The organism is Christiangramia pacifica, assembly GCF_057221535.1.
Map to the genome: position 1 here is coordinate 1,867,634 of NZ_CM170146.1, position 461,373 is coordinate 2,329,006.

Consider the following 461,373-nt stretch of genomic DNA (forward strand, 5'->3'; position numbering starts at 1 on the left):
TCTTGAAATCAATAAAATTATTGTCTTTCATCCAGTTCACAGCGCTTCGGTAAGCTATAATGGTTCCTCCTGACCTGGTCCATTCCTTTATTTCCTTAGCCTGATTTTCATCTAGACCTGAGCCCCATGATGCCGGAAGTATGATATCAGTGTATTTACTAAGATCAGTTCTGTCCAGATCTTTAATATCCAGTTTGGTGATCTTCATATCATATCGCTGATCGAACAAATGCCAGATCTCACCTGCATCGTAGGGAGTGATTGAATTACCAACGATGATCGCCACCTTCTGAGGTTTCAGCGCTCTAAATTGATTGCTTCCCAGATTGATACCGTTGGTCATTCCTGTCTGAATAGCTGAAATTTCCACACCACTTTCCTGAGAGGTATTCTTTAAAAAATCGAATAGTTCGGTTTTGTCAAGTTTTTGATTTTGAACCGGGATCATGATGGTTCCATATCCATAATTCTCACCATCCATCCAAAAATCTTCCATGGCAACTTTTGCCCTCAAACCTTTTTCCAAAATTTTGTTCAGTGCCTTGGGAGCCATATAATTTTTCCAGTTTAGCAAATAGGCATATTCGCTTTCAGCAGGCATTTCAGGAATAGGCATAGACAATTCCTCGATCTTATTACCCGCATCTTTCATGGACGCATCTTCTACAAAATCGAGGTTGAAGGCGAGTGGAAAGGTCCATGCAGAAATATCGTAAAATAGACTGTCTCTAAACTCAGTACGTTTTTCAAACATTGCTTTTAAAAGCCTGTGCTGACGCTGATCTTTAGGCACAACGTAAGCAGCTCCTTTCTCAAAATTCAAATTACTTTTACTGAAATTTTCCTTTACCTCGTAAACGTCAATTTGGTGTCTTTTCAGGATTTCGGCAAGTTTGTATGCACTCACAGGATCCTGCGGATTTCCAAAGGCGTATGCTCCGGATGTGGTAGTATTCCTGGCTTCTTTAAAGAAATTGCGTTGATAATTCAGCAATTCCTTTCTCATTTTTTGTGCGGCTTCCAGTGTTGAAAGTGCTGCTGTGAATTGATTTCTGATCGTAAATGGAAAAGTTAGAATTCCATTTTCGGTTTCCTGTGCATGTCCCCTGGAGCTACCCTGTTCAAAAAGAATTCCTACACTTCCGTTGATATCCGGGAAAGTAGAACCTTTTCCGTAGTAAAAATCATCGTAATTTTCTTCGGTATAATAGAGCGATCCAATCTCATCAAATGCCTGGGCATGATAAGTTCCGATCTCACGGGTTAGATCCTGATTCATCTGTGGCGTTAAGGGATGGGTTCTAGATGGAATTCCCGGTTGGAAGAAAAAAGTGGAATTGGAACCCATTTCATGATGGTCAGTCAAAATATTTGGATACCATTTATGAAAGGTGGCAATTCTTGCCTGAGATTCGGGCAATTGCACGGGCAGCCAGTCCCTGTTCATATCAAACCAATAATGATTGGTTCTTCCGCCAGGCCAGATCTCGCTGTATTCACGGTCCTGAGGATCAGGATTGATATTGTTGCTTTTGTTGGTATTTGCCCAATATGCAAATCTTTGTAAACCATCAGGATTGAATGCAGGATCCAGTAAAATGACCGTATTATCAAGTACTTCTTCAATTTCAGCACCTTCAGCTGCAGCAAGGTAATAGGCATATAAAAGCGCGGAATTTGATCCGCTGGCTTCATTTCCGTGGATAGAAAACCCCTGATTTATTACCACTGGCATTTCTTCCGTGTTCAATGATTCAGAATTGTTTTCTACCAGCGCTACATGATCTTTCCTGATTTTTTCAATATTGGCCAAATTTTCTTCCGAAGAAATGGTTAGTAAGATCAAAGGTCTTCCTTCATAGGTAAATCCGCGGTTCTCTACCTGAATCCTTGGAGAAACCTCGGCCAGTTTATTCATATACATTAAAAGGCGATCATGACTCGCATGCCATTCTCCTGGGATAAAACCTATTATTTGCTGCGGAGTTGGAATTTCTGAATTATATGAAACGTCCTGAGGAAGATAGTAGTCCAGACTAATTTCTCCGTCCTGAGCCTGAAGATTTAAAATTGATAAAAAGAGAAGAATAGTGGTTATGATTCGCATCGCTTTGATTTTGGAAAAATCTAATATAAAAAAAACCGTCCTGAATTGGGACGGTTTCATATAACTGTAAAGTAATTTTGTTAGATATCGTCGAAACTTACATCTGTAAATTTCTCGGCTGTTGAAGATGCCGCAGTGTTATGAGCTTCTTCACCTTCATATTCCTTTTTGAAATCTTTCTGATGACGTTCACTTATCACTTCTTCACCTTTTTCGTTGATGATGTAGTTCGTCATTTCTTCCAGTATCTCTCTAAAACCGTCAAAATCTTCTTTGTAAAGGTAGATCTTGTGTTTCTTGTAGTAGAAAGAACCATCGTCATTTGTGAACTTTTTACTCTCTGTAATAGTCAGGTAGTAATCGTTAGCCCGGGTGGATCTCACGTCAAAAAAATAAGTTCTTCTTCCCGCTCTTAAAACTTTAGAGAATATTTCTTCTTTCTCCATCATTCCCTTGTCGCTCATAAAATAGATTCTTTAATAGGTTTGTTATTGTCGAGTCCAAAAATCTAAAAATTTTTAACATCTAACAAAAAATTTTCACATTTCTTTTTCATTTAGCTGTTTTGCATACAGTTCTTTATAATAACCCGCGGTATTCAATAACTCCTGGTGCGTACCTTCCTGAACTATTTTTCCGTCTTCAAGAATTATAATTTTATCAGCGTTTTTAGCGGAAGAAATTCTGTGGCTAACAATAATGGTAGTCTTGTCTTTTGAGATCTGGAATAGATTATTTAGAATTTCCTCTTCTGTTTCAGTATCTACTGCGGAAAGACAGTCGTCAAAAAGCAGAATTTCCGGTTCATGAATGATTGCCCTGGCAATGGAAACCCGTTGCTTTTGTCCGCCGGAAAGGGTAATCCCACGTTCTCCCAGCACCGTATCATAACCTTTGCTGAAGCCAATAATATTCTTATGTACCGAAGCATTTTTCGCAGCGGTGATGATCTCTTCTTCGGTAGCATCAGTTTTACCGAATTTGATATTATTTCGGATACTGTCGCTAAACAGGAAAGCATCCTGAGGCACATAACCAATACTTTCCCTTAAACTTTCAAGATTCAGCTCTTCGATATTCCTGCCGTCAATTTCGATGATTCCCTCATCAATGTCATATAATCTTCCTATAAGTTCTAGAATGGTAGATTTTCCAGATCCGGTTTTCCCAATAATCGCCAGGGTTTCTCCTTTCTTGACATTAAAAGAGATATTTTTAAGTGCAGTGATGTTGGTATCATCATACGTGAAAGTGACATTTTTGAAGGCGATTTCTCCGTTGATGGAATCAGCTTCAGACTTAGGATTGGTGATCTCTGGTTTTTCACTCAGGAATTCATTGATTCGCTCCTGTGAAGCATCAGCCTGTTGCACCAGTGAAGTCACCCATCCAATCGAAGCAACCGGCCAGGTTAGCATGTTTACGTACAAAATGAATTCTACCAGTACATCTATATTCGCAATTTGTCCTGAGATCAATTGTCTTCCGCCTATATAGATCACAATGATATTGCTGATTCCTATCAATAAAACCATCAGCGGGAAGAAGAACGCCTGGACTTTAACCAGATCAATGTTTTTGTCTCGGCTGCCATTTGAAAGTTCAGTAAAATTTTCGTTGGTCTGCGGTTCTATTCCGTAGGATTTTATCACAGCAATACCGCTAAAACTTTCTTGGGTAAAAGTGTTCAGTTTTGATAAATACTGCTGAACTATGGTGCTTCTCTGGTGAATTGCGACACTCAATTTATAAATCGAAAATGCCAAAACAGGCAGCGGGATTACAGTATATAGAGTAAGTTCTGGAGCAGCCTGAATCATAAAAATAAGAACCACGATAGTGGAAGTAAAGGTTGTTACACTATACATGATTGCCGGTCCCAGGTATAATCTAACTTTAGACACATCTTCACTGATCCTGTTCATTAGATCACCGGTTCGGTTCTTCTTATAGAAATTAAGCGAGAGTTCCTGGTAATGCTGATAAACTTCATTTTTCAGATCATATTCCATATGCCTGGAAACAACTATAAACGTCTGTCGCATCAAAAATGTAAAAAAAGCGGCAATTAAAGTGGTACCCACGATCAGGGCGATATTAATAGCCAGTTCACTTTTTACCGTTGAAATATCGGTGACTGTCCCGTTAATATATTTTTCAATGATCACGGTACTTTTCCCGATGAGCGGAATGTAATAGATAGCGAAGATCCTCGCTGCGATTGTGATCACCAAGCCTATTAAAAGTTTCCACTTGTATTTATAAAAGTATTTATTGAGATGCTGAAGATTTTTCATTCAGGATAATTAGCTTTAATTGAGGATTCTGTAATTTAACACGTTTTAAATCCATGCTTTTTAAAATATTGTTATTTTTGCAGCGGATTTTTGATCAAATTCAAAATCTGAATAATTTAAAAATCAACAAATTATGCAAGTTGACGTTCTAAATGCAAAAGAACTAAAAAAGTCTGCTCCGGTATTCGGACAGGTGTCGTTTGACGAACACGAGCAAATCGTTTTTTGCAACGACAAAGATACAGGTTTAAAGGCAATAATTGGTATTCATAACACTGTTTTAGGACCTGCATTAGGAGGTACCAGAATGTGGAATTATACCAGCGAATGGGAAGCGGTGAATGATGTTTTACGCTTGTCTCGCGGGATGACTTTTAAAAGTGCAATTACAGGATTGAATCTTGGTGGGGGAAAAGCGGTGATCATTGGTGATGCGAAGAAGGATAAGACTCCAGAATTAATGAAGAGATTTGGTGAATTTGTACATTCTTTAGGCGGTAAATATATTACTGCGGAAGATGTTGGGATGGAAACTTCAGATATGGATACTGTAAGAGAGGTAACTCCTTACGTGACCGGAATTTCAGAATCTAAAGGTGGTGCGGGTAACCCTTCTCCAATTACCGCTTACGGAGTTTTTATGGGAGTTAAGGCTTCTGCGAAATTCAAATATGGAAATGACAATCTGGAAGGAAAGAAAGTTCTTGTTCAGGGAATTGGTCATGTTGGTGAAACATTGGTAGAATACTTGACCAGCGATGGAGCAGAAGTATTTATCAGTGACATCAACGAGGAGCGTCTTGAAGAAGTAAGTAAGAAATATGGTGCACATATCTTTACGGAAAGGGATATTTATGGTGCAGATATGGATATTTACGCTCCATGTGCGTTAGGTGCAACGATCAACGATGATACTATTGATAGATTGAAAGTAGACATCATCGCCGGTGCGGCTAACAACCAGCTAGCAGACGAAGTTTCTCATGGAGAGATCCTTCAGAAAAAAGGAATTGTATACGCTCCTGATTTTTTAATTAATGCTGGTGGAATTATCAATGTTTACGCTGAACTTGAAAATTACGACCGTCAGGAAATTATGCGTAAGACTGAAAATATCTACAATACAACGCTTAGAATTCTGGAAAAAGCTGCTAAAGATGATATCACAACTCATTTTGCAGCATTACAGATCGCCAAGCAGCGAATTTTAGACAGAAAAAATCAGAATTTAAATTAGACAGTTCTAATTAATTGATATTTTTGCAGGGCGAAAGAGAAAATCTTTCGCCCTTCTAATTTCTAAAAGTTCTTTTACAATTATGTTGACAAGAAGACATATCAGGGTTAAAGTAATGCAATCACTATACGCTTTTAACCAAAGCCAGAACGATAACCTTAACACTGAAGAAAAATTCCTGCTCAAAAGTATGCAGGAAATGTATGACCTGTTCTTACTTCAGATTAGTCTGATCACTGAGATAAGAGAACATGCAGAAACTTATTTAGAAAAATCCCAGCAAAAACATTTAGCGACCAGCGAAGAAAAAGATCCGAACAGAAAGTTCGTTGACAACCAGGTGTTTCAAATTCTCAATGAGAATGAAAGCATTCAGGAAGCTTTGGAAAAGCATAAGATCAATCACTGGAAACAGGATGATGAGTATGTGGCGATCATCTGGAACGAGGTAAGAAACAGTGTTGCTTACCAGGAATATATGGAGACTCGTGATGGCAGCTTTAAAGAAGATAAGGATTTTATTATCCATATTTTCAAAGAGATCATTGCACCAAATGATAAATTGTATGAATACCTGGAAGATAAAAAACTCACCTGGGTAGATGATCTTCCTTTGGTTAATACAGCCATCTTAAAATTTCTTCAGAAGTTAAAGGAATCTACCGGAAGAGAGAAAAAGATCACCCAGTTGTTCAAGAATGAAGAGGATAAAGAATTTGCGCTGAAGTTGTTCAGGAAGACCTATTTGAATGATGAGGATCTTTCCGAAGAGATGCTGGGGAAAACTCCAAACTGGGATAAAGATAGGATCGCTGAAGTTGATATGGTTTTGATCAAAATGGCGATCTGTGAATTTTTAAAATTCAGCAGTATCCCGGTAAAGGTAACCATCAACGAATACCTGGAGATCGCCAAAGAGTACAGCACACCAAAAAGTAGCATTTTTATCAATGGTGTTTTAGATAAACTTTCTAAGGAATACCAAACTGAAGACAAGCTAAATAAAACCGGAAGAGGTCTTATGTAGTAAAGATTTTTTCTTATTTTTATCAATTAAAATTAAACAAAATAACTTCACCATGAAAAAAACAATTTTAATGTTTGCAGCAGTAGGGGCGATGCTGTTCACCGGATGTAAAGATAATGCCTCAGATAAAGTAAAAGCTGAGAATGTGGAAGCTTCTGCTGAGCGTGATGCAAAGGAAACTGTGTATCCTGAGATCACTTTTGAAGAAACTGAATTTGACTTCGGAAATATAGCTAAAGGTACTGCAGTAGAACACGTGTTCAAATTTAAAAATACAGGAGATGCTCCATTGGTAATTACTAACGCAGCAAGTTCCTGCGGATGTACCGTACCAACATATCCTAAAAACGAAACTATCGCTCCGGGAGAATCTGGAGAAATGTTAGTTAAGTTTAATGGGTCTGGAAACGGACAGGTTACTAAAACTGTTACTGTATCTGCAAATACAGAGAAGGGAAAAGAGCAAATTAAAATCAAAGCTTTTGTAGAAGCTGACGAAAACGCTAGCTAAAAGCATATATGGATCAATTAACGCAGTTTGCACCAATTATTTTAATGTTTGTGGTGGTGTATTTTTTTATGATACGCCCGCAAATGAAAAAAGCTAAACAGGAAAAGAATTTTGCCGCCGAACTTAAAAAGGGAGATCGGATCATCACCAAAAGTGGTATGCACGGTAAAATTGTTGATTTCAGCGAAAAAAATAATTCGGTGATAATTGAAACCGGCGCAGGAAAAATTACTTTCGATCGTTCTTCAATTTCAATGGAGATGAGTCAGAAGCTTAATGAACCTGCTAAGGACAAAGTGAAAAAATAAGTATTCAATACTTAGAATAAAAAAAGCAGCTAATTTTAGCTGCTTTTTTTATTTCTTACAATTCTTGTACTTATCGTGAAGTCCCACACCATTTTTTATCATAGGTTTGATCTTTTCGATTCGACTCAATTTCGTGGCTTCTCGTTTAGCTTCAGAAATATGATCAGCATATTCTCTTTGCTTTCCAGGACTTAACTGATTGAACGATTTTTCCATTTCTTTATCAGACTTCAAAACTTTTGATAGTTCTGGCGGAATAACCAGCGTTTTAATCTTTACGGGCTTTATTACCTTACCCTCTCTTTGATTCTGAATGGCTTCCCTGATATACGGGAGTAAAGCTGAAGTTGCAATATTATCTCCTTTTTGGAAACGAATTTGCCTTAAAGCTTTGGTTTTACCTTCCTGAGCGTTTTGCAAAAGAGCAGTATTATCTTTGAGTAAAGCACCATTAAAAAACCAGATTCCAATATGATTTTTAAATGCTCCCAGTCCAACTACGTTTTTACCCTCGAGAGTATATACTGGTGCTCCCCATTTTATTCCAGATTTCAGATCTGTAGTCAGGATCATTTCATGTAACTGTCTTAACTCTTCCTCCCAGTATTTGTGGCAGGAAATATATTCTTCAGCATTTTTTACAGCCATGATCGCAGTATTTAGTTATTCATATTTCTTAGCAGTTAGTTCTGCTAATTTAACGATAACTTCTGAAGCTTTCTGCATGCTCTCTACCGGTACATATTCATATTTTCCGTGAAAGTTATGTCCGCCGGCAAAAATATTGGGGCAGGGAAGTCCCATAAAACTTAGCTGCGCACCATCGGTTCCACCTCTAATTGGCTTGATAATTGGCTTGACATTCACTTCTTCCATTGCTTTTTCCGCAAGATCTACAATGTGCATCACCGGTTCTACTTTTTCACGCATATTGAAATATTGATCTTTGATCTCAATATCTATGCAATCCCTTTCAAACTGAGAACAGATATCATTTGCCAGATCTCTCATCATCTGCTTGCGAGCTTCAAAATGTGTTTTATCGTGATCACGTATTATGTATTCCAGTACGGTTTCTTCCACATCACCATTAATGCTGCTAAGGTGAAAAAAGCCCTGTCTGTCTTCGGTATGTTCCGGAGTTTCCATTCTTGGCAGGGAATTGATGAAATCCTGGGCGATATACATGCTGTTGATCATCTTATCTTTTGCATAACCCGGATGAACACTTTTTCCATAGACTTTTACCATTGCACTCGCAGCATTGAAATTTTCGTATTCCAATTCGCCAATTTGGGAACCATCCATGGTATAAGCCCATTCAGCTCCAAACTTTTGAACATCAAATTTATGAGCCCCAAGGCCAATTTCTTCATCGGGTGTAAAGCAAATCCTGATCTTTCCGTGCGGAATTTCAGGATTGTCTACCAGATATTCCATTGCGGTTATGATTTCGGTGATCCCTGCCTTATCATCAGCTCCTAAAAGAGTAGTTCCGTCTGTGGTAATAATAGTTTGACCTTTATATTGCTGAAGATCTTCAAAATAATCAGGAAATAGAATGATATCCTTTTCGGCATTTAGAACGATATCCTTTCCGTCGTAATTTTCAATAATTTGGGGATTCACGTTTGTACCTGAAAAATCCGGGGTGGTGTCAAAATGTGAAACGAATCCGATCACCGGAACCTGGTGCGGTACATTTGCAGGTAATGTAGCCATCACGTAGGCGTGCTCGTCTATAGTAACGTCTTCAAGACCTATTTCTTTAAGTTCCTCAACCAGTTTTCTGGCTAGATCCCACTGTTTTTCTGTACTTGGGGTTGAATTGCTGTTGGGATCACTTTGCGTATCTATTTTTACATAACTGATAAATCTATCAATTATATGCTGTTTATTGGTCATTGGGATAGGTTTGGGGCAAAAATACATATATACAATGCTGCCTCAAAACCTTTTAAGTTTTCATATAGTTTTTTCCATATTCATTCTATTTTTGCACAAACCTCACAACTATGTATAGATCGCTCATCAGACCTACGCTTTTCAAATTTGATCCTGAAGAGATCCATTATTTTACTTTTAATTTTTTAAGAAAGTTTTGTAAAATTCCCGGTGCAACTTCCTACTTAAGATCAAAATTTCAGGTTGAAGATCCACGTCTGGAAAGAGAAGTTTTTGGTTTGAAATTCAAGAATCCTGTTGGTTTAGCCGCTGGTTTTGATAAAGATGCAAAATTATACAAAGAACTTTCCTCATTAGGTTTCGGATTTATTGAGGTAGGAACGGTTACACCAAAGCCTCAGCCGGGAAATGAAAAGAAGCGATTGTTTAGATTAAAAGAAGATTCGGCAATCATCAATAGAATGGGTTTTAATAACCATGGCGTTGAAGAAATGGTGGAGCGACTAAAGGAGAATGAAAATGTGCTGATTGGGGGTAATATCGGGAAGAATAAAGTAACGCCGAACGAAAAGGCAAAAGATGATTACCTGTTCAGTTTTGAAGCTTTGTTTGACCATGTAAACTATTTCGTAGTAAATGTGAGTTCACCCAATACACCAAATCTTCGGGAGCTGCAAGATAAAGAACCATTAAAAGACTTGCTGAATACGCTTCAAAAAAAGAACGAGCAGAAACCTGAACCAAAACCAATCTTATTGAAGATCGCACCCGATCTTACCGATGATCAATTAATGGATATTATTGAGATTGTTCAGGAAACTGGAATCGCTGGTGTAATTGCCACAAATACCACCATTTCAAGAGAGGGATTAAAATCTGAAAATAAAAATGAAATGGGCGGACTAAGTGGGAAACCTCTAACCAAAAGATCTACGGAAGTGATCAGTTTTCTATCTGAAAAAAGTGGAAAAGCTTTTCCAATCATAGGGGTTGGCGGAATTCATACTGCTGAAGATGCTATTGAAAAACTGGAAGCTGGAGCAAGCCTGGTTCAGCTTTACACCGGTTTTATTTATGAAGGTCCGGCACTCATCAAGCAGATCAACCAGAAAATATTAGAGAAAGGTCTTTAAGATGCTAGACCAGATCATTCCATTTTTAACCGCCTCGATCCTGCTCACTTTTTCACCGGGTCCAGATATCATCTACGTTTTGGTGAGATCAATGGCATATGGCTATAAACAGGGAATTATCACTGCCCTGGGCTTGGTAACCGGAATTTTAATACACACCAGTCTTGTCGCATTCGGGGTTTCTGCCGTGATCAAACAGTCTGAAGATATCTTTCTTTTTATTAAAATCCTTGGCGCTTTGTATTTGCTGTATTTGGCTTTCCAAGTTTATAAAAGTGATCCTGAGATCGCTTTTTCTTCCGAAGGGATTCAGAATAAAAGTTTGATCAGTCTTTTTAAACAGGGTTTCATTATGAACGTATTGAATCCCAAAGTGGGCATTTTCTTCCTGGCTTTTTTCCCGGGATTTCTCTGGGAGCCTGAGGGTAACACCGTTATGCAGTTTTATGTACTTGGTGCACTATTCATGCTTCAGGCTTTAGTGATTTTCAGCAGTGTGGCAATTTTGGCAGATAAGATCTCGATTTACATTAAATCTCACCCAAAATCCGGTTTTTTTATGAAATGGATGCAGGTGATCATTTTTATTTTAATCGCTATTCTGATTCTATTATAATCGTTAAGGATATCTTATTGGATTTTCTGAAAAGACCTGTTGAAATTTTATATTATCAATAAATCTATATTCTTTTTCAATTTTCCTTAAAATGCTATCTTTGGGCATATGGGTAAAGTGAAGCTTATTGAGTGTCCCAGGGATGCCATGCAGGGAATCAGGGATTTTATTCCTACAGAACAAAAGGTACAGTATATCCAGTCTCTTTTGCGCTGCGGATTTGATACCATAGATTTTGGAAGTTTTGTATCTCCCAAAGCGATCCCTCAAATGAAAGATACCGCTGAGGTACTATCAAAACTCGATTTATCTAAAACCTCCAGCAAACTTTTGGCGATCGTGGCCAATACCCGTGGGGCTGAGGATGCTTCAAAATTTCAGGAAATTGATTACTTGGGCTATCCATTTTCGATTTCTGAAAACTTCCAGATGCGAAATACTCATAAAACCATCGATGAATCTGTGGAAGTGCTACAGGAAATCCTGGATATTGCCGATGCTTGCGGTAAGGAGGTAGTTGCTTATTTAAGTATGGGCTTTGGAAATCCTTATGGTGATCCCTGGAATGTGGAGATCGTGGGGGAGTGGACAGAGAAACTTTCTGCTATGGGTGTAAAGATCCTCTCACTTTCAGATACAGTAGGAACTTCGACTCCAGATATTATAGACTATCTTTTTTCTAACCTGATCCCGAAATATCCCAATATTGAATTCGGTGCGCATTTACATACCACACCATCTAAATGGCACGAAAAGGTGGACGCAGCTTATAAAGCCGGGTGTCATCGATTTGACGGAGCTATACAGGGATTTGGAGGTTGTCCTATGGCAAAAGATGAGCTTACCGGGAATATGCCTTCTGAAAAAATGCTTTCTTATTTTAATTCGACCAAGGCCGATACCAATATCAAAATGACCAGTTTTGAGTCGGCTTACAACGAAGCTTCTAAGATCTTTAACGCCTATCATTAGTAGAATTTATCACTTTTAGAACTGCTATCGGAAAAGTTTATTTAAAATTAATCTAAATAAACTTGCGGTAGCCAGAACGGGTTTTTATATTTGCCGCCGAATATTATTTTAAACCAGTCTAAATAAACCATTATGAAAAAGCTGTTAGTTTCAGCAATAATAGCAGGTCTTACCTTGGTATCCTGTTCATCAGATGATTCACTAAGCCCGGAAGGAGAAGTTAATAACGAAATTCCTGAAACTTATACTTTTGAAAGAGATGGAGTTTCTACTGTGGATTATAATGGCCAAACGACCAGGCTTCAGATGGCTTCTGAAATCCTTTCGAATTTCAATGATTTCGATAATGCATCAGAAGAGCTTTTACTAAATATGTTCGCTAACGAGAATTCGCCATTTGAGAATTCAAGTTTAAATGAATCTTCTAAAAGCATTAAATCTAAAGTAGCAGCATCCAGATTATATTTTTCAACAAACACGGTTGAAAGCGCTGAAATTAAAAGCGATTTTGAATCCTTTATTACCGGGCAGATGACTACGGTTAAGGAAAATAAAGATCAGCTTGCAGAAGCTGGTGTTGCAGGGCAGATCGCCGATGGTGAAAGAGTTCGTTATGTAAATGAACAGGGTTTGGAATACAACCAGGCTTTCGCAAAAGGATTGATCGGGGCGTTACTATTAGACCAGATCGCTAATAATTATCTCTCTCAGGCAGTGCTTGATGAAGGTGATAACCGAGCAAATAACGATGCAGGGATCACTGAAGAAGGTAAATCTTATACAACAATGGAGCACAAGTGGGATGAAGCTTATGGTTATGTATATGGAGATCCATCTATTCCTACAGCTGATCCAAATTCAGTATTGAATGAAAGTGACGACCATTTGTTGTTCAGTTACCTGGGGCAGGTTGATGAAGATGAAGATTTTGCAGGAATCGCCGAAGAAACCTTTCAGGCATTTAAAGCTGGTAGGGCAGCGATAGTTGCCGGTGATTACGCAAAGCGTGATGAGCAAGTTGCAATTATTCGTGAAAATCTTTCAACAGTAATAGCCGTAAGAGCAGTACATTATTTAATGGGTGGAAAAGCCGCTATCGAAGCAGGTAATTTTGGAAAGGCGTTTCATGAATTATCTGAAGGATATGGATTTGTTTACAGCCTTAGGTTTACCAATAACCCCGTAATAAACGAACCATATTTGCTGGCTGAAGACCAGGTTAGAATAGAAGATCAATTATTAGCTGGACAGGGATTCTGGGATATTGCTCCATTATCACTTGATTCAGTAGCAACCGAAATCGCCAGTAAATTTGATTTTAGTGTAGAAGAAGCAGCTGAATAAAAATAATTAGCCGGAGCGGAAATTTAATTTCTACTCCGGTTTTTAAAATTTATAATATGAAGATCGCAAGAATTTTAGTTTTGGCCTGCCTGGTACTGGCAGCTTGTTCAACAGAAGATGACGGAGGGGGAACTTCCGGCGGAGGTGGTTCAGAAGTGACTTTTGACCGTGGAGCGATGCTCGCGAATTGGGCAGATAATATCATTCTTCCTGCCTACGCGAATTTCAACGCTGAAACACAGAAATTAGAAGAGTTAACTCAGGCATTTGTTGCAAATCCTGGTGATGCTGAAATGACGGCTCTAAAAGCACAATTTAGATCTTCATACCTGGCTTTTCAATCGGTATCCATGTTTGATATTGGTGTAGCTGAGCAAATGAATTTCAGAAGTTTTGTCAATACGTATCCTTTAGATGCAGATGCGGTTGATGCAAAGATCAGTTCAGGAAACTACGATCTTAATCTTCCTTCAAGTTACGATGAACAGGGTTTTCCAGCGATGGATTACCTACTTTACGGTTTAGGTTCTTCAAAAGAAGAAAACCTGGCCAAATTTGCCAGCGGAGATAATGCTGAAAACTATAAAGCCTATCTTCTGGATGTGGCTGAACGTATTAACATGCTTGCTGCGGAAGTTACAGCATCATGGCAGGGAGATTACAGAGATGAATTTGTTGAAAATATTAGTTCTTCCAGCAATGGTTCTGTAGATCGTCTTTCTAACAAATATGTAATGTATTTCGAGAAATACCTAAGATCTGGAAAAATAGGATTTCCTTCCGGTGCAATCACAGGAACTCCTTCTCCTATAAATGTGGAAGCATATTATGCACAGGATCTTTCTAAAGAATTATATCTGCAGGCGCTGGAAAGCAGCGAAGATTTCTTTACCGGGAAATATTTTGGAGATAGTGGTTCCGGAAAAAGTTTCCAGTCTTACCTAGAAGCTTTAGACCGCGGGGACCTTGCAGATGATATTCTTTCTCAATTTAATGCGATCTCTACTAAATCAGCACAGTTGGATGGAAGTCTTAAAAACCAGGTTGAAATGAATAATACTTTAATGCTGGAAACTCACGATGAGCTTCAGAAAGAAGTGGTTCTACTGAAACTTGACATGTTGCAGGCACTTTCTATTAGCGTTGATTATGTAGATTCAGACGGGGACTAGTCTGTACTGAATGAACTTTTCGATCTCAAAATATCTTAATTCTTACACAGAAGCAGCGCCACTGGCTGTTTTTAGGATTGGATTTGGAATTATGATGTTTGCCAGTATAGTTCGTTTCTGGATGAACGGCTGGATCGAAAAGCTTTATATAACTCCAAAATTTCATTTTAGTTATTACGGATTTGAATGGGTGAAACCGCTTGGCGATTTCACCTATTTGCTTTTTATAGTTTGTGGTCTGGCAGCTTTACTCGTCGCTATCGGATTCAAATACAGGATTGCCATCATTACTTTTTTCCTGAGCTTCACCTATATCGAGCTCATGGATAAAACTACTTATCTCAATCACTACTATTTTATAAGTATTCTGAGTTTTTTGCTAATCTTTCTTCCTGCCAATGCCTACTTTTCTTTAGATGCATGGAGGGATCCACGGAAAGCATTTCAGAGAATTCCACGATGGTGTATTGATGCCATTAAACTTCTGCTGGGAATTGTCTATTTCTATGCAGGGCTCGCAAAATTAAATTCTGACTGGCTTCTAAAGGCAATGCCTTTAAAGATCTGGTTGCCGTCTAAATATGATCTTCCAATTTTAGGCGACCTTATGCAGCAGGAATGGGTGCATTATGCCTTTAGCTGGAGCGGAATGCTTTACGACCTTTTTATTCCATTTTTACTTTTGTATCGAAGAACCCGATTTATGGCATTTCTTGCCGTGATCGTTTTTCATGTGATGACGCGTGTTTTGTTTCCTATTGGTATGTTCCCTTATATAATGATCATAAGCGTGCTTATATTTTTTAGTCCGCAGATTCACCATAACATACTTCAAAAATTATCAAATTTTTTACGTCTTGATAAAACGAGATTTGACAATAACCGGATGCTATTTAGAAAACCTCTTGAGCGAAAGTTTGTGACCTCTGTGGTTGCCGTATTTTTTGTGATTCAGCTATTATTTCCATGGAGATATTTATTCTATCCGGGAGAGCTTTTCTGGACTGAAGAAGGTTTCAGGTTTTCCTGGAGGGTTATGCTTATGGAAAAAGCCGGCTATGCTGAATTCAAAGTGGTTGATGGTAAAACAGGCAAAAGATTTTATGTAGATAATTCAGATTTTCTTACTCCTTTTCAGGAAAAACAAATGTCTTTTCAACCCGATTTTATTCTGCAATACGCACATTTTCTGGCGGAACATTTTAGAAAGGATGGTCATGAAAATATAGAGATTTATGTAGATAGTTACGTAGGCCTTAATGGCAGAAAAAGTGCTCCCTATATAAGTCCCGATGTTAATTTGCTTAATTTCGCGGATTCGTTTGAACACAAAACATTTATTTTACCCTTCGAAGATGAAATTAAAGGTCTTTAGTATATTTTTCTTTTTTACGCTGCTAACGAATGCGCAGTATTCATTAAGCGGAAAGATAACATCTGCTGAAACTGGTGAACCTGTTCCAAACGCAGAAGTTTGGAATAAATCGACGGGATCCCTAGTGATTGCAAATGAAAACGGAACTTTTCAAATTCTCAATCTGGAAGAAGGGACCTATACCTTTGCCGTTTTTAGTTATGAATATGAAATTATTGAAAGGGAGATTTCTATCCAACAAAATACCATTTCCAATTTTCAATTATCACCTCTCGCGGAGAGTCTTAGCGAGGTGATGATCACCAACAGGAGAGAACAACTTTTTGCGCTTAGAAAACTTCGAAAGGTAGAAGGTACAGCTATATATGCCGGTAAAAAGAGTGAGGTGGTGCTTCTGGACAAAGTATCCGCAAATTTAGCTGCGAATAATGCAAGGCAGATCTACAGCCAGGTGGTAGGGCTTAATATCTATGATAATGGCGATGCAGGTTTACAATTAAATATTGGAGGGCGAGGATTGGATCCAAACAGAACTCAAAATTTCAACACCAGGCAAAATGGGTATGATATTTCAGCTGATGTTCTGGGATATCCGGAAAGTTATTATACGCCACCACCGGAAGCTCTTCGTGAAATTCAGGTGGTTCGTGGAGCCGCATCTTTGCAATATGGTACACAGTTCGGTGGACTCATAAATTTCAGGTTTAAGGAACCGGTTCGTGATAAAAAGATCGAATTGATTTCCAGGCAAACAGTTGGTTCTTATGATCTTTTCACTAGTTTCAATAGCTTAAGTGGAACCGTGGGTAATTTCAGTTACTACACTTATTATAATTATAAGGGTGGTAAGGGTTTCAGGCCAAATTCGGAATACGATTCCCATAATGCTTTTGCCCATCTGGGCTGGAAGTTTAATGACAAAACCAGGCTGAGTTTCGAGTACACTTACCTGGATTATCTCGCACAACAACCCGGTGGATTAACCGATAAAAAGTTTTATGAAGATCCTGAATTCAGCAACAGATCGCGAAACTGGTTTGATGTAAACTGGAATCTTTATGCTTTAAAATTTGAGCATCAGCTTTCAGATAAAACAGATTTTAGTCTTAATGTTTTTGGGCTGAATGCTTCCAGAAAAGCATTGGGTTTCAGGCAAAATAGGGTGGCCCTGCCAGATGATCTTGAAGAACCAAGAGAATTATTGATTGATGATTTTTCTAACTGGGGGACGGAAGCAAGAGTTCTTACCAGGTATAACTTATTCAACGAAGAGTCGGTGTTACTTCTGGGAAGTAAATATTACCAGGCCTCTAACATGCAGCAACAGGGAGCAGGAAGTGTGTCTTCCGGACCAGATTTTAGTTTTGCTGGTGATGAATTTCCAAATTATGAAAGGCAGTCGCAATTTGATTTTCCAAACAGAAATTTGGCATTTTTTGGAGAGAATATTTTTAACATCACCAATAATTTTTCGGTTACTCCTGGCTTTAGATTTGAATTTATCAACACAGAGGCAGACGGCTTTTATAAGAATATTATAAATGACAATGCCGAGAATACTTTGTTGAATGAAACTATTCAGGATGATAGAAAGTTTAAGCGAAATTTCCTTCTACTTGGAGTAGGCAGTAGTTATAATCTGAATGCTTCTAATGAATTATATGCGAACTTTTCTCAGAATTACCGCTCTGTAACTTTTAATGATATTAGGGTGATCAATCCAAGTTTCCAGGTAGATCCAAACATTAGGGATGAGGAAGGCTTTACTTCCGATCTTGGGGCTAGAGGTCGTTTAAAGGATTATTTGTCTTACGATGCAAGTATCTTCGCTTTGAAATACAATGATAGGATAGGGGAAACTCTAAAACCGGAATTAAGAGTGAATGCCGGCGGTGTACTTGAAGAAACCGGAAGACTGATAAGATACAGAGGAAATATAGGTGATGCGTTTATTTACGGATTGGAGACCTTTGCCGAATGGAATTTGAGAAATTCCTTTTTTCCAACTGCCGAAAACTACAAACTGAACGTTTTTATGAATGTAGCTTTTACAAAATCAGAATATATTTCTTCTGAAGAAGTGAACGTGGAAGGCAACGAAGTGGAATTTATTCCTGCTGCAAATCTAAAAACAGGTTTGAACTTTGGGTATAAAAACTTCCTGGCAGGTCTTCAGTATACTTATTTAAGTAAGCAATACACAGACGCGACCAACGCCCCGCAGTTAAGAAATGAAAATAACCGGGGAATTCAAGGTGCTGTTCCGGCGTACGGAATTTTAGATTTCTCTACATCATATAGTTTGGGGAGATTCAGGTTGGAAGCGGGTATAAACAATCTCTTGAATAATTCTTATTTTACGCGAAGAGCCACAGGTTATCCTGGCCCGGGTATCATTCCGGCGCAACCAATAACGTGGTATACCACCTTGCAGGTAAAATTCTAACTATGCAGAAGCTTGAGGTGCCCAGTGATTGCAAAGCATTCCTGGCGCTGCTTTCTGAGGATTTGCGCAGGTTGGCGAAGAATACCTACTGCAATTAAGACAGTTTGGTTCATTCTTGATTGCCGCTTTCATTTTAAAGCTGTCGCAGGTATGTTGTGAACTAACACTGGTCTCATGCTTACTGCAGAACTCATTTTTGAAACGCTCACAATTCACACAGCTATTTCCTAATCTAATGCTCATAACCTTCAATTTTTGATTCACTTAAATTTACAATTGATAGATTTAAGAAACAATATAAATTACTCTGAATCAGTTGTTTATATAAATGTGTTTGCTATACTTGAAAATTACCGGAAAATTTTCTGATCTATAGCTGTTGTTTATTTTCTCTTAACACACAAATGACTCGTTTTCTCACTAATTAGCCTTACATTTGCATGCAATTAAATCCTTAATTGCAATGACAGCACACGACTCAAAGATCCTTGGCGACGGACTTACCTATGACGATGTACTTTTGGTACCGGCATATTCTGAAGTGCTTCCAAGGGAAGTAAGTATCCAGACAAAATTTACTCGTAATATTTCTATTAATGTACCTATCGTTTCCGCAGCGATGGATACAGTAACTGAATCACGTATGGCAATTGCCATGGCTCGTGAAGGAGGGATTGGTGTTCTTCATAAAAATATGAGCATAGAGCAGCAGGCCCTGAAGGTTCGAAAGGTAAAGCGTGCGGAAAGTGGGATGATCATAGATCCTGTTACTTTACCAATTTCAGCGAGAGTGCGTGATGCTAAAGAATCGATGAAAGAGCATAGTATTGGTGGAATTCCGATTGTAGATGAAGAAGGGAAATTATTGGGAATTGTAACCAACAGGGATCTAAGATTTGAAAAGAATTTGAATCGACCTATCGCTGAGGTGATGACTTCTGAAAACTTGGTAACGGTAGCAGAAGGTACTTCTTTAGATGATGCAGAAGACATACTTCAGGAAAATAAGATCGAAAAACTTCCAGTGGTCAATGATGACGATAAGCTGGTTGGATTGATCACTTTCAGGGATATTACAAAATTAACGCAGAAGCCAATGGCCAATAAGGATGGTTATGGTAGATTAAGAGTTGCAGCTGCAGTTGGCGTTACTGGGGATGCTGTAGATCGTGCAGAAGCTTTGGTGAATGCTGGAGTGGATGCGATAATTATAGATACTGCTCATGGTCATACCAAAGGTGTGGTGCATGTTTTAAAAGAAGTAAAAAATAAATTTCCAGATCTTGAAGTTGTGGTAGGTAATATCGCAACCGGTGATGCGGCGAGGTATCTTGTGGAGGCAGGAGCAGATGCTGTTAAAGTTGGAATTGGGCCTGGTTCGATCTGTACCACCCGTGTAGTTGCCGGGGTTGGTTTTCCTCAATTTTCTGCAGTACTTGAAGTGGCGGCTGCGATTAAAGGTACAGGCGTTCCGGTGATCGCAGATGGAGGAATTAGATATACGGGAGATATTCCTAAAGCGATTGCAGCAGGTGCAGATTGTGTGATGTTAGGTTCACTACTCGCGGGAACCAAAGAATCTCCGGGAGAAACAATTATCTACGAAGGAAGAAAATTCAAATCTTATCGCGGAATGGGTTCTGTGGAAGCAATGGAAAAAGGTTCTAAAGACCGATATTTTCAGGATGTGGAAGATGATATAAAGAAACTGGTTCCAGAAGGAATTGTAGGTCGAGTTCCATATAAAGGTGATCTGGAAGAAAGTATTCACCAGTTCGTAGGAGGATTGAAAGCCGGGATGGGTTATTGCGGAGCGAAAGACGTCGAAACACTTAAAGAAACCGGAAAATTTGTGAGAATTACCGCCGCTGGAGTTCATGAAAGTCATCCACATGATGTAACGATCACAAAAGAATCTCCTAATTACAGCAGGTAGATTTCATATTTGTACAATAAAAAAAGCCCTGAATTTTCAGGGCTTTTTTAGTTGATAAACTTTTTAAATCTTAATTCTCGACTGTATTTTCTACAGCTGGTTTAGGTTCTTTAGGTTCAATTCCTAATTTGTCCATTACTTTTAAGGTGATATCATCATCAGCTCTTGAAAATGCCAATCCTGTCGCTCCGGCGTGAAAGATCTGGGTGAATCCTTCTTCAGCGATCACTTCTTTCATGGCCTTATCGATCTTTTCGTAAAGAGGTCCGGTTAGTTCATTACGCTTCATTTGCATCATTACAGAAGCTTTCTGACGAAAACCCTTTATATCATTTTCGAGTTCGATGATTTTTGCTTCTTTTTCCTTTCGTGCTTCTTCCTCAAGACCTTCACTGGTAGCCTGATAATCTTTTACCAAAGTTTCATACTCCTGGATATTTTCTTTCAGATCACCTTGAAGTTCTGTATTGTATTCTTCGAGGTCTTTGGTTACTTCAGAATTCTGAGGCATTTGATTAAGGATATATTCAGCATCGATCGTACCAATCTTTGATTGTGCATTAGCTGAAATTGCGATGAATGATAATAGAAGTCCTAAAAATATGCGTTTCATTTTGTGTTATTTTTTCGCAAATATAACAGCCTGAGTAAAATATAACTAGATTTTTAATTTAAATTAGAAACTACTCGTTTTTTACACTTTTGCCTTCTTCAACAAAAGCCTTGAAATCTTCCATAAATTTCCAGGATTGCTTCTTAAAGGCGCTCGGCATGAACCAACCGAATAATTTTATAAATCCGCTGAACTGAAATTCATTCTCAACGATCCATAGAGTTTGATTTTCGAGGGTATTATTAAATCTGTTGACCTGGTAATTATAGACACCTTTTGCTTCGTAAGTGGCACTGAATTCATTAGGTAGATTATTTGTTATGATCGTTTCCGTCATTTCAATTTCTCTTTTACCCATTTTAAATTTCAAAAGGTTTTGGGAACCTTCAGTACCAAGTTCACCATTGATTGGTTTCATAAAGATGAATCCTCGCTGCCAGTGAGCCAGATTATCGGGATCAGAAAACTTAGCAACGACCTCTTTTCTTGGTTTTTCTAAAATAATTTCCTGTTGATATTTCATAACTCGCTGGTTTCACGCTTTCTAAAGATAGGATAGAATTAAATAACTGAAAAATTTATAATTTAAAATGCCGTTTTTCGTTATCGCTTTAGCTTGCAGAACCTTAACTAATTCTTATTTTTGCGCGGATGAAGACTTTAGAAGTTCAATAAGGCTCTTCTGGCATTTAAATTGACAGATGCTTAATAAATTGATTTTGAAGAAAAAATTTTTCGGGATTCTTTTAGGTTTTTTAGGCCTGCTTGTGACTGGTTGTAGTTATTTTGAACAGTCTGATGATCGTAAGGTCATAGTGAGGGTGAACGATTCCTATCTTTACGAAGAGGACATTGCCGCATTGCTTAATGAAGATACCTCCCCTGAAGATAGTTCTATTATAGTTTCGAATTATATCACACGCTGGGCCACTCAGCAATTATTGATTGATCGCGCAGAATTGAACCTGCCTGAAACACAGCAAAATGAATTTAATGGGCTGGTAGATAATTACAGGAATGAGTTGTATACCAATGCTTATACGGAGGCAGTAGTCTCCAGAGATCTGGATACTTCTCTGAACAGAAAAGAAGTTGAAGATTATTATGAGCAGAATAAAGAGAACTTCATTTTAAATGAGGATCTTGTAAAATTGCGATATATCAATCTTGCAAAAAGCAGCAATAATATTGATGAGCTAAAAACAAAATTCAGAAGATTCAATGAAAAGGATCAGGAAGAATTGATCAATATGGCTCTTCAGTTCAAGAATTATTCATTGAATGATTCAGTTTGGGTAAAGACTAAATCTGTTTATGATAAAATTGGTCCGCTTTCTGTAGAAGATAGATCACGCCTGCTTAAGAAATCAAATTTTATGGAACTACAGGATTCGCTAAATGTGTATCTTGTTTACGTAAATGATGTTCTAAGCCGAAATGAGCAGGCGCCATTGGAATATGCTTCGGCAACTATTCGTGAGATTTTGCTGAACAAGCGAAAACAAGCGTTAATTAAGGAATTAGAAAAAGATATTACAAAAGATGCAATTAAGAATAATGAATTTGAAATATACAATTAAATCTGTTTTAGCTGCGGGATGCCTTATGTTCTCCTCATTTGCCGGAGCACAGGAAGTGATCGTAACTGATAGTACTTCCATCCAGCCGGATGCCGAGCTGAAAAAAGAATCGGTTACAAAGCAGGGAGCCCAAAGAATGAAGGTTGACGGGATCGCTGCCGTGATTGGTGAATACATTATTCTGGACAGTGATGTAGATCTTATGTATAAGGATATGCAGAGTCAGGGAATGACCACTGCAGACGTTACAGATTGTCAGCTGGCCGGATCTCTAATGGAAGATAAATTGTATGCCCACCACGCCATTCAGGATAGTATCATTATACCAGATTCTCAAATCAACGGGATTGTAGATCAGCAGATCCAGGGATTGGCTCAACAGGCTGGTTCTATGGAAAAGGTGCTTGAATTCTATAAAAAAGAAAGTGAAGCTGAACTTAGAGATGAGATTTTTCAGTTGACTAAGCAAAGGCAACTGGCCCAGAGAATGCGTCAGAAGATCATTGAAGATATCGAGGTAACCCCAGAAGAGGTAAGACAGTATTATGTTGGCATGGAGGAAAAACCGATGTTTGGTACCGAAGTAGAATTATCTCAGATCGTAATTGAGCCTGAAATTCCTGAATCAGAAAAGCAAAAGGTTATTGACAGGTTAAATGAATTCAAAGCTGATATTGAAGAGAACGGGGCAAGTTTTGCTACCAAAGCCGTTCTCTACTCCCAGGATCCAGGGAATGCATCAGACGGTGGTAGAATCACTTTATCCAGAAAGGATGCATTCGTAAAGGAATTTAAGGATGTGGCTTTCAGCCTTCAGGAAGGTGAAATTAGTGATCCTTTTGAAACAGAATTTGGGTATCATATCATTCAGGTAGATAAAATTAGAGGTCAGACGGTAGATTTGAGACATATCATTCTGATTCCTGACGTGACCAATGCTTCCGTAGAAGAAGCGAGAAAAGAAATTGACACCATTAGGAGCAAAATAGTTTCAGGAACACTGGATTTTGCTGAAGCTGCTAAGGCTGCTTCCGATGAGGAAGAAACAAAAAACGATGGTGGAAAACTGATCAATCCAAGAACGGGAGATACAAGGTTTGAGCTTACTAAAATTGATCCTGAATTATTCAAGCAAGTGGAAAGCCTCGACGAAGGAGAAGTTTCATTAGTACTGACTCAGAAAGACAGAACTGGAAGACCTCAATTTAAGATCATGAAAGTGACTAAGAAAATTGAGGAGCACGAAGCTGATTATGCAACAGATTATCTAAAGATCAAGGAACTCGCTTTGAGAGATAAGCAACTTGATGCGATAGATGAGTGGCAAAAAGAGAAGATCAATGATACTTATATCAAAGTAAATGGAAAATACCGTGACTGTGATTATAATGGTGACTGGGTGAAAAACTAAACAATTATATGTCTGACGTAGCACTGGTAGAAAAATTAGTAGACAAAAATCGTGATCTCAAAAAGGAGATCTCGAAGGTGATCGTAGGTCAGGATGAGGTAATTAACCAAATTCTGATCTCTATTTTTTCAGGTGGTCATTCATTACTAATTGGAGTTCCGGGTCTGGCAAAAACGCTGATGGTGAATACCATCGCCCAGGCGCTGGGTCTTGATTTTAAACGAATTCAGTTTACGCCAGACTTGATGCCAAGCGATATTCTTGGTTCCGAAATTCTGGATGAGAACAGAAAGTTCAAATTCATTAAAGGTCCTATTTTTACGAATATTTTGCTGGCAGACGAGATCAACAGGACTCCGCCTAAGACACAGGCCGCATTGCTGGAAGCCATGCAGGAAAGGGCTGTAACTGTCGCTGGTCATCATTACAAACTGGATCTTCCATATTTTGTACTAGCTACGCAAAACCCGATCGAGCAGGAGGGAACTTATCCGCTTCCGGAAGCACAGTTAGACCGTTTCATGTTTGCGATCAATCTTGACTACCCTAGTTTTGAAGAAGAAGTAGATGTGGTGAAATCTACGACTAGCGATGAGCCGAAAGTAGTGAATGCTTTATTTTCTGCCCAGGAGATATCGGAAATTCAGCATGTGATTAAGAGAATTCCGGTGCCGGATAACGTGGTTGAATATGCAGTTAGACTGGTTGGAAAGACAAGGCCGTTAAATGGAGCGCCAGATCTAATTAAAAATTATGTGGATTGGGGAGCAGGACCGAGAGCCTCACAAAACCTGATCATGGCAGCCAAAACTCACGCTGCGGTAAACGGTAAATTTTCTCCGGATATTGAAGATGTCCAGGCCGTGGCTTTTGGAATTTTAAGACACAGGATCATTAAGAACTACAAAGCAGAAGCTGAAGGTATTACTGAAGAGGAGATTATTAAAAAACTCTTCTAAATTTTATAATTTCTTTAGCTAATTCATATTCAATCTAAAAAGCTCAGTTTGCCTTTTTCTATTCGTTATTTTGATAAATTCTCAATTTATCATATAAATATTGGTTTTTATTGAATTTTTAGCTATCAAAATTATAATTTCAAAAATTATTTATACTAAATTCTGACTAAAGCTTCTAATTTTCAAAATCCCCTGAAAATCCCTATTTTTGCAAGACTTTTTTAGAACATTAATTAAAACAGAATATGGCATACGATATTGATATGATTAAGAAGGTGTATAGCCAAATGGCTGAGCGTGTGAATACAGCACGTGAAGTTGTTGGTAAGCCTTTGACGCTTTCAGAAAAGATCCTTTATTCTCATTTATGGGATGGTAAGGCTAACGAAGCTTACACTCGAGGGAAGGATTATGTTGAGTTTTCACCAGATAGAATTGCTTGTCAGGATGCGACAGCCCAGATGGCATTGTTACAATTTATGCAGGCAGGTAAGAAGCAGGTAGCTGTTCCAACTACAGTTCACTGTGATCACCTTATCCAGGCGAAAATGGGTGCTGCAATAGATTTGCAGTCAGCTAATAAAACAAGTAGCGAAGTTTTCGATTTTCTGGAATCAGTATCAAATAAATATGGAATTGGATTCTGGAAACCAGGTGCAGGTATTATTCACCAGGTTGTTCTTGAAAACTATGCATTTCCAGGAGGAATGATGATCGGTACCGATTCTCACACAGTGAACGCTGGTGGATTAGGGATGGTAGCGATTGGTGTTGGTGGAGCCGATGCTGTTGATGTAATGGCTGGAATGCCTTGGGAGCTTAAATTCCCAAAACTTATCGGAGTTAAGTTAACCGGAAAACTTTCTGGATGGACTGCTCCTAAAGACGTGATCTTAAAGGTTGCTGGTATCCTTACTGTAAAAGGTGGTACCGGAGCAATCATTGAATATTTTGGAGAGGGTGCACGTTCAATGTCTTGTACAGGTAAAGGAACTATCTGTAACATGGGTGCTGAAGTTGGTGCTACCACTTCAACTTTCGGATATGACGATTCTATGGAGCGTTACCTGAAAGCAACCAATCGTGAGGATGTTGCTAATGCGGCTAATGAAGTTCGTGAGCACCTAACCGGTGATGACGAAGTTTATGCTAACCCAGAACAATATTTTGATGAGGTGATTGAAATCAATCTTTCAGAATTGAAGCCTCACCTTAACGGACCGTTTACTCCAGACCTTGCTACTCCAATTTCTGAAATGGGAGAAAAAGCGAAGGAGCACGACTGGCCAATTAATGTTGATTGGGGACTTATTGGTTCTTGTACTAACTCATCGTACGAAGATTTGACCAGGGCAGCTTCCATCGCAAAACAGGCGGTTGACAAGAAAGTAAAAGCAAAATCTGATTTCGGTATCAACCCGGGATCTGAGCAGATTAGATTTACTGCGGAAAGAGACGGATTGCTTCAGATCTTTGAAGATCTTGATGCGACTATCTTTACAAACGCCTGTGGACCATGTATCGGTCAGTGGGATCGTTCAGATAGAAAAGGTGAAGAAAAGAACACGATTGTTCACTCTTTTAACCGAAACTTCTCTAAGCGTGCCGATGGTAACCCGAATACACATGCTTTCGTAGGTTCTCCGGAAATGGTTGCCGCAATTGCAATTTCAGGACGTCTTGATTTTGATCCAACTCGTGATAAGTTAATGAACGAAGATGGAGAAGAAGTGATGTTGGATGAGCCGCAAGGAATTGAGCTTCCAACTAAAGGATTTGCTGTAGAAGATGCAGGATATGTTGCTCCAAAAGAAGATGGAAGCAGCGTAGAGGTGAAAGTAGCAAAAGACAGTGAAAGACTTCAGTTGTTAACTCCTTTCGAGCCATGGGATGGTAAAAACCTTACCGGTGCAAAATTGCTAATCAAAGCTCACGGAAAGTGTACTACAGACCATATCTCTATGGCTGGGCCATGGTTACGTTACAGAGGTCACCTGGATAATATTTCTAACAACTGTTTGATTGGAGCGGTGAACGCTTTCAATATGAAAACAAACTTTGTGAAAAATCAACTTACTGGTGAATACGATGGTGTACCTGCAGTGCAGAGAGAATACAAAAAAGAAGGAATTCCAACAGTGGTTGTGGGAGATCATAACTACGGGGAAGGTTCTTCCAGAGAACATGCGGCAATGGAGCCAAGACATTTAGGTGTTAAGGTTGTATTGGTGAAATCTTTTGCTCGTATTCACGAAACAAATCTTAAGAAGCAAGGAATGCTAGGTCTTACTTTTGATAATGAGAGCGATTACGATCTTATTCAGGAGGATGACACCTTCAACTTTGTAGATCTTGAGGATTTTGCTCCAGACAAACCATTAACGATCGAGATCGTTCATGCAGATGGAAGTAAGGATACAATCAAGGCAAACCATACTTATAACGCTCCACAGATCGAGTGGTACAAACATGGTTCTGCGCTTAATCTTATCAAGAAGCAGAACGCAGCTTAATTAAGCTGAAATTATAAAAAGAAAACTCCCTGAAAAGGGAGTTTTTTTATGTCTTAACTTTGCAGAAATTTTGCTCCAGCGCTATGAAGATATTTAAGAATCAATGGTCTAATATTATAATCGTTGTGATCATTCTGGCTATGATCATTCCGCAGACGAGAAAGCCGATCCAGATATTTGTAAACAAGCTCATTTCTTTTGCACCCTCGGTAAATGATGAAGATGATAGGGAACAAATCTCTGATTACAATTGGGTTCTTGAAAATGAAAGAGGAAAAAGAGTTGAGTTTTCTGAATTCGAAAATGATGTAGTGGTGGTAAATTTCTGGGCAACGTGGTGCCCGCCCTGTATTGCTGAAATGCCAAGTTTCCAGGAATTATATGTGGATTACGGAGATAAAGTAACTTTCTTGTTTGTTTCCAGTGAGCAACACGAAACTGTGGATGGTTATATGAAAAGAAACCGATTCACTCTGCCTTATTATAAGATGCTTACTAAAGCTCCAGAACCTATGGACGGCAGAACGCTGCCAACAACCTATGTGATCTCTAAAAATGGAAGTATTGTGGTGGATAAAGTTGGATCTGCAGACTGGAATAGTGAAAGTTTCAGAAAAACCTTAGATCAGCTTTTAGCTGAATAGTTCTATATCTTTTTGAAAAAAGATTTCAGGAATTGTGGATGGTATAGAGACATCATGATCTTTAATTCTTCAGAAAGGCTGGTCTCTTCATCTAGAAACCTGAAAATATCCTGAATGGAATTTTTTGTATAGAATTTGGTGAAGAGCGATTCTCCAAGATCATTTCTTTTTTCAAGAACATCCAGGAAAATAGCATCATACCGCTGAAATTTTTTATTCAATAGATTCGCTGAAGGTCTTAATCCGCTTTTAATATTATCGATAAGCTGCTCAACTTTCGCTTCGGTATTTTTGAAGGAGTAGCCAGAAGAGGCTTTTACCCAACCACCGGCCGTCCCAATCCTGGTTAGATAATCTGTGTTGAATTTATGAAAAGGATAGTCTGTCATTGGGATCATTCCTTTTTCTGAATCTATAACTGTGTATTTATTGATTTTTAATATTTCACTGATATACTCTTCAAGTTTTTTATCGTAAATCGCTTCTTCAGTGAGATAAGGAGTGAAGAAAGTAAATTCAACGAGGGCTTCGGTTTCTGAAGTAGGGAGAATATAAGTAAAACAGGTGCTATCCTTATACTTTACCCTGTAATCCATCATGGTAAAGACATCAGGGTCAAAATGAGCCTTTTCAGACTTTATTTTTATTCCTTTAAAATGCTGATAGATCACAGCGCATTTTTCATCATTTTCAAAGTCTGACGGAGGCCTGCTGTCAAAAAAATGCGTGGCTGTATAATTTTTTTCTTCGCCTATCGCGGTGCGTGTCACCTGGTCTATTCTCGAGATTTTGTCTTGAATGAAAAATATATCATCGGAAGACTCCAATTCAGATTTTACATGGTTGTAAAAATCTAAGGAATTCAGCATTTTATAGGAATAAGGATCCAAATCCAGATCTTCTGAAATTTCAGAAGAAATAAATTTGCCTTTTTTCCATTGTTTTGAAACTAAATGATCCCAATTCCCACGACCTTCTTCCCAGTAACACCAGGTTTTATCGTTTTCAGCTTTTTCCGAAGGTTCAATAATCGCGATCTTCTTGCCTTTGAAAAAAATATCTCGATGTATGCGCAGGGCAAGTTGAAGCCCGGCCAGACCACCACCAACAATGACGTAGTAATAATCTGGGGTTATCATTTAGTAGGGAATTTGATTATTTTCTGAAGTATTTGAAAGGTACGAAAAGCATTCCGAAGCATTCACCATCGTCTTTTCCAAGATGTTTATGATGCATTTTGTGGGCTCTTCTAATTCCTTTTGCATATTTATTATTCGCATTTCGGAATAATTTGAAACGCTGGTGAATAAAGATATCATGCACGGTGAAGTAGGTAATTCCGTATGCTAAAATTCCTAAACCAATTGGAAGACCAATCCACACATCTTCATACCTCCAAAGTAAGAAACAACCAATACTTACCAGTGCATAAAAAACGAAAAAGAGATCGTTTCTTTCCCACCAGCTGCTATGATCTTTTCTATGGTGATCTTTGTGTAGTTTCCACAAAAATCCATGCATTACGTATTTATGAGTAAACCAGGCCATTCCCTCCATGATCATGAAGGTTCCTAGAAATACCGCTATCCATAATAAAACACTCATCACTTTTAATTTTTTATATCAGATTCAACCTGTATGAAATATACGACTTGCAAAGCAGGCCGGCCTTTTCATAGTTTGGAACCCTAACCCTCCGCTTTCTAATTTCCAGCGAAGGTATTCTCTTTAATTTTTGTAACAGCTTTCTATAATAAATATATGCTGTATAAACTCCAAATTTAGCTTCTACAGGTAAATGTGCAATACCTTTTAAACCTTTATGAAAGTCGTCTTCAATTTCTTTGATGATCTGCTCCTTATTTACTTCGTTAAGCTCTGAAAGGTCAACATTTGGAAAATAACTTCGACTCAAATCTTCATAATCGGCTTTGAGATCCCGCAGGAAATTCACTTTTTGAAACGCTGAACCCAGGCTCATTGCTGAAGATTTTAGCTCTTCATACTTCTGCTCATCACCTTTTACGAAAACTTTCAGGCACATTAAGCCAACCACGTCTGCGCTACCGTAAATGTACTGTTTGTATTCTTCCATACTCAAATATTCAGACTTATGCAGATCAAGTCGCATACTGTCCATAAATGAGTTATATAATTCCGGTTGTATAGAATATTTATGTACAGTTTCCTGAAAAGCGTTGAGTATTGGATTTAATGAGATGTTGGAATCAATCGCTTTATGCAGATCAGCTTCAAAATCTTTAAATAATTCTTCTTTATTGTAATCATGGAAAGTATCTACGATCTCGTCAGCAAAACGAACAAATCCGTAAATATTATAAATATCCTGCCTGATGGAAGGGGCAAGCATTTTAGTTGCCAGAGAAAATGATGTGCTGTAAGAATTGGTTACGGTCTTACTGCACTCCCTAGAAACTATGTCAAAAATGGCTTTCATACTAATTTTTTTCATATTTCTCAATCAGTCCCGCGGCTAGTTTCCCCGAAATAAGGGAAGGTGGTACGCCGGGACCGGGTACGGTTAACTGCCCTGTAAAATAAAGCTGGTCAACTTTTTTACTTCTTAGTTTAGGTCTCAAAAATGCCGTCTGGAAAAGCGTATTGGCCATTCCGTAAGCATTACCTTTATAGGAATTATAGGCTTCTTTAAAATCTTTCACACAGAAGGATTCCTTAAATATAATTTTTGTTTTTAATTTTTGACCGGTGAGCTTTTCAAAACGGTCAAGAATAATATTAAAATAACGTTCCCTGATCTCAGGAGTATCTTCTAGATCTGGAGCTAATGGGATCAAAAATATTCCTGCTTCTTTGCCTTCAGGTGCGCAACTGTCATCTGTTATAGATGGAAAACTTGCGTAAAACAAAGGATCATCAGGCCATTTTGCCTTGTCATATATGTCTTTAGCATGTTCCTCAAAACTGGAATCAAAAAATAAAGTGTGATGAGAAACATTCTCAATTTTCTTATCAAATCCAACATAAAAGAGGAGGGAGGAAGGTGCAAAAGTTTTATTCTTCCAGTATTTTTCTGAATACTGACGTAAATCTGGATCCAGAAGTTGTTCAGAATGATGATAATCTGCACCGCTTAGAACAATATCAGCTGTGATGGTTTTTCCATTTACTGTAATTCCTTTCGCTTTTCCATTTTCTGTATTGATCTTGTCTACAGGTGAGTTCAAATGAAATTTTACACCCAAAGACTCAGCCAGGTCTCCGATGCCTTCAATAACCTTGTACATTCCGCCTTGCGGATGCCAGGTTCCCAAGCCAAAATCGGCATAATTCATAAAACTGTAAAAGGCTGGTGTGTCACTCGGTTTTGCTCCAAGAAATAAAACTGGAAATTCGAGGATCTGTCTTAGTTTGTTGTTTGAAAACTCTTTTCTAACGTCACTACTGATATTTGTAAAAAATCTACCTAATCTTTTAACAGTTTCCGGAGTGATAAGTTCCATTGGTGAAACTCCCGGTCTATAAACCAAATCCTTAATGGCAATGTTGTAATTGTCTTTAGCTTTGGAAATGAACTTTTTTAAACTTTTTGAACTTCCGGCTTCTTCTCTCTCGAAACTCTCATATATCTCCTCTAACGAACCAGGAATAGTGACCGAGTCATCTTTTCCGAAGTAAACCTGATAAGCGGGATCCAGTTTTTCGAGTTTGTAATAATCTGAAGCCTTTTTTCCAAAATCTGAAAAAAATCGTTCAAAAACATCAGGCATCCAATACCAGGTTGGGCCAATATCAAACGTAAACCCATCCTTTTTTAGCTGCCTTGCCCTTCCGCCAACACTGCTGTTTTTTTCATAAACTTCAACGGTATATCCTGCTTTAGCTAAATAGCATGAAGCGGCAAGAGCTGAAAATCCTGATCCAATTATAATAATTTTCTGGGGCATCTGGGCTGGTTAAATGGATTTAATAAATTCTGAAATAGAATGCTGTACCTTTATGTTCGGTGATATTTTTTTCTCGTCAATTTCTTTTACTCTCTGACCAAAAAGATAGAATTCATGGTCTTTTTCCAAGCATATCTTTTCCTGAAAATCCTGAATAAAATCCTGAATATCGGTATTTACAGGAGATATGGTAAGATAACTTACGAAAATTAGGTTATCGTGGATTTTCATTAAGTAATCCAAATTGTCTAATGGAAGACTTGGACCGAGGTAAATTGCGTTTTTTCCGGCGTTTAATAACTCATAATTCAGATAAAGAATTCCGATGTCATGAATTTCATTTTCCGGTAAAAACAATACATATAACTTATTATCGTGATCTTCTGGAACCTCAGATTTAAGTTCTGCAATATTGATATAAATTTTCTGTTTGATTAGCTCTACGATGTAATGCTCATGTATAGGTTTGATGGTATCGGTTTGCCAAAGCATTCCAATTTCTTCCAAAAGCGGAAGGAAGACGTCATGAAAAACTTCACTGAAATTCTTCTTTTCCCTTAACTTGTTATAAGTTCTCTGAAAGAGGCGGTCATCAAAGTTCATCATGGCCAGCTTAAAAGCATTTTTAGCTCTGTTTTCTTCACTGGAAGATGCAGAAATGCGTTTAACCAGATCATTGATTTCCTGTTCTTTCATTTTGGAAATACGGGAAATTTTATAACCGTGGCTATTTAGAAAAGCAATATTTAAAAGCTTCTGAAGATTATCTCCATTATAAGTCCTAATGTTAGTGTCGGTTCTTTCTGGAGAGAGAATATCATATCTTTTTTCCCAGATCCTGATGGTGTGTGCTTTGATACCACTAAGGTGTTCAAGATCTTTAATACTGAAATTTTGCTTTATATGTTCCATGATTGTTTATACGCGTTAAACAAATCTAAACAATAAAAAAGCTTTCCGGGATTATTGAAATGTTAAAATGTTTAATTTTAAGGTTAAATAATTAAACAAAATAATTTAAGGCATAAAAAAATCTCCAGACGGTGGAGAAGTGATTAAATATATAGTGAAAAACAGTACCCGGAGCGGGACTTGAACCCGCACGCCCTAAGGACACATGGCCCTCAACCATGCCTGTCTACCAATTCCAGCACCCGGGTGAGTCATGGATTAAAGCTCCATAAGCTGGTAATAAAAAACCGGATTTAATCCGGTGTAGAACTTATTAGTGATCTGGCTGGGGCTCGAACCCAGGACCCTCTCCTTAAAAGGGAGATGCTCTACCAACTGAGCTACCAGATCTAGAACAAAATCAATTCTTTGAACTTGCTTAGTGATCTGGCTGGGGCTCGAACCCAGGACCCTCTCCTTAAAAGGGAGATGCTCTACCAACTGAGCTACCAGATCAATAAATAGCATCCGTCGTTTTGCGAATGCGGGTGCAAATATACATTCATTAATTTATATTTCAAGCCTAAATTGGTATATTTTTATCATAGTTTTGCCTTTATCTCATTTTAAGCAGATTAGACGATGAAAATTTTTCTATTAGGTTATATGGGTTCTGGTAAATCTTATATCGGAAAAGGTTTAGCAGAAAGAATAGCCCAAAATTTTATAGATTTTGATGAAGAAATCGAAAAAAGGGAAAAATCCAGTATTTCTCAGATTTTTCAGAAAAAAGGAGAGATCTATTTCAGAAAATTAGAAAGACAATTACTGGAAGAATTTGTTTCTTCAGATGAAGATGGGGTTATTTCACTGGGTGGCGGAACACCATGTTATGGAGATAATATGGATTTGATACGATCAGACAAAAATGCTGTTTCAATTTATCTGAAATTAAATATCGATAACCTTACCACCAGACTCGAAAAAGAAAAGTCACACAGGCCCATGATCGCTCATTTGGAAGAACGTGAAAAGTTAGAAGAGTTTATAAGAAAACATCTTTTTGAAAGAGGATTCTATTACAATCAAAGTGAAATAATTCTTGACTGTAATGATAAATCGAGCGAGGAAATTATTTCTGAAATCCAGGCGAGGTTAGGATAATTCCACTCTTTCCTTATTTTTTTCAAATATCACTTTCACTGTTTCACTTAAGGAAGTAGACAGCGATATTCCTTTGAAATCTGCCTTTACCGGGTATTTCTTATGATTTCGGTCTACAAGCACAGCAGTTTTAAATTGCTTTAAAGGAACTTCCAGAAAATGTCTTACGCCATAGATGAGCGTGGTTCCAGAATTAAGTACATCATCCACTAATATTATAGATTTATCCTGGTATTCTTCAGCAGTAAGCGAGGTTTTTACTGGTCCTAACGGATTTTTCTTATCGATCTCTACCTTACAAAGCAATGTCTTTAGAGAAGAAATGTCTTTTAATTCTTTTTCCAGTTTTTCAGCAAGTACGTAACCATTTTTAGCGATGCCGGCGATGATGATTTCCTTTTCGTCCACATTGCTTTCGTAGATCTGGTAAGCGATTCTGCGAATTTTATGCTTTATTTCCTGCTGATCTAAAATTGGGTGATGATCTTTCATCTTTTATTTTTTTCTGAATTCAAAAAACAATTCATTTCCCTCTCTGGGCTTGATTGAGTTGTAACAAGCCTCTAAAATATCTATTTTGTAGAAAGGGCTAAAATACGTTAAATATTCTTCTTTACTGCCCCCAAATGGAGGGCCGTCCGGTCTCAATTCAAAATTGAAAAGCAGTCCGCATATTCTGCCATTCTCTTTAAGTAATTCTGAAGTTTTTCTTGCATAATCTGGTCTTTTATCAACAGGCAGGGCACAGAAGAATGTCTGTTCCAGGATGAGATCAAATTCTTTATTTATTTCAAAAAAGTCTCCCTGGATGATCTGATCTTCAGGAAATTCAGGTAGCCTGGATCTGAGATTCTCAATCGGTTCTTTTGCGATATCACATACCCAGATATTTTTGAATCCGTTTTTGAAGAGATATTCAGCTTCATAAGAGTTTCCTGCTCCAGGAATGAGAATCTTCAAATTCTTATTTTCCAGTTGATCGATATACTCCTTGATTGGAGTGGATATATGACCGATATCCCAACCGGTTTTTCCTTCTTGATACCTGGCAGACCAGAATTCCTTATTCATCTTTTTTATCAGGATTATCAGTTACATCGTCACTGGCATTCTCAAACCAGTCATCAATATCTCTACGGTCTTTTTTAGTAGGTCTTCCGGTTCCCTTCTTACGATAATAATCTTTGGAATATTTTAGCAGATCCAGTTTTTCAAAAGCCTCTTTGGGAGTTACATCATGCACGTAAAGATTCACCAGTTTTGCTCCAACCCGGCTTTTTGGAAGGTCAAGGATCTCGATCTCGTAATTGATCTGATTTTTCCTTACCCGAAGTTTATCTCCAGGAAAAACATCTTTTGACGGCTTTAAAATCTCATCGTCAAGCCTCACCTTTCCTTGCTTGCAGGCATTCGTGGCGATGCTTCTGGTCTTGAAATATCTAACACTCCATAAAAACTTATCAACTCTCATAATTTGACCTCCAATTCAGCGTTCAATATTGAGCAAAAATACAAGATTATTGTATCTTGCGGCTCCAAAATAGAATTCTGATGAGAATAAACAAACTTTTACTGATTTGCCTTACGGCTTTTCTTGTTTTTTCATGTGATAAGGATGATGATGAAATTGTTCCCGTAGTTTTAAGAGATCGGGGAGAACAGGCCATTGAAGATGATAAGGCCCTGATAGACTATATGTCTACCCATTTTTATAATTACGAAGATTTTGAAAATCCTACAGAGGATTTTGATTATGTGATACGTTTTGACACCATCGCAGGAGAAAACGCTGATAAAACTCCGATCATTGATTCTGATGATCTTATTACGAAAACAGTGAATAAAGAAGGGGTAGACCAGCTTTTATATGTTTTGAAGGTGCGTGAAGGGGTAGGACGTAAACCAACATTTGCCGACTCTACTTTTGTAACTTATGCCGGTGAATTATTAACAGGATCAAATTTTGAGAGTAAATTGAAATCCCCGGTTTGGTTCAACCTTTCTCCATATTATTCAATTAGCCAGGGTGGTGTAAGTCCGGCGGTTATCGATGGTTTTGGTGAAGCGCTTCAGGAGTTTGGAGGAGCCAGTGGATATTCTGTAAATTCAGATAATACCATAAGCTGGAATAATGATTACGGGATAGGTGCTGTATTTGTTCCTTCCGGGTTAGGTTACTTTAATGTGCCGAGATCGGGAATTCCATCTTATTCTCCTATTGTTTTTCAGTTTAGTATGTATATAGCCAGGGAAGCTGATCATGATAATGATGGTATTCCTTCTTATCTTGAAGACCTTGACGGTGATGAAAATGTGCTGAATGACGATTCTGATGAAGATGGATTGGCTAATATTTCTGATCCTGACGATGATGGAGATGGAACTCCGACAAGAGACGAGATCGTAATTAATGAAGATGGGAGCATTACCTTCCCTGATGCAAACGATAATGGTATTCCAGATTATTTAGATCCAGATACTTTTCAATAGTATTTGATCTTTTATGAAAATAAAAAAAGCCGGCATTGTTTGCCGGCTTTTTTTATTCTTTCAATTGAATTAATTTATTTTCCTCCAACAGATCTCAGATCCTGAACACAGGCATCATCCATATTCGGAACTCCGCTGCCATCAATGACATTTATCACACCGCTACCAAATTCTATGGAAGCACGCATAAGGCAACCTTCAGTTATACAGTGGCCTTCATTATCCGGATCTTCGTGATCTGATACCGGTTCTGTTCCAAGATCTACCAGACCAAATAAATGACCAAATTCATGGTTTAAGGTAGCCGCTTCAATAGTTGCACGATCCGGAGCGCCTGGTCTGCCGGCAAATTCCCTGATCGTTTTCTCATAGATTACCATGGAAGTATTTCTGTAAGCCGATCCTAATACAAACTTTTCATTAGTATCTTTTTCGTTGCTTCCATCAGCAAAATAGATATAAACCGCAATTTCGTCACCTACGTTGTAAGCTGTGCGTTCATTCTTTTCAATTTCCACAATTTCTTCTACTGAAAAAGGAGCTTTACCAGAAGAGTTTGCTGCTCGTATATTGATTTGTATCCCGTCAGGCTTGTGAATTCGTGATTCCAGGAAACTCTGAAACTTTGCAACACCTTCATCTGTCGGGCGATTTCCCTCCACATAAACCATTTCAATATTAAGAGAAGTATAGGTCATATCACTCAAAAGATCTGAAGCAGAGGTTCCCAGACTTTTAAGATTTGCGGTTCGGTCTATAGAACCATTTCCGCCAGAATTAGGATCGTCTGTAGAACAGGAAGCGATCAATGTGATGGAAAAAATAAATATCAGTAATCTTTTTATTTTAATCATGATGAAATTTGTGGATTGTCGCAAAAATAGAAAAAATTGTTCTTGGGAATTGTTTATGCTTTGTTAGAATAACGTAAGTATTTGAAAATTATGACTTCAAAGTTAATTTTGCGAGGTAATCACAATTTTCTCCACTCTCGATAATTGTGAATGCAAACCCATTTTTTTCTGCTGATTCTTTTAAAAGCTGGGGATCAATATACAACCAGCTAAAAGAATCAGATTCAGAATTTTTGTAGCTGATCTTGAATTCCAGTTCGCCGTAATATGGATCATCCGGAATATTATCTTCTTCAAAAAGATAGATAAGATCAGAAGAGTCCATAAGAATTTGCCCTTTTTTGTCCAATATCGTTTTACAGTGAGCGAAGAAATCGTCCAGATTTTCCAGTTTGCCAATAATCCCGCTTCCATTCATGAGAAGAAGAAGCGTGTCAAATTTTTCATTCCTAATACTGAAGAAATCCTGAACTTCTGCATTTTCGACACCACGTAATTTTGCGATTTCAATTGCGCCGGCTGAAGTGTCTATAGCTTTTACATCTGCATTATTCAATTTTTGTAATTCAAGCGCATGGCTTCCGGCTCCGCAGCCAACATCTAAGATTTTTCCGTAGCAGGATTTTAGAGCCGTTTGTTCTACAACAGGCATTTCCTCAAAGCTTCTGAAAAGATAATTTACAGGAATCACATCGTCATCAAAATCTGGAGAATGTACCAGAATATCGGTTCGATCGTTATCCTTATAAAATGCTTTGATGGCGGTGCCGAATATATCCTTATTTTTGTCCAATGGAAGAAATTCTTAAAAGTTTACCTGAAAAGGCCAAAGATAAGAAGAAGGAAAATAGGAAATTCTTTTCCAAGTTAAAGAAAAGACCGCCTAAAGATCTGGATTCTCTGATGGTGGAATTACATGAAGATGAATTTTCCCGCACAGATTGTCTTACCTGTGCAAATTGCTGTAAAACTACCGGACCATTATTCACCCAGAAAGACATCGAAAGAATTGCGAAACACTTCAGGATGAAACCGGGTGAATTTATAGATGCGTATTTAAGAATGGATGAGGAAAATGATTATGTGTTGCAGCAGGTACCGTGTCCTTTTTTAGGTGCAGATAATTACTGTTCGATTTACGATAAACGGCCCAAGGCTTGTCGGGAATATCCTCATACAGACCGGAAGGATTTTCATAAGATTTCAACCATCACCATTCGTAATACTGCTGTTTGTCCAGCCGCTTTTAATATTGTGGAAGAGATGAAAAGGAGATTGGCTAAGGGAAATTGATCAGCTGGCTCTCTTTTCAGTTATATAATACAGAGTAGCTCCTAAAAGCGGAATAGCAAGAATTACCAGGAACCAAATTATCTTTGCTAAGACGCTTATGTCATTTGCAATTAGGTCTATTATCATTCTTACTACGAAGACTGCAATTAAAATAAAAAGTGCAAAAATAAATATTGGTTCCAATGGTCAGTTTTTTAAGGGTAGATCAGGTATTTTGATCGTGTTGTTTCAAATTGTGAAAGGCCTTTTTTCCAGCTATCTCTTATTTGCTGAATAGATTCACCATCTTCAATTTGTTGCTGAAGTTTTTTCGTGCCGGCCAGATTAGTGAAAAAAGGAATGAAGAACTCAGATTTTTCAGAAGTATTCTGATAGGCTTTTATTAGCCATTCTAAATTAAGTTGATTCAGTCTATCTGAATCTGTCAAATTTTCCCCATAACATATTTTCCCTGAATGCTTTGGATATTTTGCCCCGTCCATCGGCTTTGGGGTATATGAAAATTGAAAAACATCACTATCTAAAAATGGTGATCCATAAACCTGAAATTGTGTATTTGTTCCTCTTCCTGCATTTACATTGGTACCTTCAAAAAAGCAAAGGCTCGGGTAAAGATTTATAGATTGGTCATTGGGCAAATTCGGGGAAGGTTTTACAGGTAAAGAATACAATTTGTTATGGTCGTAATTGGACATCTCAATTATTTGTAATTCACATTGAATCCCATTTTTTAGCCATTTCTCACCATTGATCATTTTTGCATATTCAGCAATCGTCATTCCATGCACCACGGGGACTGGATGCATACCTACGAAACTTTGGTGTTCCGTTTCGAGTATAGGTCCGTCAATATAATGCCCGTTTGGATTTGGTCTGTCCAAAATAAGCAACGGAATATTATTTTCGGCACTGGCTTCCATGATATAATGGAGAGATGATATATAAGTATAAAACCTGGCCCCAACATCCTGAATATCGAAGATCATTATATCCACATCGCTAAGCGATTCTTTGGAAGGCTTTTTCTGATCTCCATACAGTGAAACTACCGGCAAACCTGTTTTTATATCCATACCGTTTTTCACGATTTCACCTGCATCTGCCGTTCCTCTAAAACCGTGCTCCGGGGCAAAAACCTTTTTGATTTTTATTTTTAATTGCAGTAATGAATCAACCAGATGCGTATAATTGCCATTTTCCTTTCGTATAATGGAAGTCTGGTTGCCCACGATCCCGACTTTTTTATTCTTCAATAATGGCAGGTATTCTTCAGTTCGATTGGCTCCGGTGATAATTTCCTGAATCGGCGATTTCTTAATTTCAGATTTCGGAGTCTCCTTAGTTTCTTCGTTCGATTGCTTGTTGGTGTTTCCGCAGGAAAGAATTCCGATAAGAAAGAATAAAAATGTACTTTTGAGCAATCTCTTAATCATAGAATATTGAATTTCGAGTATTTCGTTGTAAAGCGCTTAATCAGCACTAAAAAGTATAAAAGTAGCATATCTGCACCTATAATAAAAATAGCGATCACAGCGATCGCTATTGGGGTTATTATGATGCTTGTTTCTTTTGCAACCGGGTTGGGATTACAGGAGAAGATTAGAGATAAGATCGCTGCCTTTAATGGTCATATCAATATTTCAAGCTACGATAACAACAGTTCAAAAGTTTCTCTGATTCCTGTTTCTAAAGAGCAGGACTTTTATCCTGAATTCACCACGGTAGAGGGTATAAAACATGTGCAGGCGGTGGCCACAAAATTCGCAGTGATAAGGACCGAAGATGATTTTGAAGGAGTTATCGTGAAGGGAGTTGGAGATGATTACAACTGGGAATATTTTGAAGAATTCCTGGTTGAGGGTAAGCTTCCTGATTTTTCAGATAAATTAAATGATCAAGTCCTTATTTCTCAATATTTGGCTAATCGGCTTCAGCTGGAAGTAGGAGATAGGGTGCCCACTTATTTTTTAAGAGAGGACAGTGAACGACCCATTGCCAGAGGTTTTGAGATCACCGGGATCTACGAATCCGGGTTTCAGGAATTTGATGAATTATATCTCCTGGCCGATCTTAGGCATATTCAGCGTATTAATAAATGGGAGGACGACCAGGTTGGTAATTTCGAAGTTTTTGTAGCTAATTTTGATGAGCTGGATCAAAAGGGAAATGAAGTATATGAGAATACCGGTTCTTTTCTGGACACTCAAACTATAAGTCAGAAATACTATTCCATTTTCGAATGGCTGTCCTTATTCGATTTTAATATTGCCTTGATCATAGGGATCATGATTCTTGTTGCAGGAATTAATATGATCACTGCTTTGCTCGTGCTTATCCTGGAAAGAACACAAATGATCGGAATTTTGAAAGGTCTCGGAGCTGCCGACTGGAGCATCAGGAAGATCTTTTTATACAATGCCGGATATCTTATTATTCTCGGTCTATTTTGGGGAAATTTAATTGGAATCGGAATTCTGGCTCTTCAGAAATATTTCAAATTAATTCCGCTGGACCCGCGCACCTATTATGTAACAGAAGTCCCTATATATCTTAACTGGGATTATATTCTCGCGGTGAATATTGGCACGCTCATCCTTTGTATGCTTATGTTGCTGATACCTTCCGTTATCATTTCGAAAATATCCCCGGTAAAAGCGATTAAGTTCGAATAAAATTTCCGACGAAAATATAAGCAAGTCTAATCCTTGGTTTAAGGCTCTAGGATTTTTTACATTTGCACTCTTAAAATTTGAAAATGGAATACGCTGAAAATATACTAGGTACGATTGGAAATACTCCTTTGGTGAAAATGAATAAGATCGTTGAGGAGATCGATGCACTTGTACTAGCAAAATATGAAACTTTTAATCCTGGGAATTCAGTTAAGGATCGAATGGCGGTGAAGATGGTTGAAGAAGCTGAAAAGAAAGGTCTTCTAAAGCCGGGCGGAACTATTATTGAAGGAACTTCTGGAAACACTGGGATGGGTCTTGCTTTAGTAGCTATTGTGAAGGGTTACAAGATGATCTGCGTGATGAGCGATAAGCAAAGCAAGGAGAAAATGGATATTCTAAGAGCTGTTGGAAGCGAGGTAGTGGTTTGTCCTACAGATGTGGAACCAGATGATCCAAGGTCTTATTACTCAACTTCCAAAAGGTTGGCTGAAGAAACTCCAAATTCCTGGTATGTGAATCAGTATGATAACCTTGCGAATCGCCAGGCACATTATGAAACTACCGGCCCTGAGATCTGGAAGCAAACAGACGGGAAAGTAACTCATTTTGTAGTAGGAGTTGGAACCGGGGGAACTATCTCAGGAGTTGGAAAATACCTTAAAGAACAGAATCCTGATATCAAAGTTTGGGGAATTGATACCTATGGTTCGGTTTTCAAAAAATATCATGAAACAGGGATATTTGATGAAAAGGAGATCTATCCCTATGTAACTGAAGGTATTGGAGAAGATATTCTGCCAAAAAATGTTGATTTTGAGGTGATCGATGGCTTTACCAAAGTTACCGATAAAGATGCCGCTGTCTACACCCAGAAATTGTCTAAAGAAGAAGGGTTTTTTCTTGGAAATAGTGCTGGTGCAGCCGCGAAAGGCTTACTTCAGTTAAAAGAAAATTTTAAGAAAGATGATGTGGTTGTAGTCTTATTTCATGACCATGGTAGTAGATATGTTGGTAAAATGTACAATGATGACTGGATGCGGAAAATGGGATATATCGAATAGAAAATCTAACTTTTATATCAAAACCTCGCTTTAAAGCGGGGTTTTTTTATGCTAAGAAAAGGCTAAACTCATGGGAATTATTTCAGGATAACTTCAAATATCCTATTTTCAGGGCTCAAATTATTAATATGAAAAAATTCTACTTTCTCGTTTTAAGCTTAATTCTATTCTCTTGTAGTTCAACTTTGGATGTACAGGATAACCAGGAACCGGAAGATCCCAAATTCTCCTATTTGGCCCTCGGGGATTCTTATACCATTGGGGAAAGTGTTGTGGAAACGGAGCGCTGGCCGGTTCAGCTTGCTGAGCAATTACGCGGCAGAGGTTATAAAATGGCTGCACCAAAGATAATTGCGAAAACAGGATGGACTACTGAAGATCTGCTTCGAGGAATGGAGAACGAATTGAACATTCAAAGAGATTTTGACCTGGTTTCTATACTAATTGGAGTTAATAATCAATACCAGGGAAAACCAATTACTGAATACGAAGAGGATCTAAGAACTATTTTCAATAAAGCAGTGAATCATTCCAAAACCATGGAGAAAGGTGTTTTTGCAGTAAGTATCCCAGATTATGGATACACGCCATTTGGATCGGCAAATCAGGAGAAAATAAGCGCTGAAATTGATAGGTTCAATGAGGTTTTCAAAAGAGTAGCTGAGGAATTTAACGTGCCTTTTTATAATATCACTCCTATTTCCAGGGAAGCCAGAAATAATCCTGATCTTGTTGCCAGTGATGGCCTGCATCCTAGCGGTTTGATGTACCAATACTGGGTAGATCAATTCGTGAATCAGGTATCGGAAAAATTGCCGTAATAAATTTGGTTGACATCTAATTTTCAATTGGTTAAATTGATACATTAGATGAGTGAAAGAAGAATTTTTATATCATCTCTGGAAGTTTCAGAAATTCAATTCTGAACTTTTATTTACTTCGGAAAATGAATCTCTAACGATTTTAAATCCGGGTTCGCATAATGATTTATCGGGCCCGGATTTTTTTAATGCTAAACTTCAGATAGGAGATCAGTTATGGGCTGGTAATGTGGAAATTCATGTAAGATCTTCAGATTGGTATCTTCATCATCATGAAACCGATGTTGCTTACGATAACGTGATCTTGCACGTGGTTTGGGAGCATGATGCTGAAGTATATAAATCAGATGAGAAACCAATTCCCTGCCTTGAACTTAAAAATCTAACTAACGAAGCGGTTGTTAAGAATTATAAAAATCTACTTGAAAGGAAACATTTCAGGATCAATTGTGAGAATGAATTCCAATCATTCTCAGATTTCCAGGTAAACCATTGGCTGGAGCGTTTGTATTTTGAAAGACTGGAACAGAAATCAAAATTCATATTTGAAACCCTAGAACGAACCGGAAATAATTGGGAAGAAACTTTGTTTCTGATCCTATGCAGAAGTTTTGGATCAAAAATAAATGCAGATTCATTTTCGGCAATGGCCTCCGGTTTTGACTTTAAAATAATTCAGAAACTATCTGAAAACCGCTTGGTATTAGAGGCTTTATTCTTGGGGCAGTCAGGTTTAATTAAAACAAGAGATGTGTATGCTGAAAACCTGCGTAAGGAATATAAATTTTTGAAAAGAAAATATTCGCTGCAGAATGAATTCCTGGAATCTCCTAAATTTTTCAGGCTCCGTCCAGACAACTTTCCAACCATAAGGCTAGCCCAACTTGCGGCGCTTTATTCAGAAAGATCACAATTGTTCGCCGATCTAATACTTGCAACAGATTTAAGATCAATTAGGAGCATATTACGTTTTCATATTTCAGATTATTGGAAATCACATTACAATTTTGGTAAACAGCATGCGCCAAAATCAAAGTTTTTGAGTTCAGATTTTACCGATTTGCTGGTGATCAATTGTATTGTTCCTATTAAACATTGCTATTTTAAATTTATCGGTGAAGAAAACGAGGAACAGATTAATAAGCTTATAAATGAAATTAAACCTGAAAAAAATTCTGTCATCAAGATTTTTGAGGAATTGAGACCAGGAACCGCTAATTCAGCCATGGATTCACAGGCCTTGTTGCAGTTGAAAAACGAATATTGTAATTTGAATAAATGTTTGCAGTGTGAATTGGGTGCATCTTTATTGAAGAAGTCTCCCAAATACATTTAAATTTGCGGTATGACTACACTTGTTTCCAACATAAGATATCATTTGGAAAAACATGGATTTTATGTCTCCACGCGAATGGCAGACAAACTGGGTATGCGTGCTAAGAATGTGAGGCTATTCTTCATTTATGCTTCATTCTTCACCATGGGAGCCGGCTTCGTGGTTTATCTTACACTGGCCTTCTGGTTAAAACTTAAAGACTTAATTTATACCAAGCGAACATCGGTATTCGATTTATGAGAAAACTGCTGGATTCAAGAATAAAACTGGCTGTAGCCCTAATAATCCTGGTGTTCTTTACTGGAGTTGTGGGTTTCAGGTTTTTATATGACTATTCCTGGGTTGACGCTTTGTATATGACCATTATCACCGTTAGTACCGTTGGTTATGGAGAAGTTCAGCCTATGGGGCCATATGGGAAAATTTTCACTTCGGTTTTCATCATATCAGGCCTGTTTATCTTTGGTTTCGGATTGTCTACCATTACAGAACATATTTTAAATAAGAATAATATTGGTAATCTAAAGCGGAATAAAATGAGAAAGAGAATTGATTCCTTGAAGGATCATATTATTGTTTGCGGTTATGGTCAGAATGGTAAAATGGCTGTTCAGAAACTGCTAGATTATCGTAAGAACTTTGTGATCATTGATGATAATGAAGAGGTTTTTCAGGGGATAGACAACGATAATCTGAATTACATTGTGGGGAACGCCACCGAAGATGAAATCCTCGAATCGGCCGGTGTAGATAGAGCTTCTACTCTGATCTGTGCTTTACCAAGAGATGCAGATAATCTTTTCATCGTTCTTTCAGCAAGACAGTTGAAAAAGGACCTGAAGATCATAAGCAGGGCAACCGAAGAAAATAGCTACAAAAAGTTAAAATTAGCGGGTGCAGACAATGTGATCATGCCAGATAGAATTGGAGGTAGTCACATGGCCTCTTTGGTGGTAGTTCCAGACCTGGTTGAATTCCTTGATAATCTTTCAGTTTCTGGGGAACAGGACAGTATAAATGTGGAGCAGGTTTCCTTCTCGAAAATATGTTCAGACGGAATTGAAAAAACTATTGCAGAGACTGATATTCGTAAGAAAACGGGCTGTTCGATCATTGGATATAAATCGCCTTCAGGCGCTTACGTGGTAAATCCGGAACCATCTTTGAAACTGGAAAAAGAATCTAAGCTGATAATGATTGGAAGACCGGAGCAGATAGAAAGTCTCAAAAAGTACTATTCGGTCTGAAAAATTCGGTCAAAATTCCGGACTATAGATTTATATTATTTTTAACAAGAAATTCACAATTTAACGGGTAAAAGTTTGAAATAGGCTAATTTTTTAGCATATTCACCCGCTGAAAATTTAACTTCAAATAAATAACTGAAATTCTATATGAGAAAGTACTTACTTTCAATGTTCTTTTTATTTTCAATTTTTGGATTGTCTGCACAAGAACTAGACGTAAAAGCCAAAGTCGGTAATCCTTCAAAAGTGATTAATAATGGGTTCATCGAACTGGATGTTACCGGGGGAACGCCTCCTTACCAGTACAAATGGTCTAACCAGGCAACCAGCCTTGAATCTAACAGAACAGAGGGGCTTACCGAAGGAATTCCTTATAGTGTTGTAGTTACAGACAGCGAAGGTAATTCTGTAGAAAAAGAATATCAGGTAGACGCGGAAGCGATCACCGAACACTTCAACGGAACGTTTGCTCCTATCGTAGAAAGCATGGGAAATGTTCTTTTCTGGGATCCGTTTTCAGCAATCGGTATTTATGACCCGAAAGTTTACGCTGATTTAAAAAGAGTTGAGGCTCCGGAATGGGACCCACAGGAAACTTCAAAATTTATTCTAAAAGAATGGCTTGTAGATGAAGGTGCTCACGTAAATAACGGAGATCCTATAGCTACAGTATCAAAGAATGGGCAGGATATTACTGCATATGCGAATGCTGATGGAAATTTGAAACATTTTCTTGATGAAGGAGAGGTTATTTATAACTCAGAGAATAAAGAACACGTAATTGAGCAGGGCGCGCAGTACTTCGCCAGTATAGAATATGATGAGCCAGTTACGTTATTACATCCAAATGGTGATCCTCAACAAAAGAACATTCCATTTATCGTCGTTTGGTTAGTGTTAGGGGCTTTGTTCTTCACTATTCGATTAGGTTTTATCAACATCAGAGGATTTAAGCATTCCTTAGAACTTGCTAAAGGTAAATATGATGACCCAAATGCACCTGGACAGGTAACACACTTCCAGGCATTGGCAACTGCGGTTTCAGGAACTGTTGGTCTTGGTAATATTGCCGGGGTTGCTGTAGCGATCTCATTGGGAGGTGCAGGAGCAACAATGTGGATGATCCTGGCGGGTCTTCTTGGAATGTCTTCTAAATTCGTTGAATGTACCTTAGGTGTAAAATATAGATTTATCAATTCTGAAGGGCGTGTATTTGGTGGTCCTATGAACTACCTGAGATATGGTCTTGAAAAGAGAAATAAAAGGGGATTAGGTAAATTCCTTGCTGCTTTCTTCGCCATCCTGGCTATCGGTGCTTCTTTTGGTGGAGGTAACATGTTCCAGGCTAACCAGTCATTCTCAATTCTTGCAGGAGAGTTCCCAATGTTGGCCGGAAATGGATTCTGGTTTGGTATTGTGGTAGCTATTCTTGTAGGTATTGTGATTATCGGAGGAATTAGCAGTATCGCGAAAGTAACCGGAAAGATCGTTCCTATTATGGCTGCGGTTTATGTTTTAGGTGCGCTTATCGTGATTGGTGTGAACATCGAAAATATCGGACCTGCATTTTCTGCGATCTGGGATGGAGCATTCAGCCCAAGCGCATTGAAAGGTGGAGTTATAGGAGTATTGATCGTTGGATTCCAGCGTGCCGCATTCTCGAATGAGGCTGGTGTGGGATCTGCTGCAATTGCGCACAGTGCTGCAAAAACCAATCACCCGCCATCTGAAGGTTTCGTTGCGCTTCTTGAACCATTTATTGATACCGTTGTGGTTTGTACACTTACTGCGCTGGTATTGATCTTTACTGGTATGCATGAAGTTGAAGGTGTTGGAGGTGTTGAGTTGACTTCTACAGCGTTTGGAAGTGTTATCTCATGGTTCCCTTACGTTCTGGCAACAGCAGTATTCTTATTCGCATTTTCAACTATGATTTCATGGTCTTACTACGGAATGAGAGCATGGACTTATCTTTTTGGAAAAAGCAAAAAGAATGAAATTATCTATAAGGTTTTATTCCTTGTATTTGTTGTAGTTGGAGCTTCTGTAAGTTTAGGAGCGGTACTTGACTTTTCAGATATGATGATCCTTGCCATGTCTTTCCCTAACATTATTGGGTTGTACTTTATGATTGGTGAGGTTAGTAATGATCTTAAAGATTACTCTCGCAGGCTGAAAGCTGGTGAATTATTTCATAAACCTGAAAAAGGTAAAAAAGCTGAAGCGGCCTCTTAGGTCACTCTAAATAATGAATTTCTTAAAATCCCATTTTGCACTTTCCAGAAGTCAGCAAAATGGGATTTTTCTTTTGGTAGTGCTTATTATCATTCTCCAGTTATTCATATTTCTCGATTTTTCTTCGGAACCGAAGACTGATGAATTAGATCAGACTGAAATTGAGAATTTCAGAAGGCAGTTAGATTCTATAAACAGAACCAACCCAATTGCTAAGGATACCATCTATCCTTTTAATCCTAATTATCTTACAGATTTCAAAGCCTATCAACTTGGGCTTACTACACTAGAAATAGATAGGTTATTGGAATATCGCAGATCTGGAAAATGGGTTAATTCTGCAGAAGATTTTAAGAATGTTACCAAAGTATCAGATAGTATTTTGAGTAAGATCGCTCCATCTTTCCGTTTTCCAGAATGGACACAAAAGAATAATAGGTTTGTTGAACAGAAAAAAATTGCTGAAAAATCGACGACTATTTCAGATCTGAATGTTGCCAGCGCTGAGGATCTGAAAACAATAAACGGAGTAGGAGAGGTGCTGTCTCAAAGAATTGTAAAATACAGGCATAGTATCGGAGGCTTTATTTCGTCCATTCAGCTGAAAGATGTTTATGGATTGTCTCCCGAAGTAATCGAGAGAATTGAGCTGAAATTTCAAGTGATTACTAAGCCGCAAGTCGAATTGAAAAATATCAATTCCATCAGCGAGGATGAACTTTCAGAAATTCCTTATTTTAACAGCAAAATTGCTAAAGGAATAATTAGTTATCGTAAGCTTCATGAAAGAATTTCTTCTTTTGAAGAATTATCAAAAATCGAAGCATTTCCTTACGATAAAATCGATAGAATTAAATTATATTTGGCCGTAGAGTAATTATTGCGAAAAATATTACTCGAAATTCATAATAAGATAATCAGAGAATGTCTTTTCAAATTCGTGAAAAAGGCAAAATACAATATAACATGAGCAGATATTTTACAGAAGAACATGAATTGTTCAGGAAAAGTTTTCAGGAATTTTTGCAGAAAGAAGTAGTGCCTCATATTGATAAATGGGAAGAAACCGGTACTATAGAAAGATTCATCTGGAAGAAATTTGGTGAGATGGGATATTTCGGTCTAAACCAACCAGAAGAATATGGTGGCATGGGACTGGACCTATTTTATACGGTTATTTTTCTGGAAGAACTTCAGAAGATCAATTCCGGTGGATTTGCTGCTGCAATGTGGGCTCATGCCTACCTGGCCATGACCCACTTGAAAGTAGAAGCAGATCATGACCTTAAAGAGAAGTATTTAACGCCTGCTATCGATGGAGAAATGATTGGTTGCTTGTGTATTTCCGAGCCATTTGGAGGTTCAGATGTTGCGGGTATGAAAACTACGGCAGTCAAAAAAGGTGATAAATATGTGATCAATGGTTCAAAAACCTTTATTACAAATGGTGTTTATGCTGATTTTTATGTAGTAGCGGCGAAAACAGCTCCTGAAAAAGGGAATAAAGGGATGAGCATGTTCCTGGTAGATAAGAAATTTGGAGGGATTTCTGCCACCAAATTGAATAAATTGGGCTGGAGAGCTTCTGATACCGCTGAACTTGCTTTTGACAATGTTGAAGTTCCTGCCGAATATCTTTTAGGTGAAGAAGGCAAAGGATTCAATTACATCATGCAGCATTTTGCCATGGAAAGATTGATCATGGGAATCAACGCTCATGCAAGATCTGAATTTGCACTGGATTATGTAATGGGATATATGTCTGAACGCGAAGCTTTCGGTAAAACCCTGGATCAATTTCAGGCGTTAAGACATTCACTGGCTGAAATGGTTAGTGAGGTGGAGGTCATCAAAGAATTCAATTATGCTACGGCTCAGAGATTGAACGATGGGGAGTATGTTGTAAAGGAAGCTAGTATGTCTAAACTTTTAGCTACCAAAATATCAGATGAGGTAATGTATAAATGTCTTCAGATGCTTGGTGGTTATGGTTATATGGAAGATTACCCGATGGCTAGAATGTTTAGAGATAGCCGTCTTGGACCAATTGGTGGTGGTACTTCTGAAATCCTAAAAGAGATTATCGCTAAAATGGTGATTGATAAGAAAGAGTATAAGCCTGCAGCGAAATAATTCGCTTTCGCAGAAAATATATTGAAGCCTCGGAATGTTCCGGGGCTTTATTTTTTAAGGCTATTATAAAAAGTTGTTCTAATCTTGGGCCCTGTGATAAAAGCTTTGGAAGCGTCTGCATCAGAAAGGAATTCGCTGGTCAGGCTTTCATCTTCAGAAATTTCTATTCCAGTTTTACCTTCTTCGATTGCATCCATGATATTTGAACGAATGCCCTGTAGCATATCAAGATATTTTTTATAATCTTCAAACGAAGCCATGTTACCATGACCAGGAATTATCCTGGTATTTTTATTGATCATAGAAAGTCCCGTTTTCGCGGCTTCTATATCACCATCTACGCTGCCTCCGCTATTTAAATCTATATATGGAAACATGCCATTGAAAAATGTATCTCCAGTATGCAACACATTGCTTTGCGGAAAATAGATAAGAGCATCTCCATCGGTATGAGCATTGTGAACGTGAATCACTACAATGTCATTTCCATTTATATGAAGATTTACTTTATCATTGAAAGTTAAAATGGGAAGGTTTCCAGTCTTAGTAGTGTCAGATTCTAATCTTTTTCTCACATTTTCATGAGCAAAAATCAAGGTTCCATCTTCCTTGAAATTTCTATTTCCGCCGGTGTGGTCTCCATGATGGTGAGAATTAACGAGATATTTAATTGGTTGATCGCTAAGAGTTTTCAGCTTGTCCTTAATTTTTTCTGAAAGAGCAGGGAATTGGTCGTCTATCATAAATATTCCATCCTCTCCGGTGAGTACGCCGATATTTCCTCCGGCACCTTTTAGCATATAAACATTTTCATTTACCGGTATGATTTCAATCTTTACTTCAGACATATCCTGGAATGCGAAAAGAGAAAGGCTGAACATGAAAAATACAGCCAGAAATAATATAGAGTTTTTCATAATTTATCGTTGTTGGATGTCTAATTTACAGAAATACTGAAACTTATTAGGCTGAAAAATTTTAATTAAATTGAAATAAATAATAAAAGTATTGGGGGTTTATTAAAATGCATTATCTTTGCAGCCGATTCCAAAAGAAGGGAGGTGATGACACTATGTTAATTATACCAGTTAAAGACGGAGAAAATATAGATAGAGCTCTTAAGCGTTTTAAGCGTAAGTTCGACAAGACCGGAACTATGCGTCAGCTAAGAGATCGTCAGCATTTTACAAAACCTTCTGTAGAGCGTAGAGCTCAGATTCAGAAAGCTGAATATATCCAGCACCTGAGAGACGCAGAAGATATCTAGTGAAATCTAGAAGATTGTAAAATCGATCTGAATAAATTAAACTGTTGATAGATTAAAGTTTGCTAACTTTGTTTGTTAACAGTTTTTTTATGCCCTTGTCTGCCTTTCTGGATTATCTTCAACTGGAAAAAAAATATTCGGTTCATACAATTACTGCCTATGCGGCAGATCTTAAGGAATTCAATGATTTTATAAATGATTTCTACGATCAGGGAAATATTCAGGATGTCAATTATCAGCAGATAAGAAGCTGGATTGTTGCATTATCTGAAGCTGGAATTTCCAATAGAACTATCAATAGAAAGGTATCTTCACTAAAAGCCTATTATCGATTTCTTTTGAAAACCGAACAAATTGAAATCTCTCCATTAGTTAAGCATAAAGCGCTAAAAACTCCAAAAAAAGTTCAGATCCCATTTTCCGAAGATGAAATTGTGCAGGTGCTCGAACGAATCGATGATTCTACCTTTGAAGGTTTGAGAGATAGGTTTATTGTAGAATTGTTTTATTCTACCGGGATCAGGAGAATTGAATTGATTAACATTAGAACTTCAGATCTCGATCTTAGCGGTGGAGTATTAAAAGTTCTCGGGAAAAGAAATAAGGAGCGCTATATACCTCTAATCTCATCAGTAAAAACAACGGCAGAGAAATACCTGCAGATGAGGGACACCGAAAACATTTTTCAGAATTCAGATCATCTTTTTTTGACTTCCAGGGGAGATAAAATCTATGAATCTTTTGTTTATAGAATTATAAATAATTATTTTAGTAAGGTGTCTGGCAAATTAAAAAGGAGTCCGCATATCCTGCGCCACTCGTTTGCTACACATTTATTGAACCAGGGCGCTAATCTAAATGCAGTAAAAGAATTATTGGGTCACTCCAGTCTTGCGGCGACTCAAGTCTACACTCACAACAGTATTGCCGAACTGAGCAAAATTCACAAAAACGCTCATCCCCGGAACAATAAGAATTAACTTAACCTTATTTGTTTAATTAAATTCTACTGGATATGAAAATGAATCTGCAGTCCGTGAACTTCAATGCCGATCAAAAACTAATTGATTTCACTCAAAAAAAACTGGATAAACTGGATACCTATTTCGATAAGATCATCCATGCTGATGTTTATTTCAAAGTTCAAAATACAAGCGGAAAGAATAACAAGATAACAGAGGTTTTGCTGAGTGTTCCCGGTGGAGATATAATAGTTAAAAAGACCTGTAATAAATTCGAAGCATGTGTAGATGAATGTGTTAGTTCGCTTCAAAGACAGCTTATCAAAAAGAAAGAGAAAATGAGCGCTCATGTTTAGCTAATTTTTTTCGAAATTATTTTTTGATAAAGGAATAATTTATATACATTTGCAGTCCGTTAGAAATAGCGGACTTTTTTATGCTGAAAAAGCAGTGTAAAATGCCGATGTAGCTCAGCTGGCTAGAGCAGCTGATTTGTAATCAGCAGGTCGTGGGTTCGAGTCCCTCCATCGGCTCTTGAAATACTGGAAATACCGAAGTTTCAAAGAAATTTCAAGTTCTAAATCATTAGGATTTAAAAGCTTAGAAAATTTTTTATGAAATTTTAAAAAATGCTTTGGATGGTGCTTCAAATTTACTTTATATTTGCAGCCGTTTTAGAAACCATCAGAAGCTTAGCTGTTTCAGCTACGGTTCTATGAAATAGTGGTAAAATTGGGGAGATACTCAAGCGGCCAACGAGGGCAGACTGTAAATCTGCTGACTACGTCTTCGCAGGTTCGAATCCTGCTCTCCCCACAAAGATTTTTATGAAGATCGCGTAGAAAATTCAATTTCTAAAGCGATTGAATAAAAATTCTGGTAAGGGGTCACCCTTGCGGATCATCAAATTTATTTGATAATCCTTTTAAAACATGTAATGCGGGAGTAGCTCAGTTGGTAGAGCGTCAGCCTTCCAAGCTGAATGTCGCCGGTTCGAACCCGGTCTCCCGCTCTAAATAAATTGAATCAGGATATCCTCCCGGTTATCAAAATGGAAACGAAATTGAAGATGAACGTCTTTAAGTTTCTTTTTCTGTTCTGTAAATTATCCAAATGGGTTATATCGGCACTGTTACCTCAATCCTGATCTTATCCATAAACCCTTGTAGGTTTATGGTTATTGCTGTTTAAAACAGTCAATTGTCTGGCCGACGTAGCTCAGGGGTAGAGCGTTTCCTTGGTAAGGAAGAGGTCACGGGTTCAATTCCCGTCGTTGGCTCTAGTTTTGTATAAAATTGAACACTAATATATAACTAAGATTAAATAAGTATTAATTATGGCAAAGGAAACTTATGATCGTTCCAAACCGCACCTAAATATTGGTACAATTGGACACGTAGATCACGGAAAAACTACTTTAACAGCAGCAATTACTAAAGTAATGGCTGATGCTGGATATTCTGAAGCAAGAGCATTTGATCAAATTGACAACGCTCCTGAAGAAAAAGACAGAGGTATTACAATTAACTCTTCTCACGTTGAGTACTCTACAGAGAAGCGTCACTATGCACACGTTGACTGTCCAGGTCACGCCGATTATGTAAAGAACATGGTAACTGGTGCTGCTCAAATGGACGGTGCTATCCTTGTTGTTGCTGCGACTGATGGTCCTATGCCTCAAACTCGTGAGCACATCCTTCTTGGACGTCAGGTTGGTATTCCAAGAATCGTTGTATTCTTAAACAAAGTTGACCTTGTTGATGATGAGGAGCTTCTTGAGCTAGTTGAAATGGAAGTAAGAGATCTTCTTTCTTTCTACGAGTATGATGGTGATAACGGTCCTGTAATTTCAGGTTCTGCACTTGGAGCTTTAGAAGGAGATGAGAAATGGTCTAAGACTGTTCTTGATCTTATGGAAGCAGTAGATAACTGGATTGAACTTCCTCAGCGTGATGTTGATAAGCCTTTCTTGATGCCTATCGAAGATGTATTCTCTATTACTGGTCGTGGTACTGTTGCAACTGGGCGTATCGAAACTGGTGTTGCTAACACTGGAGATCCTGTAGAGATCATTGGTATGGGTGCTGGAAAACTTACTTCTACTATTACTGGAGTTGAGATGTTCCGTAAGATTCTTGATAGAGGTGAAGCAGGTGATAACGTTGGTATCCTTTTAAGAGGTATTGAAAAGACTCAGATCTCTAGAGGTATGGTAATCACTAAGCCAGGATCTGTAACTCCTCACGCTAAATTTAAAGCAGAGGTTTATATCCTTAAAAAAGAAGAAGGTGGGCGTCACACTCCATTCCATAATAACTACCGTCCTCAGTTCTACGTACGTACAACTGACGTAACAGGAACAATTAACCTTCCTGACGGAGTAGAAATGGTAATGCCTGGTGATAACCTTACTATTACAGTAGAGCTTATCCAGCCAATCGCAATGAACGTTGGTCTACGTTTCGCTATCCGTGAAGGTGGTAGAACTGTAGGTGCTGGTCAGGTAACTGAAATTCTAGACTAAGAATTATCTTAATATAAAAAGGTATCCCGTGACAAGCGGGGTACCTTCACTTATATTTACGGGTTTAGCTCAGTTGGTAGAGCACTGGTCTCCAAAACCAGGTGTCGGGAGTTCGAGCCTCTCAACCCGTGCAAATATCTTTTTATAAAATGGCAGGATTTGTTAATTACATATCAGAATCATATAACGAGTTAAAAAACCACGTTACCTGGACAAGCTGGTCTGAAGCTCAAAGGCTCACAGTTATTGTTGCGGCTTTCTCGATTATTTTTTCATTAGCAATTTGGGGTGTTGATACGCTTTTTAGTGGAGCGATCGAGCAATACTTCGAATGGGTTAAATCATAATTAAGATAGCTATGGCAGAAGCAAAAGAGAAAAAGTGGTATGTGGTTCGTGCCGTAAGCGGACAGGAAAATAAAGTTAAGGACTATATCGAGAAAGAGATTGCTCATTTAGGTCTTGAAGATTTTGTAGATCAGGTTCTTGTTCCTACAGAAAAAGTGATTCAAATTCGTAACGGTAAGAAAGTAAACAAAGAACGAGTATACTTTCCCGGTTATGTAATGATCCAGGCAAATATTGGAGGAGAAATTCCTCATATTATAAAAGGGATAAATGGAGTTATTGGATTTCTAGGTGAAACAAAAGGTGGAGATCCTGTGCCACTTAGGAAATCTGAAGTGAATAGAATGCTAGGTAAAGTCGATGAACTTTCTGTTAAAGCAGATAATGTAGCAATTCCATTTACGATAGGTGAGACTATTAAAGTTATTGACGGACCGTTCAATGGGTTTAATGGTACTGTAGAAAAGATTAATGAAGAAAAGCGTAAGCTGGAAGTAATGGTGAAGATTTTCGGAAGAAAGACACCATTAGAACTAAGCTACATGCAAGTAGAAAAAGTATAAAAATAACTGTTACATATTTTTTGATTGTTTTTTAAGCTTCCACTCAACAAACGATCATTTAAAAATTTGAAAAATGGCAAAAGAAGTAAGTAAAGTTGTAAAACTACAAGTTCGCGGAGGTGCTGCTAACCCATCACCACCAGTTGGACCTGCTTTAGGTGCTGCCGGAGTAAATATCATGGAATTCTGTAAGCAATTCAATGGTAGAACTCAGGATAAGCAAGGAAAGGTACTTCCAGTAGCAATTACTGTTTATTCAGATAAGTCTTTTGATTTTGTGATCAAGACTCCACCTGCAGCAGTACAATTGATGGAAGCGGCTAAGACTAAAAAAGGTTCTGGTGAGCCGAACAGAAAAAAAGTAGCTAGTGTTTCTTGGGATCAGGTTAAAGCGATTGCAGAAGACAAGATGCAGGATCTTAATGCATTTACTGTAGAATCTGCAATGAAAATGGTTGCCGGAACAGCTCGTTCGATGGGAATAACTGTAAAAGGTGATGCACCGTTTTAATCCAAAAAGAAATTAAGAAATGGCAAAATTAACTAAAAAGCAAAAAGAAGCTCAGTCTAAGATTGAGAACGGCAAAACTTATACAGTTGCCGAAGCTTCAGCTTTGATAAAAGAAGTTACCAACGCAAATTTTGATGCTTCTGTGGATTTGGCGGTTCGTTTGAACGTAGATCCTAGAAAAGCAAATCAAATGGTAAGAGGGGTTGTAACACTTCCTCACGGAACTGGTAAAGACGTTAAAGTTTTAGCTCTAGTTACTCCAGATAAGGAAGAAGAAGCTAAAGAAGCCGGTGCCGATTACGTTGGATTAGATGAATACCTTGAGAAGATTAAAGGCGGATGGACAGATGTTGATGTGATCATCACTATGCCTAGCGTTATGGGTAAGCTTGGACCACTAGGACGTGTTCTAGGACCAAGAGGTTTAATGCCAAACCCTAAAACTGGTACTGTAACAATGGATATCGCTAAAGCGGTTTCTGATGTGAAAGCTGGTAAGATCGACTTTAAGGTAGATAAGCACGGAATTGTGCACGCTGGAGTTGGAAAAGCATCTTTTGATGCTGAGAAAATTGCAGGTAACGCAAGAGAATTATTAACTACGCTGGTAAAATTGAAGCCTCAGGCAGCAAAAGGTGTTTACATTAAGAGTATTTACATGTCAAGCACAATGAGCCCGAGTGTAGCAATAGATACTAAAAGGTTTACTGAGCAATAATTTAAGATTATGACAAGAGAAGAAAAATCAAAAGTTATAGAAGATTTAACTGCCCAGTTAGCCGATACTCAAACTATCTATCTAGCTGATATTTCTGGCCTTGATGCTGGAAGCACTTCTAACTTACGTAGAGCTTGTTTCAAAGCTAACGTAAAGTTATCGGTAGTTAAAAATACATTGCTGGCAAAAGCTATGGAGGCAGCTGAAAAGGATTTCGGTGAACTTCCAACAGTTTTAAAAGGCAATACCTCAATCATGCTTTCTGAAACCGGAAATGCTCCGGCGAAAGTTATTAAGGAATTTAGAAAGAAATCTGAGAAACCTTTACTTAAAGGAGCTTTCGTAGAAGAAGCTATTTATGTAGGTGATGACTATCTTGACACACTTGTTAATATCAAGTCTAAAGAAGAAGTTATCGGGGATATCGTTGGATTACTTCAATCTCCTGCTAAGAATGTTGTTTCTGCCCTTAAATCAGGTGGTGGAAAACTTGCAGGAATCCTTAAAACTCTTTCAGAAAAGGAGGGATAATATAGTACGCACTTTTTAACAATTATAAATTAAAGAACTTTTTAAAAACGATAGAAAATGGCAGATTTAAAAGATTTCGCAGAACAATTAGTTAATCTTACTGTAAAAGAAGTAAACGAATTAGCTGATATTTTAAAAGAAGAATATGGTATCGAACCTGCTGCTGCTGCAGTAGCTGTTGCTGGTGGTGCTGCCGCTGGTGGTGAAGAAGCAGAAGAGCAGTCTGAATTCGACGTAATTCTTAAAGCTCCAGGTGGATCTAAGTTAGCTGTAGTTAAACTTGTAAAAGAACTTACAGGACTAGGTCTTAAAGATGCTAAAGAATTAGTTGATGGTGCTCCAAAACCAGTAAAAGAAGGAGTAGCAAAAGACGAAGCAGAAGCTCTTAAAAAGCAATTAGAAGAAGCAGGAGCTGAGGTTGAGCTTAAATAAGCTTAACAAAAGCAATATTATTTAGGTTTAGACCTCAGGAATTACTCCTGGAGGTCTAAACCATTTTGCGTATATAGAACCGAACGTTTAAAAAGCGCAGTTTTTTTTATATAAATTATAATCCCGTCCATTGATGTTAGCAAAGCAAACTGAAAGATTGAGTTTCTCTTCTGTTAAGAATAAGCCTGCTTATCCGGACTTTCTGGATCTGCAGATTAAGTCTTTTCAGGACTTCTTTCAATTAGAGACAAAATCAGAAGAGCGGGGAAATGAAGGTCTTTACAACACCTTCCTAGAAAACTTCCCCATTACGGACACCCGTAATCAATTTGTACTAGAATTCTTAGATTATTTTGTGGACCCACCGAGATACTCCATCCAGGAATGTATCGAACGTGGATTGACCTACAGTGTACCACTTAAGGCTAGACTTAAGTTATACTGTACCGACCCTGAACACGAAGATTTTGAAACCATCGTACAGGACGTATACTTGGGAACTATCCCTTATATGACACCTAGCGGAACTTTCTGCATCAACGGTGCCGAGCGAGTAGTAGTTTCTCAGCTACACCGTTCACCTGGGGTTTTCTTTGGACAGTCTTTCCATGCAAATGGAACAAAATTATATTCTGCCCGTGTAATTCCTTTCAAAGGATCATGGATTGAATTTGCTACCGATATTAACAGCGTAATGTACGCGTATATCGATCGTAAGAAAAAATTACCTGTTACAACTCTTTTCCGTGCTATCGGGTTTGAGCGTGATAAGGATATCCTGGAGATATTTGACCTTGCAGAAGAGGTTAAGGTTTCTAAAACAGGACTTAAAAAGTACCTTGGTCGTAAACTTGCTGCGAGAGTACTTAACACATGGTATGAAGATTTCGTAGATGAAGATACTGGAGAAGTTGTTTCTATCGAGCGTAACGAGATCGTTCTGGACCGTGATACTGAACTTGAAAAAGATCATATAGAAGAGATCCTTGAAACCGGAAGTAAGACTATCCTTCTTCATAAAGAAGATAATCAAACCGGGGACTACGCGATCATTCATAATACATTACAAAAAGATCCTACCAACTCTGAAAAAGAAGCGGTAGAACATATCTATCGTCAGCTTCGTAATGCTGAACCGCCAGATGAGGAAACTGCTCGTGGAATTATTGACAAGCTTTTCTTTTCAGATCAGCGTTACAGCCTTGGAGAAGTTGGTAGATATAGAATGAACAAAAAACTTGGTCTTGATGTAGAGATGGATAAGCAGGTGCTTACCAAGCTTGACATTATTACCATTGTTAAATATCTAATTGAGCTTATTAACTCAAAAGCTGAGATCGATGATATTGATCACTTATCTAACCGTCGTGTTAGAACTGTAGGTGAACAGTTGTCTCAGCAGTTCGGTGTTGGTCTTGCACGTATGGCGAGAACAATCCGTGAGCGTATGAACGTTCGAGATAACGAGGTATTTACTCCGATAGATTTGATCAACGCGAAGACACTTTCTTCTGTGATCAACTCTTTCTTTGGTACCAACCAGTTATCTCAGTTCATGGACCAGACCAACCCTCTTGCAGAGATTACGCATAAGCGTAGACTTTCAGCATTAGGACCAGGTGGTCTATCAAGAGAAAGAGCAGGTTTCGAGGTACGTGATGTTCACTATACTCACTACGGAAGACTTTGTCCTATTGAAACTCCTGAAGGTCCGAATATTGGTCTTATTTCTTCACTTTCTGTATACGCTAAAGTTAACGGAATGGGATTCATTGAAACTCCATACCGTAGTGTAACAGATGGTAAGATTAACACTTCTGAAGAGCCTATTTACTTAAGTGCTGAAGAAGAAGAAGGTAAGAAGATAGCTCAGGCGAACATTCCATTAAAAGACGACGGAACTATAGATACAGATCGTGTTATTGCACGTATGGAAGGTGACTTCCCGGTAGTTGATCCTAAAGAGGTTCATTATACTGATGTTGCTCCAAACCAGATCTCATCTATTTCTGCTTCATTAATTCCATTCCTGGAACATGATGATGCTAACCGTGCACTGATGGGATCAAACATGATGCGCCAGGCTGTACCACTTTTAAGAACAGATTCTCCTATCGTTGGAACTGGTCTTGAAAGACAGGTAGCTACAGATTCTCGTGTATTGATCAACGCTGAAGGAGAAGGAGAAGTAGAATATGTAGATGCAAATAAGATCATCATTAAATATGATCGTACAGATGAGGAAAGAATGGTAAGTTTTGATGATGATTCAAAATCTTACGACCTTATCAAATTCCGAAAAACTAACCAGGGAACCTGTATCAACCTGAAGCCAATCGTAAGTGTAGGTGACAGGGTAACAAAAGGCCAGGTACTTTGCCAGGGTTATGCTACTGAAGCAGGAGAACTTGCTTTAGGTAGAAACATGAAGGTTGCCTTCATGCCTTGGAAAGGTTACAACTTTGAGGATGCGATCGTGATTTCAGAAAAAGTGGTAAGAGATGATATTTTCACCTCTATCCATATAGATGAATACTCTCTTGAAGTTAGAGATACAAAACTAGGTAACGAAGAATTGACTAATGATATTCCAAACGTTTCAGAAGAGGCTACTAAAGACCTTGATGAGCATGGAATGATCAGAGTTGGTGCTGAAGTAAAACCTGGTGATATTCTTATCGGTAAGATCACTCCTAAAGGAGAAAGTGATCCAACTCCGGAAGAAAAACTTCTACGTGCTATCTTCGGTGATAAGGCCGGTGATGTTAAGGATGCTTCATTGAAAGCTTCTCCATCATTAAGTGGTGTTGTTATCAATAAGAAATTGTTCGCTAGAGCAATCAAAGACAAGCGTAAGAGAGCTCAGGATAAAGAAGATGTTGCAGCATTAGAGAAGAAGTACGATGCTAAATTCGCTAATCTTAAGTCTGAACTTGTTGAAAAACTTTTCGCTATCATAGGTGGAAAAACAGCTCAGGGAGTACAGAATGATCTTGGTGAAGAAGTAATGCCAAAAGGTAAAAAGTACACGCTTAAGATGTTGAACGCTGTAGATGATTATACTCACTTAACTAGTGGTACATGGACTACAGATGATCACCTTAACGAACTTGTTGCAGATCTAATACATAATTATAAAATCAAGGAAAACGATCTTCAGGGTAACCTTAGAAGAGAGAAATTCACCATTTCTGTTGGAGATGAACTTCCATCAGGAATTCTTAAACTGGCTAAAGTTTACATCGCTAAGAAACGTAAACTGAAAGTAGGGGATAAGATGGCAGGACGTCACGGTAACAAAGGTATTGTTGCCAGAATCGTTCGTCAGGAGGATATGCCATTCCTTGAAGACGGAACTCCGGTTGATATCGTGTTGAACCCACTTGGGGTACCATCACGTATGAACATCGGTCAGATCTACGAAACTGTGCTTGGTTGGGCTGGACAAAAGAATGGTAAGAAATATGCCACTCCTATTTTTGACGGTGCAACAATCGATGAGATCAATGATCTTACAGATAAAGCAGGAATTCCAAGATACGGTCATACTTACCTGTATGACGGTGGAACAGGAATGAGATTTGACCAGCGTGCAACTGTTGGTGTGATCTACATGCTTAAGCTTGGTCACATGATCGATGATAAGATGCACGCTAGATCTATTGGACCATACTCACTTATTACTCAGCAGCCGCTTGGTGGTAAGGCACAATTTGGTGGTCAGAGATTTGGAGAGATGGAGGTTTGGGCTCTTGAAGCTTACGGAGCATCTAGTACTCTAAGGGAAATCTTAACCGTGAAGTCTGATGACGTGATCGGTAGAGCAAAAACCTATGAGGCTATTGTGAAAGGTGAGCCAATGCCAGAACCTGGATTGCCAGAATCTTTCAACGTACTTATGCACGAATTGAAAGGTCTTGGATTGGATATAAAACTTGAAGAATAACATTCTGTTGATCGGGGCTGTGAATACAGCCCCTATTAAACGGAATATTCACAATAAATAGCAGCATTTATTATGGCTAGAAATAATGATAAAAATACAGTACAGAGGTTCAACCAGATCTCTATAGGTTTAGCTTCTCCAGAGTCTATCCTCGCGGAATCTCGTGGTGAAGTTCTTAAGCCTGAAACGATCAATTACCGTACGCACAAACCAGAGCGTGACGGATTGTTCTGTGAGCGTATTTTTGGTCCTGTAAAGGATTATGAATGTGCCTGCGGAAAATATAAAAGAATCCGTTATAAAGGAATCGTTTGTGACCGTTGTGGAGTTGAAGTTACCGAGAAAAAGGTTCGTAGAGACCGTGTAGGTCACATTAACCTTGTTGTACCTGTAGCTCATATCTGGTATTTCCGTTCTTTACCTAACAAAATTGGTTATTTGCTAGGTCTTCCTTCTAAGAAACTTGACATGATCATATACTATGAAAGGTATGTAGTGATCCAGCCAGGTAACGCGAAGGATGAAGAAGGGAACCCATTGAAGAAAATGGATTTCTTAACTGAAGAAGAGTATCTGAACATTTTAGATGAACTTCCTCAGGAAAATCAATATTTAGAAGACAGCGACCCAAATAAGTTCATCGCTAAAATGGGAGCTGAATGTCTTATCGAAATTCTTAAGAGAATTGATCTTGATGATCTTTCTTATGAATTGAGACATAAAGCAAATAACGAAACTTCCAAGCAACGTAAGACTGAAGCTCTTAAGAGACTTCAGGTTGTGGAAGCACTTCGTGATGCAAACAAAAATCGTGAGAACAACCCAGAGTGGATGATCATGAAGGTGGTACCGGTTATTCCACCGGAACTTAGACCTCTTGTGCCCCTTGATGGTGGTCGTTTCGCGACTTCAGATTTGAACGATCTTTACCGTCGTGTAATTATTCGTAACAACCGTCTGAAAAGATTGATGGAGATCAAAGCTCCTGAAGTAATTCTACGTAACGAGAAACGTATGCTTCAGGAATCTGTGGATTCATTATTCGATAATACAAGAAAATCATCAGCAGTAAAAACTGACTCTAACAGACCTCTTAAATCACTTTCAGATTCATTGAAAGGTAAGCAAGGTCGTTTCCGTCAGAACCTGCTTGGTAAACGTGTGGATTATTCAGCACGTTCGGTAATCGTTGTAGGACCAGAATTGAAGATGTTCGAGTGTGGTCTTCCTAAGAACATGGCAGCTGAGCTTTACAAGCCTTTTATCATTAGAAAACTGATAGAAAGAGGTATTGTAAAAACAGTGAAGTCTGCTAAGAAGATTATCGATAAGAAAGAACCTGTAGTTTGGGATATATTGGAGAACGTATTAAAAGGACATCCGGTATTATTGAACCGTGCTCCTACGCTTCACCGTCTGGGTATCCAGGCATTCCAGCCTAAACTTATTGAAGGAAAAGCAATTCAGCTTCACCCACTTGCGTGTACTGCATTCAACGCCGATTTCGATGGTGACCAGATGGCGGTTCACTTACCACTTGGGCCAGAAGCTATTCTAGAAGCGCAGCTATTGATGCTTGCTTCTCATAACATTTTGAACCCTGCAAATGGTTCTCCAATTACAGTACCATCTCAGGATATGGTTCTTGGTCTATACTATATGACCAAGCACAAGAAATCTACTCCTGAAGAGCCTGTAGTAGGTGAAGGATTAACTTTCTATTCTGCTGAAGAGCTTGTAATAGCTTATAACCAGAAGAGAGTAGATCTTAACGCAGGAATCAAGATCAGAACTAAAGATTACAACGAAAACGGTGAATTGGTTTATATGATCAAGGATACCACGGTTGGTAGAGTTTTATTCAATGAAGCTGTGCCGGAAAAAGCCGGGTATATCAATGAGGTATTGACTAAGAAATCACTTCGTGAGATCATTGGGAAGATTCTTAAAATTACAAGTGTACCAGAAACTTCAGAATTCCTTGATAACATTAAGGAACTAGGTTACGGATTCGCATTCCGTGGAGGACTTTCTTTCAGCTTAGGTGATATTATCATCCCTGAAGAAAAGCAATCCATGATCGATGAAGCTAACGAGCAGGTGGAAGGTATTATTGGTAACTATAATATGGGTCTTATTACCAATAACGAACGTTATAACCAGGTAATTGACATCTGGACTTCAACTAACGCAGGTCTAACTGAATTGGCTATGAAGCGAATTCGCGAAGACAAGCAAGGATTCAACTCAGTATATATGATGCTTGATTCTGGTGCGCGTGGTTCGAAAGAGCAGATTCGTCAGCTTACTGGTATGCGTGGTCTTATGGCTAAGCCGAAGAAATCTAACTCTGGTGGTGGTGAAATTATCGAAAACCCGATTCTTTCTAACTTTAAGGAAGGTCTTTCGATACTTGAATACTTTATTTCTACTCACGGTGCTCGTAAAGGTCTTGCCGATACCGCACTTAAAACAGCCGATGCCGGTTACCTAACCCGTCGTCTGGTAGATGTTTCACAGGATGTTATTGTAAATGAAGATGACTGTGGAACGTTAAGAGGTGTAGAAGTTAAGCCACTTAAGAAAAACGAAGAAATCGTAGAATCATTAGGAGAAAGAATCCTTGGACGTATTTCCCTTAATGATGTAGTAAATCCATCAACAGATGAACTTCTTGTTGGTGCGAATGAAGAAATAACTGAAGAAATCGTAGCTAAGATCGAAGCTGCGCCAATCGAAAGTGTTGAAGTACGTTCACCACTTACCTGTGAGGCGAAGAAAGGGATCTGTATCAAGTGTTACGGTAGAAACCTTGCAACTAACAAGATCGTTCAAACAGGTGAAGCTGTTGGTGTTGTTGCTGCACAGTCTATTGGTGAGCCTGGTACACAGCTTACATTACGTACGTTCCACGTGGGTGGTATTGCAGGTAACATTTCTGAAGACAATAAACTTGAAGCTAAGTTTGATGGTATTGCTGAGATCGAAGATCTTAAAGTTGTTAAAGGTGAAGCCCCTGATGGTGGAACTGCAGACATCGTGATCTCTCGTACTGCTGAACTTAAGATAAAGGATAAGAAAACAGGAGTTGTACTAAGTAACAATAACATTCCTTACGGTGCTCAGATCAATATTAATGACGGAGCTACTGTATCAAAAGGTGATGTGATCTGTACTTGGGATCCATATAACGGTGTAATTATTTCTGAATTCGCCGGTAAGATCAAGTACGAAAACGTTGAGCAAGGTGTTACTTATCAGGTTGAGATCGATGAGCAGACAGGATTCCAGGAAAAAGTAATTTCTGAATCTCGTAACAAGAAATTGATCCCAACGCTTCATATTTTAGGTAAGAAAGACGAAGTAATTCGTTCTTATAACCTTCCGGTAGGTGCTCACCTTATGGTGGACAATGAAGAGAAGATCGGAGTTGGTAAGATTCTGGTTAAGATTCCACGTAAATCTTCTAAAGCAGGGGATATTACGGGTGGTCTTCCAAGGGTAACTGAGCTTTTCGAAGCACGTAACCCATCTAACCCTGCGGTTGTATCTGAGATTGATGGTGTTGTTTCTTTTGGTAAGATCAAAAGAGGTAACCGTGAGATCATTGTTGAGTCTAAACTTGGAGAGGTTAAGAAATACTTAGTTAAGTTATCTAACCAGATCCTTGTTCAGGAGAATGACTACGTTAGAGCTGGTATGCCACTTTCTGATGGTTCTATCACTCCAGAAGATATCCTGAACATTAAAGGACCTAACGCTGTACAACAGTATCTTGTGAACGAAGTTCAGGAGGTATATAGATTACAGGGTGTGAAGATTAACGATAAGCACTTCGAGGTTGTCGTAAGACAGATGATGCGTAAAGTGAGAATCGTGGATCCAGGTGATACTATCTTCTTGGAGAACCAGCTTGTACATAAAGATGATTTCATCGATGAGAACAACAAGTTATTTGGAATGAAAGTGATCGAAGATGCTGGTGACTCTGAAAAGCTGAAAGCTGGTCAGATCATTACTCCAAGAGATCTTAGAGACGAAAACTCTATTCTTAGAAGAGAAGATAAGAATCTTGCAACTGTAAGAGACGTGATCACAGCAACTGCTAATCCAGTACTTCAGGGTATTACCAGAGCTTCACTTCAGACTAAGTCATTCATCTCGGCTGCTTCCTTCCAGGAAACAACTAAGGTGTTGAACGAAGCTGCTGTAAGTGGTAAGATCGATGAACTAGAAGGATTGAAGGAAAATGTAATTGTAGGACATAGAATTCCTGCAGGTACAGGTATGAGAAAATACGATAGCATTATCGTTGGTTCTAAAGAAGAATTCGATGAAATGCTTGAGAAGAAACAGGAAGTAAATTACAATTAATTCCCGATAATAATTTGAAAAAAGGCTCGCTGTTGCGGGCCTTTTTTTATTTATGACGATATTTGAACTATGAAGGAGTACTTTAAAGAATTATTGGAATATTCACATTATTATAATTTAGAGATCATCCATAAGATGAATGATGGAGATCTTCATTTTATGATTCCGGAGAGAGCAATTCAGCTTTTATCTCACACTTTGAATGCGCAGAAAATCTGGAACAACAGGATAGAAGGTAAGGAAGACCAGGTACAGGTTTGGAAAAATCTGGAAATTGATGAACTAGAATCTATTGAGAATGGTAATTTCAGAGAAAGCCTTACCATTCTTGAAAATGAAGAACTGGATAGAACGGTTAGTTATAGCAACTCTAAAGGGGAAAGCTATCAAAGTTCAGTTAGAGATATTATATTTCATGTAATTAATCATTCGACGTATCATCGCGGACAGATAGCTACGGAATTCAGAAAACAGGGAATTGATCCAATTGTTTCTGACTTTGTATATTATAAACTGAAAAAGTGAAGCAGAAGCTTAATTTATAAATCGATTAAAATTTAGATCATGGAAGACGATAAGAAAAATAAGAATCAAAAAGGAAAGATTAATATAGAACTGGATGAAGCGGTTGCGGAAGGAACTTATTCTAATCTTGCTATCATCAATCATTCGGTTTCAGAGTTTGTAGTGGATTTTGTGAATATCATGCCAGGAAGACCTAAAAGCAAGGTAAAATCGAGAATTATTCTTACTCCACAGCATGCGAAGCGTTTGCTAAAAGCTCTTGGCGATAATATCAATAAATTCGAGCAGGCTCACGGTGAGATCAGGGATTATGATAAAGCTCCATTACCGCTTAATTTTGGACCAACAGGTCAGGCGTAAAACAGTTCTGAATTAAATATAAAAACAAAGCCTTTCTAAATATTTAGAAAGGCTTCGCTATTATTTTATTAGGTATACTTTTTAAAATAGATTTTTGCTGCTTTCATTACCCGTGGAGCAAGAATCAGCGTGGAAATCATTGTTGGAATGGCCATCAGGGCAAAGAATCCATCAATGAGATTTAAAATAAAACTGAGCGATGTAGTTGCACCCAGGATGATACTCAGAATGTACACGTAGTTGTAATACTTTTTATTTTTTACTCCTATCAGGAAAGAAAGACATTTGGTCCCGTAATAGGAATAAGAAAATAACGAGGAAATACTAAAGGCCATAATGCATAAAAGCAATAGGTAATTCCCAACATAAGGGATGGCCTGATCAAATGCAGCGGCCGTAAGGCTCACACCATTCACATCGGTGCTTTGCCATACACCAGTTACCAAAATAGCCATCGCAGTTAAAGTACATACCACGAGTGTATCAATAGCCGGCCCAAGCATGGCTATTAATCCTTCACGAATAGGTTCAGAAGTTTTACTGGCGCCATGAGCCATAGTAGCAGTACCAATACCAGCTTCATTGGAAAAGGCACCACGGCGAATCCCTAAAAGGATCAAACCACCAAGAACACCTCCCAGGAGAGGGTCACCTTTGTAGTTTTCAGCAGCGAAAGCGTCGGTAAAGATCATTCCGAAATATTGAAAAACTACCTCGTAATTAACAAATAGAATTACCAGAACAGATACAAAGTACAGCGCCACCATTGCTGGTACTAACCTTGAAACAGTTTTACTGATCCTGTCTAGTCCGCCAATAATCACCACAGTGGTTATCAGAGTAAGTATAATCCCTATGATTAGGCTGGTAGTGAAACCTGTTTCTATATTATTCGGTTCTAGAAGGATGTAGTTGATGGCCTGTGTGAGCTGGTTTACGTTAAAAACTGGCAAAGCACCTACAAGACCGGCAATGGCGAAAAATGTGGCTAAAGGCTTCCATTTTCTACCTAACCCTTCCACAATAAAATACATTACGCCGCCCTGGATCTTACCTTCAGTATCTCTGCCACGATACATCACGGCAAGGCTGTTGGTGAAGAATTTTGTAGCCATACCCACAATGGCGCTAATCCATAACCAGAAAATCGCCCCAGGACCTCCAATTGCAATCGCAACCGCGACCCCCGCAATATTACCCATTCCTACCGTGGAAGATAGCGCAGTAGATAAAGCCTGAAAATGATTTATATCACCTGGATCATCGGGATTATTATATTTACCGCGAAGTACCTCTATGGAATGTCCAAGATATCTGAAAGGCAAGAACCGAGAATATATGAGTAGAAAGATTCCTCCGCCAATCAAAAGGATAACAAGTGGAATTCCCCATACGGCGGAAGCAAAATCTGCAATGAACTGATCTATCTGGGACATAAAAATACTTTGTCTCCGAAAATAGTAAATTTTAGGAGTGTAGCTATCCTATTAAATTGACTTTTGAATTTTAGAGTCATAACTGCAACTTGCTGAATTTGTTTCGGCTTCTCAAAAAGGCTAGAAACAAATTCAGTTTGACAACAATTTAAAATTCAGAAGTGAAATGAAATTTAATTGAAGGATATTTTTGCTGGGTCATCTGTAAAGAAAATTGAGAATCAGCTAAAAATACTAATTGCCCAGATTTATCTTTTGCCAGGAACTTAGACTTTACTCTTTTGAAATCTTTAAATTCCTCACTTTTTTCATCTTCTGCTTCAACCCATGTGGCTTTATGAACATTCAGGTTTTCATAAGTACATTTTGCACCATACTCATGTTCCAAACGGTATTGAATTACTTCGAACTGTAGCGCGCCCACAGTTCCAATGATCTTTCTACCATTCATTTCAAGAGTAAATAACTGCGCAACACCTTCATCCATTAGCTGGTCTATCCCTTTTTCCAATTGTTTGGACTTCATAGGGTCAGCATTGTTAATATATTGGAAATGCTCCGGAGAGAAGCTTGGTATACCTTTGTACATCAAAGTTTCTCCCTCGGTCAGGGTATCACCGATCTTAAAATTACCCGTATCATGCAAACCAACGATATCTCCTGGAAAGGAGACGTCAACGATTTCTTTCTTTTCTGCAAAAAATGCGTTGGGAGAAGAGAATTTCATATTCTTCCCATTCCTAACGTGCAGATAGTTTTTATTTCTCTCGAATTTACCGGATACAATTTTTACGAATGCAAGCCTGTCTCTATGTTTTGGATCCATATTGGCATGGATCTTAAAAACGAAACCGGTAAAATCTTTTTCATCAGGTTTTACCAATCTTGTATCACTTTCTTTTGGCCTCGGCGGCGGAGCGATCTTGATAAAACAATCCAGTAATTCTCTTACTCCAAAATTATTTAATGCTGAACCAAAAAATACTGGTTGTAGTCGTCCTTCCAGGTAAGCTTCTCTTTCAAATTCAGGATAAACTCCCTGGGCTAGTTCCAGTTCTTCCCGAAGTGTATCAGCAGCTTTGTCTCCAATTAGCTGGTCTAGTTCTTCAGATTTCAGGTCGCTGATTTCTACAGTTTCTTCAATATCTTTTCTTGGGTCTCCTGTGAATAAATTCACATTCTTTTCCCAGATATTATAAATTCCTTTAAAGTCATAACCCATTCCAATAGGAAAGCTTAAAGGAGTTACAGTTAGATTCAGCTTTTGTTCAATTTCATCCAACAATTCAAAGGCGTCCTTACCTTCACGATCCAGTTTATTGATGAAAACGATCATAGGAATATTTCGCATCCGGCAAACTTCAACAAGTTTTTCGGTTTGTTCCTCCACACCTTTTGCAACATCAATAACCACGATCACGCTATCTACGGCAGTAAGTGTTCTGAATGTGTCTTCCGCAAAATCCTTGTGACCCGGAGTATCGAGAATATTTATTTTGATGTCTTTATATTCAAAAGCAAGGACAGAAGTTGCAACAGAAATTCCTCTCTGGCGCTCAATCTCCATAAAGTCACTGGTAGCACCTTTTTTGATCTTGTTAGACTTTACCGCTCCCGCTTCCTGGATCGCTCCACCAAATAACAGAAGCTTTTCCGTAAGCGTGGTTTTACCGGCATCGGGGTGAGAAATGATACCAAATGTTCTTCTTTTATTTATCTCTTTCTGATAATGCTTCATACCTGCTGATCTTGAAGCGGCAAAAATACTATTATTTTATAGAAATTCCTTTTCCTTTCAGTTGCCTTTTTATCGGTAATAAAACTCATTTAAACCATTAAATAGTAACTTTATAGGGTATATGGTTAATTTAACTGATATTTAATCTAATTCTGTCAGAAATCATGGTTTTTACCCTACAGAACCTAAAATTATTTATCTTGATTTTTGCTGTTAATCTAATTTTCAGCAGACAGTTTTATTCTCAAAATTCTTTAGAAGTTCTACCAAAGGGATCTTACGCCGTTAATATGGGTATTACTCCGCAAACAAAGGCTAACGCACTTAAACCTTACGGATTTATTTACGATTTGCTTACTCATCATCCAGTTGAAATAAAATGGGTGATTAATCCAAAAAAGGAAAAAGATGGAATTGATTTTTCTTTACAGGAGGAGGATTTTAGATCAGGGTCATTTATAATTCCGGTGTCTTATATTACTGAAGAAGTTAAAATAGCAATTGATAATTGGGAGAGTAGAGGAATGATGGGTAGCTACATTGATGAAGATTTGAGCTTGACTGTTTTTACTGATATTTCGGTGGCTCCAAAATGGACTCTAGACAAGCAAAACGGGAGTATCGCCCTGGCATACTTTAAAGCTGCAGGAATACCTGGGTCTGCCCATGGCGGATACAGTACAAAAAATTGGAAGTCGCCAGACGAGCTTGGTGTTTGCGATGATATTTTTGTGATGCCGCATGCAGAGCCCAAATTTGAGACTCATAAGAATTTATATTTCTGGAATAAGAATTTTAAAGGTGCGATATGGGCAGGATGTCATGCGGGAAGTGAATTAGAAAATTTACACGGAATAGTTAATGAGCAAGGAGACAAAGAGGAAATTATTCAGCTGAACTTTCTTTCTGAAGGCTCTCCTGGCGCAAGAACCACAGGTTTGATTCCATTTTATGAGCATAGATTTGCGACACCCCCTTATGAGCATAAATTACCCGCAGATCCGGTCGCTCAATATATTGGTAAAAGTGATAAGGCGCTTATCAATGGTTCAGAAAGAATTTTGTATCCAAAAAAAGCGAACATCTGGAGAAAGGGCGCAAAACAGATCATTATCGATGCGACCGCCCCAGATATACCTTCGCTTTCAAATGGTCCCGGGGCGGTAATTATCTACGGTAACGGTTTTGATAATCCAGAGAACGGATTAGTGATGTACCAGGTTTCACATGATTTTTCAGGCGATAAGCCAGAAAATATCGCGGCCATTCGTGCGTTTTTTAACTGGAGTTTTTACGCAACAGAAGTCAAAAGAAAGGAAAATATCATTCAATTTCAGAATACTGAGGGGGACAAGATCTTCGCGGCAAGGGTAGGGGACGATCTGGCAAAAATGCTCAACCTTGATCCTATCCTTTTTGATCTTGACAAAGCTGAAATAAAATCGAAGGCTGCAGAGCAACTGGATGAGATTGCTTCATATATGATTGCCTATCCTGAATTGCTTATAGACATTAGATCTCATACAGATAGCAGGGCAGATGATGGTTATAATTTAAACCTGTCCCAGGAAAGGGTGAAGGTTACCATTGATTATCTCGTTAAGAGGGGAGTTGAGGAAGGTAGGATTTCAGGTAGGGGTTATGGAGAAACCGAACTGGTTAATAATTGCCGAAACGGAAAACCATGTACCGAAGCAGCTCATGAAAAGAACCGAAGGTCTGAATTCATATTATCCATTAACTGTGAAATTTATACCGGAAAGCTGAAACTTTAGGATTTGCTTAATCTGCAAGCCTGTGATAGAAATGCCTGTTTTTGTACATTTGAACTTCAAATATGAAAATGGCAGAAGAAAAAGTAATCTTAGTTAACGAAAAAGACGAACAGATAGGTCTTATGGAAAAGATCGAGGCTCATGAAAAAGCTTTATTACACAGGGCTTTTTCAGTATTTGTATTCAATGAGAACAACGAGCTGATGATCCAGCAAAGAGCGCTATCCAAATATCATTCTCCTGGTTTGTGGACCAACACTTGTTGTAGTCATCAACGGGAAGGTGAATCTAACATCGCTGCCGGTAAACGTCGTTTACAGGAAGAGATGGGATTTTCAACAGATCTTAAAGATACCATATCCTTCATTTATAAAGCACCTTTTGATAATGGTCTAACCGAACATGAATTTGATCATATTCTTGTAGGTAATTTTGAAGGTCAGCCAGATTTGAATCCTGATGAGGTTGCTGCCTGGAAATGGGTTTCTTTAGAAGAACTGCAGGTTGATATGAAGAAAAATCCTCATATTTATACAGAATGGTTCAAGATCATATTTGATAAATACTACGCACATATTCAGCAATGAAAATAACGGTACATAGAAAAGCTCATTTTAATGCGGCACATCGTCTTTTCAGAAAAGACTGGGATGATGAGCGTAACTTTGAGATTTTTGGTAAATGCAGTAATCCTAATTATCACGGCCATAATTATGAGCTGATCGTCTCTGTTACGGGTGAACCAGACCAGGAAACAGGCTTTGTCATGGATCTGAAAGTTTTAAAAGAACTCATCAGTAAGCAGGTAGAAGAACCTTTTGATCATAAAAACCTCAATATTGAGGTGCCGGAATTCAAGGATTTGATCCCTACTGCTGAAAATATTGCCGTGGTTATCTGGAATAAACTTAGGCCAGAAATTCAAAAAGATCATAATCTGGAGGTAACCTTGTATGAAACTCCACGAAATTTTGTTAGCTATAAAGGAAATTAATTATGAATACAGGAGATCTGGTACCGCAGTTGGAATTGAAAGATCAAAACAATGATATTTACCGTTTTTCAGATTTGATACATAAGAAAGCCTTTGTGGTGTATTTCTATCCTAAAGACTTTACTCCGGGCTGCACGAAAGAAGCCTGTAGTTTTCGCGATAGTTATGAAGACTTTAAGGAGCTTGGCGCGGAAGTGATCGGAATTAGTTCAGACTCTTCGCTATCTCATTCCAAATTCGTGAATAAATATAATCTTCCCTATATATTTCTTTCCGACGAAAATAAAAAAGCCAGGGAGGCTTTTGGGGTAAAACCTAATCTGCTGGGATTGCTTCCGGGGAGAGAAACATTTGTATTTGATAGGGAAGGCAAACTTCTACATAAATTTAATAGTATGAATGCCAGTAGGCATATGCCGGAAGCTTTGAGCGTTTTGAAAAAAAATCAGAATTAATTTATCAATTTTATTTTCATTTCGAAAAATAGTTTAAATTCGCAGCCGAAATTTATTGATAATGGCGAGTAAAAGATTGCTTAAGAAAGATGTGAATTATGTAATGGGAGACATCATTGATGCTGCCTACATTCACCAAATGGCTAATCCAAAGGAAGACCCGGCGAAATCTGAGGCGATCGTTGATGAAGCTATTAAAGAATATGATGAATTGATCTCTAAGATCAATCGTCGTGATGTTGAGAATAAACAAAAGCATTTTAAGGAAGTTCAGGCTGATCTTGAGAAAAAAGCCCAGGCTTTGATCGAAAAGCTGAACGCTCTTTAAGAAATAAGTTGCCGATGTAGCTCAGCTGGCTAGAGCAGCTGATTTGTAATCAGCAGGTCGTGGGTTCGAGTCCCTCCATCGGCTCTTTAAACTCCTCTTTTTCAAGAGGAGTTTTTTTATTTTAAAATTTAATGTAGCGCTTCTAATTGGAGTGTTTCAGAATTGCTTTTCTGTACCTTTCTGAAATCGGCTTCGTTATCTACAATCTCTTTATTCCAGAATGGTATCATCCTGTCAAGTTTCTCCTTCACTTCTTTTTTCTCAAGCTTTTCAGGGAAGGCAATTTTAATGACATCCAACATTATGTGAACTGCTGTGGAAGCTCCAGGAGAAGCGCCCAGCAAGGCAGTTATTTTACCATCCTGGCTATGCACCACATCAGTTCCAAATTCCAGTACACCTCCTTCTTTTTCATCTTTTTTTATGATCTGCACTCTCTGACCGGCAACTTTTAATTCCCAATCTTCAACCCTTGCGTCTTTAATAAAAACCTTTAAGTCATTGATCCTGTCCTGATGATCCATTCGCACCTGATTAATCAAATAACTGGTGAGCGGTAAGTTGTGCCAGAAAACGCCCCACATCGATGGTAGATTATCAAATTTCAAAGATTTTGGCAGGTCCAGAATAGAACCCTCTTTTAAAAATTTTGTGCTAAAACCAGCGAATGGCCCGAAGAGTAATTCTTTTTTGCCGTTTATAAATCTTGCATCGAGATGAGGAACTGACATTGGCGGTGCATCAACTCCTGCCTTACTGTAAACCTTTGCATGATGTTTTTCAATTATGTCTCTGTTCTTACAAAACAGCCATTGTCCGCTAACCGGAAAACCACCATAACCATCTTTCTCTTTGATCTCAACTTTCTGCAAAAGTGGAAGCGCTCCTCCACCGGCACCTATAAAAATATGATCGGCATCATAGAAAGTTTTTTCACCTGTATTTCGATCTTTTACTTCAGCAGACCATTCATCAGGTCCATCTGGATCAATATCTAGAACTTCCTGATTTCTCAACACTGGAACATCAAACTGTTCTTCAAGAATTTTAAAATATTGTTCTGTAAGTGAACCAAAATTAACGCCAGTTCCTAATTCCATTCGTGTCGCTGCCATGGTTTCAGAAGAACTTCTGTTTTCCATAATAAGCGGAAACCACTCTTTAAGTTTTTCCTGTTGATCTGAAAATTGCATTTCCTCGAACATGAAATGCGAGCTCATAGCTTCGTATCTTTTTTTTAGGAATTCTACATCGTCTTCGCCACGTACCCACGCGTGATGAGGTATGGAGTGTATAAAGCTTTTAGGATCTTTGATCAGATTTTGTTCAATCAGGTAAGACCAGAATTCTTTTGATCTCTCAAACTGCTGAAATATATCAATGGCTTTTGAAATATCAATATTTCCATTTTTATCCTCAGGTGTATAGTTCAATTCACAAAAGGCAGAATGTCCCGTTCCTGCGTTGTTCCAGGCTTTAGTACTTTCTTCGGCAACCTTGTCAAGTCTTTCAAGAATGAGAATTTTTGTAGAAGGGTCAGATAGTTTGAGAATAAGAGCTAAAGTTGCGCTCATGATTCCTCCTCCAACACAGATGAGATCGTAATCTCGATTGGTGCTTGTCATAGTTAATGATTTGCTCCAATTTAAGAATTCCAATCCCTAATTTCCGCCAAATAAATATTAAGAACTTGTTATAAAGAAAAAGAGGAGCTGATTAGCCCCTCCTGAATATAATTGATGAAAAACTGAATTAAGAATTCTCTTCTTCCATTTGAGCTTCCACTTTTTCTTCCAGCTTTTCTTCTTTTCGTCTTTCTTTTAGGTATTTTTTTAACTCCGCACCATATTTTGATTTTTTAACCTTTGGTGCCAGCGAATTATAAATTGTATCCAGATATTTAATGTTGGCATCAAATACTTCAGATAACGCCAGGTAAGGAGCGATCTCATGATCTTTATTGTTAATGGCAAAATTCACAGTATACAGATATTTCCTTTTCAGTAATTTATCATATTTCTGATCTATCTCCATTAACTTCTCTTCATCCTGAGCTTTTTCAGCTTCAAAACTTTCTTTGATTAGATCAAGATTTTGATCGTTGAACCTGTTGATCATTTTTCTATATTCCATCAATTTCTCCTGATTAACTGAACCCACTATATTAGCTCCGGTTTCAAATTTTTCAAGCTTGGTATTGATAGTCACCTGTCCTTCATCTGCAAAAAAGTCAATGCGGTCATCATACCTATTGTTATCAACCTTTTCAAGGTACAAATACATGATCTGCGGACTCTCTAGAAAAGTTTCCATCGTGAACATCGGGTCGCCATTTACTACGACTGAATCCACGTTCACCAGAATGGTATCCTCTAGTTTCTGAAGGTAAAGAGTACCTTTTTTAAGACCCTTAACTTCGCCGGTTACTGTTAGATTGCTTTCTTTTTCAGAACAGGAGATGATACTGATCAGGATGGCTAAAAGAAGAGCTAATTTTTTCATTTTTTGTATTCAGATTTTAAGGAGCGCAAATATCTTATAATTTTCTGTTTATTACTAACTGCCGGCAGCTATTTGCATTAAAATTGTACACAAAATCGCACCATAGGTTCCAACAACATAACCAAATACAGCCAATAAAACTCCCACTGTCGCCAATGAAGGATGAAAAGCTGCGGCTACTACGGGAGCAGATGCTGCACCACCTACATTTGCCTGGCTTCCAACGGCAAGAAAGAAATAAGGCGCTTTGATCGCTTTTGCGGTAACAAGAAGTACGATTACATGGATTATTATCCAAATTAAACCGATTGCAATTAAACCAGGATTGTCCAGAATCATGGTTAGGTCCATTTTCATACCGATGGTGGCTACCAGAATGTAGATGAAAATACTACCAATTTTACTTGCCCCAGCACCTTCGTATTTTTTGAACTTAGTGAATGACAATATGATTCCGATGGCTGTCGCGATGGTGATCATCCAGAAGAATTGGGAGGAGAAGGAAGATAATGCGCTTTTGGAGTCATTAAAGACATCGAAAGTAGCAAGAAGGTATTCAGAAATATTATCGGCTCCCCAATGGGCGATTCCAACTGCGCCGAAAGCGAGAGCGAGCATGATCATGAAATCTGGCAATTCCGGAACACGGGTGACGCTTTTTGCATAATCACTAACCTTAATTTTCAATTCTTCAATTGCAGAATTATCAGCTTTTAACCAATTATCTATGCGGTCATTCTTACCTATTCCCATAAGAATGATCGCCATCCAAAGGTTTGCAACCACAATGTCTACCAGGACCATCCCCCCATAGAGATCTGGGTTATATTCATAAATTTCAAGCATCGCGGCCTGATTGGCACCTCCACCAATCCAACTTCCGGCGATAGTTGACAATCCTCTCCAAATAGCATCAGGGCCTACTCCGCCAACAGTTTCCGGCGAAATAGCTGATACTATAAGAATAGCAATAGGTCCTCCAAGTACGATACCTATGGTTCCTGCAAAGAACATAATCAAAGCTTTAGGGCCAAGGTTAAATACAGCCTTCAGGTCTATACTTAAGGTCATTAGAACCAGGGCTGCGGGGAGTAAATATCTACTGGCTACAAAATAAAGCTGAGAGGTTTCATCGTCTATCCAGCCTAAAGAATTGAAAATTGCCGGGATTAGGTAGCACATTAAAAGTGCCGGTACAACTTTGTAAAATTTGCTCCAGAATCCTTCTTCCTGAGAAGAAGTATAAAAAACGAATCCAAGAGCAAGCATCAGTAAACCAAAGACGATCGCGTCATTAGTAAACACAGTAGAAGTTTCCATATAATTTTGAATAGGTTGGCCGGCAAAATACAATTTTTATTGTATCCGGCTATAGTAGATTTTCAACTTATAATTTCAGCAATTCATTGATGCTTTTTGCTACTCCATCTTCTTTCCCCGGAGTGGTGACCATGTGGGCAACTTCAAGAACATCGGGCTTGGCATTACCAACCGCGATGCCCATTCCAACTCCCTTGATCATTTCCACATCATTATAATTATCACCAAAAGCCATGGTTTGAGATAAGGGTAATCTAAAATGATTATCGAGTAGATGCTGTACTGCAGTTAATTTTGAAACTGATCTTGGTGCAATTTCAAGGTAAGTAGGTTTGGAACGATAAAGATGAAGTTCCTCGCCAAAGTTTTCAATAAGAAAATTTTTAACGGCATCAATTCTTTCCTCTTCTCCCATGGCCATGATCTTATGGGCACCTTTTTGTTGTGCCTTCCATCTTGCAAGAACTGTTTCATTACTTTCCAGTTCCGGATGGACTTTAGTATTATTGATTTCTCTTTTGGTCCAGAAGTCATCTCGCGGTGCGTACCATTCATCATTATGAAATAAACTGAGATGAACATCATGATTCGAATTAAAATCATGCAGATCTGAAAGAATCTTAAGGGGAATTTCAGTAGAACTTACTGGTTTGCCATCTACAAGGATGAGTCCGCCATTATAGCTAATAAGCGGCAGATGCTCAATATCCATTTTTTGCTGTAGATGTCGCATAGCTGCTGGCATCCTTGAAGATATGAGGATGAATGGAATATTTGCTTTTGAAAGTTTTTTAATGGTTTCTATGGTGTAGTCTGAAAGATCTCTTTCAGCATTTAATAAAGTTCCATCTATATCAGAGAAAATAATTTTAAACATTAATCTTCCTTATTTTTTTGTTTAGGGTTTCTTTTGGCTTCTTTCAACGCCTTGTTCAGCATCCACTCAATCTGTCCATTAGTACTTCTGAATTCATCAGAAGCCCATTTTTCGATAGCTTTCAGCATATCTTCATCCACTCTTAATGCAAAGGCTTTCTTTTTGCCCATAATTTAATCAAGTTCTTCGATAAAACTGGTAATTGCCGGAATCAATTCCGGATGTAAAGGCCGGTTGGGTTCGTTATAAGATTTTGTATTTACTAGCCTGTCCTTACTTTCCACTTTTCTGAAAATATGATTCATATTTTCCAGTAGAATTAGTTCAGAATCATCAGTGGCCGCATGCAATAATTCAGCTTCTGAAGTTTCTACCTGAATATCAAAAGTGCCGTTAATGATCAAAACAGGAATTTCAAGTTTCTTAATTTCTTCAGCAGGATCGTATTGAATCCAGCTTTTTATAAACGGCTGAACGTATGGAGCGAAAATGCTTGCTAGCATTGAATTGTCATTTTTCGTACTTCCATTTTCCTTAAGTTCCTGGAATTTTATACGAGCGCTTTCTCCCAGTTCGGGGGCCATTTTCGAAAATTGATCTACGATGATCTCATCAATTGGTTTCCCAGCGCCGGCAAGCGAAATAAAAGCGTCTACATCATCATTTGAAGCAAGGATCCCGATAAGCGATCCCTGGCTATGTCCCGCGAGGATGATATTTTCAAACTTATCCTGTTCCCTGAAAAAAGCGATAATTTTTTCAACATCCTCAACTAGATCTGAAAACCTGAGTTCTTCAAAATTCATTTTCAACTCCTGCATTTTAAAGATTCGCTTGTCATACCTAAATGAGGCAATTCCATTTGCAGCCAGTTCACGAGCCATTTTTTTCATCCCATCATTCTTCATCATGGCTTGATTGCCATCCCTGTCTGTAGGACCAGATCCCTGGATAAAAATTATAAGACTTTCTGCTTCTCCAGATACAGGTAGAGTTAAAGTCCCGTCTGTAAATTTGGATATAGAGATCTCTTCTTCAGTATAATTATCTTCCTGGCTATTGACCTGAAGGCCGAAAAACAGGAAAGCAATTGCAATTATTTTTTTCATAATTCATTTTTATTGTCCTGAAAACGTTTAATCACTTTTTGCGCTTCTTCAGGTTTATTAGTGCCTATTAAGAATTTATCACCATTTTTAGTTATAATTTGTATGCCTTTGTTTCCAGAGACATTGTACGCCTTTGCGGTGCCAAAGCCTCGAACGCCCCAACCACCGTATTCAGAGATAGGCGAGTATTTTCTAACGTAACATTTACTAATTTCATTCCAATGGTATTTTCTTCTGAATATTTTGAAAGGAGTAAATTCAGCAGTTATTCCGTTTCTGTCTATTTTGGATTCAAGTTTTAAGACCATAAATAATACGATCACTAAGAGCACAATGGCAGACCCGAAAAAATTCCATTTATTGGTGCCGAACTCTCCTTCTATGTTAAATAAAGGAATTATGGTAACGAATAGTGAACCCACAAGAATTGCCCAGAGCCACCACTGTTTGAAAACCTGAGTTTCTTTAAAAACTCGCATGTATTAATGATTAAGCGTTCCAGCATTAACTACTGGAGTTGCATCTTTATCGCCACATAAGACTACCATCAAATTACTTACCATGGCAGCTCTTCTTTCCCCGTCAAGCTCTACCAGATCCTTTGCGCTTAATTCGTGAAGGGCCATTTCAACCATGCTAACGGCTCCTTCAACAATTTTATGTCTTGCCGCAACGATGGCAGTAGCTTGCTGTCTTTTCAGCATGGCACTTGCAATTTCATTGGCATAGGCCAGATATCCAATTCTTGCTTCAAGTACCTCAATTCCGGCGATATTCAGACGTTCTTCAAGTTCTTTTTCAAGAGCGTCACTTACTTCATTCACGCTCGAGCGCAAGGTAATATCTTCATCAAGACCTTCATCTGCAAAATTATCATAAGGATAGAGGCTGGCAAGTTTTCTTACCGCGGCATCTGTTTGAACTACCACGAAATTTTCAAAATTATCCACATCAAAAGATGCCTTAAAAGTATCCATCACTCGCCAAACGAGAATTGTGCTAATCATAACTGGATTTCCCAGCTTGTCATTCACCTTCAGTCTTTCACTGTCGAAATTCCTAGCTCTAAGGGAGATCTTTTTCTTGGTAAAGAATGGGTTGACCCAGAAGAGTCCGTTTTGCTTAACGGTTCCTTTGTAATCACCAAAGAGTAAAAGAACTCTAGATTCATTGGGGTTTACAAGGATAAATCCAGGTAAGATCAATATTGCGATTAAAACCGTTATGGCCCAAATAGGATTACCGGTAGTGAAGAAACCAACAAAGCTTCCTATTAAAAATAGAAAGAATACGAGCAGCATTGCGTAGCCATTGAAAGCTTTTATAGATTTTTCTTGTGTCATGATTGAAATATTGGTTGATATTAAAATGATATCATAAATATATGATATTAAATTTTAATCTTATTCATTCTTAACACTAATTTTTTATGAGCTTGATTATATTTGCCGAAATATCTAGAAGAATGAAGAAATTAATTGTCTCTCTTAGTATCATGATTGTTTCAACTGTTTGTGTTGCTAATGATTCAGATTGGGGAAAAACCGGTCATCGCGCCACTGCTGAGATCGCAGAAAGCCATTTAAATAAAAAAGCTAAACAAGCCATCGATGAACTTTTAAATGGTCATGGCCTTGCTTTCGTAGCTAATCATGCCGATGATATTAAAAGTGATCCTGAATATAGAAAATTTGGACCATGGCATTATGTAAATATCGCTCCAGATGCGGAGGAATATAATCTTGAAGAGGCTAGTGAAGACGGGGATCTGGTGCAGGCCATAAGAACATGTGTGAGTGTTCTTAAGAGTAAGGATTCATCGGTAGAGCAGAAGCAATTTTACCTAAAAATGCTCGTCCATTTTGTTGGAGACCTTCATCAGCCATTCCATACGGGTCATTCTGAAGATAAAGGCGGAAATGATATCCAGGTGAGATGGTTTAATGATGGTTCTAATATTCACAGGGTATGGGATAGTGAAATGATCAACTTTTACCAAATGAGCTATACCGAGCTTGCTATCAATACTAAAGATCTAAATAAAGCTGAGCTTAAAGAAATAAGAAAGGGTGAACTTTTAGACTGGGTGTATGAGTCCAGAGCGATGGCAGAAGATCTTTATGCAGGTGTTGAAAATGGTGATAAACTTGGCTATTCTTATATGTATGAGCATATGCCAACTGTGCTTGATCAACTTCAAAAAGGAGGAATTCGGCTGGCTAAGATTTTAAACGATATCTATTCTTAAACGATTTTTCGAAAAGTTAGATTGATTCTTGGAGCGTCGATTTTTTTAGATTTAGGTAATTGATGTTTCCAGAATTCCTGGGTTGTACCCTTCATAACTAAAAGGCTGCCATGTTGCAGCCTTATTTTTTTTCTGGCTGCTTTAATCTTTTTATGCTTTAAATAAAAAATCCTTTCTGCCCCAAGACTCACAGAGGAAATTATGGGATTCTTGCCCAGTTCTTTTTCATCATCGGCATGCCAGCCCATACTATCATTTCCATCTCTGTATAAATTTGCCAGGCAAACATTAAAATCACTTTCAATTGATTCACATTTTTGTTTGATCTCAATCAATTCAGAAGGAAAAGGTATGGGATGCATTTCAAGACCGGAATAGGTATATGTTTTCCCATTTTCTCCAAATAAAGCCGTCAATCTTGGCTGTAAAATTTCTTTGCCAAACATTTTTATTTTATCCTGTCGCCATTTATCAAATTGCAATAAAAAATCGAGAACGGAATCAGCTTTACGGCGATTTAAAAAATCAGGATAATATTCAATGGTGGCATCAGGAACATCAAAAATCTCTTTTCTCATTCCCTAAAATTGTAAATAGAACCAGGCCCACCAGATTAATAAAAATTGTAAGGGTAATCTTACAATCAATGCCCACCTTGGAATTCCAGCTCCGGCTTTTTTGGAGGATAACATATAGAAGTGTACCAGTAAGAAGATCAATAACATTAGTATGATCCCGTAAATGGCAAGATCCTTTGTTTCCGGGAAACATAGCGCTATTCCCAGGATTATTTCAGCCAGTCCGCTCAGGTAAACGAGAAGTTTGTGGGACGGCAGGTATCTCGGCATGATGCGCATATACATCTTTGGTTTCAAAAAATGGAAAATGCCAGCAATAATGTACATCGCAGCCATTAAATATAAGTGCCAGGGAAATGTCATTTCTAGAATTTTTTTTCAATATAACTTAATTAAACCTTTCATTAAATTGAATCTGCAGGAAATATGTTTTAAAAATAAAAGTTGTGTAAGTACTTTAAATAGAGTAATTTCAGCGCCCGAAATCTAACTTTTAACCTAACTGTTACTTTTGAAAAAGAACTACTCAGTTTTATTTCTGGTATTTTTTTTATGCTGGAGCGTTACTTCTGCGCAAACTCCTCATGCCTCCAGTAACGAAAGTATGGAAGATCTTGTTAAGGAGATCGAAACTCATATTAGTCAGCATCGCTATGAACTGGCCACTGACGATTCTTATAATCTTTTGAATAAAGCTAAAGATCAGAATAATGATCTGATCACGGCACAGGCATTTAATTATCTTGGTCATATCTTTCTTGACCAAAAAGATAGTGCCCGTGCTCGGAAAAATTATACACTTGGTCTGGAGTATGCCCAGAAGATAAATAACGATACAATTTTAATGAGTTCCTATAATAATCTAGGAAACATTTATTCTGAAATACCTGAGACCACCAATAAAGGAATTGATTATTATAATAAGGTGATCTTCCTGGCAAATAAAATTGGAGATTCTTCAGAACTTATAATTCCAAAGATAAATATTGGTTGGACCTATCTGGATAATGGGAATTATGAAAAAGCCTATCCTTATTTAAATGAATCTTTAAACATTCTGGAATCTGTTGGTTCGCCTAAAGTTGGCAGAGCAGGTTATATTTATTCTCAGCTTTACATGTTACATGGTCGTTATTTTGCCCATAGAAAGCAATATGACACCGCCAGCTATTATTTTGATAAGTCTATTGAATTGGCAATAAAAGATTCTTTGGTACTACCTGCAGCCGAATCTTATAGAGCATATGCGCAAATGCTAAATGCTAAAGGTGATTATGAGGAAGCATATAAAGCTCAGGTAAAATATAATGAGTACAACTCTAAAGTTTTTGAAGCTGAAAAGTTAAAACAAATGGAGATCGCTAATGCAAGATTCAATACTAATGAATATAGAAAAGATCTCGATATAGCTGAAAGAGAACAAAGATACCAGGATGATATCATTGAAAAGTCTAAGGAGAAAGTTGCCATTATGGTGATCTCCTCGGTGATTCTTATGGCGATTTTGGTATTCTTATATAAAATCAATCGTGATCGTCGAAATCTTATTAGTGAGCTGAAGAATAAGAATAAACAGTACAAGGAAGCTAAGGTAGAGGCTGAAAATCTTTCCTTGCTGAAAACACGTTTCTTTAGTACCGTTAGTCATGAGATTAGAACTCCGCTGTATGGAGTGATTGGCTTGACTTCCTTATTACTGGAAGAAAAAAGTCTTGGAAAACATAAATCTGACCTTAAATCTCTAAAGTTTTCTGCAGATTATTTGCTGGCACTTATAAATGATGTGCTTCAAATGAATAAAATGGAGTCTAACGAAGTGAAACTGGAAAATGTATCTTTCAATTTGAGGGATCAGGTTAATAGCATTTTGAACAGTTTTGAGTTTACTCGTGTTCAAAATAAGAACGAACTTCATTTAAATTTCGATGATGATATCCCTGCATATTTATTAGGGGACTCTATAAGATTGTCTCAGATCCTGATGAATCTGGTAGGTAATGCCATGAAATTTACAGAAAGAGGGAATATTTATTTTTCTGTAAAACAGCTGGAAAGACAGGATGATAAATCCAAGATCTATTTCGAAGTGCGTGATGACGGACCAGGAATTCCTGAAAGTAAGAAAAAAGTGATCTTTGAGGAATTTTCGCAACTAGACAATTCTAATTACAATTACCAGGGAACCGGACTTGGCTTACCAATTGTAAAAAGGCTTTTAAAGTTATTTGATTCCAAAATTAAATTAGACAGTAAAGAGGGTGAAGGTTCAACTTTCAGTTTTTCGATAGTTTTTGATGTTGATACTTCTAAAACTGAAAATATTGAAGTTATCGAGGATTCGGTAATAAATGATTATTCAGATAGAAAAAGCATCCTTATCGTAGACGACAATAGGATTAACCAGGTGGTGACCAGACGTATTCTTGAGAAGAAGGATTTTGTTTGTGAAGTGGCGGGTGATGGCGTTACGGCGATCGAATTGGTTAAAAATGGCAATTTTGACCTGGTTCTTATGGATGTAAATATGCCAGGTATCTCGGGATTGGAAGCTTCCAAGCGTATCAGGGAATTTGATAAAGACATTCCGATTCTGGCATTAACGGCCGTTGAGGTAGAAGAAATTCGGGAAGAAATTCATTCAGCAGGAATGAGCGGAATTATTATCAAACCTTATGATGTACAGAAATTCTATCAGATCATTTATAAGAATCTAAGTATTCCTAGGCTACCCGAAGAAGTTTAAATTATCTTTTAACTATTTCTGAATTTTCCGGAGCCTGAAAAAATTCCTTTTTCGGTTTAAAAAAATTAATGTTAGAAATAGCCGCTTCGCCTAATTTTTCACCAAAACCATCTTGAGTATTCCAATCATGGAAACTCCATTTTGTAGCCATATCTATATTATCCATACTTTTGAAATCTGAATAAACGATGGCGTGTGGATTCTCTTCTGCTTTTTCCTGTTCGGTTCTAAAAGTTACAATATAGGCTGCCGCTTTTAATCTGTTCGTTTGCGGTTGCTTATAAATTATATACCAGTCATCTGGAGAATCACCCACGTTAGATCTAAAAGTTAATCTGGAAGTTTCATATTCTATACTATCTAGAACTTTGGTTCCCTGTTCTTCCCAGATGGTTCCCGGATCTGTGAGCTTAAAAGGCATGGCAAAGAAATACTGCCAAGTGAAAATATCAAATCTCGCACCATCACTATCAGAACCTTTGGGTGAAATAAAAACCTGCTCACCATCGTAGATAAGCGAAGTACCGTCATTCTTATCTACTCTAACTTTTGAAGAATTCGTGGTCATGCTAACTTTACCTTCCAAACGGGTCTTTCCTCCAAACTCCAGTTTGATATCAAATGAAACAGCATCTTTCATCATAAAAGCCGCTTTATTATGCGCTTCTTCAATATTTTCAGAAAAGCTTAAAGCCTTCGGAGGTACAGCGCCAGAACCAATTCCATTGTCTGGCTCAACCGGAATTCGCTCTTCGGAACTATTTTGTTTGCAGCTGAAAATACTAAGTACGACAATGATAATTGCAATCTTTTTCATGACAGAATTTTTTTAAAAATACGAAAGAATAAACAGTCGCATAAAAAAACCGCCTCTCTAAAAGAAAAGCGGTTCATTTCAATTATGAAAAACTAATTATTTTACCATTTCAAAACTTCTCTTGATAAAACTGGTAAGTTCCTCTCCCTTAAGTAGATTCTGAGATAATCTCGCAAGGTCTAAAGATTGCTTAATTAGGCGCTGCTGTTTTTTCTCAGTTTTGGTATTCAAAATAGTGTTTATAAGCTCGTGATTTGTGTTTACCACTAAATTGTACATCTCCGGCATATTTCCCATACCAAACATTCCACCGCCACCAGTTTGTTGCATTTCTTTCATTCTACGCATAAACTCTGGCTGCGTAATGATCAATGGTGCCGCATTACTATCCATCGCTTCCATCTGAATAGTGTATTTTTCTGATGGAATTACTTTTTCAAAATCAGCTTTAAGCTTCTCCTTTTCTTCATCTGAAAGTTTAGAGATCTTCTCATCATCTTTCTTAATAAGATTATCTACATGATCTGAATCAACTCTTACGAAAGAAACTTTTTCTTTTGAAGTCTCAAGTTTCTGTAATAGATGCGATACAATTGGAGAATCTAGAAGTAAAACTTTATAGCCTTTATCTTTAGCTGCTTCGATATAGCTATGTTGTTCATTTTCATTAGAAGCATAAAGTACTACCATATTGCCATCCTTATCGGTTTGGTTTTCTTTGATAGCCGCTTCTAATTCTTCATAGGTATAATAGTCACCTTCAGTAGTTGGATAAAGCGCAAATTTTTCAGCTTTTTCGAAGAATTTATCTTCTGAAAGCATTCCGTATTCTATAACGATCTTAATATCATTCCATTTCTTCTCAAAATCTTCCCGGTTATTATTGAAAAGACTTTTCAGCTTATCTGCCACTTTTCTGGTGATGTAACTAGAAATCTTTTTTACAGCTCCATCAGCCTGAAGATATGATCTGGAAACGTTTAAAGGAATATCCGGAGAGTCAATCACTCCGCGTAACATGGTAAGAAATTCCGGTACGATTCCTTCAACATTATCAGTCACAAAAACCTGGTTTTGATAAAGTTGAATCTTATCCTTTTGAATGTTCATGTCTGAAGTCATTCTTGGGAAATAAAGAATACCAGTTAGGTTGAAAGGATAATCTACATTCAGGTGAATATGAAATAATGGCTCCTCGAACTGCATTGGATATAGCTCGCGATAGAATTCATTATAATCTTTTTCCTCAAGATCTGTAGGCTGTTTTGTCCATGCCGGGTTAGGATTGTTGATAATATTATCAACTGTCTTGGTTTCTGGTTTGGCATCTTCCTTTGCATCTTCAGGCAACGGTAAAGTTTCTTCCTTAGTTCCGAATTTGATCGGAATAGGCATAAACTTATTATACTTCACCAATAACTCCTGAATTCTGTTCTCTTCCAGAAACTCTTTATCCTCTTCGTTTATGTGCAGGATGATTTCTGTACCATGCTCTTTTTTCTCTGCATCTTCTAGAGTAAACTCAGTTGTCCCTTCACAGATCCAGTGAGCTGCAGGTTCGTCTTTATGAGATTTTGTAATGATCTCTACTTTATTTGCTACCATAAAGGCAGAGTAGAAACCTAGACCAAAATGACCTATAATTCCACTGTCTTTCGCAGAATCCTTATACTTATTCAAAAATTCTTCAGCTCCAGAGAAAGCCACTTCGTTGATGTATTTCTCAACTTCTTCCTTGGTCATTCCAATTCCCTGGTCAATTACGTGAAGCGTGTTATTTTCCTTATTAACCTTTACTTCGATTACAGGATTTCCATAATCTACATTAGCTTCACCCAGGCTGCTAAGGTGTTTAAGTTTTAAGGTTGCATCAGTTGCGTTAGATATAAGCTCTCTCAAAAAGATTTCATGATCACTGTATAAAAACTTTTTGATGAGCGGAAAAATGTTTTCAACAGATACATTTATTTTTCCGGTTGCCATATGTGTAATTTTTAATTTTTAATTCATTCTCCTTATTTCAAAAAAAATACCATACCCAATTCGCTGTCAATCTGGCACGCTGTAATTAATGAGGTTGGCATACGTCTAAATTGCATGTTACCCACAGCTAAATTATTTAACAAAGTTTTGTTTAAAGAAATAAAGAAATAATTAAACAAAATTGTATTTTTGAATTAGAAAGAAAAAATTATGGCAAAGACGACAGGAAATAGTAAGGTGAAAAAGAAACCGAATGCAGACCAGATCATAGCCATTTACATGGATTATGTTCTCGAGAATGAAAGAACTCCCAAAAGTGTATACAAATTTGCTAAGGATAATGAGATGACGGAGCAAGACTTTTACCAATTTTTTGGAAGTTTTGAAGGTTTGAGGAAAACAATCTGGGATAAATTTTTTGAGAATAGTTTGCAGGTTATGGTAAAATCTAAAGAATATGCTGGTTTTTCAAATCGTGAAAAGCTTCTGACATTTTTTTATACTTTTTTCGAGGTTTTAACTGCCAATAGAAGTTATGTACTGTATAGTTTGAGGGAGCATGAAATGCCGATAAGAAATCTTGAGCAATTGAAAACATTGCGTAAGCGAATGAAGGGCCATGCAAAAGGATTGATTCAGGATGGTAATAAGGATAAAAATCTAAAATTATTCAAGCAAAATGAAATGGTTTTTTCCGAAGGTGTATGGGTACAGTTCTTATTCCTTTTAAAGTTCTGGATGGACGATAATTCTGCAGCGTTTGAAAGTACGGATGTAGCAATAGAAAAATCTGTAAACACAGTTTTCGACCTTTTTGATAATACACCATTGGAAAGAGTAGTGGATTTAGGAAAGTTTTTATGGAAAGAAAGAATGGCGTAAGTCGGGAGGAGAAAGATGAAAACAATAGATAATATACCTACTGGAAAGATCGGAAGAACAGGAAAATTAGTTCAGACCGGTGTTAAAATAGGTGGGAATTACTTAAAATATTACAGTAAAAAGGCTTTCAATTCTGAATTAACCAGAGATGAACTGGACGAGAGTAATGCTAGTGATATCTATGACGGTTTAAAAAGCTTGAAAGGTAGTGCGCTCAAAGTTGCTCAAATGCTAAGCATGGAAAAGAATTTACTTCCAGGGGCATATGTAGAAAAGTTCAGTTTAGCTCAATTTAGCGTACCACCATTATCGGCACCATTAGTTAGAAAAACATTTAAAAAATATCACGGAGAATATCCGGAAGAATTATACGATACGTTTGCAACCCAATCGGTGAACGCTGCCAGCATCGGACAGGTGCATAAGGCGACAAAAGATGGGAAAAAACTTGCTGTGAAAATCCAATATCCGGGGGTTGCAGACAGTATCAGTTCAGATCTTGCTATGGTGAAACCAATCGCTTTGCGTATGTTCAATATGCAGGCAAAAGATTCTGAAAAATATTTTAAGGAAGTTGAAGGTAAACTTTTGGAAGAGACAGATTACGTTCTTGAAGTAAAGCAAAGCAAGGAAATTTCCAAAGCTTGTTCGCATATTCCTAATCTCAGGTTTCCGGAATATTATGAAGATTTATCCAGCGAGCGTATTATTACTATGGACTGGATGGATGGTATTCACCTAAGTGAGTTTGCCAAAATTAATGAAGATCAGGAATTGGCTGATAAAATAGGTCAGGCACTTTGGGACTTTTATATGTATCAAATTCATGGATTGAAGCAAGTACATGCAGATCCGCATCCTGGCAATTTCATGGTTGATGATAATAATAATTTGATCGCTATAGATTTTGGATGTATCAAACACATTCCGAAAGAATTTTATGATCCGTATTTCTCTCTTGTGAATAGAGATAATTTGAATAACAAGGAATACTTCCATAAAAGATTGCTGGAATTGGAAATTTTAACTGAGAAGGATTCAGACAAGGAAAAAGAGTTTTTCTCTGAGATGTTTCACGAGATGTTTACTATGTTTTCCACTCCCTTTCAATCTGAAAAATTTGATTTTACAGATGAAAATTTCTGGAAACACCTTACTGAATTAAGTGAAAGATATTCCAAGGATCCTGAACTGCGAAAAATGAATGGCAATAGAGGAAGCAGACACTTTCTTTATATGAGTAGAACCTTTTTTGGTCTTTATAATTTATTACATGATCTTAAAGCGAATGTTGAAATTAATAAGTTTAGAGCGTACCTCTAAAAGTTGATTTATTGGTTAGGTTGTTAGGAAGCGCGTTTGACCCCCATCAGGTGCGCTTCCTTGTTAAATTGAAAAGCCCGGCAATTGCCGGGCTTTTCAATTTTATAAACATTTTAATTAATTGCCAGAAGTCTCATCAGAGGAATTTGCCTGGTCGCCTGCCGTTATCTCTTCTTTATTCTTTACATACTTTTCTAACCATTGATCCTGTTCCCATAATACGTGAAGAACAGATTCTTTTGCACTGTATCCATGGCTTTCTTTTGGTAGCATAACTAGCCTGGCCGTAGCACCAAGACCTTTTAAAGCATTAAAATACCGCTCACTTTGCATGGGATAAGTACCTGAATTATTATCTGCCTCTCCGTGGATAAGAAGTAATGGAGTTTTCATCTTATCTGAATGCATAAAAGGCGACATGGTATTATAAACATCTGGCGCTTCCCAGTAGCTTCTTTCCTCACTTTGAAAACCGAAAGGAGTTAGTGTCCTATTATAGGCCCCGCTACGAGCGATTCCAGCCGCAAATAGATTTGAATGGGATAAAAGATTCGCTGTCATAAAAGCTCCATAACTGTGCCCACCTACAGCAACTCTGTCACGATCTACATAACCCATCTCGTCCACGGCATCTATTGCAGCTTTGGCATTTGCAACCAACTGCTTTCTAAAACTGTCGTTAGGTTCTTCATCACCTTCTCCTACAATTGGAAATGAAGCATCATCAAGAACCACGTATCCGCGATTAACCCAGTAAATAGGAGAACCGTAATAAGGGTAGGTGAAATCGTTAGCATTTGAAGTATTTTGTGAAGCAGAATTCTTGTCTTTAAATTCTCTAGGATAAGCCCACATGAACATCGGTAATTTCTCAGGATTTTCCTTGTCATAACCTGCAGGCAAATAAAGCGTAGCATTTAACTCTAGACCATCATCACGTTTGTAGGTGATCACTTCCTTACTAACCTCTTCCAGGCTTTTAAATGGATTTTCAAAAGAGGTGATCTGGGTAAGATCATTATCAGAACTTATATCCCTGATATAATAATTTGGATATTCGGTTGAGGCTTCAATGCTTACCAGGATTTTTCCATTTTCGATATCAAGGGCTTCGATTAAGCTTTCTTTTCTATTTGTAAATTTTGATTGGTAGAGTCGTTCTGTCTCTCCAGTTTCCAGATCAATCTTGTCTACAAATGGAAACTGACCTTCCTCAGTATAACCTCTACCTAAAAGAAAAGCTTCCTCTCCATCAAGTTTTAGAACACTTCTACCGTAATCATTCTTTGTAGTAACAAAATTTCCTGGTTCGCTGTAGACATCCTGGTAATTTCTGTCAAAAATGATCTCAGGTTTTTCCGAAGCATCCGAAGGATTGAAAACATAAGTTTTAGTATTCCTGTCATTCCACCAATAATCCATGGCGATAGCAAGTTCATCATTACCCCAGATAATTCCACTTCCGCGATTTTTGACCTTCAATAATGAAAATCCCTCTCCTTTAAAAGGAGCTTTCAGTTGGAAGTATTCATCTCGATATTCTGCCTCGTTCTCCGGATCTCCACCATCCAGAGCGGTTACGTAAATTAATGTAGAAGGTTGGTCGCTTCTCCATTGAAAACTACGCTTGCCTTCGCGCTCTGCCATAAAGCCTTTAGGTAGATCTTCGATTAATGGAACATCGTTGATCATATTTATAAGATTGCCATTAGCATCATAAATGTTGGTTTCTGAAGGAAATCTGTAATAAGGAACCAAGTAAGAAAATGGTTTTTTAATGTGCTCTACCATCACATATTTCCCATCAGGTGAAAAAGAGATATCGCTATACATTTTGGGAGACATCCATTTTGAATTCGTACCATCTAGATTCACTTTCACTAGTTCAGATCTGGCTAATTGCTCAAAATTATATTCGTCATTAGGGTTTTTCAACAGATCCTGATAGGTCCTATTTTGCGCTTCTTTTCCGTCACTAACAGATACGGTTGGTCCCGTGGGAACCGAAGTTTCTGTATCTATTAATTCTTTTCTATCTGCAGGCAGCATAGTAACCAGTAAGGCAGAATTGTCTCTGAACCAATTTATCGTACTGCGCATATTTGCGTTTAAATTGGCTTCGGTTAATCTCCTGGCAGTAGCCTTCTGAATATCCAGAACCCATAATTCTACACCTTTATCTGTTGTATGAGTAAAAGCGATCATGGATTCGTCTGGAGACCAGGAAAAATTGGTAAGTCTCGGTGATTCAGGCAGACCCTTTACATCTTTAGGTTCATCACCATCAACAGATTTAACTTTCAGGTCGTTGTAATAACGGGCCCTGCTATTAATGTTCGTTATCGGGTTGATCCTTAAACCACCCAGGCGCATTTCCTCTTCACTCAGTTCAGCTATACTTTTAAATTGATCTCTGTAAAGAAAGATCATCATCTCCGCATCACTGTCCAAAATAGTTGCCGGAGCTAGAGGAACATCGATAAGATCAAGAATTTCTTTTGGTGGCTTTTGATAATCTAAATTTTCCTGGGCGATCACTCCCGAGACAAACAGGATAACCGCTGAAAAGCACATGAATATTTGCTTCATAAATTAAATTTTAGTTGAAATTTTAATGGAGGCTAGAATAGAAGGAATGTTAATGTTTCTTATATTGCGCGTCCATTTTTTTACAATTTGCTTAAATTTAATAAGAATAATTTTTAAAATCACAAAAACTGTCCATGTATCAAACTAAAATTGCAGGATTAGGAAAATATGTTCCTGAAAATATTGTGACCAATGATGATCTATCCAAATTAATGGATACGAATGATGAATGGATTACGGAACGTACGGGAATCAAAGAGCGTAGGCATATTAAAAAAGGTGATGGTAACACGACGGCGACCATGGGAGTTAAAGCTGCTAAGATTGCGATTGAACGTGCCGGTATCTCAAAAGACGATATAGATCTAATTGTTTTCGCCACGCTTAGCCCTGATTATTATTTCCCTGGTTGTGGTGTTCAGGTTCAGGAAATGTTGGAAATTGATACATGTCCCGCGTTGGATGTGCGTAACCAATGTAGCGGATTTGTTTACGCGATTTCGGTAGCAGATCAGTTTATCAAAACTGGAATGTACAAGAACGTTCTTGTAATTGGGAGTGAAAATCATAGTGGCGGATTGGATTTTACGACTCGTGGTCGTTCAGTTTCGGTGATTTTTGGAGATGGGGCAGGAGCTGCCGTTCTAACCAGAAGTGATCATAATGGGCAGGGCATTCTCTCTACGCATTTACATTCTGAAGGAAAACATGCTCTTGAATTATCACTGAAAGGGCCTAGTACTAATCACTGGGTTCCGGAGATCATTGCTGAAAATCCGCAGGGAGACGATATTCCATATTATCCATATATGAACGGACAGTTCGTTTTTAAAAATGCCATTCAGCGTTTCTCAGAAGTGATCAATGAAGGTCTTAAAGAAAATGGTCTTGAGGTTTCAGATATTGACATGCTTATTCCGCACCAGGCAAATTTAAGAATTTCACATTTTGTACAGCAAAAATTCAAACTGTCAGACGATCAGGTTTATAATAATATTCAGAAATACGGAAATACAACAGCAGCATCCATTCCTATCGCTTTAACCGAAGCATGGGAAAAAGGAAAGGTGAAAGATGAAGATATCGTTGTTTTGGCTGCCTTTGGTAGTGGATTTACCTGGGGTAGTGCCATCATAAAATGGTAAGAAATTAAAAGGCTGGTCTCACCAGCCTTTTTTTATATTCCTTTAAAATATTTGTAGAGATCATAAATACCAAATAGTATAAAACCTACAGCTATCATAATTCCGAAAGTTTCCGGTTCCTCTATCTGAGATTTCTGATATAATCTGAAACTTCCGTAGAGCAGGAAAATAATACCCAGAACGAGGTTCCAGATATTTCTTTGCGGTTTAGCTTCTCCAGTATTTAATTCCTGATCACTCATTTGTAAAGTCTTTTGGAAAAGTTGTTTTGGCAATTTTTACGGCCTCCTCGTAGTCTTTTTCGAAAACAAAAAGTAGAACCTGTCCCGGTGTAGCACCAAAACCGGCTCTGATACTGGATTCAAAATCATTTCTCACCCGGGAGTGAATTCCAGATTTTTCAAATAGTTCCTGTAAATATTGAACGTTGGTTTCTGGACCTGTATATACTCTTTTGTAGCTTTCTTCGTCGCTCATTTTTCTAATTTATCTCTCTAAATTACAAATAAGCGCTATTCTACGGGAATTTTTTGTTCGAAATTAACTTAGGCGTTGTAAAATTTACTGTTCCAGATCTCTGTGCTGAAATTTTTTCCCATTTTAAATCCGTAGAAAATGGACAATCCTGCAAACCATTTGAAGATGAAGAAAAAGATCATGAAAAATTGCGTGGTAGATTGCTGAGGTGTAAATAAACCTTCAGGAATCAATAGCGCTGTCAGAAAACTGGTGGCCAGAAGTAGAATTACAAAGTTCTCCAATGTTTTAAAGGGCCACATGAGCATTTTTCTAAGCGGATGCAGATCATTTCCCCATTTATGGATCAAATAATAATAATCGTTTCCAATTGGAGCAAATAGCAATGGATCATCTGCATTTTCTAACTTGAATAATTTGGAGGGAGCAATGATCTTGAAACCTTTTAATTCAGTTTTATGAATTTTCTCCAGGTTTTTGATTTCCATCAATGCCTCATAAGGTATCTCCGCTTTAAAGAATTTAGAATCCAGAAACCTTAGTCGATAGTCAACGCAGATTTGATAAATATCATCAAGATGAAAGATACGGTGAGATTCTAATTCATCAGGATTAAAATTATTCTCCGGGGTAGAAGCACCATTATTAAGTTCATTCTTAATAGATTTGTCTCTAGTCTCAGCTTCAGAGAAAATTGAAGCGACAGTTGCCATAATTTCCTCTTCCTTGGATTTTTTATTTCTGGATCTTAGTAATTGCTGTTCGATATCAGTGCGTGGAATTCTCAACTTCATTTTCTTTTTCTTTAGCGTCACTAAATTAGATAATTAGCAACTAAATAACAATTTGTTTATTGGTAAATACTGCCTTGATTCTGATTATTTTTAGCTGAGACAAAAGTTAATTATGTGCTAAATGCCATATTTCAGAAAACTGATGGGGATGCTAACTCGTATTTTTCTATATAAATAATCAAACATTAAATTATGAAAAATCTTAGAATCTTTACCGTATTGAGCATGTTCCTTTTCATTGGAACTGTAGCAATAGGACAAAATGACAAAGCTGAAACTAAAATGGTTGGCGGTGCAGAAATGTATCCATCAAAGAACATCGTCGAGAACGCTGTTAATTCAAAAGATCACACTACGCTTGTTGCGGCGGTAAAGGCTGCTGGTTTAGTTGACATTTTAAAAAGCGAGGGACCCTTCACGGTTTTTGCTCCAACCAATGAAGCATTTGAAGCTTTACCAGCTGGAACTGTAGAAACTCTTTTGAAAGAGGAAAATCAAAACAAATTGCAGGCGGTTCTTACCTATCATGTTCTGGCCGGTGATTACAAAGCAGCAGATATTGTAGCCGCTATTAAAAAAGGAAATGGGAAAGCGACCTTTGCCACTGTAAATGGAGGAAATCTTTCGGCAATGCTTGAAGATGATAACGTAAAAATTAAAGATGCTTCTGGAAATGTTGCTACTGTTAGCATTGCAGATGTTAATCAATCAAATGGTGTAATTCACGTAATTGATACCGTGTTACTACCTGCAGAGTAGAATAATTGTGAAGAAAAATTTAGAAAAAGCGGCGATGAGCCGCTTTTTCCGTTAAATAAAAGTCAAATAACATATATACCTTTTGTACTTCCCGCCTTTGCGGTTATTTTGATCAAAACTGAAAAAATTTTAATGCTATGAAATTTTTAAAATTAAGTCTATTCTTTTTTGTTGGGATTTTATTGACCTCATGTGGTTCTAGTGGACCAACGGTAAAGGATGACGTAAAAAAATTAAAATCTTATAATTCTTACGCGTATTTGCCGAATAAGGATACTATCATGAGTAGGGATTATGACAATAATGCGATCAATGAAACGATCATTGAAACCATTAATGCCAATATGCGTGAGAATGGTTTTAGGTTGGATAAGTTACAACCCGATGTGCTGGTGTATGTCCATCCTATGTTCGATGAAAAGGTTGCTGTAAACGCCAATCCAGTGTATACTAATTATCCTTATTACCGTCCTGGTTTATATGTTGGACCGTATTACAGAGATTTTATGTATGATAATTATTTCACGATTCAACGAATTAATGGGCCTAGAGTAGAGCAGGTGCCATATAGAGAAAGAACCATTGTCATAGATTTTATTGACAGAAGGTCTAATGAAATTTTGTGGAGAGGAAGCTCTGAGGATAACATTGCTACCAGAAGAATCGAGCGTGAAACCCGTGAATATATTGATGATATTTTTAAAGAACTCTTTTAATTAGAGAAATAAGAATTGAAAAGCCGTGTAGATCTCACACGGCTTTTTTTTATTTATCTAAGCTCAGCTTTCAGTTCTTTTTCAAACCTGTATTGAAGTTTGCTCATCATCTTATCGACCTGTTTATCTGTAAGCGTCTTATTTTCATCCTGGAATACGAAACTAACGGCATAACTCTTTTTGCCTTCCGGAAGATTTTTCCCTTCATATACATCAAAAAGATTTACATCAGTAAGCATTTTCTTTTCTGTTTGTTTGGCAATTTGTTCGATTTCGTCGTAAGTAATAGATTGATCTAATAGCAAAGCAAAATCTCTACGAACGCTAGGATATTTTGGAATGGAAGTGAAGCTCATTTTTTGATGCTTGGCCATTTCAATTACCTCATCCCAGTTAAAATCAGCATAGATCAATTCCTGTTCAATATCAAACCTTTTAAGGATAGATTTTTTCACAACTCCAAATTCCACAAGTTTTGCCTTCTTGCTGCTCAATTGTAAACCTTCAGAAAAAATATCACTTTTTACCGTTCTACTCTTTAAGTTTTCTATTCCGAGCTTTTCAAAAATTGAATTTATCGTTCCTTTCAGAAAGAAAAAATTCCCTTTTCCAGTAATGCTATTCCAGCTTTCCGAACTTCTTTCTCCGGAAATAAATAGCGATAGATGTTTGTTTTCTTCCCTTCCGCTAACGTAAGAATGGTAAGTTTTTCCGAATTCAAAGATTTTGATATTATTTCTCCTACGGTTAATGTTGTAGCTAATGGCTTCCAGACCGGAGAACAGCATACTTTGTCTAAGTACAGAAAGGTCCTGGCTTAAAGGATTTAGCATTTCAACCTGGTATTCATCTTTTAGCTCTTCGCTCAGTTTATTATAATTAGCGGTAGTGAGTGAATTCGCCATGGTTTCATAGAAGCCCTGACCAATTAGCTGTCCAGCAATTAGATTTTGAATTTTATAATCTTCAAATTTTGAAGAATTCGCTACAGAAAGGCTGAGCTTATCTCCAAATTTAATATTGTTGTATCCGTAAACTCTCAGAATTTCCTCGATAACATCAGATTCACGCTGCACATCTACCCTGTATGACGGTATTGTTAGACCCATCCCGGTTTCTGTAACGTTGTTGACCCTGATCTCTAAGGAAGCCAGAATAGATTTGATGGTTTCTTCTTCCAGGTTTTCTCCGATAAGTTTATTCACTTTTTCGAAGGTCAGGAATACCTGGAAATCTTCAATTTTCTTGAAATATAAATCGTCTATATCACTGGTGATTTCACCACCGGCAATTTCCTTGATCAATAACGCTGCACGTTTCAAGGCAAATTCAACCGAATTGATATCAATACCTCTTTCAAATCTGAAAGAAGCATCTGTATTTATAGCATGTCTTTTAGCAGTTTTTCTAACGCTAACCGGATTGAAATAAGCACTCTCCAGAAATACCTGAGTAGTATTTTCAGTTACTCCGCTACCAATTCCACCAAAAACCCCAGCAATACATAGCGGTTTTTCAGCGTCACAGATCATAAGATCCTCTTCATGCAGTTCTCGCTCTACATCATCCAGAGTAGTGAATTTTGTGCCAGACTTCAGCGTTTTAACATTGATCTCGTTACCTACGATCTTCCCTGCATCAAAAGCGTGCAGCGGCTGTCCCAATTCGTGCATTACGTAATTGGTAGCATCTACCACATTGTTCTTAGGAGTTAATCCGATTGCTTTTAATCTATTTTGTAACCATTTTGGCGACTCTCCAACTTTAACTTCAGACAGGGTAACTCCGCAGTATCTTGGTGCTAGATTGGAATCATCCACTTTTATCTGGATTTTCAGACTTCTGCTATCAACATGAAAACTGCTTACAGATGGAGTAATAAGTTCCAGGTGTTTACCCATTTGCTGATATCCTGCTTTCAGATCTCTGGCTACACCCCAATGGCTCATGGCATCAGCCCTGTTTGGCGTTAAGCCGATCTCAAAAACTTCATCATTTTCCACCTCAAAAATATCAGCTACAGGAGTTCCAGGTACAAGCTCGTTATCCATCACCATAATTCCTTCATGACTCTGTCCTAAACCAAGTTCCTTTTCAGAACAGATCATTCCATAACTTGCTTCCCCACGAATTTTTCCTTTTTTGATTTCCCAGGCTTCTCCTTTTTCATCATAAAGCGAAGTACCAATGGTAGCTACAGGAACCTTCTGACCTGCACCAATATTTGGAGCGCCGCAAACGATCTGAACCTCTTCACCGTTACCAATATTAACTTTGGTTAATTGTAATCTGTCTGCATTTGGATGAGGCTCACAGCTTAGTACATGGCCTACCACCACACCATTCAGGCCGCCTTTTATACTTTGGAAGCTTGAAATACCTTCAACCTCAAGACCTAGATCTGTTAATAATTCACCTGTTTTTTCAGCTTCTTCAGGTAATTTAATGAACTGTTTCAGCCAGTTATATGAAATCTTCATGGATAATCTTTTTCAAGCAGCAAAGATAGTATTACGAATGGTTTTGTCATAATCTGAAAAATAATTTTGTTCCCTGAAAGTTTCACAAAAAAAGAGGTGCGAACACCTCTTTGAATTTTGAACATGATTTAATATTTCAACCTTTCTTTTTCAAATTCATTGTGCGTACTTTTTCCCATCCCGAATCGTTGGAACTGTAAGTGATCCATTCTACTTCATTCGCTTTTTTCTTAATGTCATGTTTCACTTGAACTTCCTTATTATCGTCATCCATATATTTCTCCATCATTTCGAAATGATCCGGTGAGATTTCTTTTATCTGCATCTTGGAACTGGAAATACCATTAGGCTGATTTCTTCTCATGTAAGCGACATCAAATTCATCTTTTACTGGATCATAAACCATGACTCTTTTGCAGCAAGGCTTATTATTCCCCATATCGTGGTCTACGATCATTATTGAACCGCTTTCATCATAGGATACATTGTTGCTGCTTTTCGTGCTGTTTACTTCTTTACCATTTTGATAAACCTTGGTCTCGTTATCCCAGTTCCCAACCAGGAAGTTCATTTGTTTGTCTTTGTTGTCCAGGATGGCAAGTTTCGCTTTACCAGCCTCGATGATCAGATCATTTTGTTCATGATCTTTCTTTTCAGCTATCGCTAGCGATTTTTCAATTTGCTTCCTCGCTTCATCTTTGCGATCCATTTCAAGTAACAGGTCTGAATAGCTATCGTATGGATTTGCCTCATCCGGATATTCTTCGATCTGTGCTTTTAATAATACTTCGGCACCCTGAAGATCCTCTTCATCCTGCATTAATCGGTAGGCCAAGACATTTAAGGGTTCGGCCATGCCCTCATACTCCTTATTGGTATTATTCTTTTCATAAACCTTTAAGACTTCCTGGACTCCCTTTTCTTTATAGGTGTCATAAAGTTTGGATCCCATGTCGTTTTCAGACCCGTTTTGAGCAACTATTGAAGCAGTAAAACATACAAATAGAAAACTCAACAGCATTTTGAATTTAGTGATTGCACTCATAATTTTAGAATTTATAGATTGTTATTGAATTAATCCAGATCAATCTTTGAGGCAATATGTAGGAGTAAAGATTTGAAGCTTATCTAAAGGTTCTGTAGGAAGATCCATATCCGGGGGAAAGTGGTTTAAAGATAATTAAAATGTGGTTATAATCCTGAAAATCAGTAAATAAAAAAAAGGGCCAAGGCCCTTTTTAATTTTTTCATGTTTTTATTTAGTCACAACTTTGGGTAAGATTTGGTGTATTATCATTCTTTTTTGAAACATCATTCACTTTAAAATCTGTCCAAACATTGCTGTTAGGACTCTTTCCACTGCAGTCTTTCACTAAAGTAACTGTCCATTCGTAATTAGTACAGCTAACTAGATCCATAGTGTTTTGCATAGTTTGACCAGGTGCACTCCATCCATCATTTTCTTCCAAACCAGAAACAGCTGTAGATTGAGCAAAAGTGAAAACAATAGCTGCATCCATCATATTTTCAGCTGGAGTATAATAGAACGTATAGGAGTTGTCACCGTGATTTGTATAGGAGAAGCTCTCTTCACAGTCTGAACAATCTTCTACAACTATCTCTTCGTCAATCCAGGCACCGGTAGTTTTATATCTTACCTGGTAGGTTTGAGCCATATCAAATGTGTGATCAAAACATGCCTGAGTATTCTCCTGAGTATGTAACAATTCTTCGTAATATTCGTCTTCTACCTCTTCAGTAGCCGGATCATCACCTTCAACCAGTAATTCAAATTTTACCAGGCTTGTTTTTGGTTCGTTATTACCTTTATAATCCTGAGGGAAATTAATACAGAACTCTGCGGATTCGCCTGCACACAAAGCTCCATAACTTAGACTTGCAGGAACTTCATCCTCTAGAGCAGGTTTCGCATCAGCAATAACAAATTCTTCATTTGAATCTAAAGATTCCACGCTACAGCCAGCGAAGGCGATAGCGAACATAAATAAGTAAATTATTTTTTTCATAATTAGTTGGTATTTAGAAAATTAGGAAGATGAATTTACTCAAATGGGGGATATCCCGTTATTTTTGTATCAACTTTTCGATGTAAGAATAGAAATTAACGTTGTAGGACTTATATTACTGAAAAACAGTTGCTTGCTAGCTAATATAATTCCAGATGGTTTTATTTTTTACTAACCTGGAATAGGCATTTTTTACCATGATATTTTCTTCTTTTGAAAGGTTTGGATCTTCCTTTAAAAGTTTTGCGGCATAATATCTGGCAGATTTTAAAATGGAATTATCTTTTACAATGTCAGCGATCTTTAAGTTTAAAACACCGCTTTGCTGAGTTCCCATCAGATCTCCAGGCCCGCGGAGTTTTAAATCTACTTCAGCAATCTCAAAACCATCATTTGTAGAAGTCATTGTTTCCAAGCGAGTTTTGCTATCATTAGATAATTTGTGCCCGGTCATTAAAATACAGAAACTTTGTTCAGCACCTCTACCAACTCTTCCGCGTAGCTGGTGCAATTGAGAAAGCCCAAACCTTTCGGCGCTTTCAATGATCATCACACTGGCGTTTGGAACATTTACTCCTACTTCTATTACAGTAGTAGCGACCATGATCTGGGTTTCAGCCCTGACGAATCTATCCATCTCATAATCTTTGTCTGCAGGTTTCATCTGGCCATGAACAATAGAGATCTGAAAATCGGGGAATTCCCGGGCAATACTTTCGTAACCATCCATCAAGTCTTTATAATCCATTTTTTCAGACTCCTGGATCAACGGATAAACCACATATACCTGTCTTCCTTTCTGAATTTCTTCTTTGATGAATCTGAAAACCTTTAGCCTGTTACTGTCATACCTGTGAACGGTTTTTATAGGTTTACGCCCTGGAGGAAGTTCATCTATAACTGAAATATCCAGGTCGCCATAGAGACTCATGGCTAAAGTTCGCGGAATCGGAGTAGCCGTCATCACAAGTATATGTGGAGGGATATGATTCTTCTTCCACAATTTTGCCCTTTGTGCAACTCCAAATCTATGTTGCTCATCAATAACTGCCAGTCCCAGGTTATGAAATTTCACTTTATCTTCCAGTAAAGCGTGGGTGCCTATCAGAATATTGATTTTTCCGTTTTCTAGTTTTTCATGGATTTCTCTTCGCTGGGCGGTTTTAGTTGAACCTGTAAGTAAATAGATTTCCAGGTCAAGATCTTTACATAAATCTTTGAGTCCGTTATAATGCTGAATAGAAAGAATTTCAGTTGGAGCCATTAAACAAGCCTGGAATCCATTATCCAAAGCAATGAACATGGACATCAAGGCGACGATCGTCTTTCCTGAACCAACATCTCCCTGTAGCAAACGATTCATTTGAGCTCCGCTACCCATATCTCCCCTAATTTCCTTGATCACTCTTTTTTGTGCATTGGTGAGATCAAAAGGTAGATGCTCCTGGTAAAAATCATTGAAATGATTACCAATCTGGTCAAAATTAAAACCTTTGATTTTCTGCTTGTGCAGCATGTTTTTCCTGAGTAACTGCAGCTGAATAAAGAAAAGTTCTTCAAACTTCAGTCGAAATTGAGCTTTGGCCAGCAATTCCTGATTTTTCGGAAAATGTATGTTGAAAAGCGCTTCCGCTTTTGAGATCAGTTTCAGTTCTTCTACGAGTTCTCGATTGAGACTTTCTGAAAATTTGAGCCCGGTTTGCTGCAGAACTTCCTGCATCAATCGCATGATGACCCTATTGGTAATACCTTTTTTTACCAGCAATTCTGTAGATGGATACACCGGCTGCATGGCTGTTCGGAGATTCTTCTTATAATCTGCTACCAGTTCCATTTCAGGATGTGGCATGCTGAAACTACCATTATACCAGTTCGTTTTCCCGAAGATCACGTAAGGCGTATTCAGCCTTAAGTTTTCACGAATCCATTTATGCCCACGAAACCAGATAAGCTCCATTTTACCTGTATCATCTACAAAATCTGCCACAAGACGTTTTCCTCGTTTCTGCTCCACCGTTTTCAGATGAACAATTTTGCCAACGATCTGTACTTCCGAAGAATTACGTTGAAGCTGGTTGATCTTATAAAATCCGGTTTTATCGATGTAGCGGTTGGGGAAAAAATTGATCAGGTCCCTGTAATATTGAATATTAAGTTCTTTTTTCAAGGTTTCAGCCCTGTTGGGACCAACACCTTTTAAATACTCAATAGGGGTTTGCAGAAGATTCTGGATCATAAAAACGAAGATATTAAAACCGATTGATTTTTAAATAGCTTGAAAGCATGAAGCGGTTTAAACCTTATTTTTTATGTATTAAAAGCCCAATTTTGTATTTTGCAGGAGTTATCTTCAATACATACATGCGAAATATACTTGCACTCCTTTTCTTAATGTTCCCGGTTGTTTTGCCGGCTCAGGAAACCGGAGTTTCTCAAACTGAAAATTTTGATTTTAAAAGGCTGGAAGGACTGGTGAAAATTTTTCCAGAAAAAGGATTGGTGAATGGAGAAGTTACTTTTTTCTTCGAAGTCCTGGCCCAGCAAGACACTCTATACATAGATGGAAGAAAAATGCAATTCACCGATGTTTTGCTAGACGATGATCCTGTTAATTATTTTACCGATGATAATGGGATCTATTTAATATCAGAATTTTTACCCTCAACCGGAAGACACTTAAAATTTAATTATTCAGCTCAGCCAGAATCTGCGATGTATTTTATAAACTGGGATAATCCAGAATCTGATGGTACTCAAAGACAGGTTTGGACTCAGGGACAGGGAAAATATACTTCTACGTGGTTACCGAGTTTTGATGATATGAATGAAAAGCTTGAGTTCGATATCACTTATCAATATCCTAAACCTTACCAGGTAATTGCCAATGGCAGATTGCAAAAAAAGAAATCGGTCAATGATAGCATTACGAGCTGGAAATTTGATATGGAGCGCCCCATGAGCAGTTATCTTGTTGGATTTGCTGCCGGAAGATTTGATTCTATTGTGATGAATTCTTCTACCGGCGTTGATCTCAAACTTTATTACAGACCAGAAGATTCTGTTTTTGTAGAACCAACCTACAGATATTCCGCAGAAATTTTTGATTTTTTAGAAAATGAAATTGACGTTGAATTCCCATGGCAGGAATATAAGCAGGTACCAGTTCTGGATTTTCTTTACGGCGGAATGGAAAATACGGGAGCTACGATATTTTCAGCATCTTTTCTAACAGATTCTATTGGATTCAAAGATCAAAACTATGTGAATGTGAATGCGCATGAATTGGCTCATCAATGGTTTGGCGATCTTGTAACCGAAAAGAATGGAAAGCATCACTGGTTGCATGAAGGCTTCGCAACTTATTACGCTTTGCTTGCTGAAAAAGAGATCTTTGGCGATGATTATTATTACTGGAAATTATACGAAACCGCGGAAAGTCTAAAAAAATTAAGCGATTCCGGAAAAGGACAGGCGCTATTAGATCCAAAAGCTAGCTCCCTGATCTTTTATCAGAAAGGGGCCTGGGCATTACATATTTTGAAAGACAGGGTGGGAGATGAAGCTTTCAAAAAAGGAGTGAAGAATTACCTTGAACTCTATAAATATCAGAATGTAGAAACCGATAATTTCCTTGCTGAAATGGAAGCCGCTTCCGGCATGGATCTTACTCAATTTAAAAAAGACTGGTTGGAACAATCGGCTTTTAAAGCAAACCAATCGCTTGAGTCTTTAAAGCAATCAGAATTCATTGTAGATTATCTGAACATTGCTGCTCTGAGAGAAACGCCGTTTGATCAGAAAATAGATTTTCTTGAAGATGCTCTGCAATTCCCGGTAAATGATTACATAGGTCAGGAAGCTGTGAACCAGTTATCAGGAATTCAATCACCGGAAGCTATCAGGTTGTACAAAAAAGCCTTTGATTCTAATAATATTTTTGTCCGGCAGGCAATTGCGAGTAGTATGGTTAAAATCCCAGATGTTCTAAAATCAGATTTTGAATCCTTGCTTGATGATGAATCTTACCTGACCCAGGAAGCTGCTCTTTTCAAGCTTTGGGAACAATTTCCTGAAGATCGAAAAGAGTATTTATCAAAAATGAAGAAAGTAGACGGATTCTATAACAAGAATGTCAGAATGCTGTGGTTAACACTAAACCTGGTTACTCCAGAATTTGAAGCTGAGCTTACGCAGGATTATTATAAAGAACTTGCTGGATATTCTTATGCCGGTCAGCCCTTTCAGTTGCGGGAAAATGCCTTTAGTTATTTGTATCAATTAGGCGCACTCAATGAAAAAAGTCTTGAAAGCTTAATAAAAGGAACACAGCATCATGCGTATAGATTTAGGGATTATTGCAGAAAATTGTTACTGGAGCTTTTGAAAAACGAAGAATACGCGCAGAAACTGGAAGAAGTTTCAGGAAATTTGAAAGAGGCAGAAACTGCTTATTTGAAATCTAAATTAAACGGTTAATATGCGCGCGCTGGTAATTTCGGGGGGAGGCAGTAAAGGCGCATTTGCCGGCGGGGTAGCCCAGTATCTTACTGAAGAATTAAAAAAGGACTATGATCTTTTTATCGGTACCTCTACCGGAAGTCTTCTAATTTCCCACATGGCGCTTGAAAAAGCGGAAAAAGTTAGAAAGGTTTTTACCTCGGTTAATCAATCCAGTATCTTCAGTAACCGACCTTTTCTGATCAAGAGAAAACACGGGTATGATAATATAAGCATCAATCACTTTAACGTGCTGATGAATTTTCTGAAAGGCAAGAAGACATTTGGTGAAAGTCTGAATTTAAAAAAACTTCTTAAGGAGACTTTTACAAAAGATGAATTTGAACAATTGAAAGCCGGCCCCAAAGATATCGTTGTTACCGTTTCCAATCTTTCTTTGAATGAAGTTGAGTACAAATCTATCAAAGATTATGAATACGAAGATTTTATAGAATGGATCTGGATTTCCTGTAATTATACTCCCTTTATGAGCCTGGTGAAAAAGAACGGCTGCGAATATGCAGATGGTGGTTTGGGTTCTATGGTTCCTATTGAAGAAGCTATTAAAAGGGGCGCCACCGAAGTAGATGCGATCATACTGCAAACTGAAGTGACCTATTTCAATAGAATGCCTTCAAAAAATGTATTTTCACTCATCACGAATTTGTTTGCATTTATGCTGGATAGAATCGAAACCCAGAATATAAGGATAGGTAAATTTTCCGCAGCCAATAAAGATGCCGTTTTGAATTTCTATTATACCCCAAGTATATTGACCACGAATTCCCTTATTTTTGATGAAGAGAAGATGAAAGCATGGTGGGAAAGCGGTTATGAATTCGCTAAGCATAGAAATAAAGAGTTGAACCAAATCGAACCTTAATGCGCGCATTAGTAATATCTGGAGGAGGAAGCAAAGGCGCTTTTGCCGGCGGAGTTGCTCAATATCTTATACAGGAAAAGAAACGTAATTATGATCTATACCTGGGAACTTCCACCGGAAGTCTTTTAATTCCGCATCTTGCCGCAGGAAATATTCAGAAGATATATGACATTTATACCAATGTTAACCAGCGGAAGATTTTCAGTATCAATCCATTTGTAGTAAAAAAGAAAGATGGCCGGGAGTATGTGACCATCAATTATCTGAATACGATCTGGCAGTTCATCCGTCAGCGCAGAACATTTGGAGAGAGTAAGGCATTAAGAAGAAACATCAGGAAGAATTTCTCACACCAGGATTTTACCGAGCTTAAGAGTAAGGTCAAGGATGTGGTTGTTACCGTTTCCAATCTTTCCAAAAATAGAGTAGAATATAAGTCTATTCACGAGTTTGAATATGACGATTTTTGCGACTGGATCTGGATAAGTTGTAATTATATTCCTTTTATGAGCCTCGCGCAAAAAGACGGTTTTGAATATGCCGATGGTGGTCTTGGTTGTGTAGTTCCAATCAGGGAGGCTATCAAAAGAGGAGCGACAGAAGTAGATGCGATCATCCTGGAAGCCGAAAATATGGAATACAACAAAATCCTCGGAAAAAATCCATTTTCACTGATGGTGAATCTTTTCGGATTTCTACTGGACCAGGTGGAATATCATGATATCGTTGAAGGTAAACTGGCGGCGATGAATAAAAAGGTGAAACTTAATATTTACTATACACCTACCAAATTAACCGAAAACTCTCTGGTCTTTAATAAAAAAGCCATGACCGAATGGTGGCAGCAAGGTTATGAATATGCCGAAAAAAAGGAAATGGAGAAAAAAGCGGCTAAATCTTCCTGGTTTAAGCTAGGTTTTTAACCTCTTTTTTAATGTAAGAAAGTGCAGCATCCGTAGGCGGTTGCTTTTCCATTAGTGATTTCAGGATCACTTCCCGCAGCTCATCTGATGTATTTACATCCTCTTTAGCGACAGCTTTTCTAATCATAGTAATCGTCGCATTTTTTGAAGTTTTGATATAATCCCAGCATTCATTGGTTATATATATCTGTTGCGCCAGATTATGCTCGAACTCCTGTTCTATATTAGCTATCAATAATGTTGCGTAAGAATCGGCATCTTCAGACGTTGGCTGTACCCTGAATAAAATTTTGCCCGGAGAAATTCGTTCCAGAAAGAGAGCTAGCCTTTCATACGCCTGTAGTCTTATTGGTAAAGCTGTTTTCTGTTTTTCTCTCAGCAGTAAAAATCTTCTTCTATTTTCTTCATTTTTTGAATAAGTGTTGAAAAAATAAAAGGAGATCAAGCCAACAATCAGGGCTGGTAATAGGGAATATAAAAGATCAAGAATTTCAGATTCGTTCATCAGTTAAATTAATTTAGTCTATAGCTTTTTCCGTTTTCTGAAGATGCTCCAGGTTGAGGTTTCCACCCAAATGAGCACATTCAACGAGTTCTTTCACAGAGCCGAAATTTACTTCATCTTTGTGGTATGAAAAAGTAGTAGCCAGAGTTTTTGCAAGATTCTTATCGCTGAGGTTGATGTCCACATCATCAGTGGTAAACTGGCAGGGATGCTCATAACCACAGGCATGGCTTATTTGAAGTAATTCTTTTCTGAATTTCACAAAATAGAAATTGGTGCGCATCGCTTTATCATTAATATCTATTCCCGCCTGTAACCATTTATTCTGTGTAGCGACACCAGTAGGGCAGGTGTTGGTATGACAGCTTTGCGCCTGTATGCAACCAATACTCATCATCGCTTCCCGTGCAACATTTATGCAATCTGCACCTAAAGCAAAAGCCATGGCAGCCTTGGCCGGAAATCCTAATTTACCGGAGGCAATAAACACAATCCGATCTGTCAGCTCATATTTCTGAAAGATCTTATAAACATCGGTAAACGCATAGATCCATGGAAGTGAGACATGATCTGCGAAACTTGGCGGTGCAGCGCCGGTACCACCTTCACCACCATCTATAGCAATAAAATCTGGACCGTGATCCTTTTCCTGCATGATCTTCGCTAGTTTTTTCCAGTCTTTTAACTGACCAACAGCAGATTTGATTCCTACAGGTAATCCTGTCGCTTGTGCCATTTCTTCAATAAAATCTACCATTCCTTCAACTGAATCAAAAGCCGTATGAAAGGCTGGAGAGATCACATCCTTGTTCATGGGGACGCCTCTGATTTCGGAAATTTCTTTAGATATTTTCGCTGCTGGAAGTACACCGCCTTTTCCAGGTTTTGCTCCCTGCGATAATTTCAGTTCTATGGCTCTAACCTGCGGATTATCTTTTACAAGTTTCACCAATTTGTCCAAAGAGAAATTTCCATCTTCATCTCTTACTCCAAAATATCCGGTTCCTATTTGAAAAACAACATCAGCACCTCGCTTGTGATAGGGAGAAAGTCCGCCCTCACCAGTGTTATGATAGGCGCCGGAAAGTTTACATCCCTCGTTCAGAGATTCAATAGCTTTTGCGGAAAGAGAACCGTAACTCATGGCGGAAACATTGATAATAGAAGCAGGCCTGAACGGTTTTTTCCGCCTATTCCATGCGCCCATTACTTTTGCGCAGGGAATCAATCCTGAATTTTTTAAATTGGGATGACCCTCAGGAAGTTTGTAGGGCAGCATGGCATTATTAATAAAAATGTAATGCGTTGAAAAAATATCCTGATCTGTACCAAAGCCCTCGTAGTTGTTCTCGTTTTTAGCCGATGCATAGATCCAGCCGCGCTCACGGCGATTAAATGGCAATTCTTCCCTGTTATTTGCAACGATATACTGTCTTAGTTCAGGCCCAATACTTTCGAGGAAATATCGCAGATGCCCAACCACAGGAAAATTATGCTTTATGGTATGTTTTTTATTGAAGAAAACATCTGAAATTGCAATTAAGACTAACACGATTAAAAGCCAGCCCCACCAGGGAATCCAACCTAAAATCTCCAATACTTCATTCATCATTAATTATTTAAATAATCAAGGGTAAGTTGTGTCATCGATTCAACTCCTAATAATAATCCGCTTTCATCAATGAAAAAATCGGGAGTATGATGCCTGGTCGGTTCGCCACCTTGCGGCATGCCTCCAAGAAAGAAATAAAAACCAGGAACCTCCTCCTGAAAAAATGAAAAATCCTCTCCGCCGGTCGTTGCTTTCATCAAACTCACGTTTTCTTCTCCAGCGACCGATTTTAAAGTCGGAAGCATTTTTTGTGTAAGTTCAGGATCATTAAAAGTAATGGCAGTATTATTCTGAATTTCGATTGTGGCTTCACCGCCATAAGCCGCAGCAATTGCCGGCACCATTTCTTTCATTCTTGAAAGTATCAACTCTTTATTTTTTGGATCTAGCGTTCTAACCGTCCCAATCATTTCTGCAGTTTCCGGGATGATATTGAATCTTACGCCACTGGTAATCTTCCCAACGGTAATCACAGAAGCAGATTCTGTTAATTCAGCGTTTCTACTGATGATGGTTTGCAATCCGTCAATGATCTTTGCAGAAATTAGAATTGGATCAACCCCGCTCCATGGAGCCGAACCGTGAGCCTGTTTCCCTTTTACATTTATAACGAAACGCTCCACCGCAGCCATGGTTCCTTCAGGTTTATATTTAATGGTTCCAACGGGAGTAGCGGCATTGATATGAAGTCCGAAAATTGCATCTACATCAGGATTTTTTAGCACGCCCTCTTTGATCATTAAGGCAGCTCCACCTTCTTCCCCTGGTGGCGGTCCTTCTTCTGCAGGTTGAAAAATGAATTTTACTGTTCCGTTGATCTTGTCTTTATTATTTGAAAGTATTTCAGCAACACCCATAAGGATCGCGGTGTGGGTATCATGACCACAGGCATGCATTACTCCGGTCTTTGCATCGAGAAATTCTGTTTTCACTTCAGACTTGAAAGGCAGATCATTATTTTCTGTAACCGGAAGTGCATCGATATCTGCTCTTAAGGCTATTGTTTTACCGGGATTATCACCTTTTAAAATACCAACCACACCAGTTTTCCCAACTCCTGTTTGAATTTCAATTCCCAGGGAATTTAAATGCTTCGCAATTTTTTTAGCTGTTTCGAATTCCCGGTTGGAAAGTTCCGGATTTTGGTGAAAATCTCTTCGCCATTCTATCACTCTGGATTCAATATTCTTAAAATTTTCTTGCGGAATCGTAGTTTCTTGTGCCTGGGCAATACAGGAGAGAAGAATTCCGGCTAAAAACAAATAGTTTTTTACTCTCATTTTTTAAAATTTAATTAGTTGATATCCATCATTCTGTAGTTGAACTAAAGCAGTCATCGCAGATAAGGCAAATTTCACATCACCAATCGTATTTTTCCTGGTCACTTTGTAATGAGCAGCGCTTTGTCCGCATAAAATAATTTCGACTCCATGCTGACTTAATTGTTTGATCAGTTCAATATTCGGGTTTATGGATTCTTCAGGATATTCTTTTTTATAAAAATCGCTTTCCAAAGCATCTTTCACCGCTTTGCCGTGAAGCACCAAAGCGAGTTTCATATTTTCAGGTTTTACACCTGCTTTCTCATGCATGTTAAGATATCTTGCTGCGGTTTCAATAAGAAGATTTGGTTCAGAAGCTTTAAAATTTCTGTCTACGTCAAAAACTACTTTTAGCACGGAAGAAGTGTCAGTTTTAAATTCAGGAGACTTCACTTTATAGGTTTTTCCGTACTCGCTTATAAGATTTCCCGATGTGGCCTCCTGTGAATTCACCTGGAAGGAAAGCAGAAATAGTAGAGCGAGAATTGTTTTTTTCATAGATACTTCGGGAATCTTTTGATTTAGGATTTTAAAGATATTAAATTATAATCCTTTTGAACTTACCATCACACCTAATTGTTTAAAAAACGCTTGCTGTCCGGTTTCCTTTTTTGACCATTTTGGTTACCTTTCAGCTTTTAAAAAACGGAGAAAATTTGGAAGCTTATTTAGCTGAATTGAATGATGCACAGAGGGCTCCGGTGCTGCAAAAAGATGGACCCATGATCGTTATTGCCGGAGCAGGTTCCGGTAAAACCCGAGTGCTTACATATAGGATCGCTTATCTGATGAATCAGGGAGTGGATGCGTTTAATATCCTTTCGCTGACTTTTACGAATAAGGCAGCTCGGGAAATGAAACAACGTATCGCGAAGATCGTTGGAAACAGTGAGGCAAAGAATCTCTGGATGGGAACTTTTCACTCCGTTTTCGCTAAGATCCTTCGGTTTGAAGCAGACAAACTGGGATATCCTTCTAATTTCACCATTTATGACACCCAGGATTCACATAGTGTGATCAGGGCTATCATTAAAGAGATGAGGCTGGATAAGGATGTTTACAAGTATAAACAGGTCTACAATCGTATTTCATCATATAAAAACAGCCTGATCACTGTAAAAGCCTATTTTCAAAATCCTGAATTGCAGGAGGCCGATGCTATGTCTAAAAAGCCTCGTTTAGGTGAGATCTACAAAGCTTATGTAGATAGATGCTTTAAGGCAGGAGCTATGGATTTTGATGATCTTCTTCTAAAAACCAACGAGCTTTTAAATCGATTTCCGGAAGTCCTTCACAAATATCAGAGCAGGTTCAAATACATTCTGGTAGATGAGTACCAGGATACCAACCACTCGCAGTATCTAATCGTTAGAGCACTATCAGATAAATTTCAGAATATTTGCGTAGTAGGTGATGATGCGCAAAGTATTTATGCCTTCCGTGGAGCAAATATCAATAACATTCTGAACTTCCAGAAAGATTATGATAATGTACAGATGTACCGCCTGGAGCAGAATTACAGGTCTTCCAAGAATATTGTGAATGCAGCAAACTCTATCATAGATAAGAACAAGACAAAATTGGACAAGATCGTTTGGACGGCGAACGAAGACGGACCAAAGATCATAGTGAACAGGCTGCTTACCGATGGGGAGGAGGGAAGATATGTGGCGAGTTCGATTTTTGAGAATAAGATGCAGAATCAAATGGATAATGGTGATTTTGCGATCTTATACAGAACCAATGCCCAGAGTAGAGCAATGGAGGACGCTTTAAGGAAAAAGGATATTCCGTACAGGATTTACGGTGGTCTCTCATTTTACCAGAGAAAGGAAATTAAGGACGTTCTCGCTTATCTAAGACTGATATTGAATCCAAAGGATGAAGAAGCTCTGAAAAGAGTTATCAATTATCCTTCTCGCGGTATAGGTCAAACCACGATGGACAGGCTGGCCATTGCCGCAAATCAGCACAACCGTTCTATTTTCGAGGTGATCCAGAACCTGGATAAACTAGATCTTAAAATTAACCGTGGAACTCAGACGAAGCTGGAGAATTTTGTGAATATGATCATCAGTTTCGGGATCATGAATGAAACCAGTGACGCCTTCCAGATTGCAGAAACAGTTACCAAGAAAACGGGACTTGTTCAGGAATTAAAGAAAGACGGAACTCCGGAAGGTATCGCCCGGATAGAAAATATTGAGGAATTACTGAACGGAATTCGTGACTTCGTGGAAGGGCAAAAGGAACTTGCTGATGCTACCGGTTCACTATCAGAGTTTCTTGAAGATGTAGCCCTGGCAACAGATCTTGATAAAGATACTGGGGATGAAGACAGGGTTGCTTTAATGACTATTCATCTCGCCAAAGGGCTTGAATTTCCCTACGTTTATATTGTGGGAATGGAAGAAGATCTTTTCCCTTCGGCAATGAGTATGAACACAAGAAGTGAACTTGAAGAGGAACGTAGATTATTTTATGTAGCCCTTACCCGGGCTGAAAAACAGGCTTATCTTACTTATACATTGTCCAGGTATCGCTGGGGAAAACTTGTAGATGCTGAACCGAGCCGTTTTATTGAGGAGATCGATGATCAGTATCTTGATCTTATGGTGCCTCAAGACGACTATAAATATAAGCCACTTATAGATACCGACATTTTTGGGGATGAGGTTGATAAGAGCAAACTTAGAACTACCAAACCGAAAAGCGGAACTCCGCCTCCTGCACACAAACCTTCGGAAGAACAACTAAGAAAACTTAGAAAATTGAAGCCTGCCGCAACAGAACCGGAGAAGGCGAGAAATACTCTGGATCTTTCGGAAGGAAACGAAGTGGAACATATGCGCTTCGGAAAAGGAAAGGTTTTGAAACTTGAAGGATCTGGACAGGACAGGAAAGCTGAAATAGATTTTGAGCAAGGAGGAATAAAGAAATTATTACTCCGTTTCGCAAAATTGAAAATTCTTTCATAGTCAGATATTTGCATTCATGTATTTTTTACATATATTAGCTAAGAGATGTAATTGAAGCCCTACCTTTAGTATATTTCAAGAACCAAACAAAAACAAAGTTTTTTAGAGACCTCTTTTTAGAGGTCTCTTTTTTTGTGGCAATTTTTGAGTCTCTCTATAATTTGAATAACTGTTAAATATCCTGTAAAATATGGGGTCACCACATTCTTTTAGATGAAAATCTGAGTAATATTCTTTATCTTGAAAAGAAAAAAATGATACGAGAAGGAAGTACAGTTAAATGGAAATGGGGTAATGGCACTGCGAAAGGAAAAGTGATTTCTACCTATACCAAAAAAGTAACCAAGCAAATTGACGGAAGCGATATAACTCGTGAAGGAGAAGAAGGGAACAAGGCACTTTATATTGAGCAGGAAGATGGCTCCAAAGTGTTAAAGCTCGAAAGTGAAGTTGAGAACAGCTAATAAAGATTGCTGAAGGTGTAATAAGGGTGATTATCAATTAGAGTAAAATATATTATTATGGCTGAATTACTGCGTATTTATGACGAAAACCCGGCTCCCAAACACATTAAGAAAGTAGTTGATACCCTTCGCAACGGAGGGCTCATCATTTATCCCACAGATACTATTTATGGTCTCGGTTGCGATATCACCAATGTCGCGGCCCTGGAAAAGATTGCCCAGATCAAGAAAGTCAAACTTGAAAAGGCTAATTTTTCATTTGTTTGTGAAGACCTGAGCAATCTTTCAGACTATGTAAAGCAAATTGATACGGCGACTTTTAAAATACTTAAAAGAACCTTGCCTGGGCCTTATACATTTATATTGCCCGGTGGTAATAATCTTCCAAACGTATTCAAGAAGAAAAAAACTGTCGGGATCAGAATACCAGATAACAATATTTGCCGGGCCATTGTAAATGGTCTTGGAAATCCAATTGTATCTACATCCATAAGGGATGATGATGAGGTGTTGGAATATGGAACCGATCCTGAATTGATCAAAGAAAAATGGGATAATCTGGTAGACATTGTTATTGATGGCGGCTACGGTGATAACATTCCATCAACGGTAATCGATCTTACGACTCCAGAACCTGAAGTGATTAGGGAAGGTAAGGGAAGTATTGATATAATGTAAAGGTATTCTGAAAATCACCGCTATTCCCGTTAATTACATACTAAAGTCAGGCTAATATTTCTCAATGAAACGTAACATGCTTATTTTCAATAAAAAATTAATGTTATGAGTTTTATTGAAACTACAAGTAAAGAAAAAGGGAAAAATATTAACCTCTATTATGAAGATTATGGTGAAGGAAAGCCTGTGATTTTAATTCACGGTTGGCCGCTTAGTCATCGCATGTGGGAATACCAAATAAATGAAGTTGTTGATGCAGGATTTAGGTGTATAGCATACGATAGAAGAGGTTTTGGTGATAGCGATAAACCCTGGACAAATTATGATTATGATAGTCTGGCGAAAGATCTAAACGATATAATTACCAAATTAGGTTTATCTGAAGTGACCATAGTAGGGTTTTCCATGGGAGGAGGAGAAGTTGCCAGGTATATTGGAAAATACGGAACGGCAAATCTATCGAAAGCTGCTTTAATTTCGGCCGTGCCTCCATTTATGCTGAAAACAGATGATAATCCAGACGGACTCGAAAAAGAAGTTTTTGAAGGATTTAAAAAGGAAATTAAGAAAGATCGTCCGGCATTTCTGCAAGGCTTCGGAAAGCAATTTGTAAATTTTGATAAAGTAGGAGACAGAATTAGCCAGGAAATGACAGATTACTACTGGTCTATCGCCTGTAAGGGATCTTCAAATGCGACATTAGAATGTGTCGACTCCTTTGGATTGACAGATTTTCGTGATGATCTAAAGAAATTTGATATTCCAACCTTGATTGTACATGGAGATGCAGATCAAATTGTACCGATTGAAATTTCAGGAAAGAAAAGTGCAAATATGATCGAGAAAAGTGAATACCATGTAATTGAAGAAGCACCACACGGACTGGTACTTACTCATACTGCAGAATTTAATAAAATTTTCATTGATTTTCTGAAATCATAATTGAATAAAAACTACACGCTATAGCCCTTCAATGAAGGGCTTTTTTTATTTAATGATTTTTGAGAAGTCATTCAGAAATGCTGAATGAACTTCAGTCGCAGTAAGAATATAACCTTTCTTCTGCGCAGAATATGCCAATTCATAACCAAGTTGCGCAGCGGTTAATCTTTGAGATGGCGTACCGTGATGATCGTTACTCTCGATAAGACAGTCACCGACATTAAAGGAAAGTTCAAAATATTCTTCAATTCTTTTCCAGTTATAGGTAGCACCCCTTTTGTGCGTTAAAAAATAGGATGCAGCATAATCTGCTTCTAATTCTGAATATTTAGAAATTTCAGATTGCCCAATAAGATCTCCAGCTGTTTCCCAGCTATCTTCATTTTCAAACTGAGCCTGGTGCCACCATTCATGCGATAATATCGCTGTAAAAGCAAGATCTGCATCAATGCCCATATCTGTAATACTTTGGATGAGTCCATCGCCTATAACCAGTAGTCCACTTTCTTTTGTAAAAGCATCAAACGCGAAGTAGGGATTTTCAGGAAAGTTTGGTGAAGTTTCGTTTAACTCTAAAAGAAAATCTGCTTTCTGGTAAGCTTCAGTTCGATTTCTAACTGTCCGGTCAAAACTTTCGATCATATCAGTAAGTATTTCACGGTCGTTTAAGTAAGAGGTGTGCTGGCCATTCAAATAAATCTCACGGTCTAAGTTCCAAAATCTTCTTAATTCACGCATTCTCCTTTCAGCAAGTTTATTGAATTCCCCATTTTCACCATACCAGTTTTCACCCATATAATAAGAAACGTATTTCTGATTTAATTCCAGGTAGTAATTCAGGAGGTTAAAATCGAAAACAGGATCATTTAATAGATCTTCAAAATAATCAGATAAAACCTGGCTGAACGGCGTGGATTCACAAGTTTCTATGATTAGCTCATCATCCTGAAATCTAGCGCTAAGTGAATATGGAATAGGTTGATGGTATAAAAAATAGTTATAAGACTGTTTAGCTGTATGGTCTAAATTAATAATCTGATGATTTTTTATTTCAGGCATGCTTTCTTCTTCCGAACAGGATAAGATTAAAAAGCAAAATATTAGCATACCACAGCACCAGATGTACGCATCTGTGTTTTTCATAGCCTCAAAAATTAGGTGGTTGGTATGCTAAAATTAATATAAATTACTGATTATTAGAATTTTAAGTGTTAAAATAAAAAAGCCCCGCAATTGCGAGGCTTTTCTGATATTATAAATCGAATGCTTATTCGTCTCCAGAAGTTGCTTTTTCCATTCCTTCTTCGATCATACTGTAGAACTGGTCAAGTTTAGGAAGAACAACAATTCTAGTTCTTCTGTTCTTAGCACGTCCTTCAGCAGTCTCGTTTGAAGCGATTGGCACATAGTAACTTCTACCTGCAGCAGTCATACGAGCTGGTTCAACACCAAAATCATCCTGAAGTACTCTTACTACTGAAGTAGCACGTTTTACAGAAAGATCCCAGTTGTCTTCGAACATTGAAGTACTAATTGGTTTGTTATCTGTGTGACCTTCAACCATAAACTCGATGTTTGGTTTGTTCTTCACTACAGTTGCAACTTTACCTAAAACTTCTTTTGCACGAGAAGTAATGTTGTAACGACCGCTATCAAATAATAGTTTGTCAGAAATAGATACGTAAACAACACCTTTTTCAACGTTGATCTCGATATCTTCGTCACTCATATTTCCAAGAGCACCTTTAAGGCTGGTTACAAGAGCTAGAGTAACAGAATCTTTCTTGTTCATCGCATCTTGCATTTTTGTGATAGCAAGATCTTTTTCTTTGATTCTTTCAAGTGATCTTTCCATGTTCTCTGCTTCTTTCTTAGAAAGAGTAGCTAGATCACCAACATTATTCAATAATGCTGCATTTGTATTATTAAGTCTTGTGATTTGCTTGGTCATTCCCTCTTTTTCGTCAAGACATGAATTTAGCTTAACAGTAGCAGTATTCAACTGGTCCTGAGTTTCTCTTTGCTTGGCTTCAAGCTCGTTGTATTTTTTCTGTGAAACACACGAAGAAAGCAGGATGGCAGCTGTTGCTGATAATAGCATGATTTTTTTCATAATCTGTTTCTTAAATTTAATTTGTTAGAATGCCCAAAAATATCAAAAAAAATATAAGGTGAAAAGGTATTTTAACATTTCCTTCTTGATTTATTTTCAGAGCTCACTGAACTTATTTTTTTTCTGAATAAAATGAGCATAAACAATAGAAGAAATAAGGTAGTATTTCCTGAAAATGAATTCTTTCGGTCTCTTTTTTCTCATTCTTCTGAAGTGCCTGTAGAAGCTACCATGGGCGCTTAAAATCGCAAAAAAATGATTGAATTTTCCTTCGAAAATAAACTTGAAAGCAGCAATTCCATCAAGGATCATCCGTATAAAAAGAATGTAAAAAAGTTTAGCTGGTTCTACGTTTTTAAGAAGTAGAAAAAGTCCGTTTCTGAAATTGTAAAAGGTCTTTTTAGGATTTACATGTTCTAGAGTTGCTCCACCAACGTGAAAAACAAGGGAAGCACCGACGTATTTTATCTTATAGCCTTTATTCAAAAGTCTCCAGCATAGGTCAATTTCTTCCTGATGAGCAAAGAAATCTTCATCTAGTCCACCAACTTCCTCAAAGGCTACTTTTCTGATGGCAAGGCAGGCGCCGCTAGCCCAGAAAATATATTCATCCTGATTATATTGCCCGTGGTCTTCTTCCAATTTCTGGAAAATACGACCTCGACAAAATGGATAACCAAATATGTCTATATAGCCACCGGCCGCCCCGGCATACTCAAATTGATTTTTCGCATTAAAATCCAGGATTTTTGGCTGGATTGCTGCAGTTACAGGCTCCTTTCTAAAAGTTTCAAGAATTGGTTGCAACCAGTTCTCAGTTACCTCTACATCACTGTTCAGCAGGATATGAATATCTTCCGGAACTTTTTGTAAAGCAAGATTATAACCCCCAGCATAACCTGCGTTTATTCCATTTTCAATAATATTCACTTCTGGGAAAGCATTTATTAAAAGTTCCAGCGATCCATCACTGGAATCATTATCTGCCACATACACTTTGGCGTCTTGCGAAAATTTCAGGACTGACGGTAGGAATTTCTTCAATAGTTCCTTTCCATTCCAATTTAATATGACCACAGCGATTTTCATACTTTGGAATATTCAGGAATTTCCTTTAAAAAAATATAATTCTCATTTTCGTAATCCATCCTGCAAAAGTAATGCTCCAATCCATTGGTGACCATCAGGAAATTTGCTTTTAAGGTAAGATTATATCGAGCGATCTGGTCAAAAGTATCCTGAGTGATCTTGATCTTCGGGGCTTTACATTCTACAATAAGCTGAATATTCCCGTCAGGTTCAAAAATTACAATATCATACCTCTTTGTAAGTCCCGCGATCTTCAATTGTTTCTCGACATTGATAAGACTTAGCGGATATTTTTTCTCAGTTTGCAAAAATCTAACGCAATTTTGGCGCACCCATTCTTCTGGCGTAAGGATGACGAATTTTTTCCTGAGATCATCAAAAACAGCTATTTTATTTTGATTATTTTTGAACCGAAATGAATATTGAGGGAAATTCAATTTTTGCATGTTTCAAAAGTAATAAACAATATTACAGGCTTGCAAGTTACTTTTTTAGAATTCTTTCAGCATAAACCGCCGCAAAATTCCGCATGGACGAAGCTAAACAGATTGTAAACGATATTCAGAAAGGGAATATAAAACCAATTTATTTCCTGATGGGTGAAGAGCCGTATTACATAGACAGGATCTCAGATTTTATTGAAGAAAATGTTCTTTCTGAAGAGGAGCGGGGATTTAACCAAATGCTGATTTACGGAAGAGATACCAGTATTGACGAAATTGTGAGCAACGCCAAGCGATATCCCATGATGGCTGAAAGGCAGGTGGTGATCGTAAAAGAGGCGCAGGATCTTTCCAGAACGATCGAGAAACTGGTAGACTACGCTGAAAACCCTCAGCCAACAACAGTTCTTGTAGTTTGCTATAAATACAAGAAAATAGACAAAAGAAAAAAGCTATATAAAGCGGTTAATAAGTCTGGAGTTCTATTTGAGGGCAAAAGATTGTATGAAAACCAAGTGGGAAGCTGGATCACCGGGAATTTAAAAAGCAGAGGCTATTCAATTTCTCCTAAGGCCTCTCAAATGCTCGTTGAATTTCTAGGAACCGATCTTGGTAAGATCGATAATGAACTGGATAAACTAACCTTAATCTGCCCTCAGGGAACTACCATTAGCCCAGAGATCATTGAAGAAAATATAGGTATTAGTAAAGATTTCAATAATTTCGAGCTACGCAAGGCGATTGGAGAAAAGGATTCACTAAAAGCTCACCGAATCATAAATTATTTCTCTCAGAACCCAAAGGATAACCCAATGGTGGTGACGATTTCCCTATTGTTCTCTTATTTTTCACAAATACTTCAATACCATGGCCTAAATGATAAGTCCAAAGGAGTGGTGGCGAAACAATTAAAGATCAGTCCATATTTTGTAAGCGATTACGCCGTTGCTGCAAGAAATTACCCCATGAAAAAGGTTAGCCACGCCATAAGTTTACTCCAGGAAACAGATGTGAAAAGCAAAGGTGTTGGTGCGAGCAATGTTTCTCAGGGTGACCTGTTGAAGGAGCTTCTGGTTAAAATAATGAATTAATAATGAATAGAATTTCATCCTGGATAAATGCCGCAAGGCTTAGAACCCTACCTCTTTCCATATCCGGAATTCTAGTTGGAAGTAGCATAGCAGCTTTTGAAGGTTATTTTGACCTGGCAATTTTCAGTTTGGCGCTGGGAACAACGCTTGGTTTACAAATCCTTTCGAACTTCGCGAATGATTATGGCGATGGTGTAAAGGGGACAGATAATGAAGACAGAATAGGCCCAGCACGTGCAATTCAAAGCGGGCTGATCACGCAAAAAGATATGAAACAGGCGATGATAATTACCGCAGCTGCAACTTTGCTATTGGCGGTTCTATTGATCTATGCGTCCTTTGGCAGTGAAAAGTTGCTATCTGCGCTGGTGTTTTTTCTGCTTGGAGTAGGGGCCATTATTGCCGCTATTAAATATACCGTTGGCAATACGGCTTATGGTTATAAAGGTTTTGGAGATATCTTTGTATTTATATTCTTCGGACTGGTTTCTGTTTATGGTTCATATTATTTGTACAGTCATGATCATGAACTTATCAGCATATTTCCTGCAATTGCCATAGGTTTTTTAAGTGTAGCGGTGCTAAATTTGAATAATCTTCGGGATCGTATTTCAGATGAGAAGGCTGGAAAAATCACGCTTGTGGTCAAAATGGGAGATAAAAAAGCCAAGGATTACCATTATATTCTAATTCTAGGAGCCTTATTTTTTCTACTGGTCTATTCCGTTATTAATTCATCTGAATTGAATGATCTTATTTATCTAATTGCGTTTATACCCTTATTCTTCCATTTGAAGAGAGTAGTAACTAATAGTGATCCAAAAGAACTGGATCCTGAGCTAAAAGTAGTGGCCTTGTCAACATTTGGAATATCGCTGCTCTTTGCTTTGGGACTTATTTGGTAGTCGCTTCTTTTAAGTTTAACAAAATTATATATCGGCAGTTTCAGAGATTTTTGGGTGAATCCTTATTTTTATTGAAAACCGAAAAATAAGATTATGGAAATTACCTTTTACGGTCAGAATACACTGGCATTGAAAATTGGAGATATCAACGTTCTTGTGGATCCATTTATCACCGGAAACGATCTTTCAAAAGATAAAGTAGATATTAATGATCTGAAAGCAGATTATATTTTACTAACACACGCACATCAGGATCATATTCTGGACGCTGAAGCGATCGCAAAAAATACTGGAGCAGTGATCGTAAGTAATTATGAGATCGCGAATCATTATGAAGATAAGGGATTTGAAGTTCACCCGATGAATCATGGCGGAAGCTGGGATTTTGAATTCGGAAAAGTAAAATATGTGAATGCTATTCATACCAGTTCGTTCCCTGATGGAAAGTATGGCGGCCAGCCTGGAGGATTTGTAATTGAAGGTGAGCATAAGAATATTTATATTGCGGGTGATACTGCGCTAACGATGGATATGAAACTCATTCCGTTACATACCAAACTGGACATCGCGGTGCTCCCGATAGGAGATAATTTTACCATGGGAGTGGATGATGCCATTATTGCCAGCGATTTTATCGAATGTGATAAGATCATAGGTTGCCACTATGATACTTTCGGTTATATTGAAATTGATCATGAAGAGGCGAAAAAGAAATTTTACGAAAAAGGAAAAGACCTCATGTTGCTCGACATAGGGGAATCTATAGAGATATAAATGACGGCATCTTATAAAAAGTATATTTTAAATTTTAAACGCCCTAGCGGAACTTCGCGGGGCGTTCTTACTGAAAAAGAAACCTGGTTTTTAAAGATTTCAGACGGAGATAATTTTGGAATTGGCGAATGTGGCATTTTGAGAAGCCTTAGTTACGATGACCGTCCAGACTATGAAGAAAAGCTAAAATGGGTTTGTAATAATATCAATATTGGTAAAGACATGCTCTGGGAAGAGCTCAGGGAATTTCCAAGTATTCAGTTTGGAGTAGAAATGGCTTTTAAAAGTTTGGAAGCTGAAGATCCCTTTCTTTTATTTCCTTCAGATTTTACTGCCGGAAAAGATGCGATTTCGATTAACGGACTCATCTGGATGGGTGATAAAGCCTTTATGAAAGAGCAAATTTCAGACAAGATCGAAGCAGGTTTTAATTGTATTAAGCTAAAAATCGGGGCTATCGACTTCGAAACTGAATTGGACCTGATTAAATCTATCCGGGAAAATTTTTCAGAAAAGGAAATAGAATTGCGTGTAGATGCTAACGGCGCATTTGCACCGGATGAGGCGTTATCAAAACTGGAGCAATTATCAAAATTCAGTTTACACAGTATCGAACAGCCTATTAAGCAGGGTCAGATAAATGAAATGGCTGAACTATGTGACAAAACACCATTACCTATTGCGCTGGATGAAGAGTTGATTGGGATTACAGATGTAACAGAAAAGGCAAAACTACTACAAACTATAAAGCCACAATATGCGATTTTTAAACCAAGTCTCATTGGTGGATTTAAAGGAACAAACGAGTGGATTGAAGCTTGCGCTGAAATTAATATAGACTGGTGGATCACCAGTGCGCTGGAAAGTAATATCGGGTTAAATGCCATCTCACAATATACATACATGCTTGATTCAAAATTGCCACAAGGCCTTGGGACAGGCGGTTTGTATACCAATAATATTGAAAGTCCTTTAGAAGTTCAGAATGGTAAGATTCAGTATAACCCTGCGAAAAAGTGGGAAATAAATTATTCAAATTAAATGTTCATAGCTCAGGCATTCAAATTTAAACACGATCTCTGGAGGTATATTGTTGGGGTTGTTGTAGTTCTTGCAGGTGTATTTATTGGTCAGATTCCGCTTACCGTAGCAATTTTTATGGAAATTGGTGTTGAAGAAGCCATTGGTCTTTCCGAAACTGATATGATGACGGCGCTCGATTCCAATTACTTTTTATTTCTGATGTTACTCTCTTTCGCTATCGCCCTGGTTTTCCTCTTTTTTGCAGTAAAGAAAATTCATAATCAGGATCTGGTATCGTTAACCACATCGCGTAAAAGGATAGATTGGGGAAGATTCTGGTTCGCTTTCGCACTTGTAAGCGTATTCATCGTGATCACTACCATAGGAGATTATTATTCTAATCCGCAGGATTATCTCTGGAATTTCGATTCAAAGCCTTTTCTGATTCTTTTGGCGGTAGCTGTTTTAATGGTTCCGCTACAGACAAGTTTCGAAGAGTATTTCTTCCGTGCTTATTTGATGCAGGGAATAGGAGTGCTTAGCCGAAATCGCTGGTTGCCCTTGATCATAACTTCCGTTGTTTTTGGTGGTCTGCATTTTTTTAATCCTGAAGTGACCAAACTGGGAAACATCATTATGATCTATTACATTGGCACTGGTTTTATGCTTGGTATCATGGCGCTTATGGATGAAGGGATTGAACTCTCCCTGGGCTTCCATGCCGCTAACAATTTGCTAACCGCACTATTGGTCACTGCCGACTGGACAGCATTTCAAACTAATTCAATTTTCAAGGATATTTCTGAACCTTCTGCCGGTTGGGATGTTCTAATTCCTATTTTGGTTATTTATCCATTATTCCTGTTTATCATGGCGAAGAAATATAAGTGGACAGACTGGAAAGGAAAACTATTCGGAAAAGTTGAAAAACCGGAGCCTGTTCCAAACGATGATTACATCTACTAGCTTGAAAATTAGCTTCTAATACGCAACCTTTCAGGTTTTAATGTATCTTGTTAGAAACTAACCATATCATGAGAAAAATTCCATTGTTGCTATTTGCAAGCCTCATCTTGCAGTCTTGCTGGTATAGAAATGATGATGATCAATGGACTACAGACCCGGCTGCGAGTGCATTTGAACCGATTACAATAGATAGAGAAACATTTGAAAGCACGATCGCAGTAAGCGGTCCCAGAGCAATAGAAGAGGCTGGAAAGATTTATGTGAACGGAGACATGGTCTATATCAATGAAGTGGAAAAAGGATTTCATGTGCTGGATAACCGTGACCCTGAAAACCCGAAGAATATATCTTTTATAGAAATTCCATTGGCAACAGATCTCGCCATTCGAAATAATACTATTTATGTACACCACGCCGTAGATCTAGTGGCTATGCACTATAGCATGGGAGCTGTAGAGATCGTGCATAGAGAAAGAAATGTATTCCCTCCTTTAAATTCTCCTGACGGCTTTATGGCGCAGGATTTTGATGTGGCTCAGGATCAAATCGTCATCGGTTATCAATCCAGAAACTAAGAGATATGAAAAAGTTAGCAATTTTATTTCTTTTTGGATTATTGATCTCCTGTAGTACTGAAAATGCTACGGGACCTAATGGTAACGCAAAAGGTGATGGGATGGGAGGATCTCTTGCCAGGTTTACCCTTGCCGGAGATTATTTATACACGGTAGACGATCAGTCTTTAAGAATATTTGATATTAGTAATCGAGATAAACCAGAATTTGTAAATGAAAAATATATTGGTTTTGATATTGAAACTCTTTACAGTTTAGGTGAGAATTTATTTGTAGGCAGCAGGCTGGGAATGTTTATTTATGATATATCAGATCCTGAATTCCCGCTTCAGCTCGCCGAGGTGCAACATGTGAGAAGTTGCGATCCTGTAGTTTCAGACGGTTCTTATGCATATGTAACTTTGCATACCAATGCTAGTTGTGCCGGAGACGTTAATCAGCTGGAAATTTATAATGTTGAAAATCCGATGAACCCGGAGTTGCTGAACGTTATCAGGATGGACCGGCCAATAGGTTTAGGTATCTATGGCGATAATTTATTGGTGACAGATGAAGGAGTCGTTCGCATATTCGACGTGACAGGACCTGCCATGCCAGATTTATTAGGCGGAATTCCGGTGGACGGATTTGATTTAATTATTAAACAGGATCATCTATTTGTGATTGGTCCCGAAGCCCTGTATCAATACCGCTTAAACTCCGAAAATGTTGAGGAATTTGAAAATCTTAGTACTTTCACTTTCTAAGTTTTCAACAATTTTCAAATCGTTCTTAGTTCCTGATTAGATAAATGTTTCAGAAGTTATTTAAAAATTTCATTGCAATTTGTTAACTTTCAGTAATAAGTTATTTATCAACTTAGTTTGAAGTATGACAGGCAAGTACAAAATACCTGAAACACATCCTGATTTTATGCTCAATAAGCGTCATTTTAATAATGCTGAGCTAAAGAATATTGCGTACAGTTATATTAAAGAGGGTGAGCCGTTTGAACAACAAATTGGTAATTTTTTACTGGATTGGTTGAAACCAGTCTCTTATATTGAAGTGAGTACGTCTGGTTCCACTGGAACACCTAAAAAGATAAGGCTGGAAAAACAGCACATGATCAATTCTGCGCTGGCGACTTCAAAATTTTTCAAACTTCCCGCAAAAACAACAGCTTTAATGTGTCTTCCTGCTGAATATATCGCAGGAAAAATGATGCTGGTTAGAGCAATGTTTGTAGGTTGGCACCTGGACACAGTTCCGCCATCATCAAATCCATTAGATCAGGTTTTTAAGGTTTATGATTTTTCAGCCATGACTCCTTTTCAACTGGACAATTCTATTGCTCGTCTTCACCTGGTCAAAAAAATGATCATTGGCGGGGGAGTGGTGTCTACGAGAATTGCTGAAATGCTGGTTGATGTCGATTCTAAAATTTATGAAACTTATGGAATGACAGAAACCTGCAGTCATATTGCCGCCAGAAGATTGAATCCCACTAAAAAAAATAAATCCAGGAGAGCTTTTAAACTTCTGCCAAATATAAGCATTGCACAGGATGAACGAGGCTGCCTGATCATAAAGGCGCCGAACATTCTCGATGAAGAGATCGTAACCAATGATGTTGTTGAGATCATTACCTACAAGAAATTTATCTGGAAAGGCAGGTACGACAATGTTATCAATTCTGGCGGCATCAAATTATATCCTGAAGAGATCGAAAGAAAACTTAATAAAGTGCTGGATCACCGGTTTTTTGTAACCTCAATGCCAGATGATTCTCTTGGAGAAAAACTGGTTTTATTCGTAGAAGATGATTTTTCAGAAGAAACTTTGGATGATCTTCAGAAATCTCTTGGAGGATTGAAATCACTGGATAAATATGAAAAGCCTAAGAAAATCTATCTTATCGAAAAATTCGAAGAGACTCCAAATGGAAAAATTCACCGCGAAAATACGCTAAAAAGTAAGGTGAGTTAAACCCCCAATTTACATGAGAAAATTAATATTGCTGGTGCTGCTTTTAGGAACCGGCATTACACAAAGCCAGGTTCTAGCTGAACGCGAACGTTCGCAAATTATAGACGAAATACTTAACGAAAGATTCAACCAGGTTCTACCGGATTTAATGGATAGAACGGATATTGATATGTGGATAGTGATATCTCGGGAATACAATGAAGATCCAGTATTACGAACCATGTTGCCATCAACCTGGTTGAATGCCAGGAGACGAACCATTTTAGTCTTCAATCGTTTAAAATCTCAGGATTCAATCGAAAAACTGGCTATTGCGCGTTATAATATTGGGGATATTATCGAATCTGCCTGGAATAAAGAAGAACAACCAGATCAATGGAAAGCGCTCGTAGATATTATTGAGGCTAGAAATCCCGATTCTATCGGATTAAATATTTCTGAAAATTTCGGAATTGCTGACGGTTTGGTGAAAACAGATTACGATGAATTTATAGAGGCTTTACCCGAAAAATTTCAGGATCGAATTGTTTCCGCTGAAGATCTTGCCGTAGGTTGGATTGAAACCCGTACGCTGCGTGAAATGGTGATTTATAGTTCACTTGTAGAAACTACTCATAATATTATTGACGAAGCTTTTAGCAAACAGGTAATTGAACCCGGAGTGACTACCACAGATGATGTTGTCTGGTGGATGAGACAGCGAGTGACAGATCTGGGGCTGGAAACCTGGTTCCATCCAACTGTTGATATTCAGCGGTCGGAGGAGGAACTTGTAGATCATATCACTGCATTTTCAGATGAAAATGGGAGTGATGTCATTATGCCAGGAGATCTGTTGCATTGTGATTTCGGAATTTCATATTTAAGATTGAATACAGATTGCCAGCAAATGGCCTATGTACTGAAAAATGATGAAAATGAAGCGCCAGATTTTCTTCAGAAAGCCTTTCAGAAAGGGAATGATCTTCAGGATATTCTGACTTCTAATTTTAAGACCGGGCTCACCGGAAATGAAATTTTAAGCAATAGTCTAGAGCAGGCGAAAGAGAAAGGATTGAAAGCATCTATCTATACACATCCATTAGGATTGTATGGTCATTCTGCCGGGCCAACTATCGGTATGTGGGATCAGCAGGAAGGCGTGCCGGGAACTGGAGATTATAAGCTATTTGAAAATACAGTTTATGCTATAGAATTAAATACTGAAGTAGAAATCCCGGAATGGAATAAAAGGGTTAGGATCATGCTGGAAGAAGCTGGATTTTGGGGTGAGGATGGTTTTAGATACGTGAATAAAAGACAGAGAGAACTAATGCTTATTCCTTCAGATAAGACCAGTAACTAAATAGATAGATCTTAGAAAATTTACAATATCAAACCCTTCTTATTTTCAAATAAAAAGTAAAACCCTCTAAAAAAAATAAATGGTTGTTCAATTCTAATTGTTACAATCTATTTAACGATTTCAGTATCGATATAAAATTCTAGATCATTCACTTTTAGTTCATCCAATTCTTCTCCAGTTTCATAAGATTGCCATTCTGAAGTAGCATCAAATCTAATTTCTTCTTCGTCAATAATTACATCCACAGGCATTTTGAAATCGGCTACATCTGCTTTCCAGCGATATTGTATTTGATCATCTGCCTGTCTTAGTTGAAGGGTTGGTAGTTTAGAATTCCGAAGATATTGCTCGAAAACCGGTTTAAGATCAACCGATGTGGCAGCATCAAAAAAGGCCTCGGTATCGGCAGAAGTGATGGTTTGATGTTTAAAAGTTTGAGTATAATCTCTAAAAGTTTCCCACCATAATTCATCATCGTCGTAAATACTTCTAATCATATTCAAAAGATTTGCGCCCTTATAATACATGTCACCAGAACCTTCAGCATTAACACCATAATCGCCAATGATAGTAGAAGAATTTGAGATATTCTGCCTGATTCCTCTGATATATTTCAATGCGTCCTCTTTTCCCCATTCGCATTCTATGAAAATTGATTCGGTGTAACTGGTAAAACCTTCATGAATCCACATATCGGCGATGTCTTTGGCAGTAATACTGTTGCCATACCATTCATGACCCGATTCATGGATAATGATAAAATCCCATTTCAGGCCAATCCCAGTTCCGGAAAGATCATTACCTAGATATCCTTTCAAATATTTGTTTCCATAAGCCACCGCGCTTTGATGCTCCATTCCCAAATATGGAGTTTCAACCAGTTTATAGCCATCTTCTGGAAAAGGATAAGGCCCCATTTTTTCGTAAAAACAATCCATCATCGGCTTGACTTCTTCAAATTGCTTTTTAGCCTTTTCAAGATTATAGGGAAGTACATAATAATCCAGCGTTAGATCCTGGTACTTATCTGAGAAATGTTCATAGTTCCCAATGTTGATCATGATATTGTAGTTATTTATTGGGTTCACTACTTTCCAGCTCCATTCGGTAAATCCATTTCCGAGGTCATTTTGCCCGAGAAATCTTCCGTTAGAAACGTTCATTAATCCATTTGGAACGGCAATATCTAAATGTGCTTCATCCGGTTCATCGCTTTGGTGATCTTTATTTGGATACCATAAACTAGCTCCGGTTCCCTGAACTGCCACACCAATCCATGGATTTCCATCCTTATCCTGAGACCATACAAAACCGCCGTCCCATGGCGCATTTTCTGCTATTTTGGGCTTTCCATGATAAAAGAATTCAATTGAATCTGAAATACCTTTTGAAAGTGCTTCTTGAAAATTTATAAATACGGCATTGTATTTACGTTGATAATACAATTTATTTCCAGAATGAATAATAGAATCGATTTCCATATTCTTAAAAAGATCTACTTGCATCATATTCAATTCCTTCTGAACTTCAAAACTAATGGTGTTAGAGCCTGAAATTGACTGCGAGTCTGGATCTACCTTAAGCTTAAGATGGTATTTCTTAACGTCGTAATTTGTTCTTTCAGGTCTCAGAGATCCTCTTAAAGTGTCCGCTTCGGTATAATCTGAATGGTTTTCGCCAACAACCTGCGCATAATTGATCGAACAGGTAAAAATGAAGAGAATACAGATAATCTTATTCATGGTGTACAACATATAATTTTGCGTTAGGATCTTTTTCCAGTTTATCATTCATGGAGGTTGTGAGATCATTAAAACTTTTCAGATCTGTTCCCTTGCAAACCCCGTAGGAGTAATGATATTTCAATAATTCCAGGTCATCCTGGGTCAACGATCTATAAGAATTGCAGGTAGATAAGATGCTTTCGCAATTGAGTTTCTCGCTTTTTGAAAAATATCCAAGTGATTTGAAAAAATGATATAGCAGCAAATTTTCTTTGAGCAAATTATTTTTAACTACTGTGGTATTGATTTTCAATGTCCCTTTATAAATCTGATTTTTACCATTCCAGTGAATGTAATAACCACTTTTACTGCCTATCCTGGGTTCATGCTCAACATTAAAATCTTTATTAAGGTAGTAAACAAAATAATTGCTCTTTTCCTTAATAAAGTTTCTACTTATGTTTAAAGAATCGACTTCATTGGATATATTTTCAGCAATTTTCATCATAAATCTTACATCAGCCTCGGGAACACTTTCATCAAAATAAATTCGAATATCATCTTTCCAGTATTTCATGTGTCTGGTTGAATCCACCTTGGTTCCAGTGCCGTATGCAACATTCATGTAGGTCTCTAGAAAATCGGCGTCTTTTGGCTCATAAAGTACTTTCTTGACCTTCTGACCTTCAAACGGATCAAAATCTAACGGGACACTTACCAGCGTATCGTTATTACTGTACATGAATTCCGTGGTATCCGTGGTCTCACCGAATATTTCTTTATAAGCTTTCAACGGAACATATTTTTTCACCACATGTTTCTGAATGGTGTCCTGAGCGCTTAATTGAAAACTAAAAAATAAAATAAAAATAAGACGAATGATATTACGCATAGATCAGGTTTGGATCACTCCCATGTTGAAATCTTTTTCAATAGGAGCGTGGTTAGCAGCTTCAATACCGGTAGAAATCCATTTTCTAGTATCCAGAGGATCAATTACGGCATCGGTCCAGAGGCGTGCTGCGGCGTAATAAGCTGAGGTTTGTTCGTCATATTTGGCCTTCAGTTTTTCAAATACTTCTTTTTCTTTTTCTTCATCAACTTTTTCGCCTTTCTTCTCCATAGAAGCAGTCTCTATCTGAGCCAGAACTTTTGCTGCCTGGGTTCCACCCATAACTGCTAATTCTGCACTTGGCCAGGCTACGATCAACCTAGGATCATAAGCTTTTCCGCACATAGCGTAATTTCCTGCTCCATATGAATTTCCAATTACGATGGTGAATTTAGGAACTACAGAATTGCTTACGGCATTTACCATTTTGGCTCCGTCTTTAATGATTCCGCCATGTTCACTTTTACTTCCTACCATAAATCCGGTAACATCCTGAAGAAAAACTAAAGGAATTTTTTTCTGGTTGCAATTAGCAATAAAACGGGTGGCTTTATCTGCTGAATCTGAATAAATCACCCCTCCAAACTGCATTTCGCCTTTTTTGGTTTTTACGATCTTACGCTGGTTAGCCACAATACCAACCGCCCAGCCATCAATTCTGGCATAACCGGTAATGATAGATTGGCCATAACCTTCTTTGTATTCTTCAAATTTTGAATCGTCTACCAGCCTTTCGATGATCTTATGCATATCATATTGATCACTTCTTTTCTTAGGAAGAATTCCGTAGATTTCTTCTGGGTTTTCCTTTGGCTTTGCTGGCTTTGAATGATTATATCCGGCTTTATCAAAATCACCAATTTTATCCATGATATTTTGAATGCGGGTTAAAGCATCTTTATCATCTTTGGCTTTGTAGTCTGTAACTCCGCTAATTTCAGAATGCGTGGTAGCACCTCCAAGAGTTTCATTATCGATAGACTCGCCAATTGCAGCTCTTACTAGGTAACTCCCTGCTAAAAAAATGCTTCCGGTTTTTTCCACGATCAAAGCTTCATCGCTCATGATAGGCAGGTAAGCTCCACCTGCAACACAACTTCCCATTATTGCTGCGATCTGGGTAATTCCCATACTGCTCATAACCGCATTATTTCTGAATATTCTTCCAAAATGTTCTTTATCTGGAAAGATCTCATCCTGCATTGGCAAATACACACCCGCACTATCTACAAGATAAATGATGGGTAATCTGTTTTCTATGGCTATTTCCTGAGCGCGAAGGTTTTTCTTCCCGGTAATTGGAAACCAGGCGCCGGCTTTTACGGTAGCGTCATTTGCCACGACGATACATTGCTTTCCTGAAACATGGCCAATTTTTACAACGACTCCACCACTTGGGCAGCCGCCATGTTCCTCATACATTCCTTCTCCGGCAAAAGCTCCAATTTCTATTGCCTTTTCATTATCGTCTAAAAGAAAGTCAATTCTTTCCCTGGCAGTCATTTTACCTTTAGAGTGATGCTTTTCAATTCTCTTTTCACCACCACCTAATTTTACTTTAGCAAGTTTCTGTCTCAAGGTCGAAACCAGAAGCTTATTATGATCTTCATTCTTGTTGAAGTTGATATCCATTATTTTGAACTTTTTACAGTTATTCGACTAATTTGATAAGATTAAATGAGAATTTAATCTAGATTCTGAACAAATTTTATGAATCTTCATTCAGAAAGGGCTTTTGGCTAAAATACAAAATCACATTTATTATAAGGTTTAAAAAAATCATTAAAAATTAGACGATATTTGTTTAAAACAGAACTTATGGCAATGAATAAAAATACCATTTTTGGGTGGGCGTCATTTCTGACCTTTCTTGTGGGTACCGCGCTGGTGCTTCTTGGCGTACTAAAATATAAAGATTATGCTATCGGATTTTCAGTAACCGGAATCGGGTTTTTCTTTATTTCCTGGGTTTTTAATGCGTTAAAAGGAAGAGTTTAATGGACGGTAAGAATGAAAATTCAGAAAGAGCACAATTGGTAAAACATCTGGAAAGTGGACTTGCTTTTGCTTCCATCGATAGTTTTCTTGATGCGATACCGTTTGATAAAATAGGCATCAGGCCGAAAGGATTACCATACTCGTTTTACGAGATTTTTTATCATATCTGGTATGCCCAAAAAGATATTCTGAATTATTCCATTTCAGAAAACTATAAAACTCATAACTGGCCAGACGATTACTGGCCGGAAAATCGGTTTGCCGAAAGTGAAGATGACTGGGAAGATCTAAAGGCAGAATATTTTGAAGATAGAAGAATGTTGAAAGACCTAATTCTGGATGAAAAAGTTGATTTGAATGCTCCGGTCAAAAACTCTGATGAGCATAGTCTTTTCAGAGAGATCCTTCTGGTAATAGAACATTCTGCATATCATACCGGTCAATTGCTCATAATTCAAAGATTATTGGGTATTTATGATAATTGATTTCTGTGAAAAATTCAGGATATTTGCATCCTTGTAAATTATAAAATTTAAAATTTTAGAAATATATGTCAGATGATAATAAAGTGATTTTTTCAATGTCTGGAGTGACCAAAACCTTTCCGAAGGCGAACACCCCAGTATTGAAAAATATCTATTTAAGTTTCTTCTACGGAGCAAAGATCGGTATCCTTGGTTTGAATGGATCTGGTAAATCTACCTTGCTGAATATTATTGCAGGAAGAGATCAGAATTTCCAGGGAGACGTGGTTTTTTCTCCGAATTACAGTGTAGGAATGCTGGAGCAGGAGCCTGAACTCGATGAAGAAAAAACGGTGCTGGAAGTGGTAAAGGAAGGTGTGGCAGAAACTGTTGCGGTTCTTGACGAATATAATAAGATCAACGATATGTTCGGTCTTCCGGAAGTTTACGAAGATGCTGATAAGATGCAAAAGCTTATGGATAAGCAGGCTGAACTTCAGGATAAGATTGATGCTAGCAATGCATGGGAGTTAGATACCAAGCTGGAGATAGCCATGGATGCGTTAAGAACTCCGGAGCCTGATAAGAAAATTTCAGTGCTTTCCGGAGGAGAAAGAAGAAGAGTGGCTTTATGCCGACTTTTACTTCAGGAGCCAGACGTATTATTGCTGGATGAGCCTACCAACCACCTAGATGCTGAATCTGTACACTGGTTGGAGCATCATTTACAACAATATAAGGGAACAGTGATCGCTGTAACTCACGACCGTTATTTCCTTGATAATGTTGCTGGGTGGATCCTTGAACTTGATAGGGGGGAAGGAATTCCTTGGAAAGGGAATTACTCTTCATGGTTAGATCAGAAATCTAAAAGGTTGGCTCAGGAGCAGAAGCAGGCGAGCAAGCGTCAGAAAACTCTTGAACGTGAGCTTGAATGGTCGCGTATGAGTCCGAAAGGAAGACAGACAAAACAGAAGGCAAGACTTAAAAATTACGATAAACTACTCAGCCAGGATCAAAAGCAAATGGATGAAAAGCTGGAGATCTATATTCCTAACGGGCCCCGTCTTGGTACCAATGTGATCGAAGCTGAAGGAGTGAGTAAGGCTTTTGGAGATAAATTACTCTACGAAGATCTGAAATTCAATTTACCTCAGGCTGGAATTGTGGGTATTATTGGTCCTAACGGTGCAGGTAAAACCACCATCTTCAAAATGATCATGGGTGAAGAAGAACCGGATAAAGGAAGCTTTAAAGTAGGTGAAACCGCAAAGATTGCCTACGTTGATCAAAGCCACGCGAATATTGATCCTGAAAAAACCATTTGGCAAAACTTTAGTGATGAGCAGGAACTTATTATGATGGGTGGTCGCCAGGTAAATTCAAGGGCTTACTTAAGTAGATTCAATTTCAGCGGAAGTGAGCAGAATAAGAAGGTTAGTATGCTATCTGGTGGTGAAAGGAACCGTTTGCATCTCGCCATGACGCTGAAGGAAGAAGGAAATGTTCTTTTACTCGATGAGCCTACCAATGACCTTGATGTAAATACTTTGAGGGCGCTGGAAGAAGGACTGGATAATTTTGCAGGTTGTGCGGTAGTAATTTCTCACGATAGATGGTTCCTTGATAGAATCTGTACGCACATTCTTGCTTTTGAAGGTGATTCTCAGGTTTATTTCTTTGAGGGAAGTTTCTCAGATTACGAAGAAAATAAGAAGAAACGTTTAGGTGGAGATGTGATGCCAAAACGTATTAAATACAAAAAACTGGTTCGATAATATTGTGCCAGAATTAGAATTAAAAAGGAGCGAAATCATCGCTCCTTTTTTTATTTCTTTTTCGGCATGGGCCCTCTTAAATGAATGATAAGTCCGTCTAGAAAATTTCTTAAAAATTGATCCCCACATTCCATGTATTTCTCATGGTCCTCTCTACGGAAAATTGCTCCAAGTTCACTTTTTGAAACCTTAAAATCTACCAGTTCGCAGATCTTGACAATATCTTCATTGGTAAGTTTATGCGCTACCCGTAATTTTTTGAATATATCATTATTTGTTAATGCCATTGCTAATTTTGAAATTTTAAATTAAAAGTAGAGGCAAGAGTTTTTACTCTTTCAATATCTACCTGGTTTTCTATAGATTCTTCCGCATCCTTGATCAGGTTTGCAGCTTCCTTATCCAAGACTTTTGAATATGAAGATTCCTCTATCTGTTGTTTTTTTAAATAATGGAACATTAATAGAAGTTTCTGAACGATTACCACATCATGTTTACAGTAAGTTCTTATAGAAGCCATGATATTGTAGATGAGATCTTCAAAATCTACCGTGTTCAGTTTGATGTAAAGCTTGTCGTCCCGTTTGATCTTACTGGTGTCTTTTTTACGCATTCTAATTCCCAACAATTCCGTAAGATAATCAATTCCATTTATGGCCGTTCCAGGATCATTAATGCCCGGAGACATGGCCTTCACGATGATCTCTGTGATCTGTTTAAAAGCTAAAGTATAATTATCTGAAACCAGTTCCTCTCGTGCGAAATTGAAATTAGTAAGGATCTTTTTTACAGTTTCCTCATCCAGATCTTTTTTCGATTTAAATAACGGAATTCCATTAAGCACAAAAATTCCCTTGAAAGGAAGGATATGCAATTGCGTATCATACTCTTCGCAAATATCAATTAAGTTAGTAAAGGAAATATTTTGAAGATATCCGCTTTTTTTTGAGTGATACTCGTACCAGCCATCGGTTTCTGGAAAGTCATCCAGATCTTTTTCCTCTTTTTCAATCAGCTCATTTAGTCTTCCCTTAGCTGTTTCAAATATTTTCTGTAAAATATTGCTGATCTGTATGCTTTGAGAAATATTGTGAATAAAATAAATGAATGCGTAGATGCAGATGACGGTTTCGATGATTCCAAGTAATACTGAAAAACCAGGAATTTGATACTTATCACCTGTAGGTTGAATGCTGAAAAGGATGAAAATACAATAGATGATGGTAAACAGATAGATTCCTAATATCACTTGGTGTCTTCGGTCGCTTATAAGCCCTGGAAGCAATCTTGGCGAATAATTGCTAGATGCCTGACTCAGCAGTAACATTACCATGGAAAAACTAAAAACAACAACAGAGATAAGTCCGGAAATCAGTGCGCTTAAAATGGTCATGGCCGTATCACCATTATTCACGACCAAGATCGGAGCATGCTCAATTAGGTATTTAGAGACTCCCTGATTTTCAAGATATAACATGGTCACAGCGAACAGAAACCCAACAAAGGCTAGAAGCGTAGGATAGAATGCTATCTTACTTTCAACGACATTAAAAAAGGAAATTGTTCGGTAGTAGAGCTGTTTCATTAAGTCTGAAATTCAGATTTTAAAGTTAAACAATCTAAGCTGAGTCTAGAGATTTTAATATTTATTTATCAAACAAGACAAAATGACGGCATAAATTTGATTTAGACCGACAGAAAGGCAGTTTTTTTGAGTTGGTACTGCAATTGCTAATCAATATTTGAAATTCAAAATAACGTACAACTTAAAAATATAAAGCTATGAGTTTAATTAAAAGAACCGATTCAGGATGGCTGCCAACAGTTTTTGACGATATGTTCAGAACTGACTGGTTAGGAGGAACTACTAATGTAAACAGTATAGGGACTAGCATTCCAGCTGTAAATATCATGGAAACAGAAGATAGTTTTAGCGTTGAAGTAGCAGCTCCGGGAAAAGCCAAAGAAGATTTCAATATCGAGTTAGATAATGATGTATTGACCATTTCTTCTGAAGACAAGAAAGAAAACGAAACTTCAGATAAGGAAGGTAGATTTACCAGAAAGGAATTTAGCTACAGCACTTTTAAACGTGCATTTAGCTTGCCTGATTCTGTAGATAGTTCTAAAATTTCTGCAGCCTACAATAATGGTGTGTTGGAAATTGCATTACCAAAGCGTGAAGAAGCTAAAGTTCAGGCTAAAAGGTTAATAGAGATTTCCTAAAAAAGTTAGTTTGGTTAGTTAGTTAAAGGAGAAAAGGCGTCCATTTATGGGCGCTTTTTTTATCTATCAATCAATATCCATCTGTTTCCTGCGCTTTGAATTGTAAATATTTCCTGAGGTTTAATGCTTAAAACCTTCGAATTTGTTCTTACATCAAATAGATCGTCACTACCTTGAAAAATCAAATTCTTTTCTGAATTCGCCGGCCAGTTAATCAATCGGATGATCCTTCCTTTATTTGATGCTGAAGCAGGAATAACCAATCCGGATACCTGGTTATTGATCCGCAAAGTTCCAATCTCATCCGTAATTATAAAATCACCGGTAGCGCTGGTAGTAGAAGAATAATTCTGGAATCCGGGATTTCCCCAGCTAGCCTGTCCGGCAGCATTTAATATCATCGTCTGGCCTTCCAATCCTCTGTTTACAGGTAGTACATACTCTGTATCTGTAGAACTACCTATTCCAACTCTTCCAGCAAAATAACCGGCAAAAACATTGCTATTCTGGTCACCAATGGCGATACTGTAAATACCGTAAATATTACCAACTCCCTGAATGCTTCCAATTTCATTATAGATCCCGTAATTATTACTTTTAGCTCCAAAAGTTCTACCGACTCTGTTGAAAATTCCATAAATGTCATTGGTTCCCGTATTCTGATAGGTTTCATTAAAGAATCCGTAATGAATTCCAGCTCCTACACCTCCCACATTATTTTTAATTCCATATTTATTGCCATTGGTAGCGCTTCGATTATCATTTACAATTCCGTAGGTGGTCAAATTATCCGTAGCTGAATTTGCATTATCTACTTCAAGACCTTTCTTAAGGCTAAGATCCTTTCCCGTTCCAATCGCTATTTGTAATCTCGATGAAATCTGGTCTGTTCCTATACCAACACTCGCCTCCCTGTAAATTGGATCAGAAATAGTATTGGGACTTTGCGTGCTGCCTGGTTTATTAAAATTGCCTGTGGCGGAATCAGCGGCCAAATTTTTCCATTTATTTTCGCTGGAATTCCAGTAATAAAAGCCGGAAGGAAAATTTGTAACGCTTTTGTTTAAAAATACAAGCATTCCATGTTGATCCAGTCCTGGATTCTGCGATGGAAATTTCTCAATACGCGGAATAAGGATACCATCAATATTGGCCGGATTATCTTTATCAGTCGCGATTATATCTAATTGAGCTTTTGGATCTGAAGTTCCAATTCCCACCTGGGCAAAAGCTGAAAAGGCAATTAAGCTTAAAAATAAAGCATAGAAATTTTTCATAGACAAACAGTTTTGTTTGCCACTTGAGTATTGTTAAATGCTTTAGGTACAGATAAATATATGCTAAATAAGCTTAGCTAAAATTTAATTTTATGCTTTTTCGCTAATTTTTTCCTGTAGTATTTTTATTTCATCTCTTAATCTTGCAGCCTGCATGAAATCTAGCTCTTTTGCGGCAGTTTCCATGGCTTTTCTTTTTTCTCTAACCTGTTTCTCCATTTGAGGTTTGGTTAGATATTCAGCTTCTTCCTCAGCAGCTTTTAGATCAGGTCTCGTTTCGTGCTCATAGATATCAAGCTTTTCTTTAATTAGGGCAGAATTGAACTTTTTCACCAGCTTTGTTGGAGTGATATTATGCTCTTTATTGTAATCCATTTGTTTTTGTCTCCTATATTCCGTCTGATCGATAGTTTTTTGCATACTATCTGTGACCTTATCTGCATACAGAATAGCCTTTCCATCAACGTGTCTCGCTGCTCTACCAATAGTTTGAGTTAAGGAGCGGTTGCTTCTTAAAAATCCTTCTTTATCAGCATCGATAATTGCGACAAGTGAAACTTCAGGAAGGTCAAGCCCTTCACGTAAAAGGTTAACTCCAACAAGAACATCGAATAATCCTTTTCTAAGATCCTGCATAATTTCCACTCTTTCCAGGGTATCAATATCTGAATGTATATAGCGACAACGAATATCGATTCGGCTAAGGTATTTTGTAAGTTCCTCAGCCATACGCTTTGTCAGCGTAGTTACCAGCGTTCTTTCGTCTTTTTCAACTCTTACCTGAATTTCTTCAATAAGGTCATCTATCTGGTTTAAACTTGGCCTTACTTCAACAATAGGATCCAGTAAACCTGTAGGTCTGATCACTTGTTCAACATAAACTCCTTCACTTTTCTGAAGTTCGTAGTCTGCCGGAGTCGCACTAACATAAATCACCTGATTCTGCAGAGCTTCAAATTCTTCAAATTTTAAAGGTCGGTTATCCATTGCAGCCGGTAATCTGAATCCGTAGTCAACAAGATTTTCTTTTCTGGACCTGTCTCCTCCGAACATAGCATGAACCTGTGGAATGGTCACATGACTTTCATCTACTACCATTAAATAATCTTCAGGAAAATAATCCAAAAGACAGAATGGTCTCGTCCCAGGTTTCCTACCATCCAGATATCTCGAATAGTTCTCGATGCCAGAGCAATAACCAAGTTCCCGGATCATTTCAAGGTCAAAATTGGTTCTTTCATCCAGTCTTTTTGCTTCAAGGGTTTTACCAATATCCCTGAAATAGTCCACCTGCTTCACCAGGTCATCCTGAATTTCGTGAATTGCACTTTTCAGCACATCAGGAGAGGTTACGAACATGTTGGCGGGATAGATATTCAACCGCTCATATTTTTCAATTACATCATTGGTTCCCGGGTCAAAAGCTTCAATTTCCTCGATCTCGTCGCCAAAAAAATGAATTCTGAAAGCATTATCTGCATAACTCGGGAATACATCTACAGTATCACCTTTTATTCTGAAATTTCCATGGGTGAATTCTGCTTCAGTTCTGGAATAAAGACTTTGCACCAGTCTATGCAAGAATTTAGTTCTGGATATTTGCATATTCCGTTCAATAGAAACCACATTTTTCCTGAATTCCACCGGGTTTCCAATACCGTATAAGCAGGAAACCGAAGCAATTACGATAACATCGCGCCTACCGCTTAATAAAGACGAGGTAGTACTTAACCTAAGTTTTTCAATCTCTTCATTGATCGAAAGATCTTTTTCTATATAAGTTCCAGAAGATGGAATAAAAGCTTCGGGCTGATAGTAATCGTAATAACTAACGAAATATTCTACGGCATTTTCCGGAAAAAATTCCTTGAATTCAGAATACAATTGCGCAGCCAGAGTTTTATTATGAGCAAGAACCAAAGTTGGTTTTTCAACTTTCTCGATCACATTCGCGACAGTAAAAGTTTTACCGGAACCTGTTACCCCAAGTAAAGTCTGGTATTGTTCGTTCTTCTTTATTCCGGTAACCAGTTGATCGATCGCATTGGGTTGATCTCCGGTGGGTTTGTATTCTGATTCTATTTTGAATTTCATTCGGCAGATTTTCTTTTTCTCAGCCTCACGAAATTAAGCAATTATAAAACCTTATTCAAGATTTTAGGAATCATCTAACAAGTGAAAAATGCCCGGTGAATTCTTGGCCGTTTTTCAGCATTACTCTGAACCAATAATCTTCTGCTGGCATGGGATTACCATTATAATTTCCATCCCAGCCTTTATCAGCACCGCTCATCCTGGTCATAAGTTTGCCGTAGCGATCATAGATGTAAATAAGATTATCTACCGCAACATCTGGCGTCATGCCATTTATTTGCCAAAAATCATTAATTCCATCCTGATTTGGAGAAAAGAAATTATCATATCCCAAAACGGCAATTTCAGTGGTGATGATCGCACATTGATTCAAATCTCTTATGTATAATGTTTGAAAACCGGATGAAACATTCTCGAAAGTAGGATCACTTTGATAGGGACCATCAATATTTCCAAGTGAAAACTCATATTGCTGGGCATTGGTAACTTCCAGGGTCACCGTGTTATTATTTGAATTTACGGAAGGCTGCACCAGTGAGTATGACTCCAATTGAGGTGGAGAATTGAGAATTAAATCGATTGAAGCGATATTAAAGCAATTGGGATTTCCAGTTTCTGAAACTCTGGCATAAATTGTTTCCAGTCCGGCAGAATTAAAAGTATCAGGAAGAAAATTTACATTTTGCTGTGCCTCATCTGAAGTTTTGTAAAAACTTACGTCATAACCTGAAGGATTTAAACCCGAAAGAATTTTGGGATTGATATCTGAAAGAACATAATCTTCATTACCGTCCTGATCCAGATCACAACTTTCAATCTGCAAATCCTGCTGAATAAGCGGGCCGTCATTTATGATCAGGTCAAACTCCGTAATTTTATAGCATCCTGTAAGATCGTTTTCCACCCTTGCAAATACTGTATTTCGAGATCCCGTGCTGGTAAATACCGGGCCTATTGGCATTAAGTTGTCGGACGCATCGGCAAGACTCGCATGATAACTAAGTGTGGTATTGTTCTGAATCGTGATCGCATTGTCATTTTTGGATAGATCAAAATCGGCAGTTCCACTGGCATTACAGGTTTCAAGATCTGCTGGCTTGTTGATTTCCGGTCCGGCAGGAAAAGGAGAACCATCAACAGTAGCGGTTCCCGTCCATTCAAGTCTAAAGGAACTATCGCCTGAGAATCTATCAATAACTATGTAATAAGTTTCTCCAGCCTGAACATCCAGAGACCTGATGTAACTGTCTCCATTTGCTCCCGGACCTTCACGGGTTTCGGTTTCACTATCTCTCATCCCGGTATAATTATTTCCCTGGTTGGCAGCTTGAGGGTTGGTCGTAGAGCAGCGAATGGGTAAGCCAATTTGGCTACAGTTATTGGCAGGTCCAAAAACCCAGAAATCATAATCAATAACAATATCTCTGCTTGCAGGAATAAGATCAAATCCTAAAGTTCCACTTTTAACCAGTTCCACCTCCAGCCAGATACTGTTACTTTCATAACCACTACAGGCCAGTCCCTGTATTTCCTGAATTCCGGCACCCTCGGCATTGGTGGCTAAAACTCCATCTCCACAGATTTTTATAGCGCCCGAGCAATCATTCACAGAACCTTGAGAAAATCCGCTGGTGCTGGAAAGAATGAAACAACTAAATAAAAATATGGCTATTCTAAAATTGTTCAATTCATATTATTTATTAGACCTGATCAGTGAAAAATGTCCTTTGAACACTCGGCCATTCTGCAAAGTAACTTCAAACCAATAATCATTTGAAGGCATTGGATTTCCATTGAAATTACCATCCCAACCCTGACCTGGAGACAATTGTTTCAGTAATTTACCATAACGGTCAAATATAAAAATACTTTGGATCGCGTATTCAGGAGATTTTATTGACAATGGTCTCCAAACATCATTTTGCCCATCATTATTAGGAGTGAAAAATGTTGGAAAACCAAATACAAATATTTCCTTGGATATAAGCTCGCAGGCGTTTTCATTTTTTAAATAAACAGTATGAGGTCCTGGAGCAACATCTGTAAAAATCGGACTGGTCTGAAAAGGACCTGATTCTGAATCCAACGCATAAAAGCCCTCTCCATTGGGTTCGGCAATAACTTCTACCTGACCACTGGACAATTCTGCATTGATATTAATATCAATTATTTCCGGAGATAACTGTTCTGACACGGTATATTCAATTTCTCTGCTGCAACCCAGTTCTTTATCAGAAACGGTTAAAAAATAAGTCCCTCCTTGCTGTACCGTGATGCTCTGTCCCGTTTCTCCTGTATTCCATGTAAAATCATACCTGGAAGAATTTATTCCAAGATCTTCACCGATCTCAACAGGAAATTGAGAGGAACAAGCCTGCAGATTGAATGCTTCCTGAAGATCTGGAACTGAACCGATCTTAAGCTCTACGGACCCAGAACCATAACAAATATTATCACTTTCTGCCCTGATGTATAGAATTCGTGGATCTGAAAGATATGTTGCTGGCAAAGGATTTAAACCCAAAGCTGCGTCTGCCTCTTTTTCATGAAAAGTAAGGTTTACATTCTGCGGCAAACCATAATCATTCACAATATTAGTTTTTATTAGGTCCAGGTTAAATTCAGCATCACCATTCCCCAGGTCACATCCGCTCACCGGGTCTGGGTAAATATCTGTGCCGTCTTTGGTTTTCAGACTGACTTCTGAAATGCTATAACATAAAGAACCAAAAGAAGTTACTTTCGCGATCAGTTTTTGATCTCGAACCGTGTTTCTGAAAATATTATCCAGTGAATTACTATTCTTCGGATCATTTTCAGCATCAGTTCTTGATTCGTAGAAAAATACCTGCGTGGCAGTATTACCTTTTGAAATCGGGTCTTTGGCTAATTGTAAATTGAATTCAGCCAGGCCGTCTGTACCGTTGTCGTCATAGATATCGCATTGGACAAGTTCATAACTAGCAAGAACATCGGGATTTTCTGCAATATCAATCTGCTTGCAGATCGGTTCCTGAATTATTCCATTAATATATCCATTAACGGTCACGGTATAGGAGCCGGGTGCAGTAAAAGTGTGAGTAACTTCCAAACCGGTTGCTGTTGTTCCATCATCAAAATCCCATTCCGCTGAATCATAATTTGCCTCTTCAGAAATTGAAAATTGCGTTTCATCTCCAAGGCAGAGGTTTTCAGCAACAAAATCGTTTTTAAGTAATGATTGAATGAATTGCGGAAGACCTAAAGTAACTAAAGTTCCCTGCGGAAGCTTAATTGCATCCTGGACATAGTTTGCGGCATTACCCGTTAGTTCAGGTTTATTGATTACTGACACGGCATTATGGCCTTCTGCTAGAAAAGGATAACCAGATCTGTATATTTTGCCATCGATCGCAAGTTGAAGTGCTCCGGCAGTAAAAGAACTTGAATAGATCAGCATCTTTGTACCGGAAACATTTGGTGAATTTGGATCGAACTGATACAGTTCAGATTTATCTAAAACTCCGTTTGCTTTATAGAAGTTATTGGTGATATATAATTTTTCAGACCTGGCTGAAAATTCAACACCATAAGGATAAGCATTATCAAGGATCAGTCTTTCATTGGAAACGGTTCCGTCATCATCATTGAAATTGTATAGAAAAGCTTTTCCATTTGTTTTATTTGTATCCCTCGGGCCACTTCCCAGAATAGTAGAGGCGTGAGCAATGGCCAGTAATTTACCATCGGGAGAAATTTTCATTTGTCCGATGGCCGTTTTATTTGCTCCGTCATCTCTGGTGGTAGGCGGAATATTGGTAGGAACTGAGGTGATCACCGGATCTGTGACCAAACCGTCTTCCGTAACTTTAAAGGAATAGAACTTATTAGTAAAATGTGTCACGACCCAATAAGATTCACAATCCCCGGCGATGATCGCGGCAATTTTTTCCGAACTCTTGAACTCACTTTCTTCTGGGCTACCAGGATCAAAGGTTTGTAAAGGAATATTTTTCTGACCATTAACAATATCTCCGTAACCGGAATTCAAGGACATGTCGATAATATTGTAATGAACACCTTCTATGGGATCATTTTTTGGAATAGTATAATCTGGTTTGTCTACCGTAAACAGGTAATAGATTCCAGGATGTTTAGGCCGGGGAACTATGATCGCAGATTGAGTACTGGATACATTTCCTTTTAAATTGGAACCATTAGGCATCACATTATGCTGGCGATCCAGAACTTCGGTTCCATCAGTATAGAAAAGTAGATTTCCGTTCTGGTCTGAAATGGTCGCGACCCCTTCTATTGTTTGGATCTTTCCATTCGTTAGCGGTTGTACCTGTCCATCCTTGAACGTTAGACCTGCATTTATTCCAAAATACCAGTTTGCACCTTCTCCCTGACTAAACAGGAATAATGGGAAAATTGCTAAAATGATGAATGCTTTAAGTCTCATGATGACCGTAAAGCTAATTAATTTCGCTATAAATCCCTTTTTCTAAGCAATAGAAGCGACGAATAAACAAAAATAAGGGTCCAAAGTATCACGATAACCAGTTGATACCAGTGAATTCCGTAATCTTTGGTTAATTCACCTCCAATCTGGGTGGCGGCAGTTTGCACGGCATTTAGTCTTGAAATAGGTTCAACCACAAGATTACTCATAGATTCCAACGGAAAGAATTGCATAATCTGAGTAGCAATATCAGTCCCTTTAAAAACCTTAAAATTTAAAATTGCATATAGAATTCCTTCAAATATCGCCCAGACTACTAAAAAGCCTAAGGCAAAAGCTGAACGTTTTACCAGGATTCCCAGGAACATACAGAACGCGAAGAAACCAGTTAGTTTTACGAAGTAAGCCAGCAAATACTCCATATCTGAAAAGACTATCGATAGTTCAGTGAAGTCTGAAAATGAATAGCCTAAAATTAGAGTAACTATAAAAAGGAAAACCGTAGAAATTCCTGAAAATACCAAGACAGTTAAGAATTTAGAAAGTATGAATTCTTTTTTGCTCAAACCATCTATGAGGTTTTGCTTGATAGTTCTGTTACTGTATTCATTAGACATCATGGAAACGATGACGATGGCTAGAAATAATTTCAGAAATGCGGCAATATAGCTGTTGAAATGCCAGATATATGGAAAATTAAAGATTCCCTGATCTGCAACTCTGAATTCAATATTCCCAATATTAAATTCAATCGATGCGATTAGCGCAATAAATGTGATCAGGATAAAATAGGTGATGATCAATATCCTGGCAGATCTGCTATAGCGTAATTTGTTGTATTCTATTTCGAGTAAACGTAACATTAGTTTGAGGAGGTTTGGTTGGTTAATTGAAGGAATTGTTCTTCCAGGCTTTCTTTTCGCTTGATCAAATAGGATAACGAAAGCCCTTTTTCAAATAAATAGCGGTTGATCTCATCTGCATCCATAGGATCGTCCAGAAAGGCGGTGAGTAAACCTTCCTTTTCGGCGATTTTTCCAATTTTTGGATGATCTTTCAATAACTCTTCGAGCCTGTTCATATCTCCAGCTTTCAGTTCAAAAAAGCCATGGCTGTTGATGATCTCGTCTACCGGACCGCTGTATAATTTTACTCCTTTTCTTATGATGACTACATGAGAACAAACTTTTTCAACTTCATCAAGCAAGTGGGAAGCAAGAAGAATTGTAGTGCCTCCTGCGGCGATCTTTCTAATGATCTCCCTGATCTGATGGATTCCCTGAGGATCCAATCCATTAGTCGGTTCATCAAGAATTAGAATTTCCGGATCGTTCAATAGTGCCGAGGCAATTGCCAGACGCTGTTTCATTCCGAGCGAAAATGTCTTGAACTTGCTGTCTTTTCTATCCAGCAATCCAACGATCTCCAGTTTCTCATGGATCTTGTTCTTACTGGTGCCTTTGATCTTACATACGAGTCCGAGGTTTTGCTCAGCTGTCATGTAAGGATAGAAATTAGGATGCTCGATAATCGCACCCACTTTTTTAAGAGCTTCGTGCGTTGAGCTATTTCCATTGAACCATTGAAAATCTCCGGAAGTTTTGTTTACGACATTCAGAACCATTCCCAGGGTAGTGGACTTACCGCTACCGTTGGGGCCCAGAATTCCGTAGACATTTCCTTTTTCAATACTAAAACTCAGATTGTCAACAGCAGTGATCCTGCCGAATCTCTTTGTGAGGTTATTTAAACTTAAAATTGTTTCCAAGATTGATGAAGTGTTTAAAATACGACGTCTAAAATAGGATTTTGTTACAGGTTTCCCTATAATAAGCTTAATTTTGAGAAAAACGTGGAATAATTATGGATGAAAAACTGATGTCAAAAAAGAAGCCTGCATTTCCTATTAATGAGCGCTTCAACAGATATCTTGCAAAGTATAACCGGAATACCAAAATCCCCGTTTTTTATGATGATCTTCTCAGGTTTTCAGGTTCTATCGTTGTTTATGATCAGCATGATGAAGATACATTCTGGGTGCGATGCTACTATCCAGATTACGAGCGGGAAGAGATTGATAACAGTCTGAAAAAGGTGTATACCATTCTGCATTCTGATGGTAGTGACGATTCCCTGGAATATCTGAATGTGGATGCAATTGATTATTGCACCTTCGGAAATTCGAAACCTTTCAGAATAAAGGTGAGAAATATCCTGAACGATAGCTTCACTTATTTCTATGTAAAAAAAGCTGATGCGTCGCGGTTATACGGACTGGAATTTGAGCATTTACTTTCTCCGCATCGGATAAATTTCCTGGTGTATAGAGATACTTTAATCGAGGAACATATCGCCGGAATTCCAGGGGATGTGTTTATTGAAGATCATTTGCCGAAATGTGACCTGAGAGCACAAACACAGATCGCCAAGCAATTCGTAAAATTCAACGAGCGCTGTACGGTTAGACTTCTGGGTGACATGAGATCATATAATTATGTAGTGATTCCTACTCACGATTTTGACCATGTGGAATACCAAATAAGGGCGATAGATTTTGACCAGCAATGTTTTGAAGGAAATCTGAAGGTTTACAGACCACAGTTTTTTAAAGAAAATTTTAAAATGGTTCAGCTAGTCTCTGAAAAGCTGGAAAATTCTTCCATTGAACAATACAGAAAAGAAGAGCGATCGTTATTGGCTAAAAGGATGATCAATACCCAGAGCAGGTATAAAGAATTGATACGTTGCATGATCAACGATCATGTCTCTACAAAAGATAATGTAAAGGAACTTCGAAATGATCTCTATGCTTTTTCAAAAGACATGAAGTTTAAAAGGGCAAGTACGATGGGGCAAATCCTGAGAACTGCATTAGATTTTGTTAAGCGTAATTACGATAATGTGAATATGCAGCGTTTGCTTGAATAGTATAATTGGAAAATAAAAAAAAGGGAAGCAAATTCAGTTGCTTCCCTTTTTTTGTTGAGCCTAAGCTCATTATTTTTTCTCTTCCTTGTTGAAATAAACAAGATAGTAATACATCTGCTTTTCTTCGTCCCAACCTTTTTCCACGAATTTTTCGGCAGAATCTGCGTTCACGAAATCCATTTTTATCTGGATATTCGTATCCAAAGTGATTACATTTTTGATCTTTTTTCGAGCGTCTGTTACCGCTTTATTGGCAATTGGAAAACTGGTAAGATCTTCAACCTTGTATTTTGGAGCTTTTTCAACCTTGTAATTTTGAAATTCAGGAATTAACGCTGGGTTGTCAATCACAGAATTGATATAATTTGACTCTTCAAAATCATCATTTTTCGCGAAGTAATCCATACTTCTATTCATGAACATTACTTCCTGTTTCTTGTCTTCCGCAGGCAATACCACGTCTTTCGCGAAATTTTTGGCAAAATTCAGGTAATTCTTGGTGAAGTAATTTTCATCAGCCAGCACGTCAACTCCCAAAAAGTTCTCTAACCAGTATTTAGTATCGTATCGATTAGAATCTACAGAAAGTATTTTATAGCCTTCCTTACGATTTTTATTGAAAATTATAGCTCCTTTATCCAGTTTCTGAAGATTGACACCTTGCTGAACGATCATTTCCAGGTTGCTTTGTTTCTGTTCAAATTGAAGGAAATCATGCTTTAATTCAGATTTGAAAATACCTATTGCAGACATTTTCTCATTATCCATCTGCATTCCTTCAAAATAAACCACGTAAACTTCCCCGCTTTTTATATGCGGATGGCTGGATTGCTCATAAAGTAGCGTGGCGATCTTTTTTGAATATTCATGAGTGTTGAATGGATCATCAAAGATCTGGTTGGCCAGGTTATATAGTTCATTAAATTCAATATCACTTTCATGGTGAAAACGATAATAGGTCTCTTCTTTCTCCCGGAAAGGTTTCAGAAAATATTCCTTGATCAAAGGCTTGATCTCATCATTCAAATGAAAAGTTGAAGCCGAAATAAAAATGTTTTCACCACGATTCTTATTACCTACACGGTGAATAGATAGTGATTCAATTTGAGCATTAAAAAGATTGATCATTTATATCTGAAATTTTTACTGAATAAAGTTGAAAAATGTGAATTCTGAAAGTAAATTTTTCAGAAGGTTCAGAAATTAGAATTATTAATTCCAGTTTTCATCAAACGAGAGATCGTCATAATCATCGGTGTCATAACCATCGTCATAGTCACCATTCAGCAATCCTTCATCTTCTCCTTTAAATTCCTTTTCCGGAGCATTATCTGGGATCTGCCCGTGAACGAACATTAAATTTGGGTAATCTCTTCCTTCTTCAATTTCAGCAATCTGACCTAATTCCACGAAAAACGTCCACATTTTAAGGAAGTCATATACGTAGATAAGTTTGGTTTGTTTTTCAGAAAGAACACTGTCTAAAGAAGTTTCATTCATCAGTTTAATTGAAGTATCCTGGCCACTCATATCGAATTGGTGGATCTCTTCTCCCTGATTCCACTCTTCATCGCTAATATAAAAAGAAGCCATTTCTGTACCGTCAAATCCAAAAGACTGCACAATCGTATTATGAAGGTCTTCCAGCGTGCTTTCCTGCAGCATTTCTATATCTCTAAAAACATCTTCATCAGCGTCGAGAATTACTCGGAATCTATAAACCATATCTAAAAAATTTGGAGGTCAAAGTTACAATTTTTTAATCTTCTCTGGAGCATAAATGCTTTCCATTAACAGGTAAAACTGAAATCCGAAAAGCAGGGAAGCGATTACCAAATGCAATGGCTGAGATAGAAATGGAAAATCAAAATTATACATGGCTACACCGGTGGCTACTTCCAGCAATATCAAGGCAATCACTATATTGATACGGTTAAGTTTCAGGTCAAGCTTTCTATTCTTCCACCAAAGAAAAGCATTGATCGCCAATACTAAAATGGAGAAGGAACGATGTATGTAAAATGTAGTGTTATGGTCAGATAACCATAGGTTTTCCGCATCATAACCAAGATTGCGAACCTGCTCATCTACAAATTGTCTCACCTGTGTTCCCATTATTACCTGGATAAGGGTTAAGATCACAGCGACGATCAAAAGATTCTGAAATGGCTTTGTTTTGAATTGATTGGTTCCTTTTTCTGAAGAGATCTTGAGCAGATAGACCAAAACCGCGACGATCACGAGGGCCATTACCATATGGATAGTGATCTTTGCCGGTGCCAAAACTGAATAAACTACGGTTGCTCCAAGCCATGCCTGGAATCCCATAAGAAAAACCGATAGCCATGATAGCAGTGTGATCCTTTTTTTAATTCTGAATTTGCTGATAGAGAGAAAAGCCATAATCAAAACAGCCAATCCTGCCAGTGCCCCGGCAAGTCGGTTAAGGTATTCTACCCAGGTATGTGTAGGATTGAATATAGCATAATCGTGTTTATCGTAATTTTCCCAGTTGGATTCGGAGTAGGTATCGCTTGAAGTAAAATCCTGAACTGCAACCTTCAAACTTTCATTCACGATAATAACCTGTCCCTCTTCATAAGAACGATTTGGTTGGAATTCAAGTTCAGATTTTTCGGTAGGAGGGATGTAATATCCAAAACATTTTGGCCAGTCTGGGCAGCCCATTCCAGATCCGGTCATTCTAACCACCGCTCCGGCTACGATCACCAGGTAGACCAGGATAAGCGAAATCTTTACAAATTTTCTATACATCTTAGATATTGGCTTTTTTCAGCCCTAATTTTTCTCCTTTCCTCAACATAAAATCCCTGGCCGGTTCATATTCATTAGGAATGTCACCTTCAAGAATTGCTTCTTTAATCGCATCTTTGATCATTCCTACTTCGCGACTGGGTTGAATTCCAAAAGTCTGCATGATCTCTTCACCACTTACCGGCGGCTGAAAATTCCGCACATGGTCTCGTTCTTCAACCTCTTGTATCTTCTGCCTAACCAGTTTGAAATTGTTATGGTATTTTTTAAAACGCTTCGGATTTTTGGTGGTAATATCTGCTTCACAAAGTGTCATAAGATCTTCAATATGATCTCCGGCATCAAAGATCAAACGTCGCACAGCAGAATCGGTTACGTTATCATCAGCAATAGCTATAGGCCTAGAACTCATTAAAACCATCTTCTGAACAAACTTCATTTTCTCATTCAGAGGAAGTCGCAGACGTTTGAAAAGTTTATAAACCATTTTGGCTCCGACGAATTCATGTCCATGAAAAGTCCACCCGATCTTTTTATGAAATTTCTTAGTGGGTGCTTTACCAATATCATGTAAAAGAGCAGCCCATCTCAGCCAGAGATCATCGGTGTTTTCAGAAATATTATCTACCACTTCCAGCGTATGCCAGAAATTGTCCTTATGTTTCTGTCCTTCGACTTCATCAATTCCCTGCAGAGCAGTTAATTCTGGTAGGATCTTTTTCAGAAGACCTGTTTTAAAAAGAAGCGCCAGACCCTTAGAAGGCTTATCGCTCAACATGATCTTATTCAGTTCGTCTACAATGCGCTCTTTTGAAATAATCTTTATCCTTTCCCTATTCGCTTTGATTGCTTTCAGGGATTCCGCTTCGATCCTAAAATTAAGTTGTGAAGCAAACCTGATGGCGCGATACATTCTTAAAGGATCGTCTGAATAGGTAATATCAGGATCTAAAGGCGTTCTAATGATCTTTTTGTCGAGATCATCAAATCCGTCAAAAGGATCCAAAAGATTTCCAAAACCATCTTTATTCAATTTCAGGGCAAGGGCATTTATGGTAAAATCCCTTCTGTTCTGGTCATCTTCCAGGGTTCCATTTTCCACAATAGGTTTCCTGCTATCCTGGCGATAACTTTCTTTCCGGGCACCCACAAATTCAATTTCCATATCCCCGTAACGAAGCATGGCTGTTCCGAAATTCTTAAATACCTGCACTTTGGGATTATTCGGAAGTTTCTCTGAAACTTTTCTGGCAAGTTCGATTCCGCTACCTACAGCTACAATGTCAATATCTGTAGGCTCTCCGCGCTGAAGTATATGATCGCGAACAAAGCCGCCAATTACATAAGAATCAACAGAAAGATCTTCTGAAGCTTCTGAAATTACTTTAAAAATAGGATGATGTAAAGCTTTACTGTAATTATGGTATTTCGGCATCTGTTATTTGCGTATCACTTTCACCTGGCCATTGTTGCTCAGCTTTATAATAGCTGATGGACGAGGTGATTTTTTTGAACGCTGCAAATTTACTACATAGTCCACACCTTTTAAAATTTGTGGAGTAATTTGATCGAAGGATTGCGGTGTAGGTTGACCACTTACATTGGCAGAAGTAGAAACCAGTGGCCTTTTCATTTTTTTAATAAGTTCAGAACAAAAAGTATCTCTCACGACTCTAATGCCAAGAGAGTCATCTTCACTTACCAGATTTTCTGCAATTCTAATTGGCTTGTCATAAATTACCGTGGTTGGTTTTTTGGCATATTTAAGAATATCATAGGCAGTTTCCGGAACTTCTTCAACATATTGCTCGAGCATCTTGAAATTTGAAACCAGACAGATAAGCGCTTTTGATTCTTCACGTTTCTTTAATTTATAAACGCGATCCACAGCTTCAGCATTCGTGGCATCACAGCCAATTCCCCAAACCGTGTCTGTTGGGTAAAGAATAATTCCACCTTTTTTAATAATATCAAGACAATTTCTAACTTCCTGTTCAATTCTTTCCATAAAGCACTTTTTTATATTCGGCCAAGGTTTGCTCAGCCATCATACTCGTAGTATAGTTTTGGATGAGCTTTTGATGAGAGATTTCTGTAAATTTCTTCATCAATTCTTTATCCTGTGACAAAGCTATCAATTTATCTGCTAATCTTTGTGCTTCGAAAGGATTGCTTAACATCCCGTTTACGTTATCTTCAATAATTTCCGGAATACCTCCAACGTTCGTACTTACAACCGGTACTTTGAAGTAAAAACTTTCATAAATAAACTGCGGAATGCCTTCACTTTGTGAGGTGAGAATTGCTAAGTCAAATTGAGGAATAAAACCTGATGCATTCGCCGTGAATCCCAGAAAACTTAAATGTTTTTCCAGCTTTTTACTTTTTATCATTTCAAGATAAGCAGGTGTTCTATTGGTGTAATTTCCAATCTGAATAAAATGGAATCTATGATCCTGTCTTTTATTTACAATTTCATCGATCATTTCCACCCAGGTTTTTAAATTTTTTGCCCTGATATGGTTGGCGATCATTCCTACAATGATCTTATCCTTCGGAATCTTTAAGGTTTTTCTTAAATCAATTGATTTATTAACCGACTTATCTAAACTGGTGCCATGATAAACAGTGACGAGTTTGGAGGTGTCCTCAATATTTTCAGCAGTAACACGCTTGGTTTCATTAGAAACGCATAAGATCTTTTTGATCTGTGGATGATTGTATTTGTATAGGGTTCGAGGCCTATCTTTAATGGAAAATGAAGTCTTTTTGCTTAAGACGAAGGGTGGAAGATTTCCCAGTTTAGTGGCCATGATCGCCATGGTTAAAGCGGTAGAATCATGAATATGAATAATTTCAATATCATATTTTTTACAAATCCTAAGGATCTTTGAAACATATCTCAGGTCAAGTTTAATCTGCATGGGAGCAGGTTTGACATGAAGTTCTGTATTCTTAATTTTTTTATGTAGGCCTCCGTTTTTGACGCAAATGATAATATTTTCAATCGAAGAATCGATTTTTTTTAATTCCAAACAAAGGTTTTCCAGATGATTTTCTCCGCCACCCCAGTTTTTAGCGGCAGAAAGATGCAGGATTTTTGTAGGTTTGACTTCTGAAAGAGGCATTGCTATGGTCTCGATAAATTTTCAGGTAAAGGTAAAATTAAAGAATAGACATCAGATAATTGAAGTGCTAAATCACGGTAGTCTTTGATTTACTTTTAATTAATTCTTCGGAAAACTAATTTTTATGACGGTTTTACATGTGTCTGGAGCAACAAGTTGGGGTGGTAATGAGCAGCAACTTATGTATTTAATAGATCAATTATCTGCTCTGGGAGTAGATCAAAAATTTTTTTGTTACAATAATTCCCCGCTTTCCGAAAAATTAAAAAACAAGCCAGTGGATATTTTATCTACAGATTATATAAAACCACATTCTTCCAAATACCGAAAAACCTTACGGGAATTCGTTTCCAGGCATCAAATTGATATAATTCACCTGCATACAAGCGATGCGGTGACCGGATATGTTCTGACCGATATTTTCAAACCTTTAAATACGCCGACTATTTACGCAAGAAAGTCCATTAGAAGGAAGAATAGTTATTTGAGTCAATTGAAATATAATTATAAGAATATTCATAAGATCACCTGTATTTCAGAGTATGTGAGATATCATTTTAGTAAAATTTTGAGTGATAGAAATAAGGAAAAGCTTGTGATTATCAGAAACGGGGTAGATGTGAATGAAAGGAATATTTCAGCACCTTATCAATTGCGAGAAGAGCTGAAGATTCCAGATTCTAAAATGCTCATAGGGAATATAGCGAATCATACTAAAGCGAAAGATCTTCAAACATTGATCAAGGCTGTAAGTCACCTGGTGTATGAATTAAAAATGACCGATTTTCAACTGGTTCAAATCGGGGAATTCACCAAAAGAACTGAAGAGTACAAAAGGTTGATTCATGAGTTGAAGGTGAATGATTATATCGTCATGAAAGGTTTCACTGAAAAGGCTTCGCGCTTCTTACCTCAATTTGATCTGTTCGCAATGTCTTCGGAAAGAGAAGGAGGTCCTTCATCTGTCATCGAAGCCATTTATTATAAAACGCCCGTGGTTTCTACGAAAGTGGGAATTGTAGATGAATTAATTACCAGTGGTGAAAATGGATATTCTGTGGAAGTGGGAGATTATAAGTCTTTGGCTGAATCTATTTTGAAACTGATCAAAAATTCAGAACTAAGAGAACAATTTTCTGAGCGATCTTACCAAATTTTCCTTGAAAATTTCAGCGCCGAAAGACTGGGCAAAGACACTTATAAACTTTATGAGAGCTTATTAAAAGCCAGCTAGATATGAAATACATATTTTCAGAAGTAGGGGAGAAGCACAAAGCTGAAATTAAGTTTTGTATCGAAAATTTTAGTTCTGAAGGAAGTCTTTTTGGTTCCGGTAAACGCAACAGTCTTAGGATTTTTGATATTGAAGACGAAAAGATCAATATCAAGTCTTTCAAGAAGCCGAACCTGGTGAATAAAGTCGTCTATAAATATTTCCGCAAATCAAAAGCTGAAAGATCATTTTTCAATGCTGTAAAGTTGCTTAAATCAGGTATCGGTACTCCTCAACCTGTTGCCTATGCCGAGGATGATTCTGGAGTCTTGTTCAGTAATAGTTATTATGTGTGTAAACATTTGCACTACGACTTAAGTTACAGGGAATTGGTGACAGATCCAGCCTATCCAGATCATGATAATATTTTAAGAGCTTTTACAAGGTTTACTTATGAATTGCATGAAAAGGAAATTCAATTTCTGGACCACTCTCCAGGAAATACCTTGATTGAAAAGGAAAATGATGAATACAGGTTTTACCTGGTAGATCTAAACCGAATGAATTTCAAAAAATTGAATTTTGAAGAACGCATGATCAATTTTTCACGCCTTACTCCAAAAAAGGAAATGGTGGAAGTAATGGCTGATGAATATTCAAAGTTGATCGACAGACCTAAATCTGAAGTTTTTGAAAAAATGTGGTTTTTTACGAATCAATTCCAGGAAAAATTTAAAAAAAAGAGAGAATTAAAAAAGAAGCTGAAATTCTGGAAGAATTAGTGGCGCTTTTCGAGGGTATAAGGTTTCTGGAAACTTTTTAATGTAAAATAATTGAGCAATTTTCTAACCTGATATTTTCTGATCAAATTGAGAGGTTTATTATTTAATTGAGATTTATCTTCGTGCAAAACTTCAATACAGGTGGTGATCACTCTCTCACTAGATTTACCATCGAAATAAGGATGTGTAAGATTTACATAATCAGCAATAGCATTTTTTAGATTTTCTGAAGGATCAAAGGCTTCCTTCAGAGCTTGCTCAATCTGAGAAGCATCTTCAATATTTATTAAGTGAGATGCCGGTTTATTGTTTTTGAAAGTTACTACCGGTTTTTGCTGGAGCATAAATTCGGTTATGGCAGAAGTAGTATCAGAAAACATTATATCTGCCTTTCTGAATAATGGAATTATATCAGTAGTTTCTACAAATGTGAAATCTTCATGTTGTAATGACCTGATAATCTCAACCCTGTCTTCCGCCATTTTAGGGTGAAGAACCACTAAAAACTTGTATTTTCCAGTCTTAGAAATTCTTTCCAGTTCACAAATTACTTCTTCATTATATGTCCAACTATATTTTTCCGAAAATGTAGAAGAAATTAAAATTGTTGGTTTTTGTCTCGCTTTTTCTTCAATTTGAAATAACGGATCTACCTTAGACCAACCTGTTTCTCTCACCATAAAGTGAGGTTTCTCCTTTTGAATTTCCATAAATGGCTTAGTAGTGGAAGGTCCCTGGGTACAATAAAGATCAAAAAAACCGCGAATTCTGAAATGACCTTTTTTAAAACTATGTTTATTTGCGAGAAAGCCGTGAAAGATCTGCACTTTGAGTCCGGGAATGAAATCTGCCACAACATCAGTGATCGTTAGAACGATGTGCGGTTCATATCTTATGACATCTTTAATGTCATAAATTAGATCTCCGGTTTCAGGGAAATGATCTTTTGGAGGATCAAGTTCAGAAAACCATTTTACTTCATAACCTCTCTTTTTAATTTCCTGCTGTAGCGGTCTGCCAATGGGGAGAGCATAGGTATGACTGATATAGATAAGAAATCGATAGGTCATTTGGAATGCTGATTTAAAAAGTGAGTCAATTCTGGAATTATAAAATACGGTTTAAATTCTTTATATAGCTCCTTAATCTGACTTGATAATTTCTTGTGTTTCATGCTCTGAAAAAATTCCGGTCTATAATCATTCAGATGCACCGAGACATTAGTGATTCCATCCTCATACATATTCCAGTTTTGTTTCATTATTTGCGGAGAAAAGATGGCAAATGTTGGGATGTTGAGAGCTTTTGCCATATTTATTGCTCCACCTTCATTGCCTATGAGTCCGTCGCAGTGAGAAGTAAGCGCTAAAAACTCCCTAATGCTCTTGCCGTAGATATCAAGATGTATTTTTAATCGTGTGCTTGATTTACAAAATTTCAATAATTTATCTATTTCCTGTTTTTGCGCAGGAATATAATTAAGTAATAAAGTTGCACCTGTATTTTCCACGATCTTATCGAGGAGTTCTGCCAGATAAGGCAAAGGATAAGTTTTACTTGTAGAGCTACCCAATGCACTTATCATATACAGCTTTTTAGATAGGTCTATTCCTTCACGCTCAAGCCTATTTTTAGCATTTTCAATTTCCTTATTGTGCAAAAAGATTTTGGGTTTTATCTGTACCGGGAAGTTTTGAGATAGAGGAGTTAATAACCTCAATCGCTTTTCTATAGCTGCTCCTGCACTTGTTTTCGCCTTGATTTTCCTACTGAAAACGTGTGTGCAAAATGGACGTGTATATTTTTTATCGTAGGAAATGCGGAAAGTACTTCCAGATAATCCGGTAATTATTGCGGTTTTTAGATTAGCATAGATATCAATAACGGCATGGTACTTTTCCTGCCTTATTTTCCTGATCACATGGAAAAAATTCTGATCCTTTTCCGCAATTATGAACTTATCAATAAATGGATTGTTTTCAACTACCGGGTAAGTATGTGCGTAGATCATGTAATGCAGTTCGGCATCGGGAAATTCTTTCCTTAGTGCCTCAAAGAGGATTGAGGATGTAAGCACATCCCCAATCATTTTGATCTGTATTACAAGTATCTTCAAATTTAAGTTCTAAACCGCGACGTTATATTCACGCAAAGCGTCGTTCAGGGAAGTTTTTTTGTTGGTACTTTCCTTACGCTTTCCAATAATCAATGCACAAGGAACCTGGTAATCACCTGCCGGGAATTTCTTAGTGTAACTTCCAGGAATCACCACAGATCTCGCGGGTACATAACCTTTAAATTCTTTCGGTTCATCTCCTGTAACATCTATTATCTTCGTAGAGCCAGTTAAAACTACATTTGCCCCAAGTACCGCTTCTTTCTCGATTCTGATCCCTTCAACCACGATACTTCTTGATCCCAGAAATGCATTATCTTCAACAATCACTGGAGCAGCCTGTAATGGTTCTAAAACACCGCCAATTCCAACACCTCCACTAAGGTGAACGTTCTTGCCGATTTGCGCACAACTACCAACCGTTGCCCAGGTATCAACCATGGTTCCTTCGTCTACATAGGCACCAATATTTACATAACTCGGCATCATGATCACTCCTGAGGAAATATAGGCTCCATGTCTTGCTACTGCATTTGGTACCACACGTATCCCTTTTTCTTTATAACCTTTCTTCAGTGGAATTTTATCGTGATATTCAAAAATCCCGGCTTCCAACGTTTCCATCTTCTGAATAGGGAAATAAAGGACTACTGCTTTTTTTACCCATTCATTAACCTGCCAACCATTATTAGTAGGTTCAGCAACACGTAGTTCTCCCTTATCCAAAAGATCAACTACTTTTCTAATTGCATCGGTGGTTTCTGTATCTTTCAAAAGGTCTCTGTTATTCCAGGCCTCTTCAATTTTCGCTTTCAACTGGTCCATTTTCTAATTTTTTTCAAATATAATAGCTATAAGGCAATATTTATGGACAAACCAATATAAACCTTACCTTTGCGTAAATTTTTGAAATGGCCAGAATATTAGCCCTTGATTATGGGACAAAGAGAACGGGAGTAGCGGTTACCGATGAATTGAAGATGATAGCTTCGGGTCTAACCACTGTACAAACTCCTGAGCTCATAAAATTTCTGGAAGACTATTTTAAAAATGAGAAAGTGGAACGAGTTTTGGTCGGTGAACCAAAGAGAATGGATGATACGCCGTCTCAGAGTGAAGTTCACATCCAGGAATTCTTGAAAGAATTTTCCAAAAAATTTCCGGAGATGCCTTTAGAAAGGGTAGATGAAAGGTTTACCAGTAAAATGGCGATGCAGAGTATGATCGACGGTGGATTGAAAAAGAAAAAGAGAAGGGATAAGGCTTTGGTAGATGAGATCAGTGCAACAATTATCCTGCAAACCTGGCTTTACGAATAGCGTTTAAAAAAAAATATAACGGCACAGATTTTCAGTTGCCGAAAATAATAGAAAATGATATTACCAATTGTAGCATACGGAGATCCGGTTTTAAAAAAGAAAGCCAAAGATATTGAGAAGGATTATCCAAAACTTGAGGAATTGATCAACAATATGTGGGATACCATGTATAATGCTTACGGAGTTGGTCTTGCCGCACCGCAGGTTGGATTGCCAATTAGAATGTTCATGATAGATCCTGCTCCTTTTGCTGAAGATGAAGAACTGGATGAAAAGGAACAGGAAGCTTTGAAAGATATGAGAAAGGTGTTCATCAATCCGCAGATCATTGAGGAAACAGGCGAAGAATGGGCTTTTAGTGAAGGTTGTTTAAGTATTCCAGAAGTTCGTGAAGATGTTTTCAGACAGCCAGATATCACGATCGAATATTTTGATGAGAACTGGGAAAAACATACCGAAACTTATTCTGGTTTGGCGGCAAGAGTTATTCAGCACGAATACGATCACATAGAAGGAATTTTATTCACCGATAAACTTTCAAGCCTGAAAAAGAGACTGATAAAAAGTAAACTGACAAATATTTCAAAAGGAAAGATAAACGTAGATTATAAAATGCGTTTTCCGAATGCAAAAAAAGCCCGCTAAAGGCTTTGATAATTGATAATGGGAATTGATATTTGCCAACCTAAATAAAAAAATACTATGGGATTAGATAAAATTCTTGCCATTTCTGGAAAACCTGGTCTATATGAGCTTACCGCTCAAACCAGAGGAGGCTTTGTTGCGAAATCTATGCTGGACGGAAAAAAGATTGCGGTGAACATGCGTCATAATGTTAGCATATTGAGTGAGATCGCGATTTATACTTACACAGAAGAGATTCCGCTTGGTGAGGTTTTTCAGAAGATCAAGGAAAAGGAAAATGGAGGGCAGGCTATCAACCACAAATCATCGAAGAAAGAACTGGAAGATTATTTCTCAGAAGTACTTCCAGACTATGATGAGGACAGGGTTTATGCCAGCGATATGAAGAAAATTTTCCAGTGGTATAATATCTTGATCGATAATGGTTTTACAGAATTTTCCAAGGAAGAGAAATCTGAAGATAAAAAAGATAATAAGGACGAGGAAGAATAGAATTCTAAATCCTTTAGAATAATTAAAAGCTGAAATCCAGAGATTTCAGCTTTTTTTGTATTAAAATTTAAGACCGAAAACGAAAGCACCGTCGCGATTTCCGCCGAATTCGGAAACCACATAATCCAGTCTTAAAAACCGGTATTTTCCAAATCCAAGATTATCGATTCCTACAGAATATTCAGAATAAGGACTGCTACCTTCAGAAGATAGTCTGTGAGCGCCGAGAATAAGGTTGAAATTAAGTTTATTCAGCAATGGCAATTTTCCTAAAACCCAGCCCTGAAAATCATGTTCAGCATGAAATTCTGCATAGTTCTGATTGGTGCTGAAGTTATAATAAGGCATTAAATTGAACTTTTCTACGTAGCTGCCAAAGCCTATCCTGGTCTGGTTAGCATTAAAATGCTGGTAGTCTACCAGGCTTATATCATCGGCATTAGAAAACAGTCCGCCGTTGATCAGGTATTGAAAATTACCTTTGTTACCAAGTTTCAAATCCTGTCTTACCTGCGCTTTGAACAGGTCAAAATTATATTTTGATTCACTGCCGCCAAATCCTTTTTCCCAGGCTATTTTCAGCTTAGGATATTTTGATTCATAAACATTGTAGCGACCATTTGGATAACTCATGTATTTCTGACCAAAGGTGATATCAGTATAAATGTTGGTTCGAAAAAGTGAATGTTCTTCAAATGGAAGGCTGCCAAAATTATTAGGCTGCAAAGGGTTATTTGAAGTGTACATCCGGTCTTCATTATCTATAAAAACATGATCTGTTTGATTGATAAGTGGTTTTCTATTCTCCCAGCTTAATTCTCCAAAAAGCCTGATGCCCGGTATTATATCCTGGCCATATCCCACACTCGCGAAACTTTTCTCATATAGCTTCATATAATTGCGCTCAAAGAATATCGTGGTTATGCTATTAAGAAGTGGAGAAATTGGTTCACGATCGTTGATTTGTTCCGAGGCAACACCACCGGAAATTCTCAAATAGGGTTTATTGAAATTGTTGAATTTCTTCTCGAAACCGCCGCTAAGTCTAAATCTTTCTTCACTAAGGCCATAATCAAAATCTGAAAATACTCTCCAGTAATTTTCCTGGTTATCGCCTGTTCTTTGCGAATATGTTAGCGTGACATCGGTATTCCAACCCTGAACAGTATTAAAGCCAATTCCTGAAATTGGTGCGCTAATGCTAAATCTTTTATTCTTCCATGAATTCTGGTAGGAATAACCGAAAAGTACATCGGTGATTCCGAATTTATTTCTGACGGCATCAACAGAATCTTTGTATTTTTTTGAACTGCGAACTTCCTGAATACTGTCTTTCCTCACATAATCGTTGATTTCCTCTCCGGTAAGCGGGATGGGACGCTGTTCCTTCCAGTATAAAGAATCTTTCTCATTTGCCAGCTCCTGAAAACTCAATATTTCTCTACCAAAGCTATTTTTATCGAATTGAGGCTCAAAATTATAATTGCTGTAGACAGCAGTAAATCTCCCGTCACCGCCAAATCCAAACATCTTAAAGCTGAAATCCACGCTTTGGGAGATCTGTATATAAAGTTCATTTTCTTTTGAATATTTGTAATTCTGTCGGAAAACCAATTCCTCGATTGGTGGAACCTGAACCGCCTGTCCAGTCGTGGTAAGCTCAACACCATAGATCTGCCATAGATCTTCTACGATATAAATAAATCCTGAAAAAATGCGGTCATTCTTACGTTTTGGAGTTACCAGGATCTTATTGATCATATTTCCTTGGTCGTCAAAAAACGTTCCCTCAAGTTTATAATTGTAGTAATTGAAAGCATACTCAGCAATAGGAGACACCATCTCGCTATTGATCTCCAGCGTATTTTCATAAAAAGAAAAATAGGCTTCCTGCGCTGAGTTCAAGCTAAAACCGTTATCATCACCACTAACTTTGGAAGCGATGATCTTTTCCTTGAAGTCATCAGGTTTCTGATAGGCGATCTCAGAAATAGTTTCACTCAGGTATACGATCCCACTTCGTGTAGAATCAAGCCCGCCGCCAAGATCTCCAACGTCCTGGCCTAAAATTTTCTCCGGAGCATTTTTAATACGCCATAATCCACGGGAATAGAAATCGGCAGTAAAAGATTCAAGTTTTTCTGAATTTATCTCACGGTTATCGATCGCGTTGCGAATGATTCTATTGGCAGGATTATCTCCACTTTGAACAGTAACTTCATCAAGGCTGGTGCTTTCTGCCTTTAAAACCACATCTATTTTAACCGGAAACTTTTCGGCTACCACTTCTTTTTTCTGTGTTTTATAGCCCAGAAATTGGTAAACTAGTGAGTAAGTTCCTTTTTCGGTGATTTTCAATTCATAGATACCTTCTTCATTCGTGGTGGTGCCTTTTGAACCGTTTTCGGTATAAATATTTACATATGGCAATGCTTTGCCATTTTCGTCTTTTACTTCCCCGGTTATCTGGGAATTCATCTGGAAAACTGCCATAAAAAGCAGGATGCCAAGTAGCTTTTTTAGCATTGATTAGATTTTGGATTATAAAAAGAACGGAAAAATCCTGAAATTATTTGTATTCTTTCTGAATTCGATCTAAGCGGCGTTTATTTTCACGATCTTTAATCGTTTCACGCTTATCGTAAAGCTTTTTACCCTTGGCCAGAGCAATCTGTAATTTCGCGAGCCCGCGATCATTAATGAACAATCTTAAGGGAATAATAGTAAGTCCGGAATTGGTTACTTCCTTTTCCAATTTTCGCAATTCACGTCTCTGCATCAAAAGCTTTCTTTCGCTTTTTGGATTATGATTAAAGTGAGTTGCGTGAGAATATTCTTCAACATGCATATTAATAACAAAAAGCTCGTGATTATTGAACTCACAAAAGCTTTCTGCAATATTCGCCTTTCCTTCCCTTATAGCTTTGATCTCGGTTCCTGCAAGTTTGATACCAGCAGTATACTTGTCCAGGAATTCGTAATTGAACTTAGCCTTACGGTTTTTTATGTTGATAGAATTCTTCATATAGCCACAAAAATACAAGCTTTCAGCCAATTTACTCCTAAAGCAATTTTAAAATTAATGCTTAGTGCCGCATGAACAAAAATTTTTACTTTTGCGGCACTTAAAATACCTCTTATGCGATACATTCCATTTTTCCTGATATTGTTTCTAGTGGCATCCTGTTCCGAAGAAAAAAAGGAATTAACTGCTGAAGAGATCATAAATAAAGCGATAGAAAATGCCGGCGGAGAAAGATATAAGAATGCTGAGATTGAATTCGTTTTTCGCAACAAAGATTACAGGAGTAGTAGAGCAGGAGGGAAGTTTCAGTTGGAAAGGAGATTCAACGATTCTTTAGGCAACAATATCCAAGATGTTTTAAATAATGATGGTTTTGATAGATTTGTCAATGATAGCCTTGTTCAGGTGCAGGATTCGCTAAAACTGGCTTATGGAAATTCGGTAAATTCTGTACATTATTTTGTTCAACTTCCTTTCGGTTTAAATGCAGAAGCTGCGAATAAAGAACTCATAGGGAAAGATAGTATTTCAGGTCGTGAATATTACGAAGTAAAAGTTACTTTCTCTGAAAATGGCGGAGGTACAGATCATGAAGACGAATACCTTTACTGGATAGATTCTCAAAATTTTGAAGTAGACTATCTAGCCTATAATTTTGAAGTGAATGGTGGAGGAATGCGTTTTAGAAAGGCATTTAATCACCGGATAATCGAAGGAATTCGATTTGTAGATTACGAAAATTACAAATATGAAGACCTTTCTACCCCTTTGAAAGCACTTGATAGTTTATACGAAAAGCGTGAGCTGGAGTTGCTTTCGCTTATTGAAACCAAGGATATAAAGGTAAATTTAGATTCTAATTAATATAAATTACCTGGCTCGTCTTTGATCCGTCATTTAAGATCTGAACAATAAAGAGACCTCCGTTTTCAGAATCATCTATGTTTTCATACTTCTGTTCCCCAAGAATAGCATTGGCAAACATTGGAGTGGTGTTGCTGTGCCCCACAACCAGAACTGTTTTACCGGAAGTTGCTTTTTCAAATTCGGCATCAAATAAATTGTTGGGGTCGTAAATTTGTATCTCAAGCTCTTGTGTCTCCGCTAGTGGTTTGGCTGTTTGTTTGGTTCTGTTATAATTCGTGCTGTAAACGGCATCAAAATCTATATCTTTTAAGGCACTTGCCCAATTTTCTGCACGCTGCAAACCTTCCTCAGTGAGATAAGGATCTCGGTTTTCTGGATCGCTGCGATCTTTCTCAGCATGACGAATCAAATAATAGGTGGTGATAGTATCTTGCACGGGTTCAGGAAACTCATGATCAGAGACAGATCCAAAACTTAGGATCATCGAGAAAAAGAGGGTAATTAGATTTGCCATTTTGATTGAATTGATTTCCGTAAATAGGACGTTCTGCCTTTTAATTTGTTACAAAGTTCATTTTTTAATATCGATCTCCATAAGGATGAACTGGTTGATCTGGTCCGCAAAACTGTTGAAATTATTATCGGAAACCAGCATCAGTGATTTTTTACCATTTTTTAATTCAGGTCCAAAACACATTCCTTCAATATTATCAATGATCTCCCGGGTTAATTTTTCTTCCACAGCATCGAAATTGAATACTAACTTTTTTTCGGCCGTTTTATATTTTTCACCTTTCAAACGATCCATCTCTAAAGTATTTGTAGCCATCGAAGCATCAACTTCAAAAATTTTAACCGTGTTTCCATGCGATCCGTAGCCAGCTGAATATGATCTTTCCAGGATCAGAAATTTATCTTCAGCATAGGCCAGTATTTCGGTCGCTCCATTTACTGCAAAATAATTGATCGGCAGTTTAGCAATTCCATCAAGTCTATAAACAAATTCCCTGGTCGCTTCCCCTGTATTCTTGTCGTATCTGGTTACCCTGATATGTGATTTTGAAGGAAAAATTTTCGGTTTGGAAGAATCTTTTTCTAACGGAGATTCTGTAGCTACCCAATATCCCTGCTGATCAAAACTTTCAGTTATTCCTTCGAAAACGCCATTATTTCTAGGTTTCTGCTCCTTATTTGCTTTAAAATGCTCCGGAATTTGAAATGCCTCTTTAACTTCTCCAATTTCAGAAATCCTGTAAACTCCCGGATCCTTTCCGTCGTCAATAATTCCTTCGCTGGTAATGAGGAATTCACCGCGCTGTTCATCAAATCTTATGGCTTCGAGATCAAAAACCTCCTCTGAGAATATATCGGTTTTTTTAATTCTGATGAGTTGCTCAATTGAAATGCTTTGAATTTTATCATTTTCAACCGAAATATCTGCGATATAGATACGCGGGTCTGATGCCTGATCACTTACTAGATAAAATTTTCCGTTTTTATAATCTATTCCAGATAAGCCCCCAACTATCGTGTTGCTATACTCGGTGTCAGCTTCCAGAACATATTCATCTAAAAATTTCAGCTGTATATTTTCGCTATCAATTTTACGGGTTACCGCACAGCTGCTTAGTAAAAAAATGATACAAAGAAGGAGAAAAACTTTTTTCATGAAGATTAGCTGAGCACCAAAAATAACAAATGTTTAAACAAAATTGGCAGTTTTTTGGGACGTCTAAGCGTATCCTTTAAATACCTTTATTTCATTAACACCTAAAACCAATATGTTATGAATGAAGATCAGATTGAAGGAAAATGGAAACAAATCCGTGGTGAGTTTAAGCAGAAATACGGAAAACTTACTGATGACGATGTAACCTATTCCGAAGGGAAGTTTGACGAAATGTTAGGTCGCATGCAAGAGAAGACCGGAAGGTCTAAAGAAGAATTGAAAAAGGAAATCGATAGATGGTGATGATTGATGATTTAATGTAAAAAAAGGCGGTAGAGAAATCTACCGCCTTTTTTGTTTTCAAACTAATATACTAATTAGTTATTATTTGCCAGTTCTTCCTGGTTTCGGAAAATCAATTCCTCATTAAACTCATCGAGCAGAATGATACTGTCTGTATGAATTTTTCCAGCGAGTATCTCTTTTGAAAGCTTATTCAAAACTTCTCTTTGAACCACTCTTTTCACTGGTCTGGCTCCAAATTGAGGATCAAATCCTTTCGCTGAGAGATAGTTAATAGCTTCTTCAGTCGCATCCAGAACAATATTCTGTTTCGCTAGCATTTTCTTGACTCCTTTTAGCTGCAATCCAACGATCTGCTTTATGTTTTTCTGAGTTAACGGACTAAACATCACGATATCATCTATCCTGTTAATAAATTCCGGGCGAACACTTTGTTTTAATAAGCCCAGAACTTCAACCTTAGCGGTTTCCATAGCCGTATCGAGATCCTTGATATTTTCAAATTTCTCCTGGATAATATGGCTTCCCATATTTGAGGTCATGATAATGATTGTATTCTTGAAATCAGCTACACGCCCTTTGTTATCGGTCAATCTTCCCTCGTCAAGAACCTGAAGCAGGATGTTGAAAGTATCAGGATGTGCCTTTTCGATCTCGTCCAAAAGTACTACCGAATATGGTTTTCTTCTAACAGCTTCGGTCAACTGACCGCCTTCATCGTAACCAACGTATCCCGGAGGTGCTCCCACCAATCTACTTACCGAATGTCTCTCTTGGTACTCGCTCATGTCAATTCTGGTCATTGCAGACTCATCATCGAACAGGTATTCAGCAAGCGCTTTTGCAAGCTCTGTTTTACCAACACCGGTTGTTCCCAGGAATAAGAATGATCCTATTGGTCTATTTTGATCCTGTAAACCGGCTCGACTTCTTCTAACCGCATCACTTACGGCAATGATCGCTTCATCCTGGCCAACCACTCGCTTGTGAAGATCTTCTTCCAGGCGAAGTAATTTTTCGCGATCGCTCTGTAGCATTTTAGTTACAGGAATTCCTGTCCATTTTGCCACCACTTCAGCAATATCTTCATTTGTTACTTCTTCCTGAATCAGCGATTTTTCATTCTGATTCTCCGCTACCTTTTCCTGTAGTTTCTCAAGTCTTTCCTGTGCTTCCTTGATCTTTCCATATCTTATTTCGGCAACTTTTCCATAATCACCTTCACGTTCAGCTCTTTCAGCTTCCAGCTTATATTCTTCAATTTCAGATTTAGCAGTCTGGATATTATCTACCACATCTTTTTCGCTCATCCATCTTGCATGAAGATTATTCCGTTCTTCTTTTAAATTAGCTAGATCAGATCGTAACGATTTCAATTTCGCTTCATCTTTTTCACGCTTAATCGCTTCAATCTCGATCTCAAGCTGCATGATCTTACGATCCAAACCATCTAATTCTTCCGGCTTGGAGTTAATCTCCATTCTTAGCTTGGAAGCTGCCTCGTCCATAAGGTCAATCGCTTTATCTGGAAGGAACCTGTTTGTAATATAACGCTGAGATAGCTCAACCGCCGCAATGATCGCCTCATCTTTGATACGGACTTTATGGTGAGTTTCATATTTTTCTTTAATTCCACGAAGTATGGAAATTGCGCTCTCAGTATCCGGTTCCTCAACAATCACTTTCTGGAAACGACGCTCCAGCGCTTTGTCTTTCTCGAAGTATTTTTGATACTCATCTAAGGTGGTTGCTCCAATGGCTCTAAGTTCACCTCTTGCTAAAGCAGGTTTTAGAATGTTTGCAGCATCCATAGCACCCTGTCCACCACCGGCGCCAACAAGTGTATGGATCTCGTCAATGAAAAGCACGATGTTTCCATCACTCGATGTTACTTCTTTGATTACCGCTTTTAGTCTTTCCTCAAATTCACCCTTGTACTTGGCGCCTGCGATAAGTGCACCCATATCAAGGGAATAAATGCGCTTATCTTTCAGGTTTTCAGGAACATCACCATCTACAATTCGGTGGGCAAGACCTTCTGCAATAGCAGTTTTACCTGTTCCTGGTTCTCCTACCAGCATTGGGTTGTTCTTGGTTCTACGCGAAAGAATCTGAAGAATTCTTCTTATTTCTTCATCACGGCCAATAACAGGATCCAGCTTTCCGCTTTCTGCCAGCTGGTTCAGATTACGAGCATATTTGTCCAGAGAATTATAAGTTTCCTCAGCACTTTGTGAAGTAACTTTATCTCCCTGTCTTAATTCTGAAATAGCTGCTCTTAAACCTTTTTCAGTTGCCCCCTGGTCTTTCAACATCTGGGCGACTTTACTTGAAGATTTAAAAATTGCCAGTATTAAATGTTCAATTGAAACATATTCATCTTCCATTTTCTTTGCGATGGAAGAAGCCTCGTTCACTGTTTTACCTGCTTCTCTAGAAAGCATAATATCTCCACCGCTTACCTTTGGAAAACTTTCCAGGCTTTTATCGAGAATCTGTGTAAACAGGTTTACGTTAATGTTCAGTTTTTTCAGCAGGAAAGGAGTAACATTTTCATCAACCATGGTAATGGCTTTAAAAATGTGTTCATTCTCTATTTGCTGATGGCCCATTTCCTGAGCAAGCTGCTGAGCCTGCTGGATAGCCTCTTGTGATTTTATAGTAAAATTATTAAAGTTCATCTTTTCTATTTTTAGAAATCATATGGCAATAGATATACCATTCAGAATAAATGTCAAAATGACGTGTATTATTGAAAATATAACGACAAAAAGGCAGTTAGGTTGAAAAGAATCAAAAATTCGTCGATATTTTTCGTCTATTAAATTTACTTAGATTTATTTTTGCAAAAAAGAGGATTATGGGATTATTTGATAAAAAATTCAATTCTGAAAAAAAGGAAGAGACTGAAAAGCAATCAGCTACTCCTTGGATAGATTTGAATTCGATGGAACAGCTAGATGAAATTGAAAAAGTTTCAGAAGTGAAAACAGTAGCCATTCTAAAACATTCCACCAGATGCGGTGTGAGTAGAATGGTATTGAGAATGTTCGAATCTGATTATGATATTGATGAAAAAGAGCCGGTAGCTTTATATTTTCTTGATCTAATCGCTCATCGTGATATTTCTAACGAGATCGCCAACAGGTTTAAGGTACATCACGAGAGTCCGCAATTAATCGTTTTAAAGAATAGGGAAGTAGTACATCATTCTTCACATCAGAGCATTTCCGCAGAAAAATTGAAAGAACTGGTGTAAATTAGAATATAAATAATCCTGAAACAAGTTCAGGATGAGCTTAACTAAAAAAGCCCCGCTAGTGCGAGGCTTTTTTATACAATATGATTTAAACTTATTTTTTCTTTGGTTGATATACAGGAAGTAACTTTGACCTTACTTCTCCAAAACCAATACGAGAATTTCCATTCTGGCAATATCCTCTCATGATCACTGTATCGTTATCCTCGATAAATTTACGCTCAGAACCATCTTTCAGTTTGATCGGTTTACTACCGCTCCAGGTAAGTTCCAGCATAGATCCAAAAGAATCTTCAGAAGATCCTGAAATAGTTCCTGAGGCCATCATATCTCCTGAATTCACAGGACAACCATTCACCGTATGGTGTGCAAGTTGCTGACTCATGTTCCAGTAAAGATATTTGAAATTTGATTTTGAAAGTGAATTTTCCTCTCCACCTTCCGGTTGAAGGAAAACTTCCAGATTGATGTCAAAACTCTTATCTCCTGTGTATTTTAGATATGGTAGTAATTCCTTTTCAGGTTTTGGACTCGCCGTTCTGAATGGCTCCAATGCGTCCATGGTTACGATCCATGGCGAAATAGAGGAAGCGAAGTTCTTGGCAAGAAATGGTCCCAAAGGAACATATTCCCATTTTTGAATATCACGTGCGCTCCAATCATTGAAAAGTACCATTCCGAAGATATAATCCTCAGCTTCATCAACCGGAATTGGCTCTCCAAGATGATTTGCATCTGTAGTAATAAATGCCATTTCTAATTCAAAATCAACTCTCTGTGAAGGTCCGAAAACCGGAGTATCAGAATCAGCTGGTTTCGTTTGTCCCTGTGGACGGTGAACCGGAATCTCCGAAGGAATAATGGAAGAACTTCTTCCGTGATAACCTACCGGAATGTGCAGCCAGTTAGGTAACAATGCGTTATCCGGATCTCTGAACATAGTTCCAATATTGGTCGCATGCTCCTTAGATGAATAAAAATCGGTATAATCCCCAACCTGAACAGGCATTTGCATTTCAATCTCATCCAGAGTAAACAGCACCGTATTTCTATGGTCCTGGTTATCTTTTAGTTTTGAATTATTAGCGTCGAAAATATCAGCAATACGGTTTCTTACCAATCGCCAGGTTTTCTTACCGTCAGATATAAAATCGTTTAAAGTGTCCTGTAAAAATATATCGTCAGTTAATGGGATCCCGTCAAAATAGCCTAATTGGTGTAGGGCGCCAAGGTCTATTGCGTAATCGCCAATTCTCGTACCTATGGTGATCACGTCATCACGGGTAAGAAATACTCCGAAAGGAATATTTTGAATAGGGAAATCGGTATCGCCAGGAATATCCAACCAGGTTTTTCTATTTGGATCGTTAGCGGTAATTGACATAAAAAATGTTGGTTTTTTGTTAAAATCTAGTTGACTCAAATATATTATTTTCCTGTAATTAACCGAATGTATTTGTTACTTTTACCGAATATTTAACGTAAAAATTTGTGATGCAACGAGACACCCAAGTATTTGATTTAATAGCTGAAGAAAAAGAGCGCCAGTTAAATGGTTTGGAACTTATTGCGAGTGAAAATTTTGTAAGTGATGCGGTACTTGAAGCTGCCGGATCTGTGCTTACAAATAAATATGCTGAAGGTTACCCCGGGAAGAGATATTATGGAGGATGTGAGGTGGTAGACCAGGTGGAACAGCTTGCGATAGACCGTCTAAAAGAATTGTTCAATGCTGAATATGCCAACGTGCAACCACACTCGGGTTCACAGGCAAATACTGCAGTTTTCCATGCCTGCATGAAACCAGGAGATAAATTCCTTGGTTTTGATCTTTCTCACGGAGGTCACCTTACGCACGGTTCCCCGGTAAATTTTTCCGGAAAATTATATGATCCGGTATTTTACGGGGTAGACAAGGAAACCGGATTGATTGATTATGACGCGGTTGCTGAAATTGCAAAAAAAGAAAAGCCGAAAATGATCATTGCCGGTGCTTCTGCATATTCCAGAGAGATCGATTATAAGAAGTTCAGAGAGATTGCAGATAGTGTTGGCGCCATTCTTTTGGCTGATATAGCTCATCCTGCAGGTCTAATAGCTAAAGGATTGATTTCAGACCCTATAGAACATTGCCATATTGTGACCTCTACCACGCATAAAACCCTTCGTGGACCAAGGGGAGGAATCATCATGATGGGTAAAGATTTTGATAATCCATTTGGAGAGAAATTGAAGAATGGGAATTTGAAGAAAATGTCTACTTTGCTGAATTCTGGAATTTTTCCTGGTAATCAGGGAGGTCCCCTGGAGCATATTATTGCAGCGAAAGCGGTTGCTTTTGGAGAAGCATTGACAGATGAATTTTTACATTATATGGTTCAGGTGAAAAAGAATGCGAAAGTAATGGCTCAGGCTTTTGTAGATAAAGGTTATAAGGTTGTTTCTGGAGGAACCGATAATCATATGATGCTGATCGATCTACGAAATAAGGATGTTAGCGGAAAGGATGCCGAGGAAGCTCTTGGAAAAGCTGATATTACCGTAAACAAGAATATGGTGCCCTTTGATGATAAATCGCCATTTGTTACTTCCGGAATCAGGATTGGAACTCCAGCGGTTACAACTCGTGGATTGAAAGAGGACGACATGAAAAAGATCGTAGATCTTATTGACGACGTAATAACGAATATTGAAGATGATTCAGAATTAGAAAAAATTAGAGATAAAGTGAATGCCATGATGCAGGATCTTCCACTTTTTCAAATGTAGTCTGAATTAACAGGATAAGAAAAGCCATTCGAGAGAATGGCTTTTTTGTTTTACAACCAGATTATAAGTCCGCAGATAACTAATAGAATTATCGCTGGAAGAGTTTGCTTGAATGAATCCTTGATCTTAAGATGCATAATGATGGCTCCTAACATCATAACCGCCATTCCTATCGCAGCTGGATCTACAAGGCTTTCTATCCAGATACCTGCGATTAGCATTATAGCGAGAACCACTTTTATAAAACCAACGATATAAATCATTGTTTCCGGCAGTCCGTAGGCTTTAAATTCTTCTTTCATACTTCCGGCATTTCCTCCGCGATAGGAAGTATCCTTATTGAATCTAAGCAGCCAGACATTTAATATCCCCAGTCCTACTACAAGTTGCAGAATTATCTTAAGTATCTCCATAATTTGAATTTTCCTCAAGATATAAATGTTTAAAGTTTAATAAAAAACATTAAACAAAAATTATGAAAGTTTCATAAAGTACTTATAATAAGGCTTTTTCCAAGAAACTAATGCTATTGGTGAAAAACTGACTTCAACTCGTCAGATATTTTGACCGGTCTTTTTGTTTGCGCGTTTAAAAGGCACCAGGTTGTTTTTGCATCTGCCAGAAGTTTGTCTGTATCTGCATTTTTTATGATCACGTGTCTAACCGAAGTTACGTGCGTAGTTTCGCCTACATAAGTTTGTAGCGAGATATTGTCTCCAAGAAAGGCTTCTTTTTTATAATCTATCTCATGTCTAACCACAACCCAGATCATTTTAGCTTTCTGTTCTTTGGAAGCTCTAACTTCCCAGTGTTCCTCAGCTACATCCTGAACCCATTGTACATATTGCACGTTATTAACATGTTTCTGTTTATCCAGGTTTCTTTCTTCTACCGTAATTTTCTTCTCGTAGATCTCGGGATTGGTCTCCATTATTTCTGTACGATTTTCACTTCAAATATCCTGTCCCAATTCTTACCGGTGACGTAAAGTTTTTTTGTATTAGGGTTGTAAGCAATACCGTTGAGCACGTCCAGTTTATCGTGTTGAGTTACTTCATCTCTTAACCCACTGAAATTTATAAGACCTTCAATTGCTCCATTTTTAGGATTTATGATAGCTACACCATCTTTTTGATAAGTGTTCGCATAGATCTTACCGTCTACCCATTCCAGTTCGTTAAGTTTAGTAGAGATTGATTTGTGGTGCGTTGGCTGAATATAAGTTTGCTCAGTGAGGTTTTCAGGATCAAGGATCCATATTTTTTCTGTTCCATCACTTTTAAAGATCTTCTCCCCATCGTTGCAAAGTCCCCAGCCTTCCTTGCTCTGGTCATAACCAAAAGTTCCGGTTTTTTTAAAGGTGTCAAGATCATAAATAAATCCCTCGCCTTCCTGCCAGGTTAATTGATACAATTTATCATTTAGTATGGTGATCCCTTCTGCGAAATACTGATTGTCCAGTTTGATCTCTTTTAAAACTTCTCCAGATTCAAGATCTACTTTTCTAAGTTTTGAACTACCATACTGCCCAATGCTCTCGTAAAGAGTATCTCCGTGGAATTCCAGTCCCTGGGTGTAAGAAGTGATATCGTGAGGATAAGAATTTATTATTTCAAAAGTATAAACCTCTGGTGCCTCCGTATTCAGGATCTTTATATTTTTTGAAAGGGTATCTGTGGTTTCGGCAGTATGAACGATCGCTCTAAGAGCTTGATTTCCTAAAAGCGCATCCTGGAGATCAACTTCCAAATTACCATTTTTGGAACTTTTGAGATACCGATTTCCTAGGTAAAACGAAACAGAATCAATCGTCTTATTTTTGCTGTTGTCAATGGAAGCTTCCAGGCTTTCATTTAATTTAAAACTTGACTTATTTTCATCGATATTCAGGGAAAAATCAGATTTTTTATTTCCATTATTACTTCCGCAGGAAAAAAATAAAAAGTTTAAAATAAAGAGTAACAGTAAGTTAAATTTGTTCATTGTAAAATAGGCTTCAAATCACAGCTAAATTAACCAATTCACATTAAAAAAAGCTTGCCAAAAGATACAAAGATTGTATATTTGCACCGGCAAGTCCCACACAACCAGCTCCTGCTGAATCCCCCAGGGCGGGAACGCAGCAAGGGTAGGCGGTCGTAGCGGTGTGATGTGGGTCGCTTGCCATTTTTTGTTTCTACTAATTCCTAAATTTATTGCATATTTGTGCGATATGAAACAAGGGGAATCTTCAAAAAAAGTGGTGCTCATCACCGGCGCTTCTTCCGGAATCGGAAAGTCTATTGCAACCTATCTTAGCAAACGAAATTTCAAAGTTTATGGGACGAGCAGAAATCCTCAGAAAAATGCCGTAGAACGTTTTGATTTGGTGCCTTTGGATGTCACTCAAGAAGAAACGATTAAAAACGCCATTCAGGATATCTATCAAAAGGAGGGTAAAATTGACATTTTAATCAATAATGCGGGTGTCGGCATAACCGGCCCAATTGAAGAAACTCCGGAAAGCGAGATCAAAAAAGCTTTTGAGACCAATTATTTTGGTCCGCTGAATATGATCAAGCATACTCTTCCTATCATGAGAAAACAAAAAGGCGGACTCATTATCAATGTAACTTCCATTGCCGGTTATATGGGATTACCTTATCGCGGTATTTATTCAGCTACCAAAAGTGCCCTGGAAATTACGGCGGAAGCTTACAGGATGGAGGTGAAGCAATTTGGTATTAAAATGACCAATGTTGCCCCGGGAGATTTTGCGACAAATATTGCTTCAGGAAGATATCATGCTCCGGTAACATCAGGTTCACCTTATGAAGAGGTTTACGGAAATACCTTAAAACTGATGAACGAGCATGTAGATGCCGGGCAGGATCCGGAAATGATGGCCAGAGAAATTCTCAAAATTATTAAAACCGAAGATCCAAAAGTTCATTACAAAGTAGGGGAGAGGCTTCAGAAGATTTCGGTTAAACTTAAAAGTCTGCTGCCGGATAAACTCTACGAGAAAATGCTAATGAAACATTATAAATTGTAATTTTATTAGCCACTGAAAACGTATATCTTTAATATTCAAAATAACACACGACTATGAAATTTTTTATTGATACCGCTAATCTTGACCAGATCAAAGAAGCTCAGGAGCTGGGTGTTTTAGACGGGGTAACTACAAATCCGTCATTAATGGCGAAGGAAGGGATTACCGGAAAAGACAATATTTTCAAACATTATAAAAAGATCTGTGACCTAGTGGAAGGTGACGTAAGCGCCGAAGTGATCGCTACAGATTTTGACGGAATGGTGAGAGAAGGTGAGGAGCTTGCTGAACTACACGAGCAGATCGTGGTGAAAATTCCTATGATTAAAGAAGGGGTGAAGGCTCTAAATTATTTCAGCGATAAAGGAATTAGAACTAACTGTACACTTGTATTTTCCGCGGGACAGGCCTTGTTAGCTGCAAAAGCTGGTGCGACCTATGTTTCTCCTTTTATTGGAAGACTTGATGATATTTCTACAGACGGTTTGAATCTAATTGCCGAGATTCGTTTGATCTATGACAATTATGGCTTTGAAACTGAAATTCTTGCGGCTTCAGTTAGACATACTATGCATGTACTGGAATGTGCTAAAATTGGGGCTGATGTAATGACAGGTCCTTTATCATCCATCGAAGGATTACTAAAACATCCATTGACCGATATTGGTCTCGAAAAATTCCTTGCAGATTATAAGAAAGGAAATCAGTAATACATACAAATTTGACAGAAAAGGCTACCAGGAATGGTGGCCTTTTTTATTTATCGATAAATTCGATAATTTCTTTTTCGAATTCAGGACTTCCAAGCTGAATATCCCCGCGAACAATAGTTCCTTTGGAATCTACAAAGAAAACCTTATTCAGATATTTCTTATAAGTTTCTTTCGAAGCTTTCCTCTGGGTGATTTGGTATTCTGAACTTTTATCATAGCCGAAAGTTTCCAGTGTTCTTAACCATTCTTCCCTTTCTCCAAGATCGATATTTATCCCGATAAAGTTTAATTCTGGATATTTCTCTTTTAGTCTTTGAATAACACTATGCTGCCAGCGATGATGAGCAGGAGCATATAAAGACCAGGCGTAAGTAATGGTAGGGCTGTCAATTACACTGCCGTATTTAATAATATCACCATTCGTTTTCTGTGCAGAAAGATCATTAAGAGATTGCCCGATGAAATAATTTTTATGAACATCAGCAAGCTCCTGAGCTTTTTCAATACCGCTATAATTTATTCTTTTCAGAAGGTCAATTACAGAATCCATACGGCTTTCTGTTTCGGTCATTATAATTGCCTGTGTAGAGAGGCGATCAAGAAATTCATTTTTGAGCGATTCAACATCAGATAGTGAATCTATGAGAATCACACGTCTTTCAATATTTTTAAAGCTATTGATGTTATAACACTGCTTGTGATCCTTATGCTCTTCCTTGCAGGCTTCAATAGATTTAGATCTCAGGAAATCATCTATCAGGTTTGTATAAACATAATAATCCTGAAGCTCTTCATTATTGAAATCAATTTCCGTTCTGTAATCGTTGAAATTTTCAGGGATGTTTTCAGAGAGATCAGGATAATATTTTCTAATTAGGAACGTATAGCGTTCTCTCAGATCGTAGTACTCATAATTGATGCTGGCCTTTGCAATTTCGAGAAATTCATCTGAAAATTCCGCTTTCTTTTCAAGCTTATTCAGTGTTTCCAGTCTATTGGACCTGATGGAATCTGTAAGTTTTGCAAATTTTGTAGGCTCAATTTTATAATAGGTGAGAATAAGATCGTTGTTATTCTGGTTTTTCAGGAACATATCCAGTAAGAAACTACTTTTGTCTGCTCCTTCACCACTAAAATTTAAAGATTCGTCAAAAGATAATGTGTTTAGCCAGATTACAATGCTGTCTCCCGGCTCTGTATAAATTATCTGACTTTCTGGTGGATGTCTGAAGGTGTAAATTCCCCCTTCGAGATTTTCAAAATCTTTACCGAATTGATTTTTCTCATCAAGGTAGAGAGTGTCAATCGTTTCATTTTCACGTGAAATGACGACATAATCCGTTTCTGGATTATTAATTTGGCCGCCTATGTAAATGGTGTTTGAATCCCGGGAATTGTCTTCACATCCCGTGAACAGTAGCACACAGCACAGACCTAAGTAAAAAAAATACTTCATTTGCAGTATTGGGCCACAGGGCATATCGGTTTACCCTATTTTTTAACAAATATAGATTCTGCCCTGTGCGAGCCGTGTTAAGTGTGAGTTAAAACAAATATTTAAAACGTTAATCTTTCTCAGTCAGGTCGAATATAATTACTTTTGCAAAAAATTAATTAAATCAGTTTATGCTTTCAGTATCAAACCTTTCTGTACAGTTTGGAAAACGTGTTTTGTTCGATGAGGTTAATACAACCTTCACTCAGGGAAACTGCTATGGAATTATTGGCGCTAACGGTGCCGGGAAATCTACATTTTTAAAGATTCTATCAGGAAAATCTGAGCCAACTTCGGGTCATGTTCATTTAGAGCCAGGAAAACGTATGTCTGTACTGGAACAGGATCACAACTTATACGATGAGTATCCTGTGTTGGAAACGGTGATGAGAGGAAATAAGCCGCTTTTTAAGGTAAAAACTGAAATGGACGCTTTATATGCTGACTATTCTGATGAAAATGCAGACAGGATAGGGGAATTACAGGTGCAATTTGAAGAGATGGATGGTTGGAACGCGGAAAGTAATGCAGCTTCCATGCTTTCAAACCTTGGTATCAAAACTGATCTTCATTATTCTCAAATGAAGGATCTTGATGGTAAACAAAAAGTACGTGTGCTTCTTGCGCAGGCATTATTTGGTAGTCCTGATGTGTTGATCATGGATGAGCCTACCAACGACCTGGATTATGAGACTATCAGCTGGTTAGAAAACTTTCTGGCGAATTATGATAATACTGTGATTGTCGTTTCTCACGACCGTCACTTCCTGGATTCGGTTTGTACGCATATTTCTGACATTGATTTTGGTAAGATCAACCACTTTAGCGGTAATTATACCTTCTGGTATGAATCTTCACAATTGGCTGCAAGACAGAGAGCTCAGCAGAATAAAAAAGCTGAAGAGAAGAAGAAAGAACTGCAGGAATTTATTCAGCGTTTCAGTGCCAACGTTGCGAAAAGCAAGCAGGCTACTTCCAGAAAGAAAATGATCGACAAACTGAATATTGATGAGATCAAACCTTCCAGCAGAAGATATCCTGCGATTATTTTTGAAAGAGAGCGTGAAGCCGGAGACCAGATCCTGAATGTTGAAAAACTTGAGGCAAGCATTGAAGGTGAAACCTTATTTAAGAATGTGGATATCAATCTTGCGAAAGGAGATAAGGTTGTTGTATTTTCAAAAGATTCCAGAGCTACAACAGCTTTTTATGAGATCATTAATGGAAAACAGGACGCTGTAAGCGGAAAATATTCCTGGGGTGTAACGACTTCACAATCTTACCTGCCGGCAGATAATTCTGAATTTTTCGAAAATGATCTAACACTGGTAGACTGGTTACGCCAGTGGGCAACTACAGAGGAGGAAAGAGAAGAGGTTTATATACGAGGATTTTTAGGTAAAATGCTTTTCAGCGGAGAAGAAGCTTTAAAAACCTGTAGAGTTCTATCTGGAGGGGAGAAAGTTCGTTGTATGCTTAGTAGAATGATGATGATCAGGGCAAACGTATTGATGTTGGATGAGCCTACAAACCACCTTGATCTTGAATCTATTACAGCATTTAACAATTCACTGAAAAACTTTAAAGGGACCGTGTTGTTTACAACACATGATCATGAATTTGCACAAACTGTAGCGAATAGGGTGATTGAATTAACGCCTAAAGGAGTAATAGATCGTTACCTAAGTTTCGATGAATATATGAGCGATAAGAACATTAAGGAGCAAAGAGAAAAAATGTATGCTGTAGAGGCATAATTTCGATATTCAATCAAAAAAAAGCCTCGCAATTTGCGAGGCTTTTTTATGGCTAATTCTAATTAAACTAAAATACTCCGCCGCCACCAGATTCGTCATTATCACGATTCTTACGTTTTAGCGCCCTGTTTTTTCCACCTCCAAATCTGTAAGAAAATCCAAGATAAACGGTTTGCGTTTCTCCTTTAAACCTTCCTCGTTGCTCAAATGGTCTACCGTCTTCCACCCTGAATTCCTGCGTGTCAAAAACATCATTAAAATTCAGACTTAGCGTAGCTTTATCGTTTTCAAGGAAAGAATATCTCGCCCCCAAATTCATAAAATACATTGGTTTTATATCTAATTGCAGATCCTGACTGCTGCTTCGATAGAATCCAAATAGCGAAAAAGTAAGTGCTTCCGTAGCTTTGAAATTATGGTTGGTTCTAAAAGTGAAGGCCTTGTTATCCACTTCGATGAATTCAGTTCCAACAGCACCTTTCAAGGTTTGTGCATATAAATCCAGGCCGGTATTGGTGCTCCACCAGTCGGTGAATTTATAGTTGGCTGAAAATTCTGCTCCATAAGAATCATTAGAATCATAGTTAGTGAAAGTTAACAGTATCGAGCCAGGATCATCTTCAGCAGTGGTAAAAACCTGGCTAATTTCATCTTCCGTTCTTCTATAAAAAACTCCACCGGTCACGCTTCCTTTTTTGCCCAGTTTTCGTGTGTAATTCATCTCAACTGAATTGGTAAATTGCGGATCCAATTCAGGATTTCCGGTAACGGTTAATCTTGGTGAAGCAACTTCCCGAATCGGATTTACCTGTCCGAATCCTGGCCTGTCTACTCTTCGGCTAAAGCTCAATTGATATGAATTTTTTTCACCTGGATTATAGCTGATAAATCCTGAAGGATAAATTGAAAAATATTCATCTTCATAAACCCTTTCGCCGTTATAGATGGCATCTACGGTAAATTGCTCCAGTCGAGCGCCTAATTGGTATGACCATTTTTCATAATTCTGACCAAAAGTGGTGTAAAAACTGTAAATATCTCGATCATATTGGTATTCACTGTCGAAAAAGTCTGGGTTGGTAGTGTTGTAATCATTGTCTGTATCTAGCAATCGAACTTCGGCTCCCAGTTCAAGTTTTGATATTTCACTTAGCGGATTTACATAATCAATGTTTCCAGTAAAATTGTTTCTTTCCTGGTTCACTCTTTCTGTATAAGGAGTAAAATCAAGTTCAGTATCAACGAAATCTATATCTGAATTTTCTTCTTCTTCGAATGAATTATAATCTAATTCGAACTGAATGTCATGGCCGTCTTTTTCAAAATCATGATCATAAAGAATGTTATAAGAGGCATTGGAATTATCCATATTCATATTCAAACGCTGTGTCAAATTCATGCTGGGATCGTTTAGATCTCTTACGGAAATGAATCCATCTGGTCCGCCGTCATAAAGACTTTGATTAGTGTAGAAAGAGAGCGTATTCTTTTCATTCAGGTAATAATCAACCCCGATCTTATATAGGTAAGATTCTCTTTCATTGTCCACTTTAAACTGCTGCTCAATGTTCTGTTCAGGTAAAATAATGGTTCCGCCGTTTTCTCTAGGACCAAAATTTGTTCCCAGGTTGGTGTAAAAATTAAATTTCCCGGTACGGTAATTCATATCAACAGTTCCGTTAAACCTGGTATTTTCTCCAACCGTTACACCTGTGTTTAAATTTCCGTTGAATCCCTGATTCGCATTTTTATGCAGAACGATATTAATAATTCCGCTCATTCCTTCAGGATTGTATTTTGCAGATGGATTGGTGATCAATTCGATACTTTTTATGGAAGTAGAAGGGATCTGTTTCAGTAGTTGCGCCGGATCCATATTGGTTGGTTTTCCGTCTATCAAAATACGCACGTTTGAATTTCCTCTAAGCGAAATATTTCCATCCTGGTCTACATTTACCGAAGGGACATTAACCATGATTTCAGAAGCACTTGCACCGGTAGTCATCAAATCTTTCCCTACGTTGATCACTTTTCGATCCACACGTTGTTCAATGGTAGTTCTTTCGGCAACAACCACAGTTTCGTCGAGCATGGCCACATCGGGTTCAAGATTGATTTTTCCTATCTGGATGTTGGTATTGTTTCGATCTATATGAATTTCTTTAGTATAGGTTTTGTAGCCTATGAACTGAACTTTAAAAAAATAATCGCCCGCTTTGATGTTTTCGATCAGAAAAGTTCCATCGTCTCCGGAAGTAATTCCCGTAACCAGATTGCCGTCCATATCATTGACGATAATGGTAGCGTAGGGGATAGGTTCATTTAATTCCTTATCCATCACCGAGCCGGAGATCTTCCCGACCGGATCTGTAAATGCCATTGTAATGGATGAGGTAAATAGTAGAATTGTAAAAAATAACTGTCTCATTTTTTGATTGATTTGATGATTTATGTTTAACATATTACTTTGTATTACATAATAGATGACCGCAATACTCCGCAATTTGATGATGTTGTACTATAAAGACGACTGAAATTGGTTTATGTTACAGAAATCTTGAAAAAGAACCTGCATTCCTGTAAAGAAATGCAGGTTTTAGCAAAATCATCTTTATTAACACTAACCATCAAAATTAATAGGATGACCTTGCAAGGCCCGGACCTCGATCTAAAGACTTCCTTAACTTTTAATTGTTACACTGAATTTTGATTAACTTTGAAATATGGAGAAAAAAACACTGGTTCTGGGAGCCTCGCTTAAAACAAATCGATATTCTAATCTTGCCATTAATAAATTGGTTAGACATGGTCAGCCAACCGAAGCAATAGGCTTGCGGGAAGGAACTGTTAGCGGGGTGGAGATCAAAACCGAAAAATATCCATTTGAAGATATTAACACCATTACCTTATATCTGAATGCTAAGCGGCAACAGGAATATTACGATTATATTATTTCCCTGCATCCCGAAAGAGTGATCTTTAATCCTGGAACAGAAAACCCTGAACTGTACGATCTTTTAAAAAAGAACAATATCGCTTATGAAAATGCCTGTACTTTAGTCATGCTTTCTTCGCACCAGTACTAAACCCAGGAAGGTTAGCAAACCATTCAGGATCAATATAAAGAATCCGAATTCAAAACCGAACCATTTCAAACTATTCAGGCTAATGATATAAGAGAGCACCGGTGCGGCTAAGGCAATGATCGGTACGAGCCTGTCTTTTATTTTCCATCTCGTAAAAAGTCCGAAAGCATACAGTCCTAAGAGTGGTCCATAAGTATATCCGGCAAATTGGAATAGTTTATTGATGACACTTTTATCTGCGATCGCATATTTAAAGGCTAGCATCACCAGAATAAGCAATATCGAAATGGCAACATGTATCTGTTTCCTGATCCTAACCTGCTTTTTCTCTTCATATTTCTTTTCAATATCCAGAATGTCTATGCTGAAAGAAGTTGTTAGTGAAGTCAAAGCACTATCGGCGCTGGAATAGGCTGCCGCGATCAATCCTAGGATAAAGAAAATCGCTACTGCCATACCAAGGTCTCCGCTGGTTGCGATCGCTGGGAAAAGTTCATCTCTAACTTCGGTAAATCCGTTCACATCTGCATAATCTGTAAGCAGAACTCCCAACGCCAGGAAAAGAAAATTTACAAATACCAGCACGATAGTGAACCAGAACATATTTTTCTGAGCGTCTTTCAGGCTTCGGCAGGTTAAGTTCTTTTGCATCATATCCTGATCCAGTCCGGTCATCACGATGGCAATAAATGCTCCTGAAAGAAATTGTTTTACGAAATGATCCTTGCTTTTCCAGTCATCAAAAAAGAAGATCTGAGAGTGTTCGCTTTCAGCTAAATAACCAAATAAATTGCCGAGATTGAAACCAAGATCTTCAGAAATAAAATAGATCGTGATCCCTAGTGCCAATAGCATGAAAAAGGTTTGCAGGGTATCTGTCCAGATGATCGTTTTAATTCCGCTTTTAAAGGTGTAGAGCCAGATGAGTAAAATGGTAATAGTTACAGTTACGTAGTATGGAACTCCCATCGCATCAAAAACAATAAGCTGTAAAACATTGGCAACCAGAAAAAGCCGGAAGCTGGCACCAACTACTCGCGACAATAAGAAGAACGAGGCACCGGTCTTATAAGAAGCATTTCCAAACCTGCTTTCAAGATAGGTGTAAATAGAGGTCAGGTTCATTTTATAATAAAGAGGGAGTAAAACCTGTCCTATCACCGCATAACCTACTGTGTAACCTAAAACTACCTGAAAATAGCTGAACGAATCACTTTCTACTGTTCCGGGAATGGAAATAAAAGTGATTCCGCTCAATGAAGCACCAATCATCCCGAATGCTACCAGATACCATGGCGCCTGTTTATTTGCTTTGAAAAATTCAGCATTACTGCCGCCAAGTCCGGTGAAATATGAAATTAAGATAAGTACTGCGAAATATGCAGCAATAAGGATGAGGACTTGGTATGGTTGCATAAATAATGATTCTGCGAGGCAATTTACAAATTAAGCTTTAAGTAATTTCATCCGCTGAAAAAATCATAAATTCGCATATGGATTTTTCTTCAAAATTACTGGAACAGGCAGTAGATGAGATGTCTCAATTGCCCGGAATAGGAAAGCGAACAGCTTTGAGACTGGTACTGCATTTATTAAAACAGCCTGAAGAGCAAACCAAGCAACTAGCTGACGCCCTTCAAAATCTGCGGAAGAATATCAAGCTTTGCAGTAATTGTTTCAATATTAGCGACACCGAACTTTGTGAGATTTGTGCCAATACGTCAAGAGTTTCGGAGATAGTTTGCGTGGTTGAAGATATTCGTGACGTTATGGCGATCGAGAACACGGGTCAATATAGAGGTCACTACCATGTTCTTGGAGGAAAGATAAGTCCCATGGATGGGATAGGTCCATCACAATTAACTATCAAGCCTTTAATTGAAAAGGTACAGGCGGGAAAGATCGAAGAGATCATATTTGCCCTGAGCAGTACACTGGAAGGTGATACTACCAATTTCTATATTTTCAAGCAATTGGAAGGCACGGGAATTAAGACTTCAACTATCGCTCGTGGTATTTCTGTAGGAGACGAACTTGAATATGCAGATGAGGTTACTCTTGGAAGAAGTATTACCAATCGAATTCCTTTTGAAAACTCCATGAAAGGTTAGTTTTTCCGCAAATTCTAAAAGGCAAAACCTTTAAAAATCTCTGAAACTTTTTCAATTCCGTGTTTGAAATCGTAATTTTAGCAGATAAATACAGGAGTTGTTCCGCTATAAAAAAATCAGTAAAAATCAATTTTATTGATTTTTTAATATTTAACAAGTGGTATTTTGATTAAATTCGCAACTCAAATAACAAAATTGACATCTGATTTAAAGATATGGCAAAATTTGAATTGAAATTACCTAAAATGGGTGAAAGTGTTGCGGAAGCAACCATAACTAGCTGGCTTAAAGAGGTTGGGGATACGATAGAAATGGACGAGCCGGTTCTTGAAATTGCTACAGATAAAGTAGATAGCGAGGTGCCAAGTGAAGTAGACGGTAAACTTGTTGAAAAGCTATTTGAAGCAGATGATGTTGTTAAAGTAGGACAAACGATCGCGATCATAGAAACTGATGGTGATGTGGAAGGTTCAGGAGATGATGAAGATATGGATGATGAACCTGCAGAAGCAGCAGAGGTAGAAGAAACGGTTCAGCTAGCTAAAGATACCGCTTCAGCTGAATCTACTAATGAAGATTATTCAGATTCTTCACGATTTTACTCCCCGTTAGTGAAAAATATCGCGAAGGAAGAAGGAATTTCAGTTGGAGAGTTAGACCAGATAGAAGGAACCGGAAAAGAAGGTCGCGTTACCAAGAACGATATACTTTCTTATGTTGAAAACAGAGGTTCTCAGCCTAAAAAGTCTTCAGCATCAACAAGTAAATCTGCAGATACAGGAAAAATGGCTGCAGGTGTTTCTTCTCAGCCGGAACCAGTGGTTTCAGGAGAAGATGAGATCATTGAAATGAGTAGAATGGGTAAAATGATCGCACACCACATGGTAGATAGCGTTCAGAAGTCTGCCCATGTTCAGAGTTTTATTGAAGTAGATGTTACGAATATTTGGAACTGGAGAAATAAGCATAAAGCAGAATTTCAGAAGAAAGAAGGTGAAAAATTAACTTTTACCCCAATTTTTATGGAAGCCGTAGCAAAAGCTATTCGAGATTTCCCGATGATCAATATTTCTGTAAATGAAGATGCGACCAAGGTGATCAAGAAAAAGAATATCAATCTTGGAATGGCTGCTGCTTTACCTGACGGAAATCTTATTGTACCAGTGATCAAAAATGCAGACAGGCTGAATCTTGTTGGAATGGCTAAGGCAGTGAATGATCTTGCCAATCGTGCAAGACAGAATAAGTTGAAGCCAGATGAAATTCAGGGAGGAACATATACAGTTACCAATGTTGGTACTTTTGGAAGTATTATGGGAACTCCAATTATCAATCAGCCACAAGTAGGAATTCTTGCTCTTGGGGCAATTAGAAAGATGCCTGCGGTGATTGAAACTCCTGACGGTGATTTTATTGGAATCAGATATAAGATGATACTTTCTCATAGTTATGACCATAGAGTAGTTAATGGTGCACTTGGAGGACAATTCGTTCAGAGAGTGGCACAATATCTTCAGGATTTTGATAAAGACAGAGAGATATAATCAAATCTGATAAATAATTATACAAAGCCACGTAAATCGTGGCTTTTTCATTTTTAATTCCATAATTTGAATTTTAAATCCTGAAATCGGTCTGAATGGAACACTCAAATTATGCTAACTTTGCCGAAATTTTAAAATATGGATCTTAAGCTTACCAAGCCCATTTGTTTCTTTGATCTTGAAACTACCGGGACCAATATTTCAAAAGATAGAATCGTAGAGATCGCTATTCTTAAAGTATATCCAAATGGTAATAAAGAAAGTCATACCTGGTTGGTAAATCCTGAAAGGGAAATTCCGGCAGAGGTGGTCGCGATCCATGGTATCACGAATGAAAAGGTTGCAAATGAACCTACCTTTAAGCAGCTGGCTACAAAAATTCATGACCTAATAAAAGGTTGTGATCTCGGAGGTTATAACTCTAACCGTTTTGATATTCCACTACTGGTTGAAGAATTATTGCGCGCCGATATAGATTTTGAAATGAAGAATGTGGTAGCGGTAGACGTGCAGACGATCTTTCATAAAAAAGAACAGCGAACATTATCTGCGGCTTATCAATTTTACTGCGGAAAAGAACTGGAAGGAGCCCATGGTGCCGAAGCAGATACAGAAGCTACTTACGAAGTCCTGAAATCTCAGCTGGATAAATATGATGATCTTGAAAATGACATGAAATGGCTGGCAGATTTTAGTTCCAGAAGAAAATTTGCTGATTTCGCCGGATTCATTAGTTACGATAAGAAAGGCAAGGAAATCTTTTCCTTCGGGAAATATAAAGGAAAGCGTGTGGAACAGGTTCTGGAAGATGAGCCGGGTTATTTTGGCTGGATCCAGAATGCTGACTTTCCGCTTTATACTAAAAAAGTATTGACCGCGATCAAGCTAAGAAAGCTTAATAATAAATTATCCTGATTTGAATTTTTCCCGCATCTTTCTTAGGATTTTCCTGATTCTAAGCTGTCTAAATTTGACCGCTCAAATTACTACCGTGCGCGGAAAGATCATCAATAAGAAAAGCTCAGAGCCATTGCCTTATGCGAATATCATATTCGAAAATTATGGGATGGGAGCGTCTACCAATCAAAATGGAGAATTTGGTTTTTCAATTCCTGATTCTTTAAAGAATGAAAATATTGTAGTTTCCTATGTCGGCTTTAAAAAAGAAAAGATTTCTATCGCCAGAATTCTTCAGGAAAAATTAATCGAATTAACTCCCAGGGATGAAAATCTTGATGAGGTATTGATTTCCCAGATCCTGGAAAAGAAGCGATATGTCTATCGTCCGGAGAATTTATATGAATCCATGGGGATTGGAAATATGAATGCGGCTCTGTATCCTTCAACGATTGCACGCTATTACCCAAAACCGGATAAATTTGACGGGGACAGTTTTTTTGAATATATCCAGGTTTACTTTTATTCTGTAAATGAGCAGAATAGTTTAGCTCCTAAATTCAGACTTCATATTTATGAGGTCCAAGAAAATGGAATGCCAGGTGATGATATTCTCGATAATATGGTGCTGGAAAAATCTCCTTTTGAAAACAGTTTAAAAGTTGAGTTGCTTGACAGGAAGATCAAGGTTCCGGAAAACGGATTTTTTGTAGGCCTGGAGCATCTTTTCATTAAATCGAATGAATATACGGAGGTGAAAGACTATTATATGAATGATACGCTGGTGGCGAAAGATTTTGAATATAAACGCTACGCTCCAGTCTACAGGGGTGTCTTTACCGAAAAAGCAGATGATCTAAAAGTATATTATTACCAGCCTGAAGGTTGGGTAGATATTTCAAACTGGATCATCGAAAGAGAGGAAAATGAAAAGAACTACGTGGCTCCTGTTTTTAAGATCAGGCTCACTAATTAACTTAAAACGTCGCATTTTATGAAGATCATTTGTGTAGGTCGAAATTATACAGATCATATCGCGGAGTTGAAAAATGAAAAGCCGGAAGACCCGGTGATCTTTCAAAAACCGGATACTTCTATTCTACTAAAAAAACAGCCATTTTTCATCCCGGACTTTTCAAATGATGTACATTATGAAGTTGAAGTGCTGGTGAAGATCAAAAAGATTGGTAAGCACATACAGGAGAAATTTGCACATAAATATTATGATGAAATTGGGTTGGGGATAGATTTTACCGCCAGGGATCTTCAGCAAAAATTAAAAGAAAAAGGATTGCCCTGGGAAAAAGCCAAAGCTTTTGATGGCGCTGCGGTGGTTAGTAATAAATGGCTGGATAAGAATGAATTGAGTGATGTAGATAAACTGAATTTTAAACTGCTTAAAAATGATGAAATTGTCCAGGATGCCAATACCTCCCATATGCTTTGGAAAATTGATGAATTAATTGCTTATATTTCGACGTATTTCACCCTAAAGATCGGGGATATCATCTTTACGGGAACACCTGCGGGGGTTGGTAAAGTTTCTCCCGAAGACAGGTTAACGGGATACCTGGAAAATAACAAGATGTTTTCGATCAAAGTAAAATAAACCAACTGAATGAATAGCTATAATCTTGATGAGGTAAAAGAAATGGCCGGCGGGGATGATGAGTTCATGCTCGTAGTCGTACAAACTTTTCTTGAAGAAATTCCGCCAGATGTGGCATCCATGAGTGAAGCGATTGGAAACGATAACCCCTCGCTGGCTTATCAATATGCACATAAAATGAAGCCAAATCTTCAGCTTTTCGGTCTAAATCTAATGGATCAGATCAAGATTATTGAAGCCTGGTCAAAACAAGGCGAACGAAAGGATGAAGTGCCTGAGGCAGCCGAAACTATTGCCAGAAAAGTGGATGTGGCAGTTATTGCACTTAAAAGAGATTTTAATTTAGAATGAAAGCTGAAATAGTCACAATCGGGGATGAAATTCTCATCGGTCAGATTGTTGATACGAATTCAGCATACATCTCCAAAGAACTTAATAAAATAGGCGTAAGCGTTCACCAGATAACTTCTATTCAGGATGAACGTGATCATATATTACAGACCTTAAAGGAAGCTTCAGAAAGAGCCGATATTATTATCGTGACCGGTGGACTTGGGCCTACCAAGGATGATATCACTAAAAAATGTCTATGTGAATTTTTTGACGATGAGCTGGTTCGTAATGAGAAGGTGCTAAAACATATAGAACATCTGTTCGATAAATATATAGACACTCCAATTTCAGACCTGAATAAAAATCAGGCGTTATTACCTTCAAAAGCCATTGCTTTACATAATGAATATGGTACAGCTGCTGGAATGTGGTTTAAGGAAAATGGAAAAGTTTTTATTTCCATGCCCGGGGTGCCTTATGAAATGCGTGGATTGATGGAGCGGGAGATCATTCCGAAATTACAGAATGAATTTTCCAGGCCAATAATTCTTCATAAAACTGTGATCACTCTAGGTTTAGGTGAAAGCGCCATCGCTGAAAAGATCGAAAGTTGGGAAAACGAGTTGCCCAAAGAAATTAAACTGGCTTACCTGCCAAATTTAGGTAGAGTTAGGTTGAGACTTAGCGCTAAAGGAACTGATGAAGAAGTTTTAAAGAATGCCGTTGATGAACAAATTCTTAAACTTCATAAGATCATCGGCGATATAATTTATGGATATGAAGATGATGATCCTATTGAGGTAGTGATCAGCAAGCTTCTGGTGGAAAATAAGTGGACCTTATCTACTGCGGAAAGCTGTACAGGAGGAAGGTTGGCCTCTAAATTTACCAAAGCTCCCGGCTCCTCGGCTTCATTCAAAGGAAGTGTGGTTTCTTATTCTACGGAGGCTAAAGCTGAATTATTGGGCGTATCCGAAGAGACTATTGCTAAGTATTCTGTGGTAAGTGCAGAGGTTGCCAGAGAAATGGCTACAGGTGCAAAGAATAAATTCCATACAGATTTTGCCATTTCTACTACCGGTAATGCAGGGCCCACCAAAGGGGATAGTGAGGCTGAATTAGGAACGGTTTTTATTGGAATCGCCACTCCAAATGGAGTAGTTGCACATCAATTCAATTTTGGGAATCATAGGGAAAAAGTGATTGGAAAATCTGTGAACAAAGCAATGGAAATCCTTCAGGAGAATATTTTAAAATTAAGAGACGATAATTGATATTCAATAGATTGGTGTTAAAATATCTCAATTTTGGTCCAGCTACGCTTGATTTATATGCATTAAAAATCTTATTTTTGCAGCCGCGAAAGCCCTGAGACGGGAGCTGAACGAGAATTCATGAACAATATTTCACGTCTAAAATATTTTTTTTGAATTAGTTGCCTGTTAGGTAAAAAAATCGTTAATTTGCAGCCTGTTTTGAAATAACGAGAAAAGTATAGAGCAATGTCAAGAGTTTGTGAACTTACCGGGAAAAGAGCTATGGTTGGGAATAATGTTTCTCACGCCATGAACAAGACTAAACGTAAATTTAACGCTAACTTGGTTAAAAAACGTTTTTTTATTCCTGAAGAAGATAGATGGGTAACACTAAAAGTGTGTACATCTGCATTAAAAGATATCAATAAAAAAGGCATTTCTGCCGTAATTAAGGAAGCTAGAGCAAAAGGATTTCTTCAGAAATAATCCTTAGCACCTAAAAATTTTTCACAATGGCAAAGAAAGGTAACAGAGTTCAGGTAATTCTAGAATGCACAGAGCATAAGTCATCTGGTCAACCAGGTACTTCAAGATATATTACTACAAAAAATAAGAAGAATACACCGGATAGAATCGAGTTGAAGAAATTCAACCCAATTCTTAAGAAAATGACGGTTCATAAAGAAATAAAATAATTGAGTCATGGCAAAGAAATCAGTAGCATCTATTCAAACAGGATCTAAAAGATTAACCAAAGCGATAAAAATGGTTAAATCTGAGAAAACCGGTGCCTACACTTTTGTAGAACAAATCATGGCTCCGGAAGACGTAAACGACTTTTTGAAAAAGTAAGGATCGTTCACAAACGATTTTAAATAATCTTTAAAAGCCGTCCTGGATTTAATCTGGACGGCTTTTTCTTTTTATGTATATTTATTGCCGTTTTAGAAGGTTTTTTAACCTTCTAATTTTTTAAAACCAGCCAAAATAAAATGAGTTTATTTAAAAAGATATTTTCTAAGGAGAAAAAAGAAAATCTGGATAAAGGATTGGAGAAATCTAAAACCAGTTTCCTTGATAAGATGAGTAAGGCTGTAGCCGGAAAATCAAAGGTTGATGATGAAGTTTTAGATGATCTTGAAGATGTCCTGGTTAGTAGTGATGTTGGTGTTGCTACTACAATTAAGGTAATCAATAGAATTGAAGAAAGAGTGGCCAGGGATAAATACCTTGGAACTGATGAATTGAATAAAATTCTTCGTGAAGAGATCGCTGCACTTCTTTCTGAAACCAATACTGGAGAAGCTTCAGAAATTCAAATTCCTGAAAACAAGAAACCATATGTTATTATGGTTGTTGGTGTAAATGGGGTTGGAAAAACAACTACCATTGGGAAGCTGGCGCATCAATTCAAAAGCAAGGGTAAAAAAGTGGTTCTGGGAGCAGCAGATACATTTAGAGCAGCAGCAATAGACCAGCTTCAGATCTGGGCAGATAGAACAGATGTGCCGATCATAAAGCAGAAAATGGGAAGCGATCCTGCTTCCGTAGCTTTTGATACTGTGCAAAGCGCTGTAAAAATGGATGCCGATGTGGTATTGATCGATACTGCAGGCCGACTTCACAATAAAGTAAATCTAATGAAGGAGCTAACCAAAGTGAAAAGGGTGATGCAGAAAACCATTCCTGATGCTCCTCATGAAGTTTTGTTGGTGCTTGATGGATCTACAGGTCAGAATGCTTTTGAGCAGGCTAAGCAGTTTACAGCAGCTACAGAAGTTACGTCATTAGCCGTAACCAAATTAGATGGTACAGCCAAAGGAGGCGTGGTGATCGGGATCAGTGACCAGTTTCAGATTCCGGTGAAATATATTGGAGTAGGAGAGGGAATCGAAGATCTACAGGTATTTAATAAATATGAATTCGTTGATTCATTCTTCAAATAAGAATATGAAAAAAACTTTACTTCTTCTCGCGGCAGTTGCTTTGATCAGCTGCAAAAATGAGACAACTAATAAAGATTCTGAAACAACTTCAGTAAAATCTGATTCAACCAATGTTGAAGAGATAGAATTCAAGCAAATAGATTCCAAGGTTATCGATAATGATAGTCTGTGGAAACCCTTTGAAGCTGATATTGCCGATTTTTCCACAGAAGTTTATGAAGAGGTAAAAGCTTTGGTTTTTGAAAAGTCAATTCCCGAAATTCAAAAGTCAATCGAAGATGGTAATTTGACCTATGAGGAATTGTCTCTTTTCTATTTAACCAGGATCAAGGAATACGATCGTGAAAATGATCTCTCTTTAAATTCAGTCATTTCATTAAATCCAGATTTGCTAAAAGAAGCAAGAGAGAAAGACAAGCAAAAGAGTAAAACTGCGAATTACCATCCAATTTTTGGTATTCCGGTGCTACTAAAAGATAATATCAATACTGCTGGAATGGCAACTACAGCCGGTTCTTACGCAATGCAGAATAACGAAACTGAAGATGCTTTTATCGTACAGAGATTAAAGGAAAATGGCGCTTTAATTCTTGGAAAAGCTAACCTGAGCGAGTGGGCTAATTTTTTCTGTGAAGGTTGTCCTAACGGATTTTCAACCGTTGGTGGACAAACTTTGAATCCTTATGGTAGAAAAGTTCATGACACCGGTGGATCAAGTTCGGGCAGCGGTGTGGCGGTAGCTGCAAATTTTGCTCCTGTGGCGGTTGGTTCTGAAACGTCAGGATCAATTCTTTCACCTTCCAGTTCCAATTCTGTAGTAGGTTTGAAACCAACCATTGGCGTTCTGAGTAGAGGCGGAATTGTTCCTATTTCAAGCACATTGGATACTCCCGGGCCAATTACTAAATCTGTAATTGATAATGCTATTTTGATGGATGCCATGACCGGTATGGATCAAGCCGATCCTGCTTCTGCTTCAGCAAAGCAATTTGGGTCATCATATTATTCAGATCTGGAAAAAGCAGATATGAATGGTAAGCGTTTTGGAGCTATCAAATCACTCATGGAAGATTCACTTTACGTAAGAGCCATAGAAGATCTAAAAAAATCGGGTGCTGAGATCGTAGAATTTGAAGCTGAAGAAATTGATCTTCCTAATTTTCTTAGGCTGCTGAATCTTGATATGAAAAAGGATCTGCCGGCATACTTAAAAAATTACGGAGGTGAAGTTGCATTTAAGAATGTTCAGGATGTTATAGATTACAACGAGAAGGATTCATTGAACAGAGCGCCTTACGGGCAGGCTTTATTCCTGGGGATCGTAAAAGATACCGCTTCAGAAAATGAATTTGCTGCGATAAAGGATACTCTGAAAACTAATGGTACACGATTTTTTGAAAAACCTATGCAGGAGTATGATCTTGATGCGGTTCTTTCAATCAATAATTATCATGCAGGTTATGCGGCCGTGGCAAAATATCCCGCGATAACCGTTCCTATGGGTTATACTTCAGAAAACAAACCTATGGGACTTACTTTCATTGGTGAACCTTTTACGGAAGAGCAGCTGCTTCAGTTCGCTTATGCTTTCGAAAAGAATACAAAAAGAAGAAAAACGCCTGAGGATTATAATGAGTAATACTTCCGAAAGATATCTCGTACTAATTTCAAAGATCATTTTCTTTTACAGTGTCTTTTACGTGGTGATGAAAGTGATCGCGGTTTTTGGAGATGCGTGGGTAATTCCAAATCTTATTCTTTCCCTGCCATACCTGGTTTTCGCGATCGTTGGAGGTTTCATGGTAAAACGAAATTCTTATCACTGGGCATATGTTATTGCAGGAGCAATTCTTATAAGTGTGGTAAGATATTACGAAAAAGAATGGATGTTCTGGCTGCACGAATATTTCTCTTAAAATCTTCATTGTAAAGACTTTCAGGTATATCTAATTTTAGATTGTATCTTTGCACCCGCTTTGGAGTTTCCTTCGGAAAATTTCAAAGTCAAAAAGTAGAAAGTTTATGAGAACGAAATCACTAAAGAAGAACAGGATCAACGTTGTAACTCTTGGTTGTAGCAAGAATGTTTACGATTCAGAGGTTTTGATGGGGCAGTTGAAGGCGAATGATAAGGACGTTGTGCATGAAGAAGACGGGAATATCGTAGTGATTAATACCTGTGGATTCATCGATAATGCGAAAGAGCAGTCGGTAAATACTATTCTGGAATTCGTCGAGAAGAAACAGCAGGGTGATGTGGACAAGGTTTTTGTGACCGGTTGCTTAAGCGAACGTTACAAGCCAGACCTTCAAAAGGAAATCCCTGATGTAGACCAGTATTTTGGTACTACAGAACTTCCTGGGTTACTCTCTGCCCTTGAAGCTGATTATAAGCATGAACTGATAGGGGAAAGACTTACTACAACCCCAAAAAATTATGCGTACTTAAAGATTGCGGAAGGTTGTGACCGTCCATGTTCTTTTTGTGCGATCCCTTTAATGCGTGGTGGTCATAAATCTACTCCAATTGAAAACCTGGTAAAGGAAGCTGAAAAACTTGCGGCCAATGGAGTAAAAGAATTGATTCTTATTGCGCAGGATCTTACCTATTACGGGCTTGATCTTTATAAAAAACGTAACCTGGCTGAACTTCTTGAGAACCTTGTGAAAGTGGAAGGAATTGAATGGATCAGGTTGCATTACGCATTTCCTACAGGCTTTCCAATGGACGTGCTGGAAGTGATGAAGCGCGAGCCTAAGGTTTGTAATTATCTGGATATTCCACTTCAGCATATTTCTGATGATCTTCTGAAATCGATGCGTCGCGGAACCACTCATGAAAAAACAACTAAACTTCTGAAGGAATTCAGAAAGACTGTGCCCGAAATGGCCATAAGAACAACGCTAATCGTTGGATATCCTGGAGAAACTGAAGAGCATTTTCAGGAATTGAAAGAATGGGTAAAAGAAATGCGTTTTGAGCGCCTCGGTTGTTTTACCTATTCTCATGAAGAGAATACTCATGCTTATAATTTGAAGGATGATGTTCCGCAGGAGATAAAGCAGAAGCGTGCTAATGAAATAATGGAAATCCAGTCTCAGATCTCCTGGGAGTTGAATCAGCAGAAAATTGGAGAAGTTTTTAAAGTGGTGATAGATCGCAAGGAAGGAAATCATTTTATCGGCCGCACAGAATTTGATTCTCCAGATGTTGATAATGAAGTGCTTATTGATGCTACTTCAGTTTATCTTAAAACCGGGGATTATTATGAAGTTAAGATCATTGATGCTGCCGATTTCGATCTTTATGGGGAACCTCTAAATGTGACTGCTGAAAAGCCGAAGCGCAAAGAGATCAAGGTTAGAACTTCCTAATACTAGATGACAAGAATTTCCAGAAACATCAGTTTTTTCAAAAGAAATCATTACCTGATCTTTGGTTGTTTATGGTTGTTTATGCCAGTTACTTATTATTTATCAAACGATTCTACTGAAAGGTCAACTTCTGAATGGCTATTTTCCATCGGCTATTTTATTATTGCTGGCTTGTATTTTTTCAGTGCTTATTAATACCGAGGAAAGAGAGCTGAATATATTGAATGGGATGATCAAAACTTAAATTATCAGCAATGTCGCGGAAAACTCTATTCTTATAAAATTGACAATCTGATAAGTCTCACTGTAGCTGAAAGTAATCTTATCATAAAGGCTCCAAATGCTCAGGGGACTATGGCGCCTTTGAAAGGTTATTCCGAAGAGGATATTTTAAAGCTAAAATCTCGTTTTCAGGAAGACTAATCGCTTTTTTTTCTCTTCCGGTAATCTATAAAAATATATATTCCGTAGATAAGAATTCCGGCACCGCCAATCCAATAGAGTCCGTTTTTTAATTTATCAATATCCTGGGCAAAATAGGCAATGGCGAAAGCAAGTGGAGTAATTCCGGTTAGAGTTGCGAAAATAAATTTACGGTATTTCATACTCAGCATTCCGGCGATGATACTAATGGCATCATTCGAAAGAAAAGGAGAAATCCTAAATATGGCAATGGTCCAGAAACCATATTCTGAAACCCAATATTCAACTTGTTTATTCTTTGATTTTCCCATGATCTTTTCCAGGTGATCTTCACCCAGCCATTTTCCCATATAGAAGGCGATACTTGAGGCACAGAACACCCCGGTTATCGATATAAGCGCTCCGCCCCAGAATCCGTAAGCCAGAACCGCAACGATCATGGGTAACCAGGATGGGAAAATTACCAGAAAGATCTGCAAAACCATTACGATGATGATCGCCACGGGTCCCCAGAACCCAAAACTTTCAAAATGTGCACTTATCCGGTCTTCATCTTCACTCCATAATATATTCCAGGTTTCATTAATAAACTGCTGAAATGGTTGATGCACAAGATAAAAAATGATAAGTCCGGCCAGGATGGCACCGGTAATGAAGTAAGATGCTTTTTTAGACAACAGGTTTAAATTTGGTTGGTTGCATTATATGCTCTAGGAAAAAGATATAAAAAAGGCGGAAATTTGAATTCCCGCCTCTACTTAAATCTTTGATAAAGTTTTATTCGGTTTTGTTTTCTGCATTTAATAAAACTGGTTTACCATAACCGAGATCTTCCAACTTTTCCAATTGGGTTTCAGCATCACCTACGATAAGATAATACATTCTCTCTGGATCAACATATTTTTTCGCCAGGTCCTGTACATCAAGTACGTTCATATTTTCCACCATATTCTCTCTTTGCTTTATATAGTCGTAATCATATCCAAAATCACTTATCTCTCTTAGCATATTCAGTTTAGCGCCAAGAGTTTCAAAACGTCTTGCATTACTTTTTATCATATAACTTTTAGTAACATCAAGATCTTCCTGGGTAAAAGTTTCAGGATAATCTTTTAAAATATCGCGAACCAATTCAGCGGCTTCGTAGGTGATATTGGATCGCACACCACTGGTGATCATAAACGGTCCAATATAAGACTGGTCCGCAAACCTTGAGCGAATACCATAAGTATAACCTTTACCTTCTCTAAGTTCCTGGGTAAGTCTCGAGGCGAAACCACCTCCTCCCAGGCGATAATTCATCACTTCTGCGGGATAGAATTGCTCATTCTTTGCTGAAAGACCAGGAGCTCCAAAGGCGAGAACCGATTGTTTTGCTCCGGGAACATCGTAAAAGTATACACCAGATTTTTCCGGAAGCTGAAATTGCGGAATTTCAGGAAACGATACACTCTTTGGTGCCCAATTAGCCGATATCGCCTTTATGGCATCTGTAGCTTCAGACTTTTTTACGGCACCTACAGCCATGAATGTAGAGGCTAAAGGCGAAAGGTTTTCTTCATAATAGTCTTTTAAGTCATTTATAGTCAGGTTCTCTATAGTTTCAGGAGTTCCCAATTCATTGTAAGATAAAATAGAGTCGTCACCGTAAATGAGCTTTTTAAATTCATTTTGGGCAATCGCATTAGGGTCACCTTTTTGTTCCTGTAATTTACTAAGCGTTTGCTGTTTTATCAGTTCAAATTCTTTTTCATCCCATCTAGGTTCGAGAAGAATCTCCTGAACCAGGTCTATGGTTTCCTGGAAATTTTTAGCTAGAGTATTTCCAGAAATCGTAATTTTTTCTTCGCTCGAATTTACATAAATGGAAGCACCTAAAAGTTCAATGGCTTCTTCCAGCTCTGCGGGTGTCTTTTTAGCTGTTCCTTTGGTCATTAGATTTGCCAGCATATTTGAAACACCAGCATTAGAAGGTTTTTCTAATAACTGTCCACCCTTCATTTCCAGACTGAATTGTACCACAGGAACTTCATTATTTGTGATTCCCATTACTTTCAATCCGGAAGGCATGCGCGAATCCCAAATATCAGGAATATTCAATTCGGGTTTTCCCTGGTACGGAGGCTCCATGCTTCGGTCAAAAGAAGAGGGAGTTTTTTCATAGGAAATTTGCTGACTTGCATCAAAATCTTCCTCAGCACCTTCAACGATCTTTTCTTCTACTACTTCAGCCTTTTCTGAATTTTCAAGAGCTAATTCAAGCTGACCTTTAGGCACAAAACTGGTAGCTACGTAATTCTTATTTTTTATATACTTATTGAAAACTCTCATTACATCAGCTTCAGTCACTGCCAGTAATTTTTCAATTTCCTTATTAATGAAATTCGGATCGTTAGCGAATATTTCATATTGCGCTAATTGAAATCCTTTTCCTAAAACGCTGGAAATAGAATTATAAAAATCGGTCTCCAGTCCCGCCTTAATTCTTTTCAGGTCTTTAGCCGGTATTCCATTTTTTTCAAATTCATTAAAAGACTCTTCCAGGGCCGTTTGTACCGAATCAAGATCTTTGCCTTCATAAGCCCTAACCTGAACCATTAATTGTCCGGCCAGTTCAGATGTGTAATTGAACATGTTCACGTTTCCGGTAAGTTGCTTTTCTTCTACCAGTTTTTTGTAAAGAGGTGCGTTTTTACCTTCATATAAATAATTGGACAGAATTTCCAAGGCAAAAGAATCATCGTGGTAGGAATAAACTGAAGGCCAGGCTATTGTTAATTCCGGTAATTGGGCAAAATTATCTTCGTGATACAGTTTTTTTGATTGGTCTAAAGAAACCAATTGTTTCTCCAGCTCTTCAACTTCCTCACCTCTTTCAATTTCATCAAAATATTTATGAACCCATTCTTTCGCCTGAGCCTTATCAAAATTTCCGGAAATGGTTAATATCACATTATTTGGTACATACCATCTGTTGTAAAAATCTTTTACATCCTGCAAAGTTGCATTTTGCAGATCTTCAAGACTACCAATTACCTGCCAGTTATAAGGATGATCTTCCGGATATAGATTCTTATCAATCACGTAAAAAGTATGCCCATAAGGCCTGTTATCCACACCCTGACGTTTTTCATTTTTAACCACCTGCTTTTCTTTAGCCAGCACAGGTTCTGTTACCGTATTTATAAAAAATCCAAGTTTATCAGCTTCTGCCCAGATCATTTTTTCCAGAGCGTCGTTAGGTACGGTTTGATAATAATTCGTCCTGTCACGGCTGGTAGAGCCATTCGCTCCGGAACCACCGATTCTCGCACTTAATTTATCCAGACCGCCTTTACCCAGATTTTCTGATTCGAGGAAAAGCAAGTGCTCAAATAAATGTGCAAAACCGGTTCTTCCTTCTTTTTCCCGGGCAGAACCAACGTGTGCGGTTAAAGCAACGGCTACCACAGGATCGGAGGTATCCTGATGCAGAATCACCTTAAGCCCGTTTTCCAGGCTAAAAGTTTCAAAATCTACGGAAAAGTTCTCTGTTTTTTCTTGGGCGATCAAAGAAATGAAAGTGCTCAGAAAAACAAATAAGATAGATAAGCGAATAATTTTCATAAGTAATTTTATTAATAATCGTAACCTGTGTTATTGGTAAAAAAGATGGCGTTGGCAAAAAATAATTTGCCATTTTCCCAGAAGGCTCTGAATAATGGATTATCCACCATGTAAATCACGCTGCCGCTACCCATTGGCACCTCACCAAATACAAGGGAATTCTTCAGATTCTTCTTAGCCTCACTACCCGCAAATCCAGAAACAACTTCTGGCTTCAAAATATAGGCAACATTGTAACCATCTTCTAAAAGTGAATAACTTTCGTTACTCAGTTTTAGGGTGAAATATTGATCATCATAACCAAAGGCGAGGGGATGAGTGCTATCCAACTGCGTTTGAATTATACTTCCAGTGATCATGTTTTTGATGCTTTCCCTTTCTCTTTCCGCATAAGGGATTAGATTTAAATTGGTAGTTGTAGAATCTTTTTCAGAAACTTTATTTTCGGTAATTCCGTAACCATCTTTGTCCTCAAAATAATTGATTGCATTACCTACAGCCACTAATTTTCCTCCTGATCTTACCCATGTTGAAATCTTCTCAAAATTATTATCATCCAGGAAATCACCATACCTGCCTTCCGGGATTATTAAAACATCAAAGTCATTTAAATTTATACTGCTAAAGTAATCGGTATTTAATGGTGTTACAGGATAATTTAGATCCTGTTCAAAATAATACCAGATCTCACCAAAATTTAGGGAGGAAACCTCATCACCTTTAAGAACAGCTACTTTTTGTTGATTAATGATCTTAATCGAAGAGGATCCGAAATCGGGCCCTGCACCTGCAAAGCTTGTTTTCGCAGCTAAAATTTCTCGCTCATGATCATTAGCAATTTCTATTACTGTCTGGTCAAATCCATCATTTTTTAGATTATCACTTCTGGTAATGATCAAGCTTCCGGCAGCAAATTGTTTTCCGTTACTTTCAAAGGGAACTTCGCTAAACCTGACTTTAATATGGTGACGGATCAGGTCTGCCAAAAATTGAGCATCCTGCATGCTATTCCATTTAGCAATATAACCTGGAGTATTGGGATCAGCATTATTCTGAATAATTCTGTCTTTTGATCTATTGTTTCCGGAAATTAGTTTACTGCTGGCAACGGCATCCAGACCATAAGCATAGGGCAAACTCCAGGCCGTGATATCATAAGTAAGCGAATCCATCAGTTTTGTCTTCGGCTCGAATAAAACTTTTACCATTTTGCCTTTTGCCTGATCAGTAGAAACTACAAGCGTGTTTTCGTTCGTATTTAGGGAACCATTCGCATTGGAATTGAAATTATAGCCGTTTACTTTTCCAGAATTCACATAAGAATATTTGATTTCATGTATGTCTAATAATTCCTTCAAAGAATTCATTTTGTCATCGCTACCATTTAAAACGTAACTCTGGTAATCAAAATCTTCTGAATTGAAATAGTTTTTGAATTCGTTATTTAACTCCGAGGCGTTTTTAGAAGCAACTTCAATGGTAGACATTCCTGTAGTGTAATGATGCTCCAGACGGTCCTTTAAGGTAAGTACATAACCCTCATCAGTCTGGATTCCCAATCCTGCTCTTCCATGTCCTGCTTGCTCATAGGTCATTCCTATGGCGCCCATATATGTTGGATAAGTATCACCATAACTAGGATAAAGAAGGTCAAAACGCTCACCGGTAAAATATAACCAGCCTTCCTCATCAAAATATTTCGCGTGGTTCTTCCCGATCTTTGTCTGGAATTCTCTTTGAAATGGAGAGATTACTTCATGGAAAGGTTCGGCTGCAGGAGCAAAATAATAGGGATCATTAATGCCTTGTTCGTGAAAATCTACATGAATATGTGGCATCCACTGGTTGTAGATCTTTAATCTTTCCTGGGTTTCGATCTGCGTAGCCCAGGCCCAGTCGCGGTTAAGATCAAAAAGATAATGATTTGGTCTTCCTCCAGGCCAGGGTTCATGATGTTCAGCTGCCTCCTGTGACGTATTGTAAGGCTCAGCCTTTACCTGATTATACCAGTTTGCATAACGATCGCGACCATCGGGATTTACGCATGGATCTATGATAACGATAGTATTTTTGAGCCAATCTTTTTTTTCTGTGATCAGTTTGTAGAGGGTTTTCATGGCAGCTTCTGTACTGGAAGCTTCATTACCGTGAACATTATAGCTTAACCAGACAATTGCTTTATCTGAAGATGCATTTTCGTCTCCCAGTCCTGCAGCATTGAGATGTGAATTTCTAATATTTTCTAGATCAGAGATATTTTCTTCTGAAGAAACCACGGCATAGGTAAGTGGCCTGCGTTCATTGGTTTTACCGTAAGTATGATATTCAACTAACGCAGAATTTTCCGCTACGTGATTAAAATAATTCACCACATCGGCATGACGGGAAAATTGTGAGCCAAGCTCATAGCCGAGAAATTCCGCAGGCGTTTTTAATTCCTGCGCATTCATATAATTTACAAATAGTAATAAGCTTAAAACTAAAGTGAGTTTCTTCAAAATTCTGGATTTAAAAATTGAAAGTATCCAAAATTAAGTAAAAAACAGATGTATTTTAGTTCCAAACTTCCTCTTGAAGCCAATTCGTGGCGTTCTTTACGGGTTCAACATACTCACACGGATTGTAATGGGTAAGTTCTGGAACCACTTCAAGAGTGACATCTGTACCCGCGCTTCTGGTAGCCTCAACCCATTCAATGGTTTGTTCTACAGGAAAAAGTTCGTCATCCTCACCGTGAATTACATAAAGTGGTACATCGATTAATCTTGGATCCCCAGCGGTATTGAATGTATTATAAGAAGATGCGATTGGGATAGCCGCACTAAATAGACCTGGAGCAGTTTCCGCATATTTCCAGGCTCCGTTTCCACCATTGCTGTAACCCGTGACAACTACTTTGGAATCATCTACGTTCTGAAATTTATTCACCAGGTATAAAAGTCCCAGGATCATATCCTGATTGAAAGGATCATCCCAAAGATCTATTCCTCCATTAGGGCTGAGAATAATTGGATCAATCGCCGCAAAGCCTTCTTCAGCATAGCAGTCTGTGTATTTGTGAGCATCTGCATCACCACCTGAAGCTCCATGAAGGGTCAATATCAAAGGTCTGGGAGAATTTGCTTCACTTTCCGGAATAATAATTCTGAAATTCCAGGGATTTCCACCTCTATTATCGATACTAACATCATTGGTTCCCGTGGTTAAATTCAATGCCTGGTAATCTGCTTCAATATCTTCAAGAGTACGTTCCGGCTGCGAATTACTATCATCGTCTGATGAACAACTGGTAAAAACGACGGAAAGTGTCAGAAAGAATAACGGAAATAATAATTTGACTTTTTTTTTCATGATGAATTATTTAATGATTGTTCTAATGTAAGAATTTCTATAGAATGTTAATCTTATTCCAAAGATTATGCGGTGAACCTACTAGAATTTAGTTTCCTCTATAAAAGGTTTTATCTTTACGGTAATATTTAAGAGAATTAATGGCTACAGACCAAATTACTTACTCCGAAACAAATTATTTTTCCAAGCTGATGCTGGATTATCTTTCTGAAAAGGAAGATTTAAAGCAGTTCTACAACCGGTTTCCAGATATTGAAAATTTTGAAGATCAGATCGCTGAAAAAGAAGCGAATTATAATGCTGATTTCAGAAAGGATCTGGTAGAGGTTTTAAATGATCAGTATTCCAAACTGCAGGTATCAGATAAAACCAAAGCAAATATAGAGGCATTAAGATCAAATAATGCATTTACAGTGGTTACGGGACATCAGTTAAATCTTTTTACGGGTCCGCTTTATTTTCTTTATAAGATCATTTCAACAATAAATCTTACGGAGCAATTAAAAGATAAATTTCCGGATAAGGAATTCATCCCTGTTTACTGGATGGCTACTGAAGATCATGATTTTGAAGAGATCAACTTTTTTAATCTGAACGGAAAAAAGTTCAAATGGAATAATGCCGATGAAAGAGCCGGAAGAACAGCGGTTGGTCAGCTCTCAACTGAAGGGCTCGATGAGGTATTCAAGTTATTTTCGGCAGAAATAGGAGGTGGAGAACGTGCAGATCATTTAAAAGATCTGTTTCAGAAGGCTTATCTGGAACATGATAATCTTACTGACGCAACGAGGTATATTGCCAATGAGCTATTTGGGAAATATGGATTGGTGATCGTAGCGGCTGGAGATGCCCGATTGAAAAAGCATTTTATTTCCTATGTGAAGAACGAGTTGCTGGAACAGGTTTCGAGCAAACAAACTACGGATACCGCAGAGAAGATCAATGAACTTGGGTATAACGTTCAGGTGAATCCCAGGGATATCAATTTATTTTATCTGAATAGCGAAATCAGGGAGCGTATAATTGAAAAAGATGGTAAATATTTTGTTCATGAAACTGAAATTACCTGGACGGAGGAAGAGATCTTAAAAGAACTGAATGATCATCCTGAAAGATTTAGCCCTAATGTGATGATGCGACCCTTGTATCAGGAGGTTATTTTGCCTAATCTCTGTTACATTGGTGGTGGTGGTGAAATGGCATACTGGCTGGAACTCAAGAAGTATTTTGAAGTAGAAGTGGTAACCTTTCCTATGTTGCTTTTGCGTAATTCGGCCTTATTGCAAACAGAGAAACAGAATGGAAAAAGAGAAAAGCTCAATATTTCGCTCAAGGAATTATTTCTGAAGCAACACGAACTTATAAATAGAAAAGTGCGTAAGATCTCTAATATCGATATTGATTTTTCTCCGCAGAAAGAACATCTGGTAGCACAGTTTCAACAAATGTATGAACTGGCAGAAAAAACCGATGCGTCATTTCTGGGAGCGGTAAAGGCACAAGAGGTTAAACAATTGAAAGGTCTCGATAATCTTGAAAAAAGACTGCTGAAGGCACAAAAGCGGAAGTTAAAAGATGAAGTTGAAAGAATTGCGGGACTTCAGAATGAACTATTTCCAAATAGAAGTTTACAGGAAAGACAAACCAATTTTTCTGAATTTTATGCGGAATATGGCGAGAATTTGATCGAGATGCTGAAAGAAAATTTGGATCCTCTAGAGGCGAATTTTAAAATATTGACTTTTGGAAAATAACAGAATGCATACTATAGATATGGACCTGGTAGAAATGACGCTGGATGTCATGAAATATACCATAGACCGTATCTCCAATGTAACTCCGGAGCTCGGATCACCGAAAAAAGAAGAAGAACTTCTCAGGATTGTTGGAGAAACTATCACTCCTGAAGGTATTGGCGGGGAAAACGCATTTCAATTATTCAGAGATGTGCTGGTAAAGGCAACAGTGCCTATAGATCATCCCAGGCATTTAGCTTTTGTACCTGCTGCACCAACCAGGGCTGCGATCATGTTTGACCTTGTAACCTCTGCTTCCAGTATACATGGAGCTTATTGGATGGAAGGTGCAGGAGGGATTTTCTGTGAAAATCAGGCTATGAAATGGCTGGTTTCTTTAACAAAACTGCCGGAAGGTGCTTTTGGTGTTTTTACCAGTGGAGGCACTGCGGCCAATTTATCTGCATTGGTGACAGCACGTGAAGAATGGCGTGAGCAGAAGCCTGATCATGCAAAGGAAAGAGCATTACTATTAACTTCTACAGGTGCACATAGTTCCATAAAGTCCATGGCGAAAGTGATGGATGCAGATGTCCATTTAATTGATTCCGGAGAAGAGTTTCTTTCAGGAGAAGAGTTGAAAAATGCAATTTCAGAATTAGATGAAAAAGATAGAAACCGTCTTTTTGCAGTTGTGGCTACAGGTGGAACTACCAATGCCGGGATTATTGACGATCTAAAAGGTGTTGCAGATGTTTGTGAAGCTGAAAACGTCTGGCTACACGTAGATTGTGCTTACGGTGGTGGAGCTCTGGCGGCTAATTCAGTAAGACATTTGTTTAACGGAATTGAAAAAGCAGACAGTATAACGATAGATCCTCATAAATGGTTGTTTTCTCCGTATGATTGTGGCGCCGTAATATATAAAGACCTTGAACTTGCCAAAAAAGCACATTCTCAAAAAGGGGCTTACCTGGAAATTTTTAAGGATGAAGGTGCGCAGGGTTTTAATCCTGCAGATTACCAGATTCAGCTTACCAGAAGACTTAGAGGTATGCCTTTGTGGTTTTCGTTGGCGATGCACGGAACCAATAAGTATAAAGAAGCCATTGAAAGAGGAATAGAACTGGCCAAGATCGCTGCGGACAAGGTTAAAAAAAATGAAAATTTAGAATTGGTAAGACCTGCGAGTCTTTCTGTCGTTCTTTTCAAAAGAAAAGGTTGGAGCGCAGAAGATTATCGTGACTGGACATATAGAAATCATAATTCCGGTTTTGCCCTGGTGACCCCTTCTATCTGGAAGGGCGAAAGTGTGGTACGATTCTGCTTTATAAATCCGGATACTACTGAAAAAGATATCGATGAGATCCTAAAAACTCTGGATTAATCAATTTCAAATTCCAGCCTCATGGTAATGGAAGCTGTTTTATTCTTATCAGTAGTATTGTAAGCACCGCTCCAGCTGTAATCTTCACCGCTATTCTGACCGGTGATCTGAAATACGCCCATGTTCGCATTTTTTAGGTCTCCAAGTTCTTCGCCACTATTGGTTGCTATGTTTTCGGCTCGCAATCTTGCGTCTTCGGTGGCTTTTGATATCATTTCGATCTTAAGATCGGCGATCTTGGTGTAATAATATCTTGGAGGGGAAGAGTTAAATTGTACACCTTTATTTAGTAATTCGGTAATTTCCCGCGAAACACCCTCGATCAATTCCACATCGTTGGATTCAATTTTTATAGGTTGAATTAATTCATAACCCTTAAAAATGCTTCCGGTAAAATTCCCATTTTGATATTGATTTTCCCGTTGCTCCTGGGTTTGCACAGAATTAAATACAATGTTTTCACTTTTGATTCCCTGGTCGATCAGATATTTCCTAACAATTTCCTTATCTCGATTTAATTGTTCATAAGCTTGCTCCAGATTCGGACTCATTCTGCTGAATCTTCCTTCCCATACAATAAGGTCTGAAACGAAATTTTCACTTCCAGAACCCGTTACAGAAATTACTCCGTCCGGGTTGGCCCGAGATACGTAAGAATTTCCGAGGAAATAGGCAGCGATAATGATCGCTAGGGAAAAAATGATGGCACTGAAATATTTCATAAGGGAAATTTTTAATCAGCTAAATATAAAGATTAATTCAATTCAGAAATAAAGGAAGATAATTAACAATAGAAAAGATTCTCGTTCCACGAGGATCTTTAGTGCAGGGAAAAATAAGATATTTCAGAATTTTCAGATCAATAGATCAATTTCTATAAGAACCAAAATTAGGATGGTGATTCAAACTTTCTAAAACTAGTTACAATGGATTAAAAAACTGTATCTAAAATTTATGAGTGAGATTTTTAAATCAGTTTAAATTTAATACTTGCTTAGTATTTTATTTTTAGCTCATTTTCCTATTTTTGCGCATGCAAAACAATGTACTCATCCTAGATTTTGGCTCGCAGTACACACAGCTCATCGCGCGACGTGTTAGAGAGCTGAATATTTACTGCGAGATTTATCCATACCACAAAATTCCAGAAGATTTATCAGGTTTTAAGTCGGTCATACTTTCCGGAAGTCCTTTCTCGGTTAGAGCTGAAGACGCACCGCATCCTGATCTTTCTCAAATAAGAGGGAAATTGCCCATTTTAGCGGTTTGTTACGGTGCCCAATATCTCGCTCATTTTTCAGGCGGTAAAGTAGAGCCTTCAGACACGAGAGAATACGGAAGAGCAAATCTTTCTGTAATCAAGGATGCTGAGCCTTTGTTTGAAAATATTAAAGAAAATTCACAGGTGTGGATGAGTCACAGTGATTCAATTATTGAATTACCTGAGAATGGAGTGCGTCTGGCTAGTACAACTGATGTTTTGAATGCTGCATATAGAATTGAAGGAGAAGAAACCTATGCTATACAGTTTCATCCGGAAGTATATCATTCTACTGACGGGAAACAATTGCTGGAAAATTTTCTTGTAAAGATTTCAGGAACCGAGCAAAGCTGGACTCCGGGAGCTTTTGTTGATCTTACCGTATCTGAGCTTCAGGAAAAAGTTGGAGATGATAAAGTTGTGTTAGGATTAAGTGGAGGAGTAGATTCTACTGTGGCCGCGGTATTGCTGCATAAAGCCATCGGTAAAAATCTTTATTGCATCTTCGTTAATAACGGACTTCTGAGAAAGAACGAATTTGAAAGTGTTCTTGATCAATATAAGGATATGGGCCTTAACGTAAAAGGAGTAGATGCTTCGGCACGCTTCTTGGAAGCGCTTAAAGGCCTGAGTGATCCTGAAGAAAAGCGTAAAGCCATTGGTAATACTTTTATTGAAGTTTTTGATGATGAAGCGCATGAGATAAAAGACGTGGTTTATCTCGCTCAGGGAACAATTTATCCAGATGTTATTGAATCAGTTTCGGTTAACGGGCCTTCGGTAACTATCAAATCTCATCATAATGTAGGAGGTCTTCCAGATTTTATGAAACTCAAAGTAGTGGAACCGTTAAGAATGCTATTTAAGGATGAGGTGAGACGAGTAGGTAAAGAGCTAGGGATAGATAAAAAATTATTGGGTAGACATCCATTTCCGGGACCTGGACTGGCCATTAGAATTCTTGGAGACATTACCGCTGAAAAAGTGAGAATACTTCAGGAAGTAGATCATATATTTATACAGGGACTTAGAGATTGGATGCTTTATGATAAAGTTTGGCAGGCGGGAGCGATCCTGTTGCCTATTCAGTCTGTTGGAGTAATGGGAGATGAAAGAACTTATGAGCAAGTGGTTGCCCTTCGTGCTGTTGAGTCTACCGATGGAATGACCGCAGACTGGGTGAATTTGCCTTACGAGTTTCTGCAAAAAACTTCCAACACAATAATTAACCGGGTTAAAGGCGTTAATAGGGTGGTGTACGACATTAGTTCTAAACCGCCAGCAACCATAGAATGGGAGTAATAAAATCCATTTCAACCTAAATCGACACTATAATGAAGTACTTATTTGTAATATGTTTTCTTTTTCAGATTTATTCGACTGCCGCCAATGCGCAGTCTTATAGATATCATACTGTAAAAAAAGGGGAGACCGTTTTTAGCATTTCTCAAAGCTATAGTATAGACGAGGAAGATATTTACAAATATAATCCCAATGCAAGGGAGGGAATTGGAGTGAATGAAAAACTGGTAATTCCGATAAGTGAAGCTGGCTCTTCTTCGGAAAGCACAGCTGCAGAGAATACGCAATTTATTGAGCATAAGGTAAAGAAGAAGGAAACGCTTTATAGTCTTTCAAAACAATATGAGGTAAGTATTGATGAAATAAAGAGGTATAATAAACAGCTGTATTCGAAGGAATTACAAATGGGCGATACGATTCGTATTCCGTCTGGAAGTTCAACTAATTCAAATACAGTAATAACCCAAAATACTCCTGTAGAAAAAACAACTTCTAAGAAGCAAACGCCGGAAAAGCAGATCACCAAAACCCGGGAACATATTGTATTGCCAAAAGAAACCAAGTACGGCATTGCCAGAAAATACGGAATGACCGTAAAGGAACTTGATGGTTTAAATCCAAGAGTAGAGGTTCTTCAACCGGGAATGATGATTCGTGTAGGAACGGATGTGCTGGATGATGAGCCGGTAATTATTACTGACGAAAGATTTAGATTCTACGAAGTGAAGCCGCAGGAAACCTTATACAGTCTTTCAGAACGGTTTGGGGTAAGTCAGGATTCTCTAAAAGAACTGAATCCTGCATTGAAAGAAGGACTTAAATTTGGTATGGTTCTTAAAGTTCCGCAGAATGGCAAGGAAGGAAAAGAAACAGATGACGATTCTTACACCGGTAAAGGCGAGAATGCCGATACTAAAATGGATCTCAGCAGGTCGATTGAAAATAGGAACACAAAGGAAATTTTTCTAATGTTGCCTTATCATCTCAACAAGATTGATGCAGATTCTTTACCAACTTACAGAAACACGATTTTAAATGAAAGAGTAGTTAGAATATCCCTTGATTTTTACAGTGGAGTTTTAATGGCGGTAGATAACGCTAAAACTATGGGGATTTCCACCAATCTTAAGGTTTATGATACCGATAGAAATCCTGGAACCGTGGCCAGCATCATTTCTTCAAATAATTTTGACAATGTAGATGCCGTGATTGGTCCACTTCTACAGGAAACTTCAGAAGCTGCTGCGCAGAGACTGGAAAGTAGAAATGTTCCTGTTGTGAACCCACTTTCAAATCGAAGTATGCGAGGTTATAGGAATCTCTTTCAATCCAATCCCGGAGATGAAATGACAAAAAAGGCAATGTTCGATTATCTTTCAAGAAATGCTACGGGTAAAAATGTGATCATCATCGCCGATGGTAAATCTTACCAGGTAAAAAGTGAACTGAACGGTGTGATACCTTCAGCAAGAAATATCAATCCCAGCAATAATTTTGTTTCAGAAGCTAAACTTACTGAAATGATGAGTTCCGGTGAAAACTGGGTCATCCTGGAATCAGATAATATCAATTTGGTGAGTAGCACCACATCAGCATTGAACAGGTTGGCCAGAAAATATGATATTACCTTACTTACTACCAACAAAAACAGCGCCTACGAAAGTGATATTATTTCCAATAATCACCTGGGAAAACTTAAATTTCGATACCCATCTGTAGACAAGGAATACGATAGTGCAATTTCTGAAAAGTTCATAGAAGATTATGAAGATAGATTCAATATAGAACCAAATAAGTATGCCATTAGAGGATATGACCTAACTATGGATATTTTATTGAGACTTGCTTCGGCTGAAGATCTTTATGAATCATTTGAAAAGTACCCTGGTTATACTGAATATTACGAGAGTAAGTTTCATTATATGCCAAATCCTGATGGCGGATTTACCAATGATGCAATCTATATCCTTCAATTGAACGAAGACCTAACTATAACCGAAGCAGATGACATCAAAAGTTAAATATTTAGGCGGGCTGCGCACAGAGTCTGAACACTTGCAAAGTGGTTCTAAAATGATCACCGATGCACCAGTTGATAACCATGGAAAAGGGGAGGCGTTCTCTCCAACAGATACGGTTGCAAACGCTCTGGCTACATGTATGCTTACAGTTATGGGAATTAAAGCAGATGCCTTAGGTCTGGATATAACGGGAGCTACTGCGGAAGTCACCAAAACTATGGCTTCAGAACCAAGAAGAATTTCGCAGATAGATGTTCATCTTAGCTTTCCTAAGGAATTTGATGATAAGAACACTAAAATTCTAGAAAAAGCGGGTAAAACATGTCCTGTACTTCAAAGTTTGCATCCTGATATCGTAAAGAACATTTCTTTTCAATATTCATGAAAATCCTGGTTTTCCTCTTTTTTATCTTTTCATTTAATACTGTCGCTTATTCCCAAAGCGAGCAATTAAAGATCAGGTGGAATGAGCAAAGAGATCTAACCTGGGCCGACTTTAAAGCTGTTCCAGATGAATCTATTTCTTTTTCGGCCAATACCAATTCCGGTATGGGTTATACCTGGAATTACAGTAATTCTAACGGAAAACCTGAGTTAAACCACGAAGTTTACACTAATTTCTATCCGAATCTTTCCTGGGTAAAGGATATTCAGAACGAAGAATATTTACTGGCTCACGAACAACTACATTTTGATATTTCTGAACTGCATTCCAGAAAATTGCGAATGAAACTTCAGGAGTATGAAATAGGCAGAAATATTCGTCAGGATCTTAAAAAAATCTACAAGGCTGTTGAATCAGAAAGGGTTTCCATGCAAAATAGGTTTGATAAAGAAACCAGTCACAGCGAAAATAAGTCTGCTGAGTTGCAATGGAGGAAATTCATTGCAGAGCAATTGATTAAATATAAAGAATTTGCACTTTAAAAAGAGGCAACTTCCTGTTTGGCAACTTTAAATTCTTCTACAATTTCTTTTACAATTTCAGCCGCGGGTTTTATTTCATGGATCAAGCCAGAGATCTGCCCGATTTCAAGTTCACCTTCTTCAAGATCACCTTCAAACATTCCTTTTTTTGCTCTGGCACGTCCCAATAATTCAATTAATTCTTCTTTGCTCGGAGCTTTTGAATATAGATTTTGCACATCTTGGTAGAACTTATTTTTCAACAGTCTAACCGGCGCAAGTTCTTTTAAGGTAAGCACGGTATCACCTTCTTTCGCGTCCACAACCATCTGCTTGAAATTTTGGTGCGATGATGCTTCCGGTGTTGCCACAAATCGACTTCCTATTTGTACAGCATCTGCGCCAAGAACCATAGCAGCAAGCATCCCTCTACCAGTCGCGATTCCTCCTGCAGCGATCAGTGGAATGGAAATTTTTTCTTTTACCATCGGTATTAGGGTGAATGTGGTGGTTTCATCCCTTCCATTATGACCACCAGCTTCAAATCCTTCAGCAACCACGGCATCTACACCTGCTTCTTCAGATTTCATAGCAAATTTTACACTGCTTACCACGTGCACAACCTTAATCCCGTGTTCCTGCAGACGACTTGTCCAGGTCTTAGGATTTCCAGCTGAAGTAAAGACGATCTGAACGCCTTCTTCGATAATGATCTCCATGATCTTATCAATTTCAGGGTATAGCATGGGAACGTTCACAGCGAAAGGCTTAGAGGTCGCATTTTTACATTTTTGAATATGCTCTTTTAGTATTTCCGGATACATAGATCCGGCGCCAATAATACCAAGGCCACCGGCATTGGAAACCGCACTGGCCAGTTTCCACCCGCTAGCCCAGATCATTCCGGCCTGTATAAGAGGATATTCAATATTAAAAAGCTGCGTAATTTTATTACTGGTAGACATTATTTTTTAATGATTAGAAAAGATTGTCTTGAATTATTTTGTTCAAACATAGCAATATAAACTCCTCTGGAAAAACCTGAAAGATCTATTTCTTCAACTGCGTTTTTCTTCTTCAGAATAACCTGTCCGGAAGTATTGAACATTGTTATATCGTACGTACCATCTGTTGGATTATAAAATCTTAATTGATCTGAAACCGGATTTTGCTGAATTATCAGCTCTTCAACATCAGGAATAATTTCATTTTTGTCTATTAATAAATTCAGTGCCTTTTCAAAATCGGGGATCCCATAACCAATTTGATAATCTGGATCTTCGAATTGACTGGCGGAAGCTCTTACCAGATCCATTACCTCGAGATTGGTAAGACTTAGATCTGCCTGCCAGAAGCTTGCGATAGATCCCGTTATTATCGGTGCTGATAAGGAGGTTCCGGAGAAAGGAAGAATTCGAGATTGATTATCTATGGCAATTGCATCTAAGCCTAGTGCAGCAATATCTGGCTTAATTCTTCCATCTTCCGTAGGGCCTATGGAACTAAAATATGCGTAAGATCTGTTTTTCTGAACTGCTCCTACCGTGAGGACATTGGCATCTGCTGGAGCACCAATTCTCTGAAAATAATCTTCATCTCCGCTATTTCCGGCTGAAACCACGACCAGAATACCTTTTTCCGTTGCGATATTTGCCCCTCTGGAGATAAAAGCGGTTTCTCCATCCATATCTTCCGGAGCATAATTATATCTGGGGTCATCAAATAAAGTATAATTCAGTGAGGTATTGATGATGTCTACACCAAGGCTATCAGCTCTTTCTGCCGCCTCAACCCAGTAGCTTTCTTCCACTGGAGTTTCTGAATCTACAACCTCTGTCCTGAATAGATAATATGATGCTTCTGGCGCTGTTCCCACAAAAGCATTTTCTACAAAGCCTGCCATAGTAGAAAGAACTATATATCCATGAGTGTCAAGACCTGCATTATTGAAATCTTCAGACCTGTTCGGGAAATCATAACCTCCAAAAAGATTGAGAGAATTTATGAGGTAATTAAAACCATCTGTTGTTTTGACATTCGGAAATCCAGAATCTAACACAGCAATCGTAATTCCATCACCTGTAAAATCGTTTTCGTGCAGATAATTAGTATTCAGCATTTCCGTTTGAAGCTCCGCAGCTCCATAATTATAGTTTGTGGAAATATCCAGTTTACCCTTTACCGGAAGAGGTACTAACTTTGATCTTCCACTATTGCGGTCACTGGCGAATTCAATCTCAGCAACAAAATCAAGTTTTTCCAGTTCAGAAATATTTTCTTTAGAACCAAGAACATGAATACAGTTTAACCATTTAGACTTGGCTTTCACAGTGATGCCCTCCTGCATTTTGATCCTGGAAATATATTCTTCGTTTACCGGTACATCACGCTCGTCTATGGGCGTATTTCGAAGTTCTTTTCGCGCAATGGCTTTCTGACTTAATATGGTGCTGGGATCGTTCAGTGCTTCTTGAACATGAGGTTTATCTATAAAATAAATCCATGCGTGTTCCTCCTGAGAATGGGATATAGAGGTTATGAATAAAAAAAATAGAAGTAATTTTTTCATGGTAGGAGCAAATTATTTCAATTTACGAAATAACTCCCGAACCTAACAACTCCTCATTTTTATACCAGGCTACAAATTGTCCTTCTGTTATGGATGCCTGAGGTTCATCAAAGATCACATACATGCCATTTTCAGTTTGGTGAAGCGTAGCATCTTGTAATGGCTGGCGATATCGAATTCTGGCCTTGATTCTTAACTCTTCATCATTTTCAATGGCAAGGTCTTTTCTAACCCAATGCACTTCGTCCTGTGCAATAAATAAGCCCTGGCGATAAATTCCCGGGTGATTTTTACCCTGACCTGTATAGATCACGTTTTCCTCTACATCTGTATCAATTACGAATAAAGGTTCCGGAGTTCCTCCAACAGCAAGTCCTTTTCTCTGACCTTTGGTAAAATAGTGAGCGCCCTGGTGCTTTCCAACGATCTTTCCATCATCTTTTCGATAATTGAATTTTTTGGAAAGATGTTTAAGCTGGTCAATTTTGTTGTGAAAACTGATCTCTTCTTCCTGAAAGGTTTCATTTTCCGCCGATACTTCCACAATAACTCCTTCTTTTGGCTTTAATTTCTGCTGAAGAAAATCGGGAAGCCTTACTTTACCGATGAAACAAAGTCCCTGTGAATCTTTCTTTTCAGCAGTAACCAGTTGCTGTTCTGCAGCGATCTTTCTTACTTCAGATTTCTGTAATTCACCAATCGGGAATAAAGTTTTTGAGAGCTGTTCCTGGGTTAACTGACATAAAAAATAAGATTGGTCCTTGTTATTATCTTTACCGGATAATAACTGGTATATGGTTTCGCCATCCTTCTCAAACTGCGATTTTCTGCAATAATGACCTGTAGCTACATAATCTGCTCCGAGGGAAAGGGCAATTTTCATGAAAACATCAAATTTGATCTCCCTGTTACAAAGCACATCAGGATTTGGAGTGCGACCCTTTTCATATTCATTAAACATGTAATCAACGATGCGCTCTTTATATTGCTCGCTAAGATCTACGGTTTGAAATGGAATGCCAAGTTTATCGGCCACCATCATGGCATCGTTGCTATCATCCAGCCAGGGACATTCATCTGAAATTGTAACAGAATCATCGTGCCAGTTCTTCATGAAAAGACCAATGACTTCATAACCCTGTTCCTTTAATAAATAGGCAGAGACACTAGAATCTACTCCTCCAGATAAACCGACAACAACTTTTTTCATTACTTATATTTTATACTTTCTCAATGACCGCTATAAGAGTCGGATAAGCGGGCACAAAATTACGAAATAAAAAAAGGTGGCGAAAGCCACCTTTAATTTCAATATTTCAATACTTCTAATTTCTTTCAAATGTTAGACTTGAAGCAGGAAAATCATTTGGAATGAATGTAAACCTGGAACCATTGAAATTCACGGTACCCTGTAAATCTCCCAGACCCGGAACCTCGATAGTATACTGGTTGGCCGTAGAATTACTCCAGTTACCAGTATCGTCGTTGGAAACACATTCTCCTTCAACATTAGAGTAAAAGGTAGACGATGCTGTGTTATCTGAATTAAAAGTGATTGTAGATCGTCCTGTACAGTCATTTACTGTGTATCCCGGAATATTATTGGCTTCCACCAATAACCAGGTTCCAACAATGTTTCCATCATCCCCTGAATCATCATCGCTGCATGCAGTGAGTAGGGCAATGGTCACAAATAGTATTAAAATCTTTTTCATAAGTAGATATTTTAGTTAATCAAATATATTCAATTATTAATAATCCTCTTCAGATTCGAGTTTTCCATCAGAGAAAAATTTCCAGTAACCCGATTTTTTTCCTTCTGTATAAAATCCTTCGCGAATTTTGGTGCCATCAGGATTGTAATAAACCGCTTTTCCGTGTAGCTCTCCGTTTTTATAGTTAAGTTCTTTGGTGACCTGCCCATTTCCTGCATATATGCAGCTGGAACCATCTTTTAATCCATTACTGTAATACGTGCGCTCGGCAGGCTCCCCATTCTTATAATAGGTTTCTTGCAGTCCGTTTAGTTTATCATTTTTGTAGATTTCAGTCATCATGATACTATCAGATTCCTGATGATAATATAGCCATTTTCCTTCCCTTTTTTTATTGAGCATCATACCTTCACTAATCGATTTGCCTTGCTGAGTATAATAAACCACATGAACGGAATCATTTTCCTGGTCAAAATTCATAATCGCGGTTGGATGGTCGTAAAATCCTCTTTTATAAAATTTAAATTTTCCAGTCTCCTTACCATGCTCAAAATTACCTTCAAATTTGGGCTTATCGGTACCATCAAAATTTACTTTCCAATAGCCGTTCCTGCGTCCATTATCGTCAAATTGGTTCTCTTGTGAAACGCAAAGTACTGGAAATAAGGATATTAATGTTAAAAAAACAGTCTGTTTAATCATAATTAACAATTATTAAACAAAATTAAATAGAGATTGGTTTTATTTTTATAATAAATCAAAAACTAGTCAATAATTAAAACTCAGAATTATGGATTTTATTTTAAAAAATGCCAAGTTAACACTTCTAGCGGTGATAATCTGTTTCGGGTTTGTTGCTTGCGATGAAGATGATGACTTTATGATCGATGATGATATGACCGTGAATCCAGATCAAGGTCCAGATCCAACCGATGACATGACAGAGAGCAATACCATCGTGGATTTCGTTAATTCCAACGATGATTATTCTTCCCTTGGTGCAGCGCTGGAGGCGGCTGATCTAATTGCAACCTTAGACGGAGATACGGAATACACAGTTTTTGCCCCTAACAATGCCGCTTTTGATGCTTTTCTTGAGGCCAACGATTTTGCATCATTAGATGATGTACCTGTAGATGTTCTAACAATGATTTTAATGAATCACGTTCAGCCAGGAAGCGTAATGTCAACCGATCTTGAAACAGGATATATTGAAAGTCTTGCGGAAGCGGGACCTGATGGCGAAAACGTTAGCCTTTATATCAATACTTCAGATGGCGTGGTGTTGAATGGAATGAGCACGGTTACTTCCGCAGATAATGAGGTAGATAATGGAGTAATTCATGCAGTGGATGCCGTTATAGGCTTGCCGGATGTTACGACTTTCGCCACGGCAGATCCAATGTTTTCAATTCTTGCTGAGGCCCTTACTATGGAAGAATTAGTAGGAACTTTACAATCAACAGAATCTCCAGCGCCCTTCACCATTTTTGCCCCAACCGATGATGCTTTTGCAGCACTTTTAGAAGAACTTGAGATCAGTGGTCTTGGAGACCTTGATTCTGAAACTCTGGCAGCAACCTTACAATATCATGTAATCATTGAAAGCAATGTTACGTCAGATGAATTGTCTGATGACATGGCGGTAACCACATTACAGGGAGAAGATGTTACTGTAAACGTTGGTGAAAATGTTAGTATTACTGATGTGAACGAGAGAATGGCAACAGTTATTGCTGCAGATGTTCAGGCCACGAATGGAGTTATACATGCTATAGATATGGTTTTACTACCAACACTTGAATAGATGATTAAATAAATTGTGTAATTGTTTTGATGAAAAAAGCCCGGTGAGAACCGGGCTTTTTTTATAATTATTTCTTCTGTTTCTTTTGCTGCTCTTCAGCCTGTTCCATCATTTCCTGGAACTTTCTAGTAAACCTGTTCTGCTTTTTAGGCTTCTTCTTATTCTCCTGGATCTTTGCATGAATTTTATCTTCATCAATGATCGCGTATTTTATCACTAACATAATCCCTATGGTAATAAGGTTGGAAGTGAAATAATAAAGAGATAATCCACTCGCATAGTTGTTGAAGAAGATCAACATTACAAGAGGGGACAGGTACATTAAGAATTTCATATTTGGCATTCCCGGCTGCTGGTTCGCCTGCATGCTTTGTCCAGTAGTCATCATCATATAAATGAAGATAGCTACGGAAGCTAAAATCGGGAATAAACTAACGTGATCACCATAAAAAGGAATTGTGAATGGTAATTCTGCGATCACATCGTAGCTTGATAGATCGTCTGCCCAAAGGAAACTTTTCTGTCTTAACTGAAAAGCGCTTGGGAAGAACTGGAATAAGGCATAGAAAACCGGAATTTGCATCAGCGCCGGAAGACATCCACTCATAGGGCTGGCTCCCGCCTTGCTGTAAAGCTTCATGGTTTCCTGCTGCTTTTTCATCGCATTGTCCTTATACTTCTCGTTCAGTTCATTGATCTCCGGTCTTAAGATCTTCATCTTCGCCTGAGACAGATAAGATTTATAGGTGACTGGCGAAAGCACAATTCTAACTACGATAGTCATCGCAATAATCGCAAGTCCGTAGCTTGGTAATACACCAGCTAGAAAAGCGAAGAATGGAATGAAAAGATATTTATTGATCCATCCGAATATTCCCCATCCAAGCGGAATGATCTCATCAAGATTACGGTCATAATCATTCAGGATCTTATAATCTGAAGGACCGTAATACCAGTTCATATTGTAATTAAGCTCTCCAGCTTTCAATTCTAAAGGAATGCTGGAAGCAAAAGTCTTGGTGAAAACCGTATCAATTTCTTCATCTTCAACAAGGTTTTCAACTTCAAAAGTGCCTGTCTTAAATGGATTGTCGGTTAAAAGAATCGAAGTGAAGAAATGCTGTCTGTATGCGATATAAGATATATCCTCTTCTTCTTCATCTCCGCTGGAAACGCTTCCGTCGTCACCACCGTCATATTCATAAATTAAATCTGTATAACGATTTTCGTAAGAAATACTCTTGGCATGGCGGTAACCCTTCAGTTTCCAGTCCAGAACTGGTTGAATAGAAGAATTAAGAACTCCCGTTAATCCTTGAGAACGAATGTTGAAGTCCAGCATATATTCTCCCGGGCGCATGGCGTAACGATATTCCAGGTATTCGTCTTCTGAAACTTTCAATTTCATGGAAAGGATCTGGCCGCCATTGGTTTCAGTCAATTCCGGTTCAAAAAACAGGTTTTCTGTATTCAATGTTCTACCGTCGGTAGTATTGAATTTCATGTTGAATGAAGCATTTCCATCTTTGATTAGATGAACTGGAATAGAATCGAAAGTCTTATAATTCTTTAGCCTGGCCTCTTCAATATATCCACCCTTATTTGAAATTTTAAGTTCGAGTACATCGTTAGAAATAGTGGTGGTTCCTCCCTGAGCTGAGCTTAGAGTCTCAGAATAACCAAAAGCTCCCAGGCGGCGCTGTGCATCAGCTAGTGCTGTAGAATCATTCGGCTGTCTGTTTGCAACCTGGTCATCAGAATTATTGTTCTCATTTTGAGAAACCTGCTGAACCTGTTCTGTATTTGCCGGATCTTCCACGGCAGTTTCATCAGGAGTATTGTTGTAGAGCATCCATAAAAGAATACCTCCAATAAGAATAAATCCGATTATGGATTGAACGTCTATTTTCTTTTCTTCCATTATTTAATTTTGCTTGTTCTTCGCTGGTCAAAAAAACGACCATTTTTTACTTCTGTGCCATCTTGGCATTTTTCTGTTTTACGGAATGTTCATGTGCCGCCTTCACAAAAGAAACAAATAGTGGGTGTGGATTTGCTACCGTACTCTTGTATTCTGGATGGTATTGAACTCCAACGAACCATGGGTGATCTTTAAGTTCAATGATCTCAACAAGACCTGTTTCCGGATTGATACCTGTACTTAGCATACCCGCATTTTCCAGCTGTTCTTTGTATTTGTTATTGTATTCATAGCGATGGCGATGACGTTCCTTGATCATGTCCTCACCATATACTCTATGAATGATGGAGTCTTTAGTAAGTTCACAATCCCAGGCTCCCAAACGCATGGTGCCTCCTTTATGAGTCACCTCTTTCTGAGCTTCCATAAGATCTATCACCGGGTGTTTGGTTGCAGAATCCATTTCAGTTGAATTGGCTCCTTTTAATTGCAGCACATTTCTCGCAAATTCGATTACTGCCATTTGCATTCCAAGACAGATACCTAGGAAAGGCAGGTTGTTTTCACGCGCATATCTTACGGCATCGATTTTACCTTCAATTCCTCTTTCACCAAATCCGGGAGCCACTAAAACTCCGTCAAGATGGCTTATTTTATTATGGATCGTACTGTCATTAATGAATTCTGAATGAATATATTCCACTTTTACAGAAACTTCATTTTCCGCTCCCGCATGAATAAATGCTTCAAGGATAGATTTGTAAGAATCCTGAAGTTCCACATATTTTCCAATAAGGCCAATATGAACTTCTGCTTTCGGATTTTTATGTCTTTGTAAGAATTGGTTCCAGCGATCCAGGTTAGGAGTGGTTTCATCTGGCAACGCAAGCTTTTTCAAGGTAACCGTATCCAGACCTTCTTTCAGCATCATGTTTGGAACATCATAGATCGTAGGAGCATCAATACTTTGAATTACCGCTTCCTGTCTCACGTTACAAAATATGGCCAGCTTCCTGCGAATATCATCTGAAAGTTCATGCTCTGTACGGCAAACAAGAATATCAGCTTTGATACCACTTTCCATCAGTGTCTTTACACTGTGCTGGGTTGGTTTTGTCTTTAATTCTCCGGCTGCAGATAAATAAGGAACCAGGGTTAAATGGATCACAAGAGCATTATCATCTCCAAGTTCCCATTTCAGCTGTCTAACCGCTTCAATATAAGGTAAGGATTCAATATCACCCACAGTTCCGCCAATCTCGGTGATCACGATGTCATAATCTCCATTCTGACCAAGGATCTGAATTCTCTCTTTGATCTCATTGGTGATATGGGGAACTACCTGTACGGTTTTTCCCAGAAACTCACCACGGCGCTCTTTCTCGATTACGCTCTGGTAAATTCTACCGGTGGTAACATTGTTTGCCTGTGATGTGTTTACGTTTAGAAAACGTTCGTAATGACCAAGGTCAAGATCGGTTTCAGCGCCATCTTCAGTAACATAACATTCTCCGTGCTCGTAGGGATTTAGGGTTCCCGGATCTACGTTGATATATGGATCCAGTTTCTGAATAGTAGTTTTAAATCCCCGAGCCTGCAACAATTTTGCTAAAGAAGCTGCAATGATCCCCTTTCCGAGGGAAGATGATACACCTCCTGTAACAAATATATACTTGGTATCGGCCATTTTAATCTAGTTTGTTGTGTTGTTTTATTCAGGGCGCTAAATTACAAAGAAGAATAGAAAAAGCCACTAAATTGGAAAGCTATTATTAAGACCTTTTTAACAGGTTTAAAATGCTGTAATTATGGTCTTGGATACCGTTTTCTGATCTGGCGTAGCAGCCCTTCAAGGCTATTTATTTTTAATTCGAAAACCTGTTGCATCTGGTCTCCAAGTTTACCGGGAGGAAAACCTTTCTGCCTGAACCAAACATAATATGGTTCAGGAATATCTGATAAGTAATAATCTTTATACTTGCCGAAATGCATTTTTGCATAGGCTAGCTCGAGTAATTTTTGTGGATCTGGCTCTGGCAAGGTTAGGAAGCTTTTAAGTAATCAAAAAGTTCTGAAAACTTCTTTTTGTTCATGGGTTTCACCATGTACTTGATCACATTAGGATATTCTTTGGCCTTTTCTTTATCGATCCTGCTGGTACTTGATGTAAGAATAATGATACGATGAAAAATGTTATGATTTTTTAGAGCTTCCAGGAATTCCCACCCATTCATCACCGGCATGTTCAAATCCAGAAAGATCAATGCATCTTCATCTTCAGCAACAGAATTGAATGCCTCGGTAGGATCTGTAAAATCTTTTACAAAACCTTGAAAACCTTCCAGCTCTAACAATTTCTTGGTAATGAAATTTGAAATAGGCTGATCGTCTACCAGATAGATCTTCTTCATAATTTTGTGGCCTTTAATTCCATTAATTCGTCTGTAGCCATATCAACAACTTCCTTTAAAATATCATCCATTTCCTCTACCGTAGTTTCCAGTTTTGGAAGTAATTCTTCTCGAGACTCCTTATCTTCCATAAGGCCGTAAAGTTGTACGATCCCTTGAATTCTGGATAAAGGTTCTCTAATGTTATGTGAGTTCAACGCCAGAACATGGAGTAATTTTTCATTTTTCTGAACAATTTCCCTCGTCCTATCCTTAATGGTTTGTTTCTGATTTTCTACGATACGCTCAATCTCGCGATTCTTAGATTTAATGGTGTCGTACGCTTCAGAAAGATTTCGGTTTTGTATGGCCAGTTGTCTTTTCAGATAGATCTCACTGAATTTTGACTGGATACAATCCACTACCAGTTTTAGGATCTCAACATCGCCGACCGAAAATACTTTTTCCTGGTCGGCGAGCAAAGATACTAATACTTTTCTATCAGCTTTATCAAAACACCATCCCCAAAGAACAGGATCGTATAACGAATGTACATCAACCTTGTCCCGTAGAAGTTTATCCGGGATTTCATTGGTTATAATGGGGATACCCTTTTCCAGAAGTTCTTTTTCATAAGGAAAGATATCAGTTTCTTCACGAAGATCGAACCAGATATTATTGCCATATAATTCAAAAAAGAATAGTTTATCTCCCTGATGAATGGTCATCCTTATAATTCTGAAATTCAGAAGATATTTAAGATGAGTTTTACAAACATCAGCAACCTCATCAAGATCTCCGCAGCGATTTACATCGTTGGCAAATTTTGAATAAGCTTCATAGGTAATCCTATAAAGTTGGGAAGTATTTTGGGTGATACCACGCATTAAGTTAACGACCTAATTCTTTACTGTGGAGTTTCAAGCAATTCGTTATCTATTTTGATACCTGAAACATCAGCGATCGTATTCAGCATGTTTACTAAGTCTGCCTGAGCCATTAATTCCTGAATTTCTTTTGAAGTAAAACCGGCTTCTTCCAGTTTTGCAAAATCTTCATCTGAAATTTGAGAATGGTTTAAAGCTGCTTTGGTCACTACCTGGATAGCCGTTTTATAACTAACGGGCATGGAAGGTGAGTTCATACTTTGGGTTGCTCTAAAACCGTTTTCATCAGAAATCATAGAACTCATGCTATCAGCAAAAATACCGTGGGCATGTGAGCAATAATTACATCCTCGTTCTTTTGAAACGTTATAGATGATGAGTTGTTTTAATACGTTTGGAACCTGTCCTTCCATTAGAGTGTTTTTTAATTTACTCCAGTTTCCTTTAAGAAGAAGTTCGTTATCACCCTGGCATTTAAACCAGTTCAATACGAAGGGAAGTTGTAAGGTTTTTTTCGTGTCGTCGTAAATTTCCTGTACTTGAGGCGAAGCCTGCTCGTAGGATACCATTTTAAACCTGGTTTGGGTCTCGGTTAGATTTTGGTCCATAGAGATTTTGTAGGGGAATATTAATATTTCGGATTAAAGTGTAAAGATTACAGTTATTTTTTGTCTTTCATCGATATTCAGAGGATTTTAACGTTTTCAGAATATTTTCCTAATAAAGTCAAACAATTTGTAAGTCGTATACTACATAAATAGCTCGTTAAATATTTGGTAATCTTTAGCCCTTCTCTCAGGGTATTTTTAGCTTTAGCATTCCAAAAAAATCATATACGAAAAATGGCAATATTCGGTTCTATCATCAAAAGTCTTATAGATCTTAAAGAGAGTTTTACTACGGAAGGAGAGGCAGAAAAAAACCAGGAAGAGGTACTTCGAGAACTACTTAAGAAAGCTAAAAATACGTCTTTCGGTAAGCACTATAAATTCGAAGAAATTTTAGAATCTGAAGATATCCAGAAGGAATTTAGTAGCCGGGTACCTTACTTTGATTACAATAAAATTGATAAGGAATGGTGGCATAAATATCACGAAGGTGAAGAAAATGTTACCTGGCCTGGAAGACCACCCTATTTTGCTCTAAGTTCTGGGACTACTGGTAAGAGCAGTAAAAGAATACCGGTTACTGAAGAAATGCTGGATTCTATACGTAATGCGGGAATCAAGCAGGTGAGTGCCTTAAGTAATTTTGATCTTCCGCCAGATTTTTTCGAGAAAGATATCATGATGCTGGGAAGTTCTACAGATCTTCAAAAAGAAGGAGACCATGAAGAAGGAGAGATCAGTGGGATTAGTGCTAGTAATATTCCTTTCTGGTTTAAAGGTTATTATAAACCGGGCGAGGAAATATCTAAAATCGAAGAATGGGATGATCGTGTTCAGAAAATCGCCGAAACCGCAGAAGAATGGGATATCGGGGCTTTGAGCGGTATTCCTTCCTGGATGGAATTGATGCTGAAAAAGGTGATCGAGTATCACGATTTAAATAACATCCACGAAATTTGGCCAAACCTTCAGGTATATACTTCAGGTGGTGTTGCTTTTGAACCTTACGAAAAAAGCTTCAAAGCTTTGCTTGGTAAACCCGTTCAGGTAATTGATACCTATCTTGCTTCAGAAGGCTTTTTAGCACTTCAGAACAGACCAGATACGCATTCCATGAAATTGATCCTGGATAATGGTGTTTATTTTGAATTTGTTCCATTTAAACCGGATTATATCAAAGAAGACGGTTCTTTAACTGATGATGCACCAGTAGTGAATCTTTCTGAAGTTGAAGAGGATGTAGATTACGTATTATTAATTTCTACGGTTAGTGGAGCTTGGAGATATTTGATTGGAGACACCATAAAGTTTACCGATAAAGAAAAGCATGAGATCAGAATTACCGGAAGAACTAAATTTTTCCTGAACGTAGTTGGTTCTCAATTGTCAGTGAATAAAATGAATGATGCGGTTCAGGAGCTTGAAAAAGAATTCGATATTAAAATTCCTGAATTCGTGGTAGCAGCAAAAAGATCTGAAGAAGACAATGAATATTATCATTACTGGTACCTTGGTACTGGAGATGAGGCAAATAATGAAAAGCTTGCAGAGGCGCTGGATAATGCGTTGAAAAATGCGAATAAGAATTACAAAGTTGCCAGAGGTAAAGCTTTACACGGAGTTAAGGTAACCACCATAGATCCAAATATGTTTCATGAATGGAACGCGCGTAATAAGAAAAAAGGAGGTCAGGTGAAAATGGAAAAAGTGATGAATGAAGAGAAACTAAAAGACTGGCAGGAATTTCTGAAAGAACAGGGAGCCATTAGTTAATCGGTTTCTTCATGAATTTCATCGATCAGCACCATAATCTCTTCCTGGGACAGGTAAAGATCCTGAATTCTGTCTTTATAAGTGTCTGAAAGTTTTGAATGATTCAGAATAAAATCCTTGGTAGCGATTATATTCTCACCAAGACCGTGATTTACTGCATAAGTATCTGCAGCTCTTTCAGCTTCCCTAATGTAATTTTTGGAAGTTACATATTTTATCCCGAACCATAATAAGTCCATTGCAGACCGGTCACGGTAATCCATAATATGACCTAATTCATGGCCAATCCAGCCAACCAGCACTTCTGAAGGTACATCAGAAACATCAAATACTTCATCTTCAATAGAGAACTTTTCATTGATAAAGATAAGGTAGCTTCTATTTTTTCGATTCTTAAAAATGCCGCCTAGTTTTGGTTGCGCCTGCATAAAAGACTTTTTAATATTCTTTTTAAATCGAATTTCAATAGGAGTATCTTTTAATTCCGGATAATGAGAAAAAGCAACATATGCTTCTCTCCAGATTGAATCTGGTACAATCTTATTCGTAAATTTTAAACTGTCTTTTTGTTGCATGGTTGATTTCTGGGCATAACACGCAGGCAGAATCATCAAAAAAGAAATTAGAAAGATGGTTTTTTTTATCGTGCCTGTCATATAATATTATTATTTACCAAATTACAACAAAATTGGTGCCTTATAGTTTTTCAAATTTTAAAATAGACTTAAAAAAAAAGCAGATCAAACTGATCTGCTTTTTAAAATCAATATTTAATAATTATCTAGCTTTTCAGGATTTCCTGAAGTCTCTGCTGAAGTTCAGCATCAGATCTCAAAGCCATCGCCATTTGCTGATATCTTTCCAGGCTTAGATTACTTTCTGTAATAACTTCCTGCATTTTTTTCTGAAACTCAGGTTGCATTTCTTCCAATTCTGAAACTACTGCATTGTATTTTTTATCTTCTTCTGCGGTTGTTTCAACTTCTTTTTTCGGATCCATTTTTGCCTGGTGAATTTCGTTAAAACGTTGCAATTCGAAATTTTGATCCTGAACCACAGCCATCATTTCCTTCTGTGCCTCCTGATTCATCATTCTCATTTTCTGAAATACTTCAGCAAATTGATTAAGTTCTGCATCGCTCACCTCTATTTGTTCCTGTTGTTGTGGCATTGTGGTAGATTGAGCCGACATTGAAGCGGTTCCTACAGCAACGACAAATAACAGACTACTAAATAACTTTTTCATTTTCTTTATTTTATAATTTACTACTGATTGTACGAAAACTGTGCCTAGATCTGGATAATCGATTAGCTTTAAGAAATGACGCTGAATTCTTAAGGAAGGTTTAACAAATTTAGGCTTAAGGATGTTAATTAAAATTAGCTAGATTTTGCTCGATATGATCTTTGTGCAGATCTGACATGTTAGATTGTAACTGATTTCCGCAAAATAGGGCTAAGATCGTTTAATCGATCTTTCATATGTAGAAACCCACTCAGCAACACTTATTTTTGAGGCTAATTCACCTATTAGTTCGTAAGGGATATTTTCTAAATCCTTTAATCTGATACAGCTTTTTCCCATATCCGGTTTTTTACCGGTTCTGTTCTTAAATTCCCCAATAAACCATTCGTTCATACCTTTATCTGCAAAGATGCCCATATGATAGACTGCAATATAATTTTTTTGAGAAGCCAGGTTCATAAAAGGTAGCGGTAAATTGGGATCACAATGGTAGCCATCAGGATAAATTCTATGCGGCACTACATAACCAATCATTCCATAATTAATGGTCTCTTCAAAACCTTCAGGAAGGTTCTCCTTAATAACCTTTTGTAATTTTGTCATAGCCGAAACTCTTTCCTGTGGAAGTTTCTTGATATAATCAGACGCAGAAGTAGCTTCAATTTTCATAGGATTTCGAATTACATTCTAAAATAACGATTCGACCGGAATTCTCATTATTATATTTTCAGCTTCTGATATATCAATTTCTTACCTTTAAAATAAAAATCAATGTGTTACCAGAAATCGCTGAATCAATCTGAAGATAATTTAACCCGCTATATGGATACTCCTCCTGTAGAAAGTGGGATTCTCACTCCTTATTTTTTGAACGATGGTTTTACACATCAAAATGTTTATATCATTCCCATGGATGAACCGGGCCACTGGTATCCGTCAAGCTGGGGTTTAGTGCCAACCTACACGAATGCTTCAGATTTTTATGCCAATAGAAAATATAATACGTTAAATGCCAGGGACGATAAGGTTTTTGATTCCAGAATTTATTCGACACCCATTCGTGAAAATAGATGCCTGATATTTGCTGATGGGTTTTACGAACCTCATCACGCAGGTAAAGAAAGTCAGCCTTATTTTTGTTATCTCGATGAAAGTGAATCTATCACAGATAGATCTATTTTTACTTTCGCCGGAATTTATAACCGTGATGATTCGGGAAATTATTCAGCATCCCTGATCACAGTAGATGCCAACCCTTTATTTGAAAAAGTTCATAACAAAGCAAAGAGAATGCCGCTGGTACTGGACAGAAAATTTGAAAAAGAATGGATAGCAAGTTCTCAATCTGAATCTGTTATAAGGGATATTATAGCTGAAGGTTTCACCACAAAGAATTTTGATGCTCATCCGGTTATAAATTACAGGCTTAAAAAGAACTGGGCATTGAAAGAAACCGAAAAGGTTTTACAACCTGTGGATCCTATAGATAAAAGTTTGGATCTTTGAAGATTGGAACTAGTCAGCTCTTTTTAAATATAAACCACAGAGACCGAAAAGTGGACCAAGCGCCAGAATGCTGAAAATCCAGACCGGGGTATTTCCTGAAGCCAGAAAATTCAATAACTGAATACTAAAAATAGTAATTGTAAAGCCAAGACAATTGACTATGGTTAAGGCAGTTCCACGCGATTCCGGAGAGGCATTTTTAGCAACAAGAGTAGAGAATAGGGGCGAATCAGCAATTACCACCAATCCCCAGAATATTAAAAAAGAAATCAGAAAGATTTCAGATTCAAGCATTATAATAAAAGGGGATAATAAACAGCAAATTCCGGATAATAGTAATGCGGAGGCTGCAGTTTTTCTTACTCCTATTTTTTCAGAAATATATCCTCCAACAATACAAGCGATGCTGCCCAGACCAATGATAAAAAACGAAATAAGGGGAATGCTGAAATCAGATCCTGAATGAATTTGCTGATGATAATTTAAAATTACAGGAACGAAAGCCCAGAAGGCATATAGTTCCCACATATGACCGAAATAACCGAAAGCTGCAGATCTGAATTTTTTGTTCTTGAAAACCTTGAGAAATAAACTCAATTCTGGCTTTTGTTTTCCAGTTCTAAAGGGTCCGTTAGGAACGAGCAGGAAAATTAATAACCCGCCTAAAACGGCCAGAAGTGATGTGGCCAGGATTACCGATCTCCATTCCCAATCTGCCTGCCCCAAAACTTCTCTCAATAAATGTGGAAAGGCAGTTCCCAGTACCAGCGCACCAACCAAAAAACCTAATGATCTTCCCAAACCTTTATCAAAGTAGTCTGCGGCGATCTTCATTCCAACAGGATAAATTCCGGCAAGTGAAAACCCAGTCAAAAATCGAAAAAGGATCAAGGTATAAAGACTATTATTTTGTAGAAGGGCGCCGAGATTAAAAATGGCTCCCATCAAAGCACAAATGAAAAAGACATTTGAAGGAGAAAACCTGTCTGCAATAGTCAAAAATGCAAAACACAACGTCCCAGTAATAAATCCAAACTGAACGGCAGAAGTTAAATGCCCAAGCGCATAAGGATCTAAGGCAAATTCATTTAGCAGGTTTGGCATAACCGCATTACCGGCAAACCATAATGAGGTGCAGCAAAATTGTGAAAAAACGATTACAGGCAATATCCGGGAAGGTATACTCAAAACAAAAGATTTAAGTTCTTACTGGATATTGCCTGCATCATTTTAATTAGCTGGATGGCTAATTTAATTTTTTAAAGAATTATCAGGCATTTTTACATCCTCATCTCTCAGATATTTATCCAGAAAAGCCAGGATCTGCCTGTATCCTTTTATCTCGTTCTCTTTTTTTACAAAACCGTGACCTTCGTCTGGAAACACCATATATTCCACAGGCACATCATTCGCTTTTACGGCTTCCACAATTTCATCAGATTCTACTTGCAACACTCTTGGATCGTTTGCTCCCTGAAGCACCATAATTGGATTTTTTACATTTTCCGCATGGAATAGGGGAGAGATCTTTTTGAGTCGGATTGAATCCTTGGTCGTAGGATCACCTAATTCCTCATATAAAGCGTTTCTGAAAGATTCCCAATATGGAGGAATAGATTTGAGTGTTCTCAACCAGTTGGTAACTCCAAAAATGTTCACACCAACTTCAAATTCGTCTGGTTCAAAGGTCATCGCAGCCATGGTCATATATCCACCATAACTGCCTCCAATAATACCTATTTGATTATTATTGATATAATCCTGTGATTCCAGCCATTTTTTTCCATAGATAACATCCTGAAGATCTTTCTCACCATGATTCTTATCATCCATTTTATAAAAACTGGCTCCATAACCACTGCTTCCACGGTTGTTTACTGCTAAAACAGCATATCCGTGATTTACCAGGTATTGTATTAATGCTGAATAGCCTACACGAGATTGACCTCCGGGACCTCCATGAACCCAAACCAGTGCAGGTTTCTTGTTATCAGCTGTCGCATTTAAAGGTTTATAGTAGATCGCAGGAATCTCAAGGCCATCAAAAGATTTATATCTAACCACTTCCGCGGAAACGAGATCTTCAGGATCTATTTCCGGATTCAGGGTATTGGTAAGCTTTTTTAATTCTTTCGATTTAAGATTGTAGACATAGATATTATTGGGAGTTTTTGAAGTTCCCACGGTCAGCCTTAATAGATCTTCACTTTCGGAAAAACTTGCAGATACGATATTACCATCCTTGATTTCTGGAAGATCTATTGGTTCCTGACTATCATTTTTCCACATGATAAGTTTGTTGGCACCATCTTCATTTATCGCAATTACCCTGTAAGTGTCATTTTCACTGAGGTTGCTGTACATCACATCCCAGTTTGTTTCATATAGTACTTCTGAATCCATCGAAGAAAGATCAAGAGCCATTAACCTGCTAAATTCTCCTCCGTGGTTCGTTGTATAATAGAAATCTTCTTCATTTTTACTAAAACCCGTTGGGCTATAGCTAAAGCCAGGTTTGGAAATTTCAGTCTTTTCTCCAGATTCCCGATCCAGCAGAAATAATTTATTTTCACTGGTGGTGATAGATTGAGTTAGCGCCAGAAACTTTCCGGATGAAGAAAGTCCTGCAACAGAATATCCTTCTTTGTTTTCATAGAGCATTTCGGGCTCCCATTCGCCAACTTTCATTTGATATAGATCGAAAAATTGCGGATCTCTTTTATTAGACAGGTAATACATATATTCCTTATCTGCGCTCCAACCTGCAAATTCTGCTTTTTCATTTTCTCCTGGAGTAAGATCTTTTGAACTTCCGTCCGGTTTTAAAAGGTAAATATGATCTATCTCATTTCCGCCTTTATCTGAAGAGTATAAAATATCCTCACTATTAGGCACGTAATCTACAGCGAAGAACGATTCATTTTCTGAATTCGTAACTGCTGTTTGACTACCGTCAGAAATATTAATCTCATAAAGGTTGAAAATACCTGATTTATCACTGCTGATAAGCAATTTTGTTTCGTCTTCAGAAAAGTTTCCCCCGCCAATACGGGTATTTTCATAGAATTGCTCAATGCTATATTCCTTGGCATTCTTTTGATCCTGTGCATAAAGTCCCATGGCGAACAGGAAAATAAATAAACTGATTTTCTTCATTTTTTGGTGTGTTAGTTAGAAAATTGACTTCTGTGTTTGAAGGTCAGTTAAATATACAAAAATTGAATGTCTGAAGAGTCGCCGCTAAAGTGATAAGACAAGCTTACAAATACTGCTGGTTGTTATTTGTAAGTTCATGCTTTTCCTTTCCTGTATGCTCTGTGGAAGCTGGTTCAAAAAGCATGACCTGAACTTCTTCATCAGCGATAGGTTTATGTTCAACCCCTTTTGGAACAATAAAGAATTCATTTTCCTGAAGTTCAACAATTTTATCATGGAATTCTATTTTAAGTTTACCCTTAATGATAAAAAACATTTCATCCTCATTTTCATGAGAGTGCCAGATAAATTCACCTTTAAGTTTTGCCAATTTCACCTGTTGGCCATTAAGTTCCCCTACAATTCTCGGGTTCCAGTGATCTGAAAATTTTTCAAATTTTTCGCTGAGGTTTACTTTATTCATGATTTTTATTTTGCTATTGCATTAGCCAGAGATAAGTTTCGGCAAAATTAGAACTCCAGAGTTTTTCATTATGCTCACCGCCTTCAACATATTTCACCTGAAAATTTTCTGGATCCAATCCATTTTTGGTAAGTACCTCGATCATTTCCTTTAGATCTGGAACCATATCTTCAGATTCTTTGGTGCCAATAAGAAAATAAAACCTGGTTTCAGAATTCAATTTTTTCTCTTCGGCAAGATCGTATATTTTTCGGTTAAACCAGAAAGAAGGAGAATAGGAGCCAATCATTCTAAAGGTATCAGGATATTTATAAGCGGCGTAAAATGAAACCAGTCCGCCCAGGGATGAACCCAAAATCCCGGTATTTTTTTGATCAATTAAAGTGTTATAATTAGAGTCTATATGAGGTTTTAAATTTTCTACCAGAAATTCAAGATACTTGTCGGCTTTTCCACCGCCATATTTTTCATGCGGGTAAGGTGTAAGTTCATCAATTCTTTTTGTACCGCCGTGTTCGATACCCACGATGATCGCTTCAGGTTTTTCGAGACTGTCCAGGCTTTCGTCCACTTTCCATTCGCCGACATAAGAAGTTGATCTATCAAATAAATTCTGAGCATCATGCATGTAGATCACCGGGTATTTACGGTCTGAATTCTTGTAAGATTTTGGTAAATAGATCCAGATCTTTTTAATAGTGTCGAGTTGGGGCGCTTCAATTTCAAAAGTTGAAACCTGTGGTGATGCTGTGGATTGAGCGATGAGACTACCGGCAAAAATTAAACTGAAAAATAAAAGGATTGATTTTAACCTGGTTTGCATGAATTAAATTTAGTTTCTAAAAATAGGATAATCTTATAAAATACGCGGATTAGTCATTAGAAGATTTTGCGCATTCAAAACAAGAAATAAGGTTATTATCAATTTCAGCTTTTTCTGAACCTTTTAATGCTTCAGTAAGTTCTCTCTGCTCCTGAACTATTTGATAAAAGGATTTTGCATATTCTACCAGATGATTTCTCCTGCTTTTAATCTTCTTGCTGATGTCTACCTGATCAAGACTAGATATTGCTTTAGGCCAGACTTTGAAAGATTCTTCAATTTTTTCATCTTTCAGGTTATTTTGTAAAATTTTAGCTTGTTCAACATACATTTCTTCAGGAGTATTTAGGAGAAAATAACGATCAAAAGGATATACCAGTCCCGGCATATAATCAATTTCTGCTTCAAAAGGTCTTACTAAAGGCTCTACATTTTTGTTAGTGATAATAGAGGGAATTACTCCGCTAAGGTTGAAAAACGCGTTATCACGATCTCCGGCAATGGGAATAGCTTTAATTTTTCCATTTTTTTCTTGAAGAGCCCAACCCCATTGTTCGGCATGCCGATCCCAATCTCCAATAAGCAGGTCAAAAAGTCTCGCCTTGATCAGCGCTGCCCGATCTATACTTAATTTATTATTTTTTTCCTGCTTAAGTTCCTGAAGATCTTTAGTTTCAACGATCTCATCTATATCCTTTAGATCTGTCCAGTTCTTTTTACTTTCGGTTTCGTATTCCAGTAAATAAAGGCGATTTCCATATTTCTTATTATACTTTCCCATAGATTCCTGCTTGGGAATAAAAAGCATTTGTGGATGGGTATGGAGTACGCCGGCTATTTCTGCTAATTCTGCTGCGAGAATGGCTCCGTGCGGATGCTGAGCTGAAATCCCATCAACGATAATATTCTCCAGTCCCAGCGTTTCAGCCATTTCAGGGATCAGCTTTTTAGGATCTTTATTTACACTTCTTAAAGTAAATACTACCCCGTCTGAATTTTCAAGTTTTAGAGAGTGAGTTTGTTTTCCGCCTCCTTCTTTTATGATCTTTAAACCACCCTTGAGCGTATCTAGAAATGCGATAGGGACTTCAATTGGAGTCGCCCAGGATTTTCTATAATTATCTCCCTGCATGAAAGTTTTAAGTAGATCACCTTCATATAAAGTGCTTGGAGCTATTAAAACTGAATCATGTTTACTGAAATCTAATTTTTCCAGATCTTCAACATCTTCGATCTGGCAGGTTTGAAAATCTTTATCGGTACTGGAAACAGACCAGTATATAAGAGCTAAGAACACGACTACTAAAATCGAAACTAAAGCTATCAGCTTTTTCATCAGGGATCTGTTTTATAAACCTTTCGGAAATTAAATCTATGATTTTAAAGAAAACCTGAACTTTTTAAAAAGTTATAATATTCAAAAAAAATCTTCTCATCAAAGATTTGTATGATCCTCTCTTTTTTAAATTTAAATTGTACAGAGAATGATTTTTGAATCTTTCATAAATTTAGAGAAAAAACGAAGAGGTCATGGATTATAAAGTTCCTGCCAGCACTAGAATTGGTCACATTCATCTAAAGGTTTCAGATATAGATAAATCTCTAAAATTTTATAGAGATTTGCTAGGATTTGAAATAACAGAGAGACTAGGGGAGCAAGCTGTATTTCTATCTGCAGGAGGATATCATCATCATATAGGTTTAAATACCTGGAATAGTTTGAATGCTCCGGAAGCTTCTAAATCTGGCGTTGGTTTGTTTCATGCAGCAATTTTATATGATACCAGAAAAGACCTGGCTGCGATCACCCGAAGGTTATTAGAAAAAAATTATCCTCTTACCGGTGCTGCAGATCACGGAGTTTCTGAAGCGATTTACCTTGATGATCCTGACGGAAATGGGATAGAGTTATACTGGGATAAGCCTAGAGAAGATTGGCCGGTGAAAGATGATGGGAGTATTAGGATGTTTACCAGGAGTTTAAATTTACAGGAACTTATTCAGAATTGAATTTGATTTCCATGTATTGCTAATAAATAATATCAAGGCTGGTACTATTTTTATTTTACGTATAACCGTAAGATAACACTATTTCTTTTTCATATCATTGCAGCCAAATACGGTGATTATGAAAAGCTTTTTAATGTTACTGGCGGCCATATTTTTCAGCCTGATGGTAAATGCGCAAGTGGATTCTACTAAATTTCAAATTGAAAAAGGTTCCTGGAGTCTTGGAGGATTTGTTTCCATTGGTGGTGGCAATAGGGAAGATGTTGACATGACTCCCTATCAGGACTCAGATAGCTTTGGGTTCATCCTCAACCCGGAAATGGGCTATTTTATTTCAGATAATTTAGCTCTCGGACTCTCTTTAGGGTATTCTTATTCCAGGACAAAATACAATGGGGAGGAATTGAGGGATGAATCGATCAGGCATGGGGTGAATTTTTCACCTTACGTGCGAAAGTTTATTCCTATCGGTTCCAAACTGGCATTTACAATCATGGGATCTTTAAATTACAGATATGATCAGTATAAATATATAGGGGATAGAAATTTAGATAAATCTGAAACCAATACTTATGGTGTTAACCTAAGACCGGGATTCTCTTATTTAATTAGCGATAGGTTTACTTTAGATGCCAATATTGGAAATGTTTACTATTCCTACATGAACCGATTTGATGACGGAAGAGAAGATTTTTCCAGATCTAATTATGGTGTGGATCTGAGTAGTAATATTTACTTGGGAATACGCTACTATATTAATTGATTATGAGGTTTATAAAATCTCTTTCTAAGCCAGAAGGAAACTTTTACCAGTAGTATCAGGGCGGGAACTTCAACAAGAGGACCAATCACGCCCGCAAAAGCCTGTCCGCTATTTAGCCCAAAAACTGCAATGGCAACGGCAATGGCTAATTCAAAATTATTTCCTGCCGCGGTAAAAGAGATCGAAGCGTTTTTCTCATAATTTGCTCCCATAGCTTTGCTAACAAAAAAACTGATCAAAAATATCAGGCTGAAATATATAAGAAGCGGAATGGCAATTCTTACCACGTCCATGGGGATTTCTACGATCAGTTCACCTTTTAATGAAAACATAATAATGATGGTGAATAACAATGCGATAAGCGTAAGTGGCGAGATGGTAGGTATAAATTTACTTTCATACCAATTAACACCTTTCAGTTTAACTAAGGTCACCCGGCTAAGAATTCCCAGAACAAATGGAATTCCTAGATAGATCAAGACACTTTCCGCAATTGTTTTAATCGAGATATCTACGATGGCAGCTTCAAATCCGAAAAAGGGAGGAAGGTAAGTGATGAATAACCAGGCATAAAAACTGTAGGCGAATACCTGAAAAATACTATTCAGGGCGACCAATCCCGCTCCATATTCGCTACTTCCTTCTGCTAAATCATTCCAAACCAACACCATTGCGATACAGCGGGCCAGGCCAATTAAAATTAGACCAACCATATATTCGGGATGATCCTGCAAAAATATTATCGCTAAAAAAAACATGAGTAATGGTCCTACGATCCAGTTCATGATCAGGGAAATACTAAGGATTTTTACATTTTTGAAAACTTTCGGTAAAAGCTTGTATTTAACTTTGGCTAGTGGCGGATACATCATGAGAATTAGTCCGATGGCAATGGGAATATTAGTTGAGCCACTACTGTAAGAATTAATATTTTCCGGAATTGAAGGAATAAAATATCCCAGGGCAACACCAACTCCCATCGCTAGAAATATCCAGACAGTTAGATTTTTATCCAGAAAGTTCAGTTTTTTGGCCATGCTATTTTATATTTTTTAAAAACATAGATCATTTCTGAAGCGATCTGGTCGCTGCGCTCATCATATTTAGATTCAGCCAGTGGTGTATTATCAAACTCCTTCGGATCTTTATAATCAAGCGGAATTCTAGCTTCAGAACCTGCAATGAATGGGCAGTTCTCATCTGCATGAGAACAGGTCATCACTGCTGCAAAATTTGCAGAGGGATTTTCATTAACATCATATACCTTGGAATAGCAATCTAATGCCTTCGAATCTTCAGAAAAATGGACTTTGAAATGAGGATTATTTCCAGAATTTTCCTCAATTTTAAAGCCGGCTCTCTTAAGAGCATTAATAGCATTTATATAAAATTGAGTGGCTTCAGTACCGCCGGAATAACATTCGGTATCTACGCCGAAATTTGCCGAAATTGCCTGGGCCCAAACCTGGCCTAACTGACTTCTTCTGGAATTGTGGGTGCAGATAAAATTTAGTTTAACAATTTCTTCCGCATCTTTCTTATTCTGAATAAAATCGATTAACGGTTGTAATACAAGCTTGCGCTCTTCAGAAATTTCTTTCTGACTCAGAACTTCAATCTTCCTGGCAATTGCAGGGAAAAGTTTTATTGTACTCATAAAATAATATTAGCAGCAACCAGAATTAGGGGCGCAGGATGAATTCTGAAGTTCAGACAGTCTTACTTTAGGCTTTTTGGCAGGAATACCGCAATTTTCTTTAGCCAGACAGGCCGTTTGGGTATTTACCAGCAAAAAGTTTTTGCCGTTGAATTCGAGATCGAATTTATTGATACTTTCGCCCTGGTACTCCACTTCGATCTCCACATCAGGAAGATCCAGTTTATTTTTAGCCAGTTCTATGATTTTAACCAATTTCTCGGGATGTAATCGATGGTTATAATCATTCTCTTCCCATAATTGAAAAGAGATCTTTTCCTCATCCCTTAATGTTCCACCACAATCAATAAAATGTTTGCTGATCTTTCCAACCTCAGTCACATGAAAATGTTCCGGGACCAACTGTCCGTTAGGGAGTTTGAAAGCGATTTCGTTTAATCCGGATAACTGATTAGTAAATTCTGATAATTTCATAATTGATGTCTTTTCATCGTATTATTACGATAGTTATTAACAAATTTTTTTAGCAACACTCGCCCGGTCCACAATTTTGGATCTTATCAAACATGCCATTAAAAAGCTTTTGAATAGAACTCCATTTCTCAGGATTTATACAGTAGCTCATAGAAACACCTTCAATGCTTCCCTGAATAAGTCCAACATTCTTCAGCTCCCTTAAATGCTGACTAATTGTTGCCTGGGCCAGACCTAATTCATTTACCAGGTCTCCATTTATGCATTTATTCGATTCAAGCAAATACTGAAGAATAGCTATGCGAGCAGGATGTGCCAACGATTTGGCTAGAACGGCCAGCTCATTTTGTTCTTTAGTAAATAGATCTGTTTTAGTTACACCCATAATAATTACTATATTGCAATATTACGATGAATAGGATTTACATCAAAATTTCTAATTATTAAATCTGGACTTTTTTTCCAATTCTGGCAGCTTCATTGATCTTTTCAACAATATGAATGTCTTTAAGTCCTTCAATACCCGGAACCATAACTTCAGAATTATTTATAATCGCCAGGGCATCATCGTCCATTTGTACGGCCTGTTGATTTTTACCCATTGGAGACAGAATTTTTCCACTACTGGTTTTTCCCTTTACGCCAGAATAAGATTGCATTGGTCTTAAATAATACCAGCCTCTATCCGCATTTATAGTGAGATCATTCAAACTCTCTCCGAAACTGGTTTTTCCGTCCACGATGATCCCGCCGGGAAACTCCATTTTGAAACTGGTAGTTTCATCTACTTCAGTAAATATTTCCGGTCTGTCTGTAGATTGTTTTGCCGTAACACTTATTGGCTCCAGTCCGGTAGAATATCTTGCGGCATTGATTGTATAGACTCCCATATCATAAATAGCTCCACCACCCATTTCTTTCTTCAGTTTCCAGGGGTTGATGGTTCCACCATTATAGCCAGCTTCAGAAATCACATTTTTTATATTGCCGTAAGGTTTTGTGTCAGCCCATTTAATGATGGTTTGGGTATTCTTCTCATGTTGCATTCTATAACCTATAGAAAGTTTTACTTTATTCTTCTTACATGCGTCAATGATTTGCTGACATTCTTCGGCGGTTCTTGCCATTGGTTTTTCACACCAAACGTGTTTGCCGGTGTTGGCTGCCTTGATCGCATATTCTGCATGAAGACCGGTAGGCAATACGATATAGATCACATCAATATCATCATTATTGGCGATCTCATCCATGTTTTCATAATTGTAAACATTAGCATCTTTAATTCCATATCGCCGTTGCCAAACAGGAATTTTTTCCGGACTACCAGTTACAATACCTCTCAATTCGCAATGTTCTGTTTGCTGAAGAGCAGGAGCGAGGAGATCTGTACTGTAATATCCCAGTCCCACCAAAGCCACTCCTAGTTTCTTTGAATTTGCATTAAAGGCGCAGGAAGGGAATGGAAGTAAACTAGCCCCGATCAATAAACCTGATTTTATAATAAAATCTCTTCTGTTTCTCATGTCATTAATTTTCCTCTTAATTTAATAAAACTGTGACAATTGCTTATTGATCGAATTTCTAAATTTCAAGTTTATAAATTGAAATTTGTTTCAAATGAATAATATCTGTCGTTAAAATTGATTTTATAAAATGGTGTGTCCCAGCAAGGTATCCCTAAGTTTAAGTTAATATTTCTGAAAATTTTAAGGTAATGTTATTCTCGCCGTTCTTAAAAAGGGTTAATTATCATAAAGTCAACAAAGCATTAACTCTTTGTTGGCAGCGTTCACGGGGTTTAGGAGTTAATTTCACTCTATCAAACCAAACTACTATATACGATGAAACGCTTTAATGCATTAAGAAAAATTTCTTTACTTATTGTCAGTAGTACGCTATTTTACGCTTGTAATTCCAACACACAAGTAGTTGAACCTTCCACATCTCAAACGGAAGTGATGACTATGAAAAATCCAGTGATCAAAAAAGATCCAAAAGTTTATCGCAAACAGATTACATATACTATTGACTCTCTAAAAACCCGAAAACAGGTCGACAGCCTTGTAAATTCATATTCAGACGATCAATTGAAAACAATACTTGCTTTGAATAGAATCGAAAAGAATAGATTAAGACCGGAAAGGCCTATTGTTGTTCCAGACTGTCCTTCAGATGAATTTAATACGTATAGTCCCTTTCCCGAAAATATCAACTTTTTACAATGCATTCCTAAAACTGTGTTGATCTCACAAAGAGTACAGGCATTCGGACTTTATGAGAATGGAGAACTGGTAAAATGGGGACCTGTAAGTACTGGTAAGAATTCAACGAGAACTCCCAATGGATTGAATTACGGGAATTACAAAGCGAAAAGAAAGGTTAGTACAGTAGATGAATCTTGGATTCTTCCTTACTATTTCAACTTTATGAATTTTGAAGGAGTAGGTGTACACCAATACGCTCTTCCTGGCTATCCTGCTAGCCATGGATGTGTTAGATTATATATGGACGATGCAAAGTACATTTTTAATTGGGCTGATATGTGGGATGTTGAAGGTTCTCAAATTGCCAGAAATGGTACGCCGTTTATGGTATTCGGAGAATATGATTATGCTTCAGATAAGCCATGGATCAATTTGACCCAGAATATGAAAGCGAATGATTTAACTCAGGAAGAAATAAAAACTCTAGAAGGATACATTCAGAAATATCAATCAGACCCTAAGAATTATCACAATATAGCTTCGAAAAATGCTGAAGCAGAATTAGCCAAAGCTTAATTAAATTAGATTTTAATTTAATTGGCCGGTAACCATTAATATCCTAGTAGATCTTAATGTTTACCGGCTTTTTTATACCTTGATGTTTACTGGTTTATGTATATTTATTTTAAAAATTATTGAAGGCATCTATTTCCAGATAATTATTGATCTATGAAAAACTACAATCCAGCTGCGGTTTTATTTATCGGAATTATGGTAATGTTGCTCTTTTCCTGTCAGATGCAGCCTGAGATTGAAATGAATCTTCAAAATAGTGTATCATTGGGTGAAAAAAATCCTGTAATTAAAAAAGAAGCTAAAAATTATAGAACCCAGGTAACTTATGAACTGGACACGATGCAATCAACCAAAGAAATAGATAGTTTATTTACTCTGCTAAATGAAGATCAAACCAAGGTTTTGCTTGATCTCAATCGTATAGAGAAAAATAGAATTAAGCCTAAAATGGCTATTATTATTCCCGATTGCATTTCATATGACCTGGTTGAATACTCACCGATGCCTAAGAATATTCATCAATTAAAATGTTTGCCAAAAAGTATGATTATTAATCAGCGTACACAGGCATTTGGATTGTACGAAAATGGAGATCTTAAAAGATGGGGACCAATTTCCTCCGGAAAAAAATCTTCCCCAACTCCCAACGGATTATATTACAGTAATTATAAATCTAAAATGAAGACCAGTTCGGTAAATCATGCCTGGAAATTACCTTACTATTTCAACATTATGAATAATGAAGGTATAGGTATGCATCAGTACGAAATGCCCGGGCATCCTGCTAGCCATGGTTGCGTAAGGCTTAAAATGGAAGACGCTCAATTTATTTATGATTGGGCCCAAACCTGGACATTAGAAAATAATCAGGTGGCAAGGCATGGAACTCCAATAATGCTCATTGGTGAATACGATTATCAATCTAAAATCCCATGGCATTTATTAAAAGAAAATATGAAGGCTGATGATCTAGCTAAAGATGAATTTGCAACTATTGAAAAGTATATGTTAGCTTATCAGGAAGATCCATTAAACAATAAAAACCTGAAGGAAAATAATCTAAATGATCAATAAAATATGAGACTAAAAAAATACCTGATTTGTTTTATTCTATTTATATGTAGTTCTGCAATATATGCTCAAACTACTAACATTATGATCAGGGCTAAAGCTAAGGACGCCAAGTTCATTGGATCTTCTATCGGTGGCGCAAAAATATTAGTGAAAGATGCAAGAACAGGAGAAATCCTTGCTGAAGGTATTACTTCTGGAAGTACTGGAAATACCGATAAGATCATGAAACAGGATTGGAAACGTGGTGAAAATCTCTCTGAGGACAGCACTGCGGGATTCAATGCCAGCTTAAATATTGAAAAACCAAAGTTTATAACTGTATTAGCTTACGCGCCTATGAATAAAAAACAGGCAGAAGTTTTAACCAGCACTCAACTTTGGGTTATTCCCGGGAAAGATATTACAGGCGATGGAGTTGTTCTTGAAATTCCAGGTTTTGTGGTAGACATTTTGAGTCCACAGACTCACGAGAGAATTTCTGCAGAAAATTCGATTGAATTAAAGGCCAATATTGTTATGATGTGCGGTTGTCCTGTGACCAGCGAAGGTATCTGGGATTCTGAGCAATATGAGGTTAAGGCTATTATTACAGGTGAAGACGGAAGTTCTAAAGAGATTACGCTTCAGCAAAAAGATAAGCCTAGTACATTCAAAGCTTCAACCAATTTAGAAAAAGGATTGTATGAAGTGATGATCTATGCTTATGATCCTGTCACTGGAAATACCGGGTTAGATAAAACTAATATCATCGTGAATTAGGCGAGTAAACCAAGTGATTCGATGGTTCGCAGCACTCCGTTATTGTTATTATCATGCGTGGTAACAAAATTACTGGCCTGTATAATTTCTGGATGTGCATTTTTCATGGCATAGCTATGTTTAGCTACTTTCATCATTTCCAGATCATTTAAATAATCACCGAAAACAAGAGTTTCTTCCGGGGTGATATTTAACTCTTTTTGAATATCTTTTATAGCATTTCCTTTATTGGCGTTTAGAGCGGTAATATCAATAAATACTTTTGCAGCAATAGCTACTTTGTATCTGTCAGTATAATTTGCGAAATGAGGAAATGTATTTTCTTCAACTCCGTTAAAATTGCATAGGGTTACTTTTAAATAAGTGTCATCTACTTTGGTAAGATCATCCACAACTTTCAATCTTTCGTAGAATTTAGAAATCTCATTAAGAAAATCTTTGTCTTCGGTTTCTATATAAGCCGAATCCTTTCCGCATAAAACCAGATTTGTATTCTCTAGTTTTCTACCAAGTTCTATAAATTCGATCGCTGCATTTTGCTCAATGGGATTAACGTACAACTCTTTTCCTTTGTGAGAAACGTAAGTTCCATTTTCCGCGAAGAACATGGTCCTGTCTTTTATTCTTTCAAATCTTGATTCAAGGTTGTAAAATTGACGACCACTGGCGATGGAAAATAAGATTCCGTTCTTGGTCAACTGTTCTTCAACTTCCCAGAAATCAGGATGAATTTCATGATTATCATTCAATAAGGTTCCGTCAACATCGGTTACAATTAGCTTTATCATAGGTAGATTTTGAATTTTCAAAAATAAGGACAGGAGGTTCGTAATTGGTTAATTCAGCATTAAATTTTGCAGTCACCGTATAAGGAAATTTTATTCCGAGCATTATAAATGTTTGAAAGACAGTTCTATTCAATGTTTTATTTAAAATAAATCTAAATAGACTTTTATTTTCGATTATTCGATTTTAGATTTGCATTTCTATTTATAATAAGTCTAAATAAAATTTAAAAATGAATTGCAGGCTACTACTCATATTTTTCTTCTTCTGTTACGTTGGTTTTGCGCAGGATACCGGAAGTCTAATAGGGACTGTTCAAAATGCCAAAGAGATTGGAATTTCTGAGGCAAATGTGGAAGTTCAGGGAACAAAATTAGGAACTGAAACATTTTCTGACGGGTCTTTTGAAATCCAAAATATTCCTGTTGGAAATTATTTACTCAGGATTACATACGTCGGTTTTAAGCCAGGTGAAATTGCTATCAGTATAAAATCTGGAGAGGTAACTCAATTACCTAATATTGTTCTTCAAACCGCACAGGAGCAACTTGGTGAAGTGGTGATCAATTCCAATGGAAATGCCAATAAATTTAATCGTGATAAAAGTGTTTATGTTTCTAAATTACCGCTTAAGAATATAGAAAACCCTCAGGTTTATGATAATATCACTGCAGAATTGCTTTCAGAACAGGTGGTGACCAGTTTTGATGATGCTCTTAAAAATAGTTCAGGTATTACAAAACTCTGGGAATCTACCGGTAGAGGAGGAGATGGAGCAGGATATTATTCTTTAAGAGGCTTTCCTGTTCAACCGATTTTGGTAAACGGTCTGCCTGCGCTAACTAATGGAAGTCCAGATCCCGCAAATATCGAGAATATTGAGGTGATCAAAGGCCCTTCCGGAACCTTGTATGGTAGTAGCGTTATTTCCTATGGAGGTTTGATCAATATTACCACTAAGCGACCTTATGATTATTTTGGTGGGAATGTGACTTATACATTGGGAAGTTTCGGGCTTAATCGGGTAAGTGCCGATGTTAATACTCCATTGGATGAGGACGGCGATGTAGCCTTACGACTGAATACCGCCTACCAAACTAAAAATTCATTTCAGGATGCAGGTTTTTCAAAATCTCTTTTCGTTGCTCCATCTTTAAGTTACAAAGTGAATGATAGGTTATCGTTTCTTATCAATACTGAATTTTACGACGGCGAAAGCACAAATCCCACTATGTTGTTCCCAGATCGAGGAGCTCCGCTTACGGTAACCAACATTGATGAGCTGGATTATGATAATAACAGATCTTATACGAGTAATGATCTAATCCTGAGAAATCCTAGCTTTAGTTTACAGGGACAGATGAATTATGAAATTTCAGATAACTGGACTTCACAAACCGTAATTTCCCGCGGAAGTGCCAAATCTAAAGGTTACTATTCTTACTTATATGAATCTACCCGATTCTACGAAGATCTTGATGAAGGAATCGTGCTATCGAGATTTATGAATAATCAGAACTCTACTACGCTTACTACAGATCTTCAGCAGAATTTTATTGGAGATTTTGAACTCTTCGGAATGCGGAATAGAGTTGTAGCTGGTTTGGATTACTTTCAGCGAGAAGTAATAGATAACGGAACCGGATATATTGGTAATGGTCTCGTGTATATTGGAAATGCAAGCTTGCAGAACGTAAATGAAAGTGTATTCGGGATCACCGATGAAGCAAACTACATAGTTAATGGAGATAGCGGGGTTTTATCTACTGCAGCGGTAGATGGACTTCTGGAGGATGTAAGCAGAAACAATTCTAATACAAAAGAAGATATTTACAGTGCCTATGTGTCTAATGTTCTCAATATAACTCCCGCTTTATCAGCGATGGCGAGTCTTCGTATAGATCAGTTTGAAAATGAAAGTAATAGCCAAACGGCGCTTTCCCCAAAATTCGGATTGGTTTACCAGCCGATTTTGGACAGAATTTCCATTTTTGCGAATTATATGGATGGTTTCAGTAATGTGGCTCCTTCTGAAGCGATCAATCAGGAAACCGGGGAAACCAGAAGGATAATATTCGATCCTGAACATGCTACTCAATTTGAAATTGGAACAAAACTGAACTTTTTCAACGATAAGTTATTCGCTACTTTGAGTTATTATGATATCCAGGTCGAGAATATTGTGCTGGGAAGTGGTTTTGAAGTAACACAGGATGGAACCCAGTATAGCCGAGGATTTGAAGCGAGATTAACTGCCAGTCCTGTTGACGGATTTAATATTGTTGCTGGATTCAGTCATAATGATAGTAAAGTTACTGATGCTGCTGCTAACGATGATTTTCTTGGAAGAAGACCTGAATCTGCCGGACCCGAAACTCTTGCAAACCTATGGGCTAGTTATAGATTTTCAGAAGGACCTGCTGAAGGATTTGGACTCGGTTTTGGAGGGAATTATGCAAGTGAGAATTTAATCTTTAATCGAAACACCGCTGGGATTTTTACGCTGCCTTCATATACGGTTCTCAATGCCGCCATCTTCTATGATGTAGATAAGTTTTCCATCAATTTGAAACTGAATAATCTAACCAACGAAGATTATTATAACGGATGGTCTACCATAAATCCGCAGGCTCCAAGAAATTTTGCCGCCGCACTTACTTATAGATTTTAAAATTGAATTAGCCGGAGATCGCTGAAATGGCGATCTCCATTTTTTACAATAATGAAAAACAAGAAAAGAAAGAATTTACTTAAGAAATGGGCGGGCAGGATTCATCTCTGGTTAGGCTTGGTAACAGGTTTGATTGTTTTAATCGTTGCCCTGACCGGTTGTATCTATGTTTTTCATGATGAGATAAAAGACGCTATTTATGACTATAGGTTCGTAGAAGAGCAGTCTACAGAATATCTGGCTCCATCCAGGATCAAAAGCTTGGTTCAAGAAAAATATCCGGGAACTTCAGATGATTTTGTGATCTATTCTGGTAAGAACAGGCCGGTGGCGGTCTACGGACTGCATGAGGAAACTCCTTATTATTATTACCTGAATCCTTATACCGGTGAATTTCTCTATGCGCAGAATTTCAACACAGATTTTTTTGAGATCATAAAATCTTTGCATATGTACTTACTTCTGCCTGAAGATATCGGCAGACAGATAGTGGGAATTTCAACAATCATTTTCATACTGATGCTAATCACCGGAATCATCCTTTGGTGGCCCAGGAAACTGAAGAATCTAAAGAAAAGTTTGAAAATAAAGTGGGATGCCCGTTGGCGTAGACTCAACTACGACCTGCATAATATCAGCGGATTTTACCTACATATTCTTGCTGTGATTGTAGCAATAACCGGATTGTACTTTTCTTATGAATGGGTGAGCGACAGTATTTATTATCTCGGTAATCTTGGTGAAGATGTAGAAACCGATCATCATATTGAAAATATTGATAAAAAGGAGCGTATCTCAAAAGATCCTGTAGACGTAGCTTTTTACGAAACAATGGATCTTGCCCCTGATCATGAAATGTATTTTGTTTGGACAGAAGGGGAGGATCACCCGTTAGTTACCGGAGCTTATACTGAATCACTGGACTATGATCATCAATCCAATTATTATTTTCATCCGCAAACAGCTGAATTACTCCAAAAGCAGCCTTACGCTTCTAAAAGTACCGGATTGAAATTACAGGAGATGAGTTATGGAATTCATACGGGTCAGTATTTTGGGATGATTGGAAAGATCGTTGCTTTTATCCTAAGTTTGTTTGTCGCATCATTACCAGTGACTGGATTTATCATCTGGTGGGGAAGAAAAAACCGGGTGAAGCATCTCACCCGGTAATTATATATTTAGAAAAGTATAGCGTCTACTATCCCGCCAACAATAGCGATTAGAATGGCTAGCCACAATGAAGGCCAGAATCCTTCCGTTTTAAAATCGGAAGAAATTTTATCTGCAATCTCAATGACGATTGCATAGGCAATTACCCTGGTTACGAATCCCAGTCCCAAAAAATAGAATATTCCGAGGGTTGCGATATTCAGAATTGCGGTTAAAAGCCAGCTTAATAAAAAGCTTAGAACTCCAATAATAAGAGCGACGATTATCGCAGATTTAAATCCGCTTAAATGTACTTTAGAAATGAATTTTGCTGCAACTAATAAGACTACAGCATCAATAAGAATATGGATTATCCATTGAATCATATTTTCTGGTTTTAAAAGTTAGTAGTCTAATATACCAAAAAATGAAATTTTAAATATGCTTTAATTCAGTCTGGCTTCGAGAGTTCGAGGTTCTTTTTTCAAAAGTACTTCCCATAAAGCCTTTAGATTCGCCAATTTCTCTCGCTGTTTTAATCTGTATTCAGTTTGATAGGCACGCTGATCTGCGGCGAAACCTCTATAATCTAAACCAAGGTTTTTAGCGATGAATAAAGCCCTGGGCAGATGAAATTTCTGGGTAACCACAATAGCACTTTCCACTTCAAATAATTTTCCAGCCCTGTACATACTGTCATAAGTGTCTAAACCTGCATGATCTGAAGTAATAAGACTTTTGTCTATGCCATTCTTTTCAAGATAACTAACCATGGCAGCCACTTCATTATAATTATCACTACGATGATCTCCCGTAACCAGGAAGTTATTTACTTTATCGCTCTCATACAATTTAATGGCAGTATCAACTCTGTCTTTCAGAATAGGAGACAATTTGCCATCGGCATGCACGCTTGCTCCCAGAATGATTACTGTCCTGGCGGGTGGAACATTAGACATATTGGTATAAATAAGCCCTGCCGTCTGGCGCTGGAATATCGCTTCTATTCCCAGGATTACGAAAATGATGAGAACCAGGCCAATTACTGATGCGAGAATTAATTTTTTAAGCCGCTTCATTTAGGATGATGAAAAATTGAATACCGAAGATAGCCATAATAATTGTATGTATCAGATTAATTTATGCGCTAACGCCAGTGTTACCTTATACATTGTGTACATTTGTAAAATATTATTTTAACTGGTTATGAGTAATATAAAAGCTTTGAATTGGCGTTATGCCACTAAAAAATTCGACGATAAAAAAATCTTATCTGAAGAAAAGGTTAAGGTCCTGAAACAGGCTTTTAATCTAACCGCCACTTCTTATGGTCTTCAGCCTTTAAAAATGCTGATCGTTTCTAATAAGGACGTTCAGAAACAGCTGAAAGAGTTTTCATTTAACCAACAGCAGGTAGATACAGCTTCACATGTTCTGGTAATTTGTATCGAAAATAAAGTGGATGAGAATTTTATAAAAAACTACTTCAAAAGGGTTAAGAATGTAAGAGAAACTCCGGAAGAGATCCTTAAACCATTTCATGATTTTCTGATTGACGATTTCAAAACCAAAGAAGTTGAGGAGATTGAATCATGGGCGATCAATCAGGCTTATTTAGCTTTGGGAACCTTATTAACGGTTTGTGCAACAGAAGAAATAGATGCCTGCCCCATGGAAGGTTTTGAACCGGAGAAATACGACGAATTTTTAAAACTTCACGATAGAAACCTGCGATCTGTGTTAGTGTTGCCGGTAGGTTACAGGGCAGAAGATGATATGTTCTCGAAATTTAAAAAGGTGCGTAGACCTTTGGATGAGGTGATTATAGAAATCGATTAATAAGAAACGTATTCCGTAATTTCCAATCCGTAGCCAATCATACCCACACGTTTTGTTTGCTGGGTATTTGATAATAACCTGATCTTGTGAATTTCAAGGTCATGTAAAATCTGAGCTCCTATTCCAAAATCCTTATTATCCATTTTTACAGGTGGCGCTTTCATCTCACCAGTTTTCTGACTTTCTTTTAGTTCAGAAATTCTGTTCAATAAATTAGGAGATTGATTTGCCGGGTTAATGAATACAATAGCACCGCGACCCTCGTCATTGATCGCCTTGAACATTCCATCTAATTTTTTATCCGGATTATTTGTAAGCGTACCAAGAATGTCATTGTTTACCAACGTGGAATTCACTCTAACCATGATCTCTTCATTTGGCCTCCATGAACCTTTGGTCAATGCAACGTGTACCTGTGAATTGGTAGTTTGTTTGTAAGCTCTTAATCTGAATTTTCCAAACCTTGTTTCCAGTTCAAAATCTTCCTTTTTTTCAATTAGTGAATCATGCTGCATTCTGTAGGCAACAAGATCTTCTATAGAAACGACTTTAAGATCAAATTTTTTCGCAACCTCTAAAAGCTGTGGTAGTCTGGCCATGGTTCCATCCTCATTCATGATCTCTACGATCACACCGGCTGGCTGAAATCCTGCTAATCTGGCAAAATCAATAGCTGCTTCTGTGTGTCCCGTTCGTCTAAGTACACCTCCTTCCTTGGCTTTAAGCGGAAAAATATGACCAGGTCTGTTTAAATCCTGCGGCTTGACTTCTGGATCTATCAATGCCTGAACTGTTTTCGCACGATCTGCGGCTGAAATTCCAGTAGTTACCCCTTTTCCTCGAAGGTCTACGGAGATGGTGAAGGCAGTTTCCATGGGGTCGGTATTATTACCAACCATCATTTCCAGCTTCAATTCATCGCATCTGGCTTCGGTTAAAGGCGCGCAAATAAGTCCGCGGCCATGTGTAGCCATGAAATTGATCATTTCAGGAGTAACCTTTTCAGCAGCAGCTAAAAAATCTCCTTCATTTTCGCGATCAATATCATCTACGACAATAATAACCTTTCCGGCACGAATATCATCAATAGCTTCCTGAATAGTATCCAGTTTTATTGAGTATTGATTGTTTTCCACCTGAGCCATAACATCTTATTTTATGGCTGCAAAGATATTTATTCTGTTTTACTTTTGTCCTTGAAAAGCCCGGCTTTTTTGAAGAGTTTTTTGATAGGTTCCGTGATATTATCAAATACGAATAATCCCTGATCTGTCGTAGCTCTGTAAGTGAGGTATATCCCTAAAGGCAGCATGATAAATGTAGAAAGCCAGGTAGCAATAAAGGCAGGGATACTGCCATCTTCCGCTGAGTTTTTGGCGAAAATACCTATAAAGTGATAAGTAAGGAATAACAAGATAGCCACTACAATGGGTAATCCTATTCCACCTTTTCTAATGATCGCTCCTAAGGGCGCGCCTACAAAGAATAGAACGATACAGGCAATAGACAATGCATATTTTTCATGTAATGCAATCTCAAATTTATTAACCTGTTGTACACTTCGCTTGAATTCCTGCTTTTTCATTCCTAGGTGGGCTAGAGATGAATTAACGCTGCCCAAAGCAAGATTCGCGATCTGTGCGCCATCATAAACGTTGTAATTGGAAAGAACTCCTTCTTCAAAGGGAACAATAGTATCTTTAGGCTGATAATTCAGTTTAATGGTTTTTAATCCGGTCCTATTGTACATGGATTCTTTAAATTCAGCCATTTTATTATTGTAGGCAACTGAAAAGGAATCGATACTTTCATCAAGTTCAGAGATCTTCAGCATTCCATGGGTAGAACTGTAACTCTCATCTTCCAGGTTCACATTATTGAAATCTGAAAGATCTATATTGATTACATATTCATCAAAATAAGACTTGGTAAAAGGCTTATTCTTACGTTTCTCGTAATCGCTAGGTTTAATTTCATCGTAATAGTTACCTTCTTTCAAAATAAGAGAGAGTACGTCTGAATCTGTACTACCAACCAGTTCGCCTTCCTTAGCCTTTATTACTGTAGTATTTCCTCCGGTCTGCTGTTTCTGGTGAATTATAACATCGGTTAAATACTGGTCATTCTCACCTGATTTGTCTTCAACTTTTATATTAAAAGTACCAATATCATTAAAGGTACCTTCTGAAATCGCCATCGCTGGCTTAAGCTGGGCAATATTTTTTCGAAGGTTGATCGATTTAAATTCTGCCGCGGGAATCACATTATTCGCAAAGAAAAAAGCCACCATGCTTATAAATACGATAAATACAGTAAGGCTTCTCATTGCACGACCCAACGAAATTCCGGAAGATTTCATTGCCGCAAATTCATAATTTTCAGCAAAGGAGCCGAAAGTCATGATAGAAGTAAGTAAAATAGTGAGCGGTAATACTAGCGGTACCAGTTTAGGGGAAAAGTAAAGTAAGAATTTTAAGATTACTTCTGCATCCAGGTCTTTACCAGCAAGTTCACCTATGTACAGCCAGATGGTCTGGAGTACAAAGATGAACATGAGTATTATAAAGACCGAAAAAAAAGTTTTTAAAAAACTGGTTAGTATGTACCGGTCGAGTATTTTCAATTTAATCTAATCTATTGATGTAGTAATCGCTGTATCTATCTTCGTTAAATGTAAACAGGTTTTTGGCTAAAGGCTGGTCTGTTTTAAAACTTTTTACCGTAATAGTCACCTTAGTTCCATTTTCCTGGGTCTGGATTAAATTATAAATATGCTTGGTCTGGCTGTCAATTCCCAGAAGTATATTCTTGATCTCAGCTTTACTATCTTTCGGAGTTAATTTTACATACTGGATTTCACGACCTTTTACATTCTGAGTGATATCCATTTGGTAATTATAACCATCTTCATAGAAACTGAACATTTTTGAAGGCGTAATACTATTATTATCCTCTTCTACGTAATTTGAAATATTGATTTCCTCATCTTCAGGGATGATGGTGTAAATTTTCTTTCCATCAAACATTTGTGTAGTGCCCATAAGGTTTAGAACATATTTGTCTCCCTGAATACTCACGTCTCCTCGTGTTTCCTGACTCACATTTTCTGCAGTGTTCTCTAAAGCATATTTGAATTCAATTACCATATTTTCATAGCCTTTCACCTTTGAAGAAACTGAATTAAGTAATTTTTCTGCCTTTTGAGAGCTCTGTGCCTGAATGTTCATAGACATGATTGCAGCCAGGATAAATACTAATTTTTTCATTTTGAATTTTTAATTGTCTGGTTTTTCATTTAAAAGTTGATCTAAAGCCGCAAGATCTGTCACTAAAACCTGTCTCGCCTTGCTTCCCTCAAACGGACCAACAATGCCTGCGGCTTCTAGCTGATCTATTATTCTTCCTGCGCGGTTATAGCCAAGTTTTAATTTTCTCTGAAGCAATGATGCCGAACCTTGTTGGTGCGTCACGATCACTTCTGCGGCTTCTCGGAATAACTTGTCCCGCTCGCTCACATCTATATCAAGTCCTGTGCCACTTTCCTCGCTTTCATAAGCCGGTAGCTGGTGTGCATCTGGATATGCTTTTTGGGATCCTATAAATTCTGTGATCTTGTCAACCTCCGGTGTATCTACGAAAGCACACTGAAGTCTCTTCAGGTCGTTACCCTGTGTGAAAAGCATATCACCGCGACCAATTAGCTGATCTGCGCCCTGGTTGTCGAGAATGGTTCTGGAGTCAATTTTTGAGGTTACCCTGAAAGCTACCCTGGCTGGGAAGTTAGCTTTTATGATACCTGTAATTACATTAACCGACGGACGTTGGGTTGCAATGATAAGATGAATACCAATAGCACGGGCAAGTTGAGCCAGACGCGCAATAGGAGTTTCAACTTCTTTTCCTGCAGTCATGATAAGATCGGCGAACTCATCTACAACAAGTACAATATAAGGCAGGAATTTATGTCCATCATTAGGATTCAGTTTTCGCGCCTTGAATTTGGTATTATATTCTTTAATATTACGACACATCGCATTTTTTAGCATGTCGTAACGATTATCCATTTCTATACAAAGTGAATTCAGAGTATTGATCACCTTGGTATTATCGGTGATGATGGCATCTTCAGTATCCGGAAGTTTTGCCAGGTAATGTCTTTCAATTTTGTTGAATAGCGTAAGTTCAACCTTTTTTGGATCTACCAGCACGAATTTCACTTCCGCAGGATGTTTACAGTAGAGTAGGGAAGTAAGAATTGCGTTCAATCCTACAGATTTACCCTGACCTGTTGCTCCCGCCATCAACATATGCGGCATTTTGGCAAGATCTACCACGAAAGTTTCATTAGAAATAGTTTTACCCAAGGCAAGGGGTAATTCCATCTCTGCATTCTGGAATTTCGCTGAAGAGATCACCGAACGCATCGAAACGATACTCGCATTTTTGTTAGGTACTTCAATACCAATAGTTCCCCTTCCCGGAATAGGTGCAATGATCCTGATTCCCAAAGCTGAAAGAGAAAGAGCTATATCATCTTCCAAATTCTTGATCTTGGAGATTCGTATACCTGCTTCCGGAACTATTTCGTAAAGTGTAACTGTAGGACCAACTGTAGCTTTGATCTGGGCGATCTCGATCTTGTAGTTTTTAAGAGTTTCTACAATTCGGTTCTTATTTTCTTCAAGCTCTTCCTGGTCTATGGTAATGGATCCACCATAATCCTTCAATAGCTCGATTGTCGGGTATTTGTAATTCTTTAGTTCCAGGGTTGGGTCAAATTCTCCGAAATCTTTTACCAGCTTTTTACTGAGATTGTCATCTTCTTCCTCTTCGGGAGCAGCTTCCACCTCCATAGAAACATCTTCTTCCGGAGCAGGAGTTACTTCCATTGCCGGAGAAGGTGTTGATTCTTTCTTCTTTTCCGGTTGCTCTTCTGAAAGATCTACTTCTTTGGGTTTTTCTTCCTCCACCTTTGGTTTTACTACGGTATCCTTCCAATCTTTTTCCTCTTCTGTTTCGGAAATATCCGATTGATGCTCTTGCATGGCATCTTTTAATTCTTTTTTCCCAGATTTAAAATAACCTCCAATTAATTCCGGAGTTACTTTTAATCTGATGGCGAGATATGCAATAAATAGGAATAGCATTAGTAGTGCAGTACCGAAGAAACCGAGATAATCCTGGATGAAATCGTTGGTTTCATATCCAATTCTACCGCCTAGCAGCGCATTCTTTTCCGCGAAGAATCCAAAGAATACCGAAAGCCATATCATGACGAGAATTCCCCAGAACCAGAACTTTCGAAGGTTTGCACTGTTAAACCCGAAGAAAAGATAGATTCCGCTTAGCAAGATCAGAAAGGCGATTGAAAATGCAGCAAGACCAAATCCCTGGTATATAAAAAAGTCACTTACCGTTGCTCCAAATTTACTTAGCCAGTTTCTAGCTTCTACTTCACGATTGGCAAATTCATTCAAAACACTTTGATCTGCCTGCCAGTTAAAAAGAAATGATATAAATGCAACGATGAGTGCCAGGCCAAAAAGCATTAGGAAACTACCGAGAACCACCTTCTGCTGCCGGTTAAGCTTTAAGGAGAAATTACGTGATTTTTTGGCGGTTTTCTTGGTCTTAGCTTTCTTTTTAGCCATACGTAGGTTAAAGGATTTCAGCAAAAATACAAATTAGCCTTTTCCAAAATAAGGAAAAAAAACTTCAATTTTAAAAGTATGATAAAAACCGGGCTATCTGCCTGATAATTAAAGTTATTTGATCTTTTAGGAAATTACTGGAAATAGGGATAGTAAATAAACACAGCAATAATAATTGCGACGATAGCTGAAATAAATACTGCACCCGCAGCGACATCTTTGATATGCCCTATTTTATTATGAAAATCTGGATGAACAAAGTCGGCCATCGCTTCTATGGCTGTATTTAAACCTTCGGTAGACATAACTAGGCCTATGGCAAAAAACTGAAACATCCATTCTGTTCTGGAAATTCCAAAATACCAACCTGCTATGGAAACAAGAATGGAAATTACAAACTGAACCTGGATGCTTGGCTCATGTTTTAGCAAAAGCCAGGCTCCCTTGATCGCATATCCTCCTCCTCTGATTCTTTTTCCGAGGAAACTGTTCTTCATTATAATAATGTTTTCAGAGCAGCAAGATAGTCTGGTTCATCTTCAATTTTTGAAACCTGCTGTGAGTGTATCACATGGCCATTTTCATCTAAAACCAGAACTGCCCGGGATAGGAGGCCTTCGAAAGCACCATCTATCATTTCTACTCCGTAGTCCTTACCAAAATTTCTATCTCTGAAATCTGAAAGATTAGTAACCCTTTCCAGCTTTTCATCGCTTACGAACCTTTGCTGTGCAAATGGTAGATCCCGAGATATGCACAAAACTACGGTATTTTTCAATTCTGAAGCTTTTTGATTAAAATTACGAACAGAGGTGGCACAAACACCAGTATCTATACTCGGGAAAATATTCATGATTACCCTTTTCCCTTTAAATTCTTCTAGTGTCCCGATTGAAAGATCTGATTTGATCAGTTCAAAATGAGGAGCCTTTTCATCCATTGAGGGAAGGCTACCGTAGGTAGTAACTCGTTCTCCTCCAAGTTCAATCTTTGCCATGCTGTTTTTTATATTAGAAATATAAATTTAGAAGAATGTCTTTCGGTTATTACTAAAATTATCATAAAACAACAAGGGCTGTTTCCCAACGAAAACAGCCCTTATAGTTAGATTTGTATGAAACTTTACTGGTCTATAGAACCTAATACTTTCTTTACAAAATTATTTGCGGCATCCTTTTCCGGAATACCATCCTGTATCATTTTATGAACTTCTACAGCTCCACAAAGATTCGTGATCAATTCACCAACCACATCCATTTGCTCTTCGGTTACAGAGCGATGCTCTGTAAAACTTTCTAGAACTTCAATAGTATGCTGAAGTTTGATTTCTTCGTTGTTTCGCTGTAAATGTTTAATTACTGGTAACTTCATCTACTAAGTTTTTTAACTGGTCAAACTTATTTGTCTGAACCTGATTCTTAAAACTTCCATTTTTAAATGTTGCGAAGGTTGGCAAATTGTCAACTTTAGCCAGTTTTCTAGATTCCGGATACTTTTCAGCATCTACTAGAATAAACTGCGCATTTTCGTTTTCCTCGGCCAGTTTTTTAAATTTTGGCTTCATCAATCTGCAGTTTCCACACCATCCGGCCATGTATTGTACCACAACAGTGTCATTACTTTTAACAACTTCGCTTAAGTTATCCTGATCTAATTCCTTAATCATAGCAATTTTTTTAGATTCTTAATTTAAGCTTCGCGTCTTCTTAGTTTAAGCTAAGGTAAGATGCTACTCCTTCGCGGTCTGCATTCATCGCGTCTTTTCCTTCTTCCCAGTTTGCAGGACAAACTTCTCCTTTTTCCTGAACATGAGTATAAGCATCGATCAATCTAAGGAATTCGTTTACGTTTCTTCCCAGTGGCATATGGTTAATACCCTCATGGAATACAGTTCCTTCCTCATCAATTAGGTACGTAGCTCTATAAGTTACATTGTCACCCTCTAAAGTAATAGCTCCTGTTTCGTCATCATAAGTTTCACTCATGATATCAAGGATATCAAGTCTTGAACTTAGGTTACGGTTAGAGTCAGCAAGGATTGGGTATTTTACACCTTCAATACCACCATTATCTTTTGGAGTATTTAACCATGCGAAATGAACTTCTGGAGTATCGCAAGATGCTCCGATCACCATAACATTTCTCTTTTCAAATTCTTCCATTGCATTTTGAAAAGCATGTAGTTCTGTAGGGCAAACAAAGGTGAAATCTTTTGGGTACCAGAAAAGCAATACTTTTTTATTGTTTTTCTGAGCTTCTTCCAACACATTTAATTTGAAAGTATCTCCCATTTCGTTCATTGCATCTACGCTAAGATTTGGAAATTTTTTTCCTACTAAAGCCATATTATATCTTGTTTTTAATTAAACTATTTCTTTTTTCTACACCGCAAATTTAGCATGTAAAAGCGCTTTTGAAAGCCAGAAAAATTTTAAAATTTTATTGGTTAATAGGGTTTGTCTATCGACTAAGATATTGTCAATAGCTAGTGTCTATAATTGTCAAATTATCAGATAATTATGGCAATTATTGTATTTGTTGTAAGAATTATTTTTCGGTAAGCATTTTAATTTTTATGCCAACTGCCGCGAATAACAAGGTCATGAAGGGACTCAGGTAATTAAAGAAGGCATATCCCGCATAAGAAAGTACAGGGACACCCAAAACACCACTATGATAAGCCCCGCAAGTGTTCCATGGAACCAATACTGAAGTAACCGTTCCTGAATCTTCCAGGCTTCGGCTTAGATTTTCTGGAGCAAGACCTTTGTCCTTGTATGCTTTAGCAAACATTTTACCGGGAACAACGATCGCTAAGTATTGGTCTGATGCAGTTACATTTAATGCTAAGCAGCTAAACACTGTACTTGCGAACAATCCGAAAGTAGTATGAAACATATTAAGCAAAGCTTTACTAATTCTGGATAAAGCACCGATTGCTTCCATAATTCCACCAAAAACCATTGCACAAAGGATTAGCCAAATGGTTCCCAGCATACCTGCCATTCCGCTGGAAGCAAATAGGTCGTTTAGAGCTTCAGAATCGGTTTCTACTGCTGTATCTACCGTAATGGCATTCATGATTCCTTTATATCCGCTAATAAAATTCAGATTATCCATTCCGCTTACGGCCAGAACCACATCCGGTTGGGCGATCAAAGCTGCTATTGCTCCTAACAATGTTCCGATGAGAAGAGCGATTAAAGGTGAGGTTTTTCTAACGATCAATACAATAACCAATACCGGAACCACAAATAACCACGGACTTATATTAAAAGCAGTGTCGATTGAATTCAGGATGGCGCTTGTATCTGTTGAACCACTAGTGTCGAGATTCAACCCAATAATGATAAATGCTATGATAGTTATTGTGATCGTCGGCACTGTAGTAAGAGCCATGTATCTAATATGGGTGAAAAGATCTGTTCCTGCCATTGCGGGTGCGAGGTTGGTCGTATCACTTAATGGTGACATTTTATCTCCGAAATAAGCTCCGGAAAGGATAGCACCTGCAGTCATTCCTAATGATATTCCTAAAGCATCTGCAATCCCTATAAGAGCAATACCAACGGTTGCTGAAGTGGTCCAGCTGCTTCCAGTAGCCAGAGAAATTACCGAGCATATGATTACACAAGCTGCAAGGAATATAGTCGGATTCAAGATTTGAAGTCCGTAATAGATCATCGTGGGAATGATTCCGCTAATAAGCCAGGTACCGGCAAGGGCACCAACCATTAATAAGATCAAAATAGCACCGGCGGTACTTTGAATATTACCAGCGACTTCATCGATCATTGTATCAAATTTGATCTTATTAAAGTATCCTACAATCGCGGCTACCGCACCTCCTAATAGTAAAATAAACTGGTTGGAACCACTCAAGGCATCATCTCCAAAAACAAAAACATTGAAAGCCAGCATGGCGATAAGTGCAAAAACAGGAATTAATGCCTCCCAGATATTAAGCTCTTTGTTCTCAATGATAGGTTCATTAGAATGATTAGCAGTAGAGTTTTCCATTAAGCTTAAGTACTTTAGATATGGTAAAAATAAAGCCTCACAGTATTCCTGAATATCTTCAGAATTACCGTGAGGCTTGTCATTTTAAAACCAGTCGTTAATATTGATCATTTTTTTTCTGATCGTAATTTTACGACTTTCGGCTTAATCCTGCAAAATTTTAAACCATTTCAGTATCTAAAACCCCAACTTGAATCATACATTCTTTCATCATTTCATAAGTTCGTGCAATATCATTATCCAAGCCTATGGAGAAACGAATAAGCCCATCACTTAATCCCATCGCAGCCTGTTCTTCCATTGGGATTTCAGAAGAAGTAGAGGTTCCCGGCGCGCTGAAAAGCGTTTTATAGAAGCCTAAACTTACAGCCAGGTAACCAAGATTTTTCTCCTGCATTAGTTCCATGAGCTCATTAGCTTTATCCAGAGAACCAACGTCAATGGTTAACATTCCGCCAAAACCATATGATTCGTTCATCATCTTTTTGAAAGTTTCATGACCGGGATGAGATTCTAATCCAGGATACACGGTTTTGAAACCATCTTCCTGAAATTTATGAGCAAGAAACATTGCATTATGGCTGTGTTGCTTCATTCGAATATGCAGCGTCCTTAGGTTCTTTAGAATAGAAGCAGCTCTAAAGCTATCCATAGTTGGTCCTAAGAGCATTGCCGCCCCGTCATTCACGTTTCTAAGTTCATTTATAAAGTCTTTGGTTCCACAAACTACGCCGCCAACGGTGTCGCTGCTACCATTTATGAATTTAGTTAGACTGTGGATCACCACATCCGCGCCTAATTTCTGTGGACTGATTGAAAGCGGAGAAAAGGTGTTATCTACAACCAATTTAAGGCTATGAACTTTTGAAATTCTTGCTAGTACCGGAAGATCTGCGATTTCCAGTAAAGGGTTGCTAACGCTTTCGCAATAGATCACTTTGGTATTTTTTTGAACCGCTGCTTCTATATTTTCAGGCTTGGTGATATCTACAAAGGTGGTTTCAATTCCGAATTTTGGTGCGAAGTTTTTCAGGAAAGCGTAAGTTCCTCCATAAACAGTTCTGCTGCAAACAATATGGTCTCCTGCATTACATAATTGCATCAAAACAGAAGTAATCGCTCCCATTCCGGATGCGGCAACATTAGCGGTTTCAGTTCCTTCCATCGCGGCTAAAGCTTCACCTAAATATAAATTAGAAGGGGAGGAGTGACGTGAATATAAGTAGCAACCTTCCGCATTTCCCTCGAAGGTATCAAACATCGTTTTTGCGGAAAGGAAGGTGTAAGTTGATGAGTCTGAAATTGAAGGATTCACTCCTCCAAATTCTCCAAAATATTGTAGATCCTGAATGCGATCTGCCGGTTTGTATTTCATGATAAAAGTGATTAATACTATCAAAATTCAGAATTATAGATTTTGGTAACAACATTTTTTATCTTATGTAGAAAATAAATCTTCGAAATAAGTATATTTCAGAATTAAAATCTTATTAATTAGGAATTTGCCGTTTATTTTGGAAAAATTATAAGCTTATGAGAATCGATGAATTAGATAAGAGAATTCTGAAACATCTTCAGCAGGATAGTAAAAAAACAAATAAGGAAATTGCAAATGATCTGGGCCTATCGGTTACCGCCATCTACGAACGAATAAGGAAACTGGAAAGGGAAGGGGTGATTTCAAAATATGTAGCGCTCATCGATCCTGAAAGCGTAGAAAAAGGATTTATGGTGCTTTGCCAGATAAAATTGCTGCAGCATAAAAAGGATTTTCTAACCAAATTTGAAAAGGAAGTAACCAGTTTACCGGAGGTTATCGAATGTTTGCATGTAAGTGGAGATTTTGATTATATGCTGAAAGTGCTAATAAAGGATATGGATGCTTATCGCGAATTCTTAGTTACAAAACTTACTACCTTGGATCATATAGGAAGCACTAAAAGCATATTTACGATCAATAAAGTGAAGCAAAGTACGATGATCAACCTATAAATCTTAAAATTTTATTATGTCTATAGCTCTGCATTGGTCATTGTAGAGAATAGTCGTACTTTTACGATCGATTTTTGAAAACAAAAAAACACACAATTATGAGTACATATGATGTTGCAGTTATAGGATCAGGACCCGGTGGATATGTAGCCGCCATTCGTTGCGCCCAGCTGGGAATGAAAACTGCAATCATAGAGAAATATTCCACGCTTGGTGGAACCTGTCTAAATGTGGGTTGTATCCCAAGTAAGGCATTACTGGATTCTTCTCACCATTATCATGATGCAATTGCGCATTTTGAAGAACACGGAATTGAAATTCCGGGAGAGGTGAAGCTGAATCTAGAAAAAATGATGGAACGTAAATCTTCTGTAGTAAGTCAGACTTGCGACGGAGTGAAATTCCTGATGGATAAAAATAAGATCGATGTGATCGAAGGAGTTGGTTCTTTTAAAGATAAAACTCATATCAACATCGAAAAAGATGGTGAAACTCAAACTATCGAAGCGAAAAAAACCATTATCGCTACCGGATCCAAGCCGGCAAACCTTCCGTTCATTGAACTGGATAAAGAAAGAGTGATCACTTCTACGGAAGCTTTAACGCTGAAAGAAGTACCAAAACACATGATTGTAATTGGTGGTGGAGTTATTGGATTAGAGCTTGGTCAGGTTTATCGTCGTCTTGGTGCTGAGGTTACTGTTGTTGAATATCTTGACAGAATTATCCCTACTATGGATTCTGCACTTTCGAAAGAACTTCAGAAAGTATTGAAAAAGCAGGGAGTGAAATTCCATACCAGCACTAAAGTGAAGTCGGTTGAGAGAAATGGAGATGAGATCATCATTAAAGCCGATGACAAGAAAGATAAGGAGATCGAACTTAAAGGTGATTACTGTCTTGTATCTGTAGGTCGACGTCCTTATACAGACGGATTGAATGCTGAGGCTGCAGGAGTGGAGCTTGATGATAAAGGTAGAGTGAAAGTCAACGATCACCTTCAAACGAATGTAGATAATATTTACGCGATCGGTGATGTGGTTCGTGGTGCGATGCTTGCTCATAAAGCAGAAGAAGAGGGTTCTATGGTTGCTGAATTGATGGCTGGTCAGAAACCTCACATCGATTATAACCTTATACCTGGAGTGGTTTACACATGGCCTGAGGTTGCTTCCGTTGGAAAGACTGAAGAGCAATTGAAGGAAATGGGGGTAAAGTACAAAGAAGGTAAATTCCCAATGCGTGCTTTAGGTCGTTCCAGAGCTAGTGGAGATATAGACGGATTGGTGAAGATCCTTGCTGATGAAAAGACCGATGAGGTTCTTGGTGTTCATATGATCGGAGCCAGAACAGCAGATCTTATTGCTGAAGCGGTTACGGCAATGGAATTTAGAGCTTCTGCTGAGGATATCGCTAGAATGTCTCATGCTCACCCAACTTATGCTGAAGCAGTGAAAGAAGCTGCATTAGCAGCAACAGAAAATAGAGCTTTGCATATTTAATAGAAATAGCATAAAATATATTTTAGACCCGGACGTTATATTGTCCGGGTTTTTTGTTTTATTGCAGCACTTTTTTACTAACCTTCATCAAGTTATACATGAAGAATCTTCTACTGTTATTCCTATTATTCTCGACAACTATTTATGCTCAAAATGAGAAGTTTAATTTAAATTTTGATCAAAACTTTAAAGGAGAAGAGCTTCCTGATGACTGGTTTGTTTGGGGAGATTATCAGATAGATAAAGACTCTATAAATGATTATTCAGGAAAATATGCCGCAAAAATATCTTCAGGTGAGCATGGCGGTAGCTTTGGAAGTATTGCTTATAAAATTCCAGCCAGATATAAAGGTAGAACGTTGAAGCTTGAAGGCTATATAAAAACTGAAAATGTAACCAATGGTTTCGCAGGTTTGTTGATAAGGGTGGATGGCCTTGCCGGCTCCCTTGCTTTTAATAACATGCAAAGACAACAACTTTCCGGTACTAATGATTGGGAAAAGTATAAAGTGTTTGTTCGGTTTCCGGAAAATGCAAAGACTATCTATGTTGGTGGTATTCTCTCTGGGAATGGTACAGCATGGTTTGATGATCTTAAACTAAAAGTAAACGGTAACAAGGATGTTCAGGAAATAGAAGAGGTAGAGTTTGAATTAAAACCTGCGCAGATAGATTCAAGTTTTGCCAATAATTCAAATTTTAAAATTAATGATCTCAGCGATTCGCAGGTAGATCGATTATACAAATTAGGAAAGGTATGGGGTTTCGTAAAATATCACCATCCTGAAATTGCCAAAGGAAATATTAATTGGGACAATGAACTTTTCAGGATTCTGCCAAAACTAAATTCTGAAAATTTTGATCTTGAGTTAGCAAATTGGATCAGTTCACTTGGTGATGTTGATTTTAATGTGCATGAATTACCAGAAAATGATGAAGTGGAGCTATGTCCAGATTATGGCTGGATCTATGATACAGAATTTCTGAGCGAGGACCTTTCTAAAGAGTTGAAAGAAATACTCACGTCCAAGAGAGAAAATGAACATTATTACGTTGGGATCAATAGTGGGGTTCGTAACCCTCGGTTCACAAATGAACTTAGTTATCCGAAAATGGAATGGGATGATACCGGAATAAAGCTGCTGGCACTTTACCGTTACTGGAACATGATGGAATATTTTAATCCGAATAATCACCTTACAGATAAAGACTGGGAGACGGTACTAAGGGAATATATTCCACGCTTTGTTGAAAATAATACGGAGCTGGACTATAAACTCAATATGCTTCAGTTAATTGAAGAAGTAAGTGACACCCATGCCAATATGTGGTATTATGATGAGGCCTTAAATGAGTTTTTCGGTAGCAGAAGATTACCTGTCAAGGTTCAATTTATAGAAGAGATGCCTGTAGTAATCAAAGTTGGTGATTCTGCAGGTCAAAATATTCAAACTGGAGATGTTATCACTCATATTGATAACAAACCCATAAAAGAGATCATCGAGAATAACCTGAAATACTACCCGGCTTCAAATTATCCTACGAAGTTGAGGGATATGGCCAGGAAACTTTTATGGACTAACCAGGACAGCCTGGAACTAACCCTTCAGAATAAAAGCGGTTCTTATACTGAAAAGGTAGTTTCAGTAGAAAAATGGGATGATTCAGAAAAGATCATTCCAAGCCATAAGTATATTGAAAATGATATTGGTTATATCTACCCGGAATCGCTGAAAAGAGGTGAAATAAAAGATATTCTGAAAAAGTTCGAAGATACGAAAGGTATTGTGGTTGATATGCGTTGTTACCCTTCAGATTTTATAGTTTTCAGTATGGGAAACAAAGTTGTTCCCCAGCCAACCGACTTTGTAAAATTCACTAACACATCTCTGGAAGATCCGGGGTATTTTGAGTTTCGTAATGGTTCAAAAGTAGGTTCTCTTATTAAGAATGCTTATGACGGAAAATTGACCATTCTTATAAATGAAGAGACTCAAAGTAACGCGGAATATACCACCATGGCTTTGAGAGTGGCGCCAGAAGCTGTGGTAATTGGAAGTCAGACTGCCGGAGCTGATGGAAATGTTTCCCGTATAAATATACCGGGAGGAATTAAGACCATGATTTCAGGTATAGGTGTCTATTATCCGGATGGAACTGAAACTCAAAGAATAGGTATCGTGCCCGACATTGAAATAAAACCGACTATTGCTGGATTTAGAGAGGGAACGGACGAATTACTGGAGAAAGCGATCGAGGTTATTAAAACCTCTTCTGTAGATACAAAATAGTTTATTGAAATTTTCCCAGCGTTTGGATCACCTGATCTTTATAGGTTCTGCTTATTGGTAGCGATTTATTCTGAATGATCACTTCTTCATTTGAATAGGATTCTATCTTATCTATGGCGATAATAAAAGAGCGGTGAATCCTTAAGAATTTTGATTGAGGAAGCTTTGTTTCTATAGATGAAATGGTCTCTCTCGTGACTTTCGTGCCATCAGAAGTTTCAATTTTAAGGTAATCGCTTAGGCTCTCGATCCAGAGGATTTTTGAAAAATCGATTTTGTGCATTTTCCGGTCGATCTTCACAAAAATGAAATCTGAAATTTCATCAGTTTTAAGTTCAGGCAGACTTTGATGGACATGTATTTCCTGAAAATTATTAACCGCATCCAGTAAGCGTTCAAAAGAAATAGGTTTTAAAAGGTAATCTACCGCGTGCAGATCAAAACCCTCTATGGCGTATTCTCTATATGCGGTAGTAAATATGATCTTGATATTCTTATTGATAGACTTCGCAAATGAAATTCCTGAAATACCGGGCATGTTTATGTCCAGGAAGATAAGATCTGTCTTATTCGCATTGATCATATTAAATGCTTCTGTAGCATTTTTACAGCGACCAATAATTTCGATCTTATCGATCCTTGAAATGTGATTTTCGAGAATATCTAAAGCAACCGGTTCGTCATCAACAATGATACATCGAATCTTATCTAACATTTACCTGATTTTTAGCGAGGTTCAAATTAAGTGAAACACGAAAATTATCCTTATCATCTTCAACTTTCAATTTATGTTCATTCTCGTATAGAATTTGTAATCTTCTTTGAATATTTTCCAGTCCGATTCCTTCTCCATCAGATTTTTCCGTTTTATCACCTAAGGAATTAATTATCCTGAAATCCATAATTTCATCATCCAGGCTTAATTCAATCGTAATTTTCAATTTTCCATCGTTACCCTTTCCATGCTTAAAGCTATTTTCCACAAAGGGAAGAAGTAGCATTGGGGCGATCTGAACATTTTCGGGTATATGGTCAGAATGAAAATTAATTTCCAGGTCTTCTCTAAAGCGTTTTTTTTCCAGGTCGATATAATTCCGAATATGCTCAATCTCTTCATTTAATTTAACCAATGGTTTCCTGGTTTGATATAATATGTAATCCAGCAATTTTGAAAGCTGTAGGATCATTTCAGGAGCCAGCGGACTTTTACTCAAACTTAATCCGTAGATCGTATTGAGGCTATTAAAAAGAAAGTGCGGATGAATCTGCATTTTTAAATACTGAAGTTCTTGTTCCTTCAGTTTTAGCTGAGCTTCCAGGATCCTGTTTTTTAGTTCGTCATTCTTGGCCGCTGCCGAATAATTATATTTCAGCAAACTGAAAGCAGAAGCTATGGCCACAACCAGGTATACGCATATAATTATGTAAATAAGACTTTTGGTTAGTGGGAAATTCTCCTGATAACCGTAACCTAGGTTAATTATTATGCCGTAAAAAGCGGATATGCTGATGTAGCTGAGTGAAATAAAAAATGTGGCGACGGAATATAAATTGAATTTGAGGTACTTCTTTTTAATAAGGTAATCTGGAATCAATTTATAGATAAAAACGTAAGTGGATGCCATGGTAACCGGCAGGAAAAAAATTGCAAAGCTTATTACGGTTTTAAAATCTGCTCCTTCAAAGCCGAAGAAAAATGTGAAAAATAAAAGAACTACCAGCCAGAGGAGGCTATGGAGTAGTATTCTTTTTCCTAATGCGATAAATGCTCCAGCAATATTCATTAATAGTTAAAAATGTGACATAATTCCCAATTCTGAAAATATTTGCGATAAATAACAAGTTTTCGCAGGCAGATGACAGAAGAGATATACTAATAATTATGGAATTCAACTCCATTGTAGAATCGGGTTCAAAACCTGTAATTCGTCTCATTGTTATAATAACATGGATGCTATCTTATAGATTTGTTTTCGTTAATCAATAATTTAAAAAACATGTACGTTTTCATTTTATTCTTTTTTCAGCAGCAGGTTTTTTTTGATCAGTTACTCGCCAGGATCTACGAAGGTGGGCCGCTCGCGATGTCCTTGATCTTGATCGCTTTCTTCCTGATGTTATTTCTCACCGTTCGCACCGCTTTAAAATTGAAATCTCCTAGCCATGTTTTTCATAAATCTATTTCTTTGATCAACCAGGTTTCATTAATCGCCCTGGTAATTGGTTTATTCGCTCAATTCATCGGGCTCATCCAGATATTTGATGCTTTTGAGGCGCTTGGAGACATCAGTCCATCGCTTTTCGCAGCCGGTTTAAAAGTAACCTTACTAGCTCCATTGTTTGGAGGATTCACTTTTTTAATCGGCAGAATGTCCACATTTATTCTGAATTGGATCCGCAATGCCGAACTAGACAGACTTTCATCAATCAAAAACTGAACAATTAAAATTTAATTCAAAGCAATTCAAAGATTCACTACATTTAGAAGTTAATTCTAATAATAGAAATCATGGCAAAAGAAAAATCGCCTTCTAAGAATTCGGCTAAGAAAGAACCGGTGTTGAGCTTAAAAGAAAAAAGAGCAGCGAAAGCAGCAAAGAGAAAGAACAGAAGTTAAATCCTATAAAAATGGAAGGAGCGCAATTGCGCTCCTTTTTTTCTTTCAATCCTATTCTGCTATTGACAACAAACCGAAAGATCCCCTAAAATTTGTATCAAAAGCATTTTAAATTGCTTTTTAATCGCAATCTTCTTGTTTATCCAGTTTAGGAATCATTCTATCAGCAGAATTTTTTGTTATTTCTGTAAATTGACTTGAACCCATAACCGAGGATGGAGTTTCTGCCTGTAAATAATATTTTTCATCAGCCTTTAACTCCAGTTCAAAATGATCAACATTTGCTTTTGATTTTTTACCGGTCATCTGAACTGAAAATTTGTGAACACCTGGTGTTAAACTGGTAAGTAGATAATTTTTATTTTTCAGTTCACAAATAAGTTCATCATCAATGAAAACCTTAAAATTTGTTAGCGATCCCATTGATTTTGTATCTCTGATAATATATACTTCAGCAGTTTTATCCTGTGAGTAGATTGAGATCGAAAAGAATAGACAAACGACTATTATTTGAATTTTTTTCATGGAGTTAAATTTTTGGATAGTTGAATTTACTAAAAAATTGATTATCAATTATTTGATAGAATGATAAATAATTAAAATTTTAGAAATCCAGGAACTCGTTAAGGATAGTGATAATAGCATCCTAAAAAAAAAGAGCGCAATTGCGCTCCTTGATTATTTCTTTCTTCTCCTATTGGCATTCTTGTCGCCACGTGTCTTTGGCTTTTTATATTTTTTGGCGATCTCTCTTCGGTAGGATCCACCTAAATTTACTTTTTTGTTTTTATCCTTTTTTTCGTGAAAAGCAGGTCCGGCCTCATCCACAACTTTATTAGGATTGTTGATCTCAATAGCTCTAGGTCTTTCTTCGGGGATCAATTCTTTGGAAATTTTTACAGCTTCAGGAAGATCTTGTTGAGAAACTTTCATATTCATCAAAGATTCGATATCCTCCAGGTAACCTTGTTCTGCCTCTGTAGTGAATAATAATGATTGGCCTTTCTTCTCGGCACGACCGGTTCTACCAATCCTGTGCATGTAGTTTTCAGGATATAGCGGTGTGTCAAAGTTTACCACGTGCGATACATTTTCAATATCCAATCCGCGGGCCATAACATCGGTAGCTATAAGTATCCGGGATAGTCCTTCATCAAAATCAGTTACACTTTTAAGTCGGTAATTCTGACTTTTCCCGGTGTGTACCAAGCTGGTTTCTCCCGGAAATTCTTCACCTAGATTTTCATATAATCTATCTGCGATTCGCTTGTCGCCAATGAAGATGAGGACCTTATGATATTCTTCAGCATCAGAAAGTAGATGTTTTAGAAGGTTTGCTTTGGTATAAAAGTTTGGGATCTTATAACCACGCTGATCAATATTTTCAAGTGGGGTACCGCTTACAGCTACAGAAATCTTTTCCGGAGCTTTAAAATTAGCGTCTATCATTTCTTCAACCGTTTCAGTCATCGTGGCTGAAAACATAATACTTTGCCTGTTCGGCGGAAGCAATTCGATAATATTGTTCACCTGGAATTTAAATCCGAGGTCCAGCATAACATCCACTTCATCTATCACAAATTTCTGAATGGACTTTAGCTGAACGGCTCTTCTTAAAACCAGATCATAGAGTCTTCTTGGAGTGGCAACAACAATATCCAGTCCCTGCATAAGATCCTGATGTTGTGTATTTATATTTACGCCACCATATACCCCTGCAACTCTTAGGTTGATATATTTTGCTAGCTTTTCGATTTCTTCAACTACCTGTACTACCAGTTCCCTCGTTGGAACCATAATTAGAATACGCGGATTCTTTTGTTCAGAATATTTCAGCATTCTCAACAATGGCAATAAATAGGCAAAGGTTTTTCCCGTACCGGTTTGGGCGATACCAACCACATCTCTTCCGGACATGATTGATGAAAATGCCTGTTCCTGGATAGGTGTAGGAGTCTGAAGATTCAGATCTTCCAGGGCATTGCGTAAAGGGGTATTTAAATTTAGGTCCTGAAAACTCAAAGTGTAAGGTTTAATTTTTGCAAAGGTAGCGCATTAAAAACTTACAACCTGCAAGACACTCAAATTACCTTTTACTTCCCCAGGGAGATCTTTTTATCAGGTAACTAATAGTAGTCTCATATTTGTTTAAGTTAGTTCCTAAACCTGTCCTGTCTACACTGTAAACACTGCTTCCCTGATCATTAAAAATTTTCAGGTTGATATTCGTGCTATAGTTTTCTGTAGAACTGCTGGATGTATAAGTGCTCTCTTTTCCTGAAGATTTTCGGGAATCCCGATCTTTTTCTTTTTTGTCTTTATAAGTGGTCGTGCTGCTACCATAGGTGTTGGATCCGGTATAATCGATGTTGGCAGCACCTATTACGATAAATTCAACTCCTAGAAGCTGAGCTAATTCTGCCGGCCTCATTTTGCTGGCTTCAGCTTCACCAATATTATTTTCATACAATATGGCATTCGTTTCTGCAGGATCCTGCAAAATTACCTGGCTGGTATTTTTCCTGATAGAACTTGCTGTAGCATCCTGTATTTCTTCCATCATACCTTCCGTAGTTAAGCCAGCATTATTAGATACAACTTTAAAGGGTAGCACGGCTATCTTATTTTTTCTATCTGCAGCAGCTGTAGTTGCAGTTGAACTTATTTGAGATGAACTATTCTGAACCTGGTTATAGACTTCTGTTCTTCCACTGGCAAAATCAATCTTATGGATCTCTTCTTTCTTTAACTCATATTCAAGGTCTTCGCCTGAATAGACAAAACTAATCGCGTCACTTTTTACCGCGGTAACTTTTCCCTTTTTTTCATCACCGTTCAACATATGCACAATATCTTCCTGTGCCTGGGAAATTGAAGTAACAAAGAGTAATAATAATCCGAAAATTAAAGTTAGATTTTTCATAGTAAGACTTTTTAATAACTATGAAAATAATAAAAAACTGGATATAAGAGTATTACAAATTTGTTTTATTCGATCTGGATTTTGTAGAAATGGTTTATTTCTTCGCCCTCATCTAAAACTTCAATACCTTCCTTATCTGTTAGATTTTGGTTGGTATCTTCGATATCTGCAATTCCCAGCCATGGTTCGATGCAGACATAAGAGGCTCCTGGTTTGGCCCAGATGCCAAGATTTTTAAAACCTGGGTAACTCACAGAGAGTATTTTTCCGTGGTTTTTGCTTACGAGCGCTACTTTTTTTGAACTGATATTTTTAAAAATCAGGGCATCGTCATCGAAGATATTTTCGGTCAGCTTTAACGTATCTTCATTCTTAAGGATCTCCTTATTTTCGGAACTTACCAGGCCATCATTATTCAAAATGTGAGTTTTTAGATCTAATTTTCGATCAAATTGTAGGAAATAGTCATCAATTTCTTCATTTTCAAAATGTTGAATATTAAAAGCCGGATGACCTCCCAAGGAAAAATAAATGGACTTTTCATCAAGGTTTATAATATGATGACTCACTTCCAGGTTTTTTCCATCGATAGTAAAAGCTATTCTGAAATCGAATTTAAATGGATACATTTCTAGAGTTTCATCGGAATACAATAGCTCGAAAACAAGTTGATTTTCTGATTTCTCTTTAAGCCTGATATTTTCATTATGGCGAATGAAGCCGTGTTTAGGAATGGAATATTCTTTTCCATCAAAGAAATATTTTCCGTTTTTTAAAACTCCGATAATCGGGAAAAGGTTTGGAGCATGGCTTCCCCAGACTGATGGATCTGCCTGCCAGATATATTCTTTATTATTTTCCTTATTTAAGATACTACAAAGTTCTGCACCCGTCTCTTTTACCGAAATCTTCAGAAATTCGTTCTCAATTGAATGTCTTTTCAAAACAGCTAATTTTTGAATAAAGTTACAAAACCGCTTAGAGCGGAGAAAATATTAAACAGTAAGCCGGCAATTTTTCGGTATTTTTAAAAAAAATTGAATTAAATGAAGAAAATACTTGCCTTCACCGGCTCAAATAGCAGTACTTCTATCAATCAGCAATTGCTTGATAATGTTGTAAATAGGATAGGTAATCACGAGATTAAAAATGTCAATTTAACTGAATATCCTCTTCCAATTTATAGTATTGATATTGAAAATGATAAAGGAATGCCTATTAATGCTACGATTATTAAAAACCTGATCGAGGAAAGTGATGCTCTCGTAATAGCGGTAAATGAGCATAATGGAGGTCCGTCGGCTTTTTTTAAAAATATTATCGACTGGCTTTCGAGGGTAAATAAAAATTTTCTGGAAGGCAAGAAGATTTTATTGATTAGTACATCACCGGGAAAAAGAGGAGCTAAGTCATCCCTGGAATACACCAAAGATATCTTCGGAAGGTTTGGCGGTGAGGTCATCGAAAGTTTCAGTTTACCATCTTTTAAAGATAATTTTGAGAATGGAAGGGTTACAAACGAGGTACTGGATATGGGAATTGAAGATGTGGTTACTACCTTTGCGCATCAAATTGAAGAATAAGTGCGCATTTCCAAAGTCTTTTCTGTAAGGGAAACTCAAGAATTTAAAGAACGATTATTATCGTGGAGCCGGCAATTTCAGGAAATTGCCTGGTTGGATAGCAATGAATATGATTCGAAAACAGGCGAATATGAGGCAATACTGGCAGTTGAAGCATTTACGGCGATCAAAACCGATCATGTTGCTGCTTTTGATAAACTGAAAGAATACCAGGAAACTACTGCCGACTGGATCTTTGGATATTTAAGCTATGATCTTAAAAACGATGCGGAGCGTTTGAAATCATCAAATTTTGACGGTCTCCATTTTCCTGATCTTTATTTTTTTCAGCCTCAAAAGATCATTTTTATAAAGGATGATCAGGTGGAATTTCATTATCTACGAATGGTAGACGATGAGATAGACCATGATTTTCAAGATATTCAGACAAAGGAACCTGAAACCGGGTCGGAACATGCTCCGGTAAAGGTAGAAGCCAGAATTTCAAAAGAGCAATACCTTGAAAAGATCGGTTTGATGCTGAATCATATTCATCGCGGAGATATTTATGAGGCAAACTTCTGCCAGGAATATTATGCTGAAAATGTAGCGATTGATTCCTTTGATATTTACAGATCTTTGAATGAGATTTCTTCTCCGCCGTTTGCGGCCTACTTGAAACTCGAAAATTTTAATCTTATTTCGGCTTCTCCGGAAAGATATCTTAAGAAGAAAGGAGATCAGCTTTTATCTCAGCCTATTAAAGGGACAGCTCGTAGGGCCGAAAATACCGAGGAAGATAATAAGATCGCCGAGGAATTAGCGAATGATCCCAAGGAACAATCTGAAAATGTAATGATCGTGGATCTGGTTCGCAATGACCTTTCCAGGATTGCGAAAAAGGGAAGTGTTCAGGTTGATGAATTGTGCAAGGTTTATTCTTTTAAACAAGTGCACCAACTGGTTTCAAGTGTTACAGCGAAGATCGCAGATGATATTCCGCCGGTGGAAGCTTTGCGAACCAGTTTTCCCATGGGAAGTATGACCGGAGCCCCAAAGATTTCTGCTATGAAAATCATCGAAGAACTGGAAGAATCTAAACGCGGGCTTTACAGCGGCGCCGTGGGTTATTTTACTCCAGAGGGTGATTTCGATTTTAATGTAGTGATTAGAAGTATCCTTTATAATGCTGATAATAAATACCTTTCATTTTCGGTTGGCGGTGCAATCACTTCTAAATCAAATCCTGAAAAAGAATACGAGGAATGCCTTTTAAAGGCAAAGGCTATGCGCGAAGTACTTACCAATTTGTAAGGAATTTAGTTCAGTTTCCGGAAAAGAATTTTGATTTCAGCTTTGTATATTTGAGTAACCATGGAAAAATCATTCAAAAATCTGGTAAAAACCGACTATCCTTATCTCTGTGGGGGAAAATTACTTGTGGCGGTTAGCGGCGGCGTAGATAGCGTTGTCCTTGCACATTTATGTCATTCAGCCAAACTTGATTTTTCTATTGCACATTGCAATTTCAACCTTCGTGGCGAGGAAAGTGATGGTGACGAGAAATTTGTGGTAGATCTTGCAGATTCTCTAAATGTTGAAGTTTTCACCGAAAGTTTTGATACGCTTGCTTTCGCTGAAAATCATGGTATCTCTGTACAAATGGCCGCACGTGATCTTCGTTATGAATGGTTTGCAGAATTAAGCAGTTCAGTTCAGTTTGATTATACGCTTACTGCCCATCATGCCAACGATAATCTTGAAACCTTTCTAATTAATTTGATTAGAGGAACCGGTCCTGAAGGTCTAACCGGGATAAAAAAAGAAAGGAATGATATTGTTAGGCCACTTCTGCCGTATACACGTTCTGAAATTGAAAATTTCGCCAGGGAAAATAATTATAAATGGCGGGAAGACAGCAGCAATTCTTCGGATAAATACGTGAGAAACAAGATCAGGCATCAGATAGTGCCGATCATGGAAGAATTAAATCCTCAATTGCTGGATAGCTTTGGTAAAACGCAATCCCATTTGCAGGAAAGTCTCGATCTCGTTGAAGATTACATGAGTCTGCTTTATCCAAAATTGGTACAGAAGGATACTTTCGGCTATACTATAGATATTGATTTTCTTAAAAAAGTTCCGAATCAAAATCAGATCTTATATCAGCTTTTAAAATCCTTCGGTTTTACTGAGTGGAATGATGTCTATAACCTGATGGATGCGCAAACGGGGAAAATGGTCTTATCAGATACCCATCGCCTTATCAAAGACAGGAAAAAACTTCTTTTAACCGAACATAACGACAAAACGGGCAAGAAAGAATATGTTCTGGGTAAAGACGAGGAGCTGGTGATGATCCCGGGAATGGGGACTTTTCATATTAGTGAAGTGGACAGGATCGGGCAGTTATCAAATTCCTGTATCTACGTTCCGGAGAATAAATTGAAATTTCCTTTGACCATTCGGAAATGGCAAAAGGGTGATTTTTTCTATCCTTTCGGAATGACGGGGAAAAAGAAGCTCAGCGATTTTTTCAAGGATGAGAAATTTTCCCTGCCTGAAAAAGAGCATACCTGGATCCTCTGTTCTGGAGAAGAAATCGTCTGGATCATAAATCACCGGACAGACAACAGGTTCGCGGTAGAGAAATCAGATTCTGATATTTTACAGATCTGTATCACCTAAATTCACATTTAACACCCGGAAACCTTTCGAAGTAAGCATTATCAGCGTTTTTCTTTTAGGTTTAGATGTCTAATTTCTATCTTTAGGAACTTTATTTAAAACCTTATTGATGAAATTCATTCGAATCCCCTTGTTTACAGTTATAATTCTGTTCTTAACTTTTCCGGTTGTAGCACAATCTGAAACCGAATATGATGTAAAGCAGCATTATAACAAAATGGAAGTTGATATTCCTATGCGCGATGGAGTCAAATTGCACACCACCATTTATTCTCCAAAGGATACTTCCACGGAATATCCAATTTTAATGCAGAGAACTCCTTACAGTTCCAGGCCTTATGGGGAAGATCAATTCAGATCTAAAATAGGGCCGAATGAGATCTTGATGAAAGAAGGTAATATCATTGTTTACCAGGATGTTCGCGGAAGATGGATGAGCGAAGGTAAATACGATAATATGCGAGGCTATATTCCGAATAAAAAAGGGAAGGAAGTAGATGAGGCCAGTGATACTTACGATACCATAGAATGGCTGGTAAAAAATGTAGAAAATAATAATGGAAAAGTTGGAACTTGGGGAATATCTTATCCTGGATTCTATGCGACCTATTCACTTTTAAGTGGTCATCCGGCACTAAAAGCTGCATCTCCACAAGCCAGTATCGGAGATTTCTTTTTTGATGATTTCCACCATAACGGTGCTTATCTTCTAAGTTATTGGAGAGCTACGGCTCTTTTTGGATACCAAAAGGATAAACCAACCGATTCTGCCTGGTATGAATTTCCGAAATTGGGAACAGAAGATCAATATCAGTTTTTCCTGGACAATGGTCCATTGAGTAACCTGGATAAATATTATAAAGAAGACAATGAATTCTGGCAGCAGCTGAAGGAACATCCTAATTATGATGAATTCTGGCAGAAACGCGGAATTGTTCAGCATTTTAAGAATACTAAGATCAAGCCGGCAGTAATGTTTGTAGGTGGATTATTTGATGCAGAAGATCTGTACGGTCCTTTTGCCTTATATAAGAACATCGAAGAGAACAGCGATAACTACAACAGCATAGTTTTTGGGCCCTGGAGTCATGGCGATTGGGCTAGAGAGTCTGGAAGACAGGCGGTAGGAAATGTTTATTTTGGAGACAGCATTTCTACACATTTTCAGAGAGATTATGAAACTGAATTTTTCAATCATTTTCTGAAAAAGAAAACGAAAGATATGGTAAAGCTAGCTGAAGCTCATATTTATGATACAGGGGCAAGGGAATGGAACGATTACAATGAATGGCCTCCAAAAAACCTTACTTCCAAAACCTGGTATCTGGGAGACGATCAGAAATTAACTGAATCGCCATCAGATAATGCTGAGGAATTTGTGAGTGATCCTGAAAAACCGGTTTCCTATAACAACGAGATCAAAATGGTATTTACTCCGCGTGAGTATATGACCGGGGATCAGCGATTTGCTGCAAGAAGACCTGATGTTTTAGTTTTTGAAACTGAAGTTCTGGAAGAAGATATGAAGATTGCCGGACCAATTGAGGCAATGCTGAAAGTTGCAACTACTGGTACTGCTGCAGACTGGGTGGTGAAAGTTATAGACGTTTATCCACCGGATGCCGAAAATTATGAAGAAACAATGCCGCATTTAAAAATGGGTAATTACCATATGATGGTAAGAAGTGAGGTGATGCGAGGAAGATTTAGAGATAGTTTTGAAGATCCAAAGGCTTTCGAACCGAACCAAAAGACCGATGTGAATCTCAAATTACAGGGAGTAAACCATACTTTCAAGAAAGGGCATAAACTTCAGGTGCAAATACAAAGCACCTGGTTCCCTTTGATAGACAGGAATCCGCAGACCTATGTAGACAATATATTTGAAGCTAAAGAAGAAGATTTTCAGAAACAAACACATACTGTTTATGGAGATTCAGCTATTAAATTTTCTGTATTAGAAGAATAGAAACATGAGCATTAGAAATAATATTTTTTTAATTCTGTTTGGAGCTGCACTAATTTCCTGTGGCGACGAAAATAAAGATTCTGATTATTCTGACGGGGATAAGGAAACTGCTTCCCAGGAATTGAATGATTATTTTGAAGAGGAATTTCAAAAGGAAATAAAGGAATCGCCGATGATGCAGACCCGTATGGGCATGAAAACCGACTACGGCAAGTGGGACGATTTTTCTAACCTGAAATACGCGGAAGACCTGGAACAGGCCAGGAAACGATTGGATTACCTGGATAAAGTGAATAAAGATGCGCTGGATGAAGATACCAGGCTGAGTTATGATCTGTATAAAAGACAGGTGGAGAACGAGATCGAAGATTATGACTATCGCTTTTATGATTATCCTATAGAGCAGATGCATGGATTACATGCAGAGTTGCCTGCGTTCTTGATCAATATGCACCGTGTAGATTCAATTTCTGATGCGAAAGCTTATATTTCCAGACTAGTGGGCCTTGAGAAGGTGATGAGCGATATCATTGAACAATTAAAACTTAGAGAACAGAATGGCATCATTCCACCGAAATTTGTCTTTGACAGAACTTTAGACGCTTCCCGTAACATAATCAAGGGGAAACCTTTTACCAATTCTGCTGAAGCGAGTACGCTAATGGAAGATTTTAGGTCTAAGATCGATAAACTTGAAATTTCGGAAGAAGAAAAAACCGGGCTTATCAACGAAGCGGAAACTGCCTTGGTAGACCATGTTCAGCCAGCTTATCAAAGTCTGGTTGATTTTCTTGAAAACCAGCAATTAAGAGCTACAGAGGAAGCAGGTGTCTGGAAATTCCCAAAAGGAGATGAGTTCTATAACAATGCTCTTAAAAGGGTAACTACAACAAACCTTTCTGCAGATGAGATTCACGAGATTGGCCTGAACGAAGTTGCGAGGATTCATGGTGAAATGGAGAAGATCATGGAAGATGTGGAGTTTGAAGGTACGCTGGAAGACTTTTTCGAATTCATGAAAAAAGATGAGCAATTCTACTATCCAAACACTGAAGAAGGCAAAGCAACATATTTGAAGGAAGCAAAAAGCATAATCAATAATATGAAAGATATCCTTCCCGAGCTGTTTAATACGATGCCTGAAGCTGATATTGTAGTGAAGGCCGTAGAGCCTTTTCGTGAAAAAAGTGCTGGAAAAGCTTTCTATCAGCAACCTGCCATTGATGGTTCGCGACCAGGAACTTATTATGCGAATTTGTACGATATGAAAGCGATGCCGAAATATGAAATGGAAGCGCTTGCTTATCACGAAGGAATTCCCGGGCATCATATGCAGATCGCTATCGCGCAGGAACTGGACAGTATACCTGAATTTAGAAAGTTCAGTTTCTATACTGCTTATGTTGAAGGTTGGGGACTTTACAGCGAATATATTCCGAAGGAAATAGGTTTTTATAAAGATCCGTATTCAGACTTTGGAAGACTGGCTATGGAATTGTGGAGATCCTGCAGGCTAGTGGTAGATACTGGGATTCATGCTAAAAAATGGACCAGGCAGGAAGGAATAGATTATTATAAAGAAAACACACCGGCAGCGGAAAGCGCTTGTGTAAAAATGGTGGAAAGGCATATTGTAATGCCGGGGCAGGCTACCGCTTATAAGATCGGAATGAATAAAATTTTAGATCTAAGAGAAAAAGCTAAAAAGGAACTGGGAGAAGAATTTGATATCAGGGAATTTCATGATGTTGTTCTAACCGATGGCGCCTTACCTCTTACTGTACTTGAGTCTAAGGTAGATTCATGGGTTAAATCAAAAAAATAAAAAAGCTTGAGCGAGATCCAAAAATCAGATCTGAAAATTATAGACCTGGTAAATTCAAATAAAAGCAGGTTGCAGATCCTGAACTATGGCGCGGCCATATTCAGCTTTAAATTCAGGAATAAGGAAGATGATCTTATAGATCTAGTGGTGGGACCGCGCGAATCTGAAGAATATTTAACCCAGGATTACAGGGACGAGAATAAATGTTTTGGAGCAACTATAGGTAGGTTTGCCGGCAGAATAGCTGATGGTAAATTTGAAATAGATGATGAGGAATATGAACTTTATGAACAAGAGGAAAGAGTGCATTTACACGGCGGGGAATATGGTTTTCAATATAAATTGTGGGAAATAGAAAAGGTTGAAGAAGGTAAGAATCCTTCTGTAACTCTATCTTATACCAGTGAGAACCTGGAAGAAGGTTATCCCGGGAGGTTAGATGTACAGGCGAGATATACGCTTACCGAAGAGGATGAGATCAAAATTTCTTATACTGCCAAAACAGACAAAACTACCATCGTTAATCTTACGAATCATGCTTATTTCAATTTAAATGGCGGAGGAAGTGTTAGCGATCACTTTTTGCGTGTGAATGCTTCCAAGATCCTGGAGCTTGATGAAAAGAATTTACCTACTGGAAATCTTACTAAACTGAGAGATAATCCAAGAGATTACAGAGAAAATAAATTGCTTGGAAACAGGGAACTCGACGATGTCTATGTTCTTGATGTTATGGAAAATGAGGTGCAGGCGCAACTTTTTTCACCTCTAAGCGGAATAAAGATGAAATTAAGCAGTAACCAGGCAGTTGTGGTTGTATATTCTCCTGAAACTTTACCTGATTCCTGGACTTACCTGAGTGAAATTGATAGGAAATTTCCAGCTGTTGCCCTGGAAGCTCAGAACTATCCAGATGCGCCGAATTTTCGAAATTTTCCTTCCAGTTTATTAAAGCCCGGTGAATTGTACGAAAACAACATCACATTTGCTTTTTCTGTAAAATAATAATTCTATATTTAACCGAAAATTTAAGAAAACGTTATGATTGGAATTCTATCCTTTGTGGGTTTTACTGCCCTGGTCGCCATAATAGCCTATTTTGCAACCAGATCTACAGATGAAACCACCAGTGATGGTTATTTTTTAGGTGGAAGAAGTTTAACTGCAGGAGTAATTGCAGGATCGGTTTTATTAACGAATCTCTCTACGGAACAGATTGTTGGTTTAAATGGATCTGCTTACTCTGAAGGAATTTTGGTAATGGCATGGGAAACGTTGGCGGCCCTCGCAATTGTTGTGACCGCTTTATTTCTGCTCCCGCGTTACCTGAAAGGCGGGTTGACTACTGTTCCGCAATTCCTTGAAAAACGTTTTGACAGAACCACAAAATCAATTGTTTCCGGACTTTTTCTTTCCGGTTATATGATCATTTTCCTTCCAATCGTATTGTATTCTGGAAGTTTGGCAATCAGCACCATGTTTGATGTACCGGAAATGCTTGGAGTTAGTGAAACAACTTCTTTATGGATCTGTGTTTGGGGAATTGGAATTATAGGCTCTATATACGCGATCTTCGGAGGGTTAAAGGCTGTTGCAGTATCTGATACCATTAACGCTATCGGACTGCTAATCGGTGGTTTGATGATCCCTGTATTTGGCTTGATGGCTATTGGAGATGGCGACATGCTAAGTGGTTTAACTACGCTTGTAGATTCCAATCCTGAAAAATTTGATTCTATTGGGGGTCCTGATGCTTCAGTTCCTTTTTCTACAATATTTACAGGAATGATGCTGGTTCAGTTATTCTATTGGGGAACTAACCAGGCCATTATTCAAAGAGCATTGGCTGCTAAAAACCTGAAAGAAGGTCAGAAAGGTCTAATGCTTGCTGCTTTCATTAAAATTTTAGGTCCGATAATCGTAGTGCTTCCTGGTATTATCGCATGGCACATGTTCCAGGGAGATCTTGAAAATGCTGATCAGGCGTATCCTGCGTTGGTAAATGAAGTACTGCCTCCAGTTCTCGTCGGGTTCTTTGCAGCAGTTCTTTTTGGGGCGATCCTAAGTTCGTTCAACTCTGCGTTAAACTCTTCAGTTACGCTTTTCGGAATAGATATTTACAAGCATCATTTCAATCCTGAAGCTTCTGAAAGGGAAGTGGTGAAAAAAGGAAAGACTTTTGGGATATTTATCGCGATCGCTTCCATGTTCATTGCACCTCTAATCGCGAATGCTCCACAAGGACTATTCGGTTATCTGCAGGAAGTTAACGGGTGTTATAGTATTCCTATCTTAACGATCGTGGTGGTGGGATATCTTTCGAAAAAGATCCCTGCAATTGCGGCTAAAGTTGCATTATTCAGTGGTGTTGGATTATATCTGGTTTATTTAGGATTAAAATATTTCGTGGTTGGCGAAGATTCCTTACCGCATTACCTTCACGTTATGGCGATTCTTTTTGTATTGAATATAGCTATCATGTGGATCATTGGTAGAGTAAAACCGAGAGCGACAGACTTTATCCTGGAACATACCAAGCAAGTTGATATCAAACCATGGAAATATGTACTTCCGGTAGGTTTAATTATCTGTGCATTAGTGATCTTTGTTTACGTTTATTTCGCACAATAGAATTCAACTGAAATCATAAAAAAAGTCCGCTTATTACAGCGGACTTTTTTATTCCTTAGATTTTATATGAAATTACCTTTCTGAATAATGGACTTCAGGAAGTTCGTTGAGCCTTTTGGCAGCCTGTTCTGCGGTAATGTCACGCTGAGGTCCGGCAAACATTTCATATCCCACCATAAATTTTTTTACGGTTGCAGAACGTAATAACGGAGGATAAAAGCTCATGTGAAAATGCCATTCTGGGTAATTCTTTCCATCTGTGGGTATTTGATGAATACCAGACGAATAGGGGAATGAAGTTTCAAAAAGATTATCATATTTAATGGTAAGCTTTTTCAGAATTTTTGCATAAGCACTTTCTTCATTATCAGTTAATTCACCAATATGCTGAAGGTGTCTCTTTGGAATGATCATCGCTTCAAAAGGCCAAACAGCCCAATATGGAATGAGTGCTACAAAATGCTCATTTTCTTCCAGGATGCGTTCACCTGCCTCCAACTCCTGTTTCAAATAGTCTGCAAGAATACTGCGCTTATTCTCTTCCCAATATTCTTTGAATTTTACCGATTTCTTTAAAATTTCAGTAGGAATTGAAGACTGCGACCAGATCTGCCCATGGGGATGCGGATTGCTGCATCCCATTATGGCTCCTTTGTTTTCGAAAATCTGCACATAATTAATGCCATCCGTAGAACCGAGTTCGTGATATTCTTTTTTCCACATTCTGATCACCTTAGTAATGTCCTCAACTTCCATTAACGGGAGAGTCATAGAGTGATCCGGTGAAAAACAAACTACCTTACAGATCCCTTTCTCACTTTCAGCCTTTAAAAGACCTTCATTGAAGCTAATTTCCAGAGAATCGGGTAGAAGGGAGGAAAAGTCATTTACAAAGGAAAATGGTTCAGAATATTCCGGATTTAATTCACCACTGGTTCGTTTATTCCCGGGACAGAGATAACATTCAGGATCATAAGATCTGGTGCGCAAAGACTTATTTTCTTCGGTTTTACCCTGCCATGGTCTTTTGGTTCGATGAGGCGAAACAAGAATCCACTCACCGGTTAAAATATTATATCTTCTATGTGGAGTATTATTCAGTTCGGTATTCATCAACTATTATTTAAAGATCTTTGTTCCTGTATCTGGACTAACACTTATCGCATCAAGCTTGATATTGAACTTTTGAAAGTACGCTGAACCAACTTCTTCAATATAATTTTCGATCTTATTTTCTTGAATAAGATTTATAGTACAACCGCCAAAACCACCACCCATCATTCTCGATCCATAAATAAAATCCTTATCGCGGGAGTAATCTACGAGAAAGTCTAGTTCCTTGCAACTGACTTCATAGTTATGCTGAAGGCCTTCATGAGAGGCATACATTAACTTTCCAAAACTTTGAAGATCTCCAGATTTTAGAGTATCTGCAGCTTTAAGAACACGTTCATTTTCTTTTAATACATACAGGCATCGTTCATACATTCTTCCATTCAACCTGTTTTTATACTTTTCTAAAATTTCAAAGCTAAGATCCCGCACCGATTTGATCTCTGGTAGATCCTGCTCAATTATTTCTATGGCTGCTTCACATTCAGCCCGCCTGGAATTATAATCACTATCAGCGATATTGTGCGAAACATTGGTATTCAGAAGAAGCAATTTACAATTTTTGAAGTCTGCAGGAATAAACTCAGCTTTCAGGCTTCGGCAATCCAGTAAAATAATATGATCTGGTTTGCTCATCACCGAGGCATACTGGTCCATAATTCCGCAATTAGAACCAACAAAATCATTTTCAGCTTTCTGAGATAATTTTACGATCTCAAGATCTTTCAGCCCGAGATCAAACAAACTGTTAAGTCCGCTAGCCAGGCCACATTCCAGGGCCGCAGAAGAACTGATCCCTGCTCCCAAAGGAAGTTTGCTTTGAATGAGACAATCAAAGCCTTCCAGTTTACCAGTATTATACTGAAGTTCTTTCACTACACCGAGTATATAATTTTCCCAGCCATCAGTCTTGGTAAAAGTCTTATCCAGGTGAAATTCAAAACCTTTATTAAAAGTCTCGCTATAAATGCGGCAGAAATTTTGCGTATCATTCTTCCTGAAACGAAGAATGATCTTTTTGTCTATGGCCGTGGGCATTACAAAACCTTCATTATAATCTGTATGCTCACCAATAAGGTTGATACGCCCGGGAGATTCCACATTTACTGCAAAGGCAGCATCTTCAAAAATTGAAGGTTTCACTGAAATAGCTCTGATATTCGTCAAGACTTATTATTTTTATAATAATTCAAATATAATAAATGTAAAAAGTACATTCATTACTATTTGAACAAATTTTAAGATTATCTATATTTATAAAAACAATTATTGAGAATGACTCAAAACACCAATGACCTATACCAGGTTAAGGAAAAAATGTATGTGGCTACCGATTGTATAATATTTGGGTTTCATCAAGGTAAGCTAAAACTTCTGGTGTTTAAAAGAAAAGTTTCTCCACTTCAGGGAGAGTGGTCTTTAATTGGCAGTTTTGTAAGACTTGATGAAGATCTTGATGTTGCCGGGAAGAGGGTATTGAATGAAACTACAGGTCTGGATGATGTTTTTATGCAACAACTTAAAAGCTACGGAAAAAAAGACCGTGATCCGGGCTACAGGTGCATTTCCATTGCACAATACGCTCTTATTCGAATTGATGAATACGATGAGAAATTAGTGGAAGAGCATGGAGCAAAATGGTTTGAAATAGAGCATCTTCCTGTTTTAATTCTGGATCATAATGAAATGGTTCATGATGCCTTACTTCAATTGAAAAATAATGCCCGATATAAACCAATTGGTTTTGAGTTGTTGCCCGAAAAGTTTACCATTCCACAGCTTCAAAGTCTGTATGAAGCGATCTACCAGAGAGAGCTGGATGCGCGTAATTTCAGAAAGAAGGTGTTGTCTTTGAATGTGATAGAAAAGCTGGATGAAAAAGATAAGTCCACCAGCAAAAGGGGAGCTTTCCTTTATAAATTTAATTACGAGAATTATCAGAAATTATTGACTTCCGGTTACAATTTTGAAATAGCCTGATACAGCCGACTCAAACTTTTTCTGATTTTAATTGTAATATTTACGTTTATTATTAAATTTAGAAAAATATACAGAGATGTCTGATCCTATTAATAGAAGAAAATTACTTAAAAGCCTTGGTCTTGGTGCCGGAATAATAAGTTTTGGCGGATTAACTGAATTATTTGCAGGTAATTCTGAACCCAAAAATGTCCAGAAAATATCTTCCGAAAAAATAAATCATTCCGTTTGTAGATGGTGCTACCAGCATATTCCTTTGGAAAAATTCGCAAAAGTCTGTGCTAAAATGGATATTAAGGGAATTGATCTTTTAAAACCTTCAGAATGGGATGCGGTTGAAAAAGAAGGCCTGGTCTGCTCCATGGCTACCGATGATTTTGCTAGCATTATCGATGGCTTCAACGAACCTGCTAACCATGCGAAACTTCAGGAGCAATACAGAGGATTGATCAAAAAGGCTTCTGAGCATAATATTAAAAATGTTATTTGTTTTTCGGGAAACCGAAATGGTATGGATGAAGAAACAGGAATTAAAAACTGTGTTATGGGTTTAACTCCTCTTCTTGAATATGCAGAAGAGCTGAATGTAAACCTGGTAATGGAACTTCTTAACAGTAAGGTAGATCATCCAGATTATATGTGCGATCATACCGATTGGGGAGTAAAACTTGCCAAAGCCTTAGGAAAATCAAATTTCAAACTCCTATACGATATATACCATATGCAGATTATGGAGGGCGATGTGATCAGGACGATTCGTGAAAATCATAAATATATTGGGCATTATCATACCGCCGGAAATCCTGGCAGAAATGAAATAAACGATTCTCAGGAATTAAATTATCCAGCCATTATGGAAGCTATTTATGAAACCGGATTTCAAGGTTTTGTAGCCCAGGAATTTATACCGACCTACGATGATAAACTTTCTGCCCTAGAGGAAGCGATCAACATCTGCGATATTTAATTAAAACTTATTTTGAAGATTTATGAAACTGAAAATGAATTTTGGTCAGTTACTTTTTGCTCTAATTTTAGTATGTGGCATTTCTAATGCCCAGACAACTTCTAAAAGCAACGTCTACGTTGATGATGACGGAGTTATGCGTTGGGGTGGAAGCGATGAAGAGGTACACGGGTTTGGGGTGAACTATTCGGCTCCATTTGCACACGCCTACAGGTCTGCTCAAAAGAAAGATCTGGATATCAAGGCTGAAATCGATAAAGATATTTATCATTTTACAAGGCTGGGATTTGACCTGTATCGCTTGCATGTGTGGGACACCGAAATCAGCGATGAAAAAGGGAATTTGCTGGAGAATGAAAATCTGGAAACTTTTGATTATTTATTGAGTGAACTCAAAAAGCGTGAGATCAATTTCGTGATCACACCCATTGCTTACTGGGGAAATGGCTGGCCGGAACCCGATGAGGATACACCGGGATTTTCCAATAAATACGGAAAAGATAAAAGTCTTACCAATCCTGAAGCAATCAAAGCGCAGCAGAATTATCTGGAGCAATTCCTGAACCATGTAAATCCTTATACCGGTGTAGCTTATAAAAATGAGCCGAACGTGATTGCTTTTGAGGTTAGCAATGAACCGCATCATCGAGGAACTCCGGAAGAAGTAAAAAGCTTTATCAATAAGATGGTTGCTGCCATGCGGAAAACGGGTACTGAGAAACCAATTTTCTATAATGTGAGCCACAGCATTCAGTTAGCCGAAACTTATTTCACCTCCAATATCCAGGGAGGAACTTTTCAATGGTATCCTACTGGACTCGGATTTCAGAAAGAACTTGAAGGCAATCTTCTGCCTAATGTGAGTGATTATAAAATACCATTTGAGGATGTGATTGAAGAAAATGGTAAGGCAAAACTGGTTTATGAATTTGACGCTGCCGATGTGAATAAATCTTATATGTATCCTGCTATGGCCAGAAGTTTTAGAGAAACTGGAATCCAGATCGCGACCCATTTTGCTTACGATCCCACTTTTCTTGCCTATGCGAATACCGAGTATAATACGCATTACATGAATTTGAATTATACTCCGCATAAAGCACTCGCCTTAATGATCGCTTCCAAAATTTTTCATGAGGTACCAATGAGAAAAGACCTGGGAACTTATCCTGAAAACCTTGAATTTGGGAATTTCAAGATCAGTTATCAAGGGGATGTGGCCAGCTATAATTCAGAAAATTCTTTTATATATACCAATTCAAATACCATTGCGCCAAAAGCTAGTTCTAAATTGAATAAAATTGCGGGTCACGGTAGTTCAGAAATTGTGAAATATGATGGGAAAGGAGCTTATTTTCTGGATAAACTGGAAGCTGGTGTCTGGCGATTGGAAATAATGCCAGATCCTATTCTAGTGCAGGATCCGTTTGGAAGCAATAGCCTTAATAAGACAGTTTCTGTGATCAGTTGGAAGGAAAATGCTATGGAGCTAAATCTGAATGATCTGCCTGAAAACTTTGAAATTACCGGATTAAATGAGGGCAACGATTATAATATTTCAGCTACTGGTAAGAGTTTCAAGATCAGGCCGGGAACATATTTATTAAAGTCTGCCGGAAAAGAGTTCAGTATTGAAAATTATAAGACTGACTGGAATTTTGATATCCGAAATTTTGAAGCCAAAGAAGAGACCGTTGATGGAACTTACGTAATTCACGAACCTATAGGAACAACTACTGAAAGTGCTGAATTGAATTTAGAAGCGACCGTAGTTTCCAACGACGAAATCGAAAAAGTAGAAGCCTGGTTTCAAAATGGCAACACCTACGAATCTGTTGAATTGAACGCTGAAAATAATTACGATTATTCAGCCAAAGTTCCTGAAAATCTTATTGAAAATGGATTTTTAGAATACAGAATTATCGTCACGACTTCAGACAATTCGTTTACCTTTCCGGGCGGAGTAGAAGGAAGCCCTTCAAATTGGGATTTTCATTCTGAAGAAATTTACAGAACGAGAATTTTACAAAAGGACGCTCCAATTACTATTTTCAATCCTGCTGAAGATTCAGATAATATGGTGATTGGTTGGTCACCAGATAATAATCTTGTTCCGGTAAACGAAAATGAAGCCGAATTTCAGGTGAAAATCGATAGTCTTTTTAAAGAAGATGTCGAAAATATTGAAGCAGAACCTATCTATGACTATTCTTTTAGATATAATTTTCAAAAGAAGATTGCTGCTAGAGATCTTGACGGAAGGGAAAAACTTGTGATAGTTGCCAGGGCTATTGGAGAAAACACTGATAAATTGCAGGTTGCTTTAGTTATGAATAATGGTGCGTCTTTTGGGAAAACTATTGCACTATCGAAGGAATTGAAAAATGTAGAGATCAGTTTTTCAGAATTAGAGCCAGTTGAGACAGTTACATTACCAAGACCTTATCCGGGATTTTTGCCTTATTATTTCGACCATTCTTATTCTGGAGAACTTAAATTAGAAGACGTGGAAAGCATTCAGTTTTCAATTGGACCCGGACTTGAAAAAGACAAACTTCAGAAGCCACATGGTATTGCGATTCGTGAAGTGAGAATTGAATAGACTTTGATTGACTAAATCAAAAAAGGCCTTCGAAAATCGAAGGCCTTTTTTGCAGTTATAACAGAAATTTAACCACATTTAGAAGAACCACAGTCCTTACAGGTCAAGCATCCTTCCTGGTATATTAGATTTGAGGAGTTACAATTTGTACATTTTTCCTTTTTAGCTACAGTTCCGTCAGCGATGTAACGCTTAAGCGCACGCACCACACCATTTTTCCAGGTGTTGATAGACTCGCTATCCAATTGCAGACTATTAATAAGATCTACCACATTATCAATAGACATTCCGTGACGCAACGTACTGGAGATCAGTTTTGCGTAGTTCCAGAATTCCGGGTTGAATTTATGAGACAGGCCTTCAATGGTTGTTTTATAGCCACGCTTATTTTCGTACTGGAAATCATAACGAGAGGTTCCATCTTCATTTCTGGCTTTAATGATATAACCTTCGCTTACCCATCTTGGTATTAGAATTCCTTCTTCATCATCAGCAAATCCAGTGAAGATCTCGTAAGGACGGCCATCTACAAGCCCAATAAAAGCGATCCATTTATCTTTATTATTCTGGAAACGAACTACATCAGCAGTGAGAACATCAGGTCTTTTCAGTGGGAAAGCGCCTGGAGTTTGTTCAGCTTCTTCCTCTTTCTTTTCCTCGTTTGAAATAAGAACTCCGGAACGTGATCCATCACGGTAAACCGTTACTCCTTTACAACCAGCTTCCCATGCTTCCAGGTAAAGTTTTCCAACCAATTCTTCATCTACATCATTTGGAAGGTTGATGGTCACACTTATAGAATGATCTATCCACTTTTGAACTGCTCCCTGCATTTTCACCTTGCTCAACCAGTCAACGTCATTTGAAGTCGCCTGGAAATAAGGAGATAATTTTACCAGTTTATCAAGTTCTTCCTGAGAATAATTTTTATCGGTGTCATGACCGTTAGCTCTCATCCATTCCTTGAAGCGGTGGTGGAAAACCACGTATTCTTCCCATGAATCACCAACTTCATCCACGAAATCTACTCTCGCGTCTTTATCATTAGGATTCACTTTTCTTCTACGTTTATAGACAGGAAGGAAAACTGGCTCAATCCCGGAAGTAGTTTGCGTCATCAAACTTGTAGTTCCCGTTGGAGCGATAGTAAGAAGCGCAATATTTCTTCTACCGTATTCCAGCATATCATAATAAAGCTTTTCATCAGCCTCCTTAAGTCGAAGAATAAACGGATTCTCTTTTTCTCTTTCTGAATCAAAAATTGAGAATGCACCTCTTTCTTTGGCTGTGTCTACAGAAGCTCTGTAAGCTGCCAAGGCGATATTCTTATGGATATCTACAGAAAAGTCAATTCCTTCTTTGCTACCGTATCTAATTCCCAATCCGGCAAGCATATCACCTTCAGCAGTAATACCAATTCCGGTTCTTCTTCCTTCATAAGCTTTCTTACGGATATTCAGCCACAGATTTTTCTCAACTGCCTTAATCTCTTCATTTTCAGGATCTGCATCGATTTTAGCTAATATGTTATCGATCTTTTCAAGTTCAAGATCAATAATATCGTCCATGATTCTTTGTGCTGCACCAATATGTTTTTTAAAAAGCTCATAGTTGAAATGTGCCTTATCAGTGAACGGCTCTTCAACATAAGAGAATAGATTGATCGCTAACAAACGACAGGAATCGTAAGGGCAAAGTGGGATCTCACCACATGGGTTTGTAGAAACCGTTTTATATCCAAGATCTGCATAGCAATCTGGAACCGACTCATTGATTACCGTATCCCAGAAAAGAATTCCAGGCTCGGCAGATTTCCAAGCATTGTGAACGATCTTCTTCCAAAGCTTTTCTGCCTCTACATCTTTTGAAAATTTAGGGTCTTTGCTGAAAACCGGATATTTCTGAGTATAACTTCCGTTATTCTTAACCGCCTTCATAAATTCATCGTCGATCCTAACTGAAACATTGGCGCCTGTAACTTTGCCCTGTTCCATTTTAGCATCGATAAAATCTTCAGCATCTGGGTGGTTGATAGAAACCGAAAGCATTAATGCACCACGACGACCGTCCTGGGCAACTTCCCTGGTTGAATTTGAATAACGCTCCATAAAAGGAACTACTCCAGTAGAAGTTAAAGCAGAATTCTTTACTGCCGATCCTTTTGGGCGGATGTGTGAAAGGTCATGTCCAACACCGCCTCGACGCTTCATCAACTGTACCTGTTCCTGGTCAATTTTCATGATCCCTCCATAAGAATCTGAAACGCCATCATTACCAATTACAAAGCAATTAGATAAAGATCCAACCTGGTATGGATTTCCAATTCCGGCCATAGGGCTACCCTGAGGCACGATATATTTAAAGTTCTTAATCAAGTCGAAAACTTCATCCTCACTCATAGGATTAGGATATTTCTTTTCAACTCTTGCTATTTCTTTTGCGATACGCCTGTGCATATCGTCCGGAGTAAGTTCATAGATATTTCCTTCGGAATCTTTAAGGGCATATTTGTTTACCCAAACCCTTGCGGCCAGGTCATCCCCTTTGAAGTATTTTAGAGATGCTTCGTAAGCCTGTTCCTGGGTGTAAGTTTTAGGAACGACTGGTTTTTCTTGTACAGGCATATAAATGAGATTTTTAGGTTAGAATTTCGTTATTCGAGTGGTATAAAACTAAACATATATTTGAGACAATTAACAAATCGTTTAGAAAAAGTTATCAAGAAAAATATGTTAATTAATTGATATTCAATTAAATAAAAAATTACTAACAATGAAAAGTTGACAAATAATGAAAATTATTTTTCTAAGACTTAATAATTAGTCTTTAAAATTTAGTGCTGGATTCATATAGAAATTCCAAACGAAAACTGCGAAAATTCTATTGGTATGTTGGCGGAAAGGGAGGAGAGTGGAATATAAAAAAAAGAGGCTCCGCATTCGCGGAGCCTTCTTTGAATTAACACCTATGAAAATTCAAAATTAAAAGGTTTATTCTGTTATCGAGTAAATAGCGTATCCATTTGCAGGAGCCTCGATCTGAACCATCCCATTTTCATCGGAGGTAGGGTTATATGATGTGTTACCACTGTAATCCATTAAGGTAACATTATTCCAGTTTGAACTTACAGTCCTTCTTTTAGTACCGTTATTGATGCTAATATACAGAATTAATCCAGGATTGGTGCCTGTTCCGCTTCTTTTCATAACATATTCATCTTCATCTACATAAAGAACTTCTGTCTCACCAATAGCCAGACTGTTATGAATGGAAATTAGTGTTTTTAGCTCTTCCTGAAAGTTTTCATTCTCATAATCTAAATAGAAAATTGTTGGATAACCTGGATGTGTCAAGATATAAGCATAAGCTTTCATCTTGTTATCGCTCATAATGAAATTGTCTTCATTCGAGTCTTTTTCAGTATCATGATTTGCGGTGAATGTTACGGCTTTATCAGGATATGATTGCCATAAACCTGCATCAGTAAAATTGTTTAGATCTTGATACCTGTCCAAACCTTCTTCAAGATTGTAGAATGTTGCGAAGTCAAATGCTCCGGCTCCAGTTTCTTCCACATATTCTTCAAGAACAGAAGCGCGGCCATCCCATAATTCTACCACAGAAAATCCGCCAACCTCATCAAGCCATTCTTTAACTACCCATGGTTCAAAACCTAGAACGTAATCAAATCTCCAGCCGTCAAAGCCCATCACATTTTTATAATATTTAGCTACAGAATTTTCTTTTTTCCAAAGCCAGTCCTGAACTCTTTCCCTGTGGTGGTCAAGATTGGTTTCTTCATAAAATAAACTTCCTGGATCGTATTCGCTAACGCTGTTCGGATAAAAATCTTCGTAATTTCTGTTGAACATACCTGAAGCATTACCATGATCTTCGTCAAATAGTGTATAAGTGTCATAACCTCTATACGGATTGTATTGCAATCCGCCACCAGAATTATGATTTATAACGATATCTGCGATCACTTCCACGTCGTTATCGTGGGCTTTGGAAATTAGGTTTTCAAGCTCTGTTCTGGACCCAAAACGGGTTTCGACAGTTCCGTGCTGTTCATAGTTTCCAAAGTCGTAATAATCGGAAACATCATATCCCATGGAATATCCACCAGATTGTCCTTTAGAAGCCACGGGCAACCATAATCTATCGATTCCGGCATCAGACCAACCTTCTACTTTCGAAGAAAGGTTATCCCACCAGGCAAATCTTGGTTCTACATCCCAGTAAAACGCCTGCATCATCACCCTGCTTCCGTTATCGTAGGAAGATAGATCTATAGCCTGTGGCTCTGATGGTTGCGGATTTGGTTGCGGAGTTTCTCCTATATCATCTGTTGGATCTACAGGATCTCCTGAATCATCTGTTGAACATGATCCTAATACCAGACTAATGCTCAATAGAAATAAAAATAATAACTTGTTTTTTTTCATAATTGAAGTTCAATTAATAGATAAAAAAAGGGGCTAGAAATAGCCCCTTTTAAAAGTTTGTATGACTATTCACCTGCAGGAATCAAAATATATCTTGCAGTTAGATCATTAAACCAGATATCGTATACTCCAGCGCTAACAGGAATATTAGGATCATTGGCATTTGCTCCCTGTCCGCTTAGTGGAGTAGTAGCACCCCAGCTTACGTCCCAGGCATTATTAGCTCTGAACTTAAGTTCACCATCAAATAATTCCACATCGTTCATATACCAGATATGAGGATTGAAGTCTGACTGAGTCATATCCATATCGTCATTCCATCCTTCATCTGTTCCTGTAGTAGCTGTACCAATAATTCCAACCATATCATACATGGTTGCAGAAGATGCATCCATTTCTTCAAAAGTATAGGTCATATCTTCAGTATTTAAAGACAAAGTATAATAAGCATCATTGTCTACTGAAAATGCAGCTGGATCTGAAGCATCACCAGGATTTACACCAAGGGTTCCATCGGTACCGCCCCACTGTGGCTGCCATGCTCCAAGAGTTTCCAGTAATTTGAATCCTTCTACATCGTCTCCACCAGCAAATCTTCCTGAGAAATTGAAAACATTATCATTTTCCGGATCTCTGAAAAGTGGAGTATTGTTATTGTTATTATTCCATCCGGCAGCAGTAGCATCGCCAACTAGGAAAAGGTTCATTTTTGCTGGATTTTCTTCTTCTTCAATAACATCCTCAGGTAGAACTACTGTTAAAGACATTACTTCGGAAGTAGCGTTCAATCCGTTACTTCCGTCAGTTCCTGCATAAGCACGAACTCTAAAGTAAATATCTCCTGAATTTGGCATTTCAGTCTCTGGATCGCTATCCAGTCCTGCTTCATTGGCCAAAGACATTAATTGGCTAACTGTAACTCCTAAGTTGTTTTCTCCTGTTGTTCCAATGACATTGAAACTAGAGAAAGATGAATCTGATGACCCCTGAAGTTCATAAGTAACAGTAGTTGGTGCATCAAAATCAACTTCATTCCACACGAATCTTTCAGCAATATTATTTGCCGTTTCGTCTGTTAAAGTATAAGATTCTGCAGTTGAGTTGGTGAACATGATCCCGTCTGGATCTGGTTGCGCAACGAATACTACATCATCGTCATGCTCGCAGGAAGAAAAACCTACAAGAGCAATTATCGTTAATAAGAAAATTGAAAACTTTTTCATTTTGTTTATTGTGTTTTATTAGTAACCTGGGTTTTGTGTTAAGTTGGTGTTTACACCTAGATCTGAAGCTGGAATAGGGAACAGGTCTCTAAAGGCTTGTGTGGTTGTCCCTTGAGGAACACCACCTTTGAAAGGCCATACTCCTCCGTCTGAAAATTGTCCAAAACGGATAAGATCTGTTCTTCTATGTGCTTCCCAATATAGTTCTCTTGCTCTTTCATTCAGGATGAAATTAAGAGATAAGTCTGCAGTAGAAATGTTATTATCAGAATTTCCGAATGCACGCTCTCTCAATTCATTGATGTAACCTACAGCATCAGCCTGGTTACCACCAGCACCTCTTACTACTGCTTCAGCATACATTAAATAAGCATCTGCTAAACGGAACATTGGGAAATCTGTATCAGGGAAATCTCCTGTTGGATCAGATCCTGCATTTCCATCAACATCTACGTTCTTGTACTTTGCAACAGCGTAACCATTGGTGAAATTTGAGATATCGTTGATCTCTTTGGTTTGACCGTCTGTATAGAACAATGCTCTTTCGTCTGCAACATTTTCAATAGAATCTTCTTCGTTCTCAAGGAATTTGTTTACCAGGGCAGAAGTAGTTCTTAGTCCGGCCCATCCACCATTAATTCCGAAGTTATCAGGATCCATAGATCCACCAACTGCAGCGTGAATGATAAAAGTCATACCACCATAAGCCTGCGTATTGATTCCGTCAAAAGTAATTGGGAAAATGATCTCGTTCTGAGCTCCATTGCTGTTGTTGTCTGCAAGAAACAATTTCTGATAATCATCTACCAGGCTGTAATCTGCAGCGATCACCTTATTTGTATAAGTAATTACATCAGCATATCTCTGAGTACCGGTATACTTTTCAGCATTCAGGTATAACTTAGATAATAGCATCCAAAGAGCTCCCTGGTCTGCACGACCATATTCGTTTGCTCCTGGTCCTTTAAGTTCACTTTCGATAGCAAGTAATTCACTTTCGATATAGTCGAATAATTCGGCGCTGGAAATTTGCTCCGGAAGAAACGCTCCAACAGGATCTTCTTCAGTTACAAATGGAGGGTTTCCATAAAGATCCAGTGCATGCCAGTAACTTAAGGCACGAAGGAATCTTGCTTCTGCTCTGTAAGTATCTATTTCAGCTCTAAGACTGCTGTCTACTCCACGAGATTCAAGAACTGAAGGCTCTGTTTGTCTCAGGTATTCATTAGATTGAGCGATCTGGTACATTACTCTTGAATACATTGTTCTAATGAATTCGTTCCCTGATGTCCAGTTCTGGTTATGAAGGTCTTTAATAGTACCATCATTCCATCCAATCACAGCCTCATCTGTAGTAAGTTCCTGTAATTTGAAGTATAATCTCATGTATTGAGAGAAACCTTCATCTAAACCTGAAAGATCGGCATCACCCGCAGGTCCATCCTGTCCACTAATCGCAAAACCTGCATAAAGCTTGGCTAGGAATTGTTTGTAAGCTGCCGGATCTTTAAAAGCTGTCGCGGCAGTTTCCCTGTTGTCCTCAGGCACGAGGTCTAATTCGCTTTCGCATGACCATAAAACAGCCAATCCAAAGAGAACAAGGAAAGTTGATTTTATTTTATTAAACATAGTTCGTGTAATTTTTCTATTATTCATTAAAATGCAAAGTTCAGCCCAAGTACGAATCTTCTTGATCTAGGGTAGAAGTTGTTATCTATCCCACCGAAAACTTCAGGATCTAATCCTTCGTAATCTGTGATCACAAGTACGTTGCTGGCAGTTAAAGAAGCTCTGAAGTCTACTTTTTCACCAGGAATCGTATATCCAATGCTAATGTTGTCAAGCTTCACAAAATCTGCCGCCTGTAGGTAGTAGTCTGAGAAGAACTGACTGTTTTCAAATCCTGACGCCAAAACATTCGAGTTGAAGTTGGAGTAATAATCTGAAGGAGTGTTAGTTCCTGCTTCTACGAATCCGGTTGCAGATTGCGTGTTATTGTAAATATAGTTTCCAAAACTTCCTCTAAAGGTAAAGCTGAAGTCAAGGTTTTTATAGTTCATTGTGTTCGTAAGACCCATATAATAGTCTGGAGTCGCTTTCTTGTATGGCTGCTTGTCTGCTTCCGTGATCTGGTTGTCACCATTCACATCTACATAAGCTCCTTCAATTGGCTGTCCCTGGTCATTATAAACCTGTCTGAACACAAAGAAAGTTGATGGATCATATCCTTCTTTCCAAAGCTGAATGTTGTTTCCAACACCACCACTAATACCTCCCTGAGGAATAAAGAAATTTGGATCATCACCAAGGGTTAACTGAGTGATTTCAAGATCCTGGAACGAAATGTTATAATTCAAAGTCCAGTTGAAATCTTCAGATCTTGCAATGTCTCCGCTTAATCCAACTTCAATACCTCTACTCACGGTAGTACCTACGTTTGTAAGTAACTGGTCTGAAAGGTTTGCTCCAGCAGGAACCGGTACAGTTGCAATAAGATCTTCAGTTTCTCTATAATAAGCATCAACAGATCCGCTTAGCCTATTGCTAAAAAATCCGAAGTCGATACCGGCGTTATAGTTGATCAAACTTTCCCATTTAAGGTCTTCGTCATACTCTTCCGGTCTAATAGTAGGTACAAAAGTGTTGCCAAACTGGTATCTTGCACCTCCCTGGCTAGGAGTATACAATCCAAGGTAACCATAATTTCTTCCAATTTCGTAGTTACCAGTCTCTCCGTATCCACCTCTAAGTTTCAATTCAGAAACAACGTTGGAGTTTTGAAGGAATGCTTCATTGTGAATTTTCCAACCTATAGAAGCAGCCGGGAAATAACCCCATCTGTTCTGCGGAGCAACTCTTGAAGAACCATCAGCTCTAATACTACCAGAGATCAGATACTTGTCATTAATGTCAAAACTAGCTCTGGCGAAATATGATTCTAGAGAGTTACGGTTTATATCAACTGGGAAATCAATTTCCTGATCTTGCTCTGTTCCATAAACATCAGAAAAAGAGTAGAATTCCTGGTACGAGTGACCTGCAGTAAGATCAACTTCTGTAGTATTCAGGAAGTTTACATCATTCTTATAGTTTAGATACGTATCTAATAATAAGTTACGGTTGATGTTCTGGTAATTACTGAACTGGTTGATGTTCGTAGTGTTCGCCGCTGCAATTAAAGGAAGAAATGTGTTCCCGTTTGCTTCAGCATAATCAAAACCAGCATTTACAACAGCTTTTAATTCTGGTAGCCAGTGTAATTTGTATTCAGCGTTAAGGTTAGTGATAGACCTTCTCGTCTGGTTCTTATCTTCATTCAGTTCTAAAAGCGCCAAAGGGTTTCTGGTCGCTAGGTTTTGCTGAACGATTTCTCCGCCTGAATTTCTGTTGAATTCAAAATATCCTCCAAAAGGAAGAGTGTCATCGTAAATAGGTTGCGTAGGATCAAAAGCAACAGCAGATCCAATAGCTCCCTGGTTGGCGAATTTGTTCTTATCTAAACTGTTCTTAGAAGTTAAGGTAAGCTTCAGTTTGTTATCGAAGAGATCCTGATTAAGGGAAATATTGAATGCATTTCTCTCGTAGTAATCTCCTGAAAGCACACCTGTTTCAGCCGTCTGGTTAAAGTTCAATCTATAATAGAAATTCCCAATCCCCTGAGTTGCTGTAAGGTTATGAATGGCTCCAACTGAAGTTTCATATATCTGGTCCTGCCAGTCTGTATTTGCATCACCTAATAAAGAAGGATCTGTTCCCGGAGTATTGTTGATTAGAGTTCTAAACTCTTCAGCATTCAATACGTCTACTTTATCGGTAATATTTCCTATTGAAGTTTTAAGATCATAAGTAAACTGGAAAGGAGTATCTTTCTTACCTTTTTTGGTAGTAATAAGAATTACCCCGTTCGATGCTCTGGACCCGTAAATGGAAGTTGCAGCAGCATCTTTCAATACTGTGAAATCTTCAATTTCGTTAGGGTTAATAGAGTTAAGTGCGTTTCTTGATCCGGCAACACCTCTCTGGTCTAACGGCACACCATCTACTACGATAAGCGGGTCATTAGATGCAGATAGCGATGAACCACCACGAATTCGGATAGTTCCTCCCTGTCCCGGAGCACCACCACCAGGAGTGATCTGTACACCGGCAGATTTACCAGCGATCAATTGCTCTGGAGCAACTACAGCACCCTGGTTAAACTGATCTGACGAAATTTTCTCGACAGCTCCGGTAGCATCCTGTTCTGAGGTTGCACCATAACCGATCAGGACTACCTCTTCCAGAGAAGCTGAATCTTCATCCAGCTGCAAATCTAAAGTAGACTGACCACTATAAGGAATTTCTTGAGTTGCGAATCCTAAAAATGAAAAAGTTAGAATATCGCCTTCAGAAACATTGTCAATGGAATAGTTCCCATCAAAATCTGTTGTTGTACCATTTGTGGTACCCTGAACAATTACGTTAACACCTGGAATCGGCAAACCTGTGGCACTTTCGGTCACAGTACCGCTAACGGTGTTTTGGGCAAAAAAGCTCATTGGCAGCAGAAATAGCAAATACAATGTGCTTTTAAATAAAGTTCTCATAAATTTTCTATTGGTTTTTACTAAAAATTAACCTTATATTTTTACTTCCTGAGGTTAAATGTATGTAAATTCTCAACCAAAAACCGGGGACTCAGCAGTATTACTACGACGAAAACGTTTTCGTGTTGAAAACTTTTCTCAGTTAAGGGTATCATAATTTAATTGTGGTAAATTTGACGAATCAAAAATTTAACCCTGCTAGAAAAAAGAATATCGAAACTAAATGAAGCCAAAACTTACCTTAAAGAAGATTGCGAAAGAATTAGAAGTGTCTATTTCTACAGTCTCAAAAGCACTTAGAGATAGTCCTGAAATTGGAGAAGAAACACGGGAAAAAATCAAGGCTTTTGCTAAACATTATAATTATAAGCCCAATAATATTGCTTTAAGTCTTAAGAACCGTAAAACGAAAACTATAGGTATCATTATTCCGGAGATCGTACATCACTTTTTTACCACGGTCATAAGTGGAGTGGAGAAGGTGGCGAATGAGATGGGTTATAATGTATTCGTTTGTCTTTCAGATAACTCTTTTGACAAAGAAGTGCTTAACATGGAAATGCTAGCCAATGGTAGTACCGATGGTTTTATTCTTTCGCTCGCAAAAGAAACCATGCAAAAAGGAGATTATCATCACTTAGTGGAAGCGATCAACCAGGGTATGCCGCTTGTGTTATTTGACCGTGTAGTAGATGATATTGCCTGCGATAAGGTGATCATTGATGATGTTACTGGCGGTAAAAAGGCCGTTGAATATTTAATTGAATGTGGTTGCAAGAACATAGCTCTTATCTCTACGGTTGATTATGTTAGTGTTGGGAAACTCAGAACTCACGGTTACAAACAGGCTCTGGTAGAGAACAATATCGAGATCAATGAAGATCTTATTCTGAAGATCGAGGAGATGGAAGATAGTGAGGCTGAGATCGAGCAGTTCTTACGTAATAAAAAGGTAGATGGGGTATTTGCGGTAAATGAACATTTTGCGATCTCTGCTATTAAAACCATTCAGGAACAGGGGAAAAAAGTACCTGATGATGTATCGGTAATTGGGTTTACCGATGGAGAATTATCAAAAAGATTCATTCCTAGTTTAACCACGGTAAGCCAGCATGGAATGAGAATGGGAGAGGAATCTGCCAGGCTTTTAATAGAGAAGTTAGAGCGCACGCCAAGCGAGGATGACTACTACAAAACCATAATTGTAGAGACAGAACTGGTTACCCGAAATTCAACAAAATCAAAGAAATAAGGCGTTCGTTTTAAAAAATCTATATATTTGCCGTAATTGAAATTTATCAAAACTTATATTTTTACTTCCTACCTATTTTAAGTTTTGATAAGTCTTAGTGCTTATCGTGATAATTAAAATTTACGATATGCGTAAACGTACCTTAAGCTTCTGGGAAATCTGGAACATGAGTTTCGGATTTTTGGGAATTCAGTTCGGTTTTGCCTTACAAAATGCCAACACTTCAAGAATTTTTGAAACACTTGGAGCAAGCGTCGAAGATATTCCTATTCTCTGGATTGCGGCACCGGTAACCGGTCTCGTAGTGCAGCCAATTATAGGATACTTTAGTGACCGAACCTGGACCAGGTTAGGTAGACGTCGACCTTATTTTCTTATTGGCGCCATTTTATCTTCCATCGCTCTTTTCATAATGCCGAATTCGCCAACCTTGTGGGTTGCCGCGGGAACGTTATGGATCATGGATGCTTCCATTAATATTTCTATGGAACCTTTCAGGGCCTTTGTAGGGGATAATTTGCCAGACAGGCAGCGAACCCTCGGTTTTGCCATGCAGAGTTTTTTTATTGGAGTAGGAGCTGTAGTTGGTTCCCTGCTACCTTATATGTTCACGAATTGGTTCGGAATTAGTAATACTGCACCGGAAGGAATTATACCAGATTCAGTAAAATGGTCCTTTTATGTAGGAGGGGTTGTCTTTTTCCTGGCAGTGATCTGGACGGTAATTAAATCGAAGGAATATTCGCCTGAAGAACTGGAAGCGTTTGAAAAGGAAAAGCTTAAGGATAAACCGGCTAGAGTAGAGGTGGTAGATAAATCGAAGAATATTCGTAACCAGTTTACAACCGGAGCTGTAATGGCAGTAATTGGAGCTATCGTATCATTTTTGATATTTCAGAATAGCCTCACAAAAGAACTATACATATTATTTGTAGGCTTGATAATCGCTGGAGTATTGTTCATGGTGGTTTCTACCCTGCGAAAGAAACAGGTACGCAACGGTTTTACCATTATTATTACCGATATGCTGAACATGCCTCCGGCTATGAAGCAGTTGGCCTGGGTACAATTTTTCTCATGGTTCGCATTATTTTCCATGTGGATTTATACGACTCCTGCCGTTACAGGACATGTATTTGGAACGACAGATACTACTTCAGAATTATATAATGATGCGGCAGACTGGGTTACGGTAATGTTCACGGTATATAATGGAGTTGCTGCAGCCGTTGCATTCTTACTACCGGTATTGGCAAGAAGAACCAGTAATAAATTTACTCACTTGTTGGCTTTAACCATGGGTGGTTTGGGTCTTATTTCCGTTTATTTTCTTGGAGATAAGGTTGGACTATTATTAGCCATGGTGGGTGTAGGTGTGGCCTGGGCCAGTATCTTATCTATTCCTTATGCCATGTTATCTGGTGCATTACCATCTTCGAAAATGGGATATTACATGGGAGTTTTTAACTTCTTTATCGTAATTCCACAAATTGTCGCGGCAACTATTTTAGGCTTCCTGGTTAAGGAGCTATTTAATGGAGAACCTATCTACGCCTTGATCGTAGGAGGATTTTCCATGATCTTATCAGGACTTTTAACCTTAAGAGTTCAAACAAACAAAAGAATAAATATAGATGAGCAATCATAAAGCATTCATATTCGATCTGGATGGTGTGATAGTAGATACAGCCAAGTTTCATTTTTTGGCGTGGAGAAAGCTGGCAAATGACCTTGGTTTCGATTTTACTGAAGAGCAAAACGAACAGTTAAAAGGTGTTAGCCGTGTGGAATCTCTGAAAAAAATACTGAAATGGGGTGATATGGAGCTTTCTGAAGATGAGTTTAACAGACAGATGGCCCTAAAGAATGAAAATTATCTCTCTTATGTAGAAGAGATGGATAAATCTGAAATTCTTCCGGGAGTACCTAAAGTCCTGGATTACCTTATTGAGAATGATATACCATTCGCGCTTGGTTCTGCTAGTAAAAATGCCAGAACCATTCTAAAAAAAATTGATCTGTACGATAAATTCGACGCAATTGTAGACGGTACAGATGTTAGCAAGGCAAAGCCAGATCCGGAAGTGTTCCTTATCGCGGCTAAAAAATTAAATGCTGAACCACAAAATTGCGTGGTATTCGAAGATTCGGTTGCCGGAGTTGAGGCAGCTAATATCGGGAAAATGACCAGCATAGGTATTGGTGATGAAAATGTATTGAATGAAGCAGACTATGTTTTTAATGATTTCACCGAGATCGAAATTAAGTTTATTGAAAAATTATTGAGAAACGAGAAGTAATGAATCAAGATTATATAAAACCAGATGAGTGGTCTATCATTGAAGAAGATTTTGACCCGGGAAGAGTAAAATCATCTGAAAGCCTTTTCAGTATTGGTAATGGTGCCATGGGGCAAAGAGCCAATTTTGAAGAGCAGTATTCAGGACCAAGTTTCCAGGGAAGCTATATAGGCGGAGTTTATTATCCGGATAAAACAAAAGTAGGTTGGTGGAAAAATGGTTACCCGGAATACTTCGCGAAAGTTTTGAACGCTCCAAACTGGATCGGGATCAACGTATTTGTAAATGAAGAAGCATTAGACCTGCATACCTGTAAGAATATTAAGAATTTCCGTCGTGAGCTTAATATGAATGAAGGTTTCCTGGGAAGATATTTTGAAGCAACTTTACCTAACGGAGTTGAAATTGAAGTAAAAGCGATCCGTTTTCTTTCTATCGTTGATGATGAGCTGGGGGCTATTAAATTCGAAGTCACTCCTTTAAACCAGGATGCTACTGTTCGATTTGATCCTTATCTCGATGGAAGTATAACCAATACAGATGCCAACTGGGAAGAGCGTTTCTGGGAAACTCTTGAAGTTAAATCTAATGAAGCTAAGGGATTTTTGATTTCCAAAACTTTGAAAACCGAGTTTCACGTTGGTACCTATATGCAATCTGAAGTACTGCTGAATGGAACTAAACAAGATCTGCTACCGGAAGAAAGAATAGGCGAAGACCGTATTTCTTTTAAATATTCAGTAGAAGCTAAAAAAGGTGAGGCTGCATCAATAATAAAGTATGCAGGTTATGTCACCGATATGAACCATAAAAAAGCTGACCTTATTTCTGCTGCAAGCTTAGTTCTGGATAAAGCCGTGGAAAAAGGTTTTGATCAGCTTAAGCAAGAACAGAAAGAAGCCTGGGCAGCGATCTGGGAAATGGCAGATATTACTATTTCCGGAGATGTAAAAGCTCAGCAAGGGATCAGATTCAATATTTTTCAGCTAAATCAAACGTATTCTGGTAAGGATGAAAGATTAAATATAGGTCCGAAAGGATTTACGGGCGAAAAGTATGGCGGTAGTACTTATTGGGATACCGAAGCATACTGTATACCATTTTATATGGCTACAAAAGATCAAAATGTAGCCCGTAAATTGTTAACCTATAGACATCGGCACCTGGAAAAGGCGAAAGAAAATGCCGGGAAATTAGGTTTTATTAATGGAGCTGCGCTTTACCCAATGGTGACCATGAATGGGGAGGAAAGTCATAACGAATGGGAGATCACTTTTGAAGAGATCCATCGTAACGGAGCTATGGTTTTCGCGATCTACAACTATGTTCGTTTTACCGGAGATTTCAGCTACATTCCTGAAAAAGGGTTGGAAGTGATGATCGCTATCGCCAGGTTCTGGCATCAGCGAGCTAATTTCAGCAAACAGAAAAACAAATATGTGATCTTAGGGGTTACTGGTCCTAATGAATACGAAAATAACGTTCATAACAACTGGTATACTAATTATATCGCTAAATGGTGTATTGAATATTGCCTTGAAATGATAGACAAGGTAAAAGACGGTTACCAGGAAGATTACCTAAGAATAATGGGGCTTACCTCCCTGAATGAAGGAGAAATTTCTAAATGGAAAGAAGTCGCTGAAGAAATGTATTTCCCATATTCAGAAGAATACGGTGTATACCTTCAACAAGATGGATTCCTGGATAAAGAGATCATTCCGGTGGCTCAGCTTGACAAAAAGCAACGACCAATAAACCAGAAATGGAGTTGGGACAGGATCCTAAGATCTTGTTATATCAAACAGGCCGATGTGTTACAGGGATTCTATTTCTTTGAAGATCATTTTAGCCAGGAAGAACTGGAAAAACATTTTGATTTCTATGAACCTTTAACAGTTCATGAGTCATCCTTATCTCCTTGTGTACACAGTATTCAGGCAGCGGTTCTTGGAAGAATGGAGCAGGCTTACGAATTTTACGTAAGAACATCAAGACTTGATCTTGATGATTACAATAAGGAAGTTGAGGAAGGCTGTCACATTACAAGTATGGCTGGAACCTGGATGAGTATTGTTGAAGGTTTTGGAGGTATGCGCGTGGAGAATGACCAGCTTTCTTTTAAACCTCAGATTCCTGAGCAGTGGAAAGCTTACTCGTTCAAAGTGAATTTCAGAGACCGAATACTCAAAGTAGACGTTTCTGCTGATAAAACTGAATTCACCCTGGAAGGTAATGATTCACTGGATATTCTTGTAAATGGAAATCCGGTTGAGGTTTTACCAAATACTCCAGTTAGAGCATAAATATTACAGGGCTTTCTAAAATTCAGAAAGCCCTTTTTTAATTTTAAACTGAAAATGAAATCTATATTATATCTTATAATTTGCCTGCTAAGCCTAAACTCTTTTGCCCAAATTGAGAGACTGGAACCGCCTAACTGGTGGGTTGGATTTGAAGATCCTGAACTTCAACTGATGGTTTATGGCGAAAATATAGGAAAAGCAACTCCTCAGATCGATTATAACGGAGTTAGTATTGAAGAATTTAATGCAGGAGATAGCCCGAATTACTTATTTATTGATCTGAAAATTACAGATGCTGCTAAGGCTGGAAAGTTCACTATTAGCTTCAAAAAAGAAGACGGGTCTTCTGAAGAATATGAGTATGAGTTGAAAGAAAGATTAAAACCTGCAGAAGAATATATCGGTTTTGATAATTCAGACGCTATTTATTTAATCACTCCAGACAGGTTTGCCAATGGAGATCCAACAAACGATGTTGATGAATCCCTGAATGAAAAAATTCTAGATCGTGATGACGATTATGGTCGCCACGGTGGAGATATCAGGGGAATTATCGATCATCTGGATTATATAGATGAAATGGGTTTTACAGCCTTGTGGTCTTCGCCATTGTTGATCAATGATATGAAATCTGGTTCGTACCACGGTTATGCCATGACCGATTTTTATAGGGTAGATCCAAGATTTGGAACTCTTGAAGAATATAAAGAACTGGCAGCAAAAGCCGAAGAAAAAGGAATAAAGCTTATAATGGATCAGGTGGCTAACCATGTTGGAATAGAGCATTGGTGGATGGAAGATCTTCCGTTTAAAGACTGGATCAATTACCAGGAACTTTATGAAAATGGCGAAAAAATAAAATATTCAAGTCACAAAAGAACTACCAATCAGGATCTGTACGCTTCAGAAGCTGATAAAAAAAGGATGAGCAATGGCTGGTTCGTTGATACCATGCCAGATCTTAATCAGCGTAATCCATACATGGCGAAATATTTAATCCAGAACAGTATCTGGTGGATCGAAACCCTGAATCTCGGCGGAATTCGGCAGGATACTTATCCGTATCCGGATAAGGCTTTTATGAGTGACTGGGCCGGTGCTATCATGACCGAATATCCTAAATTCAATATTGTTGGGGAAGAATGGAGTAATAATCCGCTTTTGATCAGATACTGGCAGGATGGGATAAATAATGGCTATGATTCGAATTTGAAAAGTACGATGGACTTTGCCATGCAATCTAAAATAGTGGAAGGTCTTAATGATGGATCAGGCTGGGAACAGGGAATGGATAAATTATACTTAGGGTTAGCTAATGATTTCGCCTATGCTTCTCCTGAAAATATCATGATCTTTCCTGATAATCACGATATGAGTCGTATCTATACCCAATTAAAGGAGGATATACCAAATACGAAAATGGCAATTAGTTATATCCTGACGCTGCCTAGAATCCCTCAGATCTATTATGGGACTGAAATTTTAATGGACGATACTGAAAATCCTGGCGATCATGGATTGATAAGAACAGAATTTCCAGGAGGATGGGAAGACAGTAAGGTGAATGCTTTCACTGGAGAAGGTTTAAGTGAAGACCAGAAAGATATGCAATCATTCCTTAGAAAAATTCTTAATTATCGAAAGGAAAGCGCGGCAATACTAAACGGAAAAACCATTCATTTTGCTCCGGAAAACCAGGTTTATCTTATATCAAGAATATCCGATGAAGAAAAAGTCGTTCTAATCCTGAACAAAAACGAAGAACCCGTAGATCTAGATCTTAATAGATTTGAAGAATTAGGATTTTCAGGCATGGAATTTCAAAACCTTATTACCGGAGAAAAAATGAAATGGGAAAACTCAATCTCCTTACCTGAAAGAGGAGCCTATTTCTTAACCACAAAACTTAATTAACACTAAAACTAATATTAATGAAAAAACTTGCATTGATCTTATTGGTATTCAGCTTTCTGATATCATGTAAAAATGAACCAAATAAAGAAGAAGCTTCTGTCGAAGAGACTAAAAAAGACAGTCTAGCGCCGGTAAGCGATGACATGATGGAGTCAGCAGTTATCTACGAGGCAAACATCCGTCAGTATTCCCCGGAAGGAACTTTTGATGCTTTCACTAAAGATATTCCGCAATTGAAAGAACTAGGTGTAAAAGTGATATGGCTCATGCCGATGTATCCTATTTCAGAAAAGAACAGAAAAGCAACTGGAGGGAAAGATGTAGAAGATATCGAAGATCCAGAAGAGCGTAAAAAGTATTTGGGAAGCTACTATTCAATTTCAGATTATTCTGCGGTAAATCCAGAACATGGAACCATGGAAGATTTTGATGAACTGGTAGCGACCGCTCATGAGAATGGAATGTATGTAATTCTTGATTGGGTTGCGAACCATACTGGTTGGGATCACGCCTGGATTACCGAGCATCCGGAATATTATACGAAAGGAAAAGATGGTGAAATTACAGATCCAATAAATGATGCAACTGGAGAACCATGGGGTTGGACAGATGTGGCCGATCTTAATTTTGAGAACCAGGAATTACGTGAGAAAATGATTGAAGAAATGCTATTCTGGGTAGAAGAGCATGATATTGATGGTTTTAGAGCGGATGCTGCGCATTCAGTTCCAACAGATTTCTGGGAATCGGCAGCTAAAACCTTAAATGATGCAAAACCTTTAATTATGCTTGCTGAAGCTCAGGATCCAAAGGATCTTTTTCATAATGCTTTTGAAATGGGTTACAATTGGGAAGGTCATCATTTAATGAACGAGATCGCTCAGGGTAAGAAAACTGTGAAAGATTGGGATAATTATATGAAGAAAATCGATACTACTTTTCAAGAGGATGATTTTCTTATGAATTTCGTGACCAATCATGATGAGAATTCATGGGCTGGAACCGTAAGAGAAAGAATGGGAGACGCATCTGAGGCCATGCTGGCGATGAGTTATACAATTCCGGGAATGCCATTGATCTATAGTGGTCAGGAATATGACATGGACAAAAGACTATTATTCTTTGAAAAGGATACGATTCCAAAAACTAAAGGAAAAGTTTATCCATTACTGGAAAAACTTGGAAAATTGAAGAATAATAATGCTGCGTTAAACGGCGGAAAGAATAAAGCCTCTTACTCTGCCGTTAAAAATTCTGCGGAAGAGAAGATATTACTTTTCAAAAGAGAAAAAGGTGGAGAAACTTTGTATTTCGTATCAAATATGACCGATAAGCCGGTGAGTTTTAGTGCTGAAATGGAAGGTGATTTTTCAGATTATATGATCGATGCTGATTTCAGTATTTCAAAGGATCAGGAATTGCAATTTGAGCCCTGGGAATACAAAATTTTGATAAATAAGTAATTAAAGTCATAAATATTTGCAAAAAGCCACTTAAATGTGGCTTTTTTTATTAGTTATTAACCGAAAACGTTTTAGTTTTTTCCGAAATTAGGTTATCGGTTTGAAAGAGATTAGTTTTGAGCTAAATGGTTGAAAATATTAGAAACATCGCAGTTCTAACCTCCGGAGGAGATGCTCCGGGAATGAACGCTGCCATTAGAGCGGTTGTTCGTGCCTGTTCATTTTATAAAATTGAGTGTACAGGGATCTACCGGGGATATCAGGGGCTTATTGAAGCCGACTTCGAAACTCTGGATGCAAGATCGGTTAGAAATATTATAAATAAGGGTGGAACTTTTCTTAAATCTACTCGTTCCAAAGAATTTCAAACAAAAGAAGGTAGAAAAAAAGCTTTCGATAACTTAAAAGCGAATAATATAGACGCTTTAATAGTTATTGGAGGAGATGGTACTTTTACCGGGGCTCAGCTCTTTAGTCAGGAATTTGATATTCCTACCGTGGGTATACCTGCTACTATTGATAACGATATTAATGGTACAGATTATACGCTAGGTTATGACACTGCTTTGAATACAGTGGTTGAGGCCATTGATAAAATTCGTGATACGGCCAGTTCTCACAACAGGTTATTCCTGGTTGAGGTAATGGGTCGTGATGCGGGGGATATCGCTTTGAATAGTGGTATTGGAGCAGGAGCGGAAGAAATACTGATTCCGGAAGAAAATCTTGGAGTAGAAAGATTGATCGATTCCCTTAGAAAAAGTAAAAAATCTGGTAAAACCTCCAGCATTATCGTGGTTGCTGAAGGTGATAAAAGTGGTAAGAACATATTTGAACTTGCTTCTTATATTGAAGAAAACATGGATGAGTATGAGATCAGGGTATCTGTACTTGGGCATATTCAGCGTGGTGGATCACCAAGCTGTTTTGATCGTGTTCTGGCCAGTAAACTTGGAGTAGGTGCTGTAGAAGCTCTTATGAACAACAAGTCTGAAATCATGATAGGAATACATCATCAAAAGGTGGTTAATGTTGACCTTAAAACTGCCATAAACGGTGATGCTAAATTAGATAAAGAATTACGAAGGGTGGCAGACATCACTTCGGTATAATTAAAAACCAAAGAAAATGAGTACAAAGATTGGAATTAACGGATTTGGACGTATCGGAAGAATTGCCTTCCGTATTGCTGCCCAAAATGAAAATGTAGAAGTTGTAGCTATTAACGATTTACTTGATGTAGATCATTTGGCTTATTTACTTAAATATGATTCAGTTCACGGAAAATATAAAGGTTCTGTCGAGGTAAAAGATGGAGATCTTTATGTTGACGGAAAAAAGATAAGAACTACTTCAGAAAAAAATCCTGCAGACCTTAAATGGGGAGATGTTGGAGTAGAAGTAGTAATGGATTGTACAGGAATCTTTACTGATCTTGACAATGCAAAGGCCCACCTTGATGCCGGAGCAAGAAAAGTAGTGATCTCTGCACCATCTAAAACTGCACCTATGTTCGTAATGGGAGTAAACCATAACGATGTAACTGCAGATCAGCATATTGTATCAAATGCATCTTGTACTACAAACTGTCTTGCGCCACTTGCAAAAGTGATTGACGACGAGTTTGGACTTGTAGAAGGTCTTATGACTACAGTTCACGCTTCTACTTCAACTCAGTTCACCGTAGATTCTCCATCAAAAAAGAATTTCAGACTGGGAAGAAGCGCAATGGCAAACATCATCCCAAGTTCAACTGGAGCTGCAGTAGCAGTAACTAAAGTAATTCCTTCTCTTAAAGGAAAACTTACTGGAATGGCGTTTAGAGTGCCAACTACAGATGTTTCTGTGGTAGATTTAACTGTAAGAACTGAAAAGGCGGCCAGTTATGACGACATCAAAGCTGCTTTCAAAAAAGCTGCTGAAGGAGACTACAAAGGTGTAATCTCTTATACAGATGACGAAGTAGTGAGCCAGGATTTCGTTTCAGATGCTCATACTTGTAATTTTGATGCCGGAGCTGGTATTGAACTTAACGATAATTTCTTCAAATTGATCGCCTGGTATGACAACGAGTACGGATACTCTTCTAAGCTGGTAGATCTTGCTGCTCACGTAGCATCTTTATAATATTTTTTAAATCTGAATTATACAGCCAGAAATTCTGGCTGTATATCTTTTAGGTTTGAATTAATCATCTGAACACATGATATTAATTGCTGATGGAGGTTCCACGAAATGTGACTGGATACTTCTTAACAATGAAGGGGAGCAGGTTTTCAAGACCAGAAGTAAGGGTTTGAATCCCGCTGTTTTCCAGGAAGCTGTCCTGGAAGAAAGACTCGCTGAAAATCCTGAGCTTGCTGAAGTTAGGGACACAATAGAAAAGGTGCATTTTTATGGTGCTGGTTGTGGAACACCTACGCCTAGAGAATTACTGAAAAGTATAATTGCGAACTATTTTACCAATGCAGATGAAGTTTTGGTGATGGAAGATACGGTTGCCGCGGTCTATGCAGCAACTACCGAGCCTGGGATAGTATGTATTCTGGGAACTGGTTCCAATAGTTGTTATTTTGACGGAGAAAATATTCACCAGGCAGTAGATTCTTTAGGTTATATCTTAATGGATGAAGCCAGTGGAAATTATTTTGGGAAAAGACTTATCAGGGATTATTACTATAAGCGTATGCCTCCTGAAGTTGCAGGTAAATTTGAAAAAGAATTTGATCTGAATTCAGATACGATCAAAATGAATCTTTATAGGAAAGATAATCCAAATACTTATTTGGCACACTTTGCTGAATTTATTTTCAAGAATGAAAGAAATGGATATTTCTATAAATTGCTTCATGAAGGTCTAACAGATTTTGTTCATTCCAGAGTACTGGCGTATCCACAGGTAACATCAGTTCCTGTTCACTTTATCGGAACTATTGCTTTTTTTAGTGAAGATATTATCAGGGCGGTTGTTCAGCCTTACGGAATTGAAATTGGTAATATTGTAAGAAGACCAATCGATGCTTTGATCGAACACTATAGGAAAAACGTTATCAAAGTTTCATAAACTCATTTTTCTAAATTTTAATAGGCTCGCATTTTGCGGGCCTTTTTTTATTTTAAATGTAATCCTCTGAAGATGTTTTTCTTACGGAAAATAGTTTACATTTAATTCAACAATCATAAAGCCCTGCCTTTATTAATTTTAAGAAAAATGCTTGTAAAAGTATATGGCAGCGCTGTATTTGGTGTGGAAGCTACAACCATCACCGTAGAAGTAAATGTGGCTTCAGGGATTGGCTATCATCTTGTTGGTTTGCCAGATAATGCTGTAAAAGAATCTAGTTATCGTATTACGGCTGCTCTTCAGAACAATAAATACAAATTACCAGGAAAAAAGATCATTATAAACATGGCTCCAGCTGATCTTCGCAAGGAAGGGTCTGCTTATGATCTAACCTTCGCGATGGGTATCCTGGCAGCTTCCGATCAGATAAAATCTGAGAATATTTCTGAATATCTGATCATGGGAGAACTTTCCCTGGATGGAAGTCTCCAGCCAATAAAAGGATCTTTACCTATTGCTATTCAGGCACGAAAAGAAGGTTTTAAAGGGTTTATTCTTCCTGAGCAGAATGCGCGGGAGGCAGCAATAGTTTCAGGTCTTGAGGTTTATGGCGTGAACAATATAAAACAGGTTATAGATTTCTTTGATAAGAATTTACCTCTGGAGAGAACCGAGATAAATACTCGTGAGATCTTCTATGAAAACCTTGATGAATTCGAACATGATTTTGCCGATGTAAAAGGACAGGAATCCATTAAAAGATGTATGGAGATCGCTGCGGCCGGTGGGCATAACATTATCCTGATTGGTCCGCCTGGTGCTGGTAAAACCATGCTAGCTAAGAGGTTGCCTAGTATTTTGCCGCCTATGACGCTTCAAGAAGCTTTGGAAACGACTAAAATTCATAGTGTTGCCGGAAGGATTAAAGATAATGTGGGCTTGATGTCCCATCGACCGTTCCGGAGTCCACATCACACAATTTCTGACGTTGCCTTAGTCGGTGGTGGAGCTTATCCTCAACCAGGTGAAATTTCACTTTCACATAACGGAGTTCTATTCTTAGATGAATTACCTGAATTTAAAAGAGGCGTTTTGGAAGTAATGCGGCAGCCTCTGGAAGATAGAGAAGTTACTATATCCAGGGCTAAATTTACCGTGACCTATCCCTCAAGTTTTATGCTGGTAGCCAGTATGAACCCAAGTCCCAGTGGCTATTTTAATGATCCTGACGCACCTTTGAGTTCTTCTCCTATAGAAATGCAACGTTATTTAGGGAAGATCAGCGGACCACTTTTGGATCGAATCGATATTCATATTGAAGTAACACCAGTTCCTTTTGAAAAACTGAGTGAGGAGAGAAAAGGAGAAAGCAGCCTGGTCATCAGGGAGCGTGTTACGAAAGCAAGGGAAATTCAATCACAGCGTTTTAGTAGTATGGACACTATTCATTATAATGCTCAGATGGGGCCAAAGCATATCAGGCAGTTTTGCCAGCTGGAAGATGCTTCGAAACATTTGCTGAAAACTGCCATGGAGAGGCTTAACCTTTCGGCGAGGGCTTACGATCGCATTTTGAAAGTTTCCAGAACAATCGCAGATCTTGAAAAAAGCGAAAGTATAAAAGGAGATCATCTCAGTGAGGCGATTCAGTACAGAAGTTTAGACAGAGAAGGGTGGCTGGCCTGAATATCTTGAGTTTTAATTAACTAAACCTAAAATGCTTTTTTATATTTTTGGGTAGACTGAAAAAACCAATCTACAATTTCCGAATTGAAAATCTTCGGAAACCAACAACCTAAACTAATGAAAAGATTTTTTCTAATTCTACTTTGCCTGGGGCTGTTCTCATGTAAAGGCGATCAATCTCAGGATAATAACACGAATGAAACTTCTACTGATAGCCTGAATACAGAAGATTTAATTCCAGATGCTCTACAAAATTCAAAGCCGGTGATCCTTAATCTTGAGGAGGCCAACAAACTTGCCGAACTTCCTTTGAATTGTTTAAATACCGAATATCCAAATAAACTAGGACAGACTCTGGAGAACAAAGAGGCTATGGGTGAGCCACATGAATTGCATCCTGCGTTTTATGGGTGTTTTGACTGGCATTCATCTGTTCACGCTCATTGGTCTTTGGTAAGCTTATTGAAGCAATTTCCTGATGTGCAGAAAAATGAGGAAATCAGGGAAAAACTGAAAAACTCACTTACGGTAGAAAATATTCAGGCAGAAGTAGCCTATTTTAAAAGAGAACAAAGTGGTTCTTATGAAAGGACTTATGGCTGGGCCTGGCTATTAAAACTTGCTGAAGAATTAAAAACGTGGGATGATCCGCTTGGAGTAGAACTTTCTAAGAATCTTCAGCCTTTGACCGATGTTATCGTTCAAAAATACATGGAATTTTTACCTAAGTTAAATTATCCAGTACGAGTTGGAGAACATACTAATACCGCTTTTGGTCTTAGTTTCGCTTATGATTACGCTCAAACTGTTGAAAACACTGAATTTATTGAACTTATAAAAAAACGTGCCCAGGATTTCTATCTCAAGGATGATGATTGTCCTGTTACATGGGAACCGGGAGGCTATGATTTTCTTTCCCCGTGTCTTTCTGAAATTGATATCATGAGTAGAGTGTTGCCAAAAAATGCTTTTAGCATGTGGGTGGACGATTTCATGCCGCAATTGAAAAGTGAAGATTTTGAAATGGAAGTAGGAGAAGTGTCAGATCGCACAGATGGTAAGCTTGTACATCTTGATGGGCTTAATTTCAGCAGAGCCTGGGTTTTCTACAGACTGGCTAACAAATACCCTGAGAATTTCGGGCATCTTAAGATGATCGCAAACGAGCATGTTTCTTATTCCTTTCCAAATATATCCGGAGATGGTTACGAAGGTGGTCACTGGTTAGGAACTTTCGCTCTGTACGCACTTAAAGAATCTGGGAATACGCCTTAGTATTGAAGAACTTTATTAAAAATTTAGGTCCCGGCATCCTTGTATCGGCAGCATTCATTGGTCCGGGAACTGTGACTGTATGTAGTATCGCGGGAGTGAATTTCGGTTATTCCTTGCTTTGGGCACTATTTATTTCCGTTTTTGCCTGCATCGTATTGCAAGAAATGTCTGCGAGGCTAGGTTTAATTTCCGGAAAAGGTTTAAGTGATTGCATTAGGGATGAAATGAAGAATCCCCTTGTTCGGGTTTTTACACTTTTCCTGATCTTTTCTGCGATAGTAATTGGTAACGCTGCTTATGAAGCAGGTAATATTACCGGAGCAGTACTAGGTGTCGAAGCGGTATTTGAATCCAGAAGTTTGCAGTTAGGAGGTTTCAGTTTAAATATTTGGAGCCTGGTAATTGGTGGCATCGCCTTCTTTCTTTTGTTTCTGGGAAGTTATAAAAAACTTGAAAAGATCTTTATTGTATTGGTTCTCTTAATGAGCTTTGCATTCTTGTTGACTGCTTTTCTAACCAGGCCTGATTTAACAGAAATACTCAATGGATTTGTTCCTGGAAATTTCGATGATGGATTATTGACGATTATCGCTCTTGTAGGGACTACTGTTGTTCCTTACAATTTATTTCTCCATGCTTCCTTGGTAAGTGAGAAGTGGAATGGTGAGAAATATCTGGGCATGGTGCGAAGAGAACTTGTTTTTTCACTTGCCCTGGGAGGACTGGTCTCCATGGCCATCGTAGTTTGTGCGGCAGCCTCGAATATAGACTCTATTGAAGATGTAGGAGATTTGGCAACTGGACTTGAACCTTTATTTGGTAGTTCTGCCACTATTTTTCTGGCTATTGGTCTTTTGGCCGCTGGGATCACTTCTTCTATTACAGCTCCGCTAGCGGCTGCTTACGTAGTAAAAGGTTGTCTGGGCTGGAAAGGTGGAATGAATTCTCTTAAATTCAAGCTGGTGTGGATGGTCATTATAATTCTTGGTGTTTTCTTCTCTTCTTTAGGAGTAAAGCCTGTAGAAATCATTCAATTTGCACAGATTGCCAATGGTTTAGTGCTTCCAATCATCGCAATTTTCTTATTTTGGATAGTGAATCAGAAGGCAGTTTTAGGAAAATATAAGAACAGTTTACTGCAAAATATTATTGGTATCGCGGTGATTGCGCTGGCTGTTTTTCTGGGAGCAAAATCAATTTTTAATGTAATTCAGAATCTATAATGGAAAAGACGATACATATAAATTGTGATCTAGGCGAAGGCGGTAAATATGATGAAGAACTAATGCCTTACATTTCGGCTTGTAACATCGCCTGTGGAGGTCACGCCGGCAATCTGGAAACCATGCACCGAACTGTTCGTCTGGCTATGGAAAATAATGTTGAAATTGGAGCCCATCCTTCTTATCCAGACAGAGAAAACTTTGGAAGAAATCACCTGGAGATGTCTGAAGAAGATCTGCAATTATCCATTGAAGGGCAGGTTCTGAGTTTGATGCAAATTGCAGAATCTGAAGGTGGAAAACTTACGCATGTAAAGCTTCATGGAGCTCTGTATAACGATGCTGCCAGGGATGAAAAAATTGCCAGAATTGTGATTGAATGTCTCGAAAAATTAGAGTCGGATTTCAAACTTTTTGTACCTCTTAATTCCAAAATTTCCGAGTTGGGAATGGGTAAATTTCACCTCCTTTTTGAGGCTTTTGCAGACCGGAATTATAACCATGATTTCAGTCTTGTTTCGAGGTCTGAAAATGGTGCTTTGATCACTCAAAAAGAAGATGTTTTTAACCATGTTTTTTCAATCTATAATGACCAGAAAATAACTACAATTTCAGGTCAAGAAATTCACGCAAAAGCAGATACTTTTTGCCTGCATAGTGACACACCGTCTTCAGTTGAAATTTTAAAATATCTACACAAAAAATTTGCTCAGAACGGAGTAGAAGTAAAGAATACGTAATGCAAAATATTCCTAAAATATCACCCCTGGGAGACCGAGGGATTTTGATAGAATTTGAGTCTGATATCAATGAAAACGTTCTTCATAAAGTCCTGTTTTATAAAGAAAAAATAGAAAATTCAGAATTTAAACAAAGGGTTGAGGTGATTAATGCATATAACTCGATATTAGTAAGTTATCTATTCACTATAGAAAATGTCTATGGTGAAATTTCAGCCTTAAAAGAGTTATTTGTAGAGGCTAATATAACAAAAAACAGAAAATATAAAATCTATGAGTTACCAGTATGTTATGATACCGATTTCGGTCTGGATCTGGAATACATTTCGAAGCAAAAAAAAATGGAGTTAGCGGAAATTATTCAACTGCATACCGCTTCGTTTTACCAGGTTTATTTTATAGGTTTTTTACCCGGATTTTTATACCTCGGGGGGCTTGATGAAAGGCTTAAAATTCCACGAAAAAAAACACCTAGGAGATCGGTTACAAAAGGGGCTGTTGGCATTGGTGAAAATCAAACCGGAATCTACCCAAAAAACAGTCCTGGCGGATGGCAAATTTTAGGCAGTTGCCCGGTTGATTTATTTGATAAAAATGCTTCTCCTCCAAGTCCGTTTGTGGCGGGTGATAAAATTAAATTCAAATCGATTCCCAAAGCGGAATATTTTGAAATTGAAGAGCAGGTTTCAGAAGGAGAATATCAACTGAAAATTCTAGATAATGAAAGCTAAAATTGAAGTTTTGCAACCGGGATTATTTTCAACCATTCAAGATCTAGGACGCTTTGATTTTCAAAAATTCGGGGTGCCTCAAAGTGGAGTGATGGACAGATACGCAATGCGTATTTGTAATCTTATTTTAGGAAATGAACAGGATGCTTCGGTAATGGAAATTACCATGCAGGGTCCGCAGTTAAAATTTAAAGCAACTACCAAAATTTGTATTTCCGGGGCACATCTCTCTCCTGAATTGAATGGAGTTTCTGTAGATATGAATTCTATTATTGAAATATCAGAAGGTGATATTTTGAAATTTGGAGCCAGGAAAAACGGATTTAGAAGTTACCTCGGGATTTTCGGTGGTTTTAAAACCGAAACTCTTATGAATAGCAAAAGCTGGTATGAAGGTCTTACTCTGGAATTCCGTTTAAGCAAATCTTCAGAACTGTTTTATGAACCGGTTGAAGGTAAAAACGCAACTTCATTCTCTTCTTTAAAAATTGATTCAGATTATTTGAATTCCGAAGAAATTGAAGTATATCCGGGACCTGAATTTGAAAATTTAAACAGCACGCAAAAACAACAACTTTTTAATTCGATATTTAAAACGGATGAAAGTAGTAATAGGATGGCGGTACAGCTCAAAGAAAAACTACATAATGAGCTGGATTCTATAATCACAGCACCTGTAATACCGGGCACGGTTCAACTTACGCCATCAGGAAACATTATCATTTTAATGCGAGATTGTCAGACTACTGGTGGTTATCCTCGGATTTTACAACTTTCAGAAAAAGGAATTGAAACATTATCGCAAAAATTACCTGGAGATAAAGTTAGGTTTAAAAAGAAGGATTACCGGTAGAGGATGATGAATATGGGGAAATAAAAAAGTGCTATCTCGGTGAAAGCTATAGAAAAGACCCTACTCAGAACTATAACAAACCTAAACAACACTTTTTTGCCCCAAAACACTTTAGCTTTACTAAAATGACTAATACAAATATATCTGAAGATATCATTCTGTATAAGGGGAAAAATCCCCTTTTTGCACTATAAATGTGTGCTTTACGCTTTATATTCCTAATTTTGGCGGTTCTAACCAATCACTTATTCAAATATGGAAAAACCGCAAAAATGTATTTCGATCGAAAGAGCGAAAGAAATTCAGAAAGAATGGTGGGATACCCGTTTAGAAGTTACTACCAACGGAAAAAAGCATGAAGATACCTGTGAATTTCATTTCACGCTAGATGAACTACAGGAGTATCTGGATTACGTAAGAGAAAAATCTGAAGAAGCAAAGATTTCAAATCCAGGAATTAATATCTGGCTTGGAGCTTACAAAGAGAAAAAGAACAGGCCTAATCTTACTACTATTTTTCTTTCTGCCACCAAAAAGAAGGATGCTACAGAAGATGATGGGTCTGGTAAAGATTATGAAGAAAACATTGAAATTGAACCCTTTAATGAGAATGGTGGACTTTGGCCGCCCTTCGGCTATTAATTAATTAGACCTACTTAAGTGCTGGATTTTATTATTGACAATAAGCTCTACATCATCCCTATTTTTGAGTTTCTGGCGATGTGTATAGGCTTAAAATACTATTTTAAATTTCGTAATTCATTAAAAACAGAGATGAAGGTTTTTATTTTTTATCTCTGTTTTATATTTATAATCGATACCATCGGCCTATATCCTATCTGGGCCTTTTATGATCAATACGAAACCTTTCCATTTTTAAAAGACTCTCCATTTCATAGGAATTTCTGGCTTTATAATATTGTTAGAGTGATCAATTACCTGGTATTTGGGTATTTATTTTCAAGTCAGATTGAAAAACTCCAAAAATTTCACCTTAGAAAGATTTTGAATGGGATCCTGATCTTATTCGCGATCTATAGCTTGGTCTGTTATACTACTTTCGGTAATTTTCTATATGCAGAGGAATTTTCAGTAATATTATTTGGAACCATCATCGTTTTCTTTTGTCTTATTGCTTATTTCTTTGAAGTATTACTTTCAGACAGGATATTGATTCTTACTTCAGATGCTCTTTTCTATTTTGGAACAGCTGTATTGTTGTGGCAGTTATGTGTTGTACCATTAAAAATTTATACCTCTTATTTCAATAAAGAAAACCCAGAATTTATTAAGATGTATGGCAGCGCGTTGATGTACGCGAACATATTTCTCTATTCCATGTTCATCATTGGTTTTTATGTAGAAATGAAGTCTAGAATCAAGGCCAGGTCTACGGAAGTTAAGAATTAGGCATTTATCGGTTTCAATATTTTTTGTGTATAATTGCTTAACAACCACCATTAAAATATGCTCCAAAAGGAAGAGATCTTATTAATTGTCTATTTTATACTGGTAATTTTCTTCCTGGCTGCTTTTACCGTTCTATTCTTTATCACCTATCAAAGAAGAAAGAACAAATTACTACAGGAAAAGTATACCGCTGAGCAAAATTTTAAAAATGAACTTTCTAATGCGCGTATCGAGATTCAGGAAGCCACACTAAAGAATGTAAGTTGGGAATTACATGATAATATTGGTCAATTGCTTGCTGTGGCTAGCATGCAATTGAATATTCTTCAAAAAAAAATTCTGGATGAAAACCGTGGTAATTTCCATGAAGCTAAAAAAATGGTAGCAGACTCGCTGGCTGAAGTAAGAGCCCTTTCACGGTCTTTAAATACGGAGGTGATAGAACATGTTGGACTGGAAACTTCGGTGCGAAACGAATTAGAACGTTTTAATAGGCTAGGGGTGGTACAGGCTAAGTTTAAGGTGGAAGGTGAAAACTATGATTTAAAACATGAAGATAGTATTATCCTGTTTAGGATACTTCAGGAATATTTCTCCAATGTGATAAAATATGCAGGGGCATCTGTGTTGGAAATCAGTTTTAAATACCTTCCAGATCATCTGGAGATCCATGCATTCGAAGATGGGAAGGGTTTTGATCTTGATAATGTTGAAGCCGGTGCTGGATTGTTAAATATGCGCAGTCGTTCAAAGATGATCAATACCAATTTTGAACTGAATTCTTCTATTGGTAAAGGAACTTCGTTATCTTTACGATATCCAACCAAGACTAAATTAAATGAACAGGACGATAATAATCGTTGACGATCATAAACTTTTTGCGCAGTCACTTCAGATCCTGGTAAATTCTTTTGAAGGTTTCGAGGTTACCCATGTCTACAAAAATGGTGAAGAACTTTTGAATCATTTCAATGATGGAAATGCTTCTCCAGATCTCATTTTGTTAGATATGCGCATGCCCGTGATGGATGGGTTAGCCACAATGGAATGGTTAAAAGAAAATAAACCAGAGCAAAAGGTCCTCACTCTTACCGTGGACCAGGAAGATGAAAATATCATAAAAATGCTACGCTTTGGTTGTAGAGGATATCTTCTGAAGGATATAGATCCTGAAGAATTTGAGGATGCACTAAATGCCATAGACAGAACTGGTTATTATTCCAATCAAACAATTTCCGAAGCCTTAAGCCGGGAAGAACGTAAACAAAAATACGAGGAGCTAACCGGGAGAGAACTTGAATTTCTGGGTCATGCCTGTAGCGAGCTAACTTATAAGGCGATCGCTAACGAGATGAACCTTAGTCCCAAAACGGTGGAGAACTACCGTGAAAGTCTTTTTAATAAACTTCATGTGAAAAGCAGGGTTGGCCTGGTGATCTTCGCGATCAAAGAAGGTATCTGCGAAGTTTAAGAATACTTTAATTCAAATCTGTCTTTTTCAAATTCCTTAACTGCGTATTCTGCAGTATCTTCGTATTGTAAAAAAAAATAGATTGCCGTGATAGATTCCGCAAAAATTGAACTTAGAAATTTACAGGTTAAAGACTATGAAGAGCTCAAGATCTCCATGGTGAAAAGTTATCAGGCCATGCCTGATGAATATTGGAGCAAGGGAGAGATTAGAACATTGGTGAATAAATTTCCCGAAGGCCAGCTTTGTATTGTTATCGATAATCGAATCGCCGGTTGTGCCCTCTCCATCATAGTAGATTATGATAAATTTGATGATAATCATAATTATGATGAGATCATTGGCGGGGAAAATTTCTCTACGCACACTAAAAATGGAAATGTTCTTTATGGTATAGATGTTTTTATTCATCCTGAATTCCGCGGAATGCGTTTAGGAAGAAGATTATATGAGGCTCGAAAAGAACTTTGTGAACACCTTAATCTGAAATCGATCATTTTTGGAGGAAGAATTCCGAATTACTCAAAATATGCATCTGAGCTAACTCCTAAAAAATATATTGAAAAAGTGAAATTACAGGAGATCCATGATCCTGTATTGTCATTCCAGCTAAGTAACGATTTCCACGTTAAGAAAGTGATCAAGGGATATCTTTCCGGAGATCACGAGAGTAAAGAATATGCTACTCTAATGGAGTGGAATAATATTTATTATACCAAGCCGCAAAAACTGGTGAATACAACAAAAACTGTTGTAAGACTCGGACTCGTGCAATGGCAGATGCGACTATTTAAAGATTATGATGCATTAGTTTCCCAGATTGAATTCTTTGTGGATGCGGTGAGTAATTACCAAAGCGATTTTATTCTTTTTCCGGAATTGTTCAATGCGCCGCTCATGGCTCAATTCAATCATTTATCTGAACCTGAAGCAATACGCGGACTTTCTGATTATACCGAAAGATTATTAGAGACTTTCAGAGAATTTGCGATCAATTATAATATCAATATCATTACCGGAAGTATGCCGCTTCCTGTTGGTGAACATATGTATAATGTGGGCTATTTATGTCGAAGAGACGGTAGTTATGAACGCTATGAAAAGCTACATATTACTCCTGCTGAAGAAAGCGCTTGGGGAATGAAAGGTGGAAATAAACTGGAAACTTTTGATACAGATTGTGGAAAGATCGGAGTTCTTATTTGTTACGATGTAGAATTTCCGGAGGCTTCCAGGTTACTTGCCGAAGAGGGAATGAATATTCTCTTTGTACCATTCATGACCGATACTCAAAATGGTTATTCCAGGGTGAAGATCTGTGCACAGGCGAGGGCAGTAGAAAATGAGTGTTACGTAGCGATCGCAGGTTCTGTAGGTAATCTACCAAAAGTAGATAATATGGATATTCAGTATTCGCAAAGTGCTGTTCTAACACCTTCAGATTTTGCCTTTCCTGTAAACGGTATAAAAGCGGAAGCAACTCCAAATACAGAAAGCACCTTATTAGTGGATGTTGATCTTGATCTTTTGAAGGAGCTGCACAACTTTGGAAGCGTTCGAAATATGAAAGATAGAAGAAAAGATCTTTATTCTTTAAAGAAGAAAAAGTAGAATTAACAATTTGATAATGTGGTTAATAGATTATTTTTTTCTAATTTAGAATTATGATTACAGCAATTCAGAACATTATAACATCTATTCTTGACGTCATTTTCAATATTGAAGATCGACCCTAGAAAGATATTTGTTCCTTTCACTTATAAATTAAAGCCGTCTTTCAAGACGGCTTTTTTTATGCCTGGAATTTAAGATTTGTCGGAATCAGAATTATTAGCTATCGTAACTCGAAACTATTTAAATAACTGTAAATCAGTATTTTAAAAAAACATGGGCACGCTTGAAATTAATTCCATATCATAAATTCAGCCTGATTAGTATAGTTAACAAAGTATTTTTAAAACTTAAATGAAATTGAAGTCAGTTTAATGAACACCAAATATAGCAGCAAAATAACGCAAAGTGATTCGCAACCTGCTTCCCAGGCAATGCTTCACGCCATAGGATTAAGCAAAGAAGACCTTAAAAAACCATTTGTGGGAATTGGAAGTACCGGATATGAAGGGAATCCTTGTAATATGCATTTGAACGATCTAGCCAAAGAGGTGAAAAAGGGAACTCAAAATGCAGGTTTGAATGGTTTGATCTTTAATACTATTGGAGTTAGCGACGGAATTTCCATGGGAACCTCGGGAATGCGATTTTCACTGCCTTCCAGAGATCTTATCGCAGATTCGATGGAGACTGTGGTAGAAGGAATGTCTTATGACGGTTTAGTAACTGTGGTTGGTTGTGACAAGAATATGCCGGGTGCTTTGATGGCTATGTTCAGATTGAACAGGCCTTCAGTCCTCGTTTATGGGGGGACAATTGCTTCCGGTTGCCATAATGGTAAAAAACTGGATGTTGTTTCCGCTTTTGAAGCCTGGGGAGCTAAAGTCTCCGGGGAAATGCAGGAGGAGGAATATCAGCAGGTGATTGAGAAAGCCTGTCCCGGAGCCGGAGCCTGTGGAGGTATGTACACCGCTAATACGATGGCTTCCGCAATTGAAGCATTGGGAATGAGTTTGCCTTTCAATAGTTCCAATCCTGCCACAGGATCTGAGAAAACCCATGAAAGCGTGAAGGCTGGAGAAGCAATGCAATACCTTCTGGAAAAAGATCTGAAACCAAAAGATATCGTTACGGCAAAATCACTGGAGAATGCGATCAGGTTATTGACGGTACTGGGAGGTTCAACCAATGCAGTGCTTCATTTTCTCGCGATCGCAAAAGCGGCAGAGATTAATTTTGGATTGAAAGATTTTGAAAGGATATGCGAGGAAACTCCATTCCTGGCAGATCTAAAGCCTAGCGGAAAATATTTAATGGAAGATATTCACAGGATTGGTGGAATACCGGCTGTGATGAAATATATGCTTGAAAAAGGATTACTTCATGGCGAATGTATGACCGTTACCGGAAAAACCATTGCCGAAAACCTGGAGAGCGTAAAAGCCTTACCAGACGATCAGGATGTGATACATCCTGTTGAAAAACCTATCAAAGCCACCGGTCACATCAGAATTCTATACGGAAATCTGGCTTCTGAAGGTTCCGTAGCAAAAATTACGGGTAAGGAAGGTTTGGAGTTCAAGGGGAAGGCGAAAGTTTTCAATGGAGAATTTGAAGCTAACGAAGGTATTTCCTCCGGAAAGGTTCAAAAAGGAGACGTGGTCGTGATTCGCTATGAAGGTCCTAAAGGAGGACCAGGTATGCCTGAAATGCTCAAACCAACTTCTGCAATAATGGGTGCCGGACTTGGAAAAGAAGTCGCACTGATCACAGACGGAAGATTTTCCGGTGGTACGCATGGTTTTGTAGTGGGCCATATAACCCCTGAAGCACAGGAAGGCGGACTAATCGGACTATTGGAAGATGGTGATGAAATCAGTATAAATGCAGAAACTAATAGAATTGAAGCTCATTTGAGCGATGAGGAAATTGAGAAAAGAAGAAAAGCCTGGAAAGCACCTGCTTTTAAGGTAAAAGGAGGAGTACTCTATAAATACGCAAAAATGGTAGCATCGGCTTCAGAGGGCTGTGTTACAGATGAATTTTAATACGGTGAATTATGCAGGTTAAGACAGCAAGTTTCGAAAAGGTAAGCACAAAAGACACCTTGACTGTTTCGGGAGCCGAAGCGGTGATTAAGTGTTTGCTTGAAGAAGGTGTGGAAACTATTTATGGTTATCCCGGAGGGGCGATCATGCCCGTCTATGATGAACTCTATAAATATCAGAAAGAAATTCACCACGTCCTTACCAGGCATGAGCAGGGAGCTACACACGCCGCCCAGGGATATGCAAGAGTTTCAGGAAAAGTTGGTGTGGCTGTCGCAACATCTGGTCCCGGTGCAACAAATCTTGTCACCGGAATTGCAGATGCACAAATAGACTCAACACCTATGGTTTGTATTACCGGGCAAGTTGGCTCGCATTTGCTAGGTAGTGACGCTTTCCAGGAAACTGATATTGTGGGGATCTCCACTCCGGTTACCAAATGGAATTACCAGATCACCAAAGCCGAAGAAATTCCTGAAGTGATGGCGAAAGCATTTTATATAGCAAAATCGGGAAGGCCAGGACCGGTCTTAATCGATATTACTAAAGATGCCCAGTTCGCTTCTTTAGAATTCAGTTATAAAAAATGTTCTGGAATCAGGAGTTATAAACCTATTCCGGAACTAAATCTTCTGGAAGTGGAGCGAGCTGCAGATGTCATCAATAAAGCTAAAAAACCATTGATCGTTTGGGGACAGGGAGTGATTTTAGGTGGTGCCGAAGATCTTTTTAAACAGGTGGTTGAAAAATCTGGAATTCCGGCAGCATGGACAATTTTAGGACTTTCTGCACTAGCAACAGATCATCCGTTGAATGTGGGAATGGTTGGAATGCATGGAAATTATGCCCCAAATATGCTCACTAATGAATGCGATGTCCTGATCGCCATCGGGATGAGATTTGATGATCGGGTGACCGGAAATCTTGAAAAATATGCCAAACAGGCGAAAGTGATCCATTTTGAAATAGATCCTGCCGAAGTAAATAAGAATGTAAAAGCAGATTACCCTGTTCTGGGAGATGTAAAGGAAAGTCTTAAGGCATTACTTGAATTATTAGAGCCAAATTCTCACGAGGAATGGCATCAAAAATTCAAGGACATGTATAAAACCGAATACGAAAAAGTCATTAAAGGTAATCTTGACATCACTAAAAAGGACCTTGGAATGGCTGAAGTGATCCAACAGATCAATAAGCAGTCTAATGGTGATGCGATCATCGTTTCAGATGTTGGACAGCATCAGATGGCAGCTTGCCGCTATGCAAAGTTTAATAGTACACGAGGTAACGTAACTTCCGGCGGACTTGGAACTATGGGATTTGCATTACCTGCAGCTATTGGAGCCAAAATGGCCAAACCAGAAAGAGATGTGGTCGCGGTGATTGGTGACGGTGGTTACCAGATGACGATTCAGGAACTAGGAACGATTTTTCAAACCAAAGTTCCGGTGAAAATTGTGCTTTTGAACAATGGATTCTTGGGCATGGTAAGACAATGGCAACAATTGTTCTTCGATAAGCGGTATGCTTCCACCACGATGATCAATCCTGATTTTATCACAATTGCCAAGGGATACCATATTGAAGCAAAACAGGTGACTGAGAGGTCGCAATTAAAAGATGCCGTAAAGGAAATGATGGAATCTGATGAAGCGTATTTCCTTGAAGTGAAAGTTGAACAGGAAGAAAATGTGTTTCCTATGATCCCAACGGGAGCAGCAGTTTCAGATATATTATTAGAGTAATGGAAAAGAAGAATTATACCGTATCGATATACACCGAAAATAATCTTGGTCTATTATCCAGGATCGCGGCAATTTTCCTGAAGAGGCACATCAATATTGAAAGTATTACAGCTTCTCCTAGTGAGGTGACAGAAGTAATGCGTTTTATAATTATTGTGAATGTCACCGAAGAACAGATTAAAAAGATCGTTGGCCAGATCGAAAAACAGATCGAAGTGATCAAAGCTTTTTATCATACCGATGCTGAAACAATTTATCAGGAAACAGCACTATACAAGATCAAATCTGAAGATTTTCTGGATGATCATAATATTCAGGATTTTATAAAGGAAACTAATGCAAGAATAGTGACGGTTACCAAAGAGTTTTTCGTGATCGAAAAGACCGGGAAAAGAACTGAAGTAGACGCGCTTTATGAAACATTAAAACCTTACGGATTGATGCAATTTGTGAGATCTGGAACTATTGCAGTTACCAAGAACGAAATGCCGATATCAGGAATACTAGAAAAATTTAATACAACAAATTCATTATCATGACCAATTATTTTAACAGCCTTTCTACAAGTGAAAAACTAGCTCAATTAGGGACTTGCCGTTTCATGGAGCTGGAAGAGTTTGACAACGGAGTAGATGCTTTAAGAGATAAAAAAATAGTGATCGTAGGTTGTGGTGCACAGGGACTCAACCAGGGATTAAACATGCGCGATAGCGGATTAGATATTTCTTACGCTTTAAGAGAAGGCGCGATAAAAGAAAAACGCCAGTCATGGAAAAATGCCACGGAAAATGATTTTAAGGTTGGTACTTATGAAGAATTGATTCCAGAAGCAGATCTGGTGATCAATCTTACACCAGACAAGCAGCATACACCGGTGATACAGGCTATCCAACCGCACATAAAGAAGAATGCTGTTCTTTCCTACTCTCACGGTTTCAATATGGTGGAAGAAGGCATGAAGATTCGTGAAGACATTACGGTTATTATGGTGGCTCCTAAATGCCCGGGTTCTGAAGTTCGTGAAGAATATAAACGTGGATTCGGTGTGCCGACTTTGATTGCAGTGCATCCCGATAATGATCCGCATGGAATTGGCCTAGAATGGGCCAAAGCTTATGCTTACGCTACAGGTGGCCACAGAGCAGGAGTTTTGGAATCGTCTTTTGTAGCTGAAGTGAAATCTGACCTGATGGGAGAGCAAACCATTCTTTGCGGAGTTCTTCAAACTGGTTCAATTTTGACTTTCAATAAGATGGTTGCTGAGGGAGTAGATCCAAACTATGCGGCAAAACTAATTCAGTATGGATGGGAAACAATTACTGAAGCCTTAAAGCATGGCGGAATCACTCAAATGATGGATCGTCTTTCAGATGCAGCAAAATTGAGAGCCTATGATATTTCTGAAGATCTTAAGAAAACAATGCGTCCATTATTTCAGAAGCATATGGATGATATAATTTCCGGAGAATTCAGTAGCCGAATGATGAAAGACTGGGCGAATGACGATAAAGAATTGCATACATGGAGAGCTGAAACTGAGAATACGGCATTTGAAAAAACCGAAGCGACTTCAGAAGAGATCTCAGAACAGGAATATTTTGATAAGGGAGTCTTGCTCGTCGCTTTTGTAAAGTCGGGAGTTGAGCTGGCCTTTGAAACTATGGTCGATGCAGGGATCATTGAAGAATCGGCTTATTATGAATCACTTCATGAAACTCCACTTATTGCCAACACGATCGCCAGGAAAAAACTTTATGAAATGAATAGAGTGATCTCTGATACTGCGGAATATGGTTGTTACCTTTTTGATCATGCCGCGAAACCGCTTATAAAGGATTATATAAATTCCCTGGAACCTGAGGTTGCAGGAAAAACATTTGAAGGAGGTGAAGTTGATGCGCAGAAATTGCAAAAAGTGAATTCAGAAATAAAAAATCATCCTGTTGAGGAGGTCGGTGCAAAACTAAGAACTGCGATGACCGCAATGAAGAAAATATACGCGTAATGGATACTTTGCTGGAAAAAGATAAAGTATATAAACCAAGTCACGAAGCAGTTAAACAGGCGGCTGAAAGGATTTCTAAAGTGGTTCTCAAGACACCTTTGGCTGAATCTTTTACGTATTCTAAAAGATACCAGGCGAATGTGATGCTGAAAAGAGAAGACCTGCAGCAGGTAAGATCTTATAAGATTCGTGGGGCGTATAACAAAATTTCCAGCCTGTCTGAGGAGCAGCTAAATAAAGGTGTGATTTGTGCCAGTGCAGGAAATCATGCTCAGGGAGTCGCCTTCGCCTGTAATAAGCTGAAAGTAAAGGGTGTGATTTATATGCCCGGAACCACGCCTAGGCAAAAAGTGGAACAAACCCAGATGTTTGGCGGAAAATGGGTTGAAGTAGTTCTTAAGGGTGATACCTATGATGATTCTTTTAAAAGTGCCATGAAGCACATGGAAACGCATGGTCTGGTATTTATTCATCCTTTTGATGATGAAAAAGTAATAGAAGGCCAGGCGACTATCGCTTTGGAAATCCTTGAGCAGGCAGAAGAGCCTATAGATTATATTTTTGCACCTCTTGGAGGTGGCGGACTTCTTGCCGGAATTTCATCTATGTTTAAAAACCTGTCCCCGAATACAAAAATTATTGGTGTAGAGCCGGAAGGTGCACCATCCATGAAAACTTCCTTGAATGAAGGCAGGGTGGTAGAACTGGCAAATATAGAACGCTTTGTTGATGGTGCTTCTGTACAGAAGGTAGGCGCTCGTAATTTTGCCATTTGTCAACAGAATCTTGATGAGATGATCACCATTCCTGAAGGGAAGATTTGCCAGACTATTCTTGATCTTTATAATCAGGATGCTATTGTCGTAGAGCCTGCGGGAGCTATGGCATTATCTGCACTTGATTTGTATGCAGATAAAATTAAAGGTAAGAACGTGGTGTGTATCGTTAGCGGAAGTAATAATGACATCACCAGAACTGCCGAAATTAAGGAGAGAGCGATGCTTTATGCGGGTCTTAAGCATTATTTCGTAGTTAGTTTTCCGCAAAGAGCCGGAGCATTGAAAGAATTTGTAGCGAAAGTGCTGGGACCTAATGATGATATTACCCATTTTGAATATTCAAAAAAACATCATCGTGAAAACGGGCCTGCGGTTGTGGGGATCGAATTGAAAGATCCGAAGGATTTTGGACCATTAGTGGATAGGATGAAAAAGAAGAATTTTTACGGAGAATATTTAAATGATAATCCGAATTTATTTCAATTTTTAATCTAGTAAATACTTGTGAATTAAATTTTTGTATACATTTGTATCATGATTTCGATCAAACAAATAATATTACCCCGTATGAATTTCAGGCCCCGCCGCTTCTAGGCAGTGACCCCTGAACTCTTTTCTTTTAATATTATTTGATTTTTTTACCACTTTGAAACACATAAACAGCATAGCATTTAAACTTTATATCAGCACATTTACTGATATTTCTCCTATGCACCGCCGTTTTCCCCGTCGCACGTAAGTGCGTCTATATTTTTATGGAACTTAGGTGAGTCCGGTTCCGCCCTCGAAAACCCAGATCAAAACATATTTTTCAACATAAATCTTTAGCAGATGAAAATTCTCATTGCTAATAAATCTCATGCTTCATACGCTGAGATCATTTGTACTACTATCGAAGAATCGGCAAAGGTTCGTGGCACTGGTATTGCGCGCAGAACCCCTGAATATATCATCAATAAGATGGAAAAAGGGAATGCTGTGATCGCGTTAGACAACGATAAGTTTGCCGGTTTTTGTTATATAGAAACCTGGAGTCACGATAAATATGTGGCAAATTCAGGGCTTATAGTGCATCCTGAATATAGAAACCATGGTCTCGCTAAGGAGATCAAAAAAGTGATTTTTGAGCATTCCAGAACTAAATATCCTGAGGCCAAAATTTTCGGCATCACTACCGGATTGGCAGTTATGAAGATAAATTATGAGTTAGGATACCAGCCCGTTACGTTTTCTGAACTTACCGATGATGAGACCTTTTGGAAAGGTTGCCAAACGTGTAAGAATTATGATATTCTAACCAGGACCGAGAGAAAAATGTGTCTTTGTACAGGCATGCTATACGATCCTGAAAAGAAAAAGGAAACGAAGAAAATCGAAAAGCCGAAGAGCAATTTCAATGACAAGGCATTTCAAAGATTGAAAAACATTAAGCAAACGCTTTTCTATAAAAAGGAAAAGCTTGAAAAATAAACAATTTGTCAGGCTGAATTTATTTCAGCTTCTCAAAAGATCCTGAACCAGGTTCAGGATAAATAATTAGGTTAAGAATTTAAAATGAAAAAAGTAGTCATAGCATATAGCGGAGGATTAGATACTTCCTACTGCGCGAAATATTTATCTGAAGAAGAAGGTTTTGAAGTTCATGCCGTAAGCGTGAATACTGGTGGTTTTTCTGAAGAAGAAATTAAGAAGATTGGCGATAATGCAAAGAAAATTGGAGCTTCCAGTTATCAGAATATCGATGCGGTTTCTTCATTCTATCAGAAAGTGGTGAAGTATCTCATCTTCGGGAATGTTCTGAAAAATGATACTTACCCTTTATCTGTTAGTGCCGAAAGAATTATTCAGGCTATCGAGATAGTAAATTATGCGAAGAAAATTGGAGCAGGTTATATCGCGCATGGAAGTACCGGAGCGGGAAACGACCAGGTTAGATTTGATATGATCTTCCAGATCATCGCACCTGAGATCAGCATCATTACTCCTATAAGGGATAAGCAGCTAAGCAGGCAGGAAGAAATTGAATATTTGAAGAGTAAAGGTGTTGAAATGAACTGGGAAAAGGCCAAATATTCGGTAAATAAAGGACTTTGGGGAACCAGTGTGGGAGGTGCAGAAACGCTGACTTCTGAAAAAGCTCTTCCGGAGGAAGCATATCCTTCACAATTGATCGAGAAAGAACCAAAGCAAATCAAGCTGAGTTTTAATATGGGAGAATTATCTGCCATAAACGGCCAAAAAAATTCTCCGGAAAAGAATATTGAAATTCTGGAAAAGATTGCTTCAAAATATGCCATTGGAAGGGATATTCATGTTGGAGACACAATTATCGGAATTAAAGGTAGAGTAGGTTTTGAAGCTGCTGCTGCCTTGATCACAATCAAAGCCCATCATTTACTGGAAAAGCATACGCTTAGCAAATGGCAGCTTCAGCATAAAGATTATACTTCAAATTGGTACGGAATGCATTTGCATGAAGGCTTATATCTAGATCCGGTAATGCGTGATTTTGAAGCACTGCTGGAAAGCTCTCAGGCTAAAGTAACGGGCGATGTTTTCGTGACTTTACAACCCTATAAATTCTCATTGGACGGAATTAATTCTCCAAACGACCTTATGAACAGCAGTTTTGGAAATTATGGAGAAGAAAATAAAGCCTGGACTGCCGAAGATGCTAAAGGATTTATTAAGATTCTTTCAAATTCAGGAAAGATCTATCAACACGTAAACAAAGATTCATGATCAAAGTTGGAATTATAGGAGGAGCGGGTTACACCGCGGGAGAATTGATCAGGATTCTGCTCAATCATCCTGAGGTAGAATTGGATTTTGTTTTTAGTACCTCTCAACCAGGAAAACCGGTTAACAATATTCATCAGGACCTTATTGGCGATTCTCAAATTCAATTTACTGATGAGGTCAACTCTGGCGTGGACGTGGTTTTTCTATGTCTTGGTCATGGAAATTCAAAAAAGTTTCTTTCTGAAAATCAATTTTCGAAAAATACAAAGATCCTAGATCTGAGCACCGATTTCAGGCAGAAATCTAAAGAGCATTCCTTTGTTTATGGCCTTCCGGAATTGAATAAGGATGAGATAAAGTCGGCTGATTTTATTGCCAATCCTGGTTGTTTTGCCACTGCCATCACTCTGGCGATTCTTCCCTTGGCTAAAAACGGACTTTTAAAAGATGATGTTCATGTTAATGCGGTTACCGGAGCAACAGGAGCGGGAACATCACTTTCAGAAACTACCCATTTTACCTGGAGAGATAATAATTTTTCAGCTTATAAATCTTTTGAACATCAGCATTTAGATGAAATAAAGCAGAGTCTAAAGCAATTTCAACCTGATCATGAGGCTGAGATTAATTTTATCCCGAATAGGGGAAATTTTTCCAGGGGAATTCACGCCACAGCCTATACTCATTTTAATGGAGAGCTTTCAGAAGCGAAAAAGATGTACGATGAATTTTATCAAGATTCGGCCTTCACATTTGTAACCGATAAAGAACTGCATTTAAAGCAAATTGTAAATACAAATAAGTGTTTGTTGAGACTTCAGAAGTTTGGAAATAAGTTGTTGATCACCAGTGTGATCGATAATTTACTGAAAGGTGCCTCGGGCCAGGCTGTTCAAAATATGAATCTGATGTTTGGATTTGATGAAAAAAAGGGGCTGAACTTAAAAGGAAGTTATTTTTAATAGTGGTCACCCTGAAGTTATTTTAGAATTTCAAAGAATCTGAAACATTTTTAGCTTGATTTTATAAAAAGAATATCGATATGAAAATTGCAATTATTGGTGCCGGAAATCTTGGAGTCTCCATCGCGAAAGGCCTTATTTTTAGTAACGCGTTTACAACGCTTTACCTTTCAAAAAGAAAGACGGATGATATTCAGGAGTTTTCTGAATATTCAAAAGTCACGGTGACTTCAGATAATTTGGAACTGGTAAGGAATTCAGATATTTTGATCTTTTCGGTTCAGCCTACTCAATTTGAAAATATCCTGAAGGAGATCAAAGATGAACTAACAGATAAACATGTTTTGATCTCCACAGTAACCGGGTTTAAAATTCCGCGTATCGAAAGTATTGTAGGAGAGGAGCATTTTATTATTAGATCGATGCCTAATACTGCAATAGCCGTTGGAAAATCGATGACCTGTTTGTGCAGTAATGAAAAAGGGCAGAAAAGAATTGCCATTGCAGAAGCCATTTTTAACCGGTTGGGAACAAGTATCATCATTCCTGAAAACAAGATGCAGGCCGCCACGGTGATTTGTGCCAGTGGAGTTGCATTCTGGATGCGTTTGATACGAGCAACTACCCAGGGAGCTGTACAACTTGGTTTTGACGCGAAAGATGCTCAGGAACTCTCTATGCAAACCTGTTTAGGGGCTGCAAGCTTATTGATCCAGTCGGGAAAGCATCCGGAAGAGGAGATCGATAAAGTAACTACTCCACGTGGCTGTACTATCGAAGGTCTTAATGAAATGGAGCATAACGGACTCAGTTCTTCGCTAATCAAAGGAATTCAGGCTTCATTCAAAAAAATCAACACGATCTCAGAAAAATAAAAAATGGAATTATTTGACGTTTATCCACTATACGATATCACTCCGGTAAAAGGGCAGGGTTGCTACGTTTTTGACGAATCCGGAAAAAAATACCTGGATCTTTATGGCGGGCATGCTGTGATTTCGGTTGGACATGCGCATTCAGAATATGTAAAAGCTATTCAGGAACAGGCAGCCAAGCTGGGATTTTATTCAAACTCAATTAAAAATCCGCTACAACAGGAACTTGCTGATAAGCTGGAAAAAGTTTCCGGAGTTAAGGATTACAGTCTTTTTCTCTGCAGTTCTGGTGCTGAAGCTAATGAGAATGCCCTTAAAGTTGCTTCGTTTCATACCGGCAAAGACAGGATCATATATTTTGAAAATGCTTTCCACGGAAGAACATCCGGGGTTGTTGCTATTACCGATAATGAATCTATAAAGGCTCCTTTTAATCTTGGTCATAAAGCAACGAAACTTTCTTTTGATGATATTGACTCATTAAAAGCAGAACTTGAAAAAGGAGATGTGGCCGCAGTTATTTTTGAAGTGATCCAGGGAGTTGGAGGATTAGATGAAGCCGAATCAAAATTTTACCAATCGGCGGCGGAATTATGTAAAAAAAATCAGGTAATGCTAATTGCTGATGAGGTGCAGTCTGGTTATGGCAGAACCGGAAATTTCTTCGCCTTTCAGAAACATGAAATCCGGCCCGATATAATTTCGATGGCGAAAGGAATGGGGAATGGCTTTCCAATTGGAGGAATTCTGATCGATGATAATATTCAATCGAAATACGGAATGCTGGGAACTACCTTTGGTGGAAATCACCTTGCCTGTGCCGCGGGAATATCGGTGCTGGATATTATTCAGCAGGAACAATTAATGGAAAATGCTAACCAGGTTTCAGAATTTGTAAATGAAGAAGCGGCTAAAATTCCGGAGATAAAGAAAATTAAAGGAAGAGGTTTAATGATCGGCCTGGAATTCGATTTTGAGATCGCGGTACTTCGAAAGGAGCTATTGTTTGAACATCAAATATTTACAGGTGCGTCTTCGAATAAAAAGCTTCTTAGAATTCTGCCTCCTTTAAATATTGAAATTGAACATTTTAGAAGTTTTTTTAGAGCACTTAAAGTAGTCTTGAAAAAACAAAATAAAAATTTTCCTACGTCAAGCTGAACTTGTTTCAGCTTCTCCTAGATTCTGGAATAAGTTCAGAATGACGGTAAAACCAAACTTTAAAATGAAGAATTACATCACATTAGCAGATATAGAAAACCTTGAGACTTTAATTAGAGAGGCTAGAGGCTTAAAATCTAAAAACCCTGAATATAAGGTAGGAAAAGGCAAAACCTTAGGAATGCTTTTCTTTAACAATAGTTTACGTACGCGTTTAAGTACAGAGAAGGCGGCAAAATTATTAGGGATGGAAGTGATGGTAATGAATGCCGATAAAGATGGCTGGGCGTTGGAATTTGAGGATGGCGCAGTGATGAATTCAGATAAGGCAGAGCATATCAAAGAAGCAGCAGCGGTGCTATCTCAATATTGTGATATTATCGCGGTACGAGCTTTCCCAGGTTTGAAAGATAAAGAAAAGGATGAATCTGAACATATTTTAAAAAGCTTTCAGCAATATGCCTCGGTACCGGTGGTAAATCTAGAAAGTGCGACCGGACATCCATTACAGGCGCTTACCGATGCCATCACTATTCAGGAATTTAATAAGGCTGAAAGACCGAAGGTAGTTTTAACCTGGGCGCCACATCCCAAGGCTTTACCGCAATCGGTTCCTAATTCTTTTGCTGAAATAATGCAACGGCTGGAAGTTGATTTTGTGATCGCTAATCCTGAAGGCTATGATCTGGCTCCAGATGTAAGGAACGATGTTAAAGTAGAGCATGACCAGGAAAAAGCGTTTCAGGATGCCGATTTTATTTATGTCAAGAACTGGAGTAGTTACGAAAACTATGGTCAGATTTTAAATGTGGAAGAGAACTGGAAAGTAAATCAGGCCAAACTAAAACATTCGAATAATGCGAAAGTAATGCACTGCCTTCCTGTTAGAAGAAACGTAGTTATAGCAGATGATGTTCTGGATAGCGAAAATTCCATAGTGATCCAACAGGCAAACAATAGGACTTTTGCGGCACAGGCAGTTTTAAAAAGAATTCTGGAATGCTCGAAATAGTTCACAAACCTAAAATGGAGGCTCTTAAGGTCATAAAAATAGGAGGGAAGCTGATTGAAAATGAGGTTTTGCTGAATTCTTTTTTATCTGATTTTGTGAAATTAGAAGGTCAAAAGATTCTTGTTCATGGTGGCGGTAACAAAGCAACAGAAATAGCTGGGAAACTTGGTTTTCAGACGCAAATGATCGATGGTAGACGAATCACGGACAAAAATTCTATGGAAGTAATTACCATGGTTTATGGTGGTTTGCTAAATAAAAATATCGTGGCAAGGCTTCAATCCATAAATCAAAATGCAATAGGATTATGCGGTGCTGATGCAAAGGTTCTGATTTCAAAAAGAAGAGAAGTAAAAGAAGTCGACTACGGATTTGTAGGTGATATAGAAGACCTGAACGATGACTTTATTTCCAGTCTTTTGAAGCAAAATATAGTGCCTGTTTTTTCGGCAATTTCCTGTACACAAGAGGGTGTGCTTTTGAACACAAATGGAGATTCGGTAGCTTCAGAAATCGCGATCGCCATGAGTAAACATTTTGAGACTCAGTTATATTATTGTTCAGAAAAGAAGGGTGTTTTAAAAAATATTGACGATGAAAATTCAGTAATCCGCGAACTGAATTCAGAAAATTATAAAGACCTGGTAAATTCTAAAATCATAACCGATGGGATGCTTCCAAAACTTCATAATTGTTTTCAAGCTATTGAAAGAGGAGTTTCAAGCGTATTGTTAGGTGATTCCGGATTATTGAAAAAGAATTCCATTCATACCAAAATCGTAAAGTAATGCAGTTAGGAGAACTTCAGAAACAGGCGGTAGATCTGCTAAATGAGCTGATTCAAACTCAGTCATTTTCGGGAGAAGAGCACAAAACAGCTAGTCTTTTGGAGAATTGGTTTAAGAAGCATAAAATCCCACATAATCGATTTTTGAATAATATATGGGCTGTAAATAAGCATTTTGATAAGGACAAGCCAACACTTTTGCTGAATTCTCATCATGATACAGTAAAGCCGAATTCAGCTTATACCAGAGATCCATTCCAGGCGGAGATTGAAAATGGAAAATTATATGGATTGGGTAGTAACGATGCCGGTGGATGCCTGGTTTCACTATTAGCCACCTTTACCTATTTATATTCAGAAGAGAATCTAAGTCATAATATTTTATTTGCCGGCACTGGAGAAGAAGAAATAAATGGTAAAAATGGAATAGCTGCTTTACTTCCTGAAATTCCAAAAATCGATGTGGCTATAGTTGGTGAACCAACTTTAATGAGTCTTGCGGTTGCAGAAAAAGGTTTGGTGGTATTTGATGCTGTGATAAAAGGAACTCCTTCCCATGCTGCCCATCCTAATAATGATAATTCCATTTATAAAACGGCGAAAGTACTTGAGTGGTTTGAAAATTTCAAATTGGATAAAGTCTCTAAAAATCTTGGAGAAGTAAAATTAACGGTGACTCAGATCAATGCAGGGAGTCAACATAATGTAGTGCCTGCAAAAACTCATTTGGTGATCGATGTTCGGGTAAATGACAAATACAGCAATAAAGAAATTGAGCAGATCTTAAAAAAGGAGGCTCCGGTAGATGATATCAAAGCGAGAAGTTTACGATTAAATTCATCATCAATTCCGCTGGATCACAAACTGGTAAAGGCTGGAATGGACCTTGGAATGGAAATTTACGGTTCACCAACTCTTAGTGACCAGGCCATGTTGAGTTGCCCATCTTTGAAATTAGGTCCGGGTGATTCCACCAGATCCCATTCTGCAGATGAATTTATTTATGTGAGGGAAATCGAAGAAGGAATTGAAAAATATATCAAATTGCTTGAAAAGGCATTAAAAAACTAGTTATGAAACTCTGGGATAAAGGTATTTCTATAGACAAACAGATAGAAAAGTTTACAGTTGGTAACGACCGTGAATTGGATATGTATCTGGCTGAATATGATATTCAGGCTTCCAAGGCACATGCAAAAATGCTTGGTAAAGTTGGTATTTTAGAAATTGAAGAAGTGGATGCTCTGGTTTCGGAACTGGATTTATTAAAAAATCAGCTTGAGAAAGGACAATTCGAGATCGAGGAAGATTTTGAAGATGTGCATTCCAAAATTGAATATGAACTTACCAAAAAACTTGGAGATACCGGAAAAAAGATCCATACGGCCAGATCTAGAAACGATCAGGTTCTGGTAGCGCAGCAATTGTATTTCAAGGATAATCTTCAGCAGATTTCAGAAAAAACGAAAAGCCTGATTGATGTTCTGCTAGGTCTGGCAGATAAGCATAAAAAAAAGTTGCTTCCCGGATATACTCATTTACAGGTCGCCATGCCATCTTCTTTTGGTTTATGGTTTTCGGCTTATGCAGAATTGCTTATTGATGACCTTTATCTTTTGGAAGCCGGATTGAAAATTATAGATCAGAATCCATTAGGTTCTGCGGCCGGATACGGTTCTTCTTTTCCAATCGACAGAGAATTTACCACAGAAGAATTAGGCTTTTCCACTCAGAAATTCAATGTTGTGGCTGCACAGATGAGCAGGGGGAAATGCGAAAGAACAGTAACATCAAATATTGCATCGCTGGCGAATACGCTTTCCAGGTTTGCGATGGATATCTGTTTGTATATGAGCCAGAATTTTGATTTTATCACTTTTCCGGATGAATTGACTACAGGTTCCAGTATCATGCCTCATAAAAAGAATCCGGATGTATTTGAACTCGTAAGAGGGAAATGCAATAAACTTCAGGCTATCGCCAATGAAATGATTCTGATCACCAATAATCTGCCCAGTGGCTATCATAGGGATTTTCAGTTAATTAAAGAGAATAGTATTTATGCGGTTGAGAACATGAAAGAGATCCTGGATGTTTTTACCCATTCCATTTCTCAGGTTATGGTGAAGAATGTCAATTTGAAAGGCGAAAAATATAAATACCTGTTTACTGTAGATAGCATCAATGAGCTGGTGATGAATGGTAAATCGTTCAGAGATGCTTATAAGATCATTGGAGAGCAGGTTCAATCTGGAACTTACGAGGCGACTGAAGGTATGAAACATACTCATACCGGTAGTAAGGATAACCTGGTTTTGAATCAAATCAGGGCAAAACTGCAACAACTTTAAAAAGACATGCCTCCTGGAGATAATATCTGGCAGGAGGCAGCTGTCTAAACAAACATGAACTAATCTTTAAATTATGGTCATCTGGCCAAGATTAAGGTTTTCATTGTTTACAATATGCCCTTCCGTATCGCTGATCACGCTTTCCAGAAAATCTCCAACTCTTTCAGTGGAGTAGTGGTTATCTTTGTTGATATCAATAGTGCAAACATTAAGTTTGATGCTCAATTCAACGGCTAGGCGCACTGTTTCTGCCTCCTCCTTCAATCCAAGATGATCTAACATCATGGCAGCGGAAAGTACAGATGCAAGAGGATTCGCAATACCCTGGCCTGTTGCCTGTGGATAAGATCCGTGGATTGGTTCAAAGAGAGCATTTTCAGTTCCAACTGATGCAGATTCCAGTAACCCAATACTTCCTCCAATCACGCTAGCTTCATCTGAAATTATATCACCGAACATATTTTCAGTAAGAATAACATCAAACTGTTTCGGGTTTAAGATCATTTGCATCGCAGCATTGTCTACAAAAAGAAAATCAAGTTTTACCTCTGGATATTCCTTACCTATCTCAGTAACTGTTTTTCTCCAGAGTTTGGAAGTTTCCAGCACATTGGCTTTATCAACCAAGGTTAATTTTTTTCTTCTTTCTTCTGCCGACTTAAAAGCCAGGTGAGCAACTCGCTCTATTTCTTCTACAGAATAAGTACAAAGGTCTGAAGCGCTTTTTCCATCTTCAGCAGTACTTTTTTCTCCGAAATATATTCCTCCGGTAAGTTCACGATAGATCACCATATCTGCACCTTCAATATTTTCAGGTTTCAAAGGAGATTTATGAATAAGGCTTTCATATGCTCTAACCGGCCTGATATTGGCAAAAAGGCCAAGTTCTTTTCTAAGTTTCAACAATCCCTGCTCAGGTCTTACTTTTGCTGAAGGATCATTGTCATACTTTGGATCTCCTATTGCCCCGAACAGCACAGCGTCAGACTTTTTACATAGTTCTAGTGTAGACTCAGGCAACGGATCCCCCAACAAATCTATTGCGACGGCGCCTACTTCAGCTTCTTCAAAATTGAACTCATGATCAAATCTATCTGCAACAGCCTTCAGCACTTTCACTGACTGCTGTGTTATTTCAGGACCAATCCCGTCTCCAGGAAGTACCGCTATGTTAAATTTCATATGTTTTCAGTTTGTAGGGTTTGTCGCGGTTCTGCCTTTCCGCTTCTTTTCTTTTCAAATTCTTTAATGGCTTCCAGTTTGCTTGTCAAAAAGTCAATATCATCATAACCATTAATGAGGCAGGTTTTCTTATAAGCATCGATCTCAAAATGTTCCGATTCTCCTGAACTTTGAATACTTATATGCTGCTGTTCGAGATCGATAATCACTTTTTCATCAGCATCTTTTTCTACAGCGGTAAATAACTTATGCAGAAATTCGGGACTTACCTGTACGGGTAATAACCCATTATTCAAAGCATTACCTTTGAAAATATCTGCAAAATAGCTTGACACTACCGCTTTAAATCCGTAGGCTTTTATAGCCCAGGCTGCGTGTTCACGACTCGAGCCGCAACCAAAATTATTTCCGGCAACCAGAATGGAACCTGAGTACTTGTCCTGATTTAGGACAAAATCATCATTTGGTTCACCATTTTTATTAAATCGCCAATCTCGAAATAGGTTTTCACCGAAACCTTCCTTATCGGTCGCTTTCAGAAAACGCGCCGGAATGATCTGATCTGTGTCTACATTTTCAGCATCCAACGGCACGACCGTATCTATTAATTTTATAAACTTCTCCATTTAGTTCAATGTTTGAGTGTAATCTGAAATTTTTCCGGAAATTGCCGTAGCCGCAGCAGTTAGCGGACTTGCCAGGATGGTTCTCGAGCCAGGTCCCTGTCTGCCTTCAAAATTTCGATTACTGGTAGAAACGCAATATTCACCTGCCGGGATCTTATCATCATTCATTGCAAGGCATGCCGAACATCCAGGCTGTCTAAGCGTAAAACCGGCTTCTTCAAAAACTTTGTCCAGGCCTTCTACTTTGATCTGCTCTGCAACCTGACGGCTACCCGGAACGATCAATGCGTTTACGTTTTCAGCTTTCTTCTTGCCTTTGATATAAGATGCTGCAACCCTGAAATCTTCAATTCTGGAATTCGTACAACTACCAATGAAAATATAGTTGATAGGTTTTTCCAGTAAGGTTTCACCCGGCGTAAAATCCATGTAAGCAAGTGCCTTCGCATCACTTTTATTTCCTTCTGTCGGGATAGAACCTGTCAATTTGATACCCATTCCCGGATTTGTTCCGTAGGTGATCATAGGTTCAATATCTTCAGCTTCAAAGGTATATTCCTGGTCAAATTCCGCATCAGCATCGGTTTTCAAGGTTTCCCAGTAAGCTTTCATTTTTTCAAATTCAGCATCTTTAGGAGCAAATTCCCGACCTTCAACATAATCAATGGTTGTCTGGTCTGGCGCGATCAAACCACCACGAGCACCCATTTCAATGCTCATGTTACAAACGGTCATTCTACCTTCCATAGACATTTCTTCGAACACATTCCCTGAGTACTCGCAGAAATATCCTGTACCTGAATTCGTTCCAAGTTTGCTGATAATATAGAGAATGACATCCTTTGGAAGTACTCCATTTTTAAGCTTCCCGTTGACATTCACACGCAATTTTTTCGGTTTTTCAACAAGTAAACATTGGCTTGCAAACACCTGAGTTACCTGACTGGTTCCTATTCCAAAAGCGATAGTTCCGAAGGCCCCATGAGTAGAGGTATGGCTATCTCCGCAAACAATGGTCATTCCGGGCTGGGTAATTCCAAGTTCGGGAGCCATTACATGCACAATTCCATTATAGGGATGTCCCAGACCGTAAAGCGTAATATTATTCTCTTCGCAATTCTGACTAAGCTCTTTTAATTGCTTTCTAGACAGAAGATCCTTCACCGGAAGATGCTGATCTTTTGTAGGGGTATTATGATCTGCCGTAGCGACGATCTGATCCGGACGGAATAACGGAATATTTCTTTCCTTTAATTCATTAAAAGCCTGTGGGCTGGTCACTTCATGTATCAGATGTTTATCGATATATAAAATGTCTGGCCCATTAGGTATACTTTCCACAACATGGGAATCCCATATTTTGTCAAATAAAGTTTTCTTCATAATACTTAAGCGATTGCTCTTGAACTCTTTTTATAGATATCCATGATCGTATGAATATCATGATCTGCCACTTCTTTTTTAGCATCGGCAAAATTCAAAAATTCAGTGTATACGCTGTCCAATTCAAGTTTTGTAAGTTCATACCCCATCTTTTTAGCTTTGTAAGCTAGAGCGGCTCTTCCGCTACGGGCAGTTAAAACTATAGCCGACTCGGTAACCCCGACATCGGCTGGATTTATAATTTCGTAAGTTTCTCTATTCTTAATGACGCCATCCTGGTGAATCCCGGAACTATGAGCAAATGCATTAGCGCCGACGATCGCTTTGTTAGGCTGGACATACATTCCCATTTCTCTGGAGACCATTTTACTGGTATCATACAACAATTGCGGATTGATATCGGTATTCAATTGTAAATAAGGATGTTGTCTCAAGATCATGACGACCTCTTCCAACGCGGTGTTACCGGCACGCTCACCAATTCCATTGATAGTACATTCGATTTGCCTGGCACCGTTTGAAATCCCGGCAATCGCATTTGCCGTAGCCAATCCAAGGTCATTGTGGCAATGACAGGAAATAATAACATTTTCAATTCCAATAACATTTTCTTTGAGGTATTTGATTTTTTTTCCATATTCTTCAGGTAGGCAATAGCCTGTAGTATCTGGTATGTTCAGTACAGTGGCACCATTTCTAACTGCTTCGGAACAAACTTTTGCCAGGAACTCGTTTTCAGTTCTTCCAGCGTCTTCCGCATAGAATTCTACATCATCCACGAAACTTTTAGCATAGGCCACGGCTTCTCCGGCTCTTTCAATAATTTCCGGTCTGCTGGATTTAAATTTGTATTTTATATGAGAATCGGAAGTTCCGATACCCGTATGAATTCTAGGTTTTTTAGCGTATTTCAACGCTTCAGCAGCAACTTTTATATCATTTTTTACCGCACGTGTTAATCCGCATACAGTAGCATTGCGAACGAGTTTTGAAATCTCATTTACAGAAGTAAAATCACCAGGGCTAGATACAGGAAAACCGGCTTCGATCACATCAACCCCGAGTTCATCCAGTCGCGCAGCAATTTTTAATTTCTGTTCAGTATTCAGTTTGCAGCCGGGGACCTGTTCACCGTCCCTCAATGTAGTGTCAAAAATTTCTACCTTTTCAGTACGCATATGAGATTTATTTTACTTTATCTTTATCTAAAGTATCGGAAAGTAAAGGCTTAACCTAGCTGGCTATGAAATGTGTTACGATACTGAAAGATTATAATTTGCCTCGTAAGGTATTGTAAAACAGTACTTTACAAAATATTGATTTACAATGACCAATGATCTCACCGAAAACCTGTTTTCTTTAATTAAATCTTTATCGGCTTCAGAAAAAAGACAGTTTTCTCTCTATGTGGGAAGAGTAGGAGTGAATTCAGATTCAAAATTCCTGAATTTATATAAGGTAATGTCCCGTCAGAAAAAATATAATGAAGCCGAAATTCTGAAGAATACGAGTATTTCCAAATTGCAGCTTTCTAATGTAAAAACACATCTTTATAAGCAGCTATTAATATCTCTTCGATTGAATCCTGCGCACCAAAGTGTACCGGTCCAGATTAGAGAACAACTGGATTTTGCATATATACTTTATCATAAAGGCCTTTATCAGCAGAGTTTAAAATTGTTGGATAAAGTAAAAAGTTTAGCGCTGAATTACGAGGAAAAAAATGTTGCTTATGAAATTCTTGAACTGGAAAAGATCATTGAGTCTCAGTATATCACGCGAAGTATGAATAACAGGGCGGAAACCCTTATAAAACAAACGGAAGAACTGAACCGGCTGAATCTAATTTCCAGCAAACTTTCTAACCTTTCGCTGGAATTATATTCAATATTCTTAAAGATGGGTTATTGCCGTACCGAGGAGGAAGCTCAGGAAATAAAGGACTATTTCAGAAATAAATTACCGGAATACGATTTTAGCGAATTGGGATTTAAAGAAAGACTTTGGTTGTATAAAGCGCATCTCTGGTATAGTTTTTTAATCCAGGATTTTCTGGGTTGCTATCGTTATTCCATGAAGTGGAAAGATCTATTTGTAGAATATGAGCATCTTATTCCTATTCACCCGGTTTCTTATTTAAAAGGAAACCATTACTTACTGGAATCATTATTCTATTTAAATCATACAGATCTATTCGAAAATACGCTGAAAGAGCTTGAAGATTCTTTGCGAGATCCAAAAATTCCACATAATGACAATATTTCTGCGCTTTCATTTTTATATGTATACTCAAATAAACTGAACCTTCGTTTTATGAAGGGTGAATTTGGAAATTCTGATGAGTTGGTAGAAAAGATCAATCAGAAAATTTCAAAATTTAAAGGTCGAATAGATGAACATCATATTATGGTGTTCTATTATAAAATTGCGTGTCTGTATTTTGGTGATGGCAATAACAAGAAATGTATAGAATTCCTGAAGAAGATCATTAATAATAAGTCGCTGGAAATGCGGGAAGATCTTATGTGTTTCTCTAGAATTTTGAACCTGGTGGCACATTATGAAGCAGGATTGGATTATCACCTAGATAGGTTGGTAAAATCCACTTATAAATTTCTGATCAAAATGAACGATATGCATGAAGTTCAGAAAGAAATGATCAAATTCCTGAGAAATCTTCCAGACGTTTCGCCACTGGAAATCAAGGATGAATTCCGGAAATTACATGCAACATTAAAGAAATTTGAGGATCATCCTTACGAGAGAAGGGCTTTTCTTTATCTGGATATTATTTCATGGCTGGAAAGCAATATTGAGAACAGGCCGGTAAAAGCGATCATAAAAGAAAAAAGTCAGGAATATTCAAGGTAAAATCCAGGGTTTGTCAGATAGACGTCAGTATTTAGGAAATATTCTTCAACTTAATTTTGCTGTTCTTTTGATCAGCACTTCAGGATCCTTAGGAAGATATATTACGCTTTCTCCAGTGATCACGATATTTTACCGGTGTATTCTGGCGGTGATAATTTTTTTTCTTTTTTGTAGGTACAAAAAGATTTCTCTGAAGGTGGAGAATAAAAAAGATCTCCTGAAAATGATTCTTGGCGGAATTTTAATGGGAAGTCATTGGATCACCTATTTCTATTCCCTGAAATATAGCAGTGTGGCTATCGCCCTATTATCCCTTTTTACTTATCCTGTAATTACCGCATTTTTAGAACCTATTCTATTTAAAATAAAATTTAACCGGGTTCATATAGCGCTTGGCTTATTAGTGCTTACTGGAATATATTTTCTAAGTCCGGAATTTGATTTGGAGAATGATTATTTCCTGGCAGTAATATTCGGAATTGCTTCTGCTTTATTTTATGCTTTTAGAAATTTATTGATGAAGCGGGAGATTGAAAAATACAACGGAACCGCTTTGATGTTCTATCAGATCCTTGTGGTTGCCGTTATTCTAATTCCAGCAACTTTTTATAGCGATTTTGAATTGGTATTAGGTCAATGGAAACCGCTATTAGTTCTGGCTATTGTTACCACTTGTATTGGTCATACTTTATTTCTGAAAAGCTTCAGAAACTTCAGTGTTACCGCGGCGAGTATTATGAGTAGTATTCAACCGGTATATGGAATCATCCTGGCAGCTATATTTTTGAACGAAATTCCGTCGCTGAAAACAGTTCTGGGTGGTTCATTAATTATAAGTGCTGTGATTATTGAAAGTTTGATTTCCTTAAAAGGAAGTAAAGGTCAAAAAAACTAGTTTAGGATTTCACTGAAAGTATCACCCTGGTTGATGTCTCCCGTTCTATAACCTTTCATAAACCATTTCTTACGTTGCTCGGAAGTTCCATGAGTAAAAGAATCTGGGTTTACGCTTCCGCGAGTTCTTTTCTGGATGGCGTCATCCCCAACTGCATTCGCGGCGCTTAAAGCCTCATCAATATCTCCTTCGCTTAAATATTTCTGATTGTATTTCGTCCAGACTCCTGCGTAGAAATCGGCTTGTAATTCCAATCCAACAGAAAGTTCATTGGCTTCGGTTTGACTGGATTGTTGCTGCAAACTGCGCACCTTGCCAGCAGTTCCGAGTAGATTTTGAACGTGATGACCAACCTCGTGCGCCATCACATAAGCGATAGCAAAGTCTCCACCTTTGGCACCAAATCTTCTTCGAAGTTCTTCAAAAAAAGTGAGATCCATATAGATCTTTTGGTCGGCAGGGCAGTAAAATGGACCACTAGCAGCAGAAGCTCCACCGCAGGCAGTTTGAACAGCATCAGAAAAAAGCACTAGTCCTGGTTCACGATATTGTCTGTTATTTTCGGCGAAGATCTCGCTCCAGATGTCTTCAGTATCGGCAAGTACAACTTCAGTGAAATCACCAAGTTCTTTTTCTTCAGCGGTAAGTTCTCGGGTTTCTGTAGGTTCGCCAGTTCCTTCAAGTTGATTCAAAACTGAAATATCGCCATCGCTCAGAATGAATTGTGCGATCACGAAGATCACTCCAATAATTCCGCCACCGGCAATTAATTTTCCTTTACCTGATGAACCTCTGCGGTCTTCAACATTATCACTTTGTCTTCTGCCTCGCCATTTCATATTTTAAACTTTTGTCTAAAAATAATAATTAATGACATGTAAAACTTCTAATTATTTCATAATAGCATCCCAAATAGGATCAGAAGGGGGAGGAGCAATAATGTGAATCGGTTCCTTCTTAACCGGATGCATGAATTTTAATTCTCTGGAGTGTAAATGGATGCTGGCATCTTTATTACTTCGTTCAAAACCGTACTTAAGATCTCCTTTAATGGGCGAGCCTATAGCAGACAGCTGACTTCTGATCTGGTGATGTCTTCCTGTATGAAGATCTATTTCCAGCAGAAAATAATTATTCAGTTCTTTGATGAGTCGGTAATCTAAAATTGCTTTTTTACTATCGGGGACTTCATTTTTATGAGCATAAGATTTATTCTGCTTGGAATTTCTTTTCATAAAATGGATTAGTTCACCAGAATCATTTGGTGGCGCATTTTTCACTATAGCCCAGTAAGTCTTTTTAGCTTTCTTATTCTGAAACAATTTATTTAGTCTGGGAAGAGCTTTCGAAGTTTTTGAGAAAAGTACAATTCCACTGGTAGGCCTGTCTAAACGATGTACCACCCCAAGGTAAACATTGCCAGGTTTATTGTATTTTTCCTTTAGATAAGATTTAACCACCTCACTTAAAGGTTTGTCTCCAGTTTTATCTCCCTGGACAATATCTCCGGGGCGTTTATTTACTACGATAATGTGATTATCTTCATGTAATACCTGAAGATTATCCTTAGTAGAAAGTGTTTTGTCCTGATTCAAGCCGAAACTTTAGAAATCTGTTTTAATATTGTTCGTCGTCTGATGGAAAAGCCTTGCTCTTCACATCATCTCTATAATTTTGAAAGGCCTTGGTCATTTCACCGTGTAGATCTGCATAACGACGTAGAAATCTTGGATTAAATTCGTGAGTCATCCCAAGCATATCGTGTACAACCAATACCTGACCGTCAACTCCGTTTCCGGCGCCAATTCCAATAACCGGGATCGAAACGCTTTCAGCTACTTCTTTGGCAAGATCTGCAGGAACTTTTTCCAGCACCAAAGCGAAGCAACCCATTTTCTCGAGCATTTTCGCATCAGATTTCAATTTTTCAGCTTCCTGTTCTTCTTTCGCTCTAACCGTATAGGTTCCGAATTTATATATGGATTGCGGAGTAAGTCCTAAATGTCCCATTACCGGAATTCCAGCATGAAGTATACGTTTGATACTTTCTTTAACTTCTTTACCACCTTCAAGTTTAACAGCATGTCCGCCGCTTTCCTTCATAATCCTTATCGCAGATCTCAAGGCTTCCTTCGGGTCGCTCTGGTAACTTCCGAAAGGAAGATCCACGACTACCAAAGCACGACTTATCGCTCTAACCACACTCGTGGCGTGATATATCATCTGGTCCAGGGTAATAGGAAGAGTAGTTTCGTGACCTGCCATCACATTACTGGCAGAGTCACCAACAAGGATTACATCTATTCCCGCACCATCAACAATTTGCGCCATGGTAAAATCGTAAGCCGTAAGCATACTTATCTTTTCCCCATTAGATTTCATGTCTACAAGAGACTTAGTTGTGATACGTTTGTATTCCTTTTTTGCAACAGACATTTACTTGAATTTAAATTTGAGTAAAAGTAGTAAATTCGTGAACCACATTCAAAACTACTTCCGGATGAAAAATTTAATTATAACACTTCTATTATTATCCAATATCACTGCATTTGCTCAAAATGATAATAATGAGGGAACTCCTCAAAAATTGGTTGAAGATTTCTTTGAAGCTTTTCATGCTCAGGATACGATTAAGTTAAAAAAATTCGCTTTAGACGGAATTAAACTGGAATCTGTTTCTATGGATGCAAACGGAAATACAAAAATAAGCTCAGATGACTATTCGAAATTTCTGAAATCTATAGCTTCAATTCCTGCAGATGCAAGTTTTGAAGAGAAGTTACACGACTATAGAGTTGAAGCAAATGGATTACTGGCTACGGTGACTACTCCTTACTCATTCTATTTCAATGGAAATTTTTCTCACTGTGGAGTGAACAGTTTTCAGCTTGTAAAATTTAATGATGAATGGAAGATCGCTTACCTGATAGATACAAGAACGAAAGAGGATTGTGATTAAATATCTTTAACGCATCTGAATCCTGTGTGCTCCAGGCCGGTATCCGGGGCAGAGCTCATTCTGGCGGAATTTCTGTAACCGGTGCAGTAAGATTCGCTGCAGAGAAATGATCCTCCTCGAATTACTTTTTGCTGATCCATATTCACAAAATCCTGGAAATAACCATCGTTTCTTTCATCAAGTTTTGAATAAGCGTCAGGATGATAAGTATCCAGACACCATTCCCAAACATTTCCGGAAGTTTCATATAAACCGAAATTATTCGGGGGAAAGCTTTTTACAGGTGCTCTCTTTTTGAATTGGTCTTCTGCCAGGTTTTGTCTCGGAAAATTCCCCTGAAAGAAATTTGCCATTTCCGGAGCTTTTTCGAAATCGTTACCCCAATGATAGATAAGAGTATCATTTCCTGCTCGATTAAAATATTCATATTCAGCTTCGGTAGGTAATCTTTTTCCGGCCCATTTTGCGTAAGCCATGGCGTCATACCAGGAGACCTGAACTACGGGATAATTGTCTTTTCCTTTGATGTCACTTCCAGGTCCTGTAGGATTTCGCCAGTTTGCCTCTTTTTCAAACTTCCACCACCATTCAGGATTATAGGGATCAAAAACGAGCGCACCGGGTTCATATTTCTTTCCTTTTATTTCGAAAGATCTTTCAGCCGTAGTCACATAACCTGTTTCTTCCACAAATTTTCTGAATTCTGCATTGGTCACTTCGGTTTCATCTACGTAAATTGCTTTGATCTTTTCGCGATGTCTGGGAAATTCATCCTGCCTTGCCTGGCTGCTATTTCCACCCATCATATACATACCGCCGTCAAGTTTGACCATACCTAATGTTGAAGTAGAATCCTCTCTGGTTTTTATATAGGAAATTTCTTTTAAATAATTTTCATGATAATCACCGGTCTCGATCTCCGGCTCCTGTTCAACTACCTGTACAGGTGAGTTTTTCTTAGAGTCATTGCAGGATAAGAGAATGAAAATTGATGAAAAAAGCAGTATTGATGACCTAAATTTCGATGACATTTTTCTGAAAATAAGGCTCAAATATAGCAATAAAAAAACCGGAAAATCAATTCTCGATCTTCCGGTTTTCCAGGCTAGCATTCTAGAATCTATGGCTTCAATACCACTCTGAATCTTGCCTCATTATTCATCATTTTTTCAAAAGCTTCAGCAGCTTTATCTAATGGAAATTCTTCGATCATCGGTTTTGTTCCCGTCATCGCACTGAAGTTCAAGGTGTCTTCAGAATCAATTGCGGTACCGCTTGGCCAACCTGCGGCTGACTTTCGTCCCATCAATAACTGCATTGGAGAAACTTCTATTGGCTCTCCTGTGGCGGCTACCATTAAAAGTTTACCGTCAATTCCAAGACCATCTACCACAGAGGTGATAGCATCGCTATGTGGAGCAGTCGCAAGAATAAGTTTTGCACCGCCTAATTTTTGCAATTCTTCAGCGCCATCTTTTTCTTCAGTATTAATAAAATGATGCGCACCAAGTTCATTAGCCAGATCTTTCTTGTCGTTACTATGTGAGATCGCTACGGTTTTCATCCCCATTTTATTCGCATACTGAATGGCTAAATGACCAAGACCACCAATTCCCTGGACGGCAACAACATCACCAGCTCTAACTCCGGAATTTCTCAAGGCATTAAAAACTGTAATTCCTGCACAAAGTAGGGGAGCTGCATCTGCTGAAGATAAATCTTCAGGAATATTTGCGATGGCCTCTTTTGGCGCGACCATATATTCGGCATAGCCTCCATCATAAGAAATCCCGCTAACTTTGGCATTTTCACAACTTATGAAATCACCACGGCGACAAGGTTCACATTCAAAACAATGTCCGCCATGCCAGCCAACACCTACGCGCTGTCCTTTCTTCCAATTTGATACATTCTTCCCAACTTTTTCCACCACGCCAACAACTTCGTGTCCAGGAATACGAGGATATTCCAAACCGGGGAAACCGCCTTCTTTTACAAAATTATCGCTATGGCAAATTCCACAAGCTTCTACTTTAATTAAAACTTCATTTTCAGAAGGGCTCGGTTTGTCAACATCTTTAATGATAAAATCTCCACCTGCTTCTTCAATTACTGCTGCTTTCATATTTCAATTTATTTTTTGGAAAAAGAAGTTACGAAATGCAAAGCCAAATTAATTTAAGGCTATGTTAAATAGGAGAGGCTGTAAGGGACTACTACAATTAGCACAATTGAGTTGTTCATGCTGTGCATCAATATTGGCCAGATCATTTCTTTATTTTCCAGTTTAATTTTTCCGAAGAAAAAGCCGGCTATGATGCGGGGAAATATCATTAGAAAAAGAGCAAGATCAAGTTGAAAACTATCCACGTAGTTGTAGATATGCACAAATCCGAAAATGATTGCACCAAGAATCCAGATGATCAGGTAATAGCGATGAAGCCAGTAGCAGATTTTGCGGTAGTATTGGCTGGGAACCAATTCACCTAAGGCATAGTAAACCAATCCCAGAACTCCCAATAACATTAGATACTTCAATGTCCAGTGGGCATCTTCGGGTAGAACTAAAATTGCTGTGATATATAATATAGCGCACAAAAAAACCTTAAGGCTGGTCGCTGTAGGTTTTAAAACACTTCTGAAAATACTCTCTTCCAAAATTGGTGCTACTACTGCTGCGAGAAAGATAAACTTTAAAGGGCTTTCCTGAAGAGTTTCGAAAAGTTCTAATTGCTGGTACTTTTCAAGATCCAGATTAAAAATGAAAGTATTTAGAATCTGAAGCACGAAAAAGAAAAGAAAATAGCACAAGACCATTAAAGCAAAGTTTCTAAATAGATTCTTCACTTTGAGCTGAACGTTGTTTTCCCTTAGTACATTCAAATTCAACTTTTGTTTTAGCAGTCGCTGAGACTAACCTTCACCGCAAGTCCTCCTTCAGATGTCTCCTTATATTTTTTATTCATGTCTTTCGCTGTATCCCACATGGTTTCAATTACTTTATCTAATGGAACTTTAGCACGACTGGCATCGCTTTCCATGGCAATTTCCGCAGCATTGATTGCTTTTATAGCTCCCATGGCATTTCTTTCAATACAAGGGACCTGAACGAGGCCACCAATAGGGTCACAGGTTAATCCAAGATGATGCTCCATGGCGATCTCACTGGCCATTAGCACTTGTTCTGGTGTTCCTCCCATCAATTCGGTTAATCCACCTGCAGCCATTGCTGAAGAAACTCCAATTTCTGCCTGGCATCCTCCCATCGCTGCTGAAATAGTAGCGCCTTTTTTGAAAAGACTTCCAATCTCTCCTGCTACCAGCATGAATCTTTTCAAATCTTCAAAAGTCGCTTCATGATTTTCGATGCACATATAATACATCATGACGGCGGGAACGGTTCCGGCACTTCCATTGGTTGGAGCAGTTACCACCCTTCCCAGAGAAGCATTAACTTCATTTACACTTAAAGCAAAGCAGCTAACCCATTTAAGGATCTGGCGGAATTTCACTTCTGTTTTTCTTATCGCAGGGATCCAGTCCTCAACTCCTGAATAATTCGTCTCCCCGATAAGCCTCTGATGCATTTCGAAAGCGCGTCGCTTCACATTTAATCCTCCTGGAAGAGTTCCTTCAGTATGACAACCAATAAACATGGATTCCAGCATGGTGTCCCATATCTGTCTTAATCCGCTGTCAATTTCCTCTGGAGAGCGTAAAGACTTCTCATTTGCAAGCACTATTTCAGAAATACTTTTATTTTCTTTTTTACAGAAATCAAGTAATTCGGTCGCCTTTTCGATCGAATATGGAAAATTCTGAAAATTCTTGATCTTTTTACTCGCGTTTTTACGCTCTTTCTTAACCACAAATCCACCTCCGATGGAGTAAAAAGAAGAAGACGTTTTTTTACCATTATATAGACAGGCTCTGAAAGTCATTCCGTTGGGATGAAACTCAAGGAATTTACGGTTGAACTTAACATTTTCAGTTATGTCAAATGCAATATCTCTTTCACCATTTAGCGAAAGTTTACCGCTTTCCCTGATGCGATCAATTTCAGATTCAATAATTGAGATATCCATGGTAACAGGATCGTGACCAAGTAAACCTAAAAGAGTGGCAATATCGGTGGCATGTCCCTTTCCCGTAAGACTGAGAGACCCATAAAGATCTATATGGATTTTTTCAACTTCTTCAAAACGATCTTTTTTCTTCAGTTCGCCAATCCAACGTTGTGCCGCCCGCCATGGTCCTAAGGTGTGAGAACTTGATGGTCCTACGCCAACCTTCAGCATGTCAAAAACGCTAATGCATTCTATTTTTCGCATTCAGAGTAAAAATTTGAAGACAAAAATAAGGAATTGTGAATGCTGCCCATGAAAAATTGATAAAATTATATCGTTGTGGTTTCAGCCGGTATTCAGCGAATGACAAGGTGTTTGGAAAAAGTGACAACCTGTCAGAAGAATTGTGCTGGCATAATGATTGACTTCTAGTGAGTGTAAAATTGATAAACTAACGTAAAAAACAAGTTATATAGTTATGAGTAAAGTAATTGGAATTGACTTGGGTACCACCAACTCCTGCGTTGCCGTAATGGAAGGTAGCGAGCCAACGGTGATACCTAATGCCGAAGGAAAAAGAACTACACCTTCTGTAATTGCATTTGTAGAAGGTGGCGAAATAAAGGTTGGTGATCCTGCAAAGCGTCAGGCAGTAACTAACCCACAGAAAACAATTTCTTCTATCAAAAGATTTATGGGGAATAAGTTTTCTGAATCTGAAAGAGAAGCGGGTAGAGTACCTTATACCGTAAAAAAAGGTGATAATGATACTCCTCGTGTAGAAATTGACGGTCGTCTATATACTCCACAGGAACTTTCAGCTATGGTACTTCAGAAAATGAAGAAAACTGCTGAAGATTATCTTGGACAGGATGTAACCGAAGCAGTTATTACCGTACCTGCGTATTTTAATGACTCTCAGCGTCACGCAACGAAAGAGGCTGGTGAGATCGCAGGTCTTAAAGTAAGAAGAATTATTAACGAGCCAACCGCTGCAGCACTTGCATACGGATTGGATAAAAAATCTCAGGATCAAAAAATCGCTGTGTATGACCTTGGTGGTGGTACATTTGATATTTCTATTCTTGAATTAGGTGATGGTGTATTTGAGGTGCTATCTACTAATGGTGATACTCACCTTGGTGGAGATGACTTTGATGAAGTATTGATCGATTACCTTGCAGATAACTTCCAGAAAGCTGAAGAAATTGATCTAAGAAAAGATCCTATGGCACTTCAGAGATTGAAGGAAGCTGCTGAGAAAGCGAAGATCGAGTTATCTTCTTCTTCTCAAACAGAGATCAACTTGCCATATGTTACTGCTACTTCTAGCGGACCAAAACACCTTGTCGAGACAATTACAAGATCTAAGTTCGAGCAGTTAGCTTCAGAATTGGTAACCAGATCTATGGAGCCTGTGAAAAAAGCGCTTAGCGATGCAGGCCTTTCAAAATCTGATATTGACGAAGTAATTCTTGTAGGTGGATCAACTCGTATCCCTAAGATCCAGGAAGAAGTTGAATCTTTCTTCGGAAAGAAACCTTCTAAAGGTGTGAACCCAGATGAAGTTGTTGCAATTGGTGCAGCGATCCAGGGTGGTGTACTTACAGGAGACGTTAAAGATGTATTGCTTCTAGATGTTACTCCACTTTCTCTAGGTATTGAAACTATGGGAGGAGTAAACACTAAGTTGATCGAAGCGAACACTACAATCCCAACCAAGAAGTCACAAACATTCTCTACTGCGGCCGATAATCAGCCATCTGTTGAGATCCACGTACTTCAGGGAGAGCGTCCAATGGCGGCAGATAACAAAACAATTGGTAGATTCCACCTTGACGGAATTCCACCAGCGCCAAGAGGAACTCCTCAAATTGAAGTGACTTTCGATATTGATGCCAATGGTATCATTAAAGTAAGCGCTACAGATAAAGCAACTGGTAAGTCTCAGGATATTCGAATCGAAGCTTCTTCAGGATTAACCGAAGAGGAAATCGAAAAAATGAAGAAAGAGGCTGAAGCAAATGCTGAAACTGATAAGAAAGCTAAAGAAAAAGTTGATAAGCTGAATGAAGCTGATGCAATGATCTTCCAGACTGAAAAGCAGTTGAAAGAATTTGGTGATAAATTATCTGATGATAAGAAAAAACCGATCGAGGAAGCATTAGAAGAGTTGAAGAAAGCTTATGAAACTAAAGAAGTTGAAACGATTCAGCCAGCTTTAGACAAGATCAATGAGGCATGGAAAACAGCTTCAGAAGAAATGTATAAAGCCCAGGCAGAAGCTCAGGGTGGAGCCAACGGACAGCCAGGTGGACCACAACAAGGTGCAACCGGAGCTGAAGGTGGAGACGCTAAGAGTGGAGATGATGTAGAAGATGTAGATTTCGAAGAAGTGAAGTAATCTTTGAATTACGATAAATTGAAAAAGCCTCGCAGAAATGCGGGGCTTTTTTACTTTATTGCACTATGTAATTTAAAATTTGACTTTTTGAAAAAGCTTCTATTCATACTTGCCTGTCTATTTTTGATCTCCTGTTCAGATGATGATCTTCAAAATTGTGGGAGTGCCGAAGGTAAAGCCTGGTTTAATGCATTTAAAGCCGAGCTTGATGAAAATTGTTCCTTTGAAATCTCAATCTTCAAAGGAAATTATAACGAAAAAACCGTCTATTATCAGCTAATTACAGATCCACGTGTGAATTTCCAGGCTATGCTTGAATTTTACGATTGCGAAGGTAGGTTGGTAACAAATCTTACGGCTGAAGAGAGTAACGATTACCTTAATCAACAGGGAAGAAATGACGAAAAACTATACACCTGTTCCGAATAGATGTATTAATTTTTTTCAATTTCACCTTGCAAACCAGCTTTCAATTTTACTCCACTTAATTTTCTACGGAAAGATTCTTTAATGAAATATAGTAGTAAATCTGCTGCTTTTTCAATGCTTAACCCATTTTCGTGAATATTGGAAATACAGTTCCGGCGTTCATCGGTAATGCCAGGTTTAGGCTCAAAAGTGGTGTAAATTCCGAGACTTTTTGGCGAAGATAATCCCGGGCGTTCTCCAATTAAAACCGCGGTAAACTGAGCATTGAGTTTCTCTGCAATCTCATCACCAATGGCGACCCGGCCATATTTTACCACACATAGGCCTATTTTGTAATCATTTAACTTGGGTGTAATTTGCTGTAGTAGCGGAATGGCTCTTTCGTTTATAGCATCGGCTGCAAGTCCGTCGGTGAGAATAAAGAGGATATCAAAATCGCCATTTTCAGATTCTGAAGTTTGTGCCAGTTTTTTACCAAGATCAGGACGTTTTAAATATTCTTTTCTATCAGAAACTTTGCTTTGAAACTGGTAAACCGGAACCTTGAAATTTTCTAATTGTTGCAATAATTCTTCTTCTTTTAGATCTGAATAAATTGCATCTTTAGTAAAAGCATGGTCCTCCTGAAAACTTAGCACTTCCTTGGTTGGTAAACTACCACCGGAATTTCCTAAAGCAATCCTTGCTTTTGAGAGCGATCTCAAATTCTCCCAAGGATCTTTCTGGAGATAGTTCTTACTTGAAATTTCTTTTGCCATTATTTTAGTGTTAGAATTTGCTCAGGAATTTCATTGCGATTTCCCTGTTCATCCATAATTCTCATTTTCAGCAACCATTCTTCAAACTCCGGAGCGGGTCTTTTATTCAAAACTTTTCTCAAGTACATGGCATCATGAAAGGAAGTTGACTGGTAATTCAGCATAATATCATCGGCTCCGGGAACTCCCATAATATAATTACAGCCAGCGACGCCCAAAAGTGTTAGCAGAGAATCCATATCATCCTGGTCGGCTTCTGCATGGTTGGTATAACAAACATCACAGCCCATTGGTAAGCCGAGTAGTTTTCCGCAGAAATGATCTTCCAGGGCAGCTCTTGTAATTTGTTTTCCGTCATATAAATATTCCGGACCAATAAATCCAACTACAGTATTCACCAGAAAAGGATCGTATTTTCTGGCAACCGCATATGCTCTTGCTTCACAGGTTTGCTGGTCAACTCCGTGATGAGCATCTGCAGATAGAGATGAGCCTTGGCCTGTTTCAAAATACATCATCTGGTTTCCAATCGTTCCTCGATCCAATTCCTTCCCTGCATCATAAGCTTCCTGCAATAACTTAAGATCTATACCAAAAGATGAATTTGTTTTTTCGGTTCCGCCTATCGATTGAAAAATTAGGTCAACCGGTGCTTTGTCAATGATCTCCAGCGTAGTTGTTAAATGACTCAAAATGCAGTTCTGAGTTGGGATGTCGTATCGCTGTCTGAAGTCATCCAGTTGTTTTAAAAGTTTAGAAACTTCCTGCGGATTATCTGTCGCCGGATTAATGCCAATGACTGCGTCCCCACAGCCATACATGAGTCCGTCGATAATACTGGCGGCAATTCCTTTGGGATCATCAGAAGGATTATTTGGCTGTAAACGAACCGAAAAATGCCCCTTCTTACCAATCGTATTTCTGAATTTAGTGACCACTTCAATTTTTGAAGCTACAGAAATCAGATCCTGATTTCTCATGATCTTCGAAACGGCTGCTGCCATTTCGGGAGTTATACCGGGAGATAGTTTATTTAGTGTATCAGCATCAGTTTTATATGAAAGCAGAAAATCTCGAAATTCACCAACCGTTAGGTTGGCTATTGGTTTAAAGGCTTGAGTATTATGATTGTCAATGATCAGCCTGGTAACTTCATCAGTTTCATAAGGGATGACCAGATCTTCCAGAAATCTTTTCAACGGAATTTCGCTTAGGCAATATTGAGCAGCAATTCGCTCTTTATTGTCTTCAGCAACAACACCGGCAAGGGCATCTCCAGATCTTTCCGGAGTAGCTTTTGCCAGAACGGTTTTCAGATTTTTGAAAGAATATGTTTTTCCGCGAAGAGTGAATTTGTACGCCATAATTGCTCCAACCTGAACTTAATTTACGAAGATTCAGGAACGGTGAGCAATCATTTTTAAGATTTAAGTTTTATTTAATTTTCTGAAGAATCAATCACACGAGGAGGGTATAAATATAAATCCCAGCAAAAATTACCAGTATAGCGAAGCACAGAAGACTGAAAATTCTATAGGTTTTTCCTGGTCTTTCATTAATCGGCATTTGGTTTCCTGTAACAATCTTAAAATTAAACCAGGCAATCACTGGTGCAGATAAGAAGGACAGCGCGGTGGCAAAATCGATCAAGGCTGTGAAGGATGTTCCGAAGAAATAAAGAATTAGAAGGGCTATTAACGGAATCAGGAATACATTGATCTTGTAATTTCTCCATCGTTTCTTTTTAGGATGATCTACTTCCATTTTATTTTCAGCCAGGATCTCGGAAATCACCCTCGGAAAAGCATCGGTAACGGCCAGAGTGGTAGAGAACATTGCGATAAAAGCGGCAATTCCAACAATTGGTCTGCTCCAGTCGCCAAGTGTTTTTCCATACATATCAATCAGCTGACCCGAAAACTCCACGCCACTGCTTGAAAAACTGAGTCCGCTTCCAAACATTATCAAAGCTCCCATGAGCAGAAATAGAATTCCGATGAACGCGGCAGCAAAAAAGCCAATATTAAAGTCGGTAAAAGCTTCCTTAACACTGGTTCTTCGATTATTTCCTTCCGCCTTTTCCGTAGTCCAAATCGAATGCCATACCGATGCATCGAGCGGAATAGGCATCCAGCCCATAAATGAAATGATGAATGCGATCCCGGCTTTATTCCAGATTTCGGGAGGGGTATAGGAAAGTGCATTTTCAAGCCTTCCATCTCCAAAAGCAAAAATTACCGCAGATAATGTTGCGATCGCGAGAAGGCTAATGATAATCTTCATAGTGGTGTCCAGTGCTGAATATTTACCAATTAGCAACAGTGCAATACAGATTCCAAGCACAATAAAACTCCAGGTGAAGATAGACCAGCCCATACTAAAAAGCTCTTCGGCAAGACCGGCAGAAACTATGGTAACCGCAGCCTGGACAATGAACATAGTTCCCACGGTCACTATTATAAAAATTCGATAGGGCCATTTACCCATTTTGCGATAACCGGTAATCAAATGATCCCCGGTAGCCGCAGCATAACGCGGTCCGAATTCCAGAAAAGGATATTTAGTAGCGCAGGCGAGGATGAGAACCCAGATCAAAAGAAATCCATAATCGGCGCCGGCACGAGTAGATTGAACCAGGTGAGAAACACCAATTGCTGCTCCGGCGAGTAAAAATCCAGGACCAATAGTTTTAAGGATAGATGATTTTGATTTTTGATTCATTCATTTCAAATTAAGATTTCCCTGTCACATTCTATTTGCGAAAGAATTTGAAAATTTGCGCTATTTAAATGCATAGAGAAATCTCAAATTAAGCAAATTTTGAGATCAATTCTGTATTTACTTCGTGGCCACCTTGGAAAGTTAGAATCTCAAGATTTTCTGGAAAGATCTCATTCAATCGTTTTTCTTCTACCGTGATTATTCCAGATTTTAAATATTCATCTTCAGTACCGTAGATAAAAGCAAAATTAGTGTCTTTCAAGAACTGAAAATCTTCAGCTTTTAATTCCTGGGGAACCTTCCCGGAATGCATGATCAGGTTTTTACATCTGACGTTTCTTCGGGCTATAAATCGAGTAGCTACAGAAACTCCCTGGGAATAGCCCAAAATATTCAGATTTTCAACATTTGCAAGATCCTCAGCTTTATAAACCGCATCGAGATAATTAAGCATATTCTCTACCTCAAATTCTGTATTTTCTCTGGTTAGCCAGGAAGCGCCAACATGTCTATATTCACCATTCAGGTAATATTTTGACTGAGCCTGTGGAGCGATAATGTAATTTTCTTTAGGATCCAGATGTTTGAAATATTTTAGAAAGTATCGGCTTAAATAGCCAATCCCGTGAAAAACAAGCCATACCGTTTTAGTATTTTCAGTTTTCTCGTTTAGGGTGGAATAGGTATTAGAAATAGCGTAAGAAAGACTTTTCTCTTTGCTCATGGTTGTTTGCTGTTTTGTATTTTTACAAAGTAACCAATCTTTTAAATGATGACGAAGGAAGAAATGCTCGAGCTTTCAAAAAAAGTATGTAAAAATACGCTGATGGAAACTCTTGAAATTGAATTAGCAGATGTCGGCGAGGATTTTCTAATCGCTAAAATGCCGGTGAATTCGAGGGTTCATCAGCCTGACGGGGTTCTTCATGGCGGAGCTAGTGTAGCACTTGCGGAAAGTGTTGGGAGTATGGCGAGCTATATTTTTTTAGATACTGAGGAATTCTTTGTACGCGGAATTGAAATTTCGGCTAATCATTTGAAAAGCATCAAGGAAGGTTGGGTATATGCAAAAGCTACCTTTATTCACAAGGGCAGAACGACACAGCTTTTTGAAATAAGAATTACTGATGAGGCTGCTAATTTAATTTCATTGGTGAAATTGACCACCATCGCATTACCAAAGGAAAAGAAATGATCGATTCTACAAAATTCTTTCAACTTGTTAGAGAACATGCTCTGGAGGGGAAGCCATTCGTTATTTATCGAAAACCTGCTGAAATTGAAGTAAACGCTATACTTCAGTGGGATAAGACAGCTCATAAAGCTAAAGATCATACTGAAAGCGGATTTGTTTTTGCCCCATTCAATTCTGAAAATGATTGTTTTTTAATTCCTTCAAATAATTCTGATCAATATAAATTTGAATACCAGGCTGAAGGTTCTTTAGATGATCGTGATCCTGATGATGTAACAGGCAATTTCGATTTTGAACTGATGGAAGAGGATCAGAAACAGCATGAGAATCTTGTTCAGAAAGGAATAGATACCATTAAGCAGGGAAATTTGAAAAAGGTAGTGCTTTCCAGATCTGAAAAAGTAGAATTGTATGATCCTGACGCGCTGAGAATCTTTAAAAATTTACTTCATAAATATCCTCAGGCCTTTGTTTATATCTGGTTTCATCCAGAAACTGGTTATTGGCTTGGCGCCACCCCGGAAACACTTTTAAGTACCGAACGAACAAAATTTAAAACCATGGCACTTGCAGGTACGCAATTGTATAAAGGTAAAATTGATGTGACCTGGGGCCGGAAAGAAGCTGAAGAGCAGCAATTTGTTACCGATTATATTCTCGATTCTTTAAATTCAATCGAATCAATTGAAGCTATATCAGTTTCGGATGCTTATTCTGCCAGGGCAGGAAATCTGCTTCATATCTGTACCGATATTACAGGAAGATTAACCAGTCTTGATCATTTAAGCGAATTGATAAATACCTTACATCCAACTCCGGCTGTTTGTGGATTGCCCAGGCAAAAAGCACTGGATTTTATTTTGAATAACGAGGCTTATGCGAGGGAATATTATGCCGGTTATCTTGGAGAATTAAATATGAAAACCGAAAGTAAGAGAAATTCGAACAGGAAAAATCAGGAGAATCAGCAGTTTGCATCGATCTCGAAGAAAACTGCTCTTTTTGTTAATCTGAGGTGTATGAAAATCAAAGACGGAAACGCGCGTGTTTTTGTAGGTGGCGGAATTACCGCTGATTCTAATGCTGCTGATGAATGGATGGAAACGGTAAATAAATCGCAGACCATGAAAGCCGTTCTTGTTAAATAAGCTCAAAAACTTTCACGGAAATAGACTGTAAATTGTAATTTTGAGTTTCTATGAAGTACTCAAAAATACCTGTGGCCCGCTCGGTTGTTGCTTTATGCGTGGCAAAAGATATCAAACATGTAGTAATTTCTCCGGGATCCAGAAATGCGCCGCTAACCATTGGTTTTACTCATCATGATGAGATTACTCCTTATAGTATTGTGGACGAGCGTTCTGCGGCATTTTTTGCCTTGGGAATGGCGCAGCGTTTAAATAAACCAGTAGCATTAGTGTGTACTTCAGGTTCAGCCTTATTAAATTATTATCCAGCCATTGCCGAAGCTTTTTACAGCGATATTCCCCTGGTAGTAATTTCTGCAGATAGACCAATTGAAAGAATAGATATTGGGGACGGTCAAACCATCAGGCAGAAAAACGTTTTTGAAAACCATATTCTTTACTCCGCAAATTTATATTCGGAACTGGTGCTGGAAAATGAATCTCAAGATCCTAAACTTCAGCAAAAGCAGTTCGAGGCGCAAAAGCATAATGAGCGTGAAGTTAACCTGGCCTTGAACAAAGCGATAGAGGAGAAGGGGCCAGTGCATATAAATGTGCCGTTCTATGAGCCTTTATATGATACTGTTGAGAATATTGAAGTAAATCCTCTGCAAATATTTCCAGAGATCAAAGAAAGACATTATTCGGAAAAACAGCTTCAAAATTATGCCGATGTCTGGAATGCTGCGAAGAGGAAAATGATCATCGTTGGTGTAGCGCAACCAAATGCTGTAGAACAAAAGTTTTTAGATAGACTGGCAAATGATCCGAGTGTTATAGTTCTTACAGAAACTACTTCAAATCTTCATCAGGAAGAATTTTTCACAAGGATCGATACACTAATAGGACCTATAGAAAAAGATTCGAATAAAGAAGATTTGTTTAAAAAACTTCAACCGGAAATCCTGCTCACATTTGGAGGATTGATCGTTTCAAAAAAGATCAAAGCTTTCCTTAGAAATTATAGTCCGAAGCACCACTGGCATGTTGATTCCAAAAAGGCTTACAACACGTTCTTTTGTTTGAACAAGCATTTTGAAACCGATGTAAATTCTTTCTTTTCAGAGTTTTTTCCGTTGACTAAGGATATAGATAGCGATTACGGAAATTTTTGGAAAGAGATTAAAAGCAAAAGACAAAAAAGGCATGAGGAATATATGGCAGAAATCCCTTATTCAGATCTTAAAGCTATGCAGGAGATCTACAAAAAAATCCCTGAAAACTCTATTCTGCATTTCGCGAATAGTTCAACCATAAGATATGCCCAGTTATTTCAATGGAACTCCAGCTTAAAAATGTATTGTAACAGGGGGACTAGTGGAATTGATGGTAGTATTTCAACTTCGGTAGGAGCTGCAGTAAGCTCCAAAGAGCCGGTGACCATTATCACCGGAGATCTTAGTTTCTTTTATGATAGCAATGCGCTCTGGAATAATTACATTCCATCCAATTTCAGAATTATAATTTTGAATAACCACGGAGGAGGAATTTTTAGAATACTTCCAGGAAATAAGAATTCAGAAAATTTTGATACATATTTCGAAACTGTTCATGATCTCAAGGCAGAGCCAATATGTGATCTTTATGATTTTGAATATTTAAAAGCTAATTCTGAAGAGGATATTCAGAATGCTATGACAGAATTTTATTCAGCTTCAGAAAGGCCAAAATTGCTTGAAATATTTACTCCGCGTAAAATAAATGATGAAGTTTTACTGGAATACTTCAATTTTATGAAATCTTAAAATTCGTCTAACACTTCTTAAGAAGCTAATTTATTATCTTAGGCTTCAACTAAAAAATTAGATTATGAGTAAATTAGATGAAAAAGTAGGACAATACATAGATGACCTGAAATCTAAGGTTGGAGAAAGTAATCCTGATATTGACCTGGTTCGTAAAATTGCTGAATCTATGGGGCCTAGTATTTACAATGCTGATGCTGAAACCGTAGCAGCTTCCAGTGAATCTGAAGTAGAAACCGTAAAAAAGAACTTCGTCATGAAGAAATTGGGAGTTTCTGATGAAGGCAAGGCCAACGAAGCCATCAATCAGGTAATGGAGAAATACGGAAAATCAAACAGAAATAAATATAGAGTAGTGATCTATTATCTTCTTACCAAGCATTTTGGAAAAGAAAGTTTATATAAATAGAGCAAAATCGAAATAATTAAAATCCGTTTTTGGGATAAACCCTTAAACGGATTTTTTTATTTCCGATTAAGAGTATCTTTGTAGGCTAAATTTTATTTTATGATCCAGATAGGTGAATTTCACGAATTGATAATTATAAGAGAGACAGATCACGGGATCTATCTTGAAAATGATGAAGGTGATGAAGTTTTACTTCCAAATAAATATGTTCCAGAAACCTGGATGGTGCATGATAAAATAGAAGTTTTCGTTTATCTCGATCATGAAGAAAGACCTGTCGCCACCACTCTTAAGCCAAAAATAAAACGCGATCAATTTGAAAACCTTACCTGCGTTGAGGTAAGCAAATTTGGAGCTTTTCTGGACTGGGGACTTGAAAAGCACCTATTTGTTCCCTTTAAAGAACAAGTGATCCCAATGCAAAAAGGAGAAAGGTATCTTGTTTTTTGCTATTTGGACCTGGAAACAGAAAGACTGGCGGCATCCTCCAAAGTACATTCTTTTCTCGATAACTCCGTTTTAACGGTAAAGCCTTTTGAGGAAGTAGATCTCATCGTAAGTAATCACACAGACCTTGGCTTCAATGTCATCATTAATCAGCTTCATCTAGGTCTAATCTATCATGACGAAGTATTTAAACCTCTAAAAATTGGCGATAAAATAAAAGGTTTTATCAAAAAAATAAGGGAAGATAATAAGATTGACATCACCTTACAGCGTCCCGGATATCGAAGCATTGAGCCTAACGCTCAGAAAATCCTTGATAAGATAAAAGCTGCTGGCGGATTTATGGACCTTACCGATAAATCTTCCCCGGAAGAGATCAAGAACAGACTTCAGATGAGTAAGAAAAGCTTTAAAAAGGCCGTAGGAACACTTTATAAGCAACGACTGGTTGAGATTAAAGATGACGGCATCCTTTTAAAGGACAATTAGACTAATAATTGTAATTATAAGGAGAGGTATATCTTCTGGTTCCAAATCCGCGTGAATTGTAGTTATTCAGAAATGGATTCGGATAATATGGGTTCATAAAAATATCGTTCTGGTCCCTGGCTCGCACGTCTCCCGTTACTTCAAAGATCTTTTTTTCCTGTTTGCGCTGAGGTAAAGGTGATCCAAGATCTACTTTTCTCTGAACGCGATTTCTATTCATTTTATCTATTGCGGCCAGCATATCGATCTGATCACTTTGAATATTATCTTTCAAATGCAGAAATGAACCATCGGGTAAATTAAAACTGGATTGAATCTGCCAGTTAAAGCTGAATTCTCTCCAGGTATTGTCAATACTCCGGTTACTGATTTCAAAATCTTCGCGATCCCAGTATTCTTGAGCCTGAGCTAAAGAACAGAAAAAGAAAAGTATTAAGAATATCCTGAAATTCATTCGAACAATTTTTTATAAATACATCAAAAACAATGCAAACCTAAATCTTTTACTTTCAGAATATAAAAAAAATCTGAAAAATTGCTGTTGATCTTTATTTCTATATTCGGAAACGTTTATTTTCGTGATCAAATTATACTATACAATTCAATTATGAAAAAAATTATTTTTACTCTTAGTTTTTTAGCTTTTAGTCTTGCTTCATTCGCTCAGCAACCAGAAACATTTGAAGCCAAGGCGGTTAAGTTGATAAAAATGACTGCTGGTCAACAATTTGATATAATGACCGAACCAATCGTGGAGATGGTTCCTGAAGAAAATAGGGAAGCTTTTAAAAAGGAACTTGCAGAAAGTACCGAAGGTTTGTATAAAAAGATGGCTGTGGTTTACACAGAGAGTTTTACCGAAAAGGAAATCGATGAGATCCTCGAATTTTATGCGACTCCGGTTGGAAAGAAAATGGTAGCCATAACTCCTGAACTTACCAAAAAAGGTATGGAAATAGGTCAGGCGTGGGGTATGGAACTTCAGCCATTAATGGCAAAATATATGCAATAATTTATCTTATGAGTTATTTCCAGCCTGCCAGAAACGGCAGGCTTTTTTTATTGTGCTTTCTGAAATGAATGGAAAGCTCTATTTTTACCTTAAAATCTATTATCATGTCTAAAATTCACTGGGAAACAGTAAAAGAATACGAGGATATCACTTATAAGAAATCTAATGGTGTTGCCAGGATCGCTTTTAACAGACCAGATGTTCGCAATGCTTTCAGACCTAAAACTACTTCAGAACTCTTAGATGCCTTTCATGATGCACATGAGGATACTTCAATTGGATGCGTTTTGCTTTCAGCAGAAGGACCTTCTACAAAAGATGGAAAATGGGCCTTCTGTAGCGGTGGAGATCAAAAAGCCCGTGGTCATCAGGGTTATGTGGGCGAAGATGGTTATCATAGGCTGAATATTCTTGAAGTTCAGCGCTTGATCCGTTTCATGCCTAAAGCCGTAATATGTGTAGTTCCGGGATGGGCCGTTGGGGGAGGTCATAGTTTACACGTGGTATGTGACCTAACTCTTGCAAGTAAAGAGCACGCTATATTTAAACAAACTGATGCCGATGTTACCAGTTTCGATGCCGGTTATGGTTCAGCATATCTCGCGAAAATGGTAGGACAGAAGAAAGCACGTGAGATATTTTTTCTAGGAAGAAATTACTCGGCCCAGGAAGCTTATGAAATGGGAATGGTAAACGCGGTGATCCCTCATGATGAACTTGAAGACACTGCCTATGAATGGGCACAAGAAATTATGGCTAAATCGCCAACTTCTATTAAGATGTTGAAATTTGCCATGAATATGACCGATGACGGAATGGTTGGTCAGCAGGTATTCGCCGGTGAAGTTACCAGGCTAGCTTATATGACCGATGAAGCGAAAGAAGGAAGGGATGCTTTTTTAGAAAAAAGAAAACCGGATTTTGAGAAAAAATGGATTCCATAGAGAATTGAAACTATTTCAAATAAAAAAGCCGCGATCATCGCGGCTTTTTTATTTGAAATGTTTCCTGAGTTTATCTCAATTTTGGATATTTCTGAGGATCAGATTCATGCATGATAGAGTAGATCTTCTCAAAGATATCTTCAGCTGAAGGTTTTGAGAAATAATCACCATCTGTACCATATGCTGGTCTATGTTCTTTGGCAGTTAAAGTTTGCGGTTTACTATCCAGGAATCTATATGCATTTTGCTCGTCAAGGATCTTCTGAAGAATATATGCGGAAGCACCTCCCGGCACATCTTCATCAATTACCAGAAGCCTGTTAGTTTTCTCCACACTTTTTACGATATCATGGTTGATATCAAAAGGAAGTAGCGATTGAACATCAATAACTTCCGCATCAATATCCACTTCATTTAATTCTCTTGCAACTTCTTCCACGATTCTCAAAGTAGAACCATAAGAAACCAACGTAATATCGTTTCCTTCCTTTACCGTTTCAGTTACACCAATTGGCGTTTTCAGCGCTCCTAAATTAGTTGGAAGTTTTTCCTTTAGTCTGTATCCATTTAAACATTCTATCACCATTGCCGGTGTATCAAGGTCTAAAAGGTTATTATAGAATCCTGCAGCTTTGGTCATATTACGAGGTACCAAAACATACATTCCGCGTAAAAGATTCAGCATTCCACCCATTTGAGATCCACTGTGCCAGATACCTTCCAGCCTATGGCCACGAGTTCTTACAATTAAAGGAGCTTTCTGTTTACCTTTTGTACGATAATGTACGGTAGCCAGATCATCGCTCATTCCCTGCAGGCAATACATTACATAGTCTAAATACTGAATTTCAGCAATTGGTCTTAAACCACGCATTGACATCCCTATTCCCTGCCCAAGAATCGTCGCTTCTCTAATACCGGTATCAGAAACTCTGAATTCACCATATTTTTTCTGCATACCTTCCAATCCCTGGTTCACATCACCAATCTCCCCGGAATCTTCACCAAAAATCAATGTTTCCGGGCGACTATTAAAAATAGCATCAAAATTATCTCTCAGAATGATTCTTGCATCTACTTCTTCAGAATTATCGTCATATTCAGGTAAAACTTCTACCTGCGTATCTTCTTCTTTATACAAGTAGGAAGCGTAATCATGGTGGGCCTGTTCTGAAAATTCATTCAGCCAGTTGATTATTGCAGTTTTTTCTGCTGAATCCTCACCAATTAAATATCGAAGTGACTTCCTTGCCGCGGAAACCAGATCCTTCTTAAAAGGTTCTTTGTTACCTGCAACCTCTTTTTTCAAAGACTTGATAAAATTGGCATTAGCGCTGGATGCAGCTGCATTATCCAGTAACTTTACCAGCTCCTTTTGCTTTTTTAGGGTTGGTTTTAAATAAGAAGTCCACGCATTATGTTTAGCACTTCTAACTTCTTTCTTGATCTTTTTTTCCAGTTCATCTAACTGGTCTGAAGTGGCAAAATCGTTCTGAATCATCCATTCTCTGAACTTCAGGTTACAGTCATGCTCTTTTTCCCATTTCAATCGCTCTTCAGATTTATATCTTTCATGCGATCCAGAAGTTGAATGACCTTGTGGTTGAGTTAATTCGATCACATGGATCAAAACAGGATAATGTTCTTTTCTGGCGATCTCAGAAGCTTTTTCATAAGTGTCTACCAGTGCAGGATAATTCCAGCCTTCTACGACCAGAATTTCATATCCCTTATTTTCTTCATCTCTTTGAAATCCTTTAAGGATCTCTGAGATATTTTCTTTAGTTGTTTGATACTTTGCATGTACAGAAATGCCGTATTCATCATCCCATACATTCATTACCATAGGAACCTGAAGTACTCCGGCGGCATTTATAGTTTCCCAGAAATGACCTTCACTGGTACTTGCATTACCAATTGTTCCCCAGGCAACTTCATTTCCGTTATTTGAAAACTTATCAGCCTGTATTCCGTCAACATTTCTATATATTTTAGAAGCCTGGGCAAGACCTAAAAGCCTTGGCATCTGTCCTGCGGTAGGAGAAATGTCTGAACTGGAATTTTTTTGTTCCATTAAGTTTTTCCATTCACCATTTTCATCTAGACTGTGCGTCATGAAGTGACCACCCATCTGGCGACCGCCAGACATTGGCTCATTTTCAATATTTGTATCAGCATATAAACCTGCGAAGAATTGCTCTGGTGTAAGTTCGTTGATGGCCATCATAAAGGTTTGATCCCGGTAATATCCAGATCTAAAATCTCCGTTTTTAAACGCCTTGGCCATTGCCAGCTGCGGTACTTCCTTTCCGTCTCCAAATATCCCGAATTTCGCCTTCCCGGTAAGTACTTCTCTACGGCCTAATAAACTACATTCTCTGCTGGTAACAGCGATTCTGTAATCTTCAAGAACCTGAGATTTGAATTCATCAAATGAAATAGAATTTTCAGTTTGTGTTTCGCTTTGCATGAACATTATTTTGAATGGTAACAAATGTAGCGAAAACAATGATTAAATACAATTCAAATTTTAGGGCTAAAATTGACAATAATGTAATTTTAACTCTATTTTATTATTTATTTTAGAATTAAAGATGTCGGAAATAAGAATTCGTTGACAATACCGAAATTAGACTAAGGATGTTTTAATTTCAGACTTAAGAAGGCTAATACCAGCGACGTGTGAATAATCTTATGAGCGTATTGATGTCCAGCGCTACTATAAATCGTATTCTTTGATCGTAGTCTGGTTCCCCGATCTCCCAACCCAGGTTTGAATAAACAGGAAAGAAAAGTTCAAAATAATCCTGTACCAGGCTAACTCTTATACCTGAATCATAAAGTAATTTTCCATTATCACCCCTGTTTTTAACTATTCCTACATCTCCGTAAGCATAGATCCAGTTCCAGATATTTGTACTGGCATTAATGGTAGTGATCCATTCATTGGCATATTCCGGCTGAAGTTGAGATTTAAAACCACCTTCCGCAACAATGATCTGCTGGCTGAATAAACCACTTCCCTGGCTACGACCATAGTAATTATAATCGAATAGATAATCTGTGGGTCTGTCCAGCGCAAAGCTGAAATAATCATTCGAGCGAACATCGTTATAAAGAAAAGTTCCAGCAAAAAACCTTAGATTGATCTGCCTGTTATTTGTAAAAAGTTTGCGGTATTCTGCAGTAGCCGAAACTTTGCTGAATTTATCTGAAAGCTGATAATCAAAAGAAGCGGTAAGGTGCTTCAGAAAATTTGGATTACTGTAGCTGTAATTTACATTCAGCACGTTGTAATCTGGTATTAAAAGCGGATCTACAGGATTCTGATCTCTTTTCACGTTAATATTTCGAATGGAAAGCCTCTGTCTTTCATTACTTCGCAAATAGGAGTTCCTGAAAGAAAACACCAGAAATGGAGTCACTTTCTCATAAAACAGGTTGTAACCATAAGAAAACCTTGAACCTCCAATTCCGTAATAAATAAGATTCAGGTCCTTATTCTCAAATTGATGAGAATTATAAAATGAAGCTGAACCTACAAAGGTCTCACTATTAAAGCCGTATTTCGGGGAGAAAGAAAAATTGAAGGTTTTACTTAAAACTGTTTTGTTATATAATTTTGGTCCGATAGAAATACCGTCATATAGATTGTATTCAAATTCGGGCATGAAAAAGATCTGGTTGTATCTTGGATCTTCTACATCCTGAAATAGCCTGAATTGTAATGGTTTGTCAAAAATCTTGGAAACACCTTCGTAGTTATTCCTTTGATTAAATTCAGGAATTTCCTGTTCATAGTTTAAGGCCAAACGTTCAAAATCGTAGTTAGGAATTTTCACTGTTTTCGTGTCACGAACATTTTCCACCCATTCCTTGTAAATCGCATCGCCATCTTTCAAACCATAAAGACTTATTGGCATGTCATTATTCCGAAGATTTTTGATAGTAACCTGAAGGGAATCATCCAGTTTTTTCATCCTGGTGATCTTAAAGTCTATTTTTTTATTGGTACTGACATAATCCTCATAAAACCACGAAATATCCTTTTCTGCATTATTCTGAAGAATTCTGACAAAATCTTTATCTGTAACCGGCTTTAATTTATATTCTGAATAAAATTCGGAAATTGATTCTTTTACCGATTCATCTTCAAGGAAACTTTCCAGGTATTTAATACCTACTCCAGCTTTATAGGCATTTGCAATATTTTTATTGAATTTTACCAATGAATCCTGGCTGGTAACCAAAGGCTGATCTAGATTCATTCTCGCCATGTTCATGTAGAGAAATTGATATTGGTCATTAAATTCCAGGTCGGCAGCATGAAACCATCTCAACCCGATCACCTTACTGAGATTCCCAATAAGCTTCATCTTTGGATAATACTCGTCTACATAATCCATCATCAGGGAAACTAGGATCGCATCGGTCACCCATTTTTCCTCTCTTGGATTTAAAAAGATCGTATTCTGAAGGTAATTATTGGTGATGGTTTTGAAGAGCTTGATGTCATATTGAAATCCATCAGGAAATGGTCTTATAAAACTAGGTAACTGGTTCAAACCGTAAATTGGACTATTGAGATAATCTTCCTGCGTAACGAAAATATTTTCATGAGGATATTCTCCGAGTCGGTCATTCAAAAAATTAACGGTTCTTTCTAAGAGCCTGTTTTTTACTTCAAACTGAATATCTTCATCCTCGATATTTGTAATTACCTGGGTGTTTTCAGCTTTTATAGATTCGAAAATGTAGGACTTTGTAATATACATTTTGCTGTCCACACGTTCATCACCACTAAAAGTAATAGTCTTATAACCTTTATTTGTCTGGGTTCGTAAAAGATCTAGGCTCGAAGCTGCATAATATTCAGTAGGAATATCCAGCGAAATATTTACGGTATGTGGGTTTAGGTACTGCAACCCAAGATCCTGGTGACTATAAAGTTTCCAGCCATTATCAAGCGGGGCAGGAGTAAGATACCAGTATCTTAATTTATAATTTCCTTCAGCATCTCTACCATAGCGCGTGAATTTATCGTCCGGAATCCTGACATCATATTTCAGATTAAGGGTTATTGAATCTCCAGGGGCAAGCGGTTCTTTTAGTTTAACCCGAATAAGATCTACCGTGTTGCCCGGCCTGTCCCATTCCAGAGAATCGCCTGCTTTTCTACCTATGGAATTTATATAGGTGTAACCTCGCTCCCTGTCTTTTGCGAAGTGAAAACGACGCGCGTAATCTTCAGCAAATCTCTTTGCCAGGGCTGAAGTTTTAGAGCTGAAAGCATTATTCCAGTCATTCAGGTAAATACTTACCAGCTCTCTATTTTCAGAATTTATAAATTTTATATCCTGGGTTATTTCCAAACTTTTGGTGCTATCAACAAGACGCCCATTCACGTTGATGACATTCTGTGCAGAAAGCCATCCTGAGAATATCAAAAATATCAGGAATAACGGAAGGTTCTTCAACTAGCAATAGGTTTAGTGCTGATAAGTAATCAGGGCTAAATATAATCAAAGTTTGATACCTTCAAAGGGACTGTTAACTAGAAATTAGGACTTAAGTTATATTCGTCATAGAACTGGTCAAGAATTTCAATTACCTCATCTTCGGTATCTACAACCTGTACCAGATCAATATCTGCCGGACTTATATTATTAAAGCTGTCTAAAAGGGTGGTTTTGATCCAGTCTACAAGGCCTCCCCAAAATTCACTTCCTACCAGAATAATAGGAAATTTATCGATCTTATGGGTTTGAATTAAGGTAATCGCTTCAAAAAGCTCATCCAGAGTACCAAATCCTCCAGGCATTACTACAAAACCCTGTGAATATTTTACGAACATTACTTTTCTAACAAAGAAATAATCGAAATCAAGGCTTTTGTCGTTGTCTATGTATGGATTGTCATGTTGTTCAAACGGTAAATCAATGTTTAATCCAACAGAAGTTCCGCCAGCCAGATGTGCTCCTTTATTACCAGCTTCCATGATCCCGGGACCTCCACCGGTGATAACACCATAACCGTGATCAACTATTTTTTTTGCTACTTTTTCGGCCAGCTTGTAATATTTCATATCTGGCTTGGTTCTCGCTGAACCGAATATTGAAACACAGGGACCTATCTGGCTTAATTTTTCGTAACCGTTTACGAATTCCCCCATGATCTTAAAGATTGCCCAGGAATCATTTGTTTTTATCTCGTTCCAGGCTTTATTTCTGTTATGCGTTTTCATTATATTTTTTGGTTAGGTTAATTCCTTCTTCAGGAATTTCGCTGTATAGCTTTTCTTATTTTTAATAATTTCTTCTGGAGTTCCGGTAGCGACAACTTCTCCGCCGCCTTTTCCGCCTTCATACCCAATGTCAATAATATGGTCGGCCATTTTGATCACGTCCATATTATGTTCAATGATCAAAACCGTATTACCTTTATTGGTAAGTGTATTTAAAACATCCATCAACACCCTAATATCTTCAAAGTGTAAACCGGTTGTAGGCTCGTCTAATATATAGAAAGTATTTCCGGTATCTCTCTTAGAAAGTTCTGTAGCCAGCTTTATCCGCTGCGCTTCACCTCCCGAAAGAGTAGTGGATTGCTGTCCCAGGCTAATATAGCCAAGTCCAACATCCTGAATAGTTTTTAGTTTTCTGTAGATCTTAGGGATATTTTCAAAGAAAGGAGTTGCTTCATCAATGGTCATCTCCAGAATATCAGCAATAGATTTTCCTTTGTAGCGGATCTCTAATGTTTCCCTATTGAAACGTTTTCCCTGGCAGGTTTCGCATTCTACATAAACGTCTGGTAGGAAATTCATTTCAATGACTCTTAGACCTCCACCTTTACAGGTTTCACATCTTCCGCCTTTTACATTAAAGCTAAATCTTCCCGGTTTATAACCGCGAATCAATGCTTCTGGAGTTTTGGCAAATAAACTTCTTATTTCCGAAAATACACCGGTATAAGTTGCGGGATTAGATCTTGGCGTCCGGCCAATAGGACTCTGATTGATATCGATCACTTTATCAATATGATCCAGTCCTTTTATCTTTTTATAAGGTTTTGGTTTTTTAACTCCATTAAAATAATGGGCGTTCATTATTGGATAAAGTGTTTCGTTAATTAGGGTGGATTTTCCACTTCCTGAAACACCGGTGACCGCGATCATTTTACCTAATGGGATTGTGATATTCACATTTTTCAGATTGTTACCCGTTGCTCCTTTTAATTCAATTTTCTTTCCGTTGCCTTTTCTTCTTTCCTTGGGAACCGGAATTTCTTTTTTACCACTTAAATAATCTGCCGTTAGCGTATGATGCTTCATTAGTTCAGCTGGCGTACCTTCACTAATGATCTCTCCACCGTGTTTTCCTGCTCTAGGGCCAATATCTATCACATGATCTGCCCTTTCGATCATATCTTTATCGTGCTCTACAACTATAACGGTGTTTCCAATATCTCTTAAGGATTCAAGAGAATTGATCAATTTTTCGTTATCTCTCTGGTGCAAACCGATACTTGGTTCATCCAGAATGTATAAAACTCCAACCAGCTGCGAACCAATTTGAGTTGCCAGTCTAATTCTTTGAGCTTCTCCACCGGAAAGTGATTTTGAACCACGATTCAGGTTAAGATAGGTAAGACCAACATCCAATAAAAATTGAAGCCTGGTTCTAATTTCCTTAATTACCTCTTCGGCTATTTGTAATTGCTTATCGCTTAGCTTTTTCTCTATACCGTCAAACCAATTAAATAGATCGGTAATATCCAGGTGAGCCAGCTCAGCGATATTCTTATCATGAATTTTGAAATAAAGAGCCTCTTTTTTCAGTCTGGAGCCTTCGCATTCAGGACAAACCACTTTATCCATATATTCTTTCGCCCATCTTCTAAGCGAGGTTGAATCATTATTTCGATAAGTCGTTTCAATAAAGGAAGCTACCCCTTCAAAATCAATTTTATAATCTCTTGTAATTCCCAGGGCTTTGGATTCACGTGAGAATTTTTCTTTCCCGCCATTCAGGATCATTTCAAGTGCATCCTCAGGAATATTTTTGATTGGATCATTCAAGCTGAATTCGAATCTTTCCGCAATCAACTCTAATTGTGAAAAAACCCAGTTTTTCTTTTGCGGACCATGCGGAGCCAGACCACCACTTTTGATCGATTTTGAGCGATCCGGAATAATTTTGTCAAGGTTTACGGTATAGAGTGTTCCAATTCCATTACAATTGGGACAGGCGCCTTTCGGTGAATTAAAAGAGAAACTGTTAGGTTCAGGATTTGGATAACTAATTCCTGTAGTAGGACACATAAGGTTTCTACTGAAATACCTGATATTTCCTGAATCCTGCTCCAGAATCATTAATGTATCATCTCCATGATACATAGCCGTTTTGATGCTTTCATCCAGGCGTTTGTCTGAATCGGGCTTATCATCTATTTTCAATCGGTCTATTACGATTTCAATATCATGAGTTTTGTAGCGATCCAGCTTCATTCCCTTTTCGATATCTACAACCTCTTCATCAGCTCTTACTTTAATGAAACCCTGTTTTGCGATCTGTTCAAATAATTCGCGATAGTGTCCTTTTCTACTGCGAACTACCGGAGCGAGAATACTAACTTTTTTCCCTTTAAAATTTTCAAGAATCAAATCCTTGATCTGGGAGTCGGTATAACTTACCATTTTCTCTCCCGTGTTGTAGCTGTAGGCATCTGCACCTCGCGCAAAAAGCAAACGTAGAAAATCGTAGATTTCTGTAATAGTACCTACAGTACTTCTAGGATTTTTTGAAGTGGTTTTTTGCTCAATGGCAATTACAGGTGAAAGTCCATCTATTTTATCTACATCAGGTCTTTCCAGGCTGCCAAGAAATTGACGGGCGTATGCTGAAAAGGTTTCTATGTATCGTCTTTGTCCTTCTGCATAAATAGTATCAAAAGCAAGTGATGATTTTCCTGAACCTGAAAGTCCGGTGATCACCACCAGCTTTTCTCGAGGAATGTTTACATCAATATTTTTAAGATTGTGAACTCGCGCTCCCAGTACTTCGATTCTATCTTCAGTCTTCGCCATAAATTTTTTCAAGATGGCAAAGTTACTTATTGTATTATTATTTAGAAAGCTAATGTCAATCTACTGATGTTAAGATAGCTGTAAAATTTGATGGATAAGAAAAATTGCCTTCTTAACAACAAAATTAAATTTAATAGAATTAAAAGTTAAGGATTGGGATTTAAGTCTTAAAATGAGGTTTTAGACGGAAGCATAAACATTTGTTTGTCAGAGTAATACTACCTGAATTTTTACACGGAATAGGTGAAATCACTTATATTTGAGTATTCAAAAAATTCCCTATCCCAAATCATTTTAAAATTGTAACAGGCATTGACCCTTGCCTGGAATATTCGCCCTTGTATTCAAATCAAGTTTATTTTAATTTTTTAATGTGGAATATAGATGGAAAAAAGGCAACTTTTAATTGTTAGTAAAAATCAGGCTTTAATAGAAGAAATTTCAGGTCAGATAAGTTTAAGTCTTGAAGTAACTTCAGAAAAAAGTATACATGTAGCGTATAATATTGCTCTGAATCTCCTACCTGACATTATCTTCTTTGATAAGACTTCATATAATAAGGCATCAGATTTCAGAAATCTGAAAAATTTTAAGTCTACACATTTTCTTACCAAAAGCTTTCTTATTGTATACGGTAAAAATGAGGATCTATTGGTGATGAAAAAAAGATATAAGTCTTTGATTGACGAATACCTTCCGGTAAAAATGGGGATGGATCAAATCATCGGTATTCTTTTGAAAAACAGCACTCCTAAAAATTTCAACTATTGGCATGAGTGCTTCATGGGGCTATTTAATATGATGGCGCAACCAATCGTTTTGCTTCAGCAGAATATTATTATTGCCATGAACGATGAATTTAAAAAGACCTTTAAACTGGATAAGATAGATGATCTTAAACTTACTGATCTGGTTAATGTGGAGAATAAAGCGAAAGTAAAAACTAGTCTGCGCAACTTTGCTCGTGGAAAACACATGAAGGCGGTAACCACTACCTCGCTTTTAATTCACGATGATAAATTAAGAAACGCAAGAATCAGCTTTTCAAAATTAAGTAGAAATGTAACCGATCAATTTATAATGCTTATCGATTTCTCTGGTGAGGAATATTACATAGACGAAAAAGTTGGTAGTCATTCAGACCAGGTTGAAAAGTGTTTTAAAGAAAACAGCGAACTAACCGATTTTAGTTTTACTAAAAGAGAGAAGGAGATCATAGGCTTGCTTTGCAAAGGTTATAAAACAAAAGAAATTTCAGAAACCCTTTTCATTTCGCCAAAGACTATTGAAAAGCACAGATCTAATATTATAAAAAGAACCAATTCAGAAACAATTTTAGAGAGTGTTATATATGCTATTAACCATAAATTGGTGGATTTTCCAATTTCTTAAACATTTGCTAAAAAACTGTTAAACAGTAACTTAAAATTACATTATAGGGGAAATCCCCCAGCAAAGAAAGTGAAGTTCTTTTTTACATTTACATCATTCAATTAGAATATCCCCCCATTCTAAATATTGAACCTACACGTAACCCCCGAATCATTTAGTTTTTTTTGACTTGATATTATATTTCTCCCATGGGGGAGGTCTGTATATATATTTATTAACCATTCTAAATATTATTAACCAATACTACTAATTATGAAAACTTAGTTACTTCAAAAATCTGCCTGTTAGTCAGGTATCCTCTTTAAAAAATTGAATTAAAATTTTCCTCATGGAATTTATCCATGAACGGAACAGAGATTTTATTGACCATTCTAAATTTTTATTAACCAAAACTTTGTAATTATGAAAAAAATTAATTTATACCTGGCGCTACCGTTAGTATTTATACTACTGCTTGCCGGGTGTAGTAAAGAAGAAACTTCTTCGGCAGGAGAAATACCAGGTGAAACAGGTATCCTTTCTTTCGGAGCTATTCTAAATCAGGCTGAAGAAGACCTGAATCGTGCACATTTAAATGATTTTCCGGTTTGTAGTGATGCAACTCCAGATCATGTTAGATATGTGTTGTCTGGACCTGTAAATGTGGGAACAATGCAGGAACCAGCAATGGTAGATATCAGTTCCAGCCCTGGGGATTATGACGATGATGGAGTGGATGAGTACTTCACCCTGGAATCTGGAGATCTTGAATTGCCTGAAGGTACTTACACTCTAGAATATTTTGCAGTTTATGATTCTGAGAATAATCTAATTTGGGTGGCACCTATTGAAGGCGGAGATTTAGCTGAGTATGTAGACAGTCCAATTTCTTCTGATGGCTTTACTCTCAACGCCGGAACCAAGAAATATTTAGACGTAGACGTTTTATGCTATGATCAACGATTAGTTAACCAGTATGGTTATCTATTCTTCGAGCTGGAAACCTTTAAAGCGATAGATTTCTGTGTTTTCGGTAACTACTGTGATGAGAACGGTAGACACTTCGTAGCATCATATAGTGTAGATATCTTTTCTTATGTAGACGGTGCAATAGGCGCTCAGCTTTATGATGATGTAGAAAATAATGTGGTAATGGTTGATGGAGAATATCAATCAGATCCAGTATGTTTTGCACTTCCAGATACTAGCGCTGATGACGAATATTATTTTGAGATCACACTACTTGATGGTCCAGGATATACCAGTCCAAATGCAGGAACCATTATCCGTCAGGGTGTGATAACTGAAGCAGAGGTTAAATCACTTTTTGATGGCGATGATAATCTTGATTACTATCACTTTAGAGAAGGTGAAGCCGATTGTGGAGATGATAATATTCCATTATTCCCAGACCCAACAGATAATGCTTTAGTTTACAAATCATGTCTGAAATCTTTGAATGATTCTGGAGTCGTGGCCTTTGTCTACGCAAAACTGGAAGGTAATAAACTTACCACGCATACTTATGGTTTTGACACCACACCAGACCAAATTCACGATCAACATATTCATGGTTTTGAGAATGATAACAATGCTACATGTCCACCGGAATCTGCTGCAGATGATGATCCTGAAGGAGATGACAGGTATATAAGCATACCAGAAGGAGCTCAATTCTACGGGCCTGTTCAGTTAGCTCTTAACTATGAAGATGAAAGCTTTCCAATGTCTGATGGAAGTGGATACTTCAATTATCAAAGAGTATTTATGTTGAGCAATACAGTTAAAAATCTGATCGATCCTCTTCAGAATAAAGCTGTAGTGGTTCATGGTAGAATGGTAGATGGGGATTATGATCCAAGCTTACCAGTGGCCTGCGGTGAACTAGAAAAAGTAAATTAAAAACCATTGGTCTTCCCAAATTCATTGGGAAGACCATTTTTCACCAATACAATTAACAATTTAAATTATGAAAAGACTTAGTAATTATATGGCATGTCTTGCCATATTCGCGATGCTCTTCGCGTCGTGTACCAAGGAAGATTCTGGTGAAGGAATAAATCCTTCTTCAGAAACCGGAACTATCTCATTTGGCACTATGCTTAATGATTTGACTAAACAAGCCTTGCAAAAAGATCACTTAGCAGATTTTCCAGTTTGTTCAGATGATGCACCGGCCTATGTTGTTGTGGAAATTACAGGGGATGGATATGATGGTCCAGATAGACTTGAAATACCTCTAAGTGATACACCAGCAGATTATGACGATGATGGAATAGTTGAATATTTTACATTAGAAGATGATGAGTTAGAACTTCCTGCAGGAACCTATACTCTTGAGTTTTTTGCTGTGTATTCAGCAGGTGATGATTTGATCTGGGTTGCTCCAACTGAGGGTGGAGATTTAGCTGAATATGTAGATAATCCACTTCCTACTGTTATCAATCTATCTGCAGGTACCAAAAAATATGTAGATGTTGAGGTACTTTGTTATGACCAACGTATGGTTAATGATTATGGATACCTATTCTTCGAACTAGAAACCAACACTGCTTTAGATTTCTGCTTCTTTGCTAATTACTGTATAGGTGATAGACACTTTGTTGCTAATTATAGTGTTTCTTTCTGGCTTGGAATTGATGATTTAGGAGAACCTCTTTACACAGATATTCCAGCACCTGTAAGTTCTGAAGGTGGAGAATTTTCTGCAAGTCCGCTTTGTTTTGCCCTTCCTGCACCAGCTGATGGAGTGGGAGATAACGATGCATATTTATATTATGAAGTGACTCTTCAGCCTTGGGATGGATATTATCCAGCACCAGGTAGCGATGTGATATCAGGTACTTTAAGCCTTGCAGATATCCAGGCTAATTTTGATGGTGATGATAACGTTAACTATGAGCATTTAAGATTTGGATGTGATCCAGATCAAAATACTTGTCCAGGACAGGATAATGATGACGATGGTATTGGAGCTAGCTGTGACAACTGTCCAGATGATTTTAACCCTGATCAGGCAGATACAGATAAAGATGGCACAGGTGACGCTTGTGACCTTTGTCCAGAAGTTGCGAACGAGGATCCCACAGATTCTGATGAAGACGGAACTCCAGATGCCTGTGACCAGTGTCCAACTATAGCCGGAACTACAGATTATTTCGGATGTCCTAATGATCCATGTTTGAATGGGCCAGATCCAGACAATGACGGCCTAAGAGGTCCTTGTGATAACTGTCCGGAGGATGCAAATCCATTACAAACAGATACAGATGCAGATGGAGTAGGAGATGCATGTGATTCTTGTGAAGGCTTTGATGATGATGCAGATGATGATGGTGACGGAGTGCCAGATGGTTGTGATGTTTGCGATGAAGGAGATGATAATATAGATACAGATGGAAATGGTGTTCCAGATGCCTGCGAAAATCCAGACGGAGAAGGTGCTTGTGAAACTGCCTTTATGTTCGGTGACACGCCAATAAATTCATTTAGTAATTCAAACAGATGGGGTTGGGCAGAATCGTTCGATGACTCAGATGGAGATTCTCAAACCTTTAAAATTTGGGCAGGAGCAGGCCAGAACGATACCGATAAAGGTACTCATGTAGGTAATGCAACTGTTAGTCTAAACGATGATGGTGATGTTGAGTTAGAGATTGAGATCTTCGATGAATATAGCTTTACCGAATTACATGTGAATCTTTCTGAAAATCCACCTTCAGGTAATACTGCAAAAGCTCCAGGCCAATATAATAGGAATGGAGAAGTAAGTGCAGATCAAACTGATTATACGTTTGATTTCAATAACACTGATGGTGATTTCTGGATCATAGTACATGCAGTCGCTTGCGGAATACAAGGCGAGGACTAATAAACAATAAATAACCGGTCGGTTATTTACCGACCGGTTATTTATCAATTGTTGATTAAAATTTTAACCATTCTAAATATTAACTATAAACTTTTAAAAATGAAAAAAATTAAAAATTATTTCGCTGTAGCAATAATTGCTGCTTTAGTGATGACCGGTTGTAGCAAAGATGAAACTTCAGCACCGGAAATTCAGGATGAGAACATGGCCACTCTTTCTTTTGGAGCTGTGTTAAACGATCTATTAAATGAATCGCAACAAAGAGCGCATGTTTCTGATTTTCCTGTTTGCTCTGATGCTGCACCAGCTTATGTGATGGTTACCATCACGGGAGATGGGTATACTGGGCCAGACCCACTAACGATTTCAGTTAGTGACACTCCTGGTGATTATGACGATGATGGGGTAGCAGAATATTTCACTCTTGAAAATGAGCAATTAGAACTACCTGCAGGATCTTATATGTTAGAAAACTTCGCGGTTTATGATGCTGATGATAAATTAATTTGGATCGCACCTAAAGACGGTTCAGCAATGGCTAACTATGTAGATGATGCTCTTCCAACAGCTATCACTTTAAATGCAGGTACTAAAAAATATGTTGATGTTGAAGTTCTCTGCTATGATAAGCGTGATGTAAATGAATATGGATACTTATTCTTTGAATTAGAAACAAATATTGCTCTAGATTTCTGCTTCTTTGCGAACTATTGTGATGCAAATGGACGTCACTTTACTGCAATGTATTCAGTGAATATCTGGTATGGAACAGACGCTGATGGGGACGTACTTTATTCAGGAGTTTCACCACAAGGTGATGATTCAAACGGAGAGTATTCTACAGAACCAGTTTGTTTCGCTCTTCCAAGTCCACCAGATGGGGTTGCTAGTGATGTAGATTATCTATACTATGAAGTAACCTTATTGCCATGGGATGGAAACTATCCAACTCCAGCTTCTATGGTTGTTTCAGGAACATTGAGTCTTGAAGATATTGAAAATAACTTTGATGGAGATGATGATGTAAATTATGAACACATCAAATTTGGATGTGATTCTGAGACATCACCTCAATAGTCAAATTTTATATTCTGGGAGAAGGTTCAAACTTCTCCCAGATTTTAATTAACCAAAAAGCATTAAGATGAAAATCTATAATAAATTAATTGCAGGTGTATTCATGCTCACCCTACTTTTCAGTTCCTGTTCTAAGGATGAAAACAACGTGAATGCTACTGGTGATTCAGAAACAGCAATCCTCTCATTTGGAACTATTTTGCACGATTTCAATAATACGAGATCTCAGCAGAAAGATCATTTGGGAGATTTTCCTGTTTGTTCTGAAGCAGCCCCTGCATATGTGAGGGTGGAATTAACTGGGGATGGCTATAATGGACCAGCATCTTTGGATATTCCTTTAACTGATACTCCTGGAGATTATGATGATGATGGTGAAGCAGAATATTTTACGCTGGAAGATGAAAATCTTGAACTTTCCGCTGGAGTTTATACACTACAACAATTTACAGTATACGATGAAAATGATAATTTGATCTGGGTAGCTCCAACAACCGAAGGTTCGCTTGGTGCTTACGTAGATTCACCCTTACCAAAAATCATAAACCTGGCTGCGGGAACAAAAAAATATGTTGATGTTGAAGTTCTTTGCTATGACAAAAGAATGGTGAATGAATATGGTTACCTATTCTTTGAATTAGAGACAAATGTGGCACTTGATTTCTGTTTCTTTGCAAATTACTGTGATGAAAATGGTCGTCACTTTACTGCGGCTTACGAAGTAGATATTTGGTATGGAACAAATGATTCTGGAACCGTACTTTACTCGAATGTTGGACCTACTCCTTCTCAATATGAAGAAAGTGGAGAATATTATACCGAACCGGTTTGTTTCGCATTACCAGCTTTGCCAGAAGGCGTAGAAGAAGATGAACCATATATTTATTTTGAAGCTACTTTATCAGATTGGGCTGGGAACTATGGGGATGTTGATCCACTTATTATTTCTGGAACCTTAAGTTATTTAGATATTATTGCAAACTTTAATGGTAGTGATAATGTTGAATACAGACACTTACGATTTGGTTGTGGCGATAATGGAGGCGAAGTAGGTTGTGACCTTGATGACCCTGAAGCTGATTGTGATGGGGATGGAGTTCTTAACGGAGTTGACTGCGATCCTGATGATGCCAGTATTAAAACTACTAATGCAAATGATGCAGATTGTGATGGCGTTCCAACTGCAGATGATTGTGATGATAATGATCCATCTGTAGGTGCTGCAAACACTACCTATTATGCTGATACTGACGGTGACGGTTTAGGAGATCGAAATGATTCTGTAGTCGCTTGTACTCAACCAGATGGATATGTGGATAATGATTTTGATCAATGTCCTGGTATTAAGCCAGAAACAGATACAAATGGTGACGGATGCGAAGATGTAGTAGAATGTGATCTAACTGATCCTAATGCCGATTGCGATGGAGATGGAACAATAAATAGTGAAGACTGCGATCCTGACAATGCTGCAAATTCCAACTCAAATGTAAATGATGCAGATTGTGATGGAGTTTCAACAGCAGATGATTGTGATGATAACGACCCATCAATTGGAGTAGCTAATAATGTTTACTACAGAGATGCAGATGGAGATGGATTAGGAGATCCTAATGATTCTATTGTAGCATGTTCTCAGCCAGATGGTTATGTTGCAAATAGTAATGATCCATGTCCAGGTGACTCAAGTAACACTTGTAACGAGCCCACAGCATGTAATCTTATGATACCTGCTACCCCAGATGGTTGTTTTCGAGCGATTGTTCAGGGTCAAACTGCAGATAGCTGGATAGAAATAAATCAGAATACTGGTGTTCCTTTGGTAGATGCAGATGAGGATGTGATTATAGATGTTGCAACCTGGGGAATTGAGATTGTTTCTGGTGACATTGTCTACACTTTTGACTCAGGATCAGCTAACGTTACTAATTATCTTATCGAAATAAGAAATCCAGACACTGGTGATGTAGTATGTGTTGACGAATCTGACACAAATAATACTATAGAAGGTAACTTCTCTTATCCGATTGAAATAAGAGTAACTACTAATGTTTGTCCTACTAATTAGTAGGTGAAAAATTAGCCCGTCTCAATTATTTGACCGGGGGGTGACTAATTTTGCGGGTTAAATACATATTCTCAAAAGAGATTATGTGTGAGCTGTCCGGATTTATCCGGACAGCTTTTTTTTTGAAAAAAATTAAATTATTTGCTCATCAAACTAAAATAATTATATGTTAGACACTGAAGTTCAGTGAAATACGTGTAGGAAATACCTTCTAAAAAATTTAATTGACCCCCGTTTTATTAGGTATTTCACCGTTCTAAAACTACTTTTTAAACGGTTTTAGATTAAAGGATTGATGATTGAAATCTGACGAGATTTAGAGAAATGTAAGAATTTGATTGTTAAAAATTTAACTTAAAATCGAGTTAATACTTTTGGAACAGACTTTGTAAAAAAACTGAACAGAAAACGAAACAAAAATTAAAATTTAAACAAAAACCTACTTATGAGAAATTTGAAGTTTATCTTCTTACTGTCTTCTATTGTATTTATGGCATGTAGTGAAGATCCGGTTTCAGACCAAATCGAAACTGAAGAACAAACGCAAACTCAAACTACTGAGTTTTCTGATGCCCTTACAGAAATCGCGTACCCTGATTCAAAAGGCTCAAAAACCACCGTTTATTATACTGGTCTAAAGATGCCGGTTGAGAATGTAAATGGTAAATACATTTATCAAGGAGATATTATCATTCCGAAAGGTAAAGCCTCTAAAAGTCCAGTAAAACTGGTTTATGAAATGGGCGAAGAGGTTCCTGCCGAAAAAAGTGTAGCCAGAACTTCTCACTATTGGACAGATAATGTTGTTTATTATGAAATTGATGGTAGTCTGCCTAATACAGATAGAGTTTATGATGCTATCAACCATTGGGAGGCCAATACAAATCTTGAATTTGTAAAAAGATCTGGCCAGTCAAATTACATTTATTTCACACCAGGTTCAGGATGTTCTTCATACGTTGGTATGGTTGGAGGAAAGCAGCCTATAACTCTAGCCGACGCTTGTTCTACAGGAAATACTATACATGAGATTGGACATGCTATAGGATTATGGCACGAGCAAAGTAGAGCTGATAGAGATAATTATGTGACTATACATTGGGATAATATCCAAAGTGGAAGAGAATATAATTTTGAAACCTATGTAGAAGCAGGATATGATGGAGATGAGTTTACTTCTAAATTAGATTTCGGTTCGATTATGATGTATAGCGCTTATTCTTTTTCCAAAAATGGAGAACCTACGATTACAAGAAAGGATGGATCCTTATACGGTGCGCAAAGAAGTGCTCTTTCTGGCGGGGATGTTCAGGGGGCAAATGCAATATATTCCAGTGATGGTGGAGCTACACCAAACTACATCAATGGTGAATATTATACCATTGAAGGGCTTACAGTTTTAAGAAATTTTGATAGATGGTACTACTATTCTTCTATCGGTTGGAGACAGGTAGAACTTGTTGACGGTAGATGGAGGTATGTTTTCTAAATAAGAATTTAAATTTTGACCTATCTACTGCAATTGTAGATAGGTCAATTTCTGTGTAAATAATTAGTTAAAATCACAGTTCTTGTAGATAATTTACTCAGTTAAAATTTTAACTTTTTACAATTCCTTGCTTTGCAATCGGCCAAATTTAAATATTACCGATAAAATAATAAATTTCATTTCTATTTCGCTTTTACCAAATCAAGCGATCAAAACTCAAGTTTAACATAATATCCCTACTTATGAAAAATCTAAAGTATCTTTTAGCTATTCCATTATTGGCTTTTCTAAGCTGTAGTGAAGACAACATTTCTGATTCTTCTTTTGAAGAAAATAATCCTCCATCTAATTTTCAAGATGATATTACTGAAGTAGCATTTCCTGGTGAAACAGGCATAGTATCAGATATCTATTTCGCAGGTAAAAAATTACCCGTAGAGCAACTCAACGGGCAATATATTTATCAAGGAGATATTTTCCTACCCGAGGCAAACGTTTCAAAATCTCCAGTAAATCTAGTACTGGAAGCAAATGAAGATCCTGCCACTACAAATAAGAGTGTAGGCCGAACCAAATATTTCTGGCCAGATAACATTGTTTATTATGAAATAGATTCATCGCTGCCAAATCAGCAACGTGTCACAGACGCTATTAATCACTGGGAAAGTAATACTGCGGTGAGATTTGTGAAACGTACTTCAGAATCAAATTACATATACTTTACACCTGGAGGCGGTTGTTCATCTTACGTTGGAATGGTAGGAGGAAGACAGCCAATTTCTTTGGCTGATGCGTGTACAACAGGAAATACGATTCATGAGATTGGTCACGCTGTAGGTCTATGGCATGAGCAAAGTAGAGCCGATAGAGATCTAACCATAACCGTTCACTTTGACAATATTTTATCAGGAAGAGAACATAATTTCTATACTTATGTTGAAGCAGGTTGGGACGGTGCAGATTATTCTGAAGGATTGGATCTTCGTTCTATTATGATGTATAGTCCTTATTCTTTTTCAGCTACAGGACAGCCAACGATCACCAAAAAAGATGGTTCCCTTTACTCAGCACAACGTTCAGGACTATCTCCTGGTGATATTGAAGGAATCAATGTGATGTATCCTGGCGCTACAACAGAGGAGACTGCGGGCACCACTTCAACTGAAGAAACAACCGGAAGCACTACAGAGCCCGAACCTACTAATCCTGAGCCAACAAATCCAGAGACTAATTATATCAATGGCGAATATTATGTTATTGAAGGGGTGATGGTTTTGAGAAAGGATGATAAATGGTGGGTTGAAAAAGGAAAAAACCTAAAAGAGGTTGAATTGATCGACGGAAGATGGAGATTCGTTAGGTAAATTTGAATTTAGTTAAAGAAAAAGACCGGTAAAGATGCCGGTCTTTTTTTATTCAATTTCTATTTCCTGAAGTTTGTTTCGGCTAAATTCAACGATATCCGGAAAAAAAGTCCTGAATTCACTTTCAAAAACCGAGTAATACTTATTCAATTCAAAAGTGGCGAGATTCATTTTAGAGTTTCTGCCAACTCGTCTATTCATTCCTCCAAGGACTTTCTCAATCCCTTTAATCTCAGCATAACTCAGCAACCAGTTATCTTCAATCATATAAGGTAGAAAATTTTGGACTTTTGCAGGTAGCACATCAAAATTATCTTTCAATAAACCGTAGAAACTAAGGCTATATTCTTTGAGAGGAATTTTACAGAATTCTTCCCAATTTGCGGCCAGGAAATGATCATAAAAGATATCCATGATTATTCCTGAATAATGACCATAACGATCAAACAACCTATGAGAACTTTGTTTAAAAATGGGATGCGTATCCGTATAGAAATCGATCGCGCGGTGTAAAATTATTCCTTTTTGAATCTGTTCAGGGTATTTCTTATACTTTTTGCCTTTAATGGAATCAGCCATAAAGTTTCCAATTTTCACCTGATCATTACTTCCGGATAAGTAGATATGCGCCAAAAAGTTCATTGTGGGAAGATACAAATTTAAGTTTCTCAGGGTAAATTTTTGTTAAGTTTTGGAGAGAAGGAATAGAGCCATGTATATTTGCTAAATATTGATTTCCCAGGGATTTCAAATTTTTTATAATAAAAATTTAAATAGTAAAATGACATTAATTAAATCAATTTCTGGAATAAGAGGAACCATAGGTGGAAAGACAGGTGAGAACCTAACACCGCTGGATACTGTAAAATTTGCTGCAGCTTACGGAACATGGTTAAAAAAGGAATCTGGAAAAAGCGACCTTAAAGTAGTTGTGGGTAGAGATGCTCGTATTTCAGGGAAAATGATTCAGGAATTAACCATGAATACCTTAACTGGTCTTGGAATTGATGTTATTGATCTTGGACTTTCTACTACTCCTACTGTTGAGATTGCTGTTCCGCTGGAGAATGCTGATGGTGGAATTATTCTAACTGCAAGCCATAATCCTAAACAATGGAATGCTCTTAAATTATTGAATAGTAAAGGGGAGTTTCTAAATGGTGCTGCCGGTGCTGAAATCTTAGACATTGCAGAAAAAGAAGGTTTTGAATTTTCCCAGGTCGATGATATTGGAGAAATCACGAGAGTTGATGATTATATTGAAAAACACATAGATGAAGTTTTGAAATTAAAACTGGTTGATGCAGAAAAGGTTTCCAAGGCAAATTTAAAAGTTGCGGTTGACGCGGTAAATTCAACCGGTGGTATTGCTATCCCAGCTCTTCTTAAAAGAATGGGAGTAGAGGTGATAGAATTGTATTGTCAACCAAATGGACATTTTCCTCATAACCCAGAACCTTTAAAAGAGCACCTGACCGATATTTGTGAGCTCGTTAAGAAAGAAAAAGCAGATTTCGGAATCGTGGTAGATCCAGATGTAGATAGACTTGCTTTTATAGATAATAATGGCGAGATGTTTGGAGAAGAATATACGCTGGTTGCCTGTGCAGATTATGTTCTTTCTAAAACTCCTGGAAATACGGTGAGCAATCTTTCTTCTTCAAGAGCATTAAGAGATATCACTCAGAAACATAATGGTAATTACGAAGCAAGTGCCGTAGGAGAAGTAAATGTTGTACAATTGATGAAAGACAATAACGCTGTTATTGGAGGTGAAGGTAATGGAGGAATTATTTATCCGGAATCTCATTACGGTCGTGATAGTCTTGTTGGAACAGCTCTTTTTCTTACCTATTTAGCTGAAAATGGTAAAAAAGTTGCCGATCTCAGAGCCGAATATCCATCATATTTTATGAGTAAAAATAAAATTGAGCTAACTCCAGATCTGGATGTGGATGGCGTACTAAAAGCAGTAGAAAAAAGACATTCAAGTGAAGAAATCTCTACCGTGGATGGTGTAAAAATTGATTTTCCTGAAAATTGGGTTCACCTTAGAAAATCTAATACAGAGCCAATAATAAGAATTTATACTGAAGCAAAATCTCAGGAGGAAGCAGATGAGCTTGCCCAGAAAATGATCAAAGAAATTGAATCTATTATCGCTTAATTGATTATTTCGGCATTTTTAGGAATGGGCTCATTGCGATGTTTCCATCGTTTATGAGTCCATAAATAATATTCAGGTTTTTTCCTGATCTGTTTTTCCAGCAACTCGATAAACTTTTCAGTTATGTAATGTTCCGGTTCATTTGGAGCATCTTCCGTAATTGATTTTAGCGTAGCCTCGTAATAGCCCCTTCCTGTTTTTTCAACATGGAGATAAACTACCGACATATCCAGTTTCCTTGCTAATCTATCAGACCCTTCGAATACAGGAACCCGATGTCCCATGAAATGAATCCAGTGTTTCGCCCGACTTAATTTAGGTGACTGGTCAGCGATCATTGCATAATTAGCAAAAATACCTTTATCATTATTCACTCTGATGGTGTCCGTGGTTTTATAGGTAGGAATAAGGGTACCGCCAAACCTGCCTCGAATATTCTTTACCAGCCTATCAAAATGCTTATTTTTAATTTTCTTGTAAACACCATAAGTACTATGCTTAATACCATACAACATTAGAGCATTTATCCATTCATAACTGGCATAATGGCCAAGCATGATAATGAGACTTTTATTCTTGCTTTCCAGCTCTCGCAAGTATTCCACATTATTAAATTTGAAACGTTTGCCAATTTCTTTTTCTGAAATACTGATGCTTTTGATCATTTCCAGAAACATATCGCACATATGATGGTAGAATTTTTTCTGAATTCGTTTTATTTCAGTTTCAGACTTTTCCGGAAATACTAATTCAAGGTTATTTTTCACGGTTTTTTTTCTGTAACCGATTATATGATAAACCAGTACAAAAACCATATCTGAAACGAAATAAAAAACAGGAAACGGTAATTTGGAAATAAACCAGAGAATGGGGTAAACTAGCCAGAAAACTAAGCCTTGCATAAAAATTCTTTCCGCAAATATATGGTATATTTGAAATTAAACTTAAGCAAATATGGGAGATTTAAACCTTGTGACATTAGCCCTTATCGCGGTAAATGTTATAATTTCTTTTAAAGGTTTTAGCAATCGGGCATTTTTCAACAAATACAAATTCAATATTGCCGATATAAAAAGAGGCTCAAAATTTCAGATTTTCACATCTGGATTTCTGCACGTAGATACCGGGCATCTTTTTGTGAATATGCTTACGCTTTACTTTTTCGCCAATGTAGTGATCTATGCTTTGGGAGCTCCTGCATTTTTAATTGTTTATATAGGCAGCTTGCTTTTAGGTAACTTACTATCCTATTATTTCCATAAAAATGACCTTAATTATACTGCGGTTGGTGCTAGTGGAGCGGTTATGGGAATATTATATTCTGCTATATTATTGCAACCAGATATGACTTTGGGATTATTCTTTATAATTCCAGTTCCGGCTTATGTTTTTGGGATTGGCTATTTATTTTATACCATTTACGGGATGAAACGTAAAACAGACAATATCGGCCATGACGCCCATTTTGGAGGAGCTACCGGAGGTTATATCCTAACCATGATTCTGGCTCCCTGGGTTTTTGAAAGTCATTTGCTCATGGTGCTATTATTAGCAATTCCAATCGTAATACTTTTTTTACTCCAAAGAACAGGATATCTATAGTTTGGTATTCTTCTTGGTTATCTCATTTAAAACTAAAAATCTAATTAAATGAAAAAGTTATTTGTAATTATTGCGATAATGGCATCAGTTCCTTTATTCTCTCAGGATCATTCGGACAAGTCTATCGTAAACGTAACCGGGGAAGGTGTAGTTAAGGTGGAGCCAGACGAAGTACTCATAAAATCGAGAATAGAACACGAAGGGTCTTCAGCAGCAGAAGTTAAAAAGCAGAATGATGAGGTTGTTGATAAGGTCATCAAGTATTTAAAGTCTCAGAATATTGCTGAAAAGAATATCAAAACGGAATATGTCAATCTGAACAAAAGATATGATTACAATGATAAAACCTATAGTTATGTAGCTAACCAGGCTATTTCTATTCGTTTCGAGAATTTGACTGACTATGAGAAAATAATGAAAGGACTGCTTGAAAATGGGTTGAATAGAATTGATGGGATTCAGTTTAAATCTTCTGAAATGGAGAAATATGAAAAGGAAGCTAGAAAACTCGCGGTTCTGGATGCTCAAAATAGGGCAAGGGAGCTAGCTGAACCTTTAGGACAGGATATTGGAAAAGCTGTTACTATTTCTGAAATGGATTATAATAGTTTCCAGCCGGTTTATAGAATGGACGAGGCTGTTGAAATGAGTGCTGCAAAAGGAAGTCAGCAAACAATTGCGCCAGGGGAACTGGAAATTAAAATTAAAGTCAATGTAGGTTTTGAACTTCAATAAAATAAAAAAAGGCGCCAATCGGCGCCTTTTTTTATTTTGAAATTTTTCTATTGAAGAAGTTCTCCAATTTTATTTTCGAGAGCAGTTCCTCGTAGGTTCTTTGCTACGATCACTCCATTTTCATCTAGCACGAAAGTAGCCGGAATAGCAGAGATCTTATATTTCTTAGCAATTGGGTCATTCCAGAATTGTAGATTGGAAACGTGATCCCATTGCTCCAGGTTATCGTCTTTGATGGCCTGTATCCATCTTTCTTTTTGTCCTGGCCTGTCTAAAGAAACGCTGATAATATTTAGCCCTTGGTCTTTATATTTATTATAGGTCTTGACCAGATTCGGGTTTTCTATTCTACATGGTTTACACCATGCAGCCCAAAAGTCTACGATTGTGATTTTCCCTAAATTATCGTTCAGTGCTAATTGGTCTCCTTCAGGAGTAGGAGCGCTAAATTCTGGTGCTTTGCTACCAACTTCTGCCGCTTTTGCAGACTCCAAAGCAGATGCAAGATTTTCAGCCATTGGGGTTTCTTTTATCCTCTCTGAGATACCATTGTACATTTCTCTCACTTCAGAAGATGATAGAGTTCTCATCCTTAGCATATCATTCAGAATCATGACAGATAAATAAGAATCTTTATTCCTGTTGAATAGCTCTTTTTTGAAATTTTCGTCGTTATCTCTATATTCTGCCTGCTCTTGTCTAAGACTTTCAAGCTTTTCAGTATCCTGATCCATCATCGCCTGTCTCATATCCTGCTGCATTTTGCCCATCTTTGTATTAACTTCTTTTAGATGGTTCAAATATTCTGAAAGCGCTTTATTTTCTTTCCCGCCGCTTATTTCGGCTTCCCTTAAACTATCTTTATCAATGGTAAAATTGATCTTTTGATTTTCAGAAATGTAAATGACATTACCATTTAAGCCTTCAAATCTCAAAAAGCTAAGATTTGGAAGATCGATTTCTCCCATATCCTTCTCAAATTTTCCATTTTGGATCACTGCTGTATCTAAGGCTTTTGCTGAATTAGTTTCAGCATCGTATTCAGAAATAAAAACTTTTTTTCCATCTTCCAAGCCTGAAATATTTCCACTTAAATAGTAACCTTGATCTTCCTGGCATCCTACTAATATTAGTGTTATAGCGAAAAAGATTATCGATATTTTCTTCATTTTATCTGTGATTTTATGCAAAAATAAAGAACTCATGTCTCATAGGTATCCTATATTTATAAATTATTGTTAATTTAAGGAAGCTTCCTATATCGGGGATTCCGTAACTTTTAATTTTACCGTAAATTATCGGGTTATGATGAAGCAAGTAAAAGATTTTCCATTCGAAATCCATATCAGTTTTCATAAAGTCATTGAAGAGTATGAAGAGGAAATAAAGGAGATAGAGAGCAGTATTTCTAAGGAATACATGGAGAATATGCTTGAATATATTTCTGATTATCCCGAGCTGACGGAAGGTTTTGAAGACCCGAAACTTTTAAAAAAGTATAAGGAACCAATAAAGATCTTATTAGATGATCTGTTTCCAAGCATACTTACCAACAATGAAATTAAAGCGGCTGCCGTCCCTTTTCACAATATTCTCTTCAATTCTTCAAAAAGGCTAACCCAAATTCTCAAGGAAGCCGGAGATGATTTTGAGATCGCATTCCGAAACATAAATGATGATGTCATTTATATTTTCGCCTGTATCCAGATCCTGAAGCAATATTATAATTATGAAGTTGATGTCTCAAGACCAATGTACTATGATATACCTGATAAGGACGGGATCAAAAGACATTACCGCATCGCGATGAATGCAGATTTCGTTGAGATCTTCAAAAAGGATGAAGCTCCGGAAATTACTCAGAATGATGTTGATGTCTTACTACAGAATGTGGATGATCTTGATCTTTGGAAGGAGAAATTTCCGCCAAATACTTATATCTTCAAAGGGTTTACCATAGTAAACCTAACCGATGTAACTATTGATGACGCGATTTCAGAATTAAAAACCACCCTTTTATTCGAAGAAGTTAATGAAGCGGAAGAATTGGAAAAGCTTCAGGAAATTTTCCGCTCCATTTATAAGATCCCTGACCTTAGAGTTGGATTCACAGTTTATAATCGTAGAGATATGGTTTTTGAAAGAATGGATAACGAAGAAGCAAAAAGTTTCATCCTCGACGATAAGCTGGTAAACGATTGCGACACCGGAATTTGCCAAAAAGGTTTTCAGAAATTAATTGATGAGAATTCGTATTTCACTATATCTAACGTAGATAGCTATCTCAAAAAGAATGACAACCTGCTGGCAAAGAATCTGAAAAAGAATAAGGTTAAAAGTTGTCTGTTGGCTCCAATTGCTAAGAGCGGAAAATTATTAGGGATCCTGGAATTGGTTTCTGCTAGAAAGAATGAGCTAAATAGTATTAACGCTATCAAACTTGATGATATTCTACCTTATATCGTAACTACCGTTGAGCGAAATCGAAATGATTTTGAGAATAGGGTGAAAGCGGTTATTCAAAGCGAATGCACTTCGATACACCCAAGTGTGCTATGGGTTTTTGAAAAAGAAGCCAAGAAATTCATTAAGGATTATGACAAGGATGGATTAGCTTCATTCAAAGACATTTCTTTTAAGGATGTATATCCGCTTTATGGTCAGATCGATATTGTGGCTTCTTCTGAAGCTAGAAATGACGCAATTAAAAGAGATTTACTGGATCAGTTAGAGATCATTCAGAATATAATTAAGAAAGCCTACGATATTGAAGAATTGCCAATATACGACCAGGTAAAATATAGAATTTCAGATTTTAAGGAAGAACTTCAGAATAATCTTAATGCAAGCAGTGAACAGAAGGTTTTCAACTTATTGAAGAAGGAAGTGAACCCTTTAATGAGTCATTTAAAGAAACAGTCTGCAGATATTAAAAAGCTAGTTGAAGAATACACTGGAATGCTCAATCCAGAAACCGGACTGGTTTATAATCATAGAAAAAAGTATGATGAAACCGTTCAGCAGATCAACCGAACCATGTCCAGGTATATTGATCGAAAACAGATTCAGGCGCAGGGAATATATCCTCACTATTTTGAAAGATATAAGACTGATGGGGTAGATCACAATATGTACATAGGCGCTTCCATGGCAAATAAAAAGCCTTTTAACAAGGTTTATTTATTCAACTTAAGGCTTTGGCAGCTAAGTACGATGTGTGAGATGGAAAACAGATTCTACCAGTTACAGGAGAATACACCGATAAAACTGGAGGCTGCATCACTAATTCTTGTTTATAACAGTACCATGTCTATTCGTTACCGCATGGACGAAAAGAAATTTGATGTGGACGGGACTTATAACGCTCGTTATGAGATTATTAAGAAGAGAATCGATAAAGCATTTGTAAAGGGCACAGAAGAGCGTGTTACCCAAAAAGGTAAAATGACGATAGTCTATTCACAAAGCAGTGATGAAAGAGAGTATTTACAATATATCAAATACCTTCAGGCTAAGAATTATTTTGGAGACGAGGTGGAACTATTGGAACTAGAAGATGTTCAGGGCGTGGTAGGTTTAAAAGCTATCCGCGTGAATATTCTTTATTCACCAGACCGAAATCACCCTGAAAATACTATCAATTACGAAGATTTAATGGAGGAACTACATTAAGTAGAAAGCCAATATAAAGGCGATCACTGATATGATAATTCCCAGCATGAAAACTGTATAAGTAAGTCTCAGCAGAAAATATTTTCTGTGTAAAACCTTACCGAGCAAGTGCAGATCCAGCATTAGCATTTCATAAACGTAATCCTTGTCTTTTATCAATTCGTTCATACCCCATTTAAACTGGTCAAATGGCATTTTGTGGTAATTTCCGAAGAAAAGTAAATTCACGTTTCTGTTCTTTACCTGTTCTTTTGTGAATTCACCAGATGTGACATTAGGCCTTGTAGATAAGATGGAAAGGATTATAGAAGCTACACTAAAAAGTACAAGGATTAAACTCGGAATTAATAAGTGTTTGTTCGACTCAGCTTCCAGTTTAGGGATTAAATTGGCAAGCGCAAGAGATATGATGATCGCGTTTACTGAAAGCAGAATGTTCGCTTTAGTATCTGCAATATCACTTAGTTTTATATGGTTCCTTAGAGTAACTCTAAATAGAGTTTGTATACTTCTTTCAGGATTCTCATTTTTATATTTAGCCTTCATTCGAGCTTTGTGCTCTTCCTTTTTCAGCTTTTTTTCCTGTTTATTCTTACTCTCGATTAACTCTAAAAGATTTTCTTCCTTTTTGGGTTTCCAATTTTCTATGGCATAATCGGTATAATATTGGTGCTTTTCAGTAAAAACAAGGATATTCTCCTCAAGCCACTCCGCATTGGTGAAATTCCGAATATTATGAAGCTCTAGTTCCTGTCTCAGAAATTCGCTCGTTTCTTCAAAATAATCTTTCCCGAAATGTGATGAATCGGCATCACGAATTATCTTTTCTTCAAGTCCTTCAGGAGTACTCGAAAACCTTGTGGCAAGTATGTATTTTTTTACCTTTTTCTGAAGTTCTTCAGTAGCGTTATTTTCCTTTAGAAAAGACTCAGCTATTTCCGCACTTTTTTCTTCATGTCCGTTGTAAACGTGTATATAGCCTGTGTCATGGAACCATGCTGCAAGAATAAGAGCCTCAGCCTCTTTAACATTAATTTCAGAATTATCGATTAATTCTTTAGTACTTTTAACCACGCGCTCAGTGTGCTGGTAATTATGATAAATAAAGGTGTTTGGCAGTTTTTCTTTAAATAAATCTTCAACAAATTTATCGGCTTTCTCAATGAGATTATTCATACATGAAGTTCTTTGTAACATCGACCAAATTACAAAAAAAATTGACCATAATTTTCTATGAAAAAAGTTAAACTTTTAGCCCCTTTCGTCCTCTTATTCCTAGTTTTTTCGTGTGCTACGGTGGAACCCAAATATAGAGATGGTGAACCAAAATCTGATTTCGGATACCCATCGAATAAAGAGATTGAAAAGTCATTTTACTTATTAGGAGATGGTGGATATTCACCTCCTGGAGGCACCTCTTTAGGATTAATTGCTTTTAAGTCTTATTTAGACTCTGTTAACAAGACCGACAATTACACAATTTTTCTGGGCGATAATATTTACCCTGACGGGATGCCACCAGAAGGCTCGTCTGAAAGGGAAGAAGCCGAATACCGCCTGGATGCCCAATTAGATGCTATAGAAAATTATAAAGGTAAGGTCGTAGTAATTCCAGGGAATCATGATTGGTACAATGAAAAACTGAACGGTCTGGAACGCCAAAAGGATTATTTGAAGAATAAATTTGAAGATATTCTTCTATGGAGTCCTGAAATTGGATGCGGCCTGCAGTCTTTGGATATTTCTGAAAATATTCAGCTAATAGTGATCGATTCGCAGTGGTATCTGGAAGATTGGGATAAAAACCCTAAAATAAATGACAATTGCGAACAGATCAAAACCAGGGAAGCGATGTTCCTTGAATTGGAATCTGAGATCAAGAAAAATCAGAATAAAACAGTTTTGATCGCCTTACACCATCCTGTATATACAAACGGTGTGCATGGAGGTCAATATACCATAGATAGACATATCTATCCTTCACAAAAGAAAATTCCTCTTCCAGTTTTAGGTTCACTGGCAACTTTGATTAGAACTACAGGTGGAGTTTCTATTCAGGATGCGCAGAATAATCGTTACAAATCTTTAGCAAACAGGTTATCTGTGATCGCTCAGGGTTCTGAAAGAGTCATTTTTGCTTCAGGACACGAGCATTCGCTTCAGTATATAGAACATGATAGTGTTAAGCAGATCGTATCAGGTTCTGGATCTAAGGCATCTTACGCCACCTTGAGTAATGATGGTGTATTTGCATATAACGGACAGGGGTTCGCGGTCCTTGATGTTTTTAAGGATGGATCTTCATGGGTAAGTTTTTATGGGAACCAGGATAATAAGCCAAAATTACTTTTTCAGAAAGAAGTTTTAGAAACACCAGTTCCTTTTGAGTTCAAAGACTACCCGGATAGTTTTCCGGAGACCGTTACCGCTTCGATCTATAAAAATGACGAGGATACAGAAAAAAGTCCGGTGCATGAAACGGTCTGGGGTGAAAGATATCGTGAGTTGTATGGTACAGAAGTAACGCTTAAGGTTGCTGATCTTGATACTTTATATGGCGGACTTGAAGTTGTTCGTGAAGGTGGAGGTCATCAGACGGTTTCATTACGAGTAAAAGATAGCTTGGGTAGAGAATATAACATTAGGAGATTACGAAAAGACGCTTTGCTATTTCTTCAGAATGTAGCTTTCAAGAATCAGCCAGTAGAGAATAAATTGGAAAATACGGTTGCAGAAAACCTGCTGACAGATTTTTATACTGCCGCGCATCCTTATGGATTTTTAGCAATTCCGGAACTTAGTGAAGCGGCGGGCGTTTATCATACTAATCCTGAAGTGTTCTATTTACCAAAGCAAGAAGCCCTAGGAAAATATAATTCTGTACATGGTGATGATATTTATATGATTGTAGAAAGGCCTGAAGAGGGCTGGACAGGATATGAGTATTTCGGAAGTCCAGATCATGATATCGTAAGTACTGCAGACATGATCGAAAGGTTGAGGAGAGATGAAAAATATACTCTGGATGAAGCTGCTTACGTGAGAGCAAGAATGTTCGATATGTTAATTGGCGATTGGGATAGACACCAGGATCAATGGAGATGGGCAGAAATAGAGGATGCTGAAGGAAATCATATTTTTGAACCAATTCCTCGTGATCGTGACCAGGTGTTTTCAAATTTTGACGGAGCCTTTTTTGGAACGTTGCGGGCATTAACTGGCTTTGCTAATCAGTTCGCTGTTTACGGTGATGATATAAAGGATGTGGAGTGGTTCAATATTGCCGCAATGGGACTTGACCGTTCGTTGCTTCAGAATACCGGAAAAGAGACCTGGTTAGAGCAGGCGAAATACATTCAGGAGAATGTTACCGATGAAGCTATAGTCAATGCTTTCTCCAAATTACCTGAAGAAACTAAAGGGGAGACCACAGAGAGCCTAATTGAAAACGTAAAAGGACGCCGAAATAATATTGTTGATATAGCCGAGAGATATTATGAAAAATTGGCAACGCTTGCGATCGTGACTGGTACAGATAAAGATGATTTTATTGATGTAGTTAGGCTTGATGATGGGAATACCAGGGTAACTATAACACGCAACAAAGATGGTGAAAGAGCAGAAATTCTAAGCGATAAGATCTATAAAGTGGGTGAGACCAAAGAAATATGGGTTTATGGTTTAGATGATGATGATAAAATTCTTGTTAAGGGAACCGGTCCTGGTAAAATATTCGTGCGGGTTATCGGTGGGCAGAATAATGATATCTACACTGTAGAAAATGGAAGTAATTTAAAACTTTACGATCATAAATCGTTGCCGAATACAGTAAATGATCTTAATAGTGCCAAAGTCAGGTTTACTGATAATTACGAAATAAACACTTATGATAAGGATAAAAAGACTTTTGCCTCTGGTTCTATTCTGCCAGATTTGGGTTATAATCCGGATGATGCATTTTCATTCAGCCTTGAATATGTGAAGTCTATCAATAAGTTCAAGAGAAATCCCTTTACGTCACAGTATACTTTCTACGGTGAATACCATTCAGCAACCAATGGTTTTGAACTGAATTATGAAGCTGAATTTGCTAGTATCGTGGGAAAATACAATTTGCTGGTTGGAGCCAATTATACCAGTCCGAAGTATTCTGAAAACTTTTTCGGTCTTGGAAATGAGACAGAAAATTATGATGAAGACCTGGATTTAGATTACAATAGAGTTGGTTTGAATGAGTATGGTGCTAAGGTCGCAATGGTAAATAAAACTCCATTCGGTAGTTTCTTTGGATTTACAGCTAGCTTCGAAGGAATTGAAGTTCAGGAAGATGAAGGACGATTTATTACTGAAGACTATATGACTTCAGATCCAGATTTTTTCGCGAGAAAATACTTTGCGGGACTGGATGCGATGTATAGATATGAGAGTTATGATGATGTTTTAAATCCTACCAGGGGAATGTTGTTTGAATTAAATCTAGGAGGAAAGATTAATACTGCAGATCCTGGACGACAGTATGGTTATTTTAAACCTTATATGGGATTTTATAATGCTTTAACGCGTAATAGGAAATTGGTCTTAAAGACCAGGGCAGAGGCTCACATAAATATTGGAACTGAATATGAATTTTATCAATCTGCGCAACTTGGTGCTGATTCTGGTTTAAGAGGCTATAGATTTGAAAGGTATTCAGGTAAAAGTGCTTTTGGAACCGGTGCAGATCTTCGTTACTCGTTTAATACGGTTAAAACAAGCTTCCTACCATTTCAGTTAGGGATCTACGGAGGATATGACCTGGGTAGAGTATGGTCTGAAGGTGAAGATAGTAAGGTATGGCACGATAGCTATGGTGGCGGATTTTGGATAAACAGTGCTGATGCTATTCAAGGTAAAATGAGCATTTTTGCTGGTAGTGAAGGGGCTAGGCTCCAATTTACCTTAGGATTAAAATTTTAATTAAAAACACAGGTACATAAAAAAAGCCCGATTCCAAGAATCGGGCTTTTTTTATACTTAAGTTTTTCAATTTATTCACCTCCTTTATTCAGAGATAATTTATTTGAAAAATCGATCGTTCTAATAGGGAATGGAATATTTACACCTTTCGCATCGAACGCTTTTTTGATTGAAATAATTGCCTCATGTTGCGCAATTAAAAGATCTCTATTCTTGGTTGCATCCACCCAGAATCTAACCACAAAATTAATAGAGCTATCTCCAAAACCATTGTACATGAATTCAACTTCTTCATTGCCACGTTGAGGAAATTTGTCTTTAATGGTATCTAATGTTAGATCGCGTACCATTTCAAGATCAGATTCATAACCAACTCCACAATCTACGAATACCCTAGATCTGGGAGTTCTGGTGAAGTTTTTAAATGGTTCCTCAACAATTTTAGAGTTGGGTATTACCACATAATTATTATCTGATTGCTTAATTACAATATTCCGTAAATTGATCTCAGTTACAGCTCCTGCATATCCATTTGTTTCTACCCAATCACCAATTTGTAATTCGGGAAGAAAACTTAGAATTAGTCCGGAAAATGTATTATTAAGAGTACCCTGAAGTGCTAAACCGATGGCTAATCCCACAACACCAGCACCCGCCAGGACAGAAGTGAGAACCTTATCGAGGTTTAATAACCCTAATGCGATAAAGAAACCAATTAAAATAACGATCGCTTTAATTACTTTAACGACCATTAAACGGATAGAATCCTGCTTAATCTGTTTTCTAGTAATCCTTTCAAATAATCTACCAACGTATTTGGCGATGAATATGAAAAGAATAAAAACGATTACGGCCAAAAGAAAATTAGGCAGATTGAGGATTAAAGAATCCAGCCATCCGCCTAATTTTTCCCATATACCTTTAATTGATTCTTGTAAGTCGAATTCTTGCATATGTATTTAGTTAATTATTTTACTGGCTTATGTTGTTCGGTAGTTTTCATCTTCCAGGCATCTAACATCCAGCTAGTCTTTTCTAATTCACGAATATAAGCGCCGATAAGATCTATTGTACCTTCATCTCCACCTGCATCTGCAACTTCAACAACTTTTCTCATTTGTTTAAGAATCAAACCGTGATCGTTCAAAAGCGTTTCGATCATCTTGCTATCTGAAATATCAGACGGAGATTCTTTTAAATTAGAATCTTTAAGATAATCACTCAAATTACTAGTTGGCTGATATCTTAAAGTCAAAATTCTTTCAGCAATCTCATCTACCTTCAATTTAGCGTCATCATATAATTCTTCAAACTTTTCATGCAGATCAAAGAAATTTTTTCCTATCACATTCCAGTGAAAGTTTCTAAGTTTTTGATAATATAAGTGATAATCAGCTAAAAGAACGTTGAGCTCTTCAACAGTTTTTTTAGTCTTTTTTGTGTCCAAACCTAAATAATTCATAGTTTTTATTTATTGCTTTTTTTATTTCCATACGAAAATACAATAGTTAGACATCATGCCCAACTACCGCTTTCCTTTTAATAGAAGTTTAACTTTGATTAATCTAACTCGCGATGATCTTTCAGGTCTAGCTTTTTCATCATTTTTTTGGAGATCTGACCACTTGAAACACCATAACCATCTACCAACACACCTTTTTGATTGTCTGAAGTTGTTATGGCATAAAGAATAGCGTTATCATCAGGATTGCTCATTCCCTCAAAGCGTAAAACTTTATCTACCTCAAATTCTTCAACCCCAAAAGTTTGATCCTTAGATTTTAGTTCAATCTCCTCATCGAGTAAATTGAAGTCTTCTTCGTAGCCTTCTTCTAGTTTTAGCTTATTTATTGCTTGCGATAATGTACCGTAATCTTTCATTTTAGTTCAATTTAATTTGAATTCAAATTACTGTGAAAGCCGCATTAAAGCAAATACAGGATAGTGTTTAATATAAGTTTAACTCCCTATTAATGGAAGGTTTCAGACAAATCAGTCTTTTTTATTTGAGCTGAAAAGACCGATAGGAAATATGAGCAACAGGAAAAAATACCATCCAGTTACCAATCCTACGATGGTGATAATGGCAGCAATAATGTAAAACCAGTATGATTTAGGAAAATTCATAATAATATGATAATCAAAATTAATCCAGCAAGATAAAGTAGCCAGTAAGGTTTGAGGTGGAGCGGATCATTTCCGAAAAGCAATTTGGTAACTTTAAAATAGAAAGATCTGTTTTTCGCGATATGATTATACCCATGATCGCTAATGCTTTCAAAAAAGGTGTTTTTCGCATATAATTTATGCCAGAATTTATTTCCCGCATGCCACATACTCCTATAGGCCGAATCTGGACCACTATAAATTTTTCCATCCGGTTCTATGAGTCGGCTGGCTTTTTTAAATTCTTTTAGGGGGAAATCTTCGAATTTACTAGCTGTATTTTGGTAAGTTTCAAAAATTACTTTTCCCTGGGTTTTTGCTTCCCAACGGGTTTTCCAGAATCTACAAAATCCACATTCTCCATCCCAAATAAGTATATTCTGCGGTGGAGGGTAAGAAGTATGTTTAATTTTACCGAACAATCTTTAGTTTTTTAAAAAGTAAAGGACTGAAAAAATAAGATTACATCAAATCTGAAATCTTTATTTGTGCCATTTCAGGATTTTTTTTAACCTTTATAGTCCATTTCCCTATTGACTTATGAAAAGTAAAATTACACTAAAAGAGCTCGCGAAACTATTGAATGTAAGCGTTTCCACGGTTTCCAAGGCCTTACATGATAGCCCGGAGATTAGTCCGAAAACTGCTGAAAGGGTTAAAGAATTGGCTAATCTGCATAATTACAGGCCAAATCCGGTAGCGGTAAATTTGAAGAAAAGTAAAACCGGAACTATTGGAGTGGTGATACCAAATATTTCTAATAGCTTTTATGCGAGAGTTTTATCGGGAATGGAAGCACAGGCACAGGAGCACGGGCAACAGATTATAACTTATATTTCAAATGAATCTTTGGAGCGGGAGAAGCAGATTTGCGATATGCTTACTTCCGGGTTTGTGGATGGTGTCTTAATCGCTGTTTCTATTGAAACTCAAAAGAAGCAGGAATATGATCACCTTTTCGCGCTATTAGATTATGACATACCTGTAGTGGTTTATGACAGGATCAATTTAGGTTTACCTGCGGATAAAATTGGAGTTGATGATGAAAAAAGCTTTTATGATGCTACTCAGTTTTTTAGAGCAAAAGGATTAGAGAAAATTGGTCTGGCATCAGCGATCCATCATGTTGGAATCGGCCAACTAAGAATAAAAGGCTACGAAAAGGCTTTGCAAAACGAATCAGCAAGTTTAATGGCGACCAGTACTAAAACCGAAGATCTCAAGCGAAAAATTAAAAATCTGATTGTCGAGGATAAAATTGAAGCACTTCTTTGTACTGATTTTGAAAGCGCGATTATGGCTACAAGAGTTGCTTACGAAGAAGGTTTTAATATTCCAAAGGACTTAAAGCTAATAGGATATATAAGTAAAGATATAGCTGAATACTTAACTCCGTCTTTGAGTTATATTGAGCAACATCCACAAGAATTAGGTTTAAAAGCAGTTGAATTACTCAACAATCGACTGGAAGGTAGATTAGAATCCGGTAAATTCAAAGAAGAAATCATTGCTACTACCATGGTGCATTTAGAGTCTACGAGGTTGTAATTATCTAAAGATTTTAGAAAATGATCTCACCTTATTCTGTAGCTTGATGATAGACTTAAGATTAGTTTCATATTTCTTTGTTGTGCCATAGAGAGGTCTTCTTTTCGCGGCCATTTTATCCTGTTCAAAAATAGATTTAAAAAACTGTTTCAATTTATCAGGATTGAATTTTTCTGGTATTTGATTTTTTAAAAAAGGAGGTTCGTTTATAATTGAATTATAAAGATTATCATTTTGATCAATTTCTATTATCCTCTCAATGACCTCCTCAAAACTGTCGTGTGAATGGCAATTGATAAAAGATTTAGGGTTAAAATCTTTATCTATTTCTGGGTTTCCCCAATAAATCGGAACGGTGTTTGAAATAAAAGCATGCATAATTTTTTCGGTGGTGTATCCAGGGGTTGAGCTATTTTCAAAGGAAATCGTAAATTTGCATTTCGACTGAAAATCTAATTTTGTATACATCCAATCCTTAGTAAATCTTCCTCCTATATCAAACTTTGTGTTATTCAAGTGGGATCCTGGCGAGTTGATCTTTTTATAATTACTCAACATATGAAAGAACTGATCCCTCAGAGGATTCGCTTCTGCGTTCGCATAAATAAAGTTGCAGAAAAATTCTTTAATGTTTTTAAAATTCGGATCAGCGCAAGTGAGTTGATCAAATTGATCCTCAATTAATGCAAAATTTGGATAGCGTATAAAGCGATCTGAGAAATCCAGATTATGAAATCCTATAGCGTAATCACAGAGGTTAAAATCTGGAACCAGATTTTCACCGGTATAAAATATACGTATACAATCATATTTCAGGAATTTATTTCCATAGCAGGAATAAATTAGATATTCAGGGTGAGTTTCATCTAATTCGATTATGTACAGTTCTGTTAGTAAGGAGTTGAAATAATTATTAGCAGGGTCAAAACCTTCATAAAAATCTGTGAACCAAATTTTGATTGTTTTCATTTAGTGATAGTTGATGGAGTAATACCTATTATCTAAACCATGAGAATATTATCTAAGTTGAGAATATTCAATTTATTATATTTGACTGATATAGATTGGCCTAAAATAACTATTTATAAATGGTTTGATTAGGTTTGGTAAAACTAATTAATGCTGACCATCTAAAAAATAAATGTCCCTAAAGAAATTAGCTACTAAAGGAATGGTTTGGACATTTGCCGAGCAGTTCGGGAACCAGTTCATTGGTTTTATCATTTCGGTTATTCTGGCTCGAATTCTTCTGCCAGAACAGTTTGGGTTGATTGGGATGATTGCTGTTTTTGTTGGGATTGGTAATGCCCTTTTAAATAGCGGACTCAATAAATCACTTATTAGAGGTGAAAATTTAGAATCTGATGATTATTCTACTGTCTTTTATTTTAATGTCCTTACAAGTATCCTTGTTTATTTTCTGATTTTTGTTTCAGCACCTTTTATAGCAAAATTCTATAACCAATCTATCCTGACAAATTTAATCAGGGTGTATTGTCTTACGTTTATTATTTCAGGTTTTTCTACGGTCCAGTCAGCTCGTTTCACTAAAAACATGAATTTTAAAACCCAGACATTAATCACCATTCCTGCGGCTTTCTTGGGTGGAGTTACAGGAATAGTTTTAGCTCTATTAAATTATGGTGTATGGAGTTTGGTTTGGAGCTCTCTTATTACCTCTCTTTTGAATTCAATGCAGTTATGGTATTATTCGAAATGGTATCCTTCCGCAGGATTTAATCTGAATAAGTTTAAATTTCACTTTAATTACGGATATAAGCTTACAATTTCGGAGCTGTTAGACCGGATTTTTCAGAATGCATTTCTAATAGTAATAGGGAGATACTTTTCAGCAGCTCAGGTGGGCTTTTATACCAGGGCAGAGACGATGAATCAACTTCCTGTAAAAAACTTATCCAGAGCCCTTGACAAAGTTACTTTCCCTCTTTTTGTTAAGGTCGGAAAGGAAGGAAAACAACTAAAATTCGTGTATAAACGTATCATGTGTACAGTGGTTTTCGTAGTCACCCCCGTTATGATAAGTCTTGGTATATTAGCTGAACCGATTTTCAGGTTTTTGTTTACAGATAAATGGTTAACCGCAGTTCCATATTTTCAGATATTATGCATAACCGGAATTTTATATCCACTGCATGCATATAATTTAGGAATAATAAATGTAAGAGGAAGGAGTGACCTGTTTTTAAAGCTGGAAGTAACTAAAAAGATTATAATATTAATAATTTTGGTTATTACGTTACCATTTGGAATTATGGCGCTATTATACGGACAGGTATTTATATCAATAGTTGCATTTTTCATTAATTCGCATTACTCTGGTCAATTTCTGAATTATTCTGCTTTTAAGCAGTTACTAGACGTCTTGCCAATATTCCTTTTAGCAGCTATAGCTGGAGCTGTCATGTTTGTTGGAGACCAATATTTTTTGTCCCTGGGGTTAAATGATTTTTTCCGAATAACAATTGGAATAATTTTAATGGGGGTGCTATACCTGTCATTGGCAACACTATTTAAATTTGATAGCTTGACTGAGATAAGTAAAATAATTACAAAGAAATGATTCCTGTAACTAAAACATTTTTGCCTCTACAGGAGGAATATAATAGAATCTTAAAACGAATATGGGAATCTAATCAAATTGCCAATGGAGGTGATTTACATTTTGAGTTAACCACTAAATTACGAGAATATTTAGAGGTGGATAATGTGATATTAACCGCAAATGGAACATTACCCCTCCAAATAGCCTTAAAATCTTTGGCTAAACAGGGACAGGTAATTACGACACCTTTCAGTTATATTGCCACAACCTCTTCTATAATGTGGGAGAATTGCACCCCGGTTTTTGTAGATATAGATCCGGATTATCTGACTATTGATGAAACGAAAATTGAAGCCGCGATCACAAAGAATACTACCGCAATTTTAGCAACACACGTATTTGGCAATCCATGTAACATAGTAGAAATAAGGAAAATTGCTCAAAAATATGGACTAAAGGTAATTTATGATGCTGCACATGCATTTGGTGTAAGTTATAATGGTCAATCTATTTTTAAATATGGAGACGTAAGTACATGCAGTTTTCATGCGACCAAAATTTTTCATACTGGAGAAGGAGGGGCTATGTTCAGTAATAACAGGGAACTTCATGACGAACTTTTTTACAGGCATAATTTTGGTCATGATGGGCCAAATAATTTTCACGGACTAGGTATAAATGCTAAAATGAATGAATTACAGGCTGGAATGGGATTGGCAATTTTTCCCTATTTGCCTAATTTAATTGAGGCTAGAAAAAAAATAGTGGAGAAGTATGATGAATTATTTGAATCAGCGAATATTCGAACAATTAAAATTCGTGATGGAGTTGAATGGAATTACAGCTATTATCCCATTATTTTTGATAATGAAAAAACTTTAATAAAAGTTAAGAGGTCTCTCGAAAATGAAGGGGTTTTTCCAAGAAGATACTTTTATCCCTCATTAAATAAATTGAGTTATGTGGACAATGTTAAAATAGAAATTTCAGAATCTATAGCTTCCCGGATATTATGTTTGCCATTATATCATTCTTTACCTATAAAAAAGTTGTATGAAATTAAAAGAATTGTGAAAGACGCTTTAAAATTCAACTAAATGACTTAAATGACATTTGGCAATTCTTTAAGATTCAGATTAACTATAGTTCTATTTGAAATTTTATATTTGCCAACTGAAAAATGTTAAAAAAAAAGATCTTGATTACTGAAAATCAAAAGGAAATCATTGCCACTTCAAGAATTCTGGTAACCGGAGGAGCTGGGTTTATTGGTTCTAACCTTTGTGAAACCTTAATTGAATATGGCGCAAAAGTAAGATGCCTTGACAACTTCGCTACAGGACATCGGAAAAATTTAGACAAAATAATAGACCATCCTGATTTTGAGCTGGTTGAAGCTGATATCCGTAATCTGGAAGATTGCCAGAAAGCATGTGCAGATATGGACTATATTTTGCATGAGGCGGCCTTAGGGTCAGTTCCCAGGTCTTTGAAAGATCCAATTACCAGCAATGAGGTGAATGTTACAGGTTTTCTTAACATGCTAGTCGCCGCCAGAGATAATAGTATAAAACGCTTTGTTTATGCTGCGAGCTCCTCTACTTACGGAGACTCTGAATCTTTACCTAAAATAGAGGATAATATTGGTAAGCCTTTATCTCCTTACGCGATAACAAAATATGTTAATGAGCTTTATGCAGATATTTTTCATAAGTCTTATAATATGGATACTATCGGTTTGCGTTATTTTAATGTATTTGGAAGAAAACAAGATCCTAATGGTGCATACGCGGCAGTTATTCCAAAATTCGTTATGCAATTTATGGAACATGAAAGTCCTATGATTAATGGAGATGGGACCTACTCGAGGGATTTCACTTATATAGATAACGTGGTCCAAATGAATTTACTTGCATTGACTACTGAAAATAAAGAAGCTTTAAATCAGGTTTACAATACGGCAGTTGGAGATAGGACAAACTTAGTCGAATTAACTCAGCTCTTAAAAAAGTATTTATCAAATTTTGATTCAAAGATTGCAGATGTAGAGGTGAAACATGGGCCTAATCGACCAGGAGATATTCCACATTCATTGGCTTCAGTAGATAAAGCAAAAAGACTTTTATCTTATTCACCATCACATAAAATAGAAAATGGATTGGAAGAAGCAGTAAACTGGTATTGGAATAATTTAAAATAGTATTTCGTTAATAAAATCAACAGGATAGAAATGTCAAGTAAAAAAAATATAGCTGTAATTGGCTTAGGATATGTAGGTCTACCTTTAGCCAGGTTATTTGCAACAAAATATTCGGTAGTGGGCTTTGATATTAATCAGGCAAGAGTAAGAGAACTAATGAGTGGGGTGGATTCTACTTTAGAAGTAGAGGATAAAGTTTTAAAGTCAGCTTTGAAGAAGGAGAATAACAGTAATAATGGTTTGTATTGTTCTGCTAATCTGGAAGATATAAAGGAGTGTAACTATTATATCATTACGGTTCCTACCCCGGTAGATAAAAATAACCGTCCAGACTTAACGCCTCTTTATAAAAGCAGTGAGACTGTTGGTAAGGTACTTAAGAAAGGAGATGTTGTTGTATATGAATCTACAGTGTATCCTGGTGTTACAGAAGATGAGTGTGTTCCTGTTCTTGAGGAAGTTAGTGGTTTAAAGTTTAATGTAGATTTTTACGTGGGTTATTCCCCGGAAAGAATTAACCCAGGTGATAAAGAACATACGGTAGAAAAGATTCTAAAGGTTACGGCTGGATCTACCCCGGAAATTGGTCAAAAGGTGAATGATCTTTATTCAGAGGTAATTAGTGCGGGAACTCATTTAGCTCCTACTATAAAGGTAGCGGAAGCGGCAAAAGTAATTGAGAACTCACAACGAGATATCAATATAGCTTTCGTGAATGAGTTAGCTAAAATATTTAATATGATGGGGATAGATACCCAGGATGTACTGGAAGCTGCTGGAACAAAATGGAATTTTTTACCATTTAAACCTGGACTTGTTGGGGGGCATTGTATTGGAGTAGACCCATACTATCTGGCGCAAAAGGCTCAAGAAATAGGGTATCATCCGGAGATCATTCTAGCGGGTAGAAGAATGAATGATTCTATGGGTCAGTATGTTGCATCTGAAGTTGTTAAGTTGATGCTGCAGAATGATATTAAAGTTAAGGGGGCTAAAATTTTGGTGCTTGGAATAACATTCAAAGAGAATTGTCCTGATGTAAGAAATACTAAAGTGGTGGATGTGATCAAGAGTCTTAAAGACTATGGAGTAGATATCACTATTTATGATCCTTTAGCCAATCCGGCTGAAGTAAAACATGAATATAATTTAGAGACCACAAAAAGTTTACCTGAAAAAAAGTTTGATTCTATAGTGCTAACTGTAGCGCATAAGGAATTCCTGAATATAGATTTGAATAAATTTAAGAATGATGGTGCGGTAGTGTACGATGTAAAAGGAGTTCTGGGAGACAAATGTGACCGCAAATTATAGTTCGAAAATGAAGATTAAGAATATTTGTTGCATTGGAGCAGGATATGTGGGTGGCCCTACGATGGCGGTTATTGCTCAAAAATGTCCTGAAATCAATGTAACTGTCGTAGATATAAACGAAAATAGAATAGCTGCCTGGAATAATGAAGACGAAGCGAAGATTCCCATCTATGAACCGGGTCTTCCTGAGATAGTGCAAAAGGCAAGGGGAAGAAACCTGTTTTTTTCAACCGATGTGGATGCGGCAATAGATAAAGCAGATATGATCTTTATCTCGGTAAATACTCCCACCAAAACCTATGGTATAGGCAAAGGGATGGCCGCAGATCTAAAATATATAGAATTATGCGCCAGGCAGATCGCCAGGGTGGCTAAAGATGATAAGATCGTTGTGGAGAAATCCACTTTACCGGTGCGTACGGCCCAGGCCCTAAAGAATATTTTAGATCATACAGGAAATGGGGTGAATTTTCAAATCCTTTCGAATCCGGAATTTTTGGCAGAGGGCACTGCTATTCAGGATTTACTCAATCCAGATAGAGTGCTAATTGGTGGAGATACCACCGACAAAGGAAAGGAAGCAATTCAATCCCTGGTAGATGTTTATGCTCACTGGGTAAAGAAAGAGCAGATCTTAACTACTAATGTGTGGTCTTCAGAGTTATCTAAATTAACCGCTAATGCTTTTTTAGCGCAACGAGTTTCAAGTATCAATGCGATGTCTGAACTATGTGAAAAGACCGGGGCAGATGTTAACGAAGTGGCCAAAGCCGTTGGGATGGATAGTCGTATTGGGCCTAAATTCCTGCAATCATCTGTAGGTTTTGGAGGTTCATGCTTTCAAAAGGATATTTTAAACTTAGTTTATATTTCCAAATCATTAGGGCTGAATGAAGTTGCAGATTACTGGGAGCAAGTGATCGTAATGAACGATCATCAGAAAAGAAGATTTGCGGCAAATATTGTAAAGACCTTATATAATACAGTATCAGGCAAAAAGATTGCGATACTTGGCTGGGCCTTTAAAAAGGATACAAACGATACCCGAGAATCTGCTGCCATTTATGTTACAGATTATTTATTGAATGAGCAGGCAGAAGTAACTATTTATGATCCTAAAGTAAAAGAAGAACAGATCTATGCAGATCTTGATTATCTGAATTCAAGAACTGAAGCGGAGAATAGACAAAGGGTTAAGGTAGTGACAGATCCTTATGTCGCTACTAAAGATGCTCATGCTATAGCGGTTTTGACGGAATGGGATGAATTTAAAGAGCTTGACTGGGAAGATATATATCGGGACATGCTAAAACCTGCGTTTCTATTTGATGGAAGAAGACTTTTGAATAAGGACTCCAAGACCGCTCTTGGTTTCGAATATTACGCAATAGGAAGTTAATATGAATATATTGGTTACAGGTGCTGCTGGATTTATTGGCTTCCATCTATCAAAGATACTTGTAGATGCTGGGCATAGCGTAGTTGGGTTGGATAATATTAATGATTACTATGATCCCCAACTAAAGTATGACCGGTTAAAGGAACTTGGGATATCAGAGAAGGATGCAAAGAATTTTAATGGTATTTGCAAAAGTAACAAATTTAAATATTTCGAATTTGTAAGGTTAAACCTTGAGGATAGGGAAAACCTTCCAAAATTGTTTGACCACTATCATTTTGAAAAAGTGGTAAACCTTGCAGCACAGGCGGGAGTGCGTTATAGTATAGAGAATCCGCAGGCATATATTGATAGCAATTTGGTAGGCTTTGCAAATTTACTGGAATGTTGCAGACAATATAATATTAAGCATTTGATCTATGCCAGTAGCTCTAGCGTTTACGGCCAGAATAAAAAGGTTCCCTTTTCTACGGAGGATAATGTAGATCACCCAATAAGCTTATATGCTGCTACAAAAAAGAGCAATGAATTAATGGCTCACACCTATAGTCACCTGTACGGATTTTCAACTACAGGATTAAGGTTCTTTACGGTTTATGGCCCCTGGGGTAGACCAGATATGGCAATGTTTCTTTTTACAAATGCTATAATAAATGATAAACCTATTAAAGTGTTTAACAATGGTGACCAGGAAAGAGATTTCACATACATAGATGATATTGTTGCGGGAGTAATTAAGATTATAGATAAGGAGAATAACAAAGGATATTCGCTGTATAACATTGGGAATAGTAAACCTGTTAACCTGTTAAAATTTATTGAAGAAATAGAACGGAAATTAGGAAAAACTGCACAGAAGGAAATGTTGCCAATGCAACCCGGAGATGTAGAGAGAACCTGGGCTGATGTAGAATCTCTAAAAAGGAATTTTGATTATAAACCAAATACCAATATAGTCCATGGGGTAGAGGAGTTTGTAAACTGGTATAAGAGTTATTATAAATAAAGAGAAGAATGAAAGTTTTAATTACCGGAGGTGCCGGATTTATTGGGTCTCATGTGGTTCGCCTTTTTGTAAATAATTATCCAAATTATGAAATTTTCAACTTGGATGATCTCACTTATGCGGGGAATCTAGAAAATTTAAAGGATATTGAATCCAGGAATAATTATACTTTTCTAAAAGCGGATATTAATAATGCTGATGCGATTAATTCTCTTTTTGAAAAATTTAATTTCCAAAAAGTTATCCACCTGGCTGCAGAATCTCATGTAGATCGATCTATAAGTGATCCACTAATTTTTGTTAGAACCAACGTAATAGGAACCATGAATCTTTTAAATGCTGCCTTGAAAAATTGGAAAGATGATTTTCAGGATAGGCTCTTTTACCATATAAGTACAGATGAGGTATATGGGACGTTGGGAGATAAAGGTTTATTTTCGGAAACCACGGCTTACAATCCAAATTCTCCCTATTCCGCTTCGAAAGCAGCATCAGATCATTTTGTGAGAGCTTATGGAGAAACATACGGTCTACCGTATATTATTTCTAATTGTTCCAACAATTATGGGCCTAATCAATTTCCTGAGAAATTAATTCCTTTATTTATTAACAATATTGTGAATAAAAAGTCTTTGCCTGTCTATGGAGATGGAAATTATACACGCGATTGGCTTTATGTTATTGATCATGCAAAAGCCATAGATTTGGCTTTTCATAAGGGTGAAAATAAGGCAACATATAATATAGGAGGGTTTAATGAATGGAAAAATATAGACCTGGTTCAATTGTTATGTAGACAAATGGACGAGAAACTTGGCAGAAAAATAGGTTCTTCAGAAGATTTAATTTCCTATGTAAAAGACAGGCCGGGTCATGATAAAAGATACGCTATTGATGCTTCAAAAATAAATGAGGAATTAAAATGGACACCCAGCGTAACTTTTGAAGAAGGATTGTCTAAAACTATCGATTGGTATCTGCAAAATGAGGAATGGTTAAAAAATGTCACCTCTGGAGAATATCAAAATTATTATAATAAACAATACAACTGATGAAAGGAATAATTTTAGCAGGAGGAAGTGGCACTAGGTTATACCCAATTACCATAGCAGTAAGTAAGCAATTATTGCCGGTTTATGATAAACCCATGATATATTATCCATTATCTGTTCTTATGCTTGCCGGTATAAAGGATATTCTCTTTATCACAACTCCTCATGACCAGGAGTTGTTTAAAAAACTTTTAGGTGATGGTTCTCAGGTAGGTTGCCATTTCAAATATGCAGTACAGGAAGAGCCTAACGGTTTGGCGGAGGCTTTTATTATTGGCGAAGAGTTTATAGGAAACGATAAAGTAGCCTTAGCCTTGGGCGATAATATTTTTCACGGGAATGGATTAGGTAGTTTACTAAGAAGTAAAGCCGATATCAATGGTGCTTCAATTTTTGCATACCCTGTTAAAGATCCACAAAGGTATGGAGTGGTTGAATTCGATGAGAAATATAAAGCTCTAAGTATTGAAGAAAAACCAAAAACTCCTAAATCTAAATATGCAGTTCCCGGGTTGTATTTTTATGACAATAGGGTAGTTGAATATTCAAAAAAAGTAAAGCCTTCTGCTCGTGGTGAAAAAGAAATATCGAGCATAAATCAAATGTATCTTGAAAGTGGAGACCTTGAAGTAGGAGTTATGACGCGTGGAATGAGTTGGTTTGATACCGGTACTGTTGAATCCCTTGATGATGCCACGGAATTTATTAGAGTTCTTCAAAATAGGCAAAGCGAAATGATCGGGTGTATTGAAGAAGTAGCATATCTACATAACTTTATTGATAAATTTAAACTGGAGCTTGCAATTAGGAAATATGGAAAAAGCAAGTATGGCGAATACCTGAAAAGATTTCTAAATGAAAGCTAAAATAATAAAGTTACCAAAATTTGATGATCCAAGAGGCAATTTGTCGTTCGCCGAGGAGAATAATCAAATACCTTTTAAGATAGAAAGAGTTTATTGGATTTATGATGTCCCGGGAGGAATGAATAGAGGGGGCCATGCTTTTAGAAAGCAAAATGAAGTAATAATTGCTCTATCCGGGAGTTTTGATGTTACTGTTGAGGATGATGCTTCAGATTCAAAGGTATTTTCATTAAGGAGATCGTACTATGGTTTGTATATTCCATCTGGGTATTGGAGACAAATGACAAATTTCTCTACCAATTCTGTTGCCTTAGTATTAAGTTCTACAAATTTTTGTGAGGAAGATTATATTAGAAATTATTCTGAATTTAAAAATTTCCAATGACAAAGAATTCCGTTTTTGATTGCATGGTTATTCCACTAAATAAGGTGCAAAATCGAGCTGGGAATATTACAGTAGTAGAAAGTAATATTCATTTACCTTTTGATATAAAAAGAATATATTATTTATATGATATTCCTGGAGGTGAAAATAGAGGAGCTCATGCTCATAAAAATTTATATCAATTAATTGTCGCCACTGCAGGTAGTTTCGATATTCTTTTGGACGATGGAAGGAACAAAAAGATTATTAAATTAAATAGACCTGACTATGGACTTTTAGTTGTTCCTGGAATTTGGAGGGAATTATTCGAATTTTCTTCCGGATCGGTATGTTTGGTATTAGCATCTGAAATTTATTCTGAAAAGGATTATATAAGAGACTATGATTTATTCAAAAATATAAAGAAGACTCAATGAAAGTTTGTGTTGCAGGAAAAAATAATATTGCAGTAGAGTGTCTTTATCACTTAATAGCCCTCATTGGAAAAGAAAATGTTTGTGTGGTTTTGAATAAAACGGATTCTTGTCGAAATAATTGGCAAAAATCATTAGGTTTCTATGCCCAGTTAGAGGATATAAGTATCCAAACTATTGATGAGGTTGAAGAAATAGATGATTTAATCTTTTTATCACTTGAATTTGATAAGATTATTAATCCTTCAAGATTCAAATCAAAAAGATTATATAATATTCATTTTTCTCTTTTGCCGGAGTATAAAGGAATGTTTACTTCTTTATTACCGATCCTTCACGGTAAATCTTACTCAGGAGTTACATTACATGAAATAGATAGTGGAATTGATACAGGAAACATTATTTCACAGCAAAAAATTAATATTGCCGGTTATTCATGTGAAGACCTTTACTATTCATATTTGGAAGCCGGCACCAAATTGGTATGTGAACTTTTGGAAGACATTATAAATAATAATATTAATTCACGAAGACAATCTTCTTTTGGATCAACATATTTTAGCAGAACTTCGGTTGATTTTTCCAATAATGAGATTAATATTTATCAGACTGCAAATCAAATAGATCAATTTGTTAGAGCATTTACTTTTCCCGTTTATCAAGTGCCCCAATTTAATGGTATAGAAGTATATAAATGCGAAATTCTAGAAACTAATTCTTTTAAAAAGCCAGGTGAAATATTAAAAGATGATGATGAAAAGTTAGTGGTTAGTACAATTGATTACGATGTCATTTTATATAAATTCTATTATAATTTGCTAGTCGAATCTGCGGAAATTAATGATTATAGTAAGATTTCATCTATAATCAAATATATCCCGAATTTAAATAAATTGAACAAAAATGGTTGGAGTCCTTTAATTATTGCTTGTTACAACGGTTCCAAAGAAGTCGTTGAAATTTTAATGGCCAATGGGGTCAATCCAAATAGGTCAAATTTAAATGGAACGACGCCCCTAATGTTCGCTAAAGATTCTTATTTAAAGAACAGAGATTTTGGAATTTTGGAATTGCTTTTAAATTCAGGAGCTAGACTGGATTTGAAAGATGTTCACCAAAAAACTATTTTTGATTATACTGATGATAAATCATTATTACAGTTTTTAAAAAACCACCAATGATAAAATTTTTAGATTTAAAAAAAATAAATGAGGGTTATGCTACGGAATTAAAACAAGCTGCCTCTCGGGTAATAGATTCCGGTTGGTATCTCCATGGTGAAAACCTAAATGAGTTTGAGTCAAATTTATCAGAATATTTAAATGTTAATCATGTTATCGGAGTAGGAAATGGATTAGACGCTTTACGCCTAATTTTTAGGGCCTATATTGAAATAGGAGTACTCCAAAAGGGGGATGAGATAATTGTTCCTGCCAACACCTATATAGCTTCAATACTAGCAATTACTGATAATGATCTAAAGCCAGTGCTAGTGGAGCCCGATCCTAATACATATAATCTTGATTTAACTAAAATTGAGGATAGTATTACAGCTAGTACAAAGGCTATAATGGTTGTACATCTCTACGGTCAGGTTTGTTGGAATGAGAATTTAGAAAATTTAGCTGAAATACATGGTTTAAAGATAATTGAGGATAACGCACAAGCTATTGGAGCAGAATTTAAATTTCGAGATGGAAGAGTAAAAAAATCAGGAGCTTTAGGACATGCCGCGGGATTTAGCTTTTATCCAGGTAAAAATTTAGGAGCGCTTGGAGATGCTGGTGCGGTATCAACTAATGATTATAAGATAGCTGAAGTAATCAGAGCTTTGGGAAATTATGGAAGTAAGCAAAAATACATTAATGACTTCCAGGGTTTAAACAGCAGATTAGACGAAATTCAAGCTGCTTTTCTAAATGTGAAATTTAAATATATTGAGAAGGATTATAAAGCTAGAAGAATTATTGCTAAACATTATCTAAAAAAAATTAATAATCCCAGAATAACCATGCCAAAAGTGATTAATGAGGAAGGTCACGTATGGCATTTATTTGTTATAAGATGTTCTAATAGAAATAAGTTACAACAATATTTAGAACAAGAGGGTATTCAATCTTTAATACATTATCCTAAGCCGCCTCATAAACAGAGAGCTTATGCAGTAATGAATAATTTTCACCTACCAATTACCGAACAGATACACTCTGAAGTATTGAGTTTGCCAATTAGTCCTGTTCTTACGATTGAAGAAGCTGAAAATGTAATACAGGTGGTAAATAAATTTAATTAGAAGTTTATTTTTTTTACAATAAGCGGATTCGATTTTTTAATATATGGAGGAACATGCTTTAGTATCAATTATTGTTATGACTTATAACAGTTCTGATTTTGTTTTAGAAACTTTAGAAAGTGCAAAAAATCAAACATATAAAAATATAGAATTGATAATTACTGATGATTCATCAAGTGATGACACGGTTGAAATTTGTAGAGAATGGATTGGAAAAAATGAGGTTTTTTTTAAAAATGTTATTTTACTTGAATCTGATAAGAATAAGGGCATTCCTGGAAATTGTAATAAAGGATTAAAAATTAGTACTGGAAAATGGATTAAACTTATTGCGGGAGATGATATATTATTAGAAAATTGTATAGGATCTAATCTAGCTTTTATTGATAAAAACAAATCATGTAATTTTCTGTTTAGTCGGCCAGTTTTTTTTGATGAAAATCATTCAGACTTTGAAAAAATAAATGTTACATACCAATCAACTCCAAGGTTTTATAATCTGTCTGCAAAAAATCAATTTCAATTCTTACTTATAAAAAATTATCCGATGAGTCCACCTACTCTTTTCTACAAAAGGAGTGCATTAATTGAACTAGGTGGTTATGATGAAAGATTTCCTAATGAAGATTTTCCCTTATACCTAATGGCTACAAAGGCTGGTTTTAAGCTTTTTTATAATTCAGTACCTACAGTTAAATATAGATACCATTCGAATTCAATTAGTTTTAGAAAAAATAATGAGGCAGTGAATTTCTGGAAGCGTTTGAAATTCAGAAAAACTATTAAACAATATATATCTACAGATTTAATTAAAAAATATCCTTTTATAGTTATCGATTTTTATGTACAGTTTTTTATAAACGAAATCACAATTATTTTTGGTAATAATAAGACAATTTATAAAGCACTTAGAATTTTACGAATTCTTAGTCCCATATATAGTTTCGAAAAATTAACTGGAAAAAATTGGATATAAATCTAATAATCATTTATGGCTGTTAAGGCAATTTTTTCTGGCATATTTTGGACTTCGTTACAGGCAATTATTCAGAGATCTTTTAGTTTTATAATAAAGCTTTTTCTTGCCCGATTACTTTTTCCCGAAGATTTTGGAATCATTGGAATGGCTGTTGTTTTTACCAGTTTTATTAAAATTTTTAATGATCTGGGATTTGGAGTAGCTCTAATACAAAGAAAAAAAGAGGAATTATCAGATGATTATTTTCAAACAGCTTTCTGGACTGGAACTATCTGGTCAGTTTTGATCTATTTGATAATAACCTTCGTAGTTGCACCTTTTGCCGGCTGGTTTTACGATGAAGAGATATTAAAAAGTATCATTCCTGTTTTGAGTATCGGGGTACTTGCTAGTCCGGTAAACCTAGTTCATCGTGCCCAACTTACAAGGGCTTTAGACTTTAAGAGATTAGCCATCATTAATAACTCCAGTAGTATTTTTTCCGGTTTACTAGCTTTACTTCTGGCATATTTGGGATTTGGTGTTTGGTCATTAGTTTTTAACTCAGTAGCGCATTTTATAATTGCAATGCCGCAATATTTCTTGGCTACTGGTTGGAAGCCCAGATTTATATGGAAAGAGAAACATTTTAAAGATTTATTCGGATTTGGAGTTTTTACAACTTTTTCCGGTTTAGTATCTCAATTTGCTTCACAAGGAGATTATTTATTAATAGGAAAATTTATTGGTAAGGTAGAATTAGGGCTTTATTCATTTGCTTTTATTTTAACCGATGCTATTAGGGCACAGATCAATTCCGTTATCAATTCAGTATTATTTCCGATCTATTCTCAATATCAAAATGATAAAATCAAACAGTTTAATATATACACAAAAAGCGTATTTTTTAATTCGCTGGTAATAGTTCCCTTAATGACTCTTTTATTTTATGACCCCAATTTTTTATTGTTTTTATTTGGTGAAAAGTGGGCGGAAAGTTTAATTATAATCCGAATAATTTCATTATCAGTTATTGTTCAAATTATTACAGCATCGTTTCCTAGTTTATTGAGAGCGAATAACCTTCCAGGTCTAGAATTTAAAGTTCAATTAATTAAGGTAATGGTATTTTATTTACCTCTGATCTTCATCGGTGTTAAATACCATGGGATTATAGGAGCTGCAGGAGGTGTGCTCATATCAAGAATTATAGGAGCTATGATGAATTTGTTCGTTATGGAAAAATGGTTAAATCTGCAATCACTTAAAGTTCTAAAAGAGTTCTTTAAAGGTTTATTTCCATCTTTAATAGCTATATTAATTTGTTACCTTATATTTCATTTTCTAAGCATAAACTTCTTATACGAGAGCTTTTTAAAATTAATTTGCTTAGCTTTTTTAATACTGATATTTACATTTTTGTTAAATAAGCAGGAATTAATATCACTGCATAAACTTTATAAAAAAAGAAATGATAAATAGAATCATAACTCAATTAAAGATGCTATCCAATAATGAGAGGTGTTTAGTCAAGTGGTCAGAAAATGATATAACTTCTAAAAATATTGGTGATGCACTTAATCCTTTTTTGTTTGAAAAAGTTTTTAATAAAAAAACGATTAATATAAGAGAATCATTGAACACCGGAATGATTCCAGTCTATTCTTTTATCGGTAGTGTATTGGATAATTCAGGAGTAAAAAACTTACATGTTCTTGGATCCGGTTTTAGGAATGAGAAATCTTCGATGCCAGTAAAGCCAGAAAAAGTTTATGCGTGCAGGGGGCCTTTGACTCGTAAAAAATTAAATGAATTAGGTGTTGAAGTTCCGGAGGTTTATGGTGATCCGGCGATTCTTTTACCGGATTATTTTGATTTGGATGTAAAGCAAGAGAAGAAAATGGGGCTAATACCTCATTATGTAGATAAAGATTTGGAAATAGTAGAAAAGTACAAATCCGATGAAAATGTCAAGTTTATTGATGTATTTTCAGATATGGAGGAATTTGTTAGGAATATAAAATCCTGTGAATTCACAATTTCTAGTTCACTTCATGGTGTAATTATTTCCCAAGCATATGGGATACCTTCTGTATGGGTGAAATTTAGCAATGAAATCGGTGGAGGTAATTTTAAATTCAATGATTATTTTAATAGCCTTGGAATGCAAGTGTCTCCGGTAATATTATCCTCAAAACTACTTTCTATAGATGTTCTTGAAAATGAGGCTATTCTTCCAGATCTTTCAAAGCTAAAATCTGGATTAAATGAGGCATTTGATAAAGTGCATTTATGATTTCAATAGTGATAGCAGCATACAATTCAGGGGAATCTATTGGGAAAACAATAGATTCGGTTTTAAATCAGACCTCTGATGACTGGGAATTAGTGATAATCGATGATGGAAGTACCGATAATACTAAGGATGTTATTAGCAGTTATGATGATCAAAGATTAAAATATTATTATCAAGCTAATCAAGGCGTAACTGCCGCTAGAAATTTTGGTGTAACTAAATCTAAGAGAGACTATTTGATATTTTTGGATGCTGACGATGAATTTTTTGAAAATATCATTGCTGATTTTATTCAAATTTTAAAGGATAATAAAAATGTAGGGATTGCATGCGGAAATTATATTCATTCACCTAATATTGAAGTTAAACCCAGAAATAAGGGAGCATTATTTCAAAATTATAGATTAAATAATTTAGTTGGTTCTTATATTGTTTCCAAAGATCTTTTTAACACGGTTGGGGGATATGATAAAAATCTTTCATATTCAGAAAACTGGGAATTATTCATTAGGTTGACCGATTTTTGCAAAAAAAAGAGGCTACAGGTTGTACAGGGTGATTTTTTGACATTTAAATATTATTACAATAACAGTGAGGTAAAAAATACACTTAGAAAAAGAAAAATTATTCAGACCTATATTTATTTATATACAAAATATAAACAATTGCCGGAAACGAATTACAATTATCCTTATTCATTTGCTGAGACGATTGCATTTAATGCATTTCAATTAAATAAAAAAAAAGAGGCTCTCTACTGGCAGGCTAAGGCGATTAAAAATAATTTTATTAATCCAAAAGCATATTTAAAGTTTTTCCGCTATTTAATATTTTGATCCAAATATAATGTATATGAACCCTAGAATTAGTATAATCACCCCTACTTATAACAGAGGACATCTAATTTCCAAGGCTATAGAAAGTGTAATTAGTCAAACTTATGATAATTGGGAATATATAATAGTTGATGATTTTTCAAGTGATAATACTAAAGAAGTAGTAGAATCATTTGAGGATGATAGAATAAAATTTATTGCCTGCCAAGAAAATGGAGGAAACGCTGTCGCAAGAAATGTTGGGGTGAACGCCGCTAAGGGGGAATATATTGCCTTCTTAGATAGTGATGACGAATATTTACCGGCTTATTTGGAAAAAGCCTTTAATAAACTTAGTAATTGTAAAGATGCTGATTTTCTTTGGTCTGGTACCAGAACTGTGGCCATAGATGGAACCTATTCAGATTCTATCTGGATTCCTAAGACTGGACGCCAGCCCGATCAATTTCTTTATGAATTACATGTGGGAATTGGGAGGGGTTTCCTTATTAACAGGAAATGTTTTTCAGATTTAAAGTTTGATGAAAGATTGAGAACCGCCGTAGATACAGATTTTTTAATCAGGCTACGAAAGAAATTTCAATATACCGTATTAGAAGAAATATTACTATACATACATACTCAACCTGGAAGTGTTAGATCAGACTTTTCAGAAAAGAAAAAATCTTACGATATAATCATTGATAAAAATAGAGAGACAATACTTAAAAATGAGATATTAAGGTTTAAATGGTATTATAAACTGCTATGGCTTTCGTTATACGACGAAGATTTTAACCTGGCCAAAAAAGCATATTCTAAAATTAGATTTGATGGGATTAAACCATCCATCCTGTATAGTTTGTTTAAATTATTTCCCAATAAAACAGCAAGAAAATTTCATAAAAAATTATCAAGCTAAAATGAAAAATTTAGAAGGAGAGTCTATTGTTTTATTTATCCTGGATACTTTAGAAATTGGTGGTGCTGAACGTAGTATTTTAGAAATCTCAAGTAGATTCAAAAAATATAAACCAGTCATAGCAACTTTATTTAAAGGTTCACATCTAAAAAATGAATATATTCAAAGAGGTATAGAGGTTATAAGCCTAGACCTGGAAAAAGGAACAAAGGAATCTTTCATTAAGGATGAATTAGATAAAATTGTTTCCAGAATTAAACCCCAAATAATTCATGCCACTTTGATTAGATCCTGTTTAGTTTCAAGGAAATTAAGCAGAGAAAATAAATATCTTCTTATAAATAGTCTGGTTAATAATACTTATGGAATCCAACGATACAGGACTTTACCATTAATAAGAGCTTTAAAACTATTGTTTATTCAAATTCGAGATGCAAAGTCATCTTCAAAAGTTGATCTTTATTTCTCCAACTCAGAAACAATTAAAAGAACTACCTCAAGGGCACTTGGTATTAATCAAGGGAAAGTAAAAGTCATTTACCGAGGCAGAGATCCAGAAGTTTTCAATAGGTTAAATATACAAGTTGAAAAGACTAAAGAAAACTTGAAAGATCTTTATGTTTGTGTAGGGAGATTAATTAAAAGGAAAGGTCAATTAGACTTAATTGATGCCTTTGCTGAGCATATAATAAAATATCCTGCTTCTAAATTGATTTTAGTTGGAGAAGGTCCTTTAAGAAAGGAATTGGAAATCAAAATAACAAAATTAGGTCTTAATGACAAAGTTGAGTTACTTGGTCAGAGAAATGATGTTCCGGAATTATTGTTTAAATCAAACTATTTTATTTTTCCATCTTATTATGAAGGATTACCTGGAGCCCTGGTTGAAGCCATGTTTTCAAAGACTCCTATAATTGCCTCCAGAATACCCGAAAATTTGGAATGTGTTAGTAAAGAGACCAGTTTAATCTTTGAACCTGGAAATATCCAAGATCTGGTTTCCAAAATGGATAAGGCAAAATCGATTGATTGGGATGCAAAATTAGATTTAGCTTACAACAAGGCATTGATTGATTTCTCAATAAATAAAATTGTTGATGAATATGAGTTGACCTATGATCAATTATTAGAAAGATGAAAATTCTACAATTAGTCACAAAACGTCAATATAGGGGGGCGGAAGTTTTTGCTGCGAATTTAAGTTCTGAGCTGATTATTTTTGGTCATGAGGTATTATTCGTAGGTCTTTATAAAAATGATACTGATGTCTTAAAAGTGGAAGGTGCAAAAAATTTTGATCTTAGCGAGTCTAAGAGTATAGGTTTTTCTATTCGACTTTTAAAAAAACTGGTGCAATTTATCAAGCAGGAGAAACCAGATGTTGTTCAATGTAATGGCTCAGATACCTTGAAATATATGGTTGCTGCGTCTTTATTTATTTCAAAAATTCCTATCGTTTATAGAAATATTAGTGTAATTAGTGAATGGGTTAATGGAGTATTGAAAAAGTGCCTTTATAAAGTTGTGTTTAAACGCGTGGACCACGTTTCATCTGTAGGTACAGAATCTATTAAGGACCTGATCACAACTTTTAATTATCCTGAAGTTAAAACCTCCGTTATTCGAAGGGGAATTCCTTTGAAAAATGTAGCCTTTGAGAAAGAGAATAATTTAAAATCCAGTTTAGGTCTATCTGAGGAAACAAAAATTGCTATCCATATTGGTAATTTTAGTCCAGAAAAAAATCATAAGTTACTACTTGATATTTTTACAGAGCTCAAAGAGTCCCATCCTTTAATCAAACTGGTATGTGTTGGTAGTGGAATCACTTTTAAAAGTATACAAGAGGAAATTGAATATAAAGATTTGGGAGATACCGTATTTCTCCTAGGTTTTAGGAAAGATATTCCTGAGCTGCTTGCTAATTCTGATTTTTTTGTTCTTTCCAGTTTTGTAGAAGGTGTTCCAGGAGTTATCCTTGAAGCTGCTGCTCAGGTAAAACCTTCTATCTCAACCAATGTGGGTGGGGTTCAGGAAGTTTTGAAACCCAATGAGACGGGGTTTATTATAAATGATTTTGATAAGGAGGAATTTAAAAAAAGAATAATTGAGCTAGCCGAAGACCCAGACCTAACTAAGTCTTTAGGTAAAAATGCTTATAAATTAGTTAAGCAGGAATTTAATCCCGTCAAAAATGCTAGGAAATTTGAAAGACTTTATTTGGGTCTTGCCACGGACCCGAATTTCTCCTTAAATAGCGATTCACTAAAATTAAGTAATAAGCTCAAGGTTTTGCAGTTAATTCAAAAGAAGCAATTTCGGGGAGCCGAAGTTTTTTGCTCGCAACTTTCGGAACATTTAATTGAAATGGGACATGAGGTTGAAATTTATAGTATATATAATGGGCAGGCAAAACTTCCATTTAGGAAAAAAATAAAAAGTTTTAGTAGACCACGAAATAACCGATTTCTTGATTTCAAAGGCTGGAAAGAGCTAGATGAGGTTATACGTAATTATAAACCGGATATTGTTCAGGCAAACGCCTCAGACACCCTAAAATACGCGGTGTTTTCCCAGCTTTTATTTAAATGGAAAACGCCCATCATCTATAGAAATGCAAGTTCTTCAAGTTTTTATATAAAAAATGCTTTTTCAAAAAAAATCAATGCTTTTTTACTTAAAAAAGTAAAGCTGGTTGTCTCCGTTTCTAATGCGTCAAAACAGGATTTAAATAAATTATTTCCTTTTACTGAATTAAAAAGTATTGTAATTCCTGTAGGGATAGAGAGAAACAAACTGGAGGATGATAAAAGTTCAAATTTTTTTAGGAACGACTGGTTCAATATTCTGCATATTGGTTCTTTTACAAGAGAAAAAAATCATGCCGGTTTGTTACGTATATTCTTTGAAATAAGAAAAAACAATACACAAGCTCACCTACATTTAATTGGTACAGGTCCTTTGAAGGAAAATATAATAAAAATTGTAGAACAAATGAAACTTCAGGATTGTGTTCACTTTTATAAAGAAATGAAAAATCCTTTTCCTTATTTAAAATCTGCAAATGTTTTTGTCTTACCCAGTGTCATTGAGGGGCTTCCAGGGGTAATTCTTGAAGCAATGTCTTGTAGAACACCTGTGGTTGCATATGATGTAGGGGGAATTTCTGAAGTTGTAAATAGTACTACCGGAGCTTTAATTGAAAAGGATAATGAACCTGCTTTTGTACAGGCAGTTCAGGACATATTTCTCAATAAAGTTTGCGTAAGAGTTGGAAATGCTCAAAATATGGTTATTCAATTTTATTTGAATGAGAATATATCTCAAAAATTCATCACTGCTTATAAAAAGGTATTATGAAGATTTTAAACCTCAAACCCCTCCTACTTTAATTTCTGTTTATAAGTTTTTAAAACTATTCAAATTCGTTAAGGAAAAGAATGCAAAAAGTAAAAGTTCTCCATATAATTAAATCTTTAGGAAGAGGAGGAGCAGAAATGCTTTTACCAGAATCACTAAAAATTCACGATAAATCATTTTTTGAATTTCATTATATATATTTTTTGCCTTGGAAAGATCAAATGGTGAAGGATATTAAAGAATCCGGGGGTAAAGTTGAATGCTTCAGCGCAAAAAATAATTTAGAACTGCTGCTACAGGCTAGAAAGGTGGTTAATTATTGCAAAAATAATGAAATACAAATAATACATTGTCATCTTCCCTGGGCTGGTTTCTTAGGGAGGTATGTTCATTCTATTACCAAATTACCAATGGTATATTCTGAACATAATATGCAGGAGAGATATCATTGGATTACCAAACTGATTAATAGGTTATCTTTTAATTATCAAAGTATGGCCATAGGTGTATCCAACGATGTGAGTGATTCGATACGGTCTAATATTAATCCCAAAATTCCTGTCGAAACGATCCTAAATGGGGTAAATACCAATAGTTTTGTAAGGACAGAAAATTCTCATATAAGAAAAGAATTTAATATTCCTGAAGATGCTATCGTTTTTGGTAATGTCGCTGTATTTAGGTTCCAGAAAAGACTTGTAGAATGGCTAAAAATTTTTAAAGCTATTTATGAGAAAAATAAGAATGTGTATGGTATTATAGTTGGTGCAGGCCCTTTGCAAGAAGAAATAATGCAGTCTGTAAACGAACTGAATCTGGAGAAACGAGTCTTTTTTCCTGGTTTAAAGACGAATGTTAAACCTTATTTTGAAGCTATGGATATATTTATGATGAGCTCTTCTTTCGAGGGACTTCCCATTGCATTATTAGAATCTATGAGTATGGAGTGTGCGGTTATTTCTACAGATGCTGGAGGGATTAAAGAAGTTATTAGAAATAATGAAGATGGATTACTCTGTGAAGTAGATAACTGGGAAAAATTGGTAGAGTTGGGAAATGATTTAATTAATAATCCCAATAAGCTTAGATTATTAAAGGGAAGGGCTAGAAAAAGAGTTGTAGAAGGCTTTAGTATGGAAAGCATGGTCTCACAACTTGAGCAGAATTATTTAAACTATTCTCAGAAGCAATAACCTTATGATTATAAGAGAAGCAACAGAACAAGATATACCTCAGATAATTCAGGTGCTAAAAGCTAGCCTTGGAGAGATATCTTCGAAAAAGAATGAAGAAGTTTGGAGATATAAACATATTGAAAATCCTTTTGGAAGGTCTTTAGTTTTGGTAGCTGAAGAGGATAAAAAAATTATTGGAGTTCGTGCATTTATGAGGTGGCAATGGCAGTATTTAGAAGAAGAATTTTCTTCTTTTAGAGCTGTAGATACTGCAACTCATCCGGAGCATCAGGGAAAAGGTATTTTTAAGAAATTAACGCTTAAGGCGTTGGAGTTATCTAGAGAAAGAGGAGATCATTTTGTGTTCAATACACCAAATGACCAAAGTAAACCTGGCTACCTAAAAATGGGCTGGCAGGAAGTAGATAATATTAGAATTTTGGTTAGCTTGGTTAATCCATTTTGGTTTCTGTTGAGAAACAAGGAAGTTAGTTTTAATAATAATTTTTCTAAGCTTAATGATGAGGATCTTGTCAAACAAAAGGAATTACTTACAGAACACAATAGAAGACTGGAGTCTATAGGATTGTATACGCCGAAATCCAGAAAATTTTTAACCTGGAGATATGAAAAAAATCCGTTACAAGAATATGTAGTTTATAACTCACCAGAAGGGTATGCAGCAATTTATTTAAAAAAGAGAGGCAGAATTAAAGAGCTTAGGATTGTAGAAATGATCATTGCGAATGCAACCATTGAAAAAAAAATTAATAAATGGATAAGGTCTAAAGCCAAAGAGAATAGAGCCCATATTATTACCTGTGAACCCAACCAGAAAACTCTTGGTTTTTTTAATTTCACCTCTGGAATAGGTCCGGTTTTAACAGTGAAGAAGATAAATTTAGACCAGGATTTTAGTCAAAGACTAATGCAGATAAAAAATTGGGCTTACAGTATAGGAGACCTGGAATTATTCTAGATTATGGTAAAAGCACTATTTCTTATAATTTTTTTATTTCTACTGAGCCAAATTATGTTCAGTGGATTCGAAAAGAAGCATAGATTCTTCTCAAAAAAATTAATGAATAGTCTTTTCCTCTATCATTTCTTTTTTTTTATAGTTTATTTTATATACGCATTAAATAATCCATCAGATTCTCTAGCTTACTTTGATAGGCCGAATAATCAATTTTTAGATTGGTTAGACTTTTTTGGAACCAGTACCACTTTCATTGATTTTCTTTCGTATCCATTTATCAATTTTTTAGGTTTTAACTATGAAATGATGATGGTATTATATGCATGGTTTGGTTATTTAGGCTTTGTGTATGCTTATCTTTTTTTTAGAGAAAATATTCCATTAAAAATAAGAGTATTTAAGAATTTAGATTTTTTAATACTTATTCTATTTCTACCCAATATGCACTTCTGGACAGCTTCTTTAGGAAAGGGAGCACCAATTTTTATGGGGCTAATGATGTATGCCTATGCTATTACTAAATCGAGAAAAAGAATAATACCTTTAATTTTGAGTTGTTTTATGATATATTTTATAAGGCCTCATGTTTTTTTGTTTGTAGGAATTGGAACAGTTTTAGGGTATATGACCGGAAGCGAAAAAATATCTTTTCGGCGGAAACTTTTAATTTATATAGCTATGATAGGCGGTTTGGTTTTGGTTCAGGATCAAATTTTAGGAATGGCTGGCTTAGATGGGTCGGAGGATCTTGTAGAAGATTTTGAAAGCTTTTCTAATGATAGATCTGGAGAGTTAAGTAAATCTGGATCTGGAGTAAATATGGCTTCTTATCCCTTGCCACTTAAATTATTCACATTTTGGTTTCGTCCATTATTTTTTGATGCTCCTGGGGTATTAGGTTTAATTGTCTCTGTGGAGAATTTAGTATACTTATTATTGTTTTTAAAGATCTTAAATAAAAGATTTTTCAAATTCCTTAAGAAATCACCTATTAGCGTAAAAATGAGTTTAACAGTCTTCTTTCTTTCCTCTTTAGCTATGACCTTCGTCATGTCTAATTTAGGGATTATAATGAGGCAGAAATCAATGGTTATGTATTTTTTGTTCTTTGGCATTTATTATTTCCTTGCTCAAGAAAAATATGATAAATTTATTAAAAGAAGAAATATTTTAAGCAAGCTGCAGCATTCCTAAATTTTAATCCATTGTAAAAAGCAAGATAAATAATAAATGAAACATCATGATTCGGGTACATTAGTAATAACTTTAGATTTTGAACTTCTTTGGGGAGTATTTGATAAAATAAATTGGGAGGAAAAAGTTCAATATTTTATGAATACTCGCAGCGTAATTCCTAGAATATTATCCTTATTCGAGAAATATCACATTAGTTGTACCTGGGCCACGGTAGGTATGTTATTCAACCATGATTGGGATGAGTGGAATGCTAATATTCCTGAAATTCAACCTGAATATTCAAATAAAGAGTTTTCTGCTTATAATTATGGAAGTAAAATTCAAAGTAAAAAAACTGAAAATTTATGTTTTGCTCCAGATTTAATTAGATTAATAAAAAATATTTCAAATCAGGAAATAGGCACTCACACTTATTCTCATTATTATTGTTTAGAGAAAGGGCAAAATATCCAAGCTTTTGAATCAGATTTAAGGAAAGCTATTGAGGTAGCTGATAATTTTGCATTAACCATTCAATCATTAGTTTTTCCAAGAAATCAATTTAATAAAGAGTATCTTGGTTTTTGTAAGAAATTAGGAATAGAAAATGTTCGTTCAAACCCTAAATTCTGGTATTGGGAGAATACTCAAGTTGATCAACTATCTCAAAAGATATTTAGAACGGCTGATGCCTACTTTGGTTTTAATAATAAATCTTATCTCTCGCAGGATATAAAAAATTTAGAAAAAGAATTGCCTAGCTGTCAAAGCTCTAGTAGATTCTTAAGACCTTATTCTGGTAACAAAATTGCTGAAAAATTCAAGATGATAAGAATTAGAAATGAGATGACTAAGGCGGCAAAAGCAGGAGAAGTTTATCATTTATGGTGGCATCCCCATAATTTTGGTGATAATCCAGAAGTCTCTCTCAAACAATTGGAGATATTGTTGAAGCATTATCAATATTGTAAACGTAAATTTAATTTTCAGTCAAAATCCATGGGAGAGTTAGTATTGTAATATTGAGAAAAAGTGTCTGTAGAAATTTCATTTGTTATTCCAACATACAATCGATCAAACTTACTTCTTAGAGCTATTAAAAGTATATTAGCTCAAACCGATGCTCATTGGCAATTAATCATAATTGATGATGGTTCTTCTGATGGCACTCAGCAAGCAATTAGCAATTATCTTTTAGATGATAGAATTAAATATAGGTTCCAGCAAAATGCAGGTGTTTCAGCAGCTCGAAATTCTGGGGTAAAAATGGCAGACGGTAATTACATAATTTTCTTGGATTCTGATGATTATCTGTATAATAATTTGCTTGCAAATCTTAAAAAAATTAGTTTTCAAAACTTTGATTTTATTTGTTGGAGTGTTAATAGAAGGATAAATGGAAAGAACAAAATTTGGAAACCGGAAAGGCTTGAGAAATTGTATAATAATATAGAAGCCTCGTTTTTGGCAGGAAGTATTTGTTATAAAAAAGACTTATTGATTAAATCAGGTATGTTCGATACAGATTTAAATTTTGGTGAAAATTATGAGCTAGGACTTAGAATTTCTAAGTTTAAAGGATTAAAAATTAAAATTATTGACAAGGTCTTAGCTAATATTATTACAGCTGAAAAAAGAGAGAGTGCCACAATTATTGATAGAATATACTCGACTCAGCATATTTTGGAAAAACATAGGGGTTTATATGAAAAGAATAAAGTTTCCTATTCAAGATTGAATTATCTACTTGGGTTTTTGTACGAAAAGATTGCTAAAAATTGTTTAGCATTAAAGTATTATAAAATATCTTATAGTTTAAACCGATGGAGTTTTAAACCTCTAGTCAAAATATTATTTATTAAGCTATTTAAGCCTTGTGCTTAATAATCTTATCGTAGTTTTAAATGTACTAAATATTTTGAATGATTTTAGATTTAAAATGATTAAACTTTTTAAAATATTCATTTTTTCAAATTTAAAATACATTTTTTGTTGAATTAAATTATTGTCTCTATAAAAGCTTTCAAGTTTATCATAAAGCAAAACTTTTAATTCAAAATTGATTAATTTGGATTGTTTAGTCCAAATACCTTCTAAATGTCTTCTGTATACCGAAGGTTTAATATCCTCAATAAATTTCATTTTTCCATATTTGCCCAGCAAGCTAATTATAAAGCTGTCAATATTTATAACTTCAGAAATTTGTTCAGGCAGCTCATGGAAAACTTTCCTAAAGCAAATGGTTGAAATATGAGGGTGGAATTTTAATTTTTGGAGGTCTTCAGCAGCTATGTCTATCAAAGGTTGAGCCAAATAAAAATGATCATTTAAATTAATTTTATTTTGTATCATAACCTTAAACGGGTAATAAGATGATATGTACTCCTTATTATTCTCTAAGAAATTAATTTGTTTCTGAAGTTTAAATTCATCAGTCCAGTAATCATCTCCTTCACAAAATGCCAGGTATTCACCATTTGAGTGAAAATAATTATAAAGCACATTAAAATTACCTGTCTTAAGTCCGTTTAAGGTCATCTTATTAGCTTGATTATGTAAAAAAAGTCTGATCTTTTCAGGATATTTTTCGGCGTACATTAGACAAATTTCTCTAGTTCCATCGGTAGAATTATCATCTCCAAGGATCACTTCAAAAGAAAATTCCGTTTTTTGATTGAGTACACTATCCAAGCAAATTTCAATAAATTCAACTTGTTGGTAGGTTTGTATCAAAACAGAAACTTTCGGAGTACTCGACACTCTATTGGAATATTCTTTTACCTCCTCGACCTGAAATTTTTTTAAGAATCTGTTTTTATCCATTAGTTTTTCGAAAAATTAATTATTCCTACAGATACTTTCCGGCAATATCATTATAATTAAGTGATCTTTTTTTAGTTGTAGAATTACTGTACACTTCTGATTCCTTTGTGTTATTTGTTATAATACATCCCATTCCTATAATATTTTCTTTTTCCACCGTCGTGTTTGGTTTTATGGCTGAATTAATGCCAAGAAATGTATTATCACCAATTATTGAATTTGCACCAATCGAAGATAAACTTATTAAAGTATTCTTACCAATTATGCAATGGTGACCAACTCTTGCTCCAATTAAAAACGAATTATCTAGAATTTTAACGAAGGGCTGAATTGCAGTATCTTCAGAAATAAAAACATTTTCACCGATCTGTAGGTCAGGATAAGTGATAGACTTAGAAGAAATATAATTCGCCATGGAATACTTCATTTCTTTAAATTGGTTAAATATTCTGGTTCTAATCTTGTCATCACCTACGGCTATGAAGATAGAATGATTAGTTGCAGGAAATGTTTTAGAAATCTTTTCAAGGCTGACTACAGGCTTGTCAAGTTTGTTTATGTCGATTTTAGATAAATAATTTTCTTCTAGACAGTATCCTACAATTTCGTAAGTACTGTCATAAGAAAATAAATAGGTGATATAATCCGTAAATTTTCCAATTCCATAAATAACTAATTTCTTTTTCATATAAATTTTGAGTTTTATCCAAATATATTATGTTTTTATTATACGCAATTTGATTGTTAGTGTAAATGTTACGTAGGAAAAATTAAAATATTAGTATTATGTCTATATAATTAACACTAATATCGAAAAAGTTAGTTTAATTTTTATTCTAACGCTTAAAGCTGCTATTTTAGGAATTCTATATCTAAAAATGATTTACAGATGAAAAGAATTTTAAGTGTGCTGATAGCCTTTTTATTAATATCATGCTCTAAGAGCGATGATTCTTTAGATTCAAATTTTGAAAATTTTGATCTAACCTATGAGGTCGATGGATGTAGTGTGACTTCATTTGATATTTCGTCTTATGGAAATGTTGAAGTGAGAAATTATAACGATTATTTGCAAGTCGAGGTAGAATCTAAATCCTTAAAATTAAATAATGTTTATGTTCATATAGCGCAAAATATATCTGATTTTCCAGTTGTAGGTAAAAATCAATTGATTCCAGCTCGAATGGAATATAGATATAAGTTAAGTGATGATGTTTATACGATTACTAAAACCTACTCATTTGAGGACTTGAAGGTTAGTTCACTAAATGAAATATATATAGCAGTATATACCGAATTTGGGGATAGCAAAAGAAAGATAGGTGCATGGGCGAATAATGATGAGGACTCACATTGGTCTTATTTTAATTATACTATTACAGCTTTTGATAATTATGCGGGTGATGATAGTTTTAGAACTATTACTTATTCTGAAGTAGCAGCGCTTCCTAGTTATGATGAGGTTCGTAAGCTTTTTGCAAATATGCTTGAACCTGGTGTAAATAAAACTGATGGTATTTACATTCCTAGCATTCGTCAATTAACCGATAATTATAATTCTTTGGATTACGAAGATAAATTAGATGACTTCACTGTTACTTACGTCTTGGGTGAAGGTGAATGTTCTGATAGTGTGAATCTTACTATAAGGGTGTTGCCAGATAATTAATAAAATAAATTCTACTTGAATATTACAAAAGAAAACTTAAGTCTTGTAAAAAAATGCTTAAAATTTTTATTATTCATAGCTTTAACAAGTAAATTCTCTCTATAACGAAATTTTTTAATCACAAGGTTTAGATGGTTTAAATTTGAAACTTACCATTCTAAATTTATGATGATTATGAAAGCAAAATTACTTTATTTTTTTATTGTTGGGTTCTTACTTGCAAGCTGCTCCAAAGAACCAATTGATGGATTATTAGAAGATGAAATAAACTCAATTGACATTGGTGTTGAGGGAGTCGGTTGTGCCGGACCAGACAATTCAGGGGAAATTTCTGTTTCGGTGGCACAGGCTATTGGAAGTTGGGATGAAGTTAGACAATTATATTTCAGATTATTGCCAGCAGAAGTGCCTCGAACTGGAACTTTCGACCAATCTATCTGGAGTATTATTGATCAATTTAACTCTAATGAAGTTAAAACAGGAGATTATTCAACAACATATACTGTAAATAATGGAGATTGTGTTGATTCTGTTATTTTAACTTATACTGTCATTGCAGATGAAATAAGTGATCCTGTTTGTGAACTGGATGCTGGACCTGATAATTCTGGAACAATTTTACTATCCGAGGCAGTAGGAATTGAAAGTTGGGATGAAGTTCGTCAGCTCTATTTTAGACTACTACAACCAGGAGTACCAAGAAACGGTTCTTTTGATCCTTCCATATGGTCAATCATTGATCAATTTAATGCGAATGAAGTAAAATTGGGCGATTATACGGTTACATATACCATCAAAGATGGTGATTGTTCAGATTCAGTGAATTTGACTTATACAGTTCTGCCTAATGAAGAAATAAGTGACCCTGAATGTAGTTTAGATGCAGGAACTGACAATCTTAGAACTATTAAATATAGTGAAGTTGTAGCAATTGAAAGCTGGGATGAAGTACGCCAGATACTATTTGGAATGTTAGATCCAGGAGTTCCAAGAAATGGAACATTTGATCCGTCAATTTGGAGTTTGATAGATAAATTTAATGAAACAGAAGATAATTTAGGAGATTATTCCACAATATACACTATTTCTGATGGTGATTGTTCTGATTCAGTTAAATTGACTGTTAGAGTTGTTCCAGATTAAGATTTATCTCAAATAAAATAAAGGGTCGCAAATGTGACCCTTTTTTTTTATTATGTGGAAATTCGAATCAATTATTATATATAAAATATAGTATTTTCGTGTTTTAGTGGGAATATGCTTCTTGGCAAGTCCTTTGCTTAATTCTTAGTCAATCAAAATGATATGATGATAGACTTTGAATTATTAATGAATATTCTGGAAGTTTTTTTTCTGATCCCTTTTCTGTTTTTACTGAATCAGAAGATTCTTAAGAAGCTGGAAAGCTCATTTTTCTTTTTCTCTAAAAGAAAAATGAATTTTCTTTTCTTCTACCATATTGTCTTTGGGATGATTTACTACTGTTATGCTTCATTCATGCCTTCAGATAGTAAGGCATATTTCGGTAGGACAATTAATCATGAAGGAAATTGGCTAGATCTTTTTGGTACAGAAACTACTTTTATTGACTTTATTTCCTATCCCTTTATAAATTTTATGGGATTCTCCTATGAGATGATGATGCTACTTTTTACCTGGATTGGGTATTGGGGGTTTGTACTAGGATTTTTGTTCTTTAAAGAGAATATTAAGGAGAAGGTCCTGGTTTTTAAGAAGATTGATCTTTTAACCTTAATTCTGTTTTTTCCTAATATGCACTTTTGGTCTGCATCTTTAGGGAAGGGAGCTTTGATTTTCTTCGGATTAATGCTTTTTGCATTTTCTATCAGTAAACCATCAGAGAGAAAATTTGGGTTAATTTTTTCCTCTATTCTGGTATTTGCAATTAGGCCACATATGTTCTTATTGATATGCATCGGTGGTTTATACGGTTTATATTTCGGGAAAAATCTTATTGCAAAAAAATATAAAGTGTTGGGCGGACTTTCGATCCTGTTCGGATTATTCCTGTTGCATGACCAAATACTTGGTGTAGTTAACCTTGGTAATTCTAATAATTTGATAGCAGATTTTCTTGAGTTTTCAAATAACAGATCTGAAAAATTAAGTTCTGCTACTTCGGGAATCAATATGGCTGGTTATAGTCTTCCTGAAAAAATCTTCACTTTTTGGTTTAGACCATTGTTTCTGGATGCTCCGGGATTTTTGGGAATCATAGTTTCCATTGAAAATTTAATTTATTTATTGCTTTTTGGAAAAATTTTAAAACTGAATTTTTTCAAATTCTGGAAAAAAGCACCTTCTCATGTGAAGTCTTGCATGATGATCTTTGTACTTACATCTTTCGCAATGACATTTATTATGTCAAACCTGGGAATCATGATCCGTCAGAAAACCATGATTATGTACTTCATGTTCTTTGTAATATACTATTTCCTGGCATACGAAAATTCAACAAAAGTCAAAGAAAAACTTCACAGATTGAATTCCAGAGCATCATATAAACCAATAAGGTTATAATTCAATTTAAGTTATTGGTAGTATACCATTCTAAAAAACCTAAATTTGTTGAATAAATTCAAATTTTACGAGTGCACAAATTAGTTAGGATTACTACTATACCGCTTTCCTTAGAAAAACTGTTGGAAGGTCAGCTAACTTTCATGAACAACTACTATGAGGTTATTGCTGTTGCTGCGGAAGAAGATAGATTAAAGAAATACGGAGAAGATAACAATGTGCGAACTTTCTGGGTTGAAATGACGCGAGCGATTACTCCAATTCAGGATTTAAAATCATTATTTCGTTTATATAAATTTTGCAAACAGCAAAGACCCCTAATAGTTCATACGCATACTCCCAAGGCAGGAATTATCGGTATGTTAGCATCTAAATTAGCCGGGGTTCCTATTAGGTTGCATACTGTTGCAGGGTTGCCATTGCTTGAAACTGAAGGAACCAAAAGAAAAATTTTGGATTTTGTTGAAAAACTTACTTATTCTCTGGCTACTAAGGTTTATCCGAATTCATTCGTGCTGAAAAATATTATAATTGATCTCGGTTATGCTAAAAATGATAAGTTGAAAGTTCTTGGGAAGGGTAGTTCTAATGGTATAGACACTAATTATTTTGATCCGGAAAAATTTAGTGCTGAGGAAGGATTGAAACTAAGACGGGAGATAGGTATCCCAGATAATGACTTTGTTTTCATTTTCGTAGGAAGACTGGTTTCCGAAAAAGGAATTAATGAATTGATCTCTGCTTTTACGAAACTTGAAAAAGAAAATTCAGATATTTCTTTACTTCTTGTTGGGCCTTTTGAACAGGAGCTTGATCCGCTTGATCCTGAAAAATTCAATTTGATTAAAACTCATCCAAAAATTTTCACCACAGGATATCAGCAGGATGTTCGTCCATTTTTTTCAATTTCTAAGGCGTTAACTTTTCCTAGCTATCGTGAAGGTTTTCCGAATGTAGTTATGCAAGCCAATGCTATGGGACTCCCAGCAATTGTTACTGATATAAACGGCTGTAATGAAATCATTGAACATAGGCAGAATGGCTTTATCATCCCTATAAAAGACGAGTCAAAGTTAAAGGATGCTATGGATAAAATTTTAAATGATGTACCTTTAAGGGATAGATTAACTCAAAACGCACGGGAATTGATCCAAAGCAATTATGAAAGAGAGCAGTTTTGGCAAATACTGTTAAAAGAATACAAAGAATTAGAGGAGCTTCATAAACATGATTAAATTCGCCGCCGGTCAACGCGATGCCTAATAAATTAGATGTACAGGAATATTATTAAACCTTTTTTTGATCTGTTGATTGCACTAATTGTTTTGATTTTAATTAGTCCTGTATTGTTGGTGGTGATCATTTTATTAGCAATTGCTAATGACGGTAAGCCATTCTTTTTTCAGAAAAGGCCGGGTAAGTCTGGGAGAATTTTCAGTATTGTTAAATTCAAGACAATGACGGATGCCAAAGATGCCGATGGAAATTTATTGCCAGATTCGGATCGATTGACCAGAGTTGGAAGTTTTATTCGGAAAACTTCTATAGACGAAATTCCGCAACTATTTAATGTTTTGAAAGGCGATATGAGCATAATTGGTCCAAGACCTTTACTGCCTCAATATTTAACAATTTACGACGCATTTCAGAGAAGAAGACATGAAGTTAGACCGGGAATTACCGGTTGGGCTCAGGTGAATGGAAGAAATGCTATTAGTTGGACTAAGAAATTCGAATATGACGTTTGGTATGTAGAAAATATTTCGTTTCTATTAGACCTAAAAATCATATTTATGACCATTAAGAAAGTGATAATTTCAGAAGGAATAAACACTGAAAATATGGCTACAACCGAACCTTTTAACGGAAGTAATTAATGATTGTATACGGTGCAAGTGGACATGCGAAAGTAATCATTGACATAATTAGATCACAAGGAGATATTTCTATCGATTATGTCTTAGATGATAACAGGTCCATAGAAAAAATACTTGATTTTGAGGTTAAGCATGATCTCAATGAAGAAATGAAAAAGCTTGATGTCGTAATTGCTATCGGCCATAATGCTATCAGAAAAAAAGTAGTTGAAAAAATCTCAAACAGGTTCAGCAAAGCCTTATTTCATGAAAGTGCTATCTTAACGAAAGATTTAAATGTTGAGGAAGGAACCGTGGTTATGGCAAATGCTGTAATAAACTCTTCCGCTGAAATAGGGAAACACTGTATAATAAATACCGGATCCGTCATTGAGCATGATGTAAAGATTAACGATTTTGTGCATATTTCGCCATCTGCAACAGTTACTGGAAGTGTGGAAATAGGAGAAGGAAGTCATATTGGAGCTGGAGCGGTAATTATTCCAGGCATTAAAATTGGGAAATGGGTAACTATTGGCGCAGGTGCCGTAATTATAAGTGATATTCCTGACTATGCTGTAGTTGTGGGGAATCCGGGAAAAGTAATAAAGTATAATAAGATCAGTAATGAATAAAGATAAGATTTGGCTATCATCTCCTCATATTGGAGGAAATGAATTAAAATATATTAATGACGCTTTCTCTGAAAACTGGATCGCTCCTTTGGGTCCTAATGTAAATGGATTCGAAGTAGATATTAAAAATTACCTTAGTAAAGGTTCTGATGATGTTGAGGTTGCAGCTTTGAGTTCGGGGACGGCGGCTATACATTTAGCTTTGATCTTATGCGGAGTAGAATCTGGCGACGAAGTGCTTTGTCAAAGTATGACCTTTGCTGCTTCTGCGAATCCAATTGCCTATTTAGGAGCCACACCAATATTTATTGATAGCGAAGCAGATACATTGAATCTTTGTCCTGAGCAATTAGATATTGCTATTAAAGAAAGAATTTCAAAAGGTAAAAAGCCAAAAGCTATTGTTGCTGTTCATTTATATGGTATGCCATATAAAGTGGAGGAAATTAATGCAGTGGCAGATAAATATGAAATTCCTGTAATTGAAGATAGTGCAGAGGCGTTAGGGAGTTCATATAAAGGTAAGAATTGCGGAACTTTTGCAGCTTTCTCCATTTTATCTTTCAATGGTAATAAAATAATTACTACTTCTGGTGGTGGCGCGCTAGTTACAAAGAATATTGAATCAAAAAATAAGGCAGTATTTTTAGCAACTCAAGCTAGAGATGACGCACCTCACTATCAACATAGCAAAATAGGATATAATTATAGGTTGAGTAATATTTCAGCAGGTATTGGTCGTGGACAAATGGAAGTTCTGGATAAAAGAGTTGCAGCGCGCCGCGATATGTTTCAATTTTATGTAAATTTATTCCGTGATGTCGATGGAGTTAAAGTTTTTGAAGAGCCAGATGAAGATTATTTCAGTAATCACTGGTTAACAGTAATCACTGTCGATCCTGATAAAACCAATGGGGTTGATAGAGAAGACCTAAGAAAATGCCTTGAAGCTGAAAATATTGAAAGTAGACCTCTTTGGAAACCTATGCATATGCAACCGGTATTTGCCAACAGTCCATTTTACGGCACGGGAATTGCCGAAGAGATGTTCAAAAATGGTTTATGTTTGCCTAGCGGATCAAATCTTACTGATGAAGACAGGATCAGAATCCAGGAAGCAATTCTAAATTGTTTGAAAAAATAGAATCAAAAATTATGGGTAGAATTAATAGAGCCCTTAAAAATATTCTTACAGGTCCCGACAACGCAATAGATATTAGAAATCTTAAATATCTTCCTCGTTGGGCTGTCCTTTTGATAGATATTAGTCTGGTTGTTATCTCTACAGTTTTGACAATATTTATATTGTTAGATCTATCTCCTTTTCAGTATACTTTACTTAGTTTCTTTGATAAGGCGGTAATTATCGTTGCTACCAATATTTTTTTCTTTTACATTTTTAAGACGTATGCGGGAATCATTAGGTATTCTTCAAATATTGACGCGCTTAAACTTCTCTTGGCGACAATAGGTTCCTTTATAAGTTTATTGGTTGTTAATTATGCGACTTACTTTATTATAGGTGAGAAGATATTTTTAGTAGGAGGTTTATTGATCAATTTATGGATATCATTTTCCCTGTTATTTTTATTCAGATTAGGTGTAAAACAGGTATATGAATATTTTAAAATTGTTCAGAAAAACCAATCCTTAATAAAAGCCGTTATTTTAGGGGTTGATGAAAATGCAATTTCTATTGCTGGAGCGCTAGATATCGAGCACCCAAAAAGATTTAAAATTGTTGGCTTTTTAACCCAGCGTTCTCATAAAAGTCTAAGGATATTAGATAAGCCAGTTCTAAGGCATACTCAGAAAATTCATGAAGAGGTAAGTTCCCTTGGCGCTCATGCGATTATATTCTCTGAAAATACATTTACTCCGGAAGAAAAATTCAAACTGGTTGAAGAATGCCTGGAGCACGATATAGCGGTTTATAATGCTCCTTTAGTATCTTCCTGGGATGAAAATCAACCAATTGCGAAAAAGGTCAAAACATTACAGATTGAAGACCTTCTGGAACGGGAGCCAATTCAGCTTGAAGTTCAAAATAAAATTGATCAATTAACCGGTAAAACAATTTTAGTAACCGGTGCAGCCGGTTCCATTGGTAGTGAAATTGTTCGTCAGGTCGCTGAATACAATCCGAAAAGACTTATAATTCTCGATCAGGCTGAAACTCCTTTACATAATCTTCAGTTAGAAGTTGAATCAAAGTTTCCTGACTTAAATTTCAAAGTTATTGTATGTGATGTAGGGAATCAAAAGAGACTGGAATTGATGTTCCAAAATCAGAATATTGACGTTGTTTATCATGCTGCGGCATACAAACATGTGCCATTGATGGAAAGCAATCCTCATGAGGCTATTTTTGTTAATATTCATGGAACGAAAAATCTTGCAGACTTAGCAATTAAATATAATGTCGGCCATTTTGTAATGGTTTCAACAGATAAGGCGGTAAATCCAAGTAATGTGATGGGAGCTTCAAAGCGATCTGCAGAAATGTATGTGCAGTCACTATACCATCACAGTATAAAAACAAATCCTGATTGTACTAAGTTTATTACAACCAGATTTGGAAATGTACTTGGTTCTAATGGCTCGGTTGTTCCATTATTTAAAAAGCAAATTGAGGCTGGAGGTCCGGTTACTATTACACACCCGGATATTATCAGATACTTCATGACTATTCCTGAAGCATGTCAATTGGTTTTAGAAGCTGGTGCAATGGGAAAAGGAGGAGAAATTTTTGTATTTGATATGGGAGAACCAGTCAAAATTATGGATCTGGCAATCAAAATGATAAAATTGGCGGGCTATCAGCCTAACAAGCATATAAAGGTAAGAATAACCGGACTTCGTCCCGGAGAGAAACTTTATGAAGAGTTGCTGAATGATGAATGTAAAACCTTACCAACCCATCACAAGAAGATTATGATTGGCCAAGAGGTGGTTCGAGATTACCAAATGATCAATGAAAAGGTGGAGAAGATAATAAAATCTGCAAATAAGCTGAAGAACGATAAAGTGGTTGCAAAATTAAAAGATTTAATCCCTGAATTTAAAAGTAACAATTCTTCTTATGAGAGACTTGATAATGTTGCAGAATTAAAAAAAGATTAAATAATTTTATGAACAAAGTACTCGGGTTAGTCGTTTTAGCTTTAATTTTTAATAGCTGCGCGACCAAAAAAGAAATTGTTTATTTCTATGAAGGTAAAGAAAGTCTGGTAGGTCAGAAGAATCTTCTGGATTATGAACCTAAAATAGAAATAAACGATGTTTTAAGAATTAATGTTTCATCTTCTTCTATTAATGAAGAGATTGTTAAACCATTTCAGATGAAAACGGGTGGTCAACAGTCTGGTGGAGGGAGTGGACAAAATCTTTCTCTAACAGGTTATCTAGTAAATCCTAGTGGAAATATAAATTTTCCAGTATTAGGAGATATTCAAGTAAAAGGGTTAACAAGAACAGAGATTCAGAAAACTTTAGAAAGAAAAATTGAAAATTATGTAAAAAATCCCATAGTAGACGTTCGTATCGTGAATTTTAGTGTAACAGTTTTGGGGGAAGTTGGTAGTCCTGGTAGAATAACAATTTCCGATGGAAGAGTATCTATGCCAGAACTTATTGCTATGGCGGGAGAAATCACGTATAATGGTAAAAGAGAAAATATAACCATAATAAGAGAGGAAAACGGTGTTAAAAAGATAGGTACGATAGATATGACAAGGACTGATTTTTTTTCTAGTCCTTATTTTTATTTAAAGCAAAATGATATTGTCTATGTAGAACCAAGTTATAGGGCTGTAAAATCTGCCGGCTTTTTTACAAGCTATCAAGGTATAATATCTCTCGGGACAACAATTATTGGAATATACGTGCTAATTAATAGTCTCAATTAGGAATGGAAGAACTTACCGAATTTTCAGAAGATAATAATGATTCGAATTTTGACTTGAAGGCCGAAATATTTAAATATCTAGCTTACTGGAAGTGGATTTTGTTTGGTTTTCTTGTTGGAGGGTTATTAGCTTATTTATACAATCGCTATACGATTCCAAAATACAGAACATGGGCCACCATGATTATGGTAGACGATCAAGAAAATAATGCTATGAGTGCCTTGCCATCTGGTGGTGGAACCATTTTATCCCTTGAGAATGACGGTTTACAAAGCCAGATTGAAAAGCTTAAGTCTAAGCAATTAATTTCTAGAGTTATAGACGAGTTAGATCTTAACAAATCGTATTATATCGAAGGTAATGTTATAACCGTTGAGGCATATAAATCGAATCCTATTGTGTTAGAATTTATATCACCAGATTCAATTGTAAATACTTCTAATTTAAATATTTTAATTACACCATTATCTGAGACGGAATTTACCTTAAGGACGAGTAATTCTTCTTATAGCCAAATTCATAAAATTGGAGAAATTATTAATTTGAACAATTTGGATTTTACAATTCTTCCAAGTTCAAAAAATCCTGAAGGATCTTTTAAAAATTCTAAAACTGTTAATTTTGTGGTGGAACCCGTAAGGGAGACAGCAAACCGATATATTCAAAATTTGGTTATTAACCCGAAAGGTCAGGCGAAGGATATCCTAGAATTATCTATTGTAAATGAAACTAGCGCTAAATCTGAAGATTTCCTCAATTCTTTAATGCTAAGATTTAACGAGGAAGGGGTTGCCAATAAACAGGAGGTTGCGGAGAACACCACTTCTTTTATCCAGGAAAGGCTTGAAATGATCACGAGTGAATTAGATTCTGTTGAAATAGGCATTGCGGAATTTAAACGTGAAAATAGAATAATGAGTGTTGAATCGGGAGCTGCCGAGTTCCAGTCCAAATTTTCAGCTGCTGAAGAGCAAATTTTTGATCTTGAAACGAAATTAGAATTATTGCGATCAATTGAGAATCTTCTCAAAAAACAGGGTCAGTATGATTTCCTTCCTGAAGTAGGGATTAGTGAAGGTGGTACTTCAGGTTTAATTAATTCCTATAACGCATTGGTTATGGAACGCAATATGTATTTAAAAGCATCAACCGTTAACAATCCTGTTGTGGAAGCTTTATCCGATCAATTAGATGGATTAAGGTCAAATCTTTATGAAAATATTGAAAGTACCAGGGAGTCGATAAATGTTCGATTAAATGAGTTGAATTCAAGAGAAAATAATGCACAGGGACGATTCAGCACCTTTCCGGGTCTAGAAAAGGGAATGCGTAATATTGAAAGACAACAACAGATCAAGGAGCAACTTTATTTATTTTTATTGCAAAGAAGAGAAGAGGCTGCGATCTCTTATGCTGCTACTGCTTCTGTAGCAAGGGTAGTAGATGCCGCATTTACATTAGAAAATCCAGTAGATCCTGCACCATGGTTGATATTAGTCGGTGGGTTTCTTATTGGTTTAATAGTTCCCATAGCAATAATTTTTATCAAAAATTTGTTGGATACTAAAGTTCATCATAAAGGCGATATGCAATTATTAATTAAAAATGTGCCATTTATTGGAGAAGTACCAAGAATTAGTGCAGACCAATCTGATGTAATTCATCTAAACGACCGATCTCCACTTGCTGAATCATTTAGAATACTTAGAACTAATCTCGCCTATCTTATCCAAAATAAAGATAAAAATGTAGGGGATGTGATTTTTGTGACTTCGACGGTTAAAGGAGAAGGTAAAACCTTTATATCTTATAATCTTTCAAGAACCTTAGCAAGTACAAATAAGTCTGTACTTTTGATTGGTGCCGATATTAGAAATCCAAAACTACATAGGTATACGAGTACAACTCAAGGTGCAAAAGAAAAAGGATTATCTGATTATTTATATGATTATGAAGTCACATCGAGCGATGTTATATCGAAAACTAATGATGATAACATCGCAGTAGATGTAATTTTATCAGGGCCGATTCCACCTAACCCAGCTGAACTTCTTATGAATGATCGCATGGAAAGTTTAATTGAGCATGCTAAGACCATGTATGATTATGTTATTGTGGATACAGCACCAGCAATGATAGTTACAGATACTTTATTAATAAGCCAATTGGCAGACTATACGTTATATGTGACAAGAGCAGATTTCACCGAGAAAAACTTATTAGAATTTCCCAAGGATCTGAAAAAACAAGGTAAATTAAAAGGATTGGCGGTAATTCTTAATGATGTTGATTACTCTAAATTCTCTTATGGTGCCCAATATGGATATTCTTACGGTTATGGGTATGGATACGGTGCCGATCAAGAAAGTAGATGGCAAAGATTAAAAAAGAGATTATTTAGTTGAAAATAGTCGTTTATTATTTTCAATAACTTTCTTCAAGATTGGAATATATTTTTTTTGTATTCTGATTTCCTTTATTTTTTCCAGATGATTTATTTTATGAGCATCACTGCTTATAAAGTCAATCATACCATTTTGAAGAAGAGAATAGGCTGTTTTTTGAATACCAAATCCGTAATGTCCTGAAAGTGAAAGCATGTTTAACTGAAAACTACATCCTCTGGACTTAATTTGAGTGAATTTTTCTAGATCTTTGGAATGCCAGTAGGAGTATCTTTCAGGATGGGCTAAAATAGGAATGTAGCCATTATTTTGAAGTTTAAACAGAATCTCATTGAGATTTATAGGGGGCTGAAAATAGGACATTTCAACCAGCACCTTATTATCTAAAACGGGTAAAATAGAATTGTTTTCTATAATTTCTACCAAATGTTGGTCCATCATATATTCCGCAGCATAACTTATTTTGACTTCCGTGGTTAAATGATTTTGAATTTTTTGATAAGAATTCTTTATTGTTTCAGGAGTATTTGGATAATATTCTCCAATTACATGAGGAGTAGCTACAAAATCAGTAATTCCGAACTCCCCAAAATGTTTAATTAATTGTAAGGATTCTTCGGTAGTTTTGGCACCGTCGTCTATTCCAGGCAATATATGATTATGAAAATCTGTTATACCTTGAATTAAATCAATTAGAAATGTTTTCTTTTTAAATATCGATAACATGAACTCACTTTTGTTCTTCAAAATTACAGAATTTAAATTCTAAATATTAATATTTGCAGAGTTCCTAGATCATTATAATGAAATTCAACAATTTGTTCTTCCTATTTCTAATTGTAGTTGGCTACTCCACAAACGCTCAAGTGCTATACAAATTAGATTTCGAGGGGCAGGGTAGACTATTTACCGGTGAAGAATCCCCATTTTGGATGCATACGAATTATCGTGGTAGGCTAGATGAAAAAACACACCTTTCAGGATTACTCTCTTATAAAGCTGAAATTGATCTTGCCGGTGAGAATAGTGCAGAATTCGGTCTTGGAGGATTTTTTAAAGACGGCTATGAAGATGGTTTTTATTTAGACGAAGCATATTTTTCATTTACTTCTCCTAAAATTGGGGTTGTACTTGGCAAAAAACAGCGACCAGATCTTTTTCAAGGCTTAAGTGCGACGAATGAGAATATTCTATGGAGCCTTAATGCATCACCTTTGCCGGGAATTCGGTTTTATTCGAGAGATCCATTATTTATACATGGAGAGCATGGGATTGGATTTATGGGTAGCCTGGAAGAATACCTTCTAACAGATGAAAGATATATCAAAAATACAAGGGTTCACCACAAAAGTGCTCATCTAGTATATCGGAGTAAAAGGAATTTAGAAATTTCCTTGGGTTTTCAACATTTTGTACAATGGGCAGGTTATTCTGAAGAGTTTGGTCAGTTACCCGGAGGGATCGAAGATTATACCAGAATTTTCACAGGTATGGCGAGTGAAAATGATGTAGGAAATGGGCAGGAAGTAAATGCTTTGGGAAATCAAATTGGTAGTTATGAGTTTAAAATAAAGACCAAAATCAAAGATGTTGATTTTCAGTTCCTCTACAACCATATCTTCGAAGATGCTTCCGGACTGAAAGCTGGTAACTTACCAGATGGAAGGTATGCCATTTATTTTGAAGATAACCGTGACACTTTCTGGGGCAGTTCCTGGTTGAAAGCCTTCATGTATGAATTCTATTATACAAAAAATCAAAGTAGAAGACGTAAAGGTTCTGCTGTAGATGGAGCAGATAATTATTTCAATAACAATTTGTATAGATCTGGCTGGACTTTCAGAAATCAGGTAATTGGTCTTCCATTTATTTTATTGAATGAAGAATCAAGATTTAGAATTGGGACAAATATTCTAACAATACATCATTTAGGGTTAAAAGGTTTAGCTTTCGATAAAATACCTTACAGGCTTCTTTTGAGTTACCGAAAAAATTATGGAGTTAAGGACTCTTTTTTTGCAAATACTAGAGAAGTATTTTCATCAATGATTGAGCTAAATTTAATTGATTCCGATTATCAATTGAAAGCTCAATTTGGAGCTGACATCAAATCTTACGAGAGTTCAAACTTTGGGATAGGGATAAATTTTTCAAAAAACATTTTTTAGTTTTTAACTAATTAATTTTTTGTACTTTCCACAAGCCCAAATTTATTTTTAAAATTGAACCATAAAACTCCAAATTTTTCTCAGGAGGCATTTATAACATTGTCTTATGATGAAGGTGTAATCGCCTATAATTCTGCAGCTAATATTCTCTTTAAAGAATTATTCGAGCTGAACCTGGAAAAAGGAAAGTGTTTTTCGGATGTTCTGCCATTGAATCTTAGAACCGAGGTAAAAAGCCGACTTATACGATGCCGGAAAGGTATGAGGCAAAATCTTTACTGGGAATACGATAATAATGGTTTAAATTTTGTCTTTAATCCGATTTTTAATGATTCCGGTAATATTGATCAAGCTACAATTTCGATTGATCAAATTATTTTAAGTTCAGATTCCATCAATTCTTATTCAGAAGAAATAAGGAAAGAGCTTGAATTCAATAAGCAAATCTATTCCAATCTATTTTATAATAATCCAGATGCGGTATTTTCTTTTGACCTTAAGGGCAATTTCGTAAATGCTAATCAGACCTCAGCTATTCTTGCCGAAACTACAATTAATAAGCTACTGAATATGCATTTTCTTCCTTTAGTCGAGGAGGAAGATCAGGAAATGGTTGCTGAAAAATTCAATAAAGCTGTACGAGGAGAGAATCAGAATTATATCATGAAATTTCGGAGTCTTAAGGGGACAAGAAAAATTCTTGAGATCAATAATTTTCCTATAACCTATAATGGAGAGATCATTGGGGTTTATGGCATTGCAAAAGATATTACAGCACAGAAGGAAACTGAAAACAAAATAATCGAAGAGCGCCAGATGTTGCGCACAATCATTGATAATATACCTGATTATATTTTTGTAAAAGATAAAGAGCATAGATCTATTCTGACGAATAAGAAATTTTACACTCAAATGTTAGGTCAGTCTGATGAATTTGATGGAAATGGTTATACACCTCTGGATTATTTTGATCAAGACAAAGGACTGGCTATAATTGAAGATAATAATAAAGTCATAAAAACAGGTAAGCCTGTGATCAACCGTCCTGACCTGGTTACTAATGCCGATGGGAAGCAGGAGATGGTTTTGCTTACCAAAGTGCCATTGAAGAATAAATTCGATGAAACCATTGGTTTAGTTGGAATTGCTCGTGATATTACCGAAACATACTTGCACGATAAAAAGCAGGAATTAATTTTTAAGATCATTAAGGCATTTGGAGATAAGCCAACTTTCAACGAAGCGATGATTCAAACCTTAAAGATCTTTTGCAAGGAGCTGGGCTTTGATTATGCTGAATCATATAAAGTAAGTATCAATAATAAGAATTTGATTAGAACTGCTTACTGGCCGGCAGATCAGGATCTATTAGAATCTGAGAAAATTCGGGCAACCTATCTCGAGGGGGAAGGACTTCCTGGCATGGTATGGAAATCTGGGGAAATTAAAATCCTAAGAAAGGATGAAAAAACTGGCCTGTTGCAAAACATGATTCTAAATGAGGATCAATCTTTGAAATCTGCAGTCGGCTTTCCAATTATATTTGAGGGAAAATTGATTTCTATTTTTTGTCTGGGATCCGTTAGCGATTCAAAGAAAATAGAGACCGAGTTGCTAGGAGATATTACCCTGCAAATTGCCTCGGCAATCGAGAGGAAACGGAGTCAGGATCAATTCAATGATTTTTTCAGATATTCTCCTAATCTAATCGCGGTTATAGGAATGGATGGTTTTATAAAAAAGATCAATCCGTCGTTTGTAAATAAATTCGGATTTTGTGAATCAGAAATATTAAGTAAACCATTTACTGAATTCATACATCCAGGTGACCTTAATAAAACTTATAAAGCAATAGATGATATTTCAATTGAAGGAAATGATTTTGAATTGCGATGTTTAAAAAGGGATGGGGAATATTTGTGGATCTCCTGGAGGTTTTCCAGGTATTTTTCAGAAGAGAACGTGGTTTTCATCTATGGAACTGACATTACTCCCTTAAAAAATGTTCATGAAGAACTTTCGGAACATATTTCCGAAAGAAAAAAGGTTCAGAAAAAACTGGAAGAATCTGAACAGAAATATCGTAGCCTTTTTGATGCCAGTCCTTTACCGATGTGGGTGTTAGATCGTGATCAGCTTCGATTTTTAAAGGTAAATAAGGCGGCGATAGAATTATACGGATATAGTGAAGAAGAATTCTCCGCAATGAGTGTTCGTGATCTCTGGGCTAATAAAGATGAAGATAAGATTGAAAAAGTAATTGCTGATAATACTGACACTTTTTTCCAGGTTAAAGTAGAGCACCTCAAAAAAAATGGAGAACGTATCTTCGTAAATGTAAACAGCAATCCGATGATCTTTGCGGGTGAGAAAGCGAGAGTATCCCTGGTAAGAGATGTAACCGCACGATTAAAAGCTGAAGAAAAATTACTTTACAGTGAGAAAAGGTTTAAATCTCTCGTTCAAAAGGGTTCAGACCTCATATCTATTGTTGACGAAAATTTTGATTATATCTATAATAGTCCTGCTTCTAGTAATGTTTTTGGATTACAGCCTTTAGAAATGAATGGCACAAATTTTAAAGATTATATCAACGAAGAAGATTATAAGAATATTGAATCTCACTTGAGTAAATTGAATAGCCTGAAAACTGTTCAACTACCTTCTTATAGAGTGAAGAATGCTACAGGAAAATGGAGCTGGATTGAAACAATTATAACAAATCTGAAAGATGACCCTGCGATCGAAGGAATCGTGATGAATTCCAGAGATATTACTGAATTTGTGGAGCAGGAGCGTGCACTTATAGATAGTTTAAGGCGTTACGATATTGTAGCCAAAGCTACAAGTGATCTCATTACTGATTATAATATTGAAAAAGATGAGATGACCGTTAGCGATGTTGCTACAGAATTATTCGGATATTCAAATGCCAACAGCATTTACACAGGAGAATGGTGGAACAGCAAAATTCATCCCGATGATATAGAAAGTGTGAGGTTTCTGGCAAAGCAAATGATGGACGAAGGTATGAAAAACCTTACAACGGAATATCGCTTTCAGTGTCTTGATGGATCTTATAAATATATACTTGATCGTAGTTATTTAATCACTGATGACAAAGGCAAACCAAAAAGAATTATTGGTTCTATGCAAGACATCACAGAGCGGAAACAGCATCTTATTGCGATAGAAAACCATAATAAGCGATTAAAAGAAATTGCCTGGACACAATCTCATGTAGTTAGAGCACCTTTAGCTAAAGTGATGGGATTGGTAGATTTACTATTGAATTATAAAAATGATCTTGAAAATATTGACGAAATTCTAGAGAATATTTTAACTTCAGCAAAAGAACTTGATGTAATAATCAGGAATATTGCAGTTCAAACCGAAAAAGAGTTGTAAGCTGAACCCCAAAAACGCCCTACTCATGTTAAGAACCATAATTATTGATGATGATGAAATTGTAACTTTCCTTCAACGAAAGATTGTTACAAAATGTGAACTAGATTCTGATCCTTATGTTTTCAAAGACGCCCAGGAAGGTATAGACTTTTTGGAGAATGAATCAGATCAGGATGTTGATTACCTAATCATGCTAGATATCAATATGCCTAAAATGAATGGATGGGAATTTCTTCAGAAATTGAAATCTGTTAGAAATAATGAAAGATTTCATGTGGTTATGGTAACTTCCTCAATAGATCGAAAAGATAAAAGGGACGCTGCTGAAGATCCTCACGTGGTTGATTTTATTGAAAAACCAGTGTCAGCGAGACATTGTTCTAAACTAAAAGGAATTTCTAAGTTGTCAGCTTATTTTGAAGAGGGATAAGATCTAATCTCTGTCTGATAGGATCTGCACTTTTTATTTTCTCTTCAGCCCATTCTTTTTCTTCTTCATGAGGCTCATCTGTATCTTCATTAATTACCTGTGCAGTGGGTTCATAATTTAATTTTATATACATAGGAAAATGATCTGATCCTATATTTCTTTCCCTGGCAATATCAATTAATGTAAAATCTTTAGTGTGAAAAACGTGATCTAGGGGCCATCTCAAAAGAAAATAATTTGAATTGAATGTATTGAAAAACCCTCTTCCAATTCGTGGATCCATTAAACCACTAAGCTTCTGAAATAATCTCGTGGTTCTTGACCAGGCAACATCATTTAGATCACCAACCACTAAAATGCTATCCTTTTCAGTATCCACATCTCTACCCACCATTAGCAATTCTGCATCTCTATTCGTGGAAGTTTCGCTTTCGGTAGGACTTGGTGGCATTGGGTGCAAGCAATGAAGACGGACTTCTTTTCCGTTTTTCAAAATCACATAACCGTGTATGGAAGGAATATCGTCCTGTACGAGGTATTTCACCTTGATGTCTTTCAGCTCCAGCTTTGAATATAAATGCATTCCGTAGAGATTATCTTTAGGAATTTTTACATTGTATTTGTAGTCTTCCTCCAGAACCGATAATTCCTCTTCCCATCTTTTGTCTGTTTCCAGGGTTAAAAGAATATCAGGTTTTCTATCATTTACGAGTGAAATTAACTTGTCACTGCGCTTATTTGGAGTCAGGACATTACTAACAAGAATTGATACCGTAGCCTTTGGATCTGAACCTTTAAATTTAAGTACCTGTTTTCTGGAGATATAAGTGTACGGATATATTTTTTTGAATTGGTATAAGAGGCTTAAAACCAAAATACCTACCGCGATAAACTGCCACATTTTGTCGAAATCATAGTAAATAACGGAGGCAACAATTACACAGATAATTAGAAAACTTATCTGGATCCTGGGAAAATCAAATCCTCGTACCCACCACTGGTCAAATCTTGTAAGCGAAGCCAGTGTAGGGATACACATTAAAACAGTAAAAAACAGTAAAGCAATTTCTCCTATACTCATAAGAACAATTCGGTTTTAGAAGGTATAGTTCAATCCTATACCTCTTGTATCTATACCGGTTCCCATCACATTTGTATTCACCGTTGGATATACATCCAATTTCTCATTCCCGATCTTGTGAATTTCTGGAACTAAGATACCACATGCTGCTCCAATTCCAAAGCCTATTAAATTATCTGTTAGAAAATGTTTACCGGCCTTGGTTCTTAAATAACCAACGTAAGCGGGAACTGCTACCGCACCGGCCCACACATAGGGAACAGCAGGTGAATCAGGATTGAAATCCTGGAATACTTTAGCAGTAAAAAAAGTGGCAGCCGCAGTTGCAGCGGTATGGCCGGCGAAGAAAGATCTTTGAGCATCAGAATCCACTCTATCTTCTATAGGTAAATTTTCATTATAAACTAATGGCCTGCTCTTTTGTACATTCCCTGCAGTAAGGGTGAAAAATGCTCCTGTGGTGGCCATAGTTTCCACGAACATTACTGAAATCTGTCCGAAGTTTTCTCTTTCATCTTCACCAAATAAAAACAAAAGTGGTGTTGCAAATGATGCATAAAATGGGATGTAACTAAGCTCATCAGCTTCTTCAGAATAATTTCCAGCAGCACTTCTGTCTATTCCCCAAATATCATTTCTACTGAGATTGGCTAGTTCTGTCTCGGTTAGTTCTGGTTTATTTTGAATAGTCATAACTCCAACTACGTTTAAACCAACAGATCCAGCGATCCAAGCACCATCTTTCCAGAAGTTGGTTTTGTAAGGAGAGTCCTTTTCCTGGGCAATGAGATTAAATGAAAACAGCCCGATAAATAGTATATAAATGTATTTGGTCATCTTTTTTTTGTCAAATCTCTTATATCCAATTAAAAATGAGAAGTAATTAAGAAAAGAATAACAGGAATGGCCCTCTATTGGAATATTTTCAATTAACATAAGTTTATTGAGTGTTTACAGGTTCAGTCTTTAATTTCTCTATGAAATGAATTATTTTTAAGGATATGAAAAGGAATGTAAACAAGGAGATCAGAGGTTTTGTATTTGATAAATACGATGCGCCCGAAACTTCTCCTTTTGACAAATTGTTTGAAATCTTTAAAGAGATTATTACCCATACTTCTGGGGATCTTGATGAAGCGCTAGACTGGCTGAAACAGCTTGATGAGGAATATCAATTAACCAGCGATGAATATACTCTAGATGATTTTATAGAAGACCTAAAGAAAAAGGGTTACATCAGAGAGGAAATTGATCAGGATGGTAAAGGCAGTATGGCAATTACTGCAAAAACTGAACGCGCTATAAGACAGCAGGCACTCGATCAGATATTCGGTAAACTGAAAAAAGGTTCTTCGGGTAATCATCGTACAAATCAGATAGGAAGAGGTGATGAGCATACAGGAGATTTCAGATCTTACCAGTTTGGAGATTCTTTGAGTAGAATTTCTATGACCGAAAGTCTTAAAAATGCCCAAATAAATCATGGGATTGGGGAATTTTCAATGTCTGAAGAAGACCTTGTGGTTGAAGAAACGCATCACAAGTCTCAGATGAGTACTGTTTTAATGATAGATATTAGTCACAGTATGATTCTATATGGAGAAGATCGGATAACCCCCGCAAAAAAGGTAGCGATGGCGCTTTCCGAACTTATCACAACCAGGTATCCTAAAGACACGCTGGATATACTTGTTTTTGGAAATGACGCCTGGCCAATTTCTATTGCGGAGCTTCCTTATTTGAAAGTTGGACCTTATCACACGAATACGGTCGCGGGACTGGAACTGGCAATGGACCTTTTGCGACGTAAGAGAAATACAAACAAACAGATCTTCATGATCACAGATGGTAAACCTAGTTGTATCAGGGAGAGAGATGGTAGTTATTATAAGAATAGTATGGGACTTGACCCTTACGTGGTAGATAAATGCTATAACATGGCCAGACAGGCGAGGAAAGTGCGAATTCCAATAACTACATTTATGATCGCACAGGATCCTTACCTTACTCAGTTCGTGAAAGAATTTACTGCCGCAAATCAAGGCAAGGCATTTTATACCGGACTAAAAGGTTTAGGTGAAATGATCTTTGAAGATTACGAGATAAACAGAAAGAAAAGAATTAGAGGCTAAGAAAAAATGAATATGAATAAAGAAAATATTAAAAATCTCGGCGAGCTTAAAAAATCGGGATATCAAAGTAAAAGTATTAAAGACGAACTTCGTGGTAACTTAAAGCAAAAAATCAAGAATAAAGAAAATGCTTTTGAAGGTATTCATGGTTATGATTACACCGTTATTCCTGAATTGGAAAGAGCTATTCTTTCCAGGCACAATATAAATTTGCTCGGTTTAAGAGGTCAGGCTAAAACGAGGTTGGCGAGATTGATGGTAAATCTTCTGGACGAATGGATACCTGTGGTCGAAGGTTCAGAAATAAATGACGATCCGTTAAATCCATTAAGCCGGTTCGCGACTGAACTGATCAAAGAAAAAGGTGATGACACACCAATTTCCTGGATTCATAGAGATGATCGATTCTTTGAAAAACTTGCCACTCCAGATGTTACCGTGGCTGACCTTATTGGTGACGTAGATCCTATTAAGGCTGCGAATCTAAAATTAAGTTATGCAGATGATCGTGTGATACATTTTGGAATGATCCCCAGAGCTAACCGCAGTATTTTCGTGATCAATGAATTACCCGATTTACAGGCTAGAATTCAGGTGGCACTTTTCAATATTTTGCAGGAAGGAGATATTCAGATAAGAGGATTTAAGCTGAGACTACCTTTGGATATGCAATTCGTGTTTACCGCAAATCCTGAAGATTATACTAATAGAGGAAGTATCGTCACTCCCTTAAAGGATAGGATTGGTTCTCAAATATTAACCCATTATCCTGAAGATATTCAGACGGCAAAAACAATTACTGCTCAGGAAGCACAATTGGATGCCCGACAGAAAGAACTGGTGCATGTTCCCGAAATAGCGAAAGATTTACTGGAACAAATTAGCTTTGAAGCCAGGGATAGCGAATTTATAGATCATAAAAGTGGAGTTAGTGCGAGGATGAGCATTACCGCTTTTGAAAATCTTTTAAGTACAGCTGAAAGAAGGGCGATAAGAAATGACGAGGAAAAGACTTTACTAAGATTTAGTGATTTCCTGGGAGTTATTCCTTCAATAACTGGAAAAGTAGAATTGGTTTACGAAGGAGAGCAGGAGGGGGCAGCTTTTGTCGCCCAGCAATTAATTGGAGATTCTGTGAAAACTTTATTTCCTGATTATTTTCCGAAGATCGAAAAATTACAAAGGCCTGATGAAACCACACCCTATGATGGCCTGGTAGAATGGTTTTTTGAAAGTTCAGGATTTGAATTGCCAGATGACCTTTCAGATAATGAATACAAGGAGAAACTTGACTCCATAGAACCTTTGAATAAACTGATTGATAAATATCAGCCGGAAGCTGAAGTTAAGGACAAATACTTTCTAAAGGAGTTTTTACTGTGGGCTTTGGTAGAGTATAAAAAATTAAGCAAGAAGAGATTTTCTAAAGGTCTTCAGTTTAAAGATTTATATGGAAGCTATATCAGCGGACTGTAAAACACATTCCTAATTATTTAAAAATCAACCCGATAATTTAAATTATCGGGTTTTTTATTGCTTGAAATTATGAATCTGATAATTTTTACCTGGAAAGAAACAAAAAGTTTTGCCGGTAGATTTATTTGAATACCTTTAAATAAGTTTTCGAGGAAAAACCGTGAAAGTACTTCAATCAAATATCAGTATTATCGCAGAGGAAATATCTTTCCGTCTGTATTCTATTGTTATTACTATTACAGGTATTACCCCTTGTGGGGTTCTTGCTATATAACTTTCGTCCATACACCTGTATTTTATAAATTCTTATTAATTTTTTAAAACAATTTCAGTTATGTATATCCTGAAATTCGGCGGTTCATCCTTAGCCACTCCTGAACGTATTAAACTGGTAGCTCAGACTATCCAGAATCATCTCAAAAAAGATACTGTTGTTAGTGTTTTTTCAGCTTTTGGCGGAGTTACAAACGATCTTTTACTAATGGCCGAACTTGCCGCCAAGGAAGATATTTCCTATAAAACTCTTCTTGAGAAAAATGAAAAAAGGCATTTAGATGCTGTAAAAGAGCTCATTCCTGTTACCGCGCAAAGTGGGATTCTGAGTAAAGTAAAAAATCAGTTCAATAGATTGGAAACCCTTTATGAAGGAGTTTTTCTTTTAAATGAATTATCTGATAAAACCAGGCACGTAATTTCTGGATTTGGGGAAACTTTAAGTTCCCAGATTATTTCTGAATATTTCAAAAGTCTGGAAGTGAACAGCCTTTGGGTTGATTCTTCTGAGTTGATCGTCTGTAAGAACATGAACGAAAAAGTTCAGGTAAATTACGATAAAACGAACGCCAACTTAGCTAATTATTTTAGATCGCACCAGGCTGACCTATTCGTAGTACCCGGCTTTGTAGCTAAAAATGATTTAGGTGTTCCCAGTACGCTAGGCCGAGGAGGTTCAGATTTTACAGCAGCGATCATCGCCGGGGCATTAGATACAGACAAAGTTTTGATCTATACCGATGTGGATGGAATGTATACGGCTAATCCAAATTTAGTGCCTCAGGCATATTCTCTTAATCATATATCTTATGAAGAGGCGATGGAATTATCTCATTTTGGAGCAAAAGTTCTATATCCGCCAACCTTGCAGCCATTGCTTGACAAGAATATAGAGATTCATATCAAAAATACTTTTGAACCTGATAACCCGGGTACTATTATTTCAAAATCGAGTAAGAAGAATTTCAGGTGGGTCACCGGGATTACCCATATCGATTCTATCAAACTTCTGAATATCGAAGGTAGCGGTATGGTTGGTATACCAGGTTTTTCAAAACGATTCTTTGAGATATTATTTCAGGAGCATATCAACGTGGTTCTTATTACCCAGGCTTCGTCAGAACATAGCATTTGTATTGCGGTGAAGGCCGATGAAGCTGAAAAGGCCAAGGAAGCATTAGACGAGGCTTTTGAAATTGAGATCGACTATAAAAAGATCAAACCTGTAGAAATTGAAGATAATGTCTCTATTATCGCGCTAGTGGGAGACCGGATGAAGAGTCATCATGGTTTAAGTGGTAAAATGTTTAGTGCGCTCGGGAATAATAACATCAATATTAGGGCGATAGCACAGGGTTCTTCCGAAAGGAATATTTCAGCCGTCATTGCTAAAAAAGATGTGGTTAAAGCGCTAAATACGCTTCATGAGCAATTCTTTGAAGTACCTTCGAAGGAGCTGAATCTTTTTATAACCGGAGTGGGAAATGTCGGAAGCAAATTATTAGACCAGTTAAAGAAGCAGGAAAAATATCTGCTGGAAAAATTGAGATTGAAAGTAAGGGTTTTGGGACTTTCTAATTCCAGGAAAATGCTTTTTGATGAGAATGGTATAGACCTCCAGAACTGGCAGGAAGCTCTGGAAGTTTCGGAAAAAGCAGATAAGCAATTGTTCTTCGAAAAGGTAAAAGAGTTCAATCTTCGTAATAGCATTTTTGTGGATAACACTGCAAGTGCCGAAATTTCTGGTTGGTATAAAAACTACCTGGCGAATTCCATTTCTGTTGTGACCTGTAATAAGATCGCTTGTGCTGATGCCTTTGAAAACTATCAGAATCTCCAGGATCTGGCGAGAGAATATGGAGCCTCATTTTTGTATGAAACCAATGTGGGTGCAGGGTTGCCAATTATAGACACTTTACAGAATCTTATTGCTTCAGGTGATAGGATTAGAAAGATCCAGGCAGTGCTCTCCGGAAGCCTGAATTTTGTTTTCAATAATTACAACGGCACGGAGCCGTTTTACAAAGTGGTGGAAACCGCAATGAAAGAGGGTTTCACAGAACCTGATCCAAAAATTGACCTAAGCGGAGTTGATGTGGCCCGTAAGATCCTGATTCTTTCACGGGAAAGCGGACTCCAACTTGAGCTGGAGGACATTGAAAGAGATGATTTTCTATCACAGGAGAGTTTGAACTCGGAAAGCAACGAGAGATTTTTCGAACTATTAAAAAATGATGAAGCTGAATTCAAAGCGATGTATGAAAGAGCAAAATCCAAAAATGCTGAATTAAAATATGTAGCGCAATTGGAGGATGGTCATGCACGAGTTGGGCTTCAGGAGGTCGGGGCACAGCACCCTTTCGCGAATCTCAGCGGGAGTGATAATATTGTGCTTTTCTTTACGGATCGATATCCTGAACAACCATTGATAGTCAAAGGAGCTGGAGCCGGAGCTGAAGTTACAGCTTCAGGAATTTTTGCCGATATCATAAGAATAGGTAAAAAATAGGTATGAAAGAATTGAAAGTTTTTGCGCCGGCTACCGTGGCTAACCTTTCCTGTGGGTTTGACGTTCTGGGATGCTGTCTTGATTCTGTGGGAGATGAGATGAGCATCAGAAAGAATGATTTAAACCAGATTCGAATTACAAGAATTACAGGTCAGGATCTACCGCTGGAAACAAATCAGAATGTAGCAGGGGTTGCGGTGAAAGCGCTTTTAAATCAATATGGATCTGATCAGGGATTTGATATCGAAATAGATAAGAAAATTAAGCCGGGTAGCGGGATTGGCAGTAGTGCGGCAAGTTCAGCAGGTGCGGTTTTCGCCGTAAATAAACTTCTAAATGACCCTTTTAGCGCTCATGACCTGATTTCCTTTGCCATGCAGGGAGAATTGTTAGCCAGCGGAAATGCCCATGCCGATAACGTAGCCCCAGCTTTGTTAGGTGGTTTCAGTTTGGTACGAAGTTATCAGCCGCTGGAGGTACTTAGTCTGCCCGTTCCTTCCGAACTTATGGTAGTTGTGCTACATCCCATGATAGAGATCAAAACCAAAGATTCCAGGTCTATTATTAAACAAAATGTAAGTTTGAAATCAGCAATAAATCAATGGGGAAATCTTGGTGCTTTGGTAAGTGCTTTATACACTCAAGATTATGAATTGCTGGGTAGAAGTCTACAGGATGAAATCGTGGAGCCGGTGAGGTCAATTCTTATTCCATATTTTCATGATCTTAAAAATTTGGCTACTGAAAATGGGGCGTTAGGCTTCGGTATTTCGGGATCAGGTCCCTCTGTTTATGCTTTGTGCAGAGGAGTACAGAATGCTGAAACAGTTAAAGAAGCGATGGAGGTTTATTATTCGAACAAATACATAGATTTTGAATTGCATCTTTCCGGAATCAATAAAAAGGGAGTTAGAATATTATGAGATATTTTAGTTTAAATAATAGGCAACATACGAGAAACTTTGAGAATGCTGTCGTACAAGGACTAGCTCCGGATAAAGGATTATATTTTCCGGAAAGCATCAATAAATTGCCAAAATCGTTTTTCAGCAATATCGAGAACCTTTCCAAAGAAGAAATTTCATTTGAGGCAATACGCAATTTTGTAGGCTCTGAAATTCCCGAAAAAGAATTAAGGGCTATTATCGAAAAAACAATAGATTTTGATTTTCCGGTTGTTGAGGTTGAGAAAAACATTTCGACTTTAGAATTATTTCATGGTCCTACTTTAGCTTTCAAGGATGTTGGCGCAAGATTCATGGCCGGTAGTATAGGTTACTTTATCAAAAAAGGGAATTTAGGGAAAATAACCGTTCTCGTGGCTACTTCCGGGGATACCGGTGGAGCAGTTGCTAATGGCTTTCTTGGGGTAGACGGAATTGATGTCGTGATACTCTACCCAAAGGGCAAAGTAAGCGAGATCCAGGAAAAACAACTCACCACTTTAGGAGAAAATATTACTGCCCTGGAAGTTGCGGGAAATTTTGATGATTGCCAGACAATGGTCAAAAAAGCTTTTCTGGATTCTGAAATAACCAGAGCCAGAAAACTGACTTCTGCAAATTCGATCAATGTGGCAAGGTGGCTACCTCAAATGTTCTATTATTTCTTCGCTTATAAGCAATTAAAAAACAAAAATAAAAAACTCGTGTTCTCTGTGCCGAGTGGAAATTTTGGAAATATCTGCGCCGGATTAATGGCCAAGAAAATGGGATTACCGATAGATCATTTCGTAGCTTCAAATAATGCGAATAAAACGGTTACAGATTATTTGAACTCCGGAAAATATACTCCTCAGCCAAGTGTGCAAACGATTTCTAACGCCATGGATGTCGGTGATCCCAGTAACTTTGTAAGAATCTTGAAAATTTTCAAAGAGGATCTGGCTGATCTAAAAAAAGACTTTTCAGCATATTCATTTAATGATACTTCTACGAAGCAAGCCATGAGAAAAGTTTTTGATGAAACCGGTTACGTAATGGATCCGCATGGAGCTGTAGGTTATCTTGGACTTCAGAATTACCTTAGTGAGCATTCAGATTCTTATGGTACTTTTTTAGAAACCGCTCACCCGGTTAAGTTTCTCGATACTGTGGAAGAAGCAATTCAGGAAAAAGTGGAGATACCTACTTCAATTCAGCAATTAGTGGATAAACAAAAAAAATCCCTTCAAATCAGCAATTATGAAGATCTGAAGGGATATTTAATAAGTTGATTTTTTTAGTATTTAGCAGACTCTGTTCCGGGAAGGCTGTTTTTAATGAAATCCCTAACATCATCGTTTGCCTTTTTAAGATCTTCGCTTCTTAAATACATCATATGGCCGCTTCTGTAGCCTTTAAAACTGAGGCGGTCTTTCATTTTTCCGCTTGGATCAAGCTGCCACATTGAATATTTCGCATTGAAGTATGTCGTAGCTCCATCAAAATATCCAGACTGTATCATCACGTCTAAGTTAGCATTCTGGGCCATGGCTTGTCTCAAATTCTCTCCGGTATTATTTCCACTTCTATCCCAGGGATGAACCGGCCCAAACATAAAGTACTTTAAATCTGTCTTAAATTTTAGCTCTTCTCTTAGGTAATAATTGATCGCCGGGGTAAAAGAATGTAACCAGGAAGTAAGTTCTGCATTATAATCAGGATTATCTCCCGCTTCTTTAGAATCTAAACCTCGATACCTGGAATCCAGTCTACCAACCGTATATCCATCCTTCTCTCTCAAAAGATCTTTCCAGAAATAGCGAAAAGGAACTTCAAGATTATTCTGGAGAATTACTTCTTTTTTTATTCCTGAATAATAGGCCATTTTTTCGGCCACTTCTTCTTTCTTAGCTTTATCAGTAAAACCACCTTTTACCAGCACTGGTAGTAATTCATTAATAGCATAATTTTCGACTTCAGGGAGCAATTCATCCAGGTCTTTACTTTGTAATTCTGATGGTAAAACCTTATGGTACCAGGCAGCTGCTGCAAAATAAGGTAACCTGTTAGCAATTTCCACAGGACCCTCACGGTCCAATCCTATTTCTGTAGGAGAAACCAGGATAACACCATTTAAATACATCCACTGACTGTTCTGTAATTCCAATGCCAAACCAGAAACACGAGTAGTCCCATAACTTTCGCCTATCAGATATTTCGGTGAAAGCCACCTGTTTTTCCTGGTCACAAAAGTATTCAGCCATTCTGCTAGATACGTAATATCAGCCTGTACTCCGAAGAATTTTTCCCTGTCAACTTTTCCTTCAGCGTCTGGGATAGGCCTGGAATACCCCGTGTTTACAGGATTTACATAAACAATATCGGCGACATCCAGAATAGAATTCGAATTTTCTTTGATTCCGTAAGGTTGAACCGGGAAACCTTCATCGTCAATTTTTAAAACCCTTGGTCCTGTATACGCGATATGCATCCATACAGATGCCGATCCGGGACCTCCATTGAAGGAGATCACTAAAGGCCTGTTCTCATTATTTTTGATTCCGTTTCTGGTATAATAAGTGTAAAATAAGCTTGCGATAGGTTCACCATCATCGTTCCAAAGCGGCATCATCCCGGTTTCAGCGGTATAATCAATGGATTTACCATTAATATTCACAGAATGTTCTGTAGTAACTGAAGTATCAATGGGAATTTCTACTTTTTGAGCATATACTCCTACCAGGCTTAATATTGAAAGAAAGCAAAAAAGCTGAATTTTTTTCATTTGTATTATTTAATTCTGGGGTTAACTATTACTTCTTATTATTTAAATTTTCGTCTCTGAAAATGATCACATAGCTAAGAACGATGGCTCCAACTGCTGCCAGGAGAAAAAATAACATTGCCAGGCCTGGATAGCCAAAAATCATGAAATCTGACGGGACTTGCATTAGCATGGATGCGCCGATAATCATGGACGCGATAATAAGCCCTAAGGTGATCCTGTTCGCTACTTTCTGAAAACCATCAGTTACTCGTTTTTCATCAATCGCGTCAATCTTGATCTTAAACTCATTATTAGCCAGATTTTCTGATATCTGGTTCATACGCTCCGGCATTTTCTCAAGGAAATGCTTAGTTTCAATTAGTGTGCTAAAGAAATTTTCCGGTTTCAATTCACTAATCATCTTCTTACGCATGATCTCGTGAACATTTCTCTGGATGGCAGCTCTCAGATCAAATTCGGGATCTAACATCGCTACAATTTGATCTAGATTTAGAAGTATCTTCCCAAGAATATTAATTTCTACGGGAAGTTTGATATGGGTAGCAATCGCCAAACGATTTAACTGGATTAAAATTCTTCCCGTTTGGAGATCTTTAGCAAGGCTGTTCTCACTTTCCATGATCACATCACTTACCGTTTTTGCAAATTTCTTTTTCTGCGAATCCTCGGTAAGTTCACTCATTTTTAAGAGTGAATGAGCCGTTTTTTCACCATTACTCTGGCTTATGGCTAATAGTAGTTCAATAAGGTTTTCCTGAAGTTGAGGTGTGAACCTGGCGACCATTCCCAGATCTATAAGCGCTATACGGTCGTCTTCAGTAAATTTGATATTTCCGGGATGCGGATCGGCATGAGCGAATCCATCATTAATGATCTGTTGAAGATAGGCTTCCACAAGTTCCTCAACATGTTCAGAATAATCATTCTCCATCTGCCGTAACGGAGAGAGAGAGGTGATCTTTTTACCGCTCACAAATTCCATGGTTAGAACCCGGGTGGAGCTATAATCATCAATAGGTTCAGGAATGATAAGATGTTCGTATTGCTTCAGATTCCTTTTTAAGGTCTTGAGATTCTGAGCCTCTTTTTTATAATCCAACTCATTTATTAGTATACGTCTCAACTCAGCAAAAACCTCGTCGATGGCATAGGTTTTTGCCATTTCCAGATGATTTATCGCCATCCTGGTAAGTTCATCCAAAGTGTCCAGATCATCCAAAAATTGCTGGGCAATACCGGGTCTCTGGACTTTTACAGCTACGGGTCTTCCAGAAT

At 37.4% G+C, this 461,373-nt stretch carries 409 protein-coding genes, 9 tRNA genes and 1 other RNA gene (2 of these 419 only partly in view); 242 read left to right on the forward strand and 177 right to left on the reverse strand.

The window, feature by feature from the left end; genetic code table 11:
* The 3 genes from AC2S94_RS08675 to AC2S94_RS08685 form a co-directional block, all read right to left on the reverse strand.
* Positions 1 to 2,107, reverse strand: partial view of a M14 family metallopeptidase gene (locus AC2S94_RS08675; protein WP_484628215.1) — the 5' portion only. Its footprint begins 410 nt before the window's first position; only the first 2,107 of its 2,517 coding nucleotides appear in the window; its start codon is at positions 2,105 to 2,107; the stop codon falls past the left edge of the window.
* 80 nt (positions 2,108 to 2,187) lie between these two features.
* The gene (locus AC2S94_RS08680) at positions 2,188 to 2,571 is read right to left on the reverse strand and encodes a PUR family DNA/RNA-binding protein (RefSeq protein ID WP_484628216.1); all 384 of its coding nucleotides are present in this window, start codon (positions 2,569 to 2,571) and stop codon (positions 2,188 to 2,190) included.
* Between the two features lie 75 nt (positions 2,572 to 2,646).
* Complete coding sequence (locus AC2S94_RS08685; RefSeq protein WP_484628217.1) at positions 2,647 to 4,404, reverse strand: ABC transporter ATP-binding protein; 1,758 nt, start codon at positions 4,402 to 4,404, stop codon at positions 2,647 to 2,649.
* 133 nt (positions 4,405 to 4,537) lie between these two features.
* Between AC2S94_RS08685 and AC2S94_RS08690 the strand changes: the two genes are divergently transcribed.
* The 4 genes from AC2S94_RS08690 to yajC all read left to right on the forward strand — a co-directional run bounded on the left by AC2S94_RS08690 (position 4,538) and on the right by yajC (position 7,487).
* A complete protein-coding gene (locus tag AC2S94_RS08690) occupies positions 4,538 to 5,641 on the forward strand; it encodes a Glu/Leu/Phe/Val family dehydrogenase (RefSeq protein ID WP_484628218.1) in 1,104 nt (367 codons plus the stop codon).
* 82 nt (positions 5,642 to 5,723) lie between these two features.
* Complete coding sequence (gene nusB, locus AC2S94_RS08695) at positions 5,724 to 6,668, forward strand: transcription antitermination factor NusB (protein WP_484628219.1); 945 nt, start codon at positions 5,724 to 5,726, stop codon at positions 6,666 to 6,668.
* Between the two features lie 52 nt (positions 6,669 to 6,720).
* Entirely contained in the window at positions 6,721 to 7,179 is a 459-nt protein-coding gene (locus AC2S94_RS08700; protein WP_484628220.1) for a DUF1573 domain-containing protein, read from the forward strand.
* 8 nt (positions 7,180 to 7,187) lie between these two features.
* Positions 7,188 to 7,487: a preprotein translocase subunit YajC gene (gene yajC / locus AC2S94_RS08705; protein ID WP_484628221.1), complete on the forward strand. Its 300-nt coding sequence runs from the start codon at positions 7,188 to 7,190 to the stop codon at positions 7,485 to 7,487.
* A gap of 48 nt (positions 7,488 to 7,535) precedes the next feature.
* Here the strand turns inward: yajC and AC2S94_RS08710 are convergent, their stop codons facing one another.
* Complete coding sequence (locus AC2S94_RS08710) at positions 7,536 to 8,135, reverse strand: YdeI/OmpD-associated family protein (protein WP_484628222.1); 600 nt, start codon at positions 8,133 to 8,135, stop codon at positions 7,536 to 7,538.
* A gap of 15 nt (positions 8,136 to 8,150) precedes the next feature.
* Entirely contained in the window at positions 8,151 to 9,392 is a 1,242-nt protein-coding gene (gene pepT, locus AC2S94_RS08715; protein WP_484628223.1) for a peptidase T, read from the reverse strand.
* A 110-nt stretch (positions 9,393 to 9,502) separates the two neighbouring features.
* On the opposite strand from pepT, the gene AC2S94_RS08720 reads away from it, so the two are divergent.
* The 7 genes from AC2S94_RS08720 (at position 9,503) to AC2S94_RS08750 (ending at position 18,450) form a co-directional block, all read left to right on the forward strand.
* Positions 9,503 to 10,525 (forward strand): quinone-dependent dihydroorotate dehydrogenase, encoded by a 1,023-nt coding sequence (locus AC2S94_RS08720; RefSeq protein ID WP_484628224.1) that lies wholly within the window; start codon positions 9,503 to 9,505, stop codon positions 10,523 to 10,525.
* Position 10,526: 1 nt separating this feature from the next.
* Positions 10,527 to 11,141 (forward strand): LysE family translocator, encoded by a 615-nt coding sequence (locus AC2S94_RS08725; protein ID WP_484628225.1) that lies wholly within the window; start codon positions 10,527 to 10,529, stop codon positions 11,139 to 11,141.
* A gap of 108 nt (positions 11,142 to 11,249) precedes the next feature.
* Positions 11,250 to 12,113, forward strand: coding sequence for a hydroxymethylglutaryl-CoA lyase (locus AC2S94_RS08730; protein ID WP_484628226.1), 864 nt, complete (start codon positions 11,250 to 11,252; stop codon positions 12,111 to 12,113).
* Between the two features lie 132 nt (positions 12,114 to 12,245).
* Positions 12,246 to 13,457 carry a DUF4856 domain-containing protein gene (locus tag AC2S94_RS08735; protein ID WP_484628227.1) on the forward strand — a complete coding sequence of 404 codons (1,212 nt, stop codon included), beginning with the start codon at positions 12,246 to 12,248 and terminating at the stop codon, positions 13,455 to 13,457.
* Positions 13,458 to 13,513: 56 nt separating this feature from the next.
* Positions 13,514 to 14,629: an imelysin family protein gene (locus AC2S94_RS08740; RefSeq protein WP_484628228.1), complete on the forward strand. Its 1,116-nt coding sequence runs from the start codon at positions 13,514 to 13,516 to the stop codon at positions 14,627 to 14,629.
* A 10-nt stretch (positions 14,630 to 14,639) separates the two neighbouring features.
* The gene (locus AC2S94_RS08745) at positions 14,640 to 16,004 is read left to right on the forward strand and encodes an HTTM domain-containing protein (protein ID WP_484628229.1); all 1,365 of its coding nucleotides are present in this window, start codon (positions 14,640 to 14,642) and stop codon (positions 16,002 to 16,004) included.
* The gene (locus AC2S94_RS08750; protein ID WP_484628230.1) at positions 15,985 to 18,450 is read left to right on the forward strand and encodes a TonB-dependent receptor domain-containing protein; all 2,466 of its coding nucleotides are present in this window, start codon (positions 15,985 to 15,987) and stop codon (positions 18,448 to 18,450) included. Before AC2S94_RS08745 ends, AC2S94_RS08750 begins: the two co-directional genes overlap by 20 nt.
* Here AC2S94_RS08750 and AC2S94_RS08755 read toward each other — a convergent pair whose 3' ends face one another.
* On the reverse strand, positions 18,451 to 18,693 hold the full coding sequence (locus tag AC2S94_RS08755) for a hypothetical protein (protein ID WP_484628231.1): 243 nt from the start codon (positions 18,691 to 18,693) through the stop codon (positions 18,451 to 18,453).
* A gap of 220 nt (positions 18,694 to 18,913) precedes the next feature.
* Between AC2S94_RS08755 and guaB the strand changes: the two genes are divergently transcribed.
* Positions 18,914 to 20,386 carry an IMP dehydrogenase gene (gene guaB, locus AC2S94_RS08760; protein WP_484628232.1) on the forward strand — a complete coding sequence of 491 codons (1,473 nt, stop codon included), beginning with the start codon at positions 18,914 to 18,916 and terminating at the stop codon, positions 20,384 to 20,386.
* 70 nt (positions 20,387 to 20,456) lie between these two features.
* On the opposite strand, the gene AC2S94_RS08765 is transcribed toward guaB, so the two are convergent.
* Complete coding sequence (locus tag AC2S94_RS08765) at positions 20,457 to 20,999, reverse strand: OmpH/Skp family outer membrane protein (protein WP_484628233.1); 543 nt, start codon at positions 20,997 to 20,999, stop codon at positions 20,457 to 20,459.
* A 70-nt stretch (positions 21,000 to 21,069) separates the two neighbouring features.
* Positions 21,070 to 21,522: an SRPBCC family protein gene (locus AC2S94_RS08770; protein ID WP_484628234.1), complete on the reverse strand. Its 453-nt coding sequence runs from the start codon at positions 21,520 to 21,522 to the stop codon at positions 21,070 to 21,072.
* Positions 21,523 to 21,718: 196 nt separating this feature from the next.
* On the opposite strand from AC2S94_RS08770, the gene AC2S94_RS08775 reads away from it, so the two are divergent.
* The 5 genes from AC2S94_RS08775 to AC2S94_RS08795 all read left to right on the forward strand — a co-directional run bounded on the left by AC2S94_RS08775 (position 21,719) and on the right by AC2S94_RS08795 (position 28,106).
* Positions 21,719 to 22,579 carry a peptidyl-prolyl cis-trans isomerase gene (locus AC2S94_RS08775; protein ID WP_484628235.1) on the forward strand — a complete coding sequence of 287 codons (861 nt, stop codon included), beginning with the start codon at positions 21,719 to 21,721 and terminating at the stop codon, positions 22,577 to 22,579.
* Positions 22,542 to 23,990: a peptidylprolyl isomerase gene (locus tag AC2S94_RS08780; protein ID WP_484628236.1), complete on the forward strand. Its 1,449-nt coding sequence runs from the start codon at positions 22,542 to 22,544 to the stop codon at positions 23,988 to 23,990. The genes AC2S94_RS08775 and AC2S94_RS08780 overlap by 38 nt, the downstream gene beginning before the upstream one ends.
* A gap of 8 nt (positions 23,991 to 23,998) precedes the next feature.
* Complete coding sequence (locus AC2S94_RS08785; RefSeq protein WP_484628237.1) at positions 23,999 to 24,949, forward strand: AAA family ATPase; 951 nt, start codon at positions 23,999 to 24,001, stop codon at positions 24,947 to 24,949.
* Positions 24,950 to 25,194: 245 nt separating this feature from the next.
* Positions 25,195 to 27,462: an aconitate hydratase gene (locus AC2S94_RS08790; protein ID WP_484628238.1), complete on the forward strand. Its 2,268-nt coding sequence runs from the start codon at positions 25,195 to 25,197 to the stop codon at positions 27,460 to 27,462.
* Positions 27,463 to 27,545: 83 nt separating this feature from the next.
* Positions 27,546 to 28,106 carry a TlpA family protein disulfide reductase gene (locus tag AC2S94_RS08795; RefSeq protein WP_484628239.1) on the forward strand — a complete coding sequence of 187 codons (561 nt, stop codon included), beginning with the start codon at positions 27,546 to 27,548 and terminating at the stop codon, positions 28,104 to 28,106.
* A 2-nt stretch (positions 28,107 to 28,108) separates the two neighbouring features.
* Here AC2S94_RS08795 and AC2S94_RS08800 read toward each other — a convergent pair whose 3' ends face one another.
* The 8 genes from AC2S94_RS08800 to AC2S94_RS08835 all read right to left on the reverse strand — a co-directional run bounded on the left by AC2S94_RS08800 (position 28,109) and on the right by AC2S94_RS08835 (position 33,439).
* The gene (locus tag AC2S94_RS08800) at positions 28,109 to 29,245 is read right to left on the reverse strand and encodes a lycopene cyclase family protein (RefSeq protein ID WP_484628240.1); all 1,137 of its coding nucleotides are present in this window, start codon (positions 29,243 to 29,245) and stop codon (positions 28,109 to 28,111) included.
* A 16-nt stretch (positions 29,246 to 29,261) separates the two neighbouring features.
* Entirely contained in the window at positions 29,262 to 29,711 is a 450-nt protein-coding gene (locus tag AC2S94_RS08805) for a sterol desaturase family protein (protein ID WP_484628241.1), read from the reverse strand.
* A gap of 13 nt (positions 29,712 to 29,724) precedes the next feature.
* Positions 29,725 to 30,564, reverse strand: coding sequence for a phytoene/squalene synthase family protein (locus tag AC2S94_RS08810; RefSeq protein ID WP_484628242.1), 840 nt, complete (start codon positions 30,562 to 30,564; stop codon positions 29,725 to 29,727).
* Position 30,565: 1 nt separating this feature from the next.
* On the reverse strand, positions 30,566 to 32,032 hold the full coding sequence (locus AC2S94_RS08815) for a phytoene desaturase family protein (RefSeq protein ID WP_484628243.1): 1,467 nt from the start codon (positions 32,030 to 32,032) through the stop codon (positions 30,566 to 30,568).
* A 9-nt stretch (positions 32,033 to 32,041) separates the two neighbouring features.
* Positions 32,042 to 32,944, reverse strand: a complete 903-nt coding sequence (locus tag AC2S94_RS08820) for a MerR family transcriptional regulator (protein WP_484628244.1) — start codon at positions 32,942 to 32,944, stop codon at positions 32,042 to 32,044.
* Positions 32,945 to 33,109: 165 nt separating this feature from the next.
* Positions 33,110 to 33,192: transfer RNA gene (locus AC2S94_RS08825), tRNA-Leu, on the reverse strand.
* A 69-nt stretch (positions 33,193 to 33,261) separates the two neighbouring features.
* A tRNA-Lys gene (locus AC2S94_RS08830) sits at positions 33,262 to 33,334 on the reverse strand.
* 32 nt (positions 33,335 to 33,366) lie between these two features.
* A tRNA-Lys gene (locus tag AC2S94_RS08835) sits at positions 33,367 to 33,439 on the reverse strand.
* A 126-nt stretch (positions 33,440 to 33,565) separates the two neighbouring features.
* On the opposite strand from AC2S94_RS08835, the gene AC2S94_RS08840 reads away from it, so the two are divergent.
* A complete protein-coding gene (locus AC2S94_RS08840) occupies positions 33,566 to 34,087 on the forward strand; it encodes a shikimate kinase (RefSeq protein ID WP_484628245.1) in 522 nt (173 codons plus the stop codon).
* Here AC2S94_RS08840 and AC2S94_RS08845 read toward each other — a convergent pair.
* From AC2S94_RS08845 to AC2S94_RS08855, 3 genes are read right to left on the reverse strand one after another with little or no spacing between them, the layout of a single operon-like run.
* On the reverse strand, positions 34,079 to 34,579 hold the full coding sequence (locus AC2S94_RS08845; protein ID WP_484628246.1) for a phosphoribosyltransferase family protein: 501 nt from the start codon (positions 34,577 to 34,579) through the stop codon (positions 34,079 to 34,081). The genes AC2S94_RS08840 and AC2S94_RS08845 overlap by 9 nt on opposite strands.
* A gap of 3 nt (positions 34,580 to 34,582) precedes the next feature.
* Entirely contained in the window at positions 34,583 to 35,158 is a 576-nt protein-coding gene (locus AC2S94_RS08850; protein ID WP_484628247.1) for a methyltransferase domain-containing protein, read from the reverse strand.
* Entirely contained in the window at positions 35,151 to 35,558 is a 408-nt protein-coding gene (locus tag AC2S94_RS08855) for an RNA-binding S4 domain-containing protein (protein ID WP_484628248.1), read from the reverse strand. The genes AC2S94_RS08850 and AC2S94_RS08855 overlap by 8 nt, the downstream gene beginning before the upstream one ends.
* Before the next feature lie 80 nt (positions 35,559 to 35,638).
* Between AC2S94_RS08855 and AC2S94_RS08860 the strand changes: the two genes are divergently transcribed.
* Complete coding sequence (locus AC2S94_RS08860) at positions 35,639 to 36,577, forward strand: FKBP-type peptidyl-prolyl cis-trans isomerase (protein ID WP_484628249.1); 939 nt, start codon at positions 35,639 to 35,641, stop codon at positions 36,575 to 36,577.
* A 74-nt stretch (positions 36,578 to 36,651) separates the two neighbouring features.
* Here AC2S94_RS08860 and AC2S94_RS08865 read toward each other — a convergent pair whose 3' ends face one another.
* Positions 36,652 to 37,431 carry a hypothetical protein gene (locus AC2S94_RS08865; protein WP_484628250.1) on the reverse strand — a complete coding sequence of 260 codons (780 nt, stop codon included), beginning with the start codon at positions 37,429 to 37,431 and terminating at the stop codon, positions 36,652 to 36,654.
* A gap of 88 nt (positions 37,432 to 37,519) precedes the next feature.
* Positions 37,520 to 38,224, reverse strand: a complete 705-nt coding sequence (locus AC2S94_RS08870; RefSeq protein WP_484628251.1) for a class I SAM-dependent methyltransferase — start codon at positions 38,222 to 38,224, stop codon at positions 37,520 to 37,522.
* Here AC2S94_RS08870 and AC2S94_RS08875 point away from each other — a divergent pair.
* Positions 38,224 to 38,724 carry a YkgJ family cysteine cluster protein gene (locus AC2S94_RS08875; RefSeq protein ID WP_484628252.1) on the forward strand — a complete coding sequence of 167 codons (501 nt, stop codon included), beginning with the start codon at positions 38,224 to 38,226 and terminating at the stop codon, positions 38,722 to 38,724. The two genes, AC2S94_RS08870 and AC2S94_RS08875, sit on opposite strands and share 1 nt — an antisense overlap.
* Before the next feature lie 194 nt (positions 38,725 to 38,918).
* On the opposite strand, the gene AC2S94_RS08880 is transcribed toward AC2S94_RS08875, so the two are convergent.
* Entirely contained in the window at positions 38,919 to 40,157 is a 1,239-nt protein-coding gene (locus AC2S94_RS08880) for an exo-beta-N-acetylmuramidase NamZ family protein (protein ID WP_484628253.1), read from the reverse strand.
* A 6-nt stretch (positions 40,158 to 40,163) separates the two neighbouring features.
* Here AC2S94_RS08880 and AC2S94_RS08885 point away from each other — a divergent pair, with 6 nt between their 5' ends.
* From AC2S94_RS08885 to AC2S94_RS08925, 9 genes are all read left to right on the forward strand, one after another.
* A complete protein-coding gene (locus AC2S94_RS08885) occupies positions 40,164 to 41,396 on the forward strand; it encodes an ABC transporter permease (RefSeq protein ID WP_484628254.1) in 1,233 nt (410 codons plus the stop codon).
* Positions 41,397 to 41,479: 83 nt separating this feature from the next.
* The gene (locus AC2S94_RS08890; RefSeq protein WP_484628255.1) at positions 41,480 to 42,460 is read left to right on the forward strand and encodes a PLP-dependent cysteine synthase family protein; all 981 of its coding nucleotides are present in this window, start codon (positions 41,480 to 41,482) and stop codon (positions 42,458 to 42,460) included.
* 128 nt (positions 42,461 to 42,588) lie between these two features.
* A complete protein-coding gene (locus AC2S94_RS08895) occupies positions 42,589 to 43,281 on the forward strand; it encodes an SGNH/GDSL hydrolase family protein (protein ID WP_484628256.1) in 693 nt (230 codons plus the stop codon).
* A gap of 52 nt (positions 43,282 to 43,333) precedes the next feature.
* Positions 43,334 to 44,617 (forward strand): DUF2851 family protein, encoded by a 1,284-nt coding sequence (locus AC2S94_RS08900; protein WP_484628257.1) that lies wholly within the window; start codon positions 43,334 to 43,336, stop codon positions 44,615 to 44,617.
* A gap of 9 nt (positions 44,618 to 44,626) precedes the next feature.
* Positions 44,627 to 44,857 carry a PspC domain-containing protein gene (locus AC2S94_RS08905; protein WP_484628258.1) on the forward strand — a complete coding sequence of 77 codons (231 nt, stop codon included), beginning with the start codon at positions 44,627 to 44,629 and terminating at the stop codon, positions 44,855 to 44,857.
* Positions 44,854 to 45,864 (forward strand): potassium channel family protein, encoded by a 1,011-nt coding sequence (locus tag AC2S94_RS08910; protein WP_484628259.1) that lies wholly within the window; start codon positions 44,854 to 44,856, stop codon positions 45,862 to 45,864. The genes AC2S94_RS08905 and AC2S94_RS08910 overlap by 4 nt, the downstream gene beginning before the upstream one ends.
* A 147-nt stretch (positions 45,865 to 46,011) precedes the next feature.
* Positions 46,012 to 48,099, forward strand: a complete 2,088-nt coding sequence (locus AC2S94_RS08915) for an amino acid carrier protein (protein WP_484628260.1) — start codon at positions 46,012 to 46,014, stop codon at positions 48,097 to 48,099.
* Between the two features lie 13 nt (positions 48,100 to 48,112).
* Positions 48,113 to 48,976: a ComEA family DNA-binding protein gene (locus tag AC2S94_RS08920; protein ID WP_484628261.1), complete on the forward strand. Its 864-nt coding sequence runs from the start codon at positions 48,113 to 48,115 to the stop codon at positions 48,974 to 48,976.
* 89 nt (positions 48,977 to 49,065) lie between these two features.
* Positions 49,066 to 50,232 (forward strand): acyl-CoA dehydrogenase family protein, encoded by a 1,167-nt coding sequence (locus AC2S94_RS08925; protein ID WP_484628262.1) that lies wholly within the window; start codon positions 49,066 to 49,068, stop codon positions 50,230 to 50,232.
* Between the two features lie 47 nt (positions 50,233 to 50,279).
* Here the strand turns inward: AC2S94_RS08925 and AC2S94_RS08930 are convergent, their stop codons facing one another.
* Positions 50,280 to 51,149 (reverse strand): MBL fold metallo-hydrolase, encoded by an 870-nt coding sequence (locus AC2S94_RS08930; RefSeq protein ID WP_484628263.1) that lies wholly within the window; start codon positions 51,147 to 51,149, stop codon positions 50,280 to 50,282.
* Between the two features lie 155 nt (positions 51,150 to 51,304).
* Between AC2S94_RS08930 and rpsU the strand changes: the two genes are divergently transcribed.
* The 19 genes from rpsU to AC2S94_RS09025 all read left to right on the forward strand — a co-directional run bounded on the left by rpsU (position 51,305) and on the right by AC2S94_RS09025 (position 67,292).
* Positions 51,305 to 51,499 carry a 30S ribosomal protein S21 gene (rpsU, locus tag AC2S94_RS08935; protein ID WP_026933820.1) on the forward strand — a complete coding sequence of 65 codons (195 nt, stop codon included), beginning with the start codon at positions 51,305 to 51,307 and terminating at the stop codon, positions 51,497 to 51,499.
* Positions 51,500 to 51,588: 89 nt separating this feature from the next.
* A complete protein-coding gene (locus tag AC2S94_RS08940; RefSeq protein ID WP_484628264.1) occupies positions 51,589 to 52,479 on the forward strand; it encodes a tyrosine-type recombinase/integrase in 891 nt (296 codons plus the stop codon).
* Between the two features lie 35 nt (positions 52,480 to 52,514).
* On the forward strand, positions 52,515 to 52,817 hold the full coding sequence (gene hpf, locus AC2S94_RS08945) for a ribosome hibernation-promoting factor, HPF/YfiA family (protein WP_484628265.1): 303 nt from the start codon (positions 52,515 to 52,517) through the stop codon (positions 52,815 to 52,817).
* A 103-nt stretch (positions 52,818 to 52,920) separates the two neighbouring features.
* Positions 52,921 to 52,994, forward strand: a tRNA-Thr gene (locus AC2S94_RS08950).
* Between the two features lie 201 nt (positions 52,995 to 53,195).
* Positions 53,196 to 53,277: transfer RNA gene (locus tag AC2S94_RS08955), tRNA-Tyr, on the forward strand.
* 123 nt (positions 53,278 to 53,400) lie between these two features.
* Positions 53,401 to 53,473 (forward strand) — tRNA-Gly (locus tag AC2S94_RS08960).
* Between the two features lie 195 nt (positions 53,474 to 53,668).
* Positions 53,669 to 53,740: transfer RNA gene (locus AC2S94_RS08965), tRNA-Thr, on the forward strand.
* A gap of 57 nt (positions 53,741 to 53,797) precedes the next feature.
* A complete protein-coding gene (gene tuf / locus AC2S94_RS08970) occupies positions 53,798 to 54,985 on the forward strand; it encodes an elongation factor Tu (RefSeq protein ID WP_484628266.1) in 1,188 nt (395 codons plus the stop codon).
* A 58-nt stretch (positions 54,986 to 55,043) separates the two neighbouring features.
* Positions 55,044 to 55,116: transfer RNA gene (locus tag AC2S94_RS08975), tRNA-Trp, on the forward strand.
* A gap of 18 nt (positions 55,117 to 55,134) precedes the next feature.
* On the forward strand, positions 55,135 to 55,332 hold the full coding sequence (gene secE, locus AC2S94_RS08980; RefSeq protein WP_484628267.1) for a preprotein translocase subunit SecE: 198 nt from the start codon (positions 55,135 to 55,137) through the stop codon (positions 55,330 to 55,332).
* Between the two features lie 11 nt (positions 55,333 to 55,343).
* Positions 55,344 to 55,895, forward strand: coding sequence for a transcription termination/antitermination protein NusG (gene nusG / locus AC2S94_RS08985; RefSeq protein WP_484628268.1), 552 nt, complete (start codon positions 55,344 to 55,346; stop codon positions 55,893 to 55,895).
* A gap of 73 nt (positions 55,896 to 55,968) precedes the next feature.
* Positions 55,969 to 56,406: a 50S ribosomal protein L11 gene (gene rplK, locus AC2S94_RS08990; protein WP_156273616.1), complete on the forward strand. Its 438-nt coding sequence runs from the start codon at positions 55,969 to 55,971 to the stop codon at positions 56,404 to 56,406.
* Between the two features lie 19 nt (positions 56,407 to 56,425).
* Complete coding sequence (gene rplA / locus AC2S94_RS08995; protein ID WP_484628269.1) at positions 56,426 to 57,124, forward strand: 50S ribosomal protein L1; 699 nt, start codon at positions 56,426 to 56,428, stop codon at positions 57,122 to 57,124.
* A 9-nt stretch (positions 57,125 to 57,133) separates the two neighbouring features.
* Complete coding sequence (rplJ, locus tag AC2S94_RS09000) at positions 57,134 to 57,655, forward strand: 50S ribosomal protein L10 (protein WP_484628270.1); 522 nt, start codon at positions 57,134 to 57,136, stop codon at positions 57,653 to 57,655.
* A 57-nt stretch (positions 57,656 to 57,712) separates the two neighbouring features.
* Positions 57,713 to 58,087 (forward strand): 50S ribosomal protein L7/L12, encoded by a 375-nt coding sequence (gene rplL / locus AC2S94_RS09005; protein WP_484628271.1) that lies wholly within the window; start codon positions 57,713 to 57,715, stop codon positions 58,085 to 58,087.
* 133 nt (positions 58,088 to 58,220) lie between these two features.
* Positions 58,221 to 62,033 (forward strand): DNA-directed RNA polymerase subunit beta, encoded by a 3,813-nt coding sequence (gene rpoB, locus AC2S94_RS09010; protein ID WP_484628272.1) that lies wholly within the window; start codon positions 58,221 to 58,223, stop codon positions 62,031 to 62,033.
* 72 nt (positions 62,034 to 62,105) lie between these two features.
* A complete protein-coding gene (rpoC, locus tag AC2S94_RS09015; protein ID WP_484628273.1) occupies positions 62,106 to 66,407 on the forward strand; it encodes a DNA-directed RNA polymerase subunit beta' in 4,302 nt (1,433 codons plus the stop codon).
* A gap of 69 nt (positions 66,408 to 66,476) precedes the next feature.
* Positions 66,477 to 66,932: a DinB family protein gene (locus AC2S94_RS09020; protein WP_484628274.1), complete on the forward strand. Its 456-nt coding sequence runs from the start codon at positions 66,477 to 66,479 to the stop codon at positions 66,930 to 66,932.
* Between the two features lie 39 nt (positions 66,933 to 66,971).
* Positions 66,972 to 67,292, forward strand: a complete 321-nt coding sequence (locus AC2S94_RS09025) for a DUF3467 domain-containing protein (protein WP_156273601.1) — start codon at positions 66,972 to 66,974, stop codon at positions 67,290 to 67,292.
* 68 nt (positions 67,293 to 67,360) lie between these two features.
* Here the strand turns inward: AC2S94_RS09025 and AC2S94_RS09030 are convergent, their stop codons facing one another.
* The gene (locus AC2S94_RS09030; RefSeq protein ID WP_484628275.1) at positions 67,361 to 68,728 is read right to left on the reverse strand and encodes an alanine/glycine:cation symporter family protein; all 1,368 of its coding nucleotides are present in this window, start codon (positions 68,726 to 68,728) and stop codon (positions 67,361 to 67,363) included.
* A gap of 148 nt (positions 68,729 to 68,876) precedes the next feature.
* Positions 68,877 to 70,466: a peptide chain release factor 3 gene (locus tag AC2S94_RS09035; protein ID WP_484628276.1), complete on the reverse strand. Its 1,590-nt coding sequence runs from the start codon at positions 70,464 to 70,466 to the stop codon at positions 68,877 to 68,879.
* A 200-nt stretch (positions 70,467 to 70,666) separates the two neighbouring features.
* Here AC2S94_RS09035 and AC2S94_RS09040 point away from each other — a divergent pair, with 200 nt between their 5' ends.
* The 6 genes from AC2S94_RS09040 to AC2S94_RS09065 all read left to right on the forward strand — a co-directional run bounded on the left by AC2S94_RS09040 (position 70,667) and on the right by AC2S94_RS09065 (position 74,102).
* Positions 70,667 to 72,241 carry an OmpA family protein gene (locus tag AC2S94_RS09040; RefSeq protein WP_484628277.1) on the forward strand — a complete coding sequence of 525 codons (1,575 nt, stop codon included), beginning with the start codon at positions 70,667 to 70,669 and terminating at the stop codon, positions 72,239 to 72,241.
* A 68-nt stretch (positions 72,242 to 72,309) separates the two neighbouring features.
* Entirely contained in the window at positions 72,310 to 72,828 is a 519-nt protein-coding gene (idi, locus tag AC2S94_RS09045) for an isopentenyl-diphosphate Delta-isomerase (protein WP_484628278.1), read from the forward strand.
* On the forward strand, positions 72,825 to 73,235 hold the full coding sequence (locus tag AC2S94_RS09050) for a 6-pyruvoyl trahydropterin synthase family protein (RefSeq protein ID WP_484628279.1): 411 nt from the start codon (positions 72,825 to 72,827) through the stop codon (positions 73,233 to 73,235). The genes idi and AC2S94_RS09050 overlap by 4 nt, the downstream gene beginning before the upstream one ends.
* 2 nt (positions 73,236 to 73,237) lie before the next feature.
* Positions 73,238 to 73,690: a peroxiredoxin gene (locus AC2S94_RS09055; protein ID WP_484628280.1), complete on the forward strand. Its 453-nt coding sequence runs from the start codon at positions 73,238 to 73,240 to the stop codon at positions 73,688 to 73,690.
* Between the two features lie 61 nt (positions 73,691 to 73,751).
* Positions 73,752 to 74,018 (forward strand): hypothetical protein, encoded by a 267-nt coding sequence (locus AC2S94_RS09060; protein ID WP_484628281.1) that lies wholly within the window; start codon positions 73,752 to 73,754, stop codon positions 74,016 to 74,018.
* Positions 74,019 to 74,028: 10 nt separating this feature from the next.
* Positions 74,029 to 74,102: transfer RNA gene (locus tag AC2S94_RS09065), tRNA-Thr, on the forward strand.
* Positions 74,103 to 74,146: 44 nt separating this feature from the next.
* Here AC2S94_RS09065 and mqo read toward each other — a convergent pair.
* The 8 genes from mqo to AC2S94_RS09105 all read right to left on the reverse strand — a co-directional run bounded on the left by mqo (position 74,147) and on the right by AC2S94_RS09105 (position 81,169).
* On the reverse strand, positions 74,147 to 75,643 hold the full coding sequence (gene mqo, locus AC2S94_RS09070; RefSeq protein ID WP_484628282.1) for a malate dehydrogenase (quinone): 1,497 nt from the start codon (positions 75,641 to 75,643) through the stop codon (positions 74,147 to 74,149).
* 127 nt (positions 75,644 to 75,770) lie between these two features.
* Positions 75,771 to 76,520 (reverse strand): DUF4369 domain-containing protein, encoded by a 750-nt coding sequence (locus AC2S94_RS09075; protein ID WP_484628283.1) that lies wholly within the window; start codon positions 76,518 to 76,520, stop codon positions 75,771 to 75,773.
* A gap of 54 nt (positions 76,521 to 76,574) precedes the next feature.
* Positions 76,575 to 77,840 carry a DUF819 family protein gene (locus AC2S94_RS09080; RefSeq protein ID WP_484628284.1) on the reverse strand — a complete coding sequence of 422 codons (1,266 nt, stop codon included), beginning with the start codon at positions 77,838 to 77,840 and terminating at the stop codon, positions 76,575 to 76,577.
* Between the two features lie 67 nt (positions 77,841 to 77,907).
* A complete protein-coding gene (locus tag AC2S94_RS09085; protein ID WP_484628285.1) occupies positions 77,908 to 78,717 on the reverse strand; it encodes an HAD family hydrolase in 810 nt (269 codons plus the stop codon).
* Entirely contained in the window at positions 78,717 to 78,887 is a 171-nt protein-coding gene (locus tag AC2S94_RS09090) for a type II toxin-antitoxin system antitoxin (RefSeq protein ID WP_484628286.1), read from the reverse strand. Before AC2S94_RS09090 ends, AC2S94_RS09085 begins: the two co-directional genes overlap by 1 nt.
* Positions 78,888 to 78,890: 3 nt before the next feature.
* Entirely contained in the window at positions 78,891 to 79,826 is a 936-nt protein-coding gene (locus AC2S94_RS09095) for an alpha/beta hydrolase family protein (protein ID WP_484628287.1), read from the reverse strand.
* Positions 79,823 to 80,305 (reverse strand): hypothetical protein, encoded by a 483-nt coding sequence (locus AC2S94_RS09100; protein WP_484628288.1) that lies wholly within the window; start codon positions 80,303 to 80,305, stop codon positions 79,823 to 79,825. The genes AC2S94_RS09095 and AC2S94_RS09100 overlap by 4 nt, the downstream gene beginning before the upstream one ends.
* Before the next feature lie 3 nt (positions 80,306 to 80,308).
* On the reverse strand, positions 80,309 to 81,169 hold the full coding sequence (locus AC2S94_RS09105; protein ID WP_484628289.1) for an SPFH domain-containing protein: 861 nt from the start codon (positions 81,167 to 81,169) through the stop codon (positions 80,309 to 80,311).
* A gap of 122 nt (positions 81,170 to 81,291) precedes the next feature.
* Here AC2S94_RS09105 and AC2S94_RS09110 point away from each other — a divergent pair, with 122 nt between their 5' ends.
* Entirely contained in the window at positions 81,292 to 82,074 is a 783-nt protein-coding gene (locus AC2S94_RS09110) for a S1/P1 nuclease (protein WP_484628290.1), read from the forward strand.
* On the opposite strand, the gene AC2S94_RS09115 is transcribed toward AC2S94_RS09110, so the two are convergent.
* Positions 82,071 to 82,652 carry an alpha-ketoglutarate-dependent dioxygenase AlkB family protein gene (locus AC2S94_RS09115; protein ID WP_484628291.1) on the reverse strand — a complete coding sequence of 194 codons (582 nt, stop codon included), beginning with the start codon at positions 82,650 to 82,652 and terminating at the stop codon, positions 82,071 to 82,073. The two genes, AC2S94_RS09110 and AC2S94_RS09115, sit on opposite strands and share 4 nt — an antisense overlap.
* 3 nt (positions 82,653 to 82,655) lie before the next feature.
* Entirely contained in the window at positions 82,656 to 83,015 is a 360-nt protein-coding gene (locus tag AC2S94_RS09120) for a DoxX family protein (protein ID WP_484628292.1), read from the reverse strand.
* A gap of 148 nt (positions 83,016 to 83,163) precedes the next feature.
* Here AC2S94_RS09120 and AC2S94_RS09125 point away from each other — a divergent pair, with 148 nt between their 5' ends.
* On the forward strand, positions 83,164 to 85,395 hold the full coding sequence (locus AC2S94_RS09125; protein WP_484628293.1) for a tetratricopeptide repeat-containing hybrid sensor histidine kinase/response regulator: 2,232 nt from the start codon (positions 83,164 to 83,166) through the stop codon (positions 85,393 to 85,395).
* 1 nt (position 85,396) lies between these two features.
* Here AC2S94_RS09125 and AC2S94_RS09130 read toward each other — a convergent pair whose 3' ends face one another.
* Positions 85,397 to 86,212: a DUF6503 family protein gene (locus AC2S94_RS09130; RefSeq protein ID WP_484628294.1), complete on the reverse strand. Its 816-nt coding sequence runs from the start codon at positions 86,210 to 86,212 to the stop codon at positions 85,397 to 85,399.
* A 96-nt stretch (positions 86,213 to 86,308) separates the two neighbouring features.
* A complete protein-coding gene (gene htpG / locus AC2S94_RS09135; protein ID WP_484628295.1) occupies positions 86,309 to 88,195 on the reverse strand; it encodes a molecular chaperone HtpG in 1,887 nt (628 codons plus the stop codon).
* Between the two features lie 210 nt (positions 88,196 to 88,405).
* Here htpG and AC2S94_RS09140 point away from each other — a divergent pair, with 210 nt between their 5' ends.
* A complete protein-coding gene (locus tag AC2S94_RS09140; protein WP_484628296.1) occupies positions 88,406 to 89,077 on the forward strand; it encodes a TetR/AcrR family transcriptional regulator in 672 nt (223 codons plus the stop codon).
* A gap of 15 nt (positions 89,078 to 89,092) precedes the next feature.
* A complete protein-coding gene (locus AC2S94_RS09145; RefSeq protein WP_484628297.1) occupies positions 89,093 to 90,400 on the forward strand; it encodes an ABC1 kinase family protein in 1,308 nt (435 codons plus the stop codon).
* 117 nt (positions 90,401 to 90,517) lie between these two features.
* On the opposite strand, the gene AC2S94_RS09150 is transcribed toward AC2S94_RS09145, so the two are convergent.
* The gene (locus AC2S94_RS09150; protein ID WP_484628298.1) at positions 90,518 to 92,989 is read right to left on the reverse strand and encodes a S9 family peptidase; all 2,472 of its coding nucleotides are present in this window, start codon (positions 92,987 to 92,989) and stop codon (positions 90,518 to 90,520) included.
* A 134-nt stretch (positions 92,990 to 93,123) separates the two neighbouring features.
* Here AC2S94_RS09150 and AC2S94_RS09155 point away from each other — a divergent pair, with 134 nt between their 5' ends.
* Positions 93,124 to 94,134: a 3-oxoacyl-ACP synthase III family protein gene (locus AC2S94_RS09155; RefSeq protein ID WP_484628299.1), complete on the forward strand. Its 1,011-nt coding sequence runs from the start codon at positions 93,124 to 93,126 to the stop codon at positions 94,132 to 94,134.
* 32 nt (positions 94,135 to 94,166) lie between these two features.
* On the opposite strand, the gene AC2S94_RS09160 is transcribed toward AC2S94_RS09155, so the two are convergent.
* From AC2S94_RS09160 to AC2S94_RS09170, 3 genes are all read right to left on the reverse strand, one after another.
* Positions 94,167 to 94,376: a hypothetical protein gene (locus AC2S94_RS09160; RefSeq protein WP_484628300.1), complete on the reverse strand. Its 210-nt coding sequence runs from the start codon at positions 94,374 to 94,376 to the stop codon at positions 94,167 to 94,169.
* On the reverse strand, positions 94,369 to 94,611 hold the full coding sequence (locus AC2S94_RS09165) for a putative signal transducing protein (RefSeq protein ID WP_484628301.1): 243 nt from the start codon (positions 94,609 to 94,611) through the stop codon (positions 94,369 to 94,371). Before AC2S94_RS09165 ends, AC2S94_RS09160 begins: the two co-directional genes overlap by 8 nt.
* 68 nt (positions 94,612 to 94,679) lie before the next feature.
* Entirely contained in the window at positions 94,680 to 95,405 is a 726-nt protein-coding gene (locus AC2S94_RS09170; protein ID WP_484628302.1) for a hypothetical protein, read from the reverse strand.
* A 192-nt stretch (positions 95,406 to 95,597) separates the two neighbouring features.
* Here AC2S94_RS09170 and AC2S94_RS09175 point away from each other — a divergent pair, with 192 nt between their 5' ends.
* A complete protein-coding gene (locus tag AC2S94_RS09175) occupies positions 95,598 to 96,164 on the forward strand; it encodes a fasciclin domain-containing protein (RefSeq protein WP_484628303.1) in 567 nt (188 codons plus the stop codon).
* A 137-nt stretch (positions 96,165 to 96,301) separates the two neighbouring features.
* Complete coding sequence (locus AC2S94_RS09180) at positions 96,302 to 96,880, forward strand: DUF4136 domain-containing protein (protein ID WP_484628304.1); 579 nt, start codon at positions 96,302 to 96,304, stop codon at positions 96,878 to 96,880.
* Positions 96,881 to 96,933: 53 nt separating this feature from the next.
* On the opposite strand, the gene pheT is transcribed toward AC2S94_RS09180, so the two are convergent.
* The 4 genes from pheT to recG all read right to left on the reverse strand — a co-directional run bounded on the left by pheT (position 96,934) and on the right by recG (position 103,623).
* Complete coding sequence (gene pheT / locus AC2S94_RS09185; protein WP_484628305.1) at positions 96,934 to 99,360, reverse strand: phenylalanine--tRNA ligase subunit beta; 2,427 nt, start codon at positions 99,358 to 99,360, stop codon at positions 96,934 to 96,936.
* A gap of 136 nt (positions 99,361 to 99,496) precedes the next feature.
* Positions 99,497 to 100,405: a tetratricopeptide repeat protein gene (locus AC2S94_RS09190; protein WP_484628306.1), complete on the reverse strand. Its 909-nt coding sequence runs from the start codon at positions 100,403 to 100,405 to the stop codon at positions 99,497 to 99,499.
* Positions 100,406 to 100,619: 214 nt separating this feature from the next.
* A complete protein-coding gene (locus AC2S94_RS09195; RefSeq protein ID WP_484628307.1) occupies positions 100,620 to 101,387 on the reverse strand; it encodes a hypothetical protein in 768 nt (255 codons plus the stop codon).
* A gap of 136 nt (positions 101,388 to 101,523) precedes the next feature.
* Positions 101,524 to 103,623, reverse strand: coding sequence for an ATP-dependent DNA helicase RecG (gene recG, locus AC2S94_RS09200; protein WP_484628308.1), 2,100 nt, complete (start codon positions 103,621 to 103,623; stop codon positions 101,524 to 101,526).
* Between the two features lie 125 nt (positions 103,624 to 103,748).
* On the opposite strand from recG, the gene AC2S94_RS09205 reads away from it, so the two are divergent.
* From AC2S94_RS09205 to AC2S94_RS09215, 3 genes are read left to right on the forward strand one after another with little or no spacing between them, the layout of a single operon-like run.
* A complete protein-coding gene (locus AC2S94_RS09205; RefSeq protein WP_484628309.1) occupies positions 103,749 to 105,863 on the forward strand; it encodes a M1 family metallopeptidase in 2,115 nt (704 codons plus the stop codon).
* A gap of 1 nt (position 105,864) precedes the next feature.
* The gene (locus AC2S94_RS09210) at positions 105,865 to 106,767 is read left to right on the forward strand and encodes a patatin-like phospholipase family protein (protein WP_484628310.1); all 903 of its coding nucleotides are present in this window, start codon (positions 105,865 to 105,867) and stop codon (positions 106,765 to 106,767) included.
* The gene (locus AC2S94_RS09215) at positions 106,767 to 107,690 is read left to right on the forward strand and encodes a patatin-like phospholipase family protein (RefSeq protein ID WP_484628311.1); all 924 of its coding nucleotides are present in this window, start codon (positions 106,767 to 106,769) and stop codon (positions 107,688 to 107,690) included. Before AC2S94_RS09210 ends, AC2S94_RS09215 begins: the two co-directional genes overlap by 1 nt.
* Here AC2S94_RS09215 and AC2S94_RS09220 read toward each other — a convergent pair.
* The 4 genes from AC2S94_RS09220 to AC2S94_RS09235 are packed head-to-tail and all read right to left on the reverse strand — an operon-like array spanning position 107,674 to position 111,627.
* A complete protein-coding gene (locus AC2S94_RS09220) occupies positions 107,674 to 108,195 on the reverse strand; it encodes a DUF7935 family protein (protein WP_484628312.1) in 522 nt (173 codons plus the stop codon). The two genes, AC2S94_RS09215 and AC2S94_RS09220, sit on opposite strands and share 17 nt — an antisense overlap.
* Positions 108,196 to 108,208: 13 nt before the next feature.
* Positions 108,209 to 109,804 (reverse strand): FMN-binding glutamate synthase family protein, encoded by a 1,596-nt coding sequence (locus AC2S94_RS09225; RefSeq protein WP_484630905.1) that lies wholly within the window; start codon positions 109,802 to 109,804, stop codon positions 108,209 to 108,211.
* 2 nt (positions 109,805 to 109,806) lie between these two features.
* Positions 109,807 to 111,087: an amidohydrolase gene (locus AC2S94_RS09230; protein ID WP_484628313.1), complete on the reverse strand. Its 1,281-nt coding sequence runs from the start codon at positions 111,085 to 111,087 to the stop codon at positions 109,807 to 109,809.
* Positions 111,088 to 111,090: 3 nt separating this feature from the next.
* Positions 111,091 to 111,627: a DsrE family protein gene (locus AC2S94_RS09235; RefSeq protein ID WP_484628314.1), complete on the reverse strand. Its 537-nt coding sequence runs from the start codon at positions 111,625 to 111,627 to the stop codon at positions 111,091 to 111,093.
* Positions 111,628 to 111,785: 158 nt separating this feature from the next.
* On the opposite strand from AC2S94_RS09235, the gene AC2S94_RS09240 reads away from it, so the two are divergent.
* The 4 genes from AC2S94_RS09240 to AC2S94_RS09255 all read left to right on the forward strand — a co-directional run bounded on the left by AC2S94_RS09240 (position 111,786) and on the right by AC2S94_RS09255 (position 116,191).
* Positions 111,786 to 114,107 (forward strand): ATP-dependent helicase, encoded by a 2,322-nt coding sequence (locus AC2S94_RS09240; protein ID WP_484628315.1) that lies wholly within the window; start codon positions 111,786 to 111,788, stop codon positions 114,105 to 114,107.
* Between the two features lie 254 nt (positions 114,108 to 114,361).
* On the forward strand, positions 114,362 to 114,571 hold the full coding sequence (locus AC2S94_RS09245; RefSeq protein ID WP_484628316.1) for a hypervirulence associated TUDOR domain-containing protein: 210 nt from the start codon (positions 114,362 to 114,364) through the stop codon (positions 114,569 to 114,571).
* Positions 114,572 to 114,628: 57 nt separating this feature from the next.
* Positions 114,629 to 115,249 (forward strand): L-threonylcarbamoyladenylate synthase, encoded by a 621-nt coding sequence (locus AC2S94_RS09250; RefSeq protein WP_484628317.1) that lies wholly within the window; start codon positions 114,629 to 114,631, stop codon positions 115,247 to 115,249.
* Positions 115,250 to 115,354: 105 nt separating this feature from the next.
* Positions 115,355 to 116,191 carry an alpha/beta fold hydrolase gene (locus AC2S94_RS09255; RefSeq protein ID WP_484628318.1) on the forward strand — a complete coding sequence of 279 codons (837 nt, stop codon included), beginning with the start codon at positions 115,355 to 115,357 and terminating at the stop codon, positions 116,189 to 116,191.
* A 45-nt stretch (positions 116,192 to 116,236) separates the two neighbouring features.
* Here AC2S94_RS09255 and AC2S94_RS09260 read toward each other — a convergent pair whose 3' ends face one another.
* From AC2S94_RS09260 to AC2S94_RS09275, 4 genes are all read right to left on the reverse strand, one after another.
* Positions 116,237 to 117,334 carry a hypothetical protein gene (locus AC2S94_RS09260; RefSeq protein WP_484628319.1) on the reverse strand — a complete coding sequence of 366 codons (1,098 nt, stop codon included), beginning with the start codon at positions 117,332 to 117,334 and terminating at the stop codon, positions 116,237 to 116,239.
* 124 nt (positions 117,335 to 117,458) lie between these two features.
* Positions 117,459 to 118,304, reverse strand: a complete 846-nt coding sequence (locus AC2S94_RS09265; protein WP_484628320.1) for an OmpA/MotB family protein — start codon at positions 118,302 to 118,304, stop codon at positions 117,459 to 117,461.
* Between the two features lie 96 nt (positions 118,305 to 118,400).
* Positions 118,401 to 119,393 carry a glycosyltransferase family 2 protein gene (locus tag AC2S94_RS09270; protein WP_484628321.1) on the reverse strand — a complete coding sequence of 331 codons (993 nt, stop codon included), beginning with the start codon at positions 119,391 to 119,393 and terminating at the stop codon, positions 118,401 to 118,403.
* The gene (locus AC2S94_RS09275; protein WP_484628322.1) at positions 119,390 to 119,839 is read right to left on the reverse strand and encodes a type I restriction enzyme HsdR N-terminal domain-containing protein; all 450 of its coding nucleotides are present in this window, start codon (positions 119,837 to 119,839) and stop codon (positions 119,390 to 119,392) included. Before AC2S94_RS09275 ends, AC2S94_RS09270 begins: the two co-directional genes overlap by 4 nt.
* Before the next feature lie 83 nt (positions 119,840 to 119,922).
* On the opposite strand from AC2S94_RS09275, the gene holA reads away from it, so the two are divergent.
* The 9 genes from holA to AC2S94_RS09320 all read left to right on the forward strand — a co-directional run bounded on the left by holA (position 119,923) and on the right by AC2S94_RS09320 (position 128,483).
* Entirely contained in the window at positions 119,923 to 120,927 is a 1,005-nt protein-coding gene (holA, locus tag AC2S94_RS09280) for a DNA polymerase III subunit delta (RefSeq protein WP_484628323.1), read from the forward strand.
* 2 nt (positions 120,928 to 120,929) lie between these two features.
* On the forward strand, positions 120,930 to 121,832 hold the full coding sequence (gene menA / locus AC2S94_RS09285; RefSeq protein WP_484628324.1) for a 1,4-dihydroxy-2-naphthoate octaprenyltransferase: 903 nt from the start codon (positions 120,930 to 120,932) through the stop codon (positions 121,830 to 121,832).
* A 93-nt stretch (positions 121,833 to 121,925) separates the two neighbouring features.
* Complete coding sequence (locus AC2S94_RS09290) at positions 121,926 to 122,606, forward strand: metal-dependent hydrolase (protein WP_484628325.1); 681 nt, start codon at positions 121,926 to 121,928, stop codon at positions 122,604 to 122,606.
* Entirely contained in the window at positions 122,607 to 123,647 is a 1,041-nt protein-coding gene (locus AC2S94_RS09295; protein ID WP_484628326.1) for an o-succinylbenzoate synthase, read from the forward strand.
* Complete coding sequence (locus AC2S94_RS09300) at positions 123,648 to 124,595, forward strand: CPBP family intramembrane glutamic endopeptidase (protein WP_484628327.1); 948 nt, start codon at positions 123,648 to 123,650, stop codon at positions 124,593 to 124,595. It begins immediately after the preceding gene.
* 68 nt (positions 124,596 to 124,663) lie between these two features.
* The gene (locus AC2S94_RS09305; RefSeq protein WP_484628328.1) at positions 124,664 to 125,170 is read left to right on the forward strand and encodes a hypothetical protein; all 507 of its coding nucleotides are present in this window, start codon (positions 124,664 to 124,666) and stop codon (positions 125,168 to 125,170) included.
* Between the two features lie 5 nt (positions 125,171 to 125,175).
* Positions 125,176 to 125,916: an LVIVD repeat-containing protein gene (locus AC2S94_RS09310; protein WP_484628329.1), complete on the forward strand. Its 741-nt coding sequence runs from the start codon at positions 125,176 to 125,178 to the stop codon at positions 125,914 to 125,916.
* 124 nt (positions 125,917 to 126,040) lie between these two features.
* Entirely contained in the window at positions 126,041 to 127,138 is a 1,098-nt protein-coding gene (locus AC2S94_RS09315) for an AMP-binding protein (protein ID WP_484628330.1), read from the forward strand.
* Positions 127,139 to 127,151: 13 nt separating this feature from the next.
* Positions 127,152 to 128,483 carry a M24 family metallopeptidase gene (locus tag AC2S94_RS09320; protein WP_484628331.1) on the forward strand — a complete coding sequence of 444 codons (1,332 nt, stop codon included), beginning with the start codon at positions 127,152 to 127,154 and terminating at the stop codon, positions 128,481 to 128,483.
* Between the two features lie 107 nt (positions 128,484 to 128,590).
* On the opposite strand, the gene AC2S94_RS09325 is transcribed toward AC2S94_RS09320, so the two are convergent.
* From AC2S94_RS09325 to AC2S94_RS09335, 3 genes are read right to left on the reverse strand one after another with little or no spacing between them, the layout of a single operon-like run.
* Positions 128,591 to 130,225 carry a M1 family metallopeptidase gene (locus AC2S94_RS09325; protein ID WP_484630906.1) on the reverse strand — a complete coding sequence of 545 codons (1,635 nt, stop codon included), beginning with the start codon at positions 130,223 to 130,225 and terminating at the stop codon, positions 128,591 to 128,593.
* Positions 130,218 to 131,099, reverse strand: coding sequence for a hypothetical protein (locus AC2S94_RS09330; protein ID WP_484628332.1), 882 nt, complete (start codon positions 131,097 to 131,099; stop codon positions 130,218 to 130,220). The genes AC2S94_RS09325 and AC2S94_RS09330 overlap by 8 nt, the downstream gene beginning before the upstream one ends.
* 3 nt (positions 131,100 to 131,102) lie before the next feature.
* On the reverse strand, positions 131,103 to 132,731 hold the full coding sequence (locus tag AC2S94_RS09335) for an acyl-CoA carboxylase subunit beta (protein ID WP_484628333.1): 1,629 nt from the start codon (positions 132,729 to 132,731) through the stop codon (positions 131,103 to 131,105).
* A 186-nt stretch (positions 132,732 to 132,917) separates the two neighbouring features.
* Here AC2S94_RS09335 and AC2S94_RS09340 point away from each other — a divergent pair, with 186 nt between their 5' ends.
* The 3 genes from AC2S94_RS09340 (at position 132,918) to ettA (ending at position 135,339) form a co-directional block, all read left to right on the forward strand.
* Complete coding sequence (locus AC2S94_RS09340; RefSeq protein ID WP_484628334.1) at positions 132,918 to 133,097, forward strand: CAL67264 family membrane protein; 180 nt, start codon at positions 132,918 to 132,920, stop codon at positions 133,095 to 133,097.
* The gene (locus AC2S94_RS09345) at positions 133,097 to 133,582 is read left to right on the forward strand and encodes a DinB family protein (RefSeq protein ID WP_484628335.1); all 486 of its coding nucleotides are present in this window, start codon (positions 133,097 to 133,099) and stop codon (positions 133,580 to 133,582) included. The genes AC2S94_RS09340 and AC2S94_RS09345 overlap by 1 nt, the downstream gene beginning before the upstream one ends.
* 65 nt (positions 133,583 to 133,647) lie before the next feature.
* Complete coding sequence (ettA, locus tag AC2S94_RS09350; RefSeq protein WP_484628336.1) at positions 133,648 to 135,339, forward strand: energy-dependent translational throttle protein EttA; 1,692 nt, start codon at positions 133,648 to 133,650, stop codon at positions 135,337 to 135,339.
* A gap of 50 nt (positions 135,340 to 135,389) precedes the next feature.
* Here ettA and AC2S94_RS09355 read toward each other — a convergent pair whose 3' ends face one another.
* Together AC2S94_RS09355 and AC2S94_RS09360 are read right to left on the reverse strand one after the other, a co-directional pair.
* Positions 135,390 to 135,626: a DUF1456 family protein gene (locus tag AC2S94_RS09355; RefSeq protein WP_484628337.1), complete on the reverse strand. Its 237-nt coding sequence runs from the start codon at positions 135,624 to 135,626 to the stop codon at positions 135,390 to 135,392.
* A gap of 2 nt (positions 135,627 to 135,628) precedes the next feature.
* Positions 135,629 to 136,924 (reverse strand): DUF2254 domain-containing protein, encoded by a 1,296-nt coding sequence (locus AC2S94_RS09360; RefSeq protein WP_484628338.1) that lies wholly within the window; start codon positions 136,922 to 136,924, stop codon positions 135,629 to 135,631.
* Positions 136,925 to 137,121: 197 nt separating this feature from the next.
* On the opposite strand from AC2S94_RS09360, the gene AC2S94_RS09365 reads away from it, so the two are divergent.
* Positions 137,122 to 137,565, forward strand: coding sequence for an Hsp20/alpha crystallin family protein (locus AC2S94_RS09365; RefSeq protein ID WP_484628339.1), 444 nt, complete (start codon positions 137,122 to 137,124; stop codon positions 137,563 to 137,565).
* 59 nt (positions 137,566 to 137,624) lie between these two features.
* On the opposite strand, the gene AC2S94_RS09370 is transcribed toward AC2S94_RS09365, so the two are convergent.
* From AC2S94_RS09370 to AC2S94_RS09395, 6 genes are all read right to left on the reverse strand, one after another.
* Positions 137,625 to 138,842, reverse strand: a complete 1,218-nt coding sequence (locus AC2S94_RS09370; protein WP_484628340.1) for a hypothetical protein — start codon at positions 138,840 to 138,842, stop codon at positions 137,625 to 137,627.
* Positions 138,843 to 138,932: 90 nt separating this feature from the next.
* On the reverse strand, positions 138,933 to 140,936 hold the full coding sequence (gene uvrB / locus AC2S94_RS09375; protein ID WP_484628341.1) for an excinuclease ABC subunit UvrB: 2,004 nt from the start codon (positions 140,934 to 140,936) through the stop codon (positions 138,933 to 138,935).
* 70 nt (positions 140,937 to 141,006) lie between these two features.
* Entirely contained in the window at positions 141,007 to 142,623 is a 1,617-nt protein-coding gene (locus AC2S94_RS09380) for a T9SS type B sorting domain-containing protein (RefSeq protein ID WP_484628342.1), read from the reverse strand.
* Between the two features lie 6 nt (positions 142,624 to 142,629).
* Positions 142,630 to 145,380, reverse strand: coding sequence for a T9SS type B sorting domain-containing protein (locus AC2S94_RS09385; RefSeq protein ID WP_484628343.1), 2,751 nt, complete (start codon positions 145,378 to 145,380; stop codon positions 142,630 to 142,632).
* A gap of 26 nt (positions 145,381 to 145,406) precedes the next feature.
* Positions 145,407 to 146,243 carry an ABC transporter permease gene (locus tag AC2S94_RS09390; RefSeq protein WP_484628344.1) on the reverse strand — a complete coding sequence of 279 codons (837 nt, stop codon included), beginning with the start codon at positions 146,241 to 146,243 and terminating at the stop codon, positions 145,407 to 145,409.
* Positions 146,243 to 147,148, reverse strand: a complete 906-nt coding sequence (locus tag AC2S94_RS09395) for an ABC transporter ATP-binding protein (RefSeq protein ID WP_484628345.1) — start codon at positions 147,146 to 147,148, stop codon at positions 146,243 to 146,245. The genes AC2S94_RS09390 and AC2S94_RS09395 overlap by 1 nt, the downstream gene beginning before the upstream one ends.
* Positions 147,149 to 147,243: 95 nt before the next feature.
* Here AC2S94_RS09395 and AC2S94_RS09400 point away from each other — a divergent pair, with 95 nt between their 5' ends.
* Positions 147,244 to 148,308 (forward strand): hypothetical protein, encoded by a 1,065-nt coding sequence (locus AC2S94_RS09400; protein WP_309561699.1) that lies wholly within the window; start codon positions 147,244 to 147,246, stop codon positions 148,306 to 148,308.
* 69 nt (positions 148,309 to 148,377) lie between these two features.
* On the opposite strand, the gene AC2S94_RS09405 is transcribed toward AC2S94_RS09400, so the two are convergent.
* The 6 genes from AC2S94_RS09405 to AC2S94_RS09430 all read right to left on the reverse strand — a co-directional run bounded on the left by AC2S94_RS09405 (position 148,378) and on the right by AC2S94_RS09430 (position 154,211).
* The gene (locus tag AC2S94_RS09405; protein WP_484628346.1) at positions 148,378 to 149,436 is read right to left on the reverse strand and encodes a nucleoid-associated protein; all 1,059 of its coding nucleotides are present in this window, start codon (positions 149,434 to 149,436) and stop codon (positions 148,378 to 148,380) included.
* An 84-nt stretch (positions 149,437 to 149,520) separates the two neighbouring features.
* Complete coding sequence (locus AC2S94_RS09410; protein WP_484628347.1) at positions 149,521 to 150,033, reverse strand: IS1096 element passenger TnpR family protein; 513 nt, start codon at positions 150,031 to 150,033, stop codon at positions 149,521 to 149,523.
* Positions 150,034 to 150,057: 24 nt separating this feature from the next.
* Positions 150,058 to 151,083 carry a COX15/CtaA family protein gene (locus AC2S94_RS09415; protein ID WP_484628348.1) on the reverse strand — a complete coding sequence of 342 codons (1,026 nt, stop codon included), beginning with the start codon at positions 151,081 to 151,083 and terminating at the stop codon, positions 150,058 to 150,060.
* A gap of 1 nt (position 151,084) precedes the next feature.
* Positions 151,085 to 152,518: a CCA tRNA nucleotidyltransferase gene (locus AC2S94_RS09420; RefSeq protein ID WP_484628349.1), complete on the reverse strand. Its 1,434-nt coding sequence runs from the start codon at positions 152,516 to 152,518 to the stop codon at positions 151,085 to 151,087.
* A 3-nt stretch (positions 152,519 to 152,521) separates the two neighbouring features.
* Complete coding sequence (locus AC2S94_RS09425) at positions 152,522 to 153,091, reverse strand: L-threonylcarbamoyladenylate synthase (protein WP_484628350.1); 570 nt, start codon at positions 153,089 to 153,091, stop codon at positions 152,522 to 152,524.
* Complete coding sequence (locus AC2S94_RS09430) at positions 153,078 to 154,211, reverse strand: glycosyltransferase family 4 protein (RefSeq protein ID WP_484628351.1); 1,134 nt, start codon at positions 154,209 to 154,211, stop codon at positions 153,078 to 153,080. The genes AC2S94_RS09425 and AC2S94_RS09430 overlap by 14 nt, the downstream gene beginning before the upstream one ends.
* 124 nt (positions 154,212 to 154,335) lie before the next feature.
* Here AC2S94_RS09430 and AC2S94_RS09435 point away from each other — a divergent pair, with 124 nt between their 5' ends.
* Together AC2S94_RS09435 and AC2S94_RS09440 are read left to right on the forward strand one after the other, a co-directional pair.
* Entirely contained in the window at positions 154,336 to 155,445 is a 1,110-nt protein-coding gene (locus AC2S94_RS09435) for a glycosyltransferase family 4 protein (RefSeq protein ID WP_484628352.1), read from the forward strand.
* A 2-nt stretch (positions 155,446 to 155,447) separates the two neighbouring features.
* Positions 155,448 to 156,206, forward strand: coding sequence for a lipopolysaccharide kinase InaA family protein (locus AC2S94_RS09440; protein WP_484628353.1), 759 nt, complete (start codon positions 155,448 to 155,450; stop codon positions 156,204 to 156,206).
* Here the strand turns inward: AC2S94_RS09440 and AC2S94_RS09445 are convergent.
* Genes AC2S94_RS09445 through AC2S94_RS09455 form a run of 3 tightly spaced genes read right to left on the reverse strand, consistent with a single transcriptional unit; the run spans position 156,203 to position 159,147 of the window.
* A complete protein-coding gene (locus AC2S94_RS09445) occupies positions 156,203 to 157,276 on the reverse strand; it encodes a CDP-glycerol glycerophosphotransferase family protein (RefSeq protein WP_484628354.1) in 1,074 nt (357 codons plus the stop codon). The genes AC2S94_RS09440 and AC2S94_RS09445 overlap by 4 nt on opposite strands.
* Positions 157,273 to 158,322, reverse strand: coding sequence for a glycosyltransferase family 9 protein (locus AC2S94_RS09450; RefSeq protein WP_484628355.1), 1,050 nt, complete (start codon positions 158,320 to 158,322; stop codon positions 157,273 to 157,275). The genes AC2S94_RS09445 and AC2S94_RS09450 overlap by 4 nt, the downstream gene beginning before the upstream one ends.
* Before the next feature lie 9 nt (positions 158,323 to 158,331).
* Entirely contained in the window at positions 158,332 to 159,147 is an 816-nt protein-coding gene (locus AC2S94_RS09455; protein WP_484628356.1) for a 2,3,4,5-tetrahydropyridine-2,6-dicarboxylate N-succinyltransferase, read from the reverse strand.
* Between the two features lie 86 nt (positions 159,148 to 159,233).
* Here AC2S94_RS09455 and ruvX point away from each other — a divergent pair, with 86 nt between their 5' ends.
* Genes ruvX through AC2S94_RS09470 form a run of 3 tightly spaced genes read left to right on the forward strand, consistent with a single transcriptional unit; the run spans position 159,234 to position 160,778 of the window.
* Positions 159,234 to 159,641 (forward strand): Holliday junction resolvase RuvX, encoded by a 408-nt coding sequence (ruvX, locus tag AC2S94_RS09460; RefSeq protein WP_484628357.1) that lies wholly within the window; start codon positions 159,234 to 159,236, stop codon positions 159,639 to 159,641.
* A 54-nt stretch (positions 159,642 to 159,695) separates the two neighbouring features.
* Positions 159,696 to 160,286 carry a peptide deformylase gene (gene def / locus AC2S94_RS09465; RefSeq protein WP_484628358.1) on the forward strand — a complete coding sequence of 197 codons (591 nt, stop codon included), beginning with the start codon at positions 159,696 to 159,698 and terminating at the stop codon, positions 160,284 to 160,286.
* Between the two features lie 57 nt (positions 160,287 to 160,343).
* Positions 160,344 to 160,778 (forward strand): DUF5606 family protein, encoded by a 435-nt coding sequence (locus AC2S94_RS09470; protein ID WP_484628359.1) that lies wholly within the window; start codon positions 160,344 to 160,346, stop codon positions 160,776 to 160,778.
* A gap of 60 nt (positions 160,779 to 160,838) precedes the next feature.
* Here AC2S94_RS09470 and AC2S94_RS09475 read toward each other — a convergent pair whose 3' ends face one another.
* Together AC2S94_RS09475 and smpB are read right to left on the reverse strand one after the other, a co-directional pair.
* Positions 160,839 to 163,304 carry a DUF5686 and carboxypeptidase regulatory-like domain-containing protein gene (locus tag AC2S94_RS09475; protein WP_484628360.1) on the reverse strand — a complete coding sequence of 822 codons (2,466 nt, stop codon included), beginning with the start codon at positions 163,302 to 163,304 and terminating at the stop codon, positions 160,839 to 160,841.
* 43 nt (positions 163,305 to 163,347) lie between these two features.
* The gene (gene smpB / locus AC2S94_RS09480) at positions 163,348 to 163,803 is read right to left on the reverse strand and encodes an SsrA-binding protein SmpB (RefSeq protein ID WP_484628361.1); all 456 of its coding nucleotides are present in this window, start codon (positions 163,801 to 163,803) and stop codon (positions 163,348 to 163,350) included.
* 114 nt (positions 163,804 to 163,917) lie between these two features.
* On the opposite strand from smpB, the gene AC2S94_RS09485 reads away from it, so the two are divergent.
* A complete protein-coding gene (locus AC2S94_RS09485; protein WP_484628362.1) occupies positions 163,918 to 164,667 on the forward strand; it encodes a DUF6503 family protein in 750 nt (249 codons plus the stop codon).
* Here the strand turns inward: AC2S94_RS09485 and AC2S94_RS09490 are convergent.
* Together AC2S94_RS09490 and AC2S94_RS09495 are read right to left on the reverse strand one after the other, a co-directional pair.
* Positions 164,660 to 165,184, reverse strand: a complete 525-nt coding sequence (locus tag AC2S94_RS09490; RefSeq protein WP_484628363.1) for a SixA phosphatase family protein — start codon at positions 165,182 to 165,184, stop codon at positions 164,660 to 164,662. The two genes, AC2S94_RS09485 and AC2S94_RS09490, sit on opposite strands and share 8 nt — an antisense overlap.
* Before the next feature lie 57 nt (positions 165,185 to 165,241).
* Positions 165,242 to 166,339 (reverse strand): esterase-like activity of phytase family protein, encoded by a 1,098-nt coding sequence (locus AC2S94_RS09495; protein WP_484628364.1) that lies wholly within the window; start codon positions 166,337 to 166,339, stop codon positions 165,242 to 165,244.
* 117 nt (positions 166,340 to 166,456) lie between these two features.
* Between AC2S94_RS09495 and AC2S94_RS09500 the strand changes: the two genes are divergently transcribed.
* Entirely contained in the window at positions 166,457 to 166,642 is a 186-nt protein-coding gene (locus AC2S94_RS09500; protein WP_309561679.1) for a CsbD family protein, read from the forward strand.
* A gap of 74 nt (positions 166,643 to 166,716) precedes the next feature.
* Here AC2S94_RS09500 and clpB read toward each other — a convergent pair whose 3' ends face one another.
* Positions 166,717 to 169,323 (reverse strand): ATP-dependent chaperone ClpB, encoded by a 2,607-nt coding sequence (clpB, locus tag AC2S94_RS09505; protein WP_484628365.1) that lies wholly within the window; start codon positions 169,321 to 169,323, stop codon positions 166,717 to 166,719.
* Positions 169,324 to 169,502: 179 nt separating this feature from the next.
* Here clpB and ytxJ point away from each other — a divergent pair, with 179 nt between their 5' ends.
* A complete protein-coding gene (ytxJ, locus tag AC2S94_RS09510; RefSeq protein WP_484628366.1) occupies positions 169,503 to 169,901 on the forward strand; it encodes a bacillithiol system redox-active protein YtxJ in 399 nt (132 codons plus the stop codon).
* A gap of 94 nt (positions 169,902 to 169,995) precedes the next feature.
* On the opposite strand, the gene fahA is transcribed toward ytxJ, so the two are convergent.
* Positions 169,996 to 171,285, reverse strand: a complete 1,290-nt coding sequence (fahA, locus tag AC2S94_RS09515) for a fumarylacetoacetase (protein WP_484628367.1) — start codon at positions 171,283 to 171,285, stop codon at positions 169,996 to 169,998.
* Between the two features lie 110 nt (positions 171,286 to 171,395).
* Between fahA and AC2S94_RS09520 the strand changes: the two genes are divergently transcribed.
* Positions 171,396 to 172,670: a serine hydroxymethyltransferase gene (locus AC2S94_RS09520; protein WP_484628368.1), complete on the forward strand. Its 1,275-nt coding sequence runs from the start codon at positions 171,396 to 171,398 to the stop codon at positions 172,668 to 172,670.
* A gap of 50 nt (positions 172,671 to 172,720) precedes the next feature.
* Here AC2S94_RS09520 and AC2S94_RS09525 read toward each other — a convergent pair whose 3' ends face one another.
* The 3 genes from AC2S94_RS09525 to AC2S94_RS09535 all read right to left on the reverse strand — a co-directional run bounded on the left by AC2S94_RS09525 (position 172,721) and on the right by AC2S94_RS09535 (position 174,653).
* Positions 172,721 to 173,083: a DoxX family protein gene (locus AC2S94_RS09525; RefSeq protein ID WP_484628369.1), complete on the reverse strand. Its 363-nt coding sequence runs from the start codon at positions 173,081 to 173,083 to the stop codon at positions 172,721 to 172,723.
* 113 nt (positions 173,084 to 173,196) lie between these two features.
* Positions 173,197 to 173,601 (reverse strand): acyl-CoA thioesterase, encoded by a 405-nt coding sequence (locus AC2S94_RS09530; protein WP_484628370.1) that lies wholly within the window; start codon positions 173,599 to 173,601, stop codon positions 173,197 to 173,199.
* Positions 173,601 to 174,653: a glutaminyl-peptide cyclotransferase gene (locus tag AC2S94_RS09535; protein WP_484628371.1), complete on the reverse strand. Its 1,053-nt coding sequence runs from the start codon at positions 174,651 to 174,653 to the stop codon at positions 173,601 to 173,603. Before AC2S94_RS09535 ends, AC2S94_RS09530 begins: the two co-directional genes overlap by 1 nt.
* 87 nt (positions 174,654 to 174,740) lie before the next feature.
* On the opposite strand from AC2S94_RS09535, the gene ffs reads away from it, so the two are divergent.
* The 3 genes from ffs (at position 174,741) to fsa (ending at position 176,414) form a co-directional block, all read left to right on the forward strand.
* Positions 174,741 to 174,839: signal recognition particle sRNA small type (ffs, locus tag AC2S94_RS09540), an RNA gene on the forward strand.
* Between the two features lie 43 nt (positions 174,840 to 174,882).
* A complete protein-coding gene (locus tag AC2S94_RS09545) occupies positions 174,883 to 175,704 on the forward strand; it encodes an SDR family oxidoreductase (RefSeq protein WP_484628372.1) in 822 nt (273 codons plus the stop codon).
* Between the two features lie 53 nt (positions 175,705 to 175,757).
* On the forward strand, positions 175,758 to 176,414 hold the full coding sequence (gene fsa, locus AC2S94_RS09550; protein ID WP_484628373.1) for a fructose-6-phosphate aldolase: 657 nt from the start codon (positions 175,758 to 175,760) through the stop codon (positions 176,412 to 176,414).
* Between the two features lie 46 nt (positions 176,415 to 176,460).
* Here the strand turns inward: fsa and AC2S94_RS09555 are convergent, their stop codons facing one another.
* Positions 176,461 to 177,873 (reverse strand): TlpA family protein disulfide reductase, encoded by a 1,413-nt coding sequence (locus AC2S94_RS09555; RefSeq protein ID WP_484628374.1) that lies wholly within the window; start codon positions 177,871 to 177,873, stop codon positions 176,461 to 176,463.
* Between the two features lie 170 nt (positions 177,874 to 178,043).
* Here AC2S94_RS09555 and AC2S94_RS09560 point away from each other — a divergent pair, with 170 nt between their 5' ends.
* Positions 178,044 to 179,669, forward strand: a complete 1,626-nt coding sequence (locus AC2S94_RS09560; protein WP_484628375.1) for an ABC-F family ATP-binding cassette domain-containing protein — start codon at positions 178,044 to 178,046, stop codon at positions 179,667 to 179,669.
* A 67-nt stretch (positions 179,670 to 179,736) separates the two neighbouring features.
* On the opposite strand, the gene AC2S94_RS09565 is transcribed toward AC2S94_RS09560, so the two are convergent.
* Complete coding sequence (locus AC2S94_RS09565; protein ID WP_484628376.1) at positions 179,737 to 182,097, reverse strand: TonB-dependent receptor; 2,361 nt, start codon at positions 182,095 to 182,097, stop codon at positions 179,737 to 179,739.
* Positions 182,098 to 182,392: 295 nt separating this feature from the next.
* Between AC2S94_RS09565 and AC2S94_RS09570 the strand changes: the two genes are divergently transcribed.
* Entirely contained in the window at positions 182,393 to 182,755 is a 363-nt protein-coding gene (locus AC2S94_RS09570; RefSeq protein WP_484628377.1) for a CoA-binding protein, read from the forward strand.
* Here the strand turns inward: AC2S94_RS09570 and AC2S94_RS09575 are convergent.
* A complete protein-coding gene (locus tag AC2S94_RS09575) occupies positions 182,726 to 184,171 on the reverse strand; it encodes a sodium:solute symporter (RefSeq protein ID WP_484628378.1) in 1,446 nt (481 codons plus the stop codon). The two genes, AC2S94_RS09570 and AC2S94_RS09575, sit on opposite strands and share 30 nt — an antisense overlap.
* A 77-nt stretch (positions 184,172 to 184,248) precedes the next feature.
* On the opposite strand from AC2S94_RS09575, the gene recR reads away from it, so the two are divergent.
* The 14 genes from recR (at position 184,249) to rimO (ending at position 195,826) form a co-directional block, all read left to right on the forward strand.
* Complete coding sequence (gene recR / locus AC2S94_RS09580) at positions 184,249 to 184,866, forward strand: recombination mediator RecR (protein ID WP_484628379.1); 618 nt, start codon at positions 184,249 to 184,251, stop codon at positions 184,864 to 184,866.
* Positions 184,867 to 185,081: 215 nt separating this feature from the next.
* Positions 185,082 to 186,410, forward strand: coding sequence for a dihydrolipoamide acetyltransferase family protein (locus AC2S94_RS09585; RefSeq protein ID WP_484628380.1), 1,329 nt, complete (start codon positions 185,082 to 185,084; stop codon positions 186,408 to 186,410).
* Positions 186,411 to 186,548: 138 nt separating this feature from the next.
* Positions 186,549 to 187,325 carry an exonuclease domain-containing protein gene (locus tag AC2S94_RS09590; RefSeq protein ID WP_484628381.1) on the forward strand — a complete coding sequence of 259 codons (777 nt, stop codon included), beginning with the start codon at positions 186,549 to 186,551 and terminating at the stop codon, positions 187,323 to 187,325.
* A gap of 55 nt (positions 187,326 to 187,380) precedes the next feature.
* Positions 187,381 to 188,283, forward strand: coding sequence for a carboxypeptidase-like regulatory domain-containing protein (locus tag AC2S94_RS09595; protein ID WP_484628382.1), 903 nt, complete (start codon positions 187,381 to 187,383; stop codon positions 188,281 to 188,283).
* Positions 188,284 to 188,301: 18 nt separating this feature from the next.
* Complete coding sequence (locus tag AC2S94_RS09600) at positions 188,302 to 188,916, forward strand: fumarylacetoacetate hydrolase family protein (RefSeq protein WP_484628383.1); 615 nt, start codon at positions 188,302 to 188,304, stop codon at positions 188,914 to 188,916.
* 9 nt (positions 188,917 to 188,925) lie between these two features.
* On the forward strand, positions 188,926 to 189,267 hold the full coding sequence (locus tag AC2S94_RS09605) for an Hpt domain-containing protein (RefSeq protein ID WP_484628384.1): 342 nt from the start codon (positions 188,926 to 188,928) through the stop codon (positions 189,265 to 189,267).
* The gene (locus tag AC2S94_RS09610; protein WP_484628385.1) at positions 189,264 to 190,523 is read left to right on the forward strand and encodes a competence/damage-inducible protein A; all 1,260 of its coding nucleotides are present in this window, start codon (positions 189,264 to 189,266) and stop codon (positions 190,521 to 190,523) included. The genes AC2S94_RS09605 and AC2S94_RS09610 overlap by 4 nt, the downstream gene beginning before the upstream one ends.
* Before the next feature lie 228 nt (positions 190,524 to 190,751).
* The gene (rpmB, locus tag AC2S94_RS09615; protein ID WP_484628386.1) at positions 190,752 to 190,991 is read left to right on the forward strand and encodes a 50S ribosomal protein L28; all 240 of its coding nucleotides are present in this window, start codon (positions 190,752 to 190,754) and stop codon (positions 190,989 to 190,991) included.
* 26 nt (positions 190,992 to 191,017) lie between these two features.
* Positions 191,018 to 191,200, forward strand: a complete 183-nt coding sequence (rpmG, locus tag AC2S94_RS09620; protein ID WP_300434505.1) for a 50S ribosomal protein L33 — start codon at positions 191,018 to 191,020, stop codon at positions 191,198 to 191,200.
* Between the two features lie 7 nt (positions 191,201 to 191,207).
* Positions 191,208 to 191,357, forward strand: coding sequence for a DUF4295 domain-containing protein (locus tag AC2S94_RS09625; protein WP_084509775.1), 150 nt, complete (start codon positions 191,208 to 191,210; stop codon positions 191,355 to 191,357).
* Between the two features lie 140 nt (positions 191,358 to 191,497).
* On the forward strand, positions 191,498 to 192,451 hold the full coding sequence (ftsY, locus tag AC2S94_RS09630; RefSeq protein WP_484628387.1) for a signal recognition particle-docking protein FtsY: 954 nt from the start codon (positions 191,498 to 191,500) through the stop codon (positions 192,449 to 192,451).
* Positions 192,452 to 192,455: 4 nt separating this feature from the next.
* Positions 192,456 to 194,090 (forward strand): amidase family protein, encoded by a 1,635-nt coding sequence (locus tag AC2S94_RS09635; RefSeq protein ID WP_484628388.1) that lies wholly within the window; start codon positions 192,456 to 192,458, stop codon positions 194,088 to 194,090.
* Positions 194,083 to 194,367 carry a hypothetical protein gene (locus AC2S94_RS09640; protein ID WP_484628389.1) on the forward strand — a complete coding sequence of 95 codons (285 nt, stop codon included), beginning with the start codon at positions 194,083 to 194,085 and terminating at the stop codon, positions 194,365 to 194,367. Before AC2S94_RS09635 ends, AC2S94_RS09640 begins: the two co-directional genes overlap by 8 nt.
* A gap of 106 nt (positions 194,368 to 194,473) precedes the next feature.
* Positions 194,474 to 195,826, forward strand: a complete 1,353-nt coding sequence (rimO, locus tag AC2S94_RS09645; RefSeq protein WP_484628390.1) for a 30S ribosomal protein S12 methylthiotransferase RimO — start codon at positions 194,474 to 194,476, stop codon at positions 195,824 to 195,826.
* Between the two features lie 419 nt (positions 195,827 to 196,245).
* On the opposite strand, the gene AC2S94_RS09650 is transcribed toward rimO, so the two are convergent.
* The 4 genes from AC2S94_RS09650 to AC2S94_RS09665 all read right to left on the reverse strand — a co-directional run bounded on the left by AC2S94_RS09650 (position 196,246) and on the right by AC2S94_RS09665 (position 203,206).
* Positions 196,246 to 196,926, reverse strand: a complete 681-nt coding sequence (locus AC2S94_RS09650; protein ID WP_484628391.1) for a TVP38/TMEM64 family protein — start codon at positions 196,924 to 196,926, stop codon at positions 196,246 to 196,248.
* A 100-nt stretch (positions 196,927 to 197,026) separates the two neighbouring features.
* On the reverse strand, positions 197,027 to 199,855 hold the full coding sequence (locus AC2S94_RS09655; RefSeq protein ID WP_484628392.1) for a M16 family metallopeptidase: 2,829 nt from the start codon (positions 199,853 to 199,855) through the stop codon (positions 197,027 to 197,029).
* Positions 199,856 to 199,866: 11 nt separating this feature from the next.
* Positions 199,867 to 202,305, reverse strand: coding sequence for a M14 family metallopeptidase (locus tag AC2S94_RS09660; protein WP_484630907.1), 2,439 nt, complete (start codon positions 202,303 to 202,305; stop codon positions 199,867 to 199,869).
* 103 nt (positions 202,306 to 202,408) lie between these two features.
* On the reverse strand, positions 202,409 to 203,206 hold the full coding sequence (locus AC2S94_RS09665; protein ID WP_484628393.1) for a carboxylesterase family protein: 798 nt from the start codon (positions 203,204 to 203,206) through the stop codon (positions 202,409 to 202,411).
* A 140-nt stretch (positions 203,207 to 203,346) separates the two neighbouring features.
* On the opposite strand from AC2S94_RS09665, the gene bshC reads away from it, so the two are divergent.
* Together bshC and AC2S94_RS09675 are read left to right on the forward strand one after the other, a co-directional pair.
* Positions 203,347 to 204,960, forward strand: a complete 1,614-nt coding sequence (bshC, locus tag AC2S94_RS09670) for a bacillithiol biosynthesis cysteine-adding enzyme BshC (RefSeq protein ID WP_484628394.1) — start codon at positions 203,347 to 203,349, stop codon at positions 204,958 to 204,960.
* A 4-nt stretch (positions 204,961 to 204,964) separates the two neighbouring features.
* A complete protein-coding gene (locus AC2S94_RS09675; protein WP_484630908.1) occupies positions 204,965 to 206,329 on the forward strand; it encodes a pyridoxal phosphate-dependent decarboxylase family protein in 1,365 nt (454 codons plus the stop codon).
* Here the strand turns inward: AC2S94_RS09675 and AC2S94_RS09680 are convergent.
* Positions 206,326 to 207,051, reverse strand: coding sequence for an SIMPL domain-containing protein (locus tag AC2S94_RS09680; protein ID WP_484628395.1), 726 nt, complete (start codon positions 207,049 to 207,051; stop codon positions 206,326 to 206,328). The genes AC2S94_RS09675 and AC2S94_RS09680 overlap by 4 nt on opposite strands.
* A gap of 311 nt (positions 207,052 to 207,362) precedes the next feature.
* On the opposite strand from AC2S94_RS09680, the gene guaA reads away from it, so the two are divergent.
* From guaA to AC2S94_RS09700, 4 genes are read left to right on the forward strand one after another with little or no spacing between them, the layout of a single operon-like run.
* Complete coding sequence (gene guaA, locus AC2S94_RS09685; protein WP_484628396.1) at positions 207,363 to 208,892, forward strand: glutamine-hydrolyzing GMP synthase; 1,530 nt, start codon at positions 207,363 to 207,365, stop codon at positions 208,890 to 208,892.
* A gap of 32 nt (positions 208,893 to 208,924) precedes the next feature.
* On the forward strand, positions 208,925 to 210,913 hold the full coding sequence (locus tag AC2S94_RS09690) for an amino acid ABC transporter substrate-binding protein (RefSeq protein WP_484628397.1): 1,989 nt from the start codon (positions 208,925 to 208,927) through the stop codon (positions 210,911 to 210,913).
* The gene (locus AC2S94_RS09695) at positions 210,897 to 211,298 is read left to right on the forward strand and encodes an OsmC family protein (RefSeq protein WP_484628398.1); all 402 of its coding nucleotides are present in this window, start codon (positions 210,897 to 210,899) and stop codon (positions 211,296 to 211,298) included. The genes AC2S94_RS09690 and AC2S94_RS09695 overlap by 17 nt, the downstream gene beginning before the upstream one ends.
* Positions 211,295 to 211,840, forward strand: coding sequence for a DUF922 domain-containing protein (locus AC2S94_RS09700; RefSeq protein WP_484628399.1), 546 nt, complete (start codon positions 211,295 to 211,297; stop codon positions 211,838 to 211,840). Before AC2S94_RS09695 ends, AC2S94_RS09700 begins: the two co-directional genes overlap by 4 nt.
* Here the strand turns inward: AC2S94_RS09700 and AC2S94_RS09705 are convergent.
* The 5 genes from AC2S94_RS09705 to AC2S94_RS09725 form a co-directional block, all read right to left on the reverse strand.
* Positions 211,837 to 212,784, reverse strand: a complete 948-nt coding sequence (locus tag AC2S94_RS09705) for an NAD(P)H-dependent flavin oxidoreductase (protein ID WP_484628400.1) — start codon at positions 212,782 to 212,784, stop codon at positions 211,837 to 211,839. The genes AC2S94_RS09700 and AC2S94_RS09705 overlap by 4 nt on opposite strands.
* On the reverse strand, positions 212,784 to 214,388 hold the full coding sequence (locus tag AC2S94_RS09710; RefSeq protein WP_484628401.1) for a S8 family serine peptidase: 1,605 nt from the start codon (positions 214,386 to 214,388) through the stop codon (positions 212,784 to 212,786). Before AC2S94_RS09710 ends, AC2S94_RS09705 begins: the two co-directional genes overlap by 1 nt.
* Positions 214,389 to 214,410: 22 nt before the next feature.
* Positions 214,411 to 215,598 carry a tRNA 2-thiouridine(34) synthase MnmA gene (gene mnmA, locus AC2S94_RS09715; RefSeq protein ID WP_484628402.1) on the reverse strand — a complete coding sequence of 396 codons (1,188 nt, stop codon included), beginning with the start codon at positions 215,596 to 215,598 and terminating at the stop codon, positions 214,411 to 214,413.
* Positions 215,599 to 215,713: 115 nt separating this feature from the next.
* Positions 215,714 to 216,103, reverse strand: a complete 390-nt coding sequence (locus AC2S94_RS09720) for a lipocalin-like domain-containing protein (protein ID WP_484628403.1) — start codon at positions 216,101 to 216,103, stop codon at positions 215,714 to 215,716.
* A gap of 36 nt (positions 216,104 to 216,139) precedes the next feature.
* A complete protein-coding gene (locus AC2S94_RS09725) occupies positions 216,140 to 216,805 on the reverse strand; it encodes a toxin-antitoxin system YwqK family antitoxin (protein ID WP_484628404.1) in 666 nt (221 codons plus the stop codon).
* Between the two features lie 88 nt (positions 216,806 to 216,893).
* On the opposite strand from AC2S94_RS09725, the gene AC2S94_RS09730 reads away from it, so the two are divergent.
* Positions 216,894 to 217,910 (forward strand): fasciclin domain-containing protein, encoded by a 1,017-nt coding sequence (locus tag AC2S94_RS09730; protein ID WP_484628405.1) that lies wholly within the window; start codon positions 216,894 to 216,896, stop codon positions 217,908 to 217,910.
* A gap of 67 nt (positions 217,911 to 217,977) precedes the next feature.
* On the opposite strand, the gene yidC is transcribed toward AC2S94_RS09730, so the two are convergent.
* The 6 genes from yidC to AC2S94_RS09760 all read right to left on the reverse strand — a co-directional run bounded on the left by yidC (position 217,978) and on the right by AC2S94_RS09760 (position 223,716).
* Positions 217,978 to 219,831, reverse strand: coding sequence for a membrane protein insertase YidC (gene yidC / locus AC2S94_RS09735; protein ID WP_484628406.1), 1,854 nt, complete (start codon positions 219,829 to 219,831; stop codon positions 217,978 to 217,980).
* A gap of 46 nt (positions 219,832 to 219,877) precedes the next feature.
* Positions 219,878 to 221,518, reverse strand: a complete 1,641-nt coding sequence (pyrG, locus tag AC2S94_RS09740) for a CTP synthase (RefSeq protein ID WP_484628407.1) — start codon at positions 221,516 to 221,518, stop codon at positions 219,878 to 219,880.
* Between the two features lie 119 nt (positions 221,519 to 221,637).
* Positions 221,638 to 221,871: a DUF3820 family protein gene (locus AC2S94_RS09745; RefSeq protein WP_484628408.1), complete on the reverse strand. Its 234-nt coding sequence runs from the start codon at positions 221,869 to 221,871 to the stop codon at positions 221,638 to 221,640.
* A 2-nt stretch (positions 221,872 to 221,873) separates the two neighbouring features.
* Positions 221,874 to 222,242 (reverse strand): response regulator, encoded by a 369-nt coding sequence (locus tag AC2S94_RS09750; protein ID WP_484628409.1) that lies wholly within the window; start codon positions 222,240 to 222,242, stop codon positions 221,874 to 221,876.
* Positions 222,239 to 223,108, reverse strand: coding sequence for an ATP-binding protein (locus AC2S94_RS09755; RefSeq protein WP_484628410.1), 870 nt, complete (start codon positions 223,106 to 223,108; stop codon positions 222,239 to 222,241). The genes AC2S94_RS09750 and AC2S94_RS09755 overlap by 4 nt, the downstream gene beginning before the upstream one ends.
* A gap of 20 nt (positions 223,109 to 223,128) precedes the next feature.
* A complete protein-coding gene (locus AC2S94_RS09760; protein WP_484628411.1) occupies positions 223,129 to 223,716 on the reverse strand; it encodes a carboxymuconolactone decarboxylase family protein in 588 nt (195 codons plus the stop codon).
* A 234-nt stretch (positions 223,717 to 223,950) separates the two neighbouring features.
* Here AC2S94_RS09760 and AC2S94_RS09765 point away from each other — a divergent pair, with 234 nt between their 5' ends.
* Positions 223,951 to 225,489 (forward strand): GH3 family acyl-acid amido synthetase, encoded by a 1,539-nt coding sequence (locus AC2S94_RS09765; RefSeq protein WP_484628412.1) that lies wholly within the window; start codon positions 223,951 to 223,953, stop codon positions 225,487 to 225,489.
* On the opposite strand, the gene AC2S94_RS09770 is transcribed toward AC2S94_RS09765, so the two are convergent.
* The 3 genes from AC2S94_RS09770 to AC2S94_RS09780 all read right to left on the reverse strand — a co-directional run bounded on the left by AC2S94_RS09770 (position 225,486) and on the right by AC2S94_RS09780 (position 227,404).
* Positions 225,486 to 226,100 (reverse strand): M48 family metalloprotease, encoded by a 615-nt coding sequence (locus AC2S94_RS09770; RefSeq protein ID WP_484628413.1) that lies wholly within the window; start codon positions 226,098 to 226,100, stop codon positions 225,486 to 225,488. The genes AC2S94_RS09765 and AC2S94_RS09770 overlap by 4 nt on opposite strands.
* A 170-nt stretch (positions 226,101 to 226,270) precedes the next feature.
* Positions 226,271 to 226,735 carry a DUF4168 domain-containing protein gene (locus tag AC2S94_RS09775; RefSeq protein ID WP_484628414.1) on the reverse strand — a complete coding sequence of 155 codons (465 nt, stop codon included), beginning with the start codon at positions 226,733 to 226,735 and terminating at the stop codon, positions 226,271 to 226,273.
* A 210-nt stretch (positions 226,736 to 226,945) separates the two neighbouring features.
* Positions 226,946 to 227,404 (reverse strand): DUF1801 domain-containing protein, encoded by a 459-nt coding sequence (locus tag AC2S94_RS09780; RefSeq protein ID WP_484628415.1) that lies wholly within the window; start codon positions 227,402 to 227,404, stop codon positions 226,946 to 226,948.
* Positions 227,405 to 227,506: 102 nt separating this feature from the next.
* Here AC2S94_RS09780 and AC2S94_RS09785 point away from each other — a divergent pair, with 102 nt between their 5' ends.
* A complete protein-coding gene (locus tag AC2S94_RS09785; RefSeq protein WP_484628416.1) occupies positions 227,507 to 228,241 on the forward strand; it encodes an SOS response-associated peptidase in 735 nt (244 codons plus the stop codon).
* Between the two features lie 9 nt (positions 228,242 to 228,250).
* Here AC2S94_RS09785 and AC2S94_RS09790 read toward each other — a convergent pair whose 3' ends face one another.
* The 5 genes from AC2S94_RS09790 to AC2S94_RS09810 all read right to left on the reverse strand — a co-directional run bounded on the left by AC2S94_RS09790 (position 228,251) and on the right by AC2S94_RS09810 (position 234,019).
* Entirely contained in the window at positions 228,251 to 229,429 is a 1,179-nt protein-coding gene (locus tag AC2S94_RS09790; protein ID WP_484628417.1) for an MFS transporter, read from the reverse strand.
* Between the two features lie 63 nt (positions 229,430 to 229,492).
* Positions 229,493 to 231,397 (reverse strand): S9 family peptidase, encoded by a 1,905-nt coding sequence (locus tag AC2S94_RS09795; RefSeq protein WP_484628418.1) that lies wholly within the window; start codon positions 231,395 to 231,397, stop codon positions 229,493 to 229,495.
* Between the two features lie 103 nt (positions 231,398 to 231,500).
* Positions 231,501 to 231,860 carry a cupin domain-containing protein gene (locus tag AC2S94_RS09800; RefSeq protein ID WP_484628419.1) on the reverse strand — a complete coding sequence of 120 codons (360 nt, stop codon included), beginning with the start codon at positions 231,858 to 231,860 and terminating at the stop codon, positions 231,501 to 231,503.
* A 13-nt stretch (positions 231,861 to 231,873) separates the two neighbouring features.
* On the reverse strand, positions 231,874 to 232,683 hold the full coding sequence (locus AC2S94_RS09805; RefSeq protein ID WP_484628420.1) for an alpha/beta hydrolase: 810 nt from the start codon (positions 232,681 to 232,683) through the stop codon (positions 231,874 to 231,876).
* Between the two features lie 49 nt (positions 232,684 to 232,732).
* Positions 232,733 to 234,019 (reverse strand): hypothetical protein, encoded by a 1,287-nt coding sequence (locus AC2S94_RS09810; protein WP_484628421.1) that lies wholly within the window; start codon positions 234,017 to 234,019, stop codon positions 232,733 to 232,735.
* Positions 234,020 to 234,213: 194 nt separating this feature from the next.
* On the opposite strand from AC2S94_RS09810, the gene AC2S94_RS09815 reads away from it, so the two are divergent.
* Together AC2S94_RS09815 and AC2S94_RS09820 are read left to right on the forward strand one after the other, a co-directional pair.
* Positions 234,214 to 234,693, forward strand: coding sequence for a VOC family protein (locus AC2S94_RS09815; protein WP_484628422.1), 480 nt, complete (start codon positions 234,214 to 234,216; stop codon positions 234,691 to 234,693).
* Between the two features lie 118 nt (positions 234,694 to 234,811).
* Positions 234,812 to 235,456, forward strand: a complete 645-nt coding sequence (locus AC2S94_RS09820) for an outer membrane beta-barrel protein (protein ID WP_484628423.1) — start codon at positions 234,812 to 234,814, stop codon at positions 235,454 to 235,456.
* On the opposite strand, the gene arsB is transcribed toward AC2S94_RS09820, so the two are convergent.
* Genes arsB through AC2S94_RS09845 form a run of 5 tightly spaced genes read right to left on the reverse strand, consistent with a single transcriptional unit; the run spans position 235,444 to position 239,110 of the window.
* On the reverse strand, positions 235,444 to 236,493 hold the full coding sequence (gene arsB, locus AC2S94_RS09825) for an ACR3 family arsenite efflux transporter (RefSeq protein ID WP_484628424.1): 1,050 nt from the start codon (positions 236,491 to 236,493) through the stop codon (positions 235,444 to 235,446). The two genes, AC2S94_RS09820 and arsB, sit on opposite strands and share 13 nt — an antisense overlap.
* Positions 236,478 to 237,113: a low molecular weight phosphatase family protein gene (locus AC2S94_RS09830; RefSeq protein ID WP_484628425.1), complete on the reverse strand. Its 636-nt coding sequence runs from the start codon at positions 237,111 to 237,113 to the stop codon at positions 236,478 to 236,480. Before AC2S94_RS09830 ends, arsB begins: the two co-directional genes overlap by 16 nt.
* Before the next feature lie 9 nt (positions 237,114 to 237,122).
* The gene (locus tag AC2S94_RS09835) at positions 237,123 to 237,587 is read right to left on the reverse strand and encodes a DUF6428 family protein (protein WP_484628426.1); all 465 of its coding nucleotides are present in this window, start codon (positions 237,585 to 237,587) and stop codon (positions 237,123 to 237,125) included.
* Positions 237,588 to 237,636: 49 nt separating this feature from the next.
* The gene (locus AC2S94_RS09840) at positions 237,637 to 237,972 is read right to left on the reverse strand and encodes an ArsR/SmtB family transcription factor (protein WP_484628427.1); all 336 of its coding nucleotides are present in this window, start codon (positions 237,970 to 237,972) and stop codon (positions 237,637 to 237,639) included.
* A gap of 58 nt (positions 237,973 to 238,030) precedes the next feature.
* On the reverse strand, positions 238,031 to 239,110 hold the full coding sequence (locus AC2S94_RS09845) for a Gfo/Idh/MocA family protein (protein WP_484628428.1): 1,080 nt from the start codon (positions 239,108 to 239,110) through the stop codon (positions 238,031 to 238,033).
* 318 nt (positions 239,111 to 239,428) lie between these two features.
* On the opposite strand from AC2S94_RS09845, the gene AC2S94_RS09850 reads away from it, so the two are divergent.
* From AC2S94_RS09850 to AC2S94_RS09860, 3 genes are all read left to right on the forward strand, one after another.
* Positions 239,429 to 240,367 carry a L,D-transpeptidase gene (locus AC2S94_RS09850; protein WP_484628429.1) on the forward strand — a complete coding sequence of 313 codons (939 nt, stop codon included), beginning with the start codon at positions 239,429 to 239,431 and terminating at the stop codon, positions 240,365 to 240,367.
* Positions 240,368 to 240,520: 153 nt separating this feature from the next.
* The gene (locus AC2S94_RS09855; RefSeq protein ID WP_484628430.1) at positions 240,521 to 241,441 is read left to right on the forward strand and encodes a L,D-transpeptidase; all 921 of its coding nucleotides are present in this window, start codon (positions 240,521 to 240,523) and stop codon (positions 241,439 to 241,441) included.
* 3 nt (positions 241,442 to 241,444) lie between these two features.
* Positions 241,445 to 242,200 carry a hypothetical protein gene (locus AC2S94_RS09860; protein WP_484628431.1) on the forward strand — a complete coding sequence of 252 codons (756 nt, stop codon included), beginning with the start codon at positions 241,445 to 241,447 and terminating at the stop codon, positions 242,198 to 242,200.
* On the opposite strand, the gene AC2S94_RS09865 is transcribed toward AC2S94_RS09860, so the two are convergent.
* Entirely contained in the window at positions 242,197 to 242,988 is a 792-nt protein-coding gene (locus AC2S94_RS09865; RefSeq protein WP_484628432.1) for an HAD family hydrolase, read from the reverse strand. The two genes, AC2S94_RS09860 and AC2S94_RS09865, sit on opposite strands and share 4 nt — an antisense overlap.
* Before the next feature lie 230 nt (positions 242,989 to 243,218).
* On the opposite strand from AC2S94_RS09865, the gene AC2S94_RS09870 reads away from it, so the two are divergent.
* The gene (locus tag AC2S94_RS09870) at positions 243,219 to 245,657 is read left to right on the forward strand and encodes a TonB-dependent receptor domain-containing protein (RefSeq protein ID WP_484628433.1); all 2,439 of its coding nucleotides are present in this window, start codon (positions 243,219 to 243,221) and stop codon (positions 245,655 to 245,657) included.
* A 51-nt stretch (positions 245,658 to 245,708) separates the two neighbouring features.
* Positions 245,709 to 246,830: a PepSY-associated TM helix domain-containing protein gene (locus AC2S94_RS09875; RefSeq protein ID WP_484628434.1), complete on the forward strand. Its 1,122-nt coding sequence runs from the start codon at positions 245,709 to 245,711 to the stop codon at positions 246,828 to 246,830.
* 8 nt (positions 246,831 to 246,838) lie between these two features.
* On the opposite strand, the gene AC2S94_RS09880 is transcribed toward AC2S94_RS09875, so the two are convergent.
* Together AC2S94_RS09880 and AC2S94_RS09885 are read right to left on the reverse strand one after the other, a co-directional pair.
* A complete protein-coding gene (locus AC2S94_RS09880) occupies positions 246,839 to 247,195 on the reverse strand; it encodes a phage holin family protein (RefSeq protein ID WP_484628435.1) in 357 nt (118 codons plus the stop codon).
* 60 nt (positions 247,196 to 247,255) lie between these two features.
* Positions 247,256 to 247,888, reverse strand: coding sequence for a SanA/YdcF family protein (locus tag AC2S94_RS09885; RefSeq protein WP_484628436.1), 633 nt, complete (start codon positions 247,886 to 247,888; stop codon positions 247,256 to 247,258).
* A gap of 127 nt (positions 247,889 to 248,015) precedes the next feature.
* On the opposite strand from AC2S94_RS09885, the gene AC2S94_RS09890 reads away from it, so the two are divergent.
* Positions 248,016 to 248,648, forward strand: coding sequence for an NAD(P)H-dependent oxidoreductase (locus tag AC2S94_RS09890; protein ID WP_484628437.1), 633 nt, complete (start codon positions 248,016 to 248,018; stop codon positions 248,646 to 248,648).
* Here AC2S94_RS09890 and ribB read toward each other — a convergent pair.
* The 11 genes from ribB to AC2S94_RS09945 all read right to left on the reverse strand — a co-directional run bounded on the left by ribB (position 248,645) and on the right by AC2S94_RS09945 (position 259,694).
* Positions 248,645 to 249,793, reverse strand: a complete 1,149-nt coding sequence (gene ribB, locus AC2S94_RS09895) for a 3,4-dihydroxy-2-butanone-4-phosphate synthase (RefSeq protein ID WP_484628438.1) — start codon at positions 249,791 to 249,793, stop codon at positions 248,645 to 248,647. The genes AC2S94_RS09890 and ribB overlap by 4 nt on opposite strands.
* Positions 249,794 to 249,822: 29 nt before the next feature.
* Positions 249,823 to 251,271 (reverse strand): LptF/LptG family permease, encoded by a 1,449-nt coding sequence (locus AC2S94_RS09900; protein WP_484628439.1) that lies wholly within the window; start codon positions 251,269 to 251,271, stop codon positions 249,823 to 249,825.
* Between the two features lies 1 nt (position 251,272).
* Positions 251,273 to 251,914: an outer membrane lipoprotein periplasmic chaperone LolA1 gene (gene lolA1 / locus AC2S94_RS09905; RefSeq protein WP_484628440.1), complete on the reverse strand. Its 642-nt coding sequence runs from the start codon at positions 251,912 to 251,914 to the stop codon at positions 251,273 to 251,275.
* 9 nt (positions 251,915 to 251,923) lie between these two features.
* Positions 251,924 to 254,299 carry a DNA translocase FtsK 4TM domain-containing protein gene (locus tag AC2S94_RS09910; protein ID WP_484628441.1) on the reverse strand — a complete coding sequence of 792 codons (2,376 nt, stop codon included), beginning with the start codon at positions 254,297 to 254,299 and terminating at the stop codon, positions 251,924 to 251,926.
* Positions 254,300 to 254,433: 134 nt separating this feature from the next.
* Positions 254,434 to 254,796 carry a diacylglycerol kinase family protein gene (locus AC2S94_RS09915; RefSeq protein ID WP_484628442.1) on the reverse strand — a complete coding sequence of 121 codons (363 nt, stop codon included), beginning with the start codon at positions 254,794 to 254,796 and terminating at the stop codon, positions 254,434 to 254,436.
* The gene (tpx, locus tag AC2S94_RS09920) at positions 254,796 to 255,296 is read right to left on the reverse strand and encodes a thiol peroxidase (RefSeq protein ID WP_484628443.1); all 501 of its coding nucleotides are present in this window, start codon (positions 255,294 to 255,296) and stop codon (positions 254,796 to 254,798) included. The genes AC2S94_RS09915 and tpx overlap by 1 nt, the downstream gene beginning before the upstream one ends.
* 125 nt (positions 255,297 to 255,421) lie before the next feature.
* On the reverse strand, positions 255,422 to 255,670 hold the full coding sequence (locus AC2S94_RS09925; protein ID WP_484628444.1) for a DUF6952 family protein: 249 nt from the start codon (positions 255,668 to 255,670) through the stop codon (positions 255,422 to 255,424).
* The gene (locus AC2S94_RS09930) at positions 255,651 to 255,965 is read right to left on the reverse strand and encodes a thioredoxin family protein (RefSeq protein ID WP_484628445.1); all 315 of its coding nucleotides are present in this window, start codon (positions 255,963 to 255,965) and stop codon (positions 255,651 to 255,653) included. Before AC2S94_RS09930 ends, AC2S94_RS09925 begins: the two co-directional genes overlap by 20 nt.
* Before the next feature lie 40 nt (positions 255,966 to 256,005).
* Complete coding sequence (locus AC2S94_RS09935) at positions 256,006 to 256,644, reverse strand: peroxiredoxin (protein WP_484628446.1); 639 nt, start codon at positions 256,642 to 256,644, stop codon at positions 256,006 to 256,008.
* A gap of 202 nt (positions 256,645 to 256,846) precedes the next feature.
* Positions 256,847 to 258,319 (reverse strand): Na+/H+ antiporter NhaC, encoded by a 1,473-nt coding sequence (gene nhaC, locus AC2S94_RS09940; RefSeq protein ID WP_484628447.1) that lies wholly within the window; start codon positions 258,317 to 258,319, stop codon positions 256,847 to 256,849.
* 160 nt (positions 258,320 to 258,479) lie between these two features.
* Entirely contained in the window at positions 258,480 to 259,694 is a 1,215-nt protein-coding gene (locus tag AC2S94_RS09945) for an aminotransferase class I/II-fold pyridoxal phosphate-dependent enzyme (RefSeq protein ID WP_484628448.1), read from the reverse strand.
* Between the two features lie 158 nt (positions 259,695 to 259,852).
* Here AC2S94_RS09945 and AC2S94_RS09950 point away from each other — a divergent pair, with 158 nt between their 5' ends.
* The 3 genes from AC2S94_RS09950 (at position 259,853) to AC2S94_RS09960 (ending at position 264,104) form a co-directional block, all read left to right on the forward strand.
* Positions 259,853 to 260,311 (forward strand): Lrp/AsnC family transcriptional regulator, encoded by a 459-nt coding sequence (locus AC2S94_RS09950; RefSeq protein ID WP_484628449.1) that lies wholly within the window; start codon positions 259,853 to 259,855, stop codon positions 260,309 to 260,311.
* 98 nt (positions 260,312 to 260,409) lie between these two features.
* Positions 260,410 to 261,813, forward strand: coding sequence for a dihydrolipoyl dehydrogenase (lpdA, locus tag AC2S94_RS09955; RefSeq protein ID WP_484628450.1), 1,404 nt, complete (start codon positions 260,410 to 260,412; stop codon positions 261,811 to 261,813).
* Positions 261,814 to 261,911: 98 nt separating this feature from the next.
* A complete protein-coding gene (locus AC2S94_RS09960; protein ID WP_484628451.1) occupies positions 261,912 to 264,104 on the forward strand; it encodes a S41 family peptidase in 2,193 nt (730 codons plus the stop codon).
* 1 nt (position 264,105) lies between these two features.
* Here AC2S94_RS09960 and AC2S94_RS09965 read toward each other — a convergent pair whose 3' ends face one another.
* Positions 264,106 to 264,819, reverse strand: coding sequence for a LytR/AlgR family response regulator transcription factor (locus AC2S94_RS09965; protein WP_484628452.1), 714 nt, complete (start codon positions 264,817 to 264,819; stop codon positions 264,106 to 264,108).
* Positions 264,809 to 265,888, reverse strand: a complete 1,080-nt coding sequence (locus AC2S94_RS09970) for a sensor histidine kinase (protein WP_484628453.1) — start codon at positions 265,886 to 265,888, stop codon at positions 264,809 to 264,811. Before AC2S94_RS09970 ends, AC2S94_RS09965 begins: the two co-directional genes overlap by 11 nt.
* A gap of 213 nt (positions 265,889 to 266,101) precedes the next feature.
* Between AC2S94_RS09970 and AC2S94_RS09975 the strand changes: the two genes are divergently transcribed.
* Entirely contained in the window at positions 266,102 to 266,542 is a 441-nt protein-coding gene (locus AC2S94_RS09975) for a hypothetical protein (RefSeq protein ID WP_484628454.1), read from the forward strand.
* Between the two features lie 299 nt (positions 266,543 to 266,841).
* Here AC2S94_RS09975 and AC2S94_RS09980 read toward each other — a convergent pair whose 3' ends face one another.
* The 4 genes from AC2S94_RS09980 to AC2S94_RS09995 all read right to left on the reverse strand — a co-directional run bounded on the left by AC2S94_RS09980 (position 266,842) and on the right by AC2S94_RS09995 (position 270,588).
* Positions 266,842 to 267,246, reverse strand: a complete 405-nt coding sequence (locus tag AC2S94_RS09980; RefSeq protein WP_484628455.1) for a DUF2846 domain-containing protein — start codon at positions 267,244 to 267,246, stop codon at positions 266,842 to 266,844.
* 153 nt (positions 267,247 to 267,399) lie between these two features.
* Complete coding sequence (locus tag AC2S94_RS09985) at positions 267,400 to 268,743, reverse strand: DEAD/DEAH box helicase (protein WP_484628456.1); 1,344 nt, start codon at positions 268,741 to 268,743, stop codon at positions 267,400 to 267,402.
* A gap of 64 nt (positions 268,744 to 268,807) precedes the next feature.
* Positions 268,808 to 269,644: a hypothetical protein gene (locus tag AC2S94_RS09990; protein WP_484628457.1), complete on the reverse strand. Its 837-nt coding sequence runs from the start codon at positions 269,642 to 269,644 to the stop codon at positions 268,808 to 268,810.
* A 65-nt stretch (positions 269,645 to 269,709) separates the two neighbouring features.
* Entirely contained in the window at positions 269,710 to 270,588 is an 879-nt protein-coding gene (locus AC2S94_RS09995) for an aldose 1-epimerase family protein (RefSeq protein WP_484628458.1), read from the reverse strand.
* Positions 270,589 to 270,690: 102 nt separating this feature from the next.
* Between AC2S94_RS09995 and AC2S94_RS10000 the strand changes: the two genes are divergently transcribed.
* The 7 genes from AC2S94_RS10000 to AC2S94_RS10030 all read left to right on the forward strand — a co-directional run bounded on the left by AC2S94_RS10000 (position 270,691) and on the right by AC2S94_RS10030 (position 280,319).
* Entirely contained in the window at positions 270,691 to 271,227 is a 537-nt protein-coding gene (locus tag AC2S94_RS10000) for an NADPH-dependent FMN reductase (RefSeq protein WP_484628459.1), read from the forward strand.
* Complete coding sequence (gene pabB, locus AC2S94_RS10005) at positions 271,228 to 272,520, forward strand: aminodeoxychorismate synthase component I (RefSeq protein WP_484628460.1); 1,293 nt, start codon at positions 271,228 to 271,230, stop codon at positions 272,518 to 272,520. It begins immediately after the preceding gene.
* Between the two features lie 60 nt (positions 272,521 to 272,580).
* Positions 272,581 to 273,894: a tRNA lysidine(34) synthetase TilS gene (tilS, locus tag AC2S94_RS10010; protein ID WP_484628461.1), complete on the forward strand. Its 1,314-nt coding sequence runs from the start codon at positions 272,581 to 272,583 to the stop codon at positions 273,892 to 273,894.
* A 109-nt stretch (positions 273,895 to 274,003) separates the two neighbouring features.
* Complete coding sequence (locus AC2S94_RS10015; RefSeq protein WP_484628462.1) at positions 274,004 to 275,863, forward strand: CocE/NonD family hydrolase; 1,860 nt, start codon at positions 274,004 to 274,006, stop codon at positions 275,861 to 275,863.
* A 4-nt stretch (positions 275,864 to 275,867) separates the two neighbouring features.
* Positions 275,868 to 277,688: a DUF885 domain-containing protein gene (locus AC2S94_RS10020; RefSeq protein WP_484628463.1), complete on the forward strand. Its 1,821-nt coding sequence runs from the start codon at positions 275,868 to 275,870 to the stop codon at positions 277,686 to 277,688.
* A 6-nt stretch (positions 277,689 to 277,694) separates the two neighbouring features.
* On the forward strand, positions 277,695 to 278,693 hold the full coding sequence (locus AC2S94_RS10025) for an aldose epimerase family protein (protein ID WP_484628464.1): 999 nt from the start codon (positions 277,695 to 277,697) through the stop codon (positions 278,691 to 278,693).
* Positions 278,694 to 278,729: 36 nt separating this feature from the next.
* Entirely contained in the window at positions 278,730 to 280,319 is a 1,590-nt protein-coding gene (locus AC2S94_RS10030) for a solute:sodium symporter family transporter (protein WP_484628465.1), read from the forward strand.
* 72 nt (positions 280,320 to 280,391) lie between these two features.
* Here AC2S94_RS10030 and AC2S94_RS10035 read toward each other — a convergent pair whose 3' ends face one another.
* On the reverse strand, positions 280,392 to 281,432 hold the full coding sequence (locus tag AC2S94_RS10035) for a UDP-glucose--hexose-1-phosphate uridylyltransferase (protein WP_484628466.1): 1,041 nt from the start codon (positions 281,430 to 281,432) through the stop codon (positions 280,392 to 280,394).
* Positions 281,433 to 281,438: 6 nt separating this feature from the next.
* The gene (gene galK / locus AC2S94_RS10040) at positions 281,439 to 282,599 is read right to left on the reverse strand and encodes a galactokinase (RefSeq protein WP_484628467.1); all 1,161 of its coding nucleotides are present in this window, start codon (positions 282,597 to 282,599) and stop codon (positions 281,439 to 281,441) included.
* 108 nt (positions 282,600 to 282,707) lie between these two features.
* On the opposite strand from galK, the gene AC2S94_RS10045 reads away from it, so the two are divergent.
* From AC2S94_RS10045 to AC2S94_RS10055, 3 genes are all read left to right on the forward strand, one after another.
* Positions 282,708 to 283,412, forward strand: coding sequence for an NUDIX hydrolase (locus AC2S94_RS10045; RefSeq protein WP_484628468.1), 705 nt, complete (start codon positions 282,708 to 282,710; stop codon positions 283,410 to 283,412).
* Between the two features lie 76 nt (positions 283,413 to 283,488).
* The gene (locus tag AC2S94_RS10050; protein ID WP_484628469.1) at positions 283,489 to 284,379 is read left to right on the forward strand and encodes a hydroxypyruvate isomerase family protein; all 891 of its coding nucleotides are present in this window, start codon (positions 283,489 to 283,491) and stop codon (positions 284,377 to 284,379) included.
* Between the two features lie 22 nt (positions 284,380 to 284,401).
* The gene (locus AC2S94_RS10055) at positions 284,402 to 286,981 is read left to right on the forward strand and encodes a cellulase family glycosylhydrolase (RefSeq protein WP_484628470.1); all 2,580 of its coding nucleotides are present in this window, start codon (positions 284,402 to 284,404) and stop codon (positions 286,979 to 286,981) included.
* Positions 286,982 to 287,049: 68 nt separating this feature from the next.
* Here the strand turns inward: AC2S94_RS10055 and AC2S94_RS10060 are convergent, their stop codons facing one another.
* The 5 genes from AC2S94_RS10060 to AC2S94_RS10080 all read right to left on the reverse strand — a co-directional run bounded on the left by AC2S94_RS10060 (position 287,050) and on the right by AC2S94_RS10080 (position 297,238).
* Positions 287,050 to 289,605, reverse strand: coding sequence for an adenosylcobalamin-dependent ribonucleoside-diphosphate reductase (locus AC2S94_RS10060; protein WP_484628471.1), 2,556 nt, complete (start codon positions 289,603 to 289,605; stop codon positions 287,050 to 287,052).
* A gap of 366 nt (positions 289,606 to 289,971) precedes the next feature.
* Positions 289,972 to 291,429, reverse strand: coding sequence for an alpha-amylase (locus AC2S94_RS10065; RefSeq protein ID WP_484628472.1), 1,458 nt, complete (start codon positions 291,427 to 291,429; stop codon positions 289,972 to 289,974).
* A gap of 65 nt (positions 291,430 to 291,494) precedes the next feature.
* On the reverse strand, positions 291,495 to 292,652 hold the full coding sequence (locus AC2S94_RS10070) for a SusE domain-containing protein (protein ID WP_484628473.1): 1,158 nt from the start codon (positions 292,650 to 292,652) through the stop codon (positions 291,495 to 291,497).
* Between the two features lie 18 nt (positions 292,653 to 292,670).
* Entirely contained in the window at positions 292,671 to 294,281 is a 1,611-nt protein-coding gene (locus AC2S94_RS10075) for a RagB/SusD family nutrient uptake outer membrane protein (protein WP_484628474.1), read from the reverse strand.
* A gap of 26 nt (positions 294,282 to 294,307) precedes the next feature.
* A complete protein-coding gene (locus AC2S94_RS10080; protein WP_484628475.1) occupies positions 294,308 to 297,238 on the reverse strand; it encodes a SusC/RagA family TonB-linked outer membrane protein in 2,931 nt (976 codons plus the stop codon).
* Between the two features lie 223 nt (positions 297,239 to 297,461).
* Between AC2S94_RS10080 and AC2S94_RS10085 the strand changes: the two genes are divergently transcribed.
* The 34 genes from AC2S94_RS10085 to argH all read left to right on the forward strand — a co-directional run bounded on the left by AC2S94_RS10085 (position 297,462) and on the right by argH (position 337,004).
* Positions 297,462 to 298,490 (forward strand): LacI family DNA-binding transcriptional regulator, encoded by a 1,029-nt coding sequence (locus tag AC2S94_RS10085; RefSeq protein WP_484628476.1) that lies wholly within the window; start codon positions 297,462 to 297,464, stop codon positions 298,488 to 298,490.
* 127 nt (positions 298,491 to 298,617) lie between these two features.
* Positions 298,618 to 300,138 carry an MFS transporter gene (locus tag AC2S94_RS10090; RefSeq protein WP_484628477.1) on the forward strand — a complete coding sequence of 507 codons (1,521 nt, stop codon included), beginning with the start codon at positions 298,618 to 298,620 and terminating at the stop codon, positions 300,136 to 300,138.
* Positions 300,125 to 300,790, forward strand: coding sequence for a beta-phosphoglucomutase (gene pgmB / locus AC2S94_RS10095; RefSeq protein WP_484628478.1), 666 nt, complete (start codon positions 300,125 to 300,127; stop codon positions 300,788 to 300,790). The genes AC2S94_RS10090 and pgmB overlap by 14 nt, the downstream gene beginning before the upstream one ends.
* Positions 300,790 to 303,096, forward strand: a complete 2,307-nt coding sequence (locus AC2S94_RS10100; protein ID WP_484628479.1) for a glycoside hydrolase family 65 protein — start codon at positions 300,790 to 300,792, stop codon at positions 303,094 to 303,096. Before pgmB ends, AC2S94_RS10100 begins: the two co-directional genes overlap by 1 nt.
* Positions 303,097 to 303,150: 54 nt before the next feature.
* Positions 303,151 to 305,010 (forward strand): glycoside hydrolase family 13 protein, encoded by a 1,860-nt coding sequence (locus AC2S94_RS10105; protein ID WP_484628480.1) that lies wholly within the window; start codon positions 303,151 to 303,153, stop codon positions 305,008 to 305,010.
* Positions 305,011 to 305,027: 17 nt separating this feature from the next.
* Positions 305,028 to 306,473: an alpha-amylase family glycosyl hydrolase gene (locus tag AC2S94_RS10110; protein ID WP_484628481.1), complete on the forward strand. Its 1,446-nt coding sequence runs from the start codon at positions 305,028 to 305,030 to the stop codon at positions 306,471 to 306,473.
* A gap of 125 nt (positions 306,474 to 306,598) precedes the next feature.
* On the forward strand, positions 306,599 to 307,585 hold the full coding sequence (gene pfkA, locus AC2S94_RS10115; RefSeq protein WP_484628482.1) for a 6-phosphofructokinase: 987 nt from the start codon (positions 306,599 to 306,601) through the stop codon (positions 307,583 to 307,585).
* A 16-nt stretch (positions 307,586 to 307,601) separates the two neighbouring features.
* Positions 307,602 to 308,600, forward strand: a complete 999-nt coding sequence (gene gap / locus AC2S94_RS10120) for a type I glyceraldehyde-3-phosphate dehydrogenase (protein WP_484628483.1) — start codon at positions 307,602 to 307,604, stop codon at positions 308,598 to 308,600.
* Positions 308,601 to 308,676: 76 nt separating this feature from the next.
* Entirely contained in the window at positions 308,677 to 309,537 is an 861-nt protein-coding gene (locus tag AC2S94_RS10125; RefSeq protein WP_484628484.1) for a BadF/BadG/BcrA/BcrD ATPase family protein, read from the forward strand.
* A 147-nt stretch (positions 309,538 to 309,684) separates the two neighbouring features.
* Positions 309,685 to 311,223 (forward strand): YifB family Mg chelatase-like AAA ATPase, encoded by a 1,539-nt coding sequence (locus AC2S94_RS10130; protein ID WP_484628485.1) that lies wholly within the window; start codon positions 309,685 to 309,687, stop codon positions 311,221 to 311,223.
* A gap of 117 nt (positions 311,224 to 311,340) precedes the next feature.
* On the forward strand, positions 311,341 to 312,498 hold the full coding sequence (locus tag AC2S94_RS10135; protein ID WP_484628486.1) for a DUF2891 domain-containing protein: 1,158 nt from the start codon (positions 311,341 to 311,343) through the stop codon (positions 312,496 to 312,498).
* A gap of 2 nt (positions 312,499 to 312,500) precedes the next feature.
* Entirely contained in the window at positions 312,501 to 313,721 is a 1,221-nt protein-coding gene (locus AC2S94_RS10140) for an Nramp family divalent metal transporter (RefSeq protein WP_484628487.1), read from the forward strand.
* Positions 313,721 to 314,461 (forward strand): 5-oxoprolinase subunit PxpA, encoded by a 741-nt coding sequence (gene pxpA, locus AC2S94_RS10145; protein ID WP_484628488.1) that lies wholly within the window; start codon positions 313,721 to 313,723, stop codon positions 314,459 to 314,461. The genes AC2S94_RS10140 and pxpA overlap by 1 nt, the downstream gene beginning before the upstream one ends.
* Complete coding sequence (pxpB, locus tag AC2S94_RS10150; RefSeq protein ID WP_484628489.1) at positions 314,461 to 315,192, forward strand: 5-oxoprolinase subunit PxpB; 732 nt, start codon at positions 314,461 to 314,463, stop codon at positions 315,190 to 315,192. Before pxpA ends, pxpB begins: the two co-directional genes overlap by 1 nt.
* Complete coding sequence (locus AC2S94_RS10155) at positions 315,182 to 316,045, forward strand: 5-oxoprolinase subunit C family protein (RefSeq protein ID WP_484628490.1); 864 nt, start codon at positions 315,182 to 315,184, stop codon at positions 316,043 to 316,045. Before pxpB ends, AC2S94_RS10155 begins: the two co-directional genes overlap by 11 nt.
* A 255-nt stretch (positions 316,046 to 316,300) precedes the next feature.
* Positions 316,301 to 316,687 (forward strand): hypothetical protein, encoded by a 387-nt coding sequence (locus tag AC2S94_RS10160; RefSeq protein WP_484628491.1) that lies wholly within the window; start codon positions 316,301 to 316,303, stop codon positions 316,685 to 316,687.
* 132 nt (positions 316,688 to 316,819) lie between these two features.
* Entirely contained in the window at positions 316,820 to 317,455 is a 636-nt protein-coding gene (locus tag AC2S94_RS10165; protein ID WP_484628492.1) for a hypothetical protein, read from the forward strand.
* A gap of 57 nt (positions 317,456 to 317,512) precedes the next feature.
* A complete protein-coding gene (locus AC2S94_RS10170; RefSeq protein ID WP_484628493.1) occupies positions 317,513 to 318,319 on the forward strand; it encodes a sensor histidine kinase in 807 nt (268 codons plus the stop codon).
* Positions 318,294 to 318,926: a response regulator gene (locus AC2S94_RS10175; RefSeq protein ID WP_484628494.1), complete on the forward strand. Its 633-nt coding sequence runs from the start codon at positions 318,294 to 318,296 to the stop codon at positions 318,924 to 318,926. The genes AC2S94_RS10170 and AC2S94_RS10175 overlap by 26 nt, the downstream gene beginning before the upstream one ends.
* 87 nt (positions 318,927 to 319,013) lie before the next feature.
* Complete coding sequence (locus AC2S94_RS10180) at positions 319,014 to 320,537, forward strand: GNAT family N-acetyltransferase (protein WP_484628495.1); 1,524 nt, start codon at positions 319,014 to 319,016, stop codon at positions 320,535 to 320,537.
* 374 nt (positions 320,538 to 320,911) lie between these two features.
* Entirely contained in the window at positions 320,912 to 322,585 is a 1,674-nt protein-coding gene (ilvD, locus tag AC2S94_RS10185; RefSeq protein WP_484628496.1) for a dihydroxy-acid dehydratase, read from the forward strand.
* An 11-nt stretch (positions 322,586 to 322,596) separates the two neighbouring features.
* The gene (ilvB, locus tag AC2S94_RS10190) at positions 322,597 to 324,330 is read left to right on the forward strand and encodes a biosynthetic-type acetolactate synthase large subunit (protein WP_484628497.1); all 1,734 of its coding nucleotides are present in this window, start codon (positions 322,597 to 322,599) and stop codon (positions 324,328 to 324,330) included.
* On the forward strand, positions 324,330 to 324,869 hold the full coding sequence (gene ilvN, locus AC2S94_RS10195; protein WP_484628498.1) for an acetolactate synthase small subunit: 540 nt from the start codon (positions 324,330 to 324,332) through the stop codon (positions 324,867 to 324,869). Before ilvB ends, ilvN begins: the two co-directional genes overlap by 1 nt.
* A complete protein-coding gene (gene ilvC / locus AC2S94_RS10200; protein WP_484628499.1) occupies positions 324,866 to 326,335 on the forward strand; it encodes a ketol-acid reductoisomerase in 1,470 nt (489 codons plus the stop codon). Before ilvN ends, ilvC begins: the two co-directional genes overlap by 4 nt.
* Complete coding sequence (gene ilvA / locus AC2S94_RS10205; RefSeq protein WP_484628500.1) at positions 326,335 to 327,609, forward strand: threonine ammonia-lyase IlvA; 1,275 nt, start codon at positions 326,335 to 326,337, stop codon at positions 327,607 to 327,609. The genes ilvC and ilvA overlap by 1 nt, the downstream gene beginning before the upstream one ends.
* A 336-nt stretch (positions 327,610 to 327,945) precedes the next feature.
* Positions 327,946 to 328,584, forward strand: coding sequence for a GNAT family N-acetyltransferase (locus AC2S94_RS10210; RefSeq protein WP_484628501.1), 639 nt, complete (start codon positions 327,946 to 327,948; stop codon positions 328,582 to 328,584).
* Between the two features lie 84 nt (positions 328,585 to 328,668).
* On the forward strand, positions 328,669 to 329,856 hold the full coding sequence (locus AC2S94_RS10215) for an argininosuccinate synthase (RefSeq protein ID WP_484628502.1): 1,188 nt from the start codon (positions 328,669 to 328,671) through the stop codon (positions 329,854 to 329,856).
* A complete protein-coding gene (gene argC / locus AC2S94_RS10220; protein ID WP_484628503.1) occupies positions 329,853 to 330,818 on the forward strand; it encodes an N-acetyl-gamma-glutamyl-phosphate reductase in 966 nt (321 codons plus the stop codon). The genes AC2S94_RS10215 and argC overlap by 4 nt, the downstream gene beginning before the upstream one ends.
* An 80-nt stretch (positions 330,819 to 330,898) precedes the next feature.
* Positions 330,899 to 331,693: a pyrroline-5-carboxylate reductase gene (proC, locus tag AC2S94_RS10225; RefSeq protein ID WP_484628504.1), complete on the forward strand. Its 795-nt coding sequence runs from the start codon at positions 330,899 to 330,901 to the stop codon at positions 331,691 to 331,693.
* A 3-nt stretch (positions 331,694 to 331,696) separates the two neighbouring features.
* On the forward strand, positions 331,697 to 332,854 hold the full coding sequence (locus AC2S94_RS10230; RefSeq protein WP_484628505.1) for an aspartate aminotransferase family protein: 1,158 nt from the start codon (positions 331,697 to 331,699) through the stop codon (positions 332,852 to 332,854).
* A 64-nt stretch (positions 332,855 to 332,918) separates the two neighbouring features.
* On the forward strand, positions 332,919 to 333,866 hold the full coding sequence (locus tag AC2S94_RS10235; protein ID WP_484628506.1) for an N-acetylornithine carbamoyltransferase: 948 nt from the start codon (positions 332,919 to 332,921) through the stop codon (positions 333,864 to 333,866).
* Positions 333,854 to 334,654 (forward strand): acetylglutamate kinase, encoded by an 801-nt coding sequence (gene argB / locus AC2S94_RS10240; protein WP_484628507.1) that lies wholly within the window; start codon positions 333,854 to 333,856, stop codon positions 334,652 to 334,654. The genes AC2S94_RS10235 and argB overlap by 13 nt, the downstream gene beginning before the upstream one ends.
* Positions 334,654 to 335,724, forward strand: a complete 1,071-nt coding sequence (locus AC2S94_RS10245; protein WP_484628508.1) for a M20 family metallo-hydrolase — start codon at positions 334,654 to 334,656, stop codon at positions 335,722 to 335,724. Before argB ends, AC2S94_RS10245 begins: the two co-directional genes overlap by 1 nt.
* Positions 335,725 to 335,726: 2 nt before the next feature.
* On the forward strand, positions 335,727 to 337,004 hold the full coding sequence (gene argH, locus AC2S94_RS10250; RefSeq protein ID WP_484628509.1) for an argininosuccinate lyase: 1,278 nt from the start codon (positions 335,727 to 335,729) through the stop codon (positions 337,002 to 337,004).
* Between the two features lie 66 nt (positions 337,005 to 337,070).
* Here argH and leuB read toward each other — a convergent pair whose 3' ends face one another.
* From leuB to AC2S94_RS10270, 4 genes are read right to left on the reverse strand one after another with little or no spacing between them, the layout of a single operon-like run.
* On the reverse strand, positions 337,071 to 338,186 hold the full coding sequence (leuB, locus tag AC2S94_RS10255; RefSeq protein ID WP_484628510.1) for a 3-isopropylmalate dehydrogenase: 1,116 nt from the start codon (positions 338,184 to 338,186) through the stop codon (positions 337,071 to 337,073).
* Positions 338,183 to 338,812, reverse strand: coding sequence for a 3-isopropylmalate dehydratase small subunit (gene leuD, locus AC2S94_RS10260; RefSeq protein ID WP_484628511.1), 630 nt, complete (start codon positions 338,810 to 338,812; stop codon positions 338,183 to 338,185). Before leuD ends, leuB begins: the two co-directional genes overlap by 4 nt.
* The gene (gene leuC / locus AC2S94_RS10265; protein ID WP_484628512.1) at positions 338,813 to 340,195 is read right to left on the reverse strand and encodes a 3-isopropylmalate dehydratase large subunit; all 1,383 of its coding nucleotides are present in this window, start codon (positions 340,193 to 340,195) and stop codon (positions 338,813 to 338,815) included.
* A 5-nt stretch (positions 340,196 to 340,200) separates the two neighbouring features.
* On the reverse strand, positions 340,201 to 341,373 hold the full coding sequence (locus AC2S94_RS10270; protein WP_484628513.1) for a 2-isopropylmalate synthase: 1,173 nt from the start codon (positions 341,371 to 341,373) through the stop codon (positions 340,201 to 340,203).
* A 148-nt stretch (positions 341,374 to 341,521) separates the two neighbouring features.
* Here AC2S94_RS10270 and AC2S94_RS10275 point away from each other — a divergent pair, with 148 nt between their 5' ends.
* Both AC2S94_RS10275 and AC2S94_RS10280 read left to right on the forward strand, forming a co-directional pair.
* A complete protein-coding gene (locus AC2S94_RS10275; protein ID WP_484628514.1) occupies positions 341,522 to 343,066 on the forward strand; it encodes a hypothetical protein in 1,545 nt (514 codons plus the stop codon).
* A gap of 67 nt (positions 343,067 to 343,133) precedes the next feature.
* Entirely contained in the window at positions 343,134 to 343,961 is an 828-nt protein-coding gene (locus tag AC2S94_RS10280) for a DMT family transporter (RefSeq protein WP_484630909.1), read from the forward strand.
* Here the strand turns inward: AC2S94_RS10280 and ypfJ are convergent.
* The 3 genes from ypfJ to panB are packed head-to-tail and all read right to left on the reverse strand — an operon-like array spanning position 343,958 to position 346,397.
* Positions 343,958 to 344,800 carry a KPN_02809 family neutral zinc metallopeptidase gene (gene ypfJ, locus AC2S94_RS10285; RefSeq protein ID WP_484628515.1) on the reverse strand — a complete coding sequence of 281 codons (843 nt, stop codon included), beginning with the start codon at positions 344,798 to 344,800 and terminating at the stop codon, positions 343,958 to 343,960. The genes AC2S94_RS10280 and ypfJ overlap by 4 nt on opposite strands.
* A gap of 51 nt (positions 344,801 to 344,851) precedes the next feature.
* Positions 344,852 to 345,556 carry an RluA family pseudouridine synthase gene (locus AC2S94_RS10290; protein ID WP_484628516.1) on the reverse strand — a complete coding sequence of 235 codons (705 nt, stop codon included), beginning with the start codon at positions 345,554 to 345,556 and terminating at the stop codon, positions 344,852 to 344,854.
* Between the two features lie 22 nt (positions 345,557 to 345,578).
* On the reverse strand, positions 345,579 to 346,397 hold the full coding sequence (gene panB, locus AC2S94_RS10295) for a 3-methyl-2-oxobutanoate hydroxymethyltransferase (protein ID WP_484628517.1): 819 nt from the start codon (positions 346,395 to 346,397) through the stop codon (positions 345,579 to 345,581).
* A 64-nt stretch (positions 346,398 to 346,461) separates the two neighbouring features.
* Between panB and AC2S94_RS10300 the strand changes: the two genes are divergently transcribed.
* Positions 346,462 to 346,920: a nuclear transport factor 2 family protein gene (locus AC2S94_RS10300; RefSeq protein WP_484628518.1), complete on the forward strand. Its 459-nt coding sequence runs from the start codon at positions 346,462 to 346,464 to the stop codon at positions 346,918 to 346,920.
* Here AC2S94_RS10300 and AC2S94_RS10305 read toward each other — a convergent pair.
* From AC2S94_RS10305 to AC2S94_RS10320, 4 genes are all read right to left on the reverse strand, one after another.
* Positions 346,917 to 347,951, reverse strand: a complete 1,035-nt coding sequence (locus AC2S94_RS10305) for a formylglycine-generating enzyme family protein (RefSeq protein ID WP_484628519.1) — start codon at positions 347,949 to 347,951, stop codon at positions 346,917 to 346,919. The genes AC2S94_RS10300 and AC2S94_RS10305 overlap by 4 nt on opposite strands.
* 89 nt (positions 347,952 to 348,040) lie before the next feature.
* Complete coding sequence (locus tag AC2S94_RS10310) at positions 348,041 to 349,045, reverse strand: alcohol dehydrogenase (RefSeq protein ID WP_484628520.1); 1,005 nt, start codon at positions 349,043 to 349,045, stop codon at positions 348,041 to 348,043.
* Between the two features lie 59 nt (positions 349,046 to 349,104).
* A complete protein-coding gene (locus tag AC2S94_RS10315; protein ID WP_484628521.1) occupies positions 349,105 to 349,803 on the reverse strand; it encodes a CPBP family glutamic-type intramembrane protease in 699 nt (232 codons plus the stop codon).
* A gap of 14 nt (positions 349,804 to 349,817) precedes the next feature.
* Complete coding sequence (locus tag AC2S94_RS10320; RefSeq protein ID WP_484628522.1) at positions 349,818 to 351,251, reverse strand: L-serine ammonia-lyase; 1,434 nt, start codon at positions 351,249 to 351,251, stop codon at positions 349,818 to 349,820.
* Positions 351,252 to 351,465: 214 nt separating this feature from the next.
* Between AC2S94_RS10320 and dnaK the strand changes: the two genes are divergently transcribed.
* On the forward strand, positions 351,466 to 353,391 hold the full coding sequence (dnaK, locus tag AC2S94_RS10325; RefSeq protein ID WP_484628523.1) for a molecular chaperone DnaK: 1,926 nt from the start codon (positions 351,466 to 351,468) through the stop codon (positions 353,389 to 353,391).
* 87 nt (positions 353,392 to 353,478) lie between these two features.
* Complete coding sequence (locus AC2S94_RS10330; protein WP_484628524.1) at positions 353,479 to 353,820, forward strand: hypothetical protein; 342 nt, start codon at positions 353,479 to 353,481, stop codon at positions 353,818 to 353,820.
* Positions 353,821 to 353,825: 5 nt separating this feature from the next.
* On the opposite strand, the gene eutC is transcribed toward AC2S94_RS10330, so the two are convergent.
* From eutC to AC2S94_RS10350, 4 genes are all read right to left on the reverse strand, one after another.
* Complete coding sequence (eutC, locus tag AC2S94_RS10335) at positions 353,826 to 354,578, reverse strand: ethanolamine ammonia-lyase subunit EutC (RefSeq protein ID WP_484628525.1); 753 nt, start codon at positions 354,576 to 354,578, stop codon at positions 353,826 to 353,828.
* Positions 354,578 to 355,942 (reverse strand): ethanolamine ammonia-lyase subunit EutB, encoded by a 1,365-nt coding sequence (locus AC2S94_RS10340; protein WP_484628526.1) that lies wholly within the window; start codon positions 355,940 to 355,942, stop codon positions 354,578 to 354,580. Before AC2S94_RS10340 ends, eutC begins: the two co-directional genes overlap by 1 nt.
* 94 nt (positions 355,943 to 356,036) lie before the next feature.
* Complete coding sequence (locus AC2S94_RS10345) at positions 356,037 to 357,299, reverse strand: Nramp family divalent metal transporter (protein WP_484628527.1); 1,263 nt, start codon at positions 357,297 to 357,299, stop codon at positions 356,037 to 356,039.
* A gap of 88 nt (positions 357,300 to 357,387) precedes the next feature.
* Entirely contained in the window at positions 357,388 to 358,023 is a 636-nt protein-coding gene (locus tag AC2S94_RS10350; RefSeq protein ID WP_484628528.1) for an alpha/beta hydrolase, read from the reverse strand.
* Positions 358,024 to 358,071: 48 nt separating this feature from the next.
* Here AC2S94_RS10350 and AC2S94_RS10355 point away from each other — a divergent pair, with 48 nt between their 5' ends.
* From AC2S94_RS10355 to AC2S94_RS10375, 5 genes are all read left to right on the forward strand, one after another.
* Positions 358,072 to 358,494: a PaaI family thioesterase gene (locus AC2S94_RS10355; RefSeq protein ID WP_484630910.1), complete on the forward strand. Its 423-nt coding sequence runs from the start codon at positions 358,072 to 358,074 to the stop codon at positions 358,492 to 358,494.
* Complete coding sequence (locus AC2S94_RS10360) at positions 358,491 to 359,642, forward strand: chorismate-binding protein (protein ID WP_484628529.1); 1,152 nt, start codon at positions 358,491 to 358,493, stop codon at positions 359,640 to 359,642. Before AC2S94_RS10355 ends, AC2S94_RS10360 begins: the two co-directional genes overlap by 4 nt.
* Before the next feature lie 50 nt (positions 359,643 to 359,692).
* The gene (menD, locus tag AC2S94_RS10365) at positions 359,693 to 361,426 is read left to right on the forward strand and encodes a 2-succinyl-5-enolpyruvyl-6-hydroxy-3-cyclohexene-1-carboxylic-acid synthase (RefSeq protein WP_484628530.1); all 1,734 of its coding nucleotides are present in this window, start codon (positions 359,693 to 359,695) and stop codon (positions 361,424 to 361,426) included.
* Between the two features lie 64 nt (positions 361,427 to 361,490).
* Positions 361,491 to 361,835 (forward strand): DUF2853 family protein, encoded by a 345-nt coding sequence (locus AC2S94_RS10370; protein WP_484628531.1) that lies wholly within the window; start codon positions 361,491 to 361,493, stop codon positions 361,833 to 361,835.
* Between the two features lie 99 nt (positions 361,836 to 361,934).
* The gene (locus tag AC2S94_RS10375) at positions 361,935 to 362,771 is read left to right on the forward strand and encodes a CvfB family protein (protein WP_484628532.1); all 837 of its coding nucleotides are present in this window, start codon (positions 361,935 to 361,937) and stop codon (positions 362,769 to 362,771) included.
* Position 362,772: 1 nt separating this feature from the next.
* Here the strand turns inward: AC2S94_RS10375 and AC2S94_RS10380 are convergent, their stop codons facing one another.
* A complete protein-coding gene (locus AC2S94_RS10380) occupies positions 362,773 to 363,225 on the reverse strand; it encodes a hypothetical protein (protein WP_484628533.1) in 453 nt (150 codons plus the stop codon).
* 153 nt (positions 363,226 to 363,378) lie between these two features.
* Here AC2S94_RS10380 and AC2S94_RS10385 point away from each other — a divergent pair, with 153 nt between their 5' ends.
* Both AC2S94_RS10385 and AC2S94_RS10390 read left to right on the forward strand, forming a co-directional pair.
* A complete protein-coding gene (locus AC2S94_RS10385; protein WP_484628534.1) occupies positions 363,379 to 363,783 on the forward strand; it encodes a DUF2059 domain-containing protein in 405 nt (134 codons plus the stop codon).
* A gap of 104 nt (positions 363,784 to 363,887) precedes the next feature.
* Positions 363,888 to 364,727: a 1,4-dihydroxy-2-naphthoyl-CoA synthase gene (locus AC2S94_RS10390; protein ID WP_484628535.1), complete on the forward strand. Its 840-nt coding sequence runs from the start codon at positions 363,888 to 363,890 to the stop codon at positions 364,725 to 364,727.
* A 70-nt stretch (positions 364,728 to 364,797) separates the two neighbouring features.
* On the opposite strand, the gene AC2S94_RS10395 is transcribed toward AC2S94_RS10390, so the two are convergent.
* The 4 genes from AC2S94_RS10395 to uvrA all read right to left on the reverse strand — a co-directional run bounded on the left by AC2S94_RS10395 (position 364,798) and on the right by uvrA (position 373,815).
* Positions 364,798 to 367,197 (reverse strand): alpha-ketoacid dehydrogenase subunit alpha/beta, encoded by a 2,400-nt coding sequence (locus tag AC2S94_RS10395; protein ID WP_484628536.1) that lies wholly within the window; start codon positions 367,195 to 367,197, stop codon positions 364,798 to 364,800.
* Between the two features lie 196 nt (positions 367,198 to 367,393).
* A complete protein-coding gene (locus AC2S94_RS10400; protein ID WP_484628537.1) occupies positions 367,394 to 370,204 on the reverse strand; it encodes a gluzincin family metallopeptidase in 2,811 nt (936 codons plus the stop codon).
* Between the two features lie 77 nt (positions 370,205 to 370,281).
* Positions 370,282 to 370,971, reverse strand: a complete 690-nt coding sequence (locus AC2S94_RS10405) for an LOG family protein (RefSeq protein WP_484628538.1) — start codon at positions 370,969 to 370,971, stop codon at positions 370,282 to 370,284.
* A 12-nt stretch (positions 370,972 to 370,983) separates the two neighbouring features.
* On the reverse strand, positions 370,984 to 373,815 hold the full coding sequence (gene uvrA / locus AC2S94_RS10410; RefSeq protein ID WP_484628539.1) for an excinuclease ABC subunit UvrA: 2,832 nt from the start codon (positions 373,813 to 373,815) through the stop codon (positions 370,984 to 370,986).
* Positions 373,816 to 374,199: 384 nt separating this feature from the next.
* Here uvrA and AC2S94_RS10415 point away from each other — a divergent pair, with 384 nt between their 5' ends.
* The 7 genes from AC2S94_RS10415 (at position 374,200) to AC2S94_RS10445 (ending at position 385,055) form a co-directional block, all read left to right on the forward strand.
* On the forward strand, positions 374,200 to 375,207 hold the full coding sequence (locus tag AC2S94_RS10415; RefSeq protein ID WP_484628540.1) for a response regulator transcription factor: 1,008 nt from the start codon (positions 374,200 to 374,202) through the stop codon (positions 375,205 to 375,207).
* A 402-nt stretch (positions 375,208 to 375,609) separates the two neighbouring features.
* Positions 375,610 to 377,088 (forward strand): hypothetical protein, encoded by a 1,479-nt coding sequence (locus AC2S94_RS10420; protein ID WP_484628541.1) that lies wholly within the window; start codon positions 375,610 to 375,612, stop codon positions 377,086 to 377,088.
* Positions 377,089 to 377,155: 67 nt separating this feature from the next.
* Complete coding sequence (locus tag AC2S94_RS10425; protein WP_484628542.1) at positions 377,156 to 379,057, forward strand: hypothetical protein; 1,902 nt, start codon at positions 377,156 to 377,158, stop codon at positions 379,055 to 379,057.
* 99 nt (positions 379,058 to 379,156) lie between these two features.
* Entirely contained in the window at positions 379,157 to 380,134 is a 978-nt protein-coding gene (locus AC2S94_RS10430; protein ID WP_484628543.1) for a hypothetical protein, read from the forward strand.
* A gap of 67 nt (positions 380,135 to 380,201) precedes the next feature.
* Complete coding sequence (locus tag AC2S94_RS10435; protein WP_484628544.1) at positions 380,202 to 382,202, forward strand: hypothetical protein; 2,001 nt, start codon at positions 380,202 to 380,204, stop codon at positions 382,200 to 382,202.
* Between the two features lie 445 nt (positions 382,203 to 382,647).
* Positions 382,648 to 383,691, forward strand: coding sequence for a M12 family metallopeptidase (locus AC2S94_RS10440; RefSeq protein ID WP_484628545.1), 1,044 nt, complete (start codon positions 382,648 to 382,650; stop codon positions 383,689 to 383,691).
* Positions 383,692 to 383,933: 242 nt separating this feature from the next.
* Positions 383,934 to 385,055 (forward strand): M12 family metallopeptidase, encoded by a 1,122-nt coding sequence (locus tag AC2S94_RS10445; protein ID WP_484628546.1) that lies wholly within the window; start codon positions 383,934 to 383,936, stop codon positions 385,053 to 385,055.
* Between the two features lie 48 nt (positions 385,056 to 385,103).
* On the opposite strand, the gene AC2S94_RS10450 is transcribed toward AC2S94_RS10445, so the two are convergent.
* The gene (locus AC2S94_RS10450; RefSeq protein WP_484628547.1) at positions 385,104 to 385,697 is read right to left on the reverse strand and encodes an acyl carrier protein phosphodiesterase; all 594 of its coding nucleotides are present in this window, start codon (positions 385,695 to 385,697) and stop codon (positions 385,104 to 385,106) included.
* Between the two features lie 139 nt (positions 385,698 to 385,836).
* Here AC2S94_RS10450 and glmM point away from each other — a divergent pair, with 139 nt between their 5' ends.
* The gene (gene glmM, locus AC2S94_RS10455) at positions 385,837 to 387,222 is read left to right on the forward strand and encodes a phosphoglucosamine mutase (RefSeq protein ID WP_484628548.1); all 1,386 of its coding nucleotides are present in this window, start codon (positions 385,837 to 385,839) and stop codon (positions 387,220 to 387,222) included.
* On the opposite strand, the gene AC2S94_RS10460 is transcribed toward glmM, so the two are convergent.
* Positions 387,219 to 388,124, reverse strand: a complete 906-nt coding sequence (locus AC2S94_RS10460) for a lysophospholipid acyltransferase family protein (RefSeq protein ID WP_484628549.1) — start codon at positions 388,122 to 388,124, stop codon at positions 387,219 to 387,221. The two genes, glmM and AC2S94_RS10460, sit on opposite strands and share 4 nt — an antisense overlap.
* Positions 388,125 to 388,176: 52 nt before the next feature.
* Here AC2S94_RS10460 and AC2S94_RS10465 point away from each other — a divergent pair, with 52 nt between their 5' ends.
* Both AC2S94_RS10465 and AC2S94_RS10470 read left to right on the forward strand, forming a co-directional pair.
* Complete coding sequence (locus AC2S94_RS10465) at positions 388,177 to 388,824, forward strand: rhomboid family intramembrane serine protease (protein WP_484628550.1); 648 nt, start codon at positions 388,177 to 388,179, stop codon at positions 388,822 to 388,824.
* Positions 388,825 to 388,872: 48 nt separating this feature from the next.
* Entirely contained in the window at positions 388,873 to 389,559 is a 687-nt protein-coding gene (locus AC2S94_RS10470; protein WP_484628551.1) for an SIMPL domain-containing protein, read from the forward strand.
* Positions 389,560 to 389,606: 47 nt separating this feature from the next.
* Here AC2S94_RS10470 and AC2S94_RS10475 read toward each other — a convergent pair whose 3' ends face one another.
* A complete protein-coding gene (locus tag AC2S94_RS10475) occupies positions 389,607 to 390,728 on the reverse strand; it encodes a redoxin domain-containing protein (RefSeq protein ID WP_484628552.1) in 1,122 nt (373 codons plus the stop codon).
* A gap of 136 nt (positions 390,729 to 390,864) precedes the next feature.
* Between AC2S94_RS10475 and AC2S94_RS10480 the strand changes: the two genes are divergently transcribed.
* The gene (locus AC2S94_RS10480) at positions 390,865 to 393,231 is read left to right on the forward strand and encodes a GAF domain-containing protein (RefSeq protein WP_484628553.1); all 2,367 of its coding nucleotides are present in this window, start codon (positions 390,865 to 390,867) and stop codon (positions 393,229 to 393,231) included.
* Here AC2S94_RS10480 and AC2S94_RS10485 read toward each other — a convergent pair.
* A complete protein-coding gene (locus tag AC2S94_RS10485; protein WP_484628554.1) occupies positions 393,223 to 394,407 on the reverse strand; it encodes a Pycsar system effector family protein in 1,185 nt (394 codons plus the stop codon). The genes AC2S94_RS10480 and AC2S94_RS10485 overlap by 9 nt on opposite strands.
* Before the next feature lie 57 nt (positions 394,408 to 394,464).
* Between AC2S94_RS10485 and AC2S94_RS10490 the strand changes: the two genes are divergently transcribed.
* Positions 394,465 to 398,187 carry a metallophosphoesterase gene (locus tag AC2S94_RS10490; RefSeq protein WP_484628555.1) on the forward strand — a complete coding sequence of 1,241 codons (3,723 nt, stop codon included), beginning with the start codon at positions 394,465 to 394,467 and terminating at the stop codon, positions 398,185 to 398,187.
* A gap of 71 nt (positions 398,188 to 398,258) precedes the next feature.
* Here the strand turns inward: AC2S94_RS10490 and AC2S94_RS10495 are convergent, their stop codons facing one another.
* From AC2S94_RS10495 to AC2S94_RS10510, 4 genes are all read right to left on the reverse strand, one after another.
* Positions 398,259 to 399,140, reverse strand: coding sequence for a mechanosensitive ion channel family protein (locus AC2S94_RS10495; protein ID WP_484628556.1), 882 nt, complete (start codon positions 399,138 to 399,140; stop codon positions 398,259 to 398,261).
* Positions 399,141 to 399,154: 14 nt separating this feature from the next.
* Positions 399,155 to 399,649: a Dps family protein gene (locus tag AC2S94_RS10500; protein ID WP_484628557.1), complete on the reverse strand. Its 495-nt coding sequence runs from the start codon at positions 399,647 to 399,649 to the stop codon at positions 399,155 to 399,157.
* A 98-nt stretch (positions 399,650 to 399,747) separates the two neighbouring features.
* Positions 399,748 to 400,068: a phosphoribosylpyrophosphate synthetase gene (locus AC2S94_RS10505; protein WP_484628558.1), complete on the reverse strand. Its 321-nt coding sequence runs from the start codon at positions 400,066 to 400,068 to the stop codon at positions 399,748 to 399,750.
* 242 nt (positions 400,069 to 400,310) lie between these two features.
* Positions 400,311 to 400,775, reverse strand: coding sequence for a thiol-disulfide oxidoreductase DCC family protein (locus tag AC2S94_RS10510; protein ID WP_484628559.1), 465 nt, complete (start codon positions 400,773 to 400,775; stop codon positions 400,311 to 400,313).
* A gap of 118 nt (positions 400,776 to 400,893) precedes the next feature.
* On the opposite strand from AC2S94_RS10510, the gene AC2S94_RS10515 reads away from it, so the two are divergent.
* A complete protein-coding gene (locus tag AC2S94_RS10515; RefSeq protein WP_484628560.1) occupies positions 400,894 to 401,901 on the forward strand; it encodes a LacI family DNA-binding transcriptional regulator in 1,008 nt (335 codons plus the stop codon).
* Here AC2S94_RS10515 and AC2S94_RS10520 read toward each other — a convergent pair whose 3' ends face one another.
* Positions 401,902 to 402,870: a glycosyltransferase family 10 domain-containing protein gene (locus AC2S94_RS10520; RefSeq protein ID WP_484628561.1), complete on the reverse strand. Its 969-nt coding sequence runs from the start codon at positions 402,868 to 402,870 to the stop codon at positions 401,902 to 401,904.
* A gap of 202 nt (positions 402,871 to 403,072) precedes the next feature.
* On the opposite strand from AC2S94_RS10520, the gene AC2S94_RS10525 reads away from it, so the two are divergent.
* From AC2S94_RS10525 to AC2S94_RS10640, 24 genes are all read left to right on the forward strand, one after another.
* A complete protein-coding gene (locus tag AC2S94_RS10525) occupies positions 403,073 to 404,482 on the forward strand; it encodes a lipopolysaccharide biosynthesis protein (protein ID WP_484630911.1) in 1,410 nt (469 codons plus the stop codon).
* Complete coding sequence (locus tag AC2S94_RS10530) at positions 404,479 to 405,561, forward strand: DegT/DnrJ/EryC1/StrS family aminotransferase (RefSeq protein WP_484628562.1); 1,083 nt, start codon at positions 404,479 to 404,481, stop codon at positions 405,559 to 405,561. Before AC2S94_RS10525 ends, AC2S94_RS10530 begins: the two co-directional genes overlap by 4 nt.
* 83 nt (positions 405,562 to 405,644) lie before the next feature.
* Positions 405,645 to 406,664: an SDR family oxidoreductase gene (locus tag AC2S94_RS10535; RefSeq protein ID WP_484628563.1), complete on the forward strand. Its 1,020-nt coding sequence runs from the start codon at positions 405,645 to 405,647 to the stop codon at positions 406,662 to 406,664.
* A 30-nt stretch (positions 406,665 to 406,694) separates the two neighbouring features.
* Positions 406,695 to 407,978, forward strand: a complete 1,284-nt coding sequence (locus AC2S94_RS10540) for a nucleotide sugar dehydrogenase (RefSeq protein WP_484628564.1) — start codon at positions 406,695 to 406,697, stop codon at positions 407,976 to 407,978.
* Positions 407,979 to 407,985: 7 nt separating this feature from the next.
* On the forward strand, positions 407,986 to 409,377 hold the full coding sequence (locus AC2S94_RS10545; protein ID WP_484628565.1) for a UDP-glucose 6-dehydrogenase: 1,392 nt from the start codon (positions 407,986 to 407,988) through the stop codon (positions 409,375 to 409,377).
* 1 nt (position 409,378) lies between these two features.
* A complete protein-coding gene (locus tag AC2S94_RS10550; protein ID WP_484628566.1) occupies positions 409,379 to 410,383 on the forward strand; it encodes an NAD-dependent epimerase in 1,005 nt (334 codons plus the stop codon).
* Between the two features lie 8 nt (positions 410,384 to 410,391).
* A complete protein-coding gene (rfbB, locus tag AC2S94_RS10555) occupies positions 410,392 to 411,435 on the forward strand; it encodes a dTDP-glucose 4,6-dehydratase (protein ID WP_484628567.1) in 1,044 nt (347 codons plus the stop codon).
* Positions 411,435 to 412,301, forward strand: coding sequence for a glucose-1-phosphate thymidylyltransferase RfbA (gene rfbA / locus AC2S94_RS10560; protein ID WP_484628568.1), 867 nt, complete (start codon positions 411,435 to 411,437; stop codon positions 412,299 to 412,301). The genes rfbB and rfbA overlap by 1 nt, the downstream gene beginning before the upstream one ends.
* A complete protein-coding gene (locus AC2S94_RS10565) occupies positions 412,291 to 412,686 on the forward strand; it encodes a sugar 3,4-ketoisomerase (RefSeq protein WP_484628569.1) in 396 nt (131 codons plus the stop codon). Before rfbA ends, AC2S94_RS10565 begins: the two co-directional genes overlap by 11 nt.
* On the forward strand, positions 412,683 to 413,102 hold the full coding sequence (locus AC2S94_RS10570) for a sugar 3,4-ketoisomerase (protein ID WP_484628570.1): 420 nt from the start codon (positions 412,683 to 412,685) through the stop codon (positions 413,100 to 413,102). The genes AC2S94_RS10565 and AC2S94_RS10570 overlap by 4 nt, the downstream gene beginning before the upstream one ends.
* Positions 413,099 to 414,280 (forward strand): formyltransferase family protein, encoded by a 1,182-nt coding sequence (locus AC2S94_RS10575; protein WP_484628571.1) that lies wholly within the window; start codon positions 413,099 to 413,101, stop codon positions 414,278 to 414,280. Before AC2S94_RS10570 ends, AC2S94_RS10575 begins: the two co-directional genes overlap by 4 nt.
* A complete protein-coding gene (locus AC2S94_RS10580; protein WP_484628572.1) occupies positions 414,277 to 415,392 on the forward strand; it encodes a DegT/DnrJ/EryC1/StrS family aminotransferase in 1,116 nt (371 codons plus the stop codon). Before AC2S94_RS10575 ends, AC2S94_RS10580 begins: the two co-directional genes overlap by 4 nt.
* A gap of 43 nt (positions 415,393 to 415,435) precedes the next feature.
* On the forward strand, positions 415,436 to 416,368 hold the full coding sequence (locus AC2S94_RS10585; RefSeq protein ID WP_484628573.1) for a glycosyltransferase family 2 protein: 933 nt from the start codon (positions 415,436 to 415,438) through the stop codon (positions 416,366 to 416,368).
* A 15-nt stretch (positions 416,369 to 416,383) separates the two neighbouring features.
* On the forward strand, positions 416,384 to 417,832 hold the full coding sequence (locus tag AC2S94_RS10590) for a lipopolysaccharide biosynthesis protein (protein WP_484628574.1): 1,449 nt from the start codon (positions 416,384 to 416,386) through the stop codon (positions 417,830 to 417,832).
* Positions 417,822 to 418,646: a polysaccharide pyruvyl transferase family protein gene (locus AC2S94_RS10595; RefSeq protein ID WP_484628575.1), complete on the forward strand. Its 825-nt coding sequence runs from the start codon at positions 417,822 to 417,824 to the stop codon at positions 418,644 to 418,646. The genes AC2S94_RS10590 and AC2S94_RS10595 overlap by 11 nt, the downstream gene beginning before the upstream one ends.
* The gene (locus AC2S94_RS10600) at positions 418,643 to 419,482 is read left to right on the forward strand and encodes a glycosyltransferase family 2 protein (RefSeq protein ID WP_484628576.1); all 840 of its coding nucleotides are present in this window, start codon (positions 418,643 to 418,645) and stop codon (positions 419,480 to 419,482) included. The genes AC2S94_RS10595 and AC2S94_RS10600 overlap by 4 nt, the downstream gene beginning before the upstream one ends.
* A gap of 16 nt (positions 419,483 to 419,498) precedes the next feature.
* Positions 419,499 to 420,383, forward strand: a complete 885-nt coding sequence (locus AC2S94_RS10605; RefSeq protein WP_484628577.1) for a glycosyltransferase family 2 protein — start codon at positions 419,499 to 419,501, stop codon at positions 420,381 to 420,383.
* 1 nt (position 420,384) lies between these two features.
* Positions 420,385 to 421,521 carry a glycosyltransferase gene (locus AC2S94_RS10610; RefSeq protein WP_484628578.1) on the forward strand — a complete coding sequence of 379 codons (1,137 nt, stop codon included), beginning with the start codon at positions 420,385 to 420,387 and terminating at the stop codon, positions 421,519 to 421,521.
* Positions 421,518 to 423,743 (forward strand): glycosyltransferase, encoded by a 2,226-nt coding sequence (locus AC2S94_RS10615; protein ID WP_484628579.1) that lies wholly within the window; start codon positions 421,518 to 421,520, stop codon positions 423,741 to 423,743. Before AC2S94_RS10610 ends, AC2S94_RS10615 begins: the two co-directional genes overlap by 4 nt.
* Positions 423,744 to 423,823: 80 nt before the next feature.
* Entirely contained in the window at positions 423,824 to 424,936 is a 1,113-nt protein-coding gene (locus AC2S94_RS10620) for a glycosyltransferase (protein ID WP_484628580.1), read from the forward strand.
* A 4-nt stretch (positions 424,937 to 424,940) separates the two neighbouring features.
* Positions 424,941 to 425,897, forward strand: coding sequence for a GNAT family N-acetyltransferase (locus tag AC2S94_RS10625; RefSeq protein ID WP_484628581.1), 957 nt, complete (start codon positions 424,941 to 424,943; stop codon positions 425,895 to 425,897).
* Positions 425,898 to 425,900: 3 nt separating this feature from the next.
* On the forward strand, positions 425,901 to 427,091 hold the full coding sequence (locus AC2S94_RS10630) for a hypothetical protein (protein ID WP_484628582.1): 1,191 nt from the start codon (positions 425,901 to 425,903) through the stop codon (positions 427,089 to 427,091).
* A gap of 36 nt (positions 427,092 to 427,127) precedes the next feature.
* The gene (locus AC2S94_RS10635; protein WP_484628583.1) at positions 427,128 to 428,093 is read left to right on the forward strand and encodes a polysaccharide deacetylase family protein; all 966 of its coding nucleotides are present in this window, start codon (positions 427,128 to 427,130) and stop codon (positions 428,091 to 428,093) included.
* Positions 428,094 to 428,105: 12 nt separating this feature from the next.
* The gene (locus AC2S94_RS10640; protein ID WP_484628584.1) at positions 428,106 to 428,957 is read left to right on the forward strand and encodes a glycosyltransferase family 2 protein; all 852 of its coding nucleotides are present in this window, start codon (positions 428,106 to 428,108) and stop codon (positions 428,955 to 428,957) included.
* Here AC2S94_RS10640 and AC2S94_RS10645 read toward each other — a convergent pair.
* Both AC2S94_RS10645 and AC2S94_RS10650 read right to left on the reverse strand, forming a co-directional pair.
* On the reverse strand, positions 428,937 to 429,896 hold the full coding sequence (locus tag AC2S94_RS10645) for a glycosyltransferase family 2 protein (protein WP_484628585.1): 960 nt from the start codon (positions 429,894 to 429,896) through the stop codon (positions 428,937 to 428,939). The genes AC2S94_RS10640 and AC2S94_RS10645 overlap by 21 nt on opposite strands.
* 25 nt (positions 429,897 to 429,921) lie before the next feature.
* A complete protein-coding gene (locus AC2S94_RS10650) occupies positions 429,922 to 430,584 on the reverse strand; it encodes a PglD-related sugar-binding protein (protein WP_484628586.1) in 663 nt (220 codons plus the stop codon).
* 201 nt (positions 430,585 to 430,785) lie between these two features.
* Between AC2S94_RS10650 and AC2S94_RS10655 the strand changes: the two genes are divergently transcribed.
* The 10 genes from AC2S94_RS10655 to AC2S94_RS10700 all read left to right on the forward strand — a co-directional run bounded on the left by AC2S94_RS10655 (position 430,786) and on the right by AC2S94_RS10700 (position 442,910).
* A complete protein-coding gene (locus AC2S94_RS10655) occupies positions 430,786 to 431,565 on the forward strand; it encodes a hypothetical protein (protein ID WP_484628587.1) in 780 nt (259 codons plus the stop codon).
* A 174-nt stretch (positions 431,566 to 431,739) separates the two neighbouring features.
* Positions 431,740 to 432,708, forward strand: coding sequence for a hypothetical protein (locus AC2S94_RS10660; RefSeq protein WP_484628588.1), 969 nt, complete (start codon positions 431,740 to 431,742; stop codon positions 432,706 to 432,708).
* A 162-nt stretch (positions 432,709 to 432,870) separates the two neighbouring features.
* Positions 432,871 to 434,106 carry a hypothetical protein gene (locus tag AC2S94_RS10665; protein WP_484628589.1) on the forward strand — a complete coding sequence of 412 codons (1,236 nt, stop codon included), beginning with the start codon at positions 432,871 to 432,873 and terminating at the stop codon, positions 434,104 to 434,106.
* A gap of 71 nt (positions 434,107 to 434,177) precedes the next feature.
* A complete protein-coding gene (locus tag AC2S94_RS10670; protein ID WP_484628590.1) occupies positions 434,178 to 435,341 on the forward strand; it encodes a glycosyltransferase family 4 protein in 1,164 nt (387 codons plus the stop codon).
* Positions 435,342 to 435,377: 36 nt separating this feature from the next.
* Positions 435,378 to 435,983 (forward strand): sugar transferase, encoded by a 606-nt coding sequence (locus AC2S94_RS10675; protein ID WP_484628591.1) that lies wholly within the window; start codon positions 435,378 to 435,380, stop codon positions 435,981 to 435,983.
* Positions 435,983 to 436,597 (forward strand): acetyltransferase, encoded by a 615-nt coding sequence (locus AC2S94_RS10680; protein WP_484628592.1) that lies wholly within the window; start codon positions 435,983 to 435,985, stop codon positions 436,595 to 436,597. The genes AC2S94_RS10675 and AC2S94_RS10680 overlap by 1 nt, the downstream gene beginning before the upstream one ends.
* Positions 436,590 to 437,741 carry a DegT/DnrJ/EryC1/StrS family aminotransferase gene (locus tag AC2S94_RS10685; protein ID WP_484628593.1) on the forward strand — a complete coding sequence of 384 codons (1,152 nt, stop codon included), beginning with the start codon at positions 436,590 to 436,592 and terminating at the stop codon, positions 437,739 to 437,741. The genes AC2S94_RS10680 and AC2S94_RS10685 overlap by 8 nt, the downstream gene beginning before the upstream one ends.
* An 11-nt stretch (positions 437,742 to 437,752) precedes the next feature.
* Positions 437,753 to 439,720, forward strand: coding sequence for a polysaccharide biosynthesis protein (locus AC2S94_RS10690; RefSeq protein WP_484628594.1), 1,968 nt, complete (start codon positions 437,753 to 437,755; stop codon positions 439,718 to 439,720).
* A gap of 8 nt (positions 439,721 to 439,728) precedes the next feature.
* Entirely contained in the window at positions 439,729 to 440,505 is a 777-nt protein-coding gene (locus AC2S94_RS10695; protein WP_484628595.1) for a polysaccharide biosynthesis/export family protein, read from the forward strand.
* A 2-nt stretch (positions 440,506 to 440,507) separates the two neighbouring features.
* On the forward strand, positions 440,508 to 442,910 hold the full coding sequence (locus AC2S94_RS10700; RefSeq protein ID WP_484628596.1) for a GumC family protein: 2,403 nt from the start codon (positions 440,508 to 440,510) through the stop codon (positions 442,908 to 442,910).
* Here AC2S94_RS10700 and AC2S94_RS10705 read toward each other — a convergent pair.
* Positions 442,899 to 443,636 carry a tyrosine-protein phosphatase gene (locus AC2S94_RS10705; protein WP_484628597.1) on the reverse strand — a complete coding sequence of 246 codons (738 nt, stop codon included), beginning with the start codon at positions 443,634 to 443,636 and terminating at the stop codon, positions 442,899 to 442,901. The genes AC2S94_RS10700 and AC2S94_RS10705 overlap by 12 nt on opposite strands.
* Positions 443,637 to 443,713: 77 nt before the next feature.
* Here AC2S94_RS10705 and AC2S94_RS10710 point away from each other — a divergent pair, with 77 nt between their 5' ends.
* From AC2S94_RS10710 to AC2S94_RS10720, 3 genes are read left to right on the forward strand one after another with little or no spacing between them, the layout of a single operon-like run.
* Positions 443,714 to 445,078, forward strand: coding sequence for a capsule assembly Wzi family protein (locus AC2S94_RS10710; RefSeq protein WP_484628598.1), 1,365 nt, complete (start codon positions 443,714 to 443,716; stop codon positions 445,076 to 445,078).
* Positions 445,079 to 445,132: 54 nt separating this feature from the next.
* A complete protein-coding gene (locus AC2S94_RS10715; RefSeq protein WP_484628599.1) occupies positions 445,133 to 448,486 on the forward strand; it encodes a PAS domain S-box protein in 3,354 nt (1,117 codons plus the stop codon).
* A 25-nt stretch (positions 448,487 to 448,511) separates the two neighbouring features.
* Positions 448,512 to 448,916 (forward strand): response regulator, encoded by a 405-nt coding sequence (locus AC2S94_RS10720; RefSeq protein ID WP_484628600.1) that lies wholly within the window; start codon positions 448,512 to 448,514, stop codon positions 448,914 to 448,916.
* Here AC2S94_RS10720 and AC2S94_RS10725 read toward each other — a convergent pair.
* Positions 448,885 to 449,997 carry an endonuclease/exonuclease/phosphatase family protein gene (locus tag AC2S94_RS10725; RefSeq protein ID WP_484628601.1) on the reverse strand — a complete coding sequence of 371 codons (1,113 nt, stop codon included), beginning with the start codon at positions 449,995 to 449,997 and terminating at the stop codon, positions 448,885 to 448,887. The genes AC2S94_RS10720 and AC2S94_RS10725 overlap by 32 nt on opposite strands.
* Positions 449,998 to 450,012: 15 nt before the next feature.
* Positions 450,013 to 450,834 carry a phosphatase PAP2 family protein gene (locus AC2S94_RS10730; RefSeq protein ID WP_484628602.1) on the reverse strand — a complete coding sequence of 274 codons (822 nt, stop codon included), beginning with the start codon at positions 450,832 to 450,834 and terminating at the stop codon, positions 450,013 to 450,015.
* Between the two features lie 164 nt (positions 450,835 to 450,998).
* Here AC2S94_RS10730 and AC2S94_RS10735 point away from each other — a divergent pair, with 164 nt between their 5' ends.
* From AC2S94_RS10735 to thrC, 5 genes are all read left to right on the forward strand, one after another.
* Positions 450,999 to 452,129 (forward strand): vWA domain-containing protein, encoded by a 1,131-nt coding sequence (locus AC2S94_RS10735; protein WP_484628603.1) that lies wholly within the window; start codon positions 450,999 to 451,001, stop codon positions 452,127 to 452,129.
* Positions 452,130 to 452,141: 12 nt separating this feature from the next.
* Positions 452,142 to 453,605 (forward strand): magnesium chelatase, encoded by a 1,464-nt coding sequence (locus AC2S94_RS10740; RefSeq protein ID WP_484628604.1) that lies wholly within the window; start codon positions 452,142 to 452,144, stop codon positions 453,603 to 453,605.
* A gap of 334 nt (positions 453,606 to 453,939) precedes the next feature.
* A complete protein-coding gene (thrA, locus tag AC2S94_RS10745) occupies positions 453,940 to 456,387 on the forward strand; it encodes a bifunctional aspartate kinase/homoserine dehydrogenase I (protein WP_484628605.1) in 2,448 nt (815 codons plus the stop codon).
* Positions 456,388 to 456,389: 2 nt separating this feature from the next.
* Positions 456,390 to 457,310, forward strand: a complete 921-nt coding sequence (locus AC2S94_RS10750; protein ID WP_484628606.1) for a homoserine kinase — start codon at positions 456,390 to 456,392, stop codon at positions 457,308 to 457,310.
* A complete protein-coding gene (thrC, locus tag AC2S94_RS10755; protein ID WP_484628607.1) occupies positions 457,307 to 458,602 on the forward strand; it encodes a threonine synthase in 1,296 nt (431 codons plus the stop codon). Before AC2S94_RS10750 ends, thrC begins: the two co-directional genes overlap by 4 nt.
* Positions 458,603 to 458,607: 5 nt before the next feature.
* Here the strand turns inward: thrC and AC2S94_RS10760 are convergent, their stop codons facing one another.
* Positions 458,608 to 460,095 carry a S10 family peptidase gene (locus AC2S94_RS10760; RefSeq protein WP_484628608.1) on the reverse strand — a complete coding sequence of 496 codons (1,488 nt, stop codon included), beginning with the start codon at positions 460,093 to 460,095 and terminating at the stop codon, positions 458,608 to 458,610.
* Between the two features lie 28 nt (positions 460,096 to 460,123).
* A protein-coding gene (locus AC2S94_RS10765; protein WP_484628609.1) for an ABC1 kinase family protein crosses the window boundary here: on the reverse strand, positions 460,124 to 461,373 show its 3' portion. The gene runs 421 nt beyond the window's last position; only the last 1,250 of its 1,671 coding nucleotides appear in the window; its start codon lies beyond the right edge, outside the window; the stop codon is at positions 460,124 to 460,126.

Coding starts and splice junctions, on each gene's coding strand:
- AC2S94_RS08855 (WP_484628248.1), bottom strand. CDS start 35,558: ATGAGAGTTGATAAGTTTTTATGGAGTGTTAGATATTTCAAGACCAGA.
- AC2S94_RS09835 (WP_484628426.1), bottom strand. CDS start 237,587: ATGAAATTATCAGAATTTACTAATCAGTTATCCGGATTAAACGAAATC.
- AC2S94_RS09030 (WP_484628275.1), bottom strand. CDS start 68,728: ATGTCCCAGATAGATCAGTTCATTGCAGATTTTGCTTCCGCCGTATGG.
- AC2S94_RS09520 (WP_484628368.1), top strand. CDS start 171,396: ATGCAACGAGACACCCAAGTATTTGATTTAATAGCTGAAGAAAAAGAG.
- AC2S94_RS09585 (WP_484628380.1), top strand. CDS start 185,082: ATGGCAAAATTTGAATTGAAATTACCTAAAATGGGTGAAAGTGTTGCG.
- AC2S94_RS09555 (WP_484628374.1), bottom strand. CDS start 177,873: ATGAAGTATTTTTTTTACTTAGGTCTGTGCTGTGTGCTACTGTTCACG.
- AC2S94_RS09100 (WP_484628288.1), bottom strand. CDS start 80,305: ATGCGAGTTTTTAAAGAAACTCAGGTTTTCAAACAGTGGTGGCTCTGG.
- ettA (WP_484628336.1), top strand. CDS start 133,648: ATGTCAGATGATAATAAAGTGATTTTTTCAATGTCTGGAGTGACCAAA.
- AC2S94_RS10175 (WP_484628494.1), top strand. CDS start 318,294: ATGAACAGGACGATAATAATCGTTGACGATCATAAACTTTTTGCGCAG.
- AC2S94_RS09915 (WP_484628442.1), bottom strand. CDS start 254,796: ATGAAGAACAGTTTCCTCGGAAAAAGAATCAGAGGAGGAGGATATGCG.
- AC2S94_RS09120 (WP_484628292.1), bottom strand. CDS start 83,015: ATGACATTTCCCTGGCACTTATATTTAATGGCTGCGATGTACATTATT.
- AC2S94_RS09440 (WP_484628353.1), top strand. CDS start 155,448: ATGAAATACATATTTTCAGAAGTAGGGGAGAAGCACAAAGCTGAAATT.
- AC2S94_RS10340 (WP_484628526.1), bottom strand. CDS start 355,942: ATGGCGTACAAATTCACTCTTCGCGGAAAAACATATTCTTTCAAAAAT.
- AC2S94_RS09560 (WP_484628375.1), top strand. CDS start 178,044: ATGCTTTCAGTATCAAACCTTTCTGTACAGTTTGGAAAACGTGTTTTG.
- AC2S94_RS10585 (WP_484628573.1), top strand. CDS start 415,436: ATGGAGGAACATGCTTTAGTATCAATTATTGTTATGACTTATAACAGT.
- AC2S94_RS08905 (WP_484628258.1), top strand. CDS start 44,627: ATGACTACACTTGTTTCCAACATAAGATATCATTTGGAAAAACATGGA.
- AC2S94_RS09475 (WP_484628360.1), bottom strand. CDS start 163,304: ATGCTAAAAAAGCTACTTGGCATCCTGCTTTTTATGGCAGTTTTCCAG.
- AC2S94_RS09865 (WP_484628432.1), bottom strand. CDS start 242,988: ATGATAAAGCTAATTGTAACCGATGTTGACGGAACCTTATTGAATGAT.
- AC2S94_RS09720 (WP_484628403.1), bottom strand. CDS start 216,103: ATGAAAAAGATTTTAATACTATTTGTGACCATTGCCCTACTCACTGCA.
- AC2S94_RS10535 (WP_484628563.1), top strand. CDS start 405,645: ATGTTAAAAAAAAAGATCTTGATTACTGAAAATCAAAAGGAAATCATT.
- rfbA (WP_484628568.1), top strand. CDS start 411,435: ATGAAAGGAATAATTTTAGCAGGAGGAAGTGGCACTAGGTTATACCCA.
- AC2S94_RS09365 (WP_484628339.1), top strand. CDS start 137,122: ATGAGTTTAATTAAAAGAACCGATTCAGGATGGCTGCCAACAGTTTTT.
- AC2S94_RS09325 (WP_484630906.1), bottom strand. CDS start 130,225: ATGAATAAGATTATCTGTATTCTCTTCATTTTTACCTGTTCGATCAAT.
- AC2S94_RS09075 (WP_484628283.1), bottom strand. CDS start 76,520: ATGAAAAAATTAGCTCTTCTTTTAGCCATCCTGATCAGTATCATCTCC.
- AC2S94_RS09400 (WP_309561699.1), top strand. CDS start 147,244: ATGGATGAAAAACTGATGTCAAAAAAGAAGCCTGCATTTCCTATTAAT.
- AC2S94_RS09405 (WP_484628346.1), bottom strand. CDS start 149,436: ATGATCAATCTTTTTAATGCTCAAATTGAATCACTATCTATTCACCGT.
- AC2S94_RS09275 (WP_484628322.1), bottom strand. CDS start 119,839: ATGCAAAAATTGAATTTCCCTCAATATTCATTTCGGTTCAAAAATAAT.
- yajC (WP_484628221.1), top strand. CDS start 7,188: ATGGATCAATTAACGCAGTTTGCACCAATTATTTTAATGTTTGTGGTG.
- AC2S94_RS09820 (WP_484628423.1), top strand. CDS start 234,812: ATGAAAAGCTTTTTAATGTTACTGGCGGCCATATTTTTCAGCCTGATG.
- AC2S94_RS08890 (WP_484628255.1), top strand. CDS start 41,480: ATGGAATACGCTGAAAATATACTAGGTACGATTGGAAATACTCCTTTG.
- AC2S94_RS10675 (WP_484628591.1), top strand. CDS start 435,378: ATGTACAGGAATATTATTAAACCTTTTTTTGATCTGTTGATTGCACTA.
- AC2S94_RS10075 (WP_484628474.1), bottom strand. CDS start 294,281: ATGTTTAATAAAATAAAATCAACTTTCCTTGTTCTCTTTGGATTGGCT.
- rplJ (WP_484628270.1), top strand. CDS start 57,134: ATGACAAGAGAAGAAAAATCAAAAGTTATAGAAGATTTAACTGCCCAG.
- recR (WP_484628379.1), top strand. CDS start 184,249: ATGGATTTTTCTTCAAAATTACTGGAACAGGCAGTAGATGAGATGTCT.
- AC2S94_RS09220 (WP_484628312.1), bottom strand. CDS start 108,195: ATGAACGAATCTGAAATTCTTGATCTTTTATATTCCCTATTACCAGCC.
- pepT (WP_484628223.1), bottom strand. CDS start 9,392: ATGACCAATAAACAGCATATAATTGATAGATTTATCAGTTATGTAAAA.
- AC2S94_RS10740 (WP_484628604.1), top strand. CDS start 452,142: ATGAATAAAGAAAATATTAAAAATCTCGGCGAGCTTAAAAAATCGGGA.
- eutC (WP_484628525.1), bottom strand. CDS start 354,578: ATGGCAAAAGAAATTTCAAGTAAGAACTATCTCCAGAAAGATCCTTGG.
- AC2S94_RS09210 (WP_484628310.1), top strand. CDS start 105,865: ATGCGCGCGCTGGTAATTTCGGGGGGAGGCAGTAAAGGCGCATTTGCC.
- rimO (WP_484628390.1), top strand. CDS start 194,474: ATGAGAACGAAATCACTAAAGAAGAACAGGATCAACGTTGTAACTCTT.
- AC2S94_RS10020 (WP_484628463.1), top strand. CDS start 275,868: ATGAGCATTAGAAATAATATTTTTTTAATTCTGTTTGGAGCTGCACTA.
- AC2S94_RS08860 (WP_484628249.1), top strand. CDS start 35,639: ATGAGAATAAACAAACTTTTACTGATTTGCCTTACGGCTTTTCTTGTT.
- AC2S94_RS10320 (WP_484628522.1), bottom strand. CDS start 351,251: ATGCGAAAAATAGAATGCATTAGCGTTTTTGACATGCTGAAGGTTGGC.
- AC2S94_RS10000 (WP_484628459.1), top strand. CDS start 270,691: ATGAAGAAAATACTTGCCTTCACCGGCTCAAATAGCAGTACTTCTATC.
- ilvB (WP_484628497.1), top strand. CDS start 322,597: ATGCAGGTTAAGACAGCAAGTTTCGAAAAGGTAAGCACAAAAGACACC.
- AC2S94_RS09245 (WP_484628316.1), top strand. CDS start 114,362: ATGATACGAGAAGGAAGTACAGTTAAATGGAAATGGGGTAATGGCACT.
- AC2S94_RS09230 (WP_484628313.1), bottom strand. CDS start 111,087: ATGAGAGTAAAAAACTATTTGTTTTTAGCCGGAATTCTTCTCTCCTGT.
- AC2S94_RS09155 (WP_484628299.1), top strand. CDS start 93,124: ATGTATCAAACTAAAATTGCAGGATTAGGAAAATATGTTCCTGAAAAT.
- thrA (WP_484628605.1), top strand. CDS start 453,940: ATGTATATCCTGAAATTCGGCGGTTCATCCTTAGCCACTCCTGAACGT.
- AC2S94_RS09690 (WP_484628397.1), top strand. CDS start 208,925: ATGAAGTACTTATTTGTAATATGTTTTCTTTTTCAGATTTATTCGACT.
- AC2S94_RS09805 (WP_484628420.1), bottom strand. CDS start 232,683: ATGCAAACCAGGTTAAAATCAATCCTTTTATTTTTCAGTTTAATTTTT.
- ytxJ (WP_484628366.1), top strand. CDS start 169,503: ATGGGATTATTTGATAAAAAATTCAATTCTGAAAAAAAGGAAGAGACT.
- AC2S94_RS09080 (WP_484628284.1), bottom strand. CDS start 77,840: ATGGAAACTTCTACTGTGTTTACTAATGACGCGATCGTCTTTGGTTTA.
- ribB (WP_484628438.1), bottom strand. CDS start 249,793: ATGGCTCAGGTGGAAAACAATCAATACTCAATAAAACTGGATACTATT.
- AC2S94_RS08815 (WP_484628243.1), bottom strand. CDS start 32,032: ATGCCCCAGAAAATTATTATAATTGGATCAGGATTTTCAGCTCTTGCC.
- AC2S94_RS10245 (WP_484628508.1), top strand. CDS start 334,654: ATGCAGTTAGGAGAACTTCAGAAACAGGCGGTAGATCTGCTAAATGAG.
- AC2S94_RS09315 (WP_484628330.1), top strand. CDS start 126,041: ATGACAGGCAAGTACAAAATACCTGAAACACATCCTGATTTTATGCTC.
- mnmA (WP_484628402.1), bottom strand. CDS start 215,598: ATGAAAAAAGTTGTTGTCGGTTTATCTGGAGGAGTAGATTCTAGTGTC.
- AC2S94_RS10130 (WP_484628485.1), top strand. CDS start 309,685: ATGCTTGTAAAAGTATATGGCAGCGCTGTATTTGGTGTGGAAGCTACA.
- AC2S94_RS09975 (WP_484628454.1), top strand. CDS start 266,102: ATGTACGTTTTCATTTTATTCTTTTTTCAGCAGCAGGTTTTTTTTGAT.
- bshC (WP_484628394.1), top strand. CDS start 203,347: ATGGCTACAGACCAAATTACTTACTCCGAAACAAATTATTTTTCCAAG.
- pgmB (WP_484628478.1), top strand. CDS start 300,125: ATGAGCAATCATAAAGCATTCATATTCGATCTGGATGGTGTGATAGTA.
- AC2S94_RS10370 (WP_484628531.1), top strand. CDS start 361,491: ATGAGTAAATTAGATGAAAAAGTAGGACAATACATAGATGACCTGAAA.
- AC2S94_RS09725 (WP_484628404.1), bottom strand. CDS start 216,805: ATGATTAAACAGACTGTTTTTTTAACATTAATATCCTTATTTCCAGTA.
- AC2S94_RS09115 (WP_484628291.1), bottom strand. CDS start 82,652: ATGAGAAAAGAGATTTTTGATGTTCCTGATGCCACCATTGAATATTAT.
- AC2S94_RS09810 (WP_484628421.1), bottom strand. CDS start 234,019: ATGAAAAAGCTGATAGCTTTAGTTTCGATTTTAGTAGTCGTGTTCTTA.
- AC2S94_RS08700 (WP_484628220.1), top strand. CDS start 6,721: ATGAAAAAAACAATTTTAATGTTTGCAGCAGTAGGGGCGATGCTGTTC.
- AC2S94_RS10500 (WP_484628557.1), bottom strand. CDS start 399,649: ATGAATTATTTAGGTTTGGACACAAAAAAGACTAAAAAAACTGTTGAA.
- AC2S94_RS10565 (WP_484628569.1), top strand. CDS start 412,291: ATGAAAGCTAAAATAATAAAGTTACCAAAATTTGATGATCCAAGAGGC.
- AC2S94_RS09025 (WP_156273601.1), top strand. CDS start 66,972: ATGGAAGACGATAAGAAAAATAAGAATCAAAAAGGAAAGATTAATATA.
- AC2S94_RS10390 (WP_484628535.1), top strand. CDS start 363,888: ATGTCTAAAATTCACTGGGAAACAGTAAAAGAATACGAGGATATCACT.
- AC2S94_RS09600 (WP_484628383.1), top strand. CDS start 188,302: ATGAAGATCATTTGTGTAGGTCGAAATTATACAGATCATATCGCGGAG.
- AC2S94_RS09035 (WP_484628276.1), bottom strand. CDS start 70,466: ATGAAGCATTATCAGAAAGAGATAAATAAAAGAAGAACATTTGGTATC.
- AC2S94_RS10690 (WP_484628594.1), top strand. CDS start 437,753: ATGGGTAGAATTAATAGAGCCCTTAAAAATATTCTTACAGGTCCCGAC.
- pxpA (WP_484628488.1), top strand. CDS start 313,721: ATGGAAAAGACGATACATATAAATTGTGATCTAGGCGAAGGCGGTAAA.
- AC2S94_RS09705 (WP_484628400.1), bottom strand. CDS start 212,784: ATGTCTACCAGTAATAAAATTACGCAGCTTTTTAATATTGAATATCCT.
- AC2S94_RS10270 (WP_484628513.1), bottom strand. CDS start 341,373: ATGCGTACTGAAAAGGTAGAAATTTTTGACACTACATTGAGGGACGGT.
- AC2S94_RS10445 (WP_484628546.1), top strand. CDS start 383,934: ATGAAAAATCTAAAGTATCTTTTAGCTATTCCATTATTGGCTTTTCTA.
- AC2S94_RS09165 (WP_484628301.1), bottom strand. CDS start 94,611: ATGAGCGACGAAGAAAGCTACAAAAGAGTATATACAGGTCCAGAAACC.
- AC2S94_RS09420 (WP_484628349.1), bottom strand. CDS start 152,518: ATGCCGAAATACCATAATTACAGTAAAGCTTTACATCATCCTATTTTT.
- AC2S94_RS09695 (WP_484628398.1), top strand. CDS start 210,897: ATGACATCAAAAGTTAAATATTTAGGCGGGCTGCGCACAGAGTCTGAA.
- AC2S94_RS10630 (WP_484628582.1), top strand. CDS start 425,901: ATGGTAAAAGCACTATTTCTTATAATTTTTTTATTTCTACTGAGCCAA.
- menA (WP_484628324.1), top strand. CDS start 120,930: ATGAATAGAATTTCATCCTGGATAAATGCCGCAAGGCTTAGAACCCTA.
- AC2S94_RS10055 (WP_484628470.1), top strand. CDS start 284,402: ATGAAACTGAAAATGAATTTTGGTCAGTTACTTTTTGCTCTAATTTTA.
- thrC (WP_484628607.1), top strand. CDS start 457,307: ATGAGATATTTTAGTTTAAATAATAGGCAACATACGAGAAACTTTGAG.
- rpmB (WP_484628386.1), top strand. CDS start 190,752: ATGTCAAGAGTTTGTGAACTTACCGGGAAAAGAGCTATGGTTGGGAAT.
- AC2S94_RS08795 (WP_484628239.1), top strand. CDS start 27,546: ATGAAGATATTTAAGAATCAATGGTCTAATATTATAATCGTTGTGATC.
- AC2S94_RS09860 (WP_484628431.1), top strand. CDS start 241,445: ATGAGACTAAAAAAATACCTGATTTGTTTTATTCTATTTATATGTAGT.
- AC2S94_RS09355 (WP_484628337.1), bottom strand. CDS start 135,626: ATGGCATTAACAAATAATGATATATTCAAAAAATTACGGGTAGCGCAT.
- rplK (WP_156273616.1), top strand. CDS start 55,969: ATGGCAAAAGAAGTAAGTAAAGTTGTAAAACTACAAGTTCGCGGAGGT.
- AC2S94_RS09160 (WP_484628300.1), bottom strand. CDS start 94,376: ATGAGTGATCAGGAATTAAATACTGGAGAAGCTAAACCGCAAAGAAAT.
- AC2S94_RS09110 (WP_484628290.1), top strand. CDS start 81,292: ATGAAGAAATTAATTGTCTCTCTTAGTATCATGATTGTTTCAACTGTT.
- AC2S94_RS09225 (WP_484630905.1), bottom strand. CDS start 109,804: ATGAATGAAGTATTGGAGATTTTAGGTTGGATTCCCTGGTGGGGCTGG.
- fsa (WP_484628373.1), top strand. CDS start 175,758: ATGAAATTTTTTATTGATACCGCTAATCTTGACCAGATCAAAGAAGCT.
- AC2S94_RS10395 (WP_484628536.1), bottom strand. CDS start 367,197: ATGCAAAGCGAAACACAAACTGAAAATTCTATTTCATTTGATGAATTC.
- AC2S94_RS09305 (WP_484628328.1), top strand. CDS start 124,664: ATGAGAAAAATTCCATTGTTGCTATTTGCAAGCCTCATCTTGCAGTCT.
- AC2S94_RS09335 (WP_484628333.1), bottom strand. CDS start 132,731: ATGGATATCAACTTCAACAAGAATGAAGATCATAATAAGCTTCTGGTT.
- AC2S94_RS10580 (WP_484628572.1), top strand. CDS start 414,277: ATGATAAAATTTTTAGATTTAAAAAAAATAAATGAGGGTTATGCTACG.
- clpB (WP_484628365.1), bottom strand. CDS start 169,323: ATGAACTTTAATAATTTTACTATAAAATCACAAGAGGCTATCCAGCAG.
- ilvD (WP_484628496.1), top strand. CDS start 320,912: ATGAACACCAAATATAGCAGCAAAATAACGCAAAGTGATTCGCAACCT.
- nusB (WP_484628219.1), top strand. CDS start 5,724: ATGTTGACAAGAAGACATATCAGGGTTAAAGTAATGCAATCACTATAC.
- AC2S94_RS09880 (WP_484628435.1), bottom strand. CDS start 247,195: ATGATTCAATGGATAATCCATATTCTTATTGATGCTGTAGTCTTATTA.
- AC2S94_RS10405 (WP_484628538.1), bottom strand. CDS start 370,971: ATGAAAACGCATAACAGAAATAAAGCCTGGAACGAGATAAAAACAAAT.
- AC2S94_RS09730 (WP_484628405.1), top strand. CDS start 216,894: ATGGATTTTATTTTAAAAAATGCCAAGTTAACACTTCTAGCGGTGATA.
- AC2S94_RS09130 (WP_484628294.1), bottom strand. CDS start 86,212: ATGAAAAAGATTGCAATTATCATTGTCGTACTTAGTATTTTCAGCTGC.
- fahA (WP_484628367.1), bottom strand. CDS start 171,285: ATGTCAATTACCGCTAACGATCCAAATAGAAAAACCTGGTTGGATATT.
- AC2S94_RS10725 (WP_484628601.1), bottom strand. CDS start 449,997: ATGAGTATAGGAGAAATTGCTTTACTGTTTTTTACTGTTTTAATGTGT.
- AC2S94_RS09780 (WP_484628415.1), bottom strand. CDS start 227,404: ATGAAAATTGAAGCTACTTCTGCGTCTGATTATATCAAGAAACTTCCA.
- AC2S94_RS08685 (WP_484628217.1), bottom strand. CDS start 4,404: ATGAAAAATCTTCAGCATCTCAATAAATACTTTTATAAATACAAGTGG.
- AC2S94_RS09470 (WP_484628359.1), top strand. CDS start 160,344: ATGGGATTAGATAAAATTCTTGCCATTTCTGGAAAACCTGGTCTATAT.
- AC2S94_RS09430 (WP_484628351.1), bottom strand. CDS start 154,211: ATGCCTCTTTCAGAAGTCAAACCTACAAAAATCCTGCATCTTTCTGCC.
- AC2S94_RS09095 (WP_484628287.1), bottom strand. CDS start 79,826: ATGAAAAAAATAATTGCAATTGCTTTCCTGTTTTTCGGCCTTCAGGTC.
- AC2S94_RS09990 (WP_484628457.1), bottom strand. CDS start 269,644: ATGAAAAATCTAACTTTAATTTTCGGATTATTATTACTCTTTGTTACT.
- AC2S94_RS08745 (WP_484628229.1), top strand. CDS start 14,640: ATGAACTTTTCGATCTCAAAATATCTTAATTCTTACACAGAAGCAGCG.
- AC2S94_RS09485 (WP_484628362.1), top strand. CDS start 163,918: ATGCGATACATTCCATTTTTCCTGATATTGTTTCTAGTGGCATCCTGT.
- pxpB (WP_484628489.1), top strand. CDS start 314,461: ATGCAAAATATTCCTAAAATATCACCCCTGGGAGACCGAGGGATTTTG.
- AC2S94_RS08915 (WP_484628260.1), top strand. CDS start 46,012: ATGAGAAAGTACTTACTTTCAATGTTCTTTTTATTTTCAATTTTTGGA.
- AC2S94_RS09535 (WP_484628371.1), bottom strand. CDS start 174,653: ATGAACAAATTTAACTTACTGTTACTCTTTATTTTAAACTTTTTATTT.
- AC2S94_RS09605 (WP_484628384.1), top strand. CDS start 188,926: ATGAATAGCTATAATCTTGATGAGGTAAAAGAAATGGCCGGCGGGGAT.
- AC2S94_RS10135 (WP_484628486.1), top strand. CDS start 311,341: ATGAAAAGATTTTTTCTAATTCTACTTTGCCTGGGGCTGTTCTCATGT.
- AC2S94_RS09925 (WP_484628444.1), bottom strand. CDS start 255,670: ATGAAGTTACCAGTAATTAAACATTTACAGCGAAACAACGAAGAAATC.
- AC2S94_RS09875 (WP_484628434.1), top strand. CDS start 245,709: ATGAAAAACAAGAAAAGAAAGAATTTACTTAAGAAATGGGCGGGCAGG.
- AC2S94_RS09330 (WP_484628332.1), bottom strand. CDS start 131,099: ATGCGTAATATCATTCGTCTTATTTTTATTTTATTTTTTAGTTTTCAA.
- AC2S94_RS10660 (WP_484628588.1), top strand. CDS start 431,740: ATGAAAGCAAAATTACTTTATTTTTTTATTGTTGGGTTCTTACTTGCA.
- AC2S94_RS09840 (WP_484628427.1), bottom strand. CDS start 237,972: ATGGGTGTAACTAAAACAGATCTATTTACTAAAGAACAAAATGAGCTG.
- AC2S94_RS09415 (WP_484628348.1), bottom strand. CDS start 151,083: ATGTATAGAAAATTTGTAAAGATTTCGCTTATCCTGGTCTACCTGGTG.
- AC2S94_RS10450 (WP_484628547.1), bottom strand. CDS start 385,697: ATGAACTTTTTGGCGCATATCTACTTATCCGGAAGTAATGATCAGGTG.
- AC2S94_RS10125 (WP_484628484.1), top strand. CDS start 308,677: ATGATATTAATTGCTGATGGAGGTTCCACGAAATGTGACTGGATACTT.
- AC2S94_RS08925 (WP_484628262.1), top strand. CDS start 49,066: ATGAGCAGATATTTTACAGAAGAACATGAATTGTTCAGGAAAAGTTTT.
- AC2S94_RS08740 (WP_484628228.1), top strand. CDS start 13,514: ATGAAGATCGCAAGAATTTTAGTTTTGGCCTGCCTGGTACTGGCAGCT.
- tilS (WP_484628461.1), top strand. CDS start 272,581: ATGGAAAAATCATTCAAAAATCTGGTAAAAACCGACTATCCTTATCTC.
- AC2S94_RS10160 (WP_484628491.1), top strand. CDS start 316,301: ATGGAAAAACCGCAAAAATGTATTTCGATCGAAAGAGCGAAAGAAATT.
- AC2S94_RS10515 (WP_484628560.1), top strand. CDS start 400,894: ATGAAAAGTAAAATTACACTAAAAGAGCTCGCGAAACTATTGAATGTA.
- ypfJ (WP_484628515.1), bottom strand. CDS start 344,800: ATGAAATGGCGAGGCAGAAGACAAAGTGATAATGTTGAAGACCGCAGA.
- AC2S94_RS09140 (WP_484628296.1), top strand. CDS start 88,406: ATGGCAAAGACGACAGGAAATAGTAAGGTGAAAAAGAAACCGAATGCA.
- rplL (WP_484628271.1), top strand. CDS start 57,713: ATGGCAGATTTAAAAGATTTCGCAGAACAATTAGTTAATCTTACTGTA.
- AC2S94_RS09610 (WP_484628385.1), top strand. CDS start 189,264: ATGAAAGCTGAAATAGTCACAATCGGGGATGAAATTCTCATCGGTCAG.
- AC2S94_RS09215 (WP_484628311.1), top strand. CDS start 106,767: ATGCGCGCATTAGTAATATCTGGAGGAGGAAGCAAAGGCGCTTTTGCC.
- AC2S94_RS09565 (WP_484628376.1), bottom strand. CDS start 182,097: ATGAGACAGTTATTTTTTACAATTCTACTATTTACCTCATCCATTACA.
- yidC (WP_484628406.1), bottom strand. CDS start 219,831: ATGGAAGAAAAGAAAATAGACGTTCAATCCATAATCGGATTTATTCTT.
- AC2S94_RS10375 (WP_484628532.1), top strand. CDS start 361,935: ATGATCCAGATAGGTGAATTTCACGAATTGATAATTATAAGAGAGACA.
- AC2S94_RS10100 (WP_484628479.1), top strand. CDS start 300,790: ATGAATCAAGATTATATAAAACCAGATGAGTGGTCTATCATTGAAGAA.
- guaB (WP_484628232.1), top strand. CDS start 18,914: ATGACAGCACACGACTCAAAGATCCTTGGCGACGGACTTACCTATGAC.
- AC2S94_RS08720 (WP_484628224.1), top strand. CDS start 9,503: ATGTATAGATCGCTCATCAGACCTACGCTTTTCAAATTTGATCCTGAA.
- gap (WP_484628483.1), top strand. CDS start 307,602: ATGAGTACAAAGATTGGAATTAACGGATTTGGACGTATCGGAAGAATT.
- AC2S94_RS10215 (WP_484628502.1), top strand. CDS start 328,669: ATGAAAAAAGTAGTCATAGCATATAGCGGAGGATTAGATACTTCCTAC.
- AC2S94_RS10300 (WP_484628518.1), top strand. CDS start 346,462: ATGAAAAATTTAATTATAACACTTCTATTATTATCCAATATCACTGCA.
- AC2S94_RS09360 (WP_484628338.1), bottom strand. CDS start 136,924: ATGAAACAGCTCTACTACCGAACAATTTCCTTTTTTAATGTCGTTGAA.
- AC2S94_RS09060 (WP_484628281.1), top strand. CDS start 73,752: ATGGCGAGTAAAAGATTGCTTAAGAAAGATGTGAATTATGTAATGGGA.
- AC2S94_RS09145 (WP_484628297.1), top strand. CDS start 89,093: ATGAAAACAATAGATAATATACCTACTGGAAAGATCGGAAGAACAGGA.
- AC2S94_RS09170 (WP_484628302.1), bottom strand. CDS start 95,405: ATGAAGTTGAGAATTCCACGCACTGATATCGAACAGCAATTACTAAGA.
- pfkA (WP_484628482.1), top strand. CDS start 306,599: ATGGTTGAAAATATTAGAAACATCGCAGTTCTAACCTCCGGAGGAGAT.
- rpsU (WP_026933820.1), top strand. CDS start 51,305: ATGTTAATTATACCAGTTAAAGACGGAGAAAATATAGATAGAGCTCTT.
- AC2S94_RS10155 (WP_484628490.1), top strand. CDS start 315,182: ATGAAAGCTAAAATTGAAGTTTTGCAACCGGGATTATTTTCAACCATT.
- AC2S94_RS08730 (WP_484628226.1), top strand. CDS start 11,250: ATGGGTAAAGTGAAGCTTATTGAGTGTCCCAGGGATGCCATGCAGGGA.
- def (WP_484628358.1), top strand. CDS start 159,696: ATGATATTACCAATTGTAGCATACGGAGATCCGGTTTTAAAAAAGAAA.
- AC2S94_RS10695 (WP_484628595.1), top strand. CDS start 439,729: ATGAACAAAGTACTCGGGTTAGTCGTTTTAGCTTTAATTTTTAATAGC.
- AC2S94_RS09765 (WP_484628412.1), top strand. CDS start 223,951: ATGGCAATATTCGGTTCTATCATCAAAAGTCTTATAGATCTTAAAGAG.
- AC2S94_RS10235 (WP_484628506.1), top strand. CDS start 332,919: ATGAAGAATTACATCACATTAGCAGATATAGAAAACCTTGAGACTTTA.
- AC2S94_RS09290 (WP_484628325.1), top strand. CDS start 121,926: ATGGAAATTACCTTTTACGGTCAGAATACACTGGCATTGAAAATTGGA.
- AC2S94_RS10625 (WP_484628581.1), top strand. CDS start 424,941: ATGATTATAAGAGAAGCAACAGAACAAGATATACCTCAGATAATTCAG.
- uvrA (WP_484628539.1), bottom strand. CDS start 373,815: ATGGCGAAGACTGAAGATAGAATCGAAGTACTGGGAGCGCGAGTTCAC.
- AC2S94_RS10385 (WP_484628534.1), top strand. CDS start 363,379: ATGAAAAAAATTATTTTTACTCTTAGTTTTTTAGCTTTTAGTCTTGCT.
- AC2S94_RS09830 (WP_484628425.1), bottom strand. CDS start 237,113: ATGAGTACAATAAAACTTTTCCCTGCAATTGCCAGGAAGATTGAAGTT.
- AC2S94_RS09700 (WP_484628399.1), top strand. CDS start 211,295: ATGAAAATCCTGGTTTTCCTCTTTTTTATCTTTTCATTTAATACTGTC.
- AC2S94_RS10720 (WP_484628600.1), top strand. CDS start 448,512: ATGTTAAGAACCATAATTATTGATGATGATGAAATTGTAACTTTCCTT.
- AC2S94_RS10090 (WP_484628477.1), top strand. CDS start 298,618: ATGCGTAAACGTACCTTAAGCTTCTGGGAAATCTGGAACATGAGTTTC.
- AC2S94_RS10475 (WP_484628552.1), bottom strand. CDS start 390,728: ATGAAGAAAATATCGATAATCTTTTTCGCTATAACACTAATATTAGTA.
- guaA (WP_484628396.1), top strand. CDS start 207,363: ATGCAAAACAATGTACTCATCCTAGATTTTGGCTCGCAGTACACACAG.
- AC2S94_RS10575 (WP_484628571.1), top strand. CDS start 413,099: ATGAAAGTTTGTGTTGCAGGAAAAAATAATATTGCAGTAGAGTGTCTT.
- AC2S94_RS09295 (WP_484628326.1), top strand. CDS start 122,607: ATGACGGCATCTTATAAAAAGTATATTTTAAATTTTAAACGCCCTAGC.
- AC2S94_RS09445 (WP_484628354.1), bottom strand. CDS start 157,276: ATGACCTATCGATTTCTTATCTATATCAGTCATACCTATGCTCTCCCC.
- AC2S94_RS09870 (WP_484628433.1), top strand. CDS start 243,219: ATGAATTGCAGGCTACTACTCATATTTTTCTTCTTCTGTTACGTTGGT.
- AC2S94_RS10350 (WP_484628528.1), bottom strand. CDS start 358,023: ATGAGCAAAGAGAAAAGTCTTTCTTACGCTATTTCTAATACCTATTCC.
- argC (WP_484628503.1), top strand. CDS start 329,853: ATGATCAAAGTTGGAATTATAGGAGGAGCGGGTTACACCGCGGGAGAA.
- AC2S94_RS09795 (WP_484628418.1), bottom strand. CDS start 231,397: ATGAAGAAAATCAGTTTATTTATTTTCCTGTTCGCCATGGGACTTTAT.
- AC2S94_RS10105 (WP_484628480.1), top strand. CDS start 303,151: ATGAAATCTATATTATATCTTATAATTTGCCTGCTAAGCCTAAACTCT.
- AC2S94_RS08750 (WP_484628230.1), top strand. CDS start 15,985: ATGAAATTAAAGGTCTTTAGTATATTTTTCTTTTTTACGCTGCTAACG.
- AC2S94_RS09625 (WP_084509775.1), top strand. CDS start 191,208: ATGGCAAAGAAATCAGTAGCATCTATTCAAACAGGATCTAAAAGATTA.
- AC2S94_RS08805 (WP_484628241.1), bottom strand. CDS start 29,711: ATGAGTGTTTTATTATGGATAGCGGTATTTCTAGGAACCTTCATGATC.
- AC2S94_RS09370 (WP_484628340.1), bottom strand. CDS start 138,842: ATGAAAAATTTCTATGCTTTATTTTTAAGCTTAATTGCCTTTTCAGCT.
- argB (WP_484628507.1), top strand. CDS start 333,854: ATGCTCGAAATAGTTCACAAACCTAAAATGGAGGCTCTTAAGGTCATA.
- AC2S94_RS10425 (WP_484628542.1), top strand. CDS start 377,156: ATGAAAAGACTTAGTAATTATATGGCATGTCTTGCCATATTCGCGATG.
- argH (WP_484628509.1), top strand. CDS start 335,727: ATGAAACTCTGGGATAAAGGTATTTCTATAGACAAACAGATAGAAAAG.
- AC2S94_RS09260 (WP_484628319.1), bottom strand. CDS start 117,334: ATGAAAAACACAGATGCGTACATCTGGTGCTGTGGTATGCTAATATTT.
- AC2S94_RS10360 (WP_484628529.1), top strand. CDS start 358,491: ATGATCGATTCTACAAAATTCTTTCAACTTGTTAGAGAACATGCTCTG.
- AC2S94_RS08765 (WP_484628233.1), bottom strand. CDS start 20,999: ATGAAACGCATATTTTTAGGACTTCTATTATCATTCATCGCAATTTCA.
- AC2S94_RS10065 (WP_484628472.1), bottom strand. CDS start 291,429: ATGAAAAAAAACAAGTTATTATTTTTATTTCTATTGAGCATTAGTCTG.
- AC2S94_RS10050 (WP_484628469.1), top strand. CDS start 283,489: ATGTCTGATCCTATTAATAGAAGAAAATTACTTAAAAGCCTTGGTCTT.
- AC2S94_RS10645 (WP_484628585.1), bottom strand. CDS start 429,896: ATGGATAAAAACAGATTCTTAAAAAAATTTCAGGTCGAGGAGGTAAAA.
- AC2S94_RS10590 (WP_484628574.1), top strand. CDS start 416,384: ATGGCTGTTAAGGCAATTTTTTCTGGCATATTTTGGACTTCGTTACAG.
- AC2S94_RS09675 (WP_484630908.1), top strand. CDS start 204,965: ATGCATACTATAGATATGGACCTGGTAGAAATGACGCTGGATGTCATG.
- AC2S94_RS10070 (WP_484628473.1), bottom strand. CDS start 292,652: ATGAAAAAGTTTTCAATTTTCTTATTAACGATAATTGCTCTTGTAGGT.
- AC2S94_RS09750 (WP_484628409.1), bottom strand. CDS start 222,242: ATGAAGAAGATCTATCTGGTAGACGATCAGCCTATTTCAAATTTCATT.
- AC2S94_RS09660 (WP_484630907.1), bottom strand. CDS start 202,305: ATGAATGCGCAGGAATTAAAAACGCCTGCGGAATTTCTCGGCTATGAG.
- AC2S94_RS09770 (WP_484628413.1), bottom strand. CDS start 226,100: ATGATTCTGCCTGCGTGTTATGCCCAGAAATCAACCATGCAACAAAAA.
- AC2S94_RS09855 (WP_484628430.1), top strand. CDS start 240,521: ATGAAAAACTACAATCCAGCTGCGGTTTTATTTATCGGAATTATGGTA.
- AC2S94_RS09845 (WP_484628428.1), bottom strand. CDS start 239,110: ATGAGAAACAGAAGAGATTTTATTATAAAATCAGGTTTATTGATCGGG.
- AC2S94_RS08690 (WP_484628218.1), top strand. CDS start 4,538: ATGCAAGTTGACGTTCTAAATGCAAAAGAACTAAAAAAGTCTGCTCCG.
- AC2S94_RS08735 (WP_484628227.1), top strand. CDS start 12,246: ATGAAAAAGCTGTTAGTTTCAGCAATAATAGCAGGTCTTACCTTGGTA.
- AC2S94_RS10650 (WP_484628586.1), bottom strand. CDS start 430,584: ATGAAAAAGAAATTAGTTATTTATGGAATTGGAAAATTTACGGATTAT.
- smpB (WP_484628361.1), bottom strand. CDS start 163,803: ATGAAGAATTCTATCAACATAAAAAACCGTAAGGCTAAGTTCAATTAC.
- recG (WP_484628308.1), bottom strand. CDS start 103,623: ATGATCCAGAATCTTCTGCAAACCCCTATTGAGTATTTAAAAGGTGTT.
- pyrG (WP_484628407.1), bottom strand. CDS start 221,518: ATGGCCGATACCAAGTATATATTTGTTACAGGAGGTGTATCATCTTCC.
- AC2S94_RS10665 (WP_484628589.1), top strand. CDS start 432,871: ATGATGATAGACTTTGAATTATTAATGAATATTCTGGAAGTTTTTTTT.
- AC2S94_RS09590 (WP_484628381.1), top strand. CDS start 186,549: ATGGATCTTAAGCTTACCAAGCCCATTTGTTTCTTTGATCTTGAAACT.
- AC2S94_RS10030 (WP_484628465.1), top strand. CDS start 278,730: ATGATTGGAATTCTATCCTTTGTGGGTTTTACTGCCCTGGTCGCCATA.
- AC2S94_RS10060 (WP_484628471.1), bottom strand. CDS start 289,605: ATGCCTGTACAAGAAAAACCAGTCGTTCCTAAAACTTACACCCAGGAA.
- mqo (WP_484628282.1), bottom strand. CDS start 75,643: ATGACAAGCACCAATCGAGATTACGATCTCATCTGTGTTGGAGGAGGA.
- AC2S94_RS10610 (WP_484628578.1), top strand. CDS start 420,385: ATGAAAAATTTAGAAGGAGAGTCTATTGTTTTATTTATCCTGGATACT.
- rplA (WP_484628269.1), top strand. CDS start 56,426: ATGGCAAAATTAACTAAAAAGCAAAAAGAAGCTCAGTCTAAGATTGAG.
- ilvC (WP_484628499.1), top strand. CDS start 324,866: ATGACCAATTATTTTAACAGCCTTTCTACAAGTGAAAAACTAGCTCAA.
- AC2S94_RS10430 (WP_484628543.1), top strand. CDS start 379,157: ATGAAAAAAATTAAAAATTATTTCGCTGTAGCAATAATTGCTGCTTTA.
- AC2S94_RS09965 (WP_484628452.1), bottom strand. CDS start 264,819: ATGTTAGATAAGATTCGATGTATCATTGTTGATGACGAACCGGTTGCT.
- AC2S94_RS10305 (WP_484628519.1), bottom strand. CDS start 347,951: ATGTCATCGAAATTTAGGTCATCAATACTGCTTTTTTCATCAATTTTC.
- AC2S94_RS08895 (WP_484628256.1), top strand. CDS start 42,589: ATGAAAAAATTCTACTTTCTCGTTTTAAGCTTAATTCTATTCTCTTGT.
- AC2S94_RS09180 (WP_484628304.1), top strand. CDS start 96,302: ATGAAATTTTTAAAATTAAGTCTATTCTTTTTTGTTGGGATTTTATTG.
- AC2S94_RS08680 (WP_484628216.1), bottom strand. CDS start 2,571: ATGAGCGACAAGGGAATGATGGAGAAAGAAGAAATATTCTCTAAAGTT.
- AC2S94_RS10380 (WP_484628533.1), bottom strand. CDS start 363,225: ATGAATTTCAGGATATTCTTAATACTTTTCTTTTTCTGTTCTTTAGCT.
- AC2S94_RS10700 (WP_484628596.1), top strand. CDS start 440,508: ATGGAAGAACTTACCGAATTTTCAGAAGATAATAATGATTCGAATTTT.
- AC2S94_RS09640 (WP_484628389.1), top strand. CDS start 194,083: ATGAGTAATACTTCCGAAAGATATCTCGTACTAATTTCAAAGATCATT.
- AC2S94_RS10595 (WP_484628575.1), top strand. CDS start 417,822: ATGATAAATAGAATCATAACTCAATTAAAGATGCTATCCAATAATGAG.
- ftsY (WP_484628387.1), top strand. CDS start 191,498: ATGAGTTTATTTAAAAAGATATTTTCTAAGGAGAAAAAAGAAAATCTG.
- AC2S94_RS09410 (WP_484628347.1), bottom strand. CDS start 150,033: ATGGTTTATAGATTCCGAGTAATTCTCGACGCTGATGAAGATGTTTTT.
- AC2S94_RS08780 (WP_484628236.1), top strand. CDS start 22,542: ATGCAATTAAGAATAATGAATTTGAAATATACAATTAAATCTGTTTTA.
- ilvN (WP_484628498.1), top strand. CDS start 324,330: ATGGAAAAGAAGAATTATACCGTATCGATATACACCGAAAATAATCTT.
- rpoC (WP_484628273.1), top strand. CDS start 62,106: ATGGCTAGAAATAATGATAAAAATACAGTACAGAGGTTCAACCAGATC.
- idi (WP_484628278.1), top strand. CDS start 72,310: ATGGCAGAAGAAAAAGTAATCTTAGTTAACGAAAAAGACGAACAGATA.
- leuB (WP_484628510.1), bottom strand. CDS start 338,186: ATGAAATTTAACATAGCGGTACTTCCTGGAGACGGGATTGGTCCTGAA.
- AC2S94_RS09020 (WP_484628274.1), top strand. CDS start 66,477: ATGAAGGAGTACTTTAAAGAATTATTGGAATATTCACATTATTATAAT.
- AC2S94_RS10620 (WP_484628580.1), top strand. CDS start 423,824: ATGCAAAAAGTAAAAGTTCTCCATATAATTAAATCTTTAGGAAGAGGA.
- AC2S94_RS10210 (WP_484628501.1), top strand. CDS start 327,946: ATGAAAATTCTCATTGCTAATAAATCTCATGCTTCATACGCTGAGATC.
- AC2S94_RS08820 (WP_484628244.1), bottom strand. CDS start 32,944: ATGGAACATATAAAGCAAAATTTCAGTATTAAAGATCTTGAACACCTT.
- AC2S94_RS09655 (WP_484628392.1), bottom strand. CDS start 199,855: ATGAAAATTATTCGCTTATCTATCTTATTTGTTTTTCTGAGCACTTTC.
- AC2S94_RS09250 (WP_484628317.1), top strand. CDS start 114,629: ATGGCTGAATTACTGCGTATTTATGACGAAAACCCGGCTCCCAAACAC.
- nhaC (WP_484628447.1), bottom strand. CDS start 258,319: ATGGAAAACTCTACTGCTAATCATTCTAATGAACCTATCATTGAGAAC.
- AC2S94_RS10460 (WP_484628549.1), bottom strand. CDS start 388,124: ATGCAAGGCTTAGTTTTCTGGCTAGTTTACCCCATTCTCTGGTTTATT.
- AC2S94_RS09150 (WP_484628298.1), bottom strand. CDS start 92,989: ATGAAGCAAATATTCATGTGCTTTTCAGCGGTTATCCTGTTTGTCTCG.
- AC2S94_RS09310 (WP_484628329.1), top strand. CDS start 125,176: ATGAAAAAGTTAGCAATTTTATTTCTTTTTGGATTATTGATCTCCTGT.
- AC2S94_RS10275 (WP_484628514.1), top strand. CDS start 341,522: ATGACCAATGATCTCACCGAAAACCTGTTTTCTTTAATTAAATCTTTA.
- AC2S94_RS10605 (WP_484628577.1), top strand. CDS start 419,499: ATGAACCCTAGAATTAGTATAATCACCCCTACTTATAACAGAGGACAT.
- holA (WP_484628323.1), top strand. CDS start 119,923: ATGGACGAAGCTAAACAGATTGTAAACGATATTCAGAAAGGGAATATA.
- AC2S94_RS09800 (WP_484628419.1), bottom strand. CDS start 231,860: ATGAATAAAGTAAACCTCAGCGAAAAATTTGAAAAATTTTCAGATCAC.
- tpx (WP_484628443.1), bottom strand. CDS start 255,296: ATGGCAAAGATTGAACTTGGAGGAGAACGAGTTACTACCTACGGTAGC.
- AC2S94_RS08910 (WP_484628259.1), top strand. CDS start 44,854: ATGAGAAAACTGCTGGATTCAAGAATAAAACTGGCTGTAGCCCTAATA.
- AC2S94_RS10710 (WP_484628598.1), top strand. CDS start 443,714: ATGAAATTCAACAATTTGTTCTTCCTATTTCTAATTGTAGTTGGCTAC.
- AC2S94_RS10045 (WP_484628468.1), top strand. CDS start 282,708: ATGACTCAAAACACCAATGACCTATACCAGGTTAAGGAAAAAATGTAT.
- AC2S94_RS09175 (WP_484628303.1), top strand. CDS start 95,598: ATGAAAAATCTTAGAATCTTTACCGTATTGAGCATGTTCCTTTTCATT.
- AC2S94_RS10440 (WP_484628545.1), top strand. CDS start 382,648: ATGAGAAATTTGAAGTTTATCTTCTTACTGTCTTCTATTGTATTTATG.
- arsB (WP_484628424.1), bottom strand. CDS start 236,493: ATGGCCAAAAAACTGAACTTTCTGGATAAAAATCTAACTGTCTGGATA.
- AC2S94_RS09910 (WP_484628441.1), bottom strand. CDS start 254,299: ATGGCTAAAAAGAAAGCTAAGACCAAGAAAACCGCCAAAAAATCACGT.
- AC2S94_RS10085 (WP_484628476.1), top strand. CDS start 297,462: ATGAAGCCAAAACTTACCTTAAAGAAGATTGCGAAAGAATTAGAAGTG.
- AC2S94_RS09545 (WP_484628372.1), top strand. CDS start 174,883: ATGAAACAAGGGGAATCTTCAAAAAAAGTGGTGCTCATCACCGGCGCT.
- hpf (WP_484628265.1), top strand. CDS start 52,515: ATGAAAATGAATCTGCAGTCCGTGAACTTCAATGCCGATCAAAAACTA.
- AC2S94_RS09665 (WP_484628393.1), bottom strand. CDS start 203,206: ATGAAAAAAAAAGTCAAATTATTATTTCCGTTATTCTTTCTGACACTT.
- ilvA (WP_484628500.1), top strand. CDS start 326,335: ATGGATACTTTGCTGGAAAAAGATAAAGTATATAAACCAAGTCACGAA.
- rpmG (WP_300434505.1), top strand. CDS start 191,018: ATGGCAAAGAAAGGTAACAGAGTTCAGGTAATTCTAGAATGCACAGAG.
- AC2S94_RS08880 (WP_484628253.1), bottom strand. CDS start 40,157: ATGATTAAGAGATTGCTCAAAAGTACATTTTTATTCTTTCTTATCGGA.
- AC2S94_RS08755 (WP_484628231.1), bottom strand. CDS start 18,693: ATGAGCATTAGATTAGGAAATAGCTGTGTGAATTGTGAGCGTTTCAAA.
- AC2S94_RS08810 (WP_484628242.1), bottom strand. CDS start 30,564: ATGAAAGCCATTTTTGACATAGTTTCTAGGGAGTGCAGTAAGACCGTA.
- AC2S94_RS09090 (WP_484628286.1), bottom strand. CDS start 78,887: ATGGGCAAAAAGAAAGCCTTTGCATTAAGAGTGGATGAAGATATGCTG.
- AC2S94_RS10485 (WP_484628554.1), bottom strand. CDS start 394,407: ATGAATAATCTCATTGAGAAAGCCGATAAATTTGTTGAAGATTTATTT.
- ruvX (WP_484628357.1), top strand. CDS start 159,234: ATGGCCAGAATATTAGCCCTTGATTATGGGACAAAGAGAACGGGAGTA.
- AC2S94_RS10165 (WP_484628492.1), top strand. CDS start 316,820: ATGAAGGTTTTTATTTTTTATCTCTGTTTTATATTTATAATCGATACC.
- AC2S94_RS09340 (WP_484628334.1), top strand. CDS start 132,918: ATGGCAATGAATAAAAATACCATTTTTGGGTGGGCGTCATTTCTGACC.
- glmM (WP_484628548.1), top strand. CDS start 385,837: ATGACATTAATTAAATCAATTTCTGGAATAAGAGGAACCATAGGTGGA.
- AC2S94_RS09945 (WP_484628448.1), bottom strand. CDS start 259,694: ATGAAATACAAACCGGCAGATCGCATTCAGGATCTACAATATTTTGGA.
- AC2S94_RS08930 (WP_484628263.1), bottom strand. CDS start 51,149: ATGAAAAACTCTATATTATTTCTGGCTGTATTTTTCATGTTCAGCCTT.
- AC2S94_RS09815 (WP_484628422.1), top strand. CDS start 234,214: ATGGATTATAAAGTTCCTGCCAGCACTAGAATTGGTCACATTCATCTA.
- AC2S94_RS10470 (WP_484628551.1), top strand. CDS start 388,873: ATGAAAAAGTTATTTGTAATTATTGCGATAATGGCATCAGTTCCTTTA.
- AC2S94_RS09085 (WP_484628285.1), bottom strand. CDS start 78,717: ATGTTTAAAATTATTTTCTCTGATATAGATGGAACTTTATTAAATGCT.
- AC2S94_RS09680 (WP_484628395.1), bottom strand. CDS start 207,051: ATGAAATATTTCAGTGCCATCATTTTTTCCCTAGCGATCATTATCGCT.
- AC2S94_RS10525 (WP_484630911.1), top strand. CDS start 403,073: ATGGTTTGGACATTTGCCGAGCAGTTCGGGAACCAGTTCATTGGTTTT.
- AC2S94_RS08725 (WP_484628225.1), top strand. CDS start 10,527: ATGCTAGACCAGATCATTCCATTTTTAACCGCCTCGATCCTGCTCACT.
- proC (WP_484628504.1), top strand. CDS start 330,899: ATGAAAATTGCAATTATTGGTGCCGGAAATCTTGGAGTCTCCATCGCG.
- AC2S94_RS09255 (WP_484628318.1), top strand. CDS start 115,355: ATGAGTTTTATTGAAACTACAAGTAAAGAAAAAGGGAAAAATATTAAC.
- AC2S94_RS09710 (WP_484628401.1), bottom strand. CDS start 214,388: ATGAAAAAATTACTTCTATTTTTTTTATTCATAACCTCTATATCCCAT.
- AC2S94_RS08800 (WP_484628240.1), bottom strand. CDS start 29,245: ATGATAACCCCAGATTATTACTACGTCATTGTTGGTGGTGGTCTGGCC.
- AC2S94_RS09950 (WP_484628449.1), top strand. CDS start 259,853: ATGAGAATCGATGAATTAGATAAGAGAATTCTGAAACATCTTCAGCAG.
- AC2S94_RS09635 (WP_484628388.1), top strand. CDS start 192,456: ATGAAAAAAACTTTACTTCTTCTCGCGGCAGTTGCTTTGATCAGCTGC.
- AC2S94_RS09575 (WP_484628378.1), bottom strand. CDS start 184,171: ATGCAACCATACCAAGTCCTCATCCTTATTGCTGCATATTTCGCAGTA.
- AC2S94_RS09345 (WP_484628335.1), top strand. CDS start 133,097: ATGGACGGTAAGAATGAAAATTCAGAAAGAGCACAATTGGTAAAACAT.
- AC2S94_RS09455 (WP_484628356.1), bottom strand. CDS start 159,147: ATGGACCAGTTGAAAGCGAAAATTGAAGAGGCCTGGAATAACAGAGAC.
- AC2S94_RS10760 (WP_484628608.1), bottom strand. CDS start 460,095: ATGAAAAAAATTCAGCTTTTTTGCTTTCTTTCAATATTAAGCCTGGTA.
- AC2S94_RS09960 (WP_484628451.1), top strand. CDS start 261,912: ATGAAGAATCTTCTACTGTTATTCCTATTATTCTCGACAACTATTTAT.
- AC2S94_RS09935 (WP_484628446.1), bottom strand. CDS start 256,644: ATGGCTTTAGTAGGAAAAAAATTTCCAAATCTTAGCGTAGATGCAATG.
- AC2S94_RS09425 (WP_484628350.1), bottom strand. CDS start 153,091: ATGGAAAGAATTGAACAGGAAGTTAGAAATTGTCTTGATATTATTAAA.
- AC2S94_RS10415 (WP_484628540.1), top strand. CDS start 374,200: ATGGAAAAAAGGCAACTTTTAATTGTTAGTAAAAATCAGGCTTTAATA.
- tuf (WP_484628266.1), top strand. CDS start 53,798: ATGGCAAAGGAAACTTATGATCGTTCCAAACCGCACCTAAATATTGGT.
- AC2S94_RS10750 (WP_484628606.1), top strand. CDS start 456,390: ATGAAAGAATTGAAAGTTTTTGCGCCGGCTACCGTGGCTAACCTTTCC.
- AC2S94_RS09890 (WP_484628437.1), top strand. CDS start 248,016: ATGAGTAATATAAAAGCTTTGAATTGGCGTTATGCCACTAAAAAATTC.
- AC2S94_RS09755 (WP_484628410.1), bottom strand. CDS start 223,108: ATGCGTGGTATCACCCAAAATACTTCCCAACTTTATAGGATTACCTAT.
- AC2S94_RS08920 (WP_484628261.1), top strand. CDS start 48,113: ATGAATTTCTTAAAATCCCATTTTGCACTTTCCAGAAGTCAGCAAAAT.
- AC2S94_RS08875 (WP_484628252.1), top strand. CDS start 38,224: ATGGAAGAAATTCTTAAAAGTTTACCTGAAAAGGCCAAAGATAAGAAG.
- AC2S94_RS10110 (WP_484628481.1), top strand. CDS start 305,028: ATGAAAAAACTTGCATTGATCTTATTGGTATTCAGCTTTCTGATATCA.
- AC2S94_RS10530 (WP_484628562.1), top strand. CDS start 404,479: ATGATTCCTGTAACTAAAACATTTTTGCCTCTACAGGAGGAATATAAT.
- AC2S94_RS08785 (WP_484628237.1), top strand. CDS start 23,999: ATGTCTGACGTAGCACTGGTAGAAAAATTAGTAGACAAAAATCGTGAT.
- AC2S94_RS10490 (WP_484628555.1), top strand. CDS start 394,465: ATGAAAAAAGTTAAACTTTTAGCCCCTTTCGTCCTCTTATTCCTAGTT.
- AC2S94_RS10615 (WP_484628579.1), top strand. CDS start 421,518: ATGAAAATTCTACAATTAGTCACAAAACGTCAATATAGGGGGGCGGAA.
- AC2S94_RS10540 (WP_484628564.1), top strand. CDS start 406,695: ATGTCAAGTAAAAAAAATATAGCTGTAATTGGCTTAGGATATGTAGGT.
- AC2S94_RS09235 (WP_484628314.1), bottom strand. CDS start 111,627: ATGAAAAAAACAATTCTCGCTCTACTATTTCTGCTTTCCTTCCAGGTG.
- AC2S94_RS10545 (WP_484628565.1), top strand. CDS start 407,986: ATGAAGATTAAGAATATTTGTTGCATTGGAGCAGGATATGTGGGTGGC.
- AC2S94_RS08710 (WP_484628222.1), bottom strand. CDS start 8,135: ATGGCTGTAAAAAATGCTGAAGAATATATTTCCTGCCACAAATACTGG.
- AC2S94_RS09270 (WP_484628321.1), bottom strand. CDS start 119,393: ATGAAAATCGCTGTGGTCATATTAAATTGGAATGGAAAGGAACTATTG.
- AC2S94_RS10680 (WP_484628592.1), top strand. CDS start 435,983: ATGATTGTATACGGTGCAAGTGGACATGCGAAAGTAATCATTGACATA.
- AC2S94_RS09490 (WP_484628363.1), bottom strand. CDS start 165,184: ATGGCAAATCTAATTACCCTCTTTTTCTCGATGATCCTAAGTTTTGGA.
- AC2S94_RS09435 (WP_484628352.1), top strand. CDS start 154,336: ATGACGGTTTTACATGTGTCTGGAGCAACAAGTTGGGGTGGTAATGAG.
- AC2S94_RS09785 (WP_484628416.1), top strand. CDS start 227,507: ATGTGTTACCAGAAATCGCTGAATCAATCTGAAGATAATTTAACCCGC.
- AC2S94_RS10550 (WP_484628566.1), top strand. CDS start 409,379: ATGAATATATTGGTTACAGGTGCTGCTGGATTTATTGGCTTCCATCTA.
- AC2S94_RS09530 (WP_484628370.1), bottom strand. CDS start 173,601: ATGGAGACCAATCCCGAGATCTACGAGAAGAAAATTACGGTAGAAGAA.
- AC2S94_RS10495 (WP_484628556.1), bottom strand. CDS start 399,140: ATGCAAGAATTCGACTTACAAGAATCAATTAAAGGTATATGGGAAAAA.
- AC2S94_RS09850 (WP_484628429.1), top strand. CDS start 239,429: ATGAAACGCTTTAATGCATTAAGAAAAATTTCTTTACTTATTGTCAGT.
- AC2S94_RS10310 (WP_484628520.1), bottom strand. CDS start 349,045: ATGAAAGCAGCAGTAATTGAAGAAGCAGGTGGAGATTTTATCATTAAA.
- uvrB (WP_484628341.1), bottom strand. CDS start 140,936: ATGAAATTCAAAATAGAATCAGAATACAAACCCACCGGAGATCAACCC.
- AC2S94_RS09320 (WP_484628331.1), top strand. CDS start 127,152: ATGAGAAAATTAATATTGCTGGTGCTGCTTTTAGGAACCGGCATTACA.
- panB (WP_484628517.1), bottom strand. CDS start 346,397: ATGTCTGTTGCAAAAAAGGAATACAAACGTATCACAACTAAGTCTCTT.
- AC2S94_RS08845 (WP_484628246.1), bottom strand. CDS start 34,579: ATGAAAGATCATCACCCAATTTTAGATCAGCAGGAAATAAAGCATAAA.
- dnaK (WP_484628523.1), top strand. CDS start 351,466: ATGAGTAAAGTAATTGGAATTGACTTGGGTACCACCAACTCCTGCGTT.
- AC2S94_RS08790 (WP_484628238.1), top strand. CDS start 25,195: ATGGCATACGATATTGATATGATTAAGAAGGTGTATAGCCAAATGGCT.
- lpdA (WP_484628450.1), top strand. CDS start 260,410: ATGAGTACATATGATGTTGCAGTTATAGGATCAGGACCCGGTGGATAT.
- AC2S94_RS09205 (WP_484628309.1), top strand. CDS start 103,749: ATGCGAAATATACTTGCACTCCTTTTCTTAATGTTCCCGGTTGTTTTG.
- AC2S94_RS10480 (WP_484628553.1), top strand. CDS start 390,865: ATGATGAAGCAAGTAAAAGATTTTCCATTCGAAATCCATATCAGTTTT.
- leuD (WP_484628511.1), bottom strand. CDS start 338,812: ATGGAGAAGTTTATAAAATTAATAGATACGGTCGTGCCGTTGGATGCT.
- secE (WP_484628267.1), top strand. CDS start 55,135: ATGGCAGGATTTGTTAATTACATATCAGAATCATATAACGAGTTAAAA.
- AC2S94_RS09390 (WP_484628344.1), bottom strand. CDS start 146,243: ATGTTACGTTTACTCGAAATAGAATACAACAAATTACGCTATAGCAGA.
- AC2S94_RS09570 (WP_484628377.1), top strand. CDS start 182,393: ATGGAGAAAAAAACACTGGTTCTGGGAGCCTCGCTTAAAACAAATCGA.
- lolA1 (WP_484628440.1), bottom strand. CDS start 251,914: ATGAAAAAATTAGTATTTATCCTGGCTGCAATCATGTCTATGAACATT.
- AC2S94_RS10345 (WP_484628527.1), bottom strand. CDS start 357,299: ATGAATCAAAAATCAAAATCATCTATCCTTAAAACTATTGGTCCTGGA.
- AC2S94_RS09300 (WP_484628327.1), top strand. CDS start 123,648: ATGTTCATAGCTCAGGCATTCAAATTTAAACACGATCTCTGGAGGTAT.
- AC2S94_RS10505 (WP_484628558.1), bottom strand. CDS start 400,068: ATGAAAGATTACGGTACATTATCGCAAGCAATAAATAAGCTAAAACTA.
- AC2S94_RS10635 (WP_484628583.1), top strand. CDS start 427,128: ATGAAACATCATGATTCGGGTACATTAGTAATAACTTTAGATTTTGAA.
- AC2S94_RS09980 (WP_484628455.1), bottom strand. CDS start 267,246: ATGAAAAAAATTCAAATAATAGTCGTTTGTCTATTCTTTTCGATCTCA.
- AC2S94_RS09265 (WP_484628320.1), bottom strand. CDS start 118,304: ATGAAAAAAATCATGCTATTATCAGCAACAGCTGCCATCCTGCTTTCT.
- AC2S94_RS09495 (WP_484628364.1), bottom strand. CDS start 166,339: ATGAAAAAAGTTTTTCTCCTTCTTTGTATCATTTTTTTACTAAGCAGC.
- AC2S94_RS09525 (WP_484628369.1), bottom strand. CDS start 173,083: ATGGAGATACTTAAGATAATTCTGCAACTTGTAGTAGGACTGGGGATA.
- menD (WP_484628530.1), top strand. CDS start 359,693: ATGAAGTACTCAAAAATACCTGTGGCCCGCTCGGTTGTTGCTTTATGC.
- AC2S94_RS10465 (WP_484628550.1), top strand. CDS start 388,177: ATGGGAGATTTAAACCTTGTGACATTAGCCCTTATCGCGGTAAATGTT.
- AC2S94_RS10685 (WP_484628593.1), top strand. CDS start 436,590: ATGAATAAAGATAAGATTTGGCTATCATCTCCTCATATTGGAGGAAAT.
- AC2S94_RS09055 (WP_484628280.1), top strand. CDS start 73,238: ATGAATACAGGAGATCTGGTACCGCAGTTGGAATTGAAAGATCAAAAC.
- AC2S94_RS09970 (WP_484628453.1), bottom strand. CDS start 265,888: ATGAATATTGCTGGAGCATTTATCGCATTAGGAAAAAGAATACTACTC.
- AC2S94_RS10705 (WP_484628597.1), bottom strand. CDS start 443,636: ATGTTATCGATATTTAAAAAGAAAACATTTCTAATTGATTTAATTCAA.
- AC2S94_RS09105 (WP_484628289.1), bottom strand. CDS start 81,169: ATGACACAAGAAAAATCTATAAAAGCTTTCAATGGCTACGCAATGCTG.
- AC2S94_RS10420 (WP_484628541.1), top strand. CDS start 375,610: ATGAAAAAAATTAATTTATACCTGGCGCTACCGTTAGTATTTATACTA.
- AC2S94_RS10035 (WP_484628466.1), bottom strand. CDS start 281,432: ATGAATACCGAACTGAATAATACTCCACATAGAAGATATAATATTTTA.
- htpG (WP_484628295.1), bottom strand. CDS start 88,195: ATGGCAACCGGAAAAATAAATGTATCTGTTGAAAACATTTTTCCGCTC.
- AC2S94_RS08770 (WP_484628234.1), bottom strand. CDS start 21,522: ATGAAATATCAACAGGAAATTATTTTAGAAAAACCAAGAAAAGAGGTC.
- AC2S94_RS08840 (WP_484628245.1), top strand. CDS start 33,566: ATGAAAATTTTTCTATTAGGTTATATGGGTTCTGGTAAATCTTATATC.
- AC2S94_RS09195 (WP_484628307.1), bottom strand. CDS start 101,387: ATGAAAAAAATAATTTACTTATTTATGTTCGCTATCGCCTTCGCTGGC.
- rpoB (WP_484628272.1), top strand. CDS start 58,221: ATGTTAGCAAAGCAAACTGAAAGATTGAGTTTCTCTTCTGTTAAGAAT.
- AC2S94_RS08865 (WP_484628250.1), bottom strand. CDS start 37,431: ATGATTAAAATAAAAAGATTACTGATATTTATTTTTTCCATCACATTG.
- AC2S94_RS10170 (WP_484628493.1), top strand. CDS start 317,513: ATGCTCCAAAAGGAAGAGATCTTATTAATTGTCTATTTTATACTGGTA.
- AC2S94_RS09190 (WP_484628306.1), bottom strand. CDS start 100,405: ATGAGTGCAATCACTAAATTCAAAATGCTGTTGAGTTTTCTATTTGTA.
- AC2S94_RS10355 (WP_484630910.1), top strand. CDS start 358,072: ATGACGAAGGAAGAAATGCTCGAGCTTTCAAAAAAAGTATGTAAAAAT.
- AC2S94_RS10600 (WP_484628576.1), top strand. CDS start 418,643: ATGATTTCAATAGTGATAGCAGCATACAATTCAGGGGAATCTATTGGG.
- AC2S94_RS09885 (WP_484628436.1), bottom strand. CDS start 247,888: ATGAAGCGGCTTAAAAAATTAATTCTCGCATCAGTAATTGGCCTGGTT.
- AC2S94_RS09500 (WP_309561679.1), top strand. CDS start 166,457: ATGAATGAAGATCAGATTGAAGGAAAATGGAAACAAATCCGTGGTGAG.
- AC2S94_RS09050 (WP_484628279.1), top strand. CDS start 72,825: ATGAAAATAACGGTACATAGAAAAGCTCATTTTAATGCGGCACATCGT.
- leuC (WP_484628512.1), bottom strand. CDS start 340,195: ATGAAGAAAACTTTATTTGACAAAATATGGGATTCCCATGTTGTGGAA.
- AC2S94_RS10015 (WP_484628462.1), top strand. CDS start 274,004: ATGAAATTCATTCGAATCCCCTTGTTTACAGTTATAATTCTGTTCTTA.
- AC2S94_RS10730 (WP_484628602.1), bottom strand. CDS start 450,834: ATGACCAAATACATTTATATACTATTTATCGGGCTGTTTTCATTTAAT.
- AC2S94_RS09385 (WP_484628343.1), bottom strand. CDS start 145,380: ATGAGACTTAAAGCATTCATCATTTTAGCAATTTTCCCATTATTCCTG.
- AC2S94_RS10735 (WP_484628603.1), top strand. CDS start 450,999: ATGAAAAGGAATGTAAACAAGGAGATCAGAGGTTTTGTATTTGATAAA.
- AC2S94_RS10435 (WP_484628544.1), top strand. CDS start 380,202: ATGAAAATCTATAATAAATTAATTGCAGGTGTATTCATGCTCACCCTA.
- nusG (WP_484628268.1), top strand. CDS start 55,344: ATGGCAGAAGCAAAAGAGAAAAAGTGGTATGTGGTTCGTGCCGTAAGC.
- AC2S94_RS10520 (WP_484628561.1), bottom strand. CDS start 402,870: ATGAAAACAATCAAAATTTGGTTCACAGATTTTTATGAAGGTTTTGAC.
- AC2S94_RS10655 (WP_484628587.1), top strand. CDS start 430,786: ATGAAAAGAATTTTAAGTGTGCTGATAGCCTTTTTATTAATATCATGC.
- AC2S94_RS09775 (WP_484628414.1), bottom strand. CDS start 226,735: ATGAAAAAGTTATTTAGTAGTCTGTTATTTGTCGTTGCTGTAGGAACC.
- AC2S94_RS09930 (WP_484628445.1), bottom strand. CDS start 255,965: ATGATTAAGGAATTAGATCAGGATAACTTAAGCGAAGTTGTTAAAAGT.
- AC2S94_RS10570 (WP_484628570.1), top strand. CDS start 412,683: ATGACAAAGAATTCCGTTTTTGATTGCATGGTTATTCCACTAAATAAG.
- AC2S94_RS10230 (WP_484628505.1), top strand. CDS start 331,697: ATGGAATTATTTGACGTTTATCCACTATACGATATCACTCCGGTAAAA.
- AC2S94_RS08940 (WP_484628264.1), top strand. CDS start 51,589: ATGCCCTTGTCTGCCTTTCTGGATTATCTTCAACTGGAAAAAAAATAT.
- AC2S94_RS10080 (WP_484628475.1), bottom strand. CDS start 297,238: ATGAGAACTTTATTTAAAAGCACATTGTATTTGCTATTTCTGCTGCCA.
- AC2S94_RS09760 (WP_484628411.1), bottom strand. CDS start 223,716: ATGGACCAAAATCTAACCGAGACCCAAACCAGGTTTAAAATGGTATCC.
- pheT (WP_484628305.1), bottom strand. CDS start 99,360: ATGAAGATTTCATATAACTGGCTGAAACAGTTCATTAAATTACCTGAA.
- rfbB (WP_484628567.1), top strand. CDS start 410,392: ATGAAAGTTTTAATTACCGGAGGTGCCGGATTTATTGGGTCTCATGTG.
- AC2S94_RS08850 (WP_484628247.1), bottom strand. CDS start 35,158: ATGAATAAGGAATTCTGGTCTGCCAGGTATCAAGAAGGAAAAACCGGT.